We start from the raw sequence: 452,894 nt of genomic DNA on the forward strand, positions 1-452,894 counted from the left end.
TCCCTGCCCTGGCCCGGATAAACATGGGGTTCACCCACAAGATCCTCTGGATGTCAGACCTGCACCAGACGGTTACGGGGCAGGTCGAAGGCGTGAACAGCCGCGCCCGGTTGCAGCAAGTGATCGAACAGATGAACAGGTCTCACCCCGACGCCCTTTGTTGCGTGGCGTCGGGCGATTTGTGCGACACCGGCACACCCGAGGAATACTTAGCACTTAGCGACACGCTGTCAGCGTTGAACGCACCACTGCTGCCGATGATCGGCAACCACGACAACCGTTCGAACCTGTTGGCAGCGTTGCCTTGTCCCGGTTCGGGGCCAGAAGGATACTACCAATACCGCTACGATCTACCTGACGCAGTGACACTGCTCTGCATGGACACCGCTTTGTCCGGCGACGATGCAGGTGCACTTGATCCCGCGCGGCTGGACTGGTTGGCAGATCAACTGCGCGAAACGACCAACCGTCGCGTTCTGGTCTTCGCCCACCACCCGCCGGGGTCGCTTGGCCTTGCGCTGCTTGACGACATGCCCTTGCTGGATCACCAACCCTTTGTCGACCTGATCGCCAATGCGCCCCAAGTCGAACACCTGTTCTGCGGACATGTGCATCGTCCCGTCTCTGGCGTAATCGGCGGCGTGCCGTTTACCGCGCTCCGCTCCATCGCGCATCAAACCCGACCGCCGCACCAGATATGGGACTGGTCCAATTTCGTCACCCCAGAGGAACGCCCCCAATACGCGGTCATTCTGATCGGCCCGGATCGGTTGGTGATCCAGATGACAGATATTGAGGACCCCGCCTGATGCGACACACTGAAGGCGAAGCCAACACCAGTGCCGCGCGGGCCGACTGGTCCGCCCGCGAAACGCATAGCGAAACGCGCGACCTGCTCGCCCGTGACGCTGACGCGTTCCTGCATCAGTCGCTGTCCTCACCCTGCCTCAGCACCATCGCCAAGGCCGAAGGCATCTGGATCGAAGACACCTCTGGCCGCCGTTTCATGGATTTCCACGGCAACTCCGTGCACCACATCGGCTACGGCCACCCGCGCCTCGTGCAGGCGGTGAAAGACCAGATTGACGTGCTGCCCTTCTCGCCCCGCCGGTTCACCAACGACGTCTCCGTCACCCTCGCCGAACGCTTGGGCAAACTCGCGCCCGGCGACCTGACCAAAGTCCTCTTTACCACCGGCGGATCAGACGCCGTCGAAGTCGCCCTCCGCCTTGCCCGCGCCGCGACAGGCCGGTTCAAAACGATCAGCTTCTGGGACGCCTTCCATGGTGCTGGCTTTGGCGCGTCCAGCGTCGGCGGCGAGGCAACGTTCCGCAGCCACATCGCGGGCCCGCTCCTGCCGGGTGCGGAACACGTCGCCCCCTTCCATTGCTACCACTGTGCCTATGGCCACCCCGGCCCCGAATCCTGCGGCTTGGCCTGCGCCAAGATGGTCGAATTCGCACTTGCCCGCGAAGGCGATGTGGCCGCCGTCATCGCGGAACCCATGCGCGCCGTGCCGGTCGTCCCTCCACCCGGCTACTGGCAAGCGGTGCAGGCCGCCTGCCGCAAACACGGCGCACTGCTCATCATGGATGAAATCCCGACGGGCCTCGGCAAGACAGGCCGCATGTTCGCCTTCGACCATGACGGGATCGAACCCGACATCGTGGTTCTCGGCAAGGCGCTTGGCGGCGGTATGCTCCCCATCGCGGGGATCATCGCGCGCGATAATCTGAACATCGCCGGCGACTTCGCCATCGGGCACTATACGCACGAGAAAAACCCGGTCACAGCCCGCGCCGCACTGACCACGCTTGACATCATCGAGGACGAAGGACTGGTCGACCGCTCCGCCACCCTTGGCACCCATGCCCAGAACCGCCTGAAAGATGCGCTGCACGATCACCCGAATGTCGGCGACATGCGTGGGCGTGGTCTCATGTTCGGGGTAGAAATCGTCACTGACCGCGACAGCCGCACCCCCGATCCAGACCGCGCCGAACGCATCTATTACGCCTGCCTGGACCAAGGTCTCAGCTTCAAGATCAGCGCTGGCAGTGTGCTGACCCTGTCACCCCCGCTCGTCATCAGCCAAGCCGATCTCGACACCGCCCTGAACATCGTCATCGACGCGATCCGGACCACTGTGTGAGCACAACCGTCCTTCTGATCGTCCTGCTCGCTGCGCTGCTCCACGCGCTCTGGAACGCGTTGGTCAAAACCTCGACCGACCGCGCGATAACGCTGGGACTGGTCGCAACGGGCCACTGCCTGCCCGCCTTTGCCCTCATGCCCATTGTTCCCATCCCGGCAATCGAGGCGTTTCCCTTCATCATCGCCTCCACGGTGATCCACTGGGCCTATTACTACTTCCTGAACGTCTCCTACCGCTTCGGCGACCTGTCGCTGATCTACCCCATCGCACGCGGCACCGCCCCGGTCATGGTCGCCTTGGGTGCAATGATCTGGGCTGATGAGTCCCTGCCGTTTTGGGCGTGGATCGGCATCCTGACCGTGTCCGCAGGGATCATGATCCTTGCCGCGATCCGCAACGCCGACAGGCGCGGCATCGGCGCAGCCCTTGCCACGTCGGCGATCATAGCTGCTTACTCCGTTGTCGACGGCATCGGCATTCGCGTTTCCGGCACACCCATCGGCTATGTCGTCTGGCTTTTCGCCGCCGAGCTTTTCGTGGCCGTTTTCGTCATTGGTACCCGGTTTGAACGCGCACGCAGCATCAGCCAGCGGTCGCTGATCCTTGGCCTCACAGGCGGTGTCATCTCGGGCCTTGCCTACGGTCTGGCCCTCTTCGCCAAAACACTCGCGCCCATCGGAATCGTGTCGGCAGTGCGCGAAACATCAGTGATCTTTGCCGCTCTGATCGGCGTCTACTGGCTGGGTGAAGGCCCGGCGCAACGACGCCTTGTCGCCGCGTCAGTCGTGGCTCTGGGCGTGATCATCCTTGCCCTCAGCTAGGCTCAGGGTTTTCGGAAAATCCGTGTCGAGCGGAACATATCTTCCAAGGCTTCGATACGCTCGCGGGCTGTGTCGGAGACACGCGTCTGCACCTCAGCCACAAGCGCTTCGATGATCAGGTTGATGGCCAGCGTCGAATCCCAGCTCGACGGCACTTCGATCATCGCGTTTACCACATGGTCCGCGAGCCCAGAGATCGGCGACCCCCACTGATCAGTGAACAGGATAATCTCGGCCCCGCGCTCTTTCGCCAACTCAGCCAGACGTTCGAGATCACGTTCGTACCGCCGAATGTCAAACAGGATGAGAACCGACGCACGATCCATGTCGAGAATGTATTGCGGCCAGACATTTGGCGACGCGCCAAGCAGCGTCACCGCAGGGCGAATGATCTGAAGGTGGTTGTAGAAGTAATCCGCATTCGACCGCGTGATCCGGCCACCCGACAGATAGACCGGCCTCTGACGATCCGCGAGAACCCCAGCGATGGCATCCAACGTTCCCGGCTCCAGCCGATCAATGGTGCGGCTCAGATTGTCGAAAACCGCTTCGGCAAAGGCAGTAAAAGCTGCCGATCCTGGTTTGGTGTCACCCCAGCCTTCGCGCTTACGGATAGGCGTCTTGAATTGCTCAGATGCCTCGTCACGCATGGCGGCCTGTAGTTCGGGGAAGCCGTCAAATCCCAGCTTGCGTGCAAGACGGATCACGGTCGGTGTAGACACCCCCGCCGCTTCAGCAATGCGGGTGATGGATTGCAAGCCACCCACCGGGTAATCGCGCATCAGAACGCTGGACAATTGCCGCTCTGCAGGTGTCAGAGCACCAGCCTGATCGTGCAGCCTGTTTTTGACCGAAAGGGGTTTCGCCATCGTCTGACGCCTTTTGTAGCAATCGCTACATTGATACTCACTTTGGTACAATAATCAACGAAATTGTCTTGACAGGTCCAAGACCCGCAACCCTAATGACGGCGTGAGCACAGCCAAAGATCATACGATTCTGGGCCCGAATGACGGGCCGGCCGCAGAGGTGATCAATCCTCAAGGCGGGGCAGCGATATGTCTTGTCTGCGAACACGCAAGCGCCTTCATTCCGCCCGCTCTGGCCGATTTGGGCGTTGCACCTGAACACCGATTAAGCCACGCAGCGTGGGATATCGGCGGTCTCGATCTGGCGACGGCCTTGTCTGCGAAACTCGATGCGCCGCTGGTGGCCTCACGCGTGTCGCGCTTGGTTTATGACTGCAACCGCCCGCCCAGCGCGCCCGGTGCGATCCCCGAACGGTCCGAGGTCGTGGATGTTCCCGGCAATGTCGGCCTGTCCGATGTCGCCCGCGACGCGCGAGTGTCAGACGTCTATGACCCGTTCAAAGACCTGCTCCGCACGACGCTCGACCGTTTCACGACGCAGCCTCTGCTCGTCACCATTCATTCCTTTACACCCATCTGGTTCGGCCAACCGCGCGAGGTGGAATTGGGCCTACTGCACGATAGCGACGACAGGCTGGCGCGCGCGATGCTGGCCAACAGGCCGGACGGCTTAGATGCACGGCTCAACGCGCCCTATTCGGTGACCGACGGCGTCACCCACACACTGCGCGAGCATGCCATCCCGCGCGGATTGCAAAACGTGATGATCGAAGTGCGCAACGACCTGATTTCCGACGCAAGCGGTGTCGCCCGGTTCGCAGACATCCTGAGCGCCATGCTCACCAAAGCCCTCGCCACGCAGGAGGCGCTATGATCCGCGTGCTGCAGGCCTATGTCGGCGTGATCGACCCGGTCAACCGCATGATCGGGCGTATTGTCATGTACGGTATCTTCGTGATGATGGGTATCCTGCTCTGGTCATCCGTGACCAAGGTGTTCTTCCTGCCGTCACTCTGGACACTGGAAATGGCCCAGTTCGCAATGGTCGCCTATTACATCCTTGGTGGGCCGTACTCGATCCAGATGGGGTCGAACGTGCGAATGGATCTGATCTATGGCGAAATGTCCGACCGCCGCAAAGCCGCCATCGACGCGGTCACTGTAGTCTTTTTGCTGATCTATCTCGGCTTCCTGCTTTACGGCGGCATCGCCTCCACAGCCTATTCCTTTGGCTATTTCGGGTCCGAGCCCATCGGCTTTTTCGCGGGTCTCGTCACGGGAAGCGAAGAAATCGGCTTTATGGAGCGCAGCCCAACAGCATGGCGGCCCTACCTGTGGCCAATCAAGACGATCATGGTGATCGGCATTTTCCTGATGCTGCTGCAAGTGCTGTGCGAACTGGCTAAGGACATCTTGCGCCTTAAAGGACATGACATGGGGGCCAAGGTCTGATGCCGTACGAGATGATTGCGGCGCTCATGTTCTCGACCATGATGCTGATGCTTCTGACGGGCCAGCGCGTGTTCGGCGCCATCGGCTTTGTGGCTGTCGTTGCCGCGTTCTTCCTCTGGGGGGATCGTGGCGGATACGACCTCGGCTTCTCGGCCGCGATGAAGCTGATGAAATGGTATCCGCTACTAACCCTGCCGATGTTCATCTTCATGGGCTACGTGCTTTCGGAAAGCCGCATCGCCGACGACCTTTACAAAATGTTCCACGTCTGGATGGGCGGTCTCTCCGGTGGTCTTGCCGTGGGCACCATCGGTCTCATGGTTCTGATTTCGGCCATGAATGGCCTCAGCGTCGCGGGCATGGCCATCGGCGCCACCATCGCGCTGCCCGAACTTCTGAGGCGGGGATACGACAAACGTATGGTCACCGGGGTGATCCAAGCCGGGTCCTCATTGGGAATCCTTGTGCCACCCTCGGTGGTGCTGGTGCTCTACGCGATGATCGCCCGCCAGCCGGTCGGTCAGCTATGGCTTGCTGGTGTGATCCCCGGCCTGATGATGGCGACCATGTTCGTCGTCTACATCGTGGTCCGTTGCAAACTGAACCCGTCGCTTGGCCCCGTCCTGCCAGCAGAAGAACGTGACATCCCGCGCGCCGAAAAGCTGCGCCTCCTGCGCGCCGGGCTTTTGCCGCTAGCGATCTTCTTCATCATGATGGTCCCCTTCGTGAACGGCTGGACCTCGCTGGTCGAAAGCTCGGCGATTGGTGCACTCGCCGCATTCATGGCTGCTGTTCTGAAGGGCCGCATGACCCGCGAGGTGTTCGAGAACTCCGTTCGCCAGACGCTCGGCATTTCCTGCATGTTCATGTGGATTATCCTCGCCGCACTGGCCTTTGGCGCAGTGTTCGACGGTCTAGGGGCCGTCAAGGCAATCGAAAACCTCTTTACCGATCAACTCGGCCTCAGCCCTTGGGTGATCCTGATCCTGATGCAGCTTAGCTTCATCGTCATGGGCACGTTCCTTGACGACACAGCAATGCTGGTGATCGTCGCGCCACTCTACGTCCCGTTGGTGGGCGCGCTTGGCTTCGACCTGATCTGGTACGGAATCCTCTATACGATCACGACCCAGATCGCCTATATGACACCACCCTTCGGCTATAACCTGTTCCTGATGCGCGCCATGGCCCCGCCAGAAATCGGCCTGCGTGACATCTATGTGTCGATCATCCCCTTCGTCTTGGTGATGGTCATCGCGCTGGCCGTGATCATGATCTTCCCGCAAATCGCCCTTTGGCTGCCGGAATACGTGTATGACAAATAACCACAATCAAGACTCCGCGAACGGAGCGCAGAAACCCAAACCAACTGAGAGGACATAATATGACCACCAGACGTAAGTTTCTAAAAACCGCAGGGATCGCCGGTGTCGGAACGCTTGCCGCCCCCGCAGTCGTCAAAGCGCAATCCGCGATCACTTGGCGTTTTCAGACCTATGCCGGGGCCGCCTTGGGTGAACATGTGACCAAACCGGTCATTGACTACATCAACGCCAATTCCAACGGCGAACTCCAAGTCGAACTGTTCTACGCGGACCAGATCGTGCCCACTGGCGAACTCTTCCAGGCGCTTCAGCGCGGCACAATCGACGGAGTGCATTCGGATGACGACTCCATGGCGTCCCCGACCCCGCTGCGCCAGTTCGGCGGCTACTTCCCCTTTGCCACCAAGCACATCCTCGACGTGCCGGTGCTGTTCAACCAGTATGGCCTCAAGGAAATCTGGGAAGAAGAGTACAACAAGGTCGGCGTCAAATGGATCTCGGCCGCAGGTCAGGATCCGTGCAACTTTAACACCACCAAGGAAATCACCTCGGTCGCCGACCTCGACGGCCTCCGCCTCTACACCTTCCCAACCGCCGGTCGCTTCCTGTCCAAGTTCGGCGTCGTCCCTGTGTCGATCCCATATGAGGATGCCGAAGTCGCGGTTCAGACGGGCGAGCTTGACGGCATGGCGTGGTCCGGCATCACCGAAGACTACACCGTGGGCTGGGCCGACGTGACCGACTACTTCCTCACCAACAACATCTCGGGCGCATGGATCGGATCGTGGTTCATCAACCAGCAACGCTGGGCCGACCTGCCGGATCACCTCAAATCCGTCGTCATGGCGGCAACCGAAGCGGGCCACACCTACCGCAACCAGTGGTACTGGGGCGGCGAAGCGGCACTGCGCGCCAATGGCGACAAGCTGCAACTCCGCCAGGTTCCGCCAAGCGAATGGGCCGAGGTTGAAAACGCGGCCAAGGAGTTCTGGAATGAGGTTGCTGCGGAAGGTGAGATCCAAGAGAAGATCATCAACATCTTCCGCGAGTACAACAGCGTGATCAACCAAGCTGGTGCGCCCTACAACTTCGAATAATCGAACAAGGCTGCACTCAGAAGCGATCCCCTGCGGGGGGTCGCTTTGATCGTGAATGAAAGGACGAAACGATGGCCCACATGACCCTTGATGACCTGCAAGCCAAAGCCGAAACCGGCGCAATCGACACTGTTCTGGTTTGCATGGTCGACATGCAGGGACGTCTGATGGGCAAACGCTTCCACGTCTCAAACTTCATTGAGTCAGCATGGAAAGAAACACATTGCTGCAACTACCTGCTGGCCACAGACCTCGAAATGGCCACACCCGATGGCTACAAGTCCACAAGCTGGGAAGCGGGCTATGGCGACTATGTCATGAAGCCAGATCTGACCACGCTGCGCGCGATGCCGTGGCTTGAAGGCACGGCGATGGTGCTCTGCGATCTGATCGACCACAACACACACGAACCCGTACCCCACTCCCCGCGCCAAATGCTCAAGAAGCAGGTCGCACGCCTTGATGCGATGGGCCTGACGCCAATGATGGCGACCGAGCTGGAGTTCTTCCTGTTTGAACACAGCTACGACGAAATTCGCAAATCGGGCTTCCGCAACCTGACCCCGATCAGCGGTTACAACGAGGATTACAATATCCTCCAGACCACCCGCGAAGAACATGTGATGCGTCCGATCCGCAACCATCTGGTGGCCGCCGGTGTGCCCGTTGAAAACTCCAAGGGCGAGGCCGAGACCGGTCAAGAAGAGCTGAACATTCGCTACGCCGACGCGCTCGCCTGTGCCGACAACCACACGATCGCCAAACACGCGGTCAAGGAAATCTCTCAGATGCACGGCCACGCGGCAAGCTTCCTGCCCAAATGGCACGCCAGCAAGGTGGGCAGCGCCGCCCATGTGCACCAGTCGCTGTTCAAGGGCGACACCAACGTGTTCCACGACGCGAACGCCAAGCTGACCATGTCGGACACAATGAAATCCTACGTCGCCGGCTTGATCAAATACGCCCCGGACATGACCGTCTTCCTTGCGCCTTACGTCAACAGCTACAAACGCTTCCTGCCCGGCACCTTCGCCCCGACCAAAATCGCATGGTCGGTGGACAACCGCACCGCAGGCTACCGCCTTGTGGGCGATGGCACCAAAGGCGTGCGGATCGAATGCCGTATCCCCGGCTCCGACATAAACCCCTACCTCGCCTGCGCCGCGCAACTTGCCGCTGGCATCGCCGGGATGGAGGAAAAGCTGTCTCTGGAAGAACCTGTTTCGGGCGACGTCTATAACATGACCAACATCCCCGAGATCCCCAACACCCTGCGCTCTGCCACCGAAACACTGCGCAGTTCCGACATGCTCCGCAAAGCGATGGGCGATGACGTGATCGACCACTACACCCGCGCCGCCGAAGTGGAACAAGAAGCCTTTGACGCCGTTGTCACCGACTGGGAACTCCAACGCGGATTTGAACGAGCCTGACCATGACAGCGGTGGTGCAATTCCAAAGTATCATGAACAGCTACCTAGAAAGGTATGCAGCTCATGATTCCAAAGGATGCGCAGACCTATACGCTGAGGATGCGGTAATCCTTTCACCCTACGGACCTCCGGCCATAGGCCGGGCCGCCATCCGCGACGAACACGCCGCATGGTTTCTAGAAGGCGAAACAAACAAGTCGATGACCGTGCTCGACGCAGCTCTGGATGGTGCAACAGGTTTCTGCCTCGTTGCCTATTCGGCAGATATTTCGGGCGAACAGGGACAAACTCGCATCTACGGAGCAAGCTTGAACACTCCGAAAAAAGATCCAGACGGAAAATGGCTGATCCACCAGACCAGCCTGAACGAACTCGAACATGATATGACACAGGCAATCAAATGACCAAGACCGTAGACCTGATCTCACCGATTGACGGATCGGTGTATCTCACGCGCGACGTGCTGACCAAAGACGCTGCCTTTGCCGCCGCCAAACGCGCCAAAGCCGCCCAAGCCGACTGGGCCGCGCGCCCGGTATCCGAACGCACCACAATGGTCCGCAAAGCAGCCGAGATCATTGGCACCCAGCAAGACCGCATGACGACCGAACTGGCGCACCAGATGGGCCGTCCGATCCGCTACGGTGGCGAATTCGGCGGCTTCAACGAACGTCTGACCTACATGGCAGACGTGGCCGAAGACAGCCTCGTCCCACTGGAGATCGAAGACAGCGATGCCTTCCGCCGTGTGATCAAACGCACCCCGTGGGGCACCGTTCTGGTCATCGCACCGTGGAACTACCCCTACATGACCGCGATCAACACCGTGGCCCCCGCCCTCATCGCGGGCAACACGGTGATCCTGAAGCATGCAGGCCAGACCCTGGCCGTAGGCGACCATCTGGCCGAGGCGTTTCACGCCGCTGGCGTGCCCGAGGATGTGTTTCAGAACCTCGTCCTCGACCACGACACCACCTCCGCTCTTCTGTCGGAACGTGCGGTGGATTTCGTCAACTTCACCGGATCGGTCGGCGGTGGCCAAGCCATCGAACGCGCCGCAGCGGGCACCTTCATCCCTGTCTCGACCGAGCTTGGCGGCAAGGACCCCGGCTATGTCCGCGCCGATGCCAATCTCGACGCGGCGGTCGACACGCTGCTCGATGGCGCGATGTTCAATTCGGGCCAGTGCTGCTGTGGCATCGAACGCATCTATGTCCACGAAAGCCGGTACGACCAGTTCGTCGAAAAGGCCGTCGCTTGGGTCAACGCGCAGAAACTCGGCAACCCTCTGGATCCCGAAACCACAATGGGCCCAATGGCCAATGTCCGCTTCGCCAAAGAAGTCCGCGCTCAGATCGACGAGGCGCTCGCGGACGGCGCAACAGCGCATATCGACACCATGCCAGCAGACGATGGCGGTGCTTACCTGACCCCACAGATCCTGACCAACGTCACCCACAAGATGCGCGTCATGCGCGACGAAAGCTTTGGCCCCGTTGTCGGGATCATGCCGGTCAAAGATGACGAAGAAGCCATCGCCCTGATGAACGACAGCCAGTTCGGCCTCACCGCCTCCATCTGGTCCGCCGACACCGCAACGGCAGAAGCCATCGGCGACCGGATCGAGACCGGAACCGTTTTCCTCAACCGCTGCGACTACCTCGACCCCGCGCTCTGCTGGACAGGCTGCAAGGACACCGGACGCGGGCAAGGTCTATCCAAACTGGCGTATCAGGCTCTGACTCGCCCCAAATCCTACCATCTCAAGAAGGCATAAGCCGATGTCGCTTAAAGCAAACTGGTCCTACCCCACCGCCATCCGTTTCGGCGCGGGCCGCATCTCGGAAATCGCCGAGGCGTGCCTAGCCGCTGGCATCTCCAAGCCGCTCCTTGTCACCGACCGAGGCCTCGCGGATATGGAGATCACCACCAAGACCCTGAACCTTGTCGAACAGGCCGGTCTGGGCCGCGCGATGTTCTCGGATGTTGATCCCAACCCGAATGAAAAGAACGTCGAAGAAGGCCTCAAAGTCTACCGCGAAGGCGGTTTTGACGGCGTCATCGCCTTTGGCGGCGGCTCTGGCCTCGACCTCGCCAAGACGCTCGCCTTCATGGCGGGCCAGTCCCGCCCACTGTGGGATTTCGAAGACATTGGCGACTGGTGGACGCGTGCCGACCCCGCCGGCATCCATCCCATCGTCGCTGTGCCCACAACCGCTGGCACCGGGTCCGAAGTGGGCCGCGCCAGCGTCATCACCAACTCTGAAACCCACGAGAAGAAGATTATCTTCCACCCCAAGATGCTCCCCGCCGTGGTGATCTGCGACCCAGAGCTGACCGTGGGCATGCCCAAGTTGATCACCGCAGGCACCGGGCTTGACGCCTTCGCACACTGTGTCGAGGCCTATTCCAGCCCGCATTACCACCCGATGAGCCAGGGCATCGCGCTCGAAGGCATGCGCCTTGTCGTCGACAACCTGCCCCGCGCCTATGCCGACGGAACAGACATCGAAGCCCGCGCGAACATGATGAGCGCTGCCGCCATGGGCGCGACCGCCTTCCAGAAGGGCCTCGGCGCGATCCACGCCCTGTCCCACCCCATCGGCGCGCATCACCACACGCACCACGGCACCACCAACGCCGTCTTCATGCCCACCGTGCTCAAGTTCAACGCCGACGCCATCCGCGACCGCTTTGACCGGGCCGCAGGTTATCTCGGCATCGACGGCGGTTTCGACGGCTTCTGCGCCTTTGTCGATCAGTTCAACGCGGGCTTCGCAATCCCGAAAACGCTCACCGATCTGGGTGTGAAGGATGCGAACCTCGACGTTCTCGTCCGCGACGCTTTGAACGATCCGTCCACAGGCGGCAACCCGGTCACCATGACCGAGGCCAACACACGGACGTTGTTTGAGTCGGTCCTCTAAGCCGTGACTTCACCGCGTGACCTAAAGAATACGATCATGGATTGGGCTTAGTTCAGCTAAGCGGGGCAAAGTGGCGATTCCACTGTCAGACAAATGTCGCGCCCGCCCCGTGGGGGCGGTTCGGGCGCTGCCAAAGCTTTGCTTTGGCTATTGATCCGATATTTGACTGGGCAACATGGGCTCGCCGCTGACATGCGGCCTTACTCCACCGCCCGATACCAAGCCACAATCTGGGCCCGCGCCGCGTCATCCATCTGGATGGCGTTCGGCGGCGGCATCGCGTGCGACCGTCCAGCTTGCAGATAGATCTGATGCGCATGCTGCGCCACGTCGGCCTCGGTCTCCAGATAGACACCCTTGGGCGCCCAGCGAATACCGTCCCACAAAGGCTCGCGCGCGTGGCACATCGAGCAATTGCCCTGCACCACGTTATACGCGTCTTCGAACCCGTCGGCGGAGGCAAAGCGCATCTCGAACTCGGTCATCGGACGCTCTGCCGCCTCGTCATAGGTCTCTGACCCGCCCAGCGTCGACAGCCACGCAATCGCGATAAAGATCACAGCCGTCACCGCCCAGGTCCAGTTCGGCTGGCCTTTGCCCGCGTGCATGGAGTTGAAGTAGTGCCGGATCGTGACCCCCATCAGGAACACCAGTGACGCGATCAGCCACGCGAACTCGGTCCCAAAGGCCAGCGGGTAGTGGTTCGACAGCATCAGGAAGATCACTGGCAGCGTCAGGTAGTTGTTATGCGTCGACCGCAGCTTGGCGATCTTGCCATACTTGGGATCCGGCGTGCGCCCCGCCTTGAGGTCGGCCACCACAATCCGCTGGTTCGGCATGATGATGAAGAACACGTTGGCCGTCATGATCGTCGCCGTGAACGCCCCCAGATGCAACAGCGCGGCGCGACCCGTGAACACCTGATCATAGCCCCACGCCATGATCACAAGGATCGCAAACAGAAGCAGCATCAAAACGGTCGGCTGTTCGCCCAGCGCGGATTTGCACAGGAAATCATAAAGCAACCAACCAATGGTCAAAGAAAGCACAGAAATCGCAATCCCCTGCCAAAGCGCAAGATCAGCCTTGGTTGGGTCAAGCAGGAACAATTCGCCCCCAACCCAGTACACGATCATGAGCAAAGCCGCCCCAGACACCCAGGTGATATAGCTTTGCCATTTGTGCCAGATCAGGTGTTCGGGCATGTTCTCGGGGGCGACCAGATATTTCTGGATGTGGTAGAACCCCCCGCCATGCACCTGCCATTCTTCACCCGACACCCCAACAGGCGCATGGGCGGCCTTTCTCAATCCTAGATCCAGAGCGATGAAAAAGAATGACGCGCCGATCCAGGCCATCGCGGTGATGACGTGCAACCACCGTACCGCAAAGGCGATCCAGTCCCAAAGAACGGCGAAATCATACATGGCGAGAGGCTCCCTTTGGCAGTTTCCGACAACCTAGCGGCAGAGCCATTCTTCTGCTATTCCGATGAAAACCCAAGCTGTATCAAAAATCTGCGAACAATGTCCTATCTCGACAACATCAGAACCTTCGTTCGTGTCTACGAATTGGGCAGCATGTCTGCTGCTGGTCGTGATTTGCGCATTTCGCCCGCCGTCACCTCGACACGGATTGCGCAGCTTGAGGAACATCTGTCCGTCCGCCTCTTCCAGCGCACCACCCGCAATCTGACGCCCACGGAACAGGGAAGGCTGTTCTACGCCGGTGCCGTTGAAGTCCTCGAAGCGGTTGAAGCCGCCGAAGCGCAGGTGGTCGACATCACCGAAAAACCCCGCGGGTCGATCTATGTTGCTGCCCCCTTGGGCGTCGGCCGTCGCCTGATCGCGCCGCAGGTGCCTGCCTTTATCGAACAGTACCCCGAGGTGTCCGTACGGTTGCGCCTCACGGACCGTAAGGTTGACCTGACCACCGAAGGCCTCGACCTCGCGGTGTTTCTGGGTGAACCCGAAGACAGCACGCTGCGCATCCGCAAAATCGCCGATGTCGAAAGGGTGCTTTGTGCAGCGCCCGGTTATATCAAGGCGCGCGGCATGCCGAATACCGGCGACGACCTGCTGAGTCAGAACCACGAATGCCTGAACCTGCGGTTTCCGGGCGCGACCGAATTCCAATGGCGGTTGCAAACCTCGGATGGTCCAAAGCGGTTCAAGGTTCGGGGGCGGTTCGAATCCGACGATGGCGACGTGCTGACCGACTGGGCGCTGGATGGTCAGGGCATCGCGCTCAAACCCGTGTTCGAGGTTGCCGACCACCTGCGCGCTGGGCGTCTTGTCGCTGTGGCCAAAGACACGCCACCGGTCCCGGTGCAGATGGCCTGCCTCTTCACCCATCGGCGCAGGCAGGATCCGAAAACGCGGCTCTTCATGGATTTCGTCATCGGCAGGATCGGGACCGCGATCAAAAGCGCATGAAACGTGCCTGACCTTACTCCCGGGACGGCACCTCCTGTTCCGGATCGGCCGCTTCTGCATCCAGCGCATCCACCAAGATCACAGCAGGTGCGCCGGGCGTAAAAACCGTTTGGGCCGTTGGCGGATTGTCGTTGGCCTCGCGCTCGATGCGCAACTCGCGATAGGCCGTGTACATGCCACTGCTCACGATCAGAACCATGCCCACAAAGGTGGTGAAATGCGGAACTTCGCCCCAAACGAGGTATCCAAGAAGCGCGGCAAGCGGCAGGTAGCTATAGTCAAACGGGGCGATCACGCTTGCACTCGCAATCTGGTAGGCGCGCGACACCAGCGTGTAGGCGACTGTTCCGATCCCCCCCAGCAGCGCCAACATGCCAAGACCATCAACACTGGGGACGGGCCATGTCATGCGAAGATGGATAAGCTCCGGCGTGATCTCGATCACCTGCGTCACCGCAAAGCCGATTGGGATGATCACCACACCGGAAAATGAGATCGTATAAAGACCGATCACAAGCGATGTGTCCTGCTCTCCGATCTTGCGCACAATAGTTTGGCTGATCGCGTAGGTCAGCGCCGTCATGATCGGCAGGATCGAGACCCAGCCAAAAGACCCACCCGTCGGGTTCACCGCGATCACAACGCCCACGAACCCGACCAGCAACGCAAGAACGCGGTGAATCCCGATCTTTTCCTGCAAGAACACAGCCGCGAGGGTTGCCGTCATCAGCGGTGCCGCAAAAAACAGCGTGGTGACCTCGGCCAGACCCATAAAGGGAAAGGCCGCGTAGAACATCGCAAAACCGCCGGCAAACAGAACCACACGGGCCAGATACCACGGCCAAAGCGGCGTATAGATGCGGTGCGGTGCACCCAGCCAGAGGACCAGTGGAAGCAGGGTCAGCAAGGCAACAACCGATCGGACGAAGATCAGCATCCACACGGGGTAGATGGTCAGCATACCCTTCATCAAAAGGTCCTGACCGACAAACAGCACCATTCCAGCCACCACGCAAACGATGCCTTGAAGCGTGCGGGACATTGGCGGCGCGGCTGTATGTGTCGAAACGGTCATGAACACAAACTGACCGTTTCCTCGCATCCATCCCGCCAGACAGCGACCCGGATGTCGGTTTCATCCTCACTTGCCGATTTTCACACCTTCGGCGCGGGGGCGCTCTCGGACGGATGTCACGAACTCACGCCGGCGCGTACTTTGACCTGATACCGATCAACCAAGCGGCATGAAACCTAACCCAGATGCATCTTGGTTCAGGCGCAAAGCAGCCCGAAACAACAGGACCACTTCAATGACAAAAGGCGCAGTCGTCTTAACTGCCCCGATAGGTCGAATACCCGTAAGGCGACAGCAGCAACGGCACGTGATAATGCGCAGCCGGATCCGACATGCCAAAGCGGATCGGGACCTGATCAAGGAACAGCGGATCGTCTCCCCCCTGCCCTGTGGCGCGCAGGTAATCACCCGCATGGAACACCAACTCGTAGGTCCCAGTCTCGAACTGTTCTGCCGGAAGGATAGGACATTTGGTGCGCCCATCGTCGTTGGTCACGGTCTCAGCGATCTGCTCAAGCCCCGCATCGGTCACGCGGGACAGAACAATTCTGATCCCCTCGGCGGGGCAGCCCCGCGCGGTATCCAGAACATGGGTCGTCAAATAACCGGACATTGCGCTCTCCTCATGTGTGAGTGCCTCTTTATGCAGCCATCTTCGCAAAATGCGCAAACGATAAGTCATTTGAGACAGCTTTCGGGATTTCTTGAAAAACGATTTGGATTATTCGGATTACACAGACAACCGATCAGGAGGACACCGACGTGCAACGCTACCCCCGTGACATGACAGGATACGGCCCCAACCCGCCCAAGGCCAATTGGCCCGGTGGCGCCAAGATCGCCGTACAGATCGTGATGAACTACGAAGAGGGCGGCGAGAACAACATCCTGCACGGCGACGCCGCGTCCGAGGCGTTCCTGTCCGAAATCACCGGCGCACAGCCGTGGCCGGGTCAGCGACACTGGAACATGGAATCGCTCTACGAATACGGATCGCGCGCCGGGTTCTGGCGTCTGCACCGGATGATGAAAGATATCCCCATCACCGTCTACGCCGTGACCAGTGCCTTGGCCCGTGCGCCCGAACAGGTCGCCGCAATGAAGGACGCTGGGTGGGAGATCGCCTCGCACGGTCTGAAATGGGTCGAGCACAAGGACATGCCCGAGGCCGAGGAACGCACCCAGATCGTTGAGGCGATCCGTCTGCACACCGAAGTGGTCGGTGAACCGCCCAGAGGCTGGTACACCGGGCGCTGTTCCAACAACACGGTTCGGCTGGTCGCGGAACAGGGCGGGTTCGATTATGTCGCCGACAGCTATGCTGACGACCTGCCCTATTGGTCACGCTTTGGCGTTATCGACCAGCTGATCATGCCCTACACGATGGATTGCAACGACATGCGGTTCGGCATTCAGGCGGGCTTTACCACCGGTGACCAGTTCGAAAGCTATCTCAAGGACAGCTTTGACTACCTCTATGCAGAAGGCGCCGAAGGCTCGCCCAAGATGCTGTCCATCGGCCTGCATTGCCGCATCGCCGGTCGTCCCGGTCGCGCTGCCGCGCTCAAACGGGCGCTGGATTACATGGCTGGGCACGAGGGCGTCTGGTTCGCCACGCGTCAGCAGATCGCACAGCACTGGGCCAAAGAACACCCCGCGCCCACTGCGCAACGTCCGTCCGACATGTCACAGGAAGATTTCGTCACAGCCTTCGGCGGCATCTTCGAGCATTCCCCTTGGATCGCTGAACGCGCTTGCGCCTATGAATCTGGGCCCACCCATGACACCGCGCGCGGCGTGCACAGCCTGCTTTGTCGCGCCTTCCGCACAGCCACGGACGACGAGCGCCTTGGCGTGCTAAACGCCCATCCTGACCTTGCCGGCAAACTCGCCGCTGCGGGTCGCCTGACCGCCGAGTCCACCGCCGAACAGGCGGGTGCAGGCCTCGACATGCTGACCGACGACGAACGCGTCACGTTCCAGAAGCTGAACGCCGACTATGTTGCGCGCCACGGGTTCCCGTTCATCATCGCGGTCAAGGACAACACCAAGGCAAGCATCCTCGACGCGTTCCACCGCCGCATCGAAAACGACCGCGACACCGAATTCGCCGAAGCATGCCGTCAGGTCGAACGCATCGCCGAATTGCGGCTTTTGGACAAGCTGGGCGCATGACCCGTCAGGTCCACACAGAGCCGCTGACGGCCACCGCCTTCGCCCCGTTTGGAGACCTGCTCGATTGCGCGGGCGACCCGGACAAGCTCATCAATCAAGGCCTTTGCGGCCGCTACCATGACCGCGCATCGCTCGACTTCGCGGATGGTCGCGCCGGGATCAGCCTCTTCAAGGCCGAGCTGCGCAGCCTGCCCTACATGCTCGACCTTCTGGAACGGCATCCGCTGGGCAGTCAGGCTTTTGTCCCCATGAGCCATGATCCCTTTCTGGTGATCGTCGCCCTGGACGAGGACGGCGCACCCGGCACGCCGCGCGCCTTCCTGACCCAATCAGGACAGGCGATCAACTTTCACCGCAACACGTGGCACGGGGTTCTGACGCCGCTTTCAGGCACCGGGCTTTTCGCCGTCATCGACCGGATCGGCGACGGCACCAACCTGCAAGAACACTGGCTGGACACCCCCTTTGAGGTGATCGACGGAAGATAACGAACCGGCCGCCTTTGAGGAGGGGCGTCCAGCAATAAAACCAATGGTTACGAGGGAGAAGGAACCATGTCAGACGCATCCATCGGCACGCCGGAGCAGCTCCGCGATCCGAATTACACACCCCCCATCACCAAGGCGGTGCCTCTGGGCATCCAACACGTTCTGGCGATGTTCGTGTCCAACGTCACCCCCGCGATCATCGTCTGCGGTGCTGCAGGCTTCGGCTTTGGGTCAAACAGCCCCGATTTTCCGCAGATGATCTACATGATCCAGATGTCGATGTTCTTTGCAGGCATCGCGACACTGTTCCAGACCATCGGCATAGGCCAGGTCGGAGCGCGCCTGCCCATCGTGCAGGGCACGTCCTTTGCCTTCATCCCGATCATGATCCCGCTGGTTGCGGGCAAGGGCGTTGATGCCATCGCCGTGCTCATGGGCGGCATCCTTGTTGGTGGTCTCTTCCACGCGTTCCTTGGCCTTTTCATCGGCAAACTGCGCTTTGCCCTGCCGCCACTGGTCACGGGTCTTGTCGTTACGATGATCGGTCTCGCGCTGGTCAAGGTCGGCGTGCAATACGCGGCAGGCGGCGTTCCCGCCATCGGGACAGAGGAATATGGCTCGCTCCTGAACTGGACGATGGCAGGCACGGTGATCATCGTCACACTGGGCCTCAAGTTCTTCACCCGCGGCATGCTGTCAGTCTCAGCCGTTTTGGTCGGTCTCTTGGTCGGCTATGCGGTGGCCTTCGCACTGGGTCAGGTGAACCTTAGCAATGTGGGCCGCGCGGCCAGCTTTGCCTTGCCGAACCCGCTGCATTTCGGTTTGGAGTTTTCCTTCGCCGCGATCCTCGGCTTCTGCCTGATGTCCTTTGTGTCGGCGGTCGAAACCGTGGGCGACGTGTCCGGCATCACCAAGGGCGGCGCAGGTCGTGAAGCGACCGACAAGGAAATCCAGGGCGCGACCTATGCAGATGGTCTGGGTACAGCGATTTCCGGCCTCTTCGGCGCCCTGCCCAACACGTCCTTTAGCCAGAACGTCGGCCTCATTGCCATGACCGGCGTGATGAGCCGGGGCGTGGTCACCATCGGTGCGATCTTCCTGATCCTGTGTGGCCTTGTCCCCAAGGTCGGCGCGGTGATTTCGTCGGTGCCGATCGAAGTGCTGGGCGGCGGTGTGATCGTCATGTTCGGTATGGTTGTCGCAGCAGGCATTTCGATGCTGTCCGACGTGAACTGGAACCGCCGGAACATGGTGATCTTCGCGATTGCCCTGTCGCTGGGCCTTGGCCTGCAACTTGAACCCGACGCACTCCAGTACCTGCCACAGACACTCAAAGTGCTTGCCACCTCCGGCATCTTGCCCGCGGCGTTGATCGCCATCGTGCTGAACCTTGTTCTGCCCGAAGAACTGGCAGGCGAGGCAACCGAGGAAGTCTCAGGCGGTATGGCTGGCCATGGGAAAGGATCCATGCCCGGAGAATAACTGCTCCATAGCCCATAATCAGAAAGCCCCCGATACCCATATCGGGGGTTTTTCATTTGCAGAACCCGAAGATGCAAAGTTGCGCCTTCCGCGACGCGAAGATATCGCTGATCGTTGAACAGGGTGCGGCGCGGCCGGACTGAAGGGCTTTCGAACAGCGGCGCGCGCGATCATCGCAAGTGCTGCAAGGACACAACGCATGACCGATACTTCCAAAGCCACGAATGCAGGTCTCGGAACGTTCGAGCGCTGGCTGTCGCTCTGGGTCGCTCTTGCCATCGGCGCAGGACTTATACTTGGAAACCTCGTTCCCAGTCTCTTTGGGGCATTGGCGTCACTGGAAGTCGCCAAAGTCAATCTGCCGGTCGCAGTGCTGATTTGGGCGATGGTCTATCCGATGATGGTGGGCGTGGACTTCGGTTCGCTCAAGCATGTTGGTGACAAGCCCAAAGGCCTCGTCATCACGGTTATTGTGAATTGGCTGATCAAACCCTTCACGATGGCCGCCCTTGGCGTGCTTTTCTTTGAAGTCATTTTTGCCGATCTGATCCCACCTGATGATGCACAGGCCTATCTCGCTGGGGTCATCCTGCTGGGGGCGGCGCCCTGTACAGCAATGGTTTTTGTCTGGTCGCACCTCACCAAAGGCGATCCAACATATACATTGGTTCAGGTCAGCGTGAACGACGTGATTATGGTGTTCGCCTTCGCCCCCATCGTTGCGGTCCTGCTTGGCGTCACAGACATCATCGTCCCTTGGGACACGCTTCTTCTCTCAGTTGGTCTGTATGTCGTCCTGCCCCTGATTGCGGGCTACATCACCCGTCGCAGTCTTCTTGCCAGAGGTGGTGAACCTGCAATCGACGCATTCAAATCCCAGGTCCAGCCCTTCTCCATCTTCGGCCTGCTTGCAACGGTCGTGTTGCTGTTCGGGTTTCAGGGTGAAGTGATCCTTGACCGTCCATTGGTCATTGCACTGATCGCGGTGCCGCTTCTGATCCAGTCATACGGTATCTTCTTCGTCGCGTACTTCGCGGCGCGACTGTGGCGGGTTCCGTTCAACGTTGCAGCGCCCTGCGCTCTGATCGGCACATCGAATTTCTTCGAACTCGCCGTCGCGGTCGCAATCAGTCTCTTTGGACTGAACTCCGGCGCAGCACTTGCCACGGTGGTCGGTGTGCTGGTCGAAGTCCCTGTGATGCTGTCCCTTGTCGCGTTCGCCAACCGAACGCGACACTGGTTCCCCAACGCCTAGCGGATCAGAAATCCACCTCGATCGCCACGCCACGCTCAATCGCCAGCTCGACAACCTTGGACGCAACCGCCAAGTCCTGAAGCCCGACACCTGTGCCATCAAACAGCGTGATGTCCGCGTCCGACGTCCGCCCCTCATGGGTACCGTTGATCACGGCACCAATCTCGATCACATCGCTCTCTGCAATCAGCCCAGCGGCCACCGCATGCTGTGCCTCGCCGATGGAAATCGACTGCGCCACTTCATCCGTGAACACCTTGGCCTTAACCAAGAGCGCTGCCTCTACCTCTTGCTTGCCTTTGGTATCGGTGCCCATGCAGGCGATATGCGTGCCAGCACTCACATGATCGGCCATCAACGAAGGAGAGAACGCCGAGGTGATCGAGATAATCACATCCGCCTCTTGCATCCCCGGCAGATCAACAGCCTCGAACGGCACACCGGCCTCCTTCGCGACCTTCTCGATATTCGGAAGCATCTCGGGATGGTAGTTCCAACCGATCACCTTTTCGAACGACCGCTGCTCCAATGCCGCGCGCAACTGGAAGGTCGCCTGATGGCCTGCGCCGACCATACCCATGACCTTGGCATCCGCCCGCGCCAGATGCTTGATCGACACCGAAGACGCCGCCGCCGTCCGCAACGCCGTCAAAAGGTTACCGCCAACCATCGCATGAACCTTGCCCGTATCGGGATCGAAGAGGAAAACTGTCGACTGGTGGTTGATAAGCCCACGTTTTTCAAGGTTGTGCGGCCAGTAGCCTCCGGCTTTCAGGCCCAGCGCCCCACCAACCCGGTCGAACCCGCCTTTAAAGCCGTACAAAGCATCTTCATGCCCAATCGCCTCGCGCACCACCGGGAAGTTATAGGCATCCTTGGCCGCCATCGCGGCGAACACCTGCTCCACCGCCTCGAAAGAGGCTTCGCGTGACACCAGATCAGCGATCAAGGCTTCTGGAACGATATACATGGTCTCTCCCTCATGAAAAACGGTGCGACAGTCCACACTGCGCACCGTCCTGTCTTCTTCTTTTCAAAAATATGCCGGGGGTTTGGGGGTGGAACCCCCAACCAGTCGGATCGGGCATGCCCGATCCGAAACCAGATCAATACGCGCGACCGCGGGCCGAGACCGGCCAGACCGTTTCCACAACCCCGTTGCGCACACCGACATACCAGTCGTGCACGTTGCAGGTCGGGTCACAATGGCCCGGCACCAGCTTGAGCTTGTCATTGACCTTCAGAACACCACCCGTGTCCATCACGACGCCATGCTCGTCCGAGCATTTGACGTACTGAACGTCGTCACGGCCAAAGATCACCGGCAGGCCTGAATCAACCGACTGCGCCTTGAGGCCTGCATCAACGATGGCCTTATCCGCCTTCGCGTGGCTCATCACCGAGGTCAGGATGAACAGCGCGTTCTCCCACTCACCTTGGTCGATGCGCTTGCCGTCCTTGTCGAGGATGCGGCCGTAATCCGCGTCCATGAACGCGTAGGACCCGCACTGAAGCTCGTTATACACACCCGAGTTGGATTCGAAGTAATACGACCCGGTGCCGCCGCCACCAACGATGTCACACTCGATGCCGTCCGCCTTAAGCGTGTCGACAGCATCTTTCACCTGCGCCACGGCGATGTCGATCTTAGCCTTGCGCTCTTCATACGAGTCCATGTGCTGCATCGCGCCCTGATAGGCTTGGATACCGGCGAACTTCAGACCCTCTGCCGCATCGATCGCCTTGGCAATCTCGACAACCGCGGGCGTGGTCGTCACGCCGCACCGGCCCGCGCCGCAGTCGATCTCGACTAGACATTCGATCTGCGTGCCATGCTTGACCGCCGCTGCCGACAGATCGGCGACGTTTGCCAGATCGTCCACACAGCAGATCGTCCGCGCGCCCAGCTTGGGCATACGGGCCAGACGGTCGATTTTGGCCGGATCACGCACCTGGTTCGACACCAGCACGTCTTTGATGCCGCTGCGCGCAAACACTTCAGCTTCAGAAACCTTCTGACAGCAAACACCGCAAGCGCCGCCCAGTTCGACCTGAAGCAATGCAACGTCCACCGATTTGTGCATCTTGCCGTGCACGCGGTGACGCATGCCGTGCGCCTTGGCGTAATCGCCCATCTTCTTGATGTTGCGCTCAAGCGCGTCAAGGTCGAGCACGAGGCAAGGCGTCTGCACCTCCGACTCAGCCATGCCCGGCTTGGCAGGAATATCGAAACCGACTTCAAAGTCGTCCAGAATGCTCATGTCTTTCATTGCGTCTCTCCGATTTTAAGCCGTACCCGATCATCGCGCGGAAGCGGCATGTGTCGTATAATCTTAGAAGTTTCCTATAGGAAACACAGCATGGAGGAAAGAGCGTTTAGCTCATCATCCACGGCAGTTTATCAAGGTCGACATTGCCACCAGTGACGATGACACCGACGCGCTTTCCGGCGAATGCTTCTTTGTTCTTGAGGATCACGGCAAGCGGGACGGCGCAGGACGGCTCCATCACGATGCGCAGGTACTTCCACGTGATCTTCATCGCGTCGATGATCTCTTGCTCTGACGCAGTCATGATGTCGGACACATGGTTCGACACGAAATGCCAAGTCAGATCCTTGAGCGGCACCTTGAGACCATCAGCAATCGTCTCGGGTGCGTCGTCGGCGATGATATGCCCCGCCTTGAAGCTGCGATAGGCATCGTCGGCCTGTTCCGGCTCGGCGGCAATGATTTTGACCTCCGGCGCCAGTGTCGACAGTGTCAGGCAAGTCCCGGAAATCATCCCCCCGCCCCCGATGGGTGCCACCATCATGTCGAGACCGTCGGTCTGCTCCATGAATTCCTTGGAACACGTGCCTTGCCCGGCAATGACGCGCGGGTCGTTGTAGGGGTGCACAAACTCACCACCGGTGCGCGCCTGCACTTCGGCAAAGACAGCTTCGCGCGAAGTGGTCGAGGGCTCGCATTCGGTGATCGTGCCGCCATAACGGCGCACCGCGTCCTTTTTGGCCTCCGGTGCGGTGCGCGGCATAACCACGTTGCACGGGATACCGCGACGTCCGGCAGCATAGGACAGGCACAAAGCGTGGTTGCCTGACGAATGTGTGCAGACGCCCCTTTTCGCCTGTTCATCGGTCAGGCCAAACACTGCATTCGATCCACCACGCACCTTAAAGGCACCCGGCTCCTGAAAGTTCTCGCACTTGAAGAACAACTGTGCGCCGGTCAACTCGTTCAGGTAATCAGACTGCATGACCGGCGTGCGGCGGATATGCGGCTTGATGCGCTCATGCGCTGCCAGCATATCGTCGTAGGTCGGGATAGTCATAGCCAGGTCTTTCATTCTGCGGCCACCTTCGCTGCAATCTTGGAACCATGCCGATAGTATTCCTGAGCGGCGGCAACCCCTGACCCGAGCTTGATATCAAGCCCAAGGTCCACCATGCACATTTCGGCAGTGGCGATACCGGACAATGCCATCACATCCGTAAGGCTACCAAGATGGCCGATGCGGAACACCTTGCCAGCGACCTCACCCAGACCCACACCAAATGCAACACCATAGGCGCTGGCCGCATGGGTCACGATATCCGTCGCGTTGAACCCTTCGGGAGTGCGAATGGCCGACACGGTATCGGAATACAGATCCGGCGTTTCGGCACACAGCTTTAGGCCCCAAGCATCAACCGCCGCGCGCACGCCTTCGGCCATGCGCGTGTGACGGGCGAACACATTTTCCAAACCTTCCGCTTGCAACATGCGGCAGGCTTCGTTGAGACCGTTCATCAGACCAACGGCGGGCGTGTACGGATACGCGTTGTTGGCATAGCCTTTCATCATGTCGTTCACGTCGAAGAAGGTACGGAACAGACCAGCTGTCTTGGTTGCCTCCATTGCCTTTTGGCTGAATCCGACGATAGCCAGACCCGCAGGCAGCATGAAGCCCTTTTGTGACCCCGTCACGGCAACATCGACGCCCCAGTCGTCAAAGCGGAAATCCATCGACGCGATCGAAGATACGCCGTCCACCATCAGAAGCGCCGGGTGTGTGGCGGCATCCATAGCCTTGCGCACCGCGCTAATGTCGGACTTAACGCCAGTCGCGGTCTCGTTGTGTGTGGCCAGAACCGCTTTGATCCGGTGCGACGTGTCTTTGGTCAGGATCTCTTCGAAGCGGTCGGCAGGGATACCCTTACCCCAGGCCACGTCCACTATGATCACATCAAGGCCAAAGCGTTCGCACATGTCGATCCAGCGATGCGAGAACATACCATTGCGCGCCACCAGAACGGTGTCACCCGCACTAAGCGTGTTGGTCAGCGCGGTCTCCCATCCGCCCGTACCGGACGCCGGGAAAATGAACACCTCAGCGCTGGTGCTTTTCAGGATTTGCTGAACCGCCTTGCGGGCAGGGTGCAGGATTTGTCCAAACAGCGGCGACCGATGGTCGATGGTCGGCATATCGCACGCTTTGCGAAGCGATTCAGGGATGTTTGTCGGACCGGGAATGAAAACAGGGTTCTGGAAACTCATGGTGTATCTCCTCCAATTGAGCGTAACCTACGCGATCCAGCCCCTGCGTTCAATTTTTTCGAAATTATTTTTCATTTTTGGATAGAGTAGAAAAATATGCGATATCAGTGCGTTAATTTTTTCATCTTATGAAATGATTTTTCGAAAAACAAAAGCGCACCTCCAAAAAGATGCGCTTTTCATCCATTTCAAACAGAATCGGAAGGCCTTTACCGCCCCGCGCCCAAGCGCAACGGCATGTGCCGGTTTACATCCTTGTAGAGCAGATACCGGAACCGCCCCGGTCCACCTGCGTAGCAAGCTTGCGGGCAGAACGCGCGCAGCCACATGTAGTCACCCGCTTCGACCTCGACCCAATCCTGATTAAGCCGATAGACCGCCTTACCCTCAAGCACATAGAGCCCGTGTTCCATCACATGGGTCTCGGGAAACGGGATCACCGCGCCGGGTTCAAGCGTCACAATAGTGACATGCATGTCATGGCGCAGGTCGTTTGGGTCGACAAAACGGGTCGTCGCCCACTTCCCGTCCGTACCGGGCATCGGAGAAGGCGCAACATCCGCCTCGTTCTTCACAATCACCTCTGGATGATCCAACCCCTCGACCGCCTGATAAGCCTTGCGCAGCCAGTGAAAGCGCAAAGGCTCTGTCCCGGTGTTGCGCAGCGTCCAACCCGATTGAGGCGGTAGGAACGCATAACCGCCGGGCAGTATCTCATGTGTTTTGCCACCCACGGTCAGGCTCATGGACCCTTCGACCACAAACAACACACCCTCGGCCTCTGGATCGGTCTCGGCACGATCTGACCCGCCACCGGGGCCAACTTCCATGATGTAATGCGAAAAGGTCTCGGCAAAGCCCGTCATGGGACGCGCGATCACCCAAAGGCGGGTGTTGTCCCAGAACGGCAAAAAGCTCGTGGTGATGTCCCGCATCGTGCCTTTGGGGATCACCGCATAGGCTTCGGTAAACATGGCGCGATCCGTCAAAAGCTGATCCTGCCCCGGATGCCCACCCTTGGGCGCGTAATAAGACGTCGTCATGCGCGATACTCTCTGCTGCTGCTGCCCAAGTATCGCGCCGCGCAGCCCAGCCGACCATGCCTATCGGCAATCAAGACTTTTCGGCTTTCTTTGATAATCGCCCGCGATTGCCTTGTAACCGCAATCAATCATCAGACGCGGTAATAGTCCCGATACCACTTTACAAACTTCGCCACCCCATCCCGCACATCGGTCTTGGGCGCATATCCCGTCAGGTTCCGCAGCAAGGACGCATCGGCCCACGTGGCAAACACATCGCCCTTCTGCATCTCCATGTAATTGCGCTTGGCTGCAATCCCGGTCTCGGCCTCGATCGCCTCGATGAAATCCATCAGGCGCACCTTGTCAGAATTGCCGATGTTTACGACCCGATAAGGCGCAGCAGGACTAAGCGTATCGCCATCAACCGCGGTTTCCGGCCCACCGGGCACCGCATCCATCAACAGCCGAATACCCCGCACCAGATCTTCGACATAAGTAAAGTCGCGATACATGTCGCCGTGGTTATAGATGTCGATGGGCGTGCCTTCAAAGATGCCCTTGGTGAACTTGAAGAGCGCCATATCGGGCCGCCCCCAAGGCCCATAGACCGTGAAGAACCGAAACATTGTGGTCGGGATGTTCCACAGATGCGCATAGGAATGCGCCATGCTCTCATTGGCCTTCTTCGTTGCCGCGTAGAAGGTCAACTGGGTATCCGCCTTGTCGGTCTCGCGAAACGGCATCTCTTCATTGGCGCCATATACCGACGACGTGGACGCCATCAGCAGATGCTCAACCTGCAACTGACGCGCGGCTTCCATAACGTTAAACGTACCGACCAGATTGCTGTCCAAGTAGGCGCGCGGATTCTCAAGCGAATAGCGCACACCGGCCTGACCGGCGAGGTGAACAATAATGTCCGGCGCGAACTCAGCCGCGACCCGGTCAAACGTGCCGTTCTCCTCTAGCGTCGCATGGGTAAAGCTGTAGCCCGGAGATTGCAGCAACATCTGGTTACGGCGTTCCTTGAGCGTCACATCATAGTAATCGGTGATCGCATCATAGCCGTGGACAACAAAGCCTTCATCCAGCAAAAGCCGCGCGAGATAGAACCCAATAAACCCGGCGGTTCCGGTGACAAGAACACGTTTCATAAAGCCGTTTCGTATTTGAGATCGTTCGGAGTGTGCTCGCGCCTAGCACGAATGACAGACGGCGACCACCAAATGAAATCGCCACTGGTCTTTGTATTGACAATGATGACCCCATATTCTCCTTTAGAAACGCCCAAAAAACTGGCAAATGCCAGGCGCTCCAGTAAGAAGACTGCATGATGTTCTCCAACCTTTTCGGCAAACGCAAAACTTCCGAGCCCAAGGTGGTTTTCGAGCCGGTTGAACCGGAATCGCGGTTTTGCGTGATCGGAGACATTCATGGCCGCTATGATCTGCTGACCACTTTGGTCGAAGCCCTGCCGCAGGACATGAGCATCATCTGCGTCGGCGACCTGATAGATCGCGGCGACCACAGCAAAGATGTGCTCGAGTACGTCATTGGGCATGATCGCATCACATCGCTGATGGGCAATCATGAACAACTCATGCTGAACTTCCTCAAGTCGCCGGAAAGCCACGGGCGCAGATGGCTTCGCAATGGTGGCCTGCAAACATTGGCCAGCTTTGGCGTGTCCGGTGTCACCGACTCATCCGGGTCAGAAGGCCTGACGCGCGCGCTAGATAATCTATACGATACAATGGGCGAAAAGATGGTCGCGTGGGTCGCAGGACTCGATTGTATTGCATGGTCCGGGAACGTGGCAGTCGTCCATGCGGGCGCGGATCCAAGTACACCGCTCGAAGAGCATTCACCTGAGACATTCATCTGGGGACACCCCGAGTTCCGTAAAAAACCGCGCGAAGACGGGTTCTGGATCGTCCACGGTCACACGATCGTTGACAGACCCAAGATGCAGGACGGCCGCATTTCCATCGACACAGGCGCCTACGCCACCGGCCAATTGACCGCCGCAGTATTCGCGCCGGACGGGGTGGAGTTCATTTCGACCTGAACCGCTGATTGCGGCAATGTATACCACTGTATGCTGTTTACGACTCAGCTGGTTTGGCCTATTGCATGGGCAAATCATGAAAGGCGTGACCCATGGCTGATTCCACAACCCCCGACATCATCTATACCAAGGTAGACGAAGCGCCCGAGCTGGCCTCGGCCTCGTTCCTCCCGATCATCCAGAAATTCGCAAGCGCCGCGGGCGTAAGCGTCGGCACCAAGGACATTTCGCTGGCAGGTCGTATCCTTGCCACCTTCCCCGAACACCTGACCGAAGGTCAGCGCCAGTCCGACGACCTTGCAGAGCTTGGCCAACTGGTGAAGACGCCCGAAGCGAATGTGATCAAGCTGCCGAACATCTCGGCATCAGTGCCGCAGCTGGTCGCCGCGATCAAGGAACTGCAGAGCCAAGGCTATGCACTGCCGGATTACCCGGAAACACCCGAGACGGATGCCGAAAAGGCAGCCCGAGCCAAGTATGACACGATCAAAGGCTCTGCCGTGAACCCGGTCCTGCGCGAAGGCAACTCCGACCGCCGCGCAGCCAAGGCGGTCAAGGCCTATGCCCAGAACAACCCGCACCGCATGGGCGACTGGTCTTCCGACAGCAAGACACGCGTGTCCTCCATGACCGGTGGAGATTTCCGCTCGAACGAGAAATCCGCGACCCTCTCTGCAGAAAGCACCGCAAAGATCGTACTGGTCGGTGAAGACGGTTCCGAAACTGTCCTGAAGGACGGTCTCAGCTATCCCGCAGGCACCGTTGTCGACGCGACATTCATGTCGGCAAAGGCGCTGGACGCCTTCCTTGCCGAAGAGATCGCCAAGACCAAGGAAGAAGGCTCGCTCTTCTCGCTTCACCTCAAGGCGACGATGATGAAGGTCTCCGACCCAATCATCTTTGGCCATGCGGTCAAAGCCTACCTTCAGCCTGTTTTCGACAAGTTTGGTGATCAGATGGCCGCTGCGGGCATCAACCCGAACTCGGGCCTTGGTGATCTGATGGCTCATGTCGACAACATGCCCGATGTCAAAGCCGAAATCGAAAAAGTGCTGGCCGACCGCGCGCCGTTGTACATGGTGGATTCCGACAAGGGCATCACCAACCTGCACGTACCCTCGGACGTGATCGTCGACGCCTCCATGCCCGCCCTGATCCGCGCAGGCGGCAAAGGTTGGGGGCCGGACGGCAAAGAACACGATGCAAACTGCGTCATCCCCGACAATTCTTATGCACCGATCTACGAAGAGACGATCAACTACTTCAAGGAAACCGGCAAACTGGACCCGGCAACCGCGGGCACAGTGCAGAACATCGGCCTGATGGCGCAAAAGGCTGAAGAATACGGCTCGCATCCGACCACATTCGAAATCCCGCACAACGGTACGGTCAAGATGATCCTCGGCGATGGTACGGTACTGCACGAACATGCGGTCGAAACGGGCGACATCTGGCGCTCTGCCTCGACCCGCAAAGCACCAATCGAAGATTGGGTGCAGTTGGCCATCGACCGTCAGAAAGCCGAAGGCTGCGAAGCGATCTTCTGGCTGGATGCGACCCGCGCACATGATGCCGAACTGATCAAATACGTTACGCCGATCCTTGCGGCCAAAGGCCTGACGGACACGTTCAAAATCATGGCACCACGCGAAGCAACCCGCGCGTCACTGGAAACGATCCGGGCAGGCAACACCTCGATTGCGATTACAGGCAACGTGCTGCGCGACTACCTGACCGACCTGTTTCCGATCCTCGAACTGGCCACATCGGCCAAGATGCTGTCCATCGTGAAGCTGATGAACGGCGGCGGTCTTTTTGAAACGGGCGCAGGCGGCTCAGCACCGAAGCACGTGCAACAGCTGGTGGAACAGAACCACCTGCGCTGGGACAGCCTTGGCGAATTCTGTGCACTTGGCGAAAGCCTGCAGTTCCTCGCGGATGTGCGGAGCAACGAAAAAGCCCGCGTGCTCGGCAAAGCCGTGGACGCCGCGACGCAGGGCATTCTCGATGACAATCGGTCGCCTTCGCGCAAAGTTGGTGAGCCGGACAACCGCGACAGCCATTACTGGTTCGCCCGCTACTGGGCCGAGGCCTTGGCGGCGCAGTCTGAAGATTCCGACTTGGCTGCCCATTTCGGACCCATCGCGGCTGCTTTGGCTGAGAACGAAGCGACAATCCTATCAGAGCTGAAAGCGGCTCAGGGAGCACCTGCGGATCTTGGTGGGTATTACCACACCGATACTACAAAAACCGCAGCAGTGATGCGCCCCTCGGCCAAACTGAACGAGATCATCGGCTAAGAGCAGGCGGTGCAACGGTCGCAAGCCCGTTCGAACGGGCTTGCGCTTCACGTTCGAAGCGCGGGGCCAAGCGCTCGCCGCATTTCCAAGTTCTTAACCCGCGCAATGCACCTTCCCCGCCACAAAGCGCTTTGAGCGGGAAGGGTCACTCCCATGCCGCGATACGACAAATGACATTCCTCTCACATGCCGGAAGGCTGACCTTGAGAGACCGGTCTGAACAGGCTTCGGCAACCCCGGAGTACAGGTCACGCGTTAAATCGCGGATTTGAGAGAACCGTCTGTCAACGGCGGAGTAAAATTAGGCCACGGGGCGGCGCAAAACTGGGCCACTTTGGGTTTACGCGGGACGCGGGTGATGAGCGGCGGCCAGTCAGCCGCGCTCTCCATGTAGCTGGCGGGTGACTGGCCGCCTTGGACCGTCAGGTCCAAGTCTGGGCTTTGGATCAGTTGATGTTTTCGCCGGGCTTGCGTGCGCGGCTTTGCGCGAGGCGATAGCTTTCGCCGTTCATCTCGAGGATGTTGACGTGGTGGGTCAACCGGTCGAGGAGCGCGCCGGTCAGCCGCTCGGTGCCGAAGGTCTCGGTCCATTCATCGAAGGGCAGATTGCTGGTGATCAGCGTGGCGCCGCGCTCGTAGCGCTGGGAGATCATCTCAAAAAGCAGCTCGGCGCCGGTCTTGGACAGGGGCACGAATCCGAGCTCGTCGATGATCAGCAGCTTCACGGCAGCCATCTGCTTCTGGACGCGCAGCAGCCGACGTTCGTCTCGCGCCTCCATCAGCTCGTTGACCAGCGCGGCGGCGGTGGTGAAGCTGACAGACATGCCCTTCTGGCAGGCTGCCAGTCCCAAGCCCAGTGCAATGTGGGTTTTGCCGGTTCCGCTGGGCCCGAGGGCGATCACGTTCTCACGCCGGTCGATCCATTCGCAACGCCCCAGTTCCAGCACCTGCATCTTGTTCAGCTTCGGGATCGCCTTGAAGTCGAAGCTGTCGAGGCTTTTGGTGGCCGGGAACTTCGCGGCCTTGATGCGGCGCTCGACCATCCGCCGCTCGCGGTCAATGAGTTCCAGTTCCACGAGGCGCGACAGGAACTGGACATGGTCCAGTCCTTCGGCGGCGCATTGACGCGCAACCTTCTCGTGCTCCCGCAAGAATGTGGGCAGCTTCAGCGTCTTCAGATGGTGGGCAAGCAGGATCTTCGGGGCCTCGGTCATTCCGCCGCCTCCGACATCAAGGCCATGTAGCTGGCCGCCCGCGTCGTCTCGACATTCGCCCGCGGCAAGTAGGGGTAGACATCGAGATCAAGCCTCGGGGGGCGCTTCTCCACCTGACAAAGCACGAGGTGCTTCACGGCGTCGAAGCCGACCGCGCCCAGCTTCAGGGCCTTCTTCACGGCGGCATGCAGGTCATCCATCTCGAAGGTCTCGAGCAGACGCAGCACCTGCACATACTCGCGGCGCCCCATCTTGAGCATGCGCGCCTCCATCAGGCGGCGCAAAGTCTGGAACTCTTCGGGCAGGTCCCATTCCGCCAAGGGTGCGGCCTGGTCCAAGGCATTGATCTTGCGCTCGATCAGCGGGAGGTAGTGAACCGGATCAAAGATCATGTCCTCGCGATCGTAACAGCGCGGGTGTCGGGCGATCACCTCCCCGCGACAGCCGATCACGACCTCATCGACATAGCCGCGGATCCAGACATCCTGGTGGCCATAGGCGACCGGGACCGAGTAATCGTTGGTGTCATAGCGCACGAGAGACTGCGAGCTGACCCTGCCGCCCGCTTGGTCGCAGGCGTCGAACGGGGCGGCAGGCAGGGGGCGCATCGCGACCAGATCGCGCTGCAACCTCTCACCGATCGTCTCCTTGTGACCCCGAAGAATGCGCGTCAGGCGTGCGCGGCACTGCCCTTCAAGGTCTGCGTTGAAATCGTCCCAACTGGCAAAGTGGGGGATCGGCACCATGTGGTTGCGGCGGGCGTAGCCGACCATCCCCTCGACAGCGCCCTTGTCGTTCCCCTTCCCGGGCCGACCATAGCGATCCCGAAACAGGTAATGCGACTGCAAGCCGCTGAACAGCGCGGCGCGGATGCGCGTGCCGTCCGGTTGGATCTTCGACACCAGGCAGCGGTCGTTGTCGTAGAGCACCGACTGCGGCACCCCGCCGAAGAAGTCAAACGCGCGGACATGGCCGTCTATCCAGGCCTCCGCCGTCGCCGCTGGATAGGCCCGGACGAAATAGGCATCGCTGTGCGGCAGGTCCATGACGAAGAAGTGCGCCTTCTGCTCGACACCGCCGATGACGACAACCGCTTCGCCAAAATCGGCCTGAGCATGGCCCGGCGGATGAGCCAGCGGCACAAACATCTCCCGGGTCCGCCGCTCGCGATCACGCACGTAATCCTTGACGATCGTATAGCCTCCGGTGAAGCCGTGCTCGGCCTGAAGCCGTTCCCATATCCGCTTGGCCGTATGACGCTGCTTGCGATGCACGACCTTGTCGGCTTCAAGCCAGGCGTCAATGAACTCGGTGAACCCGTCCAGCTTCGGCCGCCTGATCGGCTTGTCCCGCCGGTAGCCAGGCGGCACCGAAAAGGCCAACATCTTATCAACCGTCCCACGCGAAATGTTGAAATGCTTCGCCGCCGCCCGCGCGCTCATGCCCTCGGAACACGCCAAGCGAACCTTCTTGTAAAGTTCCACGGTATAGATCTCCCCGCCCTCCCTGCCGATGCAAGAAGGGAAAAGTGGCAGGATTTTACTCCGCCCGCAGCGAGACTATCCCGCCGCTACCATGGCCTAATTTTGCACCGCCGTTTCCAGTGGCGTGTGCCATCTTGGCGTCGATCCGTTTAGACAGGATCTGTGTCGCGCTATTCGGGGTGACCAACGCATCAAGAATATCGACGAGATGCGCCCGCTGGACTTCGATCTGTTCGGTCGGTTTGTCGGACAGCAGCCAGTGGTGTTCGATCTGAGCGGACAATCGGCCAACACAGTCTGTCACGCGGCGCAAAAGGTCTTCGTCAGGCTTCGCCGCCGTGGTGGCGAGGCAGGTGAAACTGGCAGCATATGAGAGAGTTTTCAAAACGCCCATAATTTGAGCGTGTAGCACGATTTTCTATCTCGCAAGTTAACCTGCGCGCCAAAAAAGCTTTTTTGGTGAGTGAGTCATTAATGCAGCAGGGCGATTTATTGCCTGATCTGCTGTCCCACCCCACGCACAATCGCGCCGACTTCCATGAGTTGATCAGCAAGCGGATTGGATTTCCGCCACACCATGCCGATCGTTCGGCTAGGTTTGGGGGCGTCAAACGTCACAACCGACACTTTTGCGTTCCGCGTTTCCAGCGCGACCGCCATTTCGGGGATCAGGGTCACCCCCATGCCCGCTCCAACCATCTGCACCAAGGTCGAAAGCGAGCTGCCCTCCATGAGTTGTCTGGGTTGGGTCTTGGTGATCTCGCAGAACGACAGAGCTTGATCACGAAAACAGTGCCCCTCCTCAAGCAGCAAAAGGCGCATCGTCTTAAGCATGTCGGCGCTTGGCACAGGTTTGTCTTCGTCTTTGCTGGGCCGAACCAGAACGAAGTCTTCCTGGAACAAAGCGAACTCCCGTAACGCGGGTTCCGAAATCGGCAGCGCGACAATAGCCGCATCCAGCCGCGACTCGAGCAAGTCCGCGACCAGGGACTTTGTCACCGATTCCCGCAGTTCGAGGTCGATATCAGGAAACCGTCCAGTCAATGCCGTGATCGTGTCGGGCAAGAGGTACGGCGCAACCGTCGGAATAACACCAAGCCGGAACCGCCCGGCAAACGGCCCCTGAGAGGCGCGCATCAGGTCTTCCAGTTCATCAATGCCCAACAAAACTTGCCGCGCCTTAGCGACAAAATCTTCTCCAATGGCGGTCAGGCGTATCGTGCGGGAACCACGCTCCACCAAAGTGGCCCCGGCCATGTTTTCCAATTCCTTGATCTGCAAAGACAATGCGGGTTGCGAAATTGCGCAGGCCTCGGCGGCACGTCCAAAGTGCTGATGCCGGGCTAAGGCATCGAAATATCTGAGTTGTTTGATGGTCAATCCTATCATTTGAAAAACTTATCATTTCTTTTTGAATATCCAATTGGAAATTATTGATCTCCGTGGTTAGAACCATTCTAGAATGGGCGTTCTTGCCCATCTGATTCACTGCGAGGGAGTAAGATCATGGACGGCAACAATCTCGATAAAAAAGGGGCCTGCCCCATCATGCACGGTGGCAACACCGGCACCGGCAACAGCGTGACCAAATGGTGGCCCAGTGCCCTGAACCTCGACATCCTGCACCAGCACGGCGCACGCACGAACCCGATGGACGAAGACTACAACCATCGTGAGGCGGTGAAGGGCCTCGATTACGACGCAGTGAAAGCCGACGTGCAGGCGTTGATGACCGATGGTCAAGACTGGTGGCCAGCGGATTGGGGTCACTACGGCGGCCTGATGATCCGCCTGGCGTGGCACTCGGCAGGGTCCTACCGCATGGGCGACGGACGTGGCGGTGCCGGGTCCGGCAACATCCGCTTTGCCCCGCTGAATTCCTGGCCCGACAACGCAAGCCTCGACAAGGCGCGCCGTCTGCTGTGGCCGGTAAAGAAGAAGTACGGCAACGCGCTAAGCTGGGCGGACCTGATCATCCTAGCGGGCAACATGGCGTATGAGTCCATGGGCCTGAAGACGTTCGGTTTTGGCTTTGGCCGCGAAGACATTTGGGGGCCAGAGACGGACATCAACTGGGGCGCCGAGGACGAATGGCTCGCCCCGTCCGAGAACCGTTACGGCGATCTCGATGAGCCGGGGACGATGTACAACCCGCTCGCCGCTGTGCACATGGGCCTGATCTATGTGAACCCCGAAGGCGTCAACGGCCAACCCGATCCGGCCCGCACTGCATTGCACGTCCGCGAAACCTTCGCCCGTATGGCGATGAACGACGAAGAGACTGCTGCTCTGACCTGTGGCGGACACACCGTCGGCAAGGCGCATGGCGGTGGCGGCATGGCCGACCAGATCGGTGCCGCACCCGAGGGCTGCCCAGTGCACTCCCAAGGCTTTGGCTGGTCCAACCCGGGCCATCAGGGCAAGGCAGCCAATGCGTTCACATCCGGGATCGAAGGCGCATGGACCCAGCACCCGACGCAGTGGGACATGGGCTATTTCGACTACCTCTTCAACTACGAGTGGCGTCTGACTAAATCCCCCGCCGGTGCAAACCAGTGGGAGCCGGTCGACATGCCGGAAGACAAGAAGCCGGTGAACGCCTCGGATCCGTCCAAGCGGGACATGCCGATGATGACCGATGCCGACATGGCGATGAAGGTCGACCCGATCTACAACGAGATCTGCCAGAAGTTCCGCGCAGACCCCGAGTATTTCGCAGACACCTTTGCCCGCGCATGGTTCAAGCTGACCCACCGCGACATGGGGCCCAAGGCAAACTACTACGGTACAGACGTGCCTGCGGAAGACCTCATCTGGCAAGACCCAATCCCGGCTGGCAGCACCTCTTACGATGTGGCTGCGGTGAAGGCCAAGATCGCTGACAGCGGTCTGACCTCTGCCGAAATGATCGCAACCGCTTGGGACAGTGCCCGCACCTATCGTCAGTCGGACAAGCGCGGCGGTGCCAATGGCGCCCGTATCCGTCTTGCCCCGCAAAAAGACTGGGTTGCGAACGAACCCGAGCGTCTGGCCAAAGTGCTGGGCATCCTCGAGCCGATTGCAGCAGCAACCGGTGCATCCGTCGCAGACGTGATCGTTCTGGCTGGTAACGTGGGTCTGGAACAGTCGCTCAAGGCCGCAGGTCACAACATCGACGTGCCCTTCGCGCCGGGTCGTGGCGACGCCACAGCCGAGCAGACCGATGCGGATAGCTTCAACGTGCTGGAGCCACTGGTTGATGGTTTCCGCAACTTCCAGAGGGAAAAGTATGCCGTGTCGATGGAAGAGCTGACGCTCGACAAGACACAGCTACTAGGTCTGACTGCCCGCGAAATGACCATTCTGATCGGTGGCATGCGTGTGCTGGGCACCAACCACGGCGGCAGCGCGCATGGCGTGTTCACCGACCGCGTTGGTCAGCTGACGAACGACTTCTTCGTCAATCTGACGGATATGACCTACACATGGGTTCCGATGGACGACGGCACATACGAGATCCGCAACCGCAAGACCAATGAGGTCAAGTGGACCGCGACAAGTATCGACCTTGTGCTGGGTTCGAACTCCATCCTGCGGGCCTATTCCGAAGTTTATGCCCAAGACGACAACGCCGAAAAATTCGCGCGTGATTTCGTCGACGCGTGGACCAAGGTGATGAACGCGGACCGTTTCGATCTGGTCGCCTGATTGACCGTTTAAACCGCTCCCGGGCATCTATGATGCCCGGGAGTTTTCATATCTACCTGTCGTCAGTTGTGATGTGCCAAGCCCGGATCACTGACCTTGTGCCAAAGGCAGGATGACATGCACGCGTGCGCCGAACGATGTGTTGTCGTCGATCACGATCTTTCCTCCCATCGCCTCGGCAAAGGTGCGGGCCAGTGGCAAACCGATACCGACGCCGGATGTCGTGCCGGTTTCCTGCCCCAAGCGCTCGAAAGCTTCAAACGCGATTGTTGCGGTATCCTTGGGGAAGCCAGGACCAGAATCCTTGAACAAGATATCGACCATCTTGCCCTCTATCACAGACGCTTCGATTGAAATCGTGCCGCCTGGTCCCGAGAATTTGATCGCATTGTCCAGAATTTGTTTGAAAATCGAGCCAAGCCAAACGGGGTACGCCACGACCAACAGTTCTGCATCCACATTTTGGTCAAGGTGCAATTGCTTGTCCAACAATGCGCTCGCGAACCGTCCGGTCACGGGGTGCAGGCACGATTGCACGGAAACCTGCATCTTTTCGGGCGAGGCGTCTTCGCTACTCCAATTTGCGAAATCAAAGATGTTTTCGACGATCCGCCGAAGCGCTGTCGATGATTGGACGATTTGCCGAGAGTAGGATTCGATCTGATCGGCACTGATCTCCCGCCCGGCTTTTGCATCGGCATGCAAAAATTCGGCAAAGCCGGATATCGCATGAAGCGGCGTCAGCATTTCGTGGCTGACGCTGCGCATCAATTTGCTCTTGGCTTCGCTTGCTTGTTCAGACTGCTGCTGCGCCTCTAGCAGCCACGTTGCGTGCAGACGCGTGGCGCGAACAAAATACGCGATGACAAACAACACTGTTCCAAAAACGGTGACCGCGGTTGCTGGTGCAAGAACCGAATGGGCGATGGACGAGGAAACTTCGAACGTCCCAAACAGCGCATCACCTGTTGCCCAGCTTAGGAACCAAAGAAAGATCGGCACAATGCCAAGCCCGACAAGCCAGACGAATTCTTTTCGTGCCGAAAACATCACGAATGGACCGATCGCGATCGCCACAAGAATGAACGACATGTGACCTTCAGGCGGTGTTACGAACGCAGCCAAACCAACAGCGATATTTGCCGCCCCCAACCAGACCACACGTGCGGCCAGGTGCTTGTCGTAAGCGTGTAACGCGATCCCCGACAGAAATCCCAATGTTGCTATGGCGGCGGCAATCGACAAGAGTTTTGCGTCCAGAAAGATCGCGCCGACCAGCCACCCAAACGCAAAGGGTGTGACGAATTTGACGAAGACCTTCGAATACTGAACCCGCTGGTCCAGGGTGTCTCGTGCAGCAGGGGACGCGTTTTTCATCAGCATGGGTATTTGATTTCCGCCCCTCCAATCATCTTTCTGTCGTCGTCGACGCGCATGAAATCTCTTCGAGTTATCCTACGTTTCTTATTCTATTTTCAAATGCGCGCCGCAGATCGAGCCTGTGGCAGCGTGTCTTACCCTATCTTTGGATCAGCTGTCGCCCGGATTGACAGCGCGCCTTATCCAAAGACAGGTTTCTTGTAACGCTCTCTCTGGTAAAGGGTGCTCGCGGCAGCATTTGACCCGCAAAAGCCAACAGATACACTCTAAATTCTAACCATCAACAGATTACCCGGTCACGACCCTGATCCGCAAAGCGCCTGACTTCAGCACCGAGGCTTTTACATCGCCTGCGTTTAACGATATTGCGCATCGAGGCAAATCGGGTTGGACTAACAGCTGATATGAACACCACGGGCAACGTTCTCATTCTCATCGCTTTGCTGCCGTTCATCGGAGCACTTGTTCCCGGTCTGATGATTCGAGCCGGGCGCAACGCCTGTGCAAGCTTCACTGCCGTTCCAACTGCGATTGCACTGATCCTGCTGCTGACTTTTGCGCCCGCTGTTCTGAACGGCGAGGTTATTCAAGCCGAGGTGGAGTGGCTGCCGCAATTGGGGCTGTCTGCGTCCTTCTTCCTTGATGGTCTGGGGTTGCTCTTTGCCTGCATGATCCTTGGCGTCGGCTTGCTTATCACGCTCTACGCCCGTTTCTACCTGTCTGGCGAAGATCCTGTTGGGCAGTTCTATACCTATCTGCTGCTGTTTCAGGGTGCGATGCTGGGTATTGTTCTGTCTGACAACATCCTGCTGCTGCTTGTCTTCTGGGAACTGACGTCGCTCTCGTCCTTCCTGTTGATCGGATACTGGAAACACTTGCCCGAAGGTCGGCAAGGCGCGCGCATGGCGTTGACAGTCACTGGTGCCGGCGGACTGGCGATGATTGGCGGTATGCTGATCCTTGGGAATATCGCAGGCAGCTACAATCTGACCGACATCCTGCAAGCAGGCGACGCGATCCGCGCGTCTGAATGGTATCTGCCTGCGCTAATCCTGATCTTGCTGGGCGCATTCACCAAGTCTGCCCAATTCCCGTTCCACTTCTGGCTGCCGCACGCGATGGCTGCTCCGACGCCTGTGTCAGCCTATCTGCACTCTGCGACGATGGTGAAAGCCGGTGTCTTCCTGATGGCCCGCATGTGGCCGGTGCTTTCGGGGACCGATGCGTGGTTCTATATTGTCGCGACAACCGGGTTGGTCACGATGGTGCTCGGCGCGCTGATCGCGCTGTTCAAAGACGATCTCAAGGCGCTTCTGGCGTTTTCGACGGTCAGCCATCTTGGCCTGCTGACCATGCTTCTTGGCTTCGGCACCGAGGCTGCGGCAGTGGCGGCGGTGTTCCACATCATCAACCACCTGACGTTCAAAGCGGCACTCTTTATGACCGCCGGGATCATCGACCACGAAACCCACACCCGCGACATCAAACGCTTGGGCGGACTAAGGCACCTGATGCCGATCACTTTCTTTATCGGCACGGTCGCGGCGCTGTCGATGGCGGGGATTCCGCTTTTCAACGGGTTCCTCTCCAAGGAAATGATGCTGGAAGAGGCATCGCATACTTATTGGGCCGGAAGCGCCTATGCCGTGCCGGTGCTGGCCACTATTGGCGCGCTCTTGTCCGTTGCCTACTCTTTCCGGTTCATCAGCCATGTGTTCTTTGGTCCGGTGCGCGACGATTACCCGGCCAAGCCGCATGATCCACCCTTTGGCCTGTGGGCCGCTCCGGCTTTGCTGGTCGTTCTGGTCGTCCTGATCGGTGTTATGCCTTTCCTTGCCGACGGCATTGTCGCAGCAGCGGCCAGTGCTGTCACAGGAGCCGAACTCGATCCACATCTCAAGATCTGGCACGGCGTCACACCCGCGCTGTTCATGTCAATCATCGCTGTTGTCGGCGGTGCGGTTTTGCTTGCCATGCACACGCCTTTGGATCGTGCGTGGATCAAAGTCCCCCGTCCCGAGGCGAAAGCCATTTTCGACCGGCTTATCGCCGCGATCGTTGCCCTGACACAGCGTATTACCGCAACCACCCACAACGGCTCGATCAGCCGCTATCTCGCAATATTCACAGTAAGCTCGGTTGTTCTGGGGGCTATCGCCTTCATGGGCGGTGGTCTGTCCGCACCGACCCGCGAAATGTTGCCCGTCCCAGCGGTAATCGCAGTCGGTTGGGTGATGTTGGTCGTTGCCACGATTTCGGTTGTAACAATGCACCATCGCCGGTTCCGGGCGTTGGTGCTGATCGGGATCATTGGCCTCACGATCTCGGCGGGCTTTGTCTACATGTCAGCCCCCGACCTTGCGTTGACACAGATCTCTGTCGAAACCGTGACGATCATGTTGCTCCTGCTGGCACTGCACTTCCTGCCCAAGGAAACCCCAAAGGAAAGCCCGTTCGGGCTCAAGGTCCGTGACGGGATCATCGCTGTTGCCGCGGGGGCTGGTGTTGGTGGCCTGTCCTTTGCCTTCATGCAACGCGACATCTCGACGATTTCGTCCTTCCATGTCGAAAACAGCTATGAAGGCGGTGGCGGCACCAATGTCGTCAACGTGATCCTCGTGGACTTCCGCGGATACGATACCTACGGCGAGATCATTGTTCTGGGGATTGCCGGTTTGTTGATCTACGCACTGATGCAAGCGCTGCTCGACGGCCCCGCCGCGCGTCGTTTGCGCAATGCCGACTATGCGCAGGACCGCTCCAAGGACCGTCACCCGCTGATGATGGTTGTCGTCACCCGGGTTCTGATGCCCATCGCCCTGATGGTCGGCATCTACATTTTCCTGCGTGGTCACAACCAACCGGGTGGTGGCTTTGTCGCCGGTCTCGTCGTCGCGATTGCCCTTCTGATGCAATACATGGCGTCGGGCTTTGCCTGGACACAAGACCGCCAACGCATCGAATACCACACGCTCATCGGCTTCGGAGTGCTCATCGCCGGTGTGACTGGTGCGGGGTCTTGGGTCTTTGGCGTTCCGTTCCTGACCAGCTCGTACACCTATGTGCATCTGCCCCCGATCGAGGAGTTCGAACTGGCGACAGCCATGCTCTTTGACCTTGGCGTGTTCCTTACGGTTCTCGGTGCCGTGATGCTGATGCTCTACAGCCTGTCGCGCATCGCACGCTATGCAGGGACCACGGTCAACGTGGACCCCATGGATTATGACCCAAGCAGTCGGGTCGAAGACACACCGGAGGCACGCTGACATGGAACTTCTTGTTGCAAGCGCCATCGGCACAATGACTGCAGGCGGCGTCTACCTGCTGCTTCGGTTGCGCACCTTTCCAGTGATCCTGGGCTTGGCGCTCCTGTCCTACGCGGTCAACGTGTTCCTGTTTTCCAGCGGGCGTCTGGCCATCGACATGTCGCCAATCCTGTCGAAATACGGCGAGGCAAGCTATACCGACCCGCTGCCTCAGGCGCTGGTTTTGACCGCGATCGTGATCTCCTTCGGGATGACGGCGGTTCTGGTGATGATCTCTCTAGGTGCGTTTTTGGAATCCGACACTGACAGCATCGACATAGATCAGGCCGACACCGACGAGGATGCTGCGAAATGAGCCACTGGATCATCCTCCCTGTCGTCCTGCCCGCCATGCTTGCGCCGATCATCGGCTTCATGATGCGGCACGACATCGTGCTGGCCCGCGTCACATCAACATTGGGCTCGGTTCTCTTGGTGGCCATTTCTTTTGTGCTGGTCAGCATGGCGATGGACGGCACGACCCACATCTACCGGTTGGGAGACTGGCCTGCGCCTTTCGGCATTGTTCTGGTCCTTGACCGCTTGTCGGCGCTGATGGTGCTTCTGACGTCTGTGCTGGCGTTGATGGTGCTATTGCATGCCATGGCCACCGGCTGGGATGATCGCGGAAAACATTTCCACGCGCTCTTTCAGTTCCAATTGATGGGCATCTGCGGCGCGTTCCTCACAGGCGACATCTTCAACCTGTTCGTCTTTTTCGAGATCCTGCTGATCGCTTCCTACGGCCTGATGATCCATTCGGGCGGCCGTGAACGGATGCGCGCCGGGCTGCAATACGTGGTGATGAACCTTGCCGGATCAACACTGTTCCTGTTTGCGCTGGGCACACTCTACGCCAGCACCGGCACACTCAACATCGCCGATCTTGCCGCAAAGATCCCCGATATTCCCGCTGATGAGGCAGGTTTGGTGCGGGTCGCGGCAATGCTGCTGATGATCGTCTTCGCGGTCAAAGCGGCCTTGTTCCCGGTTCAATTCTGGCTGCCTGCAACCTATGCCAACGCGCCAGCCCCTGTCGCCGCGCTATTCGCGATCATGACCAAGGTCGGCGCCTATGCCATCCTGCGGGTGCATACCGTTGTCTTTGGTCCGGGCGTTGCTGGAACTGAAGGCATGATCGACGCGTGGTTGTTTCCTGCAGCCGTTGTCACCATCGCGCTGGGCGCATTCGGCGTGCTTGGTGCAAAGCGCCTTATGCCGCTGATCAGCTTCTCGGTCATCGGCTCAATGGGGACGCTTTTGATTGCTGTCGCTGTTTTCTCGCCGGTCGCGACCACGGCAGCACTCTATTACATGGTGCATTCGACCTTTGCCGCTGCCTGCCTGTTCCTGATCGCTGATTTGGTGGTCAGCCGTCGCAGCGGTGACTCGCTGACACCCACATTTGCCACCGCACAGAACGGCCTCTTCGCGGCGATTTTCTTTGCCGCAGCCATCGCTATGGCTGGGATGCCGCCGCTGAGCGGGTTCCTCGGCAAGCTTCTCGTGCTGGATGCGCTGCGTGGTCCGGATGTTATCGTCTGGACATGGACGGCAATTCTTGTTGGGTCGTTGCTGACCATTGTCGGTTTTGCCCGAGCGGGCAGCGCCTTGTTCTGGAAATCCACCGCCATTCCGGCGCCCACATCGGACATGTCAGCAGCCATTCCGAACAACAACGCCACAGTGCTGCAGGTTGCACCTGTCATGCTCACCCTTGCAGTCCTTGTCGCGCTGTCGGTGTTCGCTGGCCCTGTGGCAGCCTATCTGGAACAGACGTCGAACCAATTGTTCGATCGGTCGGGATATATCTCGGCCGTGCTCGCGCCGGTTGCGGAGGGCTGAGTGATGCTGAAACGCCTGATCCCCCACCCGTTCCTGAGCCTGACGCTGGTGTTTGTCTGGTTGGCACTGGTCAACAAATTCACATTGGGCAACCTGCTGTTGGGTATCCTGTTCGGCATCGTCATCCCGATGCTCACAGCGCCGTATTGGCCGGATCGCCCGAAAATCAGCCGTCCTCTGAAGGGGCTGCAATACATCCTCATCGTCCTCTGGGACATTGTCGTTGCCAACGTTCAAGTCGCCGCCATCATCCTGTTCAAGTCCGAGAAGGACATCAGATCGCAATGGATGGTCGTCCCGCTTGATGTGACATCCGCCGAGGCGATCACGGTTCTTGCGGGGACGATCACCATGACACCCGGAACTGTCTCGACTATGCTATCCGCAGATGGCGGGAGCATCCTTGTCCATTGCCTTCACACCGACGATCCGGATGCAGTACGTGACGAGATCAAGAACAGGTATGAACGGCGGCTTAAGGAGATTTTCCAATGATCGAAGCAGCAATTTTGTTTGCAGCCGCATGCTATGGCATTGCCTTACTGCTCGACCTTTGGCGTATCGCGCAAGGTCCGGACGCAGCGGACCGCATTCTCGCGCTCGACACGATGGTCATCAATGTGATCGCTCTTCTTGTGCTATACGGCGTCTGGCGCGGTACAGCGATTTACTTCGAAGCTGCGATGCTGGTCGCTATGGTCGGCTTTGTGTCCACCGTCGCCTATTGCCGCTTTCTTCTGCGCGGCGACATCATCGAGTAAGGGCGGGCACTATGAACTTTGTCGTTGAACTTCTGATCGCTATCTCGCTCGTCATCAGTGGCGTCTTCGGATTGGTCGGCTCGTATGGTCTGGTCAAATTAAAAGACAGCCTTCAGCGGCTGCACGCGCCCACCAAGGCGACAACTCTTGGTGTCGGTGGGGTGCTTGTGGCATCGATGATCTATTTCTACGCCAAGACCGGATATCTCTCTATCCACGAGCTGTTGATTTCGGTGTTCCTGTTGCTGACCGCTCCGATCACGGCGAACTTCATCGCCAAGACCTACATGGCGCGCAACCTCAAGCGTCCTGATCTGCCGGACAGCCAAAGTACCTGCGGTTGGTCGATCTACGACGAACCACCCGAGTCGCGTCCGGGCTCTTAGACCTTTTTGCTGCCCTGAATCTCGCCCGTGGTCAAAACGGGAGAGGCATCCAGACTGCGGGCGTCCAACATGTCGGCCACACGCTCCAGTGTCGCGACAAGCTGTGCCTGTTCCCAATCCGCCATCTCGAGAAAAGCCCGCACATAGCGTTGCTGCAAGGCGTCCGGTGCGCGCTCCAATCTGGCATGTCCGTCCTTGGTGACGGTCACGTTGGTCTGTCGCCGATCTTGTTGTGACGGAACACGCTCGACCAACCCCTGTGCGACCAGCTTGTCGACAAGGGCAGACACTGTAGCTTGGCTTACACCCATCTGTGTCGCCAACGCCTTGGGCGTGACGCTGTCGCGTTCATCCACGATCTGGAGCACGCGCAACTGTGCCGGTGTCAGCCCCACTGAACCGGCAAGATCACGCGCATAGAGCTCGGTCGCGCGCAGAATGCGGCGCAACGCGATCAGGCTGTCATCCATGCGGGCATTGGCGTCCGTCGTCATGGCGGAAAACATCGCACGAAAGCCAGATCAGCTGCAATCTGCTTGGAAATCTAATAATTTAGCTTAGCTAATTAAAATGGGAACCAATCCATGGCTTGTGCGCTTAACCAACACGCCACTGTCAGCACTTCACGGCCGAAAATACGCTATGAGCGTGCCGTAAGATAAGCGTTGAAAAGCAAGCCATGATATACTACTTAGTTAGACGAACTAACAAAGGGTCAGAAAAGATGCCAAAACACAGTGACATTCCTCGAACGCGAACGCCCCGTCTGCGCAAACCAGAAGCGACGGACGGGGCTGCCATTTGGGAGCTTGTGAAGGAGTGCAAGCCTCTCGACGAGAATTCGATGTACTGTAACTTGGTTCAGGCTGACCATTTCCGCGACACCTGTATCGTGGCTGAACTTGATGGCGACATTGTCGGCTGGGTTTCTGGCCACATGATTCCCGACCAAGATGCGCTGTTTGTCTGGCAGGTCGCGGTCAGCGAGAAAGCCCGCGGCATGGGTCTGGGCAAGAAGATGCTGCTCGACCTGATCGAGCGCGATGCCTGCGACGACGCCAAGCACCTAAAAACGACGATCACCCGCGACAATGCCGCCTCATGGGCGCTTTTCCGGGGGTTTGCCCGCCGCATCGGCGGTGACCTGACAGATGCGCCGCACTTCACACGCGACGATCACTTCGAAGGTCGTCACGACACCGAACACATGGTGTCGATCACGCTTCCAACTGCAAGCGACCTCAAGCGCGCTGCCTAAGCTGCGCTCTCCTCACAATTCAAATTTCACTGCCTTGAAAGGACACATGATGCCCAAGGACATGAATACTATTTCCATTTTCGAACGTCGCGAAAGCGAAGCCCGCTCATATTGCCGTGGCATGCCTGCCACCTTTACGACCGCGAGCGGGTCGAAAATCACCGACGACACCGGCAAAAGCTACATCGACTTTCTCGCTGGCTGTTCGTCGCTCAATTATGGCCACAACGATCCCGACATGAAGGCGGCCTTGATCGAGCATATCTCGAATGACGGGATTGCGCATGGCCTGGACCTGCACACAAACACCAAGGCCGCATTTCTCGAAGCGTTCGAAGAACACATCCTCGAACCGCGGGAAATGGACCACCGCGTGATGTTCACTGGCCCGACCGGTGCCAACGCGGTTGAGGCCGCGATGAAGATCGCACGCAAAGTGACAGGCCGCACCAACATCATCGCCTTTACCAACGGGTTTCACGGTGTGACCACTGGCGCGCTGTCGGCCACCGGCAACGGCTATCACCGTGGCGGCGCGGGAACATCCTTGAACGGCGTGACACGCATGCCCTTCGACGGCTTCTTCCCCGGCGAAACCGACACGGCAGAATTCCTTGACGCCATGCTCAAGGACAAATCCGGCGGTGTGGATGCACCCGCTGCGATTCTGCTGGAAACCGTGCAGGGCGAAGGCGGTCTGAACGCCGCAAGCCCGGAATGGGTCAAGAAAATCGCAAAGCTGGCCAAAGACCACGGCGCGCTGCTGATCATTGACGACATTCAGGCCGGCTGCGGCCGCTGCGGTACATTCTTCTCGTTCGAAAAAATGGGCGTTATGCCTGACATCGTGACGATGGCGAAATCCGTGTCAGGTTTTGGCTTGCCGATGGCGTTGCTGCTTGTTCGCCCGGAATACGACATCTTCGGCCCGGCCGAACACAACGGCACGTTCCGCGGCAACACGCACGCCTTTATCACGGCCAAAGTCGCGGTCGAAAAATTCTGGTCTGACGACAGTTTCCAACAAGAACTGACCGAGAAATCGCAACTGATCCACGATGCGTTGGCTGATCTGGCCGCGATGGTGCCGGACGCTTACCTCAAAGGCCGCGGCCTGATGCAAGGCGTCGATGTCGGCTCTGGTGATCTGGCAGGCGAGATCTGCGCGCGCGCCTATGACAAGGGTCTCATCATCGAAACTTCGGGCAGCGAAGATCAGGTGATCAAGGTTCTCGCACCGCTGACCACATCGAAGGATACCCTGCGCAAAGGGTTCAACATCCTCCTCGACGCCGCAAACGACGTCCTGTCCGCCCCCAACAAAATCGCTGCGGAGTAACAGGCATGATCGTCAGAGACTTCAACAAGATTGTCGAGAACGAAAAAAACCGCGTCGTGTCGGATGCCAACTGGACAAGCGTCCGAATGCTTCTGGCCGACGACAATATGGGCTTTTCGTTCCACATCACCTTCCTCGAAGAAGGGTCAGAACACACGTTCGAATACAAGAACCACTTTGAAAGTGTGTATTGCATGAAGGGCAAAGGTGCGATCACCGATCTGGCCACCGGCGAAACCCACGAGATCGTACCGGGGGTGATGTATGCGCTCGACAAGCACGACCGCCACGTTCTTCGGGCCGAGGAAGAGTTGGTCATGGCCTGCTGCTTCAACCCGCCCGTGACCGGCACCGAAGTGCACCGCGAAGACGGGTCGTACGCTGCGCCGGAGACTGAGGACGCCTGATATGACACACACTGTCGAAAAAATCGGAGGGACATCCATGTCCCGCCTCGCGGAATTGCGCGACACGCTCTTCATAGGAAACCGCGCAACGTCAGAGGTCTACAACCGTGTTTTGGTGGTCTCTGCCTTTGCTGGGGTCACCAACCTTCTGTTGGAACACAAAAAGTCGGGAGAGCCGGGCGTCTACGCGCTCTTCGCCAACGATGACAGTAACCATAAATGGCAGGATGCGCTCGACCGAGTAGCAGAAGCTATGAAAGCTGCACACTCAGAGATCCTGACCCACAATGGCGATATCCAGCAGGCAGATCTTTTCGTCGATGAGCGCATCCTCGGCGCGCGCAACTGCCTGATCGACCTGCAACGCCTGTGTTCCTACGGTCATTTCCGCTTGCCGGAGCATATGGGCCATATCCGTGAACTGTTGTCTGGACTGGGCGAGGCGCACTCCGCCTTCGTCACGACCCTGATGCTCCAACGGGCTGATGTCGAAGCCCGTTTTGTCGATCTGTCCGGATGGCGCGACGAGGGCGATGTCTGCCTCGAAAAGCGCATCACCAGTGCGTTTGACGGTATCGACCCCACAACCGAGATGCCGATCGTCACCGGCTATGCGCAATGTGTCGAAGGCCTAATGAACGAATTTGACCGTGGCTATTCCGAAGTCACGTTCTCGCATCTTGCTGCCCTAACCGGCGCGCGCGAGGCGATCATCCACAAGGAATTTCACCTCTCCTCCGCGGATCCGAAACTGGTGGGCGAAGGCGCTGTGCGCAAGCTGGGCCGCACGAACTACGATGTGGCCGATCAGCTATCGAACATGGGGATGGAGGCGATCCACCCCAAAGCGGCCAAGACTCTCCGTCAGGCAGGCGTGCCGCTCCGTGTGACCAACGCGTTCGACCCCGGCGACCCTGGCACACTGATCGACGATCAGCCCGCTGACACCGCGGCAGCTGAAATCGTCACGGGCCTCGATATTGTGACGCTAGAGTTCTTTGAACAGGACATGGTGGGTGTCAAAGGCTATGACGCAGGCATTCTCGAAATTCTCAAGCGTCACAATGTCCGCATCGTGTCCAAGACGTCGAACGCCAACACGATAACCCACTACCTTGACGCCTCGCTCAAGACTATGCGCCGGGTAGAGCGTGACATCGCCAAGCTGTTTCCGGCCGCCGAAATCACCAGCCGTCGCCTCGCGATGGTGTCTGTGATCGGTCGCGACCTGAACGGTTTGTCGGTTCTCACACGCGGCCTGCAAGCCATCGCCAAAGCAGGCTGCGAAGCGATTGGCGCCAGCCAAGGTCCGCGAAACGTCGATGTGCAATTCGTGATGGACCGCGCGTCCACGGACACCGTGATCAAAGCGCTGCATGCAGAACTGATCGAAAACGCGCCGACACGGCTGTCCCGCGCGGCGTAGACGTTACATATTCCGATGCCCGGTTCAGGGCATCGGAATATCCGTCACGAATTTTGGAATCTGATAGCCCTTTTGCACCGCAGGGCGCTCTGCAATCCGCAGATACCAGTCTCTGACATTGGGAAAATCGTTCAAGTCGATCTCCTGCCATTCGAACCGCGCGGCCCATGGGAAGATCGCCATATCGGCAATCGTGTAGTCCCCTGTGATGAAATCGCGTTCTTCGAGCTGCGTGTTCAGCACCGAATACAGTCGCTGCGCCTCTTTCCCATAGCGTGCCTCGGCATAGTCCGACGTGCCCTTGTTGAACTTGAGAAAGTGATGGGCCTGACCCAGCATCGGCCCAAAACCGCCCATCTGCCACATCAGCCATTCCATCATCTGCCAATAGGCATCGCCTTCCGCCAGAAAGCGCTCGTGCTTCTGCGCAAGGTAAAGCATGATCGCCCCGCTCTCCATCAACGACAGACCGTTGTCCTGATCGACAATCGCAGGGATCTTGTTGTTCGGCGAAATCTTGAGGAAATCCGGCGCGAACTGGTCATCTTTGCCAATGTCGATGGCATGCACGTTATAAGGCACACCCAGCTCTTCCAGCAGGATAGACACCTTACGCCCGTTCGGCGTGGTCCATGTGTAAAGATCGATCATTCTGTCCTGCCTCTTGTACTGAATTCAGCGCAGCGCCTCACCCGTCGCTGCATCGAAGATGTGAAGCGTGTCCAGCGCCGCCGTCAAGGTCACCTCTTCCCCAACCTCCGGCGGCGTGCGCCCATCCGCCTTGGCGATGACCTCTTGCCCCTCGGCCCCGACATAGATTAGCGTTTCATGCCCTAGCGGCTCTCGCACCGTCACCGGCCCCCGCACCAACGCAGGCCCCGCGCCGGGATGCAGGTCTTCGGGCCGGACGCCAACTGTCAACGGGTGCCCGTCATCCGCTTCCAGCCCCAGATCCAGAACCTCCCCCGAACCAAGCCGCAGCGCGCCATTCGCCACCGTCCCCGACAGCATGTTCATCGAAGGAGCCCCGATAAACCGCGCTACAAAGGTATTCGCAGGCTTGTGATAAACCTCGGCTGGCGTGCCGACCTGCTGGATATGTCCGTCCTTCATGATCACGATCCGATCCGCCATCGTCATCGCCTCGACCTGATCATGGGTCACAAAGATGATCGTATTTCCGACCCGCTGGTGCAGCTTCTTGATCTCCAGCCGCATCTGCGTCCGCAGTTGCGCATCAAGGTTCGACAGCGGCTCGTCAAACAGAAACACCGCAGGGTCCCGCACCATCGCCCGGCCAATCGCAACGCGCTGCCGCTGACCACCGGACAACTGGCTCGGCTTGCGCGCCAAAAGGTCAGTCATCCCCAGAATGCCCGCCACCTCGTCAATCCGCGCTTCCTTGTCCGCCTTCGACATCTTCGCGGTCCGCAGGCCAAAGCCGATATTCTTGCGCACGGTCATGTGCGGATAGATCGCGTAGTTCTGAAACACCATCGCGATATCGCGGTCCTTTGGCTCGAGGTTGTTCACCACCCGCTCACCGATCACAATCTCGCCGCTGGTTGCATCCTCCAGCCCCGCGATAAGCCGCAGCGTCGTCGATTTACCGCAGCCAGACGGTCCGACAAACACCACGAACTCCCCGTCTTTGGAAACGGCGGTGCAAAATTAGGCCATGGTAGCGGCGGGATAGTCTCGCTGCGGGCGGAGTAAAATCCTGCCACTTTTCCCTTCTTGCATCGGCAGGGAGGGCGGGGAGATCTATACCGTGGAACTTTACAAGAAGGTTCGCTTGGCGTGTTCCGAGGGCATGAGCGCGCGGGCGGCGGCGAAGCATTTCAACATTTCGCGTGGGACGGTTGATAAGATGTTGGCCTTTTCGGTGCCGCCTGGCTACCGGCGGGACAAGCCGATCAGGCGGCCGAAGCTGGACGGGTTCACCGAGTTCATTGACGCCTGGCTTGAAGCCGACAAGGTCGTGCATCGCAAGCAGCGTCATACGGCCAAGCGGATATGGGAACGGCTTCAGGCCGAGCACGGCTTCACCGGAGGCTATACGATCGTCAAGGATTACGTGCGTGATCGCGAGCGGCGGACCCGGGAGATGTTTGTGCCGCTGGCTCATCCGCCGGGCCATGCTCAGGCCGATTTTGGCGAAGCGGTTGTCGTCATCGGCGGTGTCGAGCAGAAGGCGCACTTCTTCGTCATGGACCTGCCGCACAGCGATGCCTATTTCGTCCGGGCCTATCCAGCGGCGACGGCGGAGGCCTGGATAGACGGCCATGTCCGCGCGTTTGACTTCTTCGGCGGGGTGCCGCAGTCGGTGCTCTACGACAACGACCGCTGCCTGGTGTCGAAGATCCAACCGGACGGCACGCGCATCCGCGCCGCGCTGTTCAGCGGCTTGCAGTCGCATTACCTGTTTCGGGATCGCTATGGTCGGCCCGGGAAGGGGAACGACAAGGGCGCTGTCGAGGGGATGGTCGGCTACGCCCGCCGCAACCACATGGTGCCGATCCCCCACTTTGCCAGTTGGGACGATTTCAACGCAGACCTTGAAGGGCAGTGCCGCGCACGCCTGACGCGCATTCTTCGGGGTCACAAGGAGACGATCGGTGAGAGGTTGCAGCGCGATCTGGTCGCGATGCGCCCCCTGCCTGCCGCCCCGTTCGACGCCTGCGACCAAGCGGGCGGCAGGGTCAGCTCGCAGTCTCTCGTGCGCTATGACACCAACGATTACTCGGTCCCGGTCGCCTATGGCCACCAGGATGTCTGGATCCGCGGCTATGTCGATGAGGTCGTGATCGGCTGTCGCGGGGAGGTGATCGCCCGACACCCGCGCTGTTACGATCGCGAGGACATGATCTTTGATCCGGTTCACTACCTCCCGCTGATCGAGCGCAAGATCAATGCCTTGGACCAGGCCGCACCCTTGGCGGAATGGGACCTGCCCGAAGAGTTCCAGACTTTGCGCCGCCTGATGGAGGCGCGCATGCTCAAGATGGGGCGCCGCGAGTATGTGCAGGTGCTGCGTCTGCTCGAGACCTTCGAGATGGATGACCTGCATGCCGCCGTGAAGAAGGCCCTGAAGCTGGGCGCGGTCGGCTTCGACGCCGTGAAGCACCTCGTGCTTTGTCAGGTGGAGAAGCGCCCCCCGAGGCTTGATCTCGATGTCTACCCCTACTTGCCGCGGGCGAATGTCGAGACGACGCGGGCGGCCAGCTACATGGCCTTGATGTCGGAGGCGGCGGAATGACCGAGGCCCCGAAGATCCTGCTTGCCCACCATCTGAAGACGCTGAAGCTGCCCACATTCTTGCGGGAGCACGAGAAGGTTGCGCGTCAATGCGCCGCCGAAGGACTGGACCATGTCCAGTTCCTGTCGCGCCTCGTGGAACTGGAACTCATTGACCGCGAGCGGCGGATGGTCGAGCGCCGCATCAAGGCCGCGAAGTTCCCGGCCACCAAAAGCCTCGACAGCTTCGACTTCAAGGCGATCCCGAAGCTGAACAAGATGCAGGTGCTGGAACTGGGGCGTTGCGAATGGATCGACCGGCGTGAGAACGTGATCGCCCTCGGGCCCAGCGGAACCGGCAAAACCCACATTGCACTGGGCTTGGGACTGGCAGCCTGCCAGAAGGGCATGTCTGTCAGCTTCACCACCGCCGCCGCGCTGGTCAACGAGCTGATGGAGGCGCGAGACGAACGTCGGCTGCTGCGCGTCCAGAAGCAGATGGCTGCCGTGAAGCTGCTGATCATCGACGAGCTCGGATTCGTGCCCCTGTCCAAGACCGGCGCCGAGCTGCTTTTTGAGATGATCTCCCAGCGCTACGAGCGCGGCGCCACGCTGATCACCAGCAATCTGCCCTTCGATGAATGGACCGAGACCTTCGGCACCGAGCGGCTGACCGGCGCGCTCCTCGACCGGTTGACCCACCACGTCAACATCCTCGAGATGAACGGCGAAAGCTATCGCCTCGCGCAAAGCCGCGCACGCAAGCCCGGCGAAAACATCAACTGATCCAAAGCCCAGACTTGGACCTGACGGTCCAAGGCGGCCAGTCACCCGCCAGCTACATGGAGAGCGCGGCTGACTGGCCGCCGCTCATCACCCGCGTCCCGCGTAAACCCAAAGTGGCCCAGTTTTGCGCCGCCCCGTGGCCTAATTTTACTCCGCCGTTGACAATCCTGTTGCAGCCGAGCGGCGAAAGCGTTGCAATTGCGGGCAGTACCCACGTTTCCAAGATCGAATCCCTGAATCAGGGGGCGTGGCAGGCGTCGCAATAGCGCGTTCACACCCCGCCTTTTTGCCCAAAAATCAGACGAAGTTGCAAATACAGCGTAAAACTTGTGCGTTTAAGCCGTGGATCGCTATCCCGATGAACGACACATTTCCTGCAGTGAGAATCTGCGGCCTAGATACCGGCGGCTGATGCGCGTCATCAGTTGATCACGTGCGATGAAGCCGGCCGTTCAACTCCAGGCTCCACCGCACTTCGCAATAGACTTGCGTTTGCGATATCTGGGGCCTTGCTCTGCTCTTGGCAACCTTCGCGGCGCAAAACGTACAAAGGACGTTTGCATAATGTCGATGAAATTTCTCAGCACTACAGCGGCTGCCGCGCTTCTGGTTTCAACACTCCCTGCCCTAGCGCAGGACGTAAGCTGCCCAATCAAAGTGGGTGTTCTGCATTCGCTCTCCGGCACGATGGCGATTTCCGAGACCACGTTGAAAGACACGATGGAAATGCTGGTCGATATCCAGAACGACAAAGGTGGTCTGCTGGGTTGTGAGCTTGAAGCGGTTGTCGTGGATCCCGCCTCCGACTGGCCGCTTTTCGCTGAAAAGGCACGTGAACTGCTCACCGTTCAGGAAGTTGACGTGATCTTCGGGTCATGGACTTCGGTATCGCGCAAATCCGCCCTGCCCGTTCTGGAAGAACTTAACGGCCTGATGTTCTACCCGGTTCAGTATGAAGGCGAAGAAAGCTCCAAAAACGTATTCTACACTGGCGCCGCACCGAACCAGCAGGCGATCCCGGCCACCGATTACTTCCTTGAAGAACTCGGCGTCGAGAAATTCGCGCTTCTGGGTACCGACTACGTTTACCCGCGCACCACGAACAACATTCTCGAAGCCTACCTGAAGGACAAAGGCATCGCGGAAGAAGACATCTTCGTGAACTACACACCCTTCGGTCACTCTGACTGGTCCAAGATCGTCGCTGACGTTGTGGCGCTTGGCGCAGACGGCAAGAAAGTCGGCGTGATCTCGACGATCAACGGTGACGCAAACATCGGTTTCTACAAGGAACTCGCGGCCGCCGGCATTTCAGCCGATGACATCCCCGTCGTCGCGTTCTCGGTCGGTGAAGAAGAGCTCTCCGGTCTCGACACAAGCAACCTTGTCGGTCACCTTGCTGCCTGGAACTATTTCCAGTCCGCAGACACTCCCGCCAACGAAGAGTGGGTCGCCGCATGGAAAGCCCGCATGGGTGAAGATCGCGTGACCAACGACCCGATGGAAGCACATTACATCGGCTTCAACATGTGGGTGAACGCGGCCACCGCTGCTGGCACTACAGATGTTGATGCGGTTCGTACGGCAATGTACGGGCAGGAATTCCCGAACCTGACCGGCGGCACCGCCGTGATGCTGCCGAACCACCACCTGTCGAAGCCGGTTCTGATCGGTGAAATCCAGGCTGATGGTCAGTTTGACATCATCAGTGCAACCGATCCGGTTCCGGGTGATGCATGGACCGACTTCCTGCCGGAATCGGCGGTTCTGACATCGGATTGGAAAGACCTCGGCTGCGGTATGTACAACACCGAGACATCGACCTGCGTGCAGATCAAGTCGAACTACTAAGCCAATGAGCGGTGCGTGGGAAACCACGCACCCCACCCTTCCCGTAAGGTACGCGTTCGCGCGTTCCAATGACGACGGATATCCAAATGCTGCGCTTTGTCGCCACTTTCCTTGCTTGCCTGACACTGGCGTTTCCCGCCACAGCACAGCAAGAAGACGCACCCATCCAACAACTGCTTCAGTCGCAACGCGACATTATCGTTGAAAGTTCGCGCCGGACCATCGGACCCGCGATTGACGCGCTTGCCAATAGCGGGCTGCCCGAAGCGCAGATGGTCATGGACAAATGGCAAACACGCCAGATGTGGGTGAACACGGAAACCGGCCTATTCGTCTATGCCGAAGAAGTGGACCGCGACACGCTGCGCATTTTCGATTTTGCGGATGGCACAGAAATCGGAGAGGTTCCCGATGACGGGTTCGATCAGCTCAAGCCGAATTCTGGCATTCGGGGATTGATCGGTACAGCACTTGTCCAGTTCCAACTCAGCGATCCCGACCCCGACACGCGCCGCCGCGCGCTGGATGCGATTGAACGTGGGGCTGAGGAAAGCCATTTGGCCGCGCTGCGTGCCAGCCTTGAAAATGAAACAGACACGCAGATCCTCGCTCGCAAGCAGCGTTTGGAACGCTTGCTCACCATCGCCTATGGCGAAACGGATGCCGAACGGATCGAGGCGATCCAGAGTTTTGACGGGGATTTGGGCGTCGACGTACGCGCCGCGTTGAACCCCCTTTTGTCGGTGCGGGTTGAAGCGGCGGATGTGTTGCCGACAAACCCGGATATCGGCCAGATGCTTGCCCCCGGATCAGAGCAATTGTCGCGCGATGACGCTTATGCGCTGCTTGTGTCCGCTGATCTTGCCAAACCCCGGATCAGTGTTGAAGACCAACGCAATGCATTGATTGAGAACATTGCCGATGGGCAGGTGGCGGGCATTCAGGTCGCCACGCTGAACAGTCAAGATGCGCGCGATATGGCTTATGCGGCCTTGGCAGAACAGGGCACGGTGACCGCTGTTGCAACCGAAGCCGAGGTCGACCAGCGTCTTGCCAATCACGTCTTTTACGAACGCTATGTGGGTGCGCCGCCCGAAGTGGTTTTTGCCGCACAGGCCGCGCTGAACGCCATCGAAAATAAGGTGGCAATCAACCAGATGTTCGACCTGTCGCTGGACGCGCTGTCCTTGGCGTCAATCTATTTCTTGGCCGCAATCGGACTTGCCATCACCTTTGGTGTGATGGGCGTCATCAACATGGCCCACGGCGAATTCATCATGATGGGCGCCTATACCGGCTATGTCGTGCAGTTGTTCATCCCCGACTACACACTGTCGATCATTGTGGCGATCCCGCTAGCTTTTGCGGTGACCTTCGGCGCAGGAGTCGCGATGGAGCGTTTGGTGATCCGCTGGCTCTATCATCGCCCGTTGGAAACGTTGCTGGCGACGTTCGGCATTTCGATCGCTTTGCAACAGATTGCCAAGAACATCTTTGGCACACAGGCACGCCCCCTCACCGCGCCGGGTTGGCTGGATGGGTCGCTGGTGATCAATGACATCGTTTCGATCAGTTATATCCGGATTGCGATCTTCGTGCTCGCTTTGCTGTTCCTGGCGCTGTTCCTGTTCGTGATGAACCGCACGCGACTTGGACTGGAGGTACGCGCGGTGACGCAGAACCCGCGCATGGCAGCTTCGATGGGCATCAACCCAGACAAGATCAACATGCTGACCTTTGGGTTTGGATCCGGCATCGCGGGCATCGCTGGGGTGGCCATCGGACTGTATGCCAAAGTCACGTCCGAGATGGGCAGCGACTACATCGTGCAGTCCTTTATGACCGTTGTTGTTGGCGGTGTGGGCAACATCTGGGGCACACTTTTGGGGGCCACGATGGTTGGCTTCCTGCAGAAAGGGATTGAGTGGTTCAACCCGTCCAACACGCTGGCGGCGCAGACCTACATGATCCTGTTTATCATCCTGTTCATCCAGTTCCGGCCAAAGGGTATCATCGCCCTCAAGGGCCGTGCGGCGGAGGCTTGAAACATGACTGATGCTGCCCTCCCCCGCCGCCAGCCTTTCGCGCTCCGCTTTCCGTCGGTAATGATCTTTCTCGCCATCCTCGCATTGTTCACAGTTGCGGTCACAGTCCTGTCTGAAGGGTTCGGGATCGGCGTGATCTCGACCAGTTTCATCAAGACGTTGGGTAAGACGCTTTGCCTGTGCCTTGTGGCTTTGGCGATGGACCTTGTCTGGGGCTATTGCGGGATCCTGTCGCTGGGGCATATGGCCTTCTTTGGGCTTGGTGGCTACGCCATCGGCATGTGGCTCATGTATGCCCGCACCGAGATCATCGTTCTGGAAAGCCTGTCCGCCGCCGCCCTACCCCCGACACCACAAGAGGTGTCTGACGGGATTGCCACGCAGATCTTCGGCGTTGTCGGATCGTCAGAATTTCCGCCGATCTGGGCGTTCGCGCATTCGCTGCCCCTGCAGCTGGCCGCCGTTGTTCTCGTGCCCGGCTTGCTAGCGCTGGTCTTTGGGTGGCTGGCGTTCCGCAGCCGCGTAACGGGTGTTTACCTGTCGATCCTGACCCAAGCGATGACCCTCGCCCTATCGCTACACCTGTTCCAGAATGACAGCGGTTTGCGGGGCAACAACGGGTTGTCCGGACTGCAAAACCTGCCGGGTTTGGGCGACACACCGCAATCCATCGTGTCGCTTTGGTTCTTCTGGGCCTCGGCGCTGGCGCTGGCGCTCGGCTATCTACTGTGTGCTTGGATCGTATCAGGCAAGTTCGGATCGGTCATTCGCGCCATCCGCGATGACGAAGCACGGGTCAGGTTTCTTGGCTACCCAGTTGAGGCGTTTAAGCTGGTGATCTTCACCCTGACCGCCGTAATCGCCGGCATTGCGGGAGCGCTGTATTATCCGCAGGCGGGCATTGTGAACCCGGCAGAAATCGCACCAATCGCGTCGATCTATCTGGCCGTTTGGGTCGCCATCGGTGGACGCGGCAGGCTATATGGAGCAGTGATTGGTGCAGCGTTCGTGTCGTTAGTGTCGACATGGTTCACCGGAGGTCAGGCACCGGACATCAACCTTGGTTTCTACACGATCAGCTGGGTTGACTGGTGGACTGTGCTGCTGGGCGTGTCCTTTGTTTGTGTGACGCTATTCGCACCAAAAGGCATCGGCGGATTGGTAGACATCCTGATCGATCGCAAAAGCCCCAACCGCCATGGCGCTGACCTTGGTCCCGACCACGGCGCGCTGCGGGAACAGGAGGCCGACAAATGAGCACACTTCTTGAGGTTTCGGGCGTGTCGGTGTCCTTTGATGGGTTCAAAGCCATCAACAACCTGTCCTTCCAGATCGCCGATCGCGAATTGCGCGCAGTGATCGGGCCCAATGGCGCGGGCAAGACGACCTTTATGGACATCATCACGGGAAAGACGAAACCCGATGAGGGCCGGGTGATCTATGGCGACAAAAGTGTGTCTCTGCTCAAGATGTCGGAAAGCAAGATCGCACAAGCCGGAGTTGGCCGAAAATTCCAACGTCCGACCGTGTTCGAAGATCAGAGCGTCTTTGACAATCTGATGATGGCATTAAAGAAAACGCGCGGTCCGCTGGCCGTTTTATTCTTCAAGCAATCTCAGGAGGACAGCGACAAGGTGGCGGACTTGGCAGAACAGATCGGACTGTCGGGCGCGTTGCACCGAAAGTCGGGCGAGTTGAGCCATGGGCAAAAGCAGTGGCTCGAGATCGGGATGCTGCTGGCCCAAGACCCCCGCCTTTTGTTGATCGATGAACCCGCTGCAGGGATGACCCCGGCGGAACGCGAACACACCACCGACATCCTGCGCGAAGCTGCGAAGACACGAGCGGTTGTCGTGGTGGAGCATGACATGGAATTTGTGCGCCGCCTGAACTGCAAGGTGACGGTGCTGCACGAAGGGTCGGTGCTGGCCGAAGGCTCGCTTGACCACGTGACGAAGAATGAACAGGTGATCGAGGTGTATCTTGGCCGATGAAGTCCTGAAGACCGAGGGTCTGACGCTGCACTATGGCGGCAGTCAAATCCTCAACGGCATCGACATGGCCGCCGCCAAGGGCGAAATCACCTGCGTGATGGGAACCAACGGTGTAGGTAAGACGTCACTGCTGAAGGCGATCTCGGGTACACATGCCTATTCGGGTGGATCGCTGTCGCTGAACGGAGAGGCGATTTCCCATGCTTCGGCGCATGCGCTGGCGCAAAAAGGTGTGGCCTACGTTCCGCAAGGCCGCGATATCTTTCCACTGCTGACCGTGCGCGAGAACCTCGAGACAGGGTTTGCCTGCCTGCCAAAATCCGAACATCACATCCCTGATCATATTTTTGAGTTGTTCCCGATCCTCAAGGAATTTCTCAACCGTCGGGGTGGCGACCTGTCTGGTGGGCAACAACAGCAACTTGCCATTGCGCGGGCGCTGATCACCAAGCCGAAGCTATTGCTACTGGACGAACCGACCGAAGGCATCCAGCCCAACATTATCCAACAAATCGGTCGGGTGATTGCCCTGCTGCGAGAACAGGCAGACATGGCGATTGTGCTGGTCGAGCAGTATTTCAGCTTTGCCTATGACCTTGGCGACCGCTTCTACGTTCTCGAACGCGGCGCGGTAAAGATGAGCGGCCAAAAGGCGGAACTGGATCGAGATGCGCTTTTGGCAGGCGTGTCGGTGTAAAGCTTCAAAGACCGCGTGCACAGGTTGATGGGCGCAGGCGAGGCCTTTTCCATCAGCCCTTTGCCAGGGTCGGAGTCACCGCGCGCTGGTAAAGGTGCCACGTGGTGTGCCCCAGAATGGGAAGCGTAAAGATCAGGCCCAGAAACGCTGGCACCAGCGACAGAAGCATGGTGACCGTGATGATCGCAGCCCAAGCCAACATGACCGTAGGGTTCTCTGTTACGACACGGACAGAGGTCAGCATCGCCGTGATGAAATCGATGTCGCGATCCAGAAGCATGGGCATCGCGACAACGGTAACTGAAAATAGAACAGCCGACAGAAACGCGCCGACGCAGGTGCCTATGGCCAGAAAGGTCCATCCTTCGGAGGTGAAGAAAGCGACTCTGAAAAAGCCCTCCAAATCCGAGAAGGATGAATCCTGTAGGACAATCACCAATACCGTGCGGAACTGGTAAAACCATATCCAAAGGATGAACAAGGTTACGAAAGCCATCCAGCCCATCTCGCGTTTTCGCTGGTTGGCCATGACGGTGAGGATTTCGGACCAGCCGAAGCTTTCGTTGCGTTGCAAACGGCGGGACATTTCGTAAAGCCCGGCCGCGGCGAAAGGCGCGATCAAGGGAAAGGCAACTGCAGCTGGGAGGACCATCCAGACTTTTCCCAGCCAGACCAAGCACCAGACAAACAAGATTCCAAAGACCGCATAGAAGAGGCCGAAGAAACCGCTCATCACTGGTCGGGACACGAAGTCCGAGAACCCTGCTTTCAACGATGCCTTGATATCGTCTGCCGTGACGGTGTTGACGGTGTAGGTCGTCCGCTGCTGCGGCGCGACAGTGTTGGGCGGCTTTGAACCTGCAGTTTCCGTTGCCATCACACGTTCCTCCCAAGGCAAATCTGCCTCAGGTCCCGCAACATAACAAGTCAAGCGTGTCGCGTGTGGTCGTGTGGTCGGGCAGACCTACTTCTGATCTGCCCGCTTGAACGCGCCCTGAACAATGCGGTCCATGACCATCGCGAGGAACAGAATGGCGAAGCCACCCAGCAAACCCGGGCCTTTGGCCGCAAATTGCAGCGCTTCGAGGATCTCCTGCCCCAGACCACCGCCACCGATAAGCGAGATGATCACCACCATTGAAAGGCACATCAGGATCGTTTGGTTCACCCCAGCCATGATCGACGGCAAGGCAAGCGGGATTTCAACATCCTTCAAGAGCTGCCACTTGGATGCACCAAAGGCCACGGCAGCCTCTTTGATGCTGTCAGGCACACCCCGCATGCCCAGCGCTGTCAGGCGAATGACCGGTGGCATGCCAAAGATGATCGTTGCCAAAATACCCGGTGGGTTGCCAGTACCAAAGAACGCAATGATCGGGATCAGATAGACAAAAGCGGGCAGCGTCTGCATCAGGTCAAGCACAGGTTCCGCCATGCGATAGGCGCGCCGCGATTTGCCGAACCATACGCCCAATGGGATGCCAATGATCACACACAGGATCACTGCAGCCCCAACCAGAGCGACCGTTTCCATCGCCAGCGCCCAATAGCCGAGCAAAGCCGTATATGCCATGGCCGCTATCGTAAAGATCGCCACGCGCGGACCGGCAGCGCGATAGGCGGTGACGGCAATCACCAGCATCACCACCGGCCAAGGCGAACCGTTCAGGGCCAATGTCAGGCCGTCCAAAACCGTTCGTACACCCGCGACGATCCCGTCGAACACGTCACCCCCGGCTGTGGCAGCTGCATCAATGCGCGCCTCCATCCACGAGGCGACCGCACCAAAGAGCGTGCCTCCGTCCTCACCAAGCACTGCTTCGGAAACCTGCCTTTCAGGGAATTCGTCAAGCAGAGCGAGTGAATTGCTGACGGTGAACTTGTAGATGATGAGCGGCGCAACAGCCGCGGTCAGAACCGCGCCCAAGACCAGATTTTTGGTCGAACGACCGCTTTCCGTGCCAGTCGGATCAATGCGCCAACGCGAATACTGCTTTTCGTAGGCCACATTGGCGTACACCCCCTGAACGAACTTGAAGACCAGCAGCAGCACCAGACCAGTCACAAGGATGCTCATGCCCTCGGCCTGTGCGGCTTCGGCCCGTTCAATGTTCTGGTCGATGGCACGCTGCATGTTGCCAGCCAGCGTTTCGAACCTTTGGCGGCTTGTTTCATCTGCGGCTGCAGCAGCCTGATCCAGCCGTTCTTGCATGCGAACCTGCTGCTGGGCTGCCCGGTCAAGAAACTCAGCGCCAAGATTGCCCCAGAGCCCGCGCCCGATCTGCACCCACGCGATGATTTCCAGGATGAGGAAGGCCCAGAACATTCCCCAAATTGCCCGCGACGAGGCCCAAACTGGGCCAAGAAGTGCTGCTGCCACATTGAAGGTCTTGGGAATGATGCCCGTGCTGTCGTGGATCGTATGAAACGCACGCACATAGTAGTCGCCATTGGGCCCAGCAAAGTCCTTGATGGACCTGTCCAGCGCATCGCGGTCGACCTCGATATCCGAGGCGGCGGTGACTTTCACATCTGTGGTTGCGTCACTCATTTTTGCCCCCCTGAATGCCGCGCAGCAGGCGTGGCTTTGTCACTATTCCGATATCTGTGCTGTCCTGAGTGATGACCACGGGAAGGTCGGTTCCGACGGCAAGGTCGATCAGTTGGTCCAGATCGGCACCCTCATCGGCACGGGGCGCGCCATCGAGCGAGCCTTGATAGCTTGCCATCGGCTCCATGATAGAATGGGCCTTCACCAGCTTGAGCTTGGAAATCCCCTGCACGAATTCACGCACGTAATCATCGGCCGGGTTCATCACGATGTCTTCTGGTGTGCCGATCTGCACGATCACGCCGTCTTTCATGATGGCGATGCGGTGACCGATGCGGATGGCTTCATCGAGGTCATGCGTGATGAAAAGCGTGGTTTTCTTGAGCTGCGCCACAAGCGCCTTGAACTGATCCTGAAGCTGCAAACGGATGAGCGGATCAAGCGCTGAAAACGGCTCGTCCATCAAGAGTATCTCAGGATCGGATGCCAAGGCGCGGGCAATACCAACGCGTTGTTGCATACCGCCAGACAATTCGCGCGGCAGACGATCCTCATAACCGGTCAGATCGACTAGCCCCAAAGCATGATCGGAAATCGCCCAGCGTTTGGACTTGGGCACTTTTCGGATTTCCAATGGATAGGCCACATTATCCCGCACTGACCTGTGCGGCAGCAAAGCCATGTGTTGAAACACCATCCCGATCTGCTGCGCCCGGATGCGCCTCAGTTCGGTTGCTGAAATCGCAGAAACATCCTGCCCAAGTATTTCGATCTTGCCCGCCGTTGGTTCGATCAGCCGGTTCACGTGACGCACAAGCGTTGACTTGCCCGAACCAGACAGGCCCATGATGCAGAAAATTTCACCACGTGCGACTTCGAAACTGGCGTCCTGCACGCCGACGACGCATTTGAAACGCTCAAGAACTTCCGGCTTGGTCAGCCCTTCGTTCAAGACGGCGTTCATGGCCTCGTCACTGCGCTCGCCAAAGATCTTCCAGACATGTTCGAGCTTTACGACAGGGTCGTTCATATGCCTCTCCCGTTGGGTATGCGTACCCTGCGCGCGCAGCACGGAGCACATGGGAACAGGGCCGCAGCAGCATCACTGCGACCCTGATACGAGAGGCTTAGTTGGTCAGCCAGTTGATGACAGTGTCTTCGTTGTCCGCAACCCACTGCTTGGCGAAAGTGGCTGCTTCGACGCCATCGACGGCAAGAGCTTTGCCCATGGCGCTTAGGTCATCACCGGTCATCTGATAGTTCTGGAACAGCGCTGCAACTTCGGGATAGGCCTCTTCCAATTCCTTGGCATAGTGCAGGTGCAAGGTGGCACCGTTCCACGCGGTCGACGCTTCGGATTTTTCGAGCCAATCGGGGTCATCGGTCGGCTGCACGATAGTCCACGTTGCCGGATCATGCGCGGGTTCTTCCAGCACATAAAGGTCCTGAGTCACGAAGATATAGTGTGGGCTGTAGCAGAACCCGATCCACGGCTCACCCGCAGTTGCCGCATTCGCAAGGTTGGCATAAGCGATGGTTTCTTCGTACTCGGTGAGTTCGAACATCTGGTCATAGCCGTACGACTTTGCACGGATCTTTTCGACCACGGTCGACGCCCAGCCGGGTGCGCCGATCCAGACTTCGGGCGTGCCATTGCCATCTGTGTCGAAAATCGCGATCTTGTCCGGGTCGCTCAGATCATCGATGTGCTTGATGTCATATTCTTCAGCGATTGCGGCGGGCACACACATGCCCTGCTCGGCCTGCACCGGGTTGGTGTTCATCACAACCGAGCCTTTGTCTTGGACATAGGTGTCATGCAGGTTTTGCTGGTTCGGCATCCACACCTCGGGGTGTACATGCATGGAGCCACTGTCCATCGCCTCGAAAACAATTGGGTTCGTGCCGTTTTGAAGCTCGACATCCAGACCGAGGTTATCCTCGATCACCACTTCCAGAACATGCGCCGTCGCATTGACAGACGCCCAATTGGGCACGCCGATTACGATATCCGCAGCCTGAGCCGCGCCACCGGTGCTAAGAGCTACGATGGCTGATGTCGTTAGAGCCCGTGTCTTGGTCATCTTCATAGTGTCGTCCTTTCCCTGTTGATTGATTTTTCAGGGGGAAGCGGCACATGTCAGTGCGACATCCCCCTCTCTCCCGCCGGGTGAGGACACACCCGATCGTGAATACTCGACCGCGGCGCTGACAAGCACCTGCAGCGCATCGAACATCGGCACGTTCGCCGCAATGTCCGATGCCAATAATGAAAACTCTGTGCAGCAGATACAGATCACATCCGCGCCATCTTCGACCATCTGGGCACAGATATCCGACAGCGTATGCGCTGCAAATTCGGATGGACCCTGTGCCTTGATCGACCGGATCGTAGCAAGGGCGCGCCCCTGCTCTTTTGCGTAGACAGGGGCAAGACCAGCCTGAGCCAAAGCAGCTTCGAACACACCCACCTGTTGCAATGCCGGAGATCCCAGCAGCCCGACCTTGCCACAGGGTGCGATGCGGGCCGCTTCTGCGCAGGACATCTCAACCATATTCAAAAATGGCCTGTCCGTCGCTGCAGCCACTTGGTTTGCGTAATAATGTGCCGTGTTGCACGGCATCACAAGCGCCTCGGCACCTGCAGTAACCAGCCCCTTGGCCATATCCACTAGAACCGGTCCGGGGTCTTCGCCTGTACCTTCGAGAATGGCTTTGATGCGCGAGGGCACTTGCGTGTTGTTGTCGACCAAAAGCGGGATGTGATCCGCGTCATCGCGAGCCTGCACCGCAGCGACAACCTGCTGCATGAAAAAGATCGTCGCTTCCGGGCCCATACCACCCAGCACACCAATACGCCGCATCAGGCTGCTCCTTTTTGCAAGGCATGCCCTACCACATGGGCAATAATGTCGGCCACATGGGCGCAATCCTCAAGGCTGAACGTCAAGGGAATGCGCATATCGAGCAATCCAGCGAGAATTGCATCCGTTTTGGGCAAATTCTGAGGTGGTACGTAGCGCCAGCTTTGGTGGTTGGACGTAAACCCAACCGGGCTGTCCGCGCCGAACCACTTGAGTTCGACGCCCAGCGCTTTTGCTCCAGTAACCACCTGCTTCATTGTTTCTGTGCTGGCGGTCGGCATCAGGAATTGGAACGACGAACCGACATATCGCTCTTCTTTGGGGCGGTGCGGCACATAGACATCAGGCATCCCGCGCAGACGGTCTGCCACCAGATCATGCCGGGCATTCCAACGGTCGATATTCGTCTCTAAACTGCCCAATTGGGTCAAAAGGATCGACGCCCGCAAGTTGTCCATCCGTCCCGACATGTTGGGCGTGTCGAGCCGGATGTCTTGAAACACCTCGGGCGCGGGCCCAGCCCCATGCCGTTCATAAAGCATGTATGACCCCGACAGCATAATCGCACGCGCCATAAATTCGGGATCATCCGACGTCAGAAACCCGCCTTCGCCGCTGTTCATGTGTTTGTACGTCTGGGTCGAAAAGCATCCGGCAATGCCAAAGCTGCCGGATTTGCGCCCTTTCCACGATGCGCCCATCGTATGTGCGCAGTCTTCGATCAATGGCACGCCGTGACTGTCAAGCACCGCCATCAGCGCATCCATGTTACACAGATGCCCGCGCATGTTCGACAGAAGCATCGCCTTGGGCGCGGTTTTGGCGATCTTGGCATCCAGATCGTCCAGATCAATCACCAGATCCGTCGTGATCTCGACCAGCACCGCTTCGGCCCCAACGGCAGCAATCGCTCCTGGAACGGGGGCGAGCGTGAACCCATTCGTCAAAACACGGTCGCCAGCTCCTATGCCGAGCGCACGCAGCGCCGTGGCCATCGCGTAACCGCCCGATGTGCAGGCAAGGCAATAGGACGACCCCTGATAGGCCGCATAGGCCTTTTCAAGCTCGGCCACCGGGCCGAGCTCGTCGCCGACGGTGTTGTAGCGATGCAGCCGCCCACTGCGCAGTACCTCAACAGCTGCCGTAATCGCGTCATCCGCGATGGGTTCCTGTTGCGTGAAACTGCCGGTGAATGGCTGCATCGGTAAGGATTACTCTGCTGCGGCGGGTGATGACACCGGCGCATCATAGTTGAAAGCCGCCGTATAGCCAAAGAGCCCGACACCACCGCCAGTGTGGAGGAAGACGATGTTCTTGTCGTTCTTGAACTCTTCGCCCTTGCGGATCAGATCAATCATCCCCGCAGCACCTTTTCCGGAATAGACCGGATCAAGAAGCAAGCCTTCAAGTCGCGCAAACATTTCAATCGCTTCAATCCCGCTTTCGGTTGGGATGCCGTAACCCTGACCCACATAATCGGTGTTCGCCACCACATCTTCGCGCGATACGACACCGGCGCAGCCCAGCTTCTCGGCTGTCTTGACCGCGAGATTGAAGACGTTTTCCTCTTGCTTCGGCTTGGGCGCACGTGTGCCAATCCCCAAAAGCGGGATATTCGCGTTGATCGCTTTCAATCCAGTAATCAGACCCGCTTGTGTACCAGCACTTCCTGTAGCGTGCACAATACGGTCGATCTCCAATCCCATTGCGTTGGCTTGGCTCACTATTTCCATTGCTGCATTGGCATAACCAAGCGCACCTGTCGGATTTGATCCACCACCCGGTATAACATAGACTTTGCGCCCTTTGGCACGGTGCTCTTCGGCACGTGCCTCCATCAGACCGGGCATATCCGCGCCGCCGGGATGCTTTTCAGCAGTCGCGCCATGCAGAAAATCCAGAAAGACGTTGCCGTTCTCATTGTAGTTCGGGTCGTTTGATCCCGTCCGGTCCTCCAGAAGGATATGGCAATCCAGACCAAGACGCGCCGCAAAGGCGGCCGTCTGGCGGGCGTGGTTCGATTGGGTCGCACCTTGAGTCATTACCATGTCAGCGCCCTGCTCAAGCGCTTCACCCATCAAAAACTCGAGCTTGCGGGTTTTGTTCCCACCCGTCGACATGCCGGTGCAATCATCGCGCTTGATCCAGATACGTGGCCCGCCAAGCTCTTTGGACAGGCGGTCCATCGGCTCCAGTGCGGTGGGCAAATGAGCGAGGTTAACGCGGGGGAATCGGGAAAAGTGCATCGGAGCGTCCTTTGATTGGGTTGCTGTATCAATTCTGCATGTAACCGGCCTCGTCAAATAGAAAAACCGGAGTTATTATGCACAACACGCATAAAGAGGGGCAAAATGCGAATTGACTGGATCGAAGACCTCGTGGCGCTTCTGGACAGTGGCGGCGTGGCTGACGCCGCCCGCCTGCGCAATGTAACACAGCCTGCCTTTTCACGCCGCATCAAAACCCTCGAAGAGCTGCTGGGCATCGAACTCATTGACCGCAGCGTCAAGCCCAGCGGGCCATCCACCGTCCTGCGCGACCGCGACGCGGAGCTGCGAAAACTGGCGGCTGAACAAAGACTTCTGCTGTCAGACATGCGACAGGAACAAAGCTCTGGCCTCCGCCAGCTTGTGATCGCCAGCCAGCACGCGATCACCACGTCGATGGGAACGCAGATCATCAATTCGGTGGCAGAACCCAGTCGCACACATATTCGTCTGCGCTCTGCGAACCGGGATGAATGCGAAACCTTGCTGATCCGCAGACAAGCAGCGATTTCTCTGACCTACCGGATCAAATCGGAACCTGCGTCCGAACCAGCCTCTTTTCTGATTGAAGCCGTGATCGGCGAAGAAACCCTGATCCCGGTCTGTGGCAGAGCCCATGCTGCAGACCTTATCGCCGGGTTTCGCGACGGGGCATTGCGGATAATCGGCTATCCCGCGGATGTATTCCTCGGGGCCGCTCTGAACCGGCATATCCTTCCCCCGATCGAAGCGCAGTGCAGTGTGAGCGTTGTGACAGAGACTGGCCTTTCAACTGCGGCGCTTCAGTTGTCGCAATCGGGCTTGGGCGTCGCATGGGTGCCCGCGGCCTTGGCGCAACCGGACCTTGCGCGCGGCGATCTGACCAATCTCGGAGATACGCTTGGTTGTATCGAAATGGACATCGTCGCGCAGCGCTGGGCAACCACGTCAAACGTTGCGACGCTTGATGCTTGGTCGCGGCTCGTTCAAGAAATGTGAACCACGAATAACAATATTCTTGCCAAACCGCGTTTCCGAACTGCAGCAGAATTTTTCCCTAAAACTGGCACGCTTCTTGCCGTTGAGTCAGCAACCCAAAGGGGATTGAACCATGCTTGATGTATCAACAGAAACCGAAATAGACGAAGGTCAACTGTACGCGCAAAGCGATAATGTCACCCATGAGCAATTCAGGAATGTCACTCTCCTCGCAAACTGATGAGAGGATGAGCGGACATGGGATGGGTATTGATGAGCGAGCGCGAGTTGAACCGGGTTGAGGTTTTGGCGCAGGTCGATGACGGTCGGCTGAGCGTCGACAATGCGGCGAACATGTTGGACCTGACGCGTCGGCAGATATTCCGACTGTTGAAGCGGTATCGTCAGGACGGAGCTTCAGCGCTCCGGCACAAGTCGCGGGGGCGTTCGCCAAACAATCAAATCCACGCGGCTAAACGCGACTATGCTTTGAGCGTCATCAAAGAACAGTATCCTGACTTCGGACCGACGCTTGCGGCTGAGATGCTGTCCGAACATCACGGGCTCACAGTCTCGCGCGAGACTGTGCGCAAGTGGATGGTTGAGGATGGCCTTTGGCTGTCCCGCAAACAGCGCCGCCAGTTTCATCGACCGCGCCTGCGCCGGGAATGCTATGGCGAGTTGATTCAGATCGATGGCTCGGATCATCGTTGGTTTGAAGACCGCGCGCCGCCTTGCACTCTACTGGTTTTTATTGACGACGCGACCAGCACCTTGATGGAGCTGCGGTTCGTGAAGTCGGAAAGTACATTCAGCTATTTCGAGGCTTTGGAGCGCTATCTGCAAACCCATGGGCGCCCTGTTGCATTCTATTCCGACAAGCACACGGTATTTCGCGTGGCCAAGGAAGACGCTAAGGGCGGCGCGCGAATGACCCAGTTTGGGCGCGCCTTGAGCGAGTTGAACATTGAGATTCTGTGCGCCAATTCGAGCCAAGCCAAAGGTCGTGTCGAGCGCGCGAACCGAACATTGCAGGACAGGTTGGTCAAGGAGCTCCGCCTGGCGGATATTTCTGACATGGAGGCTGGAAACGCCTATCTGCAGGGGTTCAAAGAGCGTCACAACGCCAAATTCGCCAAAGCTCCGGCCAAATCAGACAATCTGCACCGTGCTCTTAACGTAGAACCGGATCGTCTTGCGGACGTTTTGTGCTGGCGTGAGAACCGCTATGTCGGCAAGCAGTTGACGTTTTCCTATGAGCCCAAGCGCATCATGCTCGAAGAGAACGACCTCACGCGCGGTCTGGTCGGCAAATATGTGGACACCTATGCCTTTGTGGACGGTCGGTTTGAGGTCCGCTGGAAAGGCTATTCCCTACCCTACAGGTTTTTTGACATGGACCAACGCGTTACTCATGCGGCGATCACCAGCAACAAGAACCTGAGCGCCGTGCTTGAGCATATCAAAGAGATGCAGGATGCGGCGCCCCCAAAGCCCAAGGTCCGTACGAACTCTGAGAAGATGGGATATAAGTCAAACGGCCGACGGCCAGGACGTCCATCAGATGCGCGAGTGAAGAAGACAACTGCGCAAGCGGCGCAACGGTAAGAAGGATGTGACCATGGATACCGATGACGATGTCGACGTGATCTTCTCTGAACTATGCGCCGACGTGGAGATCGATGGACGATTTTTGACGGTTGAGATCTACAAAACGACCATTGATCCAAGCTGGTATTTGGAGGTCATCAACGAGTTCGGCACGACGACGTTGTATGATGAGCCTTTCCTTGCAGATGGTCTTGCCTGGCAGCAATTCGAAAAGACCGTGAAGGAGGAAGGGCTAGCCGCCTTCTTCACAAAGGTAGAGAAACAGAATCTCTTTCACTGATCGCCGCAAGGCTTTTCAGCCCTGCGATAGTTGAAGTCTCCGGGCTCAAAAGCCTTGCTCCCCTCAGCGCATTTGGTGACATTTCTACTTTGCAAAACCGGTGACATTTCTACTTGGTTGCAACATCAACTCGCCCTACTTTCGATGGTCGACCGCACACAGGCTGTGATTCATTGTAAGCGCTGTGTGGCGCCCACCTTCTCTTGATCCTTGTGATTTGAGACTCACGCCCTGTTGGATAACAGGAGGTGAGTTTCGCCATGGAGACTACGAACGAGTTTCTCACGCGTTTGGGCGTTGAGGTCTCACGGACCGGGAGCCGACGGTGGCCAGATCGTGTGAAAGCGCGGATCGTGGCAGAAACGCTGGTGCCTGGAGCAACGGTGAATGACGTTGCGCGCAAGTATAACCTTCGCCCGAACCACCTGTCGGGATGGCGGCGGCTGGCCAAGGATGGTGAACTTGTTTTGCCCGCGCCAGAGGCTGACACGGACTTCGCCCCGTTGGTGATGTTCGATGTCGAAAGTTCGCCATCGGCGGAAGATACGGGTTCGGCGAGTAGGGCAATCGAGATCGTAGCTGGATCGGTTTCTGTCCGGCTGGACGGTGCCACGCCTGCAGCCCGGATTGGGGACATCGTGCGTGCGCTTGGGGGTGGCGCATGATCTTCCCTTCGAACCGTGTGCGCATTTTGGTGGCAACGCAGCCGGTTGACTTCAGAAAAGGACACGACGGGCTGACAGCCATGGTGCAGACCGTGCTCCGCAAAGATCCGTTCACCGGGACAGTGTTCCTGTTTCGGGCCAAGCGCTTGGACCGGCTGAAGCTTCTCTATTGGGACGGCAGCGGTCTGGTCATGGCCTACAAACGGCTCGAGGACACGACCTTCACCTGGCCCACGATCAAGGACGGAATGATGGCGCTGAACCACGCACAGTTCGAGGCGCTTTTTTCCGGGCTGGACTGGCGCAAGGTCAAGGCGCTGGAGACCCGCCCACCAGCTGCGGCGGAGTGACTCGGGGCGACGAATGCAGGGATCATGGCTTTGATCCCAGTGTATAATACTGATCATGAGCGCCGCTGCCAAAGACCTCGATCTGTCCGTCCTGCCACCGGAATACCGCGTAGCTTTTGAGGCCTTGAAGGCAAAAGCTGCGCGGGCCGCGGAGCTGGAGGACATCGTCAAACGTCTTGAGCATCTGGTGGCCGAGCTGAACCAGGTGGTCCACGGCAAGAAGTCCGAGAAGCTCAGCGAAGATGATCGCCAGCTGACCTTCGAGGATCTTGAAGCTGCCGTCGCCGAGGCCCGTGAACAAAAGAAGGTGCAGACGCCCGGAGACGACAAGCCCAAGCGAAAGCGAGTGGCCAGGCGCAACCGCGGCAACCTGCCCGCCGGTTTGCCACGCATCGAGCAGGTAGTCGAACCCGACAGCCTGATGTGCCCCTGTGGTTGCGGGCAGATGCACAGGATCGGCGAGGACCGCAACGAGCGGCTCGACATCGTCCCGGCACAGTGCCGTGTGATCGTGACGGTCCGCCCAAAATATGCCTGCCGCACCTGCACCGATGGGGTCACACAAGCACCGACGCCCGCATGGCTGATCGAGGGCGGGCTCCCAACCGAAGGCGCCATCGCGCATGTTCTGGTCAGCAAATATGCGGACCATGCCCCGCTCTACCGACAATCACAGATCCTCGCCCGCTCTGGCATCGACATTCACCGCTCGACGCTGGCTGATTGGGTCGGTGTGGCAGCTTTCCACCTTGGACCCATCGTGGACCGGCTGGCCGAGCACCTGAAGACATCCACGAAGCTGTTCATGGACGAAACCACGGCGCCGGTCCTCGATCCGGGCCGCGGGCGGACAAAAACAGGCTACCTCTGGGCTCTGGCGCGCGATGATCGGTCATGGGGCGGCGATGATCCCCCCGGGGTCGTCTTTTTCTATGCTCCCGATCGCCGCGGGGAGAATGCCGAGAAATTCCTGACCGGCTTCAACGGCACGCTGCAACTCGATGGCTACCAGGGCTACAACCGGCTGACGCGCCCTGACCGCAAGGGCGGTGATCCGATCGTTGTCGCCCATTGCTGGGCGCATGCGCGTCGCAAGCTCAAGGAAATCTTCGATCGCGATGGTTCCGAGATCGCCGCCGAGGGCCTGCGCCAGATCGCAGGAATCTATGCCGTCGAGAAAGACATCCGCGACACGTCCCCGGGCCAGCGCCTGTCAGCGCGCCAGGCACGATCCGCGCCACTGGTCGAAGCCTTCGGCATCTGGCTACAAGCGCAGCGCCTGCGCATCTCGGCCAAATCGCGCCTCGGAGAGAAGCTTGCCTACATCCACCGACACTGGGATGGTTTGCAGACCTTCCTGACGGACGGACGCGTCGAGATCGACTCCAACAAGGTCGAAAATCTGGTCAGGCCGATTGCTTTGAACAGGAAAAACGCATTGTTCGCCGGTCATGACGAGGGGGGCAAGGCATGGGGCCGCATCGCATCCCTGATCGAGACCGCCAAGATCAACGCCATCGAGCCTTTCGCCTATCTCAAGGCTACGCTCGAAGCCATTGCGGCCGGACATCCGCAACACCGCATCGACGAGTTGCTTCCTTGGAACTTCCAGCCGTCAAGCTGAAACCCAAGTGCCCTTCAGACACCGCTTACGATTCATTTCACGGTGGACGGAGAAATTTGTAAGCGCTGTGTGGCGCCCACCTTCTCTTGATCCTTGTGATTTGAGACTCACGCCCTGTTGGATAACAGGAGGTGAGTTTCGCCATGGAGACTACGAACGAGTTTCTCACGCGTTTGGGCGTTGAGGTCTCACGGACCGGGAGCCGACGGTGGCCAGATCGTGTGAAAGCGCGGATCGTGGCAGAAACGCTGGTGCCTGGAGCAACGGTGAATGACGTTGCGCGCAAGTATAACCTTCGCCCGAACCACCTGTCGGGATGGCGGCGGCTGGCCAAGGATGGTGAACTTGTTTTGCCCGCGCCAGAGGCTGACACGGACTTCGCCCCGTTGGTGATGTTCGATGTCGAAAGTTCGCCATCGGCGGAAGATACGGGTTCGGCGAGTAGGGCAATCGAGATCGTAGCTGGATCGGTTTCTGTCCGGCTGGACGGTGCCACGCCTGCAGCCCGGATTGGGGACATCGTGCGTGCGCTTGGGGGTGGCGCATGATCTTCCCTTCGAACCGTGTGCGCATTTTGGTGGCAACGCAGCCGGTTGACTTCAGAAAAGGACACGACGGGCTGACAGCCATGGTGCAGACCGTGCTCCGCAAAGATCCGTTCACCGGGACAGTGTTCCTGTTTCGGGCCAAGCGCTTGGACCGGCTGAAGCTTCTCTATTGGGACGGCAGCGGTCTGGTCATGGCCTACAAACGGCTCGAGGACACGACCTTCACCTGGCCCACGATCAAGGACGGAATGATGGCGCTGAACCACGCACAGTTCGAGGCGCTTTTTTCCGGGCTGGACTGGCGCAAGGTCAAGGCGCTGGAGACCCGCCCACCAGCTGCGGCGGAGTGACTCGGGGCGACGAATGCAGGGATCATGGCTTTGATCCCAGTGTATAATACTGATCATGAGCGCCGCTGCCAAAGACCTCGATCTGTCCGTCCTGCCACCGGAATACCGCGTAGCTTTTGAGGCCTTGAAGGCAAAAGCTGCGCGGGCCGCGGAGCTGGAGGACATCGTCAAACGTCTTGAGCATCTGGTGGCCGAGCTGAACCAGGTGGTCCACGGCAAGAAGTCCGAGAAGCTCAGCGAAGATGATCGCCAGCTGACCTTCGAGGATCTTGAAGCTGCCGTCGCCGAGGCCCGTGAACAAAAGAAGGTGCAGACGCCCGGAGACGACAAGCCCAAGCGAAAGCGAGTGGCCAGGCGCAACCGCGGCAACCTGCCCGCCGGTTTGCCACGCATCGAGCAGGTAGTCGAACCCGACAGCCTGATGTGCCCCTGTGGTTGCGGGCAGATGCACAGGATCGGCGAGGACCGCAACGAGCGGCTCGACATCGTCCCGGCACAGTGCCGTGTGATCGTGACGGTCCGCCCAAAATATGCCTGCCGCACCTGCACCGATGGGGTCACACAAGCACCGACGCCCGCATGGCTGATCGAGGGCGGGCTCCCAACCGAAGGCGCCATCGCGCATGTTCTGGTCAGCAAATATGCGGACCATGCCCCGCTCTACCGACAATCACAGATCCTCGCCCGCTCTGGCATCGACATTCACCGCTCGACGCTGGCTGATTGGGTCGGTGTGGCAGCTTTCCACCTTGGACCCATCGTGGACCGGCTGGCCGAGCACCTGAAGACATCCACGAAGCTGTTCATGGACGAAACCACGGCGCCGGTCCTCGATCCGGGCCGCGGGCGGACAAAAACAGGCTACCTCTGGGCTCTGGCGCGCGATGATCGGTCATGGGGCGGCGATGATCCCCCCGGGGTCGTCTTTTTCTATGCTCCCGATCGCCGCGGGGAGAATGCCGAGAAATTCCTGACCGGCTTCAACGGCACGCTGCAACTCGATGGCTACCAGGGCTACAACCGGCTGACGCGCCCTGACCGCAAGGGCGGTGATCCGATCGTTGTCGCCCATTGCTGGGCGCATGCGCGTCGCAAGCTCAAGGAAATCTTCGATCGCGATGGTTCCGAGATCGCCGCCGAGGGCCTGCGCCAGATCGCAGGAATCTATGCCGTCGAGAAAGACATCCGCGACACGTCCCCGGGCCAGCGCCTGTCAGCGCGCCAGGCACGATCCGCGCCACTGGTCGAAGCCTTCGGCATCTGGCTACAAGCGCAGCGCCTGCGCATCTCGGCCAAATCGCGCCTCGGAGAGAAGCTTGCCTACATCCACCGACACTGGGATGGTTTGCAGACCTTCCTGACGGACGGACGCGTCGAGATCGACTCCAACAAGGTCGAAAATCTGGTCAGGCCGATTGCTTTGAACAGGAAAAACGCATTGTTCGCCGGTCATGACGAGGGGGGCAAGGCATGGGGCCGCATCGCATCCCTGATCGAGACCGCCAAGATCAACGCCATCGAGCCTTTCGCCTATCTCAAGGCTACGCTCGAAGCCATTGCGGCCGGACATCCGCAACACCGCATCGACGAGTTGCTTCCTTGGAACTTCCAGCCGTCAAGCTGAAACCCAAGTGCCCTTCAGACACCGCTTACAGAAATTTTGCACGCGAACGCAAACTTCCTCGCAACCGTGGAATACCCCGCCGATGCCGTTATCGGGAAACATCACAGGATGTTTGTCGATCAGGACTATGAGCAGTCCAACGCGTACAAAAAATTCTGGCAGGACCTGAGTTCAGGAAAGACGTTCACCGACCGTTTCCCGCGCCGGACGCGGACAGGACGCACGATTTGGCTGCTTGCGACGTAACCACGCCATTGATACCGCAGCTTACGCGGCTTGACTGTTCTTCACGGATGCGATCGGCGCCCAGTTCCAAGGCAGCAATTCATCAAGCCGGTTGATCTTGTGATCGTGGATGCGGTCGAGGATGTCAGCAAGATAGGCCAGCGGGTCAAGACCGTTCAGCTTGGCCGTTTCAATGACCGTCATCGCGCGCGCGAGGGTTTCCGCGCCGGTATCTGCGCCCGCGAAGAGCCAGTTTTTACGTCCTATTCCAATCGGGCGCAGGGCGCGTTCGGCCGGATTGTTGTCGATGGCCACACGCCCGTCGTTCAGGAACAGGCTGAAGGCCTCCTTCCGCGCGAGGCCATAGCGGAACGCCTTGGCTAGATCGCTTTTGCCGGGGATGCGCAGAAGCTGCTGTTCAGACCAAGCAAAGAAAGCCTCGACCTTGGGCTTGGTAAGTTTTTGACGTGCCGCATAGCGGACGTTGGCGGGCTGACCGTTGATATCGCGCTCGATGTCGTAGAATTTTCCGATCCGGTCGAGCGCCTCGCGAGCGATCTCGGATTTGGTTGAGGTCCAAAAGTCATGGAAGTCGCGCCGCAGATGCGCCCAACAGGCGGCCTCCCGCAAACGGGCTGTGCCGTCAGGCTCTGGCGCGTAAAGCTTGGCATACCCTTTGTAGCCGTCGGCCTGAAGAATGCCCTGCGCTGCGGACAGATGACTGAGGACGTGCTCTTCCTTCCAGTCTGGCGCAAAGCGATAGACAGCACCCGGTGGTGATGCCCCGGCCCAGGGTCGCTGATCACGCACATAGGCCCAGATCCGGCCCTGCTTGACACCCTTGCCAAGCCCTCTGTTGCGCATGCTGCGATCAAGCACCCGGATGGGGGTGTCGTCCGCATGCAGCAGGTCGCTGGCCATGATGTCCGCCTCGATCCGTACAATGAGCGGCTGTAAGGTCTTCATGGCTCGCCCGCACCAGCCAACAAGCGTGCTTTCGGGAATGTCTGCTCCCATGCGGGCGAAGATCTCGTGCTGGCGATATAACGGAAGGTGGTCGTCGAACTTCGAGACCAGCACATGGGCCAGCAAGTTCGGCCCTGCAATACTGCCGGGGATCGGACGGCTGGGTGCTGGTTCCTGCACCATCCGCTCACACCGGCGGCAGGATTTCTTGATCCGGGCAATCTGGATCACCTTCATCTGAGCGGCGATCATGTCCAGCAGTTCGCTGACATCCTCACCCACCACACGCAGATCGCCGCCACAGTCGGGGCAGCAGGCACCGGGGTCCAGTTCACGGCGTTCGCGCGGGGTCGCATCCGAGACACGTGGCTTGCGGCGCAAAGTGGGCGCATCGGCAGCTTCCGCTGATGGCTCATCCGGCCCTTCGTCGATTGGCGCTTCATCGTCTTCGGCCACGGCAACCAGCAGGTCTTCAAGCGCCAGTTCCAGCTGTTCGATCTCGCGCTCAATCTTTTCCGAGGATTTGCTGAAGGCCAGTTTCTGAAGCTTGGCGATCCGTAGGCGCAGGGCTTGCACCAGCTGGTCGTGAACCCGTAGCGTGGCCGATATCTTGGCGTTCTCTGCCGCGATCCGCAGGTTTTCAGCCTGTAGAGCAGCGATCATAGCGCGCAATTCAGCGGGATCATCAGGCAGGTTTTCAGCAGGTTCAGACATGCGCTTGACTACCAAAAAACAGGCTCAAGCGCCATATAAATAACGATAATTCGTGCGCAGAATTACCCCACGCGCGCTGGCGGAGCGCCCCAATCCGGACGTCTCCAGTCGATCCCCTCCCACAGCATCGCGAGCTGTGCTGATGTTAGCCGCATCGACCCATCCGCAGCATTCGGCCAGGGGAAGCGGCCACGCTCCAAGACTTTGTAGTAGAGACAAAACCCCTGGCCATCCCAGAACAGAAGCTTGATACGATCCCCGCGTCGCCCACGAAACGCAAATACCGCACCATTGGCTGGTTTCTGACGCAACACATCCTGCGCCAAAGCGGCCAGCCCCGCGATTCCCTTTCGCATATCCGTGACACCACACGCCAGATACACACGCACACCAGTGCCGGGACCGATCATGCGGCGTCCACCGCGCGGATCAGCACCGACAGTGCAGTCGGATCAATCGTGCTTTCAAAATGTAAACTACGGCCGCCACGCAAACGCAATTCAACCGCAACCGGTGGCGACGTTTCAGCGGCCGTATCCTGCGCTGTCGGCACTCCAGCCGCCACTGGCATATCCAAAGGGTAGAAAAGCGCCCCGGCCTCCGGCGACCACAGACCCTTCTTCTTCAGGTCGTGCCGCCAAGCGTAAATCTGCTGCCGCGTCACTTCATGGCGCTGCGCCACCTGCGTCACCGTTGTGCCACCAACCCCGACCGACATGATGATCTCGAGCTTGTCCTCATCACGCCAGAAGCGCCGCCGCTCCATCCCAAGAATTTCACCACGCATCAGGGACCCCGCATAAGACACGTCGCTAACGACGTAGTTAAACACGTGTCTTAGATCACCGCACCAACCTCAGGCAGGCGGTGCCAATGGCGCGGTTACCTTGCGACCTACGCACCGGTTTTTGATGAAAACGGCGCTGTATCGCGGATCATCAAGATCGCCACCAACGTCACAACGCGCCAGCAGGCCATCAAGGACCTCGAACAGGGTTTGGAACACCTGCGAAATGGAGACCTGACACATCGCATCAAGGTCAGCGAAGCGCCTGACTTTGCCGTTCTTGGCAATGCCTTCAACCGCACGATGGACGATTGGAACGCGCTGCTTGGACGGGTCTCGACTGTGACCGGAGCAGTTCAAACCATCGAACAGGCCCTTTCGGCCTCGTCGGAAGAGCTGTCAAATCGCAACGCGTCGCAAGCGTCTGCACTGAGTCAGACTGCGCAAGCCTTGAACCAGTTGAATGAAACGGTCCGCACCGCGGTCGATGAAGCACAATCCGCAGACGGCATCGCCAAGGAAACTCGCAGTACAGCCGAAGGGAATGCAAAGCTGGTCGAAGACATGATGGATGCCATGGTGTTGATCCAGACATCGTCAGCGCGTATCTCAAAAATCGTCAACACTATTGAATCCATTGCGGTTCAAACCAATCTTCTCGCACTGAACGCAGCGATCGAGGCCGCGCGCGCAGGGAATGCCGGTCGCGGCTTTGCCGTTGTTGCAACGGAAGTGCGGCAGCTTGCACAACGCAGTTCGGAATCTGCCCGCGAGATCGGCGGGCTGGTCGCTGAAAGTGAGACCCATGTCTCGAACGGTGTGTCTCTGGTCAATCGAGCTGGCACGGACCTGAACAGCTTTTTCGAAGGCTTTGAAAGTCTGACCAAGACTGTGGAACGGATCGCGGACGGCATGACCACGCAATCGGCCGCGCTCTCTCAGATCACTGAGGCGGTCAGCCCTATGGAACATATGACTCAAGAAAACGCTCAGATGGCTATAGAAACGACCTCTGCCTGCAAAAGGCTTGCAGACGCATCCGACGTGCTTGCCTCTGAAGTTGCGACCTTCCAGACGAACTGACCTTACTCAAACTCGCACGTCAGTCGCCCTTTGATTTGGCAGAAGGCGCAACCCATCAGTTGCGCCTTTTTTGCATCGTCCGAGCGGGAGCGTGTGATCCGAACATAGAACGCTACGCACGACACCGGCGCACGCAAGACTGCGCTTACACAGCAGAAAACGTCTGCATCCATCCAAGGGTCGCGTCTGTATCACCGCCTGGTTTGTATTCCGCCCCCAAGGGGCGCGACCAGCCAGCCGCAGCAATCCTTCTGAACACAAAATCGAAATTCACTTCGCCCTGATCCGGAGCCGAACGCTCTGGAACCGAGGCAAACTGGACATGACCAATCAAGGGCATCAGCGCCAGAAACCGGGTGACAACATCCCCTTCGGTGCGACCGACATGATAACAGTCGAACATTATCTTGACGCCGGGCAAATCAAGTTGACCAATCAGGTCCGCCGCCTGGCCGGTGGTCTTGAGAAAATAGCCGGGTGCATCGTGCCGGTTCAGCGGTTCGATCAAAAGCGTGATGTCCTCAGGACACTGCTTTCGTGCGTAAGCGAGGTTTTCAAGAAACGTCGCCTCTGCCGTTTGTCCTTCGGAAAAACCGGCCATGACATGGATCGCTTTAGCGTCGATCGACACGGCATAGTCGATAGCCTGATCAATCGCCGCGCGGGCTTCGGCCTCACGCCCCGGCAGTGCTGACAAACCGCTTTCCCCAGCCTTCCCGCGCACCGTGTTCAAGCCAAGCATCGACAGACCGGTTTCCTCAAGCGCCACTTTGACATCCGAAGCCAGTGTATCGTAAGGCCAGTGGCATTCAACAGCATCAAATCCCGCCGCCCGCGCGGAACGGATCGCGTCCGGCAATGCTCGATCCGTCCAGAGAAACCCAAGATTTGCTGAATACATCACCCATCCCACTCCACGTCAAATTTCTGGACAACTTCCATGACCTGCGCGTCGGTCAACGCTCTGGGCATCAAGCCACGGGTCATCATCGCAAGGCGGGCCGTATCTTCGAGTTCTTCAATAGCATTGCACGCCGCCTCCAGATCGCGCCCTGCGACGACCGGGCCATGGTTGGCCAACATGACCGCAGTCCGCTTGCCCGCAAGACCCCGAACTGCCTCGCCCATGGCAGGATCACCGGGCAGGAAGAACGGTAACAGTTTAACCCTTCCCAGCTTCATCAGACCGTACGGGGTCAAAGGCGGCAGAAAGTTGTCCGAATCCACATCGGGCATCATCGAAAGCGCAACGGAATGGCATGAATGCAGATGCACGACAGCGCCAGCCGTAGAGCGCGTTTCGTAAAAGGCGGCATGCAGTGGCATCTCCTTTGTAGGCGCATCACCGTCGATATGCCGACCCGACGGATCGAACCTGCTCAACCGACCCGGATCAAGGCGACCAAAGCTTGTCCCAGTTGGTGACACAAGCAGCCCTCCATCCGGCGTGCGTGCGGAAATGTTGCCAGTACTGCCATGGGTCAGACCTCGGTCGAACAAAGACCGGGCCAACGTACAAATCTGTTCTCGAAGGGTGGTTTCAAGGGTCATATTGCGCTCAAGGCGTCTGTGAAGAAGCTCTCGGCTCCAAAATTGCCAGACTTCAGGGTCAAGGCAAGCTGATACCCGTTGCTGACGCAGAATGTCCAAGGCACACCCGGCGCGATCTCTTTGCCGATATCGAGGCGATCCACCTCCAGTGCTTTGGTCACCGCACCGGAGGTCTCTCCGCCCGCGACAATGATACGACGAGCACCGGCATCACGGGCTGCAATCGCGCAAGCCGCGAGGGCCTCTTCGACTATCTCACCTGCACGGGTGCGGCCAAGTTCGTTTTGCGCCGCGCGCACCGCGTCCGGCTCAGCCGTGGCATAAACCAACGGAACGTGTGCCAGATCCTGAGCCACAAGCCAGTCGAGAATTGCTTGAGGCCCCTGTTTCGCCAAAGTCAAAGGGTCAATCCGATAAGCGGGCGCTCCGGTCGCCAGATACTGCGCGACCTGTGCTTTAGTCATAGCCGAGCAACTTCCCGAAAGAATGATACCGTCTGACGCAATCTCCGGCGGCTGGTTCGGCTCAAAAATCGTGTCGAAGGCATCCATCGCTTTGTAAAGGGCCGGCAAGGGCATCGCCAAGGCACTGCCCCCGGTCATCAGACGCATATCGCGGCAGGCGGTTGCGATGGCGTCGAGGTCTTGCTGCGCAACAGCATCAATCACGACATGCGCGATGCTTTGCTCTGAGAGCCGCGTCAATTCCAACAGTATGGCCTCCGGCCCCCGTGCGACGCAAAGCCGGTCGATCAGGCCGACGGACTTGGTGACCTGTGGTTCGAGAAGGCGCATCAGGTTCGAATCCCGCATAGGTGTTAGCGGGTGATCCTTCATCGGACTTTCTGCGAGAGGCTCGCGACCAACAAACAGGTTGCCCATGAACACCGACCGCCCATTTTCAGGAAAAGCCGGGCAATAGACTGTTTGATGAATGCCAAGCGCCGCCATCAGTGCCTCGGAAACAGGGCCGATATTGCCATCGGGCGTGGAGTCGAAGGTCGAACAGTACTTCCAATAGAACCGTTGTGCTCCCGCGCGCTGCAACCAGTCTAAGGCTGTGCGGCACTCCGACACTGCCTCCCGCGCCGGGAGGTTTCGGACCTTCAAGGCAATCACTTCGAACGCGGCTGTGTCGGTCGGCGGTTCTGACGGAACGCCAATGCGAAGGGACACTGGAACTCCGGAACGGGCCAACAGACCGGCGAGATCAGTCGCTCCGGTGAAATCATCAGCTATGCATCCCAATATTGTCGTCATCGCAATCGCACCTTTAGAAAAACCAAAGTCATGTGTCCTCTGTCATCCGTTTTGCTCGCGCTGCCGTAATCACTGGCAATGACAGCATTCCGACCGCACAAACAGCCAGCACAAGCGCGATGGGATGACCACTGAAGAACGCAAGAAAGCTGCCATCGGTTATGATTAAGCCCTGTCGCAGACTGATTTCGAGCGTCGGACCCAGCACCATGCCGATCACCAAGGGGGCCATTGGCATGCCTTGCCTGCGCAAGACAAACCCAAGAATACCAGCGCAGCCCATGACCATCAGGTCAAACGGATTTCCTCGCACGAAAAACACTCCGACGCTGCACAGGAGCACAATCAAAACAAGCATATAGCCCTCTCGCAAGCGCAAGAGGGGCGCTGCCCCTTTGGCAACGATCATGCCCATCGGCAAAAGCATGAGGTTGATCACAAAGAAGCCTGCGAAGATGGCGGTAATCAGGACAGGATTATCAGTCATCAGACGAATGCCCGGCGTCACACCATGCAAAGTCAAGGTGGCAAGCATCACCGCAGTGATGGCATCGCCGGGAATCCCAAGCGCCATTGTCGGCACCAAGGCGCCGCCGGTCACGGCATTGTTGGCGGACTCTGATGCGATCAGACCGTCCGGCTCGCCTTTGCCAAAATTCTTGCGATTGGGCGAAGAGCGCTGCGCCTCGGCATACGAAATGAAGGCGGCCGTGGCGGCACCTGTCCCGGGCAGGATCCCAATGCCATTTCCAATTGCGACGGATTTGGCGAGCACCTTCCAGCGACCGCGCCATGCAGACCAAGCGGGCAGGACGATGCCGGAAAAGGACACCAGATTGGTGCTTTCTTCGTGTTTCGCTGCCGCGCGGATCAATACCTCGGACAAGGCGAAGACGCCGATCACGACTGCCAGCAGATTGAACCCCGAGATCAGCTGGAATTGACCAAAGGTGAAACGCGCCTCTCCGGTGATGGGATCACCTCCGACACAACCAAGGAAAAGCCCGATGCTTCCCGCGATCAGGCCTTTGATCAACGACCCTTCGGAAACGGACACGATGCAGGTCAAACCCAGCAGGATCAGTGCAAAGGTTTCAATAGGACCGAAGTTCAGCGCCAGCTGCGCAAGTTGAGGTGCAGCCATGAGAAGTACAACCGCCGAGACAAGGCCACCAATTGTAGACGCGATGGTGCTCCATCCCAGGGCCAGGCCTGCCTCACCCCTCTGGGCCATCGGGTAACCGTCAAGGCAGGTCGCGGCAGATTGTGGCGTTCCGGGTGTGTTAATGAGGATGGCCGAAATCGAACCGCCATAGACCGACCCAGCATACACCGCGAGCAGCATCAGAATGGCTGGAGCTTGGCTCATGGTCAGGGTGAAGGGCAGGATCATCGCAACGGCGACAGTTGATCCGATCCCCGGGAGCGCTCCGAGGATAACGCCCAGCATCGTGCCAAGCACAAGCACCCCGATCCCTTCGAAGGTGAATATCAAATCGATGGCCTGTGGCAGCAGTTCGATCATGTCAGATCCTCAGAACCACCAGGTGAACGGCGATGTGGGCAATGGCAAAACAAGCAGATGATTGAAAAGCGCCACCAGCGCAGCAGGCACACCTACCCCGACAGCCAGTATTGCCAGCGGATTTCGCAAACCCAGAACGACCAGCGAAGTGATCGAGAAGGGTACAGCCGAGAGGAAGAACCCCAGGCGCGTCATTCCGTAAAGAAAGAAGAGCGTTGCCAAAGCCATAAATGACACCCGCATCAATCGCGGATGATCCGAGCTTGAACTGCTTCGCAATTCGGAAACCACATCAAGCGTGGCCACCGCGACCCAGAACCCGAGTATGATCTGGGGAAAGAACATCGGGCTGAATGCACCAAGACCGGAATAAGCCTGCCCGAAAGTCTGCGACAAAAGCGCAGCCGCGATCAGAAGCACGATCAAGGAAGTGACCCGCCGTTCTGTCACTGCACCCATTTGCCTTACCTTCACAGCTGGTTTGAAAGTGCCGGGGGCCGAACCAGCCAACCCCCGGAAAGACCTCAGAGACCTGCGGCCTCAATGATCGCCGTGTTGCCATCATACTGTGCACGATAGAACGCATCGAACTCGGCTGAGTCCCGATATTTGAGCGTGGTCTGGGTGTCCGCCGCGAATGCCGTAAACCCGTCAGATGCAACGGCTGTACCACAGGCATCGGACAGCTTTTGCACGACGTCGGCCGGCGTTTCCGCTGGTGCGAACAAACCACCCCAGAGATACAGCTCGTTCAGCGGCGGCGCGATGCCCACCTCGGTGGCTGTCGGGACATCTGGGTAGGCCGCAGACCGCTCATCCGCAAAGATTACCAACGGGGTGAAGTCACCGCGCTGCATCAGGATCTCTGTATCGCCAAAGAACTGGATCGTGCCGGCAGCCATCGCCTGCAAAGCTGGACCCGAGCCCTGAAACGGAAGATGCTTGATCTTGTCAATCACGCCCAGGCCCTCGAACGCAGCCACCGTTGTGAGATGCGTCATGGCGCCCGGACCCGATGATCCAAACAGGTACTTACCGGGTTCGGCTTCGATCGCAGTTTTGGCATCCTCGATCGTTTCAATGCCGTTGCCCTTGTTCGTGAACAACATGGTGGGGGATGCGGCGACCGAGCAGATTGGCTCCCAACTGTCGATGCCGTAGGGCACATCCTTGATCTGCGGCTGCACCGTTGCAACTGTGACAGACCAATAGCCAAGCTGATATCCGGAGGGACGCTGTCCCGCCAAAGCAGCGGCAGCCACAGTGCCAGATCCGCCTGCCATGTTCGACACGAACACGTCACCGCCAACCGCTTCTGCAAAATGAGATGCAAAACCGCGCACCAACAAGTCTGTGCCCCCACCGGCATTGAATGGCACCACGATGTTGATGGGTCGTTCCGGAAATTCCTGTGCCGCGACGGGTGCCGCAGCCAAGAAAGTCAAAGCCAACGCATTGACGATTTTTGTAGTCAGTTTCATGTCAGTCCTCCCGATTGATCTTTCAGTGACTCAAGCCACAGCACGGCGTGTGCCCCAGCTCAGTCTTGTTTGTTTGGCAGCGTCACACCGGCATTTTCTGCGTAAACCTTGGTGACGGCTGCATCATCTTCCGCGCCGAGACCCATTTCGACGGCAGCCATGTATTGCGACAGAGCGGCACGGGCGATTGGGGCATCAAAGCCGACGGATGACGCGACTTCCAAAACGATGCCTAGGTCCTTGGGCCAGATGTTGATTTGGCTTTTGGGGCTGTAATCACCAGCCACCACATGCGGCGCGCGGTTTTCAAGCATCCAGCTTGATCCGGCACATTTGCTGATGACGTTAAGGAACTGATCCGGGGCAATCCCCTGAGTCATTCCGAATGTCAGCGCTTCGGCCATGGTTGCGATGTGAACACCCGCCAAAAGCTGGTTGACCGCCTTCATGGCCGAACCCGGACCTGCCGTTGCCCCGAGTGTGAACACAGTTTCAGCGCAAGCATCCAGAACCGGCGCGGCCGCGTCAAACGCCACTGCGGTGCCCGACGCCATGATCGTCAACTTGCCTTGTGAAGCCTTCAACGCACCGCCTGAAATCGGTGCATCAAGGTAGTGTACGCCGTGGTCTGCGCACAGGGCCTCCATCCTGCAGGCAAATTCTGGAGCAACGGTGACACAGGAAAGGACGATAGCACCGGACGACAAGGTCGGCACAATGCCTTCATCGCCGAACAGAACGGCTTCGGCCTGCGCCGCGTTCAGGACAACCACGACCACAGCATCCAGATCGCGCGGCAGGTTGCCTGGCTCACCTCCCTCGGCCTTAAGGCGCTCAACAGCTTCAGGATTTATGTCCACACCCCAAACCTGGTGCCCATCGCGCAGACAGGAAAGCGCCATCCCGTATCCCATGGAGCCAAGTCCAACGACGGCAGTCTTCAAGACGCGTGTCATGGTGTTCCCCCCTGACCACCAAACGGCCCTCAACAAAGTGGGCCCATATGTTTACGTAAACATCACGCAATATATCGATGTTTACGTAAACACTTGTCAAGAACATTCTTTTCAGTGCAATTTAAACCCATAAGAATATGGCCGTCAGGAGGCCGGTGCAGTGACAGGCAAAGTCGATTCGCGACCAACAATGGACGACGTCGCGATCGAGGCAGGCGTGAGCCAGATGACCGTGTCGCGTGTAATGCGCGGAACCGGCCAAACATCAGAGCAAGTCCGCCACCGCGTTGAACAAGCCGCGCGCAAATTGGGGTACGTCCCTAACCGACTTGCCACTTCGCTTCGGGACGAAACCACCCCTTTGATCGCGGTCGTTCTGCCGACGCTTGGGAACCGCGTGTTTTCGGAAGTTCTGGATGGCATCACCGCCACTCTGTCTGGCCGTGGCTTGCAGCCGGTGTTCGGAGTAACGGAATATTCTGAAGCCACAGAAGAGGAACTCGTCCGCGATCTGCTGTCATGGCGCCCGCAAGGTATAATCCTGCCGGGACTGGAACACTCCGACGCAACACGCACCGCCATCCGCGCGGCAGGAGTCCGTGTTGTCGAAGTGATGGACATTGATGGCGATCCGATCTCCATCGCGTTCGGGCTGTCTCAATATGCAGCAGGTCAGGCAACTGCTCGATATATGTTAACAAAGGGTTATCGTCGGTTCGGCTATATCGGCAGTCAGGGCGCCCGCGACTTGCGGGCAGTCAAACGCTTCAATGGCTTCCGGGACGCTGTCCGCGACAGCGGTGGACAGATTTTGGTCGAGCATGTCTCGGACGGACCCTCGTCGATGATTGAGGGGCGTCGCGCCACCGCGACAGTGTTGTCCGCGCCCGACAGACCGGAAGCGATCTATTATTCGAATGATGATTTGGCGGCAGGCGGTATCATGCATTGCCTGAGCCACGGGGTGGCAATGCCGACAGACGTGGCACTGGCCGGATTTAACGGGCTGCCGTTCCTCGAAGCATTGCCCATTCAACTCACAACGGTGGAAACGCCCCGGCTCGAGATGGGAATCCGCGCTGCCCAGCATTTGATTGACGACCACGACACGTCAGAAGTGCCACGCGTCATTGATCTTGGATTTCACCTGATCCCCGGACAGACGAGCTAAGCAGCTCTCGCCGTCTTGGCGGTTTAACAGTCCATACATCCATCCGGATCGTATCGGCCTGCGCCACAGCCCAAAAAGAATGCCGCGCCCAAGGGCGCGACATGTCCTTCAAAAAGCTGAACTTTGCTTGGTCGGCTCTACCGTGAGCAAAACACGCCCCCTCAATTGGGCGACCATCCAATACACATCAAACTGCGGCTTTACCCGACAACGACGCTCAATGAGCCCAACCCGTCGATCGACAGTTCCATCTTGTCACCTTTGACGACCGGACCCACGCCAGACGGGGTACCCGAGAGAATGACGTCACCGGGGGCAAGTTCAAAATACTCGGACAAGTACGAAATCATTTCCGGCACTTTCCAGATCATCTGGTTCAGGTCACCTTCCTGACGCACTTCATCGTTGACCTTGAGTTCAACACGACCCTGATCGAGATGCCCCACTTCTTCCACCGTGTGAATCGGCCCACAGGGCGCGGACTGCTCGAACGCCTTACCGATCTCCCAAGGGCGTCCCGTCTTCTTAGCGATTCCCTGCAAGTCACGCCGCGTCATATCAAGCGCGAGACCGTAGCCGAACACATGGTCCAGGGCCGAGGAAACCGGGATGTTTGTTCCACCCGTTTTCAACGCCACAAGCATCTCTGCCTCGTGGTGCACATCCGACGTGTGCGGCGGGTACGGGAAGGTGTCAGACGTGGTCAGATTGTTAGGGTTTTTCTGAAAGAAGAACGGATCTTCCCGGTCCGGATCATGACCCATCTCAATGGCGTGCGCCGCGTAGTTGCGACCGATGCAGTAAATCCGGCGGACCGGGAACAACGTATCCTGCCCGGCCACGGGAAGTGCCACGACAGGCGGTGTTTCGATTGCGTATTGGGTCATGCAGTTCTCCGGAATTTTTATTGGCTTAGGGTGGACTAGCTCAGCGCGATACGTAAATCAATTCTCGACCAACTCTCGAATTGCAAGAAAAATCATTGATTGATCGCCCAATTTAGGCTTAGCCTCGACTCAAACCGCCATCAATGGCGGAAATTGGTTGACCAATATGAGGGCCAATTCATGCTGATGAACTCTGTCACGGTGGATACAGATGACGTGGTGTCAAAGCTGCGGTCCTATATCGCCGAGGGCGGGTACAAGCCAGGGGACCGGCTCGAATCAGAGCGTGATCTGATCGTGCGACTGGATGTGACCCGCGCACGCTTGCGCAAAGCTCTGGATGCCTTGGAACATGAAGGCGCGATCTGGCGGCATGTCGGCAAGGGCACGTTTATCGCATCGCCAAATGTCACGTCTGGCCCCAGCAATCTTAAGCTGCTCAGCCAGCAAGTCACGCCTGTGCAACTGATGCGCGCCCGCCTGTCGCTGGAGCCTGCCATCGCACGTGAAGCTGCCCTGCACGCGTCGGAAGAGGCTGTTCGACACTTGAAGCACTCCCGCGACCTGGCAACCGAAGCGCCGAACTGGGACGAGTACGAGGCGCAGGATGACAACTTCCACCGTGTTCTGGCCGAAGCCACGGACAACGTACTTTTGCTGTCGCTGTTTGACCACTTGAACGCTGTACGGCGTGCTGTGGCGTGGAACATGGTGGTCCGCAGTTCCGACAGACCTTCGCGCACCCATTCGAGCTTCGCTGAACATGACGCCATCGTGGCAGCCATCGAAGCACGCGATCCAAAGGCGGCCCAAGATGCAATGCGCGCGCATCTTGGCTCAGTCTCCGCACGCCTGTTCGGGGAGGTTTGACAGAAAAAAGCACAAATCGCGGGGCATCAAGAACAACAACACCCGCAAAGACGACGATCAACACGATCTCAGGGAGGAGACACATGTTTCGTTTTATCAAGGCAGCCGCAGTTGCGGCACTCGTACTGCCCGCAGCCATCGGCCTTAGCGCCGGTCCGGCACAGGCCGAGAAAATCCGTATCGCACTTGCGGAAACACCATCCGATGAACTCGCGGCGTTCTTCGTCGCACTGGACCGGGCCAAGGCGAATGGCTTGGATTATGAATGGACGGCGTTCTCGGACGAAGAGCTGGCGATCCAATCTGTACTGAGCGGTCAGATGGATATCGGTTTCGGCACGCCCTACGCAGCCATGCAGCGCTCTAAAGCGCCGCTGCGGATCATCTTTCAGCTGTCAAAGCTCAAGTTCTTCCCAGTGACGACCCAGAAATACAATTCGCTGGAAGACATGAACGGTGAGCCAATCCTGCTGCACTCGCGAGGTGGCGGCACCGACTCGATTGCAAACGTGATCGAAGAACGGGTTGGTATTACTTTCGGCGAACGGTCCTATGTTCCCGGTTCGTCAAATCGGGTTGCCGCCCTTCTGGGCGGACGCGCAGATGCCACCATCATCGACCTGTCCAACAAGAACAAATTGATGCGCAGTGCTGCGGGTGCCGACTTCAACGTTCTCGAAATGTTTGAAGTCGATGCGAGCGATGAGGCCCTGTTTGGCAACCTGAACTGGATTCAGGAAAACGAAGGAGACGTGTCGATCTTTGTGAACGCCCTGGTCAGTGTCTGGCAGGACATGGCCAAAGACCCGACGATCATCCGTCGCGAAACCAACCCCGACGGACCCATTGGTCAACTCCCGGCAGAAATCCTCGCAGAACTCGACGGGTTCTATGCGGATGCGGTCGAAGGTGGACTTTATGATCCAAACGGTGGCGGTCGCAAAGCCGCGCAGGCCGATATGGAGTGGTACTCTGCTGCAGGCCAGCTCGAAGGCACACCGGACGAGTTGAACATCGAAGACTTCTGGTATCTCGCCCCACTTGACGCCGCGATGAACTAAGCTTTTTGCACTGCCGCTGCGCGGGATGCCCGCGCAGCGGCTTTTTCTCATTGCAGTCCGAAAGATCCCGCCACATGCCAAACCGCGCCCTGCTTCTCAAACTGCTTTCTGCCGTGATCCTGTTCGGCGCGTGGGAAATCGCGGGCCGTGTGCCCGTCAGTTTCGCATTCCCGACCTTTCTCGAATCCATGAGCGCGCTGCTGTCGATGACGCTTGATGGCACAATCTTCGATGCCTACGCCGAAACGCTGAAACCGCTTGCTATTGGGGTCGCCATATCGGCAGTTCTTGGCATCGCCATTGGTCTCTGGGTCGGGTTAAGCAAGACATTCGACTGGCTGTTCTCGCCGATCTTCATCGTGATGCAGGCGGCCCCTTTGGCAGCGCTGATCCCGTTGTTGGTTTTGGCCTACGGCATCGGTCTGACGTCCAAAGTGCTGGTCGTCTGCATCATGGCGATGCCTGTAATAGTGCTGAACACCAGCGGTGCGGTTCGCAACACACCTGAATCTTTCAAGGAAATGGGACGGTCGTTCCTCGCATCCGAAACGTCCATCATCCTGCGCATAATTATTCCCGCCGCTTCGCCGGTGATCTTTGCCGGTTTGCGGTTGGGCATTTCCGCCGGTTTCATCGGCGCGATCCTATCCGAGCTGAAAATCACACCCACGGGCGTTGGGGACATCATCACCTACAGCCGCTCTATCGCGGACTACCCCAGCATGTACGCCGCCATCTTCTCGATCATCCTGCTCGCAGTTCTGTTCCTGAACCTGCTCGAAAAGATCGAGGTCACTCTCTTCAAAGGAAATCAACGTGGCTATGTCTCAGATTAAGGAACCGCTTACGCCGACACCGGCTGCCGAGTTCGAAAGCGCGGTTTCCGCACGAAATATCTCAAAGAACTACGGTGACGTGCAAGCGCTTCAGAATATGTCGCTTGAATTTCCGCGCGGGCAGTTGACATCGCTTTTGGGCCCATCTGGCTGCGGCAAGACCACGTTGCTCAAGATCATTGCAGGCCTGCTGGAACCAACCTCAGGTGAAGTCGAAGTGAACGGCAAACGCGTCACCGGCCCTGGTCCCGACCGTGCCTTCGTGTTCCAGGATTTCGCGCTGCTGCCTTGGGCCACTGTTCTGCGCAACGTGGCATTCGGGCTTGAGATGCGCGGTGTCGCTGCATCCGAGCGAGAGGCACGCGCCGAGAAATACATCAAGGAAGTCGGCCTTGCCGGGTTCGAACACAGCTATCCGCACGAACTGTCCGGCGGCATGCGTCAACGCGTGGGCCTTGCCCGTGCCTTGGCCGTGGATGCACAAGTGTTGCTGATGGACGAGCCGTTCTCGGCCGTTGACGAACAGACTCGCCGCAAGTTTCAGGAAGACTTGCTGCAATTGGTGCAGAATGAAAACAAGACGTTCATCTTCGTAACCCACTCGATCGAAGAAGCGGTCTATGTGTCGGACCAGATTGCCATTCTGCTTCCGCGACCCAGCCGAGTGTCCGAGATAATCCGCCCGTCCAGATTCCGGAACAAAGGCGTCGACAACATTCGCCGCGACCCGGAATACCTTGATATCGTAGATGAGATCTGGGCGTCGCTCAGAACCTACGTGGAATGAGGCGGTCATCATGACACTGTTCGGATACCGCCTTCCTGGAATGTCGTCACTCCTGCTCTGGGGTCTCCTTTGGGAGATCGTGGGTCAGGCCGGGCTGACATTCTTCATACCACCACTGAGCGAAGTTCTTGGCACGCTGTTCGAAATCCTTGGAACTGCAGCGTTTCAGAAAGCGCTGTTCGAGACCGCCTATGCGTTCCTTGCAGGTGTGTTTTTTGCCATCGTGATCGGCATCCCCACAGGTATCCTAATGGGCAAGAGCCGCCTTCTGGATGAATTGCTACTGCCTTGGGTCAACGTGTTCCTAAGCGCACCTCTGACAGCGCTCGTTCCGGTGCTGATGGTGTTGTTCGGTTTCGGCATGAAGTCGATCATCATCACCACCACGTTGTTCGCGATCTGGATCATCATACTGAACTCCCGCGCCGGAGTGCGTCAAATCAATCGCTCACTGGTGGAAATGGCACACAGTTTTGGCGCGTCGCCTACTGATGCGTTCTTCAAGATCTATTTCTGGGCCGCGCTGCCCGAAATTCTGGGCGGTGTGCGCATTGGAGTCATCCGAGCGGTCAAAGGTGTGATCATCGGCCAGTTGCTGATCTCCATCGTGGGCTTTGGTGCGTTGTTCGAACTCTATTCGGCCAACTTCCTGATGGGACACTTCTGGGCGGTTCTGATCGTGCTCTTCGCGCTGGCGTTCACGATCTCGGAATTCCTTGCCTACCTTGAACGGCGCGTCTCCTACTACGCGGCCAAGCGGTGATCGGCATGGAGGCAACAAACGCGTGAGCCATCTGACCCTGACACTGGCAACATGGGACCATGATCGCGTGATGGCATTGCATGACCGGCGCGTCACGGTGCCCGGCGTCACGCTCGAAAGCCATATTCACCCGACCTCCAAGCTGTTCCCTTGGGCGGTTCAAGAGGCGCGGTTTGACATAACCGAGATGTCAGTATCCAGCTACGTTTTGCAACTGTCGCGTGGCGGGTCGGATTACACGGCAATCCCTGCCTTTGTCAGCCGGGCGTTCCGACACAGCGGGTTCTTTGCCCGCGCTGGTTCCGGAATCGATAGCCCGGCTGATTTCGCGGGTCGCAAGATTGGCGTGCCGGAATACCAAATGACCGCCGCTCTTTGGATGCGGGGCATTCTGGCGGATGAATACGGCGTCGCTTGCGACGACATTCATTGGCGTACAGGCGCGCTGGACGAAGGCGTGCGGCGCGAACGGCTGGAACTGGCGCTGCCCGAAGGCATGGTGGTCGAACCGATCACAGAAGGTGACACACTTCAGGACATGCTGCTGCGCGGTGAGATTGACGGGCTCTTGGCCCCCAAGCCACCACAGGCGTTTCTGGAAGGAAATCCAGATCTTGTCCGACTGATCCCTGACTTCGAAGCGGCAGAACAGTCCTATCACGCCAAAACCGGATTCTTTCCCATCATGCACCTGATCGGCATCCGCAAAAGCGTGGCCGAGCAATACCCCGACCTACCCCGCGCGCTCTATGATGCGTTCGTTCAATCCCGCGACCTCGCGATGGCGCAGCTCCGGTCCATCTGGCTTGGCAACGCCAATCGCATGACCCTGCCCTGGCTCAATTCCGCGATGGAACGGACGCTGGCCAGCATGGGCCCCGATTACTGGAGCTATGGTTGCAAAGCCAACATGGCCGAGATCGACGCGATCTGCCGCTATTCGTTAGATCAGCACCTCGCTGCCGGACCGGTTGCGCCGGAGTCCCTTTTCCACCCTTCGGTTCTGGATACCTGAGATGATGGAGATGTGGCACGCAGGATTGGGATGGCCGACAGCAAGCGCGTTGCTGGCCGTCAGTTTTGCGAGCTCCTTCATCACCATCGCCTTCGGCATCGGTGGTGGTGCGGTGATGTTGGCGGTTCTGGCGACCCTATTGCCTGCCGCTGCCATCGTCCCTGTCCACGGATTGGTGCAACTTGGTTCCAACGCAGGGCGTGCTGCAATCATGACCCGTTATATGCGTTTTGACCTTCTTGGGCCTTTCGCCATTGGCGCGTTGATCGGCATCGTTCTCGGCGGGTCTCTTGTGGTGCAGCTCGAGGCAGGCTGGATCCAGATTGGTGTCGGTCTTTTCATCCTGTGGTCAGTCATTGCCAAACCACCCGCCTTTTTGAAGAGGTCGGGCGTAATCACCGGCATGTTTTCGAGCTTTCTGACGATGTTCTTTGGCGGCACCGGACCGTTCGTGGCAACCTATGTCAAAGCGCAGGACCTTGATCGTCATGCCCATGTCGCCACCCATGCGATGTTTATGACCCTGCAACACCTGCTAAAGACCGTGGCCTTTGGCATTCTGGGTTTTGCTTTCAGCATCTGGGCTGGGCTGATCATCCTGCTGATTGTCGCTGGCGTGCTGGGCACGCTGGCAGGGCGTGTGATGCTGGCCAAGATCGACGACCGTCGGTTCAGGATCATTCTGAACATCATTCTGACCTTGCTTGCGGCCCGGCTGATCTATGCCGGGGCTGTCGACATCTTTTTCACGGAGGCACCACAACTGCCGACAGGAGGACGTGACTAACCTGCAAAGACACTGCGCGATCTTTGCGGGAGACCATCATCAGCGCGTGCGAACTTGAACATGAAAACGGGAGGAAACCATGTCCATGAAACCAACGATCACCCGCCGCGCCCTGCTGGGAACAGGCGCCGCTGCTGCAACGCTCACGCTGGCCACACCCGGCCTCTTGCGCGCCAGCACTTTCCCCGAGCGAAATTTCAGCGTCTACATCCCCACCGCTGAAGGCGGCGGTGCAGACCGCAACTTCCGCGCATTCTCGAGCGTCTGGAAAACCCGCCTTGGCGTTGAGTTTGAACCCAGCTTCTATCCGGGCGCGTCAGGTCGTGTGGGCTATGAGATTTACATGGGCAAGGCCGAGCCAGATGCCTACAATCTTCTCTTCGGCAATATCGGCCCGGAGGTTCTGAACTGGGCCATGCAAGAGCCAAGCTTTGACATCAACGACTACATCTATTTCGGTCAGGTCGATAAAGACCCGTGCTGCCTGTTCGTCGGTGCTGAAAGCCCGCTGCAGACGATGGATGACATCATCGCCGCGTCCAAGACCCGCAAGCTGAACGTCGGCACCAGTCGTATGGCGCACCCGGCTTCGATCGGATTGCTGGCTCTCGGGGACAAATTGGGTATCGAATTCAACCTGATCCCGCTGCAGGGCGGCAAGGGTACCGTGGCCGGTGCGGTGACCGGAGAGGTTGATTTCTCGGTCCTGACATCAGGTTCGGTGATCGCAGCCGGCGACGCGGTGAAAACGCTGCTGGTCTTCGGCAACAACATCGTCGGTGAAGCGCTCGACAATGCACCGAGCATCAACGACGCCTACGACATGGACTTGCCGGAAATGCTTTCGACCCGCGCATTCGGAATCCACAAGAAAGCAGTGGACGACTATCCAGACCGCTTCGAGGTGCTGACCCGCACCTTCAAGGAAACGCACGAAGACCCGGCCCTGATGGAGGCGTACATCGCGTCCAAGGGACAGCCCGAATACCTTGTCTACGCGGGGGTCGAGGAATGCGAAGCCGAAAAGGCAGCAATGCTTGAACTGGGTGCGCGCTACAAATCGCTACTCAGCGGCGCGTAACACCTGCCACCCGGGTCGGCAGCGCACACGCTGCTGCCGATCCGTTCCCGGACCTCATTCCGCAGACAGGACGCAGACATCATGTCATCCGAGCATCACAAACCACCGCGCCAGATTGGTGGAGAGCTTGTTATCCCCATCCTCGCGGTGGGATTCACAATCTATTTCTTCTCGACAATCTGGAACTCTCCTTGGACAGCTCAGGTCAGTGCCTTCATGATTGGCGGCATCCTTTTGCTTGTTTGCGCAATTTTCTTCATTCGCTGCGCGATCTGGCTCAGCCAAGGCGAAGGCACACTTGGGTTCAGCAACCTGTTCACAATGGACGACATCCGCACCGGGAGGATTGGCCTGTTGGTCACGACCATCGGCTATGTTGCCTTGATCGACGGACTGGGCTTCACCCTGACCACATTCCTGTTTCTGGCGGTGAGCATGCTGATCCTCGCCAAAGGCAGGAACGCGGCGTTCATCACGATGATTTCGGCGGCAATGGCGCTGACCGGGTGGGCGGTGTTCATATGGGCGTTTGACACACGATTTCCACGCGGCTGGTTCGAAACCACAATGAAGGCGGTGCTGGCCAATGGATAGCAGCACAGCCTCCATCCTGGTCGAAGTGTTCTTTGAAACCATCGGCTACTGGTACATCATCATCCCGACGATTTTTCTTGGCCTGATAGTCGGTGGAATTCCCGGTTTTTCGGCGGCCAACACGATCATCATCCTGATGCCTCTTACCCTCGCCCTTGATCTGCAATCCGGTCTGATCTTCATGATCTCGCTTTATTGCGCGGCACGCATGGGCGCGGGCATTCCCGCAATCCTCGTCAACATCCCCGGCACGGCGGGCGCTGCTGCGACACCGCTTGACGGCTATCCCATGGCCAAGCAGGGCAAGGGACAGCAGGCGCTTGCGATTTCCTTCGTCGCGTCCTGCATCGGAGGTCTCTTGACCACGATCATCGCTTTGGCAGCCATGCCAATCCTCGCGCGGGTCGGGTTCTATATGCACTCGGTCGAGATGATCGTGGTCATGCTCTTCGGCATTTCCCTGATCGCGTCGATTGCGGCACAGGACATGGTCAAGGGCCTGATCGCGGGTTTTCTGGGCCTCATGATCGGGTCCATCGGCACCGACGTGGTCTACGCGACACCGCGTGGCACCTTTGGGTTCCTCGAACTCTATGACGGCGTGCCGCTGATCCCGGCCCTTGTCGGCCTCTTTGCCGTGTCCGAAGCCTTTGTCATCATCGAAAAGCGCGTGATCGTGAACCATGACGGTGAACCCAAGGCCCCCAACTGGGGCGACACGTTCGAAGGTGTAAAGATCGCACTCAGCCGCTGGGTGCACATCGTCTGGACCTCGATCATCGGTCTGGTGATCGGCGTGATCCCCGGTGCGGGTGCGTCCATTGCCAGCTTTGTGGCCTACCAACAATCGCGCAGCTTTTCCAAAACGCCCGAGCTTTATGGCACCGGCCACCCCGAAGGCCTGATCGCACCTGAATCCGCCAACAATGGCGTCACCTCCGGCACGCTGGTGCCGCTGCTCGTGCTGGGCATTCCCGGTGGGGCGACGGCTGCAATCATGCTTGTGGTGATGCAGTTTCACGGTGTCAGCTTTGGCCCGTCGCTGTTCGAGAACCAGCCCAAGGTCGGTTACGGCATGTTCATGGCGATGGCGGTCAGCTATGTGATCATGTTCCTGACGATCCTTCCGCTCAGCCGCTACATGAGCCATGTCACGACGATCCCGACAATCTACCTCGCCCCCATGATCATCGCCTTCACGCTGGTCGGCGGCTTTGTTCCGCGCGAATACATGTTCGACATGTACCTCGCGCTGGCCTTCGGTGTGCTGGGCTACATCGCGCGGCGCACCGGCTACCACGTCGCCGCAATCCTGATCGGGGTCATTCTAGGGCCGCTTCTGGAAAAGTATTTCCTGTGGTCGCTCAAGAAATCGGACGGTGACATCATGGTCCTGTTCTCGTCCACGCTGGGCAACATCCTCTGGGTGGCCTTCGCACTGTCCATCATCCTGCCCATTGTCTTCGGCATGCGGCGCAAACGCAAACTCGAGGTGCCTGCAGAATGAAACGCGAAGTCGAATACGAGCTGTCCCGCAACATCCGGCGGCTGGGCCATTTGGAAATCGAAGGCGGCGGCGAAGTCGTGGTACGCGACGGCTATGCTTACGTCGGCCACATGAAGCCCCCTATGGGTACCTCAATCATCGACGTGTCGGACCCCGCCAATCCCAAGGTGGTGTCCCATGTCACCCCACCCGATGAGTGGTCGCACACGCACAAGGTCAAGGTGGTCGGTGATCTGATGATCACCAATGTCGAAATGGACCGCCGTCATTTCCTGCGCAAAGGTGACAAGATTGCAGGTCTTCGCGCCGAAGGGCTATCGGACGACCAGATCGCAGAGAGGCTGTCGGTCAAGCTGTCGGATATCCCGGTCCTCGAAGAGGCTTTGGCACGAGGCTACCACAGCGGCGGGTTCCGCGTCTGGGACATCTCGGACAAGACCGCGCCCAAGCTGCTGTCCTACGTCAAGACACACGGTTTCGGCGTGCATCGCTTCGATATGGACGCGAACTACGCCTATATCTCGACTGAGATGGAGGGGTATGTCGGCAACATCCTTGTCATCTATGACCTGTCTGATCCCACCAACCCGACCGAAGTATCGCGTTGGCATATGCCGGGGCAGCACGTGGCCAATGGCGAAACCCCTACAGGTGTAGGCTACAGCCACCGCCTGCACCACGCCATGCGCTGCGGCGATGAGCTTTGGGCAGCGGTCTGGCATGCCGGGTTTCGGGTGCTGGACGCCAGCGACATTACCAAGCCGACGGTCAAAGGCAGTTACCGTTTTCCTGCTGCAATTCCCGAACCGACCCACACGGTCATGCCTCTGGAACAGTTGATCAACGGCAAACGCTATGCCGTCGTGATCGACGAGGAACATGACCACAAGCCCGGTCGCCTGCACGGCTTCATCTGGATCATGGATGTGACCGATCTGAACAACATGGAGCCGGTCGCGGCATGGGATCTGTCCGAACGGTTCTGTCCCTGGGTCGGGGAAGAGGGCGTGCGTTTTGGCGGGCATCAGTTCCGGGAAAAACTGGATAGCACTCTGATCTATGCCACGTGGTTCGCAGGCGGGCTGCGGGTTCTGGACGTGGCCGATCCCACCCTGCCCGTCGAAGTGGCGCATTTCATGGAACCCGGCCCCACCGGCGCGCCGCCGCAATCAAACGACGTCGATGTAGATGACAATGGCTTAATCTACGTCCTCGACCGCAACCGTGGCCTCGACATTCTGGAGATGACGCTATGAGCGATCCTGATCTGCTGCCCCCCAGCGTCGATCCCAACACCAAGGCGCTGGGTATCCGACGCGTCAGCGCCCGCAACGAGGCATCGACCCGGTCCGTGATGATGGTGCGCGATCACATCGTCATCACCGACGAGAAAGAAAGCAACACCGGACCGACGCCGCTGGAAATGACGCTGTCGTCGCTGTTGGGTTGCGAAGGCGTCATCATCAACCGCTGCGCCGAGGCGATGCAGTTTGTCTATACCGCAGTCGATATGGAGGCCGATGGCGAAGTCGATCAGCGCGGCAGTCGTGGCGTTCAGGGCGTGCGGCCCTATTTCAACTGGGTCAAGCTGCGCATCCGCGTCCATACCGAAGAAACGCAGGATCGGTTCGACCGCCTCACCCGCAACGTCGAATACCGCTGCCCGGTGATGAACCTGTTCAAATCAGCGGATGTGGACGTTCAAATCACATGGGAGCGTGTCACGCCGTGAACCTGAGGCTGAAGATCAACGGAATACAGCATGACATCAGGTCAGACCCAGACACCCCGCTGGTCTATGTCCTGCGGGATGAGCTGAAACTGAAAGGCACGAAACTGGGCTGCGGTCTCGAACAATGCGGAGCCTGTGCAGTGATGGTCGATGGGAAGGCTGTGCTGTCCTGCGTGACGCCGGTCGAGGTGTTCGACGGTCAAGAGATCACCACGATCGAGGGTATTTCCGAAACGGAAGTCGGCAAGCGCGTACAACAGGCGTTCATTGCACAAACCGCCGCGCAATGCGGCTACTGCACCTCTGGTCTTGTGGTTGCCGCAACCGCACTATTGTCCAAAAGCCCTAAGCCAGACGACGCGACGACCAAGGCCGCGCTGACCCCACACCTTTGTCGCTGCGGATCTCACCCACGCGTGCTTAGGGCTATCAAAGAGGCCATCGCAGAATGAGCCTTGATGCGTATCCACTTGTCTCGGATTGGATCACCATGGACGGCGACCGCCTACTGGTCCACACCGGCAAGGTCGATATTGGGCAACGTATTTCGAACGCGCTCTTGCGGATTGTGCAAGAGGAACTGACGGTGCCTCTGTCGCTTGTGGAGATCGCGACAGTCCGCACCGGAACTGCACCGGACGAAGGGATCACCTCGGGCAGCAACTCCATCGAACAATCTGGCCGTGCCGTAGCTTCTGCCTCTGCGACCCTTCGCAAGCATCTACTTGATGCGGCTATGGTCCAACATGGCGGTGATCTTGCTGAATGGTTGCTTGTAGATGGCTATGTGCAGCGGGCGGGCACCAATCTACGCCTTGCGCTGACTGATCTTGCCCGCGACCTACCCTCGAATCTGCCCGTTGATCCCACCCTGCGCCGACATGTTCCTGAAAGCGCTCCAGCCCCGACGATGCGCGGCATCACCGAGATGGTCGCAGGTCGGTTCACCTATATACATGACCTTGACATACCTGGAATGTGGCACGCCCGCCGCGTCAGCCCACCGCACGCCAAAGCGACGCTTCGCGATATCGATCAGACTTCACTTGACCAGATGAAAGCAAAAGGGCTGCACATCATCCGTGATGGCAGCTTCCTTGCCGTAACTGGCCCACGCGAGTGGGATGTGGTCAAAGCATCCACCAGCCTGGGTCTTGCCTGCTCTTGGGATATGGGCGGCGGCTTGCCTGAAACCGACGTTTTCGCGCAATTCACCACTGAAAACGCTCAGCGCTTCCCGGTGATCAGCGGCACACCACAAAAAGCCCCCGTGCCCGACCGGCTGCCCACACCCGACCTCAGCGCCCGGTTCGAACGCCCTTACCAAATGCATGGCGCATTAGCGCCTTCGGCCGCTTTGGCGGAATGGACGGACAATCGCCTTTTCCTGAAAAGTCACAGCCAAGGCATCTATCCACTACGCGAGGCGATTGCCGACAGTCTTGGCCTGACACCCGAGCAGGTCGAGATCACTTATGTTCCCGGCTCTGGCTGTTACGGCCACAACGGTGCCGACGACGCGGCATTTGAGGCTGCACTGATCGCGATGGCGCATCCTCACACGCCGATCTTGTTCAAATGGTCGCGCGAGGATGAACACGCATGGGAGCCTTATGCTCCGGCGATGGCTGTTCAGGTCGATGCGACCTTGAACAACGGCCGGATCACTGCGCTGTCCGCCGAAGCCTTCAGCGACACGCATCGAGGCCGCCCGCGCCCCGGCCCCAACCGCGCCGGTCCCGCGAAGCTTCTGGCGAACCGGTTCCGCGCCGATGCGCTCGCGCCTTACGTATCGCCACCGAATATGGGAAACCATGCCGGGATGCATCGGAACCTTGATCCAATCTACGACATTGCGGAAACCCGTCTGGTCAAGAACCTTGTCCAAGGTCTGCCTCACCGCACCTCCGCGATGCGTTGCCTTGGCGCTGTCACCAATATCTTTGCACTGGAAAGCACGATGGACGAGGCCGCGCATTCTGCCGGGATGGACCCGATCTCTTTCCGCCGCGCCCATCTTAACGACACCCGCACCGTAGCCCTGCTGGACGCATTGGAGCGCCGCCTATCAGCCCTGCCGCCGCTGGCCGAAGAGATGGGACGCGGCATCGCCTATGCCCAGTACAAGAATGTCATGACCCGAGTTGGCATCGCCGTTGACTTGACCGTGACCGACACCGCCGAAGTGAAACTTCATCGCGTCACACTTGTTGCCGATGCAGGCCGCGTGATTGACCCGGACGGACTGACGGCGCAGCTTGAAGGTGGTGTCATGCAAGCGGCAAGCTGGGCACTCTGCGAAGAGGTCACATGGGACCGTGACGGCATCACCTCACGCGATTGGGACAGCTACCCGGTGATCCGCTTCGACAATGTACCGATCATCGACACTCACCTGCTCGGCAACACTTCAGATCCGTCCGTCGGTGTCGGGGAGGCGTCGCCAGGCCCCACTGTAGCAGCGATCGCCAACGCTATCCGAAATTGCACAGGCCTTCGGCTGCAGCGCATGCCGTTCACAGCAGATGCTTTACGAAGAGCCGCTCTTGAAGGATGAGAAGGCAGAGGGGCGAGCACAGCCCCTTAAGTTCTTGAATTTCTCAGACACCGCTTCGGGCAGTTATGTTGGTTAAGGAAATCACCTTCGCACCCGTCGTCAAATTTTTCGGGGTTTTCCGTATGGGGTTTCACCATAGCGTGCCTTGAAATGGCGTGTCAGAATGTTGGCTGAACTGAACCCCGTCGCAGCTGCAACGTCGATCACCGACAGATCGGTTTCAGCCAATAGGGCTCGCGCCTTATCCAGCTTGATTTTCCGATATGTGGACGCCGGTGCTTCGCCCAGCGACTTGGTAAACATTCTTTCCATATGGCGGCGCGACACACCTGCGCTTTCAGCCAATTCTTCCAGCAGCAATGGGTCTTAGATATTCGCATACATCTCGCGCATAATGTGCAGGAGCTTGGGATTGCGAGAATCTATCGCCTTGGCGATTGATGACCTTTGATCACGCTTCGGGTCACCGGATAGGGAGTTCAAGCACATATCCGCAACCCATTGAATGAAACTGGTGCCGCTGAAGGGACTCGAACCCCCGACCCCATCATTACGAATGACGTGCTCTACCAGCTGAGCTACAGCGGCCAATCCGATGATAAAACGCATATCAGAATCGGATTGGCAGGGCTGTTAGCACCGCCCACTGCGCAGGAAAAGTGCTATTTGACCTTTTCAGGTTCCGGCGCGCTCGTCACTGTTGCTTCATCGGCGTCGAGTTCGGAAGACGCCGCATCCGTGCTCTGGGACGGCTCAGGATCAATGACCTCTGCTTGTTCAATCGGTTCGGATTTGTCTTCGATCGACCCTACGATAAGCGGCAGCATTTCGGCGCCGGCGGGAAGCACCGTTTCGCTCTGCGGTGGGGTGGTCCAACTTAGCGTGTCAAAGCTCTCACAGGTGTTACAGACCGGGGTCCATTCGCCGTGGATGGTCTTACAATTGTCGCACACCCATTGTGGCCCTCTGGGTGCCGTCAACGCGCGCGCAAGCCAACCACGAACAACTGCGTCCGATGCACCCTCGCCGCGCTCAATCGCAGCTGCGATAGCTAGAACCCGCGTGTCCGGCTGGGTTTCAGCAAGGTCGCCCAAAGAACGTCGCGCTTCGGGAAAGTCCTCAGCGGCAAGGTTCAGTTCTGCCAAAAGCAACTTTGTTTCGCGGTGTTCAGGCCGCATGGCGGTAATTTGCCTGAAACGCTGCAACCGCGCCTGAGGTGTTTCATTCGGTTCTATCTCGGCAAAGGCGGCTGCAAGATCGGGATGCGGCTGTACCTGCCACGCTTTCTTGAGGATACGAACCGCGTATTTGGAACGACCCTGCGCAATATGGCTACGCGCTGCCATGGCAGCGGCTGGGATAAGGTCAGGCGAGGACTTGTTGGCGGCAATCGCAGCCTCCTGCGCCTCGATGGTCTTGCCCTCGTCAAGAATGCCCTTTGCCTCGGACAAGGCTAACACGGCATCGCGTCGCTTGTGCACATCACGCGGCAAGGCGCCGTGCTTCAGCTTCGCGTTCAAGGTCTTTCGGGCTCCTGACCAGTCGGCATTTTTTGCCTGAAGGCGCAGCAGTGTGTCCTGTACTTCTTCATGTTTCGGCTTGATGGCAAATGCCCGTTCGGCCAACTTCAACGCGGTGTCGGTATCCCCGGCGTCGAGCTTTTGTTTCATCAGTCCGCGCACACCAACAAAGCGGGTGGCTTCGTTTTGAACCAGCCGCTTGTACACCTCTTCGGCTTTCTTCCGGTCGCCCGTCATTTCAGCAGCCTGCGCTGTGATCAGATCGGTCAATTCGGGCTTGTGAAGGTATTTCTCGGCCTTCGACGCCTTAGCCATCGCCAGACGCCCTTCTCCCGAAGCAAGTGCCATCAGGCCTTCACTCAGGGCTTGAAAGCCTTTGCGCTCCCGGTTGCGGTCAAAGTACCGCGAAATCGCGGTTTCGTCGCCGTTGATGAACTTCAACGTGGCAATCAACAGCGCAAAAAGCTTAAGGAATAGCCACACAACCAGGATTGCGACAAGGGCCGCAATTACGGATTGAAGCGGCCCCAAGGTGAATTCCGTGCCCCCGGCGGTGATCTGGATCCCACCGTTGCTTTCCATGAGAAAGCCGGCGCCCAGTGTCAAAGCAGCGACGATGACGACAAAAAGTACGATCTTGAAAAGAGACCAAAGCATCGGACGCCTCCCTTATTCCTGAAGCAGTTGCTGGACGAGTTCGTCCGCAGCGGATGTCGCCGCGAGGCGGGTTTCTGCGCGGGCCTGCCAGTCAGCGAGGGCTTCTTGTGCGACGTCAGGCAATCCAGACAATTCCGACAAAGCAGTGCTCAAATCACCGGATCGCACAGCCGCTTCGGCGCGGGAAAGCACGGCGTCGGGATCATCACCTTCTTTTGGCGCGACAGATCGCGCTCCAAGCTGGTTGGCAAAGAACGTCGTGACCCGGCCAATGCCTTCGGCGCCTTCGGTATCTACACTCCGCGCGGCACTCAGTGCGGCGCGGGCGGCTTCTGGGAACGTCTCGTTCAGGCTGGTTTGGGTCGGCACACCTTCATCTGCCAGTGACGCGATGGCCTCTGGCACCACCACCCCGTTCGATTCAAGAACTGCCACGGCGCCTGAGAATGATGCTCCGTTATTCAGTGCGGTTGTAAGCTCTGCCAAGGCCGCGCGGGAGGCTGCCAATAGCGCTTTTTCCTCAGCGTTTTCTTCAGCCGCAACGGCGTCCTGCGCCATTTGCGCCACTTCGACACGTTGCGTTTCGATTTCGGCCTGCAGGTCTGCCAATGCACGCTCATAAGCGGCAATGGCCTCTTCCGAAACCGAGCTTTCAAGCGGTTGGCGTTCGAGAGTGTCAATCCGAGATACGATTTCATCAAGCCGCGTTGTCAAGTCTGCAGCCGTAGCCTGGACCGCAGCGATCTGATCCTCGACAGGGGTCAAATCAACGCTTGGCGGTTCCATCCCTTCCAGTGACGACAGCCGCGCACCAAGATCAGATAGCGCACCGTCTTGTGTGGTCAGCGCACCGCGAACCTCGTCTTCGAAAGACGTGTCTGTCGCTGCATCGAATGGCCAGACGGCCTTAGATGAATAGGCCGCAACACCATATCCCAACACGGCAGCCGCTGCGCCACCGACCAACATCGGAACCAAGCCACCTTTGCGTTCGATTGTTGTTTCCTTGATCACCTGTGGCGCGACGGGCGGTGTTTCTGGTTCGGCCGCTGTCTTGGACTCATCCGGATGACCTTCGACGGACTCGGCTTCTTCGATCAGTTTTTCCGCTTCTTCTTCCGTCAGATGATCGTCCGCGACAGCCCCATCGGCGGGTATGTTGTCCGGGTCAGCTTCTGCAGATTCGGCACCGACCTCCGTTTGCGCAGGCGTTTCTTCAAGCGCGTCATCCTTGGGTTCAGCCTGCTCAACTACGTCGTCCGTGACTGTCGGCGTTACGTCGGCAGGGGCGCCTTCTTGTGCCGTTTCGGACTCCTTCGTGTCGTCGGCAGGAGCATAAACCTCAACTGCTTCAACGGCTTCGGCGGCAACCTCCAAATCCGTTGGTTCAGTTTCCGAAGCGTCTGACTGATCTGGCGCGCGATCCGTTTCGACCTTTTGGTCAGTTTCGTCTTTTGAGGTTTTGTCCGTGCTCTTGCGTTTCGCCACCGGTTAATCCTTCAATCTGTCAAGTTTGCGCGACAGCTATGTCAACTTTACCTTACAACCGTCACAGCCGACGCTCAAGACTCGCGGTGTCCGTGACCATATCCTTCACCAACTCCACCATCCCGTCGCGATCCGGCCGCCGCGATATTCTCGTTCTCTGTGCCGTATCTTTGGGCAGCACATCAGCAACGGCGCGACTGATCGCAGCAAATCGGATGCAGTCAATACCTATCGATTCGCGACCAAGCTGTCTTGCCGTCCTTGGCGAGAATACCGGTGCTATGATCGGTCTGTCTTGCGACAAAGCCTCCCGAGTCGCCGCAGAGAAGGGTTCAAGCTTCTGTGTATATAGAACAGCTTCCCTGGTTTCCACGCCCGCCGCGCTCAGACGATGCGCGACGTCTCCAATCGCGTTGTCACCGCGCACGTGAAGCAAAGGGCCTGTGTAGCCGTGGTTCAGTACGTGTTCGATCACTTGCTCTGCAGTCCCCCCTGCAACATCCGCCCTAAAACCAAACGCCTGTATCGCTGCACCAGTCGCAGGCCCAACGGCAATCGCGGGAATATCAAGCACCGGCCCCCCTAAAGTCGCATAAGCATCAAGAGCGTTTGCAGATGTGAAGATCAACCCGGTGACCCCGGAGAGATCGGGCAATGGTCCCGATACGTGGATCGACAAAAGAGGATTGATTAAAAAATCTGCAGAATCCCGAGTTTCCTCTGGAAGAGCGGCCCAAAACGCCTCTGATGACGCCTGCGGGCGCGTCAGAAGCAGAAGAGGGCGTTGATCATCCATGTCCATCCGGGATTGTTGTGAGCAGCAACCAAGGGTGGTAACTGCTGAGCCTCATAGGTGCAACGGAAACTCGAATGGGTCGCGATATCACCATTTTGGGGCTGGAAAGCAGCTGCGATGATACCGCCGCCGCAGTGGTGCGTGGTCGTAGGATCTTGTCTTCGGTTGTGGCGGAACAAACCGCGCTGCACGCAGCATACGGGGGCGTCGTACCGGAAATCGCCGCAAGGGCGCATGCGGAAAAGCTGGATATCTGTATCGAACAGGCGCTGACCGATGCAAAGATCGCGCTAAGCGGTATCGACGCGATTGCAGTCACCGCGGGACCGGGATTGATCGGAGGTGTGCTGTCGGGAGTGATGATGGCCAAGGGCTTGAGCGCGGCGACCGGCAAACCGCTGATTGGGGTCAATCACCTTGCCGGACACGCGCTGACACCACGGCTTACCGACGGGATGGAGTATCCTTACTTGATCCTTTTGGTGTCCGGAGGACATTGCCAATTCCTGCGTGTCGATGGGCCAACGTCGTTTGTGCGACTTGGCAGCACAATCGACGACGCACCGGGCGAAGCCTTCGACAAGACCGCGCGCTTGCTTGGATTGCCCCAGCCGGGCGGCCCATCAGTTGAAACATCCGCACTGTCCGGCGATGAAACGCGATTTGTCTTTCCCCGGCCACTGTTGGATCGCCCGGGATGCGACCTGTCCTTTTCTGGTCTCAAGACCGCATTGCTCCGCCAGCGCGATCAACTGGTTTCAAATCAGGGCGGCTTACACGCGCAAGATATCAGCGACCTTTGTGCTGGATTTCAGGCTGCCATCCGCGATGTACTGGTCGAGAAATCCCGACGCGCTGTGATCGGCTGCACCGGCATCACGGGGTTTGCGGTGGCTGGGGGTGTTGCTGCCAATACACAACTTCGGGCAGCTCTAGAGACACTTTCCAACCAGAACGGCTTGGCCTTCGTGGCGCCTCCACTCGCGCTCTGCACCGACAACGCCGCGATGATCGCATTCGCAGGAGCCGAGAAATTTGCATTAGACGGCGCAGATGACCTGACCTTGACCGCGCGCCCCAGATGGCCACTTGACCGGGTGGCCCCGGCGGCGCTGGGCAGCGGTAAAAAAGGGGCTAAGGCGTGATCGGTATCATGGGCGCCGGCGCATTCGGCACGGCGTTGGCGATCGCGCTAGCAAAGACCGGGCAGCCCGTCACATTGTGGTGCCGCACTTCTGAACAGGCCCAAAATTTGGACAAGTTGCGGTGCAACAGTGCCTATTTGCCTGATGCAGTTTTCCCAGACAGCCTAAAGGTTGCGCAGGATCTGGGCGCGATCATGGGTGGCAAAGCCCTCTTGATCGCCGTTCCCTTGCAGCACATGCGCGCAGCGATCTCGGTCCTTCCGCACAAGACCGAAACACCTTGGGTGGCCTGCTGCAAAGGCATCGAACTGAGCACCGGTCTTGGCCCGACGGGTGTGCTAAACGACGCCTCGCCCAATATGATGACCGCAATCCTCACCGGCCCCAGCTTTGCTGCGGACATTGCCATCGGCCGCCCCACCGCGCTAACGCTGGCGTGCAAGGATGCACCGTCCGGCGCTAGACTGCAGGCTGCTCTGACGACGCCCACTCTTAGGCTTTATCGCACAACCGACACAATTGGCGCCGAACTGGGCGGCGCGTTGAAAAACGTCATGGCCATCGCCTGCGGTGCCGTGATTGGTGCTGGTCTGGGCGACAGCGCACGGGCGGCGACGATGACCCGCGGCTTTGCAGAAATGCAAAGGATAGGGCGAGCTCTGGGCGCGCGCACCGACACTCTTGCAGGACTGTCTGGTCTTGGAGACCTTGCCCTAACCTGCACATCCGACCTGTCACGCAACTACCGTCTTGGGGTTTCCCTCGGTCGCGGCGACGCCTTTGATCCGAAAATCACCGTCGAAGGTGCTGCGACGGCGCAGGCCATGTCCAAGATCGCGCGCCAGAAAGAGATCGACACACCGATCACCAACATCGTGGCCAGACTTGTCGAGGGTTCAACGACGGTCAAGGATGCCATAGACTCTTTGATGACCCGACCACTGAAGGAAGAATGAATGCTTATCGCCCTGATCGCGCGCGACAAACCCGGCGCTTTGGATATCCGCAAAGCCAATCGCGAGTCCCATCTGGCCTATATCGACGCCACCGGCGTTGTGAATCAGGCCGGGCCACTGCTGGATGACGCGGAGCAGATGATCGGATCTCTGGTGATCCTGGACGTGGCCGATATGGCCGCCGCGCAAGGCTGGGCCGACGGCGACCCTTATGCGAAGGCGGGACTGTTCGAGAGTGTCGATCTTATCCCCTGGAAGCGTGTGATCGGCGGATGAGATACTGGCTGTTCAAATCCGAACCGTCCACTTGGTCTTGGGAGGATCAGGTCGCCAAAGGCGATGCCGGGGAAGAATGGGACGGCGTGCGCAACTACCAGGCCCGCAATTTCATGCGCGAGATGAAGATCGGCGATCAAGGCTTTTTCTATCATTCGCAATCCGAAAAAGCGATTGTCGGTACCATCGAAGTGATTTCCGAAGCCCACCCAGACAGCAAGACGGATGACGACCGCTGGGAATGCGTGGACATCAAGGCATTGGATGCGGTGAAAACGGCCGTCACACTTGATCAGATCAAGGCGGATGAACGGTTGTCCGACATGGTGCTCGTGAACAATTCGCGCCTTTCCGTACAGCCCGTTACGGACACGGAATGGCGGATCATTTGCGATCTTGCTGGTTTGGCTGGGTAACGCGCGCGGAATAAAGAAATGGACATGCCCATACTCCCTATAGTTTTAGCTGGTCTTGCAGGCTGGGCGTTTGGCGCGGCGTGGTACAGCATCTTTGCCAAACCGTGGATTGCCGCCTCGGGTGTTGCAACCGATGACACAGGCAGACCCGCCAATCGGAAAACCGCGCTGCCGTATGTGATCAGCATCACCTCGGCGATGGTCGTTGCGGCAACCATGTATTATGCCTTCGACATGCTGGACATCGTCACTGTTGGCAAAGGATTTACCTCTGGCCTTGGCATCGGGGCATGTTTTGCAGCTCCGTGGCTTGCCACCAATTACGGGTTTGCGGGTCGGCCGTTCAAGCTGACGCTGATCGATGCGGGCTATGCGGCTTTTGGATCGGCAGTGATCGGCGCCGTGATACCCCTATTCTGAATATAAACGGAGGGCTCGGCCTGTGCCGAAACCCTCCGTCCCCGCGCTCCCAAGTCACCACGCGCGTAAACTGAATATGGTTTCGGTCATCCTGACCGTCACCGTCTAACCTACGTCACTGCGTGCAACTTTCCAAACGCGAAGTCTGATGCATTTGTCTCAACTCCAAAGAATAAGGGCGCTCCTACAGGAACGCCCCATCTTGATCCTTTGCGGATGGATCAACCGTACACGGACTCTTTGCCGAAATGCTTGGTCAGCATATAATAGACCACCGCCCGATACTTGTTCCGCTCGGACTTTCCATAGGTCTCGATGACCGAATTGATCGCGTCCATCAATTCCGGGCCGTCCTTCAAACCAAGCTTTTTGACAAGGAAATTGGTCTTGACCGTTTCAAGCTCGGACGCCTGCGATCCCGCGACCGTCGACGCGTCGTCGTTGTAAATGGCTGGTCCGCAGCCGATGGTCACCTTGGTTAAAAGGTCCATGTCCGGTGTCATGCCGCACTTGTTCTTCAGGTCGTCCGCATACTTTGCGATCAAATCGTCTCTCTTACCCATCACTGTCTCCCGGTGAAGTCTTGGTTCCCCGGAGGACCGGCCCCCTACGTTGGGAAAGGTGGCAAAAACCAAAGGATCCGGCAACGATTAATCACATTTTGCGTTTCAGCGGCGTGTTTTCCCCCTAGAGTGGGTTCGAAAGCCACGGGATTATGGCTGGGATAACAGACATTGGAGGGGCGTATGGGCCTTTGGAATTTTGTGAAATCGGCTGGCCGCAAGTTGGTCGGCAAAGACGACCTGCCGACAGCAGCCATTCTTGAAAAGGAAGTTGCCGATCTGGGACTCGACACCAAAGGTGCGGAAATCAAGGTCGACGGGGACAAGGTCGTGGTCTCGGGCGGGGACATGACCCAGGAAGAACGTGAAAAGGTCATCCTGGCCGTTGGCAACGTCGAAGGCGTTTCAGCAGTCGAGGCAGACACGACGGACGAACCGGTGTTCCACGAGGTCGTGAAGGGTGACACACTTTGGGCGATTGCCGAGAAAACGATGGGCAATGGCTCAAAGTACAACGCGATCTTTGAGGCAAACCGCCCGATGCTTAGCCATCCGGACAAGATTTATCCGGGTCAGGTTCTGCGCATTCCGCAAGAAGCATAAAATAGCTGCCTGGAGGTCTCTTCATGCAGCTCGCTTTCTGAACGAATAATGTCAGCGGTTTGCCCGGTCCGAAAGCTTCGGAAGGACCAGCAAACCGCTGCTTTTTCGTGTTTGCTCATGTTGGGCGAAACTATTCACCGGCGGCAAATGTCTGCATGGGCTTGGTAAGGATCAAAGTCTGCGCTTTTGGCTTTCCAATCTCGCGCAAATACCAGACTTCTTTACCTTTTTTCTTGCTGGGCGGCTCTGAAACAATTTTGTAGGTTGATATCCTGGGTCCTACATTTGAGCCGTGCTGACAAAAAAGCACCTCATCGTTCAACACATGGTCAATCACCCCGATATGGGCATGATGGTCCGGCTCTTTGTGACCGTTTGGAATGACTTCCCAAAGGTCTTTTTTCTGGTCGCCCGACACTTTCGGGCGCGCCCATAAAACGACACTGTCGTAGTCAATATCGTACCAACTATGCGCGACTCCTGCGATCTGCTTGTACTTGTTGTGATAGTGAATTGGTTTCTCAAGAAAACAGCCGATGGCTGTGTAATATGCATTGGTAAATCCATTGCAATCCAACCCGATCTCCTGATCTTGGTCGATCCAAGCCTGCAAACGATCTGCCGAGACAAGACCCGCCTTCAACGAGAGCTCACATAAAAGCGAGATTTCCTCGAGTGTGGCATGTCCACAAAATGCCATCCGTATTCGATGTTTTGAGACATCCAGCCAATTCTTAGCGTGGTTGTTCTTTTTGACTTCCGGGTTCTTTTGCAATTGCCCTCTGAGCGTCCCTGCACGTTTGTAAGCGCCCCCTCCAGTGCCTGACTTGTAGCGTGTGATGGCAACCTTTTCACACCTCCTCCTGGCAGTCGCACCGGAAGGGCGTGGCAAATTTCAACAAATTCCGAACACCACAGTTCTGGCTTGAACCTCGGGAAGTTGGCATTACGAATTCCCTTGATCGCCGGATGGTCGCGGTAATTGCCCATCTCAACCTCAAATGAAAAATAAATAGTAGCGAATGGGTGTATGAGACCACGCCGCCGCGATTCCTCAAAAGCCTTTCGTCGTCAGCATCGGCCTCAAGCGAGCGCCTTTTGCTGACTGAAATTGGATTGAAGCACTACAGGCCTGACACAGAATGAAAAAGGCCCGGTCATTCACGCCGGGCCTTTCCTATTCAATGCGCCATTTCTTGCCGATCGGCTTAGTACCGATAGTGTTCCGGCTTGAACGGACCTTCGGGGGTCACACCGATATAGGCCGCCTGTTCCGGAGACAATTGGGTCAGTTTGACACCGATGCGGCCCAAGTGCAGACGGGCTACTTTTTCGTCCAGATGCTTTGGCAGGATGTAAACTTGGTTCTCGTATTGGCCGCCATTCTTCCACAGCTCGATCTGCGCCAGCACCTGATTGGTAAAGCTGGCGGACATCACGAAGGACGGGTGGCCCGTGGCATTGCCGAGGTTCAGCAGACGACCTTCGGAGAGCAGAATGATGCGGTTGCCAGAGGGCATCTCGATCATGTCTACCTGCTCCTTGATGTTCGTCCACTTATGGTTACGCAGGCTTGCCACCTGAATTTCGTTGTCGAAGTGGCCGATGTTGCCGACGATGGCCATGTCCTTCATCTCGCGCATATGCTCGATACGGATCACATCCTTGTTGCCCGTGGTGGTGATGAAGATGTCCGCGCTGTCGATCACGTCTTCCAGCAGAACAACCTCGAACCCGTCCATTGCCGCCTGAAGCGCACAGATCGGGTCGGCCTCGGTCACCTTCACACGGGCACCGGCACCAGACAGGGACGCAGCCGAACCTTTGCCCACATCACCATAGCCACAAACCACAGCGACCTTACCCGCCATCATCGTATCGGTGGCGCGGCGGATGCCGTCGACCAGAGATTCCTTGCAGCCGTACTTGTTGTCGAATTTCGACTTCGTGACGCTGTCATTCACATTGATCGCCGGGAACGGCAGCTGACCGTTCTTGTGCAATTCATACAAACGATGCACGCCCGTCGTCGTTTCCTCGGACACGCCTTTGATCGCATCGCGGGTCTTGGTGAACCAGCCGGGGGTTTCTGACATCCGCTTGGCGATCTGCTTCTTGATCACCTCTTCTTCTTCGGATTGCGGCACCGGGATGATCTCTTCACCCGCTTCGGCGCGTGCGCCCAAAAGAACATAGAGCGTCGCGTCGCCGCCATCGTCGAGGATCATGTTCGCGCCTTCAGGGAACATGAACGACTTGTCGAGATAATCCCAATGCTCTTCCAGCGTCTGACCTTTGATCGCAAACACAGGAACGCCCGCCTCTGCGATGGCCGCCGCCGCGTGATCCTGGGTCGAGAAGATGTTGCAGGACGCCCAGCGCACATCGGCACCCAAAGCGGTCAGCGTTTCGATCAGCACAGCCGTCTGGATCGTCATATGCAGGGATCCGACAATGCGCGCCCCGGACAGTGGCTTTTCGGCACCGTATTCTTCGCGCAGCGCCATGAGCCCCGGCATTTCGGTTTCCGCAATATCCAGTTCCTTGCGGCCGTATCCGGCCAGCGCGATGTCCTTGACGATATAATCTTTGGCCATTCCCGGCACTCCACATGTCAACCTTGATTGTGAAGGCAGGTAGCACGTGGTCCCTGCCCCGGCAATGCACGGTTGTTTACAACCAGCCAGCAGCATTCTACCCAAGACAAAAACGAGGCGCATCATGGCAAAACCACCACGCGCGTGGCAACGCATGCTTTCGGGCCGACGGCTTGACCTGCTGGACCCGACCCCAGTCGATATCGAGATCGAGGATATCGCCCACGGACTGGCCTTTGTCGCGCGCTGGAACGGTCAAACCTTTGGCGACTACGCCTATTCGGTGGCCGAGCATTCTTTGCTTGTTGAAACCCTGTTTGCGCGGCTCTGCCCCAAAGCAACCGCCGCAGAACGGCTAACCGCACTTTTGCATGACGCACCGGAATACGTGATCGGTGATATGATTTCGCCCGTGAAGGCAGCGGTAGGCCCGGGATATGGAGCGCTTGATGATCGGTTAACGGCGGCGATTCATATACGGTTTGGTTTGCCTGCCGTGACTCCAGCCAAGTTGAAGAAGCAGATCAAGAAGGCAGACCGGATCAGCGCATGGATGGAGGCGACCCAAATCGCAGGATTCACTCGCTCGGAAGCAGACAAATTCTTTGGCGCACCTGATTTGGACTTGATTGCTGACCTGTCGATTGTGCTACGAGCCCCGGTCAATGTACGAAACGACTTCACCTCGCGCCACTCTGCACTGATCGGAGAAATGGTGTGATCACAATTCGTCGTGCCGGAGCTTTGGATGCCCGGCAAATGGCGGAACTTTTGGATGCCATCGTCAAAAAAGGTGGTACCACGGCGCGTACAAAGCCTGTATCGCGAGACATCATTCTGGAATGGATGGGTCGCGACCCGGCCAGGTCGGCATGGCATGTTGCGGAGAATGACGCAGGGCACATCCTTGGGTTCAGTTTCTCGAACCGCACCCCGATCTTCCGCCCGAGGCCTGTGACATTGCGAGTTTTGTGCGATTGGGAAAAACTGGTCTTGGCGTCGGCTCAAAGCTGTTCGAGGCATCTAGAACAGCCGCAAAATCCTTGGGATATCGCTGGATCAACGCAACGATCCGCGCCGATAACGGCGGAGGATTGGCCTATTATCAAAGCCGTGGGTTCGATGACTACGCGCATCACCCAAAACAGCAGTTGAGCAATGGCGCATTGGTCGACAAGGTCAGCAAACGCTATGATCTGACTTAGCGCGGCGACCGTTTTGCAAGGATGCGTTGCAAAGTGCGGCGATGCATGTTCAAGCGGCGCGCTGTCTCGGACACGTTGCGATCACAAAGCTCGTAAACACGCTGGATATGCTCCCAACGAACGCGATCCGCGCTCATCGGGTTCTCTGGTGGCGGGGGCAGAACGTCTCCCTTGGCCAGCAAAGCGTTTGTGATATCCGTCGCGTCTGCGGGTTTGGACAGATAATCCGTCGCGCCGATCTTGACCGCCGCAACAGCCGTGGCAATCGCACCGTATCCGGTCAGAACCACAACCCGACTGTCCGGACGCTTGTCTCGAATGACCTCGACCACATCAAGACCGTTCCCATCCTCCAATCGAAGATCGACAACGGCGTAAGCCGGGGGACGCGCAGTTGCTATGGCAGAGCCTGCCGTGACCGATTGGGCTGTTTCCACCTCGAAGCCGCGCTTCTCCATCGCCTTGGCCAGCCTGCGCAGAAACGGCTCGTCGTCGTCCACAAGAAGCAGGCTCTTGTCGTCACCCAGATCGTCGATGGTACGCTCGCTCACCGTGGTTCCCTCCCGTCGCGTTTGCGTTATCCGCCAGTATTACCGGCGAATTTTCCAACATCAACGCACAAATGACCCGCTAACTTGCGGCGTCAAGAAAGCACGACGTCCGTTCGGCGACCTGTTCGGGGGTTAGTTCGCGGCGAAAGAACTCGACGAACCCATCCTCCGGCATGACGAGATAGGTGAAGGTCGAGTGGTCGACGAGGTAATATTCATCGTCTGCCGGCTGTGCGCGGAAATAGGTGCGGTAAGCTTGACTGGCTGCCTTTACCTGTTCTTCAGAGCCGGTCAGTCCGATCATGTTTTCATGCAGATTGGCTGCAAAGTCACCGACGACTTCGGGCGTATCACGCTTGGGGTCGATCGAGATGAAAACCGGCGTGACCTCATTGCCCTGCTCGGCCAGAAGATCAACCGCCTCGGCATTCCGAACGGTATCCAGAGGGCATACATCCGGGCAAAACGTATAGCCGAAATAAATCAGCGACGGCTTTGTGATCACATCTTTGTTGGTGACGGTCTCACCCGCAGAATTTACCAAGGTAAAGGGTCCGCCTATCGTATCCGACCCACCCGCGACCTGCGTATTGCGGCAGGATGCGTACTTGTCCTCCCCTTCAGAAGGCTGGCTTGCATACCAAACCCCGCCCATCAGCGCGACAATTGCCACGCCAGCTGAAATCGCTGCCAAACGTACCATGGGATCTCCTTCGCATGTGCATGAACAAAGCCTTTCTCATCAGAATTGGCTTGCCTATGCTCTGTCGATGTTGAGGTAAGGATTTTGAAATCCGGGGCAAGAGGCGAAAGGGCGCAGATGACGGAATCCGAGTTCGGTATCTTCCAGGAACGCCAGCGCGGCAGCTTTATTCGCCTGCGAACCATGATTTGGTTGCGGTGGTTCGCCATCGTTGGACAACTGGCGGCAATCACACTGGCGCAAAAGCTTTACAACCTGCAACTTGAACTCGGCCTGTGCTACTTGGCCGTCGGCGTCTCGATTGTCGGCAACTTGATCGCCATTTTCGTCTTCCCAGAAAACAAGCGTCTGAACGAGGCCGAGAATTTTCTCATGGTCCTGTTCGATCTGTTGCAACTGTGTTTCCTCTTGTATTTGACAGGCGGTCTACACAATCCGTTCACGATCCTGGTCCTTGGGCCAGTGATCGTTTCGGCGACGATCATGACCCTCAGATCAACGATCATCATCGGAGCAACAGCTTTGACTCTGGTGACGCTGATGGTGTTTTTCCATTTGCCGCTGCGCACCGAACAAGGGTTCATCATGCGCATCGCAGATGTGTTTGTTTTCGGCCAATGGATTGCGATCACCATCGCGGTGGTCTTTTTGTCGCTTTATGCACGCCAGATCACCGAGGAAATGAATTCGATGGGTGACGCTGTTGTGGCAACCCAGATGGCGCTCAGCCGGACGCAGATGCTCAACAATCTCGGCGGCGTGGTTGCGGCCGCAGCGCATGAGCTTGGCACGCCGCTGGCCACGATCAAACTGACAAGCGCAGAACTGATTGAAGAACTGTCCGACCAGCCAGACCTGCAAGAGGACGCACGGCTCATCCGCGAACAGGCAAACCGCTGTCGCGATATCCTGCAATCCATGGGGCGTGCAGGCAAACAAGATCTCCAAATCCGGTCTGCGCCTTTGATGGAGGTGATCCGTGAAGCTGCTGAACCCCATTTAAGTCGCGGGAAAGACGTTCTCATTGAACCTCATGGCACGGAAGAAGACTTTGATCCTCCGCTCGCCTTGCGGCGCCCCGAAATCATCCACGGCCTTCGCAACCTGATCCAGAATGCTGTCGATTTCGCCCGCGCAACAGTCTGGGTCGAAGCGCATTGGACCGAAAATACCGTCTCCATTCGCATTTTGGATGACGGGCCGGGTTATCCAACGAACATGCTTGGCCGGATTGGTGATCCGTTCGTCAGGAACCGAAAAACCGACCGAGACCGCAAGGCGCGCCCGGAATACGAAGGCATGGGACTTGGGCTGTTCATTGCCAAGACCCTGCTTCAGCGCTCGGGTGCGGAATTGAGCTTTGCCAACGGCGGAGATCGCAATAACGTTTCTACACAGCGCCGGGGTGCCATCGTCGAGGTGGTCTGGCCGCGCGACGCAATTGTGCCGCCAAGTTTGCCAAAAGGAGAAGGCATTGGCGAAAACCCGTCTTTCCAGCTCTGAAAGTCTCCAGTCGTATTAACCTGCGGTTAACCTTGCGGCCATTGAATGGCGTATGGCCGAACCGGGGGACTTTTGATGAATGCAGCATATGTAACCGCGGCCATCATCACGGTGGCCAGTGTCGCTTTGGCAATCAGGGTGTGTCTCCTCCGAAACAGACCCCAGCCCCAACTTTCTTCGCCAGAGACAACTCAACCCATAACACTCGTGTTTCAGGACTCCCTCCTCGTGGATGCCGACGACAGGGTGTGGTCAATGCTATCTGCTTCGGACGAACCACAGTCGTGGCAAGTAATCCACCGTCTGCTCTACCCAATGATGCCCGATCTGCCCAAAAAACTGACCGAGCTAAATCGTACATCCCAAGATGGCGAACTTCATGTCGATATTCACCGTACCGAAGATTGCTTTCGCCTAACCCTACGGCCGACAGCCACCAATCAGATAGACTGGTTCAAGGCAAAACAGACAGACATCCTGTCGAAACAACTCTGCGATGCGGTGAAACACGCACCCGATCTGATCTGGTTCACGTCGCGCGACGGTGTTCTGCTTTGGAGCAACGATGCTTTCTCGCACTATGCAGAGTCGCAAAACGGCCCTGCAGCCTTTTGCGATCATCTTGCGCAAATCCTATCGGACACCGACCTGTCCAAGCCAACTCGTGTCAAAGTAGCCCCTGCTGATACGCGGCCTGATCTGAACCGCTGGCTGGAAGTGAGCCGTCAGGACACAGACAACGGATGCGTTTTCTTTGCGACCGGGATCGACGGAATGGTGCATGCAGAAGCTGCCCAGCACAATTTTGTCCAGACACTGTCCAAGACATTCGCAAACCTGACAACAGGACTTGCGATTTTTGATCGGGATCGACGTCTAACGCTGTTCAATCCGGCCCTCGTCGATCTCAGCCGCGTTCCGATCACATTCCTCAGCGTGCGCCCTGCCCTGTTCGAATTCTTTGACAAATTGCGCGAGTGCCGTGTCATGCCGGAACCCAAGAGCTATGACGATTGGCGTGAACGCCTTGCCAAGCTGGTTGCCGCGGCAAGCGATGACAGGTTTCGCGAAACCTGGACGCTCGCTAGCGGACAGACCTTCGACATCACCGGCCAGCCCTATCCCGACGGTGCCATTGCCTTCCTGTTCAACGACATCACTGCCGAAGTGTCTTTGACACGGGGCTATCGGGTGGAGCTTGATACGCTTCAATCCGTGATCGACATGATCGAAGACGCGGTATGTGTCTTTGATTCACAGGGAATTCTGACCCTGTGCAACACAGCGTACGCGACATTCTGGAACACCGATCCTGACGCGTGTATTCCCGAGACAACGATACTCGATGCCACGCAAACGTGGAAATCGGCGTTTCATCCCAGCCCTCTTTGGCCGGAACTGCGTGATTTCGTTACCAACACAACTGAAAGAGCGAGTTGGGACACCGATTTGCGCCGCAAGGACGGACGAGAACTGGTGTGCCGGATAGACCCGATTTGCCACGGCGCAACTCTCATACGCTTTTGCCACCGCCCTCAGCAGCTTGACACCCACAAGGGTTCCGAGGGGCTTCAGATCGTTTCTGCCTGAACGCAGGTTTCAAAACTTGCAGCGCCCGATAGGGCAGGTAAACATGCTGGCATGACCCAAAACTGCGCGGACTTTACTTCAACATCGCCTGATGAAACCGCGCGACTTGCCACACGGTTGGGGGCTGTTCTGCGTGCTGGCGACACGCTTTTGCTTGAAGGTGAGATAGGTGCCGGAAAAAGCCATTTCGCACGCGCGTTGATCCTATCACGTCTGTCAGTGCCCGAAGATGTGCCATCTCCGACATTTACCATCGTTCAGGTCTACGACCTGCCAGATTGCGAGCTGTGGCACGCTGACCTCTATCGTCTTGGCGGTCCCGATCAGATCGTCGAACTTGGGCTTCACGATGCGTTTGAAACCGCGATATGCATCGTGGAATGGCCGGATCGGCTGGATGATTTGCGGCCCGCACAGGCGCTGACCATCCGCCTCGACGACCCCGAAAAGACCGATATGCGCCAAATCAGTATCACATGGTCGGATCGTGCATGGACGGATCGCATCGCGGGGATACTGGAATGATCTTCGACTCGTTTTTGGATGCCAACGGCTGGGGGGATGCACGTCAGAAACCGCTGGCCGGTGACGCATCGTCTCGCCGTTATATAAGGCTCTATTCAGGCGCGAAACGCGCTATTCTGATGATTGACCCACAAGGCGACACCGCCTGCTTTGCACACCTCGCGACACATCTGCGCCAAGTCAATTTGTCGGCGCCTGAAATCTATGATCATACGTCCAAACTGATGTTGCTGGAGGATCTCGGTGATGCGCAATTTGCGCGTGTCGCCAAGGATCAGCCAGACATGGAATGCACGCTATACGCAGCCGCGACCGATGTACTGTGCCATTTGGAAACTCGCCTCGCCCCAAGTGACCTAACGTCCGCGACGCCCGAACTTTTGGGTCGCATGATCGAGCCTGCGTTCACCCACTATCTGCCACTCCTAGGCCAAAACGCAAGCGTAAGCGCATCGGAAATTCAATTGAGGCTGACGGATCTGCTGTCACGCCACCTGCCACCGGACAGGGTGCTTGTGCTGCGCGATTATCATGCCGAAAACCTGATATGGCTGCCTGATCGAGATGACGTCCGCCGCGTTGGATTGCTCGATTTTCAGGACGCACTTGAAGGGCCACCGATCTACGACCTCGTGTCCTTACTGCAAGATGCGCGCAGAGACGTGAGCGATAACTGTTACGCTGAAACACTCGCGCGGTACATCGACCAATCCGGTCGCAGTGAATCCAGCGTTCTACCCGCGTTTCACCTTCTTGGTTTGCAGCGAAACCTTCGCATTTTGGGGATCTTCGCGCGACTCGCGATGGAACAAGGAAAACCGGCATACCTCTCCCTGATCCCAAGAGTCTGGCGGTACATCAAAACCAGTCTTGCTTCGCCAATTGCACGTGAGGTCGAACCCTTGATCACCGACCTGTTCCCAGAGCCAACGCCAGAACGTCTGACACTGCGAGCTTTGTCATGACCGATGCCGTGATGCTTTTCGCCGCCGGTTTCGGTACGCGCATGGGCGCCCTGACCAAGGACAGGCCCAAACCCTTGATCGCAGTTAACGGAACACCTTTGATCGAGCACGCCATGACATTCGTGCGCGACCTTCCATCCCCACGGGTGGTGGCCAACGCCCATTACTTGTCAGAACAGATCGTCGATCATTTTGCCGGAACCGATGTTCAGGTGTTGGTTGAAGCACCAAACATCTTGGACACCGGAGGCGGGCTGAAGGCAGCACTTCCCCTGCTGGAGAGCGATGTGGCTTTTACGATGAACACAGACGCAGTATGGGATGGCCCCAACCCGCTTCAGGTGTTGAAATCTGCATGGTCCGAGGACATGCAAGCGCTTCTGTTGTGTGTCCCCAAGAACCAAACAATCGGTCACACAGGCCGTGGCGACATCGACATTCTTGCCGACGGACACGCGCAATGGGGCACCCAAACCGTGTTTTCCGGCGTGCAGATGATCCGCACAGAAATCGTCTCTGACACACCGCAAAACGTGTTTTCCTTGAAAACCGTTTGGGAGGCGTTGGTCGCCAAAGGCGCGCTGCATGCCGTTGCGTATCCGGGTCGGTGGTGCGACGTCGGACATACAGACGGCATATCGCTTGCCGAAGCGATGCTTGGGTCTGCAGATGTTTGATGTAACCGACAAGCCACGGGTCTTTGGTTTGCTCCCCGGCGCAGATTTCGCGCAGGATTTGGTGTTAGGCCTGACATTACGCATGGCCGGCCAGTCACCCGAAGCGATGGCCCGTGTCGACCTGTACGTGAACTCCCGACGCATGCAACGTCGCATTGAAACAGTGTTTGCCAGTCTTGGCGCAGGCTTTCTGCCTCGGATCAGGCTGATCACGGATCTTGCCGACCCGTTGGATCGTATACACCTGCCAAAGCCCGTACCGGCCCTGAAGCGGCAGCTTGAGCTTGCAGAGCTGGTCAGGAAATTGATCGAGGCAGATCCCGGTCTTGCGCCTCGGTCTGCCGTCTACGATCTTGCAGAAAGCCTTGGAGCGCTGTTGGACGAAATGCAGGCCGAAGGCGTCACCCCGGACGATATAGCGGCGCTGGATGTGACTGATCAATCGGGGCACTGGGAGCGCGCCCAGCGCTTCCTGCAGATCGTCACGCATTATTTCGACACAGACAGCGACACGCCAGATGCCGCGGCTGTGAACCGCTTGGCACTCCGCATGAAGCTTTCCCGTTGGAAAGATGTCCCACCCCAAAACCCGATCATCATCGCCGGGTCGACCGGATCACGCGGTTCCGCGTTTCAGTTGATGACGGCCGCAGCAAAATTGCCCCAAGGCGCAGTGATCCTCCCGGGATTCGACTCTGACATGCCGGATTCGACCTGGGATGTTTTGCGCAACGATGTCCGCAATACCGACGCGATGCAGGGCGAAGACCATCCCCAATTCAGGTTTGCGCGCTTGCTGGAAAGGCTGCACATGCGCCACAGCGATGTTGCGCGTTGGGCACCCACACCGCCACCCAGCGCTGCCCGCAATGCGCTTGTCTCGCTTGCCCTGCGCCCCGCGCCGGTCACCGACCAATGGCTGAGCGACGGCCCAAATCTGCCACCTTTGGCCGAGGCGACTCAGTCACTCACCCTGCTTGAAGCAGCATCTCCGCGCGATGAAGCCCGCGCCATTGCAATGCGGTTGCGTCAGGCTGCAGAAGATCAGACCACCGCCGCCCTGATCACTCCGGACCGCATGTTGACGCGCCGGGTCAGCGCCCTGCTGGATCGGTGGGGCATTTTGCCAGACGACAGCGCCGGCACGCCTGCACAGCTCACCGCGCCGGGCCGGTTGCTCCGGCACATCGCACAATTGCGGGTCAACGGCCCAACTGCCGATCAATTGCTCACCCTCCTGAAGCACCCGCTCTGCCACAGTGGCGCGGACCGTGGCCAACACCGTCTTTGGACATCAGAGTTGGAGCTTTTCATTCGAGGAAAAGGCATTCCCTACCCCGATCTACCACAGTTGATGGCGTGGAAGGGGGCTGACGACGCTCAGGAATGGCTTGACTGGATCGATCGCTGCTTCCTTCAGCCCGCCTTGAAGACACAACAACCTCTTGGTGAGCATGTTACGCGGCACATTGCACAGGCCCAATCCATATGCGCGGGGTCCAAAAGTGACGATGCGTCGGAACTCTGGAACAAGAAGGCTGGTGAAACATGTAAGGCCGCTTTCGACACACTTATCGAAAACGCCGGTTTCGGCGGAACAATCTCGGCGCGCGATTATGCCGATCTGGTAGACAACCTTTTGCGCAGCCACGAGGTGCGCGACCGCGATGCACCGCACCCCCATATCCTGATCTGGGGCACCATCGAGGCGCGCGTGATGGGTGCGGACCTTGTAATCCTTGGGGGACTGAACGAACAGTCGTGGCCGGGGTCGCCTCCTGCCGATCCATGGTTGAACCGTCGCATGCGCCAAAACGCGGGTCTGTTACTGCCCGAACGGCGCATTGGCCTGTCCGCACACGACTTTCAGCAGGCTGTCGGCGCAAAGGAAGTCTGGCTGAGCCGGGCAGTGCGATCCGAAGATGCGGAAACCGTACCCTCCCGTTGGCTGAACCGTCTGACCAACCTGCTTCGAGGTTTGCCAGACACCGGCGGCCCTCATGCGCTCAACGAGATGCAAGCCCGCGGTCACGTCTGGTTGACGTTGGGAAGGATTCTGGAAAAGCCAATTCCAACCCCGGCAGCACCCCGACCGTCGCCTGTGCCACCGGTCAGAGTACGTCCCGTCGAATTGTCAGTCACGAACATCGAAAAGCTGATCCGCGACCCCTACGCGATCTATGCGTCCAAGATACTGCGCCTCCGGCAATTGCACCCCATCCAACACGCGCCAAACCCGATGCATCGCGGCACGGTGATTCACAAGGTGTTTGAAGAATTCGTCTCTGACACCGTCAAAAACGGTGTTCCTATCTCGGAACAGACGCTGCTTTCCACAGCGCGTCGTATCCTTGATGCCGAGGTGCCGTGGCCGACGGATCGTATTCAGTGGCGTGTCAGGATCGAAAAGATTGCGCATTGGTTCATCGAAAACGAACAGGCCCGGCAATCGGCTGCGGCCCCTGTTTTGTTCGAATCCCAAGGCGCAATGGATATCGCGGACCCGCCGTTCCGCATCACCGCCAAAGCCGACCGGATTGACCTCAACGACCGCTCAGAGGCATTTGTCTACGATTACAAGACCGGGACAGCGCCTACCAAGAACCAACAGCTTCAATTCGACGTGCAGCTGCTTGTGACAGCGGCCCTGATCCTCGAAGGCGGGTTCGACGGGTTCAACCCCCGTTTTGTAAGCGAAGCGCGTTACATCTCGCTGTCTGGCAATGGTAGCGAAGTGCCAGCACCTTTGGATGAATGCCCACCGGATCGCACAATCGGTATGCTAAAGTCTCTGATCCAAGCCTACCGCGACCCTGATACCGGCTATACAGCCCGAAACAGGGCACACAAAGACTCCTTCAGTTCAGACTATGACCAGTTGTCCCGGTACGGCGAATGGACAGCCGCGGACCCCGCCAAAAAGGTCTTTCTGTCATGATCCGCAACGATGCAACCGAAGCACAGGTGCGTGCTGCCGATCCATTTGCATCGACATGGTTGGGCGCGAATGCCGGATCAGGCAAGACCCGCGTGCTGACCGACCGGGTGGCCCGACTGCTGCTGCGGGGAACGCGGCCAGAGCATATCCTGTGCCTGACCTTCACCAACGCGGCTGCAAGCGAGATGCAAAACCGCCTGTTCAAGCGATTGGGCCAATGGGCCATGTTGGAAAACAACGCCCTGTCGGCACAATTGGAAGAATTGGGCGAACCCGCAGACAGCTTGTCCACAGATTTTCTGTCCCGCGCCCGGACCCTGTTTGCCCGCGCCATCGAAACGCCAGGTGGGCTGCGCATTCAGACGATCCATGCGTTTTGCGCATCGATCCTACGGCGGTTTCCACTCGAAGCCGGAGTCAGCCCACAGTTTCAGGAAATCGACGACCGGACAGCACAATTGCTTCGCGAACAGATCCTCGACCATATGGCCAGTGGCCCAGAGGCCGATCTGATTGGCGATATCGCGCGTATCGCATCGAACGAACCGTTGCAGACACTTGCTGAGTCGATTGTCGGCCAACGCGATGGGTTTATGCCAGCTTTGACCAGCAACGACCTCATGAACCGTTACGGACTTGCGGCCCATCAGACGCTCAATACCTTGCCATCCGAGGTCTTTCCCGGTGATGAATTGTCATTTCTGTCAGGTTTAGTCTCTGATTTACGGGGTGGTGGCGCGACCGACAACAAGCTTGCAGATGCGATTGCTCAGGCGCAAACCGGCGGTCTAGACGCGGTGCTCGCACTTGAGAGTGTGGTGCTGACACAGCAAGGTGCGATCAGCCAACGCGTGCCTCCGACCGGCAAACTGCGCAAAGGCGCACTTGCCACCAGCGTGAACCGGCTTGAAGATCTTTACAAAAGGATCGAAGCGGCACGCGAAACGCGGCTGGCGCTCGATGCGGTGGATCGGGATGCCACGCTGCACCGCTTTGCCGAGGCTTTTCTGCGCCGTTACGAAGAGACCAAACAGGCGCGCGGCTGGCTTGATTTCGACGATCTTATCACCCGGACAAGAACGCTTCTGACCGATCGGCAGCAGGCGCAATGGGTGCTTTACCGCCTTGATGGCGGCATAGACCATATTCTGGTGGACGAGGCACAGGACACCAGCCCAGCGCAATGGGACGTGATCAACAAACTTGCTCAGGAATTCACTTCTGGCGAAGGCGCACGCAGCACAGTGCGCCGCACGATCTTTGTTGTCGGCGACAAGAAGCAGTCAATTTATTCGTTCCAAGGTGCCGATCCCCGTGAATTTGACACGATGCGGATTGCATTCCGCGATCAGATGCAGGCGACTGATGCACCCTTGCAGGATGGGCAGCTCAGCTATTCGTTCCGTTCCTCCGTTCCAATCCTCCGCTTGGTGGATGAGGTGTTCAAAGGCCGCGGCGATGCAGGTTTTCTGCCTGATCAGAGCCACATATCCTTTCACGACCGCATGCCGGGCCGCATAGATTTGTGGCCACTGATCACACCTGCCGAGGAAGAAAAAGACGAACTTCCTTGGGACACACCTGTCGACCGGGTCAGCCCAACGCATCATCATGTAATCCTGGCCAAGCGCGTGGCAGGGTTCATTCACCAAACGCTTGAGAACAAGACTGCGATTCCTACCGGGGAAAAGAACGGTGTTGTGACGGCACGGCGCGTGCACGCCGGCGATTTCCTGATCCTCGTCCGCAACCGTGGCGGTCTTTTCCATGAGATCCTCAAGGCGTGCAAGGCACTGGACCTGCCGATTGCGGGAGCCGACAAGCTCAAGGTAATGGCAGAGATTGCAGTCAAGGATCTGCGCGCGCTCTTGTCGTTCCTCGCCACGCCTGAGGACAGCCTGTCGCTGGCTTCTGCCCTGCGATCTCCGCTGTTCGGTCTCGACGAACAGGGAATTTTCGATCTCGCTCACCGGCGTAAGTCACCCTACCTTTGGGAGGAACTGAGACATCGCAAAGACGAATTTCCAGCTGTCTTGGAGGTGCTGGATGATCTCCGCGACCAGGTGGATTTTCTCAGACCTTATGACCTATTGGAACGTGTCTTGATCCGCCACAAGGGCCGGCAGAAACTGATCGGACGTTTGGGAGAAGAGGCTGAAGACGGGATAGATGCTTTGCTCAATCAGGCTTTGGCCTATGAACAGACGGATCTCCCAAGCTTGACCGGGTTCCTCCACTGGATGGAGACCGACGACATCGAGATCAAGCGCACGGTCGACAGCGCAGGCGCACGAATTCGCATCATGACGATTCACGGTGCAAAAGGTCTGGAAGCGCCGATTGTCATCCTGCCGGATACCCACAAAAAGGCTTCGCATTCCAGCAAGGAGACCTTTGTAAAGTTCGACGGCACTGCGCATTGGCGAGGATCCGACAAGACAAGTGCGGCGTATCAACGTACTGCCTTGGAACTGGCTCGGCAGGCCGAAGAACAGGAACAGGACCGACTTCTTTATGTCGCCCTGACTCGTGCAGAACGCTGGCTTGTCGTAGCAGCGGCGGGTGCGGCGGACAAAGCAGAAGAAAGTTGGCATGACCGTGTGAAGGCAACGCTGCAATCAGTTGGCGGCGTTGGCTGTGACTTTGGCTTCAAGGACGACGGACCGAATGAGGGTTTGCGCCTTGACCACTCCGATTGGCCTACCCCAATTGCCGACGCCCCGGTTGACACGCCAGAACCCGAGCCTTCGCTTCCTGCGTTCTTCGAAAGGCGCGCGCCCGAACCACCAAACATGCCCGACGTTCTAAGCCCCTCTGATCTTGGGGGAGCCAAAGCCCTGCCCGGGGCGGAAGGGGACCTGACGGAGGTCGCCAAGGAGCGCGGGACGCTCATACATCTTCTTTTAGAGACCTTACCTGCCCTTGCCATAAATGACCGCGACGCTGCCGCACGTGCCCTTGTCGGCGCCCACCCTTTGGCGGAGGACATGATCAGCGAAGCCATTACCGTGCTCGGGTCACCCGACCTAGAGGCGTTTTTTAAGGAATCCGCGTTGACCGAAGTCGCGATCACCGCGACGGTCGATGCCTTGCCACGTGCCCGCTTGCACGGCGTGATCGACCGACTGTTGGTGACCGATGACGCCGTGATTGCCGTGGATTTTAAAACCAACCGCACCGTTCCTGCCAGCGAAGAGCAAACGCCAGAAGGTCTTTTACGCCAAATGGGCGCGTATCACGCCATGTTGGCCAAAATTTATCCCGACAAGCAGATCGAGACAGGCATCCTCTGGACACGGACAGCCACCTATATGCCGTTGTCGGAAAACCGTGTGACACAAGCACTCGTGAGAGCGCGGCACCTTGACGGCCCATCTGAGGCTACCTAGTCTCTCGTTCCGACTGACCCATGCGCCCGAGCCTCAAGGAGAGCCCAATGCCCACCGTCGCCGTGACCGATGAAACCTTCGATGCCGAAGTCAAGAATTCCAGTGTTCCCGTAGTCGTGGACTTCTGGGCCGAATGGTGTGGCCCGTGTAAGCAGATCGGCCCAGCGCTTGAAGAGCTGGCCGCCGAATACGGCGATGCCGTCAAGATCGCCAAGGTCGATGTCGACAGCAATCCTAACTCGGCCGCCGCGATGGGCGTTCGGGGCATTCCGTCGCTGTTCATCTTCAAGGATGGTCAGGTTGTGTCCAACAAGACTGGTGCTGCGCCCAAGGCGGCCCTTAAGGGTTGGATCGACGAAAGCATCTGATCTTTCAACGTTTTATCGGAAACGCCCGGCCCCTAGCGCCGGGCGTTTTGCGTTGCGGGGCTTGTGTGGAATGACCGTTCAGCCCATATCGGGACAAAGCGAAAAGGACGAGACATGGCTGACAACGACTTCCCCGGCTGGCACGGCACCACAATCATCGGCGTTCGCAAGGGCGGCAAGGTGGTGATCGCAGGTGACGGACAGGTCAGCCTCGGCCAGACCGTAATCAAGGGAACCGCGCGCAAAGTGCGCCGCATTTCTCCCGGAGGCTATGATGTGGTGGCCGGGTTCGCGGGGTCCACTGCCGATGCCTTTACCTTGCTGGAACGGCTTGAAACCAAACTAGAGGCAACCCCCGGCCAACTGCAGCGCGCCAGTGTTGAATTGGCAAAAGATTGGCGCACCGACAAGTATTTGCAAAAGCTTGAGGCGATGCTGATCGTCTCCGATGGTAAGGACCTTTATGTCATCACCGGCGCGGGCGATGTGCTCGAACCTGAACACGACGTGACCGCAATTGGATCAGGCGGGAACTACGCCTTGGCCGCGGGCCGCGCGCTCATGAACACGGACAAGGACGCAGAACAGATCGCACGTGAAGCCATGGCGATCGCAGCCGATATCTGCGTTTACACCAATGGCAACCTGACGGTTGAGACGATCAGCGGGTAAACCGCTGTTTCTCTCCCGTAGCTGAATAGGACACCTTAATGACCGACCTTACCCCCCGCGAAATCGTGTCGGAACTGGACCGTTTCATCATTGGCCAGAACGATGCCAAGCGTGCCGTGGCCGTAGCCTTGCGAAATCGCTGGCGGCGCAAGCAACTGAGCGATGATCTTCGCGAAGAGGTTTACCCAAAAAATATCCTGATGATCGGGCCGACGGGCGTCGGCAAGACGGAAATCAGCCGTCGTCTGGCCAAGCTGGCCAAGGCTCCGTTTATCAAGGTCGAAGCCACCAAGTTCACGGAGGTGGGTTACGTTGGGCGCGACGTGGAACAGATCATCCGCGATCTGGTGGATGCGGCCATCGCGATGACCCGCGACCACATGCGCGAAGACGTAAAAGCCAAAGCCCATGAGGCAGCAGAAGAGCGTGTCATCGAAGCCATCGCCGGCGAGGGTGCGCGGGAAGGCACGCGGGAGATGTTCCGCAAGAAGCTCAAGGATGGCTTGCTCGACGATACGATGATCGAACTTGAACTTCAGGACACCTCCAGTCCGTTCCCGACGATGGACATCCCCAGTCAGCCTAACATGGGCGGCGGCATGATGAACCTCGGGGATCTGTTCGGCAAAGCCTTCGCTGGGCGCACCACTCGCAAGCGCTTAACTGTCGCAGAGAGCTACGAAATCCTGATCGCAGAAGAAGCGGACAAGTTGCTGGATGACGAACAGGTCAAGACTTTGGCGCTGGAAGCGGTCGAACAGAATGGGATCGTGTTCCTTGACGAGATCGACAAGGTCGCAGCACGGCAGGAAACCCGTGGCGGTGACGTGAGCCGAGAAGGTGTGCAGCGCGATCTGCTGCCGTTGATCGAAGGCACGACTGTCAGCACCAAACACGGTCCGGTCAAAACCGACCACATCCTGTTCATCGCCTCGGGCGCCTTTCACATCGCCAAACCATCGGACCTTTTGCCTGAATTGCAGGGCCGGTTGCCGATCCGTGTGAACCTGCGTGCACTGACCGAAGAAGACTTCGTGCGCATCCTGACAGAGACTGACAACGCTCTGACCCTGCAATACACGGCGCTTATGGCGACCGAGGAAGTAGCTGTCAGCTTCACGGAAGATGGCATCGCAGCCCTGGCCAAGATCGCTGCAGATGTGAACCAATCCATCGAAAACATCGGCGCGCGGCGGCTTTACACCGTGATGGAGCGCGTGTTCGAAGACCTAAGCTTTGAAGCGCCTGACAGGTCAGGTGACCAAGTGGTCGTCAACGCTGAATTCGTCGAGAAGCATCTGGGCGAGTTGACCAAATCCACCGATCTGAGCCGCTACGTCCTTTAGTGACCACAATGATGCTTTGACAAAAAAAGCCCCGCCAAATCGGCGGGGCTTTCTTGTTTCAGGGCAGCGGCGCTTACGCCATCCACCACCGCTCGGCCATCCGGCCATTGTCCATCTGCCAGAGGTTGCCCACCGTGTCGGACGTTGCGATCTTGGTCGACAAAGCCTGCACATAGTTGGCGAACATCGGGATAATAACGCCACCATCGTCACGCAGGATCTGCTGCATCTCGAAATACATCTCGCGACGCTTGTTGCTGTCCAGTTCCGCACGCGCCGTCAGCAGCAGCTCCTGGAAGCGTGGATGATCCCACTGGCTGTCGTTCCACGGCACACCGGCTTCGTAGGCTGTCGCGAACATCCAATCCTCAGTCGCACGGCCCGAGAAGTAGGACGCGCAGAACGGCTTTTTCAGCCAGACGTTCGACCAGTAGCCATCGGCCGGTTCCTGCACCACGTTGATGTTGATGCCAGCGCCCTTTGCTGACGCTTGATAGAGCTGTGCGGAGTCGACAGCACCGTTGAACGCCGCATCCGACACGTTGAGGTCGATGTTGAGCTCTGTCAGGCCCGCTTCCTTGAGGTAGAACTTGGCCTTGTCGAGATCGTAGGTCAGCGGTTCCATTTCAGAATGGAAATACTGGTTGGCGGGACCAATCGGGGTATCGTTCGCGGCCATGCCGTGACCCAACAGGATCTTGTCCACCAATTCCTGACGGTTGATACCGTACTTGAGCGCGCGGCGGACGTTCACGTCGGTGAACGGGTCAACCTTCGTCAGCATCGGGAAGGTGTAGTGCTGGTTGCCCGTCACTTCCTGAATACGGATCATCGGGTTCGCCTTAAGCAGCGCCTCGGTCTTGAAGTCGATCCGGTTGATTGCATCCACCTGACCCGTCATCAGGGCGTTCATGCGCGCTGTGGAATCGTTGATCGCGATATACTCGATCTCGTCAAAGAAACCGGCGCTGTCGCCCTTGTAGTGGCTGTCCACCCGCTTGGCCGTCATGCGAACACCCGGTTCGAACGAGGTCACGGCGTAAAGGCCCGTGCCGATGCCCTTGGCAATCGCCTCTTCGATCTGGCCTGCCGGGTACATCAGCAGGTGATAGTCGGACATCAGGTAAGGGAAGTCGGCGTTGCCCGCTTCCAGCGTAAACTGAACCTGATGCTCGCCGGTTTTCTTCATCTCGCTGATCGCCGCAACAATCGGCTGCGCCGCGGATTTCGCGCCTTCAGCCACGTGCAGTTGCAGCGACTCGAGCACGTCGTCCGCGCCAAATGCCTTACCGTTGTGGAAGGTCACACCCTGACGCAGGTTGAACGTCCATGTCTTTGCGTCGGGCGTCGCTTCCCAATCGGTCGCAAGTTCGCCGATCAAAGAACCGTCTGCCGCCACTTCGGTCAGGCTGTCGAACACCGCACCCTGCGCAGAGGCGATCATGTAAAGGTCGGAATGGGTCCGACCATCCCAGCTGTCCGAAGTGTTGGCACCGTTCAGACCAACACGAAGCCGACCGCCACGCTTTGCCTGAGCAAACAACGGCAGGCCGCTGGCTGCCAATACACCGGCGGCAGCACCGGTTCGGAGTAGTCCACGTCTTGAAATGCGAGTCATCATCGTCTCCCTGTGATTATGAGCGGTCTTTGGCCGCCTGATGGTCCTTCATGGACCGATTCTCATGACATCTTATCAACGGCTGCATCGCCGATGTTATCAACTCCACGTTCATTGAGTAGATTCGTAAGCCAATCCGCGTCCATTTCTGGCACCGAACTGAGCAATAAGTCCGTATAAGGATGGTGCGGTGGCACGAACATCTCTTGTTTCGGCCCCTGCTCCACCACTTTTCCTTCTTTCATCACAACCACTTCGTCGGCGATGGCTTTGACCGTCGCAAGATCGTGGGTGATGAACATGTAGCTGAGCTTAAGATCATCCTGAAGGCGCGCCAGAAGTTTCAAAATACCCTCGGCCACAAGCTGATCCAACGCGCTGGTGACCTCGTCACAAATGATGAACTTTGGCTCGGCGGCAAGAGCGCGGGCAATGCCGATACGCTGTTTCTGACCACCGGAAAGCTCGGACGGCAAACGATCAATGTACTGCGCAGCAGGCATTTCGATTTCTTCCAGCAGCTCTTCCACGCGACGACGTTTCTGCTTGCCGGTAAGACCCATGTAAAACTGCACCGGTCGTCCGATGATATCGCCGATGGTGGTGCGCGGGTTCAGCGCCGTATCCGCCATCTGGTAGATCATCTGCGCTTGCCGCAACTGATCCTTGTTGCGGCTCTTGTAATTCGCCGGCAACGCCTTTCCGTCAAACTCGATCACGCCTTGCGTCGGCGGCAACAGCCCCGTGATGGACCGCGCCGTTGTCGACTTACCGGACCCGGATTCACCCACCACCGCAACGGTGCGCCCTTCGTGGATGTCAAAGCTGACATTGTGCAGAACGGGAATCTTGCCATAGGCGGCGGATACGTTCTGAACGGACACAACAGGCGTGGCCCTTGTATGCACCGCAGGTTTCTGAGGACGTTCAAATGCGCGGACGGCCCAGAGGCTTTTCGTGTACTCTTCCTTGGGATGGGCAAGCATCGTGCGGGTATCCGCCTCTTCCACCTCATCCCCCTTGAGCAGCACCTTGATCCGATCCGCCATCTGGGCAACCACGGCCAGATCGTGGGTGATATAGATCGCGGCGGTATCGAACTGCTCGACAATATCGCGGATGGACGCCAGCACTTCGATCTGCGTTGTCACATCCAGCGCCGTGGTCGGTTCGTCGAAGATGATCAGGTCGGGACGGCAGGACATCGCCATCGCCGTCATTGCCCGCTGAAGCTGACCGCCGGACACTTGGTGCGGATAGCGGAAACCGATTTCTTCTGGGTTGGGCAGGCGCAGACGACGGTACAACTCGATCCCGTCCTTAACACTGTCAGAACGCGACATGACCCCGTGCTGCACTGGACCTTCGGTGTGCTGCTCAATCAGCTTGTGCGCGGGATTAAAGCTGGCTGCGGCGGATTGCGCCACATAGGCAATGCGTTTGCCCAGAAGCTCACGCTTTTTGGCGGCAGAGGCCGTGATTAGGTCGATGCCGTCGAACATGACCGACCCTTTGGAAATACGCACGCCATCGCGGGTAAATCCCATCGCAGCAAGACCTAGTGTCGACTTGCCCGCACCGGATTCGCCGATCAGGCCAAGAACCTCGCCCTTTTTCAAAGATAGGCTCGCACCATTGATGATTGGCGACCAAGTTTCGTCACTGCGCCCTTCGATCCAAAGATCGCGGATTTCCACAAGCGCACTCATTCCTTGAGCCCCGAACTTCTGTGAAGCATCCAGTCCACCACGAAGTTGACGCCGACCGTCAACAACGCAATCGCCCCGGCCGCCAGCAACGGCAACGCAGCAGTCAGCGGCGAGAAGGCCGCGAAGTTGATGAACTGAGCCGAGTCGCGCACCATCGTGCCCCAGTCGGCCAACGGCGGCTGGATGCCGACACCAAGGAAGGACAGCGAGGCGATCGTCAGGAAGACAAAGCAGAACCGCAGACCAAACTCCGCAAGCAGCGGGGCCGTCGCGTTGGGCAGGATTTCCTTGAAGATCAGGTAACCAAGTCCCTCACCCCGCAGCTTGGCTGCTTCGATATAATCCATCACCACGATGTTAAGGCCCACTGCCCGTGCCAATCGGAACACACGCGTGCTGTCGATCACAGCAATGATGAGGATCATATAGACCGTCAGCAGCCACCGCTCTGACCCGGCCCATGCGCTTGCGATGGTCATCAGGAGCAGAGCAAAGATCAGCGACGGGATCGCCATCAGAACGTCAACGGCACGGCTCAGAACCTGATCCAGCCAGCCTTGAAGGGTGGCCGCAAGAAACCCGAGGGTTCCACCCAGGAAAAACGCAAGACAGGTCGTGACAAAGGCAATCCCGACGGTGTTCTGCGCGCCGTAGATCAGACGGCTGAGCAGGTCACGTCCGATCTGATCGGTGCCCAATGGGAACAATGGATCACCACCGGTGGCCGCATTACCGCCGGGCAGAACGTTGACCTTGGCAAAGATCGCCTCTTGTCCATGTGGCGCCAGCCACGCCGCAAAAATTGCAGTAAAGGCGTATAGGATGACCACAAGCACGCCAAAACTGGCGGTCAACGGCATTTGGCGAAACAGCTTCTTGCTTCCTCGCGTGCCCACAGTTCGACCCAGTGCCCGAAACAGGAAGGCGGCAATCGCAGAAAGTATGAAAAACTGAACAGCCCATCTAAAGAACACGACACCGGCATTCGGAACGCCTGCCTCTGTGACGGTGGGCTGAAAGAAGTACCAAACGGAAAAGATCAAAAGACACGCGCCCAGCACATATCCAAAAGCAACAGCGTATGGCATGTCGCGGAACATGGGCGCGTTGCCAGTGGCCTTTTGACCGGCAAACCGTAACACCCAGCCACCTGCCGCAACACCCAGTAGGATCAGAGCCAATGTCAGAAGCGTGCTCATTTCGGATGCCTCAGACGTGGGTTGGACAGAATTGACATGATGTCCGCCGTCAGATTCAGCAGGATGTAGGCAGCGGCAAAGATCAGGCAGCAGGCCTGCACCACTGGAATGTCACGGATTTTCACACTGTCCACGAACAGCTGACCGATGCCGGGGTAGACGAAGACCACTTCGACCACGACCACCCCGGTGATGAGGTAAGCAAGATTGAGCGCCACGACATTGATGATTGGCGCAAGGGCGTTGGGCAATGCGTGCTTCACGATCACCCGCATCGGCGACATCCCCTTGAGCCGCGCCATCTCGATATAAGGCGAGGCCAGAAGGTTTATGATCGCAGCCCGCGTCATCCGCATCATGTGCGCAGTCACAACAAGCGTCAGCGTCAAAGCGGGCAACAGCGTTTTTTCCAGCCGCTCTCCGAACGACATGCCCTCAAAGATATTGGACAATGATGGGAGCACCGGGTTCAGCACAGCAAGAAACAGGATCAACACGTAGGCCAGAAAGAACTCGGGCGACGAGATTGAGGTCAGTGTGGTGACATTGGTCGCGCGGTCAAAGACCGAATTGCGGAACAGCGCGGCGAGAATGCCCAACACAAGCGAAACCGGAACAGCGATGCAGGCGGTGACCGCGGCAAGGAACATGGTGTTGGCAAAACGCGGCGCGATCTGCTGCGCGACGGTGGTGCGCACGCCGCTGTCCGCGCCAACAAAACTGGCAAAGTTCGCTTGCGCAAAGGAATTGCCTAAATCGCCCTGCACCGCGCTACCAAGCCATTGGAAATAGCGCGTGATCGGCGGCTGATCGAGGCCAAGGTCGCGGCGGATCGCTTCCACCGCATCCGGCGTTGCGCCCTGCCCTAGAATCGCCTGCGCAAAGTCGCCCGGCAGCATGTTGACAGCTGTGAATATGACGATGGACACGACGAAAAGCGTGAGCAACCCGAGCGCAAGCCGCTGAAGAATGATGCGAAAGACAGATTGCAACTTGTGGCTTAACCTTGGTTCCCGTCGTTTGCATACGTTAACAAGAGCGGGCCTTGTGTAAACATCTAATAGCAATCAAATGCTAAGATGTTGAGATTCCGTCCATAATTCTTACCAATTCGGCACTGATACCCGGTTCAGACAAGGCATGACCGGCATTGCGGACCATGCGCAGGTCGCACTCGGGCCAAGCCCGCGCCAATTCCCATGCCCGAACCGGGGGGCAGATCATGTCGTACCGGCCTTGAACGATCGCGCCAGGAATGCCTGAAAGACGGTCCATGTTGTTCAGAATCCAACCGTCTTCTTGAAGAAAGCCATTGTTGATGAAGTAATGGTTCTCCAATCGCGCAAAGGCCCGTGCGTAATCACCAGGAGACTCGCTGCCCGATCCGCTGGAATAGACCGAGGCCAGCGCGTTCTCCCAAGCCGACCATGCCCGTGCAAACCGGGTTTCGGTGCGCAGGTCTCCACAAAAGAGCCTTCGGTGATACGCCGCAATCAAATCATCTCGTTCGTCCTCGGGGATCATGTCGACAAAACGCGCCCAGGTTTCGGGCCAGAATTGCCCAGCGCCCCCGCCATAGAACCAGTCCAACTCGGCCTTGGTCATCGTGAACACACCGCGCAGAACCAGATGGCGCACACGGTCCGGGTGGCTGATCCCGTAAACAAGGGCAAGCGTTGCTCCCCAACTGCCGCCAAAGACGATAAACTGGTCAATACCCAGCGTTTCGCGGATCAGTTCGATATCGGCGACAAGATCCCATGTCGTGTTGTTGCTGACGCTGGCATGTGGCCGCGACCGCCCGCAGCCGCGCTGATCAAACAGAACGACGCGGTACACCTTGGGGTCGAAATAACGCCGCATCGACGGGCTGCAGCCACCACCGGGCCCTCCGTGAAGGACAATCACAGGAATGCCGTCTTCAGCGCCGCATTGTTCCATATAAACGCTGTGACCCTCCCCCACCGACAACATGCGCTGGTCGAAGGGGTCAATGGGTGGGTAAAGATACTGCACTGCGCGCTTTTGGCTCGGGAATTTGTCCATACCCACTCTATATTGGCAGCAATTACCAAAAGACCATGGGGAAATGTCTCGTGACCATGACGACAACCGTCGATCCGTCTGAAATCGCCAAGTTCGAAGCGATGGCTGCTGAATGGTGGGATCCGAACGGCAAGTTCAAGCCCCTGCACATGATGAACCCTGTTCGGCTAGATTATATCACTGCACAGATTGCCGTGGAATTCGACCGAGACCTCGCACAGGCCAAGCCATTTGCAGGACTGCACATACTGGATATTGGTTGTGGCGGGGGTCTGTTGTGCGAACCCATGGCGCGGCTGGGTGCGACCGTTGTGGGTATTGATGCAGGAGGCAGTAATATCCCTGTGGCGCAGGCTCACGCAAAACAATCCGGGCTGACGATCGACTACCGCCACACCACGGCCGAAGCTGTCGCAGAATCACACGAAGAGTTCGACGTGGTTCTGACAATGGAAGTGGTAGAGCACGTCGCTGATCCGCTTGTCTTTCTTGCGGCGTGCCAGCGCTTGTTGAAACCCGGTGGGCTTCACGTGTGTTCGACGCTCAATCGCACCGCCAAGAGCTTTGGTGCAGCCATCGTCGGGGCCGAATTCATCATGCGCTGGCTTCCAAAAGGGACACATGACTGGGCAAAGTTCATCACGCCCGACGAATTGTACGGCATGCTGCGGCAAGCCGGGCTCGACCCCGTGGACCGCAAAGGATTTCAATTCAACCCGGTATCATGGAAGTGGCGCCTGTCCGACCGCGACCTCAGCGTGAACTATGTGACCACGGCGCTGAACCCAGCGTGACGGTCAAGCGTGTTCAAACACGCTTACGACGTGGTTCTGAAACACCGCGCCCAAGGCCCTTCGAAGGGCCTTAGAGCCTAACTTCGACTGTCCGGCTCCTCGAGCTTCACACGCAACTCGCGCAGCACAGGGATTGCCGCACGCACCTTGGTCTCGCCCAGTTCCTTGACCATCTCGTTGATCAGTGGCGTGATCGCCGCAATGGCAGCATCCCGCGCCGACAGACCGGCAGGGCTGATCGACACTTGCTTGCGGCGCGCATCATCCCAATCTGGACGAATGTGTACATATCCCGCAGCCTCAAGCTTGCCCAAGGTGTTGGTCATTGCGCCTCGCGTCACGTGAAAGGTCTTGGCCAGTTGCGCAGGTGTTTTCTCGGACCCGCCCCGCGCCAATTGATTCAACACCGAGAAATGCGAAATTTCCATTTTGTTTGGCAAAACGCGCGTCAGCCGGTTCCGCAGCAACTGGTCTGCGGTCAGCAATTCGCTGAAAAGCGAAATGGCAAGGGGGCTGCTGTCATTCATCAAGGACCAGAGAATTCTCTATCATGCTGTAAAGACGGAATTTTATGTCGTGCTTGTGCCACGTGGGTCATATCGAGGTCAACAAGATGCACCCCTGGCTGTTGCCCCGCATCCAAAAGCACCTCGCCCCAAGGCGAAACCGCAAGCGAATGCCCATGTGTTGTGCGGGGTTTGCCCGTGCTGACCGAATGCTGTCCAACCTGCGCCGGTGCAAGGACGAAACACCCGGTTTCGATCGCCCGAGCACGCAACAACGGCTCCCAGTGCATTGGCCCAGTAGCCGGAGAAAATGCAGCAGGCACCGTCAGGATATCTGCTCCTGCCTGTGCCAAAGCGCGGTGAAGGCTGGGAAAGCGCACGTCATAGCATACCGTCAGGCCAACAGTGCCAAAGGGCGTCTTGGCCAACACCGCACGATTGCCCGGCGCAAAACCTGCCGATTCACGAAACGTCTCGGTTTCCGTAACCTGCACGTCGAACATATGCAGCTTGTCATATTGAGCAGCAATCGAACCATCAGGCGCGATCAGAAAAGATCGGTTCGCAAATCTCTCTTCCGGCGGCTCGGCCTTGAGCGCTAGCGAACCGATCAGAATCCAGACACCCAAATGCGCGGCCTCGTTCCGCAAGCCAGCAAGTGTCGGGTCGTCTTCTTGATGCATCAGAACGCTGCGCTGATGACTGCGGCTGTTGCTGATACAATTGGTCACTTCTGGCGTGAGGATGAACTCTGCGCCATCCTTGGCCGCGGCGCGGACCAGTCCAGCGGTGACCTGTAGATTGGCAGCTGGGTCATCCGAGGATGTCAGTTGAAGCAACGCGGCGCGCATGGGCATCAGGCTGCCAGCAGCGGATCGAGCTTGCCCGTCCTGTCCAGTGCATAGAGATCATCGCACCCGCCGACATGGGTTTCCCCTATGAAAATCTGCGGAACGGTTCGACCCCCATTGGCGCGCTGGATCATCTCGGGCTTGCGATCCGGATTAGCAAGCACGTCGATCTCGGTGAAAGTCGCGCCCTTTTGGGTCAAAAGCCTCTTGGCCGCGTGGCAGAACCCGCAAAGCGGTGAAGTGTAGATTTCAATCTGTGGCATTGTGTATCCCCTTAAGTGTTTGTCAGGGATTTAAGCTCCCTTTGCAACGCGTGCCAGAACCGCGACATAAATCTCTCGGGACTGTGCATCATGACAGGCCTGTGCACCGGCAGCCACGGTGGCACCAGACGTCATCACGTCATCCACCAGCAAAATCGGGCGATTTCGAAGCTGCCCCGCCTTGCTGGATCGAACAGCGATGGCATCTGACAACTCTGAAAAGCGCGCATCCCGCGACTTTCCGTCAAGTGAAACGGTGCGCCGCTGCCGGACAAGACTGTCCGGGCAAAACTCAAGACCCATCCGATTGGCCATCGCCTGAGCCAGAAGTGCAGATTGGTTGTACCGACGTGAAACCAGTCGAAAAAGATGCAAAGGGACGGGAAGCACGATGGCATCCTTGGGCACATCAGGCGGGCAGGCGCCCACCATCCAATCTGCAGCCATACCCACGATCTCGTGCCGATCCCCATGTTTGAGCCCAAGAACCAGCTTGCGGGCCACACCTTCGTATCGCAACGGTGCGCGGCCTTGAGACCAAGGGCGTCCAATAGACAAGCAATCGTCGCAATGCACCGCGATGTCGGAGTTACCGGGCAACGTGATGCCACACAAATCGCAGACCAGACCTGTGATAAAGGGTGTCTCAGCGAAACAGGTCGCACAAAGGCCGTGATCCTGATCGACCAGCCCACCGCAGCCAAGACAGCGCGGCGGGTAAATCATGCGCAGTGCGGTTTGCAATCCAGTCCGCAGCATCCTATCTGCCGTTCATGTCTGAAATTCCCGCTCTAACCGACCGGCTTGCCTTGGCGCGTCATCGTGACCGCGCACGGAGATCCCCGGCGCTTTTTCTGCATCAAGAGGCGCTTGCCGATGTGCAGGATCGGCTCGCATTGGTTAATAAATCCTGTACGGCACCAGCCATCGTGACACCTTTCCCCGACCTTTGGGAAAGTGCCTTCCCTAGTGCGCATCTCGTCTCTGATGACGACATTCTCGACCTAACAGAATCCGCACATGATCTTATCGTGCATGCGATGACTTTGCATTGGGCGAATGATCCTGTCGGACAACTCATCCAATGTCGTCGCGCCCTGAAACCCGATGGCTTGCTGCTCGTGGTGGCACTTGGGGGGCAAACACTTCACGAATTGCGGGCAGCTCTTGGACAGGCCGAAATTGAGATCACTGGCGGGTTGTCCCCCCGCATCGCCCCGATGGGAGAGATTCGCGATCTGGGTGCCCTGTTGCAGCGTGCGGGTCTGGCCTTGCCTGTCGCCGACAGTGCCGTTCTCAGAACCAGCTATGCAACGCCTCTGCACCTGATGCACGATCTGCGCGCAATGGGCGAAACCAATGCCATGACTTCCCGACTCAGACGCGCGACACGCAAGAACGTATTCATGCGCGCAATGGAGCTTTACGCAGAGGCCTACTCCGACGACGCAGGCCGGATCACAGCGACTTTCGAACTGATCACCCTCACCGGTTGGTCCCCCGATTCCTCTCAACCGCAGCCTTTGCGACCCGGATCTGCGGCGCAACGGCTGGCCGACGCATTGAACACGGTGGAAACACCGCTCAAAGATTGACCTGACCGGTATAGAGGTTAGTTAGCCCGCTAAACGAAGTTAAGGATGCAGGCCCGATGTTGGACGCGACAAAAACAGCTCAACGCCCGACCCACGCCCCGACAGACCACCCCAAGGTGTCTGCGGAACGTGTCGGGATTCTTCTGGCCAATCTTGGCACGCCCGATCACTACTCGTACTGGCCAATGCGCCGATATCTCAACGAGTTCCTGTCGGACCGCCGCGTGATCGACTACAGCCCTTGGCTGTGGCAACCGCTGCTGCAATTGATCATCCTGACCAAGCGACCCTTCAGCTCGGGCGAAGCCTATAAGTCGATCTGGAACGAAGATCAGGGCGAAAGCCCGTTGATGACAATCACCAAGGATCAGACAGCCAAAATCACCAAGTCGATGCAGGATCGCTACGGCGATCAGGTCATGGTCGATTTCTGCATGCGCTATGGCAACCCATCCACAAAATCCAAAGTCCGCGCGATGGTCGAGGCCGGCTGCCGCAAGATCCTGTTTTTCCCGCTCTATCCGCACTATGCAGGCGCCACATCAGCGACCGCGAACGACCAGTTCTTCCGCGCCCTGATGGATGAAAAGTGGCAACCCACCGCGCGCACGGTCGATCCCTATTATCAGCACCCGATGTATATCGAAGCCTTGGCGCAATCCATCGAACGCGCCTACGACAAGCTTGAGAAACGACCCGATATCCTTGTTTGCTCCTATCACGGCGTGCCCAAGCGCTACCTGATGGAAGGTGATCCCTACCATTGCCAGTGCCAGAAAACGACACGCCTCCTGAAGGAACGCCTGGGCTGGGAAGATTCCGAGATAAAGACGACCTTCCAGTCGAAATTCGGCCCAGAAGAATGGCTCAAGCCCTACACCGTGGAAGAGGTCGCGCGTTTGGCCGAGGAGGACGGCAAGAAGAACATTGCTGTCTGTGCGCCTGCATTTTCAGCCGACTGCATCGAAACGCTGGAAGAAATCAACGAAGAGATCAAGGAAAGCTTTGAAGAGGCGGGTGGGGAGCATTTCACCTATATCCCGTGCCTCAATGATGACGATGCCCATATCGCGGCACTGTCTGCAGTGATCGAAGAGAATCTGAATGGTTGGCTTGACTGATCACAGTCTTGCCACCTGCCACACAACAAAAAAAAGGCGGTGCACGTGCACCGCCTTTTTCGTTTAGACAATCCGACGTGGATTAGTCAGCAGCTGCAGCAGCCAGCAGGGCGATAACGACCAGCGGGATGATGAGACCTGCGGACGAGGAGCTTGCTGCGGCTTCTTCAACCACAACTACCGGCTCCATCATCACGTCGTTTTTTGCGTAGGAACCGGCCATTGCTGTCGAAGCAGCACCAGCGAACGCAGCGGCGAGAACGAGTTTCTTCATATTAACCTCCAGATATTTGCATGTCGGCGCGCAATAGCATCACACGACAGGCACCCAAGACTTACCTCGTAAGACTCTCTAACCAGTATATCGTGCCAAATGCAAACCTATCTTATCGCACGACTTTCCTGCTTCACCGCCATGTCGTCAAATTAGCAACACCTGCGTGCCAACTTTCGCCAATTCGTAAAGTTCTTCGATATGCTCGTTGTAAAGCCCGATGCAGCCGTTCGAAGAACGACGTCCGATCTTGCGTGTGTCATGCGTTCCGTGGATGCGATAATACGTCCAGCTCAGGTGCAAAGCGCGTGTACCAAGGGGATTGTCTGGACCCGGCCCGACGTAATCCGGCCATTCCGGGTTGCGGATCTTCATCGACGGCGTCGGGCGCCAGTCAGGTTCGGGATCCTTGAACGTCACCTGTGTCCGGCCGCGACGTGTCAGGTCCTCGGTCAGCGGCACCGATGACGGGTAAAGACGGTAATTCCCGTTCTCTTCCCAGTAGTGCAGCGCGCGCGAATCGATATCTACAAGGATCGCGCCGTTGCTCAGGTTGCTAAAATACGGCTGCCAATCGAGCGTCCGAAAGCTCGAAACATTGCGCCGTACGGCCTGAGACAGATCACGCTCGATCTCAACCGTAGAGCCGTCATTGACGTCTTGCGCGACAGCCGGTGACGCAACAAGCGCAGCGGTCCCGGCAAGAAAATGACGGCGGTTCAGGGAAAAACGCGGAGTATTTGCCATTTCATGGCCTCTTCGTCAGCAAAAGGTTATAGAAACTTGTCTATCATATATGGCGTGAATGCCTCAGTCGCAATTCAAAGGAATGTCATATCGGCAAATCTCGGCTTTGTGTGTTTGCTCCTCCCCATCACAAGGGCTAAGCCCGGGGGCGACCAAACTTGGGTGGCTGATGATGAAGCGTTCGACATTTCTCTTGGGTGCAGCTGCACTGGCTCTGACCGCCTGCGCAGGAGCACCACCCACGCCGACATTGGGCCCGGATGGAAAACCGCTTCCAAAACTTTATCGAATCCGGTCGACCGATACGGGTCGTATCCAGTTTCGCATGCTCGACGCCATCAACGCTCTGCGTCAGGCTTCCGGTGCACCTGCTCTCGAACTGAACGCCAGACTGAACGCCGCAGCGGCAACGCATGCCCGCGACATGAGCATCCAGAACCGTCCGTGGCATTTCGGTTCCGATGGATCGTCCCCGATCACACGCATTCAGCGCGCGGGATATTCCGGCCGTCTTGTGGGCGAAGCGATCTCTGAAACCTATGAAACCGAGCTTGAAACGCTAGGGGCATGGATGGAAGCGCCGAACACGCGCACCGTCATTCTGGATGCGTCCGCCCGCGAAATGGGCTTCTCGTGGTTTCAGGAACCAAATGGCAAAATCTGGTGGAACCTCGTGTTGGGCACGCCCGACGAGATTGGTTTCACACCAGTGAACGCCCCATCGTGATATAGGTCCGCGTCGGACCCATTGTTTCGCGTGCGAAACATTGGGTCAGCATCACTGCCCCAATATCACGGATTAATGGTAATCGGCGTGCCGTTCTTAACCATCGAATAGATCTCGCGCATTTCCCTGTTGGTCACCGCGATACAACCCCATGTCCAGTCGCGACCACCCTTCCGATTTTTCCACGGACGCCCGTGGATAAAAATGTCGCCACCAGGTGATTTACCCATAGCCCGCGCTGCGGCAACGTCATGCGGTCTTGGATAATCAATACCGATGGACAGGTAAAAGCTGCTGTTGGGATTACGGCGGTCGATCAAATACTCGCCTTCGGGCGTCCGACCGTCACCCTCGATCTGCTTGTGCCCTTCGGGCGCGAAACCAAGTCCGATGTCATAGGATTTCAGCACCGCGTTATGGTGCAGCAGGTACATCTTGCGATCCGCCTTCTGCACAACGATCCGAGTCACCTCGGGCCCGGTATAGGTGGGAAACTTCCCACAGGCTGTCACACCCAGAAGAAGCGCCAGAAGACACAAGAGTCTAAACATTGGAAACACTGCCCGATTTGTTTTTTGTCAGTGTACCAGACAATCGGATCGACAGGAAAACGAAAGCATGAGTCTATATCGGCGGATCAGCGCTGATCCAGCCGCTTTTCGATGGCCTCGAGCCGGGCAAGCACCTGATCGCGGTATGCGTCAGTCTTTTCGTTCGATTCCTCGGCATGCGCATCCTGCATGGAGTTCACGATCAAACCGACAAGCAGGTTCACCACCGCGAATGTCGTGACCATGATGAACGGCACGAAAAACGCCCAAGCCCAAGGGAATACCTCCATCACTGGACGCACAATACCCATCGACCAAGACTCAAGAGTCATGATCTGGAACAACGAATAGGCCGACCGACCCAGATCCCCGAACCATTCAGGGAAAGAATCGCTGAACAGCTTGGTGGCCATCACGGCCCCGATGTAGAAAATCAGCGCCATCAACAGAAACACGCTTCCCATGCCGGGCAATGCCGTGATGAACCCTTCGACCACCCTACGCAGACGCGGTGTTGCTGATATCACCCGCAGCACCCGCAGGATCCGCAGCGCCCGCAATACCGAGAACCCTTGCGTCGCCGGAACAAGCGCAATGCCGACGATCACAAAATCAAAGATGTTCCAGCCACTTTTGAAAAACCGCCAACCGTGGGCAAAAAGCTTGAGCCCAATCTCAAGGACAAAGACGGCCAGGCACAGGCTGTCGAGCGCGAGAATCAGCGGACCGGCGGTTGCCATGACCGCATCTGACGTCTCTAAACCCAACAAAACAGCATTGAACAGGATGACTCCGATGATGAAATTCGTCACCCAAGCCTGTTCAAGAAACGCTGCTACCTTGTTCCGCATTACCCTGCCTCGTCAGCTATTTCGGCGCAGAAGCGCCACCAGTTCCACATGGGTGGACCAGCGGAATTGATCAACCACCTTCACCCATTCAAGGTCATAGCCCGCCCTGATCAATGTGGCGGTGTCCCGCGCAAAAGTCGCGGGATTGCACGAAACATGCGCAATCCTGGGAACCTTCGACTGTGCCAGCTCCGCCACCTGTGAAGCAGCTCCGGCGCGCGGCGGGTCGATGACCACAGCATCGCACTTGGCAAGCTCTTCGGGCTGCAACGGGTTTCGGAACAGATCGCGCACCTCATGTGTGATGCGCTTCAAACCATCTGCATTCCGCCAACCGTGATCAAGAGCGCGGATCATCTCGCGTTCGCCTTCAACGGCATGCACCATGGCGTCCTTGGCAAGCGGAAGCGCGAAAGTTCCGCATCCGGCAAACAGATCGATCACGCGCTTTGCGCCGAATAGAGCCTGCTTAACGGCATCAATCAGTGCCGTTTCGCCGTCTTTGGTTGCCTGCAGAAACGCGCCGGGTGGCGGTGTGATATCAGCGGGACCAAGGCGAAGCACAGGTGCGCGGCGTTGCAGTGCGATCTCGTCATCCCATGTAATGCGGGCAAGATCGTACTCTCGTGCCAAGTCGGACAAGGCTTGGTGCAGATCCAGATCCATCTCTTTGCCGCCGGTCACGGCAACATCCAGCCCGGTATCCGTGCGCGTGACCAGAACAGACAATTCACCCTTGCGCGAGGCCCCCAGAATGCCCAGCGCCTCGAGCATTGGCAAAGCCGCAGTCAGGTCTGGGTGCACAAGCTGGCACTTGGGAACCGAAATGATGGTATCCGAGCTTTTCACATGAAACCCGGCCAACGCGCCTTTCTTGGTCCGCCGAACCGAAAAAGCCGCCCTGCGACGCGACTGCTGAGGTGAGGTGTTTGGCAGCTCAAGATCAATGGCAATTCCGTGAGCCGCCAACGCCTGACGCACCACGTCACGTTTCCAGTCTGCCACAAAGGCATCGGATGCGTGCTGCAACTGACAGCCACCACAGGATTTTGCGTGGCTGCAAGGCGGTTTCACGCGCATATCGGAGGGAGTGTCGATTTTGGGATCACGCAGATGCTCGCCGTCCAGCGTGCCGCTCACCACTTCGCCAGGCAGTGCACCAGCCACGTAAATGGGACCGTCGGCAATGCCGTCGCCCAAATGCCCCAATCGTTTTATCTTGACCGTTGTCATGCTGCGGCTTTTGCCCCAGCCGATGCCATTGGTCGAGGGCTATTCGGCAGCCTCGGTCCCGATAAATCCTCCGGATTGCCGATCCCAGTACCGGACATAGAGCCCGCCTTTCGCCAAAAGCGCGTCATGTGTGCCCACTTCGACGATCCCCCCGTCATCCATCACGACAATCCGGTCCATGCTTGCGATGGTCGACAGGCGGTGTGCAATCGCCAGTACGGTCTTTCCCTGCATCACCTGTTCGAGCGCTGACTGAATCTCGGCTTCGACCTCGGAATCCAAAGCACTTGTCGCCTCATCCAGCACAAGGATCGGAGCGTCCTTGAGAATGGCGCGCGCCAACGCGATTCGCTGTCTTTGACCACCTGACAGCTTGACCCCCCGTTCGCCCAGATGCGCGGCATAGCCGGTGCGGCCCCGGTGATCAGTCAGGCCCAGAATGAATGAATGCGCAGATGCGCGACGTGCCGCCTCGAACACCTCTTCTTCCGAGGCCTCAGGCCTGCCATATCGGATGTTTTCCATGGCGGAGCGGTTGAACATCGACGTTTCCTGACGCACGATCGAGATATCCGTGCGAAGAGCAATCTGTGTCACGTCACGAATATCCGTCCCGCCCAGAGTGATGCGCCCCGTTTCCACGTCATAGAGCCGCAATAGCAAAGACACGACCGTGGATTTCCCGGCACCCGACGCGCCAACAAGGGCTACTCTCTCACCCTCCCTTATCGTGAGATCAAAATCGGTCAGGGCTTGTGTCGCGCGTCCATAGCCAAAGGACACGGCGTCGAAGCGAATTGCACCCTGGGGAACAATGCTCTGCGCGTTTGGGCGATCGGTGATTCCATGCTCGGGTGTCAGCGTGCCGATCCCGTCCTCAACCTCGCCGATATTGGTAAAGATCGACATGGCGACCCGCCCCAGACGGTTGGTCAGCATAGACAGGCGAGTTGTGATCATCGCGGTCATCGCGATATCGCCCGCAGTCGCGCTGCCCGCACTCCAGAGCCACAAGGCGCCAAGAATGGCAAACAGCGGCAAGACGCCACCTAACGTCATCAGGACCATTCGAAAGACAGCCGACAAAGTTCCAAACTCAAGCGACCGATCCCGATATGCATCCAAGGCGGCGCGGGTTGCGCTGTCTTCATCCGCATCACGGGCGAAAAGTTTGACCGCGGCGATGTTGGAATAGATGTCCACCACCTGCCCCGTAACCTGAGTTCTTGCTCCGGCCCGCGCTTTGGACCGCTTTTGAACGCGGGGGATGAAATACCGCAATGCAGCTGCGTAGAAGACAGCCCAAACGACAAACACCAGCAATAACCGCGCGTCGATCATCAACATCAGAATGAAAGCTCCGATGAACATCGCGACCGAATAGACCACGACATCGGATACTTCGATCACCAGATCAGTCAGCGCCCGTGCGGTCTGAAGCGCTTTCTGGCTCAAACGCCCGGCGAAATCGTTTTCGAAAAACTGCATCGAGTGTCCCAGCGTATGCTGGTTCAAACGGGCAAGGACCATTGGGTACAGGTTCGGCCCCAGCAGAATGCTGGTCACTCCGGCATCCATGACAAAGATCAGCGGGCGGATCACAAGAAAAAACGCCACACCCACAACGACCACAGGCCAGAAGGTTTCCCAGAACGCGCCCTGCTCAACGATCGCCGTCTGGTCGATCACCCAGCCAGTAAACCGCGCCGCCACAAGCTCGGATATGCCGGTGACAAACGTCACGGCAAAGGCAAGCAGGATGGCGCGTTCAGCGCCCCGCAGTGCCCAGCGCATGAAGGGGAGGATCGCCTGTGGCGGCGGGCCTTCTGCCGGGTCGAACGGGCGGATCAAACGCGCGACAAGGTTCATTCCGCCGCCTGTGCGCCAATGAACCCGCCCGATTGCCGATCCCAGTAGCGCGCATAAAGCCCATCTTTGGCCAAGAGCGCGTCATGCGTGCCCACTTCGGCAATACGCCCAGCATCCATGACAATGATCCGGTCCATGCTCGCAATCGTCGACAGACGGTGCGCGATGGCCAGCACTGTCTTGCCCTCCATCACGTGCTCCAACGCCGACTGGATCTGCGCTTCAACCTCGGAATCAAGCGCACTTGTCGCCTCGTCCAGCACGAGGATCGGGGCGTCCTTGAGAATGGCACGCGCCAGAGCGATACGCTGCCGCTGTCCCCCAGACAGCTTCACGCCCCGCTCGCCCAGATGAACTGCGTAGCCAGTGCGACCGCGATTGTCCTCAAGGCTCAGAATGAACTCATGCGCTTCGGCCTTTTCAGCGGCACGTATGACCTCGGCTTCTGTGGCGGACGGTCGGCCATAACGGATGTTGTCGAGCGCAGACCGATTGAACATCGCCGTTTCCTGCGTGACCATACCGATCTGCTGTCGCAAGCTGTCCTGCGTCACCTGCGACAGATCCTGACCATCAATCGTGATTCGGCCTTTTTCGGTGTCATAGAGCCGCAACAACAGCGATACGAGGGTCGATTTCCCTGCACCTGATGCACCGACAACGGCAAGTTTTTCACCTGCCGCAATGTCCAATGTCACATTGTCGATCCCGCCTTCGCGTTGGCCATAGGCGAATGTCACGCTGTCGAACTGGATACGTCCATCAGTGACCACAAGATCCGATGCGCCCTGTGCGTCCTCGATACGTTGCGCCGGAGCCAAGGTATTCATCCCGTCCTCAACTTCGCCCACATGGCTGTAGATCACCATGATCGTGTAGCTGATCCAGCCCGTCATTTGGGAAAGACGAATCCCAACAGCGCCAACAGCTGCAATGTCGCCGGGGGTCACGTTGCCGGTGCTGCGCATAGCGATGGCCATACCCACCAACACAACCGGAAGCGCGCCAGCAATGAACATCAATCCAAGGCGGAACAGGGTCTGAGCTTCGCCAAACCGCAAGGCTGTTCTGCGCAAATGTTCCATGGCGCCAAGCGCTTTGCCATCCTCGTGCTGATCCCCGGCAAAAAGCTTGACCGTTTTGATGTTGCTGATCGTGTCGACCACCTGCCCGGTGACTTGCGCTTTTGCCTCTGCCCGAGCAGCAGAGCGGCTACGGATGATCGGCAACATGACGCGCAGGAAGGCCAGATAGACGGCAAACCAAAGGACCAGCGCGAGGATCATCCACGGACTGACCGCACCGACAAGAAAAGCTGTACCCAGTACCGTGGCCAGACCAAAGGTGACCGCGTTGACCGTTTCGATGACGATCTCGGTCAAAGAGTTTGACGCCTGCATCTTCTTTTGTGCCAGACGCCCCGCGAAATCATTGTCAAAGAAGGTGACGGATTGGCCCAGGGTCCAGCGGAACATGCGAGCCATGACCTGCATCCCGATATTTGGACCAATCATCACCGACTGCGTCAGAGCCAAACCGCCGAACAACAACGGCCGCGCAACCAAGAGGACAAAGATGCAAGTAACAACCAAACCGGCATGATCAGACAGGAACGACTCGGACGGTGTAGTTGCTACAGCATCCACCACATTCCCAAGCAGCTGCATCGACACAACTTCGGTCAATCCCGCCAAGACCGAAATAGCGATGCCCAGCCACACAACACGCCAGCCCCCTCGGAGACACCACGCCATGAACGCCCGAAGCTGAATCGGTGGCATGCCCAATGCCGGTGCATCGGGGTCAATCTGATTGCCTGCCCGTAAGACCAGGTTTTGGTAGAACTGCCGCATTATTCCGCCGCCTTTGTATCGGGATCAAGGAATCCACCAGATTGGCGCGCCCAGAACCCGGCATATAGCCCGCCTTTCGCCAAAAGCGCGTCATGTGTGCCTTGTTCGACAATCCGTCCTTGGTCCATGACCAGAATTCGATCCATATGCGCGATGGTCGACAGGCGGTGCGCGATGGCGATTACCGTCTTGCCTTCCATCATCTCGTACAGCGTATCCTGGATCACCGCTTCCACCTCGGAATCCAGCGCGCTGGTCGCCTCGTCCAAAAGCAGGATCGGCGCGTTTTTCAGGATGACCCTTGCCAGTGTCACGCGCTGACGCTGACCGCCTGAAAGCTTGACTCCACGTTCACCGACTTGCGCGTCATACCCCGTACGCCCCTGCGGATCTTGCAAGTTGAGAATGAACTCGTGCGCCTGCGCTTGCTTGGCGGCGGCGACCATCTCGGCCTCGGTCGCATCGGGACGACCGTAAAGAATATTGTCCCGCACGGACCTGTGCAAAAGGGAACTGTCCTGCTGCACCATACCGATCGCATGCCGCAGACTGTCTTGTGTGACGCCCGCGATGTCCTGCCCATCAATGACGATCCGACCGCGCTCAATGTCGTAGAACCGAAGCAGAAGCTTGACCAAAGTCGACTTACCTGCGCCGGATCGCCCGATAAGGCCTACTTTTTCGCCCGGGTGGATGGTCAGATCAATGGCGTCAAGACCACCCGTATCGCGCCCGTAATGGTGTGATAGAGACTGAATCTCGATTTTACCTGTTTTCAGATCAAGCGGCTTTGCTTTTGGCTGGTCAACCAACGTGATTGGCTGGGCAATGGTTTCCATCCCTTCGGCCACAACCCCCAATTGGCGAAAGAACGAGGTCAGCGCCCACATGATCCAACCGGTCATCGCGTTCAGACGCAGCGTCAGTGCGGTAGCGGCAGCCACCACCCCGACACTGGCTTGCCCTTGCATCCAAAGCCAAAGAGCCCATCCGACAACGGCCACGATCAGAAGACCGTTCAGAGTAACAAGCACCACGTCCATAATGGTGAACAGCCGCATCTCGTACTGGAACGTGCGACGCGTGTTCTCAATCGCGTCCTTGGCGTAGGTCAGTTCCGTGTCATTGTGGGCAAACATCTTGACCGAATGGATGTTCGTGTAACTGTCAACCACGCGGCCAGTGACCTCGGACCGGGCATCAGAGGCAGCCTGAGACGCAGGGCCAATCCGTTTCACCGTCCAAATGACCAACGCCCCGTAAAGGAACAACCAACCAACCAAAGGAATAGCCAAACGTGGGTCCGCCTGTCCCAACAGAACAAGCGCACCAATCACATAGGCCAGAGAAAAGGTGATCGCATCGAAAACCTGAAAGACCGCTTCACCGGCGGCTGGCGGCGTCTGCATGATGCGGTTCGCGATCCGCCCGGCAAAATCATTCTCGAACCAACCCACAGATTGCCGCAGCACATGCTTGTGGGCCCGCCACCGGATCAGCGTGCCGAAATTCGGCAGGATCGTATTGTTCAACAATAGCACATCCAACGCCTGCAGCGCAGGCCGGATCAACAAGATGAACACTGCCAAAGCAATAAGCCATCCACCGTAGGCTTCCCAGACCTCGGTTGGATCTCCGGCAAGGATATCGACCACCCAACCCATCGCCCAAATGAGGCCAATCTCGATAGACGCAACAACGATTGACATGATTGTCGCGTATACAAAGATCCGTTTGAAGGGCTGCGCATAGTCCAACATGAACGGCAAAAGACGCGACGGAGGCGTATCCTTTTCGTCGTAGGGACCGTATGGATCAACGAGATTTTCGAAAAAGCGGAACACCGAACGGTCTCCTCAAGGAATAGGCGACGGGCAGAAGCCACGCTGACGCGCGTTAGGCCCATGGCGACAGATAAAACAATGTTCGGTATTGTCCGTATGACATCGCAACCTTAGCGCGGGTTTTTTCTAGAGGAAACCCGCCTAAGCCAGAAGATCGGATTTGCTCAGACGGAAGCCCGACTTGATCCACTTATCTTCCATGTCCCGCAGTTTTTCGCCCAGCGCTGCACCTGAATAGTCAGGCATTAGGTCTCCGGGTTTGACCGGACATTTCTGCCGTGATCCCACCACAGCAGCGGACAAGGCATCTGCATCAAGCGGCATTTCGAAAAGTGCAGCACGCAACAACACAACATCCCGCGCCATGTCAGCACCATGCCGGTAGCCCAGTTCGGCGGGGCCCTCAGACGTCGAAATCAGACTCTGATACTGCTCAAGGCGCCTTTGCTGCTTTTTTGACAACCGCAAGCCGTCGCTACCAAACACCCCAAGACCGGCAAGCCTGCGGATCGCATCCGAGGTCACAGAAGCTGTCTGTTCAAGGTGAACAAGAGGCGCCAATCCCCGTGTCGAGCTGCCGGGCAAAATAGCGTGCAAAACGCCGGTCTGCTCCATCGACCCGACCGCAGGCGCCGGATCTGGCGCGGACAGAAGCTTGATAACCTCTGCGCCGATCCTCTCGCGCGACAGGGCAGCTAAACCGTCAAGGCTGTCCGCGATGGCTGCCAATGCCTCTTCATCAAAGCCGAGTTCGGGATCGCCATACCATGCGGCAAACCTGAAGAACCGCAAAATCCGAAGGTAGTCTTCTGCAATCCGCTCCTGCGCTTCGCCAATGAACCGAACCCGCCGCGCTTTGAGATCAGGTAATCCCCCAAGGGGGTCAACCACCAGCCCGGCAGCATCCGCATAAAGCGCATTCATGGTGAAATCGCGCCGCGCCGCATCTTCCCTCATATCGGTGGAGAACCGGACAACCGCATGCCGTCCATCGGTTTCGGTATCGGCGCGAAACGTGGTAACCTCGTACCCGGTTCCCTCGGCCACAACAGTGATTGTACCATGCTCGATCCCAGTCGGCACTGATTTGAGGCCCGCCGCTTTTGCAAGCGCCTGTACGGTTTCAGGGTTCGCGTCCGTAGCGATGTCCACATCCGTCACAGCGACACCCATCAACGCATTGCGCACGCACCCGCCAACGGCAAAAGCGCTGTGCCCTTCAGCTTGCAACGCGGCAAAGACCGCCTGTGTACCACCTGCTGTTAACCAGTCGCCCGTAACCTTCATACTGCCTCCATCCGTTGGGCCAGCCCACGCAGGATACGTGCTGTCGCCCCCCAAATGTAGTACGGGCCAAACGGAACGGTGTAGTAGTGTCGACGTGTGCCACGCCAACGCCGGGATTGAATGGTATAAAGCCCAGCGTCTGTTACGTGGGCCAAAGGCACACGAAACACCTCGGCCACCTCACCGGGTTCAGGCAACTCAACGAAACCGCGTTCGATCCAGCCAACCACCGGCGTCACAAGAAAGCCCGTTACCGTTTCATGGGTCGGAAGAGTGCCAAGAACCTCCACATGGGTCTTTGGCAAGCCCACTTCTTCTTCGGCCTCGCGCAATGCTGCAGCGATGACATCCGCGTCCCCTTCGTCTTGTTTGCCACCGGGAAAGGCGATCTGGCCGGGATGGTGTTTAAGCCGCGACGATCGCTTGGTGAGAAGAACTTCGCTGCCCTGAGCGCCTACAATCACTGGCACCAAAACACCAGCGGGGCGCAATTTGCGCCCCACCGGAAGAACCACGTCGGGGTTCAGGTCGAAGTCAGACGACGCTGTGCTGTTCTGTTGCAGCGCCGATTCAAGCCGCGAGCGGTCATTCACCCGACACCTCTTTTGCCTCGAAACCTACGGTCGCCGGGTCGAGGTCATAATGGGCGCCACAGAACTGGCAGTCCGCAGTCACCCGCCCCTCTTCAGTGGTCATCGTTGCGATGTCCTTGGCCGAATAGATCGACAGGCTTTGACGTACACGGTCTTCGGAACAGGTACAGCCAAAGCGCACTGGCAACGCATCGAACACGCGCGGGCCTTCTTCGTGAAAGAGGCGGAACAAGAGGTCCGTCGCCGGAAGCGATGGTCCGATCAGCTCCATGTCCTCGACCGTCGCCAAGTGAAGGTTCGCTCGGTTCCAGTGTTCGCCCTCATCCTCATCCAACAGATCGTCGGCATGCAGCAGACCGCCTTCTCCCGACCCGCCATCGGTGGCAAACGGCGATGCCTTAGGCATGTGTTGGATCATGATCCCACCCGCGCGCCAGTGCTGCGGAACACCGGGTTCGGTGGACTGGCCAAAACTCAACGAGAATTTCGTTGGCAGCTGCTCGGATTGGGCAAAGTACGCTTCGGCACAACTGGACAAGGTAGTTCCTGTCAGCGGCGTGATCCCCTGATAGGGCTGCATGCCCTTACCCTGATCCATCAGGATCGCAAAATACCCGTTTCCGATCTGCTCCATCGCAGGTCCGTCTGTAATCCGGTCGGGATCAAAGCTGGCATATGCGCGGATGCGCGCGGGCTCACCTTCGGCCTCAGGTGCATAAAAGTCTGTCGCGATCATGCGCACCGCACCCTTGGACTGGATCTGCAAAGATAGCTTCCAACGCAGCTTGATCGTCTGCCCGATCAACGCGGTCAGCAAAGCCATCTCGGCAACCAGCGCCTCGACCGGGGCGGGATAGTTGTGCTGCTTGAGAATACCGCTCAACACCCCGTCCAAACGGGCCACACGGCCACGGATGTCCGAACGGTCAAGTTGAAATGGCAGGACGGTGTCGTCCCAAGCGATTTTCGATCCGAGTGTCATGGAATTTCCTTGCTTGCCGCCCTCCGGCATGTTCGGGACTATATAAGGGACGATCCGGCAGGTCCAAGGGGCAGAAGGGGAATGACATGATACGCAGGTTTGGCGACGCACCGGAATCCGGGCGCTCGTACACGCTTCGCACCGGCGCATATGCTATTTTGCCTCACGGAGATGGTCTATTGCTCACCCGTCAGGATGCACCCGAACCCGAGGTCCAATTGCCTGGCGGAGGCGTCGATCCCGGCGAATCCCCGGTTCAGGCGTTGATTCGCGAAGTCTATGAGGAAACAGGCTGGCGCATCACACGCGCCCGGCGGTTGGGAGCGTATCGACGGTTCACCTACATGCCAGAATACGACCTCTGGGCCGAAAAGCTGTGTCTGATCTACATGGCCGCTCCGGTGATGCGATATGGCGATCCACTCGAGCCGGGGCATACTGCACTTTGGATGGATGTGGCTGAAGCGATGACCACTTTGGCCAATTCCGGGGACAGGGATTTCTTGGCGCGTTTTTCGTCACACCTCCCCGTATTCCAGAAGCGCCGCTGAGATATCGTCGTCAAACTCTGCCATATCACCGAGTTTTGCCTTCAGCGTATCGTATAGTGCATCCAAAAACTCCGGTCCCCTCAGATCGGGGGGGATGGATATCACAAGCGCCAAAAGCCCGTCGTTGTCCAACATGGTTCCATCAGGCAGCACCGCCTCGGTAAAACCATCCGTGTAAAGCAAAAGTCGATCACCCGGCGAAAGCGCAATCTTGTGTTCTTCAAACCGTGCATCGTCGATCAGGCCAATCGGCAAACCGCCCAATCCAATGAATTCGGCCTCGCCGGATTTGCGCAACAAAAGCGGCGGCGGATGACCGGCCTGAACGAACCGCGCCAAACCATTGGTCTGAGACACATGAACATAGGCAAGCGTCAGGTATTCCGAGACACCTTTTTGCCCAACCATGCGCGCGTTCAACCGCTCTGCCATTTGGTGCGGTGGAAGAAAGTCGAAACCATCATCCCCCCGTTTCAAAGCAAGGTTTTCGTCAAGATGTTCGGCGCTCAGATGCCCGGCAACGCGCGCCGTCATCATCGCAGATGTGATGCCGTGCCCCGAAACATCGAGACTGAACAGGCCGAAATCGCCGTTGGGAACCGAAAACATTCCCGCAAGATCACCTCCGACATGGCCACAGGATCGTAACAACAGGCTGACCCGACTTTGCCCAAAACAGGCAGAGCGCACCGGCATCAAAGATTGCTGCAAGACGCGCGCCTGCTGCAGATCCTTGTCGATCACCGCATGCACTGATTGCAGTTCGGCCAGTGTTTCGGCGATCACGCTGTTCTTTGACCTAAGCTCTCGCTCCATCGAAAGAATACGCGCACCGGCGTTGATCCGGGCCCGCAATTCGTCACCATTGACCGGCTTGGTCAGAAAGTCATCTGCTCCTGATTCAAGCCCGGTGGTGACAGCCGCTTTTTCAGACTTCGATGTCAGCAGGATGAAATAGCCATAAGACGCGCGCGGTTTGGCCCGAAAGGCAGCACAGAACTCAGGCCCGCTCATTCCGGGCATCACCCAGTCAGAAAGGATGAAATCCGGCTGAAACACCTCGCAAAGATCAAGCGCGCATTCCGCATCTTCGGCTTCGGCGACGATATACCCCCAGCGTTCCAGCATAAGGGTGAGGATCCGGCGCTGCACGCGACTGTCATCAACAACCAACACACGACACAGATGACCATCTTGCACATCGGGGAACGCAAATTTTGCGTCTTGAAACATAACCATTCACCAACCCAAACGCCGGCCCCCGTGCTTCTGTTAGGCGCCAAGTGTTAAGATGATATGAAACCCCACCAGTTTCGTGTCGTCTGCATACTGTTGCAGTTTCTTCATCTTTGCTTGCTACGCCAAACCAGTGATGGAGGTTCCCATGATTGACTGGACACGCGTTGCCGAACTGCGCGATGAAATCGGCCCCGAAGACTTTTCTGAAGTGGCAGAACTTTTCTTGATGGAAGTTGAAGACACGCTGTCACGGCTGCCTTCGGCGCGGAATGATGCACGCCAGATGCAGGAGTTGATGCACTTCCTGAAAGGATCGGCGCTCAATCTCGGATTTGCCAACCTCGCAGAAACCTGCAGCGCAGCGGAAATTTCGGTCACCAACGGCGATTGCGATGTGGATGTCCCGTCCATGAAACAAATCTACGCGCAATCCCGGCAACTGTTCGAAACAGAATTCGCCCAGCGGTTTGCAGCCTAGATGAACCGGTGAATAACCGCCGGATCAGTTCCGTCTGTCCGCTCTGAGACACGCGCCCTTAACCGCGTCATCCCCGACATCCAGCGGTCGGTGTCGGCTGCGCGCTGCGCGAAAAAGGTTTGGGCATCCGGATGGGGAAAGATCATGAACCGACCTTCGGCAACACCCGTCAATGTTGCCTCAGCGACGTCTTCAGCACTGATTACACCCGGTGCACGTATCATAGCGGGGTCATCATACCCCAACAAAGGCGTAGCCACATAAAGCGGGCAAACAACCGCGACCTGAACACCGTCGGCACCGTGTTCGATCGCCAATGACTGCGCAAGGCTGACCGCGGCATGTTTCGTGGCGGAATACGCGGCATCCCCGATCTGGGACAACACGCCTGCTGCAGAGGCGACATTGACCAGAACACCGGAGCCGCGCAAAACCATTTGGGGAACAAGCAGTCGCGACGCTCGCAAATGCGCCATGACATGCAAATCCCAGCTTTTCTGCCAATGCGAATCCGGGCGCGACGTTGGCCCATTAGGTTCGCCCAGCGCAAAACCGGCATTGGAAAACAGCATGTCCACCTTGCCAAACTTTGCATTGGCCAAGTCGATCATTGCTGTGATTACGGTTGGGTCGCAAAGGTCTCCGTCATGCGGAACACCCCCAATTTCATCGGCAACCCGGATCGCCAAATCTTGCGACAGATCAGAAACAAGAACCCGAACGCCCCGGGCTGCAAGGGCACGCGCCAATGCCGCTCCTATGCCCTGCCCGGCGCCGGTGACAATCGCCGTTGCGCCGTCGAACTTCATCAGATCACAAATTGCGACAGCAGGTCGTCGTCGGTGATGTCTTGATAGGTGAAACCAGCCGCATTCAACTGCGCAAACAGCTTGTCAAAGTTTGCAGCGTTGCGGGTCTCGATCCCGATTAGGACAGAGCCATAATTGCGCGCTGACTTCTTGAGATACTCGAACCGCGCGATATCGTCTTCAGGACCAAGAAAATTCAGGAAGTCCTTAAGTGCGCCAGGCCGTTGCGGCAGCCGCAGAATAAAGTACTTCTTGAGCCCAAGGTATTTCTGCGCCCGCTCTTTAACCTCGGGCAAACGCTCGAAATCGAAATTGCCGCCCGTGGTCACACAAACAACCGTGCGCCCCTTGATCGACTGACCCAGATCTTGCAACGCATCCACCGACAAAGCGCCTGCAGGTTCCAGAACAATCCCTTCGACATTCAACATCTCTAGGATTGTCGTACACAGTCTATCCTCCCTGATCGTCAGCGTGTTCGCCAGCCCGATCCCGTTCAAACGCGCAAAGGTCTTTTGCCCGATCTGCCCCACCGCAGCACCGTCAGCAAAGGTATTTACATGATCCAAGCGCACAGGTTTGCCCGCCTCCAAAGCGGCGCGCAGACAAGCGCCACCCGCAGGTTCAACAAACGTATATTGGCAGCCCGTCCCCAGATAGCTGAGCATCCCCGCTGACAATCCGCCACCACCGACCGGTAGCACGATATGATCTGGCATTTTGCCCAATTGCTCAGTGACCTCGACAGCAACACTCGCCTGCCCTTCGATCACGTCATCATCATCAAACGGTGACAGGAAATGCCCACCCGCTTCCACACAAAACGCCTGCGCAGCGGCCAGCGTGTCATCGAAATAATCCCCCGTAAGGCGGATCTCGATGCTGTCTCCTCCGAACATTGCAGTTTTCTGGATCTTCTGCTGTGGCGTCGTCACCGGCATGAAAATCACGCCGGTCTTGCCGAAATGCTTGCACATATAAGCCACGCCCTGCGCGTGATTACCTGCGCTGGCGCAAACGAACAGCTCTGCCTCGGGCCGCCTGCGCATCGCATTGAACGCACCGCGCAGTTTGTAGCTGCGCACCGGGGACAGGTCCTCGCGCTTGAGATAAATATCCGCGTCATACTGTTCGGACAGATGCGCATTGCGCAACAGCGGCGTTTGCGGAAACACCTCGCGCATGGCTAGGGTCGCATTACGCGCGGATTGGGCAAAATCAGTCATACATCCCCCTCGGGGCAATAGCACATGGGCACATGCAGTCAGTCAATGGGACGGTTTTCGACAAAATGCCCATAGAGCGTGGTCAGAACCGAAATCCCGATGATCGTCGCAAACCAGTTGACGACAAGCGAATAAACCACGTTGATGATCGACGACGGGTTGTCGTTGAACCATGACGGCAACTGGATGATCACGCTCGCTCCCACAACGATCAGCGCAAGCACCAGAATTATGCTACTGCGCCCCTTCGTGACGTCCCATGTTTCGCCAAGCGTCAGTTTTTCTCCCAACGCTGCTGCAGGCAGCATGATGCCAAGTCGGAAAAACAAATAGGCCGCCGCGCCAATCAGAATCAGCGACATGATCCCCGCAAGCGCCGGCAAGCCGATTGAAATGATGCCAATTGGAATCGACAGAACCATCACCCCAAGAACCACAAGCACGCCGATCAGGATCGATCGTCCTAGATATCCCATGACGGCAGATCCGTGAAACTGCGGCAGCCAGCCAGAAGTGCTTTCTCCGGTCAGCGCAAATCGGTGCCAAGCAACGGCGATCCACAGGCTGGCAATCACCGCGAGAAGACCCAGCACAATCGTTGGAAAGATCGTTTCCGGAGACATCATCGGAACTTGCGTGCCTTCGAGATCCATCATCTGCGGGGGATTAAGAAAGCTGTAGACGGTGTACGCGCTCTGAATGGGGTACAGGACCAGCGAAAGACGGAAGGCTTGTTCAAGATTGGCCATCACCAGATTGAACGAATGTTTGAAAATCTGCCAACCTGTTATCGCACCCACTGTCCTGTCTCCTTTGCCTTGTTCTCAGGCCACTTCTTGCCCCTGCTCATAAAAACAAGTAATCGCCCCGGCAAACCCGTTAAAGGAAAACCCATGTCTGCGCCCAAAAAAGTTGTGCTGGCCTATTCCGGTGGCCTCGATACCTCGATCATTCTGAAATGGCTGCAAACGGAGTATGGTTGCGAAGTCGTGACCTTCACCGCTGACCTAGGCCAGGGCGAAGAACTGGAACCGGCTCGCGAAAAGGCGGTCATGCTGGGGATCAAGCCCGAGAACATCTACATCGAAGACGTGCGCGAAGAATTTGTCCGCGATTTCGTCTTCCCCATGTTCCGCGCCAATGCGCTGTATGAAGGCCTGTATTTGCTCGGCACCTCCATCGCGCGACCGCTGATTTCCAAGCGTTTGGTCGAAATCGCCGCCGAAACCGGTGCCGATGCCGTGTCTCACGGTGCGACCGGCAAGGGCAATGATCAGGTCCGTTTCGAACTGGCCGCCTACGCGCTCAACCCCGACATCAAGGTGATCGCACCTTGGCGCGAATGGGATTTGTCCTCACGCACCAAACTTTTGGATTTTGCCGAGAAGAACCAGATTCCCATCGCCAAGGACAAGCGCGGCGAAGCACCGTTCTCGGTTGATGCGAACCTGTTGCACACCTCGTCCGAGGGCAAGGTTCTCGAAGACCCGGCGCAGGAAGCGCCCGATTACGTCTACCAGCGCACCGTGCACCCCGAAGATGCACCGGACACGCCAGAAATGGTCGAGATCACCTTTGAAAAAGGCGATGCCGTTGCGATCAATGGCGAGGCGATGAGCCCGGCCACGATCCTGACCAAGCTGAACGAACTGGGTGGCAAGCACGGCGTGGGCCGTCTGGATCTCGTGGAAAACCGCTTTGTCGGAATGAAGTCGCGCGGCATTTATGAGACACCCGGCGGCACCGTTCTGCTCGAGGCGCATCGTGGGATCGAACAGATCACGCTGGATTCCGGCGCAGGCCACCTGAAAGATTCGATCATGCCACGGTATGCAGAACTGATCTACAATGGCTTCTGGTTCAGCCCGGAACGCGAAATGCTGCAAGCCCTGATCGATAAGAGCCAAGAGCATGTCGCCGGCACCGTCCGCGTGAAACTCTACAAAGGATCGTGCAACACGGTTGCCCGCTGGTCGGACCATTCGCTGTATTCCGAAGCGCATGTAACGTTTGAGGAAGACGCGGGCGCCTACGACCCGAAAGACGCACAAGGCTTCATCCAGCTAAACGCGCTGCGGCTGAAACTGCTGGCGGCGCGGAACCGTCGTTTGAAGTAAAACAGTCTCTATTCAATCTAAAAGGCCCGCCAAACTGGCGGGCCTTTTTCGTAACTCAGTTGGCTGTAACGACCGTCATCACCAGCTTGTCGTCCACTCGGATGGGGCCGTCTTCCTTGGCGCCCAGCGTGTATTCGAACACACCGGTCGACATGCCGCCGTCTTCGCCATGAACCATCAGCATGAGCATGTCACCCGTCGCGACATCTTCCTGAAGAATCGCCGCGACATCCATGTTTTCACCTTCCCTGAGCGCGGCATAACCCACAACTGGTCCCGGCTTCATCTCGGCATCGGTGCGGTGCACTACCAGCCACCCATTGGCCGGGGCGACAACGCTGGACGCGGTCACGGTGCCACCGGACACATCTTGATCCATCGCGTCAACGGACGGTGCCATCGAATGGCCAGCCGCCATGAGCGCGGTTGCGGACAGTGCGAAAATTGTGGTCGAGAGTACAAATTTCATGGTCAGTCTCCTGTTTGGTGCGGGCTTTGACCCCCGCGGACACCAACAGCCACGGACACCGACCGTTCAGAGTTTCAAGCTTTGCGAAATTTTTTTGGATTCCAAAGCGCGATATGCTGGCATTGTCCGCGCTACCAGCTCTGCCAAATGCCCGCTCAGGTCTGGCAACGGCCCTTCAGGACCGGCAAATCCAGTTGTTGCATGAAGCGAAATGTACCAATGCGGCGCCCAAACCCCGTCATAAGGCTTTGGTCCCACGGGCCATGACAACATCGCGGGATCAAACTCCAACCCAATTGTTTCACACAACCCCCGCAACATGCCTTCAGGATCATCGCGGATGTCCGCGCTGTCGATCACGACAGGCGTTTGACCAAGCGATCGAACGTGTTCAAATAGTTCAGCCTGAGCATCAAAGCCGATATCGTCCGCCGTCAGGTCGGGATAGCCTTTGGCAAAGCTCGCAACCACACGCGCGGGGTGACGGATTAGAAAGACGTTCACACATTCAGACATGAAACTACGGGGAATTCCGTCGATCATGTGTTGGCACATATGCTTATGATAGGCGTGCGTCTTATCGTCTGGCACAGGATCCATCAGGGACTGTTCTACCTCAACGGCATCTTTTCTTCTATCACCAAGAACCTCATTGCACATTGGATGATCTAACCCCGTCAATCGAAGATAGGGTCCGTAAAAAGGTTCATCCAAAACTGCAAAATCGGCGCGTTGGGCGAAAGAATACATCATCGCAGTCGACAGATTACGTGGTCCAGACCACATCGCCACCTTCATCGTCCAAGCCCTTTGATAGGTTTATTTTGCCCGGACGGTATCGCGTCAGAGCCCTCGCGCAAGCAGTAACTCGATTTCACCTTCGAGTGAGATCCCAAGACAAAAATTGCACCCTCCGTGCCTTTCATCGCAGTTTGATTTCAGATTTTTGGAGGTTCCCATGCGCCCACTTCGCCGCACTCACCCGATTGCCCTTACACTCGCCATCCTTGCCGGGGTATTCCTGCAATCCAGCAACGCAAGCGCGGGTGAGACTCGCGAGATTGTTGTCGCCGGCGGCTGCTTCTGGTGCGTCGAAGCCGATTTCGAACGGGTGCGCGGCGTCAAGGAAGCGGTGTCTGGCTACACCGGTGGCACAGTGGCGAACCCGACCTACAAAGAAGTCACCCGCGGCGGCACTGGCCATTTCGAAGCGGTGAAAATCACCTATGACAGTGGCACTATTAACCGCACGCAGCTTTACGATCTGTTCTTCAGGTCTATCGACCCGACGGATGCCGGTGGCCAATTCTGCGACCGAGGACAAAGCTATGCCACAGCTATATTCGTCTCTAACTCTGCCGAACGTGCCGCTGCGGAAAAGGCCAAAGCCAGCGCACAAGCCGCATTGGGCCGCAAGATCGTCACGCCAATCCTAGACGCAAAAGCCTTTTACGATGCCGAAGATTACCATCAGGATTACTACAAAGGCACCAATCGAGTACTGACTCGGTTCGGCGCGATCCCGCAGAAAGAGGCGTACAAGCGGTATCGCAAAGGCTGTGGGCGCGATGCCCGAATCGAACAACTTTGGGGCAGCGAGGCGCCGTTTATCGGCAATTAAGAAAGCCGGGCGTCTTGGATATCTTTCAGATCGGGTATCACGTCGGCCGTTCCGTGGCGCGTGACCATGATCGCGCCCGCCTGTTGACCCAATGAAATCGCCTGCTCCATCGGTAATCCGCGATCAAGTCCAGCAACCAAGAACCCTGTAAAGGTGTCGCCCGCGCCCGTCGTGTCGACCGGGGTGACGGGAATGGCTGGAAACATCTGGTCTGTACCGGCATCCGTGTTGATCCACCGGCAACCTTCACCACCCAACGTCACAATCACATCGCGCACCGTAAGCGCGGCCAACGTCATGCCCAGGGCATCTGTCAACTGTTGCGCCTCAACTGCGTTCATCACAAGGATGTCCAACATCGGCAAAACTGCCTCGACCGCCTGTGCATCAAACGGGGCCGCTGCGTAGACCACCCGCATTCCCTTGGCAGAGGCCAGCGTTGCGCTCTCGATCTGGGCAGAGGTTTCGTTCTGGAATACGAACGTATCTGCTTCGGTTGCGGCCATAAGCGCTGGGGCGATATGTGTCTCTGTTAAGGCCCGATTGGTTCCCGGAAACAGCAAAATGGCGTTTTCGCCTTGATCATCGACCATGATCACCGCATGGCCAGTTGGCACATCCAGCTCCACGATATTCCGGGTATCGACACCGTATTCCAACAATCTCTCGACCGCCCATCGCCCGTCAGCCCCAACCGCGCCGATATGCACGGCCCGCGCGGCGGCACGGGCAATGGCAACCGACATGTTCGCCCCTTTGCCACCCAACCCACGACTGTGTTGCGTTGAGGCCAGCGTTTCACCCGGCGCAAGCAGATGCGGCACCTGATAAAACAGATCCGCATTGATCGAACCAAGGTTAAAAACGGCCATGGTTTACCGCCCCTTGCACGCTGCCAGAACAGCCATGTTCAGAATGTCGCCCGCCGTCATGGAGGTCGAACAAATCTGAATTGATTTGTCGACACCTGCCAAAATGGGACCAATTACCGTCGCTCCGGCTATTTCCTGCATCAGCTTAACCGAAATGGATGCGGAATGGCGTGCTGGCACCACAAGAATGTTCGCAGGGCCGGTCAGACGCTGGAACGGATAGAACTTTTGCGCATTCCGGTTCAGCGCCACATCGACGGTCATTTCTCCTTCGTATTCGAAGTTCACACCGCGTCGGTCCAGAACACGTGGCGCGATGTGCATCTTTTCGGCACGTTCTGACACCGGGTAGCCGAAGGTCGAGAACGACACAAACGCGACTCGAGGTTCAAGCCCGATCAGACGCGCCACCTCGGCTGCACGCTCAGCGATATTGGCAAGGTCTTCCTCATCTGGCCATTCGTGCACAAGCGTATCAGCCATCAGCACAATCCGACCCTTGACCAACAGCGCCGTAACACCCGCCGCACCATGCGATGCGTCTGCGTCGAACACGTGGTTGATCAGCTCCATCACATGCGCCGATTTCCGCGTCGCCCCGGTGACAAGCGCATCACCATGCCCCTGCTGCAACATCAGCGCGCCAAAGACATGCCGATCCCGCGCCGCAAGGCGGTGAATGTCCTGATGGTCATACCCTTTACGTTGAAGCCGCCCGTACAGCACATCTTTGTACCGGCTGAGGTGCTGTGTGTTGGCCGCGTTCACCACTTCAATCTCGCGTACCGCATCGCCCAATCCGGCCTCTTCCAGCGTGGCCTTCACATCCGCCTCACGCCCCACAACCAAGGCTTTTCCAAACCCAGACCGTTGGTACATGACCGCAGCACGCAGCACGCGTGGATCGTCGCCCTCGGCAAAAATCATTCGCGCCTGCGCCTTGCGCGCCCGTGCATTGATCCCACGCAGGATGCTCGCCGTCGGATCCATCCGCGATTTGAGAGATTCCTCATACGCAACAAGATCAATGATCGGCCGGCGCGCAGCACCCGTGTCCATACCCGCCTTCGCCACTGCGGGCGGAATGCGGTGAATCAGTCTCGGATCGAAGGGCGTGGGAATGATGTAATCGCGACCGAAGGTCAGGCTTTTGCCATAGGCGAGCGCCACCTCATCCGGTACATCCTCGCGCGCCAAATCAGCCAAGGCCTGCGCACAGGCAATCTTCATCTCGTCATTGATCGCCCGCGCGTGAATGTCCAATGCGCCCCGGAACAGGTACGGGAAACCGAGCACGTTGTTCACCTGGTTCGGATAGTCGCTGCGCCCGGTGGCCACGATGGCATCCATCCGCACTTCATGCGCCTCTTCAGGCGTGATCTCAGGGTCGGGATTCGCCATCGCGAAAATAACCGGGTTGTCGGCCATCGACCGAACCATGTCCTGTGTGACGGCACCCTTTACGCTGACCCCAAGGAAGACATCCGCGCCGACCATCGCCTCTTCCAGTGAACGCGCGTCGGTTTTAACCGCATGCGCCGATTTCCACTGGTTCATGCCTTCGGTGCGGCCTTGGTAGATCACACCCTTGGTATCCGCGACGATACAGTTTTCATGCCGCGCACCCATCCGCTTGAGCAGTTCGATACAGGCAATACCTGCCGCTCCAGCCCCGTTCAGAACGATCTTCACATCTTCGATCTTTTTACCCGAAATATGCAGCGCGTTCAGCAGGCCCGCCGCACAGATCACCGCCGTGCCATGCTGGTCATCGTGGAAGACGGGGATATCCATCTCTTCCTTGAGGCGCTGTTCGATGATGAAGCATTCCGGCGCCTTGATGTCCTCAAGGTTGATGCCGCCAAAGGTTGGTCCCATCAGACGCACCGCTTTGCAGAATTCGTCGGGGTCTTCGGTATCCAGCTCAATATCGATGGAATTCACGTCCGCAAAGCGTTTGAACAGAACAGCTTTGCCCTCCATCACCGGCTTCGATCCAAGCGCGCCAAGATTACCCAGACCCAGAACCGCCGTTCCATTGGAAATCACCGCGACGAGGTTGCCCTTGTTGGTGTAATCATAGGCCAGACCGGGGTCTTTCGCGATGTCTTCACAGGGCACCGCCACACCGGGGGAATAGGCCAGCGACAGATCGCGCTGTGTGGTCATGGGGACGGTGGCCTGCACCTCCCATTTTCCGGGGGTCGGCTCAAGGTGGAAGGCAAGCGCTTCTTCGCGGGTGTATTTCGGGTTGGACATGCGTCAGAGGCCTCATACGTCAAAATCGGGTTTTCCACCCGGGTCGGTCGTCTTAATGTCACGCCAAAGCACCGAGGGGAAGCTTGTGAACGCGAATAAATCACCCGTCACACCCATGATGGCGCAATATCTGGAAATAAAATCCCAGTATGCGGACGCTTTGTTGTTCTATCGCATGGGTGATTTTTACGAATTGTTCTTTGACGATGCTGCAGCTGCATCCGAGGCGCTAGATATCGCACTTACCAAACGCGGGAAACATGACGGTGACGACATCCCGATGTGCGGTGTGCCCGTCCATGCCGCCGAAGGATACTTGCTCACGCTAATACGAAAAAGGTTTCGCGTCGCGGTTTGCGAACAGATGGAAAGCCCGGCCGAGGCGAAAAAGCGGGGATCGAAGTCTGTCGTCAACCGTGATGTGGTGCGCCTTGTCACACCCGGAACGCTGACCGAGGAAACGTTGCTTGAGGCGCGGCGTCACAACTTTTTGGCCGCATTGGCCTGTGTCAGAGACGAATGGGCGCTGGCTTGGACCGACATCTCGACCGGTGCACTCCATGTTTTGCCACTGTCATTGGCCCGCGTGGGTCCCGAACTGGCGCAACTCTCTCCAGCCGAAATCCTGATGGCGGAAGGCACGGAAACCGCAGTTGCCAACGTGCTCGACGATCTGGGGCTGGAACCCACATGGCTCAGCAAATCAAGCTTTGACTCAACGGGCGCGCACACGCGACTGACACAGCAATTTGGTGTGTCATCGCTTGACGCTTACGGCCAGTTCTCGCGCGTTGAACTGTCAGCCATGGGCGCGCTGATTGAATATCTGGATCTGACACAAAAAGGCCGCCTGCCTTTGCTCCGAACGCCACAGCAGGAGAAGCTTGGCAATTCGATGCACATCGACGCTGCCACGCGTCGAAACCTAGAATTGACCCACTCCCTGCAGGGCGGTCGTGCCGGATCGCTTTTGTCCGTCATTGACCGAACTGCCACCGCAAGCGGCGCGCGTCTTTTAGAGCGGCGACTGTCCACGCCATCGCGCGACCTGTCAGTGATCCGCAACCGCCAAGACGCGATCACGTGGGCGATCTCTGATCCGATATTGGCCCAGCAAATCCGCGATGCGCTCAAACGTGTTCCTGACCTGGATCGCGCGCTTTCGCGCCTTGGTCTTGAGCGCGGCGGGCCCCGAGACATGGCGGCAATCCGCAATGCTCTGGCGCAATCAGAGACAATTTCAGGTGCGTTAGAGACATATAAGCTGCCAGACATGCTCAGTCATGCGGTTAGCGCCTGCAAAGGCCACGACGCCTTGAGCGCACTTCTGGACGAGGCATTGATCGCTGAGCCACCGCTATTGGCCCGAGATGGAGGGTTTATCGCCCCGGGCTATGATGCAGCTTTGGACGAGGCGCGAAAGCTCCGAGATGAAGGCCGCGGTGTGATCGCCGGCCTTCAGGCACAATATTCCGACATGGCGGGCGTGTCGTCGCTGAAGATCAAACACAACAATGTTCTGGGGTACTTCATCGAAACCACCTCGACCCACGCGCAAAAGATGATGGCCCCACCGCTGAATGAAACCTTCATCCATCGACAGACGACCGCGAACCAAATCAGATTCACCACCGTGGAATTGTCCGAACTCGAACGCCGCATCATGAACGCCGGCGGTGAGGCGATCGAGATTGAAAAGCGGCTCTACACCACCCTAAGTCGCGCCATTTTGGACCAACAGCCCGCACTGAATGCTCTTGCAACGGGTCTGGCTGAACTGGACCTCGCTACAGCGCTTTCAGATCTAGCCAGCGATCTGGATTGGTGCCGCCCTAAGGTTGATGAAAGCCGCAGCTTCGAGATTGAGGGCGGACGTCATCCTGTGGTCGAGCGGTCGCTCAGGGCGCAAGGCGATACAGGGTTTGTTGCCAATGATTGTGACTTGTCGGCCCAGAGCAACAGCGCGGCAATCACACTTTTGACTGGTCCGAACATGGCCGGTAAATCGACATATCTGCGGCAGAACGCATTGATTGCGCTTTTGGCGCAAATTGGGTCTTACGTTCCGGCGAAATCGGCGCATATCGGACTGGTCAGTCAAATCTTCAGCCGCGTTGGGGCATCCGACGATCTGGCGCGCGGGCGATCGACCTTTATGGTGGAAATGGTTGAAACAGCGGCAATCCTGAACCAAGCGGACGACCGCGCATTGGTGATCCTGGATGAGATCGGTCGGGGAACGGCAACTTATGATGGCCTATCCATCGCTTGGGCCACGTTAGAGCATCTGCAATCCGTGAATAAAGTCCGCGCGCTCTTTGCCACGCATTACCACGAACTAACCGCGCTCGCGAACAGCCTGGACGGCGTCAAGAACGCAACAGTCGCTGTGCGCGAATGGGAGGGCGAGGTGATCTTTCTGCACGAGGTGCGCGAAGGCGCTGCAGATCGGTCTTACGGCGTTCAGGTTGCCCAGCTTGCCGGTCTGCCACCAGCCGTTATCACCCGTGCGCGGTCCGTTCTGGACGCGCTGGAAAAAGGGGAGCGCGAGAAAACCTCGCCTAAGGCGTTGATCGACGATCTTCCGCTGTTCTCGGCTGTCGCAAACACCCCGCAGCCAACAAAGCCCGCGGCCGAAAGCAAGATCGAGGCACAGATCAAAGATCTGCACCCCGATGAAATGACGCCGATGGAGGCGTTACAGGCTCTGTATAGCCTGAAATCGTTGCTGAAAGACGATTAGGACTTCGGCATCGAGCTTACGCCAACCTGCGCCGGACGCAGCAGACGATCATACAGCATGAAGCCCTCGGTCGAGACCTGAATGATCTCGCCTGCGATTGTGCCCGGAACCGGTGCTTCAAACATCGCTTCGTGCATCTGTGGATCGAACTTGTCACCCACTTCAGGCTTGATCGCGGTAACGCCGTGCTTGCTGAAGACATTGAGCAGTTCACGCATTGTCAGCTCGACACCTTCGATAAAGGCTTTGGACGCCTCGCGTTGTTCTTCTGGAATGGAAGCAAGTGCACGCTGCAAATTGTCATAAACCGGCAGGAGGTCGCGCGCCAAGCGTGACCCACCATACTGTTGTGCTTCGCGGCGATCTTTATCTGAACGCTTACGCGCGTTTTCGGCTTCTGCCAACGCGCGCATGAACTTGTCTTTCAGATCATCCCGCTCGGCACGCAAAGAATCCAGATCAGCGTCTTCATCGCTGATCTCTTCTTCAAGAGCTTCGTTTTCCTCTGCCTCGGCCTCGGCCAGGCTGTCGAGAAAATCCTTCGTGTGATCCGTTTCGGCCATTTCGTTACCCTTGGTTGCGGTCGCCGAGCAATTTCCCGACGAGCTGCGCTGTGTAGTCCACGATCGGTACGATCCGTCCATAATTCAAACGGGTCGGGCCTATAACCCCCACCGCACCGATAATTTTACGATCAGCGTTCATATATGGAGACACCACCAAAGAGGAACCCGAAAGTGAGAAAAGTTTATTCTCAGAACCAATAAAAATGCGCACACCGTCGCCTTGTTCGGTCAGTTCAAGAAATTCTGCGATGTCCCGCTTGCGCTCAAGATCGTCGAACAATTCCCTGATGCGCTCCAACTCTTCGGCATGGGTGTCTTCTGCCAAAAGATTCGCCCGCCCGCGCACAATCAAACGACCGGACGTGTCGGCGTGTTCGTCCCAAATCGCCAAGCCTTGCTCGACCAATATCGCGGCAAGTGAATCCAGCTCACGGCGCTTGCGGGCCATGTCGTCTTTGATCGTACGACGCAGGTCAGACAGTGTTTTTCCTTCAACCAAAGCATTCAAAAAATTCGCCGCTTCTCGCATCGAGCTTGGTGTTTGTCCCGGAGGAGGCGTGAAGAGACGATTCTCGACATGCCCATCGGCAAAAACCAAGACCACCAATGCCTGATCCCCGCCCACGGGAACAAACTCGATATGTTTGATGGCCGCTTCATGCTTGGGCGTGAGAACAAGGGACGCGCCTTGCGTTACACCGGACAAAGCAGATCCGACCCTATCCAGAATTGTGCCAACATCCTGACTGTTGCTTGTCACAGTTGCATCAATCTTCTGTCGATCATCGACATCAAGATCACGTACTTCCAGAAGGCCATCTACAAACATACGCAAACCAAGCTGGGTCGGGATACGGCCTGCGCTGATATGAGGGCTGTCCAACAGACCTAGAAACTCCAGGTCTTGCATCACGTTCCGAATGGTTGCCGCAGATACCTTTTCCTCAAGCGTACGCGTCAACGTGCGCGAGCCCACAGGTTCGCCGCTAAGAAGGTAGCCTTCGACAACCTTACGGAACACTTCCCGCGACCGGTCGTTCATCTCATCCAGAAGTTTGGTCCCGTCGCTCAATCACTCACCTCATCTCGCAAATCACGGTCACACTGGTTCAGACTATTGGCTTGCGAAACCAGAAAGCCTGCCTGTATCCGTACACGGCAATCAAGGGGATATACCATGCGACCGTCAGGACGGAAATTAAGCGAAATGCGCGCGGTTTCAATCGAAACCGGGATCAGCAAACATGCAGAAGGCTCATGCATGATCCGCATGGGGGATACCCACGTGCTCTGCACCGCCACAATCGAAGACCGTGTGCCGCCGTTTATCAAGGGATCCGGACTGGGCTGGGTCACTGCCGAATACGGTATGCTGCCCCGTTCCACGACAAGCCGGATGCGCCGCGAGAGTGCCGCGGGCAAGCAACAGGGTCGCACGGTCGAGATTCAGAGACTAATTGGGCGCAGCTTGCGTGCTGGCGTCGATCGCGTGGCGCTTGGCGAGCGTCAAATCACCGTCGATTGTGATGTTATTCAAGCTGATGGCGGCACGCGTTGTGCGTCAATCACAGGCGGTTGGGTCGCGCTGCGTCTTGCCGTGAATAAGTTGATGAAAGCCGGTGAAGTGAAAAGCGATCCGCTGATTTCTCCGGTCGCTGCTGTCAGCTGCGGTATCTATGCTGGCCAGGCTGTTCTTGACCTCGACTATCCAGAAGATTCCGAAGCCGGTGTTGACGGCAACTTCATCATGCGCGGCGATGGGCAGTTGATCGAAATACAAATGTCAGCCGAAGGATCGACCTTTTCGCGCACGCAGATGACCGAATTGCTTGATCTGGCGGATGCCGGTGTGCAGGAACTCGTCGCTTTGCAGCTCAAGGCGGCGGAATGACACGCAAATTCGAAGGAACCCGGCTTCTCGTGGCAACCCACAACAGGGGCAAGCTGGAAGAGATCGCCGATCTTTTGAAAGACTATGGTGTCTCGGTCGTTGGCGCGGCCGAGATGAACCTGCCCGAACCGGTCGAAGATGGAACCACTTTCGTCGAAAACGCTCGGATCAAAGCACATGCAGCGGCCAAAGCCACTGGCCTCCCAGCCCTATCTGACGACAGTGGGCTTGAGATTGACGCATTGGGCGGCGCACCCGGCGTCTATACAGCCGATTGGGCGGAAACAGAGACGGGTCGTGACTTTGTCATGGCAATGAACAAGACAAACAAAGCGCTCCGCGATTCTGGGGTTGAGCCACCTTGGACGGGACGGTTTTGCTGCACATTGGTTCTTGCCTGGCCCGATGGACACGACGAAGTGTTCCCCGGCACGATGGACGGACACATCGTCTGGCCCATGCGTGGCGAGCAAGGACACGGATACGATCCGGTGTTCCAACCCAATGGCTACAGCATTACCTTTGGCGAAATGGACCGCTGGGAAAAGAACAAGATCAGCCACCGCGCCGACGCCTTCCGCAAATTTGTGGCAGGATGCTTTGGCTGAACTTTGGCAAGACCGCGGGTTCGGGCTTTATGTTCACTGGCCCTTTTGTGCAGCAAAGTGCCCATATTGCGACTTCAACAGCCATGTCCGATCTGCCATCGATCAGACAAAATGGGCAAACGCCCTTGCGCAGGAAATCCTAAGGACCGGGCGTGAAACAGGGCCTAGGGTCCTGACGTCCATCTTCTTCGGCGGCGGCACCCCCAGTCTGATGGAACCAGAAACGGTAAAGACCGTTTTGGATGCCGCCCGTGAGGTTTGGGTTTTCGCGAATGACATCGAAATCACGCTAGAGGCAAATCCCACCTCAGTCGAAGCCCACCGATTTGAAGGGTATGCCAAACATGGCGTGAACCGCGTTTCCTTGGGCGTTCAGGCGCTTGATCCCAATGATCTGCGGGCATTGGGGCGCCTTCATTCTGTTGACGAGGCGCAGACCGCGTTTCAAACCGCCCGCACATTCTTTGATCGTGTGAGTTTTGATCTGATCTATGCGCGCCAAAACCAGTCACTTGATGATTGGGAGCGCGAGTTGACGACCGCGCTGAACTTGGCCGTGGATCATTTGTCGCTCTATCAACTGACCATCGAAGAAGGCACCGCATTCTGGGATCGCGCCCAACGTGGGACCCTGCGTGGATTGCCATCTGACGATCTTGGCGCAGACCTTTACGATCTAACGCAACGCCTGTGTGATGATGCGGGATATGTGGCTTATGAAGTCTCAAACCATGCCAAATCCGGGGCGGAATCCAAGCATAACCTGCTTTACTGGCGGGGTGGGGATTATGCCGGTGTCGGCCCAGGGGCACATGGGAGGCTGACCCGCGGCGGTCAACGGTTTGCCACGGAGTGCTGGAAACAGCCAGAAGCTTGGCTGAAAGCGGTGTCAGAGGGAACAGGTATCAAAGAGGCGCTTCTGCTACCGCCTCTAGATATTGCGGATGAACGCCTCATTATGGGGTTGCGCCTAAATGAAGGCCTACTGATTGACGATGTGACCGCTATAATTGACAGGGACCGACTGGAAATCCTGACAGTCGACGGCTTGATCTGGCAACAGAACAGCCGCATTGGCGCAACACCAAAAGGGCGGCCTGTCCTCAACTACCTGATTGCTCAGCTTGCCAAAAGCTGATCAGCGCGCTGCACTGAGGGCTGAACACAAGAGATCAAGGTCTTCTAGCGTGTCATAGCTGATCGTAACGCTGCCCGTCTCTTTGCCCGCGTTGTGATTAATCGAGACCTTCATTCCCAAAGCCGCTGACAAATCGCCTTCCAGCGCCTTTGTGTCCGCGTCTTTGGCTTCATTCCCCGACGATTTTGCAGATCTTTTTGGCTTTGCGTCGCCTTCGGGATTTTGTGCTTCACGGACCAAACGTTCAGCTTCGCGCACAGACATGCCATGACGAACAATCTGCCCAGCCAACAAGACGGGATCAGGTGCAGTGATCAAGGCGCGCGCATGTCCGGCAGAAAGCTTACCATCGACAACAGCATTTTTAACCACGTCAGGCAGGTTGAGAAGCCGAAGAAGGTTCGCAATGTGGCTGCGACTTTTGCCAAGCGCTTGCGCTAAATTTTCCTGCGTATGCCCAAAACGAGACATCAACTGTTCGTAACCCGCCGCCTCTTCAATCGGGTTGAGATCAGCACGCTGGATGTTTTCGATGATTGCAATTTCCAGCACATCCTCATCGGAAAACTCACGAACAACCACTGGAACTTCATGGACGCCAGCGGCCTGCGCAGCGCGCCAGCGCCGTTCCCCCGCCACGATCTCATATTGGTTTTCGACATTGCCACGCGGTCGCACAATCAAAGGCTGGATCACACCCTTGCTTCGGATCGACATTTTTAATTCATCCAGTGCGTCCGCATCAAACTGTCGGCGCGGCTGATCTGGATTCGGAAAAAGTTGATCAACAGGGAGTGTCCGCACCGCGCGTTGTTGTGGCGGCGCACCAGCTTCGGAATTGGGTTCAATATCGGCCATCAAAGCAGACAATCCTCGGCCCAGCCCGCGTCTTTGTTCTTTCTTTTCTGCCATCTGCTCAACCTACGCTGCTGTCATTGTTTCGTTTTTCCCAAGAAACTCTCGGGCAAGCGCCCTGTATGCAAGAGCACCCTTGGAATTTGTGTCGTACTCAAGAACCGGCATCGCGTATGATGGCGCCTCGCTCACGCGCACATTGCGCGGGATTACCGTTTTAAAAACAAGGTCTCCGAGATTGTCACGCGCATCAGTCTCGACCTGCTGTGACAAGTTATTGCGCGCGTCGTACATGGTCAAAACAACACCCTCGATTCGCAGCGCGGGATTCGCAGATTGACGCACCTCTCGAATGGTTAGCATCAATTGGCTGAGGCCTTCCAATGCGAAGAATTCGCTTTGAAGTGGAACAAGGACGGAATGCGCGGCGACCATTGCGTTGACAGTCAGAAGGTTCAACGACGGGGGGCAGTCAATAAGAATGAAATCAAACTCAAATTGGTCCATATCGGTTTGACGCAAAGCATCATGGAGCAGGTAGCTGCGCTTTTCATTAGCGATGAGCTCGATATCAGCGGAGCTGAGGTCGGTAGTTGAAGGCACAAGGAACAGGTTGTCTTGCCCTGTTTTGCAAATAATGTCCGAGAGCGGAAAATCGTCTAGTAGCAGATCATATGTTGTTGCGTTGCGGTCATCTGGCATCAGGCCAAGCCCCGTGGACGCGTTGCCTTGAGGATCAAGATCGACCACCAAGACTTTTTGACCGATTTCGGCCAGCGCGGATGCAAAATTGATGGCAGTTGTTGTCTTACCGACGCCACCTTTTTGATTTGCGATCGCTATGATTTTTGGACCAACTGGGCGTGTGGGATCATACACGAGAAAGGTCTCCAATCTCCATAACGGCAGCGTCAGGGTGTGTCACACTTGTATGCGCTTCATAATTGAATCGCCACTTTTTTTGAGCATCCGCAACCTCATTCCGCCAAGTGCCGCCTTTCATGAAAAGCGAAATGCCGCCATCACCAACATGTCGTTCACTGTACGTCAAAAGGTCTACCAAAGGAGCTAACGCTCGGGCGCTGACAACATCTGACTGAAGTGGATCGACCGCCTCGATGCGGTTCGCAAGGACGGTGAACGGAGTATTTGTTTCACGTGAAACATTACGCAGAAAGGCCGCCTTGCGTTGATCACTTTCAATCAGCGTCACCTTCAAACCATTTTCTCGCAGTGCAATCGCCACCACAGCACCGGGAAAACCACCACCGGACCCCAAGTCTACCCATGTTTTTGCATTTTTTGGGCACAGCGATGCCACTTGCAGAGAATCATCAAAATGCCGACGAGCGGCGTCTTTCAAAGATGATGCGGAGACAAGATTAATCTTTGGTGACCACTTACGAAGAAGCGATAGGTAGACATCCAATCGCTCTGATGTTTCACGTGAAACATTCATACAGCTACACGCGCTTTGACAACAGACGCGCGGGTTTTGGACAAAATAAGCATCAGTGCAGAGGGTGTCATACCATCAATCCTGGCAGCCTGAGCCACATTAGCTGGCCTTGCTATTCCAAGCTTGGTCTTCAATTCATTAGACAGGCCTTCGATTGAGCAGAAATCAAAATCCTCAGGAATCGTTTGCGCTTCGTCTCTACGAAGAGCTTCGATGTCTTTCTGCTGGCGTTCGATATAATTCGCATACAGGGCATCTTTGGAAAGCTGCTCGCGTACGGCCAGATCGATGGACGACAAAGTTGGATCAATCGACATTAAAGCATCCCAAGACACCGTCTCAATCGCCAATGCCTCAAACCCTGACCGCTTTGTGCCATCCTGCGATATCGTCACGCCGGCATCAATCAGCTGTCGAGAGGTCACAGTTAGATTATCCAACTTTTTCCGACCGGAGTTCATCGATAACATTTTATTCTCAAAAACGCTCTGACGCTCTTCGTTCACACACCCAATCTCAATCGCCTTTTGCGTCAAACGTTGATCAGCATTATCCGCGCGCAAAGACAGGCGGTATTCAGCGCGTGAGGTGAACATTCGATACGGTTCCAGCACTCCACGCGATGTCAGATCGTCGATCATTACGCCAATATAACTATCCGAACGACTGAAGGTGACTGGCTGGAGACGCCTTGAACGCCGGGCCGCGTTTAACCCAGCCACAAGTCCTTGCGCCGCAGCTTCTTCGTAGCCGGTTGTACCATTGATTTGGCCAGCAAGATAAAGTCCTGTCCGACCCTTAAGCGACAAATCAAGATTCAGCGCGCGCGGATCGACGTAGTCGTATTCAATACCATAGCCCGGCTGCAGGATCTCTGCCGCCTCAAGGCCGACGATCGAGCGGACGTATTCCAGCTGGATATCTTCGGGCAAAGATGTGGAGATTCCATTTGGATAAATCGTGTGGTCGTCGAGACCCTCTGGCTCAAGAAAAATCTGATGCGACGACTTATCCGCAAACCGGACAACCTTATCTTCGATTGACGGACAGTAACGCGGCCCAACGCCTTCGATATGACCTCCATACATCGCAGACCTGTCCAAGTTTGCCCGGATGATGCTGTGTGTTTTTTCATTTGTATGCGTGATCGCACAAGACACTTGGCGTGCCGTGGGACCCTTCGATAGAAACGAAAACATAACGGGATCGTCATCGCCGGGCTGTTCATCCAAACCATCCCAGTTGATGGTCCGGCCATCCAGACGCGGCGGCGTGCCCGTTTTCAAACGACCAAGCGGCAATTCGAACGACGCAAGTGTAATGGCCAAATCGTTAGATGGGCGTTCCCCCATGCGACCGCCAGCAATCTGACGATCACCAATGTGAATAACACCACGCAGAAATGTACCCGTGGTCAGAATGACAGAAGATGCCGTAAGCCTACGATCTGTATCAAGAACGACACCACTTACTTCGTCATTATTCACGATGAGGTCAGTTACTTCGCCAATAACCACCTCCAGGTTTGTTTGCGCTTTAGTGGCAGCCAACATCTCTGCTTGGTAAATTCTACGATCCGCCTGGGCCCGAGGCCCTTGTACGGCCGGGCCTTTCCGACGGTTGAGTAGACGGAACTGAATACCTGCTTTGTCAGCAATGCGCCCCATGATGCCGTCAAATGCATCGATTTCGCGAACCAAGTGGCCTTTGCCGAGGCCCCCAATCGCCGGATTACACGACATCACGCCAATGCCAGCTTCGGACAGAGTGACCAAAGCCGTACGTACGCCCATCCGTGCCGATGCGTGCGCGGCTTCGCACCCCGCGTGTCCGCCGCCAACGACTATGACATCGAAATCAAATTGTTTCACGTGAAACACTCCTTACTTTCCGATGCAAAAACTTGAGAAGACTTTATCTAACACATCCTCAACATCGACACGACCCACAAGCCTTTCAAGCATGAAAATCGATGCGCGAAGTTCCTCTGATCCCAGATCATACATCTCTGGGCCAGAGCGCACAAAATCCAACGCTTTCGACATCGACCTACTTGCAGCCACGAGAACCTCTTTCTGGCGTTCGTGCGAAACCAATCCAGCAGAAGTTGCGTAGGACAAAAGATAGTCTTTCACATCTTCGACCAGCTTTTGAATGCCAACCCCAGTCAGTCCAGACACGCCTTGACCGTCTGATCGTAGATCTGATTTTCCATCGATTACAATGTCATGCCCAAGCGGTTCAAGGTCGGAAAACTCCCCCTCCCCTCGAAGGAACACGCGTAAATCCGCTGCTTTTGCTCTTTGAATCGCACGCTGGATGCCAATCGATTCGATTTCATCCGTGGTTTCCCGTAGACCTGCAGTATCAAGAAATGTAACTGGCAAGGTTCCCAGGTCCATCCGCACTTCGATCACGTCGCGCGTGGTGCCTGCTATTTCAGAGGTAATGGCAGCATCCCGGCCAGCAAGAGCATTGAGAAGTGTAGACTTTCCTGCGTTCGGCGGACCCACAATCGCCACTTCAAATCCGCTCCGGACACGCTCCGCTACGCCAAAACCTACGATTTCGCGATCCATTGTGTCCAATACGCCAGTGAGAAGACGTTCAACATCGTCTGACACATCGACTGGGACCTCTTCATCCGCGAAATCGATCGTCGCCTCGAGCAATGAAAGGGCGTGAATAAGATCGCCACGCCAGCTCTCGGACTTCTCGCGCAGTCTACCGGTGAAACCTTTTAGCGCTTGTTTGCGCTGCATTTCCGTTTCCGCGTCGATCAAGTCGGCCAGAGCTTCGACCTGCGTCAGGTCCAAACGACCATTGTTTAGCGCCCGCCGGGTGAATTCACCTGCCTCGGCAGGTCTGAAACCTTGCTCCTCTGTAAGGCAATCCAAGACCGTGTTGATGATCGCCACACTGCCATGCACATGAAATTCGACAACGTATTCGCCGGTAAAGCTGGCGCCTTCTGTGAAGGTCAGAACAAGTGCTTCATCAAGGAATCCTCGATCTTTGTGCACCAGACGACGCAGGGCAGACAGTCTTGGTTCTGGCGGAGAGAAACCGAAAACACTGCAAGATTGGAAAGCGCCTGGCCCAGACACCCGGATCACTGCGACGCCGGATTTTCCCGGCACAGTGGCTAGGGCAAAGATCGTGTCCATGACGTTGCGCGCCCGCCAGGTTTACGAATTCATGGAGTCGAAGAATTCCGAATTCGTCTTGGTTTGCTTGAGCTTAGAGATCAAGAACTCGATTGCGTCCGTGGTCCCCATTGGGTTGAGGATACGGCGTAGAACAAAGGTCTTCTGAAGATCAATCTTGTCGACCAAAAGCTCTTCTTTCCGTGTACCGGACTTGAGAATATCCATCGCCGGGAATACGCGCTTGTCTGCAACTTTGCGGTCCAGCACGATTTCCGAGTTACCGGTGCCCTTGAATTCTTCGAAAATAACTTCGTCCATACGACTGCCTGTGTCGATCAGCGCAGTTGCAATAATAGTAAGCGATCCACCCTCTTCGATGTTTCGCGCAGCACCAAAGAAACGTTTGGGCCGTTGGAGGGCGTTTGCATCTACACCACCGGTCAGAACCTTACCCGACGACGGCACAACAGTGTTAAATGCCCTACCAAGTCTTGTGATAGAATCAAGAAGGATAACAACATCTCGCTTATGTTCGACCAAACGCTTGGCCTTTTCGATCACCATCTCGGAGACTGCGACGTGACGAGTCGCCGGTTCATCAAAGGTGGAGGACACAACCTCACCCTTTACTGAACGTTGCATGTCGGTAACTTCTTCGGGACGTTCGTCGATCAGCAGCACGATCAGATAGCATTCCGGGTGATTGCGCTCGATGGAGTGGGCGATGTTCTGGAGAAGAACTGTTTTACCCGTCCGCGGCGGAGCCACGATCAGCGAGCGCTGACCTTTACCAATCGGCGCAACAAGATCGATGATGCGTGCAGAGCGATCCTTGATGGTGGGATCCTCGATTTCCATATTCAAACGCTCATCAGGGTAGAGCGGTGTCAGGTTATCAAACGCGATCTTGTGGCGGGCACGCTCGGGATCCTGGAAGTTGATCTGGGTGCAATCCATCAGGGCGAAGTAGCGTTCGTTGTCTTCTGGTGCCTTGATTTCACCGTCGATGGTGTCTCCCGTCCGGAGCGAAAATTTCCGGATCATCTCAGGAGAAACGTAGATATCGTCGGGACCGGGAAGATAGTTTGCTTCTGGAGAGCGAAGGAAGCCAAACCCATCCTGCAAAACCTCGAGAACTCCGTCCCCGAAAATGGTCCAGCCTTCATCCGCACGTTCGCGCAGGATCTGGAACATGATCTCGCCTTTACGCATGGTCGATGCGTTTTCGATCTCAAGGTCCTCGGCCATTGCCAAAAGGTCTTTGGGGCTTTTTGCCTTCAGATCGGCAAGGTTCAGCTTTTCGGTCATGAAATATCCCGGACTGCGGCTACAGGCAGTCGTCTCATCGTTGTCTTAGGAAAGTCACGTCCAGAACAGGACTGTGCTGCTCTTAGCCGAGGGGAGAGAAGCTGTCAAACCGGAGCTAATCTTTAAATAAGTAAGTTTAAAAAAAGGATTTTGATGATTGTAGTCCAGGGAGACGCTTGTGGATTAACGATCTCTACACAAACTGCCCACAAGGATCAGATATGTGGGCAGATCTGTGTATAACCGATGATATCGTAGAAATATTCATCTAAATTATTGATATCAAATGAATAAGTAAAAATCATTGCGGGGATAAGTGATCAGAAAGGCTGCTTCGTCCTGTTGATGCACCAACTTGTTCCCAACGAGTACTTATCCTTTTCACAGGGAGAACAAACGATCATGAAGCTAAGAACAACTTGCCGAGATTTCTACATGCTTGCTGATGTAGTCAGATTTCCCCAAAACACTCCAAGAAAGAAACAGAACTTGTTCCAAGAGTTGTCCACATGAATCCTCATCTTGTCCTTGCCTCCGGGTCTCAGATTCGCGCCGATCTGCTGCGGAACGCGGGAGTTCGATTCGAAGTTCAGGTTGCTCGAATCGATGAAGACGCGATCCGGCAGGCTTTGGAGGCTGAAGAGGCGTCACCGCGAGATATTGCAGACACTCTGGCCGAGATGAAGGCGCGCAAAGTGTCGGACAAGATGCCCGGTAGGCTTGTCTTGGGATGTGATCAGGTGCTTGCCAGTGATAAGACTGTTTTTGCCAAACCATCAACCCCGGACGAAGCGCGGGATCAGCTTCGGGCATTGCGAAATAAGTCGCACATGTTGATGTCGGCGGCCGTTCTCTATGAAGATGGTGAGCCGAAATGGCGCCATGTCGGTGTGGTGCGTCTCAGAATGCGCGATTTTTCGGACAGCTATCTTGAGGCTTATGTTGACCGAAACTGGGACAGCATTCGGCACTCTGTTGGAGCCTATAAACTCGAGGAAGAGGGTTCGCGGCTGTTCACACAGGTGCAAGGCGACTATTTCACGGTGTTAGGACTTCCGTTACTGGAGCTTCTGAACCACCTTACTTTGACCGGACGGATTGACGGATGAGTGACAGTAAAATTCCTTTGGCCGCTGTTATTGGCCATCCTATCGCCCACTCAAAAAGCCCCAATGTGCATGGCTACTGGCTGCGTAAGTACGGGCTAAAGGGGCATTATATACCGATGGACATCGAGCCTGATAAGTTGCCCGATCTCTTGCCGCGCTTGGCAGATCTTGGGTTTGTTGGGGCCAATGTAACGATCCCCCACAAGGAAAAGGTGATGGAGATCGCGGATTTGATCACTGATCGCGCGACGCTCATCGGGGCAGCAAATACTCTGATTTTCCGACAAGATGGACGCATCCATGCGGATAACACGGACGGATATGGATTTATCGAAAACATCCGACAGTCCATTCCGGATTGGAACCCAAAATCGGGACCCGCGGTCGTGTTTGGTGCCGGTGGGGCAAGCCGCGCAGTCTTGGCGTCGCTGTTGGATGTTGGTGTTCCGAAGATCATGCTCACAAACCGGACACGGATCCGGGCGGAAAAACTTCGCGAGGATTTTGGAAATCGCATCCAGGTGATTGAATGGGTGCAAGCGGGCAACGTGCTGGAGGATGCCGATCTGGTGGTGAACACGACGTCTTTGGGCATGACCGGCAAGCCCGAGATGCGTGTGCCTCTGGACGGGCTGCGGCCCGGAGCGATCGTGAACGACCTTGTCTACACACCGCTGAGGACGCGCCTTTTGGCAACAGCCGAAGACAGGGGATGTCGCGTTGTTGATGGGTTGGGGATGTTACTGCACCAAGCGGTTCCCGGCTTTGAGCGCTGGTTTGGTAAACGACCTGTGGTCGACGAAGATGTGCGGGCGGCGGTTCTGCGTTGATGTTCAAACTTGGCCTCACGGGATCGATAGGGATGGGGAAATCCACTACAGCCCGTCTGTTCGCTGAAGAAGAATGTGCCGTTTGGGATGCTGACGCAGCCGTTCACCGTCTTTATGCTGAGGGCGGCGCGGCCGTACCCCCTGTCGGGTCGCTGTTTCCGGATGCGATTTCTGGGGGTGCGGTGGACCGTGGCGCGTTGCGGGCGATCATAGGTGACCGTCCAGATGCGTTGAAAATGATCGAAGGGATTGTTCACCCTCTGGTCAAAGAAGACCGCGCCCGCTTTGCTGCCAGTGCCGATGCTGATGTGACTGTCTTTGATATCCCCCTGCTGTTCGAAACAGGAGGTGAGGTCGAGATGGATACCGTTGTATGTGTCACTGTTTCACCTGAAGAGCAGGAAAAACGGGTCATGGAACGTGGAACAATGACACGTGAACAATTCATGGCGATCCGGGCAAAACAGATGCCAAATGACGAGAAATGTGCGCGCTCTGATTTCGTGATCGAGACCGATACTCTTGAACATGCACGCGCGCAGGTTCACGATGTGTTGGAGCAGATCAGGAAACGAATGACCGATGCGTGAGATTGTTCTCGATACAGAAACAACCGGCTTTGAGCCAGAACAGGGCGACCGGATTGTCGAGATCGGGGCTGTTGAGCTGTTCAATCACGTGCCGACAGGCAAGACCTATCATCAATACATCAATCCCGAACGCGCAATGCCGCAAGAGGCATTTGAGGTGCACGGGCTGGGCGATGATTTCCTACGCGACAAGCCGGTTTTTGCAAATGTGGCGCAAGCGTTTGTCGATTTCATCGGTGACGCCAAGCTGGTGATCCACAACGCTGCGTTCGATATGAAATTTTTGAATGCAGAGCTGTCTTGGGTCAAACGCGCGCCGATTCCCTTTGATCGGGCGGTGGATACGCTGATGATTGCCCGGCGCAAGTTCCCCGGATCACCCGCGTCGTTGGATGCATTATGCCGTCGGTTTGGGATCGATAACTCGTCACGGACACTACACGGCGCATTGCTCGACTCTGAAATTCTGGCAGAGGTTTACCTTGAGCTGATTGGGGGCAAACAACCCGACTTCGCGTTGAACGTGTCGCAAGGCAAATCCGCGACTGGAGAGGGTGCAGCGGAGTGGCGGCCCGAGCCGCGCCCTACTCCGTTGCCGCCGCGTCTTTCTGAAAGCGAAAAGGCGGCTCACGCCGCCTTTGTCGAAAAGCTTGGGGATGCCGCCCTATGGAAGCGGCTGTAACGCTTAGGCGTTCGCTGTTTCAGCTTGCTGTGCGCTGGCGCGACGGGCAAGTTCAGTGCGATAAAGCTGAAGGAAATCAATTGTCTCCAAGTTCAGTGGCGGGAATCCACCGTCACGTGTGACGTCGCTGACGATCCGGCGTACAAACGGGAAGAGCATCCGCGGGCATTCGATCAACAGGAACGGATGCAACTGATCATCCGGTACGTTTTCAACTTGGAATACGCCTGCATATTCAAGCTCGAGTACGAAAAGCGTGTCGCCGCTTTCTTTGGCCTTGGATGTGACCTGGAGCTTGAGGATCACTTCGTATTGATTGTCGGCTGTACGTTTCTTGGCATCCAGATTGACCTGAAGCTGAACGTCTGGCTGCACTTCTCCCTGAACGCCCTTCTGGGCAAGGATATTTTCGAACGACATGTCGCGCACGAATTGCGCAAGGACGTTCATTTTGACAGGCGCTTGTTGCGGTGCGGCGCCATTGCCAGCGGTTTCAGACGTATCAGCCATGTGTCTCTCCCTCGGATCGAGCATTTGCAAAAGTTGGACGTTGCTTAGCAGCCGGAGACGTCGGCCTCAATGCTTCGTCCAGCCAGAACCTTGATGCGTAGGTTTTTTGGCGTTTGACACCTCATGGTAGTCGCCATCAATGACGGTATCGTTCGGCTTGTGACGGGTGTCTTGTGCATAGGGATCAGGCTGCGGCCCCATTTCAAAGCGCTGAACCTTGATGTGTTTGCGCATGTAGGCGATCAGCGACGACCGGATCGGCGGTGCCAAGAGGGCAAATCCTACGGCATCCGTGAAGAACCCCGGTGTCAAAAGCAGCGCTCCAGCCAGAAGGATCATTGCGCCATGGGCCAACGGCTCGGACGGATCTTCGAGTCGCGAGAATGATCCCCGCAGTTTGTCGAGCGCCATCAGGCCCTGGGAGCGGACAAGATATGTTCCGAGGATCGCCGTCAGGACAACGATGCCCAAGGTAGGCCACAACCCGATCCAACCGCCAATTTGTATGAACAAACCGATCTCGATCAGGGGAACGAGCAAAAAAGCCACAAACAGCCACATATCAGGGCACTCCTTTCGCTGGGCGTGCGGTGGACTATGCACCACCCAACCCCTACATAAGGATGCAACAACGACGTTTCCACTTTGGTCTGGGCGAGGTCCTGATGAATTCTCCGCTGATACAGCTTCTGGTGCTTGCTGGCATTGCCGTGTTTTTGATCCTGCGATTGAAAAGCGTTCTTGGCACACGGGAAGGTTTCGAAAAGCAGCCGCTTCCCCGGCAGCAAGAACCCCATTCATCGACACGTCGTGACTTCGAAGTGATCGAAGGCGGGCCGGATCACGATATCATCGATCACGTTGATGCCGATAGCGATGCGGCAGATGCTCTGGCCCGAATGAAGCGAGCCGAGCCATCTTTCGGAGTCGGTGATTTTCTTGGCGGCGCGCGCGGTGCCTACGAGATGATCCTGATGGGATTTGAACGGGGTGATCTGGCCGAAATCAAACCATTCTTGGCCGAAGATGTATATGAAACCTTTGCCGAGGGTGTTGAGGCACGTGAAGAACAGGGTTTGACCATCGAAGCCGAGTTTGTTGGTGTTCGAGAATTGAGCCTCGTGGAGGCGACATTCGATGACGACACCGCCATGGCCGAGATTACAGTCAAGTATATCGGTGAGCTGACATCCACGGTTCGCGACAGTTCCGGTGAGATCATTGAAGGGTCGCCGACCCAGGTTAAGCGGCAAAAAGACGTTTGGACCTATGCCCGTCGTATGGGTGTGGATGATCCAAACTGGCAGCTTGTCGCCACGGGCGAATGATCCGACGGCTGGGCGCAGCCATAACCTTTGGTGTTCTGATGGCAGGACCTGTTGTGCCCAATGAGCCGGATCCGCAATACGCAATCCTTGGGTTTGAGGATTTGAACGGCTGGGCCGACGATGATCATGCGTCAGCCTTGGCCGTGTTCAAGAACACCTGTGCAGATCTTGATGCACCGGATTGGGCGTCACTCTGTGCGCTCGCGTTCGATGCCTCAGATGCGCGGCAGTTTTTCGAGCTTTTCTTTCGCCCCATTCTGATTACTGACGGCAAAGAGCCCTTGTTCACCGGGTATTTCGAACCGGAACTGTCAGGTTCGCCTGTGCGAACGGCGCGGTATAGGCACCCGATTTACAAGATGCCATCTGAAGCGAATGACCGTCGCCCGTGGCTCAGTCGCCGGGATATTCTGACCAGTGGTGTGATGGAGGGGCGCGGACTCGAGATTGCGTGGGTCGATGACCCAGTAGAGCTGTTTTTCCTGCAAGTTCAGGGTTCCGGCCGCGTGCGCTATCCGGATGGGCGCATGATACGGGTCGGGTATGGTGGTGCAAACGGGCACAACTACAGGTCCATCGGACAAGAGCTGGTACGCCGCGGCGTCTACCAGCCGCATCAGGTGTCAGCGGATGTCATCAAGAACTGGGTGCGGCGCAATCCTGCCGAAGGCGAAGACCTGCTTTATCACAACGACTCGTACGTTTTCTTCCGTGAAGTCAGCCAAGTTCCTGCAGAACGAGGCCCGTTGGGTGCGATGAACCGGTCCATCACGACTCTTCGGTCAATTGCGGTCGATCCGGCCTTTACGCCGTTGGGCGCACCTGTCTGGATTGAAAAGGAGGGTGCAGATCCTCTGCGCCGTTTGATGATCGCGCAAGATACCGGCTCTGCGATCAAAGGCGCACAAAGGGCCGATGTGTTTTATGGCACGGGCGATGACGCAGGCCGTCAGGCTGGGCGGATCAAAGATCCGGGGCGCATGGTCGTGCTGATGCCCATTCAGCGGGCATATGCATTCCTGCCCGAGGCGTACCAATGAGCCGGCGCAAGCTTCGCCCCGAGGAGAAAGAACTTTGGCAGAAGGTCACGCATTCCGCGACACCCCTGCCCCAAGCGCTGCGCCGTGCGGCTGAGCCCGTAAAACCGACGGTCCGGCCGAAGGTAGAACCAGAAATCATGGATTTGCCCAAAGCGTTCGGGATCGGGGCAAAGGCGAACATTGCTGGTCCTTCAGTATCCAAGCCGCAGACTGCCTCTCAGCCCAAGCCGATCATGGATACCAAGACCTACGGCAAGATGCGTCGGGGAAGGCTAGCGCCCGAAGGGCGGATTGATCTGCACGGCATGACGCTCGACCAAGCGCACCCAGCGCTGACGCGGTTTATCCTCACATCCTATTCGCGCGGATTTCGTCTTGTTCTGGTGATCACGGGCAAGGGGCAGCGTGACGATCCGCACGATCCGATCCCCCGACAGCGGGGTGTTCTGAAACGTCAGGTGCCGATGTGGCTGCGCATGGCCCCGTTGAACACCGCTGTTATGGATGTGTCAGAGGCGCATATTCGCCACGGTGGTGGTGGGGCTTATTACGTTTATTTGCGCAGAACTGCGCGAAGCTGATCAGCGATAAGGCTGGGCGCCTCTTCATGCAGAAGATGGCCGTAGCCGGGATAGGTCAAAACCGTAGCGTCCGGCATCCGTTTTGCGCTTTCCTTGACCGAAGAAGGCGGCACCGCCTTGTCGTTTTCCCCGACAAGAAAGGTGCAGGGAACGGTGATCTTGGGCAGATCGGCCACCAACCCATCAAGCTTCCATTGCGCCATCATCAATAGGGTTCCGTCTAGGTGTGCGTCACTGCGAAACAGCTTGGCATAGAGGTTCAAACCTTCGGGGGAGATCTTTGACCCCGTGGTTTCCAATAGAGAGACCACCTGCCCCGGTCCTGACATCCTGCGTTTGAGCATCTTGGCCATAATTGGGCTGAGTGCGACAACACGGGCGGCAATCGGGAAAAGCAGACCGGCCATACCTTTGAACGGTGTCAGTGCAGGGTTGACCGCGACCAGTGGCGCTTTGATGCCTGACGCTTGCAACAGACGCAGGCCCAAGGCGGCCCCGGCGGAATGGGCGATGATCGCTGTGACGGTCCAGCCTTCGTGGTCGATCAGCGCCTGAACATCTTGCGCCATCAGCGCCAGTGATGATCTTTGGCGCGATCCAAGCTTGGTTTGTCCATGACCGGGCAGGTCGATTGCGACAACGTGGTGATCCTTTGCAAGGTCCGTCATCACGTCACGCCATGAGTGGGTCGATCCGCTGGCGCCGTGCAGCAAGAGAAGGGTTTTACCCTGCCCCATTTCCTGAATATGCCAGCGATGCGGGCGCACATCGACAAAGCGCGAATGCTCCGCGTGGGGCCAAGCCGTCAGGGTTTCAACCGCACCCATGATGTCACGCGCCAAGCGCGGTTTCGATGGCGCGGCTCAACCCCTTGGCATCGGCGCGTGGCAGCGGGATGTATTTCGCATTCATCACGTCGCAGAGCGTACGGAGGTCGCGGTGTGGCCGTACGGATGTGTCGATCATCGCGCTGGGAATATTCAGCGACCGCACATGGCGGGCCATCGCCTGTGCATCGTCGTTCGCGGCAGCGCGGCCGGTCTTACCCGGAAGCGGGACATTCGCGCGACCGTCGGTCAGGACGGCAATGGACGGGGAAAGCCCATGGGCGCGCACGCGCTGGGTGAGGTCAGCGGCGGCCTTGAGACCAGAGGCAAGCGGTGTGCCGCCGCCACCGGGCAGGCCCGCCAAGCGCCGTTTGGTTTGCACAAGTGACCGAGTTGGTGGCAGGATCAGCTCAGCGCTTTCGCCCCGGAATGAGATCAGCGCTACGTGATCACGTCGGGCATAGGCATCAGCCAACATCAGTTCGACAGCGCCTTTCGCCTCGGACAGTCGGGCGACGGCAGCAGAGCCCGATGCGTCGACGGCAAAGATCACCAGACGGTCGGACACCTCTTGAAACACTTTCACGTTGATATCGGACGGGCGGATCAGAAAGCCAGTTCGGTCTGGGTTCTGCTTGCGGCGGATGGTCTGCCACGGCACGGCGGCGCGCAGCGTGGCAACCAGATCAATCCGGTTTCCGCCATCCAACCGCCCTGCCCGCGAAGGCAATGGCCGCCCGCGTCGATTGCCGCGCTTTTTCTGGCCCGCGCCGCTGCTGCCAGACGCTGCCTTGATCCGTCCAGTCCCTTCGAGCATGGCAAGCACGTCAAATGGCAGAACCGCTTTGACCGCGTCGATCAGCAATTCGTCGGGCAGGTTGAGGTCAGATTCGTCCTTGTCCGGGCTTTGCGTGTCGGGTGTGTCGTCGGGTTGGGTATTGTCCTCTTGCTCTTCCGCTTCGTCTTCGACCGGCATCTGCGTGGCGCGGTGGGCGTAGACCAGTTGAACGGCAATCTGGAGATCATCCTGATTGACCGTTTTCCGGTTGTTCAGAGCCGCATTTGCGCGTGCGGCTGCCAAGGCGATCAACGGCGCGCGCAGAGAGTCGATGCCAAAGCGAATGGCGGTCACGGCCAGTGCTGTCGCTGCATCGTCGGGAATTTTGACTTCGGTCAAGCGGGCCTGTGCGGCGGTGACGTCGGCCTCATCCATGACCATGTGCACGAGATCGACATGGCGCATTCCGTCCAGATCAACGCGGAAGGCAAGCCGTTCGGTCAGGGTGGTTGGTGCGATCTCGTCATCCTCAGCGCCTTCGTCGAGCAAGATCAGGGCATGACCGATGTCGGAATCCAGAGCTTGCGCCAGTCTTGCGGCCAGACCGGGTTCGCAGCGTTCGGCCATGGTAAAGACCAGCGGTGTCGGCGTTTCGAGAATGCCCTTGGCGCGGATGATCTGACCGCGTGTCAGGGTTTCGCCGATATCGACGCCACCAAACAGCTGGAGATCAGAAATCGAGGGCGCAATGCGGCGCGCCTTTGGAAAGATCATCTTGATCGGAGCGCAGAACATGTCGCGTACCGGTCCGGCGCGAGCGCGCAGGTGCAGTCCCCCCAACCCGGCCGGATCGACCGCCAGAAGCGTCAGGGCCAATTGGCCTTGGACGTTTACGGCAGTTGGGTCTTCTTTCATGCAAAGACTTCCTCGACCGTGCGGTCGACGCGGGTGGAGGACCCGGCATCATCCAGCGGATCGCGGCGCAACCGGTGGCTGAGCGCCATGGAAGCCACAGCGCGCAGGTGTTCGCGGGTGACACTTGGGCTGCTTTTGTACGCGGCAAGGGCGCGGGCGGCGCGCAGCAATGTCAGTTCACCGCGCAGCCCGTCGGACCCAATGGCAACGCACAGACCAGCGCAATCGCGCAACGTGTCGTCGGGGGCATCGACAGTCTTGAGGGCGTGGCGGGCCGCAAGGATCGCATCGCGGATTTTTGTGTCCTCAACCGACCATTTTTCGACAAAGGCATCGGGATTGGTGTCAAACGCGGCGCGGCGGCGGATCACTTCGACTCGTTCCTCGATATCGTTCGGGGACCGAACCTCCACGGATAGACCAAACCGGTCGAGAAGCTGCGGGCGCAGTTCACCTTCTTCTGGGTTGCCAGAGCCGACGAGCACAAAGCGCGCGTCATGACGGATCGAAAGACCTTCGCGTTCGATGACGTTCTCGCCGGATTGCGCCACGTCGAGCAGCAAATCGACAAGGTGATCCTCGAGCAGGTTCACTTCGTCGATATACAGATACCCGCGGTTCGCCTTGGCCAGCAGGCCGGGCTCAAAAGCTTTTTCCCCGCGGCTGAGCGCGCGTTCAATGTCGAGTGCGCCGACCAGCCGGTCTTCGGTTGTGCCAAGGGGCAGATCGACCACGGGTGTCGGCACGTCGATCATATTGCCGGATACGGGGTCCGCCCAGTCAGGCATTTCGGCGAGGGTGGCGGCGTTTGTTGCGCTGCCTTCGAGTTTCGAGATCTGCGGCAGCAGTGCGGCAAGCGCGCGAACGGCGGTGGACTTACCGGTGCCCCGATCGCCAAAGACCAGAACGCCACCGATGCCCGGATCGATTGCGGTGAGAACCATGGCGAGCTTCATCTGGTCCTGGCCGACGATGGCGGAAAAGGGGAACTGATGTCTCATGCGGCGATATCCTTGAGAATGCGGGGGGATTGGCCTTCCCAGCTGCCGATCTCGTCGGCAACCCGGAACCGGGCATAAAGTTCTTCGCGGAACCAATTGCCGTCACGCACGGCACGGATGGCCTCCGCGTGGGGGCCGTTGTTGCGGGCGAATGCGGCCATAGATTGGGAATCGGGCCAGATGGAAAAGGTGATTTGCTGGAAGAGCGGAACCTCTCCGATGCCAATCTTGAACAGGACGTTTTGATCTCTGCCGATGACGCCACTGATGTCAGGCACGTGTTTCCAGAACTGCGCAGCGACGACAGGTCGAACGGTGGCTCGGGTCAGGGCCGCGATCGGCCCGGTTTGTGCCGGGCTTTCTTCGATAAATGGGGATTGGCCTGACCACGCGCCCCGAGCCGAATAGGGGGTCAAGAACAGCGTCCAGTGTTCCGATGCCTTCGCTCTATAGCGATGAAAGATGGATTCCTGCGTAACGGCCTGCTTTGCCCGGTCGAGGTCAGACCAGACTGTCAAGATTGCGTAGACCGAGGTGTTGGGAATCGGCGTGAAGCCTTCACCTGTGCCCGAACCGCAGAGCTTCCAGAACTGAAGACCGTCGATTCGCGGCAGAGATAGGCGCGCTGCGCCCATCATTGTCAGCGCCCACATCCGCGAGAGCGGTGTGGCAAAGCGGTAAAAGCTCAGGCTCACGGTCTGCATTTCGGTTCCCATAGTGTCAACTAAGTCTGACATATTATCATCAGACAGGGAAGATATTAAATAATTTGACGCACCCCAGCGGCAAAATATTGTAAAGTAAAGTTGACAGTATATCATGGAATGATGATGACAAAACTTGATACGGCCCTTGCGGCACATTCCGACAAGCTGACTTCGGCCCATGCCGTCGTGATCGGTGCCGGGCTAGGTGGTCTTGCTTCGGCCATGCGATTGGGTGCGCTGGGTTACCGCGTGACCGTGATCGACAAACTGGATGTTCCGGGTGGGCGCGGGTCGTGCATCTGGAAAGATGGACACCGGTTCGACTTGGGGCCAACGATTGTGACCGTGCCTCAGGTTTTCAAAGAGTTATGGGCGGTCTGCGGTAAAGACTTCCACCAAGAGGTCGATCTGAGGCCGCTTGATCCTTTCTATGAAATCCGGTGGCCCGATGGGTCCAAATTTACCGCTCGTCAGGACACCGAAGCGATGCGCGAAGAAGTGCGTCGCTTGTCGCCGGGCGATGTTGCCGGGTACGATAAATTCTTGCGCGACAGTGAAGAGCGGTACTGGTTCGGGTTCGAGGATCTGGGCCGTCGTTCCATGCATAAATTGGGCGATCTGATTCGCGTCTTGCCGCGTTTTGCGATGCTGCGCGCGGACCGGTCAGTTTACGCCCATGCCGCCAAACGCGTAAAAGATGAGCGGTTGCGGATGGCCCTGTCTTTTCATCCGCTGTTCATTGGCGGCGATCCGTTCAACGTGACCTCAATGTATATCCTTGTGTCGCATCTCGAAAAGGAATTCGGGGTGCACTATGCAATGGGTGGTGTTGCCGCGATTGCCGAGAACATGGCCAAGATCATTGGCGAACAGGGTGGCACGCTGCGCATGGAGACCGAGGTAGACGAGATCCTCGTCAAGAACGGTCAGGCGCGGGGGGTCAAGCTTGCCTCTGGGGATATGCTCACGGCTGATATCGTCGTGTCGAACGCCGATGCGGGACACACCTATGATCGCCTACTTCGAAATCAGCCGCGTAAACGGTGGACGCCGAAAAAGCTGAAATCGCGCCGTTGGTCGATGGGGCTGTATGTCTGGTATTTCGGCACCAAGGGCACCCGCGACATGTGGAAAGATGTGGGGCACCACACCATTTTGAACGGTCCGCGCTACAAAGGTCTGGTGCGTGACATCTTCATGAAGGGCAAAGTCTCTGACGATTTCTCGCTCTACGTTCACCGTCCCACGGTAACCGATCCAAGTGCAGCACCCGAAGGCGACGACACCTTTTACGTTCTGAGTCCCGTGCCCCATCTGGGCCATGCGGATTCTGCGGATTGGAAAGATATTGAACGCCAATACCGTGTGCGTCTGACGAAGGCGTTGGAAGAACAGCTTTTGCCGGGGTTCTCGAGCCGCGTAACGGCAAGCGAGGTGTTTACACCCGAAACCTTCAAAGACAGGTATCTGACGCCTTACGGATCGGGGTTCTCAATCGAACCACGAATCCTTCAAAGTGCTTGGTTCCGGCCTCATAACGTGAGCGAGGAACTCAAGGGTTTGTTCCTGACGGGTGCTGGTACGCATCCCGGTGCGGGATTGCCCGGAGTTATTTCCTCGGCCGAGGTTCTGGCGCAGCTTGTGCCTGATCCAGCGTTGGTGCGCGGATGAGCTGTTACGAAAGCGATATGGAAGCCTGCCGCGAGGCGATCCGGCATGGGTCACTGTCGTTCCATGCGGCGTCCAAGCTGTTGCCTGCGTCTGTCCGTGATCCGTCGCTCGCGCTTTATGCATTCTGCCGGCTGGCCGACGATGCGGTTGACCTTCAGCAGGAAAAAGCGGCTGCGGTTCTAAGACTGCAAGACCGGCTGGAACGGATTTACGACGGCCGTCCTGACAATGCTGCAGCGGATCGGGCGTTTGCCCGCGTGGTCGAAGAGTTCGACATGCCGCGTGCCTTGCCGGATGCTTTGCTTGAAGGTCTGGCGTGGGATGCGATGGGCCGTCGCTATGAGACCCTGTCGGAACTCTTTGACTATTCGGCGCGAGTCGCATCTGCCGTTGGCGCGATGATGTGCGTTCTGATGCGCGTGCGGGACCCGAACGCATTGGCGCGTGCCTGCGATCTTGGTGTCGCGATGCAGTTGACGAACATCTCTCGCGACATTGGCGAAGACGCATTGGAGGGACGTATTTATCTTCCCCTCGAATGGTTAGATGAAGCAGGGCTGAGCCCAGATCGGTTCCTTGCCAACCCGAAGCCGACCAAGGCCATTCGACAGATGACCCGCAGGCTCGTGATGCAGGCGAACCGCCTTTACATGCGATCCGAAGCAGGCATTGCGGCATTGCCCATGTCGTCGCGCACCGGCATCTATGCCGCGCGGTTCATCTATGCGGGGATCGGCGGGCAGGTTCAGCGGAGCGGATACGATTCCATTTCGTCGCGGGCGCATACGTCAAAAGGACAGAAATTGGGTTGGGTTTCCGTGTCTGCGATGAAGGCTGCCCTGACTGTCGTGATGCCGAAATCCGCTGTTTTGTATGCGCGCAGTCTGCCCGAAACCGAGTTTCTGGTCCAGGCAGCTAGTCACGAAGATACTCGCAGGTCTCGGTCGGATGCTGTGTTCGAGGCACTTTCCCAGGTCGCGCAACGCGAGCGAGAGCAACGTGAAGCCTTGAATGGTTTGCACGGTCGGCTTACCTGATCCTTATGTTTTGGCTATTGTTCGGCATTTTCCTATTGGCCTGCTTTGCGGCGGGTGCAACTGGCGGTTTGTTCCCGCCGGGGCCTTGGTATCGGAATTTAAACAAGCCTTCATGGACTCCGCCGGATTGGCTGTTTCCTGTCGCGTGGACCACGCTTTACCTGTGTATGTCTGCTGCAGGAGCGCGCGCTGCGATGAGTCCGGACAATGCTGTGGCAATGGCGCTTTGGTCATTGCAGATCGCGTTGAACGGTCTTTGGACCCCGGTTTTCTTTGGCTTGAAGCGGATCAAGTTGGGGATGTTTGTCTTGATCGCTCTGTGGATGTCTGTTGCGGCGACGATCTATGCACTTATCCAGGTTGATCTGATCGCGGGTTTGTTGTTCATGCCTTACTTGCTCTGGGTGACCATTGCTGGTGCGTTGAACCTGAGTGTATGGCGTTTGAACCCTGACGAAGCCAAGAAACGCGCCCCCGTCGTCAGTTAATTGAACGACCAGTTGCGGCGTCTTGGAACGCGGACCGCCAGCATTGGTTTGAGCAGTGGCGATCGGAAGCGGGTCAGGTCAAGCGCCTCGTGAACGCCAACAGTCTTTTCTCCGTTCAGCCGCGTTTCGACCATTGAGCGGGAATAGAACGGAGCGTCCAACATATTCATCACCTGACGTGGGCGAAAACCATAGTCGCCACGTGTTTCTCGTCGGACTGCCCAAAGCGAGCGTTTGAATTCAAGCTGTGGGGGGAGGTCAATTTCGGTCGCTGTCCCATCTGGGTCGAAATGAAAGCCCGACCCCAGTTCAGACCCATCGAGCCGTGTAGCATCATAAAAACAAGTGCTTCCGCCTGCTGCCGGATACCTTCCCCAGGTCCAGTAGGAAAAGTCATCCTCAAGCGCACGTGTTCCGAAGTTGGCGTCAAAGTAACCGTGACCGTCCCATTGCCAGCCGGGCGCTTCAAGATCGACGGAAATGTCCGAGACCGGGCCAAAGGGCCGCCAGACATGCGCGCCATCCTCGGTCAACGGCAGCTCGACCGATGTGATGGCGCTGGGCGTGACTTTGATCGTACCGCGCACGCGACTGACCAATGGTGGGCCGGAAATTTCATTGATGTCGATCACCAATTGGCCATTCACCCAGCGCATTGACGACGGACCAACAGTGAATGTGTCGGCGGTTTGGCGCAAAGCAGGTGTCCCACGGTCTGTCATGGTAAACCGGCCACCGGCGCCATAGGTCGCGACGTTGATGCAGACATGGTCTTCAGGGTTCTTGCGTCCGGACCAGCGATACCAAGGCGAAAAGACCGACCCTATGAATCCAATGACCGATACGGCACGTTTTCCGTCACCGCTGATCCCATCGACGTACCACCACGCGTAACCGTTTTCCGGGACCTTGAGATTGAAGTTCGGTCCGTCACAATCGCCGCGGCCGCGTGCCTGCCGGAGAGCGCCGCCATCGGGACGCCCGCCCCCGGATGCGTCCCGCCGCCCGCCAGGTAGAGACCCTTGATCTGCGTTCGCGCCGTCGGACGTTCCAAACCGGAAGTCATCCCGTGCGGGGTCTGCCCGTAAAGCGAACCGGCGCTGCCGGGGAAGAGCGCGTCGAAGCTCTTCGCCGTCGTCAGGGCGTCCGGTCCCGGTTCCGGTGAGAAGCTCAGACCAAAGCGGCGAAGAGTTGGGAACGTCCGTGTGTGACATATCTCGTAATCCTCGGGCTGGGCCGCGCGCTGGGTCAGCGGCGGTGTATTCATTATGATCTCGAAACGCTCTGTTTCGGGGTGTGGCGTGCCTTGCCCCCGATCTTCGGCGCAAAGGTACAATGTGGGATCGGACGGGATGAACCCGCGCTCGATCTCGGCGAATTCGTTTTTTGTGGGATCGCTGAAAAAGACGTTATGGTGCACCAAAGGCAGGTCTGATGGTTTTGCTGCAAAGCTCCAGACATTGGCGGAATGACTGCGCGCGCGTTTGGTGGTAATTGATGCAACAGGCTTTGTGGCCTCGCCCAGCAGACCCAGCGCAAGGGCTCGGGGATCTCCGTTGAAGACGATCTGGTCGGCATAGACCGTTTCGCCTGATGTGAGCGTAACGCCAGACACGCCGCCAAACGCGGTGTTGATCTTTTTCACGGTAGCGTTGGTGCGGATTGTGCCACCTTTGGCTTCGATCAAGGAGGCAATTGCTTTTGCAAGCGCACTCATTCCACCTTTGACGCACCATACGCCACGGGCTTCCGCCTCCCATATCAGCGCCAGCAGAGCGGGCGACCGATCCGGCGACCCTCCGACATAGGTTGCGTATCTGCCAAAAAGCTGACGCAGGCGTGGATCTGTGAAGGAGGTTGCGAGTAGTCGTTTGAGTGTCTGACCGACACCCATATCACGGATCAACGCAGGGTATTTCATCACATGTGTGGTGAGCCCCACGAGTGATGGTTCGGCATGTTGCATCATCGGATCGCTGAAGCCGTCAAACAGCCGCGCGGCGCGTTGGGCAAAGGCAAGAAATTCGGCCTTTGCCTTGGGTCCAGCAAAATCGCCAATTGCGTTGGCGCTTTTCTCGCGGTCTTGGAATAGATCGAGCGGATCGCTGTCAGGCCACCAATGGCGTGCAAGAGTGTCTTGTGGGATCAAGGTGACATGATCGGCGAGCGTTTCGCCCGCATCTTCGAACATCGACTCGAACACTTTGAGCATTGTTAGAACGGTTGGTCCGGCATCAACACCGTTTACCTGACGCATTTTCCCGCCGGGCACCGATTGACGTTCAAGGACAGTGACATCGAATCCGCGGTGCACAAGGGGCAGGGCGGTCGCCAACCCCCCGATGCCCGCACCAATCACGATGACGCGTCCAGAACTGTGTCGTGGCTTTTTCATCATCGAATTGTTGACTCGCATTTGCCAAGTGTCCAGTATGGTTTACACTAGTGTGTCAGATCAAGATGACAACACATTGTTTAGGAGCGTTCGATGGGACTTCATACCCGGATAAATTCTGCAGTTGAGGCAGCAATTCGCATCGGACAGGGTGGAACCCCACCTGCCAAGCTTTCGGAAGCGTTGCATTATGCCTGTACGCCGGGCGGCGCGCGTATCCGGCCAACGATCCTTATGTCTGTTGCGATGGCTTGCGGAGACGATTCGCCCAAGATGGCCGACGCCGCCGCTGCCGCGTTGGAATTGATCCATTGCGCGAGCCTTGTGCATGATGATCTGCCTTGCTTCGACAACGCAGATATTCGCCGCGGCAAATCGACTGTCCACCGGGCCTATTCCGAACCTTTGGCGGTGCTTACCGGCGATTCGTTGATTATTCTGGCATTTGAAATCCTTGCGCGTTCCGCAGAACACAATGCTGACCGGGCGATCAAACTCATTCGAGTTCTGACGCGGCAGTCAGGTATGCCGTTTGGGATTTGCGCTGGGCAGGGCTGGGAAAGTGAACCCAAGATCGACCTGTCCGCTTATCACAAATCCAAAACTGGTGCTTTGTTCATCGCCGCAACCCAGATGGGCGCCATTGCTGCCGGTCAGGACGAAGAGCCGTGGTTTGAACTTGGTGCTCGTATTGGAGAAGCGTTCCAAGTGGCTGACGACTTGCGCGATGCGCTTTATGATTGCGAAACGCTGGGCAAGCCGGTTGGTCAGGACGATCTCCATGGTCGCCCCAATGCGGTGACGGTTTTGGGTGTCGATGGCGCTCAATCGCGACTGCGGGATATTCTGAGCGGCGCGATTTCATCTATCCCCTCGTGCCCGGGAGAAGCGCAATTGGCTGAAATGGTCCGGATGCAGGCCGAGCGCCTGACACCCGTTCCCCAGGCCCGTTCCGTCAGAGTGGGATAGAATGACGCTTGCTTCAGACAGTCCGCACATTGGCCTTCCGTCAAAACCGGGTTTCCGCACACGCTTGATGCGTTTGATCGCTAGACCCGGTTTTCAACGGTGGGCCTCGGCGTTCCCCCTGACAAGGCGCACCGCTGCAAAGGATGGCGCAGAGCTGTTTGATTTGGTTCAGGGGTTCGTGAAATCTCAGGTGCTGTTTGCGCTTGTCGAGCTTCGGGTCATGCACCGCCTGATGGATGGGCCACTGTCTGCAGAGATGCTTGCCCAGACCTGCGGAATGCGCAGTGATCGCATGGAGCGCCTTATGATGGCTGCCTCTGCGATGAAACTCACGAAACGCGATCGCACCGGGCGCTATCGTCTTGCCCGGTTGGGTGCCGCGATGGTGGGGGTTCCCGGCCTGGATGACATGATCCGCCACCATTCTGCTTTCTATCGGGATTTGAACGACCCGGTCGCTCTGTTGCGCGACGAAGTTGACACCGAACTCTCTGCATTCTGGCCTTATGTCTTCGGCGCAGCACATGCGACTGACATGGACACGGCAAACCGATACTCAGATCTCATGGCCCGATCGCAGCAGATCGTGGCAGCAGATACCCTTTCCGTGGCCGACCTTAAACAGACGCGACATCTGCTGGATGTTGGCGGTGGTTACGGCGTGTTTGCCGAGTCGGCTGCCTTGAAACATCCAAATCTGCAAGCAACCGTCTTCGATCTGCCGGCAGTCGAAACACAAGCTGTGGCCTTGATGCAGAAGTCCAAGGCGCAGGATCGGTTGCGGTTTGTGCCCGGGTCATTCCGAGACGACGCCTTGCCGGAAAAGGCAGATACGATTTCGTTGATCCGCGTTCTTTATGATCACGAGGACCAGACGGTCGAAGCCTTGTTGTCCAAGGTTTTTGACAGTTTGCCCGAACGGGGAAGCCTGTTGATCTCAGAGCCAATGTCCGGTGGCGCAAAGCCCGAGATCGCGGGCGATGTCTATTTCAGTTTTTACTGCCTGGCGATGAATACAGGAACTGTCCGCAGTGCTGCGCGCATCGCTGAGATGTGCACGTCTGCAGGGTTTTATTCAGTGAAAACATATCCCGTGCGTCGTCCGTTTGTCACGACAACCTTGATGGCGAAGAAATCGTCCTGAAGGCGTGGATACTAAGTTTACAAGACAAAGTGTCTATTATAGTTGACAGATGAGTGTGTAAGAATAAACTGACACTACGAAGAGACATGCAAGAGATTCCGAGGTCGATTCTTTAGCTCTGAGACCACGAAACCGCAGGAGGTTGGGATGCAAACAAACGCCGTCGTGCTGAATGCACCAAAAACTCTTGCGCTGGAGACTGTTCAGCTCACTGATCCCGGACCTGACGATCTCGTCGTCGATATCGCGCATTCGGGAATATCGACTGGCACAGAAAAACTGTTCTGGACGGGTGACATGCCTCCTTTTCCCGGGATGGGGTATCCGTTGATCCCCGGCTACGAAGCCTCAGGTGAGGTTGTAGAGGCGGGTTCGAACACCGGTTACAAGGTCGGTGACCATGTCTTTGTTCCTGGCGCCAACTGCTATGATGGGATCTTCGGCCTGTTCGGTGGCGCCACCCGACGTCTGGTTACAGCGCAGGACCGCGTTACGCGCATTGACCCCGGTCTGGGAGCTCAGGGTGCGTTGCTTGCGCTCGCGGCGACCGCACGGCACGCCATGGCTGGGTTGGACAAAGCGGTTCCCGATCTGATTGTCGGTCATGGTGTTTTGGGTCGTCTGCTTGCCCGGTTGACCATTGCCGCTGGCGCGCCCGCGCCGACAGTTTGGGAAATCGACGCGGACCGCATGTCCGGCGCTGATGGCTACGAAGTTATTCACCCGGATACCGACGACCGCCGCAATTATCGCTCGATCTATGACGCGAGTGGCAACGGTGGCCTGTTGAACGATCTGGTTGGACGTATCGCCAAAGGTGGCGAAATCGTGTTGGCTGGCTTTTACACCCAACCGCTGCAATTCGCCTTCCCCCCTGCCTTCATGAAAGAGGCTCGGTTCCGTGTTGCCGCCGAATGGGCGCGTGATGATCTCGCCGCGACCCGCACGCTGGTCGAGAACGGCGCGCTCAGCCTCGACGGCCTAATCACACATCAAGCGGCAGCAACGGATGCGCCGACTGCCTATCGCAAGGCATTCGAAGATCCGACCTGCCTGAAAATGATTCTCAATTGGGAGACGCAGTAATGAAAGATGAAGTTCCAAACCTGAAGGACTTCGACCAGCGGCTGCGTGACGAGGCGAACGAAGAGCATACGCTCGAAGTGCCGCATGCAGAGCCAACGTCCAAGACCCAGATCATTGCGATCTACGGCAAAGGCGGGATCGGTAAATCCTTCACGCTGGCAAACCTAAGCCACATGATGGCCGAGCAAGGTAAGCGCGTTCTGCTGATCGGCTGTGACCCGAAATCTGACACGACCAGCTTGTTGTTTGGCGGCAAGGCCTGCCCGACGATCATCGAAACCTCGACCAAAAAGAAACTGGCTGGGGAAGAAGTGAAAATCGGCGACGTCTGCTTTAAGCGTGGCGGTGTCTTCGCGATGGAGCTTGGCGGCCCGGAAGTGGGTCGTGGCTGCGGTGGTCGCGGCATCATCCACGGGTTCGAGTTGCTTGAAAAGCTCGGCTTTCACGATTGGGATTTCGACTACGTCTTGCTCGACTTCCTGGGTGACGTGGTCTGTGGCGGCTTTGGTTTGCCGATCGCCCGCGACATGGCGCAGAAGGTGATCCTTGTTGCGTCAAACGATCTTCAGTCGCTTTACGTGGCGAACAACGTCTGTTCCGCCGTCGAATACTTCCGCCGTCTTGGTGGTAATGTGGGCGTGGCCGGTCTGGTCATCAACAAGGATGACGGCTCGGGCGAGGCACAGGCCTTTGCTGAAGCGGTCAAAATCCCGGTTCTGGCCTCGATCCCACAGGACGACGACCTTCGCAAGAAATCTGCAAACTACCAGATCGTTGGCACAGACCAGTCCCAATGGGGTGCGCTGTTTGCTGAGCTGGGCGTGAATGTGGGTGAGGCGCCGCCCGTGCGACCTGCGCCGCTGACGCAAGACGGTCTGCTCGAACTGTTCGATGGGTCTGAAACCGGCGCAGGCTACACGCTTGTACCGGCGACCGACTTGGACATGCGCGGCAAGAACGCTGCGCCGCAGGAATCCTTGGAAGTGATTTACGACGAAGCGTGACGGTTAGCCCCCGGAACGCCCTTGGGAACGAAAGAAGAAGAACACGTGACGAACGAAGCAACATACGACGAGACGGCAGAGGTTGAAGTGATCCGTGGTGAACCACGGATCGACGCCCCCGATGCGCCTGTGCTGGCGGATGGGCTTGGGTGTCACTCTGGTTCTGAGATGGAAAAGGCGGCGCGTCTTGCCGGCAATTCCGAGATGCTGGATCAGTTCGCCAAGGACTATCCGAAAGGTCCGCACGACCAACCGCAAAGCATGTGTCCCGCCTTTGGGTCGTTGCGCGTCGGGTTGCGGATGAAACGCGTGGCCACGGTTTTGTCCGGGTCGGCCTGCTGCGTTTATGGTTTGACGTTCGTGTCGCACTTCTACGGTGCGCGTCGGTCGGTCGGGTATGTTCCGTTCAATTCGGAAACGCTGGTGACCGGTAAGCTTTATGAAGACATCCGAGAAAGCGTGCACGAAATGGCTGATCCCGAGCGGTTCGATGCCATCGTCGTGACCAACCTGTGTGTGCCGACAGCGTCGGGCGTTCCGCTCCGCCTGCTTCCGAAAGAGATCAACGGTGTCCGTATCGTTGGAATCGACGTTCCTGGTTTTGGCATTCCAACCCATGCCGAGGCGAAAGATGTGCTTGCTGGCGCAATGCTCAATTATGCCCGGCAAGAGATCAAGGCAGGCCCGGTTCAAGCACCCGCTGGCGGCAAATCGGATCGACCGACCGTCGCGCTTTTGGGAGAGATGTTTCCTGCCGACCCGATGATGATTGGCGCTATGCTTGCCCCGATGGGTCTTGCTGCTGGTCCGGTTGTACCCTGCCGTGAATGGCGCGAGCTTTATGCCGCGTTGGATTGTGGTGTCGTTGCGGCGATTCATCCGTTCTACACTGCGGCGATCCGTGAATTCGAAGCGGCTGGCCGCAAGATCGTTGGCTCTGCCCCGGTAGGCCACGATGGCACAGCAGCTTGGTTGGCGGGCATCGGTGATGCCTACAACATTCCCGCTGGTCAAATTGCAGCTGCCCAAAACGCGTTCCTCCCGGCGATCAAAGGTGCGCTTGCTGCAACACCGATCAAAGGCACAATCACACTGTCGGGCTACGAAGGCTCTGAACTTCTCGTTGCGCGTCTGTTGGTCGAGAGCGGCGCTGATCTGCGCTACGTCGGCACGGCCTGCCCGCGCACGAAATGGTCCGAACCTGACCGCGAATGGTTGGAAAGCAAGGGCATCAAGGTCACCTATCGCGCGTCGCTTGAAGATGATTGTGCCGCGATGGAAGCGGTGAAGCCTGATCTGGCCATTGGCACGACGCCGGTTGTGCAAAAGGCCAAAGAGATGGGTATTCCCGGTCTCTACTACACCAATCTGATTTCCGCCCGCCCTTTGATGGGTCCGGCTGGAGCAGGCTCGCTTGCCGAAGTGATCAATGCCGCCATCGCGGGTAAGTCCCGTATGGACGACATGAAAGCCTTCTTTGAAGGTGTTGGAACAGGTGACACTGCTGGAGTTTGGGAGAAATCCCCGAACCTGCGACCCGACTACCGTGCGCAAAACCTCAAAAAGCTCGAACGCGCCGAAAAGGCCCGCGTCGCAGCGAATGGGGGTGTGAAATGCTGATCCAAGATCACGATCGCGCAGGTGGCTATTGGGGCGCTGTTTATGCCTTTACCGCCGTTAAAGGATTGCAGGTGGTTATCGACGGTCCGGTCGGCTGCGAAAACCTGCCAGTCACATCCGTACTTCACTACACAGATGCGCTTCCGCCGCACGAACTCCCTATCGTGGTTACTGGCCTCGGTGAGGAGGAGCTGGGTCGAGAGGGGACCGAGGGGGCGATGAAACGCGCCTGGGGTGTGCTCGATCCAGCTCTGCCGGCGGTTGTTGTTACAGGTTCCATTGCCGAAATGATCGGCGGTGGCGTGACTCCTATGGGCACAAACCTGCAACGGTTTCTGCCGCGCACCATTGATGAGGATCAGTGGGAAAGTGCGGATCGTGCAATGACGTGGATCTTTACCGAGTTCGGCATGACCAAGGGTCGGATGCCGCCGGAAAAGAAGCGCGAAGAGGGCGCCAAGCCGCGCGTGAACATTCTTGGCCCCATGTACGGCACGTTCAACATGCCTTCGGACCTCGCAGAAATCCGTCGACTGGTCGAAGGCATGGGGGCCGAGGTCAACATGGTGATGCCGCTGGGTGCTCATTTGGCCGAGATGCGGAATCTCGTGAACGCAGACGTGAATATCTGCATGTACCGCGAGTTTGGTCGCGGCCTGTGTGAGTGTCTGGGCAAGCCGTATCTGCAAGCACCGATCGGGATGGATTCGACCACGAAGTTCCTGCGCAAGCTGGGCGAAATGCTGGGCCTCGATCCGGAACCGTTCATCGAACAGGAAAAGCATTCGACGCTGAAGCCGATTTGGGATTTGTGGCGCTCTGTCACGCAGGATTTTTTTGCCACCGCATCCTTCGGGATCGTGGCGAACGAAACCTATGCCCGCGGAATCCGCAACTATCTTGAGGGCGACTTGGGTCTTCCATGCGCCTTTGCTGTCGCCCGTGTTGCCGGGTCAAAGACCAACAACGAAGAAGTGCGGTCGCTTGTGCACAACAAGAAGCCGCTCGTTCTGATGGGGTCGATCAACGAAAAGATGTACCTTGCCGAAATGAAGGCAGGGCATGGCCCGCAGCCAACATTCATGCCGGCCAGTTTCCCGGGGGCTGCGATCCGCAGGCATACCGGGACACCGATGATGGGCTACGCGGGCGCGACCTATCTGCTTCAGGAAGTCTGCAACGGTCTGTTCGATGCGCTCTTCCACATCCTGCCTTTGGGCAGCGAGATGGACAAAGCGGATTCGACACTGACACCGCTGCGCCGAGATTTCCCATGGGATGCCGATGCCCAGTCCGAACTGGACCGGATCGTATCGCAGCACCCCGTACTGACCCGAATTTCTGCCGCCAAGAACCTGCGCGACGCCGCAGAGGCCGCAGCACTCAAACAAGGCGCTGAACGTGTCGTCGTCGAGACGGTTCAAGCTCTTGCAAATTCCCAAGGAGGACCGACCACATGACGGATTTCACCTCTTCTGACACGCGCTCGCACAAGCACGGTCACACAAAACGCGGAACCGAGTTCCTGGTTTATTTCAGCATCATCTTCATCGTCGCGATCCCGTTCGCAACGGTGATCTGGATGCTCGAAGTATTCCAGAAACAGACGCTCAACATGCGTGGCCCACTGGCGCGCGCATGGTGTGAAGCGGATCGGATCACGCCCCTCATTTTCTCGGCCTGAACAAGGTCGAGAATCCAAGACTGGCCACCCGGCGGGGTGGACAGGACCTGCGGAGCTTTGGCTCCAAGGGACCCGGCCGCAGGGAGTGCGGCGTCAGCATAACATTCCGGAGGAAAGTTCATGGCTGATAATACCGACCTGTCATTCACAGGTCTTACTGACGAGCAGGCCCAGGAGCTGCATTCCGTCTACATGAGCGGCCTTTGGCTGTTCTCGGCGGTTGCAGTGGTTGCACACCTGGCAACCTTCATCTGGCGCCCCTGGTTCTAAGGAAGGATCAATATAATGGCAAAGTTCTACAAGATCTGGCTCATCTTTGATCCCCGTCGCGTGTTTGTCGCGCAGGGTGTCTTCCTCTTCCTGCTGGCTGCAATGATTCACCTCGTGGTGCTGTCCAACGGCATCAACTGGTTCGAAACCGCAGCAGCCGCTGGCATGTAAGCCAGTCAGCTCGGAAGAGCTAACAATATCGCTGCGGGCGGCAGACCATCGCCCCGCCCGCGGCAAAACCAAACTTAAACATGACGGCTGAGTCTCTTCGAGGGATGCGCCGGCAAACGCGGAGATAAAGAAGATGGCGCTGCTCAGCTTCGAAAAAAAGTACCGCGTCCGCGGAGGGACGCTGATCGGCGGCGATCTGTTCGACTTCTGGGTTGGGCCTTTCTACGTTGGCTTCTTCGGAGTCACGACCGCCTTTTTCGCTCTGCTTGGCACGATCCTCATTTTGTGGGGAGCGGCTGATCAAGGCACATTCAATCCATGGCTCATCAACATTGCGCCGCCCGACCTAAGCTACGGTCTGGGCATGGCCCCCCTGATGGAAGGCGGACTTTGGCAGATCATCACGATCTGCGCGGTTGGTGCCTTCAGCAGTTGGGCGCTCCGCGAAGTCGAAATATGCCGCAAGCTGGGTATCGGGTACCATGTTCCCTTTGCCTTCAGCGTTGCGATTTTCGCTTATGTGACGCTTGTTGTATTCCGCCCTCTTCTGATGGGCGCATGGGGCCACGGCTTTCCATACGGGATCTTCAGCCACCTCGATTGGGTGTCGAACACGGGCTATGCCTACCTGCACTTCCATTACAACCCGGCCCACATGCTTGCGGTGACGTTCTTCTTCACCACAACCCTGGCGCTCGCGTTGCATGGCGGTCTGATCCTGTCGGCAGCCAACCCTGAAAAGGGTGAAGAAATGCGAACCCCGGATCACGAAGACACGTTCTTCCGCGATTTCATCGGCTATTCGGTCGGCACTTTGGGTATCCACCGTGTTGGTCTTCTGTTGGCGCTGAATGCCGGGTTCTGGTCTGCGATCTGTATCATCATCTCTGGCCCCGTTTGGACAAAGGGCTGGCCTGAGTGGTGGAACTGGTGGCTCGAACTGCCCATCTGGGGCGCCAATGTGGGGATGTAATCATGGCTGAGTATCAAAACATTTTCACACAGGTCCAAGTTCAGGGGAAACCTGAATGGGGCATGGCAACCGAAAACGCCGAGTTCGAACGCACACGAAAAGCCGGCTTTTCCACCTTGATCGGTTGGATCGGTAACGCACAGCTTGGCCCTGTTTGGCTGGGTTGGACAGGGATGGTGTCGCTGGCGACAGGTATCCTTGCGCTGAACATCATCGGCCTGAACATGCTGGCGCAAGTTGGCTGGTCTGTCCCCGAGTTCATCCGGCAACTTTTCTGGCTTGCACTCGAGCCGCCAAGCCCAGAATACGGGTTGCGCATGCCACCGCTCAACGAAGGCGGTTGGTACATCATCGCAAGCTTCTTCTTGCTGATCTCGGTGATGAGCTGGTGGGCACGAACCTATCTGCTCGCAATGGAACACAAGATGGGAAAACACGTCTTCTGGGCGTTCGGTTCTGCCATCTGGTTGTTCCTTGTCCTAGGTCTCTTCCGTCCGATCCTGATGGGATCCTGGTCAGAAGCGGTGCCTTACGGGATCTTCCCGCACCTTGACTGGACCACGGCCTTCTCGATCCGCTACGGCAACCTCTACTACAATCCGTTCCACGCACTTTCGATCGTGTTCCTCTATGGCTCTGTCCTGCTCTTTGCGATGCACGGCGCGACCATTCTGGCGGTGACCCGTTACGGCGGTGACCGTGAATTGGAACAGATCGTCGACCGGGGTACTGCCACCGAACGTGCCGCTTTGTTCTGGCGCTGGACCATGGGCTTCAACGCCACGATGGAAGGTATTCACCGCTGGGCGTGGTGGTTCGCGGTCCTGACCCCGATCACCGGTGGCATTGGCATCCTTTTGACCGGCACCGTGGTGGACAACTGGTTCATCTGGGCACAGGAGCATCACTTCGCTCCGATGTATGACGGCTCTTACGGGTACGAAGCATACGGTTCCTATGAGACCTTTATTGGACAGGAGAACTGATCATGTTTCCCAAATGGTTCGATAAATGGAACAATGAGAACCCGACCAACATCTACGGTCCGGCCATTCTCATCGGAGTTGTGGGGACGGCTGTTACTGTAGCGGCATTCCTCGTGGTGGTTGGCCAGCCGTTCAAGACAGACAGTCTTCAGACCGGCCCACGCGGAACGGGGATGTCACGGCCAGAGTTCGTCTCTGATCTTGCCAAACCGGACCCGTCGATCGAGGTCATGTACACCGAAGCACCGTATGTGCCGGAAGGTGGCGAAGCGAAAGCGTCTGAGATCTATCAGAACGTTCAGGTTCTGGGCGATCTCACCGAGGACAATTTCAACCGCCTCATGTTGGCCATGACGGATTGGGTCGCGCCTGACCAGGGCTGTGCGTATTGCCACGGCGATGTCGAAATCGAAGAGTACGGCAACGATGACCTTTATACTAAGGTTGTTGCGCGCCGGATGATCCAGATGACCCAGAACATCAACGAAGGTTGGGATGGGCACGTCAACGTCAACAAGCAGGTCGGCGTCACATGCTATACCTGCCACCGTGGACAAAACGTGCCGTCCGACATCTGGTTCAAGATGGGTGCAGTCAACGAAGCAGCCGGCGGTTGGGCGGCGGTTCAGAACCGGGTGACGGTGCAAAGCCAGTACACGTCGCTTCCGTCTGATGCTTTGGAGACGTTCCTTCTGGATTACGGCCGCATCGGGGTTCACGATCTTGAAGCCCATGTTGCCGCCTATCCGACAGAGGAAGGCTACCCGACTTGGCAGGATACGGAACGCACGTTCAGCCTGATGAACTACGTGTCCAATTCCTTGGGTGTGAACTGCGTGTTCTGTCACAACAGCCGCGCGTTCTATGATCCCGAGCAGGTGACCCCGCAATGGGCGACCGAACAGTTGGGCATCGGCATGGTTCAGGAAATGAACAATGAATACCTTGTTCCGCTCGAGGATGTGTATCCGCCGGAACGCCTTGGTCCAGTCTTTGCCGACGCGCCGAAAGCCGCCTGCAAAACCTGCCACAAAGGTTACCAGCAACCGCTGCAAGGGACGAATGTCATCGCTGACTGGCCCGAGCTCGCGACAACAGGTGCGCCTGTTTACGAATGATGGGTTGGGGCGGTGCGCCGCCCCTGCCATCCGCCAGATCCGGTTTTGACAGGTTCCCAAAACGCAAAACTGGATACGGGGCTCAACACCCCGGTTCCCTTCCTGTTGGCTACAGGAACTGGCGTCACGTTTCTAGGCACCCCCTGGCAAACGTGACGCCTTCTTCCCTCTGTCCCCGAGGAGACTGCCAAATGACACATTCCCTTACCCCCAATCTTGATCGGGTCGCTGGACCTGCTGATCTGCGGAACATGGACGATGCGACGCTGACGAAAGTCGCGCACGAAGTCCGATCCGAAGTGATTTCCGCCGTTGCGCAAACGGGAGGGCATCTTGGATCGAGCCTTGGTGTGGTCGAATTGACTGTGGCAATCCACGCGGTTTTTAACACGCCAATGGACAAGTTGATCTGGGACGTGGGTCACCAGTGTTATCCGCACAAGATTCTGACGGGCCGTCGTGACCGCATGTCCACGCTGCGCCAAAAAGACGGTATCTCGGGATTCACCAAGCGCAGCGAGTCTGAATACGATCCGTTCGGTGCTGCGCACTCGTCGACCTCGATTTCCGCCGCTCTCGGTTTTGCTGTTGGCCGCGACATGGGTCGCCCGACCGGAGACGCGATTGCCGTGATCGGTGATGGGTCGATCAGCGCTGGAATGGCCTACGAGGCGATGAACAACGCGGGCCACGAAGGCCGCCGCCTGTTCGTCATTCTGAACGATAATGAAATGAGCATCGCGCCACCTGTCGGCGCAATGTCATCCTACCTGAGCCGGATGTACGCCAATGAGCCTTTGGCCAAGGTGAAATCGCTTGCTGAGGGGTTCGAGGCTGCGTTGCCTGCGCCAATGCGTGAAAGCGCAAAGCGCGCACGCCAGCTTGTCACCGGAAATTTGCAAGGGTCGGGAACGCTCTTTGAAGAGTTGGGTTTTGAATATATCGGCCCGATCAATGGTCATGACATGGGCCAGCTTTTGCCAGTGCTGCGCGCTGCGCGCGCGCGTGCGACGGGACCGGTTCTGATCCATTGCTGTACAGTCAAAGGCAAGGGCTATGCCCCGGCCGAGAACAGCGCAGACAAGTATCACGGCGTGTCGAAATTCGATGTGGAATCCGGCACCCAAGCCAAATCAAAACCCAATGCGCCCAGCTACACCAAGGTGTTTGGCGACGCGTTGACCGAAGAAGCGGCGCGCGATCCGAATATTGTCGGCGTCACTGCTGCCATGCCCGGCGGAACGGGGATCGACATTCTGGCCGACCGTTTCCCATCGCGCGTGTTCGACGTTGGGATTGCCGAACAGCACGCCGTTACATTTTCTGCGGCGATGGCCGCGTCCGGTCTCAAACCGTTTTGCGCGATCTATTCGACGTTCCTGCAACGGGGGTACGACCAGATCGTTCACGACGTTGCCTTGCAGAATCTGCCAGTGCGTTTTGCGATCGACCGTGCTGGATTGGTCGGTGCCGATGGCGCCACACATGCTGGGTCGTTTGACGTTGGGTACTTGGCAGCTTTGCCCAACATGACAGTGATGGCGGCGGCGGACGAAGCCGAGCTCAAGCACATGGTGGCAACCGCAGTTGCACATGACAGTGGACCTATCGCGTTCCGCTATCCGCGTGGGTCTGGCAACGGTGTCGAAATGCCGGAACGCGGAGAAGTGCTCGAGATCGGCAAAGGACGTGTCCTGCAAGAGGGCAGCGATGTCGCGTTCCTGAGCTTTGGCGCGCATCTGGCCGAGGTCGAGGCCGCCACCCGTTTGCTCGAGAAGGACGGTCTGAGTGTGACCATTGCGGACGCGCGTTTCGCCAAGCCGTTGGATGTTGATCTGATCCTTAAGCTGGCAAGAACGCACGAGGCGCTGATCACGATAGAACAGGGGTCGCGCGGCGGTTTTGGTGCGATGGTCTTGCACGAACTGGCGGACCGTGGTGCGCTTGATCGGGGTCTGAAGATCCGCACTATGACTTTGCCGGATCGGTTCATCGATCAAGCGTCGCCAGACGAAATGTATCACGATGCGGGTATGACCCGCTTTGACCTCTACAAAATGGCGGTCTCGTTGACGTCGAAAGATGGAAAGGTCGTGCCACTCACCAAAGGGGCGTGAGTGTCAGACCCAATCCAAAGCGTCATCAACAAGGCCGGTCATGCTAATCGTGAATTCGGACCCTTGGGCGGTATCCACCAAGGCTGAATGATCGTCGATAAGCTCTTTCGCCTCAACGACCGAAGCGATGGTGCCGTCGAATGTTTGCATGACGGTGTTGGCAACGCTCACGTTGTTCAGGCCGTTCACGACCGCATAGTACGCGCCAATCTCCGCCTTGGTTTCGAGGTATTGTGCGTCCGCCGCACTTCCGGTGGCAGCTTTGGCACCATCGATCATCGCAAGGATGAATTCTGATCGTTCCCTTACACCGCTATCAAGGATGTTGGTCCAATAGTCGAACCCATCTGCATCTGGCGCGCGACCCAAAATGTTCGAGTAGACGGCGGTCACGAAGTCGCCTGTGCTGCTAGAGCCTCCATAAAGCGCTTGAGTTTCCGGCTGATCAAAGAACTCACGCGCGATGTCGTTCATCGCCATGCCATCGGCAAGCGCTGATCCCCAGAACAACAGGCCCGTCGAATCCGGTGCACGGTTGAAATACGCGACGTAGAGCTCGCAGAACGCCAGCATGTCCGCATCGGTCAGCGTGCTGACGTTGGTGAAACGACTGAGTTCGAAAGGTGTACCGTCGAATTCGAGGATCTCGATACTGTTGAGCGTGTCGGTGCCGTCGCCACCACTGCGATCTTCAATAACGATTGTGCCGTTGCTGACTGTCAGGCCATAGTTGGACATGTCGGCCATGTAGATAGCCGTATCCGTTCCGCCTTCACCCGACAGGATGTCATTGCCGCCAGAGCCTGTGATGCGATCATCTTGGTCTGTACCGATCAGGTTTTCGGCAGTTGCAGTACCCACCAGCACGCCGGGGGCGTCTGGCTGCGGTTCAGTGCTTAGCGGAGCGGGCATGGACTGTTCGATCACATCCGGTGTGGTCTGACCTCCGGTCATCGCAAAATTCTGCGTGACCATCACCGAATAGTACGTACCCGAGTCATATGTATACGCTCCGGTCTGAATGCCGATTCCGACGACTTCAAGCTCGGGCATGAGAATATTCTCGCGGTGGCCCGGGCTATTCATAAGGGCGACGTGAAGATCATACACGTCGTCAAACAGGCCTTCGGCTCCCCGCTCGCTCTGGGCGGCGATGTTCTCGGCAGTTCGCCATGATCCAGACAGATCAAAGCCTTCCGCCGTCATACGTTGAGTCGGCGTGGATCCAGCCACGCCGGTGTGACTGAAGACATTGTTTTCAAGCATCCACAAGGAATGCGCATCAGCGGACGCGTTCAAGACCTGATCGAGAACAAGAGCGTCCAAGCCACGGCTTGTGCGTTCCTCGTTCACGAGATCCAACATGTACCGCTCCAGATCACTGGCGGTGGCAGCAGACATCTCAAACTCCCCAGTTCGAGCCCCAAGTAGATGTCTAAGGAGCGACTAGGGCAAGAAACAGGAGCGAATGTGTCTAAAATTTGCTATTTTATGCTGGGTTCACGCAGGAATTCGCCATCTCTCCGAAGATTTGTGGCGCGTATGTGTCAAGATAGATGCGTAACCAGGGGGTAAAGCGACTGGGTTCCTTAACCACGTCCTGCACCAAATCGCCATAACGCACCCATCGAGTCGCCATGACTTCGTCGGGATTGAGCGCAAGGTCCAGTGAACCGTCAACTTCGGCAACAAAGATGTCTACCACTTCATGCTCGATAAGACCGCCACCTACATCGGCGCGGTATTCGACGCGGTCGCGATATTCCAGAGCGAGCCCGGTAATGCCAAGCTCCTCTTTCAAACGCCGGTTGGCGCAATCAAGGCTGCTTTCCTTCCAGTTTGGATGGGTGCAGCACGTATTCGCCCACATGCCCGGCGTGTGGTATTTCCCCATTGCCCGGCGCTGAATCAGGATCTCGTCCCCGCGCAGAACGAACACCGAAATCGCTTTGTGTTTGAGGCCCCGAACATGGGCATCCAGCTTTTCAACGGGTTCCAGTGTGTCGCCACACCATGCGGGGATAAGAGTCTGGGTCATACATGCGTCTCCCGCACCAGCCCCAACAAATGACGTGCGTTCTTGAAGCCGATCTTCAGATGCGCAAGGGGCCGTGCCTTCACGAGCTTTTTGTTCATATACGCTTCAAAGGTCAGCTTTTGAACATCGACATCGTGACACAGGGACACGAACCGTTCGCGGCGCGAGTCACTTTTGTAATAGGCGTCCTGCATTTGGCCAAGAACACGGAACACCGTCTTGTGTTCTTTCATGAACAAACGGCGGGCCAGCGCCAGGTCGGTGATCCTGCCAGATTTCAACGTGGCGGCGCAGGCTGTTGCGGCAACCCGTCCACAGACCATCGCATAATAGATACCCTCACCACTGGACGGTGCCACAACGCCAGCCGCATCACCGGCCAAGACCACATCGCGCGCATTGTCCCAGAACCGCAATGGCTTGAGAGGGATCGGCGCGCCTTCCTTGCGCAGGGTTTCGCAATCGGCCAGACCCGAGGCTTGGCGCAGGGCAGCTGTGGCCTCTTTCAGGTTTACGCTTTGTATATAGGTGCCCATGCCGACCGATGTGGTGCCGCCATGTGGAAAGACCCAACCGTAGAAATCCGGGCTGATTGCACCGTCATAGATCACGTCGCAGCGCATCGGATCGTAGAGGTCGTTCTTTTCGGGCGCGGCGATGATCTCGTGATAGGCAAAGACCAGCGGAACCTTGTCGCCACCGGGGATTTCGTCACGGGCCACGCGGGAATTGGCGCCATCCGCGCCGATGATCAGCCGGGTTTCAAGCTGACGCTCTTCGCCGGTTTCCTTGTCACGGTAGACCACCCAGCGTTTTTTGGCCTTCTTGTCGCGATCGATCCGTACGAATGTCCCCGTGAACCGTACGGCACCGGCAGCTTCGGCACGGGCGCGGAGGAACGGGTCAAAATCCTTGCGGTCGACCATGCCGACGAAACCGTTTTCAATCGGGATATCCACATGCCGCCCGGTGGGTGAAATCATCCGAGCGGTATTCACTTTGGCAACCAGTTGGTCTTCAGCAATGTCAAAGTCCTGCATCAGGCGTGGAGGAATTGCCCCGCCGCAGGGTTTGATCCGGCCTTCACGATCCAACAGTGCAACCCGGTGCCCGGAGCGTGCCAAATCCTCGGCAGCGGTTGCACCGGATGGGCCACCGCCCACAACAACAACATCATACATGGTCACTCTCCTGCGATCAGTTCGGCTTGTGCAGGGCTGCCCTCCATGATGCGCAACGCCATGACGGCAGCGCACAGGAACAACCCGGCTTCAAATACAAAGACGGCCCCAAAGGCGGGCGCGTCGGTGGTCATAGTCCGCATCACGTCAGCAGCACCAGCGCCGGTCAGACCGCCAAAGCCTGCGGCGATCGCTTGTGCTGCGCCCCAAAGGCCCATGCGCGTGCCTTCGCGTTTTTCCCGGCCTTCACCAGCCAGTGCCATCATCGACCCAATGGCAGCGACCGCGAAGGCGCCATTGAAAAAGCCCAAGGCAAAGACAGCTGGCAGCAAAGTATCGGGCAGGGCATAGCCGCCCAGAATGGCAATCACACACAGGCTGGCCGCTGATCCAAGGCAGCCTCCAATCACCCAGTTGCGTAAGCAACCAAAGCGCAGAGCCGTTGCAGCGATGCCAACGGTTAACATGCCAAGGAAAACGCCGCCGTTCTGGATGCCGGACAATGTGGTGCTTTCACCAGGAGTGAAGCCAAACACAAGACCTGCATAGGGCTCCAAGATCAGCTCTTGCATGAAATAGGCGGTCATCGACAGGAAGACGAAGATCGTGAACATTCTTGCCTTGGGTTCGGCCCATACCTCGGCCAAGCCTTCACGGAAAGGAACGGGGTCAGGCTCGGGCGCGGCCTCGACGCCACGTTCGATGTGCCAAGTTGCAAGCACAGTGATCGCCAGAGCTGTCAACGCGACTCCGATCACGACTTCGATCAGAACTGCGGGTGTGTATGGATCAAGCAATTGGCCGACCACGCCGGCGGTCATCGCGATGCCGAAGATCATCATCAGCCATGTGATTGTCGCCGCAGCGGCCCTGCGGTGCGGCGCGGTTGCCGTCGCGAGCAGTGCGAGAACAGACGTGCCCGCAGCCCCGGCCCCAAGGCCGATCAGCGCGTACGCAAGAATCGACATCGCCAGTCCCACGGAATAGCTGTTCGCCATTTCGACAACACCCAGCGCGGCCAAGACACCACCCGCAGCAAGGATAACCATCCCACGCAAGATCCAGCGGGTGCGATTGCCGCCTTTGTCAGAAAGGAAACCCCAGTTGGGTCGCGTGATTTGGATGCCATAATGAAGGCCAACCAACATGCCTGGCAGAACTGCGGGTAACGCCAGTTCGACGACCATCAACCTGTTCAGCGTGGAAGTCGTCAACACAACGATGGCGCCGAGCGCCATTTGCACCAAGCCAAGTCGGACGATTGCGAGCCAGCCCAAGGTCATCAGATGACTCCTACAGCGCGTAGGGCAAAGGCCGAAACCATCATGCCCGACACATACATCAAAACTCCGGTCGCATTGTACCAAGGGGCTTTTGCCTTTGGGTCCTTGAGCATAACGGACATGGCCCAGATCTGCCCAAGAACCAGCGCAAGCACGATCGACGCGTGTGTTGACTGCCCCCATTTGGCCAGCGCAAGAATGACGAAGACCTGCGGAACAAGCATTACGATACAGGCAACCTTGGCTGCTTTTTCTGGGCCGAGCGTCACAGGCAGGGAGTTCACCCCCATTTGCGCATCACCTTCTAACGCCTTGAAGTCGTTAAGCGTCATGATCCCGTGCGCGCCGATCCCATAGAGTAGCGCGATCAGGATGATTGGTCCTGAGGGGAGCGTCTGACTGAGAACTGCAGCTCCGGAGAACCACGGCAATGATTCATAGGACAAGCCAACCAATCCAGGTCCGAACCAGCCCGACCGTTTCAGTCGGATCGGTTCGACCGAATAGGCCCATGCCGCTATCACTCCGACAACCGTTGCGATAAATCCCCAGGTGCCCAAAGTCGCGCCCAAGGCCAACGAAAGCGCCGACATCGCAAGTGCGATCCATAACCCCCATCGTCCCGGGATACGACCGGACGGAATCGGCCGGTTTGGTTCATTGATTGCATCAACGTGGCGGTCGCACCAATCGTTGGCGGCCTGACTCATTCCGCAGACCACGGGACCGGCTAGGATCACTCCAACGATCAAAAGGCCAAGATGTTCGGTTATGGCCACACCCGAGGCCACGGCCCCGCACGCATAGGCCCACATCGGCGGGAACCATGTGACGGGTTTGATCAGCTCCAGCATTGCCGAAGGGGCAGGGTAGCGATCTTGGTGTAAACTTACGCTGACAGTCATGTGTCAACTAGACACGACAATTCGATTCACATCAAGCGAAACAGAACGATCATAGTTGGATTTGAACAGGGCGAAATGACGCTATTCGCGCCTCATTCGCCATCGCCGTCCTTATTGAGCAAGCCATACTTGCGCAGCTTTACATAAAGGCTCTGCCGCGACAGACCCAACATCTCGGCCGCTGCAACGCGGTTATTGCGAGTTAGGCTAACGGCCGTTTCGATACACATCTTTTCGACCACATCCGTTGTCTCGGACACGATTTCCTTGAGCGTCGCAGATCCAACAAGCTCCATCACGTTGCGGCTTGATTCTTCGGACGTTTGCAGTGGCGCTTTGCGCATTGCGTCGACGCGGCTGATATCCCGGATGATGAAGCCTAAAGTTGGCTCGTTCCGATCCTCGAAGAAGGTAACGGACATTTCGACCGGCGTTTTTGCCCCGAAATCGTTCAAGAGCTTGGTCGAATACATCCGCATCTGACCAGTGCGCCGCGCATTTTCGATCAGCACGCTCATGTCGATCTGACCCCGACCAAGGAAGTCTGCCAAACTGCGACCACGTACATCAACGGCATGTGCGGCATCTACAAGATCGAGGAACGCGTCGTTGCACGCCTCGATGGCGCCGGTGGCTGACGTAAACACGAATGCGTCCGCGCCTTTTTCGAACACTGCCGAAAGATTGGAAGACAAGTTGTCGAACCGGGCGTGGGCCTCGTCTGCGGTGGACAGGCGGCAGATCAGAATACGCTCGCCCGCGGCACGGAACACCTGCGGCGTGACCATGATCCGCTGACGTCCCCGGCGAGACTGGACTTCAAGACCCGAATTGCTTTCCGAAATGGAGGCGTTGATCAACGCTTCAGTAAACTCTTCCGGTCGCTTGTCGCGGAATTCCTGTGCAAACGAAGCGCCGATCAGGTCATCCCGGCTGGACTGCAAAAGCGACGCTGCCGGATCGTTCAGATCCTTGATCTTCCCGTCATTGACTGACACGAACACAACTGCATCCCGGACCGTCCGGAGGAGCAACCGATACCGCGCATCGAATTCGCGACGCGCCTCATACCCTTGTTCCAAAGACATCTGCGCCTGAACAAGCTGCTGTTGCGTTTCGGCAATCGATCGCAAGTCACGACCAAGCATGAGGAAAGAGCCGTCAGATCCAAACGGATGAAAACTATACCGGACGGGGAATTCCCAAACGGCATTGTCTGTGTGGTTCAACTCAACAGAGCGCGACGGCGTTTCGCCCTTTTCCATCAGCTCCATGACGGCTTCGATCTTGGAACGGCTTTCGCGAGTCAGAAAATCCATCAGTGGACGCCCCTCCCAATGGCTCAACTTGCCAAAGGAGGTTTCATTCGGGTTGATCAAGACAGACAGGATTTTTCCGTTGTGTGAAACCACAAGCGCAATATCGGACGCAACTGTGATGATACTCGACAGAACTTCTGCGTCGATAAGTGGTACGGAGCCGCTGCTCCAAAAACTGGACCCACTTGTGTTCATTACCGCGTCAAAGACCTGCTTCTGGACTTGTTCTTTTCGCACAGCTTCAGTGCAACCTTCACATCGTTTGTCACCAGATCGACATCGGTCTTCTCTTTGACGCCATCCGCGAGGTTCAGAACAATGCCTCCCAGAACGAGAGGCGGTGGAGCCAAGACACTGGTTCTAATGCGTTTAACCAACTTTGCGATTGATGCAAGCGCGTCGGGACGTGAGCCCGAAAACAGAACCATATCGTAACTTTCGTCCGACAGCGCTTTGACGATCGTTTCGTCACGAGCGCCGAACAGAATTCTAACAGACGCCCCGGCGCGCCGCATCTGGGCCGTCGCAACGTGTGGCCCAAGGGTGTGACTGTCATTGCCCTGCAGCAACAAAAGTACATTCACGCCATTAGCGATCTCTGAGGGCTTGGCCGCCCATGGTGGCGCCAGAAGTGTGAGCAACCCTTGCAGTCGTGCGGTCGCGATTGTCACCTTTGCAAAACCGATAACATCGGCAGACCACATCCTGCCCAGCTCGCGGGCGGCTTGCGGAATATAGATGTCGACAATCTGGTCAGCGCTGATGCGGCGATCCTTCAGATCTTCGAGCAGGGCCTCGGAGTTGAATGCACTGGTCTGGAGGGCGACATCGACAAGTTTCTGCACGACGCTGCTGCGGATCGTCTGGGCACCTTCTTCTCCCTTGTCGCTCAGCACAGAGAGTACAGTCGATGCCAAGGCCGAGATATCGAGCCGACTGTCCTCCGAGGACGTGCGATCGTCGGTATGGTCGTTTGCCATTGTCAAACCCTCGTAACCGATAATGCGCAACACATGTCAGGCATATCAGACAGCAACAGTCTCTGATTCTTACTCTAGAATGTCAAAGATAATTGACACTAAGTCCGGTTAGGCTTTTCTTTCAAGGCGGTAAAGACCAAAAAATCCCTGAAAAATTATGAGTTATCCGTATTTTTGGAGAATCATTGGAGATTCAGACATGCGGTGGATAGTACCACCCAAGTGTGTAAGTTTTAGTTGACACTTGGGGTCTCGCGTAGATACTTTTTGGAGAACAAGAACGGAATCGTAGACATGGCAGGATCGGAACGCGCCGCTGGGAAATCAGCATTTCTCTATACAGAGGAACAGCGCGCACGTCGGGACAACAGCATCTGGACAACCATCCAGGGGGTGCTTGCGCCGCTTCAATTCCTTGTTTTTTTTGTCTCTTTGTCGCTTGTGGTTCGGTATCTCATCACTGGCGCGGGCTATGATGCGGCCACGATTTCGATCCTGATCAAGACGGTTTTCCTGCTCACCATCATGGTGACGGGGGCGATTTGGGAAAAGGTCGTGTTTGGGCAATACCTCTTTGCGCCTGCATTCTTCTGGGAAGACGTCTTTTCCTTTCTCGTGATTGCCTTACACCTCGCCTATGTCTGGGTGCTTTGGACGGGTGTGCTTAGCTCGAACGACCAGATGTGGCTCGCGCTCGCGGCTTATGCCGCCTACGTGATCAATGCTGGTCAGTTTCTCTGGAAATTGCGGGTTGCGCGCCTCGAAGCAGGCAAGGCCAACCCAACCAACGAGGTCACAGCATGACCGAACAGTTCGCACCTCCTCCGTCCCGCGGGTGTTCCAACACGCCTGTTCTCAAACAACGCGGCCAGCACGAGGTGTTCTGCGGCCTGACCGGGATCATCTGGTTGCATCGCAAGATGCAGGACGCGTTTTTTCTAGTCGTCGGAAGCCGGACCTGCGCGCATCTTCTCCAATCGGCTGCGGGTGTGATGATCTTTGCCGAGCCGCGTTTCGCTACGGCGATCCTTGAGGAAACCGATTTGGCCGGCATGGCCGACGCTCAGAAAGAGCTTGACCGTGTGGTCAGCGAATTGTTGGCGCGTCGCCCGGATATCAAACAGTTGTTTCTTGTCGGGTCCTGCCCGTCCGAAGTGATCAAGCTTGATCTTGCAAAGGCTGCCGAGCGCATGAGTACGCAATTTGCGCCCAACGTTCGTGTGCTGAGCTACTCAGGCTCGGGCATTGAAACCACCTTCACCCAAGGCGAAGACGCTTGCCTTGCCGCGATGGTTCCGGTTCTGCCCGAAACAGATACGCGGGAGCTGCTTCTCGTTGGCGCGTTGCCGGATGTGGTCGAGGAACAAGCCATTGGACTGCTCGAGGCGATGGGCATTGGTCCGATCCGGGTTTTGCCTGCCTCGCGTGTGAATAACGAGTACGGGATCGGAGCCAACACACTCTATGCCCTGACACAGCCATTTCTGACAGACACACACGAAGCGCTGACGCGCCGTGGTGCCAACCATATTGCAGCGCCTTTCCCGTTTGGCGAGGAAGGCACAACCCATTGGCTTCGGACGATTGCGGATCATTTTGGCGTTTCGGATGCCAAGTTTGCAGAAGTCACCGATGCACCGCGCGCCCGCGCTCGCAAGGCTGTCTCGCAGGCCTCCGAAGCACTCAAGGGCAAGACAGTGTTCTTTTTCCCGGACAGCCAATTGGAAATTCCGCTGGCGCGGTTCCTGACACGCGAATGCGGGATGGAGGCCATCGAGGTGGGTGCACCTTTCATCCACAAAGCCGTTATGACCCCCGATCTTGATCTGCTGGCCGAAGGCCCGGTCATTGCCGAAGGTCAGGACGTCGACAAACAGCTTGACCGCTGTCGTGCCGCGGCCCCCGATCTTACCGTGTGTGGCCTTGGCCTTGCCAACCCACTCGAGGCGGATGGGTTGACCACCAAGTGGGCCATCGAACTTGTCTTCACCCCGGTGCATTTCTACGAACAAGCAGGCGACCTGGCCGGACTGTTCTCGCGTCCTGTCCGTCGCCGCGACCTCCTCAAACTGGAGGCGGCAGAATGAAACTTACCGTTTGGACATATGAAGGTCCACCGCATGTCGGCGCGATGCGCGTCGCCACTGGCATGACGGGTTTGCACTATGTGTTGCACGCGCCTCAGGGCGACACCTATGCCGACCTTCTGTTCACCATGATCGAACGGCGCAATCACCGCCCGCCGGTAACGTATACGACGTTTCAGGCGCGTGATCTTGGTGCCGATACTGCGTATTTGTTCAAGGACGCCGCCACCGCCGCTTATGAGCGGTTCAAGCCGGAAGCGATGATCGTAGGCGCGTCTTGCACGGCAGAGCTGATTCAGGATGATCCCGGAGGTTTGGCGGAAACGCTGGGCCTGCCCATTCCGGCCATTCCGTTGGAACTGCCCAGCTATCAGCGCAAAGAAAACTTTGGCGCGGATGAGACGTTCTTTCAGATTGTCCGGCACCTTGCGAAGCCGATGGAAAAGACCGCACGGGTGACTGCCAACCTGATCGGCCCAACAGGCCTTGGTTTCCGTCACCGCGACGACATTGTCGAGGTGACCGGTTTGCTGATGGATATGGGGATCGAGGTGAATGTCGTGGCCCCGATGCCCGCTTCCCCGTCCGAGATCGCCAAAATGGGCCAGGCGCACTTCAACGTTCTTATGTACCCCGAAACCGCCGAAACCGCCGCTCGTTACATGGAGCGCGAGTTTGGTCAGCCCTACACCAAGACCGTACCCATCGGCGTTGGCGCTACACGTGATTTCGTTGCCGAAGTCGCAAAATTAGCAGGAATAGAGCCTGTTTTGGACGAAAGTCGCCTGCGGTTGCCTTGGTACTCGGCAAGCGTTGACAGCACGTACCTGACTGGCAAGCGCGTATTTCTGTTTGGTGATGGCACACATGTCGCAGCCTGCGCCCGCATCGCGCGCGATGAGATGGGGTTCGAAGTGGTCGGCATGGGTTGCTACAACCGCGAACAGGCTCGGATGCTTCGGAGCGTGGCTAAGGAGTTTGGCGTCGAGCCGCTGATCACTGACGACTATCTTGAGGTCGAGCGTCGGATCGAAGAGCTGGCTCCCGAGCTGATCCTCGGAACGCAGATGGAACGCCACATCGGCAAGCGCCTTGGTATTCCCTGTGCCGTGATTTCCGCGCCGGTCCACGTTCAGGATTTTCCTGCCCGCTACAGCCCCCAGATGGGCATCGAAGGCGCAAACGTGATCTTCGACACATGGGTTCATCCGTTGGTCATGGGTCTGGAAGAGCATCTGCTCACCATGTTCCGTGAGGATTTCGAATTCCACGATGATGCGGGCGCCAGCCATCATGGTCACAAGGCCAAGCCACGCGAAATCGGTGCCCCCGAAACCACCGAACCAGAGACTGATATCGCCCAATCAGCCTCTGTTAACACTGACGCGTTCGAGATTGTCTGGCTTCCTGCAGCCGAAAAAGAACTGAAGAAAATCCCGTTTTTTGTGCGGGGCAAAGCCAAGCGCAACACCGAGACCTTTGCGTCAGAACGCGGTGTTCAGGAAATCAGCGTCGACACGCTTTACGAAGCGAAGGCCCATTATGCGCGATAGTTTCACCGAAGCCCGGGCGTATAACATCGCCATCATCACGCTGGACAGCCACGCGGCTGGCCCTGTGGCGCGGGCATCTGTGAACCTTGCGCGGGACTTCCCCGGTTTGAACGTGTCTGTTCATGCCGCTGCGGAGTGGGCCGAAACGCCCGAAGCCCTGACCGAGGCGAAGGCGGCGATTGCCAATGCCGATATGGTTGTGGCGAACCTGCTGTTCCTCGAAGAACATATCAAACCAATCCTCGATGATCTGCGTGCGGTGCGTGATAAGGTTGACGGTATGGTCGGCGTCATCGCCGATGCCGAGATCATCAAATTGACCAAGCTGGGCAAGCTCGACATGAGCAAACCGGCATCGGGTCTGATGAAGATCCTCAAGTCGCTCAAGCCCAAATCCACGGAGTCCGAGGTCGAAAAGGGTGAAAAGCGGATGCAGCAACTGCGCCGCTTGCCCAAGATGCTTAAGCTCGTACCTGGAAAAGCACAGGATCTGCGGTCGTGGTTCCTTGTCATGCAGTATTGGCTAGGTGGCTCTGACGACAACATCGAAGCAATGGTGCGCTATCTGTTGGGCAAATATGCCAAGGGTCGTTCCGAGTGGCTGGGTGCCGTTGCGGAAGCACCGATCGAATATCCTGATGTGGCTCTGTATCACCCGGATTTGCCGCAACGTATCACGACCAACCTAGCCGATTTGCCCCGTCCCGCCGAGGTCAAAGCGACCGTTGGTTTGCTCATGATGCGGTCTTACGTGCTGGCGAATGATACTGCGCATTACGACGCGGTCATCCGCGCATTCGAAGCCAAAGGCATGGCTGTTGTTCCCGCTTTTGCAGGCGGCCTTGATGGCCGCCCCGCAATTGCCGAGTTTTTCCGCGAGGACGACCGGACCAAGATCGACGCAATGGTGTCTCTGACTGGCTTCAGCCTTGTCGGTGGCCCTGCGTATAACGACAGCTCTGCCGCGGTTGAGGTTCTCAAGGATCTCGACATTCCCTACATCGCCGCGCACCCGCTTGAATTCCAGACATTGGGCCAGTGGGCCAATGGTGATCAGGGTCTTGGCCCGATTGAAACCACCATGCTCATCGCGTTGCCCGAGCTTGACGGTGCCACATGCCCCACCGTGTTTGGTGGTCGCCACGGACCTGACGGCTGCAACGGATGCCATTACCAGTGCCCGTGTGATACCGCGAGCAAGGCTATGGCTCCATGCCGTGAACGGATCGAAAGCCTTGCCGAAAAAACTTTGCGGCAGGCTACGCTGCGTCGGAAGGAAAACGCGGACAAGAATGTCGGCATCGTTCTGTTTGGCTTTCCGCCCAATGCAGGCGCTGTTGGCACCGCCGCTTACCTGAACGTGTTCGAGTCGCTATTCAACACGCTGCATGCGATGAAAGCTGACGGCTACGATCTGGAGCCGCCGGGAACCGTGGCGGCCCTTCGTGCCGCCGTTCTAGAGGGCAACGCCAAGCAATACGGCCAAGAGGCCAATGTCGCTGCCCATGTGAGCGCCGATGACATCGTCCGCAACACGCCCCCGCTTAAGGCCATCGAAGCGGTCTGGGGTCCGGCCCCTGGCAAGATTCAATCTGACGGGCGTGGCGTGTTTGTATTGGGTGCGCAGTTCGGCAAGATTTTTGTCGGTGTGCAACCGACCTTTGGGTACGAAGGCGATCCGATGCGCCTTCTGTTTGAAAAGGGCTTTGCCCCGACGCACGCCTTCGTTCAGTTCTATATGTGGATGCGCAACACGTTCTGTGCGGATGTGGTGCTGCATTTCGGGATGCATGGCGCTTTGGAGTTTATGCCGGGCAAACAGGCCGGTCTGGGTGCGCGCGATTGGCCGGATCGGCTGATTGGCGAAATGCCCAATGTGTATCTTTACGCGTCCAACAACCCGTCCGAGGCGTCATTGGCCAAGCGGCGGTCTGGTGCGGTGACTGTCACGCATTTGACCCCACCGTTGGCGCAATCGGGTCTCTACAAAGGTTTGCAAGAGCTGAAGGACAGCCTGACTCGCTGGCGCTCGCTTGGTCCGGCAGACCATGAACGGGCCGATCTGGAAGCGTTGATCGCGGAACAGGCCGAAGCCGTCGATATGGAGGGTGTCGCCCCGGAAGCGCTGTGGCTCAAACTGCTTGAGACCGAAGATGCGCTGATCCCCGATGGCCTGCACATTGTGGGTAAGACCTTTAGCGATGCCGCGCGGGCCGAATACCTCAAGCTGATCGAAACGGCGGACGCCGAAACCAAGGCGCGCGTTGATGCGCTGTTGCAGGAAGAAACTGAACTGGCCGGTCTTCTGCGTGCCATGGCCGGACGGTACACGCCGCCGGTTCCCGGTGGGGATTTGATCCGGTCCGCCGACGTTCTACCGACTGGTCGCAACATCCACGCGTTCGATCCTTTCCGTATGCCGACCGAATTCGCCTGTCGCGATGGTGCTAAGCAAGCAGAGCTTTTGCTTGCAACACACAAGTCCCTTCCACGCACAGTCGCGCTGGTGCTTTGGGGATCGGACAATATCAAATCCGACGGTGCTCCTTTGGCGCAAGCGCTGGCGCTGATCGGCGCGAAACCGCGCTTTGACAGCTTTGGTCGGTTGTCCGGTGCGGACCTTATCCCGCTTGAGGAGCTCGGCCGCCCGCGCATCGACGTTGTGATGACCCTGTCTGGCATCTTCCGCGATCTTCTGCCGTTGCAGACGCGGATGCTGGCTGAAGCCGCCAAGAAAGCGGCAGAAGCGGATGAGCCGCTGGAACTGAATTACATCCGGGCGCATGCTTGGGTCTACGCGCAGGAAAACGGTGTCGATTTGGAAACCGCGGCGCTGCGCGTCTTCTCGAATGCCGAAGGTGCATATGGGTCCAACGTCAACGCGTTGGTCGACAGCAGCGCGTTTGGGGATGAAGACGAACTGGCCGACGCCTACGAGGCACGCAAGTCTTTTGCGTATGGCGTCAACGGCAAAGCAGCGGCGAACCACGCGCTGCTTCAGGAAACGCTCAAGACCGTTGATGTCGCCTACCAGAACCTCGAATCCGTCGAACTGGGTGTCACAACGGTTGACCACTACTTCGACACGCTGGGCGGCATTTCCCGTGCGGTGAAACGCGCGCGCGGCGGTCAGGAAGCGGCGATCTACATCTCGGATACCACACGCGGCAATGGCAAGGTACGCACGCTTCAGGATCAGGTCGCACTGGAAACCCGGTCGCGCAGTCTGAACCCCAAATGGTTCGAAGGCATGCTCAAGCATGGGGCCGAAGGTGTGCGCCAGATCGAAGCGCAAGTCACCAACACGATGGGCTGGTCCGCCACCACCGGCAAAGTGGAACCGTGGGTCTATCAGCGCCTGAGCGAAACCTTCGTTCTGGATGAAGACATGCGCGCACGTCTGGCCGACCTTAATCCGACCGCATCGAGCCGCATGGCGAACCGCCTGCTCGAAGCACATGACCGCAACTACTGGCATCCCGACGCCGAAACTCTGGCCGCGTTGCAAGACGCTGCCGACGCTCTGGAAGATCGCCTTGAGGGGATCGCCGCAGAATGAGCGCCAACACCTATAATCGGAGGCCCAAATGAGCCCACTTGACGCAAAAAGCCCGCCCGCCGCCCGCGCCGCACTTCGCGAAGCCGCAGGTCTGGAAGCGCGCGGCCTGTCCGCGCCGCCCATCCTCAAGGGACAGGACGGCGAAGGATCGGTGCAGGTGCATCAAGACAATTCGATGAAGATCGAAGGCGCCAAGGTGTTCGCCGTATACGGCAAGGGCGGGATCGGCAAATCGACCACCTCGTCGAACCTTTCGGCCGCCTTTTCGATGCTGGGCAAGCGCGTGTTGCAGATCGGCTGCGACCCCAAGCACGACAGCACCTTCACGTTGACCGGCAAACTTCAACCAACGGTGATCGACATCCTGAAAGAGGTCGATTTCCACGCCGAGGAACTGCGCCCTGAGGATTTCATGGCCGACGGTTTCAACGGTGTGAAATGCATCGAAGCTGGTGGTCCGCCCGCCGGGACCGGCTGTGGTGGTTATGTCGTTGGTCAGACTGTGAAACTGCTCAAGCAGCATCACCTGCTGGAAGACACTGACGTCGTTCTGTTCGACGTGCTGGGTGACGTCGTATGCGGCGGCTTTGCCGCGCCATTGCAACATGCGGACCGTGCCGTGATCGTAACGGCCAATGATTTCGACAGCATCTATGCAATGAACCGGATCATTGCCGCGGTTCAGGCCAAGTCGGCCAACTACAAGGTGCGGCTCGCGGGCTGTGTCGCGAACCGGTCCAAGGACACGGACGAAGTGGATCGCTACTGCAACGAGGTTGGCTTCAAGCGGATCGCGCACATGCCCGATTATGACGCTATTCGCCGGTCACGGCTCAAGAAGAAGACTCTGTTCGAAATGCCGGACGAGGAAGACATCGTCATGGCCCGCAAGGAATACATCCGCCTTGCCGAGACGCTGTTCAACAGCACCGAGTCGATGGCGCCTCAACCGCTCGAGGATCGGGACATTTTTGAACTGCTGGGGTTCGATTGATGAGCTACGACGCCACACGCGATCGGGTCGAGCATTATTTCGACCGCACGGCTACCAAGGTTTGGGAGCGTCTGACTTCGGATGCGCCGGTCAGCCGTATTCGTGAAACGGTCCGCAAAGGCCGGGACCAGATGCGCGACAAGCTCTTGTCGGCTCTGCCGTCTGATCTAAACGGTGTCCGCGTACTGGACGCCGGTTGTGGCGCAGGGCAAATGACGCAAGAACTGGCCCAACGTGGTGCCGAAGTGGTTGCCGTCGATATCTCGCCGTCGCTGGTCAAGATAGCGCGCGACCGCCTACCCGAGCATTTGCAGTCTCATGTGACATTCGCCAGCGGCGATATGCTGTCGGCGGATCACGGCACGTTCGACCACGTGATCGCGATGGACAGCCTGATCTACTACACGGAAGCAGACATCCGCTCGGCGCTGGCCAAGTTGGGAGAACGCACACGGGGTTCGGTCGCGTTTACCGTTGCTCCACGTACGCCCTTGTTGATGACGATGTGGTACGCGGGAAAAGCGTTTCCGCGCTCGGACAGGTCACCCGTGATGATCCCGCACGGGCCGTCACGTTTGTCGAAAACAGTCTCTGACATTGGCCAACTTAACGATTTGGGTCGGGTGAATTCCGGCTTTTACATAAGCCAGGCCTTGGAGTTACGTCCATGATCGTAAGCCGCTCTCAGGTGAAGTCCTTGGGCATGAGGATGCTTCCGTTTTCGGACGCAGCATCCGATGATCTGCCTTTGGGCCAACTGTTGCGGCTTGCTTTGTTCCAAGTGTCGGTCGGCATGGCGGGTGTCATGCTGCTGGGCACATTGAACCGTGTCATGATCGTAGAGCTTTCGGTCCCCGCGACCCTTGTTGCGATCATGGTTGCGTTGCCGGTTCTGATTGCGCCCTTCCGGGCCTTGTTTGGCTTCAAATCAGACAATTACCGCTCAGCCATCGGATGGAAGCGCATCCCGTACCTTTGGTTCGGAACGCTTTGGCAGTTCGGCGGACTTGCGGTCATGCCAGCCTGTCTTTTGGTCCTTGGCGGAGATGTGACCCACGAGGTGCCCTTTGCGGGGGAAGTCCTAGCGGCGCTCGCCTTCATCATGACGGGTTTTGGGATGCACATGACCCAAACCGCAGGTCTTGCGCTGGCAGCCGACCGCGCGACGGACGAGACGCGCCCTCGCGTCGTGTCCTTGCTCTACGTCATGTATCTTGTCGGCATGGGTGTTTCCGCCATCGTGATTGGTTGGCTGCTCCGCGATTTCTCAGGTGTTCTTTTGATCAGTGTCGTGCAGGGCTGTGCCGTTGTAACGCTCGTGTTGAATGTGATCGCGCTTTGGAAACAAGAGCGCGTGCGTCCGATGACAAAAGAAGATCGCGAGGCACCGCAGCCGTCTTTCAAGGATGCTTGGGCTGACCTGACTGCCGGGGGAACAGCGGGACGTCTGCTGGCGGTGGTTTTCCTGGGTACGATGGCCTTCAACATGCAGGACGTTTTGCTGGAACCCTATGGCGGTGAAATTCTTGGACTGAGCGTATCATCGACGACACTTCTCACGGCGACATGGGCGTTGGGTGCGCTGCTAGGATTCGCGTTGGCGGCGCGTGTTCTGGTCAAAGGCGGTAACACCTACCGCATGGCGTCTGTCGGATTGCTGGCGGGGGTCGCAGCCTTTTGCATCGTGATTTTCGCAGCTCCGATGAATTCGACATTTCTGTTTTTCCTCGGCGCTGGTCTGATCGGATTTGGCGGAGGCTATTTCGCAATCTCGACCCTGACAGCGGCCATGACACTCCCCTCCGATGGACTTGCCGGACGCGGCCTTGCGCTGGGCGCTTGGGGTGCAGCACAGGCCACGGCGGCTGGTTTGTCGACCCTTGTCGGAGGCGCCACCCGTGACGGCGTCAACATGGTCGCAATGTCCGGGAATCTGGGCGAAGCGCTTGCCACTCCGACAACCGGATATTCCGTCGTTTATCATATCGAAATCGGACTTCTGTTCGCGACGCTCATTATACTGGGCCGTCTCATCAGCCAGAACAGAAGTATCCCCACTCTCAACCAGAAACCGACAGGGCTGGGCCTTGCCGATTTCCCAACCTGACCAAGGCCCATCAAGGAGCACTAAAGATGACCGAAGACTACATCCTTGGAAACCTCGACCTCGCGAGTATTTCGCTCTGGTTGTTTTTCATTTTCTTCGTTGGACTCGTGATCTGGATTCAGCGCGAGAACCAGCGTGAAGGCTACCCGCTTATGGACGAAGACGGCAGCCAAGCGGATGCGGGCAGCGTGTTTCCAAATCCGTCGGACAAGACCTTCCTTCTGCCGCATGGCCGTGGCGAATACACTGTTCCGTCGGGCCAGACGCCCGAGCGTACGGATATCGACGCGAAACTGACACGCCAATTCGACAGTGGCGGATTCCCTTTTGATCCGGTGGGTAACCCGCTGGCAGATGGCGTTGGTCCGGGCAGCTGGGCACCGCGCCGCGACGAGCCGGAACTGGACGGTCATGGTCATCCGAAGATCATCCCGATGTCAGGCAGCGAACATTTCCGCGTCTCTGCGGGTCGCGATCCGCGCGGTTTGCCGGTTGTGGCTGGCGATGGTGCAATTGTCGGCAAAATTACAGACATGTGGGTCGATGAGCCGGAACAGATGGTGCGCTATCTTGAGATGGAACTGGATGCCGAATACGGCGGCGGGTCGCGCCTTGTGCCGATCACCTTTACCCGGATCTGGGGCAATCGCGTGAAAGTCCGTTCGATCTTTGGCGAACACTTTGCAGGTGTTCCACAGATCGCATCGCCGCAGCAGATCACCAAGCTCGAGGAAGAAAAGGTCAGCGCCTACTACGGCGGCGGCACGCTCTATGCGAGCAAGGAACGCCAAGAGCCGCAAATTTAATCAAGACAAGAACCAACAGCCGCAGCCACGGCTTTAGGAAAGGGAACCCACCATGCCGCACGACGATTTTCAGGTAGAACCGGTCAAAGGTCTTCCAGAGACACCTCCCGAGGGGGAGGTGATCCTCTGGCAAGGCAAACCGGATTGGTGGGCCCTTTCCAAGGAATCGCTGAACTTGCTCTGGGTCGCTGGGTACTTCGTGTTCCTTGCAGCCTGGAGGTTTGTGGCGGTCATTGACCTCATGCCGCTTGGGCAGGCGATTTGGGCATCTGTACCTTTCCTGATCTTGGGTGTCATCGTCTGTGCCCTGCTGATGGGAATTGCCTGGGCGCAGGCGCACTACACCGTCTACACAGTCACCAACCGTCGGATTGCGATGCGGATCGGTGCGGCTTTGACGGTGACGCTGAACTTGCCGTACACTCAAGTCGGTTCAGCCAATCTGGACCTGCGCAAGTCTGGCACGGGAACCATTGCCTTTGATCTTCTGGGAGACACACGGATCAGCTATCTTGTATGCTGGCCGCATGTTCGCCCGTGGCGCGTGTCGCCGACGCAACCGGCGCTGCGCTGTATTCCCGAAGCGGAAAACATCGCTGCAATGATTTCCGAGGCTGCACAGGCACGGGTTTCGACCCCGCAGGTGGAACGCACCAGCAGTGTGGCACCGTCCGCAGTCGCGGCGGAATGAGAGAGGGCCTGTAATGCAAACGCAAACTGTCGACAAAGCCCGCATCCACGCCACAGAACGTGAGCTCGTCCCGCGCCTTTTTGTGCGCGCGATGTTCGGCATGGTCATGATCTGCCTTATCATGGTGAGTGCCTATCGCTGGATGGATGGACCTGTGCAATACACCGCGCCGGACTCTCCGGTGGTGATCGAGAAAACGCTTTTCCTTGAAGGCGCCATGAGCGGTGCCGCAAAGGTGTTTGCCGAGGATGGCACATTGGTTGCCGAGTATTCGCCGGAAGAGGGTGGGTTTCTGTCCGGCATGTGGCGCGTTCTGCAACGGGAACGCACCAAGGCACGTGTTGATCTGGATGGTCCGGTGATCATTCGGGCACGTGAAAATAACCGTCTTGAGATCTTTGATCCCAGCACGGGATGGGGCGCCGACCTTATGGGTTTCGGCGCTGACAACTCGGCGGCCTTCGCCAGGCTGCTGAAATAACCGAAAGGGAATCGGACAATGGGTCTGTTGACAAAAGAAATCGAAAGGGCGCCGTGCACAGTGGAAATCAGCCACTGTTTCGAGAGCCTTCATGCACATGTGCGTTTCAACAATGGCGCCGTGATCTACCCCGGCGACGAAGTAAAGGTTCAGGGGCCAGAAATCATGGCCGCCTTCGGAGAGGTCGTGTCTGAAGATCGTGAAGCGATCATCGTTCGCGCCTCCAAACTCGAACAGCTTTGGACCCGCCTCACAGGTGACTTCGAAGTTATGGAACTTTGCGAATTCTCGTTCTCTGAAGAGGTGACGCTATGAACATGCAAGTGCCCCAAAATTCGCGCACCTCTGGTGCGACGCACACCGCCGACGCGACCACGGTTGAAGAAAGCCTTGCGATCCAAGAAGAGCAAGCGAAGTACGACGACAATTTCGCAACAGAAACCGCGATGGCGAACACGCTGCTCACGCCGCGGTTCTACACCACGGATTTCGACGAGCTCGACGCGATCAATGTCGATGGTATCCGCGCTGAATGGGACGAGCTGATCGCCCAGATGGAGGCGGACCCGAACAAAGGCCATTTCAAGAAGAACGAAGACTGGGACCATGTCGATTGGGAGAACATGGAGCCGCAGCTGAAAAAGGAATTCATCGACTTCCTGATTTCAAGCTGCACTGCCGAGTTCTCGGGTTGCGTCCTTTACAAGGAAATGAAGCGGCGCGGCAACAACAAGGATATCACTCAGCTGTTCCAGTTGATGGCGCGCGACGAGGCGCGGCATGCTGGCTTTATTAACGACGCGCTGCGTGAAGCCGGGCTTTGGGTGAACCTTGGCTTCCTGACTCAGTCGAAGAAATACACCTATTTCCGGCCCAAGTTCATCTATTATGCCACTTACCTGTCGGAAAAGATCGGATATGCTCGGTATATCACGATCTTCCGTCACCTTGAGGCGAACCCGGAATTTCGGTTCCACCCGATTTTCAAGTGGTTCGAAGAGTGGTGCAACGACGAGTTCAGCCATGGCGAAGCGTTCGCGCTGTTGATGAAGACCGACCCGAAACTGACCAGCGGTCGCAATGTCTACTGGATCAAGTTCTTCCTGACGGCGGTATACGCCACAATGTATGTGCGCGATCATCAACGACCGGCCTTTCACAAGGCGCTGGGCGTGGACCCCGACTGGTACGCGCATGAGGTCTTCACTAAGACATCCGAGCTGACCAAGCAGATCTTCCCGATCACCTTGGATATCGACCATCCGCGCTGGCAGCCGACATTGGAACGCTTGCAACGAGCGAACGTGCAGATTGCCACTGGCAAAAAGCAAGGTGGTCTGGGTGGCAAGCTCAAGGAACTTGTGGGTTCCGCCAAAGCGGCGTCGTGCTTTGTGTCGCTCTACTTCATTCCGGTGAAGAAACATAAAGTACCCGCCGTGACGCGACTGGTGCCGTCCTACTGATCTGGTTTCGCCGCCTTCGGGCGGCGACCATGTTGGGGCCAGCCCCCACACCCCCGGCATATTTGAAAAAAGAAGAAGGACTAAACGCGTGTTCAGTGACCCTTGGATTGCCGCCCTTGTGGCGCTTTTTCTCTGGTGGTTTTCCACCGGAGTGATCCTAATGGTCGTGAAATACGCTGACCGGCGTGGGTTGCGTTTCGGTCAGGTCCTAACATGGCTTGCGCTTCCGATCTTTTTTCTTGGTGCCTACGGCATAGGAATGACTGCGCATCTCGAAAGCCATACAGCGGCTTACCATTCATTCCTTGCGGCACTTGCGCTTTGGGGTTGGATCGAATTGGCGTTCCTGACCGGAACGATTACCGGTCCCAACCGTCTTGTTTGCCGCGGAGATGTGCCTGAATGGGAACGGTTCATCCGGGCCTGGGGTACGATTGCCTATCATGAGATGCTGCTTGCTGGCACGCTGATCATGCTTTGGCTGTTTACGCAAGACGCTGTGAACAGCTTTGGGTTCTGGACGTTCGCTGTCCTGTTCTTTGCCCGTGTGTCGGCCAAGCTGAACCTGTTTCTGGGTGTTCCCAAGATCAACACTGAATTCCTGCCAAAGCCGCTGGCGCATCTTCCCAGCCATTTCCGGTATGCGAAGATGAACTGGCTGTTTCCGATTTCGGTCAGCGCTCTGACCTTTGCCGTCGCGTGCTGGCTCGAGCGGATTTATTCCGCGCAGTCTGTGGCGGATACGATTGGATTTGCCCTTCTGGCCGCACTGACCGCGCTCGCGTTGCTCGAGCACTGGTTCATGGTGTTGCCGTTGCCCGACGAGAAACTCTGGCGCTGGATGCTTCCCGCGCCCAAACCAAAACAACAAGACAAGACGATACGAACGGAGGACGCCCATGGACTTTGACAGCTTGTTCAACGCCCAGCTTGATACCCTGAAAGAAGAAGGGAACTATCGCATATTTGCAGAGCTGGAGCGCAAATGTGGCGCGTTCCCGAGAGCAAAGTCGCATGATGACGACTGCCCGGACGAAGTGACTGTTTGGTGCTCGAATGACTATCTTGGCATGGGACAGCACCCTGATGTGATCAAATCGATGCAGCACGCCGTCGGTGAGAATGGCTGTGGGGCGGGTGGCACCCGCAACATTTCTGGCACCAACCACCAGCACAAACTGCTTGAGACCGAACTTGCCGATCTGCATGGAAAGGAATCAGCACTACTATTCACGTCGGGGTACGTATCCAACTGGGCCGCGCTGTCGACTCTGGGTGCGCGACTTCCGGATGCGGTGATCTTGTCGGATGAGTTGAACCACGCATCCATGATCGAGGGCATACGCCATTCGCGGTGCAACAAGGTGATCTGGAAGCACAACGATCCAGAAGATCTGGACCGCAAGCTTGCTGCGTTGCCGTCGAATGCGACCAAAATTGTAGCGTTCGAGTCGGTTTATTCGATGGACGGTGATATCTGCCCGATGAAGGAAATCGTCGAAGTGGCCGAAAAGCACGGCGCAATGACCTATCTCGACGAAGTGCACGCAGTTGGCATGTATGGCGCGCGCGGCGGCGGTGTATCAGAACGCGAAGGTTTGGCGGACCGTATCACCCTGATTGAAGGAACGCTTGGTAAGGCGTTCGGCGTTATGGGTGGGTACATCACCGGGTCGGAAGCGATGTGCGATTTCATCCGCTCTTTCTCATCCGGGTTCATCTTCACAACCGCGCTGCCCCCGGCAGTTGCGGCGGCAGCGCGCACGTCGATCCAGCATCTCAAGAAGAGCGATACGGAGCGGAAGCAACAGCAAGTGCAGGTTGCCAAGCTGCGCAAGCGGTTGGATGACATGGGAATTCCACATATTCAGAACCCAAGCCATATCATCCCTGTGATGATCAAAGATCCAGTCAAATGCCGGATGCTCGCAGACATTCTGATGCAGGATTATGGAATCTATGTGCAACCGATCAACTACCCAACGGTGCCAAAAGGGACAGAGCGTCTGCGTTTCACGCCGGGGCCGCTACATTCGGACGCAGATATTGAACATCTGGTTCAGGCGCTCGCAACCCTTTGGAAACAGTGTGCTATTGCGCATCAGGTTGCTTGACTTCACCACGCCTCCGGTTACCTGATTGGGGAACCTAACGGGTTTGCTATTGGTTAACATCGCAAGAAAGCGCTAGTTTGCGCCGAACACGAGAGAGGAGTTCAACAATGAAGTTGATGATCGCAACTGCGGCCATGATGCTGGTCGGGTCGGGTGCAGCTTTTGCACAAGACGCCGCTGCCGGTGAAAAAGAATTCAACAAGTGCAAATCCTGCCACATGATCGTGGCGGCAGATGGCACAGAAATCGTTAAAGGCGGCCGCACCGGACCGAACCTGTACAACATCATCGGTCGCACAGCTGGCACCGTTGAAGATTTCCGTTACGGTGACAGCCTTGTCGCTGCAGGCGAAGCAGGTCTTGTCTGGAACGAAGAGACTTTTGTCGCCTACGTGCAGGACCCCAAGGGTTTCCTTGCTGAGTACTTGGATGACAGCGGTGCTCGGTCGAAGATGTCCTATCGCCTGCGCAGCGGCATGGAAGATGTCTACGCGTATCTTGTGACTGTCAGCCCCGATGCAGACACCGTTCACGACGGCACAGGTTCCGGGTCGTAATTAACCCGAAACAGACATGAGAGGGGCGTGCTGCAACAGCGCGCCCTTTTCTTTTGCGCCATCGACTTCGCAGAGTTGACCGATCTGTGTGGCTCGCGCAAAACATCGCGCAAGAATAATAGGGGCAGTGTCATGAAGATTGCGATGATCGGGACCGGGTATGTTGGTCTTGTTTCCGGTGTGTGTTTTTCCGATTTCGGTCATACCGTCGTGTGCGTCGATAAAGATCCGCGCAAGATCGAAATGCTCGAACGGGGCGAAGTGCCGATTTACGAGCCGGGCCTTGATACTCTCATGGCTAAGAATGTCGATGCAGGACGATTGAGTTTTACATTGGATTTGCCGGCCGCGATTGAGGGCGCTGAGGCTGTATTCATCGCGGTCGGCACACCGACACGCCGGGGCGATGGCCATGCAGATCTGACATATGTGATGGCGGCTGCCGAAGAGATTGCAAAGGCTGCAAAGGATTATGTGGTCATTGTCACCAAATCGACAGTTCCGGTCGGGACGAACCGCAAAGTGCGGGATGTCGTCGCTGCTGCCAATCCCGGTCTCGACTTCGATGTTGCTTCCAACCCCGAATTCCTGCGCGAAGGCGCCGCGATCGATGATTTCATGAAGCCGGATCGCGTTGTGGTGGGCGTAGAAAATGATCGCGCTGCAAAGGTCATGAGCGAAATTTACCGACCGCTTTATCTCAGGGATTTTCCGATCGTGACGACCGATCTCGAATCCGCGGAAATGATCAAGTATGCCGCGAATGCATTTCTGGCGACCAAGATCACGTTTATCAACGAAATTGCAGCACTGTGCGAAAAGGTTGGCGCGGATGTGAAACAGGTGTCCAAAGGCATGGGCATGGACAACCGCATCGGCAACAAGTTCCTTCACGCAGGACCGGGATATGGTGGGTCATGTTTTCCGAAGGACACCAAAGCGCTTGCGCGCATCGGACAGGAACATGCCAGCCCGATGCATATCACCGAGGCCGTGATCGCCGTGAACGAAGACACAAAACGCCGGATGATCGGAAAGTTGCAGGACCTTTGTGATGGCAAGTTCAACGGCAAGACGATTTGTGTTCTGGGCGTGACGTTCAAGCCGAACACCGATGACATGCGGGATGCACCGTCGCTCACCATCGTGCCCGCGTTGGTTGGTGGCGGTGCCAAGGTGAAGGTTTGCGATCCGCAAGGCCAGCACGAGGGTGAAGGACTGCTGCCAGGTGTTCAGTGGCATGACGATCCCTACGACGCTGCCAAAGGAGCTGACCTGCTGGTTCTTCTGACCGAGTGGAATGAATTTCGAGCCTTGGATTTGAACAGGATCGCCCAAGGCATGTCACGTGCCGTGATGGCCGACCTGCGCAACATCTACAACGCGAACGTGGCCCGTGACGCAGGCTTTGTGGCGTATGAAGGCGTTGGACGCATCGGGTATGTCTGACGAACGAAGGCCAACATTGATTCGGCGCGCACATTGAGCGGAAGTTCATCTGTGGCGGAAATGTGGCGAAATTAGGCGGCTTCGATCGGACAAAAACTGCGTTTATCTGGCTATTGTTCCTGCATAGGTGGCGATGTTGCTCAATTGCGGCAAAAAGCTTTGCGGCGCGCCACATTTCGGACAAAAACGCTCTTGTCAGGCGGGGGCTCGAACACCGGTGCGGCCATGCGTCAGGTCTCTGACATTGTCCACTCTCTCGAATTGCTCACGGACTGCGCGCTGCGCGGGAACAAGATGCAGGTCGGCCGCACCGAAACAGTACAGGAGCTTCGGACCTGGGGTCTCGATACGGTACACACGGGGGCGCGGATGGCAGCTACAACCATTCAACGAGGTGAAGCGCTGTGTGCCAATCGAGAATTAACTAGGTCCGAAGCACCTGCTGACTGCTAAACAATCAGCCAGCAGTGTCTTGACCAAGAATCGTTTTCAAAATGTTTTTGGCGTTATCGGACGCCCAGTCCGCATCGCCTCGCATCCGCGCGATCTCTTGACCTTCGGGATTGAGAATTACCGTGATGGGAAGACCAAGAACACCCATCTTGCGGGCAAGTCCTGACTTTGGATCACGATGAAGCGGCAGATTGTCGACGCCGATTTCGTCGAAGAATGACTGCATAGCCGGAGGCGGATTGCGCCCGGTTGCAACTGTCACAACTTCGAAGTCGCCGCCGCCGAACTCTGTTTGAAGTTCAGACAACATCGGCATTTCCTTGCGACAAGGCGCACACCAAGTGGCCCAAAAGTTCAGCAGGACCCATTTGCCCTTGTAAGACTCAAGCGACAGTGGCGCGCCGTCGAACGTGGTAAATTCTGCTGTTCCGGCGGCTTGCGGGGTGCTGTGGAAGGTCAGCTTTTTCATGTCGCCTTCGCGCATCGCCTCGGCTTTGGTGAGATCGGCCAGCGCTGGGTTTGCAAGCGTCACGAGGCCCGTATAGAGGATGGCGGCAAGAATTTTCTTCATTTTCCCTCCGAAGGGGTAAGACCATGTCCGACAAATCCTCGAACCAAATGTGGGGTGGCCGTTTCGCCGCTGGTCCAGACGCGATCATGGAGGCAATCAATGCCTCGATCGGGTTTGACAAACGCATGGCGTCACAGGACATCGCCGGTTCAAGGGCCCACGCCGCAATGCTCGCGGCGCAAGGTATCGTAACACCTAGCGATGCAGAGGCGATGCGGGAAGGCTTGCTCACCGTTTTGTCAGAGATTGAAACAGGGGCGTTTACGTTTTCGACAGCGTTGGAAGACATCCACATGAATGTCGAGGCGCGTTTGAAAGAGGTGATCGGGGAGCCTGCGGGCCGTCTGCACACTGGCCGGTCGCGGAACGATCAGGTTGCCACGGACTTCCGCCTTTGGGTGCGCGACCAATTGGATGCGGCTGTCTCTGGCCTTGAGGCGTTGATGCGCGCGTTGCTCTCACAGGCCGAAGCTGGGGCAGACTGGGTGATGCCGGGCTTCACGCATCTACAAACCGCGCAGCCGGTCACGTGGGGTCATCACATGATGGCGTACGTCGAAATGTTCGCCCGCGATCTGAGCCGCGTGCGGGACGCGCGTGAACGAATGAACGAATCGCCTTTGGGCGCTGCCGCGCTGGCGGGAACGTCTTTCCCCATCGACCGCGAAATGACGGCAGAGGCGCTGGGTTTTGACCGTCCGATGGCAAACAGCCTTGATGCTGTGAGCGACCGGGATTTTGCTCTCGAATTCCTGAGCGTCGCCAGCATCAGCGCCATGCACTTGAGCCGTTTTGCCGAGGAGTTGGTGATCTGGTCCTCGGCGCAATTCCGCTTTGTGACCCTGTCTGACAGGTTCTCGACTGGATCGTCAATCATGCCGCAGAAAAAGAACCCTGACGCGGCAGAGCTGATCCGTGCCAAGGTTGGACGCATCTTTGGGGCCAACGTCGCACTTATGATGGTGATGAAGGGTCTGCCGTTGGCCTATTCCAAAGACATGCAAGAAGACAAGGAGCAGGTCTTTGATGCCGCCGACAACTGGATGTTGGCGCTGGCCGCGATGGAAGGCATGGTCAAGGACATGACTGCCAATCGTGCGAACCTCGAAGCGGCGGCCTCGGCCGGGTTTTCAACCGCGACCGATCTTGCGGATTGGCTTGTCCGCACGCTCGACCTACCTTTCCGAGATGCGCACCATGTCACCGGATCTCTGGTGGCACTGGCGGAACAGAAGGAATGTGATTTGCCTGACCTGAGCCTTGAGGACATGCAGTCGGTACATGCGGCAATCACTGCCGATGTGTTCGACGTTTTGGGTGTTCACAATTCGGTCGCCAGCCGTACCAGCTTTGGCGGAACTGCGCCGGTTCGGGTGCGTGAACAGATCGCACTCTGGAAAGAGGTTTTGGGATGAAAACTGTCACGCTGATCGCGGGCTTTGCCTTTCTGGCCGCCTGCGGTGCGGATGGTCCTCCGATCACACCATCGGTCAACACGACGGTGTCGGTCGGAAGTGAGGGAGTTCGAACGTCAACGGGTGTGACCGTGCGCTCTGGACCGGTGACTGTGGGGGCGAGCTTCTGATGACGCCGATGCGCTGGATTTACCTTGCCCTAGCGATCTGGGGCGCAATTCACCCCATGTATTATTTTATGTCGTACCTTGCGGCGAATGAGTGGAGTCTCGGCGCACTGATTGATGCATGGTATGTCAACGATTCAACCACTGGACTGACGTGGGACCTGACGATTGCGGCTGTGACGCTGACCATTTGGATCATTGCAGAAGTCGCCGTACGACGGAACTGGGTGGCCCTGATCGCAATCCCTGCCACCTATTGCATCGGTGTGAGCTGTGGATTGCCGCTATACCTGTTCTTGCGGTCCAAACCGATCACCTGACGGCTTTGGATTCAGGTAACCGAACAAGCAAGCAAAACCGGAGACACGTTCTTTGAACGGGTCATTTTTTGCCTAGTTTCGAAGAAAAGAAGCAGGGGGTGGCGCAAAACATTGGGCTGCGCTACTGCATCGCGGTCTGGTCTGGAGGCGGGTGTGGATCATTTTCTTTATCGTAACGGCGAACTTTATGCCGAGGATGTGTCGGTTGCGGATATTGCCGCTGCTGTCGGAACGCCGTTCTATCTTTATTCGACGGCCACGCTGACGCGGCACTATCAGCTTTTTGATGATGCTCTGAACGGCATGGAGCACATGGTGTGCTACGCGATGAAGGCGGCATCGAACCAGGCGATTCTAAAAACGCTTGCCGATCTTGGTGCCGGTATGGATGTCGTTTCGGGCGGCGAATACGCCCGTGCCAAAGCGGCGGGTGTTCCCGGCGACAGGATCGTGTTTTCCGGCGTGGGGAAGACTCGCGGCGAAGTCCGTGCTGCCCTTGAAGGTGGGATTCGCCAATTCAACGTCGAAAGCGAACCTGAACTGCTGGTGATTTCCGAGATTGCTTCAAGTCTGGGCAAAATCGCGCCGATCACCATTCGGGTGAATCCTGATGTCGACGCAAAGACACATGCCAAGATTTCGACTGGGAAGTCAGAGAACAAATTTGGAATTCCGATCTCCAAGGCGCGCGCGGTGTATGCCGAAGCTGCCGCTTTGCCCGGGATCGACGTCATTGGCATCGATGTACATATCGGGTCGCAATTGACCGAACTTGAACCTTACGAACTCGCCTATCGCAAAGTTGCCGAACTGACCGAACTGCTGCGGGCGGATGGCCACAATATCCGACGGCTTGATCTGGGTGGTGGACTTGGAATTCCGTACACACGCTCGAACGAAGCGCCGCCGCTGCCATCTGATTACGGCGCATTGATCAAGCGCAGTGTGGGCCATCTGGGCTGTGAGATCGAGATTGAGCCGGGCCGTCTGATTGCGGGCAATGCAGGCATTCTCGTGAGTCGGGTGATCTATGTAAAGCAAGGCGAGGACCGACAGTTCTTGATCCTGGACGGGGCGATGAACGACTTGATCCGTCCGGCCATGTATGACGCGCATCACGACATCGTGCCGGTTCTCGAACCGGACGCCGGGGTCGAGCAGCAGCCTTATGACATTGTTGGCCCGGTCTGCGAATCCGGCGACACATTTGCCAAGAATCGCATGATGCCTCCGCTTGCCGCGGGTGACCTTGTTGCCTTTAGATCAGCCGGAGCCTACGGCGCTGTGATGGCCAGCGAATACAACACCCGTCCACTTGTGCCTGAAGTTTTGGCAAAGGGTGATCAATTCGCTGTCATTCGTCAGCGTCCTGACTTTGACGAAATCATAAACCGAGATACCATTCCCCCATGGCTGTGAGGTATTCCCCTGCGGTCAGCGAACCGGGAGATCGGAATGACCGCACGGGAAGACCTGTCAAAGGAGATTGATGCCGCGTTGCGTTGGCCGCTTTTCCTGACCCGTTTGGGGATGGGAGCCGAAGTGATCGTGCGCGCATTCTGGCCGTTGTGGTCGGTGTTGTTCGCCGTCTTGGCGTTTCTCATGCTTGGACTGCAAGACTATCTTCCCATGGAGGCGGTTTGGGTCGTTCTGGCGGTGTCCGGTCTGGCGGCCGCGTGGGCACTACTGCGTGGTGCGCGCAGGTTTAGCTGGCCATCGCAGGCATCGGCCCTCGCGCGCTTGGATGCGACACTGCCCGGAAACCCCATTCTGGCCGCTATGGACAGCCAAGCCATTGGTGCCAGCGATCCTGCGTCTTTGGCCGTTTGGAACGCACACCAAGCGCGAATGGCGGCCCGATTGAAGGATGCCAAGGCAGCCGAACCCGATCTGCGCGTGTCCAAAGCGGACCCCTTCGCCCTTCGTTATGTCGCCGTTCTTGCCTTTTTGGTCGCGGCTGTTTTCGGATCGGTTCTCAAAGTTCAGACCGTGTCCGCAATGGGGCCCTCTGGGTCCGATCTTGCCTCTGGCCCGACATGGGAAGGCTGGCTGGAGCCGCCGCACTACACTGGTCGGCCCTCTATCTATCTCAACGACATCAGGGATGCGCGCCTCGATACCCCGGAAGGCAGCCGAGTTACGCTGCGGTTCTATGGCGAAGTCGGTGTGCTCAGCGTTACAGAATCAGTCTCGAACAGGACAGCGCCGATCGCAACACCTGAAGACCTTGTCGAGGCATCCACGAATACCGCTCAGGAATTTACTGTCACGCGATCAGGGCAGCTTGCGATCGAAGGCCCAGGTGGTCGAGCATGGGAGATCGTTGCAACGCCAGACCGTGCACCGGAAGTCATGCGCGATGGCGAGATCGAAGTCAGCTACGAAGGCGAAGCGCAAATTCCTTTCACCGCCAACGATGACTACGCGGTGGCAACCGGGACAGCACGCATTGCGCTTGCGTTGACCGACGTGGACCGCCGCTATGGCCTTCGGATCGATCCGGAGCCGCGTGCCACAATCGAATTACCCTTACCGATGCCGATCGCGGGTGATCGGTCGGAGTTCACAGAAACCCTCGTGGATAACTTTTCGGAACACCCTTGGGCCAACCTGCCTGTCACGATCAGCCTGACCGTCACCGATGAAGCAGAGCAGATCGGAGAAGCCGTGCCTGAAGTGATCGACCTGCCGGGTCGTCGCTTCTTTGATCCCATGGCCAGTGCGATCATTGATCTGCGTCGGTCGCTGTTGTGGAACCGGGACAATGCGGCGGATGTGGCCTTGTTGATGCGCGCTGTTTCGCATCGGCCAGACGATGTGTTCAGATCGAGCACCGATTTCCTCCGCCTGAGGACGATCATGCGCCGGATTGAGGCGTTGTCGCGTGTCACGATGACCGATGACCAACAGGCCGAGATTGCACAGGCTATGTGGGATTTGGCGATCCGGTTGGAAGAAGGCGATCTGGAAGACGCGTTGGAACGGTTGCAGCGCGCTCAGGATCGCTTGTCCGAAGCGATGCGCAATGGCGCGTCCGATCAGGAAATTGCTGAGCTGATGCAAGAATTGCGTGAGGCGACCGATGATTACCTGAGGCAGCTTTCGCGCCAGGCACAACAGGATCAACAGAACGACCCTGATCAGGAAATGACTCAGAACCAGAACATGATGGAGATGAGCCAGAACGACCTGCAAGAGATGATGGACCGCATTCAGGAACTGATGGAGCAGGGCCGCATGGCTGAGGCGCAGGAAGCGCTCGAACAACTGCGTCAGATGATGGAGAACATGCAGGTCACGCAAGGCCAAGGCCAGCAAGGTCAATCGCCCGGCGAACAGGCGATGGAAGGCTTGGCAGAGACATTGCGTGAACAGCAGGGTCTTTCGGATCAGGCGTTCCGCGACTTGCAGGAGCAATTCAACCCGGGTCAGCAAGGGCAACAGGGCCAACAGCCCGGACAGCAACCGGGACAACAGGGCCAAGGCCAAGGACAACAGCAGGGCCAGCAACAAGGCCAAGGACAGCAGCCGGGACAGGGGGGGCAGAATGGCGAAGGTCAAAGCCTCGAGGACAGCCTTGCTGATCGGCAGCGTTCTTTGCGGCAGGAGCTGAACCGACAGTCGCAAAACTTGCCCGGCGCTGGCACCGAGGCTGGAGATGCAGCACGTGAGGCACTGGACCGCGCCGAGGGAGCAATGGAAGGTGCTGAAGACGCGCTTCGTGAGAATGATCTTGCTGGCGCCATCGACAATCAGTCCGAAGCCATGGAAGCGCTGCGCGAAGGCATGCGCAATCTAGGCGAGGCAATGGCGCAGCAGCAACAGCAAGGGCAGGGCCAGCAAGGCATGGCAGATGGTGCGGATCCCGGCCAGCAGCGCGATCCTCTCGGCCGGAATGTTGGCTCGAACGGCCAGATCGGGTCGAACGAGAACCTGCTGCAAGGCGAGGATGTTTACCGTCGGGCCCGTGAATTGCTGGACGAGATCCGGCGTCGTTCGGGTGAGGGCGAACGCCCTGAGGAAGAACTGGAATACCTCGAGCGACTGCTTGATCGGTTCTGATCCTGCGCGTTTGTGTCAATGCAAACGGATGATGCGCTAGCGCATCATCTGGCCGTTGCAGCCGATGCGTCCGGATCAGGTGTCGGGGTCAATCTTGCCGCGCAAGGATTTTACCTCGCCTCGCACCTTCTTTTCCTTGAGCCTGCGTTTCTTGGAACCCAGCGTCGGTTTGGTGGGTACCCGTCGCTTCGGTGCGGTAAGCGCGGCGACAATCATCTCCTTCAATCGCTCCCGTGCGATGTCTCGATTTCTTGCTTGTGATCGGGTTTCATCGACCTGAACAATAACGGCGCCGTCCTTGGTCCATTTCCGCCCGGCGATCCGCCGCAGACGGGTTTTGACGGGGCCAGGCAAATTGGGGGATCGTTCCGCCTCGAACCGCAATTCAACGGCCGTCGACACCTTGTTGACGTTCTGACCGCCGGGGCCGGATGCACGGATGAACTGCTCGGTCAGTTCCCAATCTTCAATGCTGATCTTGTCTGAAATCTGTAGCATCAGGATTCATTTAGCTCATACAAAAAGGGTCGCCACAAGGGCGACCCTTCGAGACTTACGGAGGCGGGGTCCGGTTAGGTTCCACACCAATTCGATGGGTTCATCACCCAGGGGTTGCCCTAGATGTGTGCCTCTCGAACTGTTCCGACACCTCTCTCCAATACCTCTCTCGACACTGGATCACCTCCTTTCAGCTGTTGATATAACGCACCCTCAGCGTGACAGGCTTTCCGTATCGCGCAACTGTTTTCTTACGTCAGAGCCGCTTTTTCACGAAAACGTAAAACGATGAGTCGAAAAGGTATCAGTGCGAGCAAAGCGAGTGCGATTTTGACCATCCAGTCGGCAACTGCCAGCGATACCCAAAGCGGAGCAATCGGCCCGGCACCCAGTATGGGTAGCATTTCTCCTGCCCAAGAAACGTCGTTGGACGGTTCGATAAAACTAAGCGCGCCAGAGAATGCGATACTGAAAAACAGCGCTGTGTCTACAGATGCACCGATCAGCGTTGATGCCAACGGAGCGCTCCACCAGGCACCTTCGCGCATCTTGTCAAAGATTTTGACGTCAAGAAGCTGTGCAGTCAGGAAAGCGATGCCCGAACCAAGGGCGATGCGAAGGGTGACCAGAGGGCCGAATTCGCCTTGGATTTGCGTACCAATCAGCGAGCATGCGACGCCTACGATAAAGCCTGCGAACACCACTTTGCGTGCAGCGCTGGGCCCGTAGAGCCGGTTCATCAGGTCAGTGACAAGAAAGGCGAGTGGATAGGTGAAGGCACCCCATGTCAGCCAATTCCCGAACAGGAACTGAACAAGGATGTTTGAGGCCAACACGATGAGGGCCATGGCGATAATGCCAGGAATATGAGCGCGGGTCATTGTGACTCCCGTTTTGCCAAGGTTGCGGGGACTTGATTCCCATCTCAGGGCATGGCGCGGTGCATATAGCGCTGCATCTGGACAGACAAGCTATTTGGCCAAGGCATATTCGACGATCTCTGTTTTCTGCAGGAACAGGAAATTGTCGTCCGACACCATCGTCAGCCGCAACGTCCCGTCCGGGGCGCTCCAAACCGCAAGTCCTTCTAGGTTGTCGTGGCGGCGCGGTTCGGTCGTAAGCAGCGTTTCTCCATCAAGGTCTGAGCCTTCTGAAATTCTGAAACGGCGAACGCGCGAGGAAAAGCCAAATCCGCCAAAACCGCGTTCCAGTACATAAAGCTGCCCATCAGGGCCGATATCCGCTCCAACGGGAAGAAACCCGTCGCTTCGTGAAATCGACATTGGCTGATCCCAGCCGGCATCGACCCGAAAACGAAAGACCGGAAAGGGGGTATTCAGGCCCGAAGACGTTTCGGGCAGCGCGTATACCGTGTTGTCAGGTGAAAGAGCCAAGGCTTCCAGTCCGCGATTGAGCGGCAGAGCGTCGATGGCGGGATATCTGGGCAAAGCGGCCCATGTCCCATCGAGATCACGCCGCAGGACGCGGTTCTCGCTTTCGACCGAAACATATAGACGGCCATCAGTATCAAGCGCCAAGCCTTCGGTGTCCCGCACGGACGGTTGCGCGAATAAGTCATCGGGCAGGTCAAGTGGCGCCATCTCTGCGCTTCTCACCCCGATGATCCCTCCGTCATGACGAAAGATGGTGCCTTCAATAAGATGCGCCCGGTCACTGATGATGACAAATCCAGCGCCATCAGGCGTCAGCGAAATACCTGAATACCCGCCAAACCCTTCGCGTTCCTTTGTCCAGTGATAGGATGACAGGAAGCGAGCCGTTTGAATATCCTCGGCCAAACCGGTGTCAGGACTCAAAGTGCATCAATTGGCCGACAGTACAGTCGCGCACTGAGCGGGAAGGTCGGCAAGCGTGAGTTCGCGTCGTGGTGTCGGCTTCGGAGCGTTGGGGTCGGGCGGCGGTGGATTGAGAATGTTATTCACCCATTGCTGTGCGTCGTCACAGCCATCGCCCCGCGGCGGCGCATCCTGATCGACACATCCCGACATTCCCGGAGGACAGGCCAAACGGACATGGAAATGATAGTGATGCCCGTACCACGGACGGATTTTGCGCAGATAGCTGCGATCGCCGGTTTCGGCATTGCACATAGCAACTTTGGCACCTGGGAAGACGAAGATACGCGCCACCCGTGGGTCGCTTGCAGCGGCCTTCATGATATTATAATGTGCTTTCGTCCATTGATCGTTGGTGAAAGCTCCGTTCGAGCGTCGCATCGAGATAGACGAGATGTTTTCGCGCTCTGTCTGGCTCAGGTTCAACCGGTCTGCAGGTCGCATCCAGAAATCGGCATCAAGGCCGATCTGGTGGCTGGCGTGACCCGTCAGCATCGGTCCACCACGCGGCTGACTGATGTCCCCAACATAAAGACCGTCCCAACCCGGTTGTTGCGCTGCGATGCGCGACAGATCCTGCAGAAAATCAACCGTGATCGGCAAGCCCCAATTACGATTCCGCGACAGGCGCATCGCCTGCCACGTCGGGCCGGTTTCCGGCAATTGCACCTGCCCTGCAGCACAGCCCTTGGCGTAGCTGCCAAAGGCGGCTGGAGATTGAGTGGAGGCGTTCTCCATTCCACCGAAAAGCTGCTTGGCCTGCCGCGTGCTGAGGACACTGGTCACGCGGGGGGCGCTGGAGGCAGATGTTTCGGCATTGCGCGATCCGCTGTCATCGCCACAGGCGGTCAGAAAGAAGGCAAGACCGAGGATAATCGAAAACCGTTTCATGATATTGCCCGTTTCCCGTTTGGGTTGACCCAGAGTAACAACACAAGGCCGATCAGGAAAAGGCCTATCACGGGGCTCACACCCAATTGTTGTGATCCGGTGGCGTAGGTGGTGATCCCGATCAGCAAAGGTGCCAGAAAACTGGTCGCTTTTCCTGCGAGCGCATACAAGCCGAATGCTTCGGTCATGCGCGCAGGATTGGCCTGTCGCACCATCATGGTTCGGCTTGCCGATTGAATGACGCCACCGGCGGCACCAATGACGGCACCGATCACGTAGAACGCGATGTCGGGCAGCGCGGATCCTTCTGGGAGCGCAATACCAAACATCGACTCGCGCGAAATCAGGACAATGGCCACACCAACCGCAGTCAGCGCAATTATACAGGCAGCGATCACTGGCTTTGGGCCAAAACGCGAATCCGCCATGCCACCCAGCCACGCCGCCAAGGCACCCGCGATGATGGCGATGATGCCGAAGATGCCAACGTTCTGAACGCTCCAACCCAAGACTCCAGCGGCGTAGATGCCGCCAAACGCGTACATCCCGTTCAATGCGTCGCGGTAAAACATGGCCGACCCAAGGAATGCAAAAAGTGACCGATCCTGAGGCAGTCGTTTCAGGGTCGACTTGAGATCATTAAGCGCCAGCTTGACTGCGCCTTTCGGCGCTTTTTGTCCTTCCGGTTCTCGTACGAACAGGAAGAACGGGATCATGAAAACAACAAACCAAATCGCCACGAGCGGACCAACAAAGCGGGTACCTTCGCGTGCCTCTGGGTCAAGACCAAATACGGGCTCCAAGCCGATCAAGGTGCGCCCGGTTGTGGCATTGTCGGCGAAAAACAGCAGCATGATCACCAGTGCGAAAAGGCCGCCAATATAGCCGAACGCCCAGCCATTGCCGGAGATACGTCCGATCTCGTCGGGAGTGCCCAGATCAGGAAGCATCGAGTTGGTGAAGGTCGTCGCGAACTCCATGCCGATCATTCCGATGGCAAAGAAAGTCAGGATCAGGATCAGGCTGAAATCGCCGGGTGCGGCGTACCAGAGACCTGCCGCACCAACCACGTACATGATCGAAAAAAGCCAAATCCAGCGCATGCGGTTTCCGCCCGTGTCAGCCAGTGCGCCTAAAACCGGCGCAAGAACCGCAATGACAATGCCCGCAGCCCCGATCCCGAACCCCCACGCAGTTTGCGCGGTGGTGCCATCGCCCACCAATTCCTTGATGTAGGGGGCGAAAATGAAGGTGATCAGAAGTGTGTTATACGGTTGACTGGCCCAGTCGAAAAAGAACCAGCCCCAAATCCGTTTACGCAAAGACCCGTTCGCCATGCCAAATCCCCCTGCCGAGGTTATGGGTGCGAAATGTCAAAGCGGCAAGCGCAGTCAGGCAGATACCGCATCTTGCATCGGCGGCCACCGACGCGCGTCTTCTGCGCGCAGCCAATCTGCCACCCGATCGGGCATTTCTGGTGATGGCGTGTGCTCCATTCCCATGGCCGCAATGACCCGATCGGTTGCAACAATCCCGTTCCGGTCAGTGACTGCAGAGCGATAGACTGCATGGTTCGCGCATTCGCCATTCTGTTTCCACATCGACTGTTCAATGTAGAGAAACCGCGCGTCCCAGCACAGAAGTCGGCTGCGCATTTCGAAGCGTTCAAACGTACGGATGCGGCGTCTGTACCGTACGACAACGCCTGCCATCGTCAGTCCCCACCGTTCCTGCCGGATCATACCCATCAGACCGTTCATCTGAGCAAGAGGAATGCGTCCAAGGTCGTAAAGCGTCAAAGTGCGACCGTTGTTCAGCTCCATCCACATGTCGATGTCCCACGGCCAGCAGCGATGCTGCGAAACGTAGGTGGCGAACGGCCCAAGTTTCGGGGCTCTGCGCGCTTTCCAGATACCAAGCGCCATGCGGATGAAAGGATACATCGGATTCTCCTGTTGCCCGCTTAGTTGACCTGACACCCGATCACGTCAACCGCGACCTCGCGGCAAGTGCTCTGACTTGTTCTTCGGCGCGCTTGCGCCTACCTGTTGTCACGTCACTGCCAAGGGAATTCCGTCCGATGCAATCGCTCTACCAGATTCTGATGCTGCTTCTCGATATCGTGTGGTTCTTCATCATTGCCCACGTCATCATGAGTTGGCTGATCAATTTCCAGGTTTTGAACCTGCGTCAGCCCATCGTCGCGCAGATCTGGGACGCTCTGAACCGTATTCTGGAACCGATGTATTCCCGTTTGCGACGGATTCTACCGCCGATGTCCGGCATCGACCTCGCGCCGCTGGTCGCCTTGATCGGTGTCTATATCCTGCGCATCGTGCTCTCGAACAACGCTGGGTTCTTCTACGGGTTTTGACCCGACCTAAGGCTTGTTCACGCATCCTTAGTATGAGACTGTCAGGTTAAGAGCAGATATAGTTAAGAACCTGACAGGTCACCCATGCCCCGCGATATGTCTGACGCAGACGCCATTCTGCGCGATATCTTTGGATTCGACAGCTTTCGCCCCGGCCAGTCCGAGATTGTAGAGGCTGTCTCGCATGGGGAAAACGTGTTGGCCATCATGCCGACCGGTGGCGGCAAGTCGCTTTGTTTCCAATTGCCAGCATTGGTACGTCACGGTGTAACCGTCGTTATTTCCCCGCTCATTGCCCTGATGCGCGATCAGGTGCGCGGGTTGCGCGAAGCGGGTGTCAACGCTGGTGCCTTAACCTCGGCCAACACGGACGAGGAAAACGACGCTGTTTGGGACATGCTCCATTCCGGTGCGTTGAAGCTTCTTTATCTTGCGCCCGAACGGCTTGCCTCCAGCGGCACGCAACGGATGCTGCAACAGGCGGGTGTGTCCCTGATCGCTGTGGACGAGGCCCATTGCGTCAGCCAGTGGGGCCATGATTTCCGTCCCGATTACCTTCGCATCGGCGAATTGCGCCGCGCGCTGGATGTGCCACTAGCCGCCTTCACGGCCACGGCGGATGCGGAAACGCAGGAAGAAATTGTCACGCGTCTTTTTGATGGACACGCGCCTACCACGTTTCTGCGGGGGTTCGACCGGCCCAACATCCACCTGATGTTCGCGCCCAAGAACAAACCGCGTGAACAGATCCTGAAGTTTGCAGCCGTGCGCAAGGATCAATCCGGCATCGTCTATTGCGGCACGCGCGCGAAGACAGAAACTCTTTCGCAGGCACTTAATGCCGAAGGTCACACCGCGTGTTTCTATCATGGCGGGATGGACCCTGATGCGCGCCGCAGCGTCGAGGCGCGCTTTGCCACCGAAGACGGACTGATCGTCGTTGCGACAGTTGCCTTTGGTATGGGTGTCGATAAGCCCGATATCCGGTGGGTGGCACATGCCGATCTGCCGAAATCCATCGAAGCCTATTATCAGGAAATTGGTCGCGCCGGGCGTGACGGGGCACCTGCCGAAACGCTGACGCTCTACGGGTCCGATGACATTCGCCTGCGCCGCTCGCAGATCGACGAAGGGCTTGCGCCGCCCGAACGCCGTCATGCGGATCATGGACGGTTGAACGCGCTGCTGGGGTTGGCGGAAGCTCTGGAATGCCGCCGCAAGACGCTGCTTGGCTATTTTGGGGAGTCCGACATCACCTGTGGCAATTGCGATCTTTGTGACAAACCGGCAGAGGTGTTCGACGGCACCGAGGCGGTACGAAAAGCGCTGTCCGCTGCGCTGCGCACGGGTGAAAGTTTCGGTTCCGGACACCTGATCGACATCCTGCTTGGCACGAAAACCGAAAAGGTGTTGGCCCGCAGCCACGACACATTACCAACCTTTGGCGTTGGCAAAGACCTTAAGCGTGGGGAATGGCAGGCGGTGTTTCGGCAGATGATGGGTCATGACCTGATGCGCCCGGATGCCGAACGGCATGGGGCGTTGGTGATGACCGAAGCCGCCCGCCCGATTCTGCGCGGTGAAGCGACGATCAACTTGCGCCGCGATAGCCTTGAGGCGACCAATGAACGCCGCCCTCAAGTTCGGACTTTGGTCAGCGACGAAGACGCGCCGCTGCTTTCTGCGCTCAAGGCAAAGCGTCGTGCGTTGGCCGAAGAACAATCGGTCCCGGCTTATGTGATTTTCCCGGATAAAACGCTAATCGAGATGGTCGAGAACCGTCCAAAGACGCTTGACGATATGGCACGGATCAACGGCGTTGGTGCAAAAAAGCTGGAACGCTATGGTCGGGCTTTTCTCGAGGTTATGGCAGGGGATGTCCCGGACACACATCCCGCCCGACGAAAACTGGCCGCAAGCGATGCGGGTGGGATCTTTGATGCGCTTTTGGCCTCGCAGGCCCAATTGGTCCGTGGGTCATGTGGAACGATGAAGCCGATGTCCTGCAATGCCGGGCAACTGGCGAAGATTGCTCAGAGCAGACCGCGCGATGAAAGCGGCATAGCCCGCATCATCGGTGATCGGCACGCAGAACGGTTTGCCGAGACGTTTCTGGACGTTTTGCGGACAGCGGACTAAATCAGCCGGAACCGAGATATAAAAAAGGTGTTGCCATGCTCGTCGTGATTTCCCCAGCCAAACGTCTTGACTGGTCCGAGCGTGAAGTGACGATGACCAAACCGGTGTTTCAGGACGACGCGAACCGCCTCTCGAAATCGGCGCGCAACCTCACGTTGGGCAATCTCAAGGCGTTGATGGATCTTAGCGATGATCTGGCCAAGCTGAACCGTGATCGTTTTCGTGATTTTGAAGACCAGCCCGATCAAGACAATCTGCGTCCAGCTGCACTGGCCTTTGCCGGCGACACCTATCAAGGGCTTGAGGCCAGCACGCTTGACGCAGATGAAATGCGCTGGGCGCAGGATCATCTGCGTATCCTATCCGGTCTTTATGGTATTCTGCGCCCATTGGATGGCATTCAGGCCTATCGCCTGGAAATGGGCAGCCGGTTGAAAACGCGGCGCGGTGGCAACCTTTATGACTACTGGCGCGATCAGATCGCCAAAGAACTTAAGGCGCAGGCGGCAGACCTGAATACCGACACGCTCGTCAACTGTGCCAGTCAGGAATATTTCGGGGCGGTGCCGCCGAAACCGCTTGGCCTGCGGATCGTCACGCCCGCCTTCATGGAAGACAAGGGCGATGGCAAAGGGCCGAAGATCGTCAGCTTCTTTGCTAAGAAAGCGCGTGGTTCTATGGCGCGGTACATCATTCAGCGGCGGCTAACTGATGCAGAGGGTTTGCTAGATTTCGATCTGGGAGGGTATGTATACCGCGAGGACCTGTCCGAATTGAATAAACCGGTCTTCGTGCGCCCCTACGACGCAAGCTGAAGCTGCGGACAATAGAGCGTCAGCTTTTCAATCAGCGCGTCTTTACGCAATGGTTTGGTGAGATAGTCTGTCAGCCCGGCCGCGATTACCATTTCCCGATCGCCATCAAGTGCATGCGCGGTGACTGCGACGATCGGAACATGGGGTCCGTCGCCCTCAAGTGCGCGGATGCGGGCAGTTGCTTCTTTGCCATCCATACCGGGCATTGAGATATCCATGAAGATCACGTCGGGACGTTCGTCTTGGAACGCCTGAAACGCCTCGAATCCGTTGTTCGCAGTGCGCAGGTCAATATCGAGTTGACCAACCATTTTCCGAAAAACCAACTGGTTGGTCCGGTTGTCCTCGGCAAGAAGTACCTTGGGGGTGCGGTTGCTGGCAGTACCCTCTGACAGGGTGCTGTCTTGTGCCTCTGCATGTCGGTACGATTCATGCGATACGACGGCAAACTGATCGCTGTCCACCGGCAGGGTAATGCGGAACCCAAAGCAGCTTCCGACGCCTTCCTTTGACTCGACCCAGACATGACCCTGCATCATCTCGATCAGTCGTTTGGTGATCGCCAGACCAAGCCCGGTGCCTTCGAACTGGCGGTTGCGGTCGTCTTCGACTTGATTGAATTCCCCGAACACATGTTCGACTTTTTCCGGGGCGATGCCGATCCCGGTATCTTCTACCGTGATCTGCAGCGTTGTGCGCCTGCCATCTTCGGGAGTCCCTACAACACGCAAGAGCACTTCGCCCTGAAGCGTGAACTTGACCGCGTTCCCCATGAGGTTGGTCACAATCTGCCGAATGCGTCCCGGATCACCGACGAACAAGGTCGGTAGGGACCTGTCGTAGTCGGTCTTCAACGTCAAACCCTTGCCGCGCGCTGTGGGCTGCAAAGTAACCGCGCCATTGGCACCGCCTGCCTGAGGTTGGTGCGGTGATCTAAGACACGTGTTTAACTACGTCGTTAGCGACGTGTCTTATGCGGGGTCCCTGATGCGTGGTGAAATTCTTGGGATGGAGCGGCGGCGCTTCTGGCGTGATGAGGACAAGCTCGAGATCATCATGTCGGTCGGGGTTGGTGGCACAACGGTGACGCAGGTGGCGCAGCGCCATGAAGTGACGCGGCAGCAGATTTACGCTTGGCGGCACGACCTGAAGAAGAAGGGTCTGTGGTCGCCGGAGGCCGGGGCGCTTTTCTACCCTTTGGATATGCCAGTGGCGGCTGGAGTGCCGACAGCGCAGGATACGGCCGCTGAAACGTCGCCACCGGTTGCGGTTGAATTGCGTTTGCGTGGCGGCCGTAGTTTACATTTTGAAAGCACGATTGATCCGACTGCACTGTCGGTGCTGATCCGCGCGGTGGACGCCGCATGATCGGTCCCGGCACTGGTGTGCGTGTGTATCTGGCGTGTGGTGTCACGGATATGCGAAAGGGAATCGCGGGGCTGGCCGCTTTGGCGCAGGATGTGTTGCGTCAGAAACCAGCCAATGGTGCGGTATTTGCGTTTCGTGGGCGACGCGGGGATCGTATCAAGCTTCTGTTCTGGGATGGCCAGGGGTTTTGTCTCTACTACAAAGTCTTGGAGCGTGGCCGCTTCCCCTGGCCGAATGCTGCGGATGGGTCGATGCGGCTAACATCAGCACAGCTCGCGATGCTGTGGGAGGGGATCGACTGGAGACGTCCGGATTGGGGCGCTCCGCCAGCGCGCGTGGGGTAATTCTGCGCACGAATTATCGTTATTTATATGGCGCTTGAGCCTGTTTTTTGGTAGTCAAGCGCATGTCTGAACCTGCTGAAAACCTGCCTGATGATCCCGCTGAATTGCGCGCTATGATCGCTGCTCTACAGGCTGAAAACCTGCGGATCGCGGCAGAGAACGCCAAGATATCGGCCACGCTACGGGTTCACGACCAGCTGGTGCAAGCCCTGCGCCTACGGATCGCCAAGCTTCAGAAACTGGCCTTCAGCAAATCCTCGGAAAAGATTGAGCGCGAGATCGAACAGCTGGAACTGGCGCTTGAAGACCTGCTGGTTGCCGTGGCCGAAGACGATGAAGCGCCAATCGACGAAGGGCCGGATGAGCCATCAGCGGAAGCTGCCGATGCGCCCACTTTGCGCCGCAAGCCACGTGTCTCGGATGCGACCCCGCGCGAACGCCGTGAACTGGACCCCGGTGCCTGCTGCCCCGACTGTGGCGGCGATCTGCGTGTGGTGGGTGAGGATGTCAGCGAACTGCTGGACATGATCGCCGCTCAGATGAAGGTGATCCAGATTGCCCGGATCAAGAAATCCTGCCGCCGGTGTGAGCGGATGGTGCAGGAACCAGCACCCAGCCGTCCGATCCCCGGCAGTATTGCAGGGCCGAACTTGCTGGCCCATGTGCTGGTCTCGAAGTTCGACGACCACCTTCCGTTATATCGCCAGCACGAGATCTTCGCCCGCATGGGAGCAGACATTCCCGAAAGCACGCTTGTTGGCTGGTGCGGGCGAGCCATGAAGACCTTACAGCCGCTCATTGTACGGATCGAGGCGGACATCATGGCCAGCGACCTGCTGCATGCGGACGACACCCCCATCCGGGTGCTTGATCGCAGCATGCGCAACAGAGGGCTTGGCAAGGGTGTCAAGCAGGGCCGGATCTGGGCCTATGTGCGTGATCAGCGACCCTGGGCCGGGGCATCACCACCGGGTGCTGTCTATCGCTTTGCGCCAGACTGGAAGGAAGAGCACGTCCTCAGTCATCTGTCCGCAGCGCAGGGCATTCTTCAGGCCGACGGCTACAAAGGGTATGCCAAGCTTTACGCGCCAGAGCCTGACGGCACAGCCCGTTTGCGGGAGGCCGCCTGTTGGGCGCATCTGCGGCGCGACTTCCATGACTTTTGGACCTCAACCAAATCCGAGATCGCTCGCGAGGCGCTCGACCGGATCGGAAAATTCTACGACATCGAGCGCGATATCAACGGTCAGCCCGCCAACGTCCGCTATGCGGCACGTCAAAAACTTACCAAGCCCAAGGTCGAGGCTTTCTTTGCTTGGTCTGAACAGCAGCTTCTGCGCATCCCCGGCAAAAGCGATCTAGCCAAGGCGTTCCGCTATGGCCTCGCGCGGAAGGAGGCCTTCAGCCTGTTCCTGAACGACGGGCGTGTGGCCATCGACAACAATCCGGCCGAACGCGCCCTGCGCCCGATTGGAATAGGACGTAAAAACTGGCTCTTCGCGGGCGCAGATACCGGCGCGGAAACCCTCGCGCGCGCGATGACGGTCATTGAAACGGCCAAGCTGAACGGTCTTGACCCGCTGGCCTATCTTGCTGACATCCTCGACCGCATCCACGATCACAAGATCAACCGGCTTGATGAATTGCTGCCTTGGAACTGGGCGCCGATCGCATCCGTGAAGAACAGTCAAGCCGCGTAAGCTGCGGTATCAATGGCGTGGTTACGCTGCAAAAGCATCACCACCTCGTTCAGTGTTTTCTCCAGATCGAAAGGTTCGGGATGGAGCACCAGTTTGTCGGCCTCAATCTTTGAGTAATCCAGCACGTCGTTGATAATGACCAACAGTGCCTCGCCTGAATGTTTGATCGTATCGACAAACAGGCGCTGTTCGCTGTTGAGATCGGTTTCCGTCAGCAGATCGGCCATCCCCACGACACCGTTCATCGGGGTTCTAATCTCGTGGCTCATATTTGCGAGAAATGCGGATTTTGCGCGGTTGGCCGCTTCGGCACGTTCGCGGGCGTCGTGGAGTTGTTCTTCGTAGTGTACACTGGAGGTGATGTTGAGTGCGAGGCTCACCACGTCTCCGGAGGGACCACGTCGATCAAATATCCGGATGTGCTCACCGTTCCACAATTGGATTTCCATTGGTTCCGGATCGTCCTGTTGCCAACGATCCTGCATCCGCGCGCGCCAATCTGCGGGTGGTTCATGCCCGATGTTGACGATCCCTTCCTCGGTCAAAAGCTGGAGAATACGGGGATAGGTGATGCCGGGCTTCACCTCTTCCAGATCCTCGAACACGGCGAGATAGGCACGGTTTGCAACGATCATTCGGTTGTCAGGATCGAAAAAGGCAAAACCGTCCTGAATGGTCTCGATCGAATGCCACAGCCGACGTTCTGCGATCTGGATCTTTTCGTTGGCGACGCCCAGTTCGGTTTTGACCCGCTGATTTTCGCCGCGCACCATCGCCACCTCGGCCCGGGTTTCGACGATTTCATTGTTGAGTTGCTGAGCATGGCTGCCAAGCTTGCGATTTGCAGCGAACAGTTCGGCCTGTTTGAGTTCCAAAAGGCGTTCCGCTGCCAGGCGGGCACGTCGTTCCTCAGCCAGCTTGTTGGCGAGACTCATCCAGACCTCCGTAATTCGGTATCGGGACTGTCCGGGATCATGGTGAAGAATGAATTAACCCGGCTGAAGTTGCGCAGCCGGGTTTTCAGGTAAGGCTGTTAAAGGCGTTCAATGGCCAGTGCAATGCCCTGACCGCCGCCGATGCACATGGTGATCAGCGCTTTCGATCCGCCGATGCGCTCAAGTTCATAAAGCGCTTTGATGGTTATGATGGCTCCGGTCGCGCCAACCGGATGCCCTAACGCAATCGCGCCGCCATTCGGGTTGACCTTGGCCGGATCAAGCCCGAGCCCCTTGTTGACTGCAAGAGCTTGTGCCGCAAAGGCTTCATTGCTTTCGATCACATCGAAATCGGTGATTGCCAAACCGGTGCGCTTCAGCAGGTTTTCGACGGCAGGGACGGGGCCAATGCCCATGACTTCGGGCCGCACACCGGCATGGGCGTAGCCTAACACCCGCGCCTTGGAAGTCAGACCTGCTTTTTGCGCAGCGCTGGCAGTCGCCAGCACCAGCGCGGCAGCGCCATCATTGATGCCCGATGCGTTCCCAGCGGTCACGGTGCCATCTTTCTGGAACACGGTCTTCAGGCCTCCTAGCGCGTCCATCGTGGTCGCTTTGGGATGCTCGTCGGTATCGAATGCAACCACGTCACGCTTTTTGCGCACTTCTACCGGTACGATCTGGCTGGCAAACCGGCCCTCCTTAATTGCAGCGGCTGCGCGGTTCTGGCTTTCGAGTGCAAACGCGTCCTGATCGTTTCGGGTCACATCATGCTCGGCTGCGACGTTTTCAGCCGTCACGCCCATATGGCCTGTGCCGAATGGGCAGTTCAGCGCCCCCAACATCATATCAAGCGTGCGGATGTCGCCCATCTTGGCGCCCCAGCGCTGGTCTGGAATGATAAAGGGTGAACGGCTCATGCTTTCGGCTCCGCCGGCAAGGGCGAAATCTGCGTCGCCCAGCATGAGGGCCTGCACCGCAGACACGATGGCCTGGGCGCCCGAACCGCACAGGCGGTTCACGTTCATTGCTGGGGTGGTATCTGGGATGCCCGCCTGCATAGCGGCAACGCGGCTGAGATACATATCGCGGGGTTCGGTGTTGATGACATGGCCGAACACCACATGCCCGATCTGGCCGCCCTCGACGCCGGACCGTTCCAGTGCGGCCTTGCCGACAGCCGTACCCAGTTCGATGGGAGAAGTCGCGGCCAGCGATCCACCAAATGTGCCGATTGCGGTGCGTGCACCGTCCAGAAGTACGATATCGTCTGCCATATGAGCCTCCCTTGGTCAGTCCGCTGCACTATGAGCTAGCGTTTGACGGGTGTCAGCCGCTACGTCCCGTCAGTCAGAGAGACCTTTTGTCGCCAGTTGTGACCCTTCCAGCAGTTTCACCTCGCGCTGCGGGAACGGGATCGAGATACCGTGTTCATGGAACGCATCCCACAAAGCCAGATATACGTTGCCCCGGATGTTCGTGAGGCCGCCCGTGGGATCTCGGATCCAGAAGCGCAGGATGTAGTCGACTGAGCTGTCTCCGAAACCGACGATGTGACAAACCGGAGCCTTGAAGCTGAGCACGCGATCCACCGACTTGGCAGCATCGATTGCAATTTCGCGGACCTTATGAGGATCGTCCGAATAAGCCGTACCGAAATAGATATCCAACCGTACGAATTCGTTGGAGTGCGACCAGTTCACAACCTGACCGGTGATAAGGTCTTCGTTCGGAATCAGATATTCCTTGCCATCCCGTGTGACCACGCTGACGTACCGCGCGCCAAGGCTGTTGATCCAGCCGAAGGTGTCACCCAAAGAGATCACGTCGCCCGGTTTGATCGACTTGTCGAGTAAGATGATGATCCCCGAAACAAGGTTCGACACGACCTTTTGCAGACCAAACCCGAGGCCGACACCGATCGCCCCTGACAATACGGCAAGCCCTGTCAGATCAAAGCCAACAAGCCGTAGGCCAAGGAAAAAGGCGGCTCCAAAAAGCAGAACCTGCAGGAACTTGATCGCCAGTACCTGCATCGACGGCGAGATGTCTTCGTTGCGTCGTATGGTGGCGGCTGTGGTGCTGCTGATCAGACGCGCGCCTGTCAGCAGCGCTGCAAGGATAACAATGGCCTGAATCACCAGCCAAAGGGATAGTCTTGTCTCACCAACCGTGATCGCTGCGCTGTCCAGAAGCGACTGTGCTTCGTCTGAAAGACCGGTGATGGAAAGTGTGACCCATATCCACGCGCCGTAGCGGACTATTCCTCGAAGAAGTGCGTTCTTGATAAGTCGTGTGGCGAACGCGATGAAAAGCCAGGCTGTCGACAGATTGGCAATGATTGCCAACAGATAGGACCGCGATGGCCAAGTGAGTTCGCGCATCACTCCGACGACCAGCCAAATCAGGCTGACGAAAAGCACCATGCGGAGGCGTCTTTGTACCACGACAAGGGCGCGCATGCGCCATTTCGGCCAGCCCTCAAGACTGCGCATCCAGTCATGCATGCGGGGCTTGAACACCGCCGCCAGCACATGAGCAGATACGAATATGGCTAAGGCGATAAGCAGTTGGTAGGCATTCCACGGCCGCAGAAGGCTGGTAAGGAAAGCTTCTGCCCACACGAAAAGATCACGTGTGACCTCGGTCAGTGTTTCAGGCGAAACGACGTCCGGACCCATTCCATTCCCGTGTGACTGTGTGTCGGCAGGGTCGCACTGCCGAGCGCGGAGTGCAACAGGTTAAGAATCGGTGAAAGGAAGCGCAATCACGACGGGGCGCAGATCGGTGTCGGCACCGGCGGCATGAACAATCAGTCCCGCGCACAAGATCGCGATAAGCCCCAAGTTCAGGATATTGAGTTTTGTCAGCATTTTGCCCCTCTAACACTCAATACGCCGCGAGTTAGCTTCTGGATCACATCTTTCTCGCGCTGGGCGGAGCGCGCCGCACTTGCGGCAAGACAGGGCTATGCTGTAAGGCACCAGATATGGAAATGGTTTTCGACCTCGATGAACGCGCGCGGTTGCGGGAGCGTTTTTTCGGTGCGACGCACACGGTGCTGGCGCGGCTATAATCCTGCGCCTGATCCGACCCACCCCACACTCAAAATTTCGACACGCAAGGGAGAGGACCGATGTCCCCCAAAACGCTCTACGATAAAATCTGGGATGCCCATGTCGCGCATGAAGCCGACGATGGCACCTGCCTTTTGTATATCGACCGCCACCTCGTTCACGAAGTGACAAGCCCGCAAGCCTTTGAGGGGCTTCGCATGGCGGGTCGTTCGGTGCGTGCGCCGGACAAGACCATCGCGGTTCCGGATCACAACGTCCCTACGACGCCGGGTCGTGAAGACCCCAAGAACATGACCGAAGACAGTGCCATTCAGGTGGCTGCCTTGGACAAGAACGCCAAGGATTTTGGCATCCATTACTATCCGGTTTCCGATGTCCGTCAGGGCATTGTTCACATCGTCGGCCCGGAACAGGGCTGGACCCTGCCGGGTATGACGGTGGTTTGTGGTGATAGTCACACCGCGACGCACGGCGCGTTCGGCGCGCTGGCGCATGGCATCGGCACATCCGAGGTCGAGCATGTTCTGGCAACCCAGACGCTGATCCAGCGCAAGGGCAAGAATATGAAGGTCGAGATCACCGGGAAACTGAGCCCCGGTGTGACAGCCAAGGACATCACCCTGTCGGTGATCGGCAAGACCGGCACCGCCGGTGGTACGGGCTATGTCATTGAGTATTGCGGCGAAGCGATCCGTGATCTGTCGATGGAAGGCCGTATGACTGTTTGCAACATGGCCATTGAGGGCGGTGCCCGGGCAGGTCTGATTGCGCCGGATGAAAAGACCTTCGAATACGTCAAGGGTCGTCCGCATGCCCCGAAGGCCGCTCAGTGGGAAGCTGCACTTGCATGGTGGAAGACGCTGTTCTCTGACGAGGACGCGCATTGGGACAAGGTCGTTACGATCAAGGGCGAAGACATCGCACCGGTTGTCACATGGGGCACCTCTCCGGAAGACGTGCTGCCGATCACCGCAGAAGTCCCGTCTGCGGACAGCTTTGACGGCGGCAAGGTTGGCGCGGCGCAGCGGTCACTTGACTACATGGGTCTGACACCGGGTCAGAAACTCTCGGATATCGAAATCGACACCGTGTTCATCGGATCGTGCACCAACGGTCGTATCGAAGACCTGCGCGCCGCTGCCGAGATCCTCAAGGGCAAGAAGATCGCCGTGAAGCGTGCGATGGTCGTGCCGGGCTCTGGCCTTGTGCGGGCGCAGGCGGAAGAAGAAGGTCTCGCAGATATCTTCAAGGAGGCCGGGTTTGAATGGCGCCTTGCGGGTTGTTCCATGTGCCTTGCAATGAACCCCGACCAGCTTCAGCCGGGGGAACGTTGTGCAGCCACGTCGAACCGTAACTTCGAAGGCCGTCAAGGTCGTGGTGGGCGGACGCATTTGATGTCACCTGCAATGGCAGCGGCAGCGGCAATTACCGGAAAACTGACCGACGTTCGGGAGATGATGTGATGGATAAGTTCGAAAAACTCACTGGGATCGCGGCGCCCATGCCGCTCGTGAATATCGACACTGATATGATCATTCCAAAGCAGTTTCTGAAGACGATCAAACGCTCGGGCTTGGGTGTGAACCTGTTCGACGAGATGCGTTATGATGATAACGGTAACGAGATCCCTGATTTCGTGTTGAACAAATCGCAATACCGCGATGCAGAGATCCTTGTTGCTGGCGAGAACTTTGGCTGTGGTTCATCTCGTGAACATGCGCCTTGGGCGCTCAAGGATTTCGGGATCAAGTCAGTGATTTCGACCTCTTTTGCGGACATCTTTTACAACAACTGCTTCAAGAACGGCATTCTGCCTATCGTGTTGCCGAAAGAGGCGGTCGATGTGTTGATGAAGGACGCGGAGAAGGGATCGAACGCGCGGATGACTGTCGATCTGGAGAACCAGACTGTCACCAGTTCGGATGGCGAGAGCTTTTCCTTTGAACTCGACAGCTTCAAAAAGCACTGCCTGATGAACGGCTTGGACGATATTGGCCTGACCATGGAAAAAGCGACGGCCATTGACAGCTTTGAAACTCAGGCAGCACAGGCGCGCCCCTGGGTGTGATCCTTTGCGCCTGTGACAAGATTGGGCCGTCCTTTGGGGCGGCCCTTTTTTTGCGCCTACCAGATTTTGTAGTGATTTCAAAAGTTGCCATATTTCGCAGCACCTGCTGATGTAAACGCGCACCAGTCCTATCGTGAATCCAATGATTTCACAGGGATACGCCCACACCAGAGTTGAGCCCTTCTGCGAACTTGGGCAAAACTGGGGCAATAATGAGGCAGTCCGCCATAACCCGGCGGCACAAATTTGGAATAAGGTCGCGGCATCGTATCGCGCCCATCCGATTTGAAGGGAAACCAGAGTGGTCAAGCGGATCATCGGATCAGCTGTGCGCGCCCTTTTAATGGCGTTGCTCGTCGTAATACCGTCATTGGTATTGCCGGGAACGTCGAGTGACGCGGCGCAAATGGCGGCTCTTGTCGCGCTTGTGGCTGCTGTTGTGACCTTTGCCGAATACGCAAGCGAATATCCAACATTCCTTGAGTTCAGGAACGCGCCGCCCTTTAACCGCCTCAGGTTTCTTGCTCTTTTCTTTTGCGTGTTGTTTGCATCGCTGATCTTGGCATCCGGCCAGCAAGACCCAGCTTTGCCGCCCACCGTACTGCAATCCTTGGCGCGCGATGCTGCGTCGCTTCTTGATTTTCCGTATTCACCCGTGCGGTTGATGTCGATTGCCTACGCCGATGTGCCTGTCTGGTTCGATACGCAAACAGTCATCGACATTGCCAGCCTGCTGCTTTTCGTGACGCTGATCGCTTTGCTTTTGTTCTGGATTCACGCGCGTTTCATCTTCTGGCCAATCCGTAAAACTGCCTTCAATTTCTGGATAAATCTGCCGTTGTTCGACCCTACCTCAGGCCGAGATGTTCTGTTCCGTCTGAAGCGGGACGCGCATTTTAACCTTGCATTAGGGTTTTTGCTGCCATTCCTAATCCCGGCTTTGCTGCGGATGTGGATTGGTGCGTTCGATGCCTCGATGCTGGCACTGCCGGAGATCCTGATCTGGGTGCTGTGCGCGTGGGCCTTTTTGCCACTGACGTTGATGATGCGGGGGATCGCGCTGTTCCGAGTGGCTGCGCTGATAGAAGAAAAACGTCGCCGCGCTTATGCCCAGCAAGACGAGTTGCAAATCGTCTGATTTGGCTTTCGCTCGCATTTGCTGCGACGCCCCAGATGGCGCAGGCTCGGGATATACGGGTAGCACTTTGGCATGCGCCGCTAACTCGCAATGGCCCAGGATTGCTGTTGCGAGATCTGACCGAAGGCGAAGGGTCTGTCATGGCCTTTGCATCGGAAATCGCCGACGCCAATGCGGATATCATCGTTCTTACTCGATTTGATTATGACGCAAATGGCCAGACACTTCGCGCCTTTTCGGCGCTTGTGAATGGCGCGCATACATACGTTCTGCCGTTAAGGTCGAATGCGGGTATTCCCACTGGCATTGACGTGGACGGGGATGGGCGTCTGGCCGAACCAGAGGACGCACAGGCCTATGGGCGTTTTCCCGGTCAGGAAGCCTTGGCCGTCCTGTCGCGGTTTCCGATCCTTGACGATGATGTGCAAATGCATAATGATTTTTTGTGGCGGGATTTGCCCGGAGGGCTTCTGAAGGCGTCCGATCATGGTGGCAGCGGTCAGCGTCTGTCGCCAGGTGGACATTGGACCGTTCCAGTAGAGTTTACTCAACGCGACCAAACACATCGCATAACGTTATTCATCGGGCATGCCGGACCGCCGGTGTTTGACGGTCCAGAAGACCGAAATGGGCGGCGCAAACGCGACGAGCTGCGCCTTTGGGAGAAGATCGTCGAACAAACGGACCGTCCGTTTGTCTTCATGGCCAATACCAATCTCGACCCCGAAAGGGGCGAAGGATACCGGGATGCAATGGCGCAATTCCTGTCAGAGCAGGACATCGTTGATCCACTGTCGGGTCAGGTCACCGCTCATTGGGATTCCCCGGGTCCGATGCGCGTGTCCTACATTCTACCATCCTCAGACTTCTCGGTCGGTGCAGCAAAGGTCTGGCCAGTGCTCGAAGGCCAGCAACATAGCTTGATAACCGTCGACTTGACGCTTCCCGACGCGGCCTTGCCTTGACCATAGAGGCCTGCGGGTCTACGCGAAGCAAACTCCAGTTGATCAAAGGAACCCATGATGAGCAACGCTTCGCTTTTGATACTGCCCGGTGACGGGATTGGCCCCGAGGTGATGGCCGAGGTGCGCAAGATCATTGATTGGTATGGTGCCAAGCGCGACCTGACCTTCGACGTGAGCGAAGACCTTGTTGGTGGTGCGGCTTATGACAAGCATGGCACGCCGCTCCATGATGATACGATGGCAAAGGCACAGGAAGTGGACGCCGTTCTTTTGGGTGCCGTCGGCGGTCCGAAATACGACAGTCTTGATTTTAGTGTGAAACCGGAACGCGGTCTTCTGCGTTTGCGCAAGGAAATGGACCTTTTTGCGAACCTCCGTCCCGCACAGTGTTTTGACGCACTTGCCGACTTTTCGTCGCTCAAGAAGGACGTGGTCGCGGGTCTGGACATCATGATCGTGCGCGAATTGACGTCTGGTATCTATTTCGGAGAACCGCGCGGTATCTTCGAGGAAGGCAACGAACGGGTTGGTATCAACACCCAGCGGTACACCGAATCCGAGATCGACCGCGTTGCCCGCTCTGCATTCGAATTGGCGCGTCGTCGTGGCAACAAGGTCTGTTCGATGGAAAAGGCCAACGTCATGGAGTCGGGCATTCTCTGGCGCGAAGTCGTGCAGAAAGTGCATGATGAGGATTACCCCGATGTCGAGCTGTCTCATATGTATGCCGACGCAGGCGCGATGCAGCTTTGCCGCTGGCCCAAGCAGTTCGATGTGATCGTCACAGACAACCTGTTCGGTGATCTTCTGTCTGATGCGGCCGCTATGTTGACAGGCAGCCTTGGCATGCTGCCCTCGGCGAGCCTTGGATCTCCGATGGCAAATGGCCGTCCGAAAGCGTTGTACGAACCTGTACATGGCTCCGCACCGGACATTGCTGGTCAGGGCAAGGCGAACCCGATTGCCTGTATCCTCAGCTTTGCGATGGCGTTGCGCTATAGCTTCGATCAAGGCGATGAGGCCGCGCGCCTTGAAGCGGCGATCGAGAAGGTGCTCGCCGACGGTGCGCGGACGGCCGATCTCATGGGGCCTGAGGATGGCGCGCCAATGTCGACGTCTGAAATGGGCGATGCCATTGTCGCTGCTCTCGACGCGAGCCTTTAATATCTGGAAAGGGGCCAGCCATGTCTTCGAATGTCAAAGGCGCAGTGCTGGCCCTTATTGCCTTTGGGCTCTATTCGACCCACGACGTGTTCATCAAGATCCTCGGCGCCAGTTATTCGCCGATACAGATCGTGTTTTTCAGTGTTCTGCTGAGCTTTCCCTTGGCGACCATCATGCTCATGCGCGATGCCACCCCCGGAACGCTGGTTCCGGTCCATCCGTGGTGGATGGCGGCACGCACCTTGGCTGCAGTTGTGACCGGCGTCTCCGCGTTCTATGCGTTTTCGGTACTCCCACTGACGCAAACCTATGCAATTCTCTTTGCAACTCCGCTCATTATCACGGTGCTGTCGATTCCCATCCTTGGTGAAACGGTCCGGCTGAGGCGTTGGATGGCAGTGATCGTAGGGCTGATCGGGGTCATGGTCGTCTTGCGACCCGGATCAACCGAGCTGAACCTCGGTCATCTGGCTGCAATTCTTGCGGCCTTCGGGGGTGCGTTTGCCTCTATTGTTGTGCGCAAGATTGGCGCTGAGGAGCGTACCGTCGTTATGCTGCTGTATCCTATGGTTGCCAATTTCGTGCTGATGGGGCTCGCCTTGGCGTTTGTCTACAAGCCGATGCCGATCGAACATATCGGAATGCTTGCGGTCATCTCAATCTTGGCGTGGATCGCTGGACGCATCATCATTTCCGCGTATCGAACTGGTGAAGCGGCGATTGTCGCACCCATGCAGTATTCTCAGATTCTTTGGGCAACCGGTTTCGGACTGCTGTTCTTTGGTGAAACTACCGATATTTACACCGCTGCTGGCGCTACAATCATCATTTCCTCCGGCATCTACATCGTCTTCCGAGAAAGCCGTGGAGGAACGTCAAGAACCACGCCGGTCCTGCGCACGCGCACACGCTTTGCAACGCCTTCGATGCCACGTCTTGGCGACATGATGCGCTCGGGGCGGTTTCGCGATGAGCCGATGAACAGAGGCGGACGCGAATAGTCTGTGCTTGCAAGAAGTTTGAGACGCGCTTTGCTCAAAACAACACTTGTCAAATCCCCACGCGGGCAGTAGTTCCGCGGTCACGGTCGGGCTGTAGCGCAGCCTGGTAGCGCACCTGCTTCGGGAGCAGGGGGTCGGAGGTTCGAATCCTCTCAGCCCGACCAGTATCCAGACATCTCAGGTTCAGATGGTGTCGACAGCCTTTAGTCCGCCCTTGGCGAAGGCAGGCACATACGAACCAAGCTCCAGCGCCTTTGCCGGGTTCGAGGCATTTCCGTCCATCGCGCGGCGTTTGACGCCCTGCAGGATCGACGCCATGCGGAAATAGGTGAAGGCAAGGTAGAACCCGAACCGATCGATGCCTGGCAGGCCCATACGCTGGCAGTAGGCGTCGATAAACGCCTGATCTTCTGGAATGCCCAATGGCCCACGGTCGACGTTGGCAAGCCCGCGCCCCACATCGCCTGGCGGCAGACCCCATTGCATGATGACGGCGGCAAGATCTGCAAAGGGATGACCCAGCGTCGACAACTCCCAGTCAAGCACCGCCACACATTCAGATCGGTCAGGCGCGAAGAGCAGATTGTCGATCCGGTAGTCGCCATGCACCAGCGTGACGCGCCCATCATCCTCGGGAACATTGAGGGCAAGCCAGTCGATCAGCGTGTCCATATCGGGAACAGGATCGGTTTCGGTTGCGCGGTATTGCTTGGTCCACCGGTCGATCTGTCGCATGTAATAATTGCCCTGCGGTCCGTAATCCAGCAGTCCCGCTGCAGAAAGATCAACAGAATGGATCGCGGCCAAAACGCGGTTCATGTCGTCAAAGATCTCCCTTCGATCCTCTGGCGCGACACCTGGCAGGCGCGGGTCGACAAAGGTTCGACCGGGCACGTGGTCCATCACGTAGAACATCGACCCGATCATGGCCTCGTCTTCGCATAGGGCATACATCCGAGCGACAGGTACATCGCTGCCCTCAAGGGCGCATTGGACCCGGTATTCGCGGTCAACCGCATGGGCTGACTTCAAAAGTTGCCCCGGTGGTTTTCGGCGCAACACATATGTGCCCGATGCAGCGGTAAGCTTGAAGGTTGGGTTGGACTGCCCGGTTGCGAATTTCTCGACCGAAATCGGCCCGCGAAAGCCGGGAACATGCGCAGCCATCCAGACCTCGACAGCGGCTGTGTCGAATGAAGCGCTCATCCGTTGGTGTATTTGCGCAATTCGGCCCGCGCCACCTGACGGCGGTGCACGGCGTCAGGGCCGTCAGCGAACCGGAGCGTGCGCAGATGTGTCCACATCCGCCAGAGCGGTGTGTCCTGACTGATCCCCGTGCCGCCATAAAGCTGCATTGCCTCGTCAACGACTTTGAGCGACATGAGCGGAGCAATCACCTTGATCTGGCTGATCCATGGTTGTGCCGCCCGCGTGCCCTGCGTGTCCATCATCCATGCAGCTTTAAGGCACAAAAGGCGCGCCTGTTCGATCTCCATGCGGGCGTTCGCAATGATGTCGTAGTTGGCCCCGAGTTCCACCAAAGGTTTGCCGAACGCCTCGCGGTGCAATCCGCGCAGACACATCAGTTCCAGCGCTTTTTCGGCCAGCCCGATGGAGCGCATGCAGTGGTGAATACGTCCCGGTCCCAAACGCCCTTGCGCCACTTCGAACCCGCGGCCTTCGCCCAGCACGATATTCTGACCGGATATCCGCACATTGGTGAACCTCAGATGCATATGTCCATGCGGCGCGTCATCCTGCCCAAAAACATGCATGGGGCGTAGCACGTCGATGCCGGGTGTATCCGCATCCATCACGAACATGGTATGACGGCTGTGCTTGGCCGCTTCGGGGGCGGTACAGGCCATCAGAATGTAAAGCTGGCAGCGCGGGTCTCCTGCACCAGAGATCCAGTACTTCTCTCCGTTCAGTATCCAATCATCACCGTCACGTTTGGCTTCGAACGCAAGCTGCGCCGCGTCGGAGGATGCGACATCCGGTTCGGTCATCACGTAAGCTGACCGGATTTCGCCATCAAGCAGCCGTGTCAGCCACCGATCCTTCATCCACGGGTCGCCGTAGCGTTCTAGGACTTCCATGTTGCCAGTGTCAGGCGCATTGCAATTGAACACCTCAGCGGCAAGATGCACCTTGCCCATTTCTTCGGCGAGGTAGGCATATTCGACCGTTGTCAGCCCATGCCCTTTGTCGCTGTCGGTCAGCCAGAAATTCCACAGCCCGCGTTCTTTGGCTTTCGCCTTGAGCCCATCGAGGATCTCAAGCTGCCGGTCTGTATGCTGAAACCGATCTCCCGACGGATGTTGGCCCACTTCGTCATGAAATTCGCTATCCAGTGGTGCAATTTCGGTCTCAACCATATTGCGCACCTGCTCTATTAGCGTGCGCACCCGATCGGATACTCCCAAATCCATCGCGTCCTCCCTCCCGTCTGCTTTGTTACCGGATCGTAGGACCGTGCCCGATAATCCGCCAGAGCCGAAACGCATTGAGATTGGTGTTTCTTTGGGCCGAAAATACCTCAGGGGGTTTGGGGGACTGGTCCCCCGAATAGTCGGATTGGCGTAGCCAATCCGAACCAATCAAAAATCCAGGTTTTCGACGCTCAGTGCGTTCTGCTGGATGAATTCCCGGCGCGGTTCGACGACATCCCCCATCAGCTTGGTGAAGAGGTCATCCGCTTCGGTCATGTCATCTACCTTGACCTGCAACAATGTCCGCGCGTCCGGGTCCAATGTGGTTTCCCACAGTTGGTCGGGATTCATTTCCCCCAATCCCTTGTAGCGTTGCAGGGTCAGACCCTTTTCGCCTTCTTCAAGGATCGCATCCAAAAGGTCGAGTGGGCCATGTATCCACTGCTTGCGGTCCTTGCGCACCAGCTGAGCCGGTTTGTCGTAGACGGCTTGCAGGCTTTCCGTAAAGCTGCCGGTCTTGCGCGCCTCACCAGAGCGCAGCATCGGACCATCCAGTGTACGTACCTCTTCAACGCCGCGTAGGATACGGGCCAGACGGAACCCACGGTCCTGGGTGATCCGGCCTTGCCAGCCACGCTCATATTCCAGAGCGATCAAGTCCAACCGCGTCGCGACCTTGTCAGCCACGCCTTGAAGGTCGGCATCAACGGCGCCTGGAACAAATGCGCCCGCAATGGCGGACTGTTCCAGGATATGCCGGGGATAATGTGTTGGGAACGCGTCCAGCACGCGTTTGAGTTGGCGTGCCTCTTCAACCACGCGGACAAGGTCCTGCCCAAGAATCGTTTCGCCATTGCCTTGCAAAAGTTGTGCGCCATCGGTGCCTTGCTGGATCAGGTATTCTTCCATTGCGGCCTGATCCTTGAGATAAACCTCGGACTTGCCGCGCATGACTTTGTAAAGCGGTGGTTGGGCAATGTAGAGATATCCACCATCGATCAGTTCAGGCATCTGGCGGTAGAAGAAGGTCAGCAGCAGCGTCCGGATGTGCGCGCCATCCACATCGGCGTCCGTCATGATGACGATCTTGTGGTAGCGCAGTTTCGAGATGTTGAATTCATCCCGTCCGATCCCGGTTCCCAGCGCCATCACGAGGTTGCCGATTTCCTGGCTGCCCAGCATCCGGTCGAAACGCGCGCGTTCTACGTTCAGGATCTTACCCTTGAGGGGCAGAATGGCCTGTGTGCGACGGTCACGTCCGGTTTGTGCCGATCCCCCGGCGCTATCACCCTCGACAAGAAAAAGTTCGGTTTGCGACGGGTCTTTTTCCGAACAATCCTTGAGCTTGCCAGCAAGGAAGTTCACATCCATAGCCGTTTTGCGTCGCGTCAGTTCGCGGGCTTTCCGGGCGGCCTCGCGCGCCAGTGCCGCTTCGACGATCTTGCCGACAATGCGTTTGGCATCGTTCGGGTTCTCTTCGAACCATTCGGCCAGCTTTTCGTTCACGAGGCTTTCGACGGCAGGACGCACTTCGGACGAGACCAGCTTGTCTTTCGTCTGGCTCGAGAATTTCGGGTCTGGCACTTTGACGGACAACACACAGGTCAGGCCTTCGCGGGCATCGTCACCCGTGAAGTTGACCTTTTCCTTTTTCGCAATTCCGGAAGACTGCGCATAGTTGTTGATCGTACGGGTCAGCGCACCGCGAAAACCTGCCATGTGCGTGCCGCCATCGCGCTGTGGGATGTTGTTGGTGAAGGGCAGGACAGTTTCGTGATAGCTGTCGTTCCACCACATCGCTACTTCGACGCCAATCCCGTCGCGGTCCCCGACCATGAAGATCGGATCGGACATGACAGGCGCTTTGGAGCGATCAAGGTATTTCACGAATTCCCGCACGCCACCTTCGTAGAATAGTTCGGATTTGAGCGGTTCAGCGGGGCGTTCGTCTTCAAGGATGATACGGACGCCCGAATTCAGGAAGGCCAATTCGCGCAGACGTTTTTCAAGCGTGTGAAAATCGTATTCGAGGTTCGAGAAAGTCGTGAGCGAGGCGAGAAAGCGCACTTCGGTGCCTTTGTTGCCATCCGCATCTCCGACCACTTCGAGGTGCTTGACCGTATCGCCACGTTCGAACCGGGCGATATGTTCCTTGCCATTGCGCCAGACGCGCAGTTCCAGCCAGTCCGATAGGGCGTTTACAACAGACACGCCCACGCCGTGCAGGCCGCCGGATACCTTGTAGGAGTTCTGGTCGAATTTGCCGCCTGCGTGCAGCTGGGTCATGATGACTTCGGCCGCCGATACACCTTCGCCTTCGTGAATATCGACGGGAATCCCGCGCCCGTTGTCGCGCACCGATACGCTGTTATCCGCGTGGATTTTTACCTGAACGAAATCGGCGTGACCGGCCAAAGCCTCGTCGATGCCATTGTCCACGACCTCGTACACCATGTGGTGCAGACCCGAACCATCGTCCGTGTCGCCGATATACATGCCCGGACGTTTGCGAACAGCTTCCAAGCCCTTGAGAACCTTGATGGAATCCGCGCCATATTCTTCCGGTGCCTGTGCGGGGTCTGCCATGAATTTACCCTTTGTTTTTCTGCTGATTTTATACGCCAAAGCCGCAGGGTTGTCACGTGACTGACACAAGATTTAGCGGTTTAAGGATTTGCCCGGCGGACAGATTGTCAGGGCGATTGAATCGGCGAAATGGCGGTACCGTATTCTGCCTCTGTCACTTCGAAATACTGCGCCCGTTCTTCCAGCTCGCGAAACAGTTCCGGGCCAGTCCCCGTCATCCACGCCTGAGCACCCAAGGCACAAATCTCGTCATAGAGGGCCGCACGGCGTTCTGCATCCAGATGGGCCGCCACCTCGTCCAGTAAGACTATTGGCGGTGCGCCAAAGTCTTCAACCAGAGCGCGGGCATTGGACAGGACGAGCGAAATGAGAAGAGCTTTTTGTTCGCCGGTGGAACTGTCGGCCGCAGGCACACCCTTTGCAGCGAAAACACTGTACAGGTCGGCGCGATGAGGGCCGACCAGAGTTCGACCTGCCGCAAGATCACGAAATCGGCTTTCCTCAAATGCGGTGCGCAGGTCAGCTTCGGTTTCCGGCATTTCGCCTTCGGTCTGGATCAGGTCAAGTTCCGCAGCAGGGAATTGCGTACTGGCCTGATCCTGCGCGCTAGCGATCCTGTTCAAGGCACGCACACGGTTGGAATGGATGGCGGCACCGGATTGCGCCATTTGCGCCTCAAGTGCCTTATACCACATTGGATCGCGGACCTGATCTTTGAGCAGCCGATTGCGTTCGCGCATTGCCTTTTCGTAGGTCAGTGAGACATCACCATGATCTGGGAAAAAGCTGAGGGTCATGCGATCCAGAAACCGCCGCCTGCCTTCTGCCCCTTCAATCCACAACCTGTCCATTGACGGTAGCAACCATAAGAGCCGCACCAGTTCGCCCAGCCGGGACTGTGGGGCAGGTTTGTCGTTTATCTTGACTTGACGAGGTGCGCCCTGCTCGGACTGAAAGGCAATATCCTGCAGTCCCTCTGGGGTTTGGACAAGTCCACTTACCTTCCAGCCAAGACCTTCAGGACGACGCGTCATGTCTTGTGCGGACGCGCGCCGCATGCCGCGCCCAGGTGAAAACAGCGACACTCCCTCGATCAGGTTCGTCTTGCCAGCACCATTTGGACCAAACAGCACAACGGGCCGTGGATCGGGGGAAAGCGACACATGCAAGTGAGAGCGGAAATGTGACAGCGTGAGGCTGTTGATATGAAGCGGCAACAGCGCCCCCGTTTACAGGCGCGGAGTCGTCACACCCGCATCGGCATGACGACGTAAACTGCGCTGGTATCATTGCCTTCGCGCATCAAGGTCGGATCACCCGAAGAATTGAACATGAATACGGCGTTTTCGCGGTCCACCTGGCTGGCGATTTCCAGCAGGTACTTCGCGTTGAAGCCGATCTCGAGTCGGTCATCGGCATAGGCGACGGCAAGCTCTTCTTCGGCGGCACCGCTGTCAGGCGCGTTAACCGACAGGATCAGGCGATCCTCGTCCAACTGCAGCTTTACCGCGCGCGAGCGTTCGGATGACACGGTTGCAACCCGATCCACAGCCTTGGCGAACTCGGCCGCGTCAACTTCAAGACGGCGGGTGTTGCCCTGCGGGATGACGCGCGTGTAGTCGGGGAACGTCCCATCAATGACTTTGGAAGTCAGCGTGATGTCGGGGGTCGCAAAGCGCACCTTTGTTTCCGACACCGACACAGCGATCTCCATATCGTCATCGTCAAGCAGTTTGCGCATCTCGCCTACGGTCTTGCGGGGCACGATCACTCCGGGCATGTCAGAGGCGCCATTCGGCAACGGCGCGTCGATCCGGGCTAGACGATGGCCATCAGTGGCGACGCAACGCAGAACCTTGCCGTCTTCGCCATCGGCGACGTGCATGTAAACGCCGTTGAGGTAATACCGGGTTTCCTCGGTTGAGATTGCAAACTTCGACTTGTCGAACAGGCGACGCAATACTGGAGCCGGGGCGGAGAAGTTCGCGCTGTATTCGGACGAGGCCATCACCGGGAAATCTTCTTTGGGCAAGGTCGCAAGCGAGAAATTCGATCGGCCCGCTTCGACGGTCAGGCGACCGGATGCGCTGTCCTCGGAAAGCGACACCAGTGCTCCGTCTGGCAACTTACGAACAATTTCGTGCAGCGTCACGGCGGACACGGTTGTCGCGCCTGCGCGTTCAACCTGTGCTACGGCACGGTCAACCACTTCGATATCGAGGTCAGTTGCGCGGAATTGGACCTTGTCGCCTTCTGCTTCGATCAGGACGTTGGCCAAGATTGGAATGGTGTTGCGGCGTTCGACAACGGATTGCGCTTGCGACACCGCCTTGAGCAGCGTTCCGCGTTCCATGCTGAATTTCATGCTTTCATCCCCCGACTGGCCGGACGCAGACAGTAACCCGCTTCAGGGCTTCTCTCCAAGTCCTTGTTTTGCAATTTCTTGGCCGGATTGTGCGCAGGGTCAAGGGCAGGCGTGCAGTAAGACACGCAACTGCCCGTTTTGTTGTCTCTGGGACTCAGGCTTCGAGCGACCGACGCAGCAATTCCACGTCCTCGGCGATTTGTGCGTCCTGTTTCCTGAGTTCTTCGATCCGGCGGACACCATGCATGACTGTGGTGTGATCCCGCCCCCCGAAGTGCCGGCCGATTTCAGGGAGCGACCGTGTGGTCAACTGTTTGCATAGATACATCGCGATCTGACGCGGGCGGGCAAAGGTGCGTACCCGCTTTGGACCAACTAGGTCGGAATGACGAATGAGATAGTGGTCGGCGACCTTGCGCTGGATCTCTTCAATGGAAACCTTGCGTTCCGAAACGCGAAGAATGTCGGTCAGGCATTCTTGCGTCAGATCCATCGAGATGGGTTTGCCGACCAAAGACGCAAAAGCGAACAGCCGCGTCAGGGCGCCCTCAAGGATGCGCACATTGCTGACGATCCGTGCTGCCAGAAACTCGAGTATTCCGCGTTCCACTTCGAGTCCCGGATACATGCGCGAGTACATTTCGGATTTCGACTGTAGAATGCCAAGTCGCAGTTCGTAATCTGTGGGATGTAGATCCACCACAAGCCCGCTTTGCAACCGCGATCGGATGCGGTTTTCAAGATCCTTGATCTCGTCTGGAGCGCGATCGGCAGAGATGATGATCTGTTTGTGCTGGTCCACAAGTGCGTTGAACGTGTGGAAGAACTCTTCCTGTGTGCTGTCCTTGCCGGCAATGAATTGGACGTCGTCGACCATCAAGACATCGACAGACCGGAACAATTCCTTGAAGTCCATCATCTTGCGGTCGCGCAAAGCTTGCACGAAGCGGTACATGAATTGTTCCGCCGACAGGTTCAGAACATTTAGATGCGGATGGCGTGTGCGCAATTCCCAAGCGATGGCGTGCATCAGGTGCGTCTTTCCGAGGCCGACGCCACCATAGAGGAACAAGGGGTTGAAGGTCACCGGTCCGCCCTCTGCCACCCGACGAGCTGCGGCATGCGCCAATTCGTTCGGTTTGCCGACAACAAATGTGTCGAAGGTGAAACGCTTGTCGAGCGGTGAGCCGTTCAGGCTGTCCGGCTTGGCGGATGATTTCGTGTGCGCATGCGGCGCTGCCAGGGGGTCACCCAAGGCAAAAGCAGGTTCTTTTCTCTGGGCTGGCGCGTCTTGCGACACATTGACGGTGTCAAAAACGATCCGTCTCACGGACGGGTTCATACGCGTGATTTTGGACAGCAGCATATCACCGTAGTTCTGTGAGACATAGTTGCCGAGAAAGTTCGTTGGAACATTGAAACGTGCGATACCGCCGTCGGTCCCGACATAGATCAGTGGTTCTATCCAGCTTTGAAAGCTGTTCGCTCCCATAGTTTGATGCAACTCGTCCCGAATCGAACCCCACTGGTCTTGCGTCATTTGTCCCTGTCCCACTGTCTAAGTGTGAAGTCACACACTATCCCCTGTTTGGAAGGCATCTTCATGACTTCCCCGAGTCACATTTGGGAAAAGATGACCGAAGCTGTTCGGACTGAAGCCGGACAGCTAAGAACAGGGTCAGGAACGCCCGGCAAATGGTGTTCGCTGCAGCCCTTGCATCAATATGGACGAGGCGGTTGATCTTATATCAATTATGCCTCCAGGCCAAAATCGAGACATTCTCCGGTCTCGATTCTGAACTGAAGGAGCCTGTCCCCCCAAGCGATGTGACTCGCAGTCCTGATTTATAAGGGTGGATGAAGGTGCTTCAACTGAACTTCGTTATTGACTCTAACAATGTCTGAAAAGAATCTCTGACCGGTGCAGAACTGCGCAAGCACAACAAAAAACGCCGCCCCGAACGGAGCGGCGTCCTGATTTTACAAATCTGTTTTGACAGCCGGCGATTCTCAGCCGAGGGCTTTGACGCGGGATGCCAGACGAGACACTTTGCGGGATGCAGTGTTCTTGTGGAACACGCCCTTTGTCACGCCGCGCATGATTTCGGGCTGAGCAGCGCGCAATGCAGCAGCTGCCGCGTCCTTGTCGCCGGATGCGATTGCCTCTTCGACCTTGCGAAGGAAAGTACGAATGCGCGAACGACGCGCCTTGTTGATGGCGAAGCGCTTGTCGTTCTGTTTTGCGCGCTTCTTGGCCTGGGGCGAATTTGCCATGTGATCTATCCTGGTTCGTTTCGTTCAAATCGGGTTGCATATGAAAGCACGCCCGGAACCATCGACCGGATCGAATCTTGCCTGAGCGGGCATCACACGCATGTATCGCGGCGCTATACCGTTAGAACGCCGCGATGAAAAGACTTGATTTCCGATCTACCGATCTCGGAACTGTGCTGTTCGTTTTTCAAGGAAAGCAGCCATGCCTTCTTTCTGGTCCTCGGTCGCGAACAAGGAATGAAAGAGGCGCCGTTCTAGTAAGAGCCCCTCGCTCAGTGTGGTTTCATACGCACGATTGACAGCTTCTTTCACGGCAAAGGTCGCAAGCATCGACTTTTCCGCGATCTTGGCGGCTGCTGATTGAGCTTCTTCCATCAGGGATTTCGCAGGCACGACGCGGCTGACAAGGCCAGACCGTTCGGCTTCCTCGGCATCCATGAAGCGACCCGTCAAATGCATGTCCATAGATTTGGACTTGCCAACAAATCGCGTCAGTCGTTGCGTTCCGCCGATTCCAGCGACGACCCCCAGATTGATTTCGGGTTGGCCGAACTTGGCCGTGTCCGAGGCAATGATGAAATCGCACATCATCGCCAATTCGCAGCCTCCACCCAACGCGTAGCCGGATACGGCTGCGATGACGGGTTTGCGCACGCGGCAGACGGCCAGGGATTCTGATCCGAAAAAGTCCGACAAGAACATGTCGACAAAGCTTTTTTCGGACATTTCCTTGATGTCTGCACCAGCAGCAAAAGCCTTGGGCGACCCGGTCAGGATGATGCAACGGACTTTTTCGTTGCCATCAGCGTCTTCAAGCGCGCTTGCGAGTTCGCTGAGCAATTGGCTGTTCAACGCATTCAAAGCATCCGGCCGATTCAGTTTGATGGTGGCGACGTGATCTTCGATTTCGACGATAATCGTCTCATAAGCCATGAGTGAGGGCTCCGTTCGGTAATCTCAGGCGTGCAGCCTTACGCATCTCATCCACAGCGTTCAAGTTATCTTTGACAGGTCGGGCAATAGAAGGTCGACCGTCCGGATTGCACAATCCTGCGAATGGTTGATGTACAGCCCGTGCTGCGGCAGGGGGCACCTTCTCGTCCGTACACATCGAAGCTGTGTTGGAAGTATCCAAGCTCTCCATCGGCTTGGCGAAAGTCGCGCAACGAAGAACCACCCGCTTTGATGGCATCAGAGAGCACCTCTCGGATAATCGGAACAAGGCTTGCGATGCGGTCTTTCGAAACACGTCGGGCGGGGCGCGTGGGATGAATTTTTGATCGGTAAAGCGCTTCGCAGACGTAGATATTGCCAAGACCAGCCACCACTTTTTGGTCAAGAAGCGCCGATTTCATCGGAGTGCTCCGTCGTGAAAGCGCCTCGACAAGATAGTCTTCGTCGAAAGCATTGCCCAAGGGTTCAGGTCCGATTGATATCAAAAGCGGGTGTGATTCGCCTTTAGCGGTGGTGAAGAGGTCCATCGCGCCGAAGCGGCGTGGGTCGTTGAATGTGATGCGTGCGCCGTTTTCCATGTCGAACACAACATGGTCATGCTTCTCTGGTGCAGGGTGTGAATGAACAAACTGACCAAGTGGATCACCTGACACCAACATTCGCCCAGACATGCCCAGATGAATGAGCGCGGTCTCTCCGCTGTCCAGGTCGGCAAGAATGTACTTCGACCGCCGCCGCAATTGAAGCACCCGCTTTCCGGTCAGTCGATCTGCCATGTTTGGAGGAAACGGCCATCGCAGATCGGGGCGGTTGACCTGCGCGCGTGCGATCACGAATCCCTCCATCGCTGGGGCCAGCCCGCGTCGTACCGTCTCAACCTCTGGCAATTCGGGCATTCCGGGTGTCCTGTCTTGTGTCGTCGCATTGTAACGCCGGTTGGGCGCTCTATAAGAAAGTCTGGCACTGGAAACGACAAGGCTTATGGCGGACGAAAATCAAACCACCACGCATTTCGGCTTTCAGGACGTTCCTGAGAACGAAAAGGCAGGTCGCGTTCAGGGCGTCTTCAGCTCTGTCGCGTCGAAATACGATGTCATGAATGACGCTATGTCGTTTGGGATCCACCGCATCTGGAAAGATGCGATGATGGATTGGCTTGCCCCGCGACCCGGCCAAAAGTTGCTGGATGTGGCTGGAGGCACCGGGGACATCTCCTTCCGGTTTCTGAAGCGCGCTGGGCGCGGGCATGCGACGGTTCTTGACCTGACCGAACCGATGTTGGTCGAAGGCCGCAAGCGCGCCGAAGCGAACGCGATGAGCGAGAGCCTTGACTGGGTTGTCGGTGATGCGATGCATCTGCCCTTCGACGACAATAGCTTCGATGTCTACACAATTTCATTCGGCATCCGGAACGTGACCCGGCCGCAGGAAGCGCTGAACGAGGCGTTTCGTGTGCTGCGCCCCGGTGGGCGGTTGATGGTGCTGGAGTTCAGCCAGATCCCGAACGAGTTGATGCAGAAGGTCTATGATCTCTATTCTTTCAACATCATCCCGCGATTGGGGCAGGTGATCGCCAATGACCGTGACAGCTACCAGTACCTTGTCGAATCGATCCGCAAATTCCCGGATCAGGACACTTTCCTTGGCATGGTGCGGCAGGCCGGGTTCGAAAACGCCAAGTACCGCAATCTGAGCATGGGCATCGCGTGCCTACATTCGGGTTGGAAAATCTGACGTGAGAGGCCCACACAACATTCTGCGCCTGATCCGTACGGGCGCGACGCTGGAACGTACGGGCGCAATGGGCGTCGTGCTTGATGCGTTTGACGCGCCCAAGCCGCTCAGACTGGCTGCTCGTCTCCTGGGGTGGCCGTTCAAATGGTTGGGTTATTATGGTGATCCCAACATGCCGCCTGCGCCGCGTGCCCTGACGGCCTTGGGTCCGGCATACATCAAATTTGGACAAGTTCTCAGCACGCGCCCGGATGTTGTGGGTGATGAAATGGCGACGCAATTGCGCGTGTTGCAGGACAAGCTGCCGCCGTTCTCGGTTTCCGAAGCCAAGCGCATGGTCGAATCCGAATTGGGAATCGCTGTCGATTCCCTCTTCGCTGAATTCAGTGAACCGGTTGCTGCTGCATCGATTGCCCAAGTCCATAAAGCCAAATTGGCGCAAGGCGGCGAAATCGTTGCAGTCAAGGTTCTCCGCCCGAATGTGGAGCGGGATTTCCGAAAAGACATTGATGCCTTCTATCTGGCGGCCAGCATGATCGAGCTGTTGTCGCCCTCTTCTCGCAGGCTGCGCCCGATGGACGTTATCACCCATTTCGAAGGTGTCGTGATGGGTGAGCTTGACCTAAGGCTCGAATCTGCTGCCGCCTCTGAATTTGCGGCCAACACGTCAAATGATCCTGGCTTTCAATTGCCCGAGGTAAAATGGGAGTTATCCGGTCGACGCGTGATGACCCTCGGTTGGGCCGAGGGCGTTCCCTTGGGCGACAACGACGCGCTTGATGCGGCGGGTCATGACCGTGTCGCGCTGAGCGAGCGGGTCTTGCAGCTATTCCTGCAGCATGCCCTACGTGATGGGTTCTTTCACGCCGACATGCATCAAGGTAACCTTAAAGTGGCTCCGAACGGGGACATCATCGCACTTGATTTTGGAATCATGGGGCATATCGACGAATACACCCGTCGGGTTTACGCCGAGATTCTCTATGGTTTTATCCGACGAGACTATAAACGCGTGGCAGAGGTGCATTTCGAAGCAGGGTATGTGCCGAATAATCGTGATGTAGACGAGTTTGCGCGGGCCTTGCGTGCTGTCGGCGAACCCATCTTCGGCATGGATGCGACCCGAATTTCCATGGGTCGTCTGCTCAGCTACCTGTTTGAGGTGACGGAACGTTTTGGCATGGAAACCCGGACCGAGTTGATACTTCTTCAGCGCACTATGGTGGTCGTTGAAGGTGTTGCCCGGTCACTGGATCCTAAGATGAACATCTGGAACGTCGCCAAACCTATTGTCGAGGACTACATCAAAAAAAGTATTGGTCCGCTCGCTTTTGGCAAAGATCTTGGAAAAACGGCGTTGGTGTTGGCGCGTTTTGGTCCGCGTTTGCCCGGTTTGATGGAGCAATTGCTGGTTGCTCAAGCTCAAGGAACGCCTGAACCAAGGTCGAATACGCTCAAGATCGCTGTTGTTTGGGCGACGCTCGGGGCTGTTGCCGGTGGCAGCATTGTCGCCGCGATCGAGGCTTTTCTCTGAAGCATTCCATCTCGTCGTAACCGAATCCTAACCTTCTGCTTTCCACTCTGTGCTCAACCGCAGAATGCGAGGGTCACGAGGTGAATGGGATTCGGTCAGGTTTTTCTGTCTTTGGGACTGTGATCCTGGCTGCCAGCGCTTCAGCGGCGTGGGCGAGCGTATGTGACTCAGCTGCGCGCAAGGCATCTGCGGAAACCGGTGTGCCGCTTGACGTAATGCAAACTATCACTCGGCTTGAAACGGGCCGGGGAAAGACGGCAGATCCCTGGCCTTGGACGATCAATCACGCTGGCTATGGGTCATGGTTTCAGACCGAAGACGAGGCCCGATCTTTTGTTTTCTCGCGTATAAAACGGGGTGAGTCGAACATCGACATTGGCTGTTTTCAAAGGCGTTGTTGCATTACCCCGGCCTGAGGCGTGACGTCCCCTTACCCCGCTGACGTTATGCCACGCGGACGATCTCGGCGGTGCCGAGGGCGTTGAAGCGGTTCATGAGGGCGATGCGGATGTGGATTTCGGCGGTCTGTCGGTCGGGGTCTCTTGCCATGATACGCTCGCCGAAGGATTTCAGGCAGCGCATCTTCGCCTCGATCCGGTTGCGGGCGTGGTATCCGGTCCAGCGTTTCCAGAACGCCCGCCCGTAGTATCGCGTCGCGCGCAGGGTGTCGTTGCGGGCGCGTGCAGCCGGGCAGTCTTCTTTCCAGAGACGTCCGTTCTTTCGGATCGGGATGATCGGAACGGCGTCGCGTTCGATGATGGCCTTGTGGCAGCGGCGTGTGTCGTAGGCGCCGTCGGCGGTGACCGTGCCTATCTGCTCACCTGCCGGGATCTGGCCGAGCAGGTCGGGCAGCACGGGGCTGTCGCCGTCGCGGCTGGGGGTGAACTCGACTGCCCGGATGTCCGAGGTGGTGGTGTCCATGGCCAGATGGACTTTGCGCCATTGGCGTCGGCCTTGCACCCCGTGCTTGCGGGCCTGCCATTCGCCATCGCCGAGGAACTTGATCCCGGTGCTGTCGACCAGCAGGTTCAGCGGGCCGTCCGCACGGCGATACGGGACCTGGACGGCCAAGGTCTTTTGCCTGCGGCACAGCGTGGAAAAGTCCGGCACGGGCCAGTCCAGGCCGGCCAGTCGCAGCAGGCTGGCCACCATTCCGGCGGTCTGGCGCAACGGCAACTTGAACAGGACTTTGATCGATAAGCAGAACTGTATGGCCGCATCGGAAAACACCGCCGGACGTCCGGGTCGACTGTCACGCGGCGCGCGCCAGGTCATGTCCTTGTCGACCCAGATGAGCAGAGACCCCCGCTTCCTGAGTGACGCGTTGTAGCTGGACCAGTTCGTCGTGCGATAGCGGGCGGGAGATGGCTTGCTCATGCACCGCGTCTAACGCCATGGATTCGCGAAGTGAATCCTTCGTCGTCAGACTTTTGCAACAATGCCCTCTTGGCCAGTGGAACAGTTGTTGGCGAAGCTGACGTCGCCAAGCTTAGATAGCGGTTGAACGCCTTTCGGTTTTCGAGGCGCCTTTGTACCAGGAGCAAGCAAACACAGCCGTTATGCTTGCAGTGGTTTGACAACAAGCTCGCCTTCCTCTTGGGCTTTCATGGCAAGAGCGGCAGCATGTGCTCCAGCTGCAGTAGTGAAATAGGGGATTTTGTCGTAGAGAGCGACCGAGCGGATTTCTCGGCTGTCCTCTACAGAAGCGGTGCCCTCGGTCGTATTCATTACAAGGTCAATCCCGCCATCTTTCATAAGATCGACAATGTTGGGACGTCCTTCATAGACCTTCTTCGTTGTCTCGCAGGAAATGCCGTGCTCGGACAGGAACTTGGCGGTTCCTGAGGTAGCAACGATTTTGAAGCCAAGATCATCCAGAAGTCGGGCGGTCTCGACCAGTTGGTCAGTCTTGTCCTCGTTCTTGATCGAGAAAAATACGCTGCCAGACCGTGGAAGGAAGTTTCCTGCGCCTAACTGCGCTTTCAGGAAGGCCCGGGGGAACGACCGGTCCCACCCCATAACTTCGCCGGTAGATCGCATTTCTGGCCCAAGGATCGTGTCGACACCTGGGAATCGTGCGAAGGGCAGGACGGCTTCTTTGACCGAGAACCAAGGCATCATCGGATTGGCGAGGGTCATCGGATCTGCAAGCGGCAATACAGTGTCATAGTCAGCGTTTTCGGGATAAGGTTCCCTCATCTGAAAGTTGGTGAGCGGTTCGCCCGCCATTACGCGTGCTGCAATGGAGGCAATCGCTGAATCGGTCGCTTTGGCGACAAATGGCACGGTACGCGAGGCGCGGGGGTTCACCTCGATCAGGTACACGTCCCCATCCTTGATCGCGAACTGCACATTCATCAGTCCCACCACGTTCAATGCCAAAGCAAGCGCTTCGGTCTGGCGCTTAATTTCTGCCAGAATATCGTCCGAGAGTGAGTAGGGAGGCAGGGAGCACGCACTGTCGCCCGAATGAACACCTGCTTCTTCGATATGCTGCATGATGCCGGCAACATGCACCTGCGTGCCATCGCACAATGCGTCAACGTCCAGTTCAACGGCGCCAGACAGGTAGTTGTCCAAAAGAACAGGGCTGTCGCCTGACACGACCACTGCTTCATTGATGTAGCGTTCAAGGTGACCCATGTCGCGAACGATTTCCATCGCACGTCCGCCAAGAACGTAAGAGGGGCGGATGACCAGAGGGAACCCGATATCCTCTGCGATTGCCAAGGCTTGCGCCCCGGTCGAAGCGATTCCGTTATGCGGCTGCTTCAAGCCAAGATCGTTGACAAGGGTTTGAAACCGTTCGCGATCTTCGGCCAAGTCAATGGCATCCGGTGTCGTTCCGAGGATCGGAATACCTTCTGCCTCGAGAGCGCGGGCCAGTTTGAGAGGCGTCTGACCGCCGAATTGCACGATCACACCGTGAAGCGTTCCGTTCTCCTGTTCGACACGCAGAATTTCGAGCACATGCTCGAAGGTCAGCGGTTCAAAATACAGCCGATCCGATGTGTCGTAGTCGGTGGATACGGTTTCCGGGTTGCAGTTGACCATGATCGTTTCATAGCCAGCGTCCGTCAGCGCGAAACAGGCATGGCAACAGCAGTAGTCGAATTCGATCCCTTGGCCGATCCGGTTGGGACCGCCACCAAGGATGACGACCTTTTTACGATCGCTGGGACGCGCTTCGCATTCCACCTCGCCCATCATCGGGGCCTCGTAGGTGGAGTACATGTACGGTGTTTGTGCCTCGAACTCCGCAGCACAGGTGTCGATACGCTTGAAGCTTGCCTTAACATTCAACTTGAGGCGCAGAGCGCGCACCTCTTTTTCCGTGTTCCCGGTCAGATTGGCCAAACGCGCATCGGTGAAGCCAAGCATTTTGAGCGCGCGCATCCCTGCCGCGTCTTCAGGCAGACCACCGCCGCGGATGTCTTCTTCGGCTTCGACGATTTCCCGAATTCGGGCCAGAAACCATGGATCAAACATGGTCGTTGCATGAATGTCTTCATCACTCAAGCCGTGGCGCATTGCCTGTGCGATGGTGCGCATACGGTCTGGTGTCTGTTGGCTGATCGCCTTAATCACGGCAGATTTTTCTGGTGCACCTTCGATAAGCACCTCATCGAACCCGGTCAGACCGGATTCCATGGAAGCCAGTGCTTTTTGAAGCGACTCGTGAATTGTTCTGCCAATGGCCATCGCTTCCCCGACCGACTTCATTGCCGTTGTCAGGTGGGGTTCCGAGCCCGGGAATTTCTCGAACGCAAATTTCGGGATTTTCGTGACCACGTAGTCAATCGTTGGCTCAAAGGATGCCGGCGTCACCTTGGTGATGTCATTATCCAGTTCATCAAGTGTGTAGCCGACAGCCAACTTGGCCGCGATCTTGGCGATCGGGAAACCTGTCGCCTTGGAGGCAAGCGCTGAAGACCGACTGACGCGCGGGTTCATTTCGATCACCACCATACGACCGTCCTGAGGATTGATCGCCCACTGAACGTTCGAACCTCCGGTTTCGACCCCAATTTCCCTAAGAACGGCAATAGAGCCGTTCCGCATGATCTGGTATTCTTTGTCAGTCAGGGTCAAGGCTGGCGCGACGGTAATAGAATCGCCTGTATGCACGCCCATCGGGTCGACGTTTTCAATGGCGCAGACGATGATAGCGTTGTCCGCGCGATCACGTACGACCTCCATCTCAAATTCTTTCCACCCTAGAAGCGACTCATCGACGAGGATTTGGTTGACCGGAGATGCGTCCATGCCGGACCGGCAGTAGTGGACGAAGTCTTCGCGGTTATAGGCCACACCACCGCCCGTACCGCCCAAGGTAAAGGCGGGGCGAATAATCGCCGGAAGGCCAATATCCTCAAGTTCGGCAAGGGCAAGTGCCACGCCGGCATCAAGGTCGGCATTGCCATTTGGTTTCTTAGGCGCGGTGATGATTGTCGCCTTCGGATTTTCAAGGCCGATGCGATCCATCGCTTCACGAAAAAGCTTCCTGTCCTCAGCCATTTCAATCGCTTCGCGCTTGGCGCCGATCATTTCGACGCCGAACTTTTCGAGAACTCCCATCTCTTCAAGCGCGAGGGACGTGTTCAGACCCGTCTGCCCCCCCATGGTCGGAAGCAGCGCGTCCGGCCGTTCCTTTTCTATGATCTTGGCCACGATTTCCGGCGTGATAGGCTCGATATAGGTGGCATCAGCAAGCCCAGGATCGGTCATGATCGTAGCCGGGTTCGAGTTCACGAGAATGACCCGATAGCCTTCTTCCCTAAGGGCCTTGCAGGCCTGCGCACCAGAATAATCGAATTCACATGCCTGACCGATTACAATGGGCCCGGCTCCGATGATCATGATTGATTTGATATCGGTACGTTTGGGCATTGTGTCACCTCGTTTCGCGCGGATCGGTGCCGGGTGAAGTCCCGGCGGGCAAATTCCAGCGGGTTATAGACATGCGCGAGTGACGTTCAAGCCTCTTACGCTCCTGTTTCGAAGCTGTGGATGTAATTCGTTGAGCGCTTTTTGATTGCGCTGTTGCGTTTCACATCGTTTGTTTTGAATGTTAAGCTGGGCGTTGGTGGTAAGTTGTGTCAACTTGCTTGGACAGTTTTGGTGTCTGAATGCAATTGCGGCATGGAAAAGAGCTGATTATTCGATCTTTCGATAAAGTTTTGGGGCACCAGAGAGCAATTCTTTCGCGGGAGGCGCGCACCAGAACTGCTTCAAAGAAAATGTCAGGACCCGTACGCAGCGTTGACGACTTCGCGGGTATGGCAACATTGGGGCGGATCACTCCGCGTGCGATGGGGGTGAGAGACAAGAATGACCGCGCCGATGAAAGGTCCGTTAAAACAGCCTCGCGAGAGGACCTTCATGAGCTCCAACATGATTCTCCCGATCCATGAGGTTCTTGAAACATACGCGGGTGCCGAAGAAAGGACCGAATTTTCCAAGAGGCCGGGTTGAAGTTCCTTCCGTCCCCCCAAGACCCGGTCAGGGAGCGACTTGTCGCGCAACTCCATCAGGGAATTCGTCGTGATTTGCCTGAAATTTGGCGCGACATCATGGTGACCGCCGGCGAAAAAGCGGCGCAGGTGGTTTTGGATTATCGGTTGGACGCATCTGCTCGAGACCTGTTGCGCCGATTGCCATGGTCGCTTGCAACATGGATGCTTGTCCGCACCACAACGCAAAGCGCATGGACGTTTTCGGGCAGCGGAGATTTCCGCGTCTTGCGCACCTCGATGCTCGAAATTTCCAACAACCCAGTCACGCGGTCTGAAACCAGCGACGTCCCAGTCTGCCTGTTTCAGCAAACTGTGCTGGAAAACGTATTCGCAAGAGCAGTCGACATCCGACTCCGGTGCCAAGAAACACAATGTTGCGCCGCTGGCGGAGAGTCCTGCCGCTTTGAGCTTTCGATGGCCTGACAAGGCGTCCACCCTATCGCATCACGTAGTGGCGCTCAATCTGCCAAGTGCTACGCTATGTCTGGACTTTTTCACGATCCTGCATCATTGAGCCGAGCGACCTGACATATACACAGAATTGGGAATCCGACATGCATGCCTTTCGCAGCCACACGTGCGCCGATCTGACCAAGGCCGACGTTGGCCAGACCGTTCGCCTGTCTGGCTGGGTGCACCGTATCCGGGACCACGGTGGCGTTTTGTTCATCGATTTGCGGGATCATTACGGCGTGACACAGCTTCTTTGCGATCCGGACAGCCCGGTCTTTGCCGATGTCGAAAAAGTACGGTCGGAATGGTGTATCCGGATCGACGGCGTGGTGAAGGCACGCGATGCAAGCCTTACGAACCCAAAGCTTCCGACCGGTGAAATCGAAGTTTTCATCCGCGACCTCGAAGTCTTGGGCGCAGCCGAGGAGCTGCCGCTCATCGTCTTTGGCGATCAGGAGTATCCCGAGGAAACGCGTCTTCGTTACCGCTTCCTCGACCTGCGCCGCGAAGCGATGCAACGCAACATGACATTGCGCTCGGATGTGGTCTCGTCGATCCGAAAACGGATGTGGGATCAGAATTTCCGCGAATATCAAACGCCGATTATCACGGCCTCAAGCCCCGAGGGGGCCCGGGATTTTTTGGTGCCAAGTCGTCTGCACCCCGGAAAGTTCTATGCACTTCCGCAGGCTCCGCAGCAGTTCAAACAGCTGATCATGGTTAGTGGCTTTGACAAGTACTTCCAGATCGCGCCTTGCTTCCGGGATGAAGATCCGCGTGCCGACCGCTCTCCGACGGACTTCTACCAGCTCGACCTTGAGATGTCCTTTGTCAGTCAGCAGGATGTGTTCGACACAATTCAGCCGGTTATGCAGGGCGTATTCGAAGAATTTGGCGGTGGCCGTAAAGTGGATGCCGAGTGGCCACAGATCTCATATCGCGATGCAGCGCTGTGGTATGGCACCGACAAGCCTGACTTGCGCAACCCGATAAAGATGCAGATCGTTTCTGATCACTTCCGTGGGTCGGGTTTTGCAATTTTCGCGAAACTGCTTGAGCAGGACGGCACCGAAATTCGCGCGATCCCGGCACCGGGTGGTGGCAGCCGAAAATTTTGTGATCGCATGAACGCGTTTGCGCAGAAGGAAGGATTGCCCGGCATGGGGTATATCTTCTGGCGTGACGGCGACGATGGAATGGAAGCCGCCGGGCCACTGGCCAAGAATATCGGCCCCGAGCGCACCGAAGCGATCCGTCAACATCTGGGATTAGGCGTCGGTGACGCGGCGTTTTTCTTGGGTGGCAAGCCTGCGAGCTTTGAGAAAGTGGCCGGGAAAGCCCGTGTGGAAATTGGCAATGAACTGGGTCTTACGGAACAGGATCGTTTTGCCTTCGCATGGATCGTGGATTTCCCGATGTACGAAGCCGATGAGGAAACCGGAAAGGTCGATTTCAGCCATAACCCGTTTTCGATGCCGCAGGGTGGTCTGGATGCGCTTAACGACAACCCGCTTGATGTGCTTGGCTATCAATACGATCTTGCTTGCAACGGATACGAATTGGTTTCGGGTGCAATCCGGAACCACAAGCCGGAAATCATGTTCAAGGCGTTTGAACTTGCCGGTTATGGCGAAGACGAAGTGCGCAAGCGGTTCGGCGGGATGGTCAACGCATTCCGTTTTGGCGCGCCGCCCCACGGCGGGTGTGCCGCGGGGATCGATCGCATGGTAATGCTGCTGGCGGATACAGCCAATATTCGGGAAGTCATCATGTTTCCGATGAACCAGCGCGCCGAGGACTTGATGATGAATGCGCCGTCCGACGCCACAAGCGATCAGCTTATGGAACTTGGACTGAGGGTGCTTCCGAAAGAGGCGTGATCTGAGAGCTGTATAGGCGAACACGTCGGTCCCTAAACGTCTGACTTCAACAATATCAGGCCGTCCTGCTTAGGGCGGCCTTTTGTTTAGATTGCCACTGCGTCTTGCACTCTTGCCTGGACCAGTCCTGCCAATCTCGCCACTGGACCAAGCGTTGGTGCGCCATTAGATTGCGCCGCGGCCAGTTCGTATGCAGCGTGCTGCAGGGCATCGTCCTCTGCTGTCAGGGCGACTCCGCGCAGAAAAGCTGTGACATAGGAAATGACTTTGTCATCGACTGGCCCGCCCAAAAGCTCAGCGACATATGCCATATCTTCACGGAACGCGACAAGATCGGGGTGGATGACGTCAGACCTGATATTTCGCAGTCCACAAGGCTGAGCGTTTTGGGGAAGATGCTGAAGGATCGCGTGCTGAAAGACCCCAAGGTTCGCGATCGGTTTGGCCAGAAATCCATCGGCCCCCGCAGCATAGGCTACATCTTCAGCAAACGGATCACCGCTGCAGGCGAGGATCACACTGACGCGCGGCGATGTCGTGCGCAGGTCATCAATGAGCTCTGCACCATTGCCGTCAGGCAAGCCCATATCGACGATCACGACCGATGGACGATACACCTGCAGATGTCGACGTGCCGATTTGAGACAATCCGCACGCCTTAGGCGAGCGCCGCTGTACAGGCACATCAGTCGCAAAGCATCACAGGCATATAGGCTGTCTTCGACCGCGAGGATGGTGAGCCCTAGTAGGGGCCGTGTCACGGTCGGTCTGCGCAGATGGTCAAATGCATCATCGTCAATCATTTCGCCCTCCATGAGTCGCTTCATTTTGGCGCGGGTGTGGCTAACAGGGCGTTAATGCGCCCATACCTCTTGTCTGATTTTCCGGCTCGGGGGATAAGCCGCCAAAGCAAAGACGGAGAGACAAGATGATTGGACGATTGAACCACGTGGCGATTGCCGTACCTGATCTCGAGGCAGCGTCTAACCAATATCGCAATGCGCTCGGGGCCAAGGTCGGCGCGCCGCAGGATGAACCCGCCCACGGCGTGACTGTCGTCTTTATCGAATTGCCAAACACCAAGATCGAACTGCTTTACCCTTTGGGCGAAAACAGCCCGATTTCTGGCTTTCTGGAAAAGAATCCGTCCGGTGGTATTCACCATGTCTGCTACGAAGTAGATGACATCATCGCAGCTCGGGACCATCTCCAAGAAACCGGGGCGCGCGTGCTGGGGGATGGAACGCCTAAGATCGGCGCACACGGCAAGCCTGTACTGTTCCTGCACCCCAAGGACTTCAATGGATGCTTGGTGGAGCTGGAACAAGTCTGACGCCACCCCACATTAGGGAAAAAGGAGCGCACCCATGTCCATCACCTCTGCTATCGTTCTCTTTGCCGTGATCTGGTTCATGGTCTTTTTGATCGTCATTCCCATCAGATTGCAAACGCAAGGCGACGTAGGTCAGATCGTACCCGGAACCCATGCCGGTTCTCCCGAGGTTCATAACCTCAGGAAAAAGGCTTGGATCACCACATTTGTCAGCATCGGTCTTTGGATCGTGATCGCGGGGATCATCCTGTCCGGGTGGATTACAGTACGCGATCTGGATTTCTTTGGCCGGATGGGGCCTGCGCCTGAATTTGGTGGTACAGGTGGGTGAAAGTTGCGGCGCCAAGTATAGGGATCACGAGGTTCACCAACGGTAGTGACAGGGGCATCGCCATAAGAGTGCCCGCGATCCAGATCTTTCCGATATGACGCTTGCGCAGGGCTTTCGCCCCTGCGCGACCTTCTCTGCGTATGGCCGCTAGGGTGAAGTATTCCCGCCCAAGAAGAAAGCCATTCAATCCCCAGAAGATAAAAAGCGCGAAGGGTGGAAACATCACATACAAAACCAAGGCGAATATATTGGCAGCAATAAGCACGCCTAAGAAATTAACCGTATCGCGGAGGGCATCTCCAAAAGGGACACGCTCCGCTTTGGGCAAGTGTGGGTAATGCCGATCTTCCACGGCATCTGCCACATCGTCGAGAAAGAGTGATGTGATCGCCGAGGCTACAGGGACCATCAGGAAGACCGACAAAACGATCATCGAAATGAAGGCGGTCCAGCTCAGAAGATCGTCAAGCCAAGTCACTTCGCCAATGAATGGCAGGGTCGCCTCAGGCCCCAACGCAGTATTCAGAAGCCACATCAATGCAGCAAAGAAACCTACCAAAAGCGCAAACCCAAGGCCGATTCCGAGGAACAGAACCTTGCGGAACCGAGCATCGCCCAGTTGCCTGAGGGTGAGGAAAAAGCTTCGTAGGATCATGTATCCAGCCAAGTCGTAATTGCGTCGATATCGGGTCTTGGCCGTTCAGGCGGAAGAGCAGATGCAGTGCCGATGTGAATGAACCCCGCGACGCGTTCATTCTCGGCAAGGCTTAGGGCGTTGCCGCAGAATCCATTATCATGCGCTGGCCATCCGCTAAGCCAATTGGCCCCCCAACCAGAGGCCAAGGCGGCGTTGAGCAAAGCAAGGCATACAGCCCCAGCAGAATAGGTTTGCTCGATCGCAGGGATTTTTTCAGAGGGCTTTTGCACTTCAACGACGGCGACACAAAGGGGGCTATCGCTGAACTGTTTACGTGCCTTCTCGACATCTTCTGCAGCACGCCCGGTTTGCGCGCCACAGTGGTCTACTGCAAGAGCCAGCCGTTTGAGAGCGGCTCTCTCAAGAACGATGAAGCGCCAAGGTTCGAGTTTCCCATGGTCTGGTGTCCGTGCTGCGGCCGTCAGGATCAACTTGAGCGCGTCCCGATCCGGCGCAGGTTCCTGCAACAGTTTTGCCGGTCTTGACCGTCGTGTATGAAGAAAGTCCAGAACGGCATGATTTGCGTCAGGCATCTTGGCCCCCTTTTTGTCGATCAGTCCTGCGTCCATGCTGTGAACGCGCGACAGGTTCTTGCGTGATAGGACGAATGAATGTCGAAGAACAGCCTCACCGATCTTGCAAGTACAGGAACAATAATTTGGGTTCGTGTGACGCCGAATGCGAGGGCCAACACGGTGGTACGTGAAAACGACACTATAAAGGTTGGTGTCACGGCACCGCCTGCCAAAGGTCAAGCCAATGCAACGGTGATGCTGCTGTTGTCAAAAGCTTTGGGAGTACCGAAATCGCGGCTTGCCCTTGTGAGAGGGGCAAAGTCACGCGACAAACAGTTTCGTGTGGACTAGTCTGCCTTTTCTTCTCGTGAATAAACCCCTTCGGGCAATGACAAAGACGCTGCCAGATCGCGCATCTGAGATATCGAGAAAGTGATTTTGTTCACCTTGTCCGTTCGGGGGTCATACTGCTCGACTGTGATGCATTCTTCAAAGCCGATAACGATCACGTCTTCCTGGAGAGGGCCTTCACCTTCATCAACAAGCGTCACGACAGTCGAGTCGAATTCGTGTTCGATGCTAAACATACTTAAAGCCTAGCGCGGAGTTTTATCACTTGCCAAGCAGCATCTGTGGAAAACCACACAAAGAAATCGGCTCTGGCAGGAGGTGCGCAACCACCTTATTTCTAGTATCTCAGACAAAGGGAGTGTCTTGATGCGCTGGCTTCTACTATTGGCTTTCGTCGCGTTGTCGGCGTGCGACGTTCCTGCGACCTCAACTCAGGTTCAGCCGCGCCCCCAGAATTCACAAGCGACTATCTCGCAACAGGACGCTCGCACCCGCGCTGGCATTGCTGCGCGCCAATTCGTGTCGGTTGTCCAGACCGTTGAGCCGGTGGCCGAAAGAGAGTGCCGAAGGCTGGCACCAGGTGCCAATTGCGATTTCCAGATCGTCGTGGACGATCGCCCCGGACAGCCGCCGAATGCATTTCAAACCGTGGACCGAACCGGACGACCCATTCTTGCGTTCAATCTTGCGCTGATTGCGTCTGTCGAAAATGCGGATGAACTGGCCTTTGTGATGGGCCACGAGGCCGCGCACCATGTCCTTGGTCATCTTGGCAGAACACAACAGAACGCGGCTGTCGGGGCGGTGATCCTTTCGGGTTTGGTGGCACTGGGCGGTGCTGATGCAGCGGCGGTGCAATCCGCTGAACAGATTGGCGCATCCTTGGGGGCACGCACATATTCCAAAGATTTTGAGCTTGAGGCCGATCAACTTGGAACGGTCATTACGGCCCGCGCGGGCTATGATCCTGTAAGGGGCGCTCAGTTCTTCAATCGCATCCCAGACCCGGGCAATCGCTTTCTCGGCACGCATCCGCCAAATGCGTCTCGCATGGAAATCGTGCGGCGGACGGCTGCTGGACTATAGCGAGCTTGATGTAGATCAAAGACAATACCGACCTTACCTTTTTACGCTGCCGCAAGCTGTATGTCGTAAAGGTTGTTATGTTTGACGAGTGCAGAGATATGTGGGTGCTCCACATGGCGTCTCGGTGCGGTATTGATCTAGAGCAACAAGTGTTGCTTGGGTCGATCAACACGCATGATCTTCAGATTGCTGCGCAGAAGTGTTGGTCTTGTTCCAAAAGCGGTAGATGCGAGGGTATTCTAAACGCCTCGACGCCTTTGCTCCAAGTGCCACGATATTGCGTCAACTCCGATTTCTTGAAGCAGATGGAACAGATGAACACCGCATTCTGGTGTGGGATCGAGTTCGTCTCTTCCAACGATTCCGCTTTCTTCGACAGCGAACTTACCCAAACACGAATTTTCGGCGTCGACACATGTATCGAACTTGAGGATGATGGCCTCCAGCTTGAAAGTTGGAGCTACCTTGAGGAACAAAGCCGCTCTTGGGAATGGCGGTATACGTGCGAAGAGTGGCTGCTTGAAAACACGGATACAAGTTTTCAAGTGGAGTCTTCGGACAGCGCACCTGATAATTCGACAGATGCGGGTCGCGAACTCGATGTGATTTTGCATAACGCTGAACTTGGCTATTGGCTGGTTAGAAACGTGGCGAAAAAGATTGGCGTGACTCTCAGTGGCGCTATGGAAGACGGCGATTTCACTCAAAGCCAATACGCAAATATGGTTCTGGAGTGTTGCCTCTGTTCACTTCGCGACCAGTGCCAGAACTGGTTGGATGAAGCACAGATTTCTGCTGACACATTCCCATCGGGATGTTCCAATGCCGCTGCATTTGGCCGTTTGTTGACCTGTCGCGCATCCACCCAACAGTGACGCTTGCGCGCCTGCGCTTAGCATACATCTTGATCCCCCCGAAATCCAGTTGCCAGAAGGCATTGACCTGAATCAATGCCAATATCCCGAGCGCCGCTTAACCTTAGGTCAGAGCAATGGGGAGCATTGTCATGACCTACGAAACAAAACGAAACGCCCATACACAGTTGGTGCTGGCAATGGCCGACCGACAAGGGCTGGATTTGCAAGAACTGATGATGCGCGCAGAGCTGTCTGAAGACCGCTTTGAGCGCGCGGTGGACAGATGTCTGGGATGTACAGCGGCGGATGCGTGTAAGTGCCTTCTTGAGACTGCAGGTCTGCAACTGAACTTGCCGGAGTACTGCCGCAACGGAGATCTCTTCGAGGGCTTGAGGTCGAAATGATTGGTCCGCAGAAGGCTCCAGCATGGCGCCCGCTGGGCCGTCCGGGGGTGCATTATTGGCTCGTCCAGCGCATGGCGAAAACATGCGGCGTCGATACCGCTCAGGCAGCCCAGAGCGGCGCGCTAGACCATGAAAACTGGGTCGAGCTGGTGACCAAGTGCCGATCCTGTACTTGGGTTGATGGTTGCGACCGTTGGTTGAAAAGACATGTCGAAGACCCAGACGCGGCACCACCGGCTGAATGCCGAAACGCTGACGTACTAAGACGACTTGCAGAAAGGCCACGTCCATGACGACATCTTTCAAAGGAGACCCCGGACTGCACTTCTGGCTCACGCGCAGCGTTGCCAAGGTCATGGGCGTCAGTCTGTCCGAAGAGATGGCGCGGGATCGACTTTCGGCACAAGACTACGCGTCCATGGTCTCGGCCTGTCGCCAATGTGCCCTTGTCAAGAGCTGCCAATGCTGGCTTGGCGATCAAAAGGGGTTCGCAAAGACACCACCTCCGGGATGCGTCAACGGTGACATCATGCAAAATCTTGCACGTCATCACTGAACGCGGCCATCCGGCTTGGTGGTGAAACCGATCAGGCGCGCAAGTTCTTCGCGCTGTCCTTGATATCGGCATACTGCCCAGACGGGCGGAACCGCCACAGGTAATCCGGCAGCACAGCTTCGAGAGCGACGGGCTTGATTCCCAGATCGGCAAAAGTCTTTGCAGCTTCCGAGACAACGTTGTCCTTGCTCAAATTCTTGACTTGGTCGCGAGTGACCATCGCGGGGATCAGCCCACCACTGATGGCATTGGCGAAATCGAACAGGCCGCCCATGATCGATGCGGCGAAAAAGGGAATATTGACGATCAGACGACGCCGACGAATGACCTTGAGCATGTCCTGCATCAGGTCCCGGAAGGTGTTTACGTCCGGACCACCAAGTTCATAAACACCTGCAGGTGCCTGACCGATGACAGCCAAACATGCTGCATGCGCAACGTCGTCGACATAAACCGGCTGGAACTTGGTGTCTGCGCCCACAACCGGAAGAATCGGACCCATCCGCGTCATGCCTGCGAACCGGTTGAAAAAGCCATCCTCGGGGCCAAAAACGATGGACGGGCGGAGGATCACTGCATTGGGCATGTGCTCCAGAATTGCGGCTTCGCCTTCGCCTTTGGTGCGCTGGTAGTCACTGTCGCTATTGGCATCTGCGCCGATCGCGGAAACATGCACCAACGTTTGAATCCCTGTCTCTGCAGCAATCCGTGCAACGCGGCCCGCACCATCGGCCTGCACAGCGTCAAAGGTGTTTTTTCCGTTCTTGGCAAGGATACCCACGCAATTGACCACTGCATCTGCGCCCTGCATCGCAGCACGAACACTCGCGTCATCTCGGATGTTGCATAGGATCGGTTCAACCTGACCAACGACACCGTAGGGTTTCACGAAAATCGCTTCGTTCGGACGGCGCACCGCGACGCGCACACGCCAACCCTGCTTGGCCATCCGTCGTGCAATATAACGTCCGACAAAGCCGGAGCCACCGTAGATCGTGACGAGTTTGGACATGTGAGTGCTCCCGGTCATAGCTTGACTGACCTGTATCCCCGTAGGCCTGTGCGGGCAAGGTGTAGGATTGCCGCAAAGCCTTAGCTGGAAGTCTAAAAAAGTCCGTTGACACCCTTTCGGGACCAGATTAAACGCCAGCTTCACGACACCTGCCCAGGTGGCGGAATGGTAGACGCGCTGGCTTCAGGTGCCAGTGGCCGCAAGGCCGTGGAGGTTCGAGTCCTCTCCTGGGCACCAAATTTTCAAGACAGTTCCAATTGCAACCAAATGACGTTTCTGGCGTCTTATTCGGCTGTGGGGTCTGCTTGAAAATCGGAAAATTTCCTGTCCTGAATTGACGTTGCGCCCGCCTGCCTTGCCAAGGGCTTGCCAATCTTGATCGCTTGGCAAAGAGTGTCGGAATAACAAATCACCAACGAAAACAAACGACAGGGAAGTCTCATGAAGACGACATTTGCTTTATCTATGGCTGCGGCCCTATTGGCGACGACTGCAACCGTCAGCGCCGAAACACTGCGCTGGGCGCGTTCTGGCGATGCACTGACGCTAGACCCGCATGCACAGAATGAAGGACCGACTCACACAATCCGCCACCAGATGTACGAGCCGCTCATCATCCGTGACGTGACCGGTGCGTTCGAACCGGCGCTGGCCACCGACTGGGCGCCGAGTGCCGATGATCCCAATGTCTGGGTTTTCAATCTGCGGCAGGGCGTGAAATTCCATGATGGTGCCGACTTTACGGCTGAAGACGTTGTGTTCAGCTTTGAACGTGCCAAGCAGCCGAACTCGGACATGAAAGAGCTGATCGGCTCAATCACCGAAGTGCGTGCGGTGGATGATTACACCATTGAAATGGTAACCGATGGTCCGAACCCGATTCTGCCGTCCAACCTCACCAACCTTTTCATTATGGACAAGGGTTGGACCGAAGCGAACAACACCGCCAACGTGCAGGACTTTGAAGGTGGCGAGATCACTTTTGCTACCACAAATGCCAATGGCACCGGTCCTTACGTGCTGCAAAGCCGGGAACCGGACGTGAAGACCGTCATGGTGAAGAACGACAATTACTGGGGCATTGACCAGTTCCCGATGGAAGTGACGGAAATCGTCTACACTCCGATCCAGAACGCAGCGACCCGCGTTGCGGCGCTGCTGTCGGGTGAGGTCGATTTCCTTCAGGACATGCCCGTCCAAGACCTTGAGCGCGTCAACAATGCCGATGGGCTTATGGTCAAACAGGCGCCACAGAACCGTGTGATTTTCTTCGGAATGAACATGGGCGCCGATGATATCGAAGCCGATAATGTCGATGGCAAGAACCCATTGGCCGACGTGCGTGTTCGCAAAGCGATGTCGATGGCCATCAACCGCGATGCAATCCGCCAGGTTGTGATGCGTGGACAAAGCGAGCCGGCTGGTATGATCGCGCCGCCCTTTGTCAACGGTTGGACCGAGGCTATGGATTCCGAATCCACCACGGATATCGAGGGCGCGAAAGCGCTCTTGGCCGAGGCAGGATATGCGGATGGCTTCTCGATCCGTCTGGATTGCCCAAACGACCGCTATGTCAACGACGAGGCGATCTGTCAGGCGGCTGTCGGGATGATGGGCCAAATTGGTGTGACTGTTAATCTCGACGCAAAACCCAAGGCGCAGCACTTCCCGCTTATCACAGATGGAAACACCGATTTCTACATGCTGGGCTGGGGTGTTCCGACCTACGATTCCGAATATGTCTTCAACTTCCTCGTGCATGGCCGGGAATCGGACATCGGCACTTGGAATGGCACCGGCTACGACAATGATGAACTGGATGCGAAGATCAAATCGCTTGCTTCGAACACCGATCTCGCAGCACGCAACGCTGACATCGCGTCGATCTGGCGTGTGGTTCAGGATGAACAGCTCTATATCCCGATCCATCACCAGGTTCTGAACTGGGGCATGTCTGAAAAGGTTGGCATCGACGTTGACCCTGAGGATCAGCCGAAGATCAAATACTTCACAATGAACTGATAGTACGGGTGCGCCCTTGTGGTGCGCCCGTCCAACATGGTCAGGTACACCATGCCAATATGTCGCGGCCTTCTGACTGGGCCGCGACATCGCTCATTGTAGCCAGAGGGAATTGCCATGCGACGTTCACTTAGACTGGCGGCTGTTATAGCTGCGTTTGCCCCTGCTGTGCAGGCCGAAGAATTCACCTGGGCAGTGAATACCGATCCGCAGACGATGGACCCGCATGCGGTCAACTCGGCACCGGTTCTAGGCTTTCTGAACAATGTCTACGAAGGACTTGTCCGTCGCGGCAAAGATATGACTGTAGAACCTGCACTTGCAACGTCGTGGGAACCGATTGGCAATGGCGAAGGCTGGCGATTCACGCTCCGCCAAGGTGTGACGTTCCATGACGGGGCAGAGTTCACTGCTCAGGATGTTTTGTTTTCATATCAGCGCGCCTCAGACGAAGTGTCCGACACGCGAAGCTGGTTTGCTCCGGTATCCGAAGTTGTTGTCGTCGATGACTACACCGTTGATTTCATGACAACCGCACCCAACCCGATTTTCCCGGGGTCGATTGCTAACTGGATGATCATGGATAGTGGTTGGGCCGAAGCGAACAACGCAGCACTGCCGGATAAAGAGAATGGCAACTATGCCACGCTGAATACCAACGGCACCGGCGCATTCAGCGTGACAGCCCGGGAGCCGGGTTTGCGCACGGTACTTGAACCGTTCGACAGCTGGTGGGATGAAGCTGAGCACAACATAACACGTGCCGAATTAACGCCGATCCAGAACCCGGCCACGGCACTTGCAGCGCTGTTGTCGGGCGATGTCGATTTCATCAACCCGGTGCCGATCCAGGATGTGGCGCGGCTCAAGGAAAACCCCGATGTCGACGTCATTCAAGGCATCGAAGCACGGGTTATCATGCTTGGCTTCCCGCATGAGGCCGAGACGCTCAAATATTCTTCCGAGACAACTGACTCTAACCCCTTTGCCGATGTGCGTGTCCGTCAGGCCGTGGCCCATGCGATCAATGTCCCGGCGATCCTGCAGACCATCATGCGTGGGAATGCTGAAGAGGTCAGCCAATTGGTCAGCGCGGCGATGCAGGGCTACGTTCCTGCCCTTGCAGAGCGCCCCGCGCATGATCCGGATCGTGCCCGTGCCCTGCTGACTGAGGCGGGCTATCCCGATGGGTTTAGTTTTGGATTCAAATGCACAAACAACCGCTACCTGAACGATGAGGCCGTCTGTCAGGCGATCACAGGCATGCTGGCTCAGGTGGGTATCACTGCAACTCTGGATGCGATGCCGGTCCAGAACTACTGGCCGGAGCTGCGCGCTGACAATTATGACATGTTCCTTCTGGGCTGGTCGCCGGGCACGTTCGACGCAGAACACCCGATCCGCTTCCTTGCCGCCACTCCGAACGAAGAATTGCGTGTCGGAAGCTGGAATTTTGGCGGTTATTCCAACGCGCGGGTGGATGAACTTCTGCCGATGATCCAGTCCGAGATCGACCCGGTTGCACGTCAGGCGATGATCGACGAAACCACCAAAATCCTGCAGGACGAAATGGCTTATGTGCCGATGTATGTGCAGCCCTTGGTGTGGGGTATTCGCAGCAATATCGAACTGACACAGCGTCCGGATGACTTTTTCATCCTGCGCTGGGTGACCGTAAACTAAAGCGTTCCGGGGGCTGAGAGCCGCCCCCGGACACAGACCACCGGGGGCGACATGCTCGCATATATCATTCGGCGTGTTGGACAATCGGCGCTTGTGCTGCTGATCGTCGGGCTTGTCGCTTTTTCGATGTTCCGTTTTGTCGGTGATCCCATCGACAACATGCTGGGGCAGGAGCGCACGGCCGAAGATATCGACCGTCTGAGGGCGCAGCTTGGCCTCGATCAGCCGTTCGTGGTGCAATACTACAAGTTCCTCGAAGGCGCGGTTCAGGGCAATTTCGGCGTCAGCTACCGACAGGGCAGGCCCGTGGCGGAGATACTGTTGGAACGCGCGCCTGCCACGCTGGAGCTTGCGATGGTGTCCGGCGTTCTGGCGATCTTGTTTGGCATCGCGCTGGGCGTGTTTACGGCGATCAGGCGCGATGGTGTCTTGGCAAATGTGATCATGTCCGGATCGCTGATCGGGGTCTCTCTACCCACCTTCCTGATCGGCATCCTGCTGATCTATCTTTTCTCAGTCGAATTGGGCTGGCTGCCCAGTTTTGGGCGGGGCGAAACCGTGGACCTTGGCGGGTGGTCGACTGGATTCCTGACGGAAAGCGGGCTCAAAGCGCTGATCCTTCCGTCGATTACGTTGGGACTTTATCAGATGACGCTGATCATGCGTCTGGTGCGATCCGAGATGTTGGAAGTACTTCGGCAGGACTACATCCGTTTTGCCCGCGCGCGGGGTCTTCGCGACCGCGCCGTGAATTTCCGTCACGCGCTCAAGAACACGATGGTGCCGGTCATTACAGTGATCGGTCTCCAACTTGGCGCGATCATTGCCTTCGCCATTATCACCGAAACCGTATTCCAATGGCCGGGTGTCGGACTGCTCTTCATCAACGCAATCCAGTTCGTCGATATCCCCGTCATGGCCGCGTATCTGATGCTGATCTCAGTAATGTTCGTCGGGATCAATCTGCTGGTGGACATCCTTTATTTCTTCATTGACCCGCGCCTGCGGGTGGACCGGTCAGGAGGCCACTGATGTCGGATTTTCCAATCCCGGTAAAACCCAAGTCACGCTTCCGCCTCGCGTTGGAAAGTGACCTTTTTTACACCTTCAAACGATCCCCTGTCGCGATGGTGTCGGCGGGGGTGGTGCTGGTTCTTGTTCTGGCCGCCGTGTTCGCGCCGCTGATCGCTCCAACCAATCCGTTCAATCCGGCATCGCTCAATCTGATGAACGGTTTCACGCCTCCAATGGCACCGAACGCGTTTACGGGGGACTCGTTCCTGCTGGGCACTGACGATCAGGGCCGGGACGTATTCTCGACCATCCTTTACGGAATGCGTATTTCGCTGTTCGTGGGCGTGGCAGCCGTGTTCTTCGCCGTGGTCCTCGGGATCACTTTAGGGCTGATCTCTGGCTATGTCGGTGGCTGGACAGAAACTATCATCATGCGCACTGCCGATGTGCAACTGACCTTTCCGTCCATCTTGGTGGCGATGCTGATCTTTGGGGTCGCCAAAGGTGTCACGCCTGTTGAGTATCGCGATCAGATGGCGATCTGGGTGCTGATCCTTGCGATTGGTCTGTCTGACTGGGTGCAATTCGCGCGCGTTGTTCGCGGTGCGACGTTGGTCGAGAAGAACAAGGAATATGTGCAGGCGGCGCGGTTGATCGGGCGTAAACCCGGAGCAATCATGCTGCGCCACATCCTGCCGAATGTGCTGTCCCCAGTTCTCGTAATCGCGACGATTTCGCTGGCGTTGGCCATTATTGCCGAAGCAACGCTAAGCTTTCTGGGCGTCGGCGCTCCGCCAACGCAGCCATCGCTGGGCACGTTGATCCGCATCGGTCAGGGCTTCCTGTTCTCTGGTGAATGGTGGATTTTGCTGTTCCCAGCGGCAACGCTTTTGGTCCTTGCGCTGTCAGTGAACCTGCTGGGCGACTGGCTGCGTGATGCCTTGAACCCGAGGCTCCGCTGATGGCTGATCCAGTTCTGTCAATCCGAGACCTGTCGGTCGAAATTCCAACGCGCCACGGGATTGTGCGACCCGTGGATGGTGTCAGCTATGACATCCAGGCGGGTGAGATCCTTGGCATCGTCGGTGAAAGCGGCGCGGGCAAGTCGATGGCAGGGAATGCCGTGATCGGGTTGCTGACACCGCCAGCGCATATCTCCAAGGGTGAGATTTGGCTGAACGGACAGCGCATCGATCACCTCAAGGGCGATGCGATGCGGCGGCTGCGGGGCAAGGAGATCGGCATGGTCTTTCAAGACCCGCTGACCTCTCTCAACCCGTTGCTTCGGATCGGCGATCAGTTGACGGAAACCATGCTGACTCACCTTCCGATAAGTCGGGCCGAAGCCGAAAAGCGCGCGGTAGCTGCCTTGGAAGAAGTCGGCATTCCCGGCGCAGCCGCACGTGTAAACAGCTATCCACATGAATTCAGCGGCGGGATGCGACAGCGCGTTGTGATCGCGCTTGCATTGTGTGCTGAACCGTCGCTGATCATCGCAGATGAACCAACAACTGCGCTCGATGTGTCGGTGCAAGCGCAGATTATCGCGCTCTTGCGGCGCCTCTGTCGGGATCGCGGAACTGCCGTGATGCTGATCACGCACGACATGGGGGTTATTGCTGAGGCCACCGACCGCGTTGCGGTGATGTATGCCGGGCGTTTGGCAGAACTGGGACCTGTACGAGATGTGCTGACCCACCCGCAGCATCCCTATACACATGGGCTTATGGCCTCGACGCCGCTGGCCTCGCAGGGCAAAAGCCGCCTGCACCAAATCCCCGGCGCGATGCCACGTCTGGATGCGGTGCCGGATGGATGCGCGTTCAATCCCCGCTGTCCTCGTGCAACGGATAAATGCCGACAAGCTCCCGTGCCCCGTGTGAGCAATGGTCAGGCGGCCTGTTGGTATCCTCTGGTCGATGAAAAGGTCATCTAATGGCGCTTGTTAGGGTCAAAAACCTCAGCCGTGTGTTCGACGTGTCGAAGCCTTGGCTGAACCGTGTGATCGAACGTCGCTCTAAGGCCTTTCTGACTGCGGTGTCCGAGGTGGATTTCGACGTGGAACCGCGTAGCACCTACGCGCTTGTCGGCGAAAGCGGGTCGGGCAAGTCAACCATCGGCAAAATGCTGGTTGGTCTTTTGAAACCATCCTCAGGCGTGGTCGAGATCGAAGGCATTGATCTGGCGAGTGAGACCGACGCAGCCAAGATCGATGCGATCCGGTCTGACATCCAGATGATCTTTCAAGACCCTTACGCGTCGCTCAATCCGCGATGGCGGGTTAAGGATATCATCGTGGAACCGGTCGCGTCACGTGGAGGAAGCATCGAAGGGTTGGCGGAAAGGCTGCTTGAACAGGTCGGTTTGTCGGTGCAGGACGCGGGCAAATTCCCGCACGAGTTTTCTGGTGGTCAGCGCCAGCGAATCTGCATCGCCCGTGCGCTTGCGTCAGAGCCGAACCTGATCGTCTGTGACGAACCTACCTCAGCTTTGGACGTGTCGGTGCAGGCACAGGTTCTTAACCTGATGAGCGATCTTAAAGATGATTTCGGTTTGACCTATGTTTTGATCAGCCACGATCTTACCGTGGTACGGCACATGGCTGACAAGATCGGTGTGCTGTATCTCGGGCGATTGGTCGAAGAGGCCGCGCCAGAGGATCTGTTCGAAACCCCAAAGCACCCCTATACGCAGATGCTTTTGGAAGCCGCACCTCAGATGGACGGGTTTGGGCGAGAGGTTCAGCCGCCTGAAGGCGAAATTCCTGACCCGATCAATCCACCGTCAGGGTGTGCCTTTCACCCGCGCTGCCCTATCGCTCAGGATGTCTGCAAACGTGACCGTCCGGCGATGCGACAGATCAACGGCATACGCGTTGCGTGTCATCTCGCGGAATGAAAAACGGGGCCGTGCTGGCCCCGTTTTGATATCAGGCCGCTGATTTCTGATTGTGGGGCAAGAGGTTTTCCACTGACCGGCCCCAACTTGAAAGGTCATATTGTCGTACAGCACGCTGCATGGAAGCCATACGATCACGGCGTTCCGGCTCGGACATGTCCAGCTCCTGGCAAATCGCGACGTCCATAGACCGGTTCGAGAATGGATTGGTTGCGACAGCAGCCTCAAGTTCAACTGCTGCTCCGGCGAATTCCGACAAAACCAAAACCCCGTCACCATCCACCCGCGAAGCGATGAACTCTTTGGCAACGAGGTTCATGCCATCCGCCAAAGGCGTGATCCAGGCAATGGCTGCAGCACGATAATAAGCTACCAAATCCTTGAATGGTATCGCCCGCGAAACAAGAGTGATCGGCTGCCAATCCAAAGATCCAAAGCGCCCGTTGATACGCCCCGCCGCTTCTTCGATGGCAGACTGGATTTCCCCATAGGCGGCCATGCCACGGTTTGCGCTGACAGAGACATGCATCAACTGAACTTTGCCACGAAATTCAGGATGATCCTCAAGAATGCGCTCAAACGACTGAAGCTGCTCGATGCCCCCTTTGGTATAATCGGTGCGGCCAACTGACAAAATAAGCTTGCGATCTCCGAGATCCCGAAGAAGCTCCTCTGCGCGCTGTGCCGTGGCATCTACGCGTGCACGAGTCTGAATATAGTCCACATCGACTCCGACTGGCGCAACGCTCAGGTGCACGTCACGATTGGGACCTCCAAGGATGGCCGGCACTTTCCGTTCAGTCAGAGCCGTTCCTTCCGCAATCAGGTCGTCTGGAACTTTGTCCCGCTTGGTGATCTCCACATCCATAAGACTTTGGACAACCGCAGCGAAATTGGTGGCATATCGCGGTATGTGAAAGCCGACGCTGTCACACGCCATTAGACTTTCCACAATCTCTTTGCGCCATGGCAAGACATTGAACATGTCCGGTGCGGGGAATGGCGTGTGGTGGAAAAAGGCGATCTTCACGTCGGGGCGCATCTGGCGCAGGTATCCGGGCACAAGCCATAGGTTGTAATCATGTACCCAGACCAATGCACCCTGTGCAGCTTCGGCAGCTGCTGCTTCCGCGAACCGCCAATTCACTTCGCGGAAATTGGGCCAGTCCACCGGGTCATAGTTGTAGCGATCCTTGAAGCTATGCAGGATCGGCCAGAACGCCTCTTTCGATGTGACGTGATAGAACTCGTGAACCTGCTTCTGCGTCAGCGGCAGCCGCGAGACCGAGTAGCTGCCAAAGCTGTCCTCGACCTCGATCTGTCGGTCCCAGCCGGGGTTATTGGCGTCGTCTGCCAACTTCCACGCGACCCATGCACCGTGTTCGACCTTGCCGAAAAAGCTCTTCAGCGTTGGTACGATCCCGTTCGGGCTCTTGTTTTCACGCAGAACGGTTTTCCCGTTCTCTTCGACTTCTTCATACGGTTGGCGGTGGTAGACGATCACAAGATCGGAGGACATCAATAACTCCCTGGAGTTGGATGAAGGTCAAAGGCCGCAATGGCCTCAAGAATGCCCGCTGCACCGATTGCGCGAGCGCGATGAATTTTAGGGCTTTCGGGGAGCGCATCGTAAAGCGCGACTTCGGACCCGCCCACGGCAACGGCGTAAAGGTCGGCTGTCAGCATGGAGATATCGTTCAAAGTGTCTCCAGCCGCGAGGATCCGATCCTCTGGTATGCCAAGCACCTTGATTAAGCGACGCAAGGTTGGGCCTTTGGAGACGCCTTTCGGGAGAACGTCGACAAACCGGTTGTCCGAGATCAGCACATCCACATCAAGTGCCCGAACAGGCTCCATCTCTGACGCATCAAAACCATCAGGCGAAATGTGATAGCTCAGGCGATGTCGGAACGGTGCGTCCTGAAGCGTCAATCCGTTGATCTGTTCCATCAGGGCTTGCACGGGACCTGCCTTGCCTTGCCAAGCCTGTGCGATTGGCTCTTCAAGCTGCGTATCTGGCAAGACGATGCCCGGTCCATGGACCCGTGCAATCGTGGTGCCCACATCGGCAATCACGTAATCCGGCATCGGGATGCCATAGGCATCACAATGATCCTGAATGAATTCTGGGTGGCGACCAGTTACAAAAATCAGGCCGACGCTGTTCCGATTATCTTCGATAAAATTGTAAAGCATTTCCCGCGATTGTGCAGATCCCCCAAGGAATGTGCCATCAAGGTCGGTGGCAAGTACAAAGGGCTTGTCGCCAATCGCTTTTTGGATCGGTGCCTGCAAACTCATGATGGCCTCTCTTGCAATGTACAGATGTCCGCCAGCGAGGTCGGATGCGCGAATGTCAGCGACATAGCGCGCGGTTCGGATTCGATCGGTTCAGACCAAAGCCGGGCAAAGCTTTCCGTGATGGGGTGATCGTCGTGAAGGATTCCGCGAACTGTTTCGCAGATCGGCATCGGAACGTAGAGTTTCCGCGCCAGATCCGTGACGGAGATCGCGTTTGCTTCGCCTTCCACAACAGTGGGCTTGCCGCCGAAACAATCGGAACGAACGCTCCCTTGGCCGAGTTGAACACCCAGCGACATGTTTCGCGATGTCGTGCTTGAACAGGTCAGCGTCAGATCGCCGATCCCGGACAGCCCCGTGACCGTTTCACGCCGCCCGCCCAATGCTTCCGCCAGCGCCTTCATTTCGTCCAACCCTCGGGCGATCAGCGCGGCCCGTGTGTTTTCGGCAAACCCGGCACCGCGCATCATGCCACAGGCAACGGCGATCACATTCTTGACGGCACCACCTATTTCCACGCCTACAAGATCATCCGACAAATACGTGCGAAACGCCGGCGTCGCTAGAGTGACCGCCATGCGAGCCGCTGCGCTGTTCTCGGGATCGAGCCGGTCCGCCTGATCGAAAGAAAACGCCAGTGTCGCAGCTGAGGGGTGACCGGCTGCCAGTTCCTTGGCAAAGGTTGGGCCTGACAACGCACCGACAGTATGGCCCGGCAATTCGTCCTCGATGATCTGTGATATAAGCAATCCTGACCCAGCCTCGATGCCTTTTGCGCAGACCGTGATCGGGATACCCGAAGGCAGGACGGCCCGCATTTCGCGGGCTGTTTGGCGAAGCGCGTGCGACGGGACGACCAACATCACGGCATCGGCATCTCGGAGAACCGTCAAAAGATCATCCGAGGCGGTGATAGAAGCCGCCAACTGGATTCCGGGTAGATACTCAGCGTTTTGCGATGTCTCATTGATCATACGCGCAATTTCTGGACGGCGGCTCCACAATGAAACCTGTGTGCCGTCTTGAGCTGCGACATGCGCCAAAGCTGTTCCGTAGGCACCCGCACCAATTACGGCGAGGCGACGATACGGGTGCGCAGAACGGGGAAGAGACTCCCCGGTCAATTGATCAAATTTCATTCGAAAGCCCCATTGAAAATATCTTTATGAAACTTCAACGCAGCTCGGCCGCGCCCGGTTCCGTGCAACTGCAGAGAAATGCTGCAAGCGCGAAACTTTCTGCGCTGCAATGCGTTACTCCCAATATATTTAACAATTGAGGATTCAGAACATGACCCGACACGTGCGCACTGCGATCTTTCCTGTTGCCGGCCTTGGTACACGCTTTCTGCCTGCCACCAAGGCAACGCCGAAGGAGCTGCTGCCGGTGCTCGACACGCCTCTGATACAGTACGCCGTCGATGAAGCACGCGACGCTGGGATCGAACGCATGATCTTTGTCAGCCACCCCTCCAAAACAGCTATAGAGCGGCACGTCATGGAGGACGCCCGCCTCACACGCGAATTGCGTGCGCGCGGCAAAGAGGATGTCGCCGAAGCCCTGACTGAAGCAGCGTTCTGCCCGATCGAAGACGATGTGCGCTTCGTCATGCAACCTGAACCCAAGGGCTTGGGCCATGCGGTTCTGTGTGCCAAGGATCATGTTCTCGACGGGCCCGTCGCAGTCATATTGCCTGACGACCTGATCCTCGGATCCATAGGATGCCTTACCGAAATGGTAGATGCCTACGCCAAAAGCAAAACCGGTCATCTGGTCGCAACGATGGAAGTGCCCGAAGACCAAGTGCACAAATACGGCGTTCTGTCCGTCACAGGCAAAGACGGTGCAATCGTTACAGCCGATGGCATGGTCGAAAAGCCCGCCGCCGAAGACGCGCCATCTCGGCAAGCCGTGGTTGGTCGATACATCCTCGACGCCTCGATCTTTGACGCGCTGGAAACGCAAAAACCGGGTGCAGGCGGGGAAATTCAACTAACGGATGCGATTGCCCGCGGTGCATTCGACCTTGGGCTTGGAGGCTTTCAATTCTCGGGTACCCGGTTCGACTGTGGGTCCAAGGCAGGGATGCTTGAAGCGACCTTGGAACTCGCGACGCGCGATCCGGAATGTCTTGCCGTGCTCAAGGCACGTGGGCTTGTTGTACCGGCATCCGCCGTTGCTGCCTGACAAGGGGTTCCCCTTTCCCCAACACCGTGATGTTATCTCCGCGCGAGTTAAGTCGCTGGGCAATACGGTGGAGAAAGTCCTTGAAGAAAAGACGTTTGCTGAAGTCCGGAAAGATGGTTTCGGAAATCGGTTTCGGCTGCATGAGTTTTGGCGGTTTCTACGGGGCCACTGATGAGGCCGAGTCTCACGCTGCGCTTGGCGCTGCACTTGACCTTGGGATGGACCTGTTGGACACCGCGAATGTCTATGGGATGGGCATCTCCGAAACCGTGATCGGGACGTTCCTCAAGGGCGACGCATCCAAGTTCACCATCGCGACCAAGGCTGGCATCTGGCGCGACAAGGAACATGGCAATCGCGGCTTCAACAACAAACCCGACTATCTGCGCGCAGAGTTGGAAGGGTCGCTGAAGCGTCTGGGACTCGACCACGTTGATCTGTTCTATGTACACCGGCGGGACCGCGACATCGAGATTGAAGATGTCATGCAAACACTTCTGGCGCTGAAGGCAGAGGGCAAGATCGGTGGCATCGGGTTCTCTGAAATCTCTCCCGCATCCCTGCGTCGCGCAGCTGCGGTTGGGCCTGTTGACGTGGTTCAAAGCGAGTATTCGCTTTGGTCACGTCAGCCAGACCTAGGCATGTTGCAAACCTGCAAAGAGCTTGATGTCGCCTTGGTGGCTTATTCGCCCTTGGCGCGGGGGATGGTGTCAAGCGTGACGCCCGATCCAACTACGTTTCTCGACAAGGATTTCCGCAAGAACAACCCCCGGTTTCTGGAGCCGAATTTTAGCTTCAATCTTCCCTTTGCACACGCATTCAAGGCCTATGCCGAAGACAACGGAACAACGGCCACCGCCCTTGCTTTGGCGTGGTGCCTTGCCCGTGCGGACCACATTATTCCGATCCCTGGCACACGGTCGCCGGATCACTTGGCGGAATGTGCATCAGCAACTTCCCTGATCCTGACGCCTCACATGATGGCCGAGATTGACAGCATCTTGCCAGTCGGCTGGGCGCATGGGGACAGATACTCCCAAGCGCAATGGAACGGCCCTGAAGGTTATTGCTGATTACTGCAGCGCGCATGAAAAAGGCCGGGAACACGCCCGGCCTTTTTTATTTCGGAGTGCTTTGATTAATCCGCGCCGCGCACCGGAATGCTGGCATCGGGTTTCGGATGCAGAAATTTCTGCACAAAGTAAGCGCCGGCCGCGATCCCGAGGCCGATCAGGTCGGTGATCAATCCTCCTTCGATCATGAAGAGCGCCGCGCAGATCAAGGCAACTCGCAGGAACCACGCCGACCGCCCGCCAAGGAACCAGCCCTGCACACCTGAACTGAGCAGGAAAACACCAACCGTGGCGGTTACCCCAGCTCGGATGACTTCGACCCATGTGCCATCCATCAGGATCGCGCTGTTGTAGAAGAACATGTATGGCACGATGAAAGCCGCGATGCCAATCTTGAACGATGCCACCGACGTCTCCATCGGGTTTGCTCCAGAAATTCCCGCCGCTGCGTAGCTTGCCAGCGCCACGGGCGGTGTGATCGCTGACAGAACCGCGAAGTAGAACACAAAGAAATGCGCGGTCAGCGTCGGGATACCCAGCTGCACAAGACCCGGTGCAACGACGGATGCGGCAACGGCATATGCGGCCGTGGTCGGCATGCCCATGCCAAGAAGGATTGCGATACACATGGCAAAGAAGAGCGCCAAAAGTTGGCTTACCCCGGCGAGGTCCAGAAGCACAGCCGAGAAGCGTGCACCGACGCCAGTCAAGCTGATAACTCCAACAATGATACCCGCGCAGGCACAAACCGCGATGATCTGGATCGACATGATCCCCGCCAGCTCGAACGCCTTGAGGATGGAGCGAAGCCCCATCCGGTGCGGCGTGAACCACGACACAACTGCGGCTGCAACAGTCGCCAATGTGCCAGCCCGGATCACAGAATAGCCCATGAACAAGGCTGCGATCAGAATGATGATCGGGATGAACAGATAGACTTGGCGGACAAGCTTGTTGAACTTGGGAAGCTCGTCCTCGCGCATACCGCGCATGCCCAGTTTTGCCGCTTCGAAGTCAACCATAAAGTAGACCGACACGAAATACAGGATCGCCGGAATGATGGCAGCGATGGCGATTTCGGTGTAGGGAATGCCTGTTATTTCGGCCATGATGAAGGCACCAGCCCCCATGATCGGCGGCATGATCTGACCCCCGGTAGACGCGGCCGCCTCGACCGCGCCAGCGGTTTTCTTGTGGTAGCCAACACGTTTCATCAGCGGGATAGTCAGCGATCCAGTGGCCACCACGTTGCCCGCCGATGTACCGTTGATCATGCCCATCAGACCCGATGCGAAGATCGCCACCTTCGCTGGGCCACCGCGCGCGCGGCCCGCCGTCGCAAAGGCGAAGTTCACGAAGTAATCGCCAACCTTTGAGGCCTGCAGGAACGCGGCAAAGATGATGAAGAGAATGATATAGGTCGACGACACCGCCGTTGTCGGCCCTAGAATACCCGCATCCGAATAGACATGGCCAAAGAAGCGTTGCCAGCTATAGGCGCTCTGCACGGCCAGAATGCCCGGCAAAAGGTGCGCCACAAAGGTATAGAGCAGGAATATACCCGTGATGATCACCAGTGCCAGGCCGGCCACACGTCGCGTCAGTTCCAGGATCAAGGCGGATCCGGCAGTCGCAGCGAAGGCCACCCCGATGGGAACAAACGGCGTGCCGACCGCATTGCGCGCTGCGGTGCCGTAGATGGCGATCAGGTAGATCGCGATCACGATGGCACAGATCGCCAGAACGACATCCGAGGCGGCAAAGACCTCGCGCTCGCGGCGCTCGAACCAACCGGTCACGATGGCGCCGAAGGTGGCAATCAGCAGGGGTGTGCCGAACCACCAGACTTCGCTTGCGTAAATCTCGGTTCCGGGAAACGCGGCCCATGTGGTCAGCCCGCCCATTTGCGGCAAGGTGCCCGAGTTGATCATCGTGTGATAGCCCGATGCCGTAAAACCAGCGATCAGTGCTGGAATGGCTAGGATCAAGGCTACAATCGAAAGCAGGCGGGTTTGCTTTTGCGGGGTGTCGTCATCGGCAAATGTGTGTGCCGAGAACAGCAAGAACCCCAGAGCCAGCGCTCCGGAGATATGTACGATCCGGAAATTCCATGTCTCCAGCGGAAATTGTGGAAGCATCGGGATTTCGATCCCGGTCCAATCCGAAATGGACACCCCGTTCAGCGCAATCATGTGGAACGCGGCATATATCGTCGAAAGACCGGCCATCACGAGATAGGCGCGCCCCGAGAATAGTCTGCGGTTGCTCTCAATGGGCTCTTCATCCACGCCTTCCGCGAGAATGAGGTCGTCGGCCTGCTGGCTTTTGGAATCGGTCATCGTGTCCTCCCCGGGTGATGGCCTCGGTGATCTAAACGTTACCTTTGCAAGACCAACATTGAAACAAAACCGCGCCCGCAGATGGGGCGCGGTTCCGATTTTCTTGATTTTACGAACAATAACGCATCATTGCTCACAAATCATATAAGATCATCCACCGTGGATCATGTCGGCACCGATCGATGCGCCTGCATTTTCGGTGAACCAACGTGCCGCACCGGGGTGCCACTTCATAACGGTGTTGCGATCCCAGAACTCCGGCAGGGTCGAGGTTGCCGCGCGGTGTGTGTTCACCATCCGCTCATTGTCGGACATGACCGCATTCACGACTTCATAGACAAAGGTTTCCGGCAGATCACAGTTTGCGATGGCGAAGTTCCACATCGAGACCGAGCGCGCCGGGGCTTCGAGTGTGGTATAGGCATCCGCCGAGATGTCGAAATTCGCAACCGGGAAGGCTGCCGTGATCTTGGCCTGCTCTTCTTCAGTGAATTCGATGATGTTGATCGCAGTCTGAACCTCAAGCTGTGACACAGCCGGAACCGGAACACCTGCTGCGAACGCGATCACGTCCAGCAAACCATCCTGAAGCTGACCACCAAGGTCGGACCACCCGCCGTTGCGACGCTCGAAGTCGACGCCAAGTTCTTCCATCATCCGCGGGAAGTAGGTGTCAGACGTCGACCCTGCCGGGCCAAAGCCAATACGCGCACCTGCCGGGATGTCGGCGATCGAAGTGATGCCGGACGACGAAAGCGCCGTGACCGAGAACGGTGTTTGATACATTGGGAACATCGCGCAGGCGTTGTTCATCGGCAGTCCCGGTGCAATCGGGTTCGAGCCCGCGATGGATTCCGCCGCCGGACCCATTGTGGTCATGCCGAAGGGCAGATCGCCAGTGTGGACGAGCGCCATATTCTGCATCGGACCACCAGTCACCTCGGCACCGCCGGACACGCCCAGAACCTCGGACACGATCCCGGCCCAGCCGGACCCGTAGCCGAAATAGGTGCCGCCCTGCGATCCTGTACCAACGGTAAAGCTTTCGGGCCAACCTGTCCGGTCCTGAGCGACGGACATGGTTGCCGAGAAGGCAGCGACCACAACGGCCCCTGTCAAAGCAGTAAATTTCATTGTTTTCCTCCACTGTGTGCGTTCTTCGGGCGCAGTTTTGACATTGCGACCCATAGCGGCATGATCCGCGACGCATGATATAACGCTACAGGCAAGGAATTCATAAATTCAAGGTAAAAGACCTGAACTTGGGGTGTCCAGATTATTCAATTATTTTGAACAATCGGCGAATCTCTGTGTTTCACGCGGTTTCAGCCAAAGCTGACAGGCGGTCTTTCAACACGTTCAGAAATGCGTCGCGTGCCGGATGGCGGGCGTCTCGGACCCAAACGGCGGACACGGCCAAACGGTTTCGGGCGGTGTCGGGCAATTCAAGCGACACAAAGGTCACGCCGCCGACTGCCAGACGCGAGGCCCATCGTGGAACGATGGCAAGGCCAACGCCCGTGCTCACCAAGCTGACGATAGTCTGCTTTTCCTCAGCAATTTGCGCCACGCGCGCGGTCAAGCCAGCTTCGAGAAAAAGCTTCATCGTCAGATCATGGCTATGTGGCCGTGAATTGCGCTCTGGAACGATCAATGGCGCGCCGGCCATATCCTGTACCGTTACGGTCTTCCGCTTCGCCAATGGATGGCTTTCTGGCACCGCCACCACGGCGGTTTCATAGAACAGGTGTTGGTAGAAAAGCCGCGCATCACGGACTTCGGGTGGTCGCACAATCGCTATGTCCAGACGACCGGACAAAAGTCGTGGCAAAAGACGGATGGTCTTCTGTTCCAAAAGCTCAACGTCGATGTCGGAATGCAATTCTCGGAAATGAGGCAGAAGTTGCGGCATCAGGCCAACCGCAGCGCTGTCGATCGCTCCTATCCGCAGGATTGATGCCTGATCCTGCCGGTTCTCGCGAAAGGACACCTCGAGCCGATCTGCCTGTTCGACAATGTCGCGGGCTGCTTCGACAAAGCTACGACCAGACTCGGTGAGAGACACGCTGCGGGTCGTTCTGACCAGCAGACGTGCGCCCAAACTCTCCTCCAGCAGCTTGATCTGACGGCCCAAAGAGGCGGGCAGCATGTTGAGATTCTGGGCCGCCCGGCCAAAGTGAAGCGTGTCCGCGACGGCGATCAGGCATCTCAGCTGACGAAGTTCCATACGGTGACCATTAATTCAATTATTTATATGATCTCTGGCGCGTTGTGTTGATCCGGTCAAGTTGCGATTGTCGCGCCAACTGGGCCAGAGCGACTACGTCTTCCGGCCGGACCACCTATCAGGAGAAAATAATGCGGACCTACAAGATTGCTGCCATTCCTGCCGATGGCATTGGACCAGAGGTGATCGAGGCGGGCAGCGAGGTCCTGTCGGTTCTCGCACAGCGCGCCGGAGATGTGCGTTTTGAAATGACCTCGTTTGATTGGGGGTCCGACTACTACAAGAAGACCGGCGTGATGATGCCGGAAGACGGTCTGGAACAACTCAAACCGTTCGATGCGATCTATTTTGGGGCCGTTGGTGCGCCTGATGTACCGGATCACATTACACTGTGGGGGTTGCGCCTACCGATCTGCCAAGGGTTTGACCAATACGCGAATGTGCGCCCGACCAAGATCATTCCGGGTGTAACCTCGCCTTTGCGTGGGGTGGAAGTCGGCGACCTGGATTGGGTGATCGTGCGTGAGAATTCCGAAGGCGAATACTCAGGGCATGGCGGTCGAGCGCACAAAGGCATGCCCGAAGAGGTCGGGACCGAAGTGTCGATCTTCACCCGTGTCGGTGTGACACGCATCATGCGCTATGCGTTCAAACTGGCCCAATCACGCCCGCGCAAGTTCCTGACCGTGGTCACAAAGTCCAATGCACAGCGGTTCGGTATGGTCATGTGGGACGAGATCGCGGCAGAGGTCGCACAAGAGTTCCCGGACGTGACGTGGGACAAGATGCTGGTCGATGCGATGACCGTTCGAATGGTTAAGAATCCTCAGTCATTGGACACAATCGTGGCAACCAACCTGCACGCAGACATCCTGTCTGATTTGGCCGGTGCCCTAGCTGGATCTTTGGGTGTTGCCCCGACCGCCAATATCGACCCTGAACGCCGGTTCCCGTCGATGTTCGAACCAATTCACGGGTCTGCGTTTGATATCACAGGCAAAGGGATTGCCAACCCGGTCGCCACGTTCTGGACTGCCAGTCAAATGCTCGACCACCTTGGGGAAACGGAGGCGTCTGAGCGTTTGATGCGTGCGGTCGAAAAAGTCTGCGCCGAAGGTATCCTCACTCCTGATGTGGGGGGGACCGCGACCACAAAGGAAGTGACCGAAGCTGTCTGTGAAGCCATTCGTGGCGAAAACATCTGACAAAACCAGAGTCCGAGGTCATCGGGACTTGGCCCCGACCTCGGGCCTTTTATACTACCGCTGTGCGGCAAAGCTTGCGCCGCCTCGTCTCAAAAGGTGATCTGCCCCGTGCCCCAAAACAGCTACAAGATTGCGGTTATCCCCGGCGACGGGATCGGCAAGGAAACAACGCCTGAGGGCGTTCGGGTTTTGCAGGCGGCGCAGCGCCGCTTCGATCTTGGGTTTGATTTCGAGGAACATGCGTTTTCGAGCGCTGACTACTACGTCAAGCACGGAGAGATGATGCCACCGGACTGGAAAGACCAGCTTTCTGGAAGCGACGCGATATTTTTTGGTGCCGTGGGATGGCCAGAGGTCGTGCCAGATCACATCTCGCTTTGGGGATCTTTGATCCAGTTTCGACGCGAATTCGATCAATATGTCAGCCTGCGCCCGGCTCGAGCAATGCCGGGTGTGCCATTGCCGTTGGCGGGTCGTCAGCCGGGCGATATCGACATGATGATCGTACGCGAAAATACCGAAGGCGAATATTCGTCCATTGGCGGCCGCATGTTTCCCGGTACAGAGCGCGAGGTCGTGATTCAGGAAACGGTGATGAGCCGGATCGGTGTGGACCGTATTCTGAAATACGCTTTCGACCTTGCGCAAACACGCAGCGGTCACCTGACATCAGCCACTAAGTCGAATGGCATCTCGATAACCATGCCGTACTGGGATGAGCGTGTCGAAGAAATGGCGGTGCGTTACCCGGATGTGAAAGTCGACAAATTTCACATCGATATTCTGACAGCGCAGTTCGTTCTGCATCCGGACTGGTTCGATGTCGTTGTTGCGTCGAACCTGTTTGGTGACATCCTTTCAGACCTTGGTCCTGCTTGCACCGGAACCATTGGGATTGCGCCCTCGGGCAACATCAACCCGGAAGGCCGGTTTCCATCGCTCTTTGAGCCGGTCCACGGGTCGGCCCCTGACATTGCGGGCAAAGGCATTGCCAACCCGGTTGGTCAGATTTGGGCGGCGTCGATGATGCTCGACCATCTGGGTCAGACCGAAGCGGCGGCAGCCATTGTGCGGGCGATCGAAACAGTTCTGGCCGAAGACGGGCTGCGCACCGCCGACCTTGGTGGCAAAGCTGATACAGTCACCTGTGCTACCGCAATTGCCGACGCCCTTCTGGACGGTGTCTGAGGATGACTGCATCGCGCTTTCTGGATGGGTTCACACTGCGCGATGAAACCGTCAACGGCGTGCGTATTCATTTTGCAATGGCTGGCGTTGGCCCGCCCGTGCTGTTGCTGCACGGTCATCCCCAAACGCACATCGTTTGGCGCAAGATTGCACCGGATCTGGTCAAGGCTGGGTATTCGGTTATTGCTTCGGATTTGCGCGGCTATGGCGACAGCGAAAAGGTGGAAAGCCACGCGCCACACCTGCCTTACGCGAAGCGCGAGATGGCGAAAGATCAGGTGGCCCTCATGCGGATGCTGGGCCATGACCGCTTTGCGGTGGTCGGACATGATCGTGGCGGGCGCGTTGCGCATCGCATGGCGCTGGATCACCCCGACGCGGTGGACCGTTTGATTGTTCTCGACATCGCACCGACCCTGACCATGTACGAGCAAACCAATCAGGATTTCGCCACTCGCTATTTCTGGTGGTTCTTCCTGATCCAGCCAGAGGATTTGCCGGAACGCTTGATCGGGCAGGATCCGGAATATTTCCTACGTCGTCACATCAACGGGCAGGTCAAGACGCACGGCGCAGTGAACGAAGACGCCATGGCAGAATACCTGCGAAGCTATCGTGATCCGGCCACTGTGCACGCCATCTGTGAAGACTACCGCGCTGCAGCGACAATCGACCTTGTCCATGACCGTGCAGATGCAGACCGGCTGATTGATGCCCCTTTGTTGGCGATCTGGGGCGACAAGGGCGTGGTCGGTCAGCTCTATGACGTCACACAAACGTGGAAAGAAAAGGCGCGACACGTCCGTGGATGCGGTTTTCCATGTGGGCACGCGATTCCCGAAGAAGTGCCGAACGCCCTGCTTTCCGAAGTGATCGACTTTCTCGCGTCCTGACAAAACGACAGGCATCGCAGTCAGAAAGCGCAAAAATCGCGCAACCTGACCATGTCCTGATCTTGAGAACCTGCTTTTCCCGAAATATGCGCTAGCTTCTGCAATGCGGCATGGTGCCGATGCGAAAAGGAGAAGTGCAATGCACGTTCTTGCCCGGTTGGCCTTGGTTTGTGCACTCGTCGTTGGTCCGGCAACCGCCATGGCGCAGGGTCGCCCCGCCGGTGTGAGTACGGCCGTTGTCACAACCAGTACGATGGCTGAAACGGTAGCGGTCTTTGGCGAAGTCGTTGCAGGGCGTGAAAGCGCGGTTGCTGCACGTGTGGGCGGAGTTGCGCAGGATGTACCGATCCGGATCGGGGATATCGTGTCTGAGGGGGATATTCTTGCGCGGCTCGACCCCGAGCTTTTGCAGATCGAACTGGCACAAGCCGAAGCGCAGATTGCGATTGCGCAGGCCGGTATCTCGGTGTCAGAAGCGCGTCTTGGGCGTGCGGAAAAAGCGTTCCGCCGGGCCGAGACCTTGCGGCAGAATTCGACCATTGCAGAAGCGCAACTGGAAGAGCGTGCCAGCGACTTTGCCGAAGCACGCGGTGCGCAGCAAGAGGCGCTTGCACGTATCCAAGCCTCGCAGAACGCTTTGGAGCAGGCGCGATATCGTCTGGACAACGCTGTGGTCCGCGCGCCCTTTGACGCGGTTATTCTCGATGTCACAACCGAGGTTGGTCAGTTTATCGCTTCGGGCAGCCAAGTTGCGACGCTGATCGACACCAGTGCGCTTGAAATCGAAGCGAATGTACCTGCGCGTTTTGTGTCCGCCCTGCGCATGGATCAGCCACTGACGGCCACCACCGACATAGGCGATACGGTGACCTTGACACTTCGCGCCATTTTGCCGACCGAGTTCGCCGCAACGCGTACCCGTCCGGTACGGTTTGACGTTCAAGACAGCGATGTGCCCATCGCCGTCGGTCAGACTGTAACACTGGATGTGCCAGTCAGCTCTCCGCGCGAGGTGCTTGTCGTGCCCAAGGACGCTTTGGTTCAGGCGCAGGGCGGGTGGAGCGTGTTTGTGAACGAGGACGGCAAAGCGATGCCGCGCACCGTCGAGATCGGAGCGGCGCTGAACAATGCGTTCGAGGTGTTGTCCGGTCTGGTTGAAGGGGACGAGGTTGTCGTTCGTGGCAATGAACGTTTGCGTCCCGGACAAGAGATCGCGCCTGCTGGCCCGCCGCAAGCTGCTGCGCAATCCGGGAGCAATGGGTAAGCCATGGACCTGATACGCGCATCCATCGAACGTCCAATCGCTGTGATGGCCGTGGTCATCATGGCTGTCCTTTTCGGCGCTTTGGCGCTGAGCCGTATTCCCGTGCAATTGGCCCCGGACGTCCGCAAGCCGGTTGTTGTTGTCGAGACAACATGGCCCGGTGCGGCCCCGGTCGAGATCGAACGCGAGATCATCAACCCTCAGGAAGATGCGTTCCGCGGTCTTGAGGGGCTAGAGATCATGACAAGTCGCGCCCGCACGGGTCAGGCGTCTGTCACGCTCGAATTTGCCATCGGGTCGGACATGGGCGACATCCTTTTACTTGTGTCGAACCGTCTTGACCGCGTCGGCGGCTATCCGAGCGAGGCAGGTGAACCGACGCTCAACACGTCCGGGTCCGATGACAGCCCGATTGCATGGATTATGGTCAAGGCACAGGAGGGCAACACCCGCCCGCTTCCCAGCTATGGCGATTTTGTCGAAGATGTCGTGAAGGAACGGCTTGAGCGTGTGAACGGTGTGTCCACCGTCAACGTATTCGGCGGTGTCTCGCGGGAACTGCAGATCGTGATCCGACCCGAGGAACTCGCCCGGTTGGGTCTTACGATCCCTGCGGTTGTTCAGCGCCTGCGCGCCGAGAATATCAGTATTTCTGCCGGTGACGTAGAAGAAGGCAAGCGCCGCTATACTGTGCGCGCCGATGGCAATCTGAATACCATAGAGGCGATCAACAGCGTTGTTCTTCGCAGTCAAAGCCTTGGCACCAATGGCGCGCTGGGACGCGTGCGCGTGGGCGACGTGGCGGATGTGAGCTTTGCCTATAAGGAAAACACCGCACGTCTTCGGTTTCGGGGTGAGCCGGCACTGGCGGTCAACATCGTGCGCGAACAGGGCGCAAATGTGATTTCGACCATGGAAGAGGTCAAAGCAGTTATCGCCGAGCTTGAGGCGGGACCGGTTGCGACCAACGGCTTGACGCTTGAACAAGTCTATGACGAGACGATCTATATCGAAGGCGCGATTGATCTGGTCACGCAGAACATCTGGATCGGCGGTTTGCTTGCCGCGGCAGTGTTGCTGATCTTCCTGCGCAGCCCGAGGGCCACACTGGTTATCAGCATGGCGATCCCGGTATCCATCGTGGCGACGTTCGTGGCGATGGCGGTTACAGGGCGCACGCTAAACGTGATCTCTCTGGCGGGGATCGCGTTTGCGGTCGGCATGATCGTCGATGCGGCGATCGTCGTTCTGGAAAACATCTTCCGATTGCGGGAAGAAGGAAAATCCCGGCGCGAGGCTGCTTATATTGGGGCCAAGCAGGTCTGGGGCGCAATCCTTGTGTCGGCCCTGACAACGGTCATGGTGTTCATCCCGATCCTCGTGATGCAGCTCGAGGCCGGGCAGTTGTTCCGAGACATCGCGGTGGCCATCTCTGTGTCTGTTCTGCTGTCGCTGGTGGTGGCGGTCACGGTCATTCCAGCCTTGTCGAGCCGGCTGCTCAAAGCTGGTGAGACCAAGAAGCTGGGGCTTCCCGGCATCGATCATTTCGGACGCGGGTTCACTTGGCTCATCATGAAATACGTACGTTTCACGGTGCGCTTCCGTACGGCCGGGCTTGTCATGGTGGCCGCCATCGGAACGGGTGCCGCCGTCGCTGCATGGACGTTTTTGCCGAAGCTGGAATACCTCCCCGAGGGAAACCGTAATTTGGTGTTCGGTTTGATCATCCCACCGCCCGGCTACAATCTTGAAACCACGGAAACGATCGCCCAGCGCATCGAAGCGGTTGCACAACCGATGTGGGATGCGGCCCCTGCGACTGAAACGGAAGCCGGGCAACCGGCGCTGGAATCGTTCTTCTTTGTTGCCACCCCCGGCAACAGTTTTGTCGGCGCGGCAGCGGTCGATGGCAGCCGCGTGGCCGAGGTCATTCCGATCCTGTCACAACCGATTTTCGCGGAGCCGGGAACTTTCGGTTTCATGACCCAACCGTCGCTGTTCGGGCGCGGTGTGGGTGGTGGCCGGACCATCGAATTGAACATCTCGGGTGACGAGCTTGAAGATATCCTGCGGGTTGCCGGTCAGGCGGCGGGCACCATTGGGCAGCTTTTGCCACGGTCCGAAGGGCACCAATTCCGACCCATTCCCGGCCTTGAATTGGGCGCACCGGAGGTGCGCTTGATCCCGGACCGTGTGCGTCTGGCAGATGCAGGTCTGACCACGCAAGACCTCGCTGCTACTGTGGATGCGTTCAACGACGGGCTGCGGGTGGCCGAAATCAATGTGGGCAATCGGCGACTTGATCTGACCCTCAAAGGGGACACAACGATCCTTAGCGGATTGCGCACGCAGGATGTCGGCAATTTTCCCGTAGTGACTCCGACAGGTCGCATCGTGCCGGTGTCCGAGTTGGCAGAGGTGCGTGTGACGGCAGGGCCAACCGAAATCCGACACCTTGAACGCTTGCGTACAATCACGCTTGAGGTGCGCCCGTCCGATGCGCTGCCTTTGGAAGCGGCGGTGGAGTTGCTCGAGACAGAAGTGATCGCGGTTCTCGAGGAGCAGGGGCTGCCACCGGGAGTACGGATGTCGGTTTCGGGGACAGCAGATCAGCTTTCGCAAACATGGAACGCCATCCAGATCAACCTCGCGGTTGCAATGGTGATCGTTTTCCTCGTCATGGCGGTTTTGTTCGAATCCTTTGTCTTGCCACTGGTGGTGATGATTTCGGTTCCGGTTGCCGCTGCTGGTGGCGTTGGCGGGCTTGCGGTTCTGAACATCGTGGGCACCCAGCCGTTGGACATGCTGACGCTTCTTGGCTTTGTGATCCTTGTCGGGATCGTGGTGAACAACGCGATCCTGATTGTGCACCAGTCGCTGTATCATCTGCGTGAGGAAGGTATGTCGCCGGTGGATGCCATCGAAGAGGCGACGCGCAACCGGATCAGGCCGATCTTCATGTCAACGCTGACATCCGTATGCGGGATGCTGCCGCTGGTTCTGTTTCCCGGGGCTGGGTCGGAGCTTTATCGCGGATTGGGGGCCGTGGTCGTTGGTGGTCTCGCAATGTCCGCGTTCCTGACACTGCTGACCGTTCCGCCGCTTCTGCGTCTGGTGCTGTCGGCGCGTCCCGCCGAAGCGGATGCCGGGCCTGAACCTATCGCCGCGGAATAGACGGGCCATTTATCGCTGACTTTGTCGGTCATCCTTGGCTATAGGTCGAAGGATGACCGACACGCTGAGCAAACCACCGACATATACAGCAGACCCGGCACCGCAGCGGGCTTTATATATCTTTGTGGCTGTGTTCGGCCTCTGCGCAGTTGCGATCATCAGTTATTTTGCTTTGGCGGCTTACTTCCTGCGCACCGAAGCCGCGCAGACGCCCGAGCGTGCGCAGTTCTTTGCATCATCCATCGATGATGCGCTGACCCGGCTCGAGCATTTGCCTTACGTCCTGTCGATCGACGAAAGCACGCTGGGGGCGCTGGTCTCTGGCAATACCGATGAGATGAACCCGATCCTTGCCGATATTGCTGAACGAGCGGGGGCCGAATTTGTCTATGTTCTTGATCTGAACGGCAAGACGGTGGCGTCTTCGAACTATCGGGACCCCGACAGCCTTGTCGGGAACTATTACACCTTCCGTCCCTATTTCCGCGATGCCGTCGCGGGTGGGGCGGGCCGGTTCTATGCGGTGGGGGTCACCACCGGGCGACCGGGGTACTTCATTGCGGAACCTGTCCGCGATGCCGAGGGAACCATTCATGGTGTTGTCACAGTCAAGATCGGCTTTAACGATTTAAGCCGCGCGCTTTCTGGAAATGGGGAGTTGGTGCTGGTTGCGGATGAACAGGGGGTCGTTCTGGCCAGTTCCGATCCGGACCTGATCTACGGATACATGTCACCTTTATCGGACGGAAATCGGCGGACTCTTGAAGAACAGCAGCAATTCGGAAACGAGACGCTTTTTCCGCTTGATTGGGTGCCAGAGAGTGAACGTCGCGCGCGTCTGTACGGGACGGCTTATGTCTGGACCAAGGCCAATCTGGAAGAAGAAAACTGGTCGCTGCATCTGTTGTCGGAAGTGCGCAATTCGCGGCGGCAGGCGTTGCTCTATGTCGCAGGAATGATGACGCTGTTGCTGCTAACCGTTGCTGCTTCGGTCTATCGCGCTGCACAATTGCGAAACGCGCTGGCGATTTCCAACGCGGATCGACAGCGTCTGACCCGAGAGATCGAAGAGCGGCGCATCGCAGAGAAAAAGCTGGAATCCGCGCGAACCGAACTGGCGCAGAAAGAGCAGCTTGCTGCATTGGGCCAATTGTCGGCGTCGATCACACACGAGTTGGGGCAACCGATTTCGGCGATGCGCAATTATCTTGTCGCCGAAGAAATCTCGGCGAATGCGGGGCCGAATGAATTGTGGCCCCGTCTGTCCGGGCTTTTGGACCGGATGCAGAGGATCGTCGACCAGTTGCGGTTGTTCGGGCGGACATCGGTGTCGGCCACCACCATTTTCACGGTACAGGATACGGTGCATGCTGCGGTGCAGTTGGTTCAACACACGGCGCGGGATGCAGGCACGGATATCATTCTGGAGTTGCCTGAAGGTGCTGTCGCGGTCCGGGGCCGGCCCGAACGGTTCGAACAGGTGATCGTCAATCTGCTGCGCAACGCGATTGATGCGACGCAAGGTATGGACGCGGCTGAAGTGCGGCTTGCCATGTCCGAAGAGGCGGACAGCGTTATGCTGTCGGTTGCAGATAATGGAACAGGACTGGGCGATTTGAGTATCGACGATCTGAGCAAGCCCTTCTTCAGCACCAAACCATCGGGCAAGGGGATGGGGCTTGGGCTTGCCATTTCGGGCCAGATCATCAACGAAATGCAGGGCACACTATCTGCGCAGAACGCGTCGCTTCGTGGCGCCGTGTTCGAGATCAGACTGCCCAAGATCGGGAGCGCCGATGCCTGACCAATTCCGCGTTCTTATTGTCGATGATGATGCCGAGATGCGCCAATCGCTGGCGGTTCTGCTGGAACGATCCGGTTGGGATGTGGATACGGCAGGCAACGGTCAACTGGCGCTGTCGCGCTTGGAGGCAACGGTGCCGGATGTCGTTCTTTCGGATGTCCGGATGCCGGGCATGTCCGGTCTTGAGCTGCTTGCCGAAATGGCAAAGCGACCGTCGCCGCCCTTGGTTCTGATTTCGGCGCATGGCGACATTCCGATGGCGGTGGATGCGATCCAGACCGGAGCGTATTCTTTTCTTGAAAAACCGTTCGAGCCGCGCCGCCTTTTGACGGTCCTCAAACACGCAGCCGAACAGCATCGGCTGTCGGACATGACAAAGCGGATGCGGGAACAGTTGGTTTCTTTGTCCGGGTTGGATCGTGTGTTGCTGGGCAGCGATTTGCGGGTGGCCCAACTCAAGGCAGAGGCTGTGGATCTTGCCTTGTCAGATGCACCCGTCCTGATCACTGGTGAGACGGGGACGGGCAAGGAGCTGGTCGCACGAGCGCTGCACCGATTGGGACCAAGGCGCGACAAGGAATTAGTCGCGCTGAATTGCGCCTCGCTTGCGCCGGATCGTGTCGAAGAGCAAATGTTTGGGACCGCAGATACCCTGCTGGGCAGCTTCCGTAAGGCGGATGGAGGAACGCTGTTCCTCGACGAAGTGGCGGCGTGCCCTAGCTCCGTTCAGATCAAGTTGCTTAGGGCGCTCGAAACCGGAGTTATCCAACCTGTCGGAACCGATCAGGAGGTTCAGACCGATGTTCGGATCGTTGCAGCGACCAACGAAGACCTGTCACCTATGGTCGAAGCCGGTGCGTTTCGGGCGGATTTTCTTTACCGGCTCAATACCTTTGAACTGCGTCTTCCGCGCCTTATTGACCGGGGTGAAGACACCGTGATGCTTTACGAGCATTTCGTCGATCAGTTTTGTGAAACCTACGAGATCAGCCCCATCGAAATGACGGCAGAGGATGCGGCAGCACTGCTCGCTCATTCCTGGCCGGGCAATGTGCGGGAATTGCGTCATGTGGCCGAGCGACGCGTTCTTGCCGCGCGGCGTGGTGGTGGGTCGGTTGCCGAGGCGCTTCGGACCGACGAACTGGTCGACGATGTGCCTGCGACCCTTCGAGAAGCCGTGGCCCGGTTCGAGAAAACGCTGATCTCGCAGGCGATCTCGAACCATGGGGGGCGGATGGATGCCGTGGCAGAGGCGCTGGGCATTGGGCGGCGGACACTAAACGAGAAAATCGTGAAGCTTGGCCTCGAGAAATCCAAGCTCCTCGATTGAGCCCTGCGGATTTCCGCAAGGGGTGTTTTCGCTAACCTGCGGATTGATTCCTACCAGAACGCGATTCTGGCGCTATGGTTGTTACCAGCGCCCAATAAGGGCGCACATGGGGAGGACTACATGAAACACGTCAAAACAGCCGCACTCGCGGCGACAATTGCTTTGTCTGGCATCGCGGCGCATGCACAGGACGAGGGCGGCAGCTACGTTCTGACAACCGCATCCACAGGCGGCACCTACTATCCGGTTGGGGTTGCGTTGTCGACATTGGTGAAGGTCAAGTTGGAGCCAAGCCAGAAGATCGGCATGTCTGCCATCAGCTCGGCCGGGTCGGGTGAGAACATCCGCCTGCTGCGTGAAAATGAAGCCCAGTTCGGCATTCTTCAGGGTCTCTTCGGCTTCTATGCCGCCACGGGTACTGGTCCGATTGCAGAGGTCGGTCCGCAAGAAAACCTGCGGTCCGTGTCCATGCTTTGGCAGAACGTCGAACATTTCGTCGTTTCGTCCGATGTTGCACCCACTGGTACGCTGTCCGACATGGTCGCGCTTAAGGGTGAAGCGATGGCATTGGGAGCTCAGAACTCGGGCACGATCGGTTCGAACCGGACCATCCTCTCGGGCTTTGGAATCGACATCGACACCGACTACGAACTCGTCTTCGGAGGCTATGGCCCGTCTGCCGAAGCGTTGCAGAACGGTCAGGTCAAAGGCATCGGTGCTCCGGGCGGTGTGCCGGTTGGCGCGATCAGCCAGTTGATGGCTTCGGCGGGCGATAGTGTGACCTTGTTGAGCCTAACAGATGAAGAAATGGCGATGGCAGATTCGGATCGCGGTCTCTGGACCCCGTACACCATTCCAGCCGGGTCTTATCCGGGTCAGGACACGGATGTGCAGACCGTGGCACAGCCAAACTTCCTTGCCACCAACGCAGACATCCCGGAAGAGCACGTCTACCAGATCACAAAAGCGATCTATGAAAACCTTCCCTTCCTGCAGGCCATCCACCCAGCAACCAAAGTGATGAGCATCGAGAGTGCCATTGCTGGCCTGCCGCTTCCGCTTCACCCTGGCGCACTGCGCTACTACCAGGAAGTCGGTTTGGACATTCCGGATCGCCTGATCGCCAAGTGATCCACACGAATGCGACCAGCCCGCGCAAGACGCGGGCTGGTGCTCTGATATTTGGGTGGGACCATGTCAAATACTGAAGAAGACGAGGACGGAGGACGCCTTCGTTCCTTCAATGGGCTTGCGGACAAGGCGCTTTCAATCATCTGTTTCGTGATCGCTGTAGGTCACATCTATGTTGCGTTTGATCCTGTCCTGTCCGAACTCCAACGCAATGCGTTTCACTTTGCAGGTTTTGCCTTGTTGGCGGCGCTGCTCTACCCGATGTGGCGGGGATCGTCTGGCAAAGCTGCGCCATTGGCACTTGATTTTGCGCTAGGGATCGCTGTTGCGGTATCCGCTGTCTGGCTCGCACAGGCCGAAAATGCGATTTATGACCGGGGTGTAAAGTTCTCGACCGCGGATTGGATAGCCGCCACCATCGCCATCATCGGCGCAATCGAACTGACACGGCGCGTTGCCGGTATCATCATCCCGATGCTGATCATCCTGTCCCTGAGTTACGTGGCCTACTGGGGAAAGTTCGTAGGAGGGGTGTTTTCCTTCCCCGGGCTGAGCGCAGAAACCGTCGCGTTTCGATCAATCTATGGCGATGACGCCATGTTCGGAACCATCGCGCGGATTTCGTCGACCTATGTTTTCCTGTTCATCATCTTCGGCGCCTTCCTGCTGCGTTCGGGGGCTGGCGAGTTCGTGATCCACATGGCCCGCGCTGTTGCGGGCAAATTGGTGGGCGGACCGGGCATCGTGGCCGTCATTGCGTCTGGCCTGACCGGCACGATTTCGGGGTCTGCCGTAGCCAACACGGCGTCAACAGGCGTGATCACGATTCCACTGATGAAGCGCGCAGGGTTTCAGCCGAAATTCGCAGGTGGTGTTGAGGCAGCCGCCTCAACCGGGGGGCAGCTGATGCCGCCGATCATGGGCGCAGGGGCGTTCGTGATGGCGAGTTTTACGCAGATTCCTTACGAAACCATCGTCGCTGTCGCAGCTTTGCCTGCGTTGCTTTACTTTCTGTCCGTTGCGTTCTTTGTGCGCATCGAAGCGCGTCGCAACAACCTCCAGCCGCTGCCGGATGTAGGCCAGACGCTGGGCTCGGCCTTCAAGGAAGGTGGTGCGAGTTTCATCATCCCGATCTGTACACTCATCGGATTGTTGGTGGCCGGGTTCACCCCTACGTACGCGGCGGTCTTTGGCATCCTAGCCGTGATTGGGTCCAGCTGGCTGACCAAGAACCGTATGGGCCCAAAGGCGGTGTTTGAAGCCTTCGTGATGGGATCAAAAGGTATGGTCCTGACGGCGGTTCTGCTTTGTTCGGTTGGCCTTGTGGTGAACGTGATCGCGACCGCAGGGATTGGCAACACGTTCAGCCTGATGATCACCAGTTGGGCGGGCGGAAACATCCTGATTGCCTTGATCCTGATTGCGCTCGCCAGTTTGGTCCTTGGCATGGGTCTGCCCGTAACTGCGGCTTATATCGTCCTTGCAACACTCTCGGCCCCGGCGCTTTCGGGTATGATCAGCGACCAGTTCGTGATCGCACAGCTTGCCGCCGGAACGATGCCAGAGGCTGCTAAAGCGGTGCTGATGTTCGGCGTGCCTGATCAGATCGAACTGATCAGTCGCGAAGTGACTCACGCCGAGGCTGTAGGATTGATCCGGTCGCTGCCGCTTGAGATCGCGGCACCGGTGCGTGACCTTGTGGTGCCTCCTGCAGTGGCCACCAGTGCGCTTTTGTCAGCTCACATGATCATCTTCTGGCTATCGCAGGACAGCAATGTGACGCCGCCTGTGGCTTTGGCCGCGTTTACCGCTGCTGCAATTGCCAAGGCCCCGGCGATGGCCACCGGTGTGGCAAGTTGGAAACTGGCAAAAGGTCTTTACATCATCCCGGTGCTCTTTGCCTACACGCCATTCCTGTCGGGGGATTGGCCCGCGATGATCCAGGTCTTCTGTTTTGGGGCGGTTGGGGTCTATGCGCTGGCTGGGGCGCTGCAAGGATGTATGGAAAAGCCGTTTGGCTGGTTCATGCGTGGGCTTTGCCTTGTATCGGGGCTTGCGACCTTGTGGCCGGAGGCTTTGGCCATCAACCTCGCTGGTGCGGTGGTGACCGTTGCCATATTGGCAGCCAACATCCGCTTTGGGAAAACGCCCCCAATGACGACCGTGGCCGCATCGGCGTAAAAGGCATCGGGTCCGATTACGAATAGGCGCAATCGGGCCCGCGTTCCAATGGTGTGTCGATGGTGATTTCGGTCGGGATCCAATCAAAGATCGCAAGAGCCTGGCCGCTGTCAAACCCGACATAGAGCGTTCCGGTTTCCGGTTGCAGCGCCACACCTTCGGCGTCGAACCCGTATTCCGACAATGGTGTGACGGACAGAACGCGCCCATCCGGAGCGAGTTCGAACAGACTGTTCAAACCTTCGTTGTCGTCCACGACCAGAATATTGCCTGAATAGGGATCACGCGTCACACCCTGCGGCTCTGTCATCGGAGGATCGAAGCTGTCGCCGTACAGTTCCATGAGCACCGTGCCGTCCGCAGCGATCCGCAGCAACCGCGACGGATCATCTTCGACAACAAGAAAGCTGCCATCAGCATCACGGTGCAGCCCTTCGGTGTCATAAAGCGTCTCGCTCAGACGAAAGGGTGCGTCCAATGCGCGGCCGTCCCGATCAAACCGACGGAATTCGCCCCAGCCACTTGCCACGAGTATGCTGTCTTCTTCGACTGTCAGGCTGCGCACGGACCGCATTCCGGTATCGAATCTTCGAATCTCTTTGCCGAACGTGGACAGTAGGACCACTTCGTTGCTCTCATTCGCGACCCAGATTCCGCAGACAAGCGCGTCATAGGCAATGCTGACTGCACGAAAGTCGGAGATCGTTTGGCGGTGGAAAATCTCGGCCTCTGCACTGCTGGTGCAGCATGTCGCCAGAGTCAGTGTTATACCTGTCAGTACTTCGCGCATTATAACGCCCTCCGCGATTATAAAAACTGATCCCCCCATGCCTGATTTCAAGCCATAAAAATGCATTGCGCAGGCATGATTGAACGTTCTGGAACCCGCCACGTAGCCATGTCATCGTGCCTCCACACCACGAAAGAACCAGCGGTCCAAACAGGATGTCCTATATGACCAAGCATGTCATTGTTATCGGTGCCGGAATTGTCGGTGTCTCGGCCGCGATTTGGCTGCGGCGTTTAGGGCAGGATGTGACGGTGGTTGATCGGGATGGTCCCGGGATGGGGACGTCGTTTGGCAATGCCGGGCTTCTGGCCGCCTGTGCGATGGTTCCGGTGACGACGCCCGGTCTGATTACCAAAGCCCCCAAGATGCTGTTTGATCGGGATGCGCCGCTTTTTCTGCGCTGGTCTTATTTGCCGAAACTTGCGCCTTGGTTGGTCAGATACCTGATGCACGCCAACGACAAGGACACACGCCGCATTGCGTCGGACCTGACCGAGATCACTGCGGATACTGTGGATCAGCATTTTGCCCTGACCGAGGGTCTGGCTGCTCGGTCGTATTTGCGTAAAAGCGACTATGTCTTTGCCTATTCCGATCGGGCAGAGTTCGAGAAAGACCGCTATACGTGGGATCTGCGCCGCGATCATGGGTTTGTCCCGACACTCATTGAAGGCCCCGAAGTTCATGAGTTCGATCCGTCTTTTGGTCCGAAGATCAGCTGTCTTGCTGTGGTCAAAGATCATGGTTTTGTGACCGATCCGGGGAACTATGTCGCCGCGCTTGCGCAGGATTTCCAGAACATGGGCGGAAAGATCGTTAAAGCGACCGTCGAAGACATCGACACCCAAAGCGGCCCCGTTCCAAAAGTGATCACATCGCTTGGCCCGCTTGAGGCGGACAGTGTCGTTCTTGCATCTGGCGCTTGGTCCAAATCGCTGATGACGCGGCTCGGTCTGAACGTGCCGTTGGAAAGTGAACGCGGCTATCACATCGTCATGAAGAACGCGACTGGTGGTCCAAGGGCCCCGTCGATGATTTCATCGGGCAAGTTTGTCGCGACACCCATGCAGATGGGATTGCGCTGTGCCGGGATCGTCGAATTGGGCGGGCTTGATGCAGGCCCGTCCGAGGCCCCGTTTGGTCTCTTGCGGCGCAAGATTGCCGAGGCGTTTCCACAGCTTGAATTCGATCATGAGGAAACGTGGATGGGTCACCGGCCGGCAACGACGGACAGCCTTCCGCTGATTGGTCAAATTCGACAGACCGGCGTGTTCACTGCGTTTGGTCATCAGCATGTGGGCCTGACGGCTGGGCCAAAGACAGGACGACTTGTTGCGGGGTTGATCGCTGGACAGCCGACCAACCAGAACCTGACGCCGTTCTCGCCGCACCGGTTCGGATCGTGACTGTTCTCGGCAAACACCTCGATTTTTAGGTGTTAACGCTGGGTTTACGCCCATTTGCTAAGTCAGATGCGGGGCGTAAGGAGAGTAGGGTATGGCGACCGACAGAAATGTCGCGCCAGTCATTATCAAGAGGAAGAAAGTGATCGTCGCTGGCGGGCACCATGGTGGTGCCTGGAAAGTCGCGTATGCCGACTTTGTAACTGCGATGATGGCCTTTTTCATGTTGATGTGGCTGTTGAACGCAACAACGGAAAAGCAACGCAAAGGCATTTCGGATTACTTCAGTCCAACCGCGCCGATAAGCCGGTTGTCCAGTGGTTCTGACGGAATGTTCATGGGCGAAAGCGTCTTTGCTTCTGACGTTTTGCCTCGGATGGGGGTGGGTGCCAGTTCTTTGCAGGAACCGCCAAGCACGTCCTCTCAGGATTCGGACGAACAAGATCAGAACAGTCAGTTCAAGGAAGTTCAGGATGTGCTTTTGGGGCTGAGTGGCGAAAGCATGCTGGAAGACAGATGGCTGCGCCACGTGGTGAAACGCGTTACGGACGAAGGGCTGGTTCTCGAGTTCTTTGATGCAGAGGACGACCCGCCGTTCACCAATGGTGCGGACCCCACAAAACTCATGCGCGAAATCGCCTATTCGGTGCGGGAGGCAAGCAAGCTTTTGAAGAACGATGTGGCGGTCGAAGGGCATGTTGCGACGGTTCCGGTGATCCGCCTGGACGATCCAACATGGGATTGGTCCGCCGATCGCGCTTTTGCTCTTGCTGATCTGTTGGTTGGGTTTGGGTTCGAGGCCGAACGTTTGCGAAGAGTGACAGCGTATGGAGACCGTGAGCCGGTAGTCGACAATCCAATGGCTGCGCGAAACAACCGGATCGAGCTTGTTTTCCTGCGCTTTTGATATGCGAGCGCGGGAAACTGGGTCAAATTTTAGACGTTAGGCTGACGTTAAATCGCGCGCCTTACTGATGTGATCAGAACAAGTATCACACCAGAAAGGCGTTTCATGTCGATTTCTTCCTCTCTCAGCGCAGGCGTTGTCGGTCTGGCGTCGCACGCAACCCGTCTGGCTACGATTTCCGACAACATCGCAAATTCGCAGACACCCGGATACAAAAGGGTTGAAGCGAATTTTCATTCGATGGTGGTGACATCGGGTGGCGGGACATATACGGCCGGCGGTGTCCGAACAACGACGCAGCGATACATCGACCAAGACAGCGCGATTACTACGACATCGAATTCAACGGATTTGGCTGTCAGCGGTCGCGGCTTCCTTCCTGTTGCGCAAGCGACCGAAGTGATTGCAGGGTCTGAATCGCCCCAAATGTTTCTCACCACGACAGGGTCGTTCCGCACGGATGCCAACGGATATCTCCGAACAGCCTCTGGGCAAATCCTGTTAGGCTGGCCCGCAAACCTTGACGGAAGCATCCCCAACTACCCCCGTGCAACAAGCGAGGCGTTGGAACCTGTGCGCGTAAACGTCAATCAGTTCAGCGGGGAACCAACAACCCGGATCGAATTGGGCATCAACCTGCCGGCAACCGAAACCGAAACCGGTGCGCTCGGAACACCGTTGACACAATCAATCGAGTATTATGACAACCTTGGACGGGCAGAAACACTGGAATTCACCTTCACACCCGTTGTCCCGGCAACGGGAACATCAAACCAGTGGAGCCTTCAAATTGTGGATAGTGCCGATCCAGCCACGGTGATTGGCGAATACGATTTGGAATTTGACGATGCCCGCACCTTGGGGGGCACCTTGCTTGGGGTCACGGACGTGACCGGTACGCCGTATGATCCGGCAACCGGTATTCTGACGATTGCCGCGCCAAGTGGGCCTATCGACATCAATATCGGCCGTCCGGGGTTGAATGAAGGGTTGTCACAGCTCTCGGACATTTTCGCGCCTTTCAACGTGAGCCGTGATGGTGCCCCAGTGGGCAAGGTGACATCAGTCGAAGTGGACGAGACCGGTTTGGTCAATGCCTACTATGACACCGGAACAACGCGAACGCTGTACCAGGTTCCGCTTGTGGATATCCCGAACCCCAATGGGATGGCTGCTGTCGGCAGCCAACTCTACATGCCCACGCCTGAAAGCGGCAGTTTCTTTCTCTGGGATGCTGGCAATGGATCGACCGGCGATATCCTGTCCTTCGCGCTCGAGGAATCTGCAACTGATATCGCCAATGAATTGACGGAATTGATCCGAACGCAGCGGGCTTATTCCTCGAATGCCAAAGTGATCCAGACCGTTGACGAAATGTTGCAGGAAGCAACCAACATCAAACGCTGATCGCGTGAAACCATAAGGACACTTTCATGTCTCTCTCCGGCGCTCTTTCAAATGCGATGAGCGGACTGGTCGCGAATGCGCGTGCCACAACTGTTGTTTCGTCCAACATCGCCAACGCTCTCAATGATCATTACGGCAAACGAGATGTCAGCCTAGCAGCCAATGCCATCCAAACCTCAGGGGGTGTCGTCGTCGCCCAAGTGACGCGCCACTCAGATCCGATCCTTGCATTTCAAAAGCGCATGGCGTTTGCAGATCATTCAGCCAATGTGGCGCATGCGGCGTTCCAGTCCCGGTTTGAAAACCTGGTTGGAAGCATCGACACCACCGGGTCCATCGCCGAGAGGCTGACGCAGTTTGAGACCGCTCTTGTTTCCGCCGCCTCCGATCCGTCTTCCCAGACTCGCCTGCGCCATGTGTCATTTACCGCAGATGCGTTTGCATCAACATTGAGACAGGCAAGTTCCGGGCTGGATGATCTTCGATCAAACGCCGACGCCAAGATCGCAAAAGCAGTTTCCGACATAAATGCAGGTTTGCTGCAACTTGAGGAACTCAACGCGCAGATCATGACTGCAAAGTATCGCGGGCAAGACGACCATGGTTTGCGGGATCGGCGGGATGCGGTCCTCGAAGCGGTGTCCGAACATGTGCCATTGCACGTCATCGAACGCGACAGCGGGGTCATTGCCGTATTTACGGCACAAGGCCGGACACTTTTGGATGAGAAGGCCGTGACTGTTGGCTTCATAGCTAAACCGGTGGTTGCACCACATATGCGGGTGACAAATGGCCTGCTGTCCCAGCTGACAATCGGAGGCAAAGCTGTCGATATCCCGGGTCCAGGCATGTTGGGAGGCGGGTCACTTGAGGCGCATTTTCGGATCCGCGACGAATTCTCGGTTACTGCGATAGATCAGCTAGATGCAATTACCCGTGATGTGATCGAACGCTTTGGTCCCGGTGGCCCTGATATGACACTTGGACCGGGTGATCCTGGTGTTTTTACAGACGCTGGTTTCGCGTTTGACCCTATTGCAGAGGTTGGGATTGCTGGTCGAATCCGCTTGAATGAAACCCTAAGCGCTTCGGGGACTGAAACGTGGCGATGGCGGGACGGTCTCAACGCGGTGCAGCCGGCGGATGTCGGGCAAAGCGACCTATTGGGGCGATTGCAGGCCGAAGTCTCAGCGTCGCGCATTCCTGCTTCGCCTGTCTTGGGAAACACGCAAAGCAGCCTTGTCGATCACCTGCACGGTCTTTTGAATGACGTGGCCGCCGACAGGCTTCGGTGGACCGATATGGAAGAAACGTCTGCGGCCCAACTCGCTGACCTTCGTCGCTCGGCTGCCGAGGGTGGCGTCAATACAGATCAAGAGCTGCAAAAGCTCATCGAGCTTGAAAAGTCCTATGCAGCGAATGCTCGTGTCGTTCAGATCGTGGACGACATGCTGTCAGAACTTCTGAGAATTTGAAGGGACACAACATGCAAGCCATTGGCGATCTAGCAACATTCATGCTGTCAAAGCAGTTTCAGGCCCGTCTGCGCATGTCTGCGGAAACTGCGGCTGAAGAGGCAACAACCGGTTTGGCGAAGAACAGGATCAAGCATCTTGGCGGATCGTCATTGGCGATCTCGCTGTTGGATCGAAAGACACAGCTTCTTGAACAGCATCAACGTGGAAATGCTGAAACGGCTGTCTTTGCTTCGGCAACGCAATCAATCCTTCAAAGGGTTCAGGATCAATCAGGCGGGCTGGCAAAGAACTTGTCGCTTGTGTCGCAGTTAAACAGCACACCCGAGGTGAAGGCGGTGTCTGACTCTGCAGTGCTGGCGTTTGTCGACATTGTGAATGCTTTGAACGCTGATGTGGCTGGCCGGTTTCTTTTCTCGGGTGCCGCAACGAATACCCGGCCTCTTCCATCCGGGCAGGCTCTGATGGACATGTTGCGCGCTGATATTGGCGGGCCGATTTCGGCCGATGTGGCGATATCGGCAATCGAATCCTAGTTCAAAGCACCAAATGGCCCCTTCGATACCACGGCCTATTCCGGATCGGCCACGGGTTTTGCGCAACGACCGATCGGCCCGGACCAGACGGTGATCTTCGGGCTTCGGGCCGACGGGGAAACGGTTCGCGACCTTCTGTCGGCGCTGGCAACAGCCGCCCTAGCGTCGGACGACGCGCTTGGACTGACTTTGACAGAACAGAAAAAGCTCTTGCTCCAAGGACACAGTGACCTGTTGCAAGCCGACCGGGCCCTCACCGAGGAGCGTGCTGGGCTTGGGCTTTCGGAAGCGATGATTGACGCCTCTCGGAATGCGACAGATATCGAACTCGACCGGGTCTCCATGGATCGTGTCTCACTATTGGGCGTCGATCAATTCGAAGCTGCGTCAGAATTCGAAGCCGCTCAACAGCAACTGGAAGTCTTCTACCGAATTGCGGCCCGCCAGAGCCGCGTGTCCTTGGCGGAGTATTTGCGGTGAAGTTAACTCTTTGTGCCTTGGCTCTTTTGCTGCTGCCCAGTCTGACATTTGCGCAAGGCGTACGCCTCAAGGACCTCGCCAATTTCGAAGGAGTCAGGGCCAATGATCTTGTCGGCTATGGGTTGGTTGTGGGCCTCGATGGCACCGGCGATGGCCTTAGGAATTCGCCGTTCACCGAGGATATCATGTCCAACATTCTTGAACGACTTGGCGTCAATGTCACTGGGGAACAGTTTCGCGCCAAAAACGTAGCGGCGGTGATCGTGACTGGCGAATTGCAGCCATTTGCCCGTGCCGGTAGCCGGATCGACGTCACGGTCTCTGCCATCGGCGACGCATCCAGCCTTAGAGGAGGCACGTTGGTGATGACTCCACTCAATGCGGCGGATGGACAGATTTACGCTGTGGCACAAGGGTCAATCATTGCCGGTGGAGTGGCGGCTGAAGGTGAAGCTGCGCGTGTTGTGCAAGGTGTTCCGACGGCAGGCAGCATTCCCTCTGGTGCCATTGTGGAACGAGAAGTCGCTTTCGAGTTCGGTCAGATGGACAAACTCACTCTGGCGCTCAAAAGTCCCGACTTTTCGACGGCCTTTCGGGTTGAACGTGCCATCAACACAGCCGTCGGTGCCAGCATCGCGACAATGACGGATTCCGGCACGGTCACTCTTGATCTTGATGCTGCTGGTCGAAGATCTCCGTCCCATCTGCTCGCTCAGATCGAGAACCTGCGGATCGAACCTGATACGTTGGCGCGGGTGGTGGTCGATCAGAGATCCGGGACAATCGTCATAAGCGAAAACGTTCGGGTGTCGCGGGTGGCCGTTTCGAAAGGCAATCTGACGCTGACCGTGCAGGAACAGCCGATTGTTGTTCAGCCTAACCCATTTGCGGAAGGCGAAACAGTCTTCGTGCCGCGATCGACCGCGCAAATCGGAAATGCGCCAGCAGTCTCGTTGGCCGAAGTTCCCGGCAGCACAACGCTTTCAGATGTGATCACAGGTCTCAATGCATTGGGCATCACCCCGAACGATTTGATCGACATCCTGAAAACGATCAAGGCGGCGGGCGCGCTACATGCAGATTTCATTGTGATGTAACCCGAAACATAGACACACAGGATCCTTGCGATGATTGCACTTGCCGGCATCACATTCACATTCGTCATGGTCTTCGGGGGCTATCTTCTGGCCGGCGGTAAACTTGGCATCATCTTGAAATCGCTTCCATTCGAAATGATGATGATCGGAGGTGCTGCGATAGGGGCCTTTGCAGTTGGCAATACGTTTGCGTCTGTCAAGCAAACCGGGAAGGACACTTTGAAGGTGTTCAAAGGCAGCCAGTGGAAGGCCGAAGATTACAATCAGCTCTTGCAGGTTCTTTACCAGTTGATCCATCTCGCGCGGAAGAATCCGGTTGGATTGGAAGCACATATCGATAATCCACACGACTCCGACATCTTCTCGCAGTTTCCCAAACTTTTAAAAGACCACACAGCGCTTGATATCATCTGCGACACCTTACGCTCGGCATCTATGAACTATGATGATCCGATTCAGGTCGAAGAACTCTTGGACAAAAAGATCGACGAAACGAAACACCATCTCGAGCATTCCGTGCATGGCCTGCAATCAATTGCCGATGGTTTGCCCGCGCTGGGAATTGTGGCTGCCGTGCTTGGTGTGATCAAGACGATGGGGTCGATTGATCAACCCCCCGAAGTCTTGGGGAAACTGATCGGAGGGGCGTTGGTGGGCACATTTCTTGGCGTTTTTTTGGCATATTGTCTTGTGGCGCCCTTCGCTCTCAAGGTGAAAGCCGCCGCTGATGACGACATCAACTTCTACCGCACGATCAAGGAAGTTTTTGTGTCCCATCTGCATCAACACCCGCCGAAAATGTGCCTTGAGGTCGCACGGCAAGCCATTCCTCATCAGTTTCGCCCAGCTTTTGCGACGCTCGATGAAGCGCTCAGGACTTTGAAGACAAATGTTTGATTGGCTCCGCGCAACAGTTCTTGCTGGCAGCCTTTTCATTCCGGGAGCACTTCTGGCAAATACGGGCGTCGTACGAGGAGGAGAACACGGCGACTTCACGCGCCTGACTTTTACAACTGAACAACCTGTTTTGACTTTGGAGATGGATGAAATAGGCTCCGCCAGCTATCGGCTTTTGCTGACGCCTGCCATTACCAAACTTGACACCACCCGGATGTTCGATCGGATCGGGCGGGACAGGATATCCGATGTATCGCAAACTGCTCGCGGCATTGAAATCTTGCTTAACTGCACATGCCATGCAGATGTGGTACAAGACGAAGCCCAGCTGATTGTAGTCGATATCCGCGACGACACAGAACCAGAAATGCTCCAAGTGCCAGAGTTACCCTATCAGGCAGGTGCGTTTCCCAAACCATTTGACATGTGGCTGCCCGATCAAGAGCCGTTTGCTTTAGATCATTCGGTTCTGGAGCGCATAAATCGGACAGTATCGGCTCAGCTTGGAGAGATGTCGCATGTGAAAGGCTTTTCTGCACTGGCGCTTACCTCGACCAACAGTGCAGCAGGAAAAACCAATGGGCTAATGCGCAACCTCGACATCCCAATGGTCAAGCCGCCAGACCGATGTTCTTGGTCAGACCGGATTTGGAACGATCTGCAGGACAGAACTGAAGGATCAGCGCTGCTGGCCCAAGACGGCCAGACATTCGAAGATTGGGCTGGGTTCGATGATACTGGGTCATTGTACGTTGGATCGGCAGCACAGTTTTTATCCGAAGGTCGTCTGGAAGAAGCTCGCATGGCATTTCTGCTATCCGAGCCACCTACGGAGCGCGAAGAAGAATATGAGATGTTCGAAAAAATGTTGATGGGTTCGGCGGATACGGGTTCGTACAGGTTCGGAGACTGCAACCCTTTTGATGATGTCCTCATCGCCACAACGCGACATCCGTTTGATGTGCCCAATCCGGCAAAACTGTCGGTGATCAACACGTTGTCCGAACTCCCCATCGGTTTGCAGGTCGTGTTGTATCCGCGACTGGAGAGTTTCGTTGAGCAAATATCGCCAAATGCGTTTCCGGAGCTCCACGCTCATCACCTCGCTGAGATCGCTTTGACTCAGCGCAAACAGGAAGAAAAAGTGGCCTCTGGCTCAAGCACCGATCCCGACGGTCTTGCAGCCCTAAGTGTCGAATTGCGGGGGACCGAGCGAGAAATTGAAAGCTGGCAAGCGGCATTTGAGTCCTATCTGAACCACGGGCGGTATTTTGACGCCTTGAATGCTTTATCTTCTGATGCGCCGCTTGTGGACAAAGATCGCGAACATGCTGCCACCACTCTTGTCGATCGATTGGTGTCGGATGCAGACAGTATCACGTTTGTGCAGATCGCTCTTGCCGCAGTACCCACGCTGGAGCCGGCTCCGTCGCGCGCCGCTCTTGCAAGACTGGAGGAGCGGTTGGTGGATGAGGGTTTTGATGCCCCCGGACTTCGTATGGAGCATTCAGATCCACCAATTGATCAGGGGCGGGCCGACACCATTGAGGCTTGGAATAGCACGACTCCAGACATCACATTTCCTAATAGCGCTGTAGAAGACAATCTTCCGAATGATGCGCCCGTCGAAAAATGGACGGTCGCACTGGCGCGGGAACGCGTTGCAGCGGCAGAGAGACTGCGTGAGGACGTGTTGGAACGTCTTTCGCGATAACAAGCAGAATGTTTTGGAAGACGAAAGGTTTTCGCTATTAACTGGCAGCACGCAGAAATTGGAGACCGCATGTTCCTGAAATACGTTTGGGCTTTCCTCTTCACCTTGCTCTTGTCCGTCCTTTCGTTGGGCGGTTCTGTGCAGCCGGCAGCCGCCGAAAGGGGTATTGCCTTTGGTTTGAACGGAATTGCCGATTGGTCGACACAGCATCCTTTCATTGACGTGATGAAGTCAGGTCGCCGGTGGATCGGCCATTTGCCAAATCAGTGGGGCGGTGTCGATTTCGAGGACATGCTGGCCGACGGTGTTTTTGACGAACATGGCTGGCCGGTGCGCATGCCAGACAATGTTACCAAGCTTGAAAGCCTCATTCTGACAGATCAATCACCGGATGCGATACACTTAAGCGGTCGCTATGTTGTCCTATACGATGGGCAGGGCGAATTGTCGGTCTCTGGGCGTGCGCGGGTTGCGACCCGTGAACCCGGGTCTCTGGTGTTCCATTATTCACCTGGGTCCGGGTCAGTTGGGATCGCGATATCCGCGACAAACGCAGATGATCCAATTCGAAACATCAGGGTGATCCCCGAAAAACACCTTGAGACCTACCTCGCAGGAGGTGTGTTCAACCCAGACTGGCTTGAGCGGATACAAAAGGTCCAAGTGATCCGGTTTATGGATTGGATGTTCACGAACGGCTCTACGATCGAGACTTGGGCAGATATGCCGGACACACGCGATTTCACTTACGGTTGGCGGGGGGTGCCGCTGACCGTCATGATCGAGCTAGCCAACAGTATCGAGGCTGACCCATGGTTCAATATCCCCCATCTTGCAGATGACGATCTGGTGCGGCGATTTGCCGAGACCGTCAAATCGGAAATGGATCAAAGTCGCGTGGTATATGTCGAATACTCGAACGAGGTTTGGAATTTTATTTTCGAACAGGCGCATTGGGCCGGCCAGCAAGCGGAAAAGCTGTGGGGCGGAACCGGTAATGGATGGGTTCAATTCTACGGCTACAAAGCCGCATCTGCGATGAAAATCTGGACAGATGTTTACGCGGAAGACGCAGAAGCACGACTGAATAGGGTCGTTTCCGTGCACACCGGATGGCCTGAACTGGAGCAGTCGATCCTCCTTGGAGACCGGGCTCAAGCTGCACTTGGTTTTGCTCCCGTACAGATGTTGGATTCCTATGCGGTCACAGGATATTTTGCGGGAGAGCTTGGGCAGCCAGGCACGCTGGATACAGCGTTCAAGACATCGCTATCCAAGGCCGAAACAGACGGGCGTGCAAAAGGATTATCGCGCGTCGCCCTGCGTGAATATGTAAATGAGCACCGTTTCGATGGGATGCATCAGCTGGCTGCGGAAATCGTCAAAACCGGATCTTTGCGCGAATTGACCGAAGAGACGTGGCCCTACCACGCGCAGGTGGCATCACGACATGGGCTTGACTTCATAATGTACGAAGGTGGCACCCACGCAACGCCCACGTTTGATTCGGTTGAAGATGAACGGCTGGTCGATTTTCTGACCACTTTCAACTACTCGCCCGAGATGGCGGACATCTATCGCGAGGCACTCTCCGCATGGGGCGGACTGACCGACAGCCCTTTCAATGTCTTTGTCGACGTCGCGGGACCAAGCAAGTGGGGCAGTTGGGGCGCGTTGCGCCACTTGAGCGACGACAATCCCCGCTGGCACGTCGTTGATCCCGCCGAAATAAGCAGGACTAAAAATTAAGGAGCGCGGTGCCGTTTGTCCATAAAGATGACAACATCCTGTGCGACTGCCGCCTTTGCACGGACGCGCCGGAAGAAATGGGAAATACCTTGCCATGCCGCAAAACTCGCGCGGTCAAACCGCCGACAGGATGCCGCTTCTGAGCGTGCTTATCCCGGCGTCGAACGAAGAAGCGTTGATTGAACAGTGCCTTGCGGCGGTGCTCAACAGTGGGTGGCAGAAAGACGCCCCGTTCGAGACAATCGTGATCTCGAATGGTTGTCGTGACAGGACTGCTGAAAAAGTGATTTCCATGCAGGGCCTGTTTGCCGAACGTGGACTTTGTCTACAGGTGGAAACGGCGGTGCAAAATTAGGCCATGGTAGCGGCGGGATAGTCTCGCTGCGGGCGGAGTAAAATCCTGCCACTTTTCCCTTCTTGCATCGGCAGGGAGGGCGGGGAGATCTATACCGTGGAACTTTACAAGAAGGTTCGCTTGGCGTGTTCCGAGGGCATGAGCGCGCGGGCGGCGGCGAAGCATTTCAACATTTCGCGTGGGACGGTTGATAAGATGTTGGCCTTTTCGGTGCCGCCTGGCTACCGGCGGGACAAGCCGATCAGGCGGCCGAAGCTGGACGGGTTCACCGAGTTCATTGACGCCTGGCTTGAAGCCGACAAGGTCGTGCATCGCAAGCAGCGTCATACGGCCAAGCGGATATGGGAACGGCTTCAGGCCGAGCACGGCTTCACCGGAGGCTATACGATCGTCAAGGATTACGTGCGTGATCGCGAGCGGCGGACCCGGGAGATGTTTGTGCCGCTGGCTCATCCGCCGGGCCATGCTCAGGCCGATTTTGGCGAAGCGGTTGTCGTCATCGGCGGTGTCGAGCAGAAGGCGCACTTCTTCGTCATGGACCTGCCGCACAGCGATGCCTATTTCGTCCGGGCCTATCCAGCGGCGACGGCGGAGGCCTGGATAGACGGCCATGTCCGCGCGTTTGACTTCTTCGGCGGGGTGCCGCAGTCGGTGCTCTACGACAACGACCGCTGCCTGGTGTCGAAGATCCAACCGGACGGCACGCGCATCCGCGCCGCGCTGTTCAGCGGCTTGCAGTCGCATTACCTGTTTCGGGATCGCTATGGTCGGCCCGGGAAGGGGAACGACAAGGGCGCTGTCGAGGGGATGGTCGGCTACGCCCGCCGCAACCACATGGTGCCGATCCCCCACTTTGCCAGTTGGGACGATTTCAACGCAGACCTTGAAGGGCAGTGCCGCGCACGCCTGACGCGCATTCTTCGGGGTCACAAGGAGACGATCGGTGAGAGGTTGCAGCGCGATCTGGTCGCGATGCGCCCCCTGCCTGCCGCCCCGTTCGACGCCTGCGACCAAGCGGGCGGCAGGGTCAGCTCGCAGTCTCTCGTGCGCTATGACACCAACGATTACTCGGTCCCGGTCGCCTATGGCCACCAGGATGTCTGGATCCGCGGCTATGTCGATGAGGTCGTGATCGGCTGTCGCGGGGAGGTGATCGCCCGACACCCGCGCTGTTACGATCGCGAGGACATGATCTTTGATCCGGTTCACTACCTCCCGCTGATCGAGCGCAAGATCAATGCCTTGGACCAGGCCGCACCCTTGGCGGAATGGGACCTGCCCGAAGAGTTCCAGACTTTGCGCCGCCTGATGGAGGCGCGCATGCTCAAGATGGGGCGCCGCGAGTATGTGCAGGTGCTGCGTCTGCTCGAGACCTTCGAGATGGATGACCTGCATGCCGCCGTGAAGAAGGCCCTGAAGCTGGGCGCGGTCGGCTTCGACGCCGTGAAGCACCTCGTGCTTTGTCAGGTGGAGAAGCGCCCCCCGAGGCTTGATCTCGATGTCTACCCCTACTTGCCGCGGGCGAATGTCGAGACGACGCGGGCGGCCAGCTACATGGCCTTGATGTCGGAGGCGGCGGAATGACCGAGGCCCCGAAGATCCTGCTTGCCCACCATCTGAAGACGCTGAAGCTGCCCACATTCTTGCGGGAGCACGAGAAGGTTGCGCGTCAATGCGCCGCCGAAGGACTGGACCATGTCCAGTTCCTGTCGCGCCTCGTGGAACTGGAACTCATTGACCGCGAGCGGCGGATGGTCGAGCGCCGCATCAAGGCCGCGAAGTTCCCGGCCACCAAAAGCCTCGACAGCTTCGACTTCAAGGCGATCCCGAAGCTGAACAAGATGCAGGTGCTGGAACTGGGGCGTTGCGAATGGATCGACCGGCGTGAGAACGTGATCGCCCTCGGGCCCAGCGGAACCGGCAAAACCCACATTGCACTGGGCTTGGGACTGGCAGCCTGCCAGAAGGGCATGTCTGTCAGCTTCACCACCGCCGCCGCGCTGGTCAACGAGCTGATGGAGGCGCGAGACGAACGTCGGCTGCTGCGCGTCCAGAAGCAGATGGCTGCCGTGAAGCTGCTGATCATCGACGAGCTCGGATTCGTGCCCCTGTCCAAGACCGGCGCCGAGCTGCTTTTTGAGATGATCTCCCAGCGCTACGAGCGCGGCGCCACGCTGATCACCAGCAATCTGCCCTTCGATGAATGGACCGAGACCTTCGGCACCGAGCGGCTGACCGGCGCGCTCCTCGACCGGTTGACCCACCACGTCAACATCCTCGAGATGAACGGCGAAAGCTATCGCCTCGCGCAAAGCCGCGCACGCAAGCCCGGCGAAAACATCAACTGATCCAAAGCCCAGACTTGGACCTGACGGTCCAAGGCGGCCAGTCACCCGCCAGCTACATGGAGAGCGCGGCTGACTGGCCGCCGCTCATCACCCGCGTCCCGCGTAAACCCAAAGTGGCCCAGTTTTGCGCCGCCCCGTGGCCTAATTTTACTCCGCCGTTGACACCGGGCACCCGGATCGTGGCGACCATCGCCCCTCCGATGGGCTTTGACCCTGTCGGAGGCTCTGCGGATGCAGTGCTTGATGCGCTGCAAGCGGTCGATGCGGATATTGCCTTTCTTGCACTGGGGGCCCCCAAGCAGGAATTATTCGCCGCTTACGGGCGCGGCAAGCTGGACCATGTCGGGTTCATTTCAATTGGTGCAGGTCTGGATTTCTTCTCGGGTGCGCAAGTGCGTGCACCGGCTTGGGTTCGCGCCATTGCGATGGAATGGCTGTGGCGCGCGGTGTCGCAACCTGCCCGGCTGATCCCGCGCTATGCCAAGTGTTTCAAGATCCTTCCGGTGGAATTGATCCACGCCTTGAAACTGCGCTTTGGCGCGGCGCAAGGCACGCCCGCTCGCGAAGGCAAGTGACATCGCCCGAACCTAAGTCAGCCTGTGCACACGGCCGCCAGCCGCGTCGGCATCGGCGTGGTCGTGGGTGACAAGCAGCACGGGCAACCCCTTTGCGCGGGCCTGATCAAACACAAGCGTACGGATCTGGTCGCGCCGTTCGGTATCGAGCCGTGAGAATGGCTCATCCAGCAATAGCGCCTTTGGGCCGGACAGCAGCATTCTCATCAGAGCAACCCGCGCCTTTTGCCCGCCTGACAGGGTCTCTGGATCACGGTCGGCAAACCCGGCCAGACCGATATCTTCTAGCGCGGTGTCGATGTGCTGTCGGCGGGCCGCGCGGCCTTTCACCGTGGCGCGCAGCCCGAAGGCCAGATTTTCCCCAACGGACAGATGCGGGAACAGCAATTCGTCCTGAAAGAGAATGCCGACATGCCGCTGTTCGGGGGCAAGATCGGTGATGTCGGTGCCGTTCAACATGACCTGCCCCTTGGCATCGAACCCATCATCAAGGGTGCCGATGATGTAGGATAGAAGTGTCGACTTGCCCGAGCCGCTTGGGCCCATCACGGTCAAGACCTCGCCCGGTGCGACATGGTCCGAGATGTCGACCAAGATGCGCCGCTCGCGTTGGATCACCACGCCGTCAAGGGTCAGTCCGGGATCAGGCATGGCGCAGCCCCTTACGATTGCGCCAGACAATGGCAGGAATGAACAAGGCGAAGGCAAAAGGCAGCAGCGCCAATGCCGTCTGGCTGAGCGCATAAACAGAAATCACCCGCCGGTCACCCCCAGAGGCCAGGGCCACCGCCTCAGTCGTCAGGGTTTGCACCCGGCCAGCGCCGGCCAGCAGCGTAGGAAGGTATTGTCCGATGGACACAGCGAACCCGACAGCGGCTGCCGTCAGGATCGGACGCAAGAGCATCGGCAGGCGCACCCGCCACAGCACGCCGTCGCAGCCAGCCCCCAAGGCGCGCGCAACATGCCCGTATCGCGCGTCCCACGCGCGGAACGGATCGGCCAGTGATAGAAACACGTAAGGCAGCACGAAGATGATATGCACCGCGATCACCGCCGTGCGGTTGCCATCGATCCCGGTGAAGATGGCCAGCGTCTGAAGCCCGGTCAGAAAGGCGATCTGTGGCACGATCAAAGGCACATACAGAAGCCAGAGTGCGCGACTGCCCGGCCTGAGCCCGTATCGGTCCTCTGCCTCGAGACAGGCCAGAGTCAACAGCATTGCCGCGAGTGTGGCGACCGAGGCGATGATCAGAGTTTCGGTGATGATGGGCCAGAGGTTCATCCCGTGGCGCATCCAAGTCTTGACGGTGAATGTGCCGGGCAGCAGATCGGGAAAGCTCCAGAACCCGGCAAAGGACCACACGAGAAGGCCAAAGATGCCGAATACGATGGCGCCCGCGCTGAGTGTCGCCGCTGCGATGGAGACGGTCTGGACCATGCGTGTTGCTCCGCCGCGCGCGCCGGAGGCCACCCACCGGCGACCCAATCCTGAAAGTGCGAGCTCGACCAGACGCCACAGCACCAGCGCGCACACGACCAACGTAAGCTGCCAGACAGCAGCAGCAGAGGCAAGAAAGCGCATGTCCAAGTCGGGATCGTTCATCCATTTGAGGATTTGCACCGACAGTGTCGTAGGCGTTGTCGGGCCAAGGATCAGGGACACATCCACCACCGTCATTGAAAAGGCCAGGACGGCAAAGATTGGCAGCCGGATCTGCGCATAGACGCGAGGGAAGACGGTTTTGAACCAGCCTGTGACAGGGGAATATCCCAAGGCCAATGCGGTGTCGCGCGCTTGTTGAGAGCGGATTTGGCTGAGGGCCGCCAGCGTCATCAGCAAGAGAAACGGCACTTCCTTCACCACCAGCCCGGCGATCAGCGACAGGCCGTAGGGGTCTTGCAGGATCAAAAGGTCCGGGGGTCTGTCCCAACCGGTCAACCACGGCGAGGTGGCGCGCGCGATCCATCCCGACGGTGCAATGAGAAACGCCAACCCAAAGGCGGCCGCGGCATGGGGCACAGACAAGAGCGGCGACAGCATCCGCTCGATGATGCGAAAGGCCCGTGATCCGCTCCATGCGGCGCAGATCAGGGCGACCAGCAACAAGGACAGGGCCGTGGCCGCGATCCCGGTGGTGACGCTGAGCACACTGGCGCGGGTGATTCCCGGCCAGTCGAACAGCATGGCAAACGCTTTGAGGTTAAATCCGTCCCCGCCCAAAGCCGGCATATAGCCGAATGCGGGACCCAGAGTACCCAGAACCCCAGCCGCCACAGGGCCTACCATAATGGCAAGGGTCAGGAGCGGGGCCCATGGCAGAAACCGGGCCCGCGCCGAGGGTGTGTCGCAGCGTGGGATCACACCGCGCCTATTGCGCGACGCCGTACCGCTCGGTCCAGTCTTCCTCGAGCTTGACCATCCAGCTCGGATGCGGCTCGGACAGGGTCGCGCCCAGTTCTTCCGGCGGTAGGGTGGCAATTCCCAGTTCCAAAGCATCAAACCGCGCACGGTCTTCGCCCGACAGTTTCGCCAGATCAAGAACGGTGCCAAGTCCCCAAACCTCGGGGTCTTGCATCATCGCCTGGGCCTCGGGGGACATCATGAAATTCGCGACCACCATCGCACCCGCTTTGGCGTTGGCGTTGTAGGGAATGGCGACAAAGCTTGCATTCCCGATGGACCCTGCGTCCATGACAAAGCTGCGCACGCTGTTCTGCAACTGGCCATTGGCAATCGCATTGCTCGCCTCGTTCGGGTTGAAGCTGATTGCGAGGTCGATCTCGCCATCGGCCATCAATTGGATTTGGCGGGATTCGTTCTGCGGATAGGCGCGTCCCGACCGCCAAAGGTTTGGCGTGAGACCGTCAAGAAAGGCCCAGAACTCGGAAGTCGCCGCATCGTAGTCGGCCTCTTCGACAGGCGATTGCAGGACCGACGCGTCTGGCACGAATTCGATCAGGGCTTGCTTGAGGAACGTGGAACCCAGGAAATTCGGCGGTTGCGGATAGGTAAAGCGCCCCGGATTGGCAGCGGCATAGGCGGCCAGCGCCTCCATCGTGGTGGGGGGTGTCTCAAGCTGCGCGGTGTCATAGTAGAACACCACCTGCGCCATGCCCCATGGTGCCTCGAGCCCATCGGTCGGCACGGTGAAATCCGAGATCACCGCAGGTTTGCCAGCCACATCCACATTGGCCCAGCTGGGGGTCTGTTCGACCCACGGGCCGAACAGCAATTCCTGCCGCTTCATCGCGGCAAAGTTTTCGCCGTTAATCCAGATCATGTCGACCGCACCGCCCTCGTCTTTGCCAGCGGTCTTTTCTGCCACCACCCGGCTGACCGCATCAGCGGTGTCGGACAGCTTTACATGTTCGAGAGTCACACCGTAATCTTCGTTCACCCGGTTGCCGATCCATGCGATGAAGCTATTGATCGTGTCCGACCCGCCCCATGCGTTCCAATAAACTGTCTGCCCGCGTGCCTCCTCGGTGACAGCCTCCCAGTTCGACGGGTCGGGGTCGGCCTGGACCGCAAAAGCGGTTGCAGTGGCGAGGGTGGCGGCAAGCAGAGTGCGCATAGGTCATGTCCTGATCTTGGAGGCAGATGCCCCGGTCTCGTGCGTTAAAACCAGCACTACCCTGATCCGGTCAAATGACAAACAGGTGTGTAAGATTTCAGTGGTCCCTTCGAAATCGGACCGTTATGGCAGAAGTTAACCGACCGACACCCGAGTATCCCATGATCGACGCCGCCCTTTTGCCGATTGTCAAACGCGCCATCGACCGTCCGGCGCGGGTCTTGGTTGCACGCGGTATTTCTGCGGACCAGATCACGGTGTTGGGTTTCGGCATTGGCCTTGTGGGTGTCATGGCCGTGTGGCTGGGCCTCTTCGGTCTGGCGCTGGTGTGCCTTGTGCTGAACCGGCTTGCAGATGGTCTGGACGGAGCGGTGGCGCGGCTGACCCACCCCACCGATCGTGGCGCGTTCCTCGACATCGCGCTCGATTTCATGTTCTACGGCCTGTTCCCGCTGGGCTTTGCGCTGCATGATCTCGCCAATAACGCACTGCCTGCCGCTGTTCTGATCTCAAGCTTCATCGGCACGGGGTCCAGCTTTCTTGCCTTCTCGATCATCGCCGAAAAGCGCGGGATCACCTCTGAGGACTATCCGACCAAGGGCATCTACTATCTCGGCGGTTTGACTGAAGGCACCGAGACCATCGCGCTTTTCGTTGCTATGTGCCTGTTCCCTGTGGCTTTCCCGTGGCTCGCTTACACGTTCGCCGCGCTTTGTACGATCACCACCGTCACCCGTTGGTTGGCAGGGTGGCGGATGTTTGGATCTGGCGTCCTGTAATTCTTCTTTTTGAAAATATGCCGGGGGTCTGGGGGCAGAGCCCCCAGCGGATCGGACCGCGCACGCGGTTCGATCAAACGGATCAAGCGCCCTCTCCACATCCCGCGCCACCTCTGCTACACCGCGCCAAAGACCGGGCCGAGCAGAGGACGCCGCACATGACCATCCCGAAACCTGTGGTTCTGACCATCCTCGACGGTTGGGGTCTGCGTGATGATCCGACGGCGAACGCGCCGAAACTGGCGGACACGCCCACGATGGATCGCCTGATGGCGACCTGCCCCAATGCTAAGCTGATCACGCACGGGCCAGATGTTGGCTTGCCCAGCGGCCAGATGGGCAATTCCGAGGTTGGGCATACAAACATCGGTGCGGGCCGGGTAGTGGCGATGGATTTGGGGCAGATCGACCTTGCCATCGAAGACGGCAGCTTTTTCGAGAACGCCGCGATCCTTGAATTTGCCAAGGCGGTCAAAGACGCAAGTGGCCGGGCGCATATTATGGGAGTGGTCTCGGACGGTGGGGTGCATGGTCATATCAGCCACATCAAGGCGGCGGTGAAGATGCTTACTGATCGGGGAGTCGAAGTCGTGCTGCACGCGATCACCGACGGGCGCGACGTGGCCCCGACCTCGGCCAAGGGATTTGTCGCGGAACTGAGCAACAGCTTGCCGGAAGGTGCCAGCATCGGCACTGTGATCGGGCGCTATTTCGCGATGGACCGGGACACCCGTTGGGACCGGGTCAAACGGGCGTATGACGCAATGATCCTCGGTCAGGGCACAAGAGCCGATGCGGCGATCCAAGCCGTAGAAAACGCCTATGCCAAAGACCAGAATGACGAATTTATCGAGCCTTGCGTGATCGGCGGCTACAGCGGTCTGAGTAAAGGCGATGGGTTCTTCTGTCTAAACTTCCGCGCGGATCGCGCTCGGGAAATCCTTGCTACGATCGGTGACCCCGCGTTCGATGGCTTCGATCGTGAAAAGCCTGATCTGTCTGGCCTTCTGGGCATGGTGAACTATTCCAAGGCGCATGATGCTTACATGACGACCGCCTATCCCAAGCAGGAAATCAAGAACACACTTGGCGAATGGGTCGCCAAACACGGGCGCAAACAGTTCCGGCTGGCCGAAACCGAGAAGTACCCTCATGTGACCTTCTTTCTGAACGGTGGGCAGGAAACGCCGGAAGAGGGTGAAGACCGGTTCATGCCTAAAAGCCCGAATGTAGCGACCTATGACCTGCAACCAGAGATGTCTTCTGATGAAGTGACAGATAAATTCATCGCTGCCGTAGAGGCAGGATATGACCTGATCGTCACTAACTACGCCAACCCGGATATGGTTGGGCACACCGGCGATCTGGATGCCGCAATCAAGGCTTGCGAAGCTGTGGATGCAGGGCTGGGCAAGGTGCTTGCCGCCGTCGAAAAGATGGGTGGTGCGATGATCGTAACAGCCGATCACGGCAATTGCGAAACCATGGTCGATCCCGAAACGGGTGGGCCGCACACAGCGCATACAACGAACCTCGTGCCGGTTGTTCTTTACGGTGGGCCGGAGGGTGCAACGCTGGCTGACGGGCGGCTGGCTGACCTCGCGCCGACGCTGCTGGCGCTGATGGGGCTGCCGCAACCCGACGAGATGACCGGGAAATCCCTGATCCGCTCATGAGGCATTTTGCGCTTCTTCTCTGCCTAGTCGGCGCACCCCTCGCGGCTCAGACCCCGGCCGAGGCCGCGCGCGGCGCGATGGTGCAGTTGGAAGATGCAACCGCCCAGCTTGACGCGGCTGAGTCCGCGCGGGATCGCGTCAGGGCGCTGACCGAAGCTGTTCAGGCGTTCGAGACCGGGCTTGCGGCGATGCGGGACGGGTTACGGGCGGCATCTATCCGCGAAACTGAATTGCGGCGCGAGCTGAATGCGCGCGATGCCGAGATGACGCGCTTGCTGGCGGCTTTGTCTGCATTGGGGCCGGATGCCGGTCCGAAGAATTTCGTGCATCCTGACGGCCCCATTGGTGCGGCGCGGGCTGGGTTGTTGATGGCCTCCATCACGCCTGCGTTGACAGATGCCGCTGCTGACCTGCGCGCGGATGTGGAAGAGGCAACCGCGTTGCGGCAGTTGCAGCAGGATGCGGCGAACACGTTGCAAACCGGGTTGGCCAATATTCAGATTGCACGAACGGCGTTAAGTCAGGCCATTGCAGACCGCACCGACCTGCCGCGCAAGTTCACCGAAGATCCGGTGAAGACCGCTCTGCTGATTGCCGCAACCGAAACGCTCGATGGATTTGCCGCTGGGTTGAGCCAGATTTCCGAGAATGAAGCTGATCTTAATCTGCCGGCCGCAAGCAATCGCAAAGGCCGGTTGTCACTGCCTGTTTCCGGTGAAATCCTGCGTCGTGCCGGGGAGACCGATGCGGCGGGTGTGACACGTCCGGGCATCTTGATCGCGACAAGACCTCGCGCGCTGGTCACGACACCGGCGGCGGCAACGATCCGCTACCGGGGGCCGCTTTTGGATTACGGGCTGGTCAGCATTCTGGAACCGGAACCCGATATCCTGTTCGTCTTTGCTGGGCTCGACTCGGTGTTTGGTGAGACCGGTCAGGTGCTTCCCGAAGGCAGTCCGGTCGGTTTGATGGGCGGTCCAGCGGGTGAAACCAACGATATTCAATCACCATCCGGTGAAAGGGCTGGCGAAGCGTTGTCTGAAACGCTCTATATAGAAGTCAGAATAGGCGATACGCCAGAGGACCCCCTTGGGTGGTTCACAGAGGATAAGGGAAGGACCGAATGAAAAAAGTAGTCATGGCGGCCATGGGCGGCACACTTGCAGGCATCGTGGCCACGACGCAATTCGTGGGTCCGCTGGTCGCGCAGGAAAGCGCCCGCACCACAAACGTGTATGAACAGCTCGACCTGTTCGGGGACATTTTCGAACGTATCCGCGCGCAATATGTCGAAGAGGTGGATGCAGGGGATTTGATCGAAGCGGCCATCGACGGCATGCTCACCTCGCTTGATCCGCATTCCAGTTACCTGTCGCCGGACGATGCCGCAGACATGCGCGTGCAAACGCGCGGCGAATTCGGTGGTCTGGGGATCGAAGTCACGCAGGAAGAAGGCTTTGTGAAAGTCGTGTCGCCAATTGACGGCACCCCCGCCGAAGAAGCAGGGATCGAAGCGGGCGACTTCATCACTCATGTGGATGGTGCTTCGGTATTGGGTCTGACGCTTGACGAGGCGGTCGACATGATGCGCGGTCCGGTTGGGTCAGAGATCATCATCACCGTTGTGCGCGAAGGCGAATCCGAACCGTTTGATGTGTCGATCATCCGCGACACCATCAAGCTGACCGCAGTTCGAACCCGCCTGCAAGGTGAAGCGGTGGTTTTGCGCGTCACCACCTTCAACGACCAGACTTATGCCAACCTCGAAGAGGGGCTGGCTGAACAGGTTGAAGCCGCCGGTGGCATCGACAGTGTCGAGGGTATCGTTCTTGATTTGCGCAACAATCCGGGCGGTTTGCTCAATCAGGCAATCCGGGTGAGCGATGCGTTCCTTGAAAAGGGCGAGATCGTCAGCACTCGGGGCCGCAACCCCGAGGATGGTGATCGCTACAATGCCACGCCGGGTGATCTGGCACAGGGCAAACCGATTGTCGTTCTGATCAACGGTGGTTCTGCATCAGCATCCGAAATCGTCGCCGGTGCGCTTCAGGATCACCGCCGCGCCATTGTGGTCGGCACGAAGTCCTTCGGCAAGGGCTCGGTCCAGACCGTGATGCCGCTTCGGGGCGACGGTGCTATGCGTCTGACCACCGCGCGGTATTACACGCCCTCGGGCAGGTCCATTCAGTCGCTTGGCGTGTCGCCGGATATCGTCGTAGCTCAACCGCGCCGCGCCGAGGCCAGCGCTGAGGACGAGGAAGAAACAAACGTCTTCAACCGGTCCGAGGCAGACCTTCGTGGCAGTCTCGACAATGACAGCCTGAGCGAGGACGAGGTTCAGCAGATCGAAGCCGACCGCGCCAAAGCCGAAGCCGCTGCAGCGTTGCGCGAAGAGGATTACCAGCTGGCCTATGCCATCGACATCCTCAAAGGCTTGACGGCGCTTCAGCCGTCCAACGACTAAAATCATATTGCGGCGCGGAATGTTTCTGCGCCGCAACTTTGCAAAGGCCCCAAGATGACCCCCGAAGAGATTGCTCGCCTGCCATATCGTCCCTGTGTCGGTGTCATGCTGGTGAACCGTGAGGGGCATGTTTTTGTGGGCCAGCGCATCGACAACCCGGGCCCTGCTTGGCAAATGCCGCAGGGTGGCGTGGACAAGGGCGAAAGCCCCCGTGATGCAGCCTTGCGGGAGCTTTGGGAAGAAACCGGGGTTCTGTCCCGGCTGGTCAAGATCGAGGCCGAGACCAAGGATTGGATTCCCTACGACTTGCCGCATGACCTTGTCGGCAAGCTTTGGAAAGGACGCTATCGCGGGCAGGAGCAAAAGTGGTTCCTGATGCGGTTCAAAGGAACTGATGACCAAGTGGATATCGCCACCGAACATCAGGAATTCAGCCGTTGGAAGTGGATGGCGCCGGATCAACTCATCAACAACATTGTTCCATTCAAGCGGCATGTCTATGAGCGGGTTTTGACAGCGTTCAAGGATCACCTGTGACGCGCTTGGGTGTCGTCGTTGCTGGCGTGATGGCGCTTTCTCAACCGGCCTTTGCGTTAAGCTGCATGGCTCCGGACATTGCTCGCGATTTCCAGCAGGCCGCACAATCCGATGACACTTACATCATCGTCAAAGGCGATCTGTTCTTTGATGAATCCGATCTTCCCGACCGGGTCGATCAGCGTACATCCCGTGCGCGCGACAGTGTTGATCTAGAAGGCTGGCTGGCAGGATTTTCCCTGACCAAAGATGGCTTCACCAAGAGGTTCGAACGCGATGTGATCCTGCGGGTGTCCTGCCTTGGCCCGTGGTGCGGTGGAACTGTCAAGGCCGAGCATTTGGCCTTCCTCAAGCAGGAAGACCGCCAATGGGTCCTGCAGATCAACCCTTGTCCCGGAATGACATATGCATCCCCGACTGTTGAACAGGAGCAGAAAGCGCTGGCCTGTTTTCGGGGGGAGAGTTGTCAGGCAGACTGACAAGAACAGTTCGAATGGGAACAGGCGATGCTTTGTAAAATCGGTGAGGTCGAAGTTTGGAGATTGCTCGACCTGCACGGTCCCTTCATGGCACCCGATGCTCTTTTCCCGACTGCCGGGCCTGATGTCGCCGATATCATTGACCGGCATGTATCTGGCTCGATCTGTAAGACGACGGGTTGCCTGATTATTCCCATTCAAGGGTTCGTGTTGATCACGCCGACCCATCGAATTCTGATCGACAGCTGTGTTGGCAACGACAAAACTGTCCCTGCTTTTCCCAGCTGGCACAAACGGTCCGATGGGCGGTTCTTGGCATCGCTCCATGCGGCAGGTCTGACCGTCGATGACATCGACTACGTATTGTGTACGCACCTGCACACCGATCACGTGGGATGGAACACGCGGCTTGAGGATGGCCGTTGGGTTCCCACGTTTCCCAATGCGCGCTACCTGATACCCGCCGCCGACGAAGCGTTCCAAAAGGACCGGATGAGCGATCTATACACCGAGAGCGTCTTGCCCGTGATTGCCGCTGGTCAGGCCGAGATGGTGCAGGCGGGCCATAGGCTTGGCGATCACGTCACCCTTGTTCCGACGCCCGGTCATACACCGGGTCACGTGTCGGTTCAGATCCAAAGCGGCAGTCGCAAAGCGATCATCACCGGGGATGCCCTGCATTCTGCCGCGCAATGCTGGCACCCCGAATGGCATTTCAAGTTCGATGCGGATCCCGAACGGGCCGTCGAGTCCCGCCGCTTTCTGCTGGAAACGGCGTCTGAGACTGGGTGCCTTGTGCTTGGCAGCCATTTCTCCCTGCCCTCGGTGGGGCGGGTGTTTGTCGAAAAAGACGCGTTTCGCTGGACCGATCTGTCAGAGCTTTGATAGCCCGGAGGCATTAGTCTTCTTGGACAGACACGCTCTGTGCGACGAACTCCGCCTGACCAAAGATGTTGAGGAACGCGACGCTGGCCGCATCCGCGCCAACACCGATCCGTGCAATGTCTGCGGACGACGCCATGCCCGTCGGATCGACGAGATGCCATGCGCCGCCCAGATATACCTCTGCCACCGCATGGAAATCCGGCGGTGTTACGCCCGGTGCATAGACACTGGCAAAGCGCGCGGGGATCGTCGCGGCGCGGGCCAGTGTCACCAGAACATGGGCGTAGTCGCGGCAGATGCCTTGGCGCTGCACGAAACTGTCCAGAGCAGTGGTCTGTGCATTGCTGACACCCGGTACATACTGAAAGGACCGCTCGATCCAGTCGCGCATCGAAGTGATTTGTGCACCGCCTGAAAGATGGCCGAACTCGGCGGCCACAAAGGTTTGGAACTCGTCAGATGGGCAATAGCGCGATGGCATGAGGTAGCGCACAGTTTCGCCCGGCAATTGGTGTGGTGGCGTTGCGGGCAGAGCGCTCAGGTCAGTGACAGGGCGGTCGATCTGGATGTTGGCGCTGTAGTCGCATTGGAACAGTCCATTGGCGCGCAGCCAAATCCGTTGGCCCAGTCCGTCATCGGCGGCGATCCGCGAGATGTTCTCGACCTCGGAAAAATCGATCCGGGTTTGTCTGACGATTTGGTCCACCTGATCTGCGGCTTCGATCTGCAAAAGCAGGTCTGTGGGCTGGGACAAACGATATTGCAGGTGCACGTCGATACTCAGGATCACGGCGGGCTTTCCAAATTGAAGATGTGGTGACGGGTTGGGCGCGTTTAGTCTGCGATAGCCTGCAACGCAAACTCTCTAATCGTTGGATTTATCGCCATGCCGTATGAAGGGCGAATAGCTTGGTTTGTCGGCACGCAATCGTCCCATGTCATCGAAGTCTTCATCACGATTGAAGGCGAGCAGTGCATGGGAGTCCAACCCTGCGATGACGCTGTGCTGCGCCTTCAGAGTCGCCTCAAGGCGCGTGGCCAATTCTGCCTTGCGGTCGCCGCGGTGATAGCCGTGAACACCATGTACAACGACGGGCTCAAGCACATCGAACCCCAAGTACCGCAGCGTATAAGCCGTCGGCCAAAGTAGCAGCCGGACGTCGCCTTCTTTGCCGTTGAAAGCGCTTTCGTCCGCTTGCGATCCTGTGGTCACACACATCAAAGCGCGCCTTCCTTGAAACAACCCGGTATCGAACCGCTTGTCTACGTCGTGCAATGCTCCGTGCTGGAATGTGCGGTCGAACCATCCCTTGAGGATGGCTGGCGGGGCGAACCACCAGAGCGGAAAATGCAGAACGATGCGGTCGGCTTGTTGAATCTTTTCCACTTCTATCGCCGCATCAACCGGCGTGGTCGCAGCCGTGGCCGCAGCTTCCTGCGCCTTGAGGGGGTCGAACGGTGTACCATCGGGCCAGTCGGTATAATGTGAAGCCTTCTCCACTGCATCGAATCCCATCTGGCACAGGTCGGATCGCAAAACCTTATCACCTTGCGCGCGCGCAGCCGCTTCGGTTGCGTCGGACCATGCACCATTGAACGAACGCCGTTCGGGATGCGCCAGAACGATCAGAGTTGTTGGCATATGTCGGGCCTTCTAGGGCAGGGCGGTCGCGCCACCGTTTCGCCCAAGACTCTAGCGCAGTTTCTTGAGGATGTTCAAAGAGGCATAGCCATCAGGAATATCCCCAATGGATGTCTGATACGCCCTTACCGCATTGATGGTCAGTGGCCCGATCTTGCCGTCGATCTTCTTGGTGTCGAAGCCTTTGGCGGTCAACAGGCGCTGCATTTCCACGCGTTCGTCGAAGGTCAGCGCGCGATCCTCGCGGGGCCATTCCGATTGGATCGGTCCTGCGCCGGTGATGCGGTCACTTAGGTGACCCACCCCGATCACATAGGCGTCCGCGGTGTTGTAGGTCTCGATCACATCGAAATTCTTGAAGATCAGAAAGGCTGCGCCCTTTGCGCCTGCTGGCAACAGGACCGAGGCGGACCCGTGATCCGGCACCGCTTTGCCATTAAGGTCAACGATCCCCATCTTTGCCCAGTCAGACGGCATCCGCAGAATGTCCCGGTTGGCAAGTGTGTAGTCGAAGCCTTGTGATATCCGCACCTCAACGCCCCAAGGCGCGCCCTTGACCCAGCCGTTTTTGGAGAGGTAGTTCGCGGTCGAGGCCAGCGCGTCGGCGGGATCGTCTGACCAGATGTCGCGCTTGCCGTCACCGTCGAAATCCACCGCGAGAGATTGGTACGAGGTCGGGATGAACTGCGTATGCCCCATCGCCCCGGCCCAACTGCCTGTGAAGTCGGTCAGGCTCACGTCGCCGCTTTGCAGAATTTTCAGCGCCTCGACAAGCTGCTGTTCGAAGAAATCGCTGCGCCGCGCATCATAAGCCAACGTGGCAAGCGACCCGATCACGGGGTTCGATCCACGGAAGGTGCCGTAAGCGCTCTCCAACCCCCAGATCGCAACGATCACATCCTTGTCGACGCCGTATCGCGCCTCGATCCGATCCAAAAGCGCGCCATGTTTGCGTAGCGCAGCTTTGCCATTGTTCACCCGCGCATCAGACGCTGCACTGTCAAGATAATCCCAGATCGTCTTGGTGAATTCCGATTGGTTGCGGTCGCGGCGGATGACGTCGGCATCGTATTGCACGCCGACAAAGGCACGGTCGAAAACCTCGGCGGTGATACCCTGCTGCAATGCACGATTTCTGAAAGTTTTGATCCAATCATCGAACCCCGATTGCGTGGCAGCGGGAACCAGCGTTTCCGGCGTAGGTGCCGCAGCTGGGCGCAAGGCAGGACGCAAGGAGTTGCGTGGGGCTGTCAGCGACACAAGAGATACCGCGTTGCGGCTGACTTCGGCACCAGCGCTGGAACGGCTAACCGGACGGGTCGGATCATCGACCGTCTGGGCCTGTGCCGTGGACCCTATCATTGCCAGAACCGAGGCGATCACTTGATAACGCATGTTTTTAACCCCTGCTGCCCGTGTCCGTTTGCCGAACTTTGTTCAATTCTAGCGCGACTCGCAGTTTTTGCGAAGGGATCAAAAGCGGACCAAGCGGTCTCCTGCCGCTTGGTTCAGGTTTTCAAGATAGGTCTTGAGCAATGGCACACGCCCCGGACGGAAGGATCGATCAGTCACATTCAAGTCCACCATCCGGTCCAACCGGAACGCCCTGTAATCGTCACGCTTCAGGCACCATGCCAAGAGACAATGTGATTGATCGAAGAGCATGATACTTAGCGGTTTGACCTCGCGTTGCGTGGCTGTGCCGTGCTTGTCGGTATAGGAAAAGCCGACGATCCGTTCATCCCAACACGCCTCTCGAAGGATACCCGAGTCGATCGTGGGCTGAGCAGGTGGGTGGAAACGGTGCGCGACGAGCACTGAGTGGCGCAAGCGATGTGCCTGACTTTCCGGAAGGCGTGCTCGCAGCTTGGTCAACGCGCTCCGGGCGGCTTCGGCCAGTGCCGGGTCGCCAACCGCAGCAACCTCGCGCAGGCCAAGAACGAGGGCTTCCAATTCGTCATCCTTGAAGCCCAGCGGCGGCAGATGCGCGTCCTCGATCAGCGTGTAGCCGAACCCGGCCTCCCCATCGATCACTGCGCCAAGTTCGCGCAGCGTGTCGATGTCCCGGTAGAGCGTTCGCGGGGACACGCCGGTCGCATCAGCCAGCTGCGCCGCTGTAACCGGGGCGGGCAGACTGCGCAAAGCTTGCATCAATTGGAACATGCGATGGGTGCGGCTCATATCCAGAGCTTTCTACACCATACTGACAAAAACTGACAGTGTGCCGCGCTACTCCGGATGCAGCACTGATTTGGAGGCAAGTATGTTCACACTCATCACCTATCCCGAAGGCTTTAACGAACCCAGCCTCAGCCCGTTCTGCGTCAAGTCCATGATCCAGTTGGACATGTCGGGCGAAGACTGGCGTCCGGAATACGCAAACACACCCTCAGAGGCCCCGATTGGACGTTTGCCTGCGCTGCGCACATCCGAAGGGCTGATCCCGGAAAGCGGGTTCATCCAGACTTATCTGGAAAAGCGCGGGGCGGATTTCTATCCTGGTCTGTCGTCTGCCGACCGCGTGTTGGGGCATGCGCTAATCCGCATGATCGAAGAACACCTCCGGGTCGCGGTCGCACATGACCGATGGTTGGATGATCGCTGTTGGGCCAAACTGGTGCCCGTTGCCTTTGGCAGTATTCCGTCACCGATGCGCCCGTTCATCGCCAATATGGTGCGCCGTCAGGTGCGAAATGGCCTGAAAGGGCAGGGTTTTGCCCGCATGACCGAAGATCAGCGCATGCAATGCGTGACGCCCGACCTCGATTGCCTGACTGACTTGCTGTGGGACAAGCGGTTCCTTTTGGCCGACCATCCCACCGCACCCGACACGATTGCCGTTCCGGTCCTTAGCATGCTTGCTGGTTTGCCCGCCGATACTGCGATCCGGCGGGCGGTGCGAGGGAACGAAACATTGATGGGATATATCCAGCGTGGCCGCGATGCCCTTTATCCAAAATTTACCCGTTCCGCCGCTGCCGCGTGACCTTGCGCTTGGTCTTGGCGTCTTTCTTTTTCGCCCTGGCCGCTTTGCGCTTTGGTCCACCCTTGCCCTTGGGGCGTGTCCCGCGCCCCATGCGGCCTTTGCCAGAGCTGCCCGGGAGTTCCGCGTCCTGAAGTGTCAGCAGCTCCAAAGCGATGCCCCCGGTCACAGGCGCTGCCTCGACCAGTTTGACAGTCACGCGCTGGCCCAGACCGATCATCACACCAGTGTCGGATCCCATCAGCGTTCCGGCATCAGCATCAAAGTGGAAATACTCGTTACCCAAGGACCGGATCGGGATAAGACCGTCAGCGCCGGTTTCGTCCAGCTTCACGAACACACCAAAGCGTGCGATGCCGCTGATACGCCCGCCGAACTCTGCGCCGATGCGATCAGACAGGAACGCTGCCAGATAGCGGTCGGTTGTGTCGCGTTCGGCCATCATCGACCGACGCTCTGTATCGCTGATATGCTGCGCGGTCGCTTCCAGCCGGTCGATATCTTCGGGCGACAGCCCGTCATCACCCCAGCCATGCGCCTTGATCAACGCGCGGTGCACGATCAGGTCAGAATAACGCCGGATGGGCGAGGTGAAATGCGCGTAGTTCTGCAACGCGAGGCCGAAATGCCCGAAATTCTCGGGGTTGTAATAGGCCTGCGTCATCGACCTCAGCGTGGCGAGGTTGATCAATTCGGCCTCTTCCGATCCGGCAGCATCATGCAGCAGGCGGTTCAGTTGCGCGGTCTTGAGCACCTGCCCCTTGGCCAGCGTCAGCCCCGCCGCCTCGGCGGTTTCGCGCAAGCTCTCCATTTTCTCGGGCGGCGGTTCTTCGTGCACGCGGAAGAGAAGCGGCGTGCGTTTGGCGATCAGGGTTTCGGCGGCGCAGACATTGGCGAGCACCATGAACTCCTCGATCAGGCGGTGCGCATCCAACCGGTCGGCAAAGTTGACCGACTGTACCGTGCCATCCTCGGCCAGAATGATCTTGCGCTCGGGCAGGTCGAGATCGAGGGGCTGACGTCGGTTCCGCGCCTCGCGCAGCGCGGCATAAGCCGCGTAAAGCGGCCGGATCACGTCGTCCATCAACGGCGCGGTCTTGTCGTTTGGGTTGCCATCCATCGCCTCTTGCACTGTGCGATAGTCCAGCGACGCCACCGACCGCATCAGCCCGCGCTGAAAGCTGTGGCTGATCTTGGTGCCATGCGCGTCGACCACCATCCGCACCGCCACACAGGCACGCGGCACACCTTCGTGCAGCGAACAAAGATCACCCGACAGGCGATCCGGCAGCATCGGCACTACACGGTCAGGGAAATAGCTGGAATTGCCCCGTTTGCGCGCCTCTTGGTCGAGCGCCGATCCGGGCGTCACGTAATGCGACACATCCGCGATGGCGACCCAGATCACGTGGCCGCCCTCGTTCTTGGGATCATCGTCGGGGTACGCCAGACACGCATCGTCACGGTCGCGTGCATCTATCGGATCGATGGTAATCAGCGGCATGTCCCGCATGTCGGTCCTACCCGAAAGGCCAGCCGGTTTCATCGCGTCTGCCTCGGCGATCACATCGTCGGGGAAACTGTCGGGAATGCCGTGCTGGTGAATGGCGATCAGCGACACTGCGCGGGGGGCGCTTGGGTCGCCCAGCCGTTCGATGATCCGGGCACGTGGCAGGCCCATGCGCCCGGCGGGTCCGGCCTGTTCCGCCTCGACCAATTCCCCATCCTTAGCGCCGCCGGTGGCATCTGGGGCGACCACCCATTCCTTGTCCGAACCTTTGTCGATCGGCTTGATCCGCCCACCTTCCGAGGATTTGGCAAAGATACCCACCACCTTGCGCGGGTTGGTCCCGATGCGCCGGATCAGTCGTGCCTCGTAGTTGTGGTCTTCCTCATGCACGACCTGTAGACGCGCAAGGATGCGGTCGCCTTCGCCCAAAGCGGGATCAGAGGCGCGTGGGATCACAAGGATGATCGGCTCCACACCTTCACCATGCCACTCCAGCGCGCGCGCGAAAAGGTCTCCATCTGGCGTCGGTGCCTTCACTTGTAACACGCTCACGGGCGGCAAACGATCGGGGTCGCGATAGGTCTTCTTGCGCTTCTCAAGGTGGCCTTCGGCCTCCAGCTCTTTCAGCAGGCGCTTCAGGTCGATCCGCGCAGCGCCCTTGATGCCAAAAGCCTTGGCAATGTCGCGTTTCGCAGTGAGGGTCGGGTTGGCGGCGATCCATTCAAGGATGTCCGCCTTTGTCGGCAATTTGCTCATACAACTCAGGTAGCACGCGGGATGTGGCGCGTCATGGCGAAAGTCGCGTCAGATGTCGAAGCGCAGCTCCATCATGCGATGGTCGATGCCTGCATCATCGAACACCTCGCCATAGGCGGTGAAGCCCAGCTTTTCATAGAACCCCAAAGCGTCGATCTGCGCGCCAAGGGCCGCGCGGGTGACGCCGGGCATGTCGCGCAGGATTTCCAGAGTCTCGCACATCAGGGTTGAGCCAATCCCGTTGTGGCGCCGATCACGCAAAACACAGACGCGCCCAATCTTGCCAGTGTCGCCGTTGATTACGATCCGCGCCGCGCCAACCGGCGAGCCGTTGTCTGTTGCCAGCAAGTGGATCGCAGTGGCGTCAAGTTCGTCACGCTCCAATTCGACAGGAACTTTCTGCTCCTGAACGAACACGTCGTACCGAACCGCATAACAGTCGGTCGGGTCCGCGACCCTCAAGACGGTCACGGTCATTGCGCGAAATAGTCCTGAAGGATGCGGGTGTAGATCGCCTTAAGCTGCACGATCTGCGCCACCTCGACCCGTTCATCGACCGCGTGCATGGTTTTGCCGACAAGGCCGAATTCGACCACCGGGCAGTGGTTCTTGACGAACCGCGCGTCGGATGTGCCGCCGGTTGTCGACAGTTCCGGTGTCACGCCCGTTTCCGCCTCGACGGCCTTGGCCACCAAATCGGACAGCGGCCCCGGTGGTGTCAGGAACGCCTCACCCGAAATCTTGATTTTAACGTCGGTCTTTGTGCCGAACTCTGCATCCACCTTGGCCGCCTCGTCGCGCAGCCAGTAGGACAGACCTTCGCCGGTATGAATGTCGTTAAAACGGATATTGATGCAGGCATGTGTTTCGGCGGGGATCACGTTGGTCGCGGCATTTCCGGTGTCGATTGTCACGACCGCCAAAGTTGAAGCATCGAAATGGTCGGTCCCGGTGTCCAACTCGTGCGAGGCCAATCGGTCCATCAGACGCGCCATAGCGGGCATCGGGTTAAGCGCGCGGTGGGGATAGGCGGAATGGCCCTGTATACCAGTCACCGTGAACCAAGCGTTCATTGACCCGCGCCGCCCAATCTTCATCATCTGGCCCATGTGATCCGGGCTGGTGGGTTCCCCGACAAGACAGACGCTCATCTTCTCGTCGTGGGTTTCCATCCAAGCCAGCAGCGCCATGGTCCCATCAATCGCATCGCCTTCCTCGTCGCCGGTGATGGTCAGGATCACTGCACCATCGGGAGGCGTGTTTTGCACGAAATCCACCGCAGCAGCGGCAAAGGCGGCGACGCCCGATTTCATGTCGGTCGATCCGCGTCCGTACATCATGCCGTCTTTGATCTCGGCGCCGAAAGGCGGCATCGTCCATGCGTCAGGATTGCCCAGCGGCACGACATCCGTATGGCCGTTGAACCCGAAAGTTCGCGCATGACCTTTGTCACCCCAGCGCGCGAACAGGTTTGAAACACCCTCGCGATCGACACGAGTGCATGCGAACCCGGCGCTCTCCAGCAGGTCTTGCAGCAAGACCAGCGCGCCGCCTTCCTCTGGGGTAACCGAGGGGCAACGTACAAGCGCAGCGGTCAGGTCTACAGGATTGGTCTCGGTCATTGGCTCGGTCCCTTGTTCCGTCTTGCGCCTTGGCTATCGTCTCTGGTCGGTAGAGGCAAATGTGGCGAAAAGGACTCATTCGGCTCCTATCCTTTCGATACCAATTCTATCGAAAGAATGACACGCGCACCATTTATGCTAACTTCCTATCAATAAAAATAAAACGGCTCGAGGCAGAGCAGTATTCAGTCAGTGGTTCGGCACGGTGAAAACACCGGCCGTTGTTTGTCCGCGTCTGGAAAGATGCCTTGGGCCTCGTCGAGGCAAAGATGGCAACAGGCGCAGAGCTTTCATACAACACAGGTGCCAGCGCGGTGGCGATGGCTAATGCGATCTTTGGCACTGGCGTCACAGTTGTGGGCGCCAGTTACAGCGGTGACAGCCGGGCTTCCGCGATCTACAGCAACGGCGATGCCTTGGCTCCGGGTGTCACACCGTCGGATTCAGGCGTCATCCTGTCGACTGGACAGGTCAGGGCGTTCACACAAAGCGGGGGTGATCCTAACCGCAGCGGTTCCACAACAACGAGCAGCGGCGGCCAAAACAACAACCCGGATTTCAACGCGGCCGCCGGGACCAACACATACGACGCCAGTTACCTTGATATCGACTTCATTCCCGAGAATGACGTGATGACGATGCGGTTTGTGTTCTCATCCGAGGAATACCCGGAGTTCACGAACTCCATCTATCAGGATTTCGTCGGCGTCTGGATCAACGGCCAACAGGTCGACATCGTTGCCGGCGACGGGGACGTTGACCCCGCGAACCTCAACACGACTGCGAATATCAACCTTTTCAAGGACAACACGGGCGACGATTATAACACCGAGATGGATGGCTTTACCGTCACCCTGACCATGACCATGTTGGTCAATCCGGACGAAGTGAACTCTATACGTATCGGGATCGCGGATGTTGCCGACTCCAGCTACGATTCCAACCTGCTGATCGCTGGAGACTCGATCCAGACCGAGCTCGTGGCACGATCCGACCTCGTGAGCATGTACACGAACCGGACCAAGGTGCTGGACGTTCTCGACAACGACATCAACCTGACCGGAGGGGTGATGTTCATCACCCATATCAATGGCATCGCCGTCAGCGCGGGTGACAGCGTCACGCTGGGCACTGGTCAGGTGGTCACGTTGAATGCCGACGGCACGCTGTCGGTGACGTCGGATGGTGATTTCGAGACTGTCAATTTCACCTATGGAATCGAAAGTACCAACGGCGAGATCGACACAGGGTTTGTCACCATCGCAACGGTGCCCTGTTTCGTCGCCGGCACCCTGATCGAAACGACGAATGGCCCGCGTCGTGTGGAGGATCTTGTTCCCGGAGATCTGGTCTGGACGCTAGATCACGGTGCGCAGCCCTTGCGCTGGATCGGTCAGCGCACTGTTGCTGCGATTAGCACGTATGCGCCGGTCCGCGTGGCGGCGAAGACCTTTGGAAACCACGGGTCGCTTATGTTGTCGCCGCAGCACCGCATCCTTGTGCGTGACCCGCTGGCCGATCTCGTTTTCGGCACGCCCGAGGTTCTGGTGGCGGCCAAGCATCTTGTCAACGGGCGCACCGTGCAGATTGTCGAAGGTGGCATGGTCACCTATGTGCACCTGCTGTTCGACCAGCACGAAATCATCTTGTCGAATGGGCTGGCGACCGAAAGCTTCTTGCCGGGCCCGCAAACGCTGGACGCGTTCGAAAACAACATCATCGAAGAGATCATGGGGCTTTTCCCCGAGCTCGATCCCGAAACCGGCGAAGGATACGGCGCTGCGGCGCGTCAGATCCTCAAGAAGCACGAAGCGCAAGTGCTTTTTGGGGCTGCGGCATGACTTGGTTTGCTTTGTTCGATGGCGAACAGCGGTCCCCGTGGGTCCGTAGCGAGGTTAGGGACATTCTCGATCTCCGCCCACGCGCCTGTGTGCCGCGCGGATCGGTTGTTCTGGAAACCCGCTTGTCCCCGGATGGTCGTCCGCAAACATTGCTCAGTTACAAGCGCGAAGGCACGTCAGTGTCGAGTTTTTCGCTGATGTCGACGCCGCATGGCAGCCTGGTTCTGGTGATCGCCCAAGGTGAAGATGTGGTTCACGAGGTGGTAGAGCGCGGGCGCGAGGCGCGCACGGACACGTTGCAGGTCACAATCAGTTGGGATGTGCACAAGCAGTTGGGTCGGCTTGTCGTGGCGCGCCCCGAAACCGAACATGTTCTTATCCGTCATTTTGCCATTAAACGCGCGCCACTTCTGTCCGATCTTGTTGCTCTGGCCTGTCCCAAGGGGCTGACCGAGATCGATCCTGACGTCATCTTCGTCGCCCTCTCGACCGAGATCGAACCAGTCGGACCAATGCCAACTCTGTCCCCGTCAGTTCCAATCGAAACCGCGCATGGGCTTAGTTTGGCAATGGCCTTGAAACAGGGCGACGTGGTGCGCGCGGCCGATGGCAAACTTGTCCCGGTATTGCATGCCGTGTCCCGGTCGGTGCCCGCGCTGGGGTCGTTCCGTCCTGTGCGTCTGCGCGCGCCCTATTTCGGTCTGACACAGGATGTGGTGGTATCGCGGCACCAGCGTTTGTTGGTCAGTGGGCCAGAGGTCGAATATCTGTTCGGACGCGAAGAGGTGCTGATCCCGGCGTCGGCTTTGGTCAATGGCTACGCTGGCCATTTTGAACCCGCGCCTCGGTTTGTCACGTATCACCAAGTGCTCTTGCCGCACCATGATGCGGTGCGTATCCCGGACGCTGCACTGGAGACGCTCTACATTGGACGGATGCGGCGCGACAAGACATTGCTCTCGTCATCAGTGCTCAGCGATCTGCCGCGCGCACTTTTGCCGGAACATCACCGGGCCGGGTATCAGGTTCTGCGCGCCTTCGAAGCCATCACTTTGGCCGAGGCGCGGGCGGCTTAACCTTTGTCGGCGTCGCCGAAAAACGGTGTGACCTGTGCCACGATCACAGAGTTCTCGTCCAACGCTTGTTGCATCAGCTCGATTTCGTCAGGCTCGATCTCGTGACCCTGTTCCTTGCGATCTTCCAACGTCCCGTAGCCCGTCACATCCAGTGGTGCCATGTCCGCCTGTTTCAGGATCGCCACGGTTTCGCGGACCGCTTCGGCCTCGTCAACGCCGGATGCATAGCACATCAGTGCCGCCCCAGTGGCCCCTTTCGGAAGGCCATCGCCAGACTTGCGTCCGACCTCGACCACGAGGGTATAGACCGAATGCGGCTTCTTTGGCTTCTTGGGTGTGTCGCTCATGCTGGACCTGTGTGCTGCGATGCGTCCCGCATGTGCCACGAAACCCATCGCGCGTCGAGGGTTGTTGCCGCGCTCGCGATGGTCTTACTGTCGAGAAAACAAGGAGACGCTTTATGAAATCCGTCAAAGACATGGTGGCCGCCGCAAACGAGGTGGTCGATCACGCACCTGCATCCGAACTGATGGACCTGCATGGTCAGGATGGCGTGACCTTTGTCGATCTACGTGATCCGCGTGAGTTAGAGCGCGAGGGCATGATCCCGGGCGCGTTCCACTGCCCGCGTGGGATGCTGGAATTCTGGATCGACCCGGACAGCCCCTATGCCAAACCGCAGTTTCAAACCGGAAATCGGTTCGTGTTCTACTGCGCCTCGGGTTGGCGGTCGGCGCTGTCTGCTCAGGTCGCGCAGGGTATGGGGCTGGAGAATGTCAGCCACATCACCGACGGGTTTGGTGGCTGGAAAAAGGCGGGCGGCCCAGTGGGAGAGAAGCCCACCAAAAAGGCGTAGGGTGCGTGCTGGCACGCACCGTCAAGATCAATCGCGCAGCAGCTCGTTGATGCCGGTCTTGGAACGGGTCCGCTCGTCCACCCGTTTCACGATCACGGCGCAATACAGGTTGATGCCGTTCTTCGACGGCATCGACCCGGCTACCACAACCGAGTAGGGCGGCACTTCGCCATACATCACTTCGCCGGTTTCGCGGTCGACGATCTTGGTCGACTGGCCGATGAAGACGCCCATACCCAGAACCGAGCCTTCGCGCACGATGCAGCCTTCGACCACTTCGGAACGGGCCCCGATAAAGCAATTGTCTTCGATGATGGTCGGACCGGCCTGCATTGGCTCAAGCACGCCGCCAATGCCGACGCCGCCTGACAGGTGCACATTCTTGCCGATCTGCGCGCACGACCCGACGGTTGCCCAGGTGTCGACCATCGTGCCTTCGTCGACATATGCGCCAAGGTTCACGAAGGAGGGCATGAGAACCACACCCGGCGCGATGAATGCCGATTTGCGAACCACACAGTTCGGCACCGCGCGGAAGCCTGCCGTGCGCCACTCGGTGTCGCCCCAGCCCTTGAACTTGCTGTCGACCTTGTCCCACCAGCCGCCGCCCTGCGGGCCGCCGTCCTGCTGTTCCATGTCCTTGATGCGGAACCCCAGAAGAACAGCCTTCTTGGCCCACTGGTTGACGTGCCAGCTGCCGTCATCCTGCTTTTCCGCAACCCGCAGAGACCCGCTGTCCAGCGCGTTCAGCGTATCCTCGATCGCTTCGCGGGTTTCCCCGCCGGTGGACGGTGTGATCGTATCGCGCGCGTCCCACGCGGCTTCGATGGCTGTTTCAAGCTGTGCGTTGGACATGGATGCGCTCCTCACGTCGTTATCCCCAAAATCGCTTTGCCTATAAGCTGCGGGACGCAAAGGCGCAACGCATGAGGTTAGCCGGATGTTCAAAGCAGGCGCAGCGGTCAACCGAACGTCGGATCTGGTGCAATGTTGCCGCCGCAGACCAGAACTGCCACGCGTTCGCCGGGGGCCGGTACGTAAGCGCCTGACATCAGTGCAGCGAGGGCAGTGGCCCCGGCAGGTTCCACCAATTGCCGATGCGCTTGCCACAAAGCCGCTTGCGCTTCGATGATGGCACCGTCTGACACGAGGACACTTTGCACACCCACCGATGTGGCCAGATCGAAGCAGATTTGGCCAATCCGCCGTGCACCCAGCGCGTTTGCTGCCACACCGGACACCGGGACATCTACGGGCGCACTGGCGTCCAGCGCCGAATCCAGAGCGCATGAGGTCATCGGTTCAACCGCCACCACCTTGCGGCGGTCACCCAGCCAGGCCAATGCGCCAGCGATCAGGCCGCCACCGCCCACTGCGATCAACACCGTGTCTGCGTCGAGCCCTTGCTGTTCCCACTCCAGCATCGCTGTGCCTTGACCGGAGACAGTCAGGGGCGCGTCATAGGCGTGGATTTGCATCGCGCCACTTTCCGAAGCCTCACGCTCGGCCAGTTCCAACGCGTTGGCATATTCGCCGGGCACCACGGTCAGCTCTGCTCCGGTGCGTTTGATCAGCTCGATCTTGGACGGCCCGGCGATTTCGGGGACGAAAATCCGCGCGCGATGCCCAAGTTTCTATGCCGCATATGCCACAGCTGCCCCATGGTTGCCGCCCGAAGCCGCGACGACCCCGGCTTCGGGCACGTCCAATGCCAGCAGCGTATTAAAGGCGCCGCGTGTCTTGAAGCTACCGGTATGCTGCATCTGCTCCAGCTTGAGCGCGATATCCTGACCAAACGCGCGGCTTTGCAGCGTCGGCGTCTCAACGATGTGTCCGGCGATCCGCTGTTGCGCCGCCGTGATCTCGGTCTGCCATTCCATCGCATCGCCTCTCTGGTCACTTTGGCCCGGACGCTATAAGTCTGAGGATAGGCGAACAAGGAACCGATGCTCATGAAAGACCAACGCAACAGCCCGTTCCGTGATGCTGGCCTTGACCGGAGCACGGCAAGCCATGTTCCGGACACAGCGCAGACGCGCTCGCCAGCGTATCGGCTTGCCTTTGCCGACGATGATTTCCTGTGTCGCGAAGAATTGCGCCCGGTTCGTCTGCAACTCGAATTGCTCAAACCACAGCTCATGCTGGATGAACACCAAATCGAAAGCACCATCGTTTTGTTCGGTGGTGCGCGCATCCCGCGCCCGTCCGAGGCGGACAAGGCGCGCACCAAGACACTGGCCGACCTCGCGCATTTTTACGACGAGGCACGCAACTTTGCCCGTCTGATGACTCGCAAGTCCATTGACAGCAATAACCGCGAATTCGTCGTGGTCACGGGGGGTGGTCCGGGTGTGATGGAGGCGGGAAATCGTGGTGCTGCCGATGAGGGTGGCAAATCCATCGGTCTGAATATCGTGCTGCCGCACGAACAAGCCCCGAATGAATACGTCACGCCCGAGCTGTGCTTCAACTTCCACTATTTCGCGATCCGCAAGATGCACTTCCTGATGCGCGCCCGCGCGATTTGCGTGTTCCCCGGCGGCTTCGGCACGCTGGACGAGATGTTTGAATCGCTCACGCTCATCCAGACGGGCCGCATGGACCGCGTGCCGTTCCTGCTCTTTGGCAAAGCCTTCTGGGACAGCATCATCAACTGGGATGCGCTTAAGGAAGCAGGCACAATCAGCCCCGAAGACCTCGACCTGTTCCGCTTTGTCGAAACCGCGCAGGAAGCGGCGGACATCATTGAAAACTGGGAACCCGCGCCTGCACGCGACGGCATCCCGGGGCGCTAAAACAGCCTCATACTGGGGTCATGGCAGGTTTGAAAACAATCGAAATCCGACAGGTCCCCACATCAGGTTCCACACCCGTTCGTCGGTGAAATAATGGCTGTGTCCGCCGCGTCCCACCTCAAGATCATGCTCTTGGGGGATGTCGGTTGTACCAATGGTTTTGCCGACGAAATCACCGCTTCGATACAGGTTGTGCCACACCAGATCAGGGGAAATACCTTTCCGAGTGATGACGTAATTCTCCGGAAAATACTCCTCATATATATGCGAAATGGGGGAGCCCATTGTAATCAACCTGATCTTCTTGGCCATCATTGGGTCGGTGACCTCAAACTCTTTTACGAGCCGAGCCAACGCGCGTGCCGCGATCACCGTCCCTTGCGAATGGCTGATCACCGTGATCCGGTCCGGACCCTCCGCATGCAACATAAAGCGGAACACACGCTCGAACCGGGCTTCGATCTTGGCGCGTCTTGGGTAATTGCTCTCGCGTTCAGCGATGCGGGCCATCCATTTGCATTCGGCCCGAACCAGATACACGATCACATCCCGCGCAACGCCCAAACCTGCCGCAACAGTTTCGTTGAAGTTATAGATCAACAACGCAATCCCCAACGAGATCGACACCGCAATCGACGTAAACGTCGCGTGCCAGCCATCGCCCGGCACCGTCGCCGCGCCCAGCGTCAGATCACCGCTCCAGACAATCGTGACGACCAGAGCCACCGGAAACGCGCTCAGCAGCCACCGCATGGAGCGGTTCAAAATCACCCGCTCATGCTTGAAATACGCCCGTATCGCCAAGGCGATCAGCAAAATCAGGAACGTCACAGACAGGGCCAGCGTCCCAACCCCTTTTTCGAGATGCAGACAGAACAGCCCAAATGCGGTGTTCCCGCCCTCGGGCATTTGCGTCAGAGACTGGCTCGCGCCAAGGGCTTTCACCAAAGACAGGCAATCGTCGTGCACCTTGTCGAATTGACCCAGCAATTGGCGCAGGGCAAGCCAGAAACCGGTGGTGAACACGCCCCAAAACACCAACATTGCCGAACAGATCGACGGGTAAATCACCCGTTTCGCATTGCCGGACACGCCCACCAGTGACAGCACAACCAACACCGCCGCCAGGATCCACATCAGGCCTGACACGAACAAGCTGAACTCAACAAAGCACGACACACTGTCGACGCCAAACCCGGTGGCTTTTGGAAAGATCTGCCCGTCAACCGTTGTGTCCCGAACAAACCGCCCGCAACCGGGGCTGTGCACGGTCAATGTTTCCGGCATGCTTTCGTAAACTTTGATCAGCAGGGTCTGAATGGCATCGCCAAACGCCGCAAGGGCTACCATGAGCGCGACGATCACCGCCGATTGAAGCAGCACGCCGCGGCGAAACACCGTGACCAGAAAGCGCGGGTTTTTCTTGCCGTATTGATGCAACCAGGCCCACAGACCAAACCCCGCAAACGCACAACCCAGAATGACAAAGCCATGGTTCAGGTTCGGGGTGAAACCCCGCGCCAGCAAAAGCACTGTCCCCATCAAAAGAATGGCATGCAGCGCGGCGATCCCACCATAAAACACCCAGTTGAAAAAATGCACGATACCGCGGTGGAACTTGTGGTCTTTGGTGTTCTCAACATTGTCCATGGCGATATAACCAAGACCAAGGATCAACTTGAGCAGATCAAGAATTGTCGCGATGGCCCCCTTGGGCGCGGGCGACAGATCAGACCAGTGCACCTCGGCAAAGACTGCCCGCTGGGTGGTGTCGCCCACTGGTGCGAGGGTGTGCAAATGACACTCGAAAACGTCCTCAACCGGGTCGTCTTGCCCGCCGACAAAGTCATTTTCCGTCAATGTCAGGTGGGAGGACTGGATGGAAATCGGGCTCTCTGCAAGATCATCCACCGGTCTTGCGGGATGTTTTGCGACCGCTCCGGCGACCACTTCGTCGACTGTATCACCAGAGATTTGTTCACCGATTCCGTGAACGACGAGAATAAGATGTGTGCTTGAATGTGACATGAGACCAAAAAAGGTTCGTGCTTAAATGCCGATCAGGGTACGCCTCTGGCCGGTTTCCGACAAGAAAATTCGCAAAAACGATCTCAGCCGCGTCTGAATGGTCGTGGCAATCGCTCGAAAAAGCCTGTGACAATCGCTCTGTCCAACACCCTTTCGCAGACGCAGCAAGTCCTGTATGAGCCACGCTCAGTCCAGCAGCCGGATACGACACCGGGCGCTGGCAAGTGAAAGGAGAGCCAAATGGGCTACAGAGTCGTCGTTGCAGGCGCCACCGGTAATGTGGGCCGCGAAATGCTGAACATCCTGGCCGAGCGCCAGTTCCCTGTTGATGAGATCGCCGTGCTTGCGTCGCGCCGGTCGCTTGGCACGGAGGTCAGCTTTGGCGACAAGACGCTGAAGACACAGGATCTCGACACGTTTGATTTCACGGGTTGGGACATTGCCCTGTTTGCCATCGGCTCCGACGCGACCAAGAAATACGCGCCGATCTCGGCCAAGGCGGGCTGTGTGGTGATCGACAATTCGTCGCTTTACCGCTATGATCCCGACGTTCCGCTGATCGTGCCGGAATGCAATGCCGATGCGATCCACGGCTATTCCAAGAAGAACATCATCGCCAACCCCAACTGCTCGACCGCGCAGATGGTTGTCGCGCTCAAGCCGCTGCACGACCGCGCCCGCATCAAGCGCGTTGTGGTCAGCACCTACCAGTCCGTGTCCGGCGCGGGCAAGGAAGGCATGGACGAGCTTTGGGACCAGACAAAGGCGGTCTACAATCCGGTGACGGATGTGCCCCCCGCCAAGTTCCAGAAGCAGATCGCTTTCAACGTGATTCCGCAGATCGACGTCTTCATGGAAGACGGGTCGACCAAGGAAGAATGGAAGATGGTGGTCGAGACGAAAAAGATCCTCGACCCATCGATCAAGGTCACGGCCACCTGTGTGCGCGTGCCGGTGTTCGTCGGTCACTCCGAGGCGATCAACATCGAATTCGAAGATCATCTCGACGAAGACGAGGCCCGCGACATCCTGCGCGAAGCGCCGGGGATCATGGTGATCGACAAGCGCGAACCGGGTGGCTACGTGTCGCCGATCGAATGCGTCGGCGATTATGCGACCTTCATCAGCCGCATCCGGCAGGACAGCACAATCGACAACGGCATCAACCTGTGGTGCGTGTCCGACAACCTGCGCAAGGGTGCTGCCCTGAACGCCGTGCAGATCGCCGAAGTGCTGGGTCGTGAAGTGCTGAAAAAAGGCTGATTGTCACAAGATCACGTCCAAAGGCGCCGCTATGATGCGGCGCCTTTTTCGTTGTGATATCTCGCGCCGGCAAGCATCACGCGCGCCAGACGCTACACCAAATTGTCTTTATTCTCCTTATTGCTGCCTAAAATGGGTCAGTTCGCCCCGTATCCCTCTTTGATCGAATGTTGAATCAAGTGGGTCGGTGGTATGTCCGAAGCTGAAATTCCTCTGCTCTACGAGAACGGTCCCTTGCGGATCAGATATCTCGAAGGCGACGGCTCCGACCTGATCGTCAGCTTTTCGGGTGTTGGCACCAAACGCAATGTCGAACCGCCACCCGAGTTTCCGGGCATTGCCTCTGCAGATCGTCAGAACCATGTTCTGTTTGTCAGCGACAAGTCCCGCAGCTGGCTGAATGGCGACGGAATGGCAAATCAGATCCTTTGCTGCATCCGTGCCACCGTCGATCACATCAATGCAGAACGGGTGATTGCGATTGGCAACTCCATGGGTGGAACGATGGCGTTGCACCTTTCACGGCTTTTCGATTTCGAACGCGTGATCGCCTTTACGCCGCAATTTTCCGTTATGGAAAACGAAGTGCCCGAAGAGGACCGTTGGTTCTTTTTCCGCAAGCAGATCCGGTCCTACCCGTTTCCAAGAGTTGAGGACCTGCGTCCTGAAACGACGAAGTATTACATCTTCCATGGTGATGAGCACCGAGAGCTGGCACATGCGTTACGGTTCCCGAAAGCGCAGGGCATCTCGCATTACATCGTGCCCAAGACGGATCACAGGGTTGCGGCGCATCTTAGGGATCGTGGTGCCCTGCGCCCGTTGGTTCAGAACCTCATCAATGGAAAACCCCGGCAGTTTCGCAAGAACCTCACGGATCTCGGGGGTATTCCGATCTTGCAGTTCAATCCCCCGACTACTTCGGGTCAGACACCGGCCAGCGCCGCAATCTTCTGATATCGGTCGATCACCAATCTGACATCCGCCGCCTGCGCAGAGAGGTCTGAACCCCACGACGTCGCCGTATCGCGCTCACGGAACCTTCCTGTTTGTTGCGTGTTGTTCACACCGAAAGGGTGTTCTTTTGACTGCCCCATTCTTGCCGCAATTGACTCGCACCCTTTTGGGATGAGTTAAGAAACAGTGAAAGTGCCCCCGATGGCCATACATTCCGCGCCCTTTTCTGCAGACAGAACGTCCGGCATGCCCGGCCCTTTGGATAGTGAAACAGCGATGCTTTTGCGGACAGTCCTGCTCCCGCATTTCGAGCGTGCGACAAGTTGGGGCGATCTGTGCGCTCGCCTTGCCTCCAAGGGCTACGAAATCACCTTTCGCAACGGCCATCTTGTGCTGGCAGACGAGGCGGGAAAACCCGTCTGCACTGGCTCGATGATCGGCTCTCCGCTGGCTCGTTTGGCGGAACGCCTTGGCCGCCCCAAGCTGCGCACCGACTGTGCCGGCGTAAGCGCAACGCTGCGGAACTGATCAGACCGGCTGGAACGACCGCGTTTTCGGGTCGAAATATTCAAGACCACCTTCGCCGATATCGGTCCACAAACCGTGCAGCGTCAGCAAATCCTGTTCGACCGCCTCACGGATAAACGGGAATGTCATCAGGTTCTCCAACGACACGATGACCGACTCTTTCTCCAGCGCTCGCACCTGCCCTTCGGGCGTGTTCATCGCTTTGACCCGCTCATAGCCGGGACGCAGAATATCCATCCAGCGTCCAACAAAGCTCGATTGTTCCTCAAGGTGGGGGGCATTGCCGGAACACATGTCCAGACAGCCCTGCACGCCTCCGCAATTCGAGTGTCCCAGAACGATCAGATGCGCGACATTCAACGCTGTCACCGCATATTCAACCGCCGCCGAGGTGCCGTGGTGATCGCCGTCCGGTTCGTAAGGCGGCACAAGATTCGCGATATTCCGGTGAATAAAAAACTCGCCCTGATCCGCACCGAAGATCGATGTGACATGCACACGGCTGTCACAGCAGGAAATGACCATCGCCCTTGGACGCTGACCTTCGGTTGCTAAGCGCTTGTACCACGCACGGTTGTCAGAATAGGTCGTGGCCTTCCAGCCTTGGTATCGCTGGATCAGATATGCAGGCAGCGGCTTCGCGGCGTTCATGAAATCCTCCGCCTGTTTGGTCGTTCTCCACTGCGGAATACGTCGAAATTAATCGGAATTCGAGAGAAAAACCGTCGCGGGCTTACCAATTGGAAAGACTGCTCTGCCATACCGGCTGCCGGGTTGGGGTGAGAAAGGAATGAACATGATGCAGAAGATCTCGGTTTTGCATCCACGCGACACGGCTTATTTCGATGAAGATACGCTGACGGGTCTCAGTCGCGATCTCGGTCCGTCCGTTGCCGAAAATATCCTGTGCCGCGCTCTTGAAGACATCGCTCTTCGCTTCGTGCAGATCCGCACGGATTACGGCTCTGGAAACCATCAGGCCCTGCGCAAATCGGTCCATGCGGTTATTCCCATCGCGGCGCAAATTGGTTTGCCGGGGCTATCGCAAATCGGGCGCGACGTGCTGATCTGTGTCGATCAAGCCGATCCGGTGGCGCTTGCGGCGACGCTTTGCCGGTTTCTCCGCTGGGGTGAAACAGCGATGTCCTGCGCCGACATGGGCCTTGATCTGTCGCTCTGATTCCGCTTGCAGCGCCTGTGCAAGGGCGTACCTTCGCGCTAACCGAGAAGGGGAATTCCATGACCGTCGCACTTGCGCCTGCGGGCACGAAAGCTGTTCCAATACACGTTCTTGGAGCCGAGGATGTTGCCCTCTGGGCGGGACAGCAAAGCGACCGCATCCGCACTTGGGTCGAAGCCAATGCCTTTAAGGGCGGCATCGGATCCGCCCTGATGATCCCCGACGCGGCAGGTCATCCCGAGATTGCACTGGTCGGCTACGGCACGCCCGCGTCCCGAAAACGCGATCGTTTCGCACTGGGCGCTGCTTTGCCGAAACTCGCACCCGGAACCTACCGGATCGAAAGCGGTATCGCCGAAGGTGATCTTGAACAGGAATCGCTGGGCTGGCTGCTGGCCAGCTACGGCTTCACGCGATATCGCGACAACACCTCCCAGCACCCGACGCTGGTCACACCGGACGGTGTCGATGCCACACGTGTGTCCATCCTCGCCGAGGCCGAATTCCTCACCCGCGATCTGATCAACACCCCGGCGTCTGACATGGGCCCGGCGGAACTCGAATCCGCGGCGCGCGGTCTGGCTGAGAAACACAAGGCCAAGATCAGGGTCATCACGGGCGACGATCTGCTCACGGACAACTTCCCGATGATCCACACCGTTGGTCGCGCCTCTGATCGCGCGCCCCGGTTGATTGATCTGAACTGGGGCAGTCGCGGGCCCAAGATCACGCTTGTGGGCAAAGGTGTCTGTTTCGACACGGGGGGGCTCAACATCAAACCGGGCAGTTCAATGGGCCTGATGAAAAAGGACATGGGCGGCGCGGCCAATGTGCTTGGGCTTGCGCACATGATCATGGCGTCCAGTCTGGATGTCCGCTTGCGCGTGCTGATCCCGGCGGTGGAAAATTCCGTCAGCTCCAATAGCTTCCGCCCGCAAGATATCCTGACTTCGCGCAAAGGGCTTACGGTCGAGATCAATAACACCGATGCCGAAGGCCGTCTGGTGCTGGCGGATGCGCTGACCTACGCGTCCGAAGACAATCCCGATCTGTTAGTGTCGATGGCCACCCTGACTGGGGCCGCCCGTGTCGCCGTTGGCCCGGACCTCGCGCCTTACTACACCGATAACGATGTGGTGGCGACCTCGCTTGATCTTGCGGCACGGCGCATGGCCGATCCGGTCTGGCGCATGCCGTTTCACGATCCTTACGAGACGATGATCGAACCGGGCATCGCCGATCTCGACAATGCGCCCAAAGGCGGGTTTGCAGGCTCCATCACCGCCGCCCTGTTCCTGCGCCGTTTTGTCAGCGCCGAAGACCGCTATATCCATTTCGACATCTATGGCTGGCAACCGTCCGCCGCGCCGGGCAGACCCAAAGGTGGTGCGTTGCAAGGCGCACGCGCGCTGTTCGCGGCGTTTCCGGATATGATGGACCTATGACGGACAGGCGCGCGCTCTGGTCCAACGGCACGGTGGCACACACCTCGCTGAAAGGGCAGGTCGCGGTAGACCGCTTTACCGACGGGCAGGTGCATCGTGTCACATGGGCACCCTTTGTTGCGCTGTGCTCTGCCCCATTTGGCGACCGTGACCGCGAACTCCTTTGGGGGCAGACGTTCAACGTGCTCGAAAAAGACAAGGCATGGGCCTTTGGATACGCAATCCACGACGGCTACACCGGCTATATCGAGGCCAGAATGCTAACCCCGATGGTCGAACTTGCAACGCATCGGGTCGCTGTGCGGCAGACGATGGCCCTGGCTGCGCCCGATTTCAAAAACACCAAGGTCGAGCAGGTCCCGCTCAGCTTAGGATCAGAGGTCCACGTCACAGTCACCGATGCCAAATGGGCAACGATCTTGGGTGCACCCCACGACCTTCATATACCCATCAGTCACCTGACCCCGCTGGACACGAAAGAGCCTGATCCTGTGGCAGTCGCTGAACGCCTGCTTGGCACACCCTATGTTTGGGGCGGCAATTCCGCCTTCGGCATCGACTGTTCCGGCCTTGTGCAAATCGCCTGCCGCGCCTGTGGCGTCCCGTGCCCCGGTGACAGTGATCAGCAAATGGCGCAGCTTGGTGAAACGCTTGATCCCGGCACGTCGCCAGAACGCGGAGATCTGCTGTTCTGGAAGGGCCATGTCGGCTGGGTGGCGAACCCGGACACATTGTTGCACGCGAATGCATATTCCATGTCAGTGGCCTATGAACCGCTTCAATCCGCAATCGACCGGATCGCAGCACAGGGTGATCCGGTTCTTCGTCACGCCCGCTTGACGTCCCACTGAAATCGGCGCACATCGCGGCGTCTTTCGGAGCAGTCCCATGCAAGCCCGCGCCTCCATTTTTACGCCTGTTCTCATCGGCGGCTGCATCATCATCCTCGTGTCCTTTGCGATCCGCGCCAGCTTTGGTGTGTTCCAGATCCCGATTGCCGAGGAATTCGGCTGGCTGCGGGCTGAGTTCTCGCTCGCCCTCGCGATCCAGAACCTGGCCTGGGGGATCGGCCAGCCGCTCTTCGGCGCGCTGGCGGAAAAGATTGGTGACCGGAAAGCGATCATTCTGGGGGCACTGACCTACGCTGCCGGTCTTGTGCTGTCGTCCTTTGCGGTGACGCCAACGGCGCACCAGTTCTACGAAATCCTCGTGGGGTTCGGCGTGGCGGGCACTGGCTTTGGCGTGATCCTCGCCGTGGTGGGGCGCGCCAGTTCTGACGAAAATCGCTCTATGAGCCTTGCAATAGTCACCGCCGCGGGCAGTGCCGGACAGGTGTTTGGCGCTCCGTTGGCGGAATGGTTGCTGACCTTCCTGAGCTGGCAGACAGTGTTCCTATGCTTTGCCGCGTTCATCCTCGCAGTTTTGCTTGTGCTGCCCATCATGCGCTCCCCCACGCCACCGGCCACCCGGGCCGAGCTTGAGGAGAGCATGGGCACCATCCTTGTCCGAGCCTTTCGCGACCCGTCCTACACGCTGATCTTCCTCGGTTTCTTCAGCTGCGGCTATCAGCTGGCCTTCATCACCGCGCATTTCCCGGCCTTCGTAACCGAACTTTGCGGCCCGATCCAGCCGGGCGGCATACTCCATTCCATCGGGATCACCACCACCTCGGCGCTGGGCGCAATATCAATCTCGCTCATTGGGATCATGAACATCGTCGGCACTCTGACCGCAGGCTGGGCCGGCAAACGCTTCACCAAGAAGTACCTGCTCGCAGGCATCTACACAGGCCGTACGATCATCGCCGCGCTTTTCATCATGTTTCCGATCACCCCCACTTCGGTGATCCTGTTCTCAGCCGCGATGGGCTCGCTCTGGCTTGCCACGGTGCCGCTCACTTCGGGCCTGATCGCGCATATCTACGGGCTGCGCTATATGGGCACGCTCTACGGCATCGTGTTCTTCAGCCATCAGTTGGGCAGCTTCATGGGCGTGTGGCTGGGGGGCAGGATGTACGACATCCACGGTGATTACACACTGGTTTGGTGGATCGGTGTCGGTGTCGGTGCCTTCAGCGCTATAGTCCATCTGCCAATCCGGGAGAAACGCCAGCCTGTCCCGCTGGCGGTCTGACACAGGGCGCGTTTCCGTCGACGGAAACGTGCGATGCGTTGGCGCATCGCCGCCCGGCTCTACCGGGTGCGCCAACGGTCCAGAATGTAGCGGCTGACCATCAGGTCCAGATGCGCGCCGCCCCCATTCTTGAAGACCGTGATTTCATCATCAGACTGGCGCGCAAACGCATCCAGACCGTAGTAATCCGCCACGATGTCAGCGTCCGAGATCACCCCTCGCGCAATCGGATCTTTGATTTCCCCGATATGCCCGACAGTCGTATCCAGCGAGTCCACAAACAACCGTCCCCGCGTCAGCACGTCATCATCCGCCTCGCGCATATCGGGCCGGTACGCGCCGATCAGGTCCACATGGGTGCCGGGCCGCAACCACTCTCCGCGCAACACCGGCTCGGTCGACATGGTGGCGCAACTGACGATATCCGCCTGTCCGACTGCACCCGCCAGATCGTCCACCGCTGTCACATGCGTAAACTGATCGGCCAGTTCCTGCGCTTTGGCCCCCGTCCGGTTCCAGATCTCAAAGCGCGCCTCGGGAAATGCCGTTGCATATGCTTCGACCAGTGACCGCGCTACCGTTCCGGCGCCGATGATCAGGATCACTGTGCTATCCGCCCGCGCCAACCGCCGTGCGGCAAGCAAACTGTCCCCGGCGGTCTTCCACTTGGTCACGAGGTGGAAATCCACAATCGCCGCCATCGTGCCATCGTCATCGGAATACACCGACACACCACCGTTCACCGCAGGTTTCCCGACACTGGCATTGCCCGGAAAGATCGTCGCGGATTTCACCGCCAGCCCCAGGCCGTCGATCCAAGCCGCCCGGTTCAGTAGAGTGTCTCCGCCACGATACAGGAAACTGTCCGCAATCTCGGCGCGTGGCAAGTCATGCCCTGCTGCAAGCGCATCAGTCAGACCGATCCAGTCCAGCTGCGCTTCACCCTCTGCAAAGGGAATGATTTCCGGCGTCGTCATCGCTGCCTCTCCCATCAAGTCCTAGCGCGGCACGTCACTTGCCGCTGCCCGCATTTCGCGCTCCAGCGCATCCAGAAACCGGGACCGGTCCGCCTTGGAAAACGGCTTGCCACCACCCTGCCGAAAAGGATCGGCGGCGCGCAGATCCGTCATCAGGTCGCGCGTTGCAAGCACTTGACCGATATTGCGCGCATCAAGCCGTTCGCCATTGTGCTTGAGCACCCGCGCCCCGTTCTCGACACAACGCGCAGCCAGCGGAATATCCCCGGTGATCACCACATCGCCCGCTCTGGCGCGATCCGCGATCCACATATCGGCCACGTCTGGCCCATCAGGCACGACAACCACCTCGACGAACGGATTGTCGGACATCCGCAACCCGCCATTCGATACCAGATACATCTGCGCCTTGTGCCGCGTCGCGACACGTTCGGCCTCACCCTTGACCGGGCAGGCATCCGCATCGACGAAAAGCCGGGTCACAGCCCCAGCGCGTCTGCATGAAACGCGATGTGATCGGGAATAAAGGTCGACACAAAGAAATACGAATGGTCGTAGCCCTTTTGCATCCGGAACACCCCGTCCTGACGCCGGGCCGCCATCGCGTGACTCAATGCCTCGGGCTTCAGCAGGTCAAGGAACTGATCCGAACCGCCCTGATCCACGAGCACTGGCCCGTCAAATCCAACCGCTTGCATCTGCACCTTCGCATCATGCTTGGCCCAAGTGGTTTCATCGTCGCCCAGATAGGCGCCCAACTGCTTGCGGCCCCAGTCGCTCTGGCTCGGATTGGCAATCGGCGCAAAAGCCGAAACAGAGGCAAACCGCCCCGGATGCGCCATCGCAATCGTCAAAGCGCCATGTCCACCCATCGAATGCCCGGTGATCGCCTGACGGTCCAGATCGACGGCGAACTCTGCGCCCAACAAAGCGGGCAGTTCCTCAGCCACGTAATCCCACATCTTGAAATGCGGTGCCCAAGGGTCCTGCATCGCGTTCACGTAAAACCCGGCCCCTTTGCCCAGATCATAGGCCTCGTCATCCGCCACGGTGTCCCCGCGCGGTGACGTGTCCGGGAACACAACCGCCATGCCCGCCTCAGCGGCAAAGCCCTGCGCTGCTGCCTTGGTCATCGCGTTCTCATGTGTGCAGGTCAGTCCTGACAAATACCACAGCACCGGCACCGGGCCGTCCTTGGCCGCTGGTGGTAGATACAGCCCAAAGGTCATGTCACATCCACAGGCGTCCGAAGTATGAGAATAGACGCCCTGCACCCCTCCGAAACAGGCATTTTCCGATACGGTTTGCATGGCGCTCCCTTTCCTAGATCAAAACTTGTGAGATCACGAACGACACTGTCACAATGCTCAGCGCGGTCGAAATCAAGATGGCAGCCGACACCCGCTGAGGGGCGACTTTGTAATGTTGCGCAAGGATGAACACGTTGCCCGCGACTGGCAAGGACGCTGCGGCCACCACAACACCCGCTTTATACGGGTCTGCTGGGAACAAAAAATACACCCCAAGCGCAACCGCCGCCGGGTGGATCACCAGCTTGCAAAAGCTCAACCAGCCCGCGATGTTCAACCGCTCGGCGGATTTGCTCGCCAAGGATGCACCAATCGCAAACAAGGCACCGGGTGTGGCCGCCGCCCCGAGAATAGACAGGAATTGATTGATTGGCTCCGGGATCGGCACGCCCGTCGACGACACCATAAAGCCCGCCACAATTGCCACGATCATTGGGTTCTTGAGCAGCCCGATGCCAACGGTTCTGAAGATGCGCAAAGACATGCGCCCTTCACGAGAACCGACCACAAGGATCACGATAAGCGAGGAAAACACGACAAGATCAATGGTCAGAACAAGGATGATTGGCCCGACGGCCTCTTGTCCCATCAGCAGCGCCAGCATTGGCACACCTAGAAATCCGGTGTTCCCAATGGCTGCCACCTGACCTTCGAACGCGGCCGTCTCCGTGTTCATGCCACGCAAAAAACCCACAGCCATGCCGATGCCGTAGACAAAGGCCGTGCCCCACAAATATCCTGCGGCGATGCGCCAATCAAAGATCTCGGCAATCGACAGGTTCGCCGAGAACCGGAACAGCATCGCGGACAGGGCAAAGTAGAATACGAACTTGGTCAGGTAGGCTGTCGCTTCCTCGGTAAAAAAACCAGTCTTGCCTGCGCCGTAACCTACGGCGATCAGGGCAAAAAACGGCAAGGTCTGAAGAAAGATGGCCAGCATATGTGTTGTGTTATCATGCAGGCGGGTGGGGTCAATCTCGACAGGGTTCTGTTAACCACCTATATTTAGACTAGGCGTGTATTTCTGTTCGGAACGCTTCGATGACACTGCAAGAACAATCCATTGCCGACGACAAGATGCGCGCGGAAATCGCGAAGCTGGTCGCTGAAACCTCTGAAATCAACCAGAACATGAAGTATCGCTTCTGGGTCTTGATGACGGCATATGTCAGCGCGATGGGTATTCTGTTCAAGTTTTTCTGACGGCAAAGCATCCCAAAACCCCATAGAAGAATCGCACACTGCATGCTACATCTCGTGGCATGAACTCCCACGCACCCAATATACGCGCCTCGATTCAACCCCTTGAGGAAAGCGCCATCAACCGCATTGCAGCGGGTGAGGTGGTGGAGCGCCCGGCCTCTGCCGTCAAGGAACTCGTTGAAAACGCCGTCGATGCTGGGGCAACACGTATCGACGTGGCTATCGCCGATGGTGGCAAGACCCTGATCCGCGTCACCGATGATGGCTGCGGCATCCCACCCGAGGAACTCCCTCTCGCCATCGCCCGCCATGCAACGTCCAAGATCGACGGCTCGGACCTTCTCAACATCCACAGTTTCGGGTTTCGCGGCGAAGCGCTGGCCTCTTTGGGCGCGGTCGGGCGCCTGACCCTGACCAGCCGAGCCGAGGGACATGATGCCGCCGAATTGTCGGTGACCGGTGGCAAGATCGACCCGATCAAACCCGCCGCCCTGTCGCGCGGTACTGTCGTCACCCTGCGCAACCTGTTCTTTGCCACCCCGGCACGTCTGAAATTCCTCCGTTCCGACCGCGCAGAGATGCAGGCGATCTCGGATGTGCTCAAACGTCTTGCGATGGCCGAACCGTCGGTCAGTTTTGCCCTGCGCGATGTGTCGGGCGGGGGCGAGGGCCGCGTGACCTTCCGCGCCGATGCGGTGAGCGGCGATCTGTTCGACGCTCTGCGTGGGCGATTGGGGCAGGTTATGGGCCGCGAGTTCGTCGACAACGCAGTTTCCATAGATGCGGACCGCGAAGGCATCCGCCTCACCGGATTAGCCGGGCTGCCCACTTATTCGCGCGGGGCGGCTGTGGCGCAGTTCCTGTTCGTCAACGGTCGCCCAGTGCGGGACAAGCTGCTGATTGGTGCGTTGCGCGGGGCCTATGCCGATTTCCTTAGCCGCGACCGGCACCCGGCGGTCGCGCTCTTCATCGACTGCGATCCGCACAAGGTGGACGTGAACGTGCATCCGGCGAAATCCGAAGTGCGGTTCCGCGAACCGGGGCTTGTGCGCGGTTTGATCGTTTCGGCCTTGCGTCATGCATTGGCAGAAGCGGGCCATCGCGCATCGACCACCGTCGCCGGGGCAACGCTTGGGGCAATGCGCCCCAAGGCACCACAGGGGCAGCCGCGTATCTACCAGATGGACCGCCCAAGTTTCGCGGCGAAACAGACCGCCTACCAAGCGCAGGCACCGGGTTTCGCCGACATGCAGACCGCCTATTCCGGTCGCGTAGTCGAAGTGGAAGATCGCGCGCCAGAGGCGGAACAGACCCCGCGCGAACACCTTCCATTGGGGGCCGCGCGGGGGCAGGTGCATGAAAATTACATCATCGCCCAGACCGAAGATGGCATCGTTATCGTCGATCAACACGCGGCGCATGAACGTCTGGTTTATGAAAAGCTCAAGACCCAGATGGCGCAGAACGGCGCGCCCGCGCAGGCGCTCTTGATCCCGGATGTAGTCGAGATGAGCGAGAGCGACAGCACCCGCCTTCTGGACATCGCAGACGAGTTGACCCGCATGGGATTGACCATCGAACCCTTCGGCAGCGGTGCAGTTGTCGTGCGCGAAACCCCTGCGATCCTCGGCGAAGTCAACGCGGACGCTTTGCTTCGCGACATTTTGGATGAACTCGATGATCAAGGCGAAGCCCGCACCGTGCAGGACCGGATTGAGGCGATCCTGTCTCGTGTGGCGTGCCATGGCTCCATCCGCTCGGGCCGTCAGATGCGGGCGGAAGAGATGAACGCTCTGTTAAGGGAAATGGAAGCGACCCCGTATTCCGGCCAGTGCAACCATGGCCGACCCACCTATGTCGAACTAAAACTCAACGACATTGAAAGACTGTTTGGCCGTACATGATTCAGATCGGTGATCTTATCCTTGACCTGAGCGATCCGGTCGTCCTTCTGGCTTTGGCATTGGGCGGGCTGGTGTTTGTGCTGCTTATCATGTCGCTTCTGTCGGCTCGTCGCGCAGCGAAACTTTCTGAGCCGTTGGTCTACCAGCTGGCCCAAGTCGGCCAGCGGGTCCAAAGCCTGAGCGATGGGCAGGAACGGCTGTCGGGTGGTCTGCATCATGTGAGCGAAGCGCAGGCGCAAAGCCAGACCGCGATGCTGCAACTGATGGAACGGCGGCTGGCACAGGTGCAGGAGCAAATGAACGAGAACCTGCACGGGTCAGCCCGGCGCACGGCGCAATCGCTGGGGGATCTGCAACAGCGGCTGCAGAGCATCGACAAGGCGCAGGAGAATATTACCAAGCTGTCGGGCGATGTGCTGTCGCTCCAGGACATCCTGTCGAACAAGCAGACGCGCGGGGCGTTCGGGGAGATCCAGTTGACGGACATCGTCGGCAAAGCGCTGCCCAAGGACAGCTATACGCTGCAGGCGACACTCTCGAACGGCAAACGGGCGGACTGCTTGATCCACCTGCCGAACCCGCCGGGGCCGATTGCCATCGACAGCAAATTCCCGCTGGAGGCCTATGAGCAACTGCGCCGCGCCGAGACGCAGGATCAACTGACCCGCGCCGCGCAGCAGCTTCGGCTTTCGCTGCGAAAGCACATCAAGGACATTTCCGAGAAATACATCATCGAAGGCGAGACCGCTGATGGCGCATTGATGTTCCTACCGTCCGAGGCGGTTTATGCCGAACTGCACGCGAACTTCCCCGAAGTGGTGCGGGACGGGTTCACTGCGCGGGTCTGGATCGTGTCGCCGACCACCTGCATGGCGACACTGAACACGATGCGGGCGATCCTCAAGGATGCGCGGATGCAGGAACAAGCGGGGGCGATCCGCAAGGAACTGGGCCTGCTTTACGCCGATGTGGACCGGTTGGGCAGCCGGGTTGAAAATCTCGACCGGCATTTCGGGCAGGCGGCCAAGGATATTGCGGATATCAAGATCAGTGCGGACAAGGCCGGGCGCAGGGCGCGGCGGCTTGATAATTTCGATTTCGAGGAACTGGCCAAGGATGACCCTGTGCCGGTGGTGCGGCTGGCGACCCCACCCGGGGAATAGGTCAACACGTATACCCCAATGTTTCGCGCGCGAAACAATGGGGCCGCTTCGAACCCTTTAACCTTTTGTTAACAGATGCGCTGCAGGCGATGCGTCGACGCATCGCGCGTTTCCGTTGACGGAAACGGCCCCAGGGTAACATGTTACTTGTCAAAACACGGTTGGATCGGGATAAATTCTCATGAACTCGATTGAATTGGATCAATTCGACAAGGCAATCCTGCGCATCCTGCAACGCGATGCCAGTCTCAGTGTCGAAACCATCGCCGATCAGGTCGCCCTGTCGCGCAATGCCTGTTGGCGGCGGATCAAGGCGATGGAGCAGTCCGGAATCATCACGGGGCGTGTCGCGTTGGCAAACCCAGCTAAGCTGGGCTGTCCACTCGAAGTCATGGTGATGATCCGCGCCGGACGACATGACGCCGATTGGCTGGACAGCTTTCACAAGGCGGTGCGCACCATGCCCGAGGTTGTGGGCGCTTACCGAATGACGGGTGATCTGGATTACCTGCTGAGGGTGCGGGTTGCCGACGTTCCTGCCTACGATTCGTTCTACAAGCGCGTGATCGCGCGGATTCCGCTCTCGGATATTTCGGCCAGTTTCGTTATGGAAGAGATCAAGGAAACGACGGCTTTGCCGATCTAGGGGGGATGATATGGCGCAGGACATTCGCACCACGGCGGAATATGCCGAAGCCGATGCATTGCCACGCAAATACGATTCCCATGCCAAGGGATGCGGCGAAAGCGGAGAAAAAGCGCTGCCGGATATGGTGATGCGGCGGTCGTTCAAACAGAAAAGCGATGCAGAATGGGCCTATGAGCGATTGATCCTCTACATCCAGAATTTCGAGGAACAGCTGGACAACGAACACGAGGTCGCCATGGGCTTTGCCGGAAACGACACCGGTGTGCTGCGCATCGAAGGGCTGGGCTATTTCGACCCCGACATCGTGACCTTCTACGGATCGGACGAAGAAGGCGGGCGGATGCAACTGATCCAGCATGTCTCACAGCTCAATGTGACGCTGCGAGCGCTGCCGATCCCCAAGGAAGACACAGCGCCACGTCGGATCGGGTTTGAACTTGCTGCAGAATTGGAACAATCCACCTAGACCGCGACACACTGCGCGCTTGGCATGGGTGACAGGGTCGGGCAAATCGGGTACCGACTCGAAAACATTTGTAAGGGATGTCTCAAATGGCTGAACATAAGCACGGTACAATGGACACAACCACACAGGAAAAGACCTTTGACGGGTTCGTCCGCTGGTCTGTCCGGGTTGCGGTCTTCTCGATCGGAGTTCTGATTTTCCTCGCGATCTTCAATTCCTGAGATTTGACCAGAGGCTGACATGACCATGATGTCACGGATTTTTGCCGGACTGGCCATGTTCGCTTTGGTGGGCTGTGGAGCGGGCGCGGATATGCGCCCGGATGCCTCGCCCGAGGTGATCAGCAGCGCGTCCTATCGCCATTCCGGCCCGACCGCGTTGACGCTATATACGATGATCAACAACCGGTCTGGGGCTGGGGCACATACCAGCCTGATGATCAACGGATCGCAAAGGGTAATCTTCGATCCTGCGGGAACCGTACGGTTGAGTGCGGTGCCCGAGCGGGGCGACGTGCTTTACGGCATCACGCCCGGCGTGGCGGATTTCTATGCCCGCGCGCATGCCCGAGAGACCTATCACGTGGTGATTCAGACCATCGAAGTGTCACCAGAGGTGGCGGAACGTGCCTTGCGTCTTGCGGTGACCAACGGTCCTGTTGCATCGGCGCAGTGTGCGATGAGCACGTCTGCGATCCTGCGTCAGCTTCCGGGATTCCAGTCGATCGGCTCGACTTGGTTTCCGAAACGCCTGATGGACGATTTTGCGGAATTGCCCGGCGTCCAAACCACCAAGATCTTCGAAAATGACAGCGACGACAAAGCGGTTGCCATCGCTCAGTTCGAACAGGTGCTCGTGGGTCAGTGACCAGGGTCAGAGCAACAGGCTGAGGGACACCAGTACCGTTGCGCCAACGCCCATCGCAGCAAAGACGTTTTTCGTCAGATACCCGACAGCAAAGGTCGCAGCAGCGGCAGCAAGGCGAGTCGCGTCAGGTTCTCCGCCCGTTGCTGTGGGCCAGAGGACCAGTGGTGCGACCAGAGCCGGGATCACCGCTACGGCTGTATAGCGCAGGTGCCGCAGCACCCACTCCGGCATCGCGCGGTCGCCGACCAGTCCGAGAAAGGCAAAGCGCAGGCCAAAGCTTCCCAGCCCAAGTGCGACGATGATCAACCAAAGCTCTGTTGTGTCGGTCATGGTTTGATCCCCAGCCGCACCTCGGCTTGTGCGCCAGCCATCATGCCGCCCAGACCGGCCACCAGCAGGCCCATGTTGTAGGGCAGCCATGCGAATGCCAGTGCGAGAACAACCGCAGCCAATGCGGCGATCCGGTGCGCCGGTGTGCGCAGCATCGGGCCGACCATGGCAAGGAACGCGATGGGCAAGGCAAAGTCGAGCCCAAGGCTGGGTGGGATGCTTTCGCCCAGCACCGCGCCGAGGAAGGTAAAGATATACCATGGCGGGCAGATGGGCGTCATCACACCAAGGAAATAGGCGAATTTTTCGGATGTGGTTTGGTCGGGGTTCTTTTCATAGTCGAGGATGGATTGCGCATAGGTCTGGTCGACCAGAAAATACGCCGCGATCCCGCGTTTCCACAGGGGCAGCGGACCCAGATGCGGTGTGATCGACGCGGAATACATCGCCATGCGCAGATTGACGGCCAGTGCCGACGCGATCACCACCAGCGTTGGCGCGTTCTCGTTGATCAATTGCAGCGCAGTGAACTGTGCAGCCCCCGCGATCACCACGATGGAAAACCCCATGGTTTCATGAACGGCCAGCCCGGCTTCGGTTGCCAAGACGCCGAAAAGCATGGCAAAGGGCCCGACGACGGCCAGAAAGGGCAGCCCGTCACGGACGCCCCGCCAGTAGCTTGACATTGCGGTCCCTGCCGCCATCACTGTGCCTCGTCTGCTGTGTTCGGATCGGACGTAGCCTTGGACGAGGGGAGATGCAATCTATGCCGGATGATGTGCTTCGGGACTACCTCATCGCGCCCGATCCGGGTGCTGCGCGGCTGACGCGCCGCGTGGTGGGCACCGATCACACTGGGGCCGAGACCGAGATCAGCGTGGTCGAGGAGCGGCCCCTGACGATATTCCTGAATGCGCAGGAAATCGTAACTGCGATGACGATTGGCGATTATCCCGAGTATCTTGCAGTGGGGTTCCTGCGCAATCAGGGCATGCTGCGGGACGATGATGTGGTGACGCGCGTCGAATATGACGACGATCTTGAGGTCGTGGTGGTGCGCACCGAACGGCAGACCAGCTATGAAGAGAAGGTCAAGAAAAAGACCCGCACCAGTGGCTGTGCCGTGGGCACGGTGTTCGGTGACATGATGGAGGGGCTGGACAAGGTGGTGCTGCCTGCCACAGAACTTCGCACCTCTTGGCTTTATGCGCTGGCGCACAAGATCAACACGACGCCCTCTTTGTACCTTGAGGCGGGCGCCATTCATGGCACCGTGCTTTGCCATCAGGATCGGCCGCTGGTTTACATGGAGGATGTGGGCCGTCACAACGCGGTGGACAAAATCGCGGGTTGGATGTTTCAGGAAGGCGTCGGGCCCGAGGACAAGATCCTCTACACCACCGGGCGGCTGACGTCTGAGATGGTGATCAAGACGGCCCTGATGGGTATCCCGGTTCTGGCCTCGCGGTCGGGTTTCACCGCTTGGGGGGTCGAAATCGCGCGGCAGGTTGGTTTGACCTGTATTGGTCGGATGCGCGGCAAACGATTTGTCTGTTTATCTGGCGAAGACCGTCTGCTGCGCGACATGGACCCCGACAACGTGCCCGAAGAAAGCCGGAAAAACCGCAGGAAGAGCGCGGAATGAGTGCGCCCTTGGGAGTGATCCTTGCCGGTGGGCTGGCCACCCGCATGGGCGGTGGAGACAAGGCGCTTTTGCAGATTGGGGGGCAGACGCTGTTGCAGCGGGTGATCGACCGATTGTGGCCACAGGTGGCGGGGATGGCGCTCAATGCGAATGGCGATCCGGCGCGGTTCGACGGGTTTGGGCTGGCTGTACTTCCCGACAGCATCGCGGGGTTTCCGGGGCCTTTGGCGGGTGTGCTCGCGGGGCTCGACTGGGCGGCGGAACAGGGCGCGGAAGCGATTGTGACAGTTGCTGCTGACACTCCGTTCTTTCCTGTCGATTTGGTGGATGTCTTGCAGGATACGGCGCAAGGGATGACACACCCCTTGGTGCTTGCGGCCACCCCGCGCGGAGAAGAAAAGACCAAGTCGATGAGCCGCTCTGGCCTGACCCGCCACCCGACATTTGGTCTTTGGCCTGTCGCGCTGCGCGATGATCTGCGGGGGGCTTTGCACGATGGGATCAAAAAAGTGGTGATCTGGACGGAAAAACACGGCGGGCGCGAGGCGGCGTTCGAGACGGACAATGGCGACCCGTTTTTCAACGTAAACACACCCGAAGACCTTGAGGCAGCAGAGGCGATGGTATGAGGATTTATGGGGTCACAGGGTGGAAGAACGCGGGCAAGACCGGGTTGATGGAACGGCTGGTGACCGAGATCACCGGGCGCGGGATCACAGTGTCGACCGTCAAACACGCGCATCACACCTTTGACGTGGACCACCCTGGCAAGGATAGCCACCGTCACCGTGTTGCGGGTGCGACCGAGGTGCTACTGGCATCACGCAACCGCTTTGCCCTGATGCACGAGCTGCGCGATGAGGACGAACCGACATTGGCGGCGCTGTTGGCCAAGTTGATGCCTGTCGATCTGGTGTTGGTCGAAGGCTACAAGCGCGACCAGCATCCCAAGGTCGAAGCGTTCCGCGCGGAGACGGGCAATGACCTAATTGCGCCCGGTGACCCGACGATCCGGGCGGTCGCCAGTGACACGCCGCTTGATCTAGACCGTCCGGTGTTCGACTTGAACGACACTACGGCGATTGCGGATTTCATCCTGTCAGAGGTTGGGCTTTGACGGGATTCGACACGATTGCGATTGTCGATTGGTCAGCAGGTAAACGCGCGCCTGTTCGACCGTCAAAGGATGCGATCTGGATCGGTGTTGTACGCAGCGGCGAAGAGCAGAAACCGGTCTATTGCCGTTCCCGGATCGAGGCAGAAGCCTGGCTCACTGATTTGATCGAGGCAGAGGCGCAGGCGGCGCGCCGCGTGCTTATAGGGTTTGATTTCCCCTTTGGCTATCCGCGTGGATTTGTGCGCCATGTGACCGGATCGGACGACCCGCTGCAGTTCTGGGACTGGCTGGAGGCGCGTATCACCGACACTGAGGCGGGCGAAAACAATCGGTTCGATGTCGCCTCGGAGATCAACTGCATGTTCGACGGGCCGGGGCCGTTCTGGGGCAAGCCAACCGAAGACGGCTGGCCGGATGTCCCCTATCGCAAGGCCGGGATTTCCTATGACATTTGTGCGGAACGTCGCGCATGTGATCTTGCGGCAAAAGCGTCATCTTCCTGCTTTCAACTTTTCTTTAATCCAACTGTGGGAAGTCAGGCGCTGATGGGTCTGCCGATGCTCGCGCGCTTGCGGCGGCGTGCGGACGTATCGGTTTGGCCGTTTCAGGACTGGTCTGAGGCGCAGACAGTCCTGGCTGAGATTTGGCCTGGCTTGATCGAACCAGCCGTAAAGGAGGTACAAAGCGACGAGATCAGAGATGCAGCGCAGGTGCGTCTGCTGGCGCGGGCCTTGTCGGGTTTGATGCCCGAGCGGTTGAATGCGCTGCTGAAGATTGTTGGTCCCGAGGCGCGTGACGAGGCTTGGATTCTTGGGACTGGACACACCGACGAACTGATCGCAGCAGCGCGGGGTCAGGTCGCGTTGGAACCACCCCCCCTACGCAACGATTGTTTCGCGCTGCCTGCCGGTGTGGATTGGACGCCGGTGGACGATGCATTGGCGTTGCTGCGTGACCGAATGAATGTCGTTGTCGGTGTCGAAACCGTACCTTTGATGCAGGCCGCGGGGCGTGTGCTGGCAGGTGATCTTGTTGCGAAACGTTCGAATCCGCCACATCCGAACACGGCGGTGGATGGGTATGGTTTTGCTGGTGCGGGGATTGGTGCAGGGCCGCAGCTGTTGCCGCTTGTCGAAGGGCGCGCGGCGGCCGGGGCGCCCTTTGCAGGTTCTGTTCCCGCAGGGCAGGCGATCCGGGTTCTGACCGGCGCAGATTTGCCCGATGGGGTGGATACGGTGGTCTTGGACGAGGATGTGCGTGTGGGCGACGGTCAGGTCGCTTTTCACGGTCCGCTAAAGCGTGGAGCCAACACGCGCAAAGCGGGGGAGGACATGATGCAGGGTGACAGAGCGCTGGAGTCGGGGCGCGTGTTGACGCCTGCAGATCTGGCTCTGGCCGCAGCAGTGGGGCATGGCGCGTTGCAGGTCCGCAAGCGGTTGCGGGTCGCGGTCTTGTCCACAGGGGACGAAATCGTTGAACCGGGCTCGCAGGCGTCTGAAGGTCAGATTTTCGATGCCAATCGCCCGATGTTGCTTAGCCTGTGTGCCGGCTTCGGGTTTAGCGTGATTGATATGGGACGCGCTTCGGACGATCGCACAGCAGTGCGTGCAGCGTTAGATGCTGCAGCGGCGCAGGCGGATGTGATCCTGACCTCTGGCGGTGCGTCCGCAGGAGACGAGGATCATATCTCGGCCCTGTTGCGCGAAACCGGCGCGATGCAGGAATGGCGCATCGCATTGAAGCCTGGGCGGCCTTTAGCGCTCGGGATGTGGGAGGGCGTGCCGGTGTTTGGATTGCCGGGCAACCCTGTGGCTGCGCTGGTCTGTACGTTGATCTTTGCGCGGCCTGCGATGGGGGTGCTGTCCGGTGCCGGATGGTATGCACCGCAGGGATTTACCGTGCCTGCAGCTTTTGAGAAGCGCAAGAAACCGGGGCGGCGGGAATTTCTGCGGGCGCGGATGCGTGACGGCGGGGCCGAGGTGTTCAAATCCGAAGGCTCCGGCCGGATCAGCGGGCTAAGCTGGGCTGAGGGGCTGGTGGAATTGCCGGATGGAGCCGTCCATGTGCAGCCGGGTGATCCGGTGCGCTATATTCCGTTTTCATCATTCGGATATGACGGTGGCTGAGATTTGCCCTTAGAAAAATCTATGGCCCGTGCTCGAACAGGACAGTGAATTCTGTACGAACGAGCGTTAATCGAACGTGCCAGTTACCCGGCCCAGCAACATGAATGCACGGGCTGTGCGGGTGCTGGCAAGATCGGATATCTCGGCATCGGTGGCCGTGCTTTCGAACCGGGCAAATCCCTTGTCGAACAAACGCAGGAAGTGATGCGCGGCATCTCGGAAAATTGGATCCTGCTTCATCCAGCCAGCGGTGAGCGCCAGTGACGAGCGGTCGCGCACGCCGCCCAGAGCGGCGATTGTGCGGCCCCGTTCGCCCGTGGCAAACCGCCGCCACAACTCCGGGCGCGCCATGTCGGGGCGCAGGTCGTCCATATAGATCCCGTCTTGGCTGAGAAGGGTCAGCACGTCTTGGGCGGCCTGCACCAACTGCGCAGACGGGCGGTCTTTGAGCGCGCGGCGCAGGGCTGCAAAACCTTCCTGATCTTCAGCGGTTTCAGGAAAATGCAGCGCGCGGATGAAATCGGAATTCGACAGTGGCGGATGCAGGGCCTCTGCCGGGGTGCCTAAGGCCAGTGTGGGTTGGTCGCCAGCCTCCGGGTCGGGCGCACCGGCCTGCACGGCGATCTGCGCGGCTCGGGTCGATGTGAACATCGCCAGCGTGGTTTCTGCCTTTTTCTGCGCGTCTGCGATCTCTTCCAGTTTTTTGACGATGGACGGATGCGGTGCCTGATCGCGCCCGCCGGCCTGGCTTTGCGTGATGTACGCGTGACGGATCGCGTCAATGGCGGTTTGCAGCCGCGCGCTTTCCTCGCGCATGATGCGGGATGAGCGGGCGCCGATGGCAGCGACCCAGATCATGCCGACGGGAAAGAAAATCACCATCAGGGTGAGTAGAAAACGTACCCCGTCAGCGCCATCGTTGCCCGAGAACAGGAAAAACGCACCCGAGATCAGCAGCCAGATCACGCTAAGCGCCGCGGCGGTCAGTTCAATCCCGCTCAGCCCGCCAGCGTGCGCTTGACGGCTGGGAATGGAGACCGGGCCGGGGCGGGCGTCTTTGTTCTGTGCCATGCTGGAGACCCGTTAGATATATGTGATCTTCAGCACTTCGTAGGATTTGTCACCACCCGGTGTGCGCACCTCGACGCTGTCACCTTCGTCTTTGCCGATCAAGGCGCGGGCGATGGGCGATTTGATGTTGAGAAGGCCCTTTTCGATATTGGCCTCGTGTTCGCCAACGATCTGCCACGTCTTTTCTTCGTCGGTGTCTTCGTCCACCAGCGTCACGGTCGCACCGAACCTGATCGGACCAGAAAGCTTGGTCGGGTCGATCACCTCGACAAGGCTCAGAACGCCTTCGAGTTCCTTGATGCGGCCTTCGATAAAACCCTGCTTTTCCCGGGCGGAATGATATTCGGCATTTTCCTTGAGGTCGCCCAATTCTCGCGCCTCGGCAATCGCCTGAATCACAGCGGGACGCTCTTCTGACTTGAGCGTTTTCAATTCGGCTTCCAGCGCGGCATGGCCCGCGCGGGTCATCGGTAGCTTTTCCATGGGGCGGTTCCCTCTTGGTCGGCAGAGCGAAAAACTCTGGCGCCATATTACATTGGCGCGGTCTATACATGTCACTTACGTCGGCGCAACAGTGACCTGACCCGCCATCGAAACGCAAGAGGCCTTGCATCACGTAGGCAGGGGGTGGCGCATGAAAATGCAGCATTTCCCTTAGAAAGCGGGCTGTAACGCGGTGTCGCAATTGACCGACCTTGACCTGCACGTTACGTGACCGTGCAGGTTTTGACACGTGACTTTCAGGAAAGAGCCCGACATGAGCGAACACGCGCGCGAAGCGATGGAATATGATGTTGTGATCGTCGGCGCAGGCCCGGCGGGTCTGTCTGCCGCAATCCGGTTGAAACAATTGGATGCAGAACTGAACGTCGTCGTCCTGGAAAAGGGCTCTGAGGTGGGCGCGCATATCCTGTCGGGTGCGGTTCTTGATCCTTGCGGTCTTGATGCGTTGATCCCGGATTGGAAGGACAAGGGCGCGCCGCTGAACGTGCCGGTCAAGGATGACAATTTCTACATGCTGGGTGAAGCCGGGCAAATCCGCATCCCGAACTGGCCGATGCCGCCGCTCATGAACAACCACGGCAATTACATCGTGTCGATGGGCAATGTCTGCCGCTGGATGGCCGAGCAGGCCGAGGAACTGGGTGTCGAGATTTTCCCGGGTATGGCTTGTTCCGAGATCGTCTACGGCGACAATGGCGAGGTCAAAGGTGTGGTTGCCGGTGAATTCGGCAAGAACGCCGATGGCACACCGGGGCCGGGCTATGAGCCGGGGATGGAACTGCACGGCAAATACGTATTCCTGAGTGAAGGCGTGCGCGGCAGCCTCGCCAAAGAAGTGATCGCCAAATACGACCTGTCCAAAGGCAAAGAACCGCAGAAATTCGGCCTTGGCATGAAGGAAATCTGGGAGATCGACCCAGACAAGCACCGCGAAGGTTCTGTCACTCATACAATGGGCTGGCCGCTTGGATCGAACGCAGGTGGCGGGTCGTTCATCTATCACCTCGACAACAATCAGGTCTATGTCGGCTTCGTGGTGCACCTGAATTACGAGAACCCGCACCTTTATCCCTACATGGAATTCCAGCGCTTCAAGCACCACCCGATGGTGGCCGAGCTTCTCAAAGGCGGCAAGCGCGTGGCTTATGGCGCGCGCGCCATCTCGGAAGGCGGTTACCAGTCGATGCCCAAGATGGTGGCACCGGGTGTCGCGCTGCTGGGCTGTTCCGTGGGCATGGTCAACGTGCCGCGAATTAAGGGCAACCACAACGCGATGCTGTCGGGCAAGGCAGCGGCTGAAGCCGCCTATGCGGCCATTCAGGATGGCCGCGCCTCGGACGAGCTGAGCGACTACGAAACCGAAGTCCGCGATGGCGCAATCGGCACCGATCTGCAGAAGGTGCGCAACGTCAAACCGCTGTGGTCCAAGCGCGGGCTACTGGCATCGCTCACCGTGGGCGGCTTCGACATGTGGACCAACACGCTGGGCTTTTCGCTGCTGGGTACGCTGGGTCACGGCAAAACCGACGCCGAAGCGACGGGTGAGGCGAAGAACTTCAAGCCGATCGACTACCCCAAGCCGGATGGCAAACTGTCCTTCGACCGCCTCACCAACGTGTCTTTCGCGGCGACAAACCACGAGGAAAGCCAGCCTGCGCACCTCAAGCTCAAGGATGCGTCGATTCCCGTGTCAGTGAACTTGCCGAAATATGGCGGTCCGTCCGCGCGCTACTGTCCGGCGGGTGTCTATGAATTCGTCAAAGACGAAAAAGGGGATGACAAGTTCGTGATCAATTTCCAGAACTGCGTCCACTGTAAAACCTGCGATATCAAGGACCCAAGTCAGAATATCAACTGGACAGTGCCGCAGGGTGGGGACGGTCCGAACTACCCGAATATGTAAGTCACGAAGGCCGGGCCAACGCCCGGCCTTTTGCGTTGGTTGCGTGTGTCCGACCGTCGCGCTACGCTTCGCGAAATTCGCCTTTTTCAAGGAGAAAGACATGGCGCAATCGAGCATGAAACGGCTTCTGGGGTCAGCAGCGCTGGCGCTTTGCCTGATGGCCCCCGGCGGTGCGTTCGCCAACAGTCTGGCGGGGGATTACCTTGCGGGGCGGCAGGCCAGCTTTGATGGCGACATTCAGGCGGCTGCGTCCTATTATGGGCAAGCTGTGATGTTCGACCCGGAGAACCCGGTGATCCTTGAGCGCGCTGCGCTGGCCGAGATTTCGCTGGGCGATGTCGACCGCGCTGCAGCCCTTGCGACCAAGCTGGTCAATGACGGCCATCGCAGCCAAGTGGCGCATATGGCGATTGTCGCGCAACTTGGGGCGACCGAGGATTACGACGCTCTGATGGCCCGAGTGAATGATGATCGGGGTGTCGGACCGTTGGTCGATGGGTTGCTGTTGGCATGGTCTCAGCTTGGGACGGGCGATATGTCGGCAGCGCTTGTGCAGTTCGACGAGCTTTCCAACCAGCAAGGTTTGCGTAATTTTGCGATGTATCACAAAGCCTTGGCTTTGGCGTCGGTTGGCGACTTCGAAAGCTCTGCGGCGATCCTCGAAGATGCGGGGACTGGTGGAATGCAGCTGACCCGGCGCGGCGTGATGGCGCATGTCGAAGTGCTCAGCCAACTTGACCGCAACGAAGATGCGCTGACATTGATCGAAACCGCCTTTGGTGCCGAGCTAGACCCGGGCCTCAGCCTGATGCGCGATGCGCTGCAAGCGGGTGAGGCAATTCCGTTTACCCACATTCAAGGCCCGCGTGATGGCTTGGCCGAGGTGTTCTACACGCTGGCCGCAGCACTTGCGAACGAGGCGAATGATGAATTCACCCTGCTTTACACGCGGGTTGCCGAGTATCTGCGCCCCGATCACATCGACGCCATTCTGCTGACCGCCAGCCTGCTGGATGACATGGGCCAGTCAGAGCTTGCCGTGAAAGCTTATGCCGAGGTGCCCCAAGACCACCCTGCCTATCATGCTGCCGAATTGGGCCGTGCCGCCGCACTGCGCGACAGCGATAAAGTGGATGCGGCGATCGAAGTGCTGCAACGGTTGGCAAAGACTCACGGCGATCAGCCCATCGTGCATTCGACATTGGGCGACACGATGCGCCAACTCGAACGCTACGAAGAAGCGATTGAGGCCTATACGCAGGCACTGGATCTGTTTGAGGTGGAAACCCAAAGCCAGTGGTTCCTACATTACGCTCGTGCCATCTGTCATGAACGCCTGGACCGCTGGGACGAGGCCGAGGCTGATTTCCGCGCAGCTTTGGAGCTGAACCCGGAACAGCCGCAGGTGTTGAACTACCTTGGTTATTCGCTGGTTGAGAAACAGATCAAGTTGGACGAAGCGCTCGACATGATCGAGCGCGCGGCTGCAGCGCGCCCTGACAGTGGCTATATCATCGACAGCCTCGGGTGGGTGCTCTACCGCCTTGGCCGTTATGAAGAAGCAGTTGGTCATATGGAGCGTGCCGCCGAACTGATGCCGGTTGATCCTATCGTCAACGACCATCTGGGCGATGTGTACTGGGCTGTAGGCCGCAAGACCGAAGCGCGGTTCCAATGGCGTCGGGCGTTGTCGTTTGTCGTCTATGGCAGCACTGCCGAAGAGGTGGACGCCGAGCGCATCCGCGCCAAGCTGGATGTCGGGCTGGATCAGGTGCTGGCCGAGGAAGGCGCGCCGCCTTTGCAGGTGGCGAATGACGACGGTTAACGTCTTTGCGCCTTCCAAGATCAATCTGACACTGCATGTGACCGGCCAACGCGACGACGGGTATCATCTGCTCGACTCGCTGGTCACATTTGCGTCGGCGGGGGATCGGCTTGAGATCGTGCCAGGCAATGCCCTTTCGCTGACCGTTGAGGGCCCAGAGGCGGCCGGGGTTCCAGCCGATATGAACAACCTCGCCCTGCGTGCTGCGGCTATGTTTCAGCAGGACGGTGCGGCGTTGCGGTTGGAAAAGTTCCTGCCGCCTGCATCTGGGATCGGTGGCGGATCGGCGGATGCTGCGGCGGCATGGCGCGGGATGGTCTGTCTTGACGAAGCCCGCAAGGGCGCCTTGGCATCAGCGCCACTTGATATCCTCGAGCAGCATCTGGACGAACTGGCCAGCCTTGGGGCTGATGTGCCGATGTGTCTTGCTTGCAAGCCCATGCGCGCAAGGGGCATCGGCGATCAGCTTGATGTCGTGCCGCTGCCGACACTCTATGCGGTGCTGGTCAATCCAAGACTTCCCGTCTCGACGCCGTCTGTATTCACGGCGTTGACGTCCAAGACCAATCCACCGATGCCCGATGAAATCCCCGCGTTCGCGGACGCGGCTGCGCTGATCGACTGGCTTGGCGAAATGCGCAACGATCTGGAACCGCCCGCTGTGGCGGTTCAACCTGCCATAGCGGACGTGCTCGGGGTATTGGCGGCGCAGGACGGATGTGGTCTGGCGCGGATGTCAGGCTCCGGTGCGACCTGTTTCGGGCTATTTGAAACCGAAGCCAAGGCGAAAGAGGCTACTGGCGCGCTCTATCACGCCCATCCGGAGTGGTGGGTTGTCGGCTGTGTCCTGGGCGACCAGTTCAACGCAGCCCTGCCCAAGGTCAGTTGACCCGCGCTACGACATAATCGGCCAGATCGGCCAGCATGTCGCGGATCGGGTGCGCGGGCAGCGTGGCCAATGCGGCGCGTGCCTTGGCGATCCAGTCGTTCGCTTCCGACCGTGTCGCCTCAAGCGTGCCGTGCTTGTTCAATAGAGCTATCGCGTGTTCAAGATCGCCGTCTTCCTGACGGCCTTTCTCGATGGTGCGCTTCCAGAATTCGCGCTCTTCGTCGTCGCCAAGGGCAACAGCTTTGATCACAGGCAGCGTCAGCTTGCGCTCGCGGAAATCATCGCCCACGTTCTTACCGGTCGCGTCTGATCCCCAGTAGTCCAGAAGGTCATCGACAATCTGGAATGCGATCCCCAAAGCGTCACCGTAGTCGAACAGCGCTTTGATCTGCGCCTCGTCCATGTCGGCGATTACGCCGCCCACTTCGGTCGCCGCTGAAAACAGCGCAGCCGTCTTGCCGCGTACCACTTGCAGGTAAATCTCTTCCGACGTGCGCAAATCCTGCGCTGCAGTCATCTGCAACACCTCGCCCTCGGCAATTGTCGCCGCCGCGTCGGACAGGATGCGCAACACGCGGATGTTGTCGGTTTCTGTCATCAACTGGAACGACCGTGCAAAAAGATAATCGCCAACCAGAACGCTCGACTTGTTGTCCCAGAGCAGGTTCGCGGTGGGCCGCCCGCGCCGCTTTTCGCTCTCGTCCACCACGTCGTCGTGCAGCAGCGTCGCGGTGTGAATGAATTCCACCGTCGCGGCCAGCTTGACGTGGTTGTCACCCTCGTAACCACACATCCGCGCCGCCGCCAGCGTCAGCATCGGACGCAACCGCTTGCCGCCCGCCTCGACCAGATGTGCGGTCACTTCGGGAATGCGTGGAGCGTGTTTCGACGCCATCCGCGTGCGGATCAGCGTGTTCACCTCGGCCATGTCTTCGGCCAAGGCGTCTGCCAGCCGATCATGCGGTTTTTGACTTTGTTTATCCAACATCATCACCATTCCTTCAGGAAGGCTCGACAAAGCGGGCCGGGTGTTCCTACATCATGGTCATGGAAGAGCTTTTGCGCACCAATGACATCACACTGATACCGCTCGCCCGAGCCGTGCTTGAGGACGAGGGTATAGACAGCTTTGAATTGGACGTAAACATGAGCATCCTCGAAGGGTCTATCGGTATTTTGCCACGCCGCCTCATGGTTCGAAGCGACGAGCTTGACGATGCAAGACGTGTCTTGCGCGAATACGGTGTCAAGTTTGAGGACTGACCCCTTTGCGGGGGGCGAACTGACACGCGACGATTTTCTGGGTGGTGCGGTGCGCATATGGCAGCCAAAGGACGGGTATCGCGCGGGTGTCGATCCCGTTTTGCTGGCTGCGTCCATCCCGGCGCAGGCGGGTGAAACCGTGCTTGAATTAGGCTGTGGCGGGGGCGCTGCATTGGCCTGTCTGGCCACGCGGGTTCCCGGCATCACCTGCACGGGTGTTGAAGTGCAGCCCGCCTATGCCGCACTTGCGCAGCGCAATCTGGATGACAATGGATTGGCAGGGGCTGTTCTCTGTGCGGATCTTTCCAACCTGCCAGCGGACGTGAAATCCCAGCGTTTTGATCACGTGATCGCCAACCCGCCCTATTTCGAGGATTTTCGCGCGGTCGCCGCGCGGTCGCAGGAACGGGCGGTGTCCCGGTCGGGCGCGCTGCCGCTTGAGAAATGGGTAAGCGTTGCGTCCAAGCGTCTCAAACCCGGAGGTGCGGCCACATTCATCCAGCGGGCCGACCGTTTGCCTGAACTGATGAGCGCATTCTTCGCCTGCTTGGGTGCGCTTGAGCTTTGGCCGATTCATCCGCGCAGCACACGGCCCGCCCGGCTTGTGTTGTTGCGTGGCCGAAAAGAGCGGAGGGCGGCGTTTGTGTCGCACCCGCCGCTTGTGCTGCACCGCGGCGAAAGCCACGAGAAAGATGCTGATTCGTATACCGAAAACGTATCGAAAGTATTGCGATCCGCCTGTGCTTTGCCGTTTCCGGTTCAAAACCGCCATTTGGCACGTCGCGGTAAGCCATAATTCACCAACCATGCGAGTGCAGCGTGACAGAATTGTAAAACTGTGATCGACTGAAGATCCAATCAGTCACAGGAGGACTTCATGAGCTTGACTTCACATCTTCAGGAACTGAAGCGGAAGCACCAAACCCTGTCTGAAGAGGTCGAACAGGCCCAACGCGCACCAGGAACGGATGACCTGATGATCGCGTCACTCAAGAAGCAGAAACTTCGATTAAAAGAAGAAATCGAGCGCCTCTCGTAAATGGTGATAGCCCGGGTCTCCCCCCGGGCTTTTTCATTTCTGGAAATCCTGAAGCGCCTGCACCTCGGATTGCACCAGTTCGTGCCCGCCGGGATGCCAATGCTCGGTTACGTCGGCACTTTGCACGCGCAGATAGTCGGTCAGGGACCGGGTCAACGGCGCGGGACAGATTGGATCGCGCTCACCGGCTGTGATCAGCCAACGGGTGTCGGCTAATCCGGGCTGCGGGTCTGGGGTCCAAGGGATCAGCGGGTGCATTGCAATCACGTCCGTAAACAGGTCCGGATCGTTGAACGCCACCGCTGCAGCAATGTTCGCACCGTTGGAATAGCCAAGTGCGATCACGCGTGAGGCATCTGTCTCCGTTTTCTTTGCCCGAATGAATGCGGCCATTGCCGCACGCCGCTTTGCCAGATCGTCCATATCATAGACGCCTTCACTGGTGCGCCGAAAATATCGGTTCATCCCGTGTTCCGACACATCACCGCGCGGCGACACGACGTGCGCCCCCGGCCAAAGCTGTTCTGCCAACTCGTGGAACTGGTTTTCGTCCCCTCCGGTGCCATGGAAGGTGAACACCAAAGGCGCGCCTTGCGTGCCTTTGGTTTCGCGGATCACGTAGTCAGTCAACGATCGGCTCCAGGTACTTTTCTTCAAGGACTTCGCGCAGGTGTTCGTGCTGCGACGGCAGCTTGAGCGCTTCACCCAGATGTGCCGTGTCTTCGTCGCGGTCAAAACCCGGCTCGTTGGTTGCCACTTCGAATAGAACCCCGCCCGGCGTGCGGAAATAGATCGCGTAGAAATAATCGCGGTCGATCACTGGCGTCACCTGATAGCCCGTGTCCATCAGCGCCTTGCGCACCTCAAGCTGCTTTTCCCGATTGTCGACGGAAAACGCGATATGGTGGACCGACCCGGCCCCCTGATCCGCGCCGGGCGCGTTGACCTGTGTGATGTCGATCACGTTCGCCTCATTGCCGCCGGGGACGTGAAAGCGGGTCACGCTGTCCTGTCGGTCCAATTCCTCGTATCCCATGTATTTCAACAATTCGGCACTGGCTGCCGCATCGCGCAGGCGCATATCGGCACTGTGGAACCCACGGATGGCCGCGTCTGCCGGCACACCATTGTTGGTCCACGGGTCATGGGCATCGTCATCTGTTTCCACCAGAACGAACCCATCGCCATCCGGCCCATCAAAGCGCAGGCGGGTTTCGCCGAAAGTTGTCTCTGTCTGCATGTTCTTTACATCAAATGTCGCCAGACGTTCTTGCCAATAGGGCAGGCTGCCTTTGGGGACGGCAAAGCCGGTGATCCCCACCTCACCCGTACCGGGCCGACCGCGCCGCGCGTTCGGGAACGGGAAATAGGTCATCACGGTGCCGGGTGTCCCGGCCTCGTCACCGTAGTACAGATGATAAACTTCGGGCGCGTCAAAGTTTACGGTCTTTTTGATACGCCGCAGTCCCAGCGTTTTTGTAAAGAAGTCATTGTTCGATTGCGCCCCGCTTGCGATCGAGGTCACGTGGTGCAGTCCATTGATCTGGTTGATCATGTCGGGTCTCCCAAAAATCCAGCTTGTCTGTTGGGTTACTACCTAGCTGTAATTTTACGCACATAAATACCGGTTTGCGCGCCAAATTTGTGCGTTTTCGCACTTACACGCGGCGTGACGCCAATGCGGCAATGCCCGCACCTACGGTAATCAGCACGGCTGCGGCCACGAGTTGCCACGATGCCTGCGCAAATCCCGCAACGATCAGAACCACGGTCGACAACAGTGGCGCGGCGTAACTTGCCACCCCCAAGAGCTGGATGTCCCCGCGCTTCACCCCGATGTCCCAAACGTAAAACGCAAGCCCCACGGGACCAAGCCCAAGTGCCACCACCGAAACCCAGCCGAACCCGCTGTTTGGCCAGACCGTCGTTTCGAAAGCCAAATGCGCAGGTACGGACAAGAGCGCTGTGAACACGCAAAACACCGCCACCGCTTCGGTCGGGGTTGTGCCAAGGCGACGTGACAGAACGGAATAGCTGCTCCATGTCAGAGCGCAGAACCCTGCAAGGATCAGACCGGGAGTCGCGGATGCCTCAAAGCTGAACCCATTGCGCAACACGATCAGCGCGGCCCCAGAAAATGACACGAGAGCCCCAAGGATATGCCCGGCCCTTAATCGTTCTCCCGGTAAAAGCCCGGAAAACAGAACGATGAACAAGGGCCAGAGATACGCGATCAGCCCGGCCTCGGCAGGTGGGGCGAGGCGCAGAGCGGAATAATACAGCGCATGGTAGCCGAACAAGCCCGCGGTTCCAAACGCGTAGACTGTCCAGGGGATCGACTGCAGCACCGTCACCCGGCCTCGCACCAGCAGCCAGACCATTCCCACCGCCCCCCCGATCGCAAAGGTCAGTGCATTCAGCAGAAACGGCGGCACAGGGGCTGATCCCGCAGTGAACAGTGCCAAAAGCGCCCAAAGAAGGACGGCAATAAATCCGATACTGGTGGCGGTGGCACGGGTCATGTCCTCCGCTAATCCGAGTGGTGGAAAAAGAAAAGGCCCGCACGATAGGCGGGCCTTTCGGGAAAACTGAAAGCGTGGCTCAGACGAAGAACTGCGCACCGTTGGCCGAGATGGTCGAGCCGTTGATGAAGCCCGAGTTTTCGGACGCAAGGAACACCACGCAGCGTGCAATTTCGTCAGGCTCGCCCAGGCGACCTGCTGGGATGCCGGCGACGATCTTCTGGCGCACCTCTTTGGGGATCGCCATGACCATTTCGGTGGCAATATAGCCGGGGCAGATCGCGTTGGCGGTGATGCCTGCGCGCGCGCCTTCCTGCGCCAGCGACTTGACGATGCCCAGATCGCCCGCTTTGGTCGCGGCATAGTTCACCTGGCCGAACTGGCCTTTCTGACCGTTGATCGAGGAAATGACGATCACGCGGCCGAACTTGCGCTCGCGCATACCGGGCCAGACGGGGTGAACGGTGTTGAACACGCCGGTCAGGTTGGTGTCGATGACCTCTTTCCAGGCTTCGGGGGTCATCTTGTGGAACGGCGCGTCGCGAGTGATGCCCGCGTTTGCGACAACCACGTCGATCGGGCCAAGATCGGCTTCGACCTGAGCGATACCCGCCTTGGACGCGTCGTAATCTGCCACGTTCCACTTGTAGGTCTTGATGCCGGTCGCTTCGGTGAAGGCAGCGGCCTTCTCATCGTTGCCAGCATAAGTTGCAGCCACTTCATAGCCTTCGGCTTTGAGCGCTTTGGAAATGGCTTCGCCGATGCCGCGGCTGCCGCCGGTGACGAGTGCTACACGTGCCATGGTTGTCTCCTCTTGGGTGTTCTGGCTTGGTAAGGTTGTTATACTTGCGGTAAGAAATGCGCAACATTATTGCGCAAAGAATTCTCAATGCGAAAAGAAGCTACGAAAAAGGGGCGCACACGGCGCCCCTGTTCGTCGCCTCGGATAAGATGGATCAGGGGCGTTCGACGCAGAGGGCCACGCCCATACCGCCACCGATGCACAGGGTCGCAAGACCCTTCTTGGCATCGCGGCGCTGCATTTCGAACAGCAACGTGTTGAGAACGCGTGCGCCCGACGCGCCGATCGGGTGACCGATAGCGATAGCGCCGCCATTCACGTTTACGATTGCCGGATCCCAGCCCATGTCCTTGTTCACGGCGCAGGCCTGTGCGGCGAAGGCTTCGTTTGCTTCAACAAGGTCCAGATCGCCAACCGACCAGCCCGCCTTGTCCAGCGCCTTGCGCGATGCGTAGATCGGGCCAACGCCCATGATCGACGGGTCAAGACCTGCGGTCGCGTAAGACGCAATGCGGGCCATCGGCGTGATGCCGCGCTTCTGAGCGTTTTCTTCGCTCATCAACAAAACGCCAGCCGCGCCGTCATTCAGGCCAGAGGCATTTGCGGCTGTGACCGAACCGTCCTTGGTGAAGGCCGGACGCAGTTTCTGCATCGCTTCCATTGTTGCGCCGTGACGGATGTATTCATCCTTGTCGACCACGATGTCGCCTTTGCGGGTCTTGATGGTGTAAGCGATCACCTCGTCGTCGAACTTGCCCGCTTTCTGGGCTGCTTCTGCTTTGTTTTGCGAAGCAACAGCGAATTCGTCCTGTTGTTCGCGGCTGATTTGCCACTTTTCAGCGACGTTTTCAGCGGTCTGGCCCATGTGGTAGCCATTGAATGCATCCCAAAGGCCGTCGCGGATCATGGTGTCGATATATTTCATATCGCCCATCTTGTGACCCTGACGCAGGTTTGCGGCATGGGGCGACATCGACATGTTTTCCTGACCACCGGCGCAGACAATATCAGCATCGCCCAGCATGATGTGCTGTGCACCCAATGCAACGGCGCGCAGGCCTGAACCACAGACCTGGTTGAGGCTCCAGGCAGAACTTTCCTGCGGCAGACCGGCATTGATATGCGCCTGACGCGCCGGGTTCTGGCCCTGCGCCGCGGTCAAGACCTGACCGAGGATCGTCTCTGAAACGGCCTCTTTCTCGATCCCGGCCCGCTCGATCAGCGCGTTTAGAACGGCAGCGCCCAGATCATGTGCGGGTGTGTTTGCGAAAGAACCGCCGAACGAGCCAACGGCTGTCCGAGCGGCGGATGCGATAACGACGTTGGTCATGTGTCCCTCCACCAAAGTCATGGTCCAAGAGTGATTCCGCAGGGATTATCGCGCAAGTGCGCCGGCGGCCCTAGACCCATTCTCGCGCCCTCCTAAAGCAATGGTAGACATTCGCATACCGGACAGGGTGTCTCAGGTGATTTGTGCATGGCGGAGTTGACCTAAGGTCATGGCGTGCGATCGCATTGGGCAAATTGGGTCAATGCACCACCTTACTTGTTCTGATGGGGTGCCATGGTGGTTCGACCGTGGGCGCACCAAAATAGTACCCTTGAAGGAAGTCGACGCCCAATTGGCCCAACATGTGCGCGTCAGGCGCGGATTCGACGAATTCGGCGACGGTGAACATGTCGAACTGCTGCGCAATGGCGATGATTGCACGAGTCAGAACTTGGTTGTCCGTGTCCGTCGCGATGCCCCGAATGAACTGCCCGTCGATTTTGAGTATGTCGAACTGAAATTCCTTCAAATATCGGAGCGCGGTATAGCCTGCACCGAAATCATCGAGCGCAAAGCTGATGCCCAGCTTTTGCAAATCGCGCATCGCTTGCACCACAAGTTCAGGCACCAGCATCGCTGACGCCTCGGTAATCTCTAGGATCAGGCGTTCCGCTACAGTTGCGTCGCGCGACAGACCTCGTTCCAAAACCTTGCGCCATTTTGGATAGCCGATTGATCGCGCCGAAAGATTGATTGCCAGCCGAAGCCCCGGATTCTGCGACAGGGTCCGGAGCCCGTGTTCCAGTGACAAACAATCAAGAAGACGCCCGCTTTCCCGTTCTTCGATGCTTTCAATGAATTGTCCGGCAGGGATTATGCGCCCGGTGGGATCGGTGACACGGATCAAACCTTCGTAAAAGGCGACATGCCCTTGCTCTTGCGCCTGCACCACTGGTTGAAAGGCAAGGCGCACTTCGCGGTGGCGCACCGCCTCTTCGACAATGTGCAGGATGTTCTGGTCGCGTTGTTGCGCTGCCGTATCAAGCGGCGATGGTCCAAGTGTTCTGCGTATGGCCCGATGCGGCATGGCATCCTCCTTATGTTCTCTCGCCAGAGTTTCCATGAAAGGCCTTAAACAAGGCTTAAAGCGTGTGAGGCATTCGTCTGTTGACTCTGTCATGGGCCGCCGTATAAGCGCGGCTTCATTGGTGTTGGTGGCCCCCGCAAGGGGTAGCCTGTCATGGGTTCAAAGCCCAAGAGGACAACGCCCTTCATAGTCGCCCTTGCGGGCGTCGTTCTTAGAAGGAGATCAGCCGTGACAAAACGCACGTCTGCCAAGTACAAAATTGACCGCCGGATGGGCGAAAACATCTGGGGTCGTCCGAAATCCCCCGTCAACCGTCGTGAATACGGCCCCGGTCAGCACGGTCAGCGCCGTAAGGGCAAGATGTCTGACTTCGGTCTGCAGCTTCGTGCCAAGCAGAAGCTCAAGGGCTATTACGGCGATCTGACGGAAAAGCAGTTCCGCCGCATCTTCGCCGAAGCAGAGCGTCTGCGCGGTGACACCGGCGAACAGCTGATTGGCCTGCTCGAGCGTCGTCTGGACGCGGTTGTTTACCGCGCCAAGTTTGTTGCGACGATCTTTGCTGCTCGCCAGTTCGTCAACCACGGTCACGTCACCGTCAACGGCCAGCGCGTGAACATTCCGTCCTACCGCGTGAAGGAAGGCGATGTGATCGAGGTCCGCGACAAGTCCAAGCAGATTGCAGTCGTTCTCGAAGCTACTCAGTTGCCTGAGCGTGATGTGCCCGACTACATCGAGGCGGACCACTCCAAGATGAAGGCGACCTTCGTCCGCACCCCGGGTCTCAGCGACGTGCCGTACCCGGTGATGATGGAACCGAACCTCGTCATCGAATACTACGCACAGAACTGATCCGGGCAGGCGTACGGTCTAACCGTACGCCTCGACCGTCGGTCCGTACGTTTCAAAGCCGTCCCTTGGGGCGGCTTTTTTCATTGCCCGGCTGACCGCTTCTTCCAGAAAAAGAAAAAGGCCGCACAATCTGTGCAGCCTTTTTTCCCATCAGGTCTTTTGGTCGATCTGATTACAGCCAGTAAAGATCCCGGAAGACGTGCCGCACGATGTCGTCGCGGCGGATGCCTTTGGCGGCAAGCGCCTCGTCGGACAGCGCCTGAAGGCGCTCGACTTCACGGATGCGGGAATTTGCTTCCACGACCTGGCTCATACCGCGAGTCAGGCCATCAAGAAGGCTGGAGAAGAACCCCGGCTTCTGGCCGTGGTAGGACTGTGTCAGTGCCATGATATGCCTCTGCATTGCTCAAAGATTACTCACTCTCATCTAAGTCGTTGAAATCGTGCTGAGTACCTCTGCTTTGGAATACCCGCCACGCTCTGAATGCATAACGCCGCAGTGCAGCATCTGGGAAAAAGCATGGCAGTGAAAATTTTACCAGTTGATAAAATTTTTGACCCGTGAGAGCGTTCTTCAACTGTTCAAGCTGACTTCGGAGAATGAAGATGGACGCCAGAGCATTGAAAGAAGGGATCGTTCCCGGACGTTTGGACGCAGACGCGTTGAACGCAGGTTTCGTCGATCTTCATGCCCCGCTGACAGATCACGAGGCGTTGGTTGCAGCGGATCGCTGCTACTTCTGCCATGACGCACCCTGCATCACCGCCTGCCCCACAGATATCGATATCCCGCTTTTTATCCGCCAAATCGCGACAGGCACACCAGAAGCAGCGGCGAAGACGATTCTGACGCAAAACATCATGGGCGGCATGTGCGCCCGCGTCTGCCCCACCGAAACTCTGTGCGAAGAAGCCTGCGTGCGCGAAGCCGCCGAAGGCGAGCCGGTGCAGATCGGTCGGTTGCAGCGCTACGCGACTGACACATTGATGGCACAAGGCGTGCATCCTTTCTCCCGGGCGGCCTCGACCGGCAAGCATATTGCCGTTGTTGGGGCCGGTCCGGCAGGGCTGGCCTGCTCGCACCGTCTGGCGATGCATGGGCACGATGTTGTGGTCTTTGATGCACGGTCCAAGGCCGGCGGCCTGAACGAATACGGCATCGCCGCCTACAAAAGCACCGAGGATTTTGCAGCGCGCGAAGTCGACTGGCTCTTGCAGATCGGAGGGATCGAAATTCGGAACAACATGGCGTTGGGCCGGGATGTGACCTTGTCCGCGCTGCAAGGTGAATACGACGCCGTGTTCCTCGGGATGGGGTTGGGCGGTGTCAATGCTTTGACAGCTCCGGGTGCCGAAAAGGAGGGCGTTCTGGATGCGGTCGGGTTCATCGCTGATCTGCGGCAGGCCACTGATCTAAGCGCCCTTCCAGTTGGACGCGATGTTGTTGTGATCGGCGGTGGGATGACAGCTGTCGATGCCGCAGTGCAATCCAAACTGCTGGGTGCGCTGAACGTGACCATCGTCTATCGGCGGGGCCGCGACCGGATGAACGCCTCGGTCTGGGAACAGGATTTGGCCGCTGCCAAAGGTGTGCGGATCATCACGAACGCCTCACCTGTCGCTGTTCACGGCAATGGCGCTGTGCGCGAGATCGAATTCGAGTTTACCGACGACGAGCTTGCGCCCACCGGTCAGACCTTCCGCCTTGCCGCCGATCAAGTGTTCAAGGCCATCGGTCAGACACTGAGCGGTGAGGACCTGCCCAATCTCGACGGTCGCAAGATTGCTGTCTCCGGGCCGGGCCGCACCTCGGTGCAAGGCGTCTGGGCGGGCGGGGATTGCGCCGCCGGTGGCGAAGACCTGACCGTAACAGCGGTCGCCGAAGGGCGAGATGCCGCCGAAGACATCCACGTCGCGCTGATGCGCGCCTGATCCGGGAGGATTGAGAATGGCTGACCTGACAACAAATTTCGTGGGCATCAAGAGCCCAAACCCGTTCTGGCTCGCCTCTGCACCACCAACGGACAAGGAATACAATGTCCGTCGTGCTTTTGAGGCGGGATGGGGCGGTGTCGTCTGGAAGACCTTGGGTGAGGCTGGTCCGCCCGTCGTTAACGTTAACGGTCCACGCTATGGCGCGATCTGGGGCGCAGATCGGCGTTTGCTTGGGCTGAACAACATCGAACTGATCACCGACAGGCCGTTGGAGGTGAACCTGCGCGAGATCAAGGCGGTCAAACGTGACTACCCCGACCGCGCTATGGTCGTGTCATTGATGGTGCCCTGTGAGGAGGACGCCTGGAAGGCAATCCTGCCATTGGTTGAAGAAACAGGGGCCGATGGGGTCGAGCTCAACTTTGGTTGCCCGCACGGTATGTCCGAGAGGGGTATGGGCAGTGCCGTGGGGCAGGTGCCCGAGTACATTGAAATGGTCACGCGCTGGGTAAAGCAGAACACCCGCATGCCCTGCATCGTCAAGCTGACGCCGAACATCACCGACATTCGCAAGCCCGCAATGGCAGCGCATGCAGGTGGCGCCGATGCGGTGAGCCTGATCAACACGATCAACTCCATCACCTCGGTCGATCTGGATCTTTTTGCGCCGGAGCCTACGATTGATGGCAAAGGTGCGCATGGCGGGTATTGTGGGCCTGCGGTGAAGCCGATCGCGCTGAACATGGTGGCCGAAATTGCGCGAACGCCCGAGATGCGCGGCCTGCCGATTTCCGGAATTGGTGGCGTGACCACGTGGAAGGATGCCGCCGAGTTCATGGCATTGGGTGCAGGTAACGTTCAGGTTTGCACCGCCGCGATGACCTATGGGTTCAAGATCGTGCAGGAGATGATCTCGGGCCTGTCACAGTACCTCGACGAAAAGGGATTGGGTTCGACCGCTGATCTTGTTGGGCGCGCTGTGCCGAACATCAGCGATTGGCAAAACCTGAACTTGAATTACGTGACCAAGGCTCGGATTGATCAGGATCTGTGCATCTCGTGTGGGCGCTGTTTTGCGGCCTGCGAGGATACCTCGCACCAGGCCATCGCCATGTCCGAGGACCGAGTGTTCACGGTCAAGGATGACGAGTGTGTGGCCTGCAATCTGTGTGTGAATGTATGCCCGGTTGAGGCGTGCATCACCATGGAGCGGTTGGACGTCGGGGTCATCGACGCGCGAACCGGTCAACCGGTTGCTGCAGAACACGGTGATTGGACCAGCCATCCGAACAACCCCGCGGTGGCACAGGCGGCTGAGTAAGATTATTCGTACGAATAATCTCAACGTGCAGAAAATTCGTACGAATTTTCTGCGTGCTCAGCAGAGCTGTCGAATAGGTCGGCGATGACAAACGATTACGTAGTCATCGCCGACCTCATAGAGGCGAAAGCCGCGGGCACGCACCTCGGCGACCAGCAAAGACACGCCGATTTCTCGGTTTATGCTGTGCTTGTTGCGTCGCAGGATACCACCTTGCTTGGCAGCGCGCGTGTTGAACAATTGATCGCGCCAAGGCGCATTCAATTTCGAGGAATTGGGGAACATGAGATGCTGTGTCATGTCGCTACAGTGCAACGGCTTTGGTTAATCCAAAATGAATACCGTTAAGGCGTGAGCACTTTTCGGAACATCACTTCGACGAACTGATCTGCACCGCGCGCACGTTTATCATCTCCCGGCAACAGAACCGCGATCTGGGCTTCGAAATCAGCATAGTGTTGGGTTACGGCCCAGATAGAAAAGATCAGATGTGCGGGATGCATATCTGCGATTTTGCCATCCTTAATCCATTTCGCAATGATCCCGCACTGGCTGTCAAAGAGCGGTTTCAGTGTGCTTTCGAGATGCGGCAACATCCGCGGCGCACCTTGGACGATCTCATTGGCAAAAAGCCGGGATTCGCGCGGATAAAGGCGGCTCATCTCCATCTTGCGGCGAATGTAGCCGAGGATCTCTTCAAGCGGGTCGCCGCCCGGATCCATCGCACCAAGGGGGCTGAGCCATTCCTCCATGAGTGTGTTCAGAAGGTCGATATGGATCGCTTCTTTGCTCTCGTAGTAGTAGATGAGATTGGGTTTGTGCATCCCGCAGGCGTCGGCGATCTGATCGAGTGTCGTGCCGCGAAACCCATGTGTCGCGAAAAGGCCTAGCGCCGCGTCACGGATCCGTTGGCGGTTTTCGGTCTGGATGCGGCTTGGCTTTCGTGCGGGAGTGCTCACGGGGGGTCTCTCTCATGCATCTTTTACAGGCACGACCCCTGTGTTCGGGGCTGTGCAAACCAACTCATTCGAGAACATACCTTGACAGCTTGGGGGCGCGTTGCAATCGTAACTTTACCAAATGGTAAAAAACTTGCGTGGGCTGTTGTGCCATCACGCAAGCAAGCCAGCGGCGAGGGGAACGAACATGGCAGCACCCGGAGAAAATCTGCGGATCAATGGTGATCGTCTATGGGACACACTCATGGAAATGGCAAAAATTGGTCCGGGAGTGGCGGGTGGTAACAACCGCCAAACCCTCACTGATGAGGACGCCAAAGGCCGGGCGCTGTTTCAAAAATGGTGCCAAGACGCCGGCTGTACGATGGGTCTCGACGAGATCGGCAACATGTTCGCCCGGCGCGAGGGCACGGACCCAGACGCGCTGCCGGTCTACGTTGGCTCGCATCTCGACACGCAGCCGACGGGTGGCAAGTACGATGGCGTGCTGGGTGTTCTGGGCGGGTTGGAAATTCTGCGGTCGCTCAATGACCTCGGCATCAAGACCAAGCACCCGATCGTTGTGACGAACTGGACCAACGAAGAGGGGACCCGTTTTGCGCCGGCGATGCTGGCCTCTGGGGTATTTGCTGGCAAGCATTCTTTGGATTGGGCAAATGACCGCACGGACGCCAAGGGCAAGCGTTTTGGTGACGAGCTGGAACGTATTGGCTGGAAAGGCACCGAAAAAGTCGGCGATCGCAAGATGCATGCGTTTTTCGAGTTGCATATCGAACAGGGTCCGATCCTCGAAGCCGAAGGCAAGGACATTGGTGTTGTCACGCATGGGCAGGGTCTGCGCTGGATCGAATGTACGGTGACCGGCAAGGAAAGCCACACCGGATCGACTCCTATGCATATGCGAAAGAATGCAGGACGTGGGCTCGCTCTGGTCACAGAATTGGTGCACGAGATTGCGATGAAGAACCAACCCAATGCGGTTGGCGCGATCGGCCATATCGACGTCTACCCCAACAGTCGAAACATCATTCCTGGAAAGGTCGTGTTCACTGTCGATTTGCGCACACACTTGTTGGACAAGCTGAACGCTATGGTCGACGAGTTCATGGCGCGTGCGCCGAAACTTTGCGAGGATATCGGCGTCAGTTTTGAATCGCACATCGTCGGTCAATTCGATCCGCCCGCGTTCGACGAGGCCTGTGTGGGCGCAATCCGAGATGCCGCAGACCGGCTGGGTTACAGCCACATGGATATCGTATCGGGTGCTGGACATGATGCCTGCTGGATCAACGATGTGGCCCCCACCGCGATGGTGATGTGTCCTTGCGTTGACGGGCTGTCGCACAATGAGGCGGAAGAGATCTCCAAGGAATGGGCTGCTGCGGGCACCGATGTGCTTTTCCATGCGGTTGTCGAGACGGCGGGGATCGTCAGCTAGATTGGGGGCGCTGCCTCCATCGCGCGATGCGCGGCTCCCCCGAGTTATTTTGAACCAGAGAAGATCAGGACCACGGAGTAAACCATGACCACAGTCATCAAGAACGGAACGGTTGTCACAGCGGACCTGACCTATGAGGCGGATGTCCTGATCGAAAATGGGGTGATCACTGCGATTGGGCCGAACCTGAAGGGCGACACCGAACTGGACGCCACCGGATGCTATGTCATGCCGGGTGGGATCGATCCGCATACGCATCTCGAGATGCCGTTCATGGGCACCTATTCCAGCGACAATTTCGAAAGTGGTACGCGCGCCGCTTTGTCGGGCGGAACCACGATGGTGGTGGATTTTGTGCTTCCCGGGCAGGGGCAAGGCCTCGTTGATGCGATGGAGGGCTGGCATAACAAGTCGACGATGGCGAACTGCGACTATTCTTTTCACATGGCCGTGACTTGGTGGGGCGAAAAGGTCTTCGATGAGATGCCCACAGTGATCAACGATCACGGCATCAACACGTTCAAGCATTTCATGGCGTATAAAGGCGCGCTCATGGTCAATGACGATGAGCTATTTGCGTCTTTCAACCGCCTCGCAGAACTGGGCGGTATCGCGATGGTCCATGCTGAAAACGGCGATGTGGTGGCGGAACTGACCGCGAAACTACTGGCCGAGGGCAATACCGGGCCGGAGGGGCATGCCTATTCCCGGCCTTCTCAGGTTGAAGGCGAAGCCACCAACCGTGCCATTATGATCGCTGACATGGCCGGTGTGCCACTCTATGTCGTGCACACCTCTTGCGAAGAGGCGCATGAAGCGATCCGGCGGGCCAAGATGCAGGGCAAGCGTGTCTGGGGTGAGCCTTTGATCCAGCACCTGACGCTGGATGAAAGCGAGTATTTCAATCAGGACTGGGATCACGCCGCGCGCCGTGTGATGTCGCCGCCGTTCCGCAACAAGAAGCATCAGGACAGTCTTTGGGCGGGTCTGCAATCCGGTACGCTTTCCGTGGTGGCGACGGACCATTGTGCCTTTACCACCGAGCAGAAGCGGTTTGGTGTCGGTGATTTCTCGAAGATCCCCAATGGCACGGGCGGGCTTGAGGATCGGATGCCGATGCTGTGGACAAATGGCGTGGCGACCGGGCGGCTGACGCCGAACGAATTTGTGGCCGTCACCTCGACCAATATTGCCAAGATCCTGAACTGCTATCCCAAAAAGGGCGCGGTTCTTGTTGGGGCGGACGCCGATCTGGTGGTATGGGACCCTGAGAAGGAAAAGACCATTGCCGCCAGCACGCAGCAGTCCGCCATCGACTACAACGTGTTCGAGGGCCAGCACGTCAAAGGTCTGCCGCGGTTCACGCTAACCCGCGGGCATGTGGCGATCCACGATGGCGAGGTGCGGACGCAGGAAGGCCATGGTCAGTTCGTCAAACGGCCGGGCAATGGCACGGTAAACCGGGCACTTTCGACGTGGAAGGAATTGACCGCACCGCGCCCCGTGCAGCGGACTGGGATTCCGGCGACGGGTGTTTGATGAAGATTTTTTTGAGCGTAGGAACTCCAAAAGATGCTGATCAAGAAGCCTTTATTGAGCTTTTTGAGAACAGACTTCGGAGGGACGGTCTTGATCCACGAACGGTTGGAAGGGATTATCGAACAACTGAAAGACCGATAATTCAGATTCGGAATCTAATGAATGAATGCGAAGCCGTAGCAGTTCTCGCGTTGGAAAGAACCTTTATACAACTAGGGGTTGAAAAGCGCGGGGGGACTGAAGAAAAGCCGTTGCGCGATATAGTGCTACCAACTGCATGGAACCAAGTTAAGGCTGCACTTGCCTACGCAAGCGATTTACCTCTGCTCATGGTAGTTCAGCGTGGTGCGAAGCAAGAGGCATTTTTGGAATATGGTAATGATTGGTATGTTCATACAATAGATTGCAATGAGGTATCATTGAACTCGTATGAGTTTGGGGCACTAATTAGCGATTGGAAAGAAAAGACGAAATCGCGAAAGGCACTTAATGCAACCCAGTTGAAATCCAAAAAAATTGACGATCTACCAATAGGCGAAATTTTCTCGCGCATGACTATCAGTGCATATGCATCCTTTTTCGCAATCCTTGCCTTGATTATTTCTGCGGCGTTTTGGCTTGGTTCATCGGAGTTATTTCGGTGACTGTGATTTCGGCACGATCGCTTGACCTCACATTCCAGACCAATGACGGGCCGGTGCACGCGCTCTCCAGTGTCGATCTCGATATCGGCAAAGGCGAGTTCGTCAGCTTCATCGGGCCGTCGGGCTGCGGCAAGACCACGTTTCTGCGCTGTATCGCGGCGCTTGAGACGCCGACGGGTGGGACGCTGACTGTTAATGGGATGCCCCCTGATGAGGCGCGACGGGCGCGGGCCTATGGCTATGTGTTCCAGGCGGCAGGGCTGTATCCATGGCGTACCATCGAGAAGAATATCGCGCTGCCTTTGGAGATCATGGGCTATTCCAAGGCTGAACAGGACGCGCGGATTGCGCGGGTGCTGGACCTCGTAGAGCTGTCGAATTTCGAGAAGAAATATCCGTGGCAATTGTCTGGTGGGATGCAGCAACGGGCGTCGATTGCGCGGGCCTTGGCGTTCGATGCGGACATCCTGTTGATGGACGAGCCGTTTGGAGCCCTGGACGAGATCGTGCGCGATCACCTGAATGAACAGTTGTTGGAGCTGTGGGCGCGGACGGAAAAGACGATCGGATTCGTGACGCACTCGATCCCGGAAGCGGTGTATCTGTCGACAAAGATCGTTGTCATGAGCCCGCGTCCGGGCCGGATCACTGACGTGATCGACAGCCCTTTGCCCAAAGAGCGCCCGCTTGATATTCGCGACACGCCGGAATTTCTGGCCATCGCGCATCGGGTGCGCGAGGGGCTGCGTGCGGGTCATGCCTATGACGATTGAGGCATCATGAGAAACCTCGTGCCCATCCTGACTGTACTCGCGGCGATCGTTGCGCTTTGGTACGCTGCGGTCGCGCCGATGAACATTCGTGGTGCTCTGGATGTGGCGGAACGCGCTGGATCTGACGTGGTTCCCGCTGAATCCCGCGCGCGGTTCGATCAGTCGATCTGGCGTTTGATGGCCGACAATTCGGAGCATATTGCGCTGGGCTACAGTCTTGACCGGCCACGCCTGCCGACCCCGGTTCAGGTGGGGGCTGAGCTTTGGAAGACCACGGGTGAAATGGCGCTTCGTGGTCGGGCGCTTTCTAAGCGGTCGCTTATTTATCATGGCTGGATCACGCTGCAGTCGACGCTTTGGGGATTTGCTCTTGGCACTGTACTGGGCATGGCGGGTGCAATTGCCATCGTCTACAGCCGGGTGGTGAATATGAGCCTGATGCCTTGGGCGATCATCAGTCAGACGGTGCCGATTGTGGCGCTGGCGCCGATGATTATCGTACTATCCAGTCAGGTGGGGGTAGAAGGGCGCACGGTGCCGAAGGCGATCATCTCAGCCTATCTGTGTTATTTCCCGGTACTTGTCGGGATGGTCAAAGGGTTGAGATCGCCGGAGGCGGCGCAGCTTGATCTGCTGCGGACCTATTCGGCGTCTGGTTTGCAGGCTTTCTTGAAGTTGCGGCTCCCTGCGTCCATGCCGTATCTGTTCACCTCGCTCAAGATCGGGATTGCGGCGGCACTTGTTGGGACCATCGTGGGCGAATTGCCCACTGGAGCGATTTCGGGTCTGGGTGCGCGCATCCTGATCGGGGACCAGTTCGGCACGCCACTTGCGATCTGGGCGGCGCTTTTCGCGGCGGCGATCCTTGCGGGCGTATTGGTAACTCTGCTTGACCTGATGCAGCGCGTAACGCTCAGGCGGATGGGGATGCAGGCATGAGCTGGCTTATCTTTGCGCTTGTTTTCTGGATCGGCGCTTGGGCGCTGAACGCGTTTCTTGCCAACTCGGCTTGGCGTACATCTTTGGCAGTGCGGGTGCTGATCCCTGTGCTTTTTGGTGTAACGCTGATCGTGCTTTGGGAAGGAATTGTTCGAGGGTTTGGCGTTTCGCCGGTGATCCTGCCCGCGCCCTCGACCGTGGCACAGACCTTTGTGGCCTCGACTGATATCCTTTGGGAGGATTTCCAGCAGACGGTTCTGAAAGGCGCATTGTCCGGCTTCGTGATCGGTGGACTGGCCGCGTTTGCCGCGGCGATCCTGATTGACCGTTCGGCTTTTCTGACACGCGGGTTGCTGCCCATCGGCAATTTCGTCGCCGCCCTGCCTATCGTCGGCATTGCGCCCATTCTGGTCAGTTGGTTCGGCTTCGACTGGCATTCCAAAGCGGCGGTCGTCGTGGTTATGGTGTTCTTCCCGATCCTCGTGAACACCGTACAAGGCTTGCGCGAGACAGATGCGATGCAGCGCGACCTCATGCGCACCTATGCTGCGAGTTATTTCGACACTTTGCTTAAATTGCGCCTGCCTGCAGCGCTGCCATTTGTGTTCAATGGGCTCAAGATTGCGACGACCCTTGCATTGATAGGGGCGATCGTTGCTGAGTATTTTGGATCACCCACGCGCGGGATGGGGTTTCGTATTTCAACCGGGGTCGGCAGCCTGTCGATTGATCTTGTCTGGGCCGAGATCGCAGTCTCTGCGATGGCCGGCACAGCGTTCTACGGGCTCGTGGCCTGGTTCGAAAAGCGAGTGACGTTTTGGCACCCGTCACATCGCGGACACTAAAATGAAAAACGACAATATGGAGGTAATAACATGAAAACGAAGTTACTTGGTGCGTTGGCCGCAATTGGCCTGGCTGCACCAGCGTGGGCGGCGGACGATGTCACGTTGCAGTTGAAGTGGGTCACACAGGCGCAGTTCGCTGGCTACTATGTGGCACTCGAAAACGGCTACTACGAAGAGGCCGACCTGAACGTGACGATCAAGCCGGGTGGCCCGGACATTGCGCCGACGCAGGTGATTGCCGGTGGCGGTGCGGATGTGACTGTCGAATGGATGCCCGCCGCCTTGGCCGCCCGTGAAAAGGGCCTGCCGCTGGTCAATATCGCGCAGCCGTTCAAAAGCTCCGGCATGATGCTGACATGCTGGAAAGATGCCGGGATCGCAACGCCGGAGGATCTCAAGAACCGCACTCTGGGTGTCTGGTTCTTCGGCAATGAATTCCCGTTCATGTCGTGGATGAGCTCGATGGGCATTTCCACTGACGGAAAGAGCGAGAATGGTGTCGAGGTTCTCAAGCAGGGCTTCAACGTTGATCCACTGCTGCAGCGTCAGGCCGATTGCATTTCGACCATGACATATAACGAATACTGGCAAGTGATCGACGCAGGCGTCAGCCCGGATGACCTCGTGACCTTCAAGTATGAAGATCAGGGTGTAGCGACGCTTGAAGATGGACTTTATGTGCTGGAAGATCGGCTGTCCGACCCGGCCTTTGTCGATAAGATGCAACGTTTTGTCGACGCGTCTATGAAGGGTTGGAAGTGGGCTGAAGAAAACCCGGATGAGGCGGCGATGATCGTGCTCGACTACGACGAGACGGGCGCGCAGACCGAAACGCATCAAAAGCGGATGATGGGTGAAGTGGCCAAGCTGACCGCAGGTTCGAACGGATCTCTGGACCCGGCGGATTTCCAGCGCACGGTTGCAACGCTGCTTGCCGGTGGTTCCGATCCGGTGATCACCGCCGATCCCGGTGATGCGGCATGGACACACACGATTTCGAGCGTGTTGAACTGATCTCAGCCTTCAAAGGTTTGCACAGTGAAAGGGCCGGAAACGGCCCTTTCTTTTATCTGCGCAACGTGTCGCCGTAGCTGATCTTTGGGGTCAATTCGACGACTTTCGGCGTATCAGCTTCGGGTGAATTCACCCGCTCCGAGATGATTTCAGCCGCTTTGCGACCGATTTCTGTGCGGCAGGCATCCATTGTCGCGAGTTGACGAGGCAAGCCTTCGAGCAACTCCACGCCATTGAACCCCGCCAGACCAATCTGGTTCGGAATATCGACACCCTTTTCTAACAGCGACAGCAAACCACCCGCTGCAATCATGTCGTTGGAGTAGTAGAGAAAGTCGAGATCGGGCTCTCGAGCCAGCATCGTTTCCGTCATCTCACGACCTTTCGCAAGGGCGGAGCCGCCGGAATAGAATTGTTGATCCGCCACTTCGACCCCACCTTTGGCCAACGCTCCGGTGAAGCCTTCGAACCGTTTGCGTGCGCGGTGATCCAGCGGCATCTTCGTACCAAGAAACCCGATCCGCTGATATCCTGCCTTCAGAATCGCCTCAGCCATCTTGCGGCCTGCGCGGCGGTGCGAGATCCCGACCATCGCGTCGATTGGTGTGCCATCGACATCCATGATCTCGACCACTGGAATGCCACTTGCCTTGAGCATGGCTCGCGAGGCGTCAGTGTGTTCCAGTCCCGCGATGATCACGCCGGATGGTCGCCAAGACAGCATTTCGTAGAGAACCCGCTCTTCCTTTTCAGGTAGGTAGTCTGTGACGCCGACCACGGGTTGCAATTCGGTTTCTTCCAAAACCGCACTGATGCCCGACATGACCTCTGGGAAGACCATGTTGCGTAGGCTGGGAATGATCACCGAGACGAGATTGACCCGTTGGCTCGCCAATGCTCCGGCAATCTTGTTCGGCACGTAGCCCAGCGATTTCGCCGCCGACAAAACGCGTTCGCGTGTTGCTGTCGAAACATCACCGCGATTGCGCAAGACGCGGCTGACAGTCATTTCGGAGACGCCGGATGCTTCTGAAACATCACGCAGCGTTAGAGGGCGGGTATCGTCACTGGCCAAGAGGGTCATCCTATTCTGTCATTAAGATGTTATCGCAATCTTTCACATTGCAGCAAGCAATTGCGACCTTTGTGAAAAAATGACTGAAGAGATGACAATCCTCGATTGGATCAGTATGGCTGTGTCGCGTGGTCCCGTGGCTCAACTGGATAGAGCAGCCCCCTCCTAAGGGGCAGGTTGCAGGTTCGAATCCTGCCGGGGTCACCAAAAACACCTGAAAATTATGTGAGCCAGTCCAAGCAGAAGCATGCGTAGAAAAAAGATAAAAGCATGCGCAAAACAAAGTTTCAGCGGCACTGCAGTACGGTCCGTGTGGCGGAAGCTGATTTAAGCATCTGTTTTTATGTAAAAATCATCCCTGTCCCGCTCGTGCTTGTTGTGTCAAGGACAACAAAAGGTCGGACAATGGCGAGCGGAGATAGATCGGACCGTAGTCCCTACCGTTGAAATTAAACCGCGCATCTTGGCGAGGTTTCAACGCGGCTCGCGCCGAATTACTATGCTGCCTGGTCTCGGACACCAACGTCGCTAGAGTTAGGAATCGCGCATGAAACGCCGCAATGTCCGCAGGTGCGAGGTAGTATCTGACTTGACCTGTCTTGGGGTGGCCGACCAACTGCGACGGCGTGTGGCCGTCCTTTACAAATGCGAGGAAGGTGCCTTTGCCCCTAAGGCCAATTGAACGACCGATGGAAACGGCGGTGCAAAATTAGGCCATGGTAGCGGCGGGATAGTCTCGCTGCGGGCGGAGTAAAATCCTGCCACTTTTCCCTTCTTGCATCGGCAGGGAGGGCGGGGAGATCTATACCGTGGAACTTTACAAGAAGGTTCGCTTGGCGTGTTCCGAGGGCATGAGCGCGCGGGCGGCGGCGAAGCATTTCAACATTTCGCGTGGGACGGTTGATAAGATGTTGGCCTTTTCGGTGCCGCCTGGCTACCGGCGGGACAAGCCGATCAGGCGGCCGAAGCTGGACGGGTTCACCGAGTTCATTGACGCCTGGCTTGAAGCCGACAAGGTCGTGCATCGCAAGCAGCGTCATACGGCCAAGCGGATATGGGAACGGCTTCAGGCCGAGCACGGCTTCACCGGAGGCTATACGATCGTCAAGGATTACGTGCGTGATCGCGAGCGGCGGACCCGGGAGATGTTTGTGCCGCTGGCTCATCCGCCGGGCCATGCTCAGGCCGATTTTGGCGAAGCGGTTGTCGTCATCGGCGGTGTCGAGCAGAAGGCGCACTTCTTCGTCATGGACCTGCCGCACAGCGATGCCTATTTCGTCCGGGCCTATCCAGCGGCGACGGCGGAGGCCTGGATAGACGGCCATGTCCGCGCGTTTGACTTCTTCGGCGGGGTGCCGCAGTCGGTGCTCTACGACAACGACCGCTGCCTGGTGTCGAAGATCCAACCGGACGGCACGCGCATCCGCGCCGCGCTGTTCAGCGGCTTGCAGTCGCATTACCTGTTTCGGGATCGCTATGGTCGGCCCGGGAAGGGGAACGACAAGGGCGCTGTCGAGGGGATGGTCGGCTACGCCCGCCGCAACCACATGGTGCCGATCCCCCACTTTGCCAGTTGGGACGATTTCAACGCAGACCTTGAAGGGCAGTGCCGCGCACGCCTGACGCGCATTCTTCGGGGTCACAAGGAGACGATCGGTGAGAGGTTGCAGCGCGATCTGGTCGCGATGCGCCCCCTGCCTGCCGCCCCGTTCGACGCCTGCGACCAAGCGGGCGGCAGGGTCAGCTCGCAGTCTCTCGTGCGCTATGACACCAACGATTACTCGGTCCCGGTCGCCTATGGCCACCAGGATGTCTGGATCCGCGGCTATGTCGATGAGGTCGTGATCGGCTGTCGCGGGGAGGTGATCGCCCGACACCCGCGCTGTTACGATCGCGAGGACATGATCTTTGATCCGGTTCACTACCTCCCGCTGATCGAGCGCAAGATCAATGCCTTGGACCAGGCCGCACCCTTGGCGGAATGGGACCTGCCCGAAGAGTTCCAGACTTTGCGCCGCCTGATGGAGGCGCGCATGCTCAAGATGGGGCGCCGCGAGTATGTGCAGGTGCTGCGTCTGCTCGAGACCTTCGAGATGGATGACCTGCATGCCGCCGTGAAGAAGGCCCTGAAGCTGGGCGCGGTCGGCTTCGACGCCGTGAAGCACCTCGTGCTTTGTCAGGTGGAGAAGCGCCCCCCGAGGCTTGATCTCGATGTCTACCCCTACTTGCCGCGGGCGAATGTCGAGACGACGCGGGCGGCCAGCTACATGGCCTTGATGTCGGAGGCGGCGGAATGACCGAGGCCCCGAAGATCCTGCTTGCCCACCATCTGAAGACGCTGAAGCTGCCCACATTCTTGCGGGAGCACGAGAAGGTTGCGCGTCAATGCGCCGCCGAAGGACTGGACCATGTCCAGTTCCTGTCGCGCCTCGTGGAACTGGAACTCATTGACCGCGAGCGGCGGATGGTCGAGCGCCGCATCAAGGCCGCGAAGTTCCCGGCCACCAAAAGCCTCGACAGCTTCGACTTCAAGGCGATCCCGAAGCTGAACAAGATGCAGGTGCTGGAACTGGGGCGTTGCGAATGGATCGACCGGCGTGAGAACGTGATCGCCCTCGGGCCCAGCGGAACCGGCAAAACCCACATTGCACTGGGCTTGGGACTGGCAGCCTGCCAGAAGGGCATGTCTGTCAGCTTCACCACCGCCGCCGCGCTGGTCAACGAGCTGATGGAGGCGCGAGACGAACGTCGGCTGCTGCGCGTCCAGAAGCAGATGGCTGCCGTGAAGCTGCTGATCATCGACGAGCTCGGATTCGTGCCCCTGTCCAAGACCGGCGCCGAGCTGCTTTTTGAGATGATCTCCCAGCGCTACGAGCGCGGCGCCACGCTGATCACCAGCAATCTGCCCTTCGATGAATGGACCGAGACCTTCGGCACCGAGCGGCTGACCGGCGCGCTCCTCGACCGGTTGACCCACCACGTCAACATCCTCGAGATGAACGGCGAAAGCTATCGCCTCGCGCAAAGCCGCGCACGCAAGCCCGGCGAAAACATCAACTGATCCAAAGCCCAGACTTGGACCTGACGGTCCAAGGCGGCCAGTCACCCGCCAGCTACATGGAGAGCGCGGCTGACTGGCCGCCGCTCATCACCCGCGTCCCGCGTAAACCCAAAGTGGCCCAGTTTTGCGCCGCCCCGTGGCCTAATTTTACTCCGCCGTTGACACCAGCGGCGTCGCTCAGGAACGCGGCGCCGACGGCTCGCCTTCGGCCAGTCACCCGGCCTTTGAGCCGCATCCGATCCAGGGCTGGACACCCGACTTCATCCCGCTGGTTCTCCAGGAGGCATTGGACAAGAACGGTTATGACGAACTTATACCGGTGACCGGAGCGGACGGAATCGCCTGGGCGAAGAAGCTCGCTGCGCAAGAAGGCATCCTGACCGGGATTTCAGGCGGGTCAAGTTTCGCCATTGCGATGCAGATGGCGGAACGGGCGGAAAAGGGCGCGGTAATCCTCGCCATGCTGCCGGACACGGGAGAGCGCTATCTATCGACCCCTCTATTCGCGGATATTCCCGAGGACATGGACGACGAAGAACGCGCCCTGTCCGACTCGACACCCGGCTACCGGATGGCGGCCGAGTAGGACCACCATCAACCCAAGGAGAATACCAATGGACCTCTTCATGATACGCCGACCCAGTGCCTGGGCGGATCAAGCAGAGCTTGAAAAGACCGCCGAAACCTCGGCTCGCACAGGCAACGAGGATATGCCGGACAAGGTGCGCTGGATCCGTTCCTACGTGATCAACGAAGACGACGGTCGACGGGGCACCGCGTGCATCTACGAAGCAGTTAACGAGGACGCCTTGCGAGAACACGCGCGCTGCGTCGGCATGCCGGGTGATGACATTTTGTGCATTGGCGCAACCGTGGTCGTGCGGCCCGACCCAGTCTGAAAGACCTCGAAACTGGACCAGCAAGGACAGGCAGGTCCGATTCCAATGGAACGGAGAGCAAACCATGGCTCACGACACGAGGAACGAAGTAGAAGACAGCCTTGATCCAGCCAACTGGGAGGAAATGCGCAGGTTGGCGCATGTCATGGTGGACGATGCCATCTCCCGCCTGCAAGGCTTGCGCGACGCGCCGGTCTGGCAACCGATGTCGGATGCAATGAAGGCAGGGTTTCACGGCCCGCCGCCTACCGACCTCACCCCTCTGGAAGCGGTATATGCAGACGTGAAAACCAAGCTCTACCCCCATGCGATGGGCAACATCCACCCCCGTTTCTGGGCGTGGTACATGGGCGCAGGCTGCCTGACGGGCGCGCTGGCGGACTTTCTTGCTGCAATCGACGGCTCGAATCTTGGCGGGGGCGATACCGGCGCCAATCAGGTGGATCATCAGGTCACGGACTGGCTTCGTCAGATGATGGGCTTTCCCGAGGGCGCGAGCGGGACGCTGGTCAACGGTGGATCGATGCCAAACATCGTGGGGTTGATGGCGGCGCGAAATGCGATGGCCGGCGTGGATTTGCACACTCAAAGTGTCGCCGATATTGGAACGCCGCTGCGGTTCTATGCCTCGGACCAGGTGCATTCCTGTCACATGAAGGCGATGAACCTGTTGGGAGTGGGCGGCACGGCGCTGGCGCGAATTGCTACAGACGGCGCGTTTCGTATGGACCTAGATGCGCTGCGCACCACAATTCAGGCCGACCGCAGCCAAGGTGTGCGCCCAGCCTGCGTGATCGCCACGGCCGGTACGACCAACACAGGCTCCATTGACCCACTGCCCGAGATAGCGGACCTGTGCCGCAAAGAGGGTCTCTGGCTGCATGTGGATGGCTGTATCGGGGCGATGTTCTCGATCGCACCGTCGAACCGGCATCTGGTTGCCGGGATCGAAAGAGCGGACTCGCTCGCCCTCGACCTGCACAAAGGGCTGAATGCGCCCTTCGACGTCGGATGTGCTTTATTGCGCGACCAAAAGGTGCATCGCGCAACCTTTGCCGAGAGCGCCGAGTACCTGCAAGTGGCGACCCGTGGTCTGGCAGCGGCAGAGTTCCTGCACGACTACGGACTTGAAACGACGCGTGGATTCCGGGCGCTCAAGGTCTGGATGATGCTGCGCCATCACGGGGTGGAGACCTTTGGGCGCATCCTCGATCGCAACATTGCGCAAGCCCTTCACCTGACGAAGCTGATTGATGCGGCAGGTGAATTGGAGTTGATGGCACCGACCGCAACCAGCGTTGTTTGTTTCCGACACACGCCGGTTGGCATGGATGAAGCGAGCCTGCGCGCCCACAACACCGAAATCATGCTGCGTATTCAGGAAAGCGGTATCGCGGTCATTACTGACACCACAATTCGTGGCCGACACTGCCTGCGCGTCGCAATATGTAACCACCGCACAAAGAACGAAGATATTGACGTCCTGGTGCAAGAGGTGCTGGGGGTCGGCGCTAAAGTGGCCCCGATCGGCGCTTTGGATGAAGCACGAAGCAACTGAACCAACGCACCGGTTCAAACGTGTTGCTGCGCCTTTGATCAAAGACCGGTTTGGGGAAGCCGCACTGCTGCATCAATGCATGGAATGAATGGCCGGACTGGGCCGGGAGTGGCGCCTTCTCCAGTGCAGCGCAGATACTATTTCTTCCGTTTCGGCACGCCACATTTTCCACCAACGCTAGATGGCCAGATCCATTTGGGACCATCGGAAGAGAACTGAACAGGTTGTGACCAATCAACCCCATGGCATTGATAGCATTGAGCGCAGCGCCGGTTCTTGACACACAGATATCCCGAAAGTGTCTGGTTCCACACACCGCCGTTTCGGACGGCTATTGAAGCATAAAACAGGCCGGGCAGCCAATCGGCAAGAACCTCATAAGCACGGTCGTTGTTGCGGGAACCGTGATGCGGCGCGGTGTAGACAACTGGGCAATTCGGTTGAACGAGGTGTTTTCCGAAATTTCTTTGTGGCTGGTCGATTCCGAACGCCAAACGAGAATCGCCGAGAAAGATCGCGCCCGGTTCGGAGTCTGTTTCCAGGCGTTGAAACACAACAGACGCAACATTCTGTTCGGTTAGCGTCAGCTTCAAGAACAGTATCAGCGCATTGGTTTCATGCTCCGTCTGCCTGAGTTCGACGGCATTCAGAGGCTGCAAGCATCCTTTAATACCTCCTGAGGGTTTGGAATAGCCCCCTGAAAGTGGTCCACCAACTGGGATAGATTTGTCCCTCAATTGGAGGATCAGCGATGGCTGGAAAACGAGATAAACCCGAAGAGATTGTATCGAAGCTTCGGCAGGTTGAAGTTCTGCAAGGACAAGGCGCGACGATAGCTGAGGCTGTGCGCCAGATCGGCGTGACGCAGCAGACGTACTATTGATGGCGGAAGCTCTATGGTGGGATGCAGCGACCTCAACTCGCTCGTCTGAAGGAGCTGGAGAAGGAGAACCAGCGATTGCGGCGAGCGGTCTCCGATCTCACGCTGGACAAGCTGATCCTGACCGAGGCAGCAAAGGGAAACTTCATTCGACCATTGTCCTCGGACCAATGGCGGACAATGGTCTCATCCTTCACGTCGCCGCACATGCATCGACCATGTGCGGCAGGAACTTGGCGTATCCGAGCGCCGCGCCTGCCGTACACTTGGTCAGCACCGGTCCACGCAGCGCAAGGCTCCGCAGGGTCGAGCCGATGAAGAACGGCTGACCGACGATATCATCGAGTTGGCTGACCAGTACGGCCGCTATGGATATCGCATGGTGACGGGTCTGCTGAACAACGCGGGCTGGCATGTGAACCACAAACGCGTGGAGCGGATATGGCGACGTGAAGGGCTAAAGGTTCCTCAAAAACAGAAGAAAAAGGGACGGCTCTGGCTGAATGACGGATCTTGCATGCGTCTACGACCCGAGCGCCCGAACCACGTTTGGTCCTATGACTTCGTCCAGGATCGCACGGCGGATGGCCGGGTCTATCGGACGCTGAACATCATCGACGAATACACTAGGGAGGCACTGATGATCCGCGTCGATCGCAAGCTTAACTCAACCGATGTGCTGGACGCGTTGACCGATCTGTTCATCCTGCGTGGCCCGCCAGAATACATAAGATCCGAAAATGGCCCGGAATTTATCGCTCAGAAGGTACGGGACTGGATCGCAGCGGTTGGTGCCAAGACCGCTTATATCGAACCGGGTTCACCCTGGGAAAACGGCTACTGCGAAAGCTTCAACGGCAGGTTCCGCGAAGAGTTGTTAAATGGTGAAATCTTCTACAGCTTGAAGGAAGCCCAAATCCTGATCGAGCAATGGCGCATCCACTACAACACGGTCAGGCCGCACAGCGCATTAGGATATCGGCCGCCAGCGCCGGAAAGCATCGTCCCGATAGACCTCAGGCCAACGATGCACTAACATTTAAACCGGACCGCCCGATGGGGGCACGCCAGGTTTGGCTCCTTTCTCAAATGCGGAAAAGTCAAACCAACGAACCGGTATGTTGAACATAACAGCGGCACTGGCGATGATCCTAATCGCCTCAGCTGTATCAATAATGTTTCGAAACAGGCTTCTCGCGAGTTGTGAAGCTGGATTTCTGCCATCGAACACTCGTCGTGAGATCAGTGATCACGCTTTCCGCTGCCAGCGACAAAGACCTCCTCGACGAAAACTTCGCCACTCAATTGCTGATATATGTACCGGCTCGGTCAGCAAGCGGTTCACCATGAATTGCGCTCGTGTCCAAGTCCGAGCGAATTGCTTCCCAGTCGTCTACGGTGAAGCCCCAACTGTTGGTAGCATGTTTTGTGCTGCTGGAGCCGACGCTGCGGTCATCCTCCATACTGCGATTAGCTCTGGCCTGTTCGTTAGAACTGCCCGGCCAGCTACCTTCGATGCACATGTAATGCATTTTAGCTTGTATGGAACGCAAAGTTCTCCCCGGGAATGATCTCGAGGTCATCGATTCTACTTCTGTTTCACGATCGCGCTCATGTTCATTCTCTCTGGCCAGGCCTAAATCCTCTTGTGAAACCACGTTCGTGTCTCGATGTGCCGTGATCCATTTGTTCAGCGTCAACATGGCGACGCCTGAATCATCAGCCACTTACTTGCGGGTCAGCCCACTGGTCAGCGCAATACGCACCGCATCTTGGCGGAATTCGTCCGTTCGCTTAAGTCCCATAGTCAGTCTCCTTTGTTGCAGTAAATGCTATCAAAGGAGCGGCATCAAACCGCGACAGGCCCATGGACGGATGACTTCAACGAAACACGACCGCATTCGGCGCTTGGCTATCAGACACCAAAAGCATTTGCCGAACATCTCACCATCGCAACCAAAATCCGCGCTGCGCCGTCTGAAAACTCCGGGCGGATGTCAGGTGCTCCACCTGCGCCAATCGGCGTATCAACCCGAAGGGCTCCGGTTCCGGCTGGATGAAAGTTCAGTGGCGGGTCAACGCGACCTTAGGGTCACTCAATCGGGATATCTGCGTTTCGTCCGGCAAGCTCCACGCTGATCTGATATGCTTTCTCAGGTGTCATGCCTGCCATAATTCGGGCTGCTCTGTCAGAGGCCATGCGCCCAAGGAAACCTGCAGCAAATGAAGATTCCATCTGTTCAAACAATGCTGCAGCCTGTTTCGGCTTCATGTTGGCATAGACTTCGGTAAGCTGTGAGAGGTCTTCCTCTGCGGCGGCGGCCGCAATCGAAATGGTGTCGCGCAGGCTTTGTTCTGCCTGTTCCAGCTTCGTCAATTCGGCGTCAATGGCAGCTTCCGCAGCGATGAGCGTCGCTTCACGTGCTTCGATTTCGACCTCGCGTTCGGTCAATCGTGCTTCGCGGCCCTTAATCGCCTCCAACGCAACTGTTAGCTCATCTGGCCGCGACAGGTCTAACACCTTGGTATCTATCCTGTCAGCGGATGCCTCTTCGCTGGCGATGACTTGCCCGGCCTCGGTTGCAAGGCGCACACCTGCTGACAAGAGCAGCAAGGTGCCGATGATGGCCAATGTTCCCTGCTTGCTGCGCTTGGTGGTCCGGTACTTGCGAGACAAGCGCCTTGTCATCCTGCACCACCGGAGTGCCGCGAAAAGATCGGCCCTGTCTGAGGCGGCGGTGCTTTGGGTGTGGCTGGTGGCAGATCATGCATCGACGCCACCATCAATTCCAGCCGCTTGGCGGCATCCTCGGCGCGGCTGGTCAGGTCTTTGAGACTGTCGTTGGAATGGATGGCCGTTCGTTGGGCAGAGTCCAGCGTGGATTGCAAATCCGTAACCTGCGCAGAGAGTACCGCAACAGCAGCGCCGACACCATTTTCAAGGTCTGTGAAACGCGTTAGTCGTCGCGACAGAATAAAGCAGTAGAGCCCCGCGCCAAGTGCCCCGGCGACCAATAGAATATCAGCTATAATTTCCATCAGATTCCTCTAATTCAGAATGAATTCTGTCACGAGCACACTGTTGGCCTTGCCCAAGCCGACAACCATGACGATCCGACGGAAGACTTGCAGGCGTATCTTGAACAACGCGCCTTGGCCTTCAATGTCTTCAATCGTCAAAGCACGAAGGTAGCCGTTGAGAGCATCTTGTATCCGCGGCATCAGAAATTCCACATCCCCACGGTATTGAGACGGCACCTCGATCTGTCCGGCAAAGCGAAGGTGTTCACTGCGTGCTCCCGTGGGCAATGTTACGATCAAGGGTGGGATTTCAACAAAAGCAACGTCTGGCAAAATATCCGGAAGATCTCCAGTCGCCGGTGATGCTGCCTCGTTTAATCGCGCGGGTACAAGTTCTTTGGAGATTGCAAAATACCCGATCGCCGCACCTGCAAGACAAAAGGCAACTGACATCAGCAGTCCCAGTTTTGACGCGGACTTCTTTGTGTCACCGGATTCCGTCGCGGGTGATTCAGCCATTGTCATGATCTCTCAGGTCTTCGTCCATGGCTGTGTTTTACCAATCAGGCACTAACCGATTGTTAACGCGAAAGCGCAATAACGGTCTGAGTGAATACAGGGAATGATCGCAGCTCGGAGGCGAAGGTGAAGCAAATATTACCAAATTGGCAAAATCTTTCCAACACGCGCAGGGTGATTGTGATCGGTTCGACGATCGCAATTTTCCTTGCGGTTCTGGGGATGTCGCGACTTGTCACTCAGCCGCGAATGACACTCCTTTATTCTGGACTCGATCCGGCAGCTGCGGGTGAAGTGATCCAGTCGTTGCAACAGAAATCGGTGCCATTCGAAGTACAGGGTACATCCATTCTGGTTGCCGCAGCAAACCGGGATCAGCTGCGCCTTACCCTTGCAACTGAAGGGCTTCCTGCCACGTCGGGGCAGGGTTACGAACTTTTGGATACGCTGTCCGGATTTGGAACAACTGCACAGATGTTCGATGCAACATACCTGCGCGCAAAAGAAGGAGAGCTTGCACGGACAATTGTCTCATCGTCTGACATCCTGTCCGCCCGCGTGCATATCGCAACTGGCAGCGATAACCCATTCCGACGTGATCTTGCCCCAAGTGCATCTGTTCATGTCACGGCACGTGCCGGCTCGGTCGATCGCCAACAAGCTCAAGCCATTCGCTATCTCGTGGCGTCTGCCGTGGCAGGTCTTTCCCCGGAGGCCGTATCCCTTATTGACGCGCAGTTGGGTCTGTTGACCGAGGATACGGGTGTTTTAGGAACATCGCGGGATGTGGAACGGGGAGATCTTCTCAGGGAGCGTGTCCTGCGGTTGGTTGAGGCGCGGGTCGGACGAGGAAATGCTGTCGTCGAAGTGAGCATCGATTCCATCACTGAGACAGAGTCGATCATGGAACGACGCTTTGATCCTGAAAGCCGATTTGTCATCAGTTCCGACAGTGAAGAGCGATCCGATCAGTCCGAGAACGGAGGCTCCGGCGCAGTTACTGTCGCGTCCAATTTGCCTGATGGCGATGGTGCCGCGTCTGAAGGCGAAATGCGGCAAACTGCCGAAACGCGTGAACGTCTGAATTATGAGGTGTCTCAAACGACCCGCGAAATTCTGAAGGCACCCGGAGCGATCAAACGGTTGACCGTCGCGGTCATGGTGAATGGGGCAATCCAAACCAATGCGCAGGGTGAGGACACATTCATTCCTGTGGCAGAGGAAGAGTTATCCGCTTTGCGTGATCTGGTTGCTTCGGCTGTGGGCTTCGACGAGGCACGAGGCGATGTGATCACCCTCAAGTCATTGTCTTTCGAACCGAATGAACCGTTGGGTTCCGTGCCTATTGAAACTGGTTTTTTTGCAGGCCAGATCGATACGATGAAACTTGTGCAGCTTGCGGTCTTTGCTGCTGTTGCTCTGATATTGGGTATTTTTGTTCTTCGCCCTCTCTTGTTGCCGGGGCGGCGTACACAAGTGCCCGCCTTGCCTGCGGCCACAAGTATGTCAGAACTGGATAGTGACATCCCGGTCCTCAATGGAACAATCGAGCCCGATACCGATGACCGAATTCCCATTTTGACCGACCAAGCGGTGAGCGCAGATCCCCATAATGCAGAAGATGCCGTTGCCCGTCTGAAAACGCTGATCGAAGAACGCAGAAGCGAAACGGTCGAAGTCTTGCGCAGTTGGCTTGATGATCCCCGACCGGAGGATGTGAGATGACGTCTCTGGCCCTCTATCTGGAAGACTTCGGGACGCCAATCTCAGGGCATACTGCAGCTGTGATTTCTGACGAAATGCTTGAAACCGAGCGATTGGAATCTTTCGACAAAGGCTATCGAGCGGGGTGGGACGATGCGATAAAAGCCAAGTCGGACGAAGGGGCGCAATTTGCAGATGGGGTTGCGCAGCGGAACGTGTCAACGACTTTGAGACAGTGGCCTTTGGAATTTAGGCTTGGGTTTCTTCGGTTGGTTTTGGTGGATTGATCCAGACAGCGGTCGGGATTTGAGGCGGTTTTGGTTGTTTGTGTACGAAGCGTTCGGGCGTGGTGAGGTATGCCGCGTCGAGTGTTGCTTGTCGTGCGGCGTAGATTTCTTGGGCCTGTCCAAAATGAATCTGGTCGGGTGTCATTAGGCCGATCCCAGCGTGATGATGGTCTTGATTATACCATGCAAAGAACCTGCGGCAGAACGCACGGGCCTGTTCGATCGTTTCAAAGTGTTTGGGGAACTCTGGCTGATATTTCAGTGTTTTGAAGTGGGCTTCGGAGAACGGGTTGTCGTTTGAGGTGTGGGGCCGACTGTGGGATTTGAGCACACCAAGATCAACCAGCATCAGGGCTGTCGTCTTTGCCTTCATGGGCCCACCGCGATCTGCATGCAATGTCAGTTGATCGCGTGGGACCTCGTGTTTTTCCATCGCGTCGATGAACAGCTCTTTGAACTGGCTGGCGCTCTCCGCGTGCTCGACGCGCCAGCCAACAACGCGGCGGCTGAAGATGTCGAGGATGACATAGAGATAGAAGTAGGACCATTTCACCGGGCCCATCAGCTTGGTGATGTCCCAAGACCAGACCTGATTGGGGGCTTCAGCTAGAAGTTCTGGCTTTTGATAGACGGGGTGTGTGCGCTGTCGGCGGCGCTCGACCACTTCTCCCTGAGCGGCCAATATCCGATACATCGTGCGGATCGAACACAGATAGGTGCCTTCATCCAGCAAGGTGGCAAAGACCTCAGTGGGCGTCTGATCCGCAAAGCGGGGTTCGCGCAGATGGTGCAGCACCTGGTCCCGTTCCCTTTCAGGCAAGGCCCGCGAAGAAGGTGGTCTTGCCTTGCGCAGAGGTGGCGGGGCCGTCAGTGCCGCGCGGTGTCGAAGAACGCTTGCACGGGACAAGGACAGCGCGGAGCAAACGGCGGAGGTAAGACCGCTGCCGGGGGGCAAAGCAATCGCGGTGGCCATCATGATTTGCCGCCGCACTCTTGCGTCTGCTCCATCTCGTCCAGAAGTGCCGCCACTTTTTTTTGGATTGCAATGATAGCTTCCGCCTGATCCAGGCGACGCCGCAACGCTGCAACTTCACGGTTGGCCTTGGACAGCTCAGCTTGCAGTGGATTGTTAGGCGACTTTTTCGGGCCACGATGACGCGGCTGCAATGCACCCAATGTGCCGGCCGCGCGCGCCCTACGCCAATCCGTCAGTGCCGAGGAATAAAGCCCCTCCCGCCGTAGAATGGCGGAAACACCGCCGGTGTCTGCAGCATGATCCGTCTCATCCAGAATGCGCAGTTTATATTTGGCTGTGAAGCTGCGCCGCTTCGGTGTGCTTGTCAGTTCGGCCGTGGGAACCACTGGCGCTGAGACAACGCGGGCGGGCAATGTCGTGGACAAAACACCGTCAGATCCAGCATCCGGCGAAAGTGGTGTCTGTGAAGGCATAACCATGGGTTCGTTCTCCTGCGCCCTCAAGTGTAAACTTTAGCCAGTCAGTTGTCTCACGCTTATTGGCACGGAGGGCAGAGCCTTCAGGACCTGTCGTTCACCTACCACGAGGTACATGCCCAGATCCTATCAAATCTTGGGCCGTTGTTCGAAGAAATATTGCAGAAAATGTTGCCTCTCTTGGCACGAGAAACTTTGGGCGCGCATGTCGCGGATCAATTAGCGAGCATGGCGCGTGACATGGGAACCGTTCAGATCGAGATTGCGGTTGCCCCGGGAACGGCAGGACAGGTATCCCAGCTGGTCAACGGATCGGGAGCTCGACTTCCGATTACGGTGGTCGAAGATTCAGATGTGCCCGAAGGCCGCGCCGATATGCGCCTCGGCGCAAAAGAAGTGTCTATCGACCTTTCGGATGTGATCGTACAAATTTCTGAAGCTGTGCGCGCTGCCCTTCAGGGCCAAACGGAGATGCGCGCCCATGGATAGTGCAAAGACACAATCGGACACGCGTAAGGTTGATGCGGCTTTCACCCATGTTCCAATTGAAATCATGGTGTCCGTCGGCCGCGCACGACCTTTGGTTCGAGACTTGCTGCAGCTTGAAGAAGGGTCTGTCCTACTGCTGGACAAACGTGTGGAAGACGCGGTCGAACTTTATGTCGGGGATCGCTTGATCGGTTTGGGTGTTCTCGAAATTGCAGAGACGGGTGAACAGCAAGGCCAACTGTGCGTGCGCTTGGTCGATGTCAACGATCTTGGGCCATCGGGCAGTTAAGGGGTGGGCCGCGTCGGATATATCGTTCTTCTGGCAGGCATCCTGACGGCGTCGCACGTTTCAGCGCAAAGCCTTTCGTTCGATTTTGGCGACGGCGGTTCCATTACCGCCACAACCCTGCAACTGATCGCGTTGATCACCGTGCTCAGCATCGCGCCGGGCCTTGTGATCATGATCACCTGTTTTCCATTTATCATCACGGTACTTGCCATTTTGCGGCAGGCAATCGGCTTACAGCAATCCCCTCCCAACATGCTGATCGTCAGCATTGCGCTGTTTCTCACGTTCTTCGTAATGGAGCCTGTCCTGCTTGAGTCATGGCAGCAGGGAATCAAGCCGCTTCTGGACGAGCAGATCGAGGTCGAAGAGGGTTTTGACCGTGGTTTTGAACCGTTTCGTGTGTTCATGGCGGCGCAGGTCGACCCGGATACCTTTGCCACAATGGCGCGCATCCGTAGTGATCTTGACTTGACGGAACTCAGTCCGGACACTCCGCTTTCGGTGTTGGTTTCCACCTTTCTGCTATCGGAGATGTCCCGTGCGTTTCAGGTCGGGTTCCTGATCTTTCTGCCTTTCCTGATCATTGATCTTGTTGTGGCAGCAGTGCTGATGTCGATGGGAATGATGATGGTCCCGCCGGCCAACGTTTCACTTCCGTTCAAACTTGCGTTTTTCATCGTAGCGAACGGCTGGGCACTGGTGGCGGAAAGCTTAGTCAGATCCTACCAGTAATCCGATGAAGCCTTTGGGTTCAACGACAGAACGATCCGCCGCGATGTCGGGCTGTATCGAAGTGGAAGTGATCCTTGTGAAACCGATCGGAATCCGGCCCAAGGACGGTGCCGAAAACACCGCAGGCCCGCGCATGCATTTTGCGCAGCATGGCACCGGTGTCACGACGGTTCCAGTCCTGCAAAAGCGTGATTTCAGACCCATCGCGGAGGCGAAACCCTGAGATGTCGATCGCACGTCCCTTGCCATGCTCACTGATCTTCGCGCCGGGCTGATTGTTGCGGGTTCGGCAGGCATAATGCGCGGCGACCCTGATTTGTGCCACACCGCCACCTGAGGTGCCGATTGCAGGTTTTACGCCATTGTTCACCCACGTTTTCAGCGCCTTGGCGGTTGTGCAGTCGATCACCGCTTCTTGGCTTAGGGGAATGCCGGACACTGATCGAACTTTGACTGCGTTCTCAATTCCGCAAGCTGACAGGCGCCCCGGGACGAAGCCAACCGTTTCGCCCTGAATGTCCGGATCATTGCAGACAGCACCTCGCGCGCGGGCTTGCCGTTGCGCCATTGCCTTTTGCACCATGCTGTTGGGGCGCAGGTTCGGGCGGATCGACAATCCAGTGGCTTGGGGGGACAGGGCGGCAAAGGCGCGTGTCGTCAAGCCAACCTGACTGGCAAGCGCAAGTTGGAAGCCGGGATCAGCCTCGCCTTCGATTTCCCGTGTCAACTGGCGCACCAAGCTGGCTTCAAACAAGTTGGGTCGCGCGTTGGGTCGTGTGTCTTTCAGTGACGCTTTGGTCAACTCAAGGGTAGGATCCGTTCGAGCGACTGGTCTCAGTGACGTGTCTGGCGCCGCCAGTGCTGCCCCAGTCATCCCGATCCACACACAAACAAAAACACTCGTTAACCGCATCCGATGCCCTATCCAGATCGCCCAAAGTTGGGGGCTGCTGTATCCTGACCCGCTTCGATGATCCCGCGACGGATCGCCCGCGTTCGCGTGAAGTAGTCATGAAGCAATGGGCCATCACCCTGCCGGATCGCCCGTTGCAGCGCAAACAACTCTTCCGTGAAGCGCCCAAGGATTTCCAGTGTCGCGTCCTTGTTGGTAAGGAACACATCGCGCCACATCGTCGGATCCGAGGCTGCGATACGGGTGAAATCCCGAAATCCGGCCGCCGAATACTTGATCACTTCGCTGTCGGTGACGCGCCGCAGGTCATCCGCCACACCTACCATCGTGTACGCAATCAGGTGCGGGCAATGCGACGTGACCGCCAGAACGAGGTCGTGGTGGTCCGGCTCCATCACATCGACGTTCGAACCAAGCCCGCGCCAGTAGCGCGAAAGGGTTTCGACTGCCTCGGGGTCGCTGCCTTCGGACGGAACGATTAGGCACCACCGATTGTCAAAGAGCGTTGCGAACCCGGACTCCGGTCCGGAGTGTTCTGTTCCCGCCAACGGGTGCGCGGGAACGAAGTGCACGCCTTCAGGAATGTGCGGAGCAACATCGCTGATCACATGGCCTTTGACCGATCCAACGTCGGTAACGGTCGCGCCGGGCTTGAGATAGGGCGCGAGATCTTGCGCAAGTTGCCCCATCACGCCAACGGGTACGGCCAGAACCACAAGATCTGCATCCGCAACGGCCTCTGCCAGCGTATCGCAGACCGTGTCGCACAAACCGATCCGGCGCGCAGTGTCACGGGTTTCCGCGCTGCGGGCATATCCTGTGACGTGGCCGGCCAAGCCGCCGCGTTTCATCGCCCAGAACATCGACGACGCGATCAGGCCAAGTCCGATCAAGGCGACGCGGTCATAGATTGGGGTCATCGTGCGCCTGCCTTGAACTGGCCTATCGCATGCGCCACCCGCCGGCAGCTTGCCTCGTCCCCAACCGTGATGCGCAGCGCGAAGGGCAAGTTGTAGGACCCGACCTGTCGGACAATCAGGCCTTGTTTCTGCAGGTATTCATTACATGCTTCGGCCTCTGCTTCATCGGTGAACCGGGCAAGAACGAAATTCGCCATTGACGTGTCAGACGGAACACCATGTTCGGCCAGTGCTTCGGCCAACCATGCGCGCAGGCGGGTGTTCTCAAGGCGGCATTTCTCGACATAGGCGGTGTCGCGTACGGCAACTTCTGCCGCAGCGAGCGCAGTGCCGGACAGATTGAAGGGGCCGCGAATGCGATTGAGAACGTCAATCACTTCCTGCGGTCCATAGCCCCAGCCGATCCGCAGCCCGCCCAGACCGTAAATCTTTGAGAAAGTGCGCGTCATCACAACGTTGTTGCGTGCACGAACCAGCCCAGCACCGCCATCGTAGCCGTCGACGAATTCGGCATAGGCTCCGTCCAACACCAGCAACGTCTGTGGGGGTAGGTTTTCGGCAAGACGTTCAACCTCGGCCAGACCGATCATTGTGCCGGTCGGATTGTTCGGGTTGGCGATGAACACCAATTTCGTCTTCTCCGTGCAGGCCGCAAGGATCGCGTCGACATCAGTGACGCGTTCATGTTCGGCGACCTCGACCGGAGTTGCACCCGCAGCGAGGGCGCAAATCTTGTACAGTGCAAAACCGTGTTCCGTATGGATCACCTCATCCCCTGGCCCAGCATAGGCTTGGCACAAAAAGGTGATGATCTCGTCAGAGCCGACACCACAGATGATCTGATCTGCGTTCAGGTTGTGAACGTCGGCGATGGCGGCGCGCAAAGCGGCATGATCGGTCGAGGGATAGCGATGCAACTCGAGCACCGAACGCCGCACCGCTTCCTGCGCGGCGGGGCTTGGCCCGAACGGGTTTTCGTTCGAGCTGAGTTTCACCACGTTGGACACGCCGTCGACATGCGATTTGCCGCCGACATAAAGCGCAATATCCATGATCCCGGGTTGTGGGGTGATCTTCGTCATCTGAGCCTCCGCTATGCCAAACGGTTTAGCGGTGCGAACGGGCAAGGGAAAGCGACAAACCACCCCAGTCCAAGGCGGTCTCAGATGTGTGTCCGTGCAACGATACCCGTAAGGAGAGAGTCGTAGAGTTTGGGCGGCCCCTCGTATTCCGGGCTACGCGGCAGGTCGATCACATGCACGTCTGGTGCGCCGATCAACTCTGGCGCGACGTCGTTTGCAACGGTGAGGAAACTAAAGCTGGTCTCAGACCCGAAAAGGTCTCGCCCAAGCGCTGTGACGTTGGCATGTCGTTGAGCCGTCAGTTGGAATGTATCCCAGGGCGTGACGTTGTTCACGGTGTCCGGCAGATTGGGCTGAATGTTCGACCAGACCAAATGTGTGCGCCCTCCATAGTCCGGTGCCAGGAACGGTGCTGATTGGTGCGCAAGTTTGCTGATCAGGGTGTCTTTCTGTGCCGGATCGTCAAATGTCTTTGCGATCTCTTGTTCGTGGAAGAAACAAACGCCGGGAAGCTGTTTGTGAAACAGCAGCACGTCCCATTCTACGAAAAACGCGGTCGCATCCCCAAGCATGTCTTGCAAACTGCCATCGACCGCGTGACGAAGGATGGACTCCGTGCCGACCAAGGAAACGATGTTCCAGTCGAACAAAGACCTCACGAAGTGCGGGGCCGTTTCGGGATGCCTGTCTTGGAAGAAATCGAATTGAAACCGATTGATGCAACTGCACCCGATGGTCAGAACACGGGTTGTGTCAGCGTCCATAAGGGCAGCATCACTCAGGCAGAATACGTCGGGTGGAACTGCCCGGATGGAGACGGTGTGAAAACCTCGCACCCATCATAGGTGATCCCGATGGAGTGTTCGAACTGCGCGGACAACGACTTGTCCCGCGTCACGGCTGTCCAATCGTCGGCCAATACTTTGGTTTCCGGGCGACCAAGATTTACCATCGGCTCGATCGTGAAGAACATGCCTTCCTCAAGCCGCGGTCCAGTGCCTGGGCGGCCATAGTGCAGCACGTTGGGCGGAGCGTGGAACACGCGGCCCAAGCCGTGGCCGCAGAAGTCGCGCACGACGGACATACGGTTCGCTTCGACAAATGTCTGGATAGCGTGGCCGATGTCGCCGAACGTGTTGCCGGGCTTTGCAGCTTCGATCCCCATGAACAGTGCGTCATGGGTGACCTGAATCAGACGCTCCGCCTTGCGGCTCAGCTTGCCGGCCACATACATGCGGCTGGTGTCTCCGAACCATCCATCGACAATCACCGTCACATCGATGTTGAGGATGTCTCCATCCTTAAGCGTCTTGTCACCGGGGATACCGTGGCAGACCACGTGGTTCACGCTGATACAGCTTGCGTGCTGATAGCCTTTGTAGCCGATGGTTGCCGAAACAGCGCCCGCTTTTTCGACCTCGGTTCGGATGAAATCGTCCAGCGCCGCAGTGGTCTGTCCGACGACAACATGTTGGGCCACATCATCCAGAATGCGGGCAGCCAGTTCTCCGGCTCTGCGCATGCCAGCAAAGTCCGCTGCCTCGTGGATGCGGATACCTTCCCGTGTCATGCGACCATCATGGTTATTGTTCACAATGGAACTCCAGTAACTTTCATGTTGGTTTTAGCCCCCCGCGCATGGTTTTGCCAGTAGCGCGACATTACAGCCCAGAGGGCTTTAGTATTTGGATAGGTTTGCCAAGTTCAACACCCCCGGGCGTTATGTGGCAATCCAAAGCCAATGTTTGAACCCCTGAGTCTGAGGCGGCAAGCCACGCCCGTGCATAGGTCGGGTCGATATCATGCGCGAGTGTCATGCGGTCACAATCCGTCCGTTGTACCAGATAGAGCATCACTGCACGGTGCCCCTGCGCAACCATGTTGGCAAGTTCGTGCAAGTGCTTGGTGCCGCGCGCAGTCACACTGTCGGGGAACTCGGCCAGTCCTTGTTGGCGCGAAAGGGTCACGGACTTCACCTCGATATAGGTGTCTTGCTCACCATCTCGGGACAACAGGAAATCAATCCGGCTTTTTTCGCCATAAGGCACTTCGGCACGCAGGGTGTCGAATGTATCCAGCCCCGGCACCTTGCGTGCCTCCAGCGCCGCCTTCAACATTCGGTTCGGCACAGCCGTATCCACTCCAGTGAAGTGCCCGTTCTCATGCTCGACCAGCCGCCAGCCGAACTTAAGCTTCTTCTTTGGGTCGTCATTTGGCTCAAGCCAAATGCGCATCCCCGGATCGGCCAGACCCATCATCGACCCCGGGTTGGCGCAATGGGCGGTCACCTCTTGCCCGTCCGCAAGAGTGACATCGGCCAGAAAGCGTTTGTACCGCCGGATCAAGGTGCCCGGAACAAGAGGGGTTTGAAAGCGCATAAGCCACGCCTATACCTGAGCAAAACCCGGATCAAGGAGGCAGCGCATGCCCAATCCAACCGCAGCCATGCTGGTGATCGGCGACGAGATCCTGTCAGGCCGAACTCGCGACGCCAACATGCACCATCTGGCGCAGGAACTTACTAAAGTGGGCATCAACTTGCGCGAAGTGAGGATCGTCAGCGATGACCATGATGCAATCGTTGCGGCGCTGAACGATTTGCGAGCGGCTCATGACACAGTCATCACCTCGGGTGGCATTGGGCCGACCCATGACGACATCACCGCCGATTGTGTGGCGGCAGCGTTTGGCGTGCACATAGACGTGCGTGACGATGCGGCGGCATTGCTTCAGGCGCATTACGACAGTCGCGGGATGGAGTTCAACGACGCCCGCAAGCGCATGGCGCGTATTCCCGATGGGGCCACGCTGATCGAAAACCCGGTTTCCATCGCGCCCGGTTTCACCATTGGCAACGTGCATGTGATGGCCGGGGTGCCGTCGGTGTTTCAGGCAATGGTTGCCAGCGTCATCCCAACGCTGACAGGCGGCGCACCGATCCTGTCACAGACCTTGCGGGTGGATCGCGGCGAAGGCGATATCGCCGGGCCATTGGGCCAGATCGCATCCGATTTCCCGGACCTCTCAATCGGTTCCTACCCGTTCCAGCAGAACGGGGCTTATGGCTCCAATATCGTCGTGCGCGGCAGTGATGGCGCACGTGTGGATCATGCGATGGCGCGATTGGCAGAACTGTTCCCGGCATGACGCCCAACGTCCAGACCCTCTATGCGGTGACCGAGGCCACATGGCCACCCGCTGACCGCACGCCGGCGGGGCCGTGGATGCTGCGTAACGGCGCCGGAGGCGGCAAACGCGTGAGCGCGGCCACGGCCGAAGGTGACTGGCGCGAGGAAGACCTCTCGGCCGCGGAAACCGCGATGCGGATGCTGGGTCAGGATGCGCTCTTCATGATCCGAGAAGGTGACGGCGCGTTGGACGCGGCGTTGGCCGATCGGGGATACGAAGTGATCGACCCGGTGAATCTCTGGGTGTGTCCGATAGATCAACTGACCGATGTACCCGTGCCCCGCGTCACCGCCTTTTCGATATGGGAACCTTTGGCGATCATGCGCGATCTTTGGCAAGCAGGCGGCATTGGGCCAGAGCGCATCGCGGTGATGGAGCGGGCTGAGGTGCCCAAAACGGGCATCCTTGGACGGATCACCGACAAACCCGCAGGCACCGCCTATTGCGCCATATCCGAGCGGATCGCGATGGTGCACGCGCTTGAGATTGCCAACGCACACAGGCGCAAAGGCATGGGCGTCTGGCTCATGCGGCAAGCCGCCCTTTGGGCCAATTCGAACGGCGCGGAATGGATGAGCGTCTTGTGCACGCAGGCGAATGTCGGCGCAAACGGCCTCTATGCTTCCCTCGGAATGCAGGTTGTGGGACAGTACCACTACCGCATCCTGCCAAACACAAGCGAACCCGAATGACCAAAGATACCCCTCCCACGGCGCTCAACCTGCCGATGGTCGACCCGCTTCCTCCCGAGACACAGAAATACTTTGATGTCTGTCAGGACAAGCTGGGCATGATCCCGAACGTGCTCAAGGCCTATGCCTTCGACATCGACAAGCTGAACGCCTTTACCGCGATGTATAACGATCTGATGCTGGCGGGCAGCGGTTTGAGCAAGCTGGAACGCGAGATGATCGCGGTGGTCGTGAGCTCGATCAACAAATGCTTCTATTGCCTCACCGCCCATGGTGCGGCGGTGCGCGCCTTGTCTGGCGATCCAAAACTGGGCGAGATGCTGGTTATGAACTGGCGTGTCGCCGATCTGCCGCACCGCCACCGCGCAATGCTGGCCTTTGCTGAAAAGATGACCAAATCCAGCGCTGAGATCGCGGAATTCGACCGCGAAGCGTTGCGGGATGCCGGTTTCAGTGACCGTGACATCTGGGACATCGCCAATGTCGCGGGCTTCTTCAACATGACCAACCGCGTGGCCAGTGCCACGGATATGCGGCCTAATGACGAGTATCACGCGCAAGCGCGCTAAATTCAGCGGGCTTTGTGTCGCGGCGAGCTTTGTTGCATCGCCCTCCATGGCCCTTGATCTGGCTTTGCCTTTAGGGGCGCGTGAAACCGTGTCGCGCGTCACACCGGCGGGCAGCTATGATCTTCCAATCGGGGCGTGGACCGAAGCCGCGGGCGTGCCCGTCGCCAGCCTCGAGGGCGAAGTCCGGCGAAAGGCGTGGCGCATTTCCGGCGCGGGGATCACCACCGGACAAGTGCTTGGGCCTTTGCGCGAACAACTCATGTCCGACGGGTTTGATATCATTTTCGAATGCAGCGCCCGAAGCTGCGGCGGTTTCGATTTTCGCTTTGGCACCGACGTTCTGCGCGCGCCGAACATGTATGTCGATCTGTCGGATTATCGTTTCCTGTCCGCCAAATCGGCGGATGCCACCCAAGCCTTAAGCCTATTGATCAGCCGTGATGGTGACACGGTTTTTGTGCAGTTGGTTGCGGTTGGTCCTCCGGGGCGCGCGGATGTTTCCGTGATCGCTGCTCCGGCGCTGTCCATCCCAGCGGACGCAGGCGACATTGTGGCACGGTTGGAAACCGCGGGTCACGTGGTTCTGGCCGATCTCGATTTTGCTAGCGGAGCTGCCTCTTTGGGTGATGGCCCGGTGCAATCACTTGATGCGATGGTGGCCTACTTGCTTGCCAACCCGACCCGTCAGATCACCTTTGTCGGCCATACCGACGCAACAGGATCGCTTGCCGCGAATGTCGCGTTGTCACGCCGCCGGGCCGAGGCTGCTCAGGCCTATATCGTATCGCGTGGTGTTCCCGCTGGGCAGGTCGCCGCCGACGGTGTAGGCTTCCTGGCGCCGCGCGCCACCAACCTGACTGCCGAAGGGCGAGAGGCCAACCGGCGCGTTGAGGCCGTTCTGATATCTGTGGAATGAAAAAGGCCGGGAGCACGTCCCGACCTTTTCCCAAAGTTCAGTCTGCAATGGCTTACGAAGGCAGCTTGGCCTTGCGCAGATAAGGCAGCACAGTTTCGATCTTGCCGTACTTTGCAATCGCATCCGCGTCGCTGACCGACATCGGTACAATGACGTCCTGACCGACGGTCCAGTTTGCAGGCATGGCAACGTTTTCCCGCGCAGAAGTCTGTAGCGCGTCCAGCGCACGCAACACTTCGGCAAAGTTCCGGCCCACGGTCATTGGGTAAGTCATGCTCAGCTTCAGCTTCTTGTCAGGCCCGACAATGAACACAACCCGGACTGTCGCGCTGTCCGCGGGGGTCCGGCCATCTGGCAGGACGTATTCTGCAGGCAGCATGTCGAACGCTTTGGCCACGGCCAAGTCTTCATCCGCGATGATCGGAAAGCCTGCCTTGGACCCGGAAGTCGATTCGATATCACCCTTCCACTTTTTGTGATCCTCGACACCGTCGACGGAAATGCCCATCACCTTGGTGCCACGTTTTTCCCATTCTTCAGACATCTGCGCGACCGCACCGAATTCCGTGGTGCAGACGGGCGTAAAGTCCTTTGGATGTGAGAAAAGGATTGCCCAACTGTCGCCAATCCAATCGTGAAGGGTGATCGTCCCCTGATCGGTTTCCACGGTCAGGTTGGGAATTTCATCGTTGATACGCAGGCCCATGATTGCCTCCTTCTGAGATGTGACGTTTGACGCAAACATAGGCAGCGCATCGGTCGGTTACACCCCCTTGCGAGGGGAACGCGGGGGTGACACAGTGTCGTCTGCAATGCTCTGAGGGGAGACAATCAGATGATCGAGAAACGCCAATTCTACATCAACGGAGAATGGATCGATCCCGTCGAGGGACGTGACCACCACGTCATTGATCCTTCCACCGAAGAGCCCTGTGCCGTGATTTCCCTTGGAGGTCAGGCTGACACCGACGCGGCAGTTACCGCGGCCAAGGACGCCTTTCCATCATGGATGGCAACGCCTCCTTCCGACCGTATCGCGCTGGTGGAAAAACTGCTCGAGATCTACCAATCGCGCGGTGAAGAGATGGCACAAGCCATGAGTGTCGAAATGGGCGCACCCATCGACATGTCGCGCGCGAGCCAGGTCGGCGCGGGCACATGGCATCTGCAAAACTTCATTGACGCGGCCAAGTCATTTGAATTTGACCGCCCCCTCAACGACCACAGCCCAAAGGACCGCATCATCTACGAAGCCGTCGGTGTCTGCGCCCTGATCACGCCTTGGAACTGGCCGATGAATCAGGTCACACTCAAAGTCGGGGCTGCAGCCATCGCGGGCTGCACCATGGTGCTCAAGCCGTCCGAGGAAAGCCCGCTCAACGCGATGCTCTTTGCCGAAATGATGCACGATGCGGGCTTCCCACCCGGCGTATTCAACCTCGTGAACGGAGATGGCGTTGGCGTCGGCAGCCAGCTTTCGGCACATCCCGACGTCGACATGGTCAGCTTTACGGGCTCCAGCCGCGCTGGCAAACTGATCTCCAAAGCGGCCGCCGACACGCTCAAGCGGGTGCACTTAGAGTTGGGTGGCAAAGGCGCCAACCTGATCTTTGCGGATGCCGATGAGAAAGCCGTCAAACGCAGCGTGCTGCACATGATGCAGAACACGGGTCAGTCCTGCAACGCGCCGTCTCGCATGATGGTCGAAGCGCCGATCTACGACCGTGTGGTCGAAGAGGCGGGCGAGATTGCCGCCAAGGTCAGCGTTGGCCCCGCCTCGTCCGAGGGCCGTCATATCGGCCCGGTGGTCAACGCGACCCAGTGGCAGAAAATTCAGGACCTGATCCAGAAAGGCATCGACGAAGGCGCGCGCCTTGTCACCGGCGGGGTCGGACGTCCCGAAGGCTTGAACAAGGGCTTCTATGTGCGGCCCACGGTGTTTGCTGATGTGACTAATGACATGACCATCGCACGCGAAGAAATCTTTGGACCGGTCTTGTCGATCATGAAGTTCGAGACAGAAGACGAGGCGGTGCAAGTCGCAAACGACACCGTCTACGGTCTGACCAACTACGTCCAAAGCCAGGACGGCGCCCGTCGGAACAGGCTGGCGCGTCAGTTGCGGTCGGGCATGGTGGAAATGAACGGGGAAGGCCGGTCTGCAGGATCGCCCTTTGGCGGCATGAAACAATCGGGCAACGGACGCGAAGGCGGTGTCTGGGGCATCGAGGCCTTTCTCGAAGTCAAAGCCGTCTCTGGCTGGGCGGCTGAATAAACCCAAAATGAAGCAGGGGGCACAGCTCTCCTGCTTCTTCTTTTTCCAAATATGCAATCGGCGCTGCTACAGGCTGCGTAAGTTGGACACATCAGCGTACGGTTCGCCTCAAAACGGAGCGGCCACCCTAAACTTCATGCCTTCGCCACCATCTGGGTGCCGTAAACGCAATTCCTCGGCATGTAGCATCATGCGCGGGTGCTGATCTGCAGTCTTGGGCGCATAGAGTGGATCACCCAAAATCGGATGCCCCAATGCCAGCATATGCACCCGAAGCTGATGGCTGCGCCCGGTCTGCGGAAACAGCTTTACCCGGCTTTCCGTGTCCGACGCTTTCATTACCCGCCAATCTGTCACTGCCGGTTTGCCAGCCTCATGATCGACCTTTTGCAAAGGGCGGTTCGGCCAATCGACGATTAGCGGCAGGTCCACTGTCCCGGTCTTCGGCTCCAGCCGTCCGGCGACGCGGGCGAGATAGGTTTTCTTCGTCTGCCGTTTCTCGAACTGCAATCCCAGATGGCGCTGAGCATGGGGCGTCAAGCCGAACACCATCACACCTGAGGTGTCCCGATCAAGCCGGTGTACCAGAAGCACCTGTGGATAAGCCGCTTCGAGCCGCGCGATCAGACAATCTGCCAGTTCTGGTCCCTTTCCGGGCACAGACAGCAATCCGGCGGGCTTGTTCACCGCGAGGATCTCGTGGTCCTCGTGCAGAATGTCCAGCGGCGTGTTGGGCGGGGTATAATCTGACATCTGCACCGTCTACGCAGCTTGAGAGCCCAGAACAAGGCTCAGGATTGTCGTACGAAAATCCTGCCACTGCAGAAACTGCGTACGAAGTTTCTGGCTACCCTCTCACCCGCGCCGACGTCGGATCATACATCGGTCTGAGCGAGGCTTCTGCTTTGACCCGCACACCCGCCACGTCGATCTCGTAAGTCGACGCCAACACCTGCTCCGCAGTTTCACCCACACAGGGCACGTATCCCATGCCAATGGCACGGCCAAGATGGTGTCCATATGCACCGGAACTCAGATAGCCCACGATTTCCCCGTCCCGCAGGATTGGTTCGTGGTGATACAGCAGCGTTTCGGGATCCGTCAGACGGAACTGCATGAGACGGTTTTGCAAACCGGCCTCGCGCTTTTGCAAAACCGCGTCACGTCCGATGAAATCGGGTTTCGTTGTCTTTACGGCAAAGCCAAGTCCGGCCTCCAGAACGTGATCTTCGCAAGTGATGTCATGGCCAAAGTGGCGGAATGCTTTTTCGATCCGACAGGTATCCATCGCATGCATCCCGCAAAGCGTCAGCCCAAAATCCTGACCAGCCTCCCACAGCGTTTCAAACACATGCCCCGCCTGATCGGCTGGGATGTAGATCTCCCAACCCAGTTCCCCGACATAAGACACGCGATGCACCCGCGCGGTGCCAAGGCCGATCTCGATCTCTTGCGCAGTGCCGAACGGATTGGCGTCGTTCGAGAAATCATCCGGCGATACCGTCTGCATCACCTGTCGTGCGTTCGGCCCCATAACCGCCAGCACACCTTCGCCCGCTGTCACATCGGTGACGACGACGCGTTTGTCGCCAACATGGCGTTGCAACCATGTCTGATCAGCGGCGCGTGTCGCGGCTGGTGTGACGACGAGATAGCAGGTCTCGGACAGGCGGGTGACGGTGACATCCGCCTCGATCCCACCGCGCGTGTTCAGGAACTGAGTGTAGACGATCTTGCCCATCGGCACCGACATGTCAGCGCCGCACACGTGGTTCAGAAACGCCTCAGAGTCCGGTCCCTCGACCCGCAGCTTCCCGAAAGAGGACATGTCGTACATGCCGACATTCTCGCGGATCGCTTTGTGTTCGCGAGCAACGTTGTCGAAGAAGTTTTGCCGCTTCCAGCTATAGGCGTACTCAGGTGTCTGACCCCCATTCGCGTACCAGTTCGCCCGTTCCCAACCTGCGATTTCGCCCATCACTGCGCCGCGCGCCAAAAGCTGCTGATGGAAAGGCGTGCGCCGTACACCGCGTGCTGTCGCCTTCTGGCGGTAGGGATAGTGGTCGGCGTAAAGAAGACCCAAAGTCTCGGTCACCCGCTCCTTTAGATAGCGGCGGTTGCGCTGGAAAGGCTGCGCGCGGGCAATGTCCACGTCACCCAGATCGAAGGGTTTCGCCCCGTCCTCCATCCATTGCGCCAGCGCCATACCAGCGCCGCCCGCCGACTGGATGCCGATGGAGTTAAATCCGGCGGCGACCCAGACATTCTCCATCTCGCGCGCTTGACCAAGGAAATAGGCATTGTCGGGCGTAAAGCTTTCTGGCCCATTGAAGAACGTGTGAATTCCGGCCTCGGCCAACATCGGCATCCGGTTCACCGCCGCCTCCAAGATGGGTTCGAAATGGTCGAAATCCTCGGGCAGTTGATCGAACTCAAAGGTCTCCGGGATACCGCTCATGCCCCAGGGTTTCGATTTCGGCTCGAAGGCACCCAGCATCATCTTGCCTGCGTCTTCTTTGTAATAAGCGCATTCATCCGGCACCCTCAGAACCGGCAACGCCTGCAATCCCGGGATCGGTTCGGACACGATGTAGAAATGTTCGCAGGCCTGCAGCGGCACGTTCACGCCAAGCATCTGACCCACCTCGCGACCCCACATGCCCGCGCAATTCACCACATGATCGCAGTTGATCGTGCCGCTGCTGCCGTCTTCGGACGCCCAGTCGACCGCGGTGATGCGCTGTCCGTCGCGTGTGACGCGTGTCGCCTTGGTCCGCTCAAAAATTTGCGCACCGCGCTGGCGAGCCCCCTTGGCCATGGCCAGCGCGATATTGGCGGGATCGCCTTGTCCATCACTGGGCAGGTACACGCCACCCACGACATCGCTGGTGTTCAGATGCGCGTATTTCCGTTTGATCTCAGCAGTGTCGATTTCTTCGACCGGAACGCCAAACGCGCGCGCCATTGCGGCTGTGCGGCGCAGTTCCTCGTGCCGTTCATGCGTCAATGCGACCGAGATTGACCCAACCTTGCGAAACCCGGTGGCGACACCCGTTTCCTCTTCGATGGTCGAGTAGAGATCAGCCGTGTATTTCGCCAGTTTCGTCATGTTCGACGAGGCGCGCAATTGCCCGATCAGACCCGCCGCATGCCATGTCGTGCCAGAGGTCAGCTGCTTGCGTTCCAGCAGCACCACATCGGTCCAGCCCAGCTTGGTCAGGTGATAGGCGACGGAACAGCCGATGACTCCACCACCGATGATGACGGCGCGGGCATGTTTTGGGAGGGTCATGGAAGGTCTCCTTGGGGTCCCATGGGTGGGAAGCTGACGAGGTGCGATCTTGTGGTGTTGCTCAAGCGCCAATCGCCTGTTCGGCTGAGTGGCGGCTTGGGAATTTGCATATTTGGAAAAAGAAGAAGCAGAGGGGCGCGCATCAGTCTTGAAGTTCTTGAGGTGGCGACTGCCTGTGATTGCGTCCCGCTGTGCATGGTGTCAGGCCTTTGAGAAGCGCCGGGCCAGTTCGGCAATATGGGACGGCGTGGTTTCGCAGCACCCACCAAGGATCGTGGCACCGTGCTCGACCCATGTGGCGGCCTGGTCTGCATATGCGTCTGGCCCCATGTCGCGGCGCGCGGTCAGCGCATCGACCGTGGGTTTGTCCGCGAGGAATGCCTTGGTGATCTGGGTGAACGCGTTGGCATAGGCCCCTGCTGGTTTGCCGCTGGTCCTGAGCACATCAATCGCGGCGGGCATCGCCTCTGGCGCGGAACAATTGGCAAGGAGTGCCGCGGCATCACCACAAAGAGCAACCGCATCCGCCAAGGCCTCGCCAGAGCGTAGGCGGCTGCCATCCTCGTCATCGACCGAGAAGGTGATCCAGACAGGTTTTCCCAGACCCTGCACCGCTTCGAGTGCGGCTCGCGTCTGGGTTGCAGAGATCACGGTTTCAAAGAGCAGCATGTCACAGGACGGCGCCAGTATCCCGGCCACCTCGGCCATAAGTTCGACTGCGATCTCGTGTGGTGGTTGCAAGTCAGCCCGATAGGATGCGCCAAGCGGCCCGATGCTGCCTGCGATCTTTCCGGTTCCATGCGCCTCGCGCGCTTCCTGCGCCATGTCGAGTGCGATCCGATGCAGGTCTTCGAACCGGTCTTCGTGGTCGGTTCCGGCAAGCCGGTCGCGGTGGATGGCATAGGTGTTCGTGGTGGCGATATCAGCTCCGGCGGCAAAATAATCCGCGTGAATCTCGCGCACGAGATGTGGCATGTCGATCATCACCTGAGTGGACCACAGCGGTGTAGGCGGAGTGCCTGAACGGTGGATGAGTTCCTGACCCATCCCGCCGTCCAGAATCGTGAGTGTCATGCGCGCAGCCTTTCGTTTTGCGGATCCCAAAGGGGTTCATCCTTCTGGACGACCGCTTTGCGCATTTCGCCGTAGATGTCGATCTCAAGTTCCGTGCCCGGCACCGCCAGTTCGGCGCGCAGCATGCCAAGCGCGATGGAGGCGTTCACCCTGTAGCCCCAATCCCCGCTGGTCGTTTCGCCGACGACCTGTCCGTCATGCCAAATCGTCGACATGTAGGGCGCGTCGGACCCGCCCGCATCGACGGTCAGTGTGACAAAGCGTTTCGTTACGCCTTGTTGTTTTTCGTTTTGCAGAGCCGCTTTGCCGGGGAAATCCTGCGGCTTGTCGAGCTTGACAAATCGGTCCAGCCCGCCTTGCAGCAAGGTGTAATCGGTGGACAGGTCACCCTTCCACGCGCGGTAGCCCTTTTCGATCCGCAGCGCGTTGAGCGCGTACATGCCAAAGGGCTTGGCCCCTGCGCCCAGAATAGCATCGTAGATTTCAGGTGCATCCTCGGTCAGGCAGTGCACCTCCCATCCGAGCTCCCCGGCGAAGGAAACACGTAGCAAGACACAAGCTTTGCCGCAGACCTGCGCTTCTTGGTAGGACAGCCAAGGCAAGGTCAGGTCAGCATCCGTCAACGGCGCGAGCATCTCGCGGGATTTCGGCCCGGTCACAAGGAAACACTCGTATTTCGTCGTGCGGTCCTGCACGGTCACTCCATCGGGAAGATTACGCAGCAGGACATCGCGGTCGTGCCATTGAGCGACGGCGGCGGTGATTAGCCAGATCGCATCGTCGCTTTGCGGGATCACCGACATCTCGGTCAGGATGCGGCCCCGGTCGTCGGGGAAATAAGCCAGACCCACGCGCCCCGGTTTCGTCAGGGATGAACAGGTGAGCGCATCGACATGCGCGCGGGCTCCGGGGCCTTCGACCGCCAGACGGGTGAAGCCTGAAATGGCGATCACACCCGCCGCATCGCGCACGGCTTCGCATTCTTCCTTGATCCGTTGCTGCCACGGGCCGGAACGGGCCCAAGTCTGGGTTGCTTCCTCGGAGGTGTCATCGCCCGGCTGCGCGAACCAATTGGCCCGTTCCCATCCGTTATAGGCTCCCATCACGCCGCCTGCCGCGATGATCTTGTCGTGCACCGGTGACAGTTTCTTGTCGCGCCCTGCAGGCCATGCGTGGCGTGGGAAATGCATGGCGTATTCGTGGCCGTAGACCTCGATCGCCTTTTGATCGGAATAGTCCTGATCGGCGTAGTCGGTGTACCGGCGCGGATCGACCGCCCACATATCCCATTCGGTCTGGCCTTCGGTGACCCATTCGGCCAGCACTTTACCCGCACCGCCGCCTTGCGTGATGCCGAAGGTGAACACGCAGGCTTCGAACGCGTTGGGAACGCCTGGCATCGGGCCGATCAGCGGCAGGCCATCCGGCGCGTAGGGGATCGGGCCGTTGATGACGCGACCGACACCCGACGCGCCAAGGATCGGCACGCGGGCCATCGCGTCTTCGATATACCATTCGAGTCGTTCCAGATCGTCCGGGTAAAGCTGGAAGCTGAAATCGTCGGGCATGGGATCGTCCGGCGTGACCCAATGCGCCTTACAATTCCGTTCGTACGGTCCAAGGTTCAGACCGTACTTTTCCTGTCGTAGATAGTAGGAGCTGTCCACATCGCGCAGCAGCGGCAGCTTGCCGTTCTCTTTGGACCATGCCTCAAGTTCCGCCACCGGTTCGGTCAGGAAATACTGATGGCTCATCACCGTCATCGGAACCGTGCGCCCACCATAAGGTTTGAACCATTCGCCAACGCGCTGGGCGTAATAGCCCGCCGCGTTCACCACCTTTTCGCAGGTGATGTCGCCCTTGTCGGTATGCACGATCCACTCGTCGCCTTTGCGGGTCACACCGGTCGCGGGGCAGAAGCGTTCGATCTTGGCCCCCATCATCCGCGCGCCTTTGGCCAGCGCCTGTGTGAGCTGTGCCGGGTCGATGTCGCCATCGTCGGGGTCATACAGACCACCGGCAAGATCATGCGTTTCCATGAACGGATAGCGGTCTTTCATGTCCGAGACCGCCATCATCTCAAGGTCGAGACCCTGATACCGCCCCATGGCGCGGGCGCGTTCGAATTCCTGCATTCGTTCTTTGGAATGGGCCAGCCGGATTGATCCGGTGACGTGGTAGTTCATTGGATAATCCACCTCGTCGGCAAGCCCACGATAAAGCTCCAGCGAATACCGTTGCATGTTCATGACCGCCCACGAGCTGCTGAAGGACGGACAGTTCCCGGCGGCATGCCATGTGGAGCCTGCGGTCAGTTCGTTCTTCTCCAGAAGCACGCAGTCCCAACCCGCCTTGGCAATGTGATAGGCGCAGGATGCGCCAACGACGCCGCCGCCGATGATGACGACACGGGTGGTGGTGGGGAAATCGGACATGATGGTCTCCTCAGTTCCAGGCAAGGCGCAGCGCGAGCCCGCCAAAGACGATTGCGGAAAGTTTGTTGATCCATCCCGAGGCGCGCTGGATGCGGGCGGCGGCCAGCCCGGCGAACCCGCCGAGCACGCAGTAGACGGCAAGTTCTCCAAACGCGAGAAGCGTGCCAAGGATCAGGATTTGTTGCCAGACAGGGCCAATCGCGGGGTCGGCGAATTGCGGCAGGAAGGCCAGTACGAACAGGCCCACCTTGGGATTTAGGATGTTGGTCAGAAAACCACGACGGAACGCGCGCCACGTGTCGCTGCGGCCTTCACGGCGTGCAGGGTCGGAGGTGTCGCGCCACGTGTGCCAGGCCAGCCAGAGCAGATACGCAGCCCCTGCATAGCGCAGCGCGTCATAGGCGATCGGGTAGGTGAGCAGTAGCACCGCAAGACCTGCCGCCGCGATCACCACATGACCCATCACACCCAATCCGATGCCCGCTGCAGCCGCCATCCCCGACCGCGAACCGCCGCGCATGCCGCTGGCCAGCGTGAACATCATGTCGGCACCCGGGGTGATATACAGCACCAGCGCGGCCCCCATGAAGGTGATGTAGGTCCAGACTGGAATAGAGAGGGCAAGGTCAAGCATGTGTCAGTCCAGCCGCTGCGGGTCGTTGGGGTTGATCTCGTAGTAATCGCCCTTGGTTTTGGTGTGGATGTGACCGCGCAGGGTCAATCCAGTCGGCCCATCGATTGAGCCTGTCGAGAAACAGATGAAGGGGTCATCCTCATGGTTCCAGAAAAGCGCCGAACCACAGGTCGGACAGAACCCGCGCCGGGCTTTTTCGGAGGACTGATACCAGCGCACTTCGCCTCGAATTTCAAGCGTGCCATCCGTCACATAGGACGAGGCCCAAACATGGCCCGATTGCTTGCGGCATTGGGTGCAATGGCAGGCCGCAGGCGCCCCCGCCGCGCCATGGGCGGTATAGGTGACGGCTCCGCAAAGGCAGCTTCCTGACAGGGCAACCGGGCCGGGATGCGCGTCGTCGCTCATCAATACACCGGAGGCGCGATGACCCAGATCACCACGGCGGGGACATCATAGGGGTTGATCCACTCGAACGGCTCGGCTTTGATCCGAAAGCTGTCGCCCGGTGTCAGCGTGAACCGCCTGTCGCTGATGATCAGATCCAGCTTGCCCGACAGGATGTAACCCACTTCTTGCGTGGGCCGGGTGACCACTTCGCCAATGCGGCTGTGGGGCTGGAAGGTCGAATGCACCACTTCGAAATCGTCAGACAAGTCGGGTGAAAGCAGTTCCTCAATCAACCCGCTGTCACCGCTGCCAATGGGCCGCCGCGCACCGGCGCGCACGACGTACCCGGCTTCGTCCACCACAGTCTGCGGTGTCCCAAAGAGAAGGGAGACAGGCACATCGAACAGCTTTGCAATGCGCCGCAAGTCGGTGATCGACGGCGCGGACAGATCGCGTTCAATCTGGCTGACCCAGCCCACCGAGCGCCCCAGACGATCTGCAATGTCCTGCAGCGTCAGCCCACGCGCCTTGCGCAGCGCCCGAAGGTCCGCGCCAAGTGTTTTGCTGTGAAGAACCGGATCGTGCTGCACGACTCGCCCATGAAATTTCCGCTTGGAATTTCATGGCATGAAATAATGAAAATTCAAAAGAAATTTTCATTATGGCGCCAGCGTCGCGCAGGACGTGTGTTTCGAAACGGGAACCAAATCCATAACTGGCTGGTTCGTGGAGTATCAAACTGAATTCGAGGACCACCCAATGAACCGTATCATCTACCTTGTTGGCCTGATCGTGATCGTACTTGCCATCCTAACTTTCATCGGCATCGCCTAAACTTACAGAACAGCCGCAAAGGTCGTCTTCAAGATACCAGCCAGCACGTCGGCATCCTCCTGCGTAAACGCAGACGGCTGGTCGCTGTCGATATCGAACACACCAAGCAGGCGGCCTTTTCCGTTCCATACCGGAAGCACCAGCTCCGATCGGGTCGAGGAAGCGCAGGCGATATGGCCGGGGAAGGCCTCGACATCCCGAACCAACTGAACTTCTCCGGTTCGCGCCGCTGCACCACATACGCCGCGAGAGAATGGGATGGTCAGGCAGCCATGACCGCCCTGATACGGCCCGATCTTGAGCATCTCAGGTCCGGTGACACGATAGAAGCCGGTCCAGTCGAACCGATCATCAGATTGGTGCACCTCGCATGCTACAGTGGCCATCAGACTTACGGTATCGGTTTCGCCCGTGGTCAGTGCTGCGATGGTCTTGGCAAGGTTAGAGTAATCAACTGTCATGTCTTTGCCTTTGGTAACGCGAGCAAGGGGGCATTGCTCCTCGGCCTGCGGCCTCACCCCCGAGATATTCGTGAAACAGAGAAGATCAGATCCGTTCAATCGCGATGGCTGTGCCTTCGCCGCCACCAATGCAGATCGCCGCTACACCACGTTTCAGCCCGCGCTTCTCCAGCGCATTCAGCAGCGTAACGATGATGCGCGCGCCGGACGCGCCGATGGGATGCCCCAAGGCGCAGGCGCCGCCGTTCACGTTCACGATGTCCCGGCTGAGACCCATTTCATGCATGAAGGCCATCGGAACCACGGCGAAAGCTTCGTTGACCTCCCAGAGGTCCACATCGTGCTTGCTCCAGCCGATCTGAGCGAGCAGCTTCTGCGCGGCAGGAACCGGGGCCGTGGTGAAAAGGCCGGGCGCTTGCGCATGGCTTGCATGACCGACGATGCGCGCGCGGGCGCTGTTCCCGGCAGCCTCTGCCGTGGTCAGAACCATCGCTGCGGCACCGTCTGAAATCGACGAACTGTTGGCGGGGGTCACCGTGCCGTCCTTGCGGAAAGCGGGCTTGAGCGTCGGGATCTTGTCGGGGCGTGCATTGCTGGGCTGTTCATCTTCGGACACGGTCACGTCACCCTTGCGGGTCGCGATCGTGACCGGAGTGATCTCGTGTTCGAAAGCACCAGACGATTGCGCCTCGAGCGCGTTGGACAGTGACCGCAGCGCGTATTCGTCCTGCGCCTCTCGGGTGAACTGGAAGGCTTCGGCGCAGTCTTCGGCAAAGGTGCCCATGAGTCGGCCCTTGTCATAGGCGTCTTCCAGACCGTCGAGGAACATGTGGTCGATCACCTGCCCGTGCCCGATCCGCGCCCCGCCGCGCATCTTGGGCAGCAGGTACGGCGCGTTGGTCATCGATTCCATGCCGCCGGCCACGATGGTGGTGGCTCGGCCCAGCGCAATGGCATCAAACGCCATCATCGCAGCTTTCATGCCGGATCCGCACATCTTGTTGAGCGTCGTCGCGGGAACCTCTTCGCCCAGACCGGCCGCGAAGCCTGCTTGTCTTGCGGGTGCTTGGCCTTGACCGGCAGGCAGAACGCACCCCATCAGAACTTCATCCACGGCGGGCGCCCCGGCCTGATCCAGTGCCGCGCGGATTGCTGTGCCACCAAGGCCTGTGGCCGACACGTCCGAAAACGCGCCCTGAAACCCGCCCATCGCGGTGCGTGCGGCACCTGTGATCACAACCTCTGCCATGGCATATCCTCCAATCCCCGAATGTTGGGCCTTGCATACCGGATGGTAAGGATTGGCGTCTAGGGTCTGCGGCACAGCAATGACCGAGGTCTTATGGAACTGACTGTTGAACAGCACCCTG

Annotated in this window: 437 protein-coding genes, 4 tRNA genes and 7 pseudogenes (2 of these 448 only partly in view); 261 read left to right on the forward strand and 187 right to left on the reverse strand. The window is 57.9% G+C overall.

The window, feature by feature from the left end; all coding sequences use genetic code 11:
• The 4 genes in view from phnY to ACK3EW_RS18160 are tightly spaced (at most 29 nt apart) and all read left to right on the forward strand, a layout consistent with a single transcriptional unit that may run on beyond the window.
• On the forward strand, positions 1–21 hold the final stretch of the coding sequence (phnY, locus tag ACK3EW_RS18145) for a phosphonoacetaldehyde dehydrogenase (RefSeq protein ID WP_493807280.1). The gene continues 1,422 nt to the left of window position 1, outside the view; only the last 21 of its 1,443 coding nucleotides appear in the window; the start codon falls outside the window, past its left edge; the stop codon is at positions 19–21.
• A gap of 29 nt (positions 22–50) precedes the next feature.
• Positions 51–809 (forward strand): metallophosphoesterase, encoded by a 759-nt coding sequence (locus ACK3EW_RS18150; RefSeq protein ID WP_493807281.1) that lies wholly within the window; start codon positions 51–53, stop codon positions 807–809.
• Positions 809–2,152: a (R)-1-hydroxy-2-aminoethylphosphonate ammonia-lyase gene (pbfA, locus tag ACK3EW_RS18155; RefSeq protein ID WP_493807282.1), complete on the forward strand. Its 1,344-nt coding sequence runs from the start codon at positions 809–811 to the stop codon at positions 2,150–2,152. The genes ACK3EW_RS18150 and pbfA overlap by 1 nt, the downstream gene beginning before the upstream one ends.
• Positions 2,149–2,976, forward strand: a complete 828-nt coding sequence (locus tag ACK3EW_RS18160) for an EamA family transporter (protein ID WP_493807283.1) — start codon at positions 2,149–2,151, stop codon at positions 2,974–2,976. The genes pbfA and ACK3EW_RS18160 overlap by 4 nt, the downstream gene beginning before the upstream one ends.
• Positions 2,977–2,978: 2 nt before the next feature.
• Here ACK3EW_RS18160 and ACK3EW_RS18165 read toward each other — a convergent pair whose 3' ends face one another.
• Entirely contained in the window at positions 2,979–3,845 is an 867-nt protein-coding gene (locus tag ACK3EW_RS18165; protein ID WP_493807284.1) for a MurR/RpiR family transcriptional regulator, read from the reverse strand.
• Positions 3,846–3,948: 103 nt separating this feature from the next.
• Here ACK3EW_RS18165 and ACK3EW_RS18170 point away from each other — a divergent pair, with 103 nt between their 5' ends.
• From ACK3EW_RS18170 to ACK3EW_RS18205, 8 genes are all read left to right on the forward strand, one after another.
• Positions 3,949–4,719, forward strand: a complete 771-nt coding sequence (locus ACK3EW_RS18170) for an N-formylglutamate amidohydrolase (RefSeq protein ID WP_493807285.1) — start codon at positions 3,949–3,951, stop codon at positions 4,717–4,719.
• On the forward strand, positions 4,716–5,297 hold the full coding sequence (locus ACK3EW_RS18175) for a TRAP transporter small permease subunit (protein WP_493807286.1): 582 nt from the start codon (positions 4,716–4,718) through the stop codon (positions 5,295–5,297). The genes ACK3EW_RS18170 and ACK3EW_RS18175 overlap by 4 nt, the downstream gene beginning before the upstream one ends.
• Positions 5,297–6,622 (forward strand): TRAP transporter large permease, encoded by a 1,326-nt coding sequence (locus ACK3EW_RS18180; RefSeq protein ID WP_439119476.1) that lies wholly within the window; start codon positions 5,297–5,299, stop codon positions 6,620–6,622. The genes ACK3EW_RS18175 and ACK3EW_RS18180 overlap by 1 nt, the downstream gene beginning before the upstream one ends.
• A 59-nt stretch (positions 6,623–6,681) precedes the next feature.
• Positions 6,682–7,719 carry a TRAP transporter substrate-binding protein gene (locus ACK3EW_RS18185; protein WP_085627643.1) on the forward strand — a complete coding sequence of 346 codons (1,038 nt, stop codon included), beginning with the start codon at positions 6,682–6,684 and terminating at the stop codon, positions 7,717–7,719.
• A 71-nt stretch (positions 7,720–7,790) separates the two neighbouring features.
• Positions 7,791–9,152, forward strand: coding sequence for a glutamine synthetase family protein (locus ACK3EW_RS18190; protein WP_493807287.1), 1,362 nt, complete (start codon positions 7,791–7,793; stop codon positions 9,150–9,152).
• Positions 9,153–9,154: 2 nt separating this feature from the next.
• Positions 9,155–9,556 carry a YybH family protein gene (locus tag ACK3EW_RS18195; RefSeq protein WP_493807288.1) on the forward strand — a complete coding sequence of 134 codons (402 nt, stop codon included), beginning with the start codon at positions 9,155–9,157 and terminating at the stop codon, positions 9,554–9,556.
• Positions 9,553–10,929 carry an aldehyde dehydrogenase family protein gene (locus tag ACK3EW_RS18200; RefSeq protein WP_493807289.1) on the forward strand — a complete coding sequence of 459 codons (1,377 nt, stop codon included), beginning with the start codon at positions 9,553–9,555 and terminating at the stop codon, positions 10,927–10,929. Before ACK3EW_RS18195 ends, ACK3EW_RS18200 begins: the two co-directional genes overlap by 4 nt.
• Before the next feature lie 4 nt (positions 10,930–10,933).
• Positions 10,934–12,079, forward strand: coding sequence for an iron-containing alcohol dehydrogenase (locus tag ACK3EW_RS18205; RefSeq protein ID WP_493807290.1), 1,146 nt, complete (start codon positions 10,934–10,936; stop codon positions 12,077–12,079).
• Between the two features lie 200 nt (positions 12,080–12,279).
• Here the strand turns inward: ACK3EW_RS18205 and ACK3EW_RS18210 are convergent, their stop codons facing one another.
• The gene (locus ACK3EW_RS18210) at positions 12,280–13,506 is read right to left on the reverse strand and encodes a urate hydroxylase PuuD (protein ID WP_493807291.1); all 1,227 of its coding nucleotides are present in this window, start codon (positions 13,504–13,506) and stop codon (positions 12,280–12,282) included.
• 99 nt (positions 13,507–13,605) lie between these two features.
• Between ACK3EW_RS18210 and ACK3EW_RS18215 the strand changes: the two genes are divergently transcribed.
• Positions 13,606–14,514 carry a LysR family transcriptional regulator gene (locus ACK3EW_RS18215; RefSeq protein WP_439119482.1) on the forward strand — a complete coding sequence of 303 codons (909 nt, stop codon included), beginning with the start codon at positions 13,606–13,608 and terminating at the stop codon, positions 14,512–14,514.
• A gap of 13 nt (positions 14,515–14,527) precedes the next feature.
• Here ACK3EW_RS18215 and ACK3EW_RS18220 read toward each other — a convergent pair whose 3' ends face one another.
• Together ACK3EW_RS18220 and uraH are read right to left on the reverse strand one after the other, a co-directional pair.
• Positions 14,528–15,589: a DMT family transporter gene (locus ACK3EW_RS18220; protein ID WP_493807292.1), complete on the reverse strand. Its 1,062-nt coding sequence runs from the start codon at positions 15,587–15,589 to the stop codon at positions 14,528–14,530.
• 256 nt (positions 15,590–15,845) lie between these two features.
• Positions 15,846–16,202: a hydroxyisourate hydrolase gene (gene uraH, locus ACK3EW_RS18225; RefSeq protein ID WP_493807293.1), complete on the reverse strand. Its 357-nt coding sequence runs from the start codon at positions 16,200–16,202 to the stop codon at positions 15,846–15,848.
• Positions 16,203–16,351: 149 nt separating this feature from the next.
• On the opposite strand from uraH, the gene puuE reads away from it, so the two are divergent.
• The 4 genes from puuE to arsB all read left to right on the forward strand — a co-directional run bounded on the left by puuE (position 16,352) and on the right by arsB (position 20,989).
• Positions 16,352–17,764 (forward strand): allantoinase PuuE, encoded by a 1,413-nt coding sequence (gene puuE, locus ACK3EW_RS18230; RefSeq protein WP_493807294.1) that lies wholly within the window; start codon positions 16,352–16,354, stop codon positions 17,762–17,764.
• The gene (locus ACK3EW_RS18235; protein WP_493807295.1) at positions 17,761–18,252 is read left to right on the forward strand and encodes an ureidoglycolate lyase; all 492 of its coding nucleotides are present in this window, start codon (positions 17,761–17,763) and stop codon (positions 18,250–18,252) included. The genes puuE and ACK3EW_RS18235 overlap by 4 nt, the downstream gene beginning before the upstream one ends.
• Positions 18,253–18,318: 66 nt before the next feature.
• Complete coding sequence (locus ACK3EW_RS18240) at positions 18,319–19,734, forward strand: uracil-xanthine permease family protein (RefSeq protein ID WP_493807296.1); 1,416 nt, start codon at positions 18,319–18,321, stop codon at positions 19,732–19,734.
• A gap of 199 nt (positions 19,735–19,933) precedes the next feature.
• Complete coding sequence (arsB, locus tag ACK3EW_RS18245) at positions 19,934–20,989, forward strand: ACR3 family arsenite efflux transporter (RefSeq protein WP_493807297.1); 1,056 nt, start codon at positions 19,934–19,936, stop codon at positions 20,987–20,989.
• Between the two features lie 4 nt (positions 20,990–20,993).
• On the opposite strand, the gene bhcD is transcribed toward arsB, so the two are convergent.
• The 6 genes from bhcD to ACK3EW_RS18275 all read right to left on the reverse strand — a co-directional run bounded on the left by bhcD (position 20,994) and on the right by ACK3EW_RS18275 (position 27,703).
• Positions 20,994–21,959, reverse strand: coding sequence for an iminosuccinate reductase BhcD (gene bhcD, locus ACK3EW_RS18250; RefSeq protein ID WP_493807298.1), 966 nt, complete (start codon positions 21,957–21,959; stop codon positions 20,994–20,996).
• Between the two features lie 136 nt (positions 21,960–22,095).
• Positions 22,096–23,259, reverse strand: a complete 1,164-nt coding sequence (gene bhcC, locus ACK3EW_RS18255; RefSeq protein ID WP_493807299.1) for a 3-hydroxy-D-aspartate aldolase BhcC — start codon at positions 23,257–23,259, stop codon at positions 22,096–22,098.
• Positions 23,260–23,365: 106 nt separating this feature from the next.
• Positions 23,366–24,334, reverse strand: a complete 969-nt coding sequence (gene bhcB / locus ACK3EW_RS18260) for a beta-hydroxyaspartate dehydratase BhcB (protein ID WP_493807300.1) — start codon at positions 24,332–24,334, stop codon at positions 23,366–23,368.
• Complete coding sequence (bhcA, locus tag ACK3EW_RS18265) at positions 24,331–25,524, reverse strand: L-aspartate--glyoxylate aminotransferase BhcA (RefSeq protein ID WP_493807301.1); 1,194 nt, start codon at positions 25,522–25,524, stop codon at positions 24,331–24,333. The genes bhcB and bhcA overlap by 4 nt, the downstream gene beginning before the upstream one ends.
• Positions 25,525–25,733: 209 nt before the next feature.
• The gene (locus ACK3EW_RS18270) at positions 25,734–26,567 is read right to left on the reverse strand and encodes a bifunctional allantoicase/(S)-ureidoglycine aminohydrolase (protein WP_493807302.1); all 834 of its coding nucleotides are present in this window, start codon (positions 26,565–26,567) and stop codon (positions 25,734–25,736) included.
• Positions 26,568–26,698: 131 nt separating this feature from the next.
• Positions 26,699–27,703, reverse strand: a complete 1,005-nt coding sequence (locus ACK3EW_RS18275; protein ID WP_493807303.1) for an NAD-dependent epimerase/dehydratase family protein — start codon at positions 27,701–27,703, stop codon at positions 26,699–26,701.
• Between the two features lie 176 nt (positions 27,704–27,879).
• Between ACK3EW_RS18275 and ACK3EW_RS18280 the strand changes: the two genes are divergently transcribed.
• A complete protein-coding gene (locus ACK3EW_RS18280) occupies positions 27,880–28,617 on the forward strand; it encodes a metallophosphoesterase (RefSeq protein ID WP_493807304.1) in 738 nt (245 codons plus the stop codon).
• A gap of 92 nt (positions 28,618–28,709) precedes the next feature.
• A complete protein-coding gene (locus ACK3EW_RS18285) occupies positions 28,710–30,917 on the forward strand; it encodes an NADP-dependent isocitrate dehydrogenase (protein WP_493807305.1) in 2,208 nt (735 codons plus the stop codon).
• Positions 30,918–31,363: 446 nt separating this feature from the next.
• On the opposite strand, the gene istB (ACK3EW_RS18290) is transcribed toward ACK3EW_RS18285, so the two are convergent.
• From istB (ACK3EW_RS18290) to ACK3EW_RS18305, 4 genes are all read right to left on the reverse strand, one after another.
• A complete protein-coding gene (gene istB / locus ACK3EW_RS18290) occupies positions 31,364–32,131 on the reverse strand; it encodes an IS21-like element helper ATPase IstB (RefSeq protein WP_493806540.1) in 768 nt (255 codons plus the stop codon).
• Positions 32,128–33,624 carry an IS21 family transposase gene (istA, locus tag ACK3EW_RS18295; protein WP_493809682.1) on the reverse strand — a complete coding sequence of 499 codons (1,497 nt, stop codon included), beginning with the start codon at positions 33,622–33,624 and terminating at the stop codon, positions 32,128–32,130. Before istA (ACK3EW_RS18295) ends, istB (ACK3EW_RS18290) begins: the two co-directional genes overlap by 4 nt.
• Positions 33,625–33,670: 46 nt before the next feature.
• Positions 33,671–34,027: a hypothetical protein gene (locus tag ACK3EW_RS18300; RefSeq protein ID WP_493807306.1), complete on the reverse strand. Its 357-nt coding sequence runs from the start codon at positions 34,025–34,027 to the stop codon at positions 33,671–33,673.
• A gap of 77 nt (positions 34,028–34,104) precedes the next feature.
• Positions 34,105–35,004, reverse strand: a complete 900-nt coding sequence (locus tag ACK3EW_RS18305; RefSeq protein WP_493807307.1) for a hydrogen peroxide-inducible genes activator — start codon at positions 35,002–35,004, stop codon at positions 34,105–34,107.
• Positions 35,005–35,121: 117 nt separating this feature from the next.
• Here ACK3EW_RS18305 and katG point away from each other — a divergent pair, with 117 nt between their 5' ends.
• A complete protein-coding gene (gene katG / locus ACK3EW_RS18310; RefSeq protein WP_493807308.1) occupies positions 35,122–37,302 on the forward strand; it encodes a catalase/peroxidase HPI in 2,181 nt (726 codons plus the stop codon).
• An 87-nt stretch (positions 37,303–37,389) separates the two neighbouring features.
• Here the strand turns inward: katG and ACK3EW_RS18315 are convergent, their stop codons facing one another.
• Positions 37,390–38,685, reverse strand: a complete 1,296-nt coding sequence (locus tag ACK3EW_RS18315) for a sensor histidine kinase (protein WP_493807309.1) — start codon at positions 38,683–38,685, stop codon at positions 37,390–37,392.
• Positions 38,686–39,086: 401 nt separating this feature from the next.
• Here ACK3EW_RS18315 and ACK3EW_RS18320 point away from each other — a divergent pair, with 401 nt between their 5' ends.
• Genes ACK3EW_RS18320 through ACK3EW_RS18345 form a run of 6 tightly spaced genes read left to right on the forward strand, consistent with a single transcriptional unit; the run spans position 39,087 to position 44,979 of the window.
• Entirely contained in the window at positions 39,087–41,948 is a 2,862-nt protein-coding gene (locus ACK3EW_RS18320) for a monovalent cation/H+ antiporter subunit A (protein WP_493807310.1), read from the forward strand.
• A 1-nt stretch (position 41,949) separates the two neighbouring features.
• The gene (locus ACK3EW_RS18325) at positions 41,950–42,303 is read left to right on the forward strand and encodes a Na+/H+ antiporter subunit C (protein WP_085627600.1); all 354 of its coding nucleotides are present in this window, start codon (positions 41,950–41,952) and stop codon (positions 42,301–42,303) included.
• Positions 42,300–43,832 carry a monovalent cation/H+ antiporter subunit D gene (locus ACK3EW_RS18330; RefSeq protein ID WP_493807311.1) on the forward strand — a complete coding sequence of 511 codons (1,533 nt, stop codon included), beginning with the start codon at positions 42,300–42,302 and terminating at the stop codon, positions 43,830–43,832. Before ACK3EW_RS18325 ends, ACK3EW_RS18330 begins: the two co-directional genes overlap by 4 nt.
• Before the next feature lie 3 nt (positions 43,833–43,835).
• A complete protein-coding gene (locus ACK3EW_RS18335; RefSeq protein ID WP_493807312.1) occupies positions 43,836–44,327 on the forward strand; it encodes a Na+/H+ antiporter subunit E in 492 nt (163 codons plus the stop codon).
• Positions 44,324–44,593, forward strand: coding sequence for a K+/H+ antiporter subunit F (locus ACK3EW_RS18340; protein ID WP_085627603.1), 270 nt, complete (start codon positions 44,324–44,326; stop codon positions 44,591–44,593). The genes ACK3EW_RS18335 and ACK3EW_RS18340 overlap by 4 nt, the downstream gene beginning before the upstream one ends.
• Positions 44,594–44,604: 11 nt before the next feature.
• A complete protein-coding gene (locus tag ACK3EW_RS18345) occupies positions 44,605–44,979 on the forward strand; it encodes a Na+/H+ antiporter subunit G (protein ID WP_493807313.1) in 375 nt (124 codons plus the stop codon).
• On the opposite strand, the gene ACK3EW_RS18350 is transcribed toward ACK3EW_RS18345, so the two are convergent.
• Entirely contained in the window at positions 44,976–45,473 is a 498-nt protein-coding gene (locus ACK3EW_RS18350; RefSeq protein WP_085627762.1) for a MarR family winged helix-turn-helix transcriptional regulator, read from the reverse strand. The two genes, ACK3EW_RS18345 and ACK3EW_RS18350, sit on opposite strands and share 4 nt — an antisense overlap.
• A 230-nt stretch (positions 45,474–45,703) precedes the next feature.
• On the opposite strand from ACK3EW_RS18350, the gene ectA reads away from it, so the two are divergent.
• From ectA to ACK3EW_RS18370, 4 genes are read left to right on the forward strand one after another with little or no spacing between them, the layout of a single operon-like run.
• Positions 45,704–46,237, forward strand: a complete 534-nt coding sequence (gene ectA, locus ACK3EW_RS18355; protein WP_439121178.1) for a diaminobutyrate acetyltransferase — start codon at positions 45,704–45,706, stop codon at positions 46,235–46,237.
• A gap of 49 nt (positions 46,238–46,286) precedes the next feature.
• Positions 46,287–47,576 (forward strand): diaminobutyrate--2-oxoglutarate transaminase, encoded by a 1,290-nt coding sequence (ectB, locus tag ACK3EW_RS18360; RefSeq protein ID WP_493807314.1) that lies wholly within the window; start codon positions 46,287–46,289, stop codon positions 47,574–47,576.
• A gap of 5 nt (positions 47,577–47,581) precedes the next feature.
• Positions 47,582–47,983, forward strand: a complete 402-nt coding sequence (locus ACK3EW_RS18365; protein WP_493807315.1) for an ectoine synthase — start codon at positions 47,582–47,584, stop codon at positions 47,981–47,983.
• A gap of 1 nt (position 47,984) precedes the next feature.
• Positions 47,985–49,409 carry an aspartate kinase gene (locus tag ACK3EW_RS18370; protein ID WP_493807316.1) on the forward strand — a complete coding sequence of 475 codons (1,425 nt, stop codon included), beginning with the start codon at positions 47,985–47,987 and terminating at the stop codon, positions 49,407–49,409.
• 24 nt (positions 49,410–49,433) lie between these two features.
• Here ACK3EW_RS18370 and ACK3EW_RS18375 read toward each other — a convergent pair whose 3' ends face one another.
• On the reverse strand, positions 49,434–50,060 hold the full coding sequence (locus ACK3EW_RS18375) for a glutathione S-transferase family protein (RefSeq protein WP_493807317.1): 627 nt from the start codon (positions 50,058–50,060) through the stop codon (positions 49,434–49,436).
• A gap of 24 nt (positions 50,061–50,084) precedes the next feature.
• Positions 50,085–51,044 (reverse strand): ABC transporter ATP-binding protein, encoded by a 960-nt coding sequence (locus tag ACK3EW_RS18380; protein WP_493807318.1) that lies wholly within the window; start codon positions 51,042–51,044, stop codon positions 50,085–50,087.
• 127 nt (positions 51,045–51,171) lie between these two features.
• Here ACK3EW_RS18380 and istA (ACK3EW_RS18385) point away from each other — a divergent pair, with 127 nt between their 5' ends.
• The 7 genes from istA (ACK3EW_RS18385) to urtE all read left to right on the forward strand — a co-directional run bounded on the left by istA (ACK3EW_RS18385) (position 51,172) and on the right by urtE (position 60,019).
• Positions 51,172–52,668, forward strand: a complete 1,497-nt coding sequence (istA, locus tag ACK3EW_RS18385) for an IS21 family transposase (RefSeq protein ID WP_493809682.1) — start codon at positions 51,172–51,174, stop codon at positions 52,666–52,668.
• Entirely contained in the window at positions 52,665–53,432 is a 768-nt protein-coding gene (gene istB / locus ACK3EW_RS18390) for an IS21-like element helper ATPase IstB (RefSeq protein WP_493806540.1), read from the forward strand. Before istA (ACK3EW_RS18385) ends, istB (ACK3EW_RS18390) begins: the two co-directional genes overlap by 4 nt.
• A 564-nt stretch (positions 53,433–53,996) precedes the next feature.
• The gene (gene urtA / locus ACK3EW_RS18395; protein WP_439120730.1) at positions 53,997–55,283 is read left to right on the forward strand and encodes an urea ABC transporter substrate-binding protein; all 1,287 of its coding nucleotides are present in this window, start codon (positions 53,997–53,999) and stop codon (positions 55,281–55,283) included.
• Between the two features lie 86 nt (positions 55,284–55,369).
• Positions 55,370–57,328 (forward strand): urea ABC transporter permease subunit UrtB, encoded by a 1,959-nt coding sequence (urtB, locus tag ACK3EW_RS18400; RefSeq protein WP_493807319.1) that lies wholly within the window; start codon positions 55,370–55,372, stop codon positions 57,326–57,328.
• A 3-nt stretch (positions 57,329–57,331) separates the two neighbouring features.
• Positions 57,332–58,585 (forward strand): urea ABC transporter permease subunit UrtC, encoded by a 1,254-nt coding sequence (urtC, locus tag ACK3EW_RS18405; RefSeq protein WP_493807320.1) that lies wholly within the window; start codon positions 57,332–57,334, stop codon positions 58,583–58,585.
• Complete coding sequence (gene urtD / locus ACK3EW_RS18410) at positions 58,582–59,322, forward strand: urea ABC transporter ATP-binding protein UrtD (protein ID WP_493807321.1); 741 nt, start codon at positions 58,582–58,584, stop codon at positions 59,320–59,322. Before urtC ends, urtD begins: the two co-directional genes overlap by 4 nt.
• The gene (urtE, locus tag ACK3EW_RS18415) at positions 59,312–60,019 is read left to right on the forward strand and encodes an urea ABC transporter ATP-binding subunit UrtE (RefSeq protein WP_439120733.1); all 708 of its coding nucleotides are present in this window, start codon (positions 59,312–59,314) and stop codon (positions 60,017–60,019) included. The genes urtD and urtE overlap by 11 nt, the downstream gene beginning before the upstream one ends.
• 52 nt (positions 60,020–60,071) lie before the next feature.
• Here urtE and ACK3EW_RS18420 read toward each other — a convergent pair whose 3' ends face one another.
• The 7 genes from ACK3EW_RS18420 to cuyA all read right to left on the reverse strand — a co-directional run bounded on the left by ACK3EW_RS18420 (position 60,072) and on the right by cuyA (position 67,680).
• The gene (locus ACK3EW_RS18420) at positions 60,072–60,896 is read right to left on the reverse strand and encodes a DUF2189 domain-containing protein (protein ID WP_493807322.1); all 825 of its coding nucleotides are present in this window, start codon (positions 60,894–60,896) and stop codon (positions 60,072–60,074) included.
• Positions 60,897–60,983: 87 nt separating this feature from the next.
• Complete coding sequence (locus ACK3EW_RS18425; protein WP_493807323.1) at positions 60,984–62,570, reverse strand: ABC transporter permease; 1,587 nt, start codon at positions 62,568–62,570, stop codon at positions 60,984–60,986.
• The gene (locus ACK3EW_RS18430; RefSeq protein WP_493807324.1) at positions 62,563–63,600 is read right to left on the reverse strand and encodes a quaternary amine ABC transporter ATP-binding protein; all 1,038 of its coding nucleotides are present in this window, start codon (positions 63,598–63,600) and stop codon (positions 62,563–62,565) included. Before ACK3EW_RS18430 ends, ACK3EW_RS18425 begins: the two co-directional genes overlap by 8 nt.
• A gap of 97 nt (positions 63,601–63,697) precedes the next feature.
• A complete protein-coding gene (locus ACK3EW_RS18435; RefSeq protein WP_493807325.1) occupies positions 63,698–64,654 on the reverse strand; it encodes an ABC transporter substrate-binding protein in 957 nt (318 codons plus the stop codon).
• Between the two features lie 36 nt (positions 64,655–64,690).
• On the reverse strand, positions 64,691–65,434 hold the full coding sequence (gene cuyB, locus ACK3EW_RS18440; RefSeq protein ID WP_493807326.1) for a cysteate racemase: 744 nt from the start codon (positions 65,432–65,434) through the stop codon (positions 64,691–64,693).
• Positions 65,434–66,636 carry a DegT/DnrJ/EryC1/StrS family aminotransferase gene (locus ACK3EW_RS18445; protein ID WP_493807327.1) on the reverse strand — a complete coding sequence of 401 codons (1,203 nt, stop codon included), beginning with the start codon at positions 66,634–66,636 and terminating at the stop codon, positions 65,434–65,436. Before ACK3EW_RS18445 ends, cuyB begins: the two co-directional genes overlap by 1 nt.
• Before the next feature lie 9 nt (positions 66,637–66,645).
• Positions 66,646–67,680, reverse strand: coding sequence for a D-cysteate sulfo-lyase (gene cuyA, locus ACK3EW_RS18450; RefSeq protein ID WP_493807328.1), 1,035 nt, complete (start codon positions 67,678–67,680; stop codon positions 66,646–66,648).
• Positions 67,681–67,785: 105 nt separating this feature from the next.
• Here cuyA and ACK3EW_RS18455 point away from each other — a divergent pair, with 105 nt between their 5' ends.
• From ACK3EW_RS18455 to ACK3EW_RS18500, 10 genes are all read left to right on the forward strand, one after another.
• Entirely contained in the window at positions 67,786–68,679 is an 894-nt protein-coding gene (locus ACK3EW_RS18455; protein WP_493807329.1) for a LysR family transcriptional regulator, read from the forward strand.
• Between the two features lie 237 nt (positions 68,680–68,916).
• Positions 68,917–70,266, forward strand: a complete 1,350-nt coding sequence (locus ACK3EW_RS18460) for an ISNCY family transposase (protein WP_493807330.1) — start codon at positions 68,917–68,919, stop codon at positions 70,264–70,266.
• A 13-nt stretch (positions 70,267–70,279) separates the two neighbouring features.
• Positions 70,280–70,549, forward strand: coding sequence for a hypothetical protein (locus tag ACK3EW_RS18465; protein ID WP_493807331.1), 270 nt, complete (start codon positions 70,280–70,282; stop codon positions 70,547–70,549).
• A 260-nt stretch (positions 70,550–70,809) separates the two neighbouring features.
• Positions 70,810–71,214: an IS66-like element accessory protein TnpA gene (gene tnpA / locus ACK3EW_RS18470; protein ID WP_301070753.1), complete on the forward strand. Its 405-nt coding sequence runs from the start codon at positions 70,810–70,812 to the stop codon at positions 71,212–71,214.
• Complete coding sequence (tnpB, locus tag ACK3EW_RS18475; protein WP_301070749.1) at positions 71,211–71,564, forward strand: IS66 family insertion sequence element accessory protein TnpB; 354 nt, start codon at positions 71,211–71,213, stop codon at positions 71,562–71,564. Before tnpA (ACK3EW_RS18470) ends, tnpB (ACK3EW_RS18475) begins: the two co-directional genes overlap by 4 nt.
• Before the next feature lie 55 nt (positions 71,565–71,619).
• On the forward strand, positions 71,620–73,188 hold the full coding sequence (tnpC, locus tag ACK3EW_RS18480; protein ID WP_301070747.1) for an IS66 family transposase: 1,569 nt from the start codon (positions 71,620–71,622) through the stop codon (positions 73,186–73,188).
• Positions 73,189–73,331: 143 nt separating this feature from the next.
• A complete protein-coding gene (gene tnpA / locus ACK3EW_RS18485) occupies positions 73,332–73,736 on the forward strand; it encodes an IS66-like element accessory protein TnpA (RefSeq protein WP_301070753.1) in 405 nt (134 codons plus the stop codon).
• Positions 73,733–74,086 (forward strand): IS66 family insertion sequence element accessory protein TnpB, encoded by a 354-nt coding sequence (tnpB, locus tag ACK3EW_RS18490; RefSeq protein ID WP_301070749.1) that lies wholly within the window; start codon positions 73,733–73,735, stop codon positions 74,084–74,086. Before tnpA (ACK3EW_RS18485) ends, tnpB (ACK3EW_RS18490) begins: the two co-directional genes overlap by 4 nt.
• Positions 74,087–74,141: 55 nt before the next feature.
• Entirely contained in the window at positions 74,142–75,710 is a 1,569-nt protein-coding gene (tnpC, locus tag ACK3EW_RS18495; RefSeq protein WP_301070747.1) for an IS66 family transposase, read from the forward strand.
• Between the two features lie 36 nt (positions 75,711–75,746).
• Positions 75,747–75,956: a PAS domain-containing protein gene (locus tag ACK3EW_RS18500; protein WP_493807332.1), complete on the forward strand. Its 210-nt coding sequence runs from the start codon at positions 75,747–75,749 to the stop codon at positions 75,954–75,956.
• A gap of 21 nt (positions 75,957–75,977) precedes the next feature.
• Here ACK3EW_RS18500 and tnpC (ACK3EW_RS18505) read toward each other — a convergent pair whose 3' ends face one another.
• The 3 genes from tnpC (ACK3EW_RS18505) to tnpA (ACK3EW_RS18515) all read right to left on the reverse strand — a co-directional run bounded on the left by tnpC (ACK3EW_RS18505) (position 75,978) and on the right by tnpA (ACK3EW_RS18515) (position 78,402).
• Positions 75,978–77,615 carry an IS66 family transposase gene (tnpC, locus tag ACK3EW_RS18505; RefSeq protein WP_493806894.1) on the reverse strand — a complete coding sequence of 546 codons (1,638 nt, stop codon included), beginning with the start codon at positions 77,613–77,615 and terminating at the stop codon, positions 75,978–75,980.
• Positions 77,616–77,677: 62 nt separating this feature from the next.
• Positions 77,678–78,025: an IS66 family insertion sequence element accessory protein TnpB gene (tnpB, locus tag ACK3EW_RS18510; protein ID WP_037967155.1), complete on the reverse strand. Its 348-nt coding sequence runs from the start codon at positions 78,023–78,025 to the stop codon at positions 77,678–77,680.
• Positions 78,022–78,402, reverse strand: a complete 381-nt coding sequence (gene tnpA / locus ACK3EW_RS18515; protein ID WP_493806895.1) for an IS66-like element accessory protein TnpA — start codon at positions 78,400–78,402, stop codon at positions 78,022–78,024. The genes tnpB (ACK3EW_RS18510) and tnpA (ACK3EW_RS18515) overlap by 4 nt, the downstream gene beginning before the upstream one ends.
• A gap of 210 nt (positions 78,403–78,612) precedes the next feature.
• Here tnpA (ACK3EW_RS18515) and ACK3EW_RS18520 point away from each other — a divergent pair, with 210 nt between their 5' ends.
• Entirely contained in the window at positions 78,613–79,485 is an 873-nt protein-coding gene (locus ACK3EW_RS18520; protein WP_493807333.1) for a methyl-accepting chemotaxis protein, read from the forward strand.
• Between the two features lie 145 nt (positions 79,486–79,630).
• On the opposite strand, the gene ACK3EW_RS18525 is transcribed toward ACK3EW_RS18520, so the two are convergent.
• The 7 genes from ACK3EW_RS18525 to ltnD form a co-directional block, all read right to left on the reverse strand.
• On the reverse strand, positions 79,631–80,389 hold the full coding sequence (locus tag ACK3EW_RS18525; RefSeq protein ID WP_493807334.1) for a hydroxypyruvate isomerase family protein: 759 nt from the start codon (positions 80,387–80,389) through the stop codon (positions 79,631–79,633).
• Entirely contained in the window at positions 80,386–81,036 is a 651-nt protein-coding gene (gene otnC, locus ACK3EW_RS18530; protein WP_493807335.1) for a 3-oxo-tetronate 4-phosphate decarboxylase, read from the reverse strand. The genes ACK3EW_RS18525 and otnC overlap by 4 nt, the downstream gene beginning before the upstream one ends.
• Entirely contained in the window at positions 81,033–82,295 is a 1,263-nt protein-coding gene (gene otnK / locus ACK3EW_RS18535) for a 3-oxo-tetronate kinase (RefSeq protein WP_493807336.1), read from the reverse strand. Before otnK ends, otnC begins: the two co-directional genes overlap by 4 nt.
• A 28-nt stretch (positions 82,296–82,323) precedes the next feature.
• Positions 82,324–83,820, reverse strand: coding sequence for a tripartite tricarboxylate transporter permease (locus ACK3EW_RS18540; protein WP_493807337.1), 1,497 nt, complete (start codon positions 83,818–83,820; stop codon positions 82,324–82,326).
• Between the two features lie 9 nt (positions 83,821–83,829).
• Positions 83,830–84,279, reverse strand: coding sequence for a tripartite tricarboxylate transporter TctB family protein (locus ACK3EW_RS18545; RefSeq protein ID WP_493807338.1), 450 nt, complete (start codon positions 84,277–84,279; stop codon positions 83,830–83,832).
• A gap of 65 nt (positions 84,280–84,344) precedes the next feature.
• Positions 84,345–85,301, reverse strand: coding sequence for a tripartite tricarboxylate transporter substrate binding protein (locus tag ACK3EW_RS18550; RefSeq protein ID WP_439120148.1), 957 nt, complete (start codon positions 85,299–85,301; stop codon positions 84,345–84,347).
• Positions 85,302–85,360: 59 nt separating this feature from the next.
• Positions 85,361–86,257 carry an L-threonate dehydrogenase gene (gene ltnD, locus ACK3EW_RS18555; RefSeq protein ID WP_493807339.1) on the reverse strand — a complete coding sequence of 299 codons (897 nt, stop codon included), beginning with the start codon at positions 86,255–86,257 and terminating at the stop codon, positions 85,361–85,363.
• 160 nt (positions 86,258–86,417) lie between these two features.
• On the opposite strand from ltnD, the gene ACK3EW_RS18560 reads away from it, so the two are divergent.
• Positions 86,418–87,428, forward strand: coding sequence for a LacI family DNA-binding transcriptional regulator (locus ACK3EW_RS18560; protein ID WP_493807340.1), 1,011 nt, complete (start codon positions 86,418–86,420; stop codon positions 87,426–87,428).
• Between the two features lie 200 nt (positions 87,429–87,628).
• Here the strand turns inward: ACK3EW_RS18560 and ACK3EW_RS18565 are convergent, their stop codons facing one another.
• On the reverse strand, positions 87,629–88,315 hold the full coding sequence (locus ACK3EW_RS18565; protein WP_493807341.1) for a fumarylacetoacetate hydrolase family protein: 687 nt from the start codon (positions 88,313–88,315) through the stop codon (positions 87,629–87,631).
• 180 nt (positions 88,316–88,495) lie between these two features.
• On the opposite strand from ACK3EW_RS18565, the gene ACK3EW_RS18570 reads away from it, so the two are divergent.
• From ACK3EW_RS18570 to ACK3EW_RS18635, 14 genes are all read left to right on the forward strand, one after another.
• On the forward strand, positions 88,496–89,185 hold the full coding sequence (locus ACK3EW_RS18570) for a FadR/GntR family transcriptional regulator (RefSeq protein ID WP_493807342.1): 690 nt from the start codon (positions 88,496–88,498) through the stop codon (positions 89,183–89,185).
• Between the two features lie 83 nt (positions 89,186–89,268).
• Positions 89,269–90,246, forward strand: coding sequence for an ABC transporter substrate-binding protein (locus tag ACK3EW_RS18575; RefSeq protein ID WP_493807343.1), 978 nt, complete (start codon positions 89,269–89,271; stop codon positions 90,244–90,246).
• Positions 90,247–90,320: 74 nt separating this feature from the next.
• Complete coding sequence (locus ACK3EW_RS18580) at positions 90,321–91,082, forward strand: ABC transporter permease (protein WP_085627571.1); 762 nt, start codon at positions 90,321–90,323, stop codon at positions 91,080–91,082.
• Entirely contained in the window at positions 91,069–91,869 is an 801-nt protein-coding gene (locus ACK3EW_RS18585; RefSeq protein WP_493807344.1) for an ABC transporter ATP-binding protein, read from the forward strand. Before ACK3EW_RS18580 ends, ACK3EW_RS18585 begins: the two co-directional genes overlap by 14 nt.
• 10 nt (positions 91,870–91,879) lie before the next feature.
• Positions 91,880–92,632, forward strand: coding sequence for an ABC transporter permease (locus ACK3EW_RS18590; protein WP_085627569.1), 753 nt, complete (start codon positions 91,880–91,882; stop codon positions 92,630–92,632).
• A 22-nt stretch (positions 92,633–92,654) separates the two neighbouring features.
• A complete protein-coding gene (locus tag ACK3EW_RS18595) occupies positions 92,655–93,647 on the forward strand; it encodes a substrate-binding domain-containing protein (protein WP_493807345.1) in 993 nt (330 codons plus the stop codon).
• A 1-nt stretch (position 93,648) separates the two neighbouring features.
• On the forward strand, positions 93,649–94,434 hold the full coding sequence (locus tag ACK3EW_RS18600) for a sulfite exporter TauE/SafE family protein (protein WP_493807346.1): 786 nt from the start codon (positions 93,649–93,651) through the stop codon (positions 94,432–94,434).
• 79 nt (positions 94,435–94,513) lie between these two features.
• The gene (locus tag ACK3EW_RS18605) at positions 94,514–95,515 is read left to right on the forward strand and encodes a tripartite tricarboxylate transporter substrate-binding protein (protein WP_493807347.1); all 1,002 of its coding nucleotides are present in this window, start codon (positions 94,514–94,516) and stop codon (positions 95,513–95,515) included.
• 81 nt (positions 95,516–95,596) lie between these two features.
• On the forward strand, positions 95,597–96,109 hold the full coding sequence (locus tag ACK3EW_RS18610; RefSeq protein ID WP_493807348.1) for a tripartite tricarboxylate transporter TctB family protein: 513 nt from the start codon (positions 95,597–95,599) through the stop codon (positions 96,107–96,109).
• Positions 96,102–97,616 (forward strand): tripartite tricarboxylate transporter permease, encoded by a 1,515-nt coding sequence (locus ACK3EW_RS18615; RefSeq protein WP_493807349.1) that lies wholly within the window; start codon positions 96,102–96,104, stop codon positions 97,614–97,616. The genes ACK3EW_RS18610 and ACK3EW_RS18615 overlap by 8 nt, the downstream gene beginning before the upstream one ends.
• The gene (locus ACK3EW_RS18620; RefSeq protein WP_493807350.1) at positions 97,613–98,872 is read left to right on the forward strand and encodes an LVIVD repeat-containing protein; all 1,260 of its coding nucleotides are present in this window, start codon (positions 97,613–97,615) and stop codon (positions 98,870–98,872) included. The genes ACK3EW_RS18615 and ACK3EW_RS18620 overlap by 4 nt, the downstream gene beginning before the upstream one ends.
• Positions 98,869–99,348 carry an OsmC family protein gene (locus ACK3EW_RS18625; RefSeq protein WP_493807351.1) on the forward strand — a complete coding sequence of 160 codons (480 nt, stop codon included), beginning with the start codon at positions 98,869–98,871 and terminating at the stop codon, positions 99,346–99,348. Before ACK3EW_RS18620 ends, ACK3EW_RS18625 begins: the two co-directional genes overlap by 4 nt.
• Entirely contained in the window at positions 99,345–99,800 is a 456-nt protein-coding gene (locus ACK3EW_RS18630; RefSeq protein ID WP_493807352.1) for a (2Fe-2S)-binding protein, read from the forward strand. Before ACK3EW_RS18625 ends, ACK3EW_RS18630 begins: the two co-directional genes overlap by 4 nt.
• Positions 99,797–101,905 carry a molybdopterin cofactor-binding domain-containing protein gene (locus ACK3EW_RS18635; protein ID WP_493807353.1) on the forward strand — a complete coding sequence of 703 codons (2,109 nt, stop codon included), beginning with the start codon at positions 99,797–99,799 and terminating at the stop codon, positions 101,903–101,905. Before ACK3EW_RS18630 ends, ACK3EW_RS18635 begins: the two co-directional genes overlap by 4 nt.
• A gap of 99 nt (positions 101,906–102,004) precedes the next feature.
• Here the strand turns inward: ACK3EW_RS18635 and ACK3EW_RS18640 are convergent, their stop codons facing one another.
• The 5 genes from ACK3EW_RS18640 to ACK3EW_RS18660 all read right to left on the reverse strand — a co-directional run bounded on the left by ACK3EW_RS18640 (position 102,005) and on the right by ACK3EW_RS18660 (position 106,366).
• Positions 102,005–102,265, reverse strand: coding sequence for a helix-turn-helix domain-containing protein (locus ACK3EW_RS18640; RefSeq protein ID WP_493807354.1), 261 nt, complete (start codon positions 102,263–102,265; stop codon positions 102,005–102,007).
• A 152-nt stretch (positions 102,266–102,417) separates the two neighbouring features.
• Positions 102,418–102,493 (reverse strand) — tRNA-Thr (locus ACK3EW_RS18645).
• 74 nt (positions 102,494–102,567) lie between these two features.
• Positions 102,568–104,082: a heme biosynthesis protein HemY gene (locus ACK3EW_RS18650; RefSeq protein WP_493807355.1), complete on the reverse strand. Its 1,515-nt coding sequence runs from the start codon at positions 104,080–104,082 to the stop codon at positions 102,568–102,570.
• 12 nt (positions 104,083–104,094) lie between these two features.
• Positions 104,095–105,570 carry a COG4223 family protein gene (locus ACK3EW_RS18655; RefSeq protein WP_493807356.1) on the reverse strand — a complete coding sequence of 492 codons (1,476 nt, stop codon included), beginning with the start codon at positions 105,568–105,570 and terminating at the stop codon, positions 104,095–104,097.
• Between the two features lie 61 nt (positions 105,571–105,631).
• Positions 105,632–106,366, reverse strand: coding sequence for a uroporphyrinogen-III synthase (locus tag ACK3EW_RS18660; RefSeq protein WP_493807357.1), 735 nt, complete (start codon positions 106,364–106,366; stop codon positions 105,632–105,634).
• Positions 106,367–106,440: 74 nt separating this feature from the next.
• Here ACK3EW_RS18660 and tsaD point away from each other — a divergent pair, with 74 nt between their 5' ends.
• From tsaD to ACK3EW_RS18685, 5 genes are read left to right on the forward strand one after another with little or no spacing between them, the layout of a single operon-like run.
• Positions 106,441–107,511 (forward strand): tRNA (adenosine(37)-N6)-threonylcarbamoyltransferase complex transferase subunit TsaD, encoded by a 1,071-nt coding sequence (gene tsaD / locus ACK3EW_RS18665; RefSeq protein WP_493807358.1) that lies wholly within the window; start codon positions 106,441–106,443, stop codon positions 107,509–107,511.
• Complete coding sequence (locus ACK3EW_RS18670; protein ID WP_493807359.1) at positions 107,508–108,467, forward strand: NAD(P)H-dependent glycerol-3-phosphate dehydrogenase; 960 nt, start codon at positions 107,508–107,510, stop codon at positions 108,465–108,467. The genes tsaD and ACK3EW_RS18670 overlap by 4 nt, the downstream gene beginning before the upstream one ends.
• Entirely contained in the window at positions 108,468–108,743 is a 276-nt protein-coding gene (locus ACK3EW_RS18675; RefSeq protein ID WP_493807360.1) for a YciI family protein, read from the forward strand.
• Positions 108,740–109,159: an EVE domain-containing protein gene (locus tag ACK3EW_RS18680; protein ID WP_493807361.1), complete on the forward strand. Its 420-nt coding sequence runs from the start codon at positions 108,740–108,742 to the stop codon at positions 109,157–109,159. Before ACK3EW_RS18675 ends, ACK3EW_RS18680 begins: the two co-directional genes overlap by 4 nt.
• A gap of 24 nt (positions 109,160–109,183) precedes the next feature.
• Positions 109,184–109,579, forward strand: coding sequence for a DUF1761 domain-containing protein (locus tag ACK3EW_RS18685; protein WP_493807362.1), 396 nt, complete (start codon positions 109,184–109,186; stop codon positions 109,577–109,579).
• Positions 109,580–109,800: 221 nt separating this feature from the next.
• Here the strand turns inward: ACK3EW_RS18685 and ACK3EW_RS18690 are convergent, their stop codons facing one another.
• Positions 109,801–110,142 (reverse strand): DUF2853 family protein, encoded by a 342-nt coding sequence (locus tag ACK3EW_RS18690; RefSeq protein WP_085627553.1) that lies wholly within the window; start codon positions 110,140–110,142, stop codon positions 109,801–109,803.
• Positions 110,143–110,325: 183 nt separating this feature from the next.
• Here ACK3EW_RS18690 and lysM point away from each other — a divergent pair, with 183 nt between their 5' ends.
• Complete coding sequence (gene lysM / locus ACK3EW_RS18695; protein ID WP_493807363.1) at positions 110,326–110,745, forward strand: peptidoglycan-binding protein LysM; 420 nt, start codon at positions 110,326–110,328, stop codon at positions 110,743–110,745.
• Positions 110,746–110,875: 130 nt separating this feature from the next.
• Here lysM and ACK3EW_RS18700 read toward each other — a convergent pair whose 3' ends face one another.
• Positions 110,876–111,520, reverse strand: a complete 645-nt coding sequence (locus tag ACK3EW_RS18700; RefSeq protein WP_493807364.1) for a hypothetical protein — start codon at positions 111,518–111,520, stop codon at positions 110,876–110,878.
• Between the two features lie 433 nt (positions 111,521–111,953).
• Positions 111,954–113,342 (reverse strand): adenosylhomocysteinase, encoded by a 1,389-nt coding sequence (gene ahcY / locus ACK3EW_RS18705; protein WP_439119313.1) that lies wholly within the window; start codon positions 113,340–113,342, stop codon positions 111,954–111,956.
• A gap of 124 nt (positions 113,343–113,466) precedes the next feature.
• On the opposite strand from ahcY, the gene ACK3EW_RS18710 reads away from it, so the two are divergent.
• A complete protein-coding gene (locus ACK3EW_RS18710; RefSeq protein ID WP_493807365.1) occupies positions 113,467–114,063 on the forward strand; it encodes a hypothetical protein in 597 nt (198 codons plus the stop codon).
• Between the two features lie 322 nt (positions 114,064–114,385).
• Positions 114,386–114,547 carry a hypothetical protein gene (locus tag ACK3EW_RS18715; RefSeq protein WP_493807366.1) on the forward strand — a complete coding sequence of 54 codons (162 nt, stop codon included), beginning with the start codon at positions 114,386–114,388 and terminating at the stop codon, positions 114,545–114,547.
• Here ACK3EW_RS18715 and ACK3EW_RS18720 read toward each other — a convergent pair.
• Positions 114,544–115,098: an ActR/PrrA/RegA family redox response regulator transcription factor gene (locus ACK3EW_RS18720; RefSeq protein ID WP_493807367.1), complete on the reverse strand. Its 555-nt coding sequence runs from the start codon at positions 115,096–115,098 to the stop codon at positions 114,544–114,546. The genes ACK3EW_RS18715 and ACK3EW_RS18720 overlap by 4 nt on opposite strands.
• A gap of 79 nt (positions 115,099–115,177) precedes the next feature.
• Positions 115,178–115,801 carry an SCO family protein gene (locus tag ACK3EW_RS18725; RefSeq protein ID WP_439119316.1) on the reverse strand — a complete coding sequence of 208 codons (624 nt, stop codon included), beginning with the start codon at positions 115,799–115,801 and terminating at the stop codon, positions 115,178–115,180.
• A 117-nt stretch (positions 115,802–115,918) separates the two neighbouring features.
• Between ACK3EW_RS18725 and regB the strand changes: the two genes are divergently transcribed.
• The 10 genes from regB (at position 115,919) to hslU (ending at position 129,774) form a co-directional block, all read left to right on the forward strand.
• The gene (regB, locus tag ACK3EW_RS18730) at positions 115,919–117,304 is read left to right on the forward strand and encodes a sensor histidine kinase RegB (RefSeq protein ID WP_439119317.1); all 1,386 of its coding nucleotides are present in this window, start codon (positions 115,919–115,921) and stop codon (positions 117,302–117,304) included.
• 255 nt (positions 117,305–117,559) lie between these two features.
• Complete coding sequence (locus ACK3EW_RS18735) at positions 117,560–118,894, forward strand: PAS-domain containing protein (protein WP_493807368.1); 1,335 nt, start codon at positions 117,560–117,562, stop codon at positions 118,892–118,894.
• 51 nt (positions 118,895–118,945) lie between these two features.
• Complete coding sequence (gene tsaE, locus ACK3EW_RS18740) at positions 118,946–119,419, forward strand: tRNA (adenosine(37)-N6)-threonylcarbamoyltransferase complex ATPase subunit type 1 TsaE (protein ID WP_493807369.1); 474 nt, start codon at positions 118,946–118,948, stop codon at positions 119,417–119,419.
• Positions 119,416–120,384 (forward strand): aminoglycoside phosphotransferase family protein, encoded by a 969-nt coding sequence (locus tag ACK3EW_RS18745; RefSeq protein ID WP_493807370.1) that lies wholly within the window; start codon positions 119,416–119,418, stop codon positions 120,382–120,384. The genes tsaE and ACK3EW_RS18745 overlap by 4 nt, the downstream gene beginning before the upstream one ends.
• The gene (locus ACK3EW_RS18750) at positions 120,381–121,061 is read left to right on the forward strand and encodes a nucleotidyltransferase family protein (RefSeq protein ID WP_493807371.1); all 681 of its coding nucleotides are present in this window, start codon (positions 120,381–120,383) and stop codon (positions 121,059–121,061) included. The genes ACK3EW_RS18745 and ACK3EW_RS18750 overlap by 4 nt, the downstream gene beginning before the upstream one ends.
• On the forward strand, positions 121,054–123,999 hold the full coding sequence (gene addB, locus ACK3EW_RS18755) for a double-strand break repair protein AddB (RefSeq protein WP_493807372.1): 2,946 nt from the start codon (positions 121,054–121,056) through the stop codon (positions 123,997–123,999). Before ACK3EW_RS18750 ends, addB begins: the two co-directional genes overlap by 8 nt.
• Positions 123,996–127,388: a double-strand break repair helicase AddA gene (gene addA, locus ACK3EW_RS18760; protein ID WP_493807373.1), complete on the forward strand. Its 3,393-nt coding sequence runs from the start codon at positions 123,996–123,998 to the stop codon at positions 127,386–127,388. Before addB ends, addA begins: the two co-directional genes overlap by 4 nt.
• Before the next feature lie 47 nt (positions 127,389–127,435).
• Entirely contained in the window at positions 127,436–127,756 is a 321-nt protein-coding gene (trxA, locus tag ACK3EW_RS18765; protein ID WP_085627538.1) for a thioredoxin, read from the forward strand.
• 114 nt (positions 127,757–127,870) lie between these two features.
• On the forward strand, positions 127,871–128,428 hold the full coding sequence (hslV, locus tag ACK3EW_RS18770; protein ID WP_439119324.1) for an ATP-dependent protease subunit HslV: 558 nt from the start codon (positions 127,871–127,873) through the stop codon (positions 128,426–128,428).
• A 38-nt stretch (positions 128,429–128,466) separates the two neighbouring features.
• Complete coding sequence (hslU, locus tag ACK3EW_RS18775) at positions 128,467–129,774, forward strand: ATP-dependent protease ATPase subunit HslU (RefSeq protein ID WP_493807374.1); 1,308 nt, start codon at positions 128,467–128,469, stop codon at positions 129,772–129,774.
• 73 nt (positions 129,775–129,847) lie between these two features.
• On the opposite strand, the gene ACK3EW_RS18780 is transcribed toward hslU, so the two are convergent.
• The 5 genes from ACK3EW_RS18780 to pip form a co-directional block, all read right to left on the reverse strand.
• Positions 129,848–131,392, reverse strand: a complete 1,545-nt coding sequence (locus ACK3EW_RS18780) for an ABC transporter substrate-binding protein (protein WP_439119326.1) — start codon at positions 131,390–131,392, stop codon at positions 129,848–129,850.
• A 62-nt stretch (positions 131,393–131,454) separates the two neighbouring features.
• Positions 131,455–133,101 (reverse strand): ABC transporter ATP-binding protein, encoded by a 1,647-nt coding sequence (locus tag ACK3EW_RS18785; RefSeq protein WP_493807375.1) that lies wholly within the window; start codon positions 133,099–133,101, stop codon positions 131,455–131,457.
• On the reverse strand, positions 133,098–134,300 hold the full coding sequence (locus ACK3EW_RS18790) for an ABC transporter permease (protein ID WP_493807376.1): 1,203 nt from the start codon (positions 134,298–134,300) through the stop codon (positions 133,098–133,100). The genes ACK3EW_RS18785 and ACK3EW_RS18790 overlap by 4 nt, the downstream gene beginning before the upstream one ends.
• Positions 134,297–135,292, reverse strand: a complete 996-nt coding sequence (locus ACK3EW_RS18795) for an ABC transporter permease (RefSeq protein WP_085627533.1) — start codon at positions 135,290–135,292, stop codon at positions 134,297–134,299. Before ACK3EW_RS18795 ends, ACK3EW_RS18790 begins: the two co-directional genes overlap by 4 nt.
• 82 nt (positions 135,293–135,374) lie before the next feature.
• On the reverse strand, positions 135,375–136,346 hold the full coding sequence (pip, locus tag ACK3EW_RS18800) for a prolyl aminopeptidase (protein WP_085627532.1): 972 nt from the start codon (positions 136,344–136,346) through the stop codon (positions 135,375–135,377).
• 56 nt (positions 136,347–136,402) lie between these two features.
• Here pip and ubiG point away from each other — a divergent pair, with 56 nt between their 5' ends.
• Positions 136,403–137,140, forward strand: a complete 738-nt coding sequence (ubiG, locus tag ACK3EW_RS18805; RefSeq protein WP_439119355.1) for a bifunctional 2-polyprenyl-6-hydroxyphenol methylase/3-demethylubiquinol 3-O-methyltransferase UbiG — start codon at positions 136,403–136,405, stop codon at positions 137,138–137,140.
• A gap of 77 nt (positions 137,141–137,217) precedes the next feature.
• On the opposite strand, the gene ACK3EW_RS18810 is transcribed toward ubiG, so the two are convergent.
• Genes ACK3EW_RS18810 through ACK3EW_RS18825 form a run of 4 tightly spaced genes read right to left on the reverse strand, consistent with a single transcriptional unit; the run spans position 137,218 to position 139,519 of the window.
• Positions 137,218–137,667 carry a MarR family winged helix-turn-helix transcriptional regulator gene (locus ACK3EW_RS18810; protein WP_085627531.1) on the reverse strand — a complete coding sequence of 150 codons (450 nt, stop codon included), beginning with the start codon at positions 137,665–137,667 and terminating at the stop codon, positions 137,218–137,220.
• Positions 137,667–138,497, reverse strand: a complete 831-nt coding sequence (locus tag ACK3EW_RS18815; protein WP_493809758.1) for a carbon-nitrogen hydrolase family protein — start codon at positions 138,495–138,497, stop codon at positions 137,667–137,669. The genes ACK3EW_RS18810 and ACK3EW_RS18815 overlap by 1 nt, the downstream gene beginning before the upstream one ends.
• 5 nt (positions 138,498–138,502) lie before the next feature.
• The gene (gene grxC / locus ACK3EW_RS18820; protein ID WP_085627530.1) at positions 138,503–138,760 is read right to left on the reverse strand and encodes a glutaredoxin 3; all 258 of its coding nucleotides are present in this window, start codon (positions 138,758–138,760) and stop codon (positions 138,503–138,505) included.
• A 30-nt stretch (positions 138,761–138,790) separates the two neighbouring features.
• On the reverse strand, positions 138,791–139,519 hold the full coding sequence (locus ACK3EW_RS18825) for a ComF family protein (protein WP_493807377.1): 729 nt from the start codon (positions 139,517–139,519) through the stop codon (positions 138,791–138,793).
• Positions 139,520–139,533: 14 nt separating this feature from the next.
• On the opposite strand from ACK3EW_RS18825, the gene ACK3EW_RS18830 reads away from it, so the two are divergent.
• Positions 139,534–140,355 carry a methyltransferase domain-containing protein gene (locus tag ACK3EW_RS18830; protein ID WP_493807378.1) on the forward strand — a complete coding sequence of 274 codons (822 nt, stop codon included), beginning with the start codon at positions 139,534–139,536 and terminating at the stop codon, positions 140,353–140,355.
• A 56-nt stretch (positions 140,356–140,411) separates the two neighbouring features.
• Positions 140,412–141,476 (forward strand): ferrochelatase, encoded by a 1,065-nt coding sequence (gene hemH, locus ACK3EW_RS18835; RefSeq protein ID WP_085627528.1) that lies wholly within the window; start codon positions 140,412–140,414, stop codon positions 141,474–141,476.
• Between the two features lie 82 nt (positions 141,477–141,558).
• On the opposite strand, the gene ACK3EW_RS18840 is transcribed toward hemH, so the two are convergent.
• Both ACK3EW_RS18840 and ACK3EW_RS18845 read right to left on the reverse strand, forming a co-directional pair.
• Positions 141,559–141,750, reverse strand: a complete 192-nt coding sequence (locus tag ACK3EW_RS18840) for a ferrochelatase (RefSeq protein ID WP_439119333.1) — start codon at positions 141,748–141,750, stop codon at positions 141,559–141,561.
• Between the two features lie 147 nt (positions 141,751–141,897).
• Positions 141,898–142,497, reverse strand: coding sequence for a L,D-transpeptidase (locus tag ACK3EW_RS18845; RefSeq protein WP_439119334.1), 600 nt, complete (start codon positions 142,495–142,497; stop codon positions 141,898–141,900).
• Positions 142,498–142,669: 172 nt separating this feature from the next.
• Between ACK3EW_RS18845 and dalA the strand changes: the two genes are divergently transcribed.
• A complete protein-coding gene (dalA, locus tag ACK3EW_RS18850) occupies positions 142,670–143,224 on the forward strand; it encodes a divisome-associated lipoprotein DalA (protein WP_493807379.1) in 555 nt (184 codons plus the stop codon).
• A 65-nt stretch (positions 143,225–143,289) separates the two neighbouring features.
• On the opposite strand, the gene ACK3EW_RS18855 is transcribed toward dalA, so the two are convergent.
• The 9 genes from ACK3EW_RS18855 to hslO form a co-directional block, all read right to left on the reverse strand.
• Positions 143,290–143,775, reverse strand: a complete 486-nt coding sequence (locus tag ACK3EW_RS18855) for a L,D-transpeptidase family protein (RefSeq protein WP_085627525.1) — start codon at positions 143,773–143,775, stop codon at positions 143,290–143,292.
• Between the two features lie 86 nt (positions 143,776–143,861).
• The gene (locus tag ACK3EW_RS18860; protein ID WP_493807380.1) at positions 143,862–144,626 is read right to left on the reverse strand and encodes an ion transporter; all 765 of its coding nucleotides are present in this window, start codon (positions 144,624–144,626) and stop codon (positions 143,862–143,864) included.
• Positions 144,627–144,638: 12 nt separating this feature from the next.
• Complete coding sequence (locus tag ACK3EW_RS18865) at positions 144,639–145,859, reverse strand: class I SAM-dependent RNA methyltransferase (protein ID WP_493807381.1); 1,221 nt, start codon at positions 145,857–145,859, stop codon at positions 144,639–144,641.
• Between the two features lie 39 nt (positions 145,860–145,898).
• Positions 145,899–147,728 carry an ABC transporter ATP-binding protein gene (locus ACK3EW_RS18870; RefSeq protein ID WP_493807382.1) on the reverse strand — a complete coding sequence of 610 codons (1,830 nt, stop codon included), beginning with the start codon at positions 147,726–147,728 and terminating at the stop codon, positions 145,899–145,901.
• Positions 147,725–149,581, reverse strand: coding sequence for an ABC transporter ATP-binding protein (locus ACK3EW_RS18875; protein ID WP_493807383.1), 1,857 nt, complete (start codon positions 149,579–149,581; stop codon positions 147,725–147,727). The genes ACK3EW_RS18870 and ACK3EW_RS18875 overlap by 4 nt, the downstream gene beginning before the upstream one ends.
• The gene (locus ACK3EW_RS18880; RefSeq protein ID WP_493807384.1) at positions 149,581–151,425 is read right to left on the reverse strand and encodes an ABC transporter ATP-binding protein; all 1,845 of its coding nucleotides are present in this window, start codon (positions 151,423–151,425) and stop codon (positions 149,581–149,583) included. Before ACK3EW_RS18880 ends, ACK3EW_RS18875 begins: the two co-directional genes overlap by 1 nt.
• A gap of 141 nt (positions 151,426–151,566) precedes the next feature.
• Positions 151,567–152,712, reverse strand: coding sequence for a CCA tRNA nucleotidyltransferase (locus tag ACK3EW_RS18885; protein ID WP_493807385.1), 1,146 nt, complete (start codon positions 152,710–152,712; stop codon positions 151,567–151,569).
• Entirely contained in the window at positions 152,709–153,305 is a 597-nt protein-coding gene (locus tag ACK3EW_RS18890) for a CoA pyrophosphatase (RefSeq protein ID WP_493807386.1), read from the reverse strand. Before ACK3EW_RS18890 ends, ACK3EW_RS18885 begins: the two co-directional genes overlap by 4 nt.
• Complete coding sequence (gene hslO / locus ACK3EW_RS18895; RefSeq protein ID WP_493807387.1) at positions 153,298–154,287, reverse strand: Hsp33 family molecular chaperone HslO; 990 nt, start codon at positions 154,285–154,287, stop codon at positions 153,298–153,300. Before hslO ends, ACK3EW_RS18890 begins: the two co-directional genes overlap by 8 nt.
• A gap of 86 nt (positions 154,288–154,373) precedes the next feature.
• On the opposite strand from hslO, the gene ACK3EW_RS18900 reads away from it, so the two are divergent.
• Positions 154,374–154,838, forward strand: coding sequence for an NUDIX domain-containing protein (locus tag ACK3EW_RS18900; RefSeq protein WP_493807388.1), 465 nt, complete (start codon positions 154,374–154,376; stop codon positions 154,836–154,838).
• Here the strand turns inward: ACK3EW_RS18900 and ACK3EW_RS18905 are convergent.
• Positions 154,806–156,071 carry a PP2C family protein-serine/threonine phosphatase gene (locus ACK3EW_RS18905; RefSeq protein ID WP_493807389.1) on the reverse strand — a complete coding sequence of 422 codons (1,266 nt, stop codon included), beginning with the start codon at positions 156,069–156,071 and terminating at the stop codon, positions 154,806–154,808. The two genes, ACK3EW_RS18900 and ACK3EW_RS18905, sit on opposite strands and share 33 nt — an antisense overlap.
• A gap of 151 nt (positions 156,072–156,222) precedes the next feature.
• On the opposite strand from ACK3EW_RS18905, the gene ACK3EW_RS18910 reads away from it, so the two are divergent.
• Positions 156,223–156,555 carry an Hpt domain-containing protein gene (locus tag ACK3EW_RS18910; RefSeq protein ID WP_439119345.1) on the forward strand — a complete coding sequence of 111 codons (333 nt, stop codon included), beginning with the start codon at positions 156,223–156,225 and terminating at the stop codon, positions 156,553–156,555.
• On the opposite strand, the gene ACK3EW_RS18915 is transcribed toward ACK3EW_RS18910, so the two are convergent.
• The 3 genes from ACK3EW_RS18915 to ACK3EW_RS18925 are packed head-to-tail and all read right to left on the reverse strand — an operon-like array spanning position 156,552 to position 159,390.
• The gene (locus ACK3EW_RS18915) at positions 156,552–157,364 is read right to left on the reverse strand and encodes an SDR family NAD(P)-dependent oxidoreductase (protein WP_493807390.1); all 813 of its coding nucleotides are present in this window, start codon (positions 157,362–157,364) and stop codon (positions 156,552–156,554) included. The genes ACK3EW_RS18910 and ACK3EW_RS18915 overlap by 4 nt on opposite strands.
• Complete coding sequence (gene ilvA, locus ACK3EW_RS18920) at positions 157,364–158,590, reverse strand: threonine ammonia-lyase IlvA (RefSeq protein WP_493807391.1); 1,227 nt, start codon at positions 158,588–158,590, stop codon at positions 157,364–157,366. Before ilvA ends, ACK3EW_RS18915 begins: the two co-directional genes overlap by 1 nt.
• A 38-nt stretch (positions 158,591–158,628) precedes the next feature.
• Entirely contained in the window at positions 158,629–159,390 is a 762-nt protein-coding gene (locus ACK3EW_RS18925; RefSeq protein WP_493807392.1) for a hypothetical protein, read from the reverse strand.
• Between the two features lie 93 nt (positions 159,391–159,483).
• Between ACK3EW_RS18925 and ACK3EW_RS18930 the strand changes: the two genes are divergently transcribed.
• On the forward strand, positions 159,484–160,707 hold the full coding sequence (locus ACK3EW_RS18930) for an argininosuccinate synthase (protein ID WP_493807393.1): 1,224 nt from the start codon (positions 159,484–159,486) through the stop codon (positions 160,705–160,707).
• A gap of 55 nt (positions 160,708–160,762) precedes the next feature.
• On the opposite strand, the gene ACK3EW_RS18935 is transcribed toward ACK3EW_RS18930, so the two are convergent.
• A complete protein-coding gene (locus tag ACK3EW_RS18935) occupies positions 160,763–161,107 on the reverse strand; it encodes a DUF7282 domain-containing protein (RefSeq protein ID WP_493809759.1) in 345 nt (114 codons plus the stop codon).
• 135 nt (positions 161,108–161,242) lie between these two features.
• On the reverse strand, positions 161,243–161,974 hold the full coding sequence (locus tag ACK3EW_RS18940) for a sulfotransferase-like domain-containing protein (protein WP_493807394.1): 732 nt from the start codon (positions 161,972–161,974) through the stop codon (positions 161,243–161,245).
• 160 nt (positions 161,975–162,134) lie between these two features.
• Between ACK3EW_RS18940 and msrA the strand changes: the two genes are divergently transcribed.
• Positions 162,135–162,797: a peptide-methionine (S)-S-oxide reductase MsrA gene (gene msrA, locus ACK3EW_RS18945; RefSeq protein ID WP_493807395.1), complete on the forward strand. Its 663-nt coding sequence runs from the start codon at positions 162,135–162,137 to the stop codon at positions 162,795–162,797.
• Here msrA and ACK3EW_RS18950 read toward each other — a convergent pair.
• Both ACK3EW_RS18950 and ACK3EW_RS18955 read right to left on the reverse strand, forming a co-directional pair.
• Entirely contained in the window at positions 162,794–163,669 is an 876-nt protein-coding gene (locus ACK3EW_RS18950) for a ribokinase (RefSeq protein ID WP_493807396.1), read from the reverse strand. The two genes, msrA and ACK3EW_RS18950, sit on opposite strands and share 4 nt — an antisense overlap.
• Positions 163,670–163,672: 3 nt before the next feature.
• Positions 163,673–165,928 carry an NADP-dependent malic enzyme gene (locus ACK3EW_RS18955; protein ID WP_493807397.1) on the reverse strand — a complete coding sequence of 752 codons (2,256 nt, stop codon included), beginning with the start codon at positions 165,926–165,928 and terminating at the stop codon, positions 163,673–163,675.
• Positions 165,929–166,043: 115 nt separating this feature from the next.
• Here ACK3EW_RS18955 and mutS point away from each other — a divergent pair, with 115 nt between their 5' ends.
• Positions 166,044–168,671 (forward strand): DNA mismatch repair protein MutS, encoded by a 2,628-nt coding sequence (gene mutS / locus ACK3EW_RS18960; protein WP_493809760.1) that lies wholly within the window; start codon positions 166,044–166,046, stop codon positions 168,669–168,671.
• Here mutS and ACK3EW_RS18965 read toward each other — a convergent pair.
• Together ACK3EW_RS18965 and hrcA are read right to left on the reverse strand one after the other, a co-directional pair.
• Positions 168,668–169,234 carry a nucleotide exchange factor GrpE gene (locus ACK3EW_RS18965; protein ID WP_439119878.1) on the reverse strand — a complete coding sequence of 189 codons (567 nt, stop codon included), beginning with the start codon at positions 169,232–169,234 and terminating at the stop codon, positions 168,668–168,670. The two genes, mutS and ACK3EW_RS18965, sit on opposite strands and share 4 nt — an antisense overlap.
• 4 nt (positions 169,235–169,238) lie before the next feature.
• Positions 169,239–170,279: a heat-inducible transcriptional repressor HrcA gene (gene hrcA, locus ACK3EW_RS18970; protein ID WP_439119883.1), complete on the reverse strand. Its 1,041-nt coding sequence runs from the start codon at positions 170,277–170,279 to the stop codon at positions 169,239–169,241.
• A gap of 135 nt (positions 170,280–170,414) precedes the next feature.
• On the opposite strand from hrcA, the gene rph reads away from it, so the two are divergent.
• The 3 genes from rph to hemW are packed head-to-tail and all read left to right on the forward strand — an operon-like array spanning position 170,415 to position 172,874.
• Positions 170,415–171,128 carry a ribonuclease PH gene (rph, locus tag ACK3EW_RS18975; protein ID WP_493807398.1) on the forward strand — a complete coding sequence of 238 codons (714 nt, stop codon included), beginning with the start codon at positions 170,415–170,417 and terminating at the stop codon, positions 171,126–171,128.
• Entirely contained in the window at positions 171,125–171,736 is a 612-nt protein-coding gene (rdgB, locus tag ACK3EW_RS18980; RefSeq protein WP_493807399.1) for an RdgB/HAM1 family non-canonical purine NTP pyrophosphatase, read from the forward strand. Before rph ends, rdgB begins: the two co-directional genes overlap by 4 nt.
• Entirely contained in the window at positions 171,729–172,874 is a 1,146-nt protein-coding gene (hemW, locus tag ACK3EW_RS18985; RefSeq protein ID WP_493807400.1) for a radical SAM family heme chaperone HemW, read from the forward strand. Before rdgB ends, hemW begins: the two co-directional genes overlap by 8 nt.
• Here the strand turns inward: hemW and ACK3EW_RS18990 are convergent, their stop codons facing one another.
• Genes ACK3EW_RS18990 through rho form a run of 6 tightly spaced genes read right to left on the reverse strand, consistent with a single transcriptional unit; the run spans position 172,875 to position 179,645 of the window.
• Positions 172,875–173,786 carry a ParB/RepB/Spo0J family partition protein gene (locus ACK3EW_RS18990; RefSeq protein WP_493807401.1) on the reverse strand — a complete coding sequence of 304 codons (912 nt, stop codon included), beginning with the start codon at positions 173,784–173,786 and terminating at the stop codon, positions 172,875–172,877.
• Positions 173,787–173,795: 9 nt separating this feature from the next.
• The gene (locus ACK3EW_RS18995) at positions 173,796–174,608 is read right to left on the reverse strand and encodes a ParA family protein (protein WP_439119874.1); all 813 of its coding nucleotides are present in this window, start codon (positions 174,606–174,608) and stop codon (positions 173,796–173,798) included.
• Positions 174,601–175,188, reverse strand: a complete 588-nt coding sequence (gene rsmG, locus ACK3EW_RS19000) for a 16S rRNA (guanine(527)-N(7))-methyltransferase RsmG (protein ID WP_493807402.1) — start codon at positions 175,186–175,188, stop codon at positions 174,601–174,603. The genes ACK3EW_RS18995 and rsmG overlap by 8 nt, the downstream gene beginning before the upstream one ends.
• Positions 175,185–177,068, reverse strand: a complete 1,884-nt coding sequence (mnmG, locus tag ACK3EW_RS19005; RefSeq protein ID WP_493807403.1) for a tRNA uridine-5-carboxymethylaminomethyl(34) synthesis enzyme MnmG — start codon at positions 177,066–177,068, stop codon at positions 175,185–175,187. The genes rsmG and mnmG overlap by 4 nt, the downstream gene beginning before the upstream one ends.
• A gap of 3 nt (positions 177,069–177,071) precedes the next feature.
• Positions 177,072–178,355, reverse strand: a complete 1,284-nt coding sequence (gene mnmE, locus ACK3EW_RS19010) for a tRNA uridine-5-carboxymethylaminomethyl(34) synthesis GTPase MnmE (RefSeq protein WP_493807404.1) — start codon at positions 178,353–178,355, stop codon at positions 177,072–177,074.
• A 21-nt stretch (positions 178,356–178,376) separates the two neighbouring features.
• Positions 178,377–179,645 (reverse strand): transcription termination factor Rho, encoded by a 1,269-nt coding sequence (gene rho, locus ACK3EW_RS19015; RefSeq protein ID WP_085627496.1) that lies wholly within the window; start codon positions 179,643–179,645, stop codon positions 178,377–178,379.
• A 509-nt stretch (positions 179,646–180,154) separates the two neighbouring features.
• Between rho and ACK3EW_RS19020 the strand changes: the two genes are divergently transcribed.
• Genes ACK3EW_RS19020 through dnaQ form a run of 4 tightly spaced genes read left to right on the forward strand, consistent with a single transcriptional unit; the run spans position 180,155 to position 182,856 of the window.
• Positions 180,155–180,754 (forward strand): Maf family protein, encoded by a 600-nt coding sequence (locus ACK3EW_RS19020; RefSeq protein WP_493807405.1) that lies wholly within the window; start codon positions 180,155–180,157, stop codon positions 180,752–180,754.
• Positions 180,751–181,584 (forward strand): shikimate dehydrogenase, encoded by an 834-nt coding sequence (locus ACK3EW_RS19025; protein ID WP_493807406.1) that lies wholly within the window; start codon positions 180,751–180,753, stop codon positions 181,582–181,584. Before ACK3EW_RS19020 ends, ACK3EW_RS19025 begins: the two co-directional genes overlap by 4 nt.
• Complete coding sequence (gene coaE, locus ACK3EW_RS19030; RefSeq protein ID WP_493807407.1) at positions 181,581–182,174, forward strand: dephospho-CoA kinase; 594 nt, start codon at positions 181,581–181,583, stop codon at positions 182,172–182,174. Before ACK3EW_RS19025 ends, coaE begins: the two co-directional genes overlap by 4 nt.
• On the forward strand, positions 182,167–182,856 hold the full coding sequence (gene dnaQ, locus ACK3EW_RS19035; RefSeq protein WP_493807408.1) for a DNA polymerase III subunit epsilon: 690 nt from the start codon (positions 182,167–182,169) through the stop codon (positions 182,854–182,856). Before coaE ends, dnaQ begins: the two co-directional genes overlap by 8 nt.
• Before the next feature lie 3 nt (positions 182,857–182,859).
• On the opposite strand, the gene secB is transcribed toward dnaQ, so the two are convergent.
• Together secB and ACK3EW_RS19045 are read right to left on the reverse strand one after the other, a co-directional pair.
• Positions 182,860–183,366, reverse strand: coding sequence for a protein-export chaperone SecB (gene secB, locus ACK3EW_RS19040; RefSeq protein WP_493807409.1), 507 nt, complete (start codon positions 183,364–183,366; stop codon positions 182,860–182,862).
• Between the two features lie 66 nt (positions 183,367–183,432).
• Positions 183,433–183,927, reverse strand: a complete 495-nt coding sequence (locus tag ACK3EW_RS19045; protein ID WP_493807410.1) for an FxsA family protein — start codon at positions 183,925–183,927, stop codon at positions 183,433–183,435.
• A gap of 104 nt (positions 183,928–184,031) precedes the next feature.
• On the opposite strand from ACK3EW_RS19045, the gene ACK3EW_RS19050 reads away from it, so the two are divergent.
• From ACK3EW_RS19050 to ACK3EW_RS19060, 3 genes are read left to right on the forward strand one after another with little or no spacing between them, the layout of a single operon-like run.
• Positions 184,032–184,694 (forward strand): Tim44/TimA family putative adaptor protein, encoded by a 663-nt coding sequence (locus ACK3EW_RS19050; RefSeq protein WP_493807411.1) that lies wholly within the window; start codon positions 184,032–184,034, stop codon positions 184,692–184,694.
• Positions 184,691–185,734: a murein transglycosylase A gene (gene mltA / locus ACK3EW_RS19055; RefSeq protein ID WP_493807412.1), complete on the forward strand. Its 1,044-nt coding sequence runs from the start codon at positions 184,691–184,693 to the stop codon at positions 185,732–185,734. The genes ACK3EW_RS19050 and mltA overlap by 4 nt, the downstream gene beginning before the upstream one ends.
• A complete protein-coding gene (locus ACK3EW_RS19060) occupies positions 185,731–186,315 on the forward strand; it encodes a Smr/MutS family protein (protein WP_493807413.1) in 585 nt (194 codons plus the stop codon). Before mltA ends, ACK3EW_RS19060 begins: the two co-directional genes overlap by 4 nt.
• On the opposite strand, the gene bchO is transcribed toward ACK3EW_RS19060, so the two are convergent.
• Genes bchO through crtA form a run of 4 tightly spaced genes read right to left on the reverse strand, consistent with a single transcriptional unit; the run spans position 186,288 to position 190,540 of the window.
• The gene (gene bchO / locus ACK3EW_RS19065; protein ID WP_493807414.1) at positions 186,288–187,157 is read right to left on the reverse strand and encodes an alpha/beta fold hydrolase BchO; all 870 of its coding nucleotides are present in this window, start codon (positions 187,155–187,157) and stop codon (positions 186,288–186,290) included. The two genes, ACK3EW_RS19060 and bchO, sit on opposite strands and share 28 nt — an antisense overlap.
• Entirely contained in the window at positions 187,147–188,835 is a 1,689-nt protein-coding gene (locus ACK3EW_RS19070; RefSeq protein WP_493807415.1) for a magnesium chelatase subunit D, read from the reverse strand. The genes bchO and ACK3EW_RS19070 overlap by 11 nt, the downstream gene beginning before the upstream one ends.
• Positions 188,832–189,836 (reverse strand): magnesium chelatase ATPase subunit I, encoded by a 1,005-nt coding sequence (bchI, locus tag ACK3EW_RS19075; RefSeq protein ID WP_493807416.1) that lies wholly within the window; start codon positions 189,834–189,836, stop codon positions 188,832–188,834. The genes ACK3EW_RS19070 and bchI overlap by 4 nt, the downstream gene beginning before the upstream one ends.
• Positions 189,833–190,540 (reverse strand): spheroidene monooxygenase, encoded by a 708-nt coding sequence (crtA, locus tag ACK3EW_RS19080; RefSeq protein ID WP_493807417.1) that lies wholly within the window; start codon positions 190,538–190,540, stop codon positions 189,833–189,835. Before crtA ends, bchI begins: the two co-directional genes overlap by 4 nt.
• Positions 190,541–190,663: 123 nt before the next feature.
• Here crtA and ACK3EW_RS19085 point away from each other — a divergent pair, with 123 nt between their 5' ends.
• The 3 genes from ACK3EW_RS19085 to tspO are packed head-to-tail and all read left to right on the forward strand — an operon-like array spanning position 190,664 to position 193,739.
• The gene (locus tag ACK3EW_RS19085; RefSeq protein WP_439119881.1) at positions 190,664–192,214 is read left to right on the forward strand and encodes a phytoene desaturase; all 1,551 of its coding nucleotides are present in this window, start codon (positions 190,664–190,666) and stop codon (positions 192,212–192,214) included.
• Entirely contained in the window at positions 192,211–193,251 is a 1,041-nt protein-coding gene (crtB, locus tag ACK3EW_RS19090) for a 15-cis-phytoene synthase (protein ID WP_493807418.1), read from the forward strand. The genes ACK3EW_RS19085 and crtB overlap by 4 nt, the downstream gene beginning before the upstream one ends.
• Before the next feature lie 5 nt (positions 193,252–193,256).
• On the forward strand, positions 193,257–193,739 hold the full coding sequence (gene tspO, locus ACK3EW_RS19095) for a tryptophan-rich sensory protein TspO (RefSeq protein ID WP_439119858.1): 483 nt from the start codon (positions 193,257–193,259) through the stop codon (positions 193,737–193,739).
• On the opposite strand, the gene crtC is transcribed toward tspO, so the two are convergent.
• Both crtC and crtD read right to left on the reverse strand, forming a co-directional pair.
• Positions 193,736–194,608, reverse strand: coding sequence for a carotenoid 1,2-hydratase (gene crtC, locus ACK3EW_RS19100; RefSeq protein ID WP_493809761.1), 873 nt, complete (start codon positions 194,606–194,608; stop codon positions 193,736–193,738). The genes tspO and crtC overlap by 4 nt on opposite strands.
• A complete protein-coding gene (gene crtD, locus ACK3EW_RS19105; protein ID WP_493807419.1) occupies positions 194,563–196,155 on the reverse strand; it encodes a 1-hydroxycarotenoid 3,4-desaturase CrtD in 1,593 nt (530 codons plus the stop codon). Before crtD ends, crtC begins: the two co-directional genes overlap by 46 nt.
• A 72-nt stretch (positions 196,156–196,227) precedes the next feature.
• On the opposite strand from crtD, the gene ACK3EW_RS19110 reads away from it, so the two are divergent.
• The 13 genes from ACK3EW_RS19110 (at position 196,228) to dxs (ending at position 209,276) form a co-directional block, all read left to right on the forward strand.
• Positions 196,228–197,103: a polyprenyl synthetase family protein gene (locus tag ACK3EW_RS19110; protein ID WP_493807420.1), complete on the forward strand. Its 876-nt coding sequence runs from the start codon at positions 196,228–196,230 to the stop codon at positions 197,101–197,103.
• A gap of 67 nt (positions 197,104–197,170) precedes the next feature.
• Positions 197,171–198,247, forward strand: coding sequence for a methyltransferase (locus ACK3EW_RS19115; RefSeq protein ID WP_493807421.1), 1,077 nt, complete (start codon positions 197,171–197,173; stop codon positions 198,245–198,247).
• Between the two features lie 147 nt (positions 198,248–198,394).
• Positions 198,395–199,333 carry a chlorophyll synthesis pathway protein BchC gene (gene bchC / locus ACK3EW_RS19120; RefSeq protein WP_493807422.1) on the forward strand — a complete coding sequence of 313 codons (939 nt, stop codon included), beginning with the start codon at positions 198,395–198,397 and terminating at the stop codon, positions 199,331–199,333.
• Positions 199,333–200,337 (forward strand): chlorophyllide a reductase iron protein subunit X, encoded by a 1,005-nt coding sequence (locus ACK3EW_RS19125; protein ID WP_085627479.1) that lies wholly within the window; start codon positions 199,333–199,335, stop codon positions 200,335–200,337. Before bchC ends, ACK3EW_RS19125 begins: the two co-directional genes overlap by 1 nt.
• A gap of 45 nt (positions 200,338–200,382) precedes the next feature.
• Complete coding sequence (gene bchY, locus ACK3EW_RS19130; RefSeq protein ID WP_493807423.1) at positions 200,383–201,957, forward strand: chlorophyllide a reductase subunit Y; 1,575 nt, start codon at positions 200,383–200,385, stop codon at positions 201,955–201,957.
• Positions 201,951–203,417 carry a chlorophyllide a reductase subunit Z gene (bchZ, locus tag ACK3EW_RS19135; protein WP_493807424.1) on the forward strand — a complete coding sequence of 489 codons (1,467 nt, stop codon included), beginning with the start codon at positions 201,951–201,953 and terminating at the stop codon, positions 203,415–203,417. Before bchY ends, bchZ begins: the two co-directional genes overlap by 7 nt.
• Entirely contained in the window at positions 203,414–203,641 is a 228-nt protein-coding gene (gene pufQ / locus ACK3EW_RS19140; protein WP_439119852.1) for a cytochrome PufQ, read from the forward strand. The genes bchZ and pufQ overlap by 4 nt, the downstream gene beginning before the upstream one ends.
• Before the next feature lie 120 nt (positions 203,642–203,761).
• Positions 203,762–203,911: a light-harvesting antenna LH1, beta subunit gene (gene pufB / locus ACK3EW_RS19145; RefSeq protein WP_072778079.1), complete on the forward strand. Its 150-nt coding sequence runs from the start codon at positions 203,762–203,764 to the stop codon at positions 203,909–203,911.
• 15 nt (positions 203,912–203,926) lie between these two features.
• Positions 203,927–204,082 (forward strand): light-harvesting antenna LH1, alpha subunit, encoded by a 156-nt coding sequence (gene pufA, locus ACK3EW_RS19150; RefSeq protein ID WP_085627475.1) that lies wholly within the window; start codon positions 203,927–203,929, stop codon positions 204,080–204,082.
• Positions 204,083–204,215: 133 nt separating this feature from the next.
• The gene (gene pufL / locus ACK3EW_RS19155) at positions 204,216–205,055 is read left to right on the forward strand and encodes a photosynthetic reaction center subunit L (RefSeq protein ID WP_085627474.1); all 840 of its coding nucleotides are present in this window, start codon (positions 204,216–204,218) and stop codon (positions 205,053–205,055) included.
• Between the two features lie 2 nt (positions 205,056–205,057).
• Positions 205,058–206,041, forward strand: a complete 984-nt coding sequence (gene pufM / locus ACK3EW_RS19160) for a photosynthetic reaction center subunit M (RefSeq protein WP_085627473.1) — start codon at positions 205,058–205,060, stop codon at positions 206,039–206,041.
• Between the two features lie 2 nt (positions 206,042–206,043).
• On the forward strand, positions 206,044–207,159 hold the full coding sequence (pufC, locus tag ACK3EW_RS19165; RefSeq protein ID WP_493807425.1) for a photosynthetic reaction center cytochrome PufC: 1,116 nt from the start codon (positions 206,044–206,046) through the stop codon (positions 207,157–207,159).
• A gap of 191 nt (positions 207,160–207,350) precedes the next feature.
• A complete protein-coding gene (gene dxs, locus ACK3EW_RS19170) occupies positions 207,351–209,276 on the forward strand; it encodes a 1-deoxy-D-xylulose-5-phosphate synthase (RefSeq protein ID WP_493807426.1) in 1,926 nt (641 codons plus the stop codon).
• A 3-nt stretch (positions 209,277–209,279) separates the two neighbouring features.
• On the opposite strand, the gene ACK3EW_RS19175 is transcribed toward dxs, so the two are convergent.
• From ACK3EW_RS19175 to ACK3EW_RS19205, 7 genes are all read right to left on the reverse strand, one after another.
• The gene (locus ACK3EW_RS19175) at positions 209,280–210,677 is read right to left on the reverse strand and encodes a DUF4214 domain-containing protein (protein ID WP_493807427.1); all 1,398 of its coding nucleotides are present in this window, start codon (positions 210,675–210,677) and stop codon (positions 209,280–209,282) included.
• Between the two features lie 88 nt (positions 210,678–210,765).
• Positions 210,766–211,314, reverse strand: a complete 549-nt coding sequence (gene idi, locus ACK3EW_RS19180; protein WP_493807428.1) for an isopentenyl-diphosphate Delta-isomerase — start codon at positions 211,312–211,314, stop codon at positions 210,766–210,768.
• Positions 211,311–212,495: a geranylgeranyl diphosphate reductase gene (locus ACK3EW_RS19185; RefSeq protein WP_493807429.1), complete on the reverse strand. Its 1,185-nt coding sequence runs from the start codon at positions 212,493–212,495 to the stop codon at positions 211,311–211,313. The genes idi and ACK3EW_RS19185 overlap by 4 nt, the downstream gene beginning before the upstream one ends.
• Before the next feature lie 2 nt (positions 212,496–212,497).
• On the reverse strand, positions 212,498–213,778 hold the full coding sequence (locus ACK3EW_RS19190; RefSeq protein ID WP_493807430.1) for a BCD family MFS transporter: 1,281 nt from the start codon (positions 213,776–213,778) through the stop codon (positions 212,498–212,500).
• Positions 213,778–214,683, reverse strand: a complete 906-nt coding sequence (gene chlG / locus ACK3EW_RS19195) for a chlorophyll synthase ChlG (protein ID WP_493807431.1) — start codon at positions 214,681–214,683, stop codon at positions 213,778–213,780. Before chlG ends, ACK3EW_RS19190 begins: the two co-directional genes overlap by 1 nt.
• A 92-nt stretch (positions 214,684–214,775) precedes the next feature.
• Complete coding sequence (gene ppsR / locus ACK3EW_RS19200) at positions 214,776–216,197, reverse strand: transcriptional regulator PpsR (protein WP_493807432.1); 1,422 nt, start codon at positions 216,195–216,197, stop codon at positions 214,776–214,778.
• Entirely contained in the window at positions 216,197–216,982 is a 786-nt protein-coding gene (locus tag ACK3EW_RS19205) for a cobalamin B12-binding domain-containing protein (protein ID WP_493807433.1), read from the reverse strand. The genes ppsR and ACK3EW_RS19205 overlap by 1 nt, the downstream gene beginning before the upstream one ends.
• 294 nt (positions 216,983–217,276) lie before the next feature.
• Between ACK3EW_RS19205 and bchF the strand changes: the two genes are divergently transcribed.
• The 16 genes from bchF (at position 217,277) to ACK3EW_RS19285 (ending at position 234,843) form a co-directional block, all read left to right on the forward strand.
• Positions 217,277–217,786 (forward strand): 2-vinyl bacteriochlorophyllide hydratase, encoded by a 510-nt coding sequence (gene bchF / locus ACK3EW_RS19210; protein ID WP_493807434.1) that lies wholly within the window; start codon positions 217,277–217,279, stop codon positions 217,784–217,786.
• On the forward strand, positions 217,783–219,069 hold the full coding sequence (locus ACK3EW_RS19215) for a ferredoxin:protochlorophyllide reductase (ATP-dependent) subunit N (protein ID WP_493807435.1): 1,287 nt from the start codon (positions 217,783–217,785) through the stop codon (positions 219,067–219,069). The genes bchF and ACK3EW_RS19215 overlap by 4 nt, the downstream gene beginning before the upstream one ends.
• Positions 219,066–220,622: a ferredoxin:protochlorophyllide reductase (ATP-dependent) subunit B gene (gene bchB / locus ACK3EW_RS19220; RefSeq protein ID WP_493807436.1), complete on the forward strand. Its 1,557-nt coding sequence runs from the start codon at positions 219,066–219,068 to the stop codon at positions 220,620–220,622. The genes ACK3EW_RS19215 and bchB overlap by 4 nt, the downstream gene beginning before the upstream one ends.
• On the forward strand, positions 220,612–224,181 hold the full coding sequence (locus ACK3EW_RS19225) for a magnesium chelatase subunit H (RefSeq protein ID WP_493807437.1): 3,570 nt from the start codon (positions 220,612–220,614) through the stop codon (positions 224,179–224,181). Before bchB ends, ACK3EW_RS19225 begins: the two co-directional genes overlap by 11 nt.
• A gap of 175 nt (positions 224,182–224,356) precedes the next feature.
• Positions 224,357–225,175: a ferredoxin:protochlorophyllide reductase (ATP-dependent) iron-sulfur ATP-binding protein gene (gene bchL, locus ACK3EW_RS19230; protein ID WP_238939601.1), complete on the forward strand. Its 819-nt coding sequence runs from the start codon at positions 224,357–224,359 to the stop codon at positions 225,173–225,175.
• A complete protein-coding gene (bchM, locus tag ACK3EW_RS19235; RefSeq protein ID WP_085627459.1) occupies positions 225,175–225,846 on the forward strand; it encodes a magnesium protoporphyrin IX methyltransferase in 672 nt (223 codons plus the stop codon). Before bchL ends, bchM begins: the two co-directional genes overlap by 1 nt.
• Entirely contained in the window at positions 225,843–227,282 is a 1,440-nt protein-coding gene (locus ACK3EW_RS19240) for a PucC family protein (protein WP_493807438.1), read from the forward strand. Before bchM ends, ACK3EW_RS19240 begins: the two co-directional genes overlap by 4 nt.
• 26 nt (positions 227,283–227,308) lie before the next feature.
• Positions 227,309–228,088: a photosynthetic reaction center subunit H gene (gene puhA, locus ACK3EW_RS19245; protein ID WP_085627457.1), complete on the forward strand. Its 780-nt coding sequence runs from the start codon at positions 227,309–227,311 to the stop codon at positions 228,086–228,088.
• Positions 228,089–228,140: 52 nt separating this feature from the next.
• Positions 228,141–228,779, forward strand: a complete 639-nt coding sequence (gene puhB / locus ACK3EW_RS19250) for a photosynthetic complex putative assembly protein PuhB (protein WP_493807439.1) — start codon at positions 228,141–228,143, stop codon at positions 228,777–228,779.
• 13 nt (positions 228,780–228,792) lie between these two features.
• Complete coding sequence (gene puhC, locus ACK3EW_RS19255) at positions 228,793–229,260, forward strand: photosynthetic complex assembly protein PuhC (protein ID WP_085627455.1); 468 nt, start codon at positions 228,793–228,795, stop codon at positions 229,258–229,260.
• 18 nt (positions 229,261–229,278) lie between these two features.
• The gene (locus tag ACK3EW_RS19260) at positions 229,279–229,575 is read left to right on the forward strand and encodes a hypothetical protein (protein ID WP_188480564.1); all 297 of its coding nucleotides are present in this window, start codon (positions 229,279–229,281) and stop codon (positions 229,573–229,575) included.
• A complete protein-coding gene (acsF, locus tag ACK3EW_RS19265) occupies positions 229,572–230,723 on the forward strand; it encodes a magnesium-protoporphyrin IX monomethyl ester (oxidative) cyclase (RefSeq protein WP_493807440.1) in 1,152 nt (383 codons plus the stop codon). Before ACK3EW_RS19260 ends, acsF begins: the two co-directional genes overlap by 4 nt.
• 88 nt (positions 230,724–230,811) lie before the next feature.
• The gene (puhE, locus tag ACK3EW_RS19270; protein WP_493807441.1) at positions 230,812–231,633 is read left to right on the forward strand and encodes a putative photosynthetic complex assembly protein PuhE; all 822 of its coding nucleotides are present in this window, start codon (positions 230,812–230,814) and stop codon (positions 231,631–231,633) included.
• The gene (hemA, locus tag ACK3EW_RS19275) at positions 231,623–232,837 is read left to right on the forward strand and encodes a 5-aminolevulinate synthase (RefSeq protein WP_493807442.1); all 1,215 of its coding nucleotides are present in this window, start codon (positions 231,623–231,625) and stop codon (positions 232,835–232,837) included. Before puhE ends, hemA begins: the two co-directional genes overlap by 11 nt.
• A gap of 107 nt (positions 232,838–232,944) precedes the next feature.
• Positions 232,945–233,394, forward strand: a complete 450-nt coding sequence (locus ACK3EW_RS19280; RefSeq protein WP_085627450.1) for a c-type cytochrome — start codon at positions 232,945–232,947, stop codon at positions 233,392–233,394.
• Positions 233,395–233,526: 132 nt separating this feature from the next.
• Entirely contained in the window at positions 233,527–234,843 is a 1,317-nt protein-coding gene (locus tag ACK3EW_RS19285) for a UDP-glucose dehydrogenase family protein (RefSeq protein ID WP_493807443.1), read from the forward strand.
• A gap of 457 nt (positions 234,844–235,300) precedes the next feature.
• Here ACK3EW_RS19285 and ACK3EW_RS19290 read toward each other — a convergent pair whose 3' ends face one another.
• Positions 235,301–235,867 carry a TlpA disulfide reductase family protein gene (locus tag ACK3EW_RS19290; RefSeq protein ID WP_493807444.1) on the reverse strand — a complete coding sequence of 189 codons (567 nt, stop codon included), beginning with the start codon at positions 235,865–235,867 and terminating at the stop codon, positions 235,301–235,303.
• A gap of 23 nt (positions 235,868–235,890) precedes the next feature.
• On the opposite strand from ACK3EW_RS19290, the gene argH reads away from it, so the two are divergent.
• The 5 genes from argH to ACK3EW_RS19315 all read left to right on the forward strand — a co-directional run bounded on the left by argH (position 235,891) and on the right by ACK3EW_RS19315 (position 241,831).
• Positions 235,891–237,282, forward strand: a complete 1,392-nt coding sequence (gene argH / locus ACK3EW_RS19295) for an argininosuccinate lyase (RefSeq protein WP_493807445.1) — start codon at positions 235,891–235,893, stop codon at positions 237,280–237,282.
• A complete protein-coding gene (locus ACK3EW_RS19300; protein WP_493807446.1) occupies positions 237,279–237,452 on the forward strand; it encodes a hypothetical protein in 174 nt (57 codons plus the stop codon). The genes argH and ACK3EW_RS19300 overlap by 4 nt, the downstream gene beginning before the upstream one ends.
• Positions 237,452–237,769, forward strand: coding sequence for a DUF2834 domain-containing protein (locus ACK3EW_RS19305; protein ID WP_085627447.1), 318 nt, complete (start codon positions 237,452–237,454; stop codon positions 237,767–237,769). Before ACK3EW_RS19300 ends, ACK3EW_RS19305 begins: the two co-directional genes overlap by 1 nt.
• Before the next feature lie 153 nt (positions 237,770–237,922).
• Complete coding sequence (gene lysA / locus ACK3EW_RS19310; RefSeq protein WP_493807447.1) at positions 237,923–239,188, forward strand: diaminopimelate decarboxylase; 1,266 nt, start codon at positions 237,923–237,925, stop codon at positions 239,186–239,188.
• Between the two features lie 36 nt (positions 239,189–239,224).
• Positions 239,225–241,831 carry a TIGR02302 family protein gene (locus ACK3EW_RS19315; RefSeq protein ID WP_493807448.1) on the forward strand — a complete coding sequence of 869 codons (2,607 nt, stop codon included), beginning with the start codon at positions 239,225–239,227 and terminating at the stop codon, positions 241,829–241,831.
• A 75-nt stretch (positions 241,832–241,906) separates the two neighbouring features.
• Here ACK3EW_RS19315 and arfB read toward each other — a convergent pair whose 3' ends face one another.
• The 6 genes from arfB to ACK3EW_RS19345 all read right to left on the reverse strand — a co-directional run bounded on the left by arfB (position 241,907) and on the right by ACK3EW_RS19345 (position 247,019).
• Positions 241,907–242,329, reverse strand: a complete 423-nt coding sequence (arfB, locus tag ACK3EW_RS19320) for an alternative ribosome rescue aminoacyl-tRNA hydrolase ArfB (RefSeq protein ID WP_493807449.1) — start codon at positions 242,327–242,329, stop codon at positions 241,907–241,909.
• Between the two features lie 251 nt (positions 242,330–242,580).
• Positions 242,581–243,210 carry a queuosine precursor transporter gene (locus ACK3EW_RS19325; RefSeq protein WP_493807450.1) on the reverse strand — a complete coding sequence of 210 codons (630 nt, stop codon included), beginning with the start codon at positions 243,208–243,210 and terminating at the stop codon, positions 242,581–242,583.
• Positions 243,211–243,300: 90 nt separating this feature from the next.
• A complete protein-coding gene (locus ACK3EW_RS19330) occupies positions 243,301–244,146 on the reverse strand; it encodes an esterase-like activity of phytase family protein (RefSeq protein ID WP_493807451.1) in 846 nt (281 codons plus the stop codon).
• A gap of 6 nt (positions 244,147–244,152) precedes the next feature.
• Positions 244,153–245,076, reverse strand: a complete 924-nt coding sequence (mepA, locus tag ACK3EW_RS19335) for a penicillin-insensitive murein endopeptidase (RefSeq protein WP_493807452.1) — start codon at positions 245,074–245,076, stop codon at positions 244,153–244,155.
• Positions 245,073–246,413: an MFS transporter gene (locus ACK3EW_RS19340; protein ID WP_493807453.1), complete on the reverse strand. Its 1,341-nt coding sequence runs from the start codon at positions 246,411–246,413 to the stop codon at positions 245,073–245,075. Before ACK3EW_RS19340 ends, mepA begins: the two co-directional genes overlap by 4 nt.
• 54 nt (positions 246,414–246,467) lie before the next feature.
• Positions 246,468–247,019 (reverse strand): acyl-CoA thioesterase, encoded by a 552-nt coding sequence (locus tag ACK3EW_RS19345; protein WP_493807454.1) that lies wholly within the window; start codon positions 247,017–247,019, stop codon positions 246,468–246,470.
• Positions 247,020–247,156: 137 nt separating this feature from the next.
• Between ACK3EW_RS19345 and ACK3EW_RS19350 the strand changes: the two genes are divergently transcribed.
• From ACK3EW_RS19350 to yaaA, 3 genes are all read left to right on the forward strand, one after another.
• The gene (locus tag ACK3EW_RS19350) at positions 247,157–247,450 is read left to right on the forward strand and encodes a YggT family protein (protein ID WP_085627439.1); all 294 of its coding nucleotides are present in this window, start codon (positions 247,157–247,159) and stop codon (positions 247,448–247,450) included.
• 84 nt (positions 247,451–247,534) lie between these two features.
• Entirely contained in the window at positions 247,535–249,589 is a 2,055-nt protein-coding gene (gene recQ, locus ACK3EW_RS19355) for a DNA helicase RecQ (RefSeq protein ID WP_493807455.1), read from the forward strand.
• A gap of 35 nt (positions 249,590–249,624) precedes the next feature.
• Positions 249,625–250,404 (forward strand): peroxide stress protein YaaA, encoded by a 780-nt coding sequence (yaaA, locus tag ACK3EW_RS19360; RefSeq protein ID WP_493807456.1) that lies wholly within the window; start codon positions 249,625–249,627, stop codon positions 250,402–250,404.
• On the opposite strand, the pseudogene ACK3EW_RS19365 reads toward yaaA, so the two are convergent.
• Positions 250,389–251,300, reverse strand: a pseudogene (locus ACK3EW_RS19365) (ATP-binding protein); the annotation flags it as partial. The gene yaaA and the pseudogene ACK3EW_RS19365 sit on opposite strands and share 16 nt — an antisense overlap.
• A 91-nt stretch (positions 251,301–251,391) precedes the next feature.
• Between ACK3EW_RS19365 and tnpA (ACK3EW_RS19370) the strand changes: the two are divergent.
• The 3 genes from tnpA (ACK3EW_RS19370) to tnpC (ACK3EW_RS19380) all read left to right on the forward strand — a co-directional run bounded on the left by tnpA (ACK3EW_RS19370) (position 251,392) and on the right by tnpC (ACK3EW_RS19380) (position 253,816).
• Positions 251,392–251,772: an IS66-like element accessory protein TnpA gene (gene tnpA / locus ACK3EW_RS19370; RefSeq protein WP_493806895.1), complete on the forward strand. Its 381-nt coding sequence runs from the start codon at positions 251,392–251,394 to the stop codon at positions 251,770–251,772.
• Positions 251,769–252,116 carry an IS66 family insertion sequence element accessory protein TnpB gene (gene tnpB / locus ACK3EW_RS19375; RefSeq protein ID WP_037967155.1) on the forward strand — a complete coding sequence of 116 codons (348 nt, stop codon included), beginning with the start codon at positions 251,769–251,771 and terminating at the stop codon, positions 252,114–252,116. Before tnpA (ACK3EW_RS19370) ends, tnpB (ACK3EW_RS19375) begins: the two co-directional genes overlap by 4 nt.
• A 62-nt stretch (positions 252,117–252,178) precedes the next feature.
• The gene (gene tnpC, locus ACK3EW_RS19380) at positions 252,179–253,816 is read left to right on the forward strand and encodes an IS66 family transposase (RefSeq protein WP_493806894.1); all 1,638 of its coding nucleotides are present in this window, start codon (positions 252,179–252,181) and stop codon (positions 253,814–253,816) included.
• A 26-nt stretch (positions 253,817–253,842) separates the two neighbouring features.
• Here tnpC (ACK3EW_RS19380) and ACK3EW_RS19385 read toward each other — a convergent pair.
• The 4 genes and pseudogenes from ACK3EW_RS19385 to ACK3EW_RS19400 all read right to left on the reverse strand — a co-directional run.
• Positions 253,843–254,751, reverse strand: a pseudogene (locus ACK3EW_RS19385) (histidine kinase dimerization/phospho-acceptor domain-containing protein); the annotation flags it as partial.
• A gap of 98 nt (positions 254,752–254,849) precedes the next feature.
• Positions 254,850–256,028, reverse strand: a complete 1,179-nt coding sequence (locus ACK3EW_RS19390) for an acetyl-CoA C-acyltransferase family protein (RefSeq protein WP_493807457.1) — start codon at positions 256,026–256,028, stop codon at positions 254,850–254,852.
• Positions 256,029–256,097: 69 nt separating this feature from the next.
• A complete protein-coding gene (locus ACK3EW_RS19395; RefSeq protein WP_493807458.1) occupies positions 256,098–257,432 on the reverse strand; it encodes a mechanosensitive ion channel family protein in 1,335 nt (444 codons plus the stop codon).
• Positions 257,433–257,492: 60 nt separating this feature from the next.
• A complete protein-coding gene (locus ACK3EW_RS19400) occupies positions 257,493–257,624 on the reverse strand; it encodes a hypothetical protein (RefSeq protein ID WP_493807459.1) in 132 nt (43 codons plus the stop codon).
• Between the two features lie 263 nt (positions 257,625–257,887).
• On the opposite strand from ACK3EW_RS19400, the gene leuC reads away from it, so the two are divergent.
• From leuC to ACK3EW_RS19435, 7 genes are all read left to right on the forward strand, one after another.
• Positions 257,888–259,291: a 3-isopropylmalate dehydratase large subunit gene (gene leuC / locus ACK3EW_RS19405; RefSeq protein WP_493807460.1), complete on the forward strand. Its 1,404-nt coding sequence runs from the start codon at positions 257,888–257,890 to the stop codon at positions 259,289–259,291.
• Entirely contained in the window at positions 259,291–259,896 is a 606-nt protein-coding gene (gene leuD, locus ACK3EW_RS19410; RefSeq protein ID WP_085627432.1) for a 3-isopropylmalate dehydratase small subunit, read from the forward strand. The genes leuC and leuD overlap by 1 nt, the downstream gene beginning before the upstream one ends.
• Positions 259,897–260,302: 406 nt before the next feature.
• Positions 260,303–261,034, forward strand: a complete 732-nt coding sequence (locus ACK3EW_RS19415; RefSeq protein WP_493807461.1) for a hypothetical protein — start codon at positions 260,303–260,305, stop codon at positions 261,032–261,034.
• A 107-nt stretch (positions 261,035–261,141) separates the two neighbouring features.
• Positions 261,142–261,999: an endonuclease/exonuclease/phosphatase family protein gene (locus ACK3EW_RS19420; protein ID WP_493807462.1), complete on the forward strand. Its 858-nt coding sequence runs from the start codon at positions 261,142–261,144 to the stop codon at positions 261,997–261,999.
• Positions 262,000–262,056: 57 nt separating this feature from the next.
• Positions 262,057–263,163, forward strand: coding sequence for a 3-isopropylmalate dehydrogenase (leuB, locus tag ACK3EW_RS19425; protein ID WP_085627430.1), 1,107 nt, complete (start codon positions 262,057–262,059; stop codon positions 263,161–263,163).
• Positions 263,164–263,183: 20 nt separating this feature from the next.
• Positions 263,184–264,164 (forward strand): DMT family transporter, encoded by a 981-nt coding sequence (locus ACK3EW_RS19430; protein WP_493807463.1) that lies wholly within the window; start codon positions 263,184–263,186, stop codon positions 264,162–264,164.
• Positions 264,165–264,251: 87 nt separating this feature from the next.
• Positions 264,252–264,328, forward strand: a tRNA-Pro gene (locus ACK3EW_RS19435).
• Positions 264,329–264,347: 19 nt separating this feature from the next.
• Here the strand turns inward: ACK3EW_RS19435 and ACK3EW_RS19440 are convergent.
• From ACK3EW_RS19440 to mutM, 9 genes are all read right to left on the reverse strand, one after another.
• Complete coding sequence (locus ACK3EW_RS19440; RefSeq protein ID WP_493807464.1) at positions 264,348–265,370, reverse strand: phosphotransferase; 1,023 nt, start codon at positions 265,368–265,370, stop codon at positions 264,348–264,350.
• Positions 265,367–266,596, reverse strand: a complete 1,230-nt coding sequence (locus tag ACK3EW_RS19445; protein WP_493807465.1) for an acyl-CoA dehydrogenase family protein — start codon at positions 266,594–266,596, stop codon at positions 265,367–265,369. Before ACK3EW_RS19445 ends, ACK3EW_RS19440 begins: the two co-directional genes overlap by 4 nt.
• Positions 266,597–266,764: 168 nt before the next feature.
• On the reverse strand, positions 266,765–269,182 hold the full coding sequence (gyrB, locus tag ACK3EW_RS19450) for a DNA topoisomerase (ATP-hydrolyzing) subunit B (RefSeq protein WP_493807466.1): 2,418 nt from the start codon (positions 269,180–269,182) through the stop codon (positions 266,765–266,767).
• A 107-nt stretch (positions 269,183–269,289) separates the two neighbouring features.
• Positions 269,290–270,399, reverse strand: a complete 1,110-nt coding sequence (gene recF, locus ACK3EW_RS19455; RefSeq protein ID WP_493807467.1) for a DNA replication/repair protein RecF — start codon at positions 270,397–270,399, stop codon at positions 269,290–269,292.
• A gap of 29 nt (positions 270,400–270,428) precedes the next feature.
• Positions 270,429–271,547, reverse strand: a complete 1,119-nt coding sequence (gene dnaN, locus ACK3EW_RS19460) for a DNA polymerase III subunit beta (protein WP_439120940.1) — start codon at positions 271,545–271,547, stop codon at positions 270,429–270,431.
• 154 nt (positions 271,548–271,701) lie between these two features.
• On the reverse strand, positions 271,702–273,087 hold the full coding sequence (gene dnaA, locus ACK3EW_RS19465; protein WP_493807468.1) for a chromosomal replication initiator protein DnaA: 1,386 nt from the start codon (positions 273,085–273,087) through the stop codon (positions 271,702–271,704).
• Between the two features lie 470 nt (positions 273,088–273,557).
• Positions 273,558–273,821 carry a 30S ribosomal protein S20 gene (gene rpsT / locus ACK3EW_RS19470; RefSeq protein WP_085627422.1) on the reverse strand — a complete coding sequence of 88 codons (264 nt, stop codon included), beginning with the start codon at positions 273,819–273,821 and terminating at the stop codon, positions 273,558–273,560.
• 156 nt (positions 273,822–273,977) lie between these two features.
• On the reverse strand, positions 273,978–274,754 hold the full coding sequence (locus tag ACK3EW_RS19475) for an enoyl-CoA hydratase (RefSeq protein WP_085627421.1): 777 nt from the start codon (positions 274,752–274,754) through the stop codon (positions 273,978–273,980).
• 65 nt (positions 274,755–274,819) lie between these two features.
• On the reverse strand, positions 274,820–275,671 hold the full coding sequence (gene mutM / locus ACK3EW_RS19480) for a bifunctional DNA-formamidopyrimidine glycosylase/DNA-(apurinic or apyrimidinic site) lyase (protein WP_493807469.1): 852 nt from the start codon (positions 275,669–275,671) through the stop codon (positions 274,820–274,822).
• Positions 275,672–275,756: 85 nt separating this feature from the next.
• On the opposite strand from mutM, the gene ubiE reads away from it, so the two are divergent.
• The gene (ubiE, locus tag ACK3EW_RS19485; RefSeq protein ID WP_493807470.1) at positions 275,757–276,509 is read left to right on the forward strand and encodes a bifunctional demethylmenaquinone methyltransferase/2-methoxy-6-polyprenyl-1,4-benzoquinol methylase UbiE; all 753 of its coding nucleotides are present in this window, start codon (positions 275,757–275,759) and stop codon (positions 276,507–276,509) included.
• Position 276,510: 1 nt separating this feature from the next.
• The gene (gene ubiB / locus ACK3EW_RS19490; protein WP_493807471.1) at positions 276,511–278,043 is read left to right on the forward strand and encodes a 2-polyprenylphenol 6-hydroxylase; all 1,533 of its coding nucleotides are present in this window, start codon (positions 276,511–276,513) and stop codon (positions 278,041–278,043) included.
• A gap of 444 nt (positions 278,044–278,487) precedes the next feature.
• Here the strand turns inward: ubiB and ACK3EW_RS19495 are convergent, their stop codons facing one another.
• Together ACK3EW_RS19495 and carB are read right to left on the reverse strand one after the other, a co-directional pair.
• The gene (locus ACK3EW_RS19495; RefSeq protein ID WP_493806415.1) at positions 278,488–279,420 is read right to left on the reverse strand and encodes an IS5 family transposase; all 933 of its coding nucleotides are present in this window, start codon (positions 279,418–279,420) and stop codon (positions 278,488–278,490) included.
• A gap of 180 nt (positions 279,421–279,600) precedes the next feature.
• Positions 279,601–282,933, reverse strand: coding sequence for a carbamoyl-phosphate synthase large subunit (gene carB / locus ACK3EW_RS19500; protein WP_439121190.1), 3,333 nt, complete (start codon positions 282,931–282,933; stop codon positions 279,601–279,603).
• 563 nt (positions 282,934–283,496) lie between these two features.
• Here carB and bchJ point away from each other — a divergent pair.
• Positions 283,497–283,982, forward strand: coding sequence for a bacteriochlorophyll 4-vinyl reductase (gene bchJ, locus ACK3EW_RS19505; RefSeq protein WP_493809762.1), 486 nt, complete (start codon positions 283,497–283,499; stop codon positions 283,980–283,982).
• 131 nt (positions 283,983–284,113) lie between these two features.
• The gene (aspS, locus tag ACK3EW_RS19510; RefSeq protein ID WP_493807472.1) at positions 284,114–285,892 is read left to right on the forward strand and encodes an aspartate--tRNA ligase; all 1,779 of its coding nucleotides are present in this window, start codon (positions 284,114–284,116) and stop codon (positions 285,890–285,892) included.
• An 86-nt stretch (positions 285,893–285,978) separates the two neighbouring features.
• Here aspS and ACK3EW_RS19515 read toward each other — a convergent pair whose 3' ends face one another.
• Complete coding sequence (locus tag ACK3EW_RS19515; RefSeq protein WP_493807473.1) at positions 285,979–286,695, reverse strand: response regulator; 717 nt, start codon at positions 286,693–286,695, stop codon at positions 285,979–285,981.
• 125 nt (positions 286,696–286,820) lie between these two features.
• On the opposite strand from ACK3EW_RS19515, the gene mce reads away from it, so the two are divergent.
• Both mce and ACK3EW_RS19525 read left to right on the forward strand, forming a co-directional pair.
• Positions 286,821–287,225, forward strand: a complete 405-nt coding sequence (mce, locus tag ACK3EW_RS19520; protein WP_439121186.1) for a methylmalonyl-CoA epimerase — start codon at positions 286,821–286,823, stop codon at positions 287,223–287,225.
• A 34-nt stretch (positions 287,226–287,259) separates the two neighbouring features.
• Entirely contained in the window at positions 287,260–287,556 is a 297-nt protein-coding gene (locus ACK3EW_RS19525; RefSeq protein WP_085633176.1) for a DUF1467 family protein, read from the forward strand.
• Here the strand turns inward: ACK3EW_RS19525 and ACK3EW_RS19530 are convergent.
• Both ACK3EW_RS19530 and ACK3EW_RS19535 read right to left on the reverse strand, forming a co-directional pair.
• Positions 287,486–288,211: an EI24 domain-containing protein gene (locus ACK3EW_RS19530; RefSeq protein WP_493807474.1), complete on the reverse strand. Its 726-nt coding sequence runs from the start codon at positions 288,209–288,211 to the stop codon at positions 287,486–287,488. The two genes, ACK3EW_RS19525 and ACK3EW_RS19530, sit on opposite strands and share 71 nt — an antisense overlap.
• Entirely contained in the window at positions 288,208–288,786 is a 579-nt protein-coding gene (locus tag ACK3EW_RS19535) for a nitroreductase family protein (protein WP_493807475.1), read from the reverse strand. The genes ACK3EW_RS19530 and ACK3EW_RS19535 overlap by 4 nt, the downstream gene beginning before the upstream one ends.
• 78 nt (positions 288,787–288,864) lie before the next feature.
• Between ACK3EW_RS19535 and ACK3EW_RS19540 the strand changes: the two genes are divergently transcribed.
• On the forward strand, positions 288,865–289,119 hold the full coding sequence (locus ACK3EW_RS19540) for a DUF167 domain-containing protein (protein WP_493807476.1): 255 nt from the start codon (positions 288,865–288,867) through the stop codon (positions 289,117–289,119).
• Here ACK3EW_RS19540 and ACK3EW_RS19545 read toward each other — a convergent pair.
• On the reverse strand, positions 289,116–289,355 hold the full coding sequence (locus tag ACK3EW_RS19545; protein ID WP_085633168.1) for a DUF8831 family protein: 240 nt from the start codon (positions 289,353–289,355) through the stop codon (positions 289,116–289,118). The genes ACK3EW_RS19540 and ACK3EW_RS19545 overlap by 4 nt on opposite strands.
• Positions 289,356–289,485: 130 nt before the next feature.
• Between ACK3EW_RS19545 and ACK3EW_RS19550 the strand changes: the two genes are divergently transcribed.
• The 6 genes and pseudogenes from ACK3EW_RS19550 (at position 289,486) to ACK3EW_RS19575 (ending at position 292,022) form a co-directional block, all read left to right on the forward strand.
• Complete coding sequence (locus ACK3EW_RS19550) at positions 289,486–290,205, forward strand: M48 family metallopeptidase (RefSeq protein ID WP_493807477.1); 720 nt, start codon at positions 289,486–289,488, stop codon at positions 290,203–290,205.
• Positions 290,206–290,318: 113 nt separating this feature from the next.
• Positions 290,319–290,507 (forward strand): annotated as a pseudogene (locus ACK3EW_RS19555) (DUF6455 family protein); the annotation flags it as partial.
• A gap of 12 nt (positions 290,508–290,519) precedes the next feature.
• On the forward strand, positions 290,520–291,080 hold the full coding sequence (locus tag ACK3EW_RS19560; protein WP_493809763.1) for a DUF6455 family protein: 561 nt from the start codon (positions 290,520–290,522) through the stop codon (positions 291,078–291,080).
• A 131-nt stretch (positions 291,081–291,211) separates the two neighbouring features.
• Positions 291,212–291,466, forward strand: a complete 255-nt coding sequence (locus ACK3EW_RS19565; RefSeq protein WP_493807478.1) for a DUF6455 family protein — start codon at positions 291,212–291,214, stop codon at positions 291,464–291,466.
• Complete coding sequence (locus ACK3EW_RS19570; RefSeq protein ID WP_493807479.1) at positions 291,463–291,759, forward strand: DUF6455 family protein; 297 nt, start codon at positions 291,463–291,465, stop codon at positions 291,757–291,759. Before ACK3EW_RS19565 ends, ACK3EW_RS19570 begins: the two co-directional genes overlap by 4 nt.
• A complete protein-coding gene (locus ACK3EW_RS19575; protein ID WP_493807480.1) occupies positions 291,756–292,022 on the forward strand; it encodes a DUF6455 family protein in 267 nt (88 codons plus the stop codon). The genes ACK3EW_RS19570 and ACK3EW_RS19575 overlap by 4 nt, the downstream gene beginning before the upstream one ends.
• Positions 292,023–292,053: 31 nt before the next feature.
• On the opposite strand, the gene ACK3EW_RS19580 is transcribed toward ACK3EW_RS19575, so the two are convergent.
• Entirely contained in the window at positions 292,054–293,034 is a 981-nt protein-coding gene (locus ACK3EW_RS19580) for a complex I NDUFA9 subunit family protein (protein WP_493807481.1), read from the reverse strand.
• 151 nt (positions 293,035–293,185) lie between these two features.
• Between ACK3EW_RS19580 and ACK3EW_RS19585 the strand changes: the two genes are divergently transcribed.
• From ACK3EW_RS19585 to ACK3EW_RS19615, 7 genes are all read left to right on the forward strand, one after another.
• A tRNA-Leu gene (locus ACK3EW_RS19585) sits at positions 293,186–293,271 on the forward strand.
• A gap of 204 nt (positions 293,272–293,475) precedes the next feature.
• Positions 293,476–295,056: an ABC transporter substrate-binding protein gene (locus ACK3EW_RS19590; RefSeq protein WP_439119705.1), complete on the forward strand. Its 1,581-nt coding sequence runs from the start codon at positions 293,476–293,478 to the stop codon at positions 295,054–295,056.
• Between the two features lie 117 nt (positions 295,057–295,173).
• Complete coding sequence (locus tag ACK3EW_RS19595; RefSeq protein ID WP_493807482.1) at positions 295,174–296,739, forward strand: ABC transporter substrate-binding protein; 1,566 nt, start codon at positions 295,174–295,176, stop codon at positions 296,737–296,739.
• A 51-nt stretch (positions 296,740–296,790) separates the two neighbouring features.
• Positions 296,791–297,771 (forward strand): ABC transporter permease, encoded by a 981-nt coding sequence (locus ACK3EW_RS19600; RefSeq protein ID WP_439119703.1) that lies wholly within the window; start codon positions 296,791–296,793, stop codon positions 297,769–297,771.
• Positions 297,771–298,715, forward strand: coding sequence for an ABC transporter permease (locus tag ACK3EW_RS19605; protein ID WP_493807483.1), 945 nt, complete (start codon positions 297,771–297,773; stop codon positions 298,713–298,715). Before ACK3EW_RS19600 ends, ACK3EW_RS19605 begins: the two co-directional genes overlap by 1 nt.
• The gene (locus tag ACK3EW_RS19610) at positions 298,715–299,689 is read left to right on the forward strand and encodes an ABC transporter ATP-binding protein (RefSeq protein ID WP_493807484.1); all 975 of its coding nucleotides are present in this window, start codon (positions 298,715–298,717) and stop codon (positions 299,687–299,689) included. Before ACK3EW_RS19605 ends, ACK3EW_RS19610 begins: the two co-directional genes overlap by 1 nt.
• Complete coding sequence (locus ACK3EW_RS19615) at positions 299,689–300,651, forward strand: ABC transporter ATP-binding protein (protein WP_439119700.1); 963 nt, start codon at positions 299,689–299,691, stop codon at positions 300,649–300,651. The genes ACK3EW_RS19610 and ACK3EW_RS19615 overlap by 1 nt, the downstream gene beginning before the upstream one ends.
• 31 nt (positions 300,652–300,682) lie before the next feature.
• Here the strand turns inward: ACK3EW_RS19615 and ggpS are convergent, their stop codons facing one another.
• The 3 genes from ggpS to ACK3EW_RS19630 are packed head-to-tail and all read right to left on the reverse strand — an operon-like array spanning position 300,683 to position 304,091.
• Entirely contained in the window at positions 300,683–302,170 is a 1,488-nt protein-coding gene (gene ggpS, locus ACK3EW_RS19620) for a glucosylglycerol-phosphate synthase (protein WP_493807485.1), read from the reverse strand.
• Positions 302,170–302,952: an HAD-IIB family hydrolase gene (locus tag ACK3EW_RS19625; protein ID WP_493807486.1), complete on the reverse strand. Its 783-nt coding sequence runs from the start codon at positions 302,950–302,952 to the stop codon at positions 302,170–302,172. Before ACK3EW_RS19625 ends, ggpS begins: the two co-directional genes overlap by 1 nt.
• On the reverse strand, positions 302,949–304,091 hold the full coding sequence (locus tag ACK3EW_RS19630; RefSeq protein WP_493807487.1) for an NAD(P)H-dependent glycerol-3-phosphate dehydrogenase: 1,143 nt from the start codon (positions 304,089–304,091) through the stop codon (positions 302,949–302,951). The genes ACK3EW_RS19625 and ACK3EW_RS19630 overlap by 4 nt, the downstream gene beginning before the upstream one ends.
• Positions 304,092–304,242: 151 nt before the next feature.
• On the opposite strand from ACK3EW_RS19630, the gene ACK3EW_RS19635 reads away from it, so the two are divergent.
• Together ACK3EW_RS19635 and ACK3EW_RS19640 are read left to right on the forward strand one after the other, a co-directional pair.
• A complete protein-coding gene (locus ACK3EW_RS19635; protein WP_493807488.1) occupies positions 304,243–305,139 on the forward strand; it encodes a UTP--glucose-1-phosphate uridylyltransferase in 897 nt (298 codons plus the stop codon).
• 80 nt (positions 305,140–305,219) lie between these two features.
• Positions 305,220–306,212, forward strand: a complete 993-nt coding sequence (locus ACK3EW_RS19640; RefSeq protein ID WP_493807489.1) for an aldo/keto reductase — start codon at positions 305,220–305,222, stop codon at positions 306,210–306,212.
• A gap of 65 nt (positions 306,213–306,277) precedes the next feature.
• On the opposite strand, the gene ACK3EW_RS19645 is transcribed toward ACK3EW_RS19640, so the two are convergent.
• The 3 genes from ACK3EW_RS19645 to ACK3EW_RS19655 form a co-directional block, all read right to left on the reverse strand.
• Positions 306,278–308,551, reverse strand: coding sequence for a TRAP transporter permease (locus ACK3EW_RS19645; protein WP_493807490.1), 2,274 nt, complete (start codon positions 308,549–308,551; stop codon positions 306,278–306,280).
• Positions 308,552–308,701: 150 nt separating this feature from the next.
• A complete protein-coding gene (locus tag ACK3EW_RS19650) occupies positions 308,702–309,685 on the reverse strand; it encodes a TAXI family TRAP transporter solute-binding subunit (protein WP_493807491.1) in 984 nt (327 codons plus the stop codon).
• Positions 309,686–309,866: 181 nt separating this feature from the next.
• Complete coding sequence (locus tag ACK3EW_RS19655; protein WP_493807492.1) at positions 309,867–310,778, reverse strand: LysR family transcriptional regulator; 912 nt, start codon at positions 310,776–310,778, stop codon at positions 309,867–309,869.
• 131 nt (positions 310,779–310,909) lie between these two features.
• Here ACK3EW_RS19655 and ACK3EW_RS19660 point away from each other — a divergent pair, with 131 nt between their 5' ends.
• From ACK3EW_RS19660 to ACK3EW_RS19700, 9 genes are all read left to right on the forward strand, one after another.
• Entirely contained in the window at positions 310,910–311,983 is a 1,074-nt protein-coding gene (locus tag ACK3EW_RS19660; RefSeq protein ID WP_439119692.1) for a tartrate dehydrogenase, read from the forward strand.
• A gap of 108 nt (positions 311,984–312,091) precedes the next feature.
• Positions 312,092–313,171, forward strand: coding sequence for a tartrate dehydrogenase (locus ACK3EW_RS19665; protein WP_493807493.1), 1,080 nt, complete (start codon positions 312,092–312,094; stop codon positions 313,169–313,171).
• A 2-nt stretch (positions 313,172–313,173) separates the two neighbouring features.
• Complete coding sequence (locus ACK3EW_RS19670; protein ID WP_493807494.1) at positions 313,174–314,064, forward strand: alpha/beta fold hydrolase; 891 nt, start codon at positions 313,174–313,176, stop codon at positions 314,062–314,064.
• Between the two features lie 139 nt (positions 314,065–314,203).
• Positions 314,204–315,328, forward strand: a complete 1,125-nt coding sequence (locus ACK3EW_RS19675; RefSeq protein WP_493807495.1) for an efflux RND transporter periplasmic adaptor subunit — start codon at positions 314,204–314,206, stop codon at positions 315,326–315,328.
• A 3-nt stretch (positions 315,329–315,331) separates the two neighbouring features.
• A complete protein-coding gene (locus ACK3EW_RS19680) occupies positions 315,332–318,502 on the forward strand; it encodes an efflux RND transporter permease subunit (RefSeq protein ID WP_493807496.1) in 3,171 nt (1,056 codons plus the stop codon).
• A gap of 52 nt (positions 318,503–318,554) precedes the next feature.
• Positions 318,555–320,306, forward strand: a complete 1,752-nt coding sequence (locus tag ACK3EW_RS19685; protein ID WP_493807497.1) for a sensor histidine kinase — start codon at positions 318,555–318,557, stop codon at positions 320,304–320,306.
• Positions 320,299–321,636 (forward strand): sigma-54-dependent transcriptional regulator, encoded by a 1,338-nt coding sequence (locus ACK3EW_RS19690; RefSeq protein ID WP_493807498.1) that lies wholly within the window; start codon positions 320,299–320,301, stop codon positions 321,634–321,636. Before ACK3EW_RS19685 ends, ACK3EW_RS19690 begins: the two co-directional genes overlap by 8 nt.
• A 120-nt stretch (positions 321,637–321,756) precedes the next feature.
• The gene (locus ACK3EW_RS19695; protein WP_493807499.1) at positions 321,757–322,767 is read left to right on the forward strand and encodes a TAXI family TRAP transporter solute-binding subunit; all 1,011 of its coding nucleotides are present in this window, start codon (positions 321,757–321,759) and stop codon (positions 322,765–322,767) included.
• A gap of 63 nt (positions 322,768–322,830) precedes the next feature.
• Complete coding sequence (locus ACK3EW_RS19700) at positions 322,831–324,948, forward strand: TRAP transporter permease (protein WP_493807500.1); 2,118 nt, start codon at positions 322,831–322,833, stop codon at positions 324,946–324,948.
• Between the two features lie 16 nt (positions 324,949–324,964).
• On the opposite strand, the gene ACK3EW_RS19705 is transcribed toward ACK3EW_RS19700, so the two are convergent.
• Entirely contained in the window at positions 324,965–325,738 is a 774-nt protein-coding gene (locus ACK3EW_RS19705) for an SdiA-regulated/phytase-like domain-containing protein (protein WP_493807501.1), read from the reverse strand.
• A 164-nt stretch (positions 325,739–325,902) separates the two neighbouring features.
• On the opposite strand from ACK3EW_RS19705, the gene ACK3EW_RS19710 reads away from it, so the two are divergent.
• From ACK3EW_RS19710 to ACK3EW_RS19775, 14 genes are all read left to right on the forward strand, one after another.
• Complete coding sequence (locus tag ACK3EW_RS19710; protein ID WP_493807502.1) at positions 325,903–327,144, forward strand: NAD(P)/FAD-dependent oxidoreductase; 1,242 nt, start codon at positions 325,903–325,905, stop codon at positions 327,142–327,144.
• Between the two features lie 91 nt (positions 327,145–327,235).
• Positions 327,236–328,048, forward strand: a complete 813-nt coding sequence (locus ACK3EW_RS19715; protein WP_493807503.1) for a flagellar motor protein MotB — start codon at positions 327,236–327,238, stop codon at positions 328,046–328,048.
• Between the two features lie 105 nt (positions 328,049–328,153).
• Positions 328,154–329,455, forward strand: coding sequence for a flagellar hook protein FlgE (locus ACK3EW_RS19720; protein ID WP_493807504.1), 1,302 nt, complete (start codon positions 328,154–328,156; stop codon positions 329,453–329,455).
• 26 nt (positions 329,456–329,481) lie between these two features.
• Entirely contained in the window at positions 329,482–330,930 is a 1,449-nt protein-coding gene (gene flgK, locus ACK3EW_RS19725; protein WP_493807505.1) for a flagellar hook-associated protein FlgK, read from the forward strand.
• Between the two features lie 11 nt (positions 330,931–330,941).
• A complete protein-coding gene (locus ACK3EW_RS19730; protein WP_493807506.1) occupies positions 330,942–331,466 on the forward strand; it encodes a hypothetical protein in 525 nt (174 codons plus the stop codon).
• A 90-nt stretch (positions 331,467–331,556) separates the two neighbouring features.
• Entirely contained in the window at positions 331,557–331,946 is a 390-nt protein-coding gene (locus ACK3EW_RS19735; RefSeq protein WP_493807507.1) for a flagellin, read from the forward strand.
• Positions 331,947–331,963: 17 nt separating this feature from the next.
• Positions 331,964–333,043, forward strand: a complete 1,080-nt coding sequence (locus ACK3EW_RS19740; protein ID WP_493809764.1) for a flagellar basal body P-ring protein FlgI — start codon at positions 331,964–331,966, stop codon at positions 333,041–333,043.
• 30 nt (positions 333,044–333,073) lie between these two features.
• A complete protein-coding gene (gene motA, locus ACK3EW_RS19745) occupies positions 333,074–333,940 on the forward strand; it encodes a flagellar motor stator protein MotA (protein ID WP_493807508.1) in 867 nt (288 codons plus the stop codon).
• Complete coding sequence (locus ACK3EW_RS19750; RefSeq protein WP_493807509.1) at positions 333,933–335,654, forward strand: hypothetical protein; 1,722 nt, start codon at positions 333,933–333,935, stop codon at positions 335,652–335,654. Before motA ends, ACK3EW_RS19750 begins: the two co-directional genes overlap by 8 nt.
• Positions 335,655–336,233: 579 nt before the next feature.
• Positions 336,234–337,403, forward strand: coding sequence for a hypothetical protein (locus tag ACK3EW_RS19755; protein ID WP_493807510.1), 1,170 nt, complete (start codon positions 336,234–336,236; stop codon positions 337,401–337,403).
• Between the two features lie 94 nt (positions 337,404–337,497).
• Complete coding sequence (locus ACK3EW_RS19760; protein WP_493807511.1) at positions 337,498–337,758, forward strand: glycosyltransferase family 2 protein; 261 nt, start codon at positions 337,498–337,500, stop codon at positions 337,756–337,758.
• An 87-nt stretch (positions 337,759–337,845) separates the two neighbouring features.
• Entirely contained in the window at positions 337,846–339,342 is a 1,497-nt protein-coding gene (istA, locus tag ACK3EW_RS19765; protein WP_493809682.1) for an IS21 family transposase, read from the forward strand.
• Positions 339,339–340,106, forward strand: coding sequence for an IS21-like element helper ATPase IstB (gene istB / locus ACK3EW_RS19770; protein ID WP_493806540.1), 768 nt, complete (start codon positions 339,339–339,341; stop codon positions 340,104–340,106). Before istA (ACK3EW_RS19765) ends, istB (ACK3EW_RS19770) begins: the two co-directional genes overlap by 4 nt.
• A 14-nt stretch (positions 340,107–340,120) precedes the next feature.
• Positions 340,121–340,681: a WecB/TagA/CpsF family glycosyltransferase gene (locus ACK3EW_RS19775; protein WP_493807512.1), complete on the forward strand. Its 561-nt coding sequence runs from the start codon at positions 340,121–340,123 to the stop codon at positions 340,679–340,681.
• A 12-nt stretch (positions 340,682–340,693) separates the two neighbouring features.
• On the opposite strand, the gene ACK3EW_RS19780 is transcribed toward ACK3EW_RS19775, so the two are convergent.
• The 3 genes from ACK3EW_RS19780 to ACK3EW_RS19790 form a co-directional block, all read right to left on the reverse strand.
• Positions 340,694–341,332 carry an ATP-binding cassette domain-containing protein gene (locus ACK3EW_RS19780; RefSeq protein WP_085630265.1) on the reverse strand — a complete coding sequence of 213 codons (639 nt, stop codon included), beginning with the start codon at positions 341,330–341,332 and terminating at the stop codon, positions 340,694–340,696.
• The gene (locus tag ACK3EW_RS19785; RefSeq protein ID WP_493809765.1) at positions 341,325–342,968 is read right to left on the reverse strand and encodes an ABC transporter permease; all 1,644 of its coding nucleotides are present in this window, start codon (positions 342,966–342,968) and stop codon (positions 341,325–341,327) included. The genes ACK3EW_RS19780 and ACK3EW_RS19785 overlap by 8 nt, the downstream gene beginning before the upstream one ends.
• 82 nt (positions 342,969–343,050) lie before the next feature.
• A complete protein-coding gene (locus tag ACK3EW_RS19790) occupies positions 343,051–344,256 on the reverse strand; it encodes an ABC transporter substrate-binding protein (RefSeq protein WP_493807513.1) in 1,206 nt (401 codons plus the stop codon).
• A 161-nt stretch (positions 344,257–344,417) separates the two neighbouring features.
• Here ACK3EW_RS19790 and ACK3EW_RS19795 point away from each other — a divergent pair, with 161 nt between their 5' ends.
• From ACK3EW_RS19795 to ACK3EW_RS19825, 7 genes are all read left to right on the forward strand, one after another.
• Positions 344,418–345,035 carry a CDP-alcohol phosphatidyltransferase family protein gene (locus tag ACK3EW_RS19795; RefSeq protein WP_493807514.1) on the forward strand — a complete coding sequence of 206 codons (618 nt, stop codon included), beginning with the start codon at positions 344,418–344,420 and terminating at the stop codon, positions 345,033–345,035.
• A gap of 158 nt (positions 345,036–345,193) precedes the next feature.
• On the forward strand, positions 345,194–346,711 hold the full coding sequence (gene gpmI / locus ACK3EW_RS19800) for a 2,3-bisphosphoglycerate-independent phosphoglycerate mutase (RefSeq protein WP_493807515.1): 1,518 nt from the start codon (positions 345,194–345,196) through the stop codon (positions 346,709–346,711).
• On the forward strand, positions 346,708–347,838 hold the full coding sequence (locus ACK3EW_RS19805; RefSeq protein ID WP_493807516.1) for a murein hydrolase activator EnvC family protein: 1,131 nt from the start codon (positions 346,708–346,710) through the stop codon (positions 347,836–347,838). The genes gpmI and ACK3EW_RS19805 overlap by 4 nt, the downstream gene beginning before the upstream one ends.
• Positions 347,835–349,175, forward strand: a complete 1,341-nt coding sequence (locus ACK3EW_RS19810; RefSeq protein ID WP_085630274.1) for a S41 family peptidase — start codon at positions 347,835–347,837, stop codon at positions 349,173–349,175. The genes ACK3EW_RS19805 and ACK3EW_RS19810 overlap by 4 nt, the downstream gene beginning before the upstream one ends.
• Before the next feature lie 54 nt (positions 349,176–349,229).
• Positions 349,230–349,712 (forward strand): RNA pyrophosphohydrolase, encoded by a 483-nt coding sequence (locus ACK3EW_RS19815; protein WP_085630276.1) that lies wholly within the window; start codon positions 349,230–349,232, stop codon positions 349,710–349,712.
• Positions 349,709–350,191, forward strand: a complete 483-nt coding sequence (locus ACK3EW_RS19820) for a hypothetical protein (RefSeq protein ID WP_493807517.1) — start codon at positions 349,709–349,711, stop codon at positions 350,189–350,191. The genes ACK3EW_RS19815 and ACK3EW_RS19820 overlap by 4 nt, the downstream gene beginning before the upstream one ends.
• Positions 350,192–350,218: 27 nt before the next feature.
• Positions 350,219–351,076, forward strand: coding sequence for an MBL fold metallo-hydrolase (locus tag ACK3EW_RS19825; protein ID WP_493807518.1), 858 nt, complete (start codon positions 350,219–350,221; stop codon positions 351,074–351,076).
• Positions 351,077–351,089: 13 nt separating this feature from the next.
• Here ACK3EW_RS19825 and ACK3EW_RS19830 read toward each other — a convergent pair whose 3' ends face one another.
• The 4 genes from ACK3EW_RS19830 to ACK3EW_RS19845 all read right to left on the reverse strand — a co-directional run bounded on the left by ACK3EW_RS19830 (position 351,090) and on the right by ACK3EW_RS19845 (position 354,899).
• Positions 351,090–351,866, reverse strand: a complete 777-nt coding sequence (locus tag ACK3EW_RS19830; RefSeq protein WP_493807519.1) for a transglutaminase-like domain-containing protein — start codon at positions 351,864–351,866, stop codon at positions 351,090–351,092.
• Between the two features lie 75 nt (positions 351,867–351,941).
• Positions 351,942–352,718 carry an NAD(P)H-dependent oxidoreductase gene (locus tag ACK3EW_RS19835; RefSeq protein ID WP_493807520.1) on the reverse strand — a complete coding sequence of 259 codons (777 nt, stop codon included), beginning with the start codon at positions 352,716–352,718 and terminating at the stop codon, positions 351,942–351,944.
• Positions 352,719–352,769: 51 nt separating this feature from the next.
• The gene (locus ACK3EW_RS19840; protein WP_493807521.1) at positions 352,770–354,113 is read right to left on the reverse strand and encodes a lytic murein transglycosylase; all 1,344 of its coding nucleotides are present in this window, start codon (positions 354,111–354,113) and stop codon (positions 352,770–352,772) included.
• A 78-nt stretch (positions 354,114–354,191) separates the two neighbouring features.
• Positions 354,192–354,899 (reverse strand): helix-turn-helix transcriptional regulator, encoded by a 708-nt coding sequence (locus ACK3EW_RS19845; RefSeq protein ID WP_493807522.1) that lies wholly within the window; start codon positions 354,897–354,899, stop codon positions 354,192–354,194.
• A gap of 82 nt (positions 354,900–354,981) precedes the next feature.
• Here ACK3EW_RS19845 and ACK3EW_RS19850 point away from each other — a divergent pair, with 82 nt between their 5' ends.
• Positions 354,982–355,704: a glutathione S-transferase family protein gene (locus ACK3EW_RS19850; RefSeq protein ID WP_493807523.1), complete on the forward strand. Its 723-nt coding sequence runs from the start codon at positions 354,982–354,984 to the stop codon at positions 355,702–355,704.
• On the opposite strand, the gene rnr is transcribed toward ACK3EW_RS19850, so the two are convergent.
• From rnr to dapE, 3 genes are read right to left on the reverse strand one after another with little or no spacing between them, the layout of a single operon-like run.
• Positions 355,679–357,967, reverse strand: a complete 2,289-nt coding sequence (gene rnr, locus ACK3EW_RS19855) for a ribonuclease R (protein ID WP_493807524.1) — start codon at positions 357,965–357,967, stop codon at positions 355,679–355,681. The two genes, ACK3EW_RS19850 and rnr, sit on opposite strands and share 26 nt — an antisense overlap.
• A gap of 48 nt (positions 357,968–358,015) precedes the next feature.
• The gene (locus tag ACK3EW_RS19860; protein WP_493807525.1) at positions 358,016–358,444 is read right to left on the reverse strand and encodes a GNAT family N-acetyltransferase; all 429 of its coding nucleotides are present in this window, start codon (positions 358,442–358,444) and stop codon (positions 358,016–358,018) included.
• Entirely contained in the window at positions 358,441–359,589 is a 1,149-nt protein-coding gene (gene dapE / locus ACK3EW_RS19865; protein ID WP_493807526.1) for a succinyl-diaminopimelate desuccinylase, read from the reverse strand. Before dapE ends, ACK3EW_RS19860 begins: the two co-directional genes overlap by 4 nt.
• Before the next feature lie 269 nt (positions 359,590–359,858).
• On the opposite strand from dapE, the gene ACK3EW_RS19870 reads away from it, so the two are divergent.
• Both ACK3EW_RS19870 and ACK3EW_RS19875 read left to right on the forward strand, forming a co-directional pair.
• Positions 359,859–361,430, forward strand: coding sequence for a Hint domain-containing protein (locus ACK3EW_RS19870; RefSeq protein WP_493807527.1), 1,572 nt, complete (start codon positions 359,859–359,861; stop codon positions 361,428–361,430).
• A complete protein-coding gene (locus ACK3EW_RS19875; protein WP_493807528.1) occupies positions 361,427–362,506 on the forward strand; it encodes a Hint domain-containing protein in 1,080 nt (359 codons plus the stop codon). The genes ACK3EW_RS19870 and ACK3EW_RS19875 overlap by 4 nt, the downstream gene beginning before the upstream one ends.
• Here ACK3EW_RS19875 and ACK3EW_RS19880 read toward each other — a convergent pair.
• The gene (locus ACK3EW_RS19880; RefSeq protein WP_085630299.1) at positions 362,503–362,853 is read right to left on the reverse strand and encodes a DUF8846 family protein; all 351 of its coding nucleotides are present in this window, start codon (positions 362,851–362,853) and stop codon (positions 362,503–362,505) included. The two genes, ACK3EW_RS19875 and ACK3EW_RS19880, sit on opposite strands and share 4 nt — an antisense overlap.
• 113 nt (positions 362,854–362,966) lie before the next feature.
• Here ACK3EW_RS19880 and ACK3EW_RS19885 point away from each other — a divergent pair, with 113 nt between their 5' ends.
• A complete protein-coding gene (locus tag ACK3EW_RS19885) occupies positions 362,967–363,362 on the forward strand; it encodes a rhodanese-like domain-containing protein (protein ID WP_493807529.1) in 396 nt (131 codons plus the stop codon).
• A 27-nt stretch (positions 363,363–363,389) separates the two neighbouring features.
• Here the strand turns inward: ACK3EW_RS19885 and dapD are convergent, their stop codons facing one another.
• Together dapD and ACK3EW_RS19895 are read right to left on the reverse strand one after the other, a co-directional pair.
• Complete coding sequence (gene dapD, locus ACK3EW_RS19890) at positions 363,390–364,217, reverse strand: 2,3,4,5-tetrahydropyridine-2,6-dicarboxylate N-succinyltransferase (protein ID WP_493807530.1); 828 nt, start codon at positions 364,215–364,217, stop codon at positions 363,390–363,392.
• Positions 364,218–364,324: 107 nt separating this feature from the next.
• Positions 364,325–365,242, reverse strand: a pseudogene (locus tag ACK3EW_RS19895) (threonine/serine dehydratase).
• A 72-nt stretch (positions 365,243–365,314) separates the two neighbouring features.
• Between ACK3EW_RS19895 and ACK3EW_RS19900 the strand changes: the two are divergent.
• Positions 365,315–366,157 (forward strand): LOG family protein, encoded by an 843-nt coding sequence (locus ACK3EW_RS19900; RefSeq protein WP_493807531.1) that lies wholly within the window; start codon positions 365,315–365,317, stop codon positions 366,155–366,157.
• A gap of 18 nt (positions 366,158–366,175) precedes the next feature.
• Here the strand turns inward: ACK3EW_RS19900 and ACK3EW_RS19905 are convergent, their stop codons facing one another.
• On the reverse strand, positions 366,176–368,068 hold the full coding sequence (locus ACK3EW_RS19905; RefSeq protein ID WP_493807532.1) for a hypothetical protein: 1,893 nt from the start codon (positions 368,066–368,068) through the stop codon (positions 366,176–366,178).
• Between the two features lie 357 nt (positions 368,069–368,425).
• On the opposite strand from ACK3EW_RS19905, the gene ACK3EW_RS19910 reads away from it, so the two are divergent.
• The 3 genes from ACK3EW_RS19910 (at position 368,426) to ACK3EW_RS19920 (ending at position 370,933) form a co-directional block, all read left to right on the forward strand.
• Positions 368,426–369,448 (forward strand): aspartate-semialdehyde dehydrogenase, encoded by a 1,023-nt coding sequence (locus ACK3EW_RS19910; protein ID WP_439118997.1) that lies wholly within the window; start codon positions 368,426–368,428, stop codon positions 369,446–369,448.
• A gap of 192 nt (positions 369,449–369,640) precedes the next feature.
• Complete coding sequence (locus ACK3EW_RS19915; protein WP_493807533.1) at positions 369,641–370,405, forward strand: alpha/beta fold hydrolase; 765 nt, start codon at positions 369,641–369,643, stop codon at positions 370,403–370,405.
• A gap of 246 nt (positions 370,406–370,651) precedes the next feature.
• Positions 370,652–370,933: a hypothetical protein gene (locus tag ACK3EW_RS19920; protein WP_493807534.1), complete on the forward strand. Its 282-nt coding sequence runs from the start codon at positions 370,652–370,654 to the stop codon at positions 370,931–370,933.
• Here ACK3EW_RS19920 and ACK3EW_RS19925 read toward each other — a convergent pair whose 3' ends face one another.
• Positions 370,934–371,584, reverse strand: coding sequence for a carbonic anhydrase (locus ACK3EW_RS19925; RefSeq protein ID WP_085630315.1), 651 nt, complete (start codon positions 371,582–371,584; stop codon positions 370,934–370,936).
• A gap of 139 nt (positions 371,585–371,723) precedes the next feature.
• On the opposite strand from ACK3EW_RS19925, the gene ACK3EW_RS19930 reads away from it, so the two are divergent.
• The 4 genes from ACK3EW_RS19930 to ACK3EW_RS19945 are packed head-to-tail and all read left to right on the forward strand — an operon-like array spanning position 371,724 to position 375,691.
• Entirely contained in the window at positions 371,724–372,113 is a 390-nt protein-coding gene (locus ACK3EW_RS19930; RefSeq protein ID WP_493807535.1) for a hypothetical protein, read from the forward strand.
• Positions 372,114–372,172: 59 nt separating this feature from the next.
• Complete coding sequence (locus ACK3EW_RS19935) at positions 372,173–373,558, forward strand: leucyl aminopeptidase family protein (RefSeq protein WP_493807536.1); 1,386 nt, start codon at positions 372,173–372,175, stop codon at positions 373,556–373,558.
• The gene (locus tag ACK3EW_RS19940) at positions 373,555–374,409 is read left to right on the forward strand and encodes a C40 family peptidase (RefSeq protein ID WP_493807537.1); all 855 of its coding nucleotides are present in this window, start codon (positions 373,555–373,557) and stop codon (positions 374,407–374,409) included. Before ACK3EW_RS19935 ends, ACK3EW_RS19940 begins: the two co-directional genes overlap by 4 nt.
• Positions 374,410–374,446: 37 nt before the next feature.
• A complete protein-coding gene (locus ACK3EW_RS19945) occupies positions 374,447–375,691 on the forward strand; it encodes an MFS transporter (RefSeq protein WP_439119003.1) in 1,245 nt (414 codons plus the stop codon).
• A 59-nt stretch (positions 375,692–375,750) separates the two neighbouring features.
• On the opposite strand, the gene ACK3EW_RS19950 is transcribed toward ACK3EW_RS19945, so the two are convergent.
• From ACK3EW_RS19950 to ACK3EW_RS19965, 4 genes are read right to left on the reverse strand one after another with little or no spacing between them, the layout of a single operon-like run.
• Complete coding sequence (locus tag ACK3EW_RS19950; RefSeq protein ID WP_493807538.1) at positions 375,751–376,668, reverse strand: ornithine cyclodeaminase family protein; 918 nt, start codon at positions 376,666–376,668, stop codon at positions 375,751–375,753.
• 21 nt (positions 376,669–376,689) lie between these two features.
• Positions 376,690–377,151 (reverse strand): YaiI/YqxD family protein, encoded by a 462-nt coding sequence (locus tag ACK3EW_RS19955; protein ID WP_085630327.1) that lies wholly within the window; start codon positions 377,149–377,151, stop codon positions 376,690–376,692.
• Complete coding sequence (fghA, locus tag ACK3EW_RS19960) at positions 377,148–377,978, reverse strand: S-formylglutathione hydrolase (RefSeq protein ID WP_493807539.1); 831 nt, start codon at positions 377,976–377,978, stop codon at positions 377,148–377,150. The genes ACK3EW_RS19955 and fghA overlap by 4 nt, the downstream gene beginning before the upstream one ends.
• A gap of 13 nt (positions 377,979–377,991) precedes the next feature.
• Complete coding sequence (locus tag ACK3EW_RS19965) at positions 377,992–378,918, reverse strand: AEC family transporter (RefSeq protein ID WP_439119007.1); 927 nt, start codon at positions 378,916–378,918, stop codon at positions 377,992–377,994.
• A gap of 101 nt (positions 378,919–379,019) precedes the next feature.
• On the opposite strand from ACK3EW_RS19965, the gene ACK3EW_RS19970 reads away from it, so the two are divergent.
• The 7 genes from ACK3EW_RS19970 to ACK3EW_RS20000 all read left to right on the forward strand — a co-directional run bounded on the left by ACK3EW_RS19970 (position 379,020) and on the right by ACK3EW_RS20000 (position 384,230).
• Positions 379,020–379,181, forward strand: coding sequence for a hypothetical protein (locus ACK3EW_RS19970; protein WP_493807540.1), 162 nt, complete (start codon positions 379,020–379,022; stop codon positions 379,179–379,181).
• A gap of 59 nt (positions 379,182–379,240) precedes the next feature.
• On the forward strand, positions 379,241–381,085 hold the full coding sequence (mutL, locus tag ACK3EW_RS19975; protein WP_493807541.1) for a DNA mismatch repair endonuclease MutL: 1,845 nt from the start codon (positions 379,241–379,243) through the stop codon (positions 381,083–381,085).
• Complete coding sequence (locus ACK3EW_RS19980; protein WP_493807542.1) at positions 381,082–382,248, forward strand: DNA recombination protein RmuC; 1,167 nt, start codon at positions 381,082–381,084, stop codon at positions 382,246–382,248. The genes mutL and ACK3EW_RS19980 overlap by 4 nt, the downstream gene beginning before the upstream one ends.
• Before the next feature lie 181 nt (positions 382,249–382,429).
• Positions 382,430–382,894, forward strand: coding sequence for an Lrp/AsnC family transcriptional regulator (locus ACK3EW_RS19985; protein WP_300588339.1), 465 nt, complete (start codon positions 382,430–382,432; stop codon positions 382,892–382,894).
• A gap of 10 nt (positions 382,895–382,904) precedes the next feature.
• Positions 382,905–383,363 carry a DUF6173 family protein gene (locus tag ACK3EW_RS19990; RefSeq protein WP_439119011.1) on the forward strand — a complete coding sequence of 153 codons (459 nt, stop codon included), beginning with the start codon at positions 382,905–382,907 and terminating at the stop codon, positions 383,361–383,363.
• 86 nt (positions 383,364–383,449) lie between these two features.
• Positions 383,450–383,584, forward strand: coding sequence for an aa3-type cytochrome c oxidase subunit IV (locus tag ACK3EW_RS19995; protein ID WP_085630342.1), 135 nt, complete (start codon positions 383,450–383,452; stop codon positions 383,582–383,584).
• A 19-nt stretch (positions 383,585–383,603) separates the two neighbouring features.
• Positions 383,604–384,230 (forward strand): hypothetical protein, encoded by a 627-nt coding sequence (locus tag ACK3EW_RS20000; RefSeq protein ID WP_493807543.1) that lies wholly within the window; start codon positions 383,604–383,606, stop codon positions 384,228–384,230.
• Positions 384,231–384,236: 6 nt separating this feature from the next.
• Here the strand turns inward: ACK3EW_RS20000 and ACK3EW_RS20005 are convergent, their stop codons facing one another.
• A complete protein-coding gene (locus ACK3EW_RS20005) occupies positions 384,237–384,560 on the reverse strand; it encodes an AzlD domain-containing protein (protein WP_085630344.1) in 324 nt (107 codons plus the stop codon).
• A complete protein-coding gene (locus ACK3EW_RS20010; RefSeq protein ID WP_493807544.1) occupies positions 384,557–385,264 on the reverse strand; it encodes an AzlC family ABC transporter permease in 708 nt (235 codons plus the stop codon). Before ACK3EW_RS20010 ends, ACK3EW_RS20005 begins: the two co-directional genes overlap by 4 nt.
• Positions 385,265–385,326: 62 nt before the next feature.
• On the opposite strand from ACK3EW_RS20010, the gene ACK3EW_RS20015 reads away from it, so the two are divergent.
• The 4 genes from ACK3EW_RS20015 to ACK3EW_RS20030 are packed head-to-tail and all read left to right on the forward strand — an operon-like array spanning position 385,327 to position 389,448.
• The gene (locus tag ACK3EW_RS20015) at positions 385,327–386,205 is read left to right on the forward strand and encodes a formate dehydrogenase accessory sulfurtransferase FdhD (protein WP_493807545.1); all 879 of its coding nucleotides are present in this window, start codon (positions 385,327–385,329) and stop codon (positions 386,203–386,205) included.
• A complete protein-coding gene (gene mobA, locus ACK3EW_RS20020; RefSeq protein WP_493807546.1) occupies positions 386,202–386,834 on the forward strand; it encodes a molybdenum cofactor guanylyltransferase MobA in 633 nt (210 codons plus the stop codon). Before ACK3EW_RS20015 ends, mobA begins: the two co-directional genes overlap by 4 nt.
• Positions 386,831–387,322, forward strand: coding sequence for a molybdopterin-guanine dinucleotide biosynthesis protein B (mobB, locus tag ACK3EW_RS20025; RefSeq protein ID WP_439119016.1), 492 nt, complete (start codon positions 386,831–386,833; stop codon positions 387,320–387,322). Before mobA ends, mobB begins: the two co-directional genes overlap by 4 nt.
• A complete protein-coding gene (locus tag ACK3EW_RS20030; RefSeq protein WP_493807547.1) occupies positions 387,319–389,448 on the forward strand; it encodes a molybdopterin-binding protein in 2,130 nt (709 codons plus the stop codon). Before mobB ends, ACK3EW_RS20030 begins: the two co-directional genes overlap by 4 nt.
• A 66-nt stretch (positions 389,449–389,514) precedes the next feature.
• On the opposite strand, the gene ACK3EW_RS20035 is transcribed toward ACK3EW_RS20030, so the two are convergent.
• Both ACK3EW_RS20035 and greA read right to left on the reverse strand, forming a co-directional pair.
• Positions 389,515–390,519: a hypothetical protein gene (locus ACK3EW_RS20035; RefSeq protein WP_493807548.1), complete on the reverse strand. Its 1,005-nt coding sequence runs from the start codon at positions 390,517–390,519 to the stop codon at positions 389,515–389,517.
• Positions 390,520–390,531: 12 nt separating this feature from the next.
• Positions 390,532–391,002 carry a transcription elongation factor GreA gene (gene greA / locus ACK3EW_RS20040; protein ID WP_493807549.1) on the reverse strand — a complete coding sequence of 157 codons (471 nt, stop codon included), beginning with the start codon at positions 391,000–391,002 and terminating at the stop codon, positions 390,532–390,534.
• Between the two features lie 274 nt (positions 391,003–391,276).
• Between greA and ACK3EW_RS20045 the strand changes: the two genes are divergently transcribed.
• The 3 genes from ACK3EW_RS20045 to ACK3EW_RS20055 all read left to right on the forward strand — a co-directional run bounded on the left by ACK3EW_RS20045 (position 391,277) and on the right by ACK3EW_RS20055 (position 395,640).
• Positions 391,277–392,926, forward strand: a complete 1,650-nt coding sequence (locus tag ACK3EW_RS20045; protein WP_439119019.1) for an electron transfer flavoprotein-ubiquinone oxidoreductase — start codon at positions 391,277–391,279, stop codon at positions 392,924–392,926.
• Between the two features lie 100 nt (positions 392,927–393,026).
• Complete coding sequence (locus tag ACK3EW_RS20050) at positions 393,027–394,751, forward strand: tetratricopeptide repeat protein (protein ID WP_493807550.1); 1,725 nt, start codon at positions 393,027–393,029, stop codon at positions 394,749–394,751.
• Positions 394,738–395,640: a 4-(cytidine 5'-diphospho)-2-C-methyl-D-erythritol kinase gene (locus tag ACK3EW_RS20055; RefSeq protein ID WP_493807551.1), complete on the forward strand. Its 903-nt coding sequence runs from the start codon at positions 394,738–394,740 to the stop codon at positions 395,638–395,640. The genes ACK3EW_RS20050 and ACK3EW_RS20055 overlap by 14 nt, the downstream gene beginning before the upstream one ends.
• Here ACK3EW_RS20055 and ACK3EW_RS20060 read toward each other — a convergent pair.
• Positions 395,633–396,631, reverse strand: coding sequence for a polyprenyl synthetase family protein (locus ACK3EW_RS20060; RefSeq protein WP_493807552.1), 999 nt, complete (start codon positions 396,629–396,631; stop codon positions 395,633–395,635). The genes ACK3EW_RS20055 and ACK3EW_RS20060 overlap by 8 nt on opposite strands.
• A gap of 56 nt (positions 396,632–396,687) precedes the next feature.
• On the opposite strand from ACK3EW_RS20060, the gene ACK3EW_RS20065 reads away from it, so the two are divergent.
• The 3 genes from ACK3EW_RS20065 to ACK3EW_RS20075 all read left to right on the forward strand — a co-directional run bounded on the left by ACK3EW_RS20065 (position 396,688) and on the right by ACK3EW_RS20075 (position 397,942).
• Positions 396,688–396,903 carry a putative signal transducing protein gene (locus ACK3EW_RS20065; RefSeq protein ID WP_085630564.1) on the forward strand — a complete coding sequence of 72 codons (216 nt, stop codon included), beginning with the start codon at positions 396,688–396,690 and terminating at the stop codon, positions 396,901–396,903.
• Positions 396,884–397,699 carry a tRNA1(Val) (adenine(37)-N6)-methyltransferase gene (locus tag ACK3EW_RS20070; protein ID WP_493807553.1) on the forward strand — a complete coding sequence of 272 codons (816 nt, stop codon included), beginning with the start codon at positions 396,884–396,886 and terminating at the stop codon, positions 397,697–397,699. Before ACK3EW_RS20065 ends, ACK3EW_RS20070 begins: the two co-directional genes overlap by 20 nt.
• 81 nt (positions 397,700–397,780) lie before the next feature.
• Complete coding sequence (locus tag ACK3EW_RS20075) at positions 397,781–397,942, forward strand: YdcH family protein (RefSeq protein ID WP_085630368.1); 162 nt, start codon at positions 397,781–397,783, stop codon at positions 397,940–397,942.
• 33 nt (positions 397,943–397,975) lie between these two features.
• Here the strand turns inward: ACK3EW_RS20075 and ACK3EW_RS20080 are convergent, their stop codons facing one another.
• From ACK3EW_RS20080 to ACK3EW_RS20105, 6 genes are all read right to left on the reverse strand, one after another.
• Positions 397,976–398,572, reverse strand: coding sequence for an alpha/beta hydrolase (locus ACK3EW_RS20080; protein ID WP_493807554.1), 597 nt, complete (start codon positions 398,570–398,572; stop codon positions 397,976–397,978).
• Positions 398,565–399,497 carry a VOC family protein gene (locus ACK3EW_RS20085; RefSeq protein ID WP_493807555.1) on the reverse strand — a complete coding sequence of 311 codons (933 nt, stop codon included), beginning with the start codon at positions 399,495–399,497 and terminating at the stop codon, positions 398,565–398,567. The genes ACK3EW_RS20080 and ACK3EW_RS20085 overlap by 8 nt, the downstream gene beginning before the upstream one ends.
• A 103-nt stretch (positions 399,498–399,600) precedes the next feature.
• Positions 399,601–400,464, reverse strand: coding sequence for an aromatic amino acid exporter YddG (gene yddG, locus ACK3EW_RS20090; RefSeq protein ID WP_493807556.1), 864 nt, complete (start codon positions 400,462–400,464; stop codon positions 399,601–399,603).
• A gap of 79 nt (positions 400,465–400,543) precedes the next feature.
• Positions 400,544–401,266: an acetoacetyl-CoA reductase gene (gene phbB / locus ACK3EW_RS20095; protein ID WP_493807557.1), complete on the reverse strand. Its 723-nt coding sequence runs from the start codon at positions 401,264–401,266 to the stop codon at positions 400,544–400,546.
• Between the two features lie 154 nt (positions 401,267–401,420).
• Complete coding sequence (locus ACK3EW_RS20100) at positions 401,421–402,596, reverse strand: acetyl-CoA C-acetyltransferase (RefSeq protein WP_493807558.1); 1,176 nt, start codon at positions 402,594–402,596, stop codon at positions 401,421–401,423.
• A 199-nt stretch (positions 402,597–402,795) separates the two neighbouring features.
• Positions 402,796–403,623, reverse strand: a complete 828-nt coding sequence (locus tag ACK3EW_RS20105; RefSeq protein ID WP_493807559.1) for an EAL domain-containing protein — start codon at positions 403,621–403,623, stop codon at positions 402,796–402,798.
• Positions 403,624–403,851: 228 nt separating this feature from the next.
• Here ACK3EW_RS20105 and rpsD point away from each other — a divergent pair, with 228 nt between their 5' ends.
• On the forward strand, positions 403,852–404,472 hold the full coding sequence (rpsD, locus tag ACK3EW_RS20110; RefSeq protein WP_085630382.1) for a 30S ribosomal protein S4: 621 nt from the start codon (positions 403,852–403,854) through the stop codon (positions 404,470–404,472).
• A 172-nt stretch (positions 404,473–404,644) separates the two neighbouring features.
• On the opposite strand, the gene ACK3EW_RS20115 is transcribed toward rpsD, so the two are convergent.
• Positions 404,645–404,860 carry a DUF1127 domain-containing protein gene (locus ACK3EW_RS20115; RefSeq protein ID WP_439119030.1) on the reverse strand — a complete coding sequence of 72 codons (216 nt, stop codon included), beginning with the start codon at positions 404,858–404,860 and terminating at the stop codon, positions 404,645–404,647.
• A 218-nt stretch (positions 404,861–405,078) separates the two neighbouring features.
• On the opposite strand from ACK3EW_RS20115, the gene ACK3EW_RS20120 reads away from it, so the two are divergent.
• The 3 genes from ACK3EW_RS20120 (at position 405,079) to ACK3EW_RS20130 (ending at position 408,076) form a co-directional block, all read left to right on the forward strand.
• On the forward strand, positions 405,079–406,404 hold the full coding sequence (locus ACK3EW_RS20120; protein ID WP_493807560.1) for an NAD(P)-dependent oxidoreductase: 1,326 nt from the start codon (positions 405,079–405,081) through the stop codon (positions 406,402–406,404).
• A gap of 16 nt (positions 406,405–406,420) precedes the next feature.
• Positions 406,421–407,728 (forward strand): NAD-dependent dihydropyrimidine dehydrogenase subunit PreA, encoded by a 1,308-nt coding sequence (gene preA / locus ACK3EW_RS20125; RefSeq protein WP_493807561.1) that lies wholly within the window; start codon positions 406,421–406,423, stop codon positions 407,726–407,728.
• A gap of 84 nt (positions 407,729–407,812) precedes the next feature.
• The gene (locus tag ACK3EW_RS20130; RefSeq protein ID WP_493807562.1) at positions 407,813–408,076 is read left to right on the forward strand and encodes a hypothetical protein; all 264 of its coding nucleotides are present in this window, start codon (positions 407,813–407,815) and stop codon (positions 408,074–408,076) included.
• On the opposite strand, the gene ACK3EW_RS20135 is transcribed toward ACK3EW_RS20130, so the two are convergent.
• The gene (locus tag ACK3EW_RS20135; RefSeq protein WP_493807563.1) at positions 408,073–408,687 is read right to left on the reverse strand and encodes a TetR family transcriptional regulator C-terminal domain-containing protein; all 615 of its coding nucleotides are present in this window, start codon (positions 408,685–408,687) and stop codon (positions 408,073–408,075) included. The two genes, ACK3EW_RS20130 and ACK3EW_RS20135, sit on opposite strands and share 4 nt — an antisense overlap.
• Before the next feature lie 187 nt (positions 408,688–408,874).
• On the opposite strand from ACK3EW_RS20135, the gene ACK3EW_RS20140 reads away from it, so the two are divergent.
• The 7 genes from ACK3EW_RS20140 (at position 408,875) to ACK3EW_RS20170 (ending at position 415,882) form a co-directional block, all read left to right on the forward strand.
• Complete coding sequence (locus ACK3EW_RS20140; protein ID WP_493807564.1) at positions 408,875–410,125, forward strand: Zn-dependent hydrolase; 1,251 nt, start codon at positions 408,875–408,877, stop codon at positions 410,123–410,125.
• An 84-nt stretch (positions 410,126–410,209) separates the two neighbouring features.
• Positions 410,210–411,664 (forward strand): dihydropyrimidinase, encoded by a 1,455-nt coding sequence (hydA, locus tag ACK3EW_RS20145; protein ID WP_493807565.1) that lies wholly within the window; start codon positions 410,210–410,212, stop codon positions 411,662–411,664.
• Complete coding sequence (locus ACK3EW_RS20150) at positions 411,664–412,308, forward strand: hypothetical protein (RefSeq protein WP_493807566.1); 645 nt, start codon at positions 411,664–411,666, stop codon at positions 412,306–412,308. Before hydA ends, ACK3EW_RS20150 begins: the two co-directional genes overlap by 1 nt.
• Positions 412,299–413,081: an ABC transporter ATP-binding protein gene (locus ACK3EW_RS20155; RefSeq protein ID WP_493809766.1), complete on the forward strand. Its 783-nt coding sequence runs from the start codon at positions 412,299–412,301 to the stop codon at positions 413,079–413,081. The genes ACK3EW_RS20150 and ACK3EW_RS20155 overlap by 10 nt, the downstream gene beginning before the upstream one ends.
• A 6-nt stretch (positions 413,082–413,087) precedes the next feature.
• On the forward strand, positions 413,088–414,020 hold the full coding sequence (locus ACK3EW_RS20160) for an ABC transporter permease (protein ID WP_493807567.1): 933 nt from the start codon (positions 413,088–413,090) through the stop codon (positions 414,018–414,020).
• Complete coding sequence (locus ACK3EW_RS20165; RefSeq protein ID WP_085630399.1) at positions 414,017–414,865, forward strand: ABC transporter permease; 849 nt, start codon at positions 414,017–414,019, stop codon at positions 414,863–414,865. Before ACK3EW_RS20160 ends, ACK3EW_RS20165 begins: the two co-directional genes overlap by 4 nt.
• Before the next feature lie 30 nt (positions 414,866–414,895).
• Positions 414,896–415,882 (forward strand): ABC transporter substrate-binding protein, encoded by a 987-nt coding sequence (locus tag ACK3EW_RS20170; RefSeq protein WP_493807568.1) that lies wholly within the window; start codon positions 414,896–414,898, stop codon positions 415,880–415,882.
• Positions 415,883–415,934: 52 nt separating this feature from the next.
• Here ACK3EW_RS20170 and ACK3EW_RS20175 read toward each other — a convergent pair whose 3' ends face one another.
• Entirely contained in the window at positions 415,935–416,966 is a 1,032-nt protein-coding gene (locus ACK3EW_RS20175; protein ID WP_085630403.1) for a LacI family DNA-binding transcriptional regulator, read from the reverse strand.
• Between the two features lie 121 nt (positions 416,967–417,087).
• Here ACK3EW_RS20175 and ACK3EW_RS20180 point away from each other — a divergent pair.
• From ACK3EW_RS20180 to ACK3EW_RS20205, 6 genes and pseudogenes are all read left to right on the forward strand, one after another.
• Positions 417,088–417,164: transfer RNA gene (locus tag ACK3EW_RS20180), tRNA-Arg, on the forward strand.
• Positions 417,165–417,757: 593 nt separating this feature from the next.
• Positions 417,758–419,254 carry an IS21 family transposase gene (gene istA / locus ACK3EW_RS20185; RefSeq protein ID WP_493809682.1) on the forward strand — a complete coding sequence of 499 codons (1,497 nt, stop codon included), beginning with the start codon at positions 417,758–417,760 and terminating at the stop codon, positions 419,252–419,254.
• On the forward strand, positions 419,251–420,018 hold the full coding sequence (gene istB / locus ACK3EW_RS20190; protein ID WP_493806540.1) for an IS21-like element helper ATPase IstB: 768 nt from the start codon (positions 419,251–419,253) through the stop codon (positions 420,016–420,018). The genes istA (ACK3EW_RS20185) and istB (ACK3EW_RS20190) overlap by 4 nt, the downstream gene beginning before the upstream one ends.
• 166 nt (positions 420,019–420,184) lie before the next feature.
• Positions 420,185–420,604: pseudogene (locus tag ACK3EW_RS20195) on the forward strand (cysteine synthase); the annotation flags it as partial.
• A gap of 28 nt (positions 420,605–420,632) precedes the next feature.
• Complete coding sequence (locus ACK3EW_RS20200) at positions 420,633–420,917, forward strand: nickel-binding protein (protein WP_493807569.1); 285 nt, start codon at positions 420,633–420,635, stop codon at positions 420,915–420,917.
• 64 nt (positions 420,918–420,981) lie between these two features.
• Positions 420,982–422,475: a pyridoxal phosphate-dependent decarboxylase family protein gene (locus ACK3EW_RS20205; protein ID WP_493807570.1), complete on the forward strand. Its 1,494-nt coding sequence runs from the start codon at positions 420,982–420,984 to the stop codon at positions 422,473–422,475.
• 137 nt (positions 422,476–422,612) lie between these two features.
• On the opposite strand, the gene ACK3EW_RS20210 is transcribed toward ACK3EW_RS20205, so the two are convergent.
• A complete protein-coding gene (locus ACK3EW_RS20210) occupies positions 422,613–423,134 on the reverse strand; it encodes a hypothetical protein (protein WP_493807571.1) in 522 nt (173 codons plus the stop codon).
• Positions 423,135–423,226: 92 nt separating this feature from the next.
• On the opposite strand from ACK3EW_RS20210, the pseudogene ACK3EW_RS20215 reads away from it, so the two are divergent.
• Positions 423,227–424,391 (forward strand): annotated as a pseudogene (locus ACK3EW_RS20215) (IS3 family transposase).
• 571 nt (positions 424,392–424,962) lie between these two features.
• Here the strand turns inward: ACK3EW_RS20215 and ACK3EW_RS20220 are convergent.
• Positions 424,963–425,160 (reverse strand): annotated as a pseudogene (locus ACK3EW_RS20220) (transposase); the annotation flags it as partial.
• 24 nt (positions 425,161–425,184) lie between these two features.
• Here ACK3EW_RS20220 and ACK3EW_RS20225 point away from each other — a divergent pair.
• Positions 425,185–425,415 (forward strand): integrase core domain-containing protein, encoded by a 231-nt coding sequence (locus ACK3EW_RS20225; protein WP_493807572.1) that lies wholly within the window; start codon positions 425,185–425,187, stop codon positions 425,413–425,415.
• Positions 425,416–425,447: 32 nt separating this feature from the next.
• Here ACK3EW_RS20225 and ACK3EW_RS20230 read toward each other — a convergent pair whose 3' ends face one another.
• Genes ACK3EW_RS20230 through ACK3EW_RS20240 form a run of 3 tightly spaced genes read right to left on the reverse strand, consistent with a single transcriptional unit; the run spans position 425,448 to position 426,901 of the window.
• Positions 425,448–426,044: a MotE family protein gene (locus tag ACK3EW_RS20230; RefSeq protein WP_493807573.1), complete on the reverse strand. Its 597-nt coding sequence runs from the start codon at positions 426,042–426,044 to the stop codon at positions 425,448–425,450.
• Positions 426,041–426,394 carry a hypothetical protein gene (locus ACK3EW_RS20235; protein WP_493807574.1) on the reverse strand — a complete coding sequence of 118 codons (354 nt, stop codon included), beginning with the start codon at positions 426,392–426,394 and terminating at the stop codon, positions 426,041–426,043. Before ACK3EW_RS20235 ends, ACK3EW_RS20230 begins: the two co-directional genes overlap by 4 nt.
• Before the next feature lie 9 nt (positions 426,395–426,403).
• The gene (locus ACK3EW_RS20240) at positions 426,404–426,901 is read right to left on the reverse strand and encodes a flagellar basal body-associated FliL family protein (protein WP_493807575.1); all 498 of its coding nucleotides are present in this window, start codon (positions 426,899–426,901) and stop codon (positions 426,404–426,406) included.
• Positions 426,902–426,985: 84 nt separating this feature from the next.
• Between ACK3EW_RS20240 and fliF the strand changes: the two genes are divergently transcribed.
• Together fliF and ACK3EW_RS20250 are read left to right on the forward strand one after the other, a co-directional pair.
• The gene (gene fliF, locus ACK3EW_RS20245; RefSeq protein WP_493807576.1) at positions 426,986–428,620 is read left to right on the forward strand and encodes a flagellar basal-body MS-ring/collar protein FliF; all 1,635 of its coding nucleotides are present in this window, start codon (positions 426,986–426,988) and stop codon (positions 428,618–428,620) included.
• A complete protein-coding gene (locus tag ACK3EW_RS20250) occupies positions 428,617–428,886 on the forward strand; it encodes a hypothetical protein (RefSeq protein WP_493807577.1) in 270 nt (89 codons plus the stop codon). The genes fliF and ACK3EW_RS20250 overlap by 4 nt, the downstream gene beginning before the upstream one ends.
• On the opposite strand, the gene ACK3EW_RS20255 is transcribed toward ACK3EW_RS20250, so the two are convergent.
• A protein-coding gene (locus tag ACK3EW_RS20255; protein WP_493807578.1) for an IS3 family transposase occupies positions 428,849–430,341 on the reverse strand; the annotation gives its coding sequence in 2 pieces (ribosomal slippage) (positions 428,849–429,912 and positions 429,912–430,341; 1,494 coding nt in all). The genes ACK3EW_RS20250 and ACK3EW_RS20255 overlap by 38 nt on opposite strands.
• 225 nt (positions 430,342–430,566) lie before the next feature.
• Here ACK3EW_RS20255 and ACK3EW_RS20260 point away from each other — a divergent pair.
• Genes ACK3EW_RS20260 through fliP form a run of 3 tightly spaced genes read left to right on the forward strand, consistent with a single transcriptional unit; the run spans position 430,567 to position 431,848 of the window.
• On the forward strand, positions 430,567–430,827 hold the full coding sequence (locus ACK3EW_RS20260) for a hypothetical protein (RefSeq protein ID WP_493807579.1): 261 nt from the start codon (positions 430,567–430,569) through the stop codon (positions 430,825–430,827).
• A complete protein-coding gene (locus tag ACK3EW_RS20265; protein WP_493807580.1) occupies positions 430,820–431,116 on the forward strand; it encodes a FliM/FliN family flagellar motor switch protein in 297 nt (98 codons plus the stop codon). The genes ACK3EW_RS20260 and ACK3EW_RS20265 overlap by 8 nt, the downstream gene beginning before the upstream one ends.
• 3 nt (positions 431,117–431,119) lie before the next feature.
• Complete coding sequence (fliP, locus tag ACK3EW_RS20270; protein ID WP_493807581.1) at positions 431,120–431,848, forward strand: flagellar type III secretion system pore protein FliP; 729 nt, start codon at positions 431,120–431,122, stop codon at positions 431,846–431,848.
• Positions 431,849–431,867: 19 nt separating this feature from the next.
• Here the strand turns inward: fliP and ACK3EW_RS20275 are convergent, their stop codons facing one another.
• The 6 genes from ACK3EW_RS20275 to sfsA form a co-directional block, all read right to left on the reverse strand.
• Complete coding sequence (locus ACK3EW_RS20275) at positions 431,868–432,584, reverse strand: extensin-like domain-containing protein (RefSeq protein WP_493807582.1); 717 nt, start codon at positions 432,582–432,584, stop codon at positions 431,868–431,870.
• Positions 432,585–432,769: 185 nt separating this feature from the next.
• On the reverse strand, positions 432,770–433,681 hold the full coding sequence (locus ACK3EW_RS20280) for a prephenate/arogenate dehydrogenase family protein (protein ID WP_493807583.1): 912 nt from the start codon (positions 433,679–433,681) through the stop codon (positions 432,770–432,772).
• A complete protein-coding gene (hisC, locus tag ACK3EW_RS20285) occupies positions 433,678–434,763 on the reverse strand; it encodes a histidinol-phosphate transaminase (RefSeq protein WP_493807584.1) in 1,086 nt (361 codons plus the stop codon). The genes ACK3EW_RS20280 and hisC overlap by 4 nt, the downstream gene beginning before the upstream one ends.
• An 80-nt stretch (positions 434,764–434,843) precedes the next feature.
• Positions 434,844–435,527 (reverse strand): hypothetical protein, encoded by a 684-nt coding sequence (locus ACK3EW_RS20290; protein WP_493807585.1) that lies wholly within the window; start codon positions 435,525–435,527, stop codon positions 434,844–434,846.
• A gap of 14 nt (positions 435,528–435,541) precedes the next feature.
• Positions 435,542–436,333: a type I methionyl aminopeptidase gene (map, locus tag ACK3EW_RS20295; protein WP_439118618.1), complete on the reverse strand. Its 792-nt coding sequence runs from the start codon at positions 436,331–436,333 to the stop codon at positions 435,542–435,544.
• A 91-nt stretch (positions 436,334–436,424) separates the two neighbouring features.
• Positions 436,425–437,141 (reverse strand): DNA/RNA nuclease SfsA, encoded by a 717-nt coding sequence (sfsA, locus tag ACK3EW_RS20300; RefSeq protein ID WP_493807586.1) that lies wholly within the window; start codon positions 437,139–437,141, stop codon positions 436,425–436,427.
• Positions 437,142–437,187: 46 nt separating this feature from the next.
• Here sfsA and ACK3EW_RS20305 point away from each other — a divergent pair, with 46 nt between their 5' ends.
• From ACK3EW_RS20305 to ACK3EW_RS20320, 4 genes are read left to right on the forward strand one after another with little or no spacing between them, the layout of a single operon-like run.
• Entirely contained in the window at positions 437,188–437,910 is a 723-nt protein-coding gene (locus ACK3EW_RS20305) for a competence/damage-inducible protein A (RefSeq protein ID WP_439118620.1), read from the forward strand.
• Positions 437,907–438,644 carry a GNAT family N-acetyltransferase gene (locus tag ACK3EW_RS20310; RefSeq protein WP_493807587.1) on the forward strand — a complete coding sequence of 246 codons (738 nt, stop codon included), beginning with the start codon at positions 437,907–437,909 and terminating at the stop codon, positions 438,642–438,644. The genes ACK3EW_RS20305 and ACK3EW_RS20310 overlap by 4 nt, the downstream gene beginning before the upstream one ends.
• Positions 438,641–439,213: a peroxidase-related enzyme gene (locus ACK3EW_RS20315; RefSeq protein WP_493807588.1), complete on the forward strand. Its 573-nt coding sequence runs from the start codon at positions 438,641–438,643 to the stop codon at positions 439,211–439,213. The genes ACK3EW_RS20310 and ACK3EW_RS20315 overlap by 4 nt, the downstream gene beginning before the upstream one ends.
• Positions 439,185–440,129, forward strand: a complete 945-nt coding sequence (locus tag ACK3EW_RS20320; RefSeq protein ID WP_493807589.1) for an OmpA family protein — start codon at positions 439,185–439,187, stop codon at positions 440,127–440,129. Before ACK3EW_RS20315 ends, ACK3EW_RS20320 begins: the two co-directional genes overlap by 29 nt.
• A 52-nt stretch (positions 440,130–440,181) precedes the next feature.
• Here the strand turns inward: ACK3EW_RS20320 and ACK3EW_RS20325 are convergent, their stop codons facing one another.
• Positions 440,182–440,835, reverse strand: a complete 654-nt coding sequence (locus ACK3EW_RS20325) for a peroxiredoxin (RefSeq protein ID WP_493807590.1) — start codon at positions 440,833–440,835, stop codon at positions 440,182–440,184.
• A 129-nt stretch (positions 440,836–440,964) separates the two neighbouring features.
• Here ACK3EW_RS20325 and ACK3EW_RS20330 point away from each other — a divergent pair, with 129 nt between their 5' ends.
• Positions 440,965–442,404, forward strand: a complete 1,440-nt coding sequence (locus tag ACK3EW_RS20330; RefSeq protein WP_493807591.1) for an aldehyde dehydrogenase family protein — start codon at positions 440,965–440,967, stop codon at positions 442,402–442,404.
• Positions 442,405–442,512: 108 nt separating this feature from the next.
• Here ACK3EW_RS20330 and ACK3EW_RS20335 read toward each other — a convergent pair whose 3' ends face one another.
• The 9 genes from ACK3EW_RS20335 to ACK3EW_RS20375 form a co-directional block, all read right to left on the reverse strand.
• Positions 442,513–443,157 carry an RluA family pseudouridine synthase gene (locus tag ACK3EW_RS20335; protein ID WP_493807592.1) on the reverse strand — a complete coding sequence of 215 codons (645 nt, stop codon included), beginning with the start codon at positions 443,155–443,157 and terminating at the stop codon, positions 442,513–442,515.
• Between the two features lie 94 nt (positions 443,158–443,251).
• Positions 443,252–445,696 (reverse strand): GcvT family protein, encoded by a 2,445-nt coding sequence (locus ACK3EW_RS20340; RefSeq protein ID WP_493807593.1) that lies wholly within the window; start codon positions 445,694–445,696, stop codon positions 443,252–443,254.
• Between the two features lie 201 nt (positions 445,697–445,897).
• Complete coding sequence (locus ACK3EW_RS20345; RefSeq protein ID WP_493807594.1) at positions 445,898–446,770, reverse strand: homocysteine S-methyltransferase family protein; 873 nt, start codon at positions 446,768–446,770, stop codon at positions 445,898–445,900.
• Positions 446,767–449,205: a GcvT family protein gene (locus ACK3EW_RS20350; RefSeq protein WP_493807595.1), complete on the reverse strand. Its 2,439-nt coding sequence runs from the start codon at positions 449,203–449,205 to the stop codon at positions 446,767–446,769. The genes ACK3EW_RS20345 and ACK3EW_RS20350 overlap by 4 nt, the downstream gene beginning before the upstream one ends.
• Before the next feature lie 10 nt (positions 449,206–449,215).
• Positions 449,216–449,839: a LysE family translocator gene (locus ACK3EW_RS20355; protein ID WP_493807596.1), complete on the reverse strand. Its 624-nt coding sequence runs from the start codon at positions 449,837–449,839 to the stop codon at positions 449,216–449,218.
• A 3-nt stretch (positions 449,840–449,842) separates the two neighbouring features.
• Positions 449,843–450,247, reverse strand: a complete 405-nt coding sequence (locus tag ACK3EW_RS20360; protein ID WP_493807597.1) for a GFA family protein — start codon at positions 450,245–450,247, stop codon at positions 449,843–449,845.
• Positions 450,247–450,819: a helix-turn-helix domain-containing protein gene (locus tag ACK3EW_RS20365; protein ID WP_493807598.1), complete on the reverse strand. Its 573-nt coding sequence runs from the start codon at positions 450,817–450,819 to the stop codon at positions 450,247–450,249. The genes ACK3EW_RS20360 and ACK3EW_RS20365 overlap by 1 nt, the downstream gene beginning before the upstream one ends.
• A 246-nt stretch (positions 450,820–451,065) precedes the next feature.
• A complete protein-coding gene (locus ACK3EW_RS20370) occupies positions 451,066–451,524 on the reverse strand; it encodes a GAF domain-containing protein (protein ID WP_493807599.1) in 459 nt (152 codons plus the stop codon).
• Between the two features lie 85 nt (positions 451,525–451,609).
• Positions 451,610–452,773 carry a thiolase family protein gene (locus ACK3EW_RS20375; protein WP_493807600.1) on the reverse strand — a complete coding sequence of 388 codons (1,164 nt, stop codon included), beginning with the start codon at positions 452,771–452,773 and terminating at the stop codon, positions 451,610–451,612.
• A 93-nt stretch (positions 452,774–452,866) separates the two neighbouring features.
• Here ACK3EW_RS20375 and ACK3EW_RS20380 point away from each other — a divergent pair, with 93 nt between their 5' ends.
• On the forward strand, positions 452,867–452,894 hold the 5' end (the start) of the coding sequence (locus tag ACK3EW_RS20380) for an STAS domain-containing protein (RefSeq protein WP_493807601.1). 311 nt of this gene lie beyond the right edge of the window; only the first 28 of its 339 coding nucleotides appear in the window; it begins with the start codon at positions 452,867–452,869; its stop codon lies beyond the right edge, outside the window.

This window comes from Marivita sp. NO-S04 (assembly GCF_059070475.1).

What these genes read in the sequence shown, in the direction of transcription:
- ACK3EW_RS18150 (WP_493807281.1), top strand. Translation starts at nt 51, where the DNA reads ATGTCAGACCTGCACCAGACGGTTACGGGGCAGGTCGAAGGCGTGAAC.
- pbfA (WP_493807282.1), top strand. Translation starts at nt 809, where the DNA reads ATGCGACACACTGAAGGCGAAGCCAACACCAGTGCCGCGCGGGCCGAC.
- ACK3EW_RS18165 (WP_493807284.1), bottom strand. Translation starts at nt 3,845, where the DNA reads ATGGCGAAACCCCTTTCGGTCAAAAACAGGCTGCACGATCAGGCTGGT.
- ACK3EW_RS18175 (WP_493807286.1), top strand. Translation starts at nt 4,716, where the DNA reads ATGATCCGCGTGCTGCAGGCCTATGTCGGCGTGATCGACCCGGTCAAC.
- ACK3EW_RS18180 (WP_439119476.1), top strand. Translation starts at nt 5,297, where the DNA reads ATGCCGTACGAGATGATTGCGGCGCTCATGTTCTCGACCATGATGCTG.
- ACK3EW_RS18185 (WP_085627643.1), top strand. Translation starts at nt 6,682, where the DNA reads ATGACCACCAGACGTAAGTTTCTAAAAACCGCAGGGATCGCCGGTGTC.
- ACK3EW_RS18190 (WP_493807287.1), top strand. Translation starts at nt 7,791, where the DNA reads ATGGCCCACATGACCCTTGATGACCTGCAAGCCAAAGCCGAAACCGGC.
- ACK3EW_RS18195 (WP_493807288.1), top strand. Translation starts at nt 9,155, where the DNA reads ATGACAGCGGTGGTGCAATTCCAAAGTATCATGAACAGCTACCTAGAA.
- ACK3EW_RS18200 (WP_493807289.1), top strand. Translation starts at nt 9,553, where the DNA reads ATGACCAAGACCGTAGACCTGATCTCACCGATTGACGGATCGGTGTAT.
- ACK3EW_RS18205 (WP_493807290.1), top strand. Translation starts at nt 10,934, where the DNA reads ATGTCGCTTAAAGCAAACTGGTCCTACCCCACCGCCATCCGTTTCGGC.
- ACK3EW_RS18210 (WP_493807291.1), bottom strand. Translation starts at nt 13,506, where the DNA reads ATGTATGATTTCGCCGTTCTTTGGGACTGGATCGCCTTTGCGGTACGG.
- ACK3EW_RS18215 (WP_439119482.1), top strand. Translation starts at nt 13,606, where the DNA reads ATGTCCTATCTCGACAACATCAGAACCTTCGTTCGTGTCTACGAATTG.
- ACK3EW_RS18220 (WP_493807292.1), bottom strand. Translation starts at nt 15,589, where the DNA reads ATGACCGTTTCGACACATACAGCCGCGCCGCCAATGTCCCGCACGCTT.
- uraH (WP_493807293.1), bottom strand. Translation starts at nt 16,202, where the DNA reads ATGTCCGGTTATTTGACGACCCATGTTCTGGATACCGCGCGGGGCTGC.
- ACK3EW_RS18235 (WP_493807295.1), top strand. Translation starts at nt 17,761, where the DNA reads ATGACCCGTCAGGTCCACACAGAGCCGCTGACGGCCACCGCCTTCGCC.
- ACK3EW_RS18240 (WP_493807296.1), top strand. Translation starts at nt 18,319, where the DNA reads ATGTCAGACGCATCCATCGGCACGCCGGAGCAGCTCCGCGATCCGAAT.
- arsB (WP_493807297.1), top strand. Translation starts at nt 19,934, where the DNA reads ATGACCGATACTTCCAAAGCCACGAATGCAGGTCTCGGAACGTTCGAG.
- bhcD (WP_493807298.1), bottom strand. Translation starts at nt 21,959, where the DNA reads ATGTATATCGTTCCAGAAGCCTTGATCGCTGATCTGGTGTCACGCGAA.
- bhcC (WP_493807299.1), bottom strand. Translation starts at nt 23,259, where the DNA reads ATGAAAGACATGAGCATTCTGGACGACTTTGAAGTCGGTTTCGATATT.
- bhcB (WP_493807300.1), bottom strand. Translation starts at nt 24,334, where the DNA reads ATGAAAGACCTGGCTATGACTATCCCGACCTACGACGATATGCTGGCA.
- bhcA (WP_493807301.1), bottom strand. Translation starts at nt 25,524, where the DNA reads ATGAGTTTCCAGAACCCTGTTTTCATTCCCGGTCCGACAAACATCCCT.
- ACK3EW_RS18270 (WP_493807302.1), bottom strand. Translation starts at nt 26,567, where the DNA reads ATGACGACGTCTTATTACGCGCCCAAGGGTGGGCATCCGGGGCAGGAT.
- ACK3EW_RS18275 (WP_493807303.1), bottom strand. Translation starts at nt 27,703, where the DNA reads ATGAAACGTGTTCTTGTCACCGGAACCGCCGGGTTTATTGGGTTCTAT.
- ACK3EW_RS18280 (WP_493807304.1), top strand. Translation starts at nt 27,880, where the DNA reads ATGATGTTCTCCAACCTTTTCGGCAAACGCAAAACTTCCGAGCCCAAG.
- ACK3EW_RS18285 (WP_493807305.1), top strand. Translation starts at nt 28,710, where the DNA reads ATGGCTGATTCCACAACCCCCGACATCATCTATACCAAGGTAGACGAA.
- istB (WP_493806540.1), bottom strand. Translation starts at nt 32,131, where the DNA reads ATGACCGAGGCCCCGAAGATCCTGCTTGCCCACCATCTGAAGACGCTG.
- ACK3EW_RS18305 (WP_493807307.1), bottom strand. Translation starts at nt 35,004, where the DNA reads ATGATAGGATTGACCATCAAACAACTCAGATATTTCGATGCCTTAGCC.
- katG (WP_493807308.1), top strand. Translation starts at nt 35,122, where the DNA reads ATGGACGGCAACAATCTCGATAAAAAAGGGGCCTGCCCCATCATGCAC.
- ACK3EW_RS18315 (WP_493807309.1), bottom strand. Translation starts at nt 38,685, where the DNA reads ATGCTGATGAAAAACGCGTCCCCTGCTGCACGAGACACCCTGGACCAG.
- ACK3EW_RS18320 (WP_493807310.1), top strand. Translation starts at nt 39,087, where the DNA reads ATGAACACCACGGGCAACGTTCTCATTCTCATCGCTTTGCTGCCGTTC.
- ACK3EW_RS18325 (WP_085627600.1), top strand. Translation starts at nt 41,950, where the DNA reads ATGGAACTTCTTGTTGCAAGCGCCATCGGCACAATGACTGCAGGCGGC.
- ACK3EW_RS18330 (WP_493807311.1), top strand. Translation starts at nt 42,300, where the DNA reads ATGAGCCACTGGATCATCCTCCCTGTCGTCCTGCCCGCCATGCTTGCG.
- ACK3EW_RS18335 (WP_493807312.1), top strand. Translation starts at nt 43,836, where the DNA reads ATGCTGAAACGCCTGATCCCCCACCCGTTCCTGAGCCTGACGCTGGTG.
- ACK3EW_RS18340 (WP_085627603.1), top strand. Translation starts at nt 44,324, where the DNA reads ATGATCGAAGCAGCAATTTTGTTTGCAGCCGCATGCTATGGCATTGCC.
- ACK3EW_RS18345 (WP_493807313.1), top strand. Translation starts at nt 44,605, where the DNA reads ATGAACTTTGTCGTTGAACTTCTGATCGCTATCTCGCTCGTCATCAGT.
- ACK3EW_RS18350 (WP_085627762.1), bottom strand. Translation starts at nt 45,473, where the DNA reads ATGACGACGGACGCCAATGCCCGCATGGATGACAGCCTGATCGCGTTG.
- ectA (WP_439121178.1), top strand. Translation starts at nt 45,704, where the DNA reads ATGCCAAAACACAGTGACATTCCTCGAACGCGAACGCCCCGTCTGCGC.
- ectB (WP_493807314.1), top strand. Translation starts at nt 46,287, where the DNA reads ATGCCCAAGGACATGAATACTATTTCCATTTTCGAACGTCGCGAAAGC.
- ACK3EW_RS18365 (WP_493807315.1), top strand. Translation starts at nt 47,582, where the DNA reads ATGATCGTCAGAGACTTCAACAAGATTGTCGAGAACGAAAAAAACCGC.
- ACK3EW_RS18370 (WP_493807316.1), top strand. Translation starts at nt 47,985, where the DNA reads ATGACACACACTGTCGAAAAAATCGGAGGGACATCCATGTCCCGCCTC.
- ACK3EW_RS18375 (WP_493807317.1), bottom strand. Translation starts at nt 50,060, where the DNA reads ATGATCGATCTTTACACATGGACCACGCCGAACGGGCGTAAGGTGTCT.
- istB (WP_493806540.1), top strand. Translation starts at nt 52,665, where the DNA reads ATGACCGAGGCCCCGAAGATCCTGCTTGCCCACCATCTGAAGACGCTG.
- urtA (WP_439120730.1), top strand. Translation starts at nt 53,997, where the DNA reads ATGTCGATGAAATTTCTCAGCACTACAGCGGCTGCCGCGCTTCTGGTT.
- urtB (WP_493807319.1), top strand. Translation starts at nt 55,370, where the DNA reads ATGCTGCGCTTTGTCGCCACTTTCCTTGCTTGCCTGACACTGGCGTTT.
- urtC (WP_493807320.1), top strand. Translation starts at nt 57,332, where the DNA reads ATGACTGATGCTGCCCTCCCCCGCCGCCAGCCTTTCGCGCTCCGCTTT.
- urtD (WP_493807321.1), top strand. Translation starts at nt 58,582, where the DNA reads ATGAGCACACTTCTTGAGGTTTCGGGCGTGTCGGTGTCCTTTGATGGG.
- ACK3EW_RS18420 (WP_493807322.1), bottom strand. Translation starts at nt 60,896, where the DNA reads ATGGCAACGGAAACTGCAGGTTCAAAGCCGCCCAACACTGTCGCGCCG.
- ACK3EW_RS18425 (WP_493807323.1), bottom strand. Translation starts at nt 62,570, where the DNA reads ATGAGTGACGCAACCACAGATGTGAAAGTCACCGCCGCCTCGGATATC.
- ACK3EW_RS18430 (WP_493807324.1), bottom strand. Translation starts at nt 63,600, where the DNA reads ATGAACGACCCTGTCGTAAAGCTCGAACATGTCTGGAAGATCTTTGGC.
- ACK3EW_RS18435 (WP_493807325.1), bottom strand. Translation starts at nt 64,654, where the DNA reads ATGACCAAGACACGGGCTCTAACGACATCAGCCATCGTAGCTCTTAGC.
- cuyB (WP_493807326.1), bottom strand. Translation starts at nt 65,434, where the DNA reads ATGCGGCGTATTGGTGTGCTGGGTGGTATGGGCCCGGAAGCGACGATC.
- ACK3EW_RS18445 (WP_493807327.1), bottom strand. Translation starts at nt 66,636, where the DNA reads ATGCAGCCATTCACCGGCAGTTTCACGCAACAGGAACCCATCGCGGAT.
- cuyA (WP_493807328.1), bottom strand. Translation starts at nt 67,680, where the DNA reads ATGCACTTTTCCCGATTCCCCCGCGTTAACCTCGCTCATTTGCCCACC.
- ACK3EW_RS18455 (WP_493807329.1), top strand. Translation starts at nt 67,786, where the DNA reads ATGCGAATTGACTGGATCGAAGACCTCGTGGCGCTTCTGGACAGTGGC.
- ACK3EW_RS18460 (WP_493807330.1), top strand. Translation starts at nt 68,917, where the DNA reads ATGGGATGGGTATTGATGAGCGAGCGCGAGTTGAACCGGGTTGAGGTT.
- ACK3EW_RS18465 (WP_493807331.1), top strand. Translation starts at nt 70,280, where the DNA reads ATGGATACCGATGACGATGTCGACGTGATCTTCTCTGAACTATGCGCC.
- tnpA (WP_301070753.1), top strand. Translation starts at nt 70,810, where the DNA reads ATGGAGACTACGAACGAGTTTCTCACGCGTTTGGGCGTTGAGGTCTCA.
- tnpB (WP_301070749.1), top strand. Translation starts at nt 71,211, where the DNA reads ATGATCTTCCCTTCGAACCGTGTGCGCATTTTGGTGGCAACGCAGCCG.
- tnpC (WP_301070747.1), top strand. Translation starts at nt 71,620, where the DNA reads ATGAGCGCCGCTGCCAAAGACCTCGATCTGTCCGTCCTGCCACCGGAA.
- tnpA (WP_301070753.1), top strand. Translation starts at nt 73,332, where the DNA reads ATGGAGACTACGAACGAGTTTCTCACGCGTTTGGGCGTTGAGGTCTCA.
- tnpB (WP_301070749.1), top strand. Translation starts at nt 73,733, where the DNA reads ATGATCTTCCCTTCGAACCGTGTGCGCATTTTGGTGGCAACGCAGCCG.
- tnpC (WP_301070747.1), top strand. Translation starts at nt 74,142, where the DNA reads ATGAGCGCCGCTGCCAAAGACCTCGATCTGTCCGTCCTGCCACCGGAA.
- tnpC (WP_493806894.1), bottom strand. Translation starts at nt 77,615, where the DNA reads ATGTCTGAACCTGCTGAAAACCTGCCTGATGATCCCGCTGAATTGCGC.
- tnpB (WP_037967155.1), bottom strand. Translation starts at nt 78,025, where the DNA reads ATGATCGGTCCCGGCACTGGTGTGCGTGTGTATCTGGCGTGTGGTGTC.
- tnpA (WP_493806895.1), bottom strand. Translation starts at nt 78,402, where the DNA reads ATGCGTGGTGAAATTCTTGGGATGGAGCGGCGGCGCTTCTGGCGTGAT.
- otnC (WP_493807335.1), bottom strand. Translation starts at nt 81,036, where the DNA reads ATGACCCTTGAAACCACCCTTCGAGAACAGATTTGTACGTTGGCCCGG.
- otnK (WP_493807336.1), bottom strand. Translation starts at nt 82,295, where the DNA reads ATGACGACAATATTGGGATGCATAGCTGATGATTTCACCGGAGCGACT.
- ACK3EW_RS18540 (WP_493807337.1), bottom strand. Translation starts at nt 83,820, where the DNA reads ATGATCGAACTGCTGCCACAGGCCATCGATTTGATATTCACCTTCGAA.
- ACK3EW_RS18545 (WP_493807338.1), bottom strand. Translation starts at nt 84,279, where the DNA reads ATGGGTGCAGTGACAGAACGGCGGGTCACTTCCTTGATCGTGCTTCTG.
- ACK3EW_RS18550 (WP_439120148.1), bottom strand. Translation starts at nt 85,301, where the DNA reads ATGAAACTGACTACAAAAATCGTCAATGCGTTGGCTTTGACTTTCTTG.
- ltnD (WP_493807339.1), bottom strand. Translation starts at nt 86,257, where the DNA reads ATGACACGCGTCTTGAAGACTGCCGTCGTTGGACTTGGCTCCATGGGA.
- ACK3EW_RS18565 (WP_493807341.1), bottom strand. Translation starts at nt 88,315, where the DNA reads ATGACCCAATACGCAATCGAAACACCGCCTGTCGTGGCACTTCCCGTG.
- ACK3EW_RS18570 (WP_493807342.1), top strand. Translation starts at nt 88,496, where the DNA reads ATGCTGATGAACTCTGTCACGGTGGATACAGATGACGTGGTGTCAAAG.
- ACK3EW_RS18575 (WP_493807343.1), top strand. Translation starts at nt 89,269, where the DNA reads ATGTTTCGTTTTATCAAGGCAGCCGCAGTTGCGGCACTCGTACTGCCC.
- ACK3EW_RS18580 (WP_085627571.1), top strand. Translation starts at nt 90,321, where the DNA reads ATGCCAAACCGCGCCCTGCTTCTCAAACTGCTTTCTGCCGTGATCCTG.
- ACK3EW_RS18585 (WP_493807344.1), top strand. Translation starts at nt 91,069, where the DNA reads ATGTCTCAGATTAAGGAACCGCTTACGCCGACACCGGCTGCCGAGTTC.
- ACK3EW_RS18590 (WP_085627569.1), top strand. Translation starts at nt 91,880, where the DNA reads ATGACACTGTTCGGATACCGCCTTCCTGGAATGTCGTCACTCCTGCTC.
- ACK3EW_RS18600 (WP_493807346.1), top strand. Translation starts at nt 93,649, where the DNA reads ATGATGGAGATGTGGCACGCAGGATTGGGATGGCCGACAGCAAGCGCG.
- ACK3EW_RS18605 (WP_493807347.1), top strand. Translation starts at nt 94,514, where the DNA reads ATGTCCATGAAACCAACGATCACCCGCCGCGCCCTGCTGGGAACAGGC.
- ACK3EW_RS18610 (WP_493807348.1), top strand. Translation starts at nt 95,597, where the DNA reads ATGTCATCCGAGCATCACAAACCACCGCGCCAGATTGGTGGAGAGCTT.
- ACK3EW_RS18615 (WP_493807349.1), top strand. Translation starts at nt 96,102, where the DNA reads ATGGATAGCAGCACAGCCTCCATCCTGGTCGAAGTGTTCTTTGAAACC.
- ACK3EW_RS18620 (WP_493807350.1), top strand. Translation starts at nt 97,613, where the DNA reads ATGAAACGCGAAGTCGAATACGAGCTGTCCCGCAACATCCGGCGGCTG.
- ACK3EW_RS18625 (WP_493807351.1), top strand. Translation starts at nt 98,869, where the DNA reads ATGAGCGATCCTGATCTGCTGCCCCCCAGCGTCGATCCCAACACCAAG.
- ACK3EW_RS18635 (WP_493807353.1), top strand. Translation starts at nt 99,797, where the DNA reads ATGAGCCTTGATGCGTATCCACTTGTCTCGGATTGGATCACCATGGAC.
- ACK3EW_RS18650 (WP_493807355.1), bottom strand. Translation starts at nt 104,082, where the DNA reads ATGCTTTGGTCTCTTTTCAAGATCGTACTTTTTGTCGTCATCGTCGCT.
- ACK3EW_RS18660 (WP_493807357.1), bottom strand. Translation starts at nt 106,366, where the DNA reads ATGGATGATCAACGCCCTCTTCTGCTTCTGACGCGCCCGCAGGCGTCA.
- tsaD (WP_493807358.1), top strand. Translation starts at nt 106,441, where the DNA reads ATGGGTCGCGATATCACCATTTTGGGGCTGGAAAGCAGCTGCGATGAT.
- ACK3EW_RS18675 (WP_493807360.1), top strand. Translation starts at nt 108,468, where the DNA reads ATGCTTATCGCCCTGATCGCGCGCGACAAACCCGGCGCTTTGGATATC.
- ACK3EW_RS18680 (WP_493807361.1), top strand. Translation starts at nt 108,740, where the DNA reads ATGAGATACTGGCTGTTCAAATCCGAACCGTCCACTTGGTCTTGGGAG.
- ACK3EW_RS18685 (WP_493807362.1), top strand. Translation starts at nt 109,184, where the DNA reads ATGCCCATACTCCCTATAGTTTTAGCTGGTCTTGCAGGCTGGGCGTTT.
- ACK3EW_RS18690 (WP_085627553.1), bottom strand. Translation starts at nt 110,142, where the DNA reads ATGGGTAAGAGAGACGATTTGATCGCAAAGTATGCGGACGACCTGAAG.
- lysM (WP_493807363.1), top strand. Translation starts at nt 110,326, where the DNA reads ATGGGCCTTTGGAATTTTGTGAAATCGGCTGGCCGCAAGTTGGTCGGC.
- ahcY (WP_439119313.1), bottom strand. Translation starts at nt 113,342, where the DNA reads ATGGCCAAAGATTATATCGTCAAGGACATCGCGCTGGCCGGATACGGC.
- ACK3EW_RS18710 (WP_493807365.1), top strand. Translation starts at nt 113,467, where the DNA reads ATGGCAAAACCACCACGCGCGTGGCAACGCATGCTTTCGGGCCGACGG.
- ACK3EW_RS18725 (WP_439119316.1), bottom strand. Translation starts at nt 115,801, where the DNA reads ATGGTACGTTTGGCAGCGATTTCAGCTGGCGTGGCAATTGTCGCGCTG.
- regB (WP_439119317.1), top strand. Translation starts at nt 115,919, where the DNA reads ATGACGGAATCCGAGTTCGGTATCTTCCAGGAACGCCAGCGCGGCAGC.
- ACK3EW_RS18735 (WP_493807368.1), top strand. Translation starts at nt 117,560, where the DNA reads ATGCTATCTGCTTCGGACGAACCACAGTCGTGGCAAGTAATCCACCGT.
- tsaE (WP_493807369.1), top strand. Translation starts at nt 118,946, where the DNA reads ATGACCCAAAACTGCGCGGACTTTACTTCAACATCGCCTGATGAAACC.
- ACK3EW_RS18745 (WP_493807370.1), top strand. Translation starts at nt 119,416, where the DNA reads ATGATCTTCGACTCGTTTTTGGATGCCAACGGCTGGGGGGATGCACGT.
- ACK3EW_RS18750 (WP_493807371.1), top strand. Translation starts at nt 120,381, where the DNA reads ATGACCGATGCCGTGATGCTTTTCGCCGCCGGTTTCGGTACGCGCATG.
- addB (WP_493807372.1), top strand. Translation starts at nt 121,054, where the DNA reads ATGTTTGATGTAACCGACAAGCCACGGGTCTTTGGTTTGCTCCCCGGC.
- addA (WP_493807373.1), top strand. Translation starts at nt 123,996, where the DNA reads ATGATCCGCAACGATGCAACCGAAGCACAGGTGCGTGCTGCCGATCCA.
- trxA (WP_085627538.1), top strand. Translation starts at nt 127,436, where the DNA reads ATGCCCACCGTCGCCGTGACCGATGAAACCTTCGATGCCGAAGTCAAG.
- hslV (WP_439119324.1), top strand. Translation starts at nt 127,871, where the DNA reads ATGGCTGACAACGACTTCCCCGGCTGGCACGGCACCACAATCATCGGC.
- hslU (WP_493807374.1), top strand. Translation starts at nt 128,467, where the DNA reads ATGACCGACCTTACCCCCCGCGAAATCGTGTCGGAACTGGACCGTTTC.
- ACK3EW_RS18780 (WP_439119326.1), bottom strand. Translation starts at nt 131,392, where the DNA reads ATGACTCGCATTTCAAGACGTGGACTACTCCGAACCGGTGCTGCCGCC.
- ACK3EW_RS18785 (WP_493807375.1), bottom strand. Translation starts at nt 133,101, where the DNA reads ATGAGTGCGCTTGTGGAAATCCGCGATCTTTGGATCGAAGGGCGCAGT.
- ACK3EW_RS18790 (WP_493807376.1), bottom strand. Translation starts at nt 134,300, where the DNA reads ATGAGCACGCTTCTGACATTGGCTCTGATCCTACTGGGTGTTGCGGCA.
- pip (WP_085627532.1), bottom strand. Translation starts at nt 136,346, where the DNA reads ATGGACAAATTCCCGAGCCAAAAGCGCGCAGTGCAGTATCTTTACCCA.
- ubiG (WP_439119355.1), top strand. Translation starts at nt 136,403, where the DNA reads ATGACGACAACCGTCGATCCGTCTGAAATCGCCAAGTTCGAAGCGATG.
- ACK3EW_RS18810 (WP_085627531.1), bottom strand. Translation starts at nt 137,667, where the DNA reads ATGAATGACAGCAGCCCCCTTGCCATTTCGCTTTTCAGCGAATTGCTG.
- ACK3EW_RS18815 (WP_493809758.1), bottom strand. Translation starts at nt 138,497, where the DNA reads ATGCGCGCCGCGTTGCTTCAACTGACATCCTCGGATGACCCAGCTGCC.
- grxC (WP_085627530.1), bottom strand. Translation starts at nt 138,760, where the DNA reads ATGCCACAGATTGAAATCTACACTTCACCGCTTTGCGGGTTCTGCCAC.
- ACK3EW_RS18825 (WP_493807377.1), bottom strand. Translation starts at nt 139,519, where the DNA reads ATGCTGCGGACTGGATTGCAAACCGCACTGCGCATGATTTACCCGCCG.
- ACK3EW_RS18830 (WP_493807378.1), top strand. Translation starts at nt 139,534, where the DNA reads ATGTCTGAAATTCCCGCTCTAACCGACCGGCTTGCCTTGGCGCGTCAT.
- hemH (WP_085627528.1), top strand. Translation starts at nt 140,412, where the DNA reads ATGTTGGACGCGACAAAAACAGCTCAACGCCCGACCCACGCCCCGACA.
- ACK3EW_RS18840 (WP_439119333.1), bottom strand. Translation starts at nt 141,750, where the DNA reads ATGAAGAAACTCGTTCTCGCCGCTGCGTTCGCTGGTGCTGCTTCGACA.
- ACK3EW_RS18845 (WP_439119334.1), bottom strand. Translation starts at nt 142,497, where the DNA reads ATGGCAAATACTCCGCGTTTTTCCCTGAACCGCCGTCATTTTCTTGCC.
- dalA (WP_493807379.1), top strand. Translation starts at nt 142,670, where the DNA reads ATGAAGCGTTCGACATTTCTCTTGGGTGCAGCTGCACTGGCTCTGACC.
- ACK3EW_RS18855 (WP_085627525.1), bottom strand. Translation starts at nt 143,775, where the DNA reads ATGTTTAGACTCTTGTGTCTTCTGGCGCTTCTTCTGGGTGTGACAGCC.
- ACK3EW_RS18860 (WP_493807380.1), bottom strand. Translation starts at nt 144,626, where the DNA reads ATGCGGAACAAGGTAGCAGCGTTTCTTGAACAGGCTTGGGTGACGAAT.
- ACK3EW_RS18865 (WP_493807381.1), bottom strand. Translation starts at nt 145,859, where the DNA reads ATGACAACGGTCAAGATAAAACGATTGGGGCATTTGGGCGACGGCATT.
- ACK3EW_RS18870 (WP_493807382.1), bottom strand. Translation starts at nt 147,728, where the DNA reads ATGAACCTTGTCGCGCGTTTGATCCGCCCGTTCGACCCGGCAGAAGGC.
- ACK3EW_RS18875 (WP_493807383.1), bottom strand. Translation starts at nt 149,581, where the DNA reads ATGCGGCAGTTCTACCAAAACCTGGTCTTACGGGCAGGCAATCAGATT.
- ACK3EW_RS18885 (WP_493807385.1), bottom strand. Translation starts at nt 152,712, where the DNA reads ATGAAGGTTACGGGCGACTGGTTAACAGCAGGTGGTACACAGGCGGTC.
- hslO (WP_493807387.1), bottom strand. Translation starts at nt 154,287, where the DNA reads ATGACACTCGGATCGAAAATCGCTTGGGACGACACCGTCCTGCCATTT.
- ACK3EW_RS18900 (WP_493807388.1), top strand. Translation starts at nt 154,374, where the DNA reads ATGATACGCAGGTTTGGCGACGCACCGGAATCCGGGCGCTCGTACACG.
- ACK3EW_RS18905 (WP_493807389.1), bottom strand. Translation starts at nt 156,071, where the DNA reads ATGTTTCAAGACGCAAAATTTGCGTTCCCCGATGTGCAAGATGGTCAT.
- ACK3EW_RS18910 (WP_439119345.1), top strand. Translation starts at nt 156,223, where the DNA reads ATGATTGACTGGACACGCGTTGCCGAACTGCGCGATGAAATCGGCCCC.
- ACK3EW_RS18915 (WP_493807390.1), bottom strand. Translation starts at nt 157,364, where the DNA reads ATGAAGTTCGACGGCGCAACGGCGATTGTCACCGGCGCCGGGCAGGGC.
- ilvA (WP_493807391.1), bottom strand. Translation starts at nt 158,590, where the DNA reads ATGACTGATTTTGCCCAATCCGCGCGTAATGCGACCCTAGCCATGCGC.
- ACK3EW_RS18930 (WP_493807393.1), top strand. Translation starts at nt 159,484, where the DNA reads ATGTCTGCGCCCAAAAAAGTTGTGCTGGCCTATTCCGGTGGCCTCGAT.
- ACK3EW_RS18935 (WP_493809759.1), bottom strand. Translation starts at nt 161,107, where the DNA reads ATGGCACCGTCCGTTGACGCGATGGATCAAGATGTGTCCGGTGGCACC.
- ACK3EW_RS18940 (WP_493807394.1), bottom strand. Translation starts at nt 161,974, where the DNA reads ATGAAGGTGGCGATGTGGTCTGGACCACGTAATCTGTCGACTGCGATG.
- msrA (WP_493807395.1), top strand. Translation starts at nt 162,135, where the DNA reads ATGCGCCCACTTCGCCGCACTCACCCGATTGCCCTTACACTCGCCATC.
- ACK3EW_RS18950 (WP_493807396.1), bottom strand. Translation starts at nt 163,669, where the DNA reads ATGGCCGTTTTTAACCTTGGTTCGATCAATGCGGATCTGTTTTATCAG.
- ACK3EW_RS18955 (WP_493807397.1), bottom strand. Translation starts at nt 165,928, where the DNA reads ATGTCCAACCCGAAATACACCCGCGAAGAAGCGCTTGCCTTCCACCTT.
- mutS (WP_493809760.1), top strand. Translation starts at nt 166,044, where the DNA reads ATGATGGCGCAATATCTGGAAATAAAATCCCAGTATGCGGACGCTTTG.
- ACK3EW_RS18965 (WP_439119878.1), bottom strand. Translation starts at nt 169,234, where the DNA reads ATGGCCGAAACGGATCACACGAAGGATTTTCTCGACAGCCTGGCCGAG.
- hrcA (WP_439119883.1), bottom strand. Translation starts at nt 170,279, where the DNA reads ATGAACGACCGGTCGCGGGAAGTGTTCCGTAAGGTTGTCGAAGGCTAC.
- rph (WP_493807398.1), top strand. Translation starts at nt 170,415, where the DNA reads ATGCGACCGTCAGGACGGAAATTAAGCGAAATGCGCGCGGTTTCAATC.
- rdgB (WP_493807399.1), top strand. Translation starts at nt 171,125, where the DNA reads ATGACACGCAAATTCGAAGGAACCCGGCTTCTCGTGGCAACCCACAAC.
- ACK3EW_RS18990 (WP_493807401.1), bottom strand. Translation starts at nt 173,786, where the DNA reads ATGGCAGAAAAGAAAGAACAAAGACGCGGGCTGGGCCGAGGATTGTCT.
- rsmG (WP_493807402.1), bottom strand. Translation starts at nt 175,188, where the DNA reads ATGAATGTTTCACGTGAAACATCAGAGCGATTGGATGTCTACCTATCG.
- mnmE (WP_493807404.1), bottom strand. Translation starts at nt 178,355, where the DNA reads ATGGACACGATCTTTGCCCTAGCCACTGTGCCGGGAAAATCCGGCGTC.
- rho (WP_085627496.1), bottom strand. Translation starts at nt 179,645, where the DNA reads ATGACCGAAAAGCTGAACCTTGCCGATCTGAAGGCAAAAAGCCCCAAA.
- ACK3EW_RS19020 (WP_493807405.1), top strand. Translation starts at nt 180,155, where the DNA reads ATGAATCCTCATCTTGTCCTTGCCTCCGGGTCTCAGATTCGCGCCGAT.
- ACK3EW_RS19025 (WP_493807406.1), top strand. Translation starts at nt 180,751, where the DNA reads ATGAGTGACAGTAAAATTCCTTTGGCCGCTGTTATTGGCCATCCTATC.
- dnaQ (WP_493807408.1), top strand. Translation starts at nt 182,167, where the DNA reads ATGCGTGAGATTGTTCTCGATACAGAAACAACCGGCTTTGAGCCAGAA.
- secB (WP_493807409.1), bottom strand. Translation starts at nt 183,366, where the DNA reads ATGGCTGATACGTCTGAAACCGCTGGCAATGGCGCCGCACCGCAACAA.
- ACK3EW_RS19045 (WP_493807410.1), bottom strand. Translation starts at nt 183,927, where the DNA reads ATGTGGCTGTTTGTGGCTTTTTTGCTCGTTCCCCTGATCGAGATCGGT.
- ACK3EW_RS19050 (WP_493807411.1), top strand. Translation starts at nt 184,032, where the DNA reads ATGAATTCTCCGCTGATACAGCTTCTGGTGCTTGCTGGCATTGCCGTG.
- mltA (WP_493807412.1), top strand. Translation starts at nt 184,691, where the DNA reads ATGATCCGACGGCTGGGCGCAGCCATAACCTTTGGTGTTCTGATGGCA.
- ACK3EW_RS19060 (WP_493807413.1), top strand. Translation starts at nt 185,731, where the DNA reads ATGAGCCGGCGCAAGCTTCGCCCCGAGGAGAAAGAACTTTGGCAGAAG.
- ACK3EW_RS19070 (WP_493807415.1), bottom strand. Translation starts at nt 188,835, where the DNA reads ATGAAAGAAGACCCAACTGCCGTAAACGTCCAAGGCCAATTGGCCCTG.
- bchI (WP_493807416.1), bottom strand. Translation starts at nt 189,836, where the DNA reads ATGAGACATCAGTTCCCCTTTTCCGCCATCGTCGGCCAGGACCAGATG.
- crtA (WP_493807417.1), bottom strand. Translation starts at nt 190,540, where the DNA reads ATGCAGACCGTGAGCCTGAGCTTTTACCGCTTTGCCACACCGCTCTCG.
- ACK3EW_RS19085 (WP_439119881.1), top strand. Translation starts at nt 190,664, where the DNA reads ATGATGACAAAACTTGATACGGCCCTTGCGGCACATTCCGACAAGCTG.
- crtB (WP_493807418.1), top strand. Translation starts at nt 192,211, where the DNA reads ATGAGCTGTTACGAAAGCGATATGGAAGCCTGCCGCGAGGCGATCCGG.
- tspO (WP_439119858.1), top strand. Translation starts at nt 193,257, where the DNA reads ATGTTTTGGCTATTGTTCGGCATTTTCCTATTGGCCTGCTTTGCGGCG.
- crtD (WP_493807419.1), bottom strand. Translation starts at nt 196,155, where the DNA reads ATGCGAGTCAACAATTCGATGATGAAAAAGCCACGACACAGTTCTGGA.
- ACK3EW_RS19110 (WP_493807420.1), top strand. Translation starts at nt 196,228, where the DNA reads ATGGGACTTCATACCCGGATAAATTCTGCAGTTGAGGCAGCAATTCGC.
- ACK3EW_RS19115 (WP_493807421.1), top strand. Translation starts at nt 197,171, where the DNA reads ATGCGTTTGATCGCTAGACCCGGTTTTCAACGGTGGGCCTCGGCGTTC.
- bchC (WP_493807422.1), top strand. Translation starts at nt 198,395, where the DNA reads ATGCAAACAAACGCCGTCGTGCTGAATGCACCAAAAACTCTTGCGCTG.
- ACK3EW_RS19125 (WP_085627479.1), top strand. Translation starts at nt 199,333, where the DNA reads ATGAAAGATGAAGTTCCAAACCTGAAGGACTTCGACCAGCGGCTGCGT.
- bchZ (WP_493807424.1), top strand. Translation starts at nt 201,951, where the DNA reads ATGCTGATCCAAGATCACGATCGCGCAGGTGGCTATTGGGGCGCTGTT.
- pufQ (WP_439119852.1), top strand. Translation starts at nt 203,414, where the DNA reads ATGACGGATTTCACCTCTTCTGACACGCGCTCGCACAAGCACGGTCAC.
- pufB (WP_072778079.1), top strand. Translation starts at nt 203,762, where the DNA reads ATGGCTGATAATACCGACCTGTCATTCACAGGTCTTACTGACGAGCAG.
- pufA (WP_085627475.1), top strand. Translation starts at nt 203,927, where the DNA reads ATGGCAAAGTTCTACAAGATCTGGCTCATCTTTGATCCCCGTCGCGTG.
- pufL (WP_085627474.1), top strand. Translation starts at nt 204,216, where the DNA reads ATGGCGCTGCTCAGCTTCGAAAAAAAGTACCGCGTCCGCGGAGGGACG.
- pufM (WP_085627473.1), top strand. Translation starts at nt 205,058, where the DNA reads ATGGCTGAGTATCAAAACATTTTCACACAGGTCCAAGTTCAGGGGAAA.
- pufC (WP_493807425.1), top strand. Translation starts at nt 206,044, where the DNA reads ATGTTTCCCAAATGGTTCGATAAATGGAACAATGAGAACCCGACCAAC.
- dxs (WP_493807426.1), top strand. Translation starts at nt 207,351, where the DNA reads ATGACACATTCCCTTACCCCCAATCTTGATCGGGTCGCTGGACCTGCT.
- ACK3EW_RS19175 (WP_493807427.1), bottom strand. Translation starts at nt 210,677, where the DNA reads ATGTCTGCTGCCACCGCCAGTGATCTGGAGCGGTACATGTTGGATCTC.
- idi (WP_493807428.1), bottom strand. Translation starts at nt 211,314, where the DNA reads ATGACCCAGACTCTTATCCCCGCATGGTGTGGCGACACACTGGAACCC.
- ACK3EW_RS19185 (WP_493807429.1), bottom strand. Translation starts at nt 212,495, where the DNA reads ATGTATGATGTTGTTGTTGTGGGCGGTGGCCCATCCGGTGCAACCGCT.
- ACK3EW_RS19190 (WP_493807430.1), bottom strand. Translation starts at nt 213,778, where the DNA reads ATGACCTTGGGCTGGCTCGCAATCGTCCGACTTGGCTTGGTGCAAATG.
- chlG (WP_493807431.1), bottom strand. Translation starts at nt 214,683, where the DNA reads ATGACTGTCAGCGTAAGTTTACACCAAGATCGCTACCCTGCCCCTTCG.
- ppsR (WP_493807432.1), bottom strand. Translation starts at nt 216,197, where the DNA reads ATGAACACAAGTGGGTCCAGTTTTTGGAGCAGCGGCTCCGTACCACTT.
- ACK3EW_RS19205 (WP_493807433.1), bottom strand. Translation starts at nt 216,982, where the DNA reads ATGGCAAACGACCATACCGACGATCGCACGTCCTCGGAGGACAGTCGG.
- bchF (WP_493807434.1), top strand. Translation starts at nt 217,277, where the DNA reads ATGGCAGGATCGGAACGCGCCGCTGGGAAATCAGCATTTCTCTATACA.
- ACK3EW_RS19215 (WP_493807435.1), top strand. Translation starts at nt 217,783, where the DNA reads ATGACCGAACAGTTCGCACCTCCTCCGTCCCGCGGGTGTTCCAACACG.
- bchB (WP_493807436.1), top strand. Translation starts at nt 219,066, where the DNA reads ATGAAACTTACCGTTTGGACATATGAAGGTCCACCGCATGTCGGCGCG.
- ACK3EW_RS19225 (WP_493807437.1), top strand. Translation starts at nt 220,612, where the DNA reads ATGCGCGATAGTTTCACCGAAGCCCGGGCGTATAACATCGCCATCATC.
- bchL (WP_238939601.1), top strand. Translation starts at nt 224,357, where the DNA reads ATGAAGATCGAAGGCGCCAAGGTGTTCGCCGTATACGGCAAGGGCGGG.
- bchM (WP_085627459.1), top strand. Translation starts at nt 225,175, where the DNA reads ATGAGCTACGACGCCACACGCGATCGGGTCGAGCATTATTTCGACCGC.
- ACK3EW_RS19240 (WP_493807438.1), top strand. Translation starts at nt 225,843, where the DNA reads ATGATCGTAAGCCGCTCTCAGGTGAAGTCCTTGGGCATGAGGATGCTT.
- puhA (WP_085627457.1), top strand. Translation starts at nt 227,309, where the DNA reads ATGACCGAAGACTACATCCTTGGAAACCTCGACCTCGCGAGTATTTCG.
- puhB (WP_493807439.1), top strand. Translation starts at nt 228,141, where the DNA reads ATGCCGCACGACGATTTTCAGGTAGAACCGGTCAAAGGTCTTCCAGAG.
- puhC (WP_085627455.1), top strand. Translation starts at nt 228,793, where the DNA reads ATGCAAACGCAAACTGTCGACAAAGCCCGCATCCACGCCACAGAACGT.
- ACK3EW_RS19260 (WP_188480564.1), top strand. Translation starts at nt 229,279, where the DNA reads ATGGGTCTGTTGACAAAAGAAATCGAAAGGGCGCCGTGCACAGTGGAA.
- acsF (WP_493807440.1), top strand. Translation starts at nt 229,572, where the DNA reads ATGAACATGCAAGTGCCCCAAAATTCGCGCACCTCTGGTGCGACGCAC.
- hemA (WP_493807442.1), top strand. Translation starts at nt 231,623, where the DNA reads ATGGACTTTGACAGCTTGTTCAACGCCCAGCTTGATACCCTGAAAGAA.
- ACK3EW_RS19280 (WP_085627450.1), top strand. Translation starts at nt 232,945, where the DNA reads ATGAAGTTGATGATCGCAACTGCGGCCATGATGCTGGTCGGGTCGGGT.
- ACK3EW_RS19285 (WP_493807443.1), top strand. Translation starts at nt 233,527, where the DNA reads ATGAAGATTGCGATGATCGGGACCGGGTATGTTGGTCTTGTTTCCGGT.
- ACK3EW_RS19290 (WP_493807444.1), bottom strand. Translation starts at nt 235,867, where the DNA reads ATGAAGAAAATTCTTGCCGCCATCCTCTATACGGGCCTCGTGACGCTT.
- argH (WP_493807445.1), top strand. Translation starts at nt 235,891, where the DNA reads ATGTCCGACAAATCCTCGAACCAAATGTGGGGTGGCCGTTTCGCCGCT.
- ACK3EW_RS19300 (WP_493807446.1), top strand. Translation starts at nt 237,279, where the DNA reads ATGAAAACTGTCACGCTGATCGCGGGCTTTGCCTTTCTGGCCGCCTGC.
- ACK3EW_RS19305 (WP_085627447.1), top strand. Translation starts at nt 237,452, where the DNA reads ATGACGCCGATGCGCTGGATTTACCTTGCCCTAGCGATCTGGGGCGCA.
- ACK3EW_RS19315 (WP_493807448.1), top strand. Translation starts at nt 239,225, where the DNA reads ATGACCGCACGGGAAGACCTGTCAAAGGAGATTGATGCCGCGTTGCGT.
- arfB (WP_493807449.1), bottom strand. Translation starts at nt 242,329, where the DNA reads ATGCTACAGATTTCAGACAAGATCAGCATTGAAGATTGGGAACTGACC.
- ACK3EW_RS19325 (WP_493807450.1), bottom strand. Translation starts at nt 243,210, where the DNA reads ATGACCCGCGCTCATATTCCTGGCATTATCGCCATGGCCCTCATCGTG.
- mepA (WP_493807452.1), bottom strand. Translation starts at nt 245,076, where the DNA reads ATGAAACGGTTTTCGATTATCCTCGGTCTTGCCTTCTTTCTGACCGCC.
- ACK3EW_RS19340 (WP_493807453.1), bottom strand. Translation starts at nt 246,413, where the DNA reads ATGGCGAACGGGTCTTTGCGTAAACGGATTTGGGGCTGGTTCTTTTTC.
- ACK3EW_RS19345 (WP_493807454.1), bottom strand. Translation starts at nt 247,019, where the DNA reads ATGTATCCTTTCATCCGCATGGCGCTTGGTATCTGGAAAGCGCGCAGA.
- ACK3EW_RS19350 (WP_085627439.1), top strand. Translation starts at nt 247,157, where the DNA reads ATGCAATCGCTCTACCAGATTCTGATGCTGCTTCTCGATATCGTGTGG.
- recQ (WP_493807455.1), top strand. Translation starts at nt 247,535, where the DNA reads ATGCCCCGCGATATGTCTGACGCAGACGCCATTCTGCGCGATATCTTT.
- yaaA (WP_493807456.1), top strand. Translation starts at nt 249,625, where the DNA reads ATGCTCGTCGTGATTTCCCCAGCCAAACGTCTTGACTGGTCCGAGCGT.
- tnpA (WP_493806895.1), top strand. Translation starts at nt 251,392, where the DNA reads ATGCGTGGTGAAATTCTTGGGATGGAGCGGCGGCGCTTCTGGCGTGAT.
- tnpB (WP_037967155.1), top strand. Translation starts at nt 251,769, where the DNA reads ATGATCGGTCCCGGCACTGGTGTGCGTGTGTATCTGGCGTGTGGTGTC.
- tnpC (WP_493806894.1), top strand. Translation starts at nt 252,179, where the DNA reads ATGTCTGAACCTGCTGAAAACCTGCCTGATGATCCCGCTGAATTGCGC.
- ACK3EW_RS19390 (WP_493807457.1), bottom strand. Translation starts at nt 256,028, where the DNA reads ATGGCAGACGATATCGTACTTCTGGACGGTGCACGCACCGCAATCGGC.
- ACK3EW_RS19395 (WP_493807458.1), bottom strand. Translation starts at nt 257,432, where the DNA reads ATGGGTCCGGACGTCGTTTCGCCTGAAACACTGACCGAGGTCACACGT.
- ACK3EW_RS19400 (WP_493807459.1), bottom strand. Translation starts at nt 257,624, where the DNA reads ATGCTGACAAAACTCAATATCCTGAACTTGGGGCTTATCGCGATCTTG.
- leuC (WP_493807460.1), top strand. Translation starts at nt 257,888, where the DNA reads ATGTCCCCCAAAACGCTCTACGATAAAATCTGGGATGCCCATGTCGCG.
- leuD (WP_085627432.1), top strand. Translation starts at nt 259,291, where the DNA reads ATGGATAAGTTCGAAAAACTCACTGGGATCGCGGCGCCCATGCCGCTC.
- ACK3EW_RS19415 (WP_493807461.1), top strand. Translation starts at nt 260,303, where the DNA reads ATGGCGGCTCTTGTCGCGCTTGTGGCTGCTGTTGTGACCTTTGCCGAA.
- leuB (WP_085627430.1), top strand. Translation starts at nt 262,057, where the DNA reads ATGAGCAACGCTTCGCTTTTGATACTGCCCGGTGACGGGATTGGCCCC.
- ACK3EW_RS19430 (WP_493807463.1), top strand. Translation starts at nt 263,184, where the DNA reads ATGTCTTCGAATGTCAAAGGCGCAGTGCTGGCCCTTATTGCCTTTGGG.
- ACK3EW_RS19440 (WP_493807464.1), bottom strand. Translation starts at nt 265,370, where the DNA reads ATGAGCGCTTCATTCGACACAGCCGCTGTCGAGGTCTGGATGGCTGCG.
- ACK3EW_RS19445 (WP_493807465.1), bottom strand. Translation starts at nt 266,596, where the DNA reads ATGGATTTGGGAGTATCCGATCGGGTGCGCACGCTAATAGAGCAGGTG.
- gyrB (WP_493807466.1), bottom strand. Translation starts at nt 269,182, where the DNA reads ATGGCAGACCCCGCACAGGCACCGGAAGAATATGGCGCGGATTCCATC.
- dnaN (WP_439120940.1), bottom strand. Translation starts at nt 271,547, where the DNA reads ATGAAATTCAGCATGGAACGCGGAACGCTGCTCAAGGCGGTGTCGCAA.
- dnaA (WP_493807468.1), bottom strand. Translation starts at nt 273,087, where the DNA reads ATGACGCAAGACCAGTGGGGTTCGATTCGGGACGAGTTGCATCAAACT.
- rpsT (WP_085627422.1), bottom strand. Translation starts at nt 273,821, where the DNA reads ATGGCAAATTCGCCCCAGGCCAAGAAGCGCGCAAAACAGAACGACAAG.
- ACK3EW_RS19475 (WP_085627421.1), bottom strand. Translation starts at nt 274,754, where the DNA reads ATGGCTTATGAGACGATTATCGTCGAAATCGAAGATCACGTCGCCACC.
- mutM (WP_493807469.1), bottom strand. Translation starts at nt 275,671, where the DNA reads ATGCCCGAATTGCCAGAGGTTGAGACGGTACGACGCGGGCTGGCCCCA.
- ubiE (WP_493807470.1), top strand. Translation starts at nt 275,757, where the DNA reads ATGGCGGACGAAAATCAAACCACCACGCATTTCGGCTTTCAGGACGTT.
- ACK3EW_RS19495 (WP_493806415.1), bottom strand. Translation starts at nt 279,420, where the DNA reads ATGAGCAAGCCATCTCCCGCCCGCTATCGCACGACGAACTGGTCCAGC.
- carB (WP_439121190.1), bottom strand. Translation starts at nt 282,933, where the DNA reads ATGCCCAAACGTACCGATATCAAATCAATCATGATCATCGGAGCCGGG.
- aspS (WP_493807472.1), top strand. Translation starts at nt 284,114, where the DNA reads ATGCATGCCTTTCGCAGCCACACGTGCGCCGATCTGACCAAGGCCGAC.
- ACK3EW_RS19515 (WP_493807473.1), bottom strand. Translation starts at nt 286,695, where the DNA reads ATGATTGACGATGATGCATTTGACCATCTGCGCAGACCGACCGTGACA.
- mce (WP_439121186.1), top strand. Translation starts at nt 286,821, where the DNA reads ATGATTGGACGATTGAACCACGTGGCGATTGCCGTACCTGATCTCGAG.
- ACK3EW_RS19525 (WP_085633176.1), top strand. Translation starts at nt 287,260, where the DNA reads ATGTCCATCACCTCTGCTATCGTTCTCTTTGCCGTGATCTGGTTCATG.
- ACK3EW_RS19530 (WP_493807474.1), bottom strand. Translation starts at nt 288,211, where the DNA reads ATGATCCTACGAAGCTTTTTCCTCACCCTCAGGCAACTGGGCGATGCT.
- ACK3EW_RS19535 (WP_493807475.1), bottom strand. Translation starts at nt 288,786, where the DNA reads ATGCCTGACGCAAATCATGCCGTTCTGGACTTTCTTCATACACGACGG.
- ACK3EW_RS19540 (WP_493807476.1), top strand. Translation starts at nt 288,865, where the DNA reads ATGTCGAAGAACAGCCTCACCGATCTTGCAAGTACAGGAACAATAATT.
- ACK3EW_RS19545 (WP_085633168.1), bottom strand. Translation starts at nt 289,355, where the DNA reads ATGTTTAGCATCGAACACGAATTCGACTCGACTGTCGTGACGCTTGTT.
- ACK3EW_RS19550 (WP_493807477.1), top strand. Translation starts at nt 289,486, where the DNA reads ATGCGCTGGCTTCTACTATTGGCTTTCGTCGCGTTGTCGGCGTGCGAC.
- ACK3EW_RS19560 (WP_493809763.1), top strand. Translation starts at nt 290,520, where the DNA reads ATGAACACCGCATTCTGGTGTGGGATCGAGTTCGTCTCTTCCAACGAT.
- ACK3EW_RS19565 (WP_493807478.1), top strand. Translation starts at nt 291,212, where the DNA reads ATGACCTACGAAACAAAACGAAACGCCCATACACAGTTGGTGCTGGCA.
- ACK3EW_RS19570 (WP_493807479.1), top strand. Translation starts at nt 291,463, where the DNA reads ATGATTGGTCCGCAGAAGGCTCCAGCATGGCGCCCGCTGGGCCGTCCG.
- ACK3EW_RS19575 (WP_493807480.1), top strand. Translation starts at nt 291,756, where the DNA reads ATGACGACATCTTTCAAAGGAGACCCCGGACTGCACTTCTGGCTCACG.
- ACK3EW_RS19580 (WP_493807481.1), bottom strand. Translation starts at nt 293,034, where the DNA reads ATGTCCAAACTCGTCACGATCTACGGTGGCTCCGGCTTTGTCGGACGT.
- ACK3EW_RS19590 (WP_439119705.1), top strand. Translation starts at nt 293,476, where the DNA reads ATGAAGACGACATTTGCTTTATCTATGGCTGCGGCCCTATTGGCGACG.
- ACK3EW_RS19595 (WP_493807482.1), top strand. Translation starts at nt 295,174, where the DNA reads ATGCGACGTTCACTTAGACTGGCGGCTGTTATAGCTGCGTTTGCCCCT.
- ACK3EW_RS19600 (WP_439119703.1), top strand. Translation starts at nt 296,791, where the DNA reads ATGCTCGCATATATCATTCGGCGTGTTGGACAATCGGCGCTTGTGCTG.
- ACK3EW_RS19605 (WP_493807483.1), top strand. Translation starts at nt 297,771, where the DNA reads ATGTCGGATTTTCCAATCCCGGTAAAACCCAAGTCACGCTTCCGCCTC.
- ACK3EW_RS19610 (WP_493807484.1), top strand. Translation starts at nt 298,715, where the DNA reads ATGGCTGATCCAGTTCTGTCAATCCGAGACCTGTCGGTCGAAATTCCA.
- ACK3EW_RS19615 (WP_439119700.1), top strand. Translation starts at nt 299,689, where the DNA reads ATGGCGCTTGTTAGGGTCAAAAACCTCAGCCGTGTGTTCGACGTGTCG.
- ggpS (WP_493807485.1), bottom strand. Translation starts at nt 302,170, where the DNA reads ATGTCCTCCGATCTTGTGATCGTCTACCACCGCCAACCGTATGAAGAA.
- ACK3EW_RS19625 (WP_493807486.1), bottom strand. Translation starts at nt 302,952, where the DNA reads ATGAGTTTGCAGGCACCGATCCAAAAAGCGATTGGCGACAAGCCCTTT.
- ACK3EW_RS19630 (WP_493807487.1), bottom strand. Translation starts at nt 304,091, where the DNA reads ATGAAATTTGATCAATTGACCGGGGAGTCTCTTCCCCGTTCTGCGCAC.
- ACK3EW_RS19635 (WP_493807488.1), top strand. Translation starts at nt 304,243, where the DNA reads ATGACCCGACACGTGCGCACTGCGATCTTTCCTGTTGCCGGCCTTGGT.
- ACK3EW_RS19645 (WP_493807490.1), bottom strand. Translation starts at nt 308,551, where the DNA reads ATGACCGATTCCAAAAGCCAGCAGGCCGACGACCTCATTCTCGCGGAA.
- ACK3EW_RS19650 (WP_493807491.1), bottom strand. Translation starts at nt 309,685, where the DNA reads ATGAAATTTACTGCTTTGACAGGGGCCGTTGTGGTCGCTGCCTTCTCG.
- ACK3EW_RS19655 (WP_493807492.1), bottom strand. Translation starts at nt 310,778, where the DNA reads ATGGAACTTCGTCAGCTGAGATGCCTGATCGCCGTCGCGGACACGCTT.
- ACK3EW_RS19660 (WP_439119692.1), top strand. Translation starts at nt 310,910, where the DNA reads ATGCGGACCTACAAGATTGCTGCCATTCCTGCCGATGGCATTGGACCA.
- ACK3EW_RS19670 (WP_493807494.1), top strand. Translation starts at nt 313,174, where the DNA reads ATGACTGCATCGCGCTTTCTGGATGGGTTCACACTGCGCGATGAAACC.
- ACK3EW_RS19675 (WP_493807495.1), top strand. Translation starts at nt 314,204, where the DNA reads ATGCACGTTCTTGCCCGGTTGGCCTTGGTTTGTGCACTCGTCGTTGGT.
- ACK3EW_RS19680 (WP_493807496.1), top strand. Translation starts at nt 315,332, where the DNA reads ATGGACCTGATACGCGCATCCATCGAACGTCCAATCGCTGTGATGGCC.
- ACK3EW_RS19685 (WP_493807497.1), top strand. Translation starts at nt 318,555, where the DNA reads ATGACCGACACGCTGAGCAAACCACCGACATATACAGCAGACCCGGCA.
- ACK3EW_RS19690 (WP_493807498.1), top strand. Translation starts at nt 320,299, where the DNA reads ATGCCTGACCAATTCCGCGTTCTTATTGTCGATGATGATGCCGAGATG.
- ACK3EW_RS19695 (WP_493807499.1), top strand. Translation starts at nt 321,757, where the DNA reads ATGAAACACGTCAAAACAGCCGCACTCGCGGCGACAATTGCTTTGTCT.
- ACK3EW_RS19700 (WP_493807500.1), top strand. Translation starts at nt 322,831, where the DNA reads ATGTCAAATACTGAAGAAGACGAGGACGGAGGACGCCTTCGTTCCTTC.
- ACK3EW_RS19705 (WP_493807501.1), bottom strand. Translation starts at nt 325,738, where the DNA reads ATGCGCGAAGTACTGACAGGTATAACACTGACTCTGGCGACATGCTGC.
- ACK3EW_RS19710 (WP_493807502.1), top strand. Translation starts at nt 325,903, where the DNA reads ATGACCAAGCATGTCATTGTTATCGGTGCCGGAATTGTCGGTGTCTCG.
- ACK3EW_RS19715 (WP_493807503.1), top strand. Translation starts at nt 327,236, where the DNA reads ATGGCGACCGACAGAAATGTCGCGCCAGTCATTATCAAGAGGAAGAAA.
- ACK3EW_RS19720 (WP_493807504.1), top strand. Translation starts at nt 328,154, where the DNA reads ATGTCGATTTCTTCCTCTCTCAGCGCAGGCGTTGTCGGTCTGGCGTCG.
- flgK (WP_493807505.1), top strand. Translation starts at nt 329,482, where the DNA reads ATGTCTCTCTCCGGCGCTCTTTCAAATGCGATGAGCGGACTGGTCGCG.
- ACK3EW_RS19730 (WP_493807506.1), top strand. Translation starts at nt 330,942, where the DNA reads ATGCAAGCCATTGGCGATCTAGCAACATTCATGCTGTCAAAGCAGTTT.
- motA (WP_493807508.1), top strand. Translation starts at nt 333,074, where the DNA reads ATGATTGCACTTGCCGGCATCACATTCACATTCGTCATGGTCTTCGGG.
- ACK3EW_RS19750 (WP_493807509.1), top strand. Translation starts at nt 333,933, where the DNA reads ATGTTTGATTGGCTCCGCGCAACAGTTCTTGCTGGCAGCCTTTTCATT.
- ACK3EW_RS19760 (WP_493807511.1), top strand. Translation starts at nt 337,498, where the DNA reads ATGCCGCAAAACTCGCGCGGTCAAACCGCCGACAGGATGCCGCTTCTG.
- istB (WP_493806540.1), top strand. Translation starts at nt 339,339, where the DNA reads ATGACCGAGGCCCCGAAGATCCTGCTTGCCCACCATCTGAAGACGCTG.
- ACK3EW_RS19780 (WP_085630265.1), bottom strand. Translation starts at nt 341,332, where the DNA reads ATGCCTGATCCCGGACTGACCCTTGACGGCGTGGTGATCCAACGCGAG.
- ACK3EW_RS19785 (WP_493809765.1), bottom strand. Translation starts at nt 342,968, where the DNA reads ATGGTAGGCCCTGTGGCGGCTGGGGTTCTGGGTACTCTGGGTCCCGCA.
- ACK3EW_RS19790 (WP_493807513.1), bottom strand. Translation starts at nt 344,256, where the DNA reads ATGCGCACTCTGCTTGCCGCCACCCTCGCCACTGCAACCGCTTTTGCG.
- ACK3EW_RS19795 (WP_493807514.1), top strand. Translation starts at nt 344,418, where the DNA reads ATGATCGACGCCGCCCTTTTGCCGATTGTCAAACGCGCCATCGACCGT.
- gpmI (WP_493807515.1), top strand. Translation starts at nt 345,194, where the DNA reads ATGACCATCCCGAAACCTGTGGTTCTGACCATCCTCGACGGTTGGGGT.
- ACK3EW_RS19805 (WP_493807516.1), top strand. Translation starts at nt 346,708, where the DNA reads ATGAGGCATTTTGCGCTTCTTCTCTGCCTAGTCGGCGCACCCCTCGCG.
- ACK3EW_RS19810 (WP_085630274.1), top strand. Translation starts at nt 347,835, where the DNA reads ATGAAAAAAGTAGTCATGGCGGCCATGGGCGGCACACTTGCAGGCATC.
- ACK3EW_RS19815 (WP_085630276.1), top strand. Translation starts at nt 349,230, where the DNA reads ATGACCCCCGAAGAGATTGCTCGCCTGCCATATCGTCCCTGTGTCGGT.
- ACK3EW_RS19825 (WP_493807518.1), top strand. Translation starts at nt 350,219, where the DNA reads ATGCTTTGTAAAATCGGTGAGGTCGAAGTTTGGAGATTGCTCGACCTG.
- ACK3EW_RS19835 (WP_493807520.1), bottom strand. Translation starts at nt 352,718, where the DNA reads ATGCCAACAACTCTGATCGTTCTGGCGCATCCCGAACGGCGTTCGTTC.
- ACK3EW_RS19840 (WP_493807521.1), bottom strand. Translation starts at nt 354,113, where the DNA reads ATGCGTTATCAAGTGATCGCCTCGGTTCTGGCAATGATAGGGTCCACG.
- ACK3EW_RS19845 (WP_493807522.1), bottom strand. Translation starts at nt 354,899, where the DNA reads ATGAGCCGCACCCATCGCATGTTCCAATTGATGCAAGCTTTGCGCAGT.
- ACK3EW_RS19850 (WP_493807523.1), top strand. Translation starts at nt 354,982, where the DNA reads ATGTTCACACTCATCACCTATCCCGAAGGCTTTAACGAACCCAGCCTC.
- rnr (WP_493807524.1), bottom strand. Translation starts at nt 357,967, where the DNA reads ATGAGCAAATTGCCGACAAAGGCGGACATCCTTGAATGGATCGCCGCC.
- ACK3EW_RS19860 (WP_493807525.1), bottom strand. Translation starts at nt 358,444, where the DNA reads ATGACCGTGACCGTCTTGAGGGTCGCGGACCCGACCGACTGTTATGCG.
- dapE (WP_493807526.1), bottom strand. Translation starts at nt 359,589, where the DNA reads ATGACCGAGACCAATCCTGTAGACCTGACCGCTGCGCTTGTACGTTGC.
- ACK3EW_RS19870 (WP_493807527.1), top strand. Translation starts at nt 359,859, where the DNA reads ATGGCAACAGGCGCAGAGCTTTCATACAACACAGGTGCCAGCGCGGTG.
- ACK3EW_RS19875 (WP_493807528.1), top strand. Translation starts at nt 361,427, where the DNA reads ATGACTTGGTTTGCTTTGTTCGATGGCGAACAGCGGTCCCCGTGGGTC.
- ACK3EW_RS19880 (WP_085630299.1), bottom strand. Translation starts at nt 362,853, where the DNA reads ATGAGCGACACACCCAAGAAGCCAAAGAAGCCGCATTCGGTCTATACC.
- ACK3EW_RS19885 (WP_493807529.1), top strand. Translation starts at nt 362,967, where the DNA reads ATGAAATCCGTCAAAGACATGGTGGCCGCCGCAAACGAGGTGGTCGAT.
- dapD (WP_493807530.1), bottom strand. Translation starts at nt 364,217, where the DNA reads ATGTCCAACGCACAGCTTGAAACAGCCATCGAAGCCGCGTGGGACGCG.
- ACK3EW_RS19900 (WP_493807531.1), top strand. Translation starts at nt 365,315, where the DNA reads ATGAAAGACCAACGCAACAGCCCGTTCCGTGATGCTGGCCTTGACCGG.
- ACK3EW_RS19910 (WP_439118997.1), top strand. Translation starts at nt 368,426, where the DNA reads ATGGGCTACAGAGTCGTCGTTGCAGGCGCCACCGGTAATGTGGGCCGC.
- ACK3EW_RS19915 (WP_493807533.1), top strand. Translation starts at nt 369,641, where the DNA reads ATGTCCGAAGCTGAAATTCCTCTGCTCTACGAGAACGGTCCCTTGCGG.
- ACK3EW_RS19920 (WP_493807534.1), top strand. Translation starts at nt 370,652, where the DNA reads ATGCCCGGCCCTTTGGATAGTGAAACAGCGATGCTTTTGCGGACAGTC.
- ACK3EW_RS19925 (WP_085630315.1), bottom strand. Translation starts at nt 371,584, where the DNA reads ATGAACGCCGCGAAGCCGCTGCCTGCATATCTGATCCAGCGATACCAA.
- ACK3EW_RS19930 (WP_493807535.1), top strand. Translation starts at nt 371,724, where the DNA reads ATGAACATGATGCAGAAGATCTCGGTTTTGCATCCACGCGACACGGCT.
- ACK3EW_RS19935 (WP_493807536.1), top strand. Translation starts at nt 372,173, where the DNA reads ATGACCGTCGCACTTGCGCCTGCGGGCACGAAAGCTGTTCCAATACAC.
- ACK3EW_RS19940 (WP_493807537.1), top strand. Translation starts at nt 373,555, where the DNA reads ATGACGGACAGGCGCGCGCTCTGGTCCAACGGCACGGTGGCACACACC.
- ACK3EW_RS19945 (WP_439119003.1), top strand. Translation starts at nt 374,447, where the DNA reads ATGCAAGCCCGCGCCTCCATTTTTACGCCTGTTCTCATCGGCGGCTGC.
- ACK3EW_RS19950 (WP_493807538.1), bottom strand. Translation starts at nt 376,668, where the DNA reads ATGACGACGCCGGAAATCATTCCCTTTGCAGAGGGTGAAGCGCAGCTG.
- fghA (WP_493807539.1), bottom strand. Translation starts at nt 377,978, where the DNA reads ATGCAAACCGTATCGGAAAATGCCTGTTTCGGAGGGGTGCAGGGCGTC.
- ACK3EW_RS19965 (WP_439119007.1), bottom strand. Translation starts at nt 378,918, where the DNA reads ATGCTGGCCATCTTTCTTCAGACCTTGCCGTTTTTTGCCCTGATCGCC.
- ACK3EW_RS19970 (WP_493807540.1), top strand. Translation starts at nt 379,020, where the DNA reads ATGACACTGCAAGAACAATCCATTGCCGACGACAAGATGCGCGCGGAA.
- mutL (WP_493807541.1), top strand. Translation starts at nt 379,241, where the DNA reads ATGAACTCCCACGCACCCAATATACGCGCCTCGATTCAACCCCTTGAG.
- ACK3EW_RS19980 (WP_493807542.1), top strand. Translation starts at nt 381,082, where the DNA reads ATGATTCAGATCGGTGATCTTATCCTTGACCTGAGCGATCCGGTCGTC.
- ACK3EW_RS19985 (WP_300588339.1), top strand. Translation starts at nt 382,430, where the DNA reads ATGAACTCGATTGAATTGGATCAATTCGACAAGGCAATCCTGCGCATC.
- ACK3EW_RS19990 (WP_439119011.1), top strand. Translation starts at nt 382,905, where the DNA reads ATGGCGCAGGACATTCGCACCACGGCGGAATATGCCGAAGCCGATGCA.
- ACK3EW_RS19995 (WP_085630342.1), top strand. Translation starts at nt 383,450, where the DNA reads ATGGCTGAACATAAGCACGGTACAATGGACACAACCACACAGGAAAAG.
- ACK3EW_RS20000 (WP_493807543.1), top strand. Translation starts at nt 383,604, where the DNA reads ATGACCATGATGTCACGGATTTTTGCCGGACTGGCCATGTTCGCTTTG.
- ACK3EW_RS20005 (WP_085630344.1), bottom strand. Translation starts at nt 384,560, where the DNA reads ATGACCGACACAACAGAGCTTTGGTTGATCATCGTCGCACTTGGGCTG.
- ACK3EW_RS20010 (WP_493807544.1), bottom strand. Translation starts at nt 385,264, where the DNA reads ATGGCGGCAGGGACCGCAATGTCAAGCTACTGGCGGGGCGTCCGTGAC.
- ACK3EW_RS20015 (WP_493807545.1), top strand. Translation starts at nt 385,327, where the DNA reads ATGCCGGATGATGTGCTTCGGGACTACCTCATCGCGCCCGATCCGGGT.
- mobA (WP_493807546.1), top strand. Translation starts at nt 386,202, where the DNA reads ATGAGTGCGCCCTTGGGAGTGATCCTTGCCGGTGGGCTGGCCACCCGC.
- mobB (WP_439119016.1), top strand. Translation starts at nt 386,831, where the DNA reads ATGAGGATTTATGGGGTCACAGGGTGGAAGAACGCGGGCAAGACCGGG.
- ACK3EW_RS20035 (WP_493807548.1), bottom strand. Translation starts at nt 390,519, where the DNA reads ATGGCACAGAACAAAGACGCCCGCCCCGGCCCGGTCTCCATTCCCAGC.
- greA (WP_493807549.1), bottom strand. Translation starts at nt 391,002, where the DNA reads ATGGAAAAGCTACCGATGACCCGCGCGGGCCATGCCGCGCTGGAAGCC.
- ACK3EW_RS20045 (WP_439119019.1), top strand. Translation starts at nt 391,277, where the DNA reads ATGAGCGAACACGCGCGCGAAGCGATGGAATATGATGTTGTGATCGTC.
- ACK3EW_RS20050 (WP_493807550.1), top strand. Translation starts at nt 393,027, where the DNA reads ATGGCGCAATCGAGCATGAAACGGCTTCTGGGGTCAGCAGCGCTGGCG.
- ACK3EW_RS20055 (WP_493807551.1), top strand. Translation starts at nt 394,738, where the DNA reads ATGACGACGGTTAACGTCTTTGCGCCTTCCAAGATCAATCTGACACTG.
- ACK3EW_RS20060 (WP_493807552.1), bottom strand. Translation starts at nt 396,631, where the DNA reads ATGATGTTGGATAAACAAAGTCAAAAACCGCATGATCGGCTGGCAGAC.
- ACK3EW_RS20065 (WP_085630564.1), top strand. Translation starts at nt 396,688, where the DNA reads ATGGAAGAGCTTTTGCGCACCAATGACATCACACTGATACCGCTCGCC.
- ACK3EW_RS20075 (WP_085630368.1), top strand. Translation starts at nt 397,781, where the DNA reads ATGAGCTTGACTTCACATCTTCAGGAACTGAAGCGGAAGCACCAAACC.
- ACK3EW_RS20085 (WP_493807555.1), bottom strand. Translation starts at nt 399,497, where the DNA reads ATGATCAACCAGATCAATGGACTGCACCACGTGACCTCGATCGCAAGC.
- yddG (WP_493807556.1), bottom strand. Translation starts at nt 400,464, where the DNA reads ATGACCCGTGCCACCGCCACCAGTATCGGATTTATTGCCGTCCTTCTT.
- phbB (WP_493807557.1), bottom strand. Translation starts at nt 401,266, where the DNA reads ATGGCACGTGTAGCACTCGTCACCGGCGGCAGCCGCGGCATCGGCGAA.
- ACK3EW_RS20100 (WP_493807558.1), bottom strand. Translation starts at nt 402,596, where the DNA reads ATGACCAACGTCGTTATCGCATCCGCCGCTCGGACAGCCGTTGGCTCG.
- ACK3EW_RS20105 (WP_493807559.1), bottom strand. Translation starts at nt 403,623, where the DNA reads ATGCCGCATCGGGCCATACGCAGAACACTTGGACCATCGCCGCTTGAT.
- ACK3EW_RS20115 (WP_439119030.1), bottom strand. Translation starts at nt 404,860, where the DNA reads ATGGCACTGACACAGTCCTACCACGGCCAGAAGCCGGGGTTCTTCTCC.
- ACK3EW_RS20120 (WP_493807560.1), top strand. Translation starts at nt 405,079, where the DNA reads ATGGACGCCAGAGCATTGAAAGAAGGGATCGTTCCCGGACGTTTGGAC.
- preA (WP_493807561.1), top strand. Translation starts at nt 406,421, where the DNA reads ATGGCTGACCTGACAACAAATTTCGTGGGCATCAAGAGCCCAAACCCG.
- ACK3EW_RS20130 (WP_493807562.1), top strand. Translation starts at nt 407,813, where the DNA reads ATGACAAACGATTACGTAGTCATCGCCGACCTCATAGAGGCGAAAGCC.
- ACK3EW_RS20140 (WP_493807564.1), top strand. Translation starts at nt 408,875, where the DNA reads ATGGCAGCACCCGGAGAAAATCTGCGGATCAATGGTGATCGTCTATGG.
- hydA (WP_493807565.1), top strand. Translation starts at nt 410,210, where the DNA reads ATGACCACAGTCATCAAGAACGGAACGGTTGTCACAGCGGACCTGACC.
- ACK3EW_RS20150 (WP_493807566.1), top strand. Translation starts at nt 411,664, where the DNA reads ATGAAGATTTTTTTGAGCGTAGGAACTCCAAAAGATGCTGATCAAGAA.
- ACK3EW_RS20160 (WP_493807567.1), top strand. Translation starts at nt 413,088, where the DNA reads ATGAGAAACCTCGTGCCCATCCTGACTGTACTCGCGGCGATCGTTGCG.
- ACK3EW_RS20165 (WP_085630399.1), top strand. Translation starts at nt 414,017, where the DNA reads ATGAGCTGGCTTATCTTTGCGCTTGTTTTCTGGATCGGCGCTTGGGCG.
- ACK3EW_RS20170 (WP_493807568.1), top strand. Translation starts at nt 414,896, where the DNA reads ATGAAAACGAAGTTACTTGGTGCGTTGGCCGCAATTGGCCTGGCTGCA.
- ACK3EW_RS20175 (WP_085630403.1), bottom strand. Translation starts at nt 416,966, where the DNA reads ATGACCCTCTTGGCCAGTGACGATACCCGCCCTCTAACGCTGCGTGAT.
- istB (WP_493806540.1), top strand. Translation starts at nt 419,251, where the DNA reads ATGACCGAGGCCCCGAAGATCCTGCTTGCCCACCATCTGAAGACGCTG.
- ACK3EW_RS20200 (WP_493807569.1), top strand. Translation starts at nt 420,633, where the DNA reads ATGGACCTCTTCATGATACGCCGACCCAGTGCCTGGGCGGATCAAGCA.
- ACK3EW_RS20205 (WP_493807570.1), top strand. Translation starts at nt 420,982, where the DNA reads ATGGCTCACGACACGAGGAACGAAGTAGAAGACAGCCTTGATCCAGCC.
- ACK3EW_RS20225 (WP_493807572.1), top strand. Translation starts at nt 425,185, where the DNA reads ATGCTATCAAAGGAGCGGCATCAAACCGCGACAGGCCCATGGACGGAT.
- ACK3EW_RS20230 (WP_493807573.1), bottom strand. Translation starts at nt 426,044, where the DNA reads ATGACAAGGCGCTTGTCTCGCAAGTACCGGACCACCAAGCGCAGCAAG.
- ACK3EW_RS20235 (WP_493807574.1), bottom strand. Translation starts at nt 426,394, where the DNA reads ATGGAAATTATAGCTGATATTCTATTGGTCGCCGGGGCACTTGGCGCG.
- ACK3EW_RS20240 (WP_493807575.1), bottom strand. Translation starts at nt 426,901, where the DNA reads ATGACAATGGCTGAATCACCCGCGACGGAATCCGGTGACACAAAGAAG.
- ACK3EW_RS20250 (WP_493807577.1), top strand. Translation starts at nt 428,617, where the DNA reads ATGACGTCTCTGGCCCTCTATCTGGAAGACTTCGGGACGCCAATCTCA.
- ACK3EW_RS20260 (WP_493807579.1), top strand. Translation starts at nt 430,567, where the DNA reads ATGGCGCGTGACATGGGAACCGTTCAGATCGAGATTGCGGTTGCCCCG.
- ACK3EW_RS20265 (WP_493807580.1), top strand. Translation starts at nt 430,820, where the DNA reads ATGGATAGTGCAAAGACACAATCGGACACGCGTAAGGTTGATGCGGCT.
- ACK3EW_RS20280 (WP_493807583.1), bottom strand. Translation starts at nt 433,681, where the DNA reads ATGACCCCAATCTATGACCGCGTCGCCTTGATCGGACTTGGCCTGATC.
- hisC (WP_493807584.1), bottom strand. Translation starts at nt 434,763, where the DNA reads ATGACGAAGATCACCCCACAACCCGGGATCATGGATATTGCGCTTTAT.
- ACK3EW_RS20290 (WP_493807585.1), bottom strand. Translation starts at nt 435,527, where the DNA reads ATGGACGCTGACACAACCCGTGTTCTGACCATCGGGTGCAGTTGCATC.
- map (WP_439118618.1), bottom strand. Translation starts at nt 436,333, where the DNA reads ATGACACGGGAAGGTATCCGCATCCACGAGGCAGCGGACTTTGCTGGC.
- sfsA (WP_493807586.1), bottom strand. Translation starts at nt 437,141, where the DNA reads ATGCGCTTTCAAACCCCTCTTGTTCCGGGCACCTTGATCCGGCGGTAC.
- ACK3EW_RS20305 (WP_439118620.1), top strand. Translation starts at nt 437,188, where the DNA reads ATGCCCAATCCAACCGCAGCCATGCTGGTGATCGGCGACGAGATCCTG.
- ACK3EW_RS20310 (WP_493807587.1), top strand. Translation starts at nt 437,907, where the DNA reads ATGACGCCCAACGTCCAGACCCTCTATGCGGTGACCGAGGCCACATGG.
- ACK3EW_RS20315 (WP_493807588.1), top strand. Translation starts at nt 438,641, where the DNA reads ATGACCAAAGATACCCCTCCCACGGCGCTCAACCTGCCGATGGTCGAC.
- ACK3EW_RS20320 (WP_493807589.1), top strand. Translation starts at nt 439,185, where the DNA reads ATGACGAGTATCACGCGCAAGCGCGCTAAATTCAGCGGGCTTTGTGTC.
- ACK3EW_RS20325 (WP_493807590.1), bottom strand. Translation starts at nt 440,835, where the DNA reads ATGGGCCTGCGTATCAACGATGAAATTCCCAACCTGACCGTGGAAACC.
- ACK3EW_RS20330 (WP_493807591.1), top strand. Translation starts at nt 440,965, where the DNA reads ATGATCGAGAAACGCCAATTCTACATCAACGGAGAATGGATCGATCCC.
- ACK3EW_RS20335 (WP_493807592.1), bottom strand. Translation starts at nt 443,157, where the DNA reads ATGTCAGATTATACCCCGCCCAACACGCCGCTGGACATTCTGCACGAG.
- ACK3EW_RS20340 (WP_493807593.1), bottom strand. Translation starts at nt 445,696, where the DNA reads ATGACCCTCCCAAAACATGCCCGCGCCGTCATCATCGGTGGTGGAGTC.
- ACK3EW_RS20345 (WP_493807594.1), bottom strand. Translation starts at nt 446,770, where the DNA reads ATGACACTCACGATTCTGGACGGCGGGATGGGTCAGGAACTCATCCAC.
- ACK3EW_RS20350 (WP_493807595.1), bottom strand. Translation starts at nt 449,205, where the DNA reads ATGTCCGATTTCCCCACCACCACCCGTGTCGTCATCATCGGCGGCGGC.
- ACK3EW_RS20355 (WP_493807596.1), bottom strand. Translation starts at nt 449,839, where the DNA reads ATGCTTGACCTTGCCCTCTCTATTCCAGTCTGGACCTACATCACCTTC.
- ACK3EW_RS20360 (WP_493807597.1), bottom strand. Translation starts at nt 450,247, where the DNA reads ATGAGCGACGACGCGCATCCCGGCCCGGTTGCCCTGTCAGGAAGCTGC.
- ACK3EW_RS20370 (WP_493807599.1), bottom strand. Translation starts at nt 451,524, where the DNA reads ATGACAGTTGATTACTCTAACCTTGCCAAGACCATCGCAGCACTGACC.
- ACK3EW_RS20375 (WP_493807600.1), bottom strand. Translation starts at nt 452,773, where the DNA reads ATGGCAGAGGTTGTGATCACAGGTGCCGCACGCACCGCGATGGGCGGG.